This is a genomic window from Aeromonas sp. ASNIH1 (assembly GCF_002934285.1).
Lineage (GTDB): Bacteria > Pseudomonadota > Gammaproteobacteria > Enterobacterales > Aeromonadaceae > Aeromonas > Aeromonas caviae.
The window spans coordinates 3,706,122-4,167,494 of record NZ_CP026228.1; the positions used below are offsets into that span (position 1 = coordinate 3,706,122).

A 461,373-nucleotide genomic window follows, 5' to 3' on the forward strand; every position below is an offset into this window, starting at 1 on the left:
GCCTCCAGGCTACGTTGGCTATGAAGAAGGGGGGCAGCTCACCAATGCAGTGAAGAAGCGCCCATTCTCTTTGCTTCTGTTCGACGAGATCGAGAAGGCGCACCCGAGGATTCTTGATAAGTTCCTTCAGATCCTGGAGGACGGAAGACTGACTGACGGTAAGGGAGATACCGTTCTGTTTTCCGACACCGTTATCGTGTTCACGTCGAACATTGGGGCGGCGCAAATCGAAGCGGACAACCCGGACGCGGGATCAGCGTTTGTCGAGAGAGTCCGTGCGCACTTTGTGAATGAACTGAAGCGGCCGGAATTGCTTGGCCGTATCGGCGAGGGGAACATCATTCCCTTCAACTTCATGGCGGACGACAAGTTTCTCGTCGACATTGCTCGATCAAAGCTCGAGCCACTACGGCACCGCCTCAGCGAAAAATGGGGGGCTTCTGCGCTGCAATTCGTTGACGAGACCAAGGCGCTGCAGTCGATCGTTGGCATGGTCGATCGAAGCAGCGGAGGGCGTGGTGTTCTCAACGCGCTGACAATTTACTTGTTCGACCCACTAGCTCAGTTCCTTTTTGATCAGGTCGGCTCGCCAGACAGATCCCAAGGTCGAACCATTAGGGTTGTACAAGCTGGGGCCAAGCCGAACTTCGACTTCGAACTGGAGTGATCCGTGTCTTGGTTGAATCTGGCGTCATGGATACCTTGCACGGAAGTTGAGGGGCCTGGAAAACGTGCGGCACTCTGGGTTCAAGGCTGCGACAAGCGTTGTGTCGGGTGTTGCAACCCAGGCTACCTGAAGATCGTGGAACGTGACATTCTGAGTGCGGAGACCATGATTGAACAATTGCTGGCGGCACACGAGGAGTGGGATCTGGAGGGAGTCACGTTTCTTGGTGGCGAACCATTTCTTCAGGCGCAGGGACTTGCTGTAGTTGCCGAGGCGGTATCACGTGCGGGGTTATCAGTCATGACGTTCACCGGCTACACGCTTGAGGAACTGAATGATTTGTCGCTGCCTGGCACGCGAGGCTTGCTGACTTGGACCGATGTGCTTGTCGACGGTCCCTATGAGGCTTCACGCCCGGACCGGACACGGAATTGGGTTGGATCCACAAACCAGCGATTTCACTATCTGACAGACCGGTACAGCAACTCAATTGAAGGAGGAGATATTCTGAACCGGGAAGTTGAGTGGCGGATTCGTGATGATGGCTCTTTAGTGGTTAATGGCTGGCCATTCTCAATCAAATAGTAATTGCTGTTTACATTAGGCTACCTCAGCCATTCCTTCATATGAGCGAGGCATGGCGCGGATTTGAGGTGGTAAATATCGTTTTGAGCGGATCAATATCATCAGGGGCACCAACAAGAATAATGCACCTTTTAGAGCAGTGGCATTAGGCCATATTCTACGTATCAAACGTGCTCATTCCTTGCCCTGAAAATCAGGGGATGACTAGGCTTGCTGCATAAGGAGCCGGAGTTAGTTGAATGTGATGGGCCGCCGACCAGGTTAAGTAGGCAAAAAAGAATTATATAAAACAGAAACTTCTAATTTGTTTTGACCACTTTTTTAATCATGTGCATAATCAAAACCAACCAATTAAAGGTGACAGCTATTACAGTGAAGCTGAAATTGTAGCCCTTTAATTTCAATTGGTTACTGAAGTATGTTTTTGTGTGTTGCGACGTCTTCGCCCTCTCTTTCACCCAGAGCGGGAGCTCACTTTGTTAAATCAAGGCCCGCCACGCCGCCAGCTCATAAAAAACTCAGCTAATGAGTAAATAGCACTAAGTTTTACTCCTGGGTGTGAGCGTTTTTTATACGAAGAGCTGGCGTTTTGCTCTGGTTGTTCATTTTTTAGGTTGGCGTGCTCTCGCCCTGTCGTTCACCTTGCAGCGCTTTTAGTGAGTGAATAACAATGAAATTACATGGTCATCTGCTTTATATCGACATCACGCAGCTCTGCGGTATCGGCTGTTCGTTTTGCATGTATGCTGATAAGCATCAAACCGGTAAAAGCATGGAGCTGTCAGTGCGTGCACGGGAAAACTTGGCGCGCTTAATTAATGATCCAGCAGTGAAGCGAATTTCGGTCAGCGGAGAAGGGGAGCCGCTAAATAATATTGGAACGTTTCACGAAATTCTTGCTCTCTCGCGCGGCGGCAGGCATTTTGAGTTTATTACCAGCGGCTTTCTGCGTCACGATAAAATGGTCGATTTCTACGAAGAGACTAACCGCATCGTGCTGCAAAATGGCGACAGCTGCAATATACGCCTCAGTTCGGATAGCCACCATATTGAAAAAATTAAGTGGCGCGCACATGGCTTTAGTCTGGACTCATGTACAGGACCTTAAGCGTTGAGTCCCTTTAAAACTCCTTCCAAGGTCCTGTTCTGTATCGATTTTCTCTGCTTGGTTCGGCAAGCGTTCTTGGCCAAATAATCAGCTGCCCATTCCAGTCTTTCCCTTATTTCTGTCAGCGCTCTATGGGCCACTGCTTCCAATAGCGGCAACCACCATGTCGTACTGTTCTTTGACGCTTTCAACATCGATAGCTTCCCTGTCATCACACTCTGCGCGACCCGCCTTTTCATCACCAGCGACAGCAAACTCGTCCACACCAATCCCTCGGCGATGGCTTTCTCCCCCGTCACAAACCCCTTGAGCCGGTTGTGCGATTTCCACTCTTTAAATAACAACTCCACCTGCCAACGGCAGCGATACAGGCTCATCACCTGCTCTGCTGACCATGCCGCTCGCGGCAGGTTGGTCATCCACAAGCAGAACCGCTTTTCCTCGGCAAACCAGCGTCGGATCAAGCGGTACTCGACCTTGCCGGACTTCACCACCATATCCAGCACCTCGGCCCGACAGCGCCGCCGTCCTGCCTCTTTCAGTGACAGTCCCGCCAGTTTTGGCACTTCCCGTCCATCACCGCGCCAGGCCTGGATTATCTTGGGGTTCAGGCTTTGCGTTCCTCGCACCAGATAAAATCCGCCAGCGTCGTTCACCTGCTCAAACCAGGCCCTGTCAATGTAACCCGCGTCAGCCAGCAGCAGGCAGTTGGCCAGCTTGTGAGCCTCAGGGAGAAATTGCCGCTCCCCTGCGGTATCGGCAGACACACTCATGCACAGTGGGCTCTGCTCCGACAGAGACATGGTCATATGGCACTCGATAGCCGCCGGACTGATGGTCTTGAACCGGCCGGGAAAGTCAGCCGCCAGACGCCGGTGCACCGCGAAGGAGGTGCCATCGTGCAATAACACCTGCTTGAACGCGCCGAGGGAGGCCGCTTTGAGTTGATGGTCGATACGCAAGGCGATGGCCCGTTCGACCAGCGCTTTCATAAACAGGGCAAAGCTCTCTTTACGCAGCTGATTGTGAAACGGTTTGTAAGAAACCTGATGCTCTTTCGTCAGCTGCAAGGCATTGAAATGACGGTGTAAGCTGGCAATGTCATTGACCTGGTCGCCCCCCATGGCCCGCAACAGTGCAGGTACGAGCATGGCAGGGGTAATGGCGCGCTGACGCAGACAAAACTTGCAGAGCCGAGCAATGCGCTCGAGTGCGGCGGGAGCCAGGAGTTGCTCCAGATAGTGATTAGCATTAATAATGGTCATAGGCTTCGCGCGTGTTGATTTTGTTTGGCGATAAAATTAGATCACAAACGAAGCCTTTTTTATATCTATTTCAATTGGTTGGCGCTAAAGATCCTGTACATGAGTCTGGACTACCTACGCCATAGTCGCCCCGCAGGGTTAAGCTTTTCGTTTCGCTCAATTGACATTGACCGTGACTTTACCCGCCGCTACCTGCTGGACGAGCTGGCTGCGTGGGGCATTGAGGCAGGTATTGAGGCGCACAGCGTGCTGGAGGATACGCTGGTCATCGGTAAAGAGCGCTTTTCCATCGATTACAAAAACCTTGTCCACCCCGCGCCGGGCACACCGTCAGGCTATCTTGATCTCGCCGGATATGTGGCCGCCATTGAATCTAAGGTCAACAAGCGCTTTACCTTCGGCAGCCTGAACCCGCAGCCGCAGGCAAACGGCATGGATGTTACCGTAAAACCTGACGGCAGCGTCTACCTCTACGGTATTGAAACCCAGCGACTGGGTAATATTCATGTCGATAAGCTGAGCTGGCAACAGATCGCCGCTTGGCTGCGTCAGGACCCGTTGGCCAGAACGCTCTATACCCAGCCGCTTACCGAACTGCTGGCACGGATGGAGGTCAGCGAACAACTGCGCAACAGCATTGCCAAGGTGAATAATCCCTACTGGTTGGTCAAAGAGCTGGCTAAGCATAGCGGGCTGCTTGAACAGTGGGAGGCTGCATGATCGATAGCCACAGTCACACCTTCTACTCCAAGCATGCGGTTGGTAGTGTTGATGAACTGGTTTGCGCCTCTATCGCGGCGGGTGTGACCATTCTGACCATTACCGATCATGCACCCTTTATCGTTGATAGCGGCAACCGGCTGCTGGAGGCGGAGCTGGAGCAGTACTTTACCGATATCGATAACGCGCGGCGTGCCTATAGCGGGGAAATTACCCTGCTTAGCGGACTGGAGCTGGATTATATGCCGGGAACAGAGAACGACACTCGTGTGCTGCTAGCACGCTATCCGATCGACTTTGCTATCGGTTCGATTCATTACGTTAAATTGGACCATGAGCCAATGGTCAAGGTCTGGGAGCTGCCGAGGCTGGCCGGGGAAGCGTTTTTGCAACGCTATTTCGGCAGCCTGCAGGGTCTGCTAGAAAGCGGGTTGTTCGATGCAGTTGGCCACGCGGACAGCCTGCTTCGCGGCATTCCGGAGGCGCAATTCCTGCGCTATTTCGAACCGCTGCTCGGCGTGCTGGCACATAGCAGCATTGCATGGGAACTTAACGCCTCAGGCCTGCGTAAAACCACGCTGGATCCGATGTCAGGGCAGGAGGTCGACGGCCTGTTGTCTTATCCATCGAGTACCCTGCTGGCACAGCTTATCGATCTTAACGTACCACTTACCATTGGTTCTGATGCTCATGACCCGCGCGATGCCGGAGCCGGAATAGCCGAACTGATGCATGAGCTGTCTCTGCAGGGGCTACAGCACTTAAGCTACTTCCGCCAGCGGCAACGAACCGATATTGCATTGGATGATTTACTATCAGCCATCACACCAAAACCAAAAACAGGAATTTTACCTTGAGTGCCTTAATTTCCGCTGACTCGCTTAGCTGGACCGGGACGGCTCTGTCGCCGCCGGCGCGCTTAGAAAAATTTCGCTTGGCGCAAAAGGCGATAGACCCGGCCGATGTAAAATCCGGGTTGCGTCCTTTTGCCGCCGGGCTGCTAGCCGACGGCCTGATCACTATGTCTGATTACGTTGCTACTCTCGGCGGCCATGCGCTGTACCATCTGGCGCCGCAGGGTACGGGCCGCTTTGTCGAGATGGCCAGCGGTGAGGACGCAGCGCCACTCGCAGCTATCTACAGTCGTGCCAAGTATGGCGGGGTGGAAGATATTACCTGGCTTGCCAAACGGGTTGTCGACTATCTGAGCGCCGAGCTGGACAGGGCCGGTTCACCTTGGCTGCGCTTATTTATCGAAGCGAAAGAGAAGGGCGATAACGTAGCGATGATGACCACCGGTTGGCGCAATGTTCCCTCTACCGCCAACGTGCTATATAACATCGTGGTCGAAGAGATCAACGTTAAGTTGGCGCATATGGAGTTACCAACTATCGTCAACGTGAAGCTGCCGCGCATTGCGCCTCCCTGCGAAAATTACGCCAGTCTCAGCCAGCAGGAGCGGGATCGGGTTAATTTGGTGCAGGATCACGTGATCCCAGCGGAAAATTTTTATCGCTGGAGCGGGGTTCATGTCATTTTTGGGGATGACGTGCTAGTGACCGGTGCTACGGCGGATAAGGTGCTTTACCACTCGCTACTGAGCGGGGCGAAGTCGTTCCGAGCGATCTACCTGGTGGCCATCGATCCCCGGGTGGCGCTGGGAGATGCCGCAGTTGAAGACCGTCTGAACGGAGTGGCGATTACCGGAGAACTAAATGACAATGTGGCCCGTCTGCTTTCGGCCAGCGGTTACGAGCCCATTTTACGTATGCTACGCCTGCTTTTTGGTGAGGAGAATCGCCAAGCACTGGCGGACTTCCTGCCCCGCGTCCCCGACCCGGTCTGGCTTAAGCTCTATCGTTCGGCGCTGGGTAACGAGTTCTTACGTCAGCCAGCGTGCTGCCCTTCGCTACAGCTGCTGAGGGGCTATCTGGTGCAGCAGGGCCTGCTGGCCGTCAGCAGTGGAGGTGCGCAATGATCACCGCCTTCGCCCGTATGCCGCGCTACGTCAGCTACTGGGAAAATGCTCCAGGCCAAACGATGGCACCTTACGTCTCGTTGGCGCTGGTGTCGATGCGTAGAGTGCTTGGCGACCGCTTCCTGCTACTGACGCCGCAAATGCTGGAGAGTGCGATTGACCCGGCGGTAGTAGACAAGCGCTGGGCCTTCGAACCTCTGCCCTTTACTCTCGCCACTGGTATTGAAGAAATTATCGCCAAAAGTGACTTTATTCGCATGGCCTGGGTGCAGCAGTACGGCGGCGTCTGGCTGGACGCAGATACGCTGATGCTGCGCGATCCCACCGACATTCTGTTTCCCGATGGGTTAAGCACAAAGCTGCACTGGCACAGCGAGTGCCTGTTCGGTTCCCTGCCGGGGAACCCACTGCTGGCGCAGGCGCTGGCGATTGGCCTGGCGGAAGAGAGGCACGTTTGGGGAAATCCGGGCTGTATAAAGGATCTGGTGCCGCAGGCGCCAGAAGAAGTAGTAAACATCAGCGGAGAGTTTATCGATCCGGGCTACCGCCCGCTGTACAACTTTACTAGCTGCGAGGTGATGCACCGTACCGATCTGGCTGTCGATAGCTTTCTGCTGCGGCCGGTGGCGTTGCTGAAGTTGTACAACACCTACTTTAGGCGCACCGCCAGCCGTATTGAGTCAGTAGCCGGGTTTCTGGCTAACGGGTCGCTGCTGGCGCGCCTGTTTTTACATATTGAGTCTGATGTAGGCTACTGGCTGGATGAAAGTGAACGGCTGATGGACGAGCTGGCCTGATGCACGTCTGCCACCACACCCACCGCGCCACTGGGTAAATGGATGCGACACTGGCGAACGTCACCGATCGCCAGCTGTGGTGCGATCACCTCGTGCAGGGTCGGCGTGGCACGGTGGGGTGAGCAGTGAGCGACGTAAAGCCAAGCCGTAACTGGTGCTGGAAAATGCGCAAATTCTAGCTCTATCCGCAGCAGATCAAACACCTCACGGGTTCTACCGCTTGGGGTCCAGGCCAGCGGTGAGGTGCGATGGTCTGGGCGGGTCACCTCCAGCGGTAGCTCAAGCTTGAGGTTCAGTGTGCCTGGAAAGCAGTCAGCGACCTCGGGGAAATCCTGAGCAATAAGCGGCAGTTGGCGTGCCAGCGTGCCGGTGGCAACGCCAAGGCCTGGTACGATTTGCGCCCGCAGAGACAAGCGATCAGCGCGATGTGAGGTAGGCACCACTCGTTCCCGCAAGGCGTCCAGCAGCAGCGGTAACGAGAAATGGTTCATTGCTTTTTTACCCCCTACTGCCGCTGAAGCAGGTTGCGGGCTGTAGATCACTTCCGTTAGCGCCGAAGCCGGGGGGAGCCAGGGATTCGCCACCTCGGGGGATCCGGGATAGATGGCAATCAGCCGCTTTTTCAGACCCACTGCCAGATGCACAATTGCCGTATCGATACTGATCACCACCTGAGCACGGCAAAGATAGCCGGCTACGTCGGCTGGGGTGGCGATATTTGCCACGCGTATGACGTTGGCGCAGCTAACTGCGGCTTCCAGCCGATTCGCCTGTTCCCGGCTGGCCGGTCCATAAAGAATGCCTATCCGGTGAGCAGGGAACTCCGCTGCTATCGCGCGCAGTGTCACTGTGGCACAGCTCAGGGAGAGCGATTTATCCTCGCGGCTAGCCCAAGGATTAAACAGGATCTGCGGCGCCGCGTCAGGGGCGGGCAACTCAGCAGGAAGGGGAACAATATAGTCGCTATTTACCGTCTGTGCGCCAAGGGCTTGCAGCACGTGACGGTAGCGTTCCATAACGTTCAGGCCTGCCGTTACCGCCCCACATTTGCGGTTTACGCAGCGCAAGTCGTCATCAAGCGAATAGAGGCTGGCGGGGCGGAGCAGGCGAATAAACAGAATTTCCGCGGGCTGCAATTTGCACACTAGATGGACAACTGTATCGACTGGGCCCAGTTGCCGCACGAGGCGTATAAGCTCTACAACGCCGGGATTAGCGGAGGTGACCACCACCCGTTCAACGCCGAAAACCTGCTGATGAAGCGGCACTAGCTCTGCGACGGTGATTACCGTAACCCGCATGTTCATTCTGGCTGCTTCACGAAAAAAGAAGGAGGAGACGATGGCATCTCCTAGTTTGGCATCCCAGCGCGGCACAACGATATGCCGTCGGGTGGGCGTTTCCTCCAGCGGCAGCGATCTGTCGGCGAGCAGACGAAACAGCACACGGCTTAACGCTTTACCGCATCTCTTTAGCGTGGATATTCTCATAATTCTATTCTGTTTAGCTTCGAGTAAGGGGTATTTTCAATTATTTCACACACGAATTATAGTGATTTACTGAGTATGGCAACCACTGGTTTTTGGACAACTATCTTGAAAAGCGCCGCAGGGTTGGCTGCACAAGGCGCGGGAGTTGGCCGATTCGACTCCGCATAATCTAATCCTATAAACCTGAATGAAGAGGCTTCCGACTGACAGTGCCGGGAGCCTCTCTCTTTTTCAATTCAATCCTCTTGGCGTATGCATGACATGCGTCGAACGTTGAGTACGCGTTTATCGGAAGAACGAGTTCTACCACAGGTAACCGAGAAAACGCTTGGCCACAGGATGGCGGGTGTCATGGCTATTTACAATCTACATGATTGGATTGATGAGCAACGTGAGGCATATGAGTTATGGGATACAAAAATAATGGATGCAGTAAAATCCTTGCAGGAATTTTAATTATAACGGTACCATAAAATGGCGATTTAATTGATCGTCTAAGTTGAACTATCTTGCCTTGATATCCAACCCCTGACCTCTGCGGTAGAATAAAAGCCTTTATTGTGTGGCGGTGGGAACTTGTGTTCTTTAATCCACCTGTACAGTGTTGATCTGGAAATGCCAAGCTGTTTTAAAAGCGCTTTGGTTTTTATTAGTTTAGGTTCGTTGTTGTTCATATAGCCTCCTGTTTTTTAGGAGGTTAAAACACCATTAGCGTATGTGTCAATTTGCTCCGTTTTTAGATGGCTTGCTTTTATGATATAGAAAAACAAGTCGCCATGCTCATACTACGAAAATCAATTTTATACGTGTTTTTGTATATTATAAAAGCAATGAAAAAGGTCGTGTATCAATATGGCTCATGGTCATGATATGTAAATTTCAATGGCGGAGGTGCTCGTTCTGTCTCCTTGGTTGCCTTTAGGGTAGGGTTTTGCTTCAGAGTTGAATCCACCGCAACCTAACATGCACCCCTACTGCTTTATTCAATTGGCCCTCCCTCATGTCACTGAGTCAGCGAACACGATTTGTATCATCTGGGGCGATCCGTGATGGCTTAGCCAGAAAATCATTAATAGCCATAATACCCAATTCCATTTTACTTCGTGCGGAGACATTCGCGGAGTGAACACGAATAAGGGGTGGTATGAAGTGATTGGTCATTACCTCTTTTTCTATCCAAAGAATAACGTCGTAGCCTGTTCCTCTATTATCATCACCTAGGTCATGGTCGAGGCTAATTTCTGTCACTGCTCCTGTTTTTAGCCATGCAATCGCTTCGTCTGGCCAGAATACGCGAACGCACCCTGCCGGTGTTTCTCTCTCATCGTCCAGATACAATTTCATGTTGCTTCCTCTTGGTCACTACAGGCTCATCAGTCATGACATATTTTCTGCAATAGGCGAACAACACCGCGATTAGCCCCATCAACAATCTGCTCACCGGGAAACGGCAGCCGGGATGACAACCCGGGGTCGGGATCGATGTAATAGACAGATGCGCCTGGGTTGATGTTTTGCAGCAAAGAGAATGCAGGTTCAACCAGTAAACTGGTGCCGATAATTATCACAATATCGGCCTCGCAGAGCCAGCGACGAGCGTGTTGATACTCATAAACCGTCTCACCAAACAGCACGATATCAGGGCGCAACTGTGAGCGGGTACATGGGCAGCACTCGCCCATCTTTACATCCTTGGACCACAGCTGCCGGTATTTTGGACTACGAAAGCCCTTGGGTACCAAAAACCGGATTGAACCATGCAGATGAATAACACCATGGCTACCGGCCCTCTCATGTAAGTCATCAATATTCTGGGTGATGATCCCAACACGATATTTCGGCTGTAGCTGGGCGATCAGATAGTGGGCTTGCGAGGGGGAGGCTTCCAACATGGTTTGACGCCGCTGGTTGTGAAAGGCCAGGAAACCAGCCAGATCCGTGTCCAGGCTGCTCGCGTGTGAATAGCGCCAGTTTTCATCGTGATGCCAAATACCCTCCTTGCCTCTGAACGTGGGTACTCCGCTTTCCGCTGACAAGCCAGCCCCGGTGAAGAAGATGATATTGGGGTGATAACCTTGGCCTGTAGTAAGGGCTTGTGCTCGTCTCTTTCGATGACGGCGCTGATGTCTTCGTGCTCGGGAAGAAATTGGTTGCATAAGATTACCTTTGGTCAGCATCGGCTGAAATTGACAAATTAGTTGGCGTCATCCCACTCGGGTAAGGGCAATTTAGAAGCCTTGCGACAATGCCTGTTTGGGCAACAAAGGGGAGGTCCTGCAGGCAGATGGCTACGCCGGCTATGGGGAAGTGCGCGCGCGCAACGGGCTCACCCGCATCGGCTGCTGGGGCCATGCCCGGCGCAAATTTATCGAGGCTACCCAGGCGGCACCGTCCGTTGCGAAGGGCAAGAACAAGCCCAGTGCCAGCAAGGCCGACGTGGCCCTGGGGTACATAGGTAAGCTCTATGCCATCGAGCGGGAACAGCGGGAGCGCAGTGATGCCGAGCGCTATCAGGCGCGGCAGGTGCGGAGTGTTCCCCTGCTAAATGAGTTCAAAACCTGGCTGGAAGATAACGTCGGCAAGGTGATGAAAGGATCGCTGACGCGTAGGGCGATGGAGTACACGCTGGCGCAGTGGCCCTGTCTGGCGGGTTACTGCGAACGAGGCGATCTGCACATCAGCAATGTCCTGGCGGAGAACGCGATCCGCCCCTTCGCGGTGGGTCGCAAGGCGTGGTTGTTCGCTGATAGCGCGCAAGGCGCCAAGGCGAGTGCGACCTGCTACTCGTTGCTGGAGATCGCCAAAGCCAATCAACTGGAGCCGTCAGCGTATATCAATTATGTGCTGGAGCGGATCGGCGAAGCGGGCCGCCTTGAAAAGCTGGAATTGCTGCTACCGTGGAATGTAGCGCTGGAGCCGATTTCAAAAAAAGTGGTGCAATACCGTTAAGGCAAGTACGTCGATTTAGCGGCGCTTACCTAAAAAGAGTGTGAACAAGGATCTAACGGCAATAATTTGAGCCGTGTTAGTCTAGGTCAAATGGAACTTGCCTGAGGGATATCATGCCGATACAACCACCCCCTTCTACTTATCGCTGCCCAACATGTGGCTGGCACAAGACGGTTGTCCCCAAGAGCGACGTTATGGTACGTGGCCACACTTGGTTTGAGGCCTGTCCCGAGTGCCACCATGCCCCACTGGAAAAAACGTCGGCCACCATGGTGGAACTGGCCATTGCGACGCTGAAGGGTGTCATCCGCAAGTAATCGCTGTTATTACCCCTCGCTATTCCAGCCAGTTCGTCACCAACCAGATGCTCAAGCAGCAGGACAGAGAGCATGGTTGCCAAAGCTGGCTATTCATCTGATTGAGAAGGAGATCATCGTTGAATTTTGAACAGTTGAAAACCCGTCACCGGACGCTGCGTGAACACTCTCCCAGCAATCTCAACCTGCGAGTTCATCGTGCAATAAGCTGGCTGCAACGCGCTGAAATGGCCGAAGATGAAGATGGGCGCTTTATCTTTCTCTGGATTGCGTTCAATGCAGCTTATGCCACTGAAATCGATGACGATCGTCGCCTCTCGGAACAGGAGACCTTCAAAGGCTTTCTGGAGAAACTGTGCGACCTGGATGAGCACAAAAAGATCGAACATCTGGTCTGGCAGGAGTTCTCGGGCAGTATCCGCATACTGCTGGATACCCCGTTTGTACTACAAGGCTTCTGGGATTATCACAGCGGCAAGATAAGCGAAGCCCAGTGGAAAGAGCGGCTGGCACAAGGCAAGAAGATGGCAAACCAGGCACTCGCCAGCGGCAATACCCCGCAGTTGCTGGGCGTGGTGTTTAACCGCCTCTATACCTTGCGCAACCAGTTGATCCATGGCGGTGCGACCTGGAACAGCTCGGTCAATCGCAAACAACTGAAGGATTGTGCCAACCTGCTCGGCAAACTGGTCCCGGTGATCATCGAGTTGATGATGGTTCATCCCGATACCCTGTGGGGAGATGCCTGTTATCCGGTGGTTGAGCTGGCTGGTTAACCAGCCGCAAGATGGCGGGGCAACGACTGCCCTGCCTCTTCAATCACTAAGATCTGGCAGATAGAAAGCACCAGCCAGCAGACCATTATTGCCAGCGACTATGCCATGACCGGGAACCGGCTATTGATCAGCCAACGGATCCCCTTGGTGCATTACGCATTGGAGCGGATGCTAGTGAGCTATAACGGCGAACACCAACAACATCCCCTGCTCTACCCTCTGGTGCTGGCAAATCGGGAGGAGCGCATCGAACAAGGCTGTACCTTCAAGCTAAAGAGTACGGATTTGCAAGTGCTGCGGTAGTGCGTAGGCATGAAGGTGAATGGGGTTTATGGCAAGGCGGGATCGCACTTTGTTAATGAAATTTGAACGGGCAGATCATCTGTGATCTAATCACGCTTCCATGTAGGGTGCGCCGGGCACATGAACCTTCATAACTCGGTGAAGAGCTGTTGATTATTCGCAAGGAGTTCGATTGCTTTGCGCTTTTTCTTTCTGCGCCAGAGGCACTCCGTGAACACTTAGATTTAGTCGCGCTCGATAAAGATGGCATTATTGGAAACAAGCTGGACGACAGTGGCCGAGATGTGGTAATCCCCCCATTTTTTGGAGCACTCAAAAGTAGAGGTCATGCGGCCTGTGCCAAGCGCTGTTTCGGCGTGTAGCCGCCCAGCGCCATATTGGGCCGCTCATGGTTATAAACCCACAGCCAGTTCGTGGCAAATTCCTGTAACTCATTCAGTGACTCAAACAGGTAATGGCCCAACCAGTCGTAACGCACAGTGCGGTTAAATCGCTCTATGTAGGCATTCTGCTGCGGGTTGCCTGGCTGGATATACCTCAGCGCAATCCTCTTCTGCTGCGCCCATTGCTTGAGCTCTTCGCTGATGTATTCCGGACCATTATCACAGCGGATTGCGGCTGGTTTGCCCCGCCACTCGATGACCTGCTCCAGCACCCGTTTGACTCGCGAGGCAGGCAAGGAAAAATCCACCTCGATGCACAGTGCTTCGCGATTGAAGTCATCGATCACATTAAACAACCGCACCGAACGACCATCGCTGAGCTGGTCATGCATAAAGTCCATCGACCAACAGTGATTCGGTTGGTCAGGGACTGCCAACGGCTCCGGCTTGGCGCGTACTAGCCGCTTCTTGGGTTTTATCCGCAGATTGAGCTCTAGCGCCCGATAGATCCGGTAGACCCGCTTGTGGTTCCAGCCAAAGCCTTTGACGTTACGCAGGTACAGGAAGCACAGTCCGAAACCCCAGTTGCGCTGGTTGGCGGTGAGGCGCAGTAGCCAGTCGGCAATCTCCTGGTTTTCATCAGCCAGCACGGGCTGATAACGGTAGCAACCCTCGCTCACCTTGAACACCTGGCAAGCCAGACGGATAGAAATGGCGTAATGAGCCACAGCCTTGGTCGCCATCTCCCTGCGGGCAGATGGCGTCACCACTTTTTTGCCATCGCCTCGGAGATGATCTCAGCCTTTAGGCGCTCCTCGGCATACATCTTCTTAAGGCGACGATTTTCCTCTTCCAGCTCTTTGAGGCGCGCCATGAGAGAGGCATCCATGCCACCGAATTTGGAGCGCCACTTGTAGAAGGTGGCGGAGCTGATGCCATGCTCACGGCAGAGCTCAGGGACGGGTGAACCAGACTCGGCCTGCTTGAGGATGGCGATGATCTGTGCATCGCTAAAGCGTGATGTTTTCATGTAGAACCTCCTGCGTTCAAGATACGAGAAAATTCTACTTATGAGCACCTCAGTTTTTCGGGGGGATTACCGAGGACGCAGGGTCGCTATTCCACAAGATCGATGGCGAGAACGATCTTGGCATCGACGCATTGATTGAGCTCATTCGCGACGAAGTACCGCTGAATCACCAAATTGCCGTTCAGATAAAGTCTGGTGCCTCGTACTACAACAGTGCGGGTGAAGAATGTCTGATTCCTGTGGAGGGTCATCGAGAGTATTGGCTACACCATCCTCTGCCTGTCCTCGGAATAGTTTTCGTCCCATCCCTTGGCCGAGCCCATTGGATAGATATCAAGACATACCTAAAGGAGAACCCGGGCAAGGCGGTTATCCGTTATCAAACGAGTGAGGCCAATCGCTTTGATAGTTCGACGTTTGGCCGGATATTTGTTCAAACAATTCTTCGCGAGATACCAGATCTCACCCTGCTAGAGGGAATTCAGCTTTTTCGGTCATCGAAACCAGATGAGTCATATTTGGGACTGATAACGCTGTTCCGACGTTATCCGAATTCGGAAAGCACATGGAATGAGTTGGTCCAAGCCCTTCGAGATTGGCCGCTCGAAGACATCCGCGATGTGATGGTCTATTTCTTTGCGCACATATCATGGCATCCCGACATCTGGCACACAGGGGAAAGCATCACTGAAAGAACGAAGGAGCATGCCCGCAAGCTGTTTGCTAGTTTTGGCAGATTGGAGATTGAAAAGCTCCTGACATTTGTCGATGAAGGAGCGGGCATTGCAAGGGGTACTATTGGGCAGTCAGTCGAAGCAATCATCTCCGCCTTGCCAAACGCAACACAATGTCTGACAGAGATTATCGCTGACGTTAACTTGCTTCCGTTCACTCGGGAGTGCGCAGCTCTCATATTGGCAATGAACAACGGTAAGTCTTCAGTCCCGACAATTTCAATACTCGCCAAGTCGGGATCATGGTTTGCCCAGGAACTCATTGATCACTTGGGCCGGTATGGCGAAGTCAATCCGTATGCATAAGACGCCGAACCCATTATTCCACCGGACCTGCGCGAAAATCCGCCTAGGCTGCTCAATTCAAACATTAGGCCGCACCTTCCCTAGACACTTCTCAGCCGTTTTGGGGCTGGAAGGTAATTCAGAACAAGAAATACAGATAAATCGATATTATCGGTATGTCTATCATGATAAAATTGAAACTCAATGTCATCTGCATTGGTTAGAACATGTTGCCGAATAACAGTGCTACCTTTTCAAAGTTCGTAAAATCCGTTAAAGTTTTAATGGAAGCTGGAGCGACTCCGTCAGACATCACTAAAAGTATCCTAGCGTGCTGGATGTCATTATCCTATCCTGATTTGAAACTTGAACATGTTTCAACAGCACTTGACGTTGATGCTTCCATTGTCAAGTTTGCGGAATGGTTAAACGAATCCAACTTAATAACTGGGGCATTCTGGTTAAGCTCTGCATACGCCGCTCTGCTTCCGACTGAAAAACGTAAAAGCAGTGCCATGTATTTTACCCCTCCGAGATTGACAGGGCGTCTCTTGGAGAGTGTTGATGGGTGCATTGCAATTGAGTCAGGTCCACTTATTGATCCTGCCTGTGGTGGCGGGGCATTTCTTGCTCCGGCGGCTATTCGAATTGTTGAGAAGCTTCGGTCACGGGGAGGTAGCAGCGAAGAAATTCTCTTACATCTCGAAAATAATATTTATGGTTGTGATACAGATGAATTTCTTTGTTGGTTGACCACTACATTTCTACGAATGGCTATCGCCCCAATTATCAAGGAGGTTGGGCGGGAACCAGAGTTTAAAATTTCGCAAGGCGATAGCTTAAAAATATTTGAGGGCACTGAGCAGCGTTTCAATGTGGTTCTTTGCAATCCACCCTATCGAAAAATAAACAAGGTGGAAATGTCACCTTACCTCAATACATATAGCGATGTAATGAAAGGACAGCCTAACCTATATGGTTTATTTATTGGGCTTGCCACTAAAATTCTGAAGCACGGTGGTGTCGGTGCTGTACTAACCCCAATGAGTTTTTTTTCTGGCCAATCCTTTTCCCCTGTTAGAAAAATATTAAGTGAGCGGGGGAGTGTTGAGCAATTTGATCTTATTCATGACAAAGGGGGTATATTTTTTTCTGCCGAACAGGACACTGTAATTACCATTTGGCGAAAACTGCCTGGGCAGGCTACTAAAAAAGTAACCCAAGTATTTTGCCTCGAATCTCAAGGGAAAGTTGATTTCGCAGGAACTCTGCAACTTCCTACTGAACCAAAACCTTGGCCAATACCTAGGCGTGCTATTGATAAAGAGTTATCTTTTTTATTCAGCGAACCTCAGGCAACTCTTGATGATTATGGTTACCGCACTAAAATAGGTGTTATTGTCTTTCACAGAGATAAACGGCCGCGTTTTGTGTCACGCGAGCAGGCAATTAACCCCAAGGCACTAATGCCCTTGATTTGGTCAAAAAATATTAGTCAGAATGGTGAGTTCTCATTAGATAGGGTTTCTGGTCCATCTATCGAGCGTTACATAGACATGGGCGAGCCTATCGCAGCTGGTGTAATTCGCAAGCCCGCTGTCGCATTACAGCGAGTCAGCTCAACCGAGCAGCCAAGAAGGCTTGTTGGTGCGGCAGTGCCAACGGAATTATTAATTGAATTTGGCGGTGTTGTTGGCGAAAATCATGTTTGTTTCCTTGAGCAGGTTAAAAATGATCCTGACATTACACCAGAGTTGCTCGCCAAGATTCTCCGAACTAGAACGGTAGATCGTCTCTTTCGGTGTATTTCTGGGGCAACCAATGTTTCAGCTTATGAGCTGCGGCATTTACCGCTTCCTGACCCAAAAAAAATTCTTAATGCAATAGCTCAAGGACTTGACATTGATGCTGCTGTACGTAAAGCATATGGTTTGCCCGACCAAGAAGGAGCATAGTCATTATGGATTTCTCAGTAAAAGGGAGGCGTCTTGACGCAGCTCAGAAACGGATGGGCGAAAAAGAGAAAAAAACACTCCTATTCCAGCAGTTGCTAAAAAGAAAATCAAATAAAAGTAATATTACTTTAGTCGAATCTATCAATGCCGTGTCCACGGCTCCTGAAAAAAATATCAGTATTCCTCCTGTGTCCGAGATTACTTCTTGGTACGGAGAAGCTAACGTAAGCGTTTACCGCGAAGACGACACTGCTCCAAGTACTCCTGGTGTTGGCTTAATCGAGCTCATTAACCTCTATTTATCTGCAGCACAGAACCGTACGCGGCACATCGTCCTTATGTGGCCGGTGTGCCCAAAAACTCTGGCAGTGGTGCATGCCCTGGCTACGTTGGAACGCTGGGCGCGCGGTGACAAACTCGGAGTGCGCGGTCTGGTGTTTCCGACCAAGACAAATGCCTTCTACCCACTCAACCACCTGATGCTGGGGCGCGAGGACGTGCTTCGCCATGCTCGGCAGTTGGCAGAAGTCAGCGGCGTCGACACAAGCAAACTCAAGCGCAGGTGCAGCGACAAAGACGCGTTTCTGTTCTCTCTTGCGTCACAGCCAGCTGAGGGCGATCACATCCATCCCACCATGGGCGAGCTTATTCCCCATTTTCTGGCAACGCCCGGCGACCTTTCGTGGGAATCATGCGACTCTCACCTCCTTGAGCATGTCCGCGCGAAGCTCGCTCGCCGCTCCCATAAAAAAGCATTGGCCAGCAACTGCCAGTTCATGGGAAACGCCCAAACCGCCCCGGACGCCTTGTTCGCTCTGGATGGCCGTCTAACCAGGGAGGAGTTGCGCACGGCACTTGTACGACTGAAGAAGATGGGCCCCCCCGAAGTTGTCATCGTGAATGCCACGCGCCAAATTCGCATGGAGGCACGTGGATGGCGGGGGGCACTGTGCCGGTTCCTGGTAATGCTGGAAGAGGTATTTGGTGCAAACTGCCCAGGGGTTCTGGTGGTGACAGACCACCCACGAAGTGCTTATAGCTTGAAGGACGACCTCTGGCGGTTGAATCATGAGCGCAAGGAACTGCGCTGGTCGAGACCTAACGAATACGCTATTACAGGTATTGCAAGTGCACTCAAGGAAGACGGGCTGGTTGCCCCTGGGCAGACTGAAATTCGTGCACCGATTCCCCGCACACTCGATGTTTCGGTGGTGGATGTCGATGCCGCCAAGGTCATCAACAAGCTCTACCGGCTGGCTGGGCAGATTCCGAATTCCCAAGAGCTGGCCAAACCCGTCTGGGACGCGGCAAACTATCTTGCCCGACTGGCTGCCTTGCCTTGCGGCGTGGCTACGCTTGTGGAGTGGCTTGGCGAGAGCGGAATTCGTGACCGCACGCGTGAGGCATACAGCTGGTCCTCCTTCCATGCAAAGCTCGTTACCTTCGATATGACAGCCGAAGCCGATTTTGAGCGAATTGAGCTGCGCAAATGCATGCAGATGGGGACACAGCTCTATGAGAACTACCAGCTAGGTACTCCGCTTGCGCACCGTTTGGCTGAGATTGTCGGCCAAGTGTGTGGCAAGCAACGCAAATCGCTAATAGTCGTCTTCACGAGCCCCATCTATCGTCGTCTGGCGGAGCGCTATCTATCTGCCTACCGCGATTACCCGCAAGGTATCCAATTCGGGGACTTCCAGAAGCGCCTGCGGCTTATCTCGTCATCACAACTCGAAACTGCCCTCGCGCATCTGAATGGCGCTCACCTAGTCTTCTCCGGGCTGGATGAGGACGGATTGCGGCTCGTCATTACTGATGACCAGATCCCAGCACATACGGAGCTGCTCCTGACCCAGCGCAACGGACAAAGTCTTCGCAACACTCTGAAGCCGCTTGTTCAAGAATTTCCAGCATTCCGGCAATGGAAGCCGCGCATGGAATCCATCCTCCATCGTCTCAAGCATCTGCCAGAAGGTAATCAGCTCCTGATGAATGCTGACTTCGTGTTGCCTGCATTCCGAATCGACCTATCGGCAGAGGTTGAGGCGACGGAAGATGCCAATGATCCGGAGGCGTGGAGTATCCGTCTGGAGTTCGGCGCTGTGCTGCATCGACGCCCGACTCATGATGTCTACGTGTATGACCCCGCAAGTGCAGATGCTACGGATCGCGGTTTTCGCAGTTGCAAGGTTCAAAGTCTGGAACCCGGCGACAAGCTCTTTGTGATGACTGCAGAACTGCGTGAGCTAGTAGAGGTTGTCCTGAAGGAAGCAGGCATCCCTATTGAGCACGACAAGACATTCGAGGGGGCCCTGCGCGACTATCATCAGAGCATTCTGAAAGCTCTGAAAACCAAATTTCCGGGCACCAAGCTTGCCGACCAAGTGCGGCAGCTTCGAGCCTCTATCCTGGAGGTCAACGAAAAGCTCGCCAAAGATTTTCCGGCCGAGCAGTCCGTGCGGCACTGGGTCAATCTCGGCGACTCGCCAGATACGCCGTTCGATGCGCTTCGCCCTCAAGCCCCAATGAAGGAAGCACACTTCGCTGCCTTCGCAGATGCTCTGGGATTTTCTAAGCTCGAGGCCGCCTACTACTGGCGTCGCGTCATCATGCCTGTGCGCAATGCACGCCGGCTCGACGGTCGACATGTGTCCGACCTATACACCCATATGCTGCTGCAGCCGGAATCCGTAATGGTCCATTCCGGCATCAAGCGCGAAACCATCAAGATGCTGTTCAACAAAGCCCGGGAAAACATCGTGACCGTTGAATCCATATGCCCACCCGTTGGAGAGACCACCAATGCCTAACCCAATTGTTCGCAACGACCCGCAAACGCTGCACTCGACACTGAAAGAAGCTGTGGTCGACGCGTTGCTGACGATGGTTCATTCCGAGGTAAGTGGCGCTGGCCGGCACGGCAAGTACCTCTATGGCGCGCGTCCTCGATTGCTGCTCAACTCTGGTTTTGTCCTCCCTCAAAAGAACATCGAAGGCGCAGATGAAGTGACTTCACCCATCTGGATTTCTTCACACGGCCTCAATTTCCAGGTTCAGACCGGCGTGGAAGGTACCATTTCCATCCTGCCGAAGTTTGCTGCTTACGTCCGTGTGCTGCCGAACGAGCAAGACCTGGCGCGACCCGGCTGCCGCGCAGTGTTCCGCCTCCAGAAGGAAGTAACCAAGAGCATCAAGGAGACCATCAAGAAGCGTTTGGATGATGCCTGGGAGAAGGAGAAAGACAGTTACCCATCGAAGGCCAAACATCCCGGATGGCGAACTATTCGGGAAGACATTCGCAAAGCCGTGTATGCCCAACGAGGCATCCCAGAAAATCTTCTGCGGCTCGATACCGGCGAAGCTACCGAAGGTAACAGCATCGAAGATACGCCGCCCGCAGAAGGAGTGGTCGTTCCAGCCGAAGGTGCAGTTCCGCTCAATGACGACCTTTTCGAGCCAATGGTTCCACCGCACAAGTGGCTTCGGCTAGAAATAAACCTCCCGCCCCTCGTCTTTTCGCCGAACGAACCGCTTGTTCGCTGCCAAGAGCTGGCGAACACCCATGCGGCTCTGATGAACAAGTTGATTGCCGACCAGCTTGGGGTGTGGGCGAAAAGCACTGACCCAGAGACGGGCGGCGCATTCTGGGCCTATCGCAGCGACCTGACATTCAGGCCGAGTCAGTACAAGAAGTGGTCTGAGGTTCTTGAGCTTGCCCGAAAGAGTTCCAACACCATCCCGCTGCCGACCATTGAGCTAGGCTGGAACATTGAGCTTGTCTCGGACTGGCTCAACCCAAGCTGCAAGAATGTATTCATCGCGCTCGAAAACAAGAGCAAAGAGCCACGCGCCAAGGTCGATGAGACCGATCCGGCCATTTTCCAAGTAAATCTGGACGTTACTCTGCCTAAGCTACTACACCGCAACCTGCAGCTTGAACGGGTAACACCTTCCTACAGGTTTAACGCCTATCTGCGCTACCCGGCGATGGGCCATAACGGTGGCGTAGAACAGGTAAAGCCGACTGTGGGCGATATCGTCCATATGCGTACCACGTGGGCGCCACGCTACGTTCAACCGCGTATTGTCCCGACGGGCGGCAACAAGGTGGAACGGTGCGTGCGTGAACTTAGCAAGCCAGAAGGCCTCAAACGCCTCGCTCCTATTGTTGAGGAAATGCAGGCCTGGCTAGATGGATTGCCCGGCCGAATTGATACGGCTGAGGGTATCGACCCGAAAAATGTGGATGCCATTGCGGCGGAAAAACAGAAATTTCAAGAAGACCTTCTGCGCTGGAAAGACGAGAAAAACGCGATTGAGGCGGGGATCGCTATCCTCCAAGAGTCTGCAGCTGTTTGGTCAGCACGCGGCTCGCAGAAGGACCCAAGAGCCGTCGTCTTCGAAGCATGGCTTGCGATGAACGAGGCCATGGCCAACTTCATGAAGCAGCGATTTAAGACCGATACTGGGCAATGGCGCCTCTTCCAGCTCGCATTTATCGTAGCAAACATACCGGCGCTGGCTTCCCGGATGCCGGAGTTCAAAGGTCACTATGTCGCCAACCGCGATGACACGGTGACGCTCCTGTACTTCGCAACCGGTGGCGGCAAATCGGAAGCTTTCTTTGGCCTCTTGGTGTTCAACCTTCTGTTCGACCGGCTACGCGGAAAGCACACGGGCGTGACCGCCATGCTGCGCTATCCCCTTCGACTCCTGACCATTCAGCAAGCACAGCGCTGTGCCAAGGTGCTTGCGCAGGCGGAGCTTGTGCGTCGCCAGTACAACTATGGTGGTGACCCACTTTCCATCGGCTTCTGGGTGGGAAGTGGTGGCTCACCAAACCGCCACAGTGAAAAAGGTGTCGCCGCCATCCCGAACATTGAAGATGCGCCGGCAGATGAGGCAACTGAAAATGTGTTGCACGATAACGACTCCAAATATCTCATTGCTTGGCGTGCCTGGAACAAGATTCCGTCTTGCCCATTCTGCGGCAGCAAAACGGCATTGCGACTTTTTCCCGCGCACGGTGGAACGATTGCTCATGTCTGCTCGAATAAGGATTGCGCCGCCAATCATGATGGCTGGCAACCGCTACCGTTCTATATCTGCGACGAGGACATTTACGACTATGCGCCGTCCGTGCTGCTGGGCACAGTCGATAAGCTGGCGCTCATAGGCCATGCAGAAGGCACCATCCGCCGAATCTATGGAATGCTCGGTGGCGCTCCGTGGCGTGACAAGGAGACCAAGCGCCTTCGCATTCCGAAGAGCGAAGAGCTTAAAGACGGCCCAGACTCCAAGGGATGCATCCCCCTCTTCCCGGCGTACCCGCATGGCTTGAAGCTCTTCCTGGACCCTTTCCCCAGTCTGATTATTCAGGATGAGGCGCACCTCCTCGACGAATCTCTGGGTACGTTTGCTGGGTTATTTGAGTCCACGCTCGATGCTGTGTTCACCCATATCTCTCGCTCCCTGACGGGCATTGTCGCCCTGACGCCGGGCGGACAGCGTCGCCGGGCAAAAGTCATCGCCGCTTCAGCGACCGTCGCTGAGCCTCAGCGTCAGCTCGAGCACCTCTATCAACGCGAAGTGCCTGCAATGCAGTTTCCCCATCCAGGGCCGTCGCTCTATGAGTCGTTCTACGCCTCACCTCAGGAGCCGGACGCAGCAGAAGCCGAGCGTTGTCAGCTACCTGACCCAGAGCAACGTGCTCGGCAGGCGCGTGTCTACTGCGCCTACATGACTAATGGGAAGCCACATACTGCAACTAGCGTGGCGATTCTGTCGACCTTCCACCTCTGTATCAGCCGGTTGTTCGATGACTTGGTTAACGGAGACGATGCCCGCCGGGTTTCTGCGCGCGATTATTTGGTCGAGTGCGTAAGCAGTGGCTCGCTTAAGACGCTGCACCAGCAGACGCTACGCGATGCGAGCTTCGATGATCTGATGACGGTTATCGATCTCCATCGAATTGCCCTGACCTACGTGACGAACAAGAAGGGGGGCGACCAAATTATGGCCGCCGAGTTGGAGGAGACTCGCAAGCGGCACATGAACAGCAACGTCCCCCTTGAGGGTTTGGACACAAAGCTGATTACTGGCTCTGTCGAGCAGGGGGAGGTTCAGGCTGTTGTGGCACGCGCCCAAGAGCGTGATGAGCCAGGCCATGAATTTTCACCGCTCTCCAAGGTACTACGCTCGGTTATAGCTACCTCGGCCATCTCGCACGGTGTCGACGTCGAAGAGTTCAACTCGATGTTCTTTGCGGGCATGCCTTCTGACATAGCAGAGTACATTCAAGCCTCATCGCGCGTTGGCCGGACACACATCGGTTTTGTCGTACTGGTTCCGACGCCTCAGCGTCGTCGTGACCGCTACATTGTCGAGGTCTTCGACATTTTCCACCGATTCCTTGAACGGATGGTGCAGCCAGCGGCCATCGACCGCTGGGCTGAGAAAGCCATCGAGCGCGTCTTCCCAAGTCTTTTCCAGGCGTATCTGCTCGGGGTGCTGCCCACTCGCAAAGTTATCGAACTTCCGGACGACGAGAAGAAGGATGCTCCAAGTTACGGATTTATTCCGAACATCACCTCGGAGTACAAGGACCGCCGTGCAGCATTCTCAAACGAAATCAACACGTTTATTGAGCTCGCGGTGGGCTTGCGTGCCGGCTACATGCCTCCGGGAACGGAGCACTACAAGCAGAAGATTGATGAAATGACGACTGACCTTCTCAAATTCTGGACGAGTAGCGCCATGCACGGCAGCGGCCCCCTGAAGAGCTATTTCGATGGTCAGAAAGACAATATGAAGCGCCCAATGACGTCACTACGCGACGTCGACCAAGGCGGTCTGATTGCCATGTCCCCTCGCGACGCGAAGGGCAAACGCCAACAAGCTGCAGAAGTTTTGAAAGCCATGAACCTTATCCGCCACGGCGTTGCTGAATCTGAGTGAGACCAACCATGCCACATCCCTTTCTTGCTGACGACGAACGCAAACAACCCGCAACGCCGGTAATGAGCCGGTCACGCAACCAACTCGCAACGGCGTACGCCCCGGGCTCGTTTTTCACTTTTGAAGGCGGACTGGGCTCCTGCATTGCGCTACCCGACCAGGCTGACGTCGTCGATGAGGCACCGATTGACGAGCCGACCAAGGAGCAAATCCTATTGCGCCTGCGTGAGGTTTGGCAAAGCTGGTTCTCTCGAGCGCACGCCATTAGTACCGCCAACCGCCCGATTTCGCCGCAGCAATGCGTGGATGAAATGCTCCTGAAGGACGACAATCTCGCCTTCCTGGGCTCATCGAATATCGCCTTCGTCAATCCGTCAAAGATAGGTTATGCACCGGCGCCGCTAACCTTTGTCTGCAATACCTGCAAGCAGTTCCGCACATACGATTCCGTAGCAAAGCTTGCCGAAGACTTTGACCACCTTTCCCGCAAGCATTGCCCAAACCCGAAAGCGAAGGGCAAATGCCAGTGGCGGCAGCTCGACGTGATTTTCGTGCACTGGTCCGGTGAATGGCAGCCGGCCATGCCGGGCATGTGGGAATGGTCGGATAAGGAAAACAAAGCCTGGCTCGCGGGAGAGGCTTGTTCTCATTGCGGAAAAAAGAACTTCCTCCTCAACACTGAATCACCGCGCATCGGGGAATGGTCTTTCCAGTGTGTCGAATGCGGCCACCAGGAGCGGGCCACGTGGCTCCAGAACGACCCCTTCACGACAGAGGTATTCCGAGAGACGGCGGGCAAGCGAGTTGGTGAGCGCCGTATGGAGCCCATTTCGTACCGAGCATCATCTGCATTCTACGCCCAGTCCGAACAGTTCGTGGTCTTCTCGCAGAAGGACCAAGGCCTGCTAGCGCTCCTTGCCGAAGGGCATGAAGCGGAACTCGCAAGCTTCATCGCCAGCCAATATGGCTTTGGCGGCAGCCTGCCGACGGAGGTGGAGATGAAGGACATCCTCCTGCGCGGTGGCCATGCAAGCGAATGGGAAAGTTACGAGACCCACGCCAAGATGAGGGGCCTCCTCGAAGGCATGGGGGATCATACTACTGCGCAAAAGATGGCCGACGAGCAGCAGAAGCTCATCAAACGCTGGCAAGAGGGCGAACAACCCTTAATCCCAGTTAAGAGCGAACTGCCGCAAGTGCTTCACGAAATGATGGCTTCCCGTTTCGAATTCTCCAGTCGCTACGACCCGTTTGTGCTGTCCGTGGAGCACGAAGCACTGACGCGTAGCAAACTAAGTCGGACCGCCGTGCGTGGCGAACGCGCTCCCTTTGTTCGTTTCCACCATTTGGACAACGACCTGGCACCTAAGGACGAGCACGATAAGATAGCGCAGGAACAGGAGACCCGCCGGCTGATGGGAATGCTTGGTATGAACGAACTGGGTCTGATCCGGGAGTTCGACCTCTGCAAGTTCACCCATGGCTATACCCGTGTCAACGCTACCCCAGTGATGGAAAAGCGCGGCCAGGATGTTCCTGTTCGGCTGAAGCTCTTTGAGTCGCTGCGCAACGGTAAGCGTCCCATCTATGTGGTAACCCAATCGAACGAAGCTATTTACGTGCAGTTGAAACCGGAGCTTGTCTACGAGTGGCTCCAAAAGGTCGGGGTGGTAGACCTCCCCGCATGGAACCCTGCCGACAAGATTTCACTAGGTGGTGCCTTGATTCAGACCGCCGAGCCATTTGGGCGCTACTTCTCTTCATTGCACCCCGGGGAGGCAAGCACCTACCGCTACCTCTACACCCTGCTGCACAGCTATGCCCATCTATTCACGAAGACGGTAGCTGAACTCTCGGGTCTGGATGTGGGCTCACTTGGTGAATACCTGTTTCCGGCCGACCTTGCGTTCGTGGTCTATCGCAACGGCACCACAATGGACTTGGGTAATCTTTCATCGCTGTGGCGTAACGAGCACAACCAATTCCTCTATCAACTACTTGATCCTACGTCACATCGTTGCAACTCCGGCAGTTTATGCGACTTCCACGGCGGCGCGTGCCCAGACTGCATCATGGTACCGGAGACGACATGTATCGCCCAGAATCAACTGCTTTCTCGTGCCGTGCTTCGGGGTGGGCTCGCGCCACGTGAAGACCTAACGCATAAGGCCCAACGGATTCCTGGTTTCTTTGAGGTAACCAATGGCGGTTCGACTTACTGAGTACACGGATTTTCTGGTGGCCTTGGCTCCACATAGTCGAGTCGGTGCACCAATCTGTGCAGCGGTTGCCGACGGACGCCTGGGGGGAACGGTAAATCTGAGGAATGTGTGCACGATGTCGGGGCTCTCCCAATCCAACTGCGCGGAAGTGGAAGCCTTTCTTGTCTCGGCGCAGCGCGTCGGCTTGATCGAACGCAGTTCCGGTCTGACTTGGTCGCTGCATGAGCCGAAACGACTTGCTGAGCTCGCCTCAATGTTATTTGCCGTCGAGATCTATCGTTCGGAAGTACATACCGCGAACGACGAGGTTGATGTGGTGCTAACCAAGCCAGCCGGCTCCAGCCGGGTGGCTCAGGCATTGGATAACACTCTTCGGGGTGACTGGGGCCTTATCAATACTAGAGACCTATTGCCGATGATGGCGGAGCAGGCCACCCAGCGTTTTGCCATCATGACCCCGTTTGTTGATGATACCGGTGCTGACATCATCGCCAGCCTTTTCGCCAATACACGCCCAGATGTGAGGCGTGAGCTGATTATTCGATGTGGCTCCGACAGCGGCCTGCCTGTAGGCTTGGAAAAAGTCGCCGAACAACTAAACGCCTTGGGTGTTCGTTGTTACAACTTCAGACTAGGCCGTGCCGATACGGCTGGCTATGAAACATTCCACGCCAAGGTGGTGTTGGTTGACGCCCAGGCAGCTTATGTTGGGTCGGCGAACATGAATAGATGGTCATTCGAATATTCACTGGAACTGGGCTTGCGAGTTACCGGCAAGTCTGGAAGCAGAATTGCCGAAATCATTGATGCTGTAATTCATGTATCTACCTCAGTAGATCTGCGCGGACTCTCTATATCAGACCGTTGATCTTTTTAGCGGATGGGTGCCCGGGTTTAAGCATTCAGCTGATGTGTTACCGACGCTCGCCATGGTGCAGGCTGTTGCAGTGAGATTGTGGATTACACAGTGCTAGCGCACAGTTTAACCAAAATACAGATTACGCTTGGTTGCGCGGAAAGACCGGATCACGACGATTTGCTCGCCTGTCAGTTACCCGTAATGCCCTGATAATCTTCGGTTTAGAACATGCACATTGACCAAAATCACTACTCTTACGGCGTCACCTTGATCTGATAACGGGTATTTCTACCGCCCCCAGGCATTTTTTCAAGGCAGTCTTTCTCTAACAAGTCGGCCAGATGGCGGGTTGCGGTGGCTTTACTGACCTTGGCCACCTTCTGATATTGGCTGGCGCTGATACCCTGCAAAAAACCGCTCTCGCCGCCGTCCAGCATCCTGTTCAACACCTTGATTTGCTCGGCACTCAGTGGTTCGCTGCCGTGTTGCTGCCAGAAACGGCTCTTGGCCAAGGTGCGGGTGATCGCTTGTTGGGCCTGCTCCAACGTGGCATTGAGCGTATCCAGAAACCAGATCAGCCAGGCCGTGATATCCAGTCCGCCTTTCTGGGTTTGTTCCAGAGCACGGTAGTAATCGGCTCGCTGTTCGAGGATCGCCACCGACATGGCATACAGGCGGATGCTCTGGCTGTCGGCCTGAGAGAGCGCCAGATCGGTGAGGGCACGGGTGATACGACCATTACCATCATCAAAGGGGTGCAGGGTGACAAACCACAGGTGGCAGATGGCGGCGCGCAGCAGTGGATCCTGGCTGGGGTCGTTCAGGCTGGCATTGAACCAGTCGATAAAGCAGGCGAGTGCCTGCTCAAGACCCTGGCGTGGCGGGGCCTCGAAATGCACTGTGGGCCGATCCAGTCGCCCGGATACCACCTGCATCGGCTCTTCACCGCGTAGCTGGCTCACCCGCACACGCTGTAATGTCCAGTCGTCGGCAGGAAACAGCCAGTGATGCCATTGCAACAGGCGCTCCAGCGTTAGCGGCTGATGTCGATTGTCGATGGCATCGAGCATCATGGCAGCCAAGCCTTCGGAGCGATCCGAGATGGGGTAGGGCTGTTCTTCGGATACGCCGAGGCGACGGGCCAGCGATGAGCGTACCGATTGGGCATTGAGCCGTTCATCTTCAATGGCCGATGAGGCGAGGATATTCGCCAGCAGGGTATCGAGCGCCTGGGCTTGCTGCGTTTGCGTAGAGCCGTGAACGGAATGGGTGCCGAGGAGGATCCCGAGATTGCGTTGCGCCGTGCGCAGCCGTGGCTGTAGCGGTTCATCTTGCCAGCAAAAGTGTGGCCAGCCCTCATGCTGCCAGATCCAATCTTCAGTCATCTGCTTGCCCATCCCCTTATTGTTACAGGTCACGTCACCGATGAGCCGAATCGAATGCATATTCGGCTCGATATGTGAGCCGAATCTGATGCGTATTTGGCTCACATAGTGAGCCGATAATAACGGGGATTCGGCTCACGACACAACCTGTATCACATAAGCGGTATCACACAAGAGTTGGCTGGGAGGGCACGCGTTGTTCGTAGGAGGCGGAGGTCATTGCAGGGGAGGGGGGCGTACTTTGCTATCTGTTGTCAGATGAAGCAGCGGAGCAGAGGTAAGAGGATTATTAATCCAGTGCTCGGTGAGCAACCTTGCCAGAGATTGACCAGAGACGCATAACAAAAAGGCCTCGCATTGAAAGCGAAGCCTTGTGGGGTGTGCTATCCAGAGCTGTGGTATGGAAACTGTCATGGGGATTTTCAATCCCCTGCTCTACCGACTGAGCTATCTGGGCAACGGCGCGCATTAAACTGTCAGGTGAAAACCATCTCCATACAACCAGTGCTGTCGACTTGCTGGGGAAGTATGCCTGCTTTGAAGATCAGGATGTATTTCGCTTGTTGGCGCTGTTGCTTGACAAATTGCTGCGGGGAGGGGGTCGTCGTCAGGCCAAGCTGGATGGACTCACACCAAGCGTGATGGAGCAGCGGGCGTTAGCTGCCCGCTCCCCGAATACTGGTTCGGTGGTGCGTGGTAGCTGGCGGCGCAAGTCTCGCAATCAGCTGGGCCATGCCAGCCGGCTGGATGTGGTAGAAGTCGCCCTCTGGTGCTTCTGGCATGGTGACGATTTGGCAAGCGGCGAAGTGCTACTCGGTGTGCTGTTAGGCAGGGATGAGCGAGTGCGGCTTGTTTATGGTCTTCTGGTGGGTGCTTTCTACATGGGGGAGCCTTTCAGGCTTGAGTGATGTTGTTTGAATTCTTCAGCAAGTGATTTAAATATAACAGGAAAATGAACTTCTGCAGTTTATGTCTACGAACTTCTGCATGTGATGTTTCAAATATGAAACAGCTGGACGGGTCTGGCTTGGCTCTATTACGGCAAAAACGGATGAAATCCTGTCGGTTAAGTTGCTCAGTCGAAGAGTGTTACTATCTGTAGCAATGCCCCTCAAATTTCACCACGTCCCAATTGTGTACCACTCTCATCAGCGTTAGAATCATAAATCTTTATAAATCAGGCCATTAAAAAAGACATATTGCAAAACGTGGAAATAGAACGTGGGCCCGCTGGCCGGGTGCGCTGATGTGCTCATGTTGCTCGAAAGGAGTGTCCGATGACGGCGGCGCCTGGCGCCTGGGTGGGGGTGCCATGCACCGCAATTGCCTGCATGGTAAACCATCGCGCTGGCAGAGCGAAGTCCGGGGCGTTCGCCTGGCGCTTTAATGGGCAGTGGGCGTTGTCCGTGAGCCTGATCATCCCATCGGTCCGGCTCAGGGCAGGGGAAAGTGAGGGGTCAGGGTATTGAGGTCTAGCAGGGTGAAGTAGCCGCCCTCCTCGGGATACCAGCCGCCGGTGTCGATGTAGTGGACGTTGCCAAGGCGCACCGGCTCCCTCACCGGGGTGTGGCCCACCACCAGGGCGGCGAGATCCGCGACCCCGCTCTCGTCCAGCCGTTCGATACGGCGCCTTGACCAGAGGCAGACGTTCTTGATGGCCCGAAGCCGTCCGCCGCTCACCCCGGCATCGAGTTGGTCCAGCAGCCCCTGCCAGGAGGAGAAGGGACAATCGGCGTGAAGCAGCCCGACCGGACCGGCCGGGGTGGCCACCTCGATGACCAGGGGCAGGCTGCGGTAGTGGACGGCGAACGCCGCCTGCTCGGCAGGGGTCAGGTGCTGAAACCAGCCGCCGCCGTTTCGGATCCAGTTCTCCCGATCGCAGCTCTCGTAACGGCAGACGTAGTCGTCGTGATTGCCGCAGACCGGGTGAAACCAGGGTCTGGCCAGCCAGTGGATCATCTCGCTGCACTCGGGCCCGCGATCCGCCAGATCCCCGACGCTGAAGAGACGGTCCCGGGCGGGATCAAAATCCAGGGTGTCGAGGGCCTGCTGCAACAGGGCGAAGTGGCCGTGGATGTCGCCGACGGCCAGATCGCGCCCCAGGGCGTTTTGGGGGAAGCGTCTTATCAGGGGGGAGGGTGTCATGGCGTCTCCTGCCTCTATCCCGGACGGGGATGTTTTGTCTGCCTGTACATAAGGTTACAGAAGAAAAGTGGCGAGCGGGCAGGGCCTGGTAAATCATAGGATTGCCCCCGTGAACGTGCGGCGTCACGCGCCGCCTGTGGGGGAGTCACTCCGGGAGGGCGCCTTGTCCGCCCGCTTTCGGAGGCTCTCTTTCTCCACGCTTTTTGACAGGAATCTTGAATGCGGCGTCAGCTGTTGATCTGGATAGGCCCCCTGTGCAGCCTGCTGCTGCTGGGGGCGGCCTTGACCGTCCTCTATCATTTGACCCACCTGTGGCACTGGCACGACATCCGCCAGGCCATCTGGTCACAACCCTTGCCGCAGTTGGGGGGCGCCCTGCTGCTCACCCTGCTCAGCTATGGCTGCCTCTGCTGCTATGATCTGCTGGCACTGAAGGTGCTGGACAAACGCCTGCCCTGGCAGCAGGTGGGGATGACCTCCTTCATCGCCTACACCTTCTCCAACACCCTGGGCTTTGCGCTGCTCACCGGCTCCTCGGTACGCTACCGGCTCTACTCCTCCCTGGGGCTTGGCACCGGGGAGGTGGCCAGGGTAATCCTCTTTTGCTCCATCACCTTCTTCCTCGGTCTGCTGGGCTGGGGGGGCAGTGCCCTGCTGCTGGGGCAGGGGGCGGCCCTGCTGGTGGACTGGCCCCGCTGGGCGACCGGGTTGTTGCAACTGGCGGGGGGCCTGGCCCTGCTGACGGTGTTGGCGTATCTGGTGTGGCCGGGGACAGCCCTGGTCTGGCGCGGACACCCGCTGTTCCTGCCGCGCATCAGATACCGCCTGCTGCAACTGCTCATCGCCCTGCTCGACTGGATGGCCGCCGCCGCCGTGCTCTATGTGCTGCTGCCATCGGGCAGCGTGCCCTATCCGGTGCTGCTCAGTGCCTTCGTGCTCTCCAGCCTGCTCGGGGTGCTGGCCCATGTGCCGGGGGGCATCGGGGTCTTCGAGGCGAGCATGAGCCTGCTGCTCACCCACTATCTGCCGGTGGACAAGCTGCTCGCCTCCCTGCTTATCTACCGCTGCGTCTACTACTTCCTGCCCTTCCTCTGTGCCCTGCTGCTGTTCGCAGGTCAGGAGCTGCTGCAACAGCGGGCCCGCCTGCACCGGCTGCAGGGGGTGATGATGGCGACCCGGGAGTTCGTGCCCGCCCTGGTGAGCATGGGTACCTTCGCGGCGGGCACCCTGCTGCTCTGCTCCGGGATGATCCCGACTATGAGGGGGCGGATCGAAGCCTTCCTGGAGGTGTTGCCCCTGCACCTGCTGGAGCTCTCCCATGTGCTCGGCAGCGTCAGCGGCGTGTTGCTGCTGTTGCTGGCCCACAGCCTCTACCGCCGTCATGACGGGGCATTCAGGATCACCCAGTGGCTGTTGGGGCTTGGCATGCTGTTCTCCCTGTTCAAGGGGTTTGACTGGGAGTCCGCCCTGCTGCTCGGGGGCTTCTTGCTCATCATCACCCCCTGCCGCCCTCTCTTTTATCGCAAGGGTTCCCTGCTTCACGCCCGGTTCACCCCTTCCTGGCTGATGTCGGTGGGGGCCGTGCTGCTGGGGGCCTTGTGGTTGCTGCTCTTCTCCTACCGCCATGTGGAGTACGACCCCTCCCTCTGGCTGCACGTCTCGGCCCACGGGCCCGGGGCCGCCTCCCGTGCCCTGCGCGCCATGGGGAGCGTCATCGGCGTGCTGGCGGTGGTCGGGGTGGCCCATCTGCTGGCCCCCTTGCGCCTGCCCGTCGGCAAGCCGGATGCCGAGGCGCTCTCCCGTGCCCATGGGCTGGTGATGCGGGCAGGGGGAGGCCACGGCTACCTGGCCCAGCTCGGGGACAAGTCCCTGCTGTTCCACCCCAGCGGCGAGGCCTTACTCATGTACGGGGCCGAGGGCAGTAGCTGGATAGTGATGGGGGATCCCGTCGGTCAGCCCTCTCTGGTGGAGGAGCTGCTCTGGCAGTTTCGCGAGCGCTGTGACGAGCACGACGTCAGCCCTGTCTTCTACCAGGTGTCGGCCCGTTATCTGCCTGTCTATCTGGATCTCGGGCTCATCCCCTTCAAGCTGGGGGAGGAGGCCATCGTGGATCTGCCGAGCTTCGATCTCGCCGGCAGTCGCCTGCGCAACCTGCGCCAGAGTCACGCCAAGGGCAAGCGGGAAGGGCTGCGCTTCGAGGTGGTGGCCCCCGGTGAGATTGCCCCCCTGCTGCCCGAGTTGAAGGGGATCTCCGACAGCTGGCTGCACAGCAAGCAGGGCAGGGAGAAGGGCTTCTCCGTGGGCAGTTTCGATCCCGCCTACCTCACCCTCAACCCGATGGCGCTGGTGCGGCGGGAGGGGCAGATCGTCGGGTTTGCCAACCTATGGACCAGCGACAACAAGGAGAGCCTCTCCATCGATCTGATGCGCTACAGCCTCGACACAGGGGCGGCGCCTGTCATGGATTTCCTGTTTGTCGAGCTCCTGCTGTGGGGCAAGCAGGAGGGTTATGCCAGCTTCAACCTGGGGATGGCCCCCATGTCGGGCTTCAACGACAACCCCCTCGGCGGTTACTGGGCCCGCCTTGGCAACACCCTGTTCACCCGGGGCAGCCGTTTCTACAACTTCCAGGGATTGCGGCGTTACAAGGAGAAGTTCGGCCCAAGGTGGGAGCCCCGCTACCTGCTCTGTACCGGCCATCTGGTGCTGCCCCGCACCTTGACCCATCTCGTCTCCCTCATCAGTCGCGGCCCCTTCGGGCTCATGAAAAAATAGGAGTTGGCCCATGAGAGCCATGTTGTTGCTGTTGATTTGCTGTTTCGTCTCTTCGTTCACCTTGCCGGCAGTGGCCGCCCAGCCGGGCCGGGTCGGTGCGGAGCTGGGGCTGGTGGAGTTGCCGGTGGCGCAAGCCTCGTCTGCCCCCATGGTGGTTTTCATGAGCGGGGATGGCGGCTGGGCGGCGCTGGACAAGGGGCTCAGCGCCCAGTTGCAGGCCCACGGCATGCCGGTGGTGGGCTGGAGCTCGCTCTCCTATTACTGGAAGAAGAAGACGCCGGAGCAGGCGACGGCGGATCTGGTGCGCATCCTCACCGAGTACCAGTCCCGTTGGGGGCGCCAGCGCTGGTTGCTGGTGGGTTTCTCCTTTGGTGCCGAGATAGTGCCCTTCGTCATCAATCGTCTGCCGCCAGCCTATCGCGGCAGCCTGGCGGGGGCCGTGATGCTCTCCCCCTCGACGGCGTCGGATTTCGAAATCCACGTCAGCGACATGGTGGTGCACGACAAGGGGGGCAGCTATCCCACCCTGCCGGAGGTGACACGCATTCAGACTCTGCCGCTGCTCTGCGTGCAGGGGGCGGAGGATGACTCCCCGGTCAAACTCTGTCCGCGCTTGCAGCAGCCGAACGTGACGACGGTGACCCTGCCGGGCTCCCACCACTTCGACGACAACTACCAGACCCTGTATCAGGAGATTGCCGGACACCTGGGCCTGGCCCAATAACGGCGAGAGGCCGGGAAACGACACAGGGCGGCCAATGGCCGCCCTGTTGCCGTGGCCCCTTGCAACTGTCCAGGGGGCCGGCATGCCGGGATCAGAGCAGATCTTCGAGCTGGTACTTCTTGAGCAGTGTGTTGAAGGTGCCGTCGGCCTTGACACTCTCGATGGCGGCATCGAAGCGGGCCTTGAGCTTGTCATCGTGTTTGCGAAGGGCTACCGCCACCCCTTCTCCCAGGATCTTGTCCTGGGTGCCGTTGAACTGGGGGCCGACGAAGGCGAACTGCTTGCCCATCTCCTTGTCGAGGAAGCCGACCTTCAACTGCACCATCTTGCCGAAGGTGTAGTCGGCGCGGCCGGACTGCAGATCCAGCATGGGAGACTGGGCGTTGACGTAGCGCTTGATCTTGGCCACCTCGCCATAGCGGGCGGTGACGAAGTTGTCCTGGGGAGTGCCCTCCTGCACCGCGATCACCTTGCCCTTGAAGTGGGCCGGATCGTCTGCAAAGTCGGCCGCCTTGTCGCTGCGCCCCACGAAGCGGTTCTGCATCATGTAGTAGACCTGGCTGAAGTCCACTTTCTGGCGCCGCTCGTCCGTGATGTTCATGGAGGACATGATGGCGTCGTACTTGCGCACCTGCAGGCCCGGCAGCAGGGCATCCCAGGGCTGGTTGATCACCTCGCACTCGGTCTTCATGGCCGCGCACAGGGCATAGGCGAGATCGACCTCGAAGCCGCCGAGCTTGCCGCTGCTGTCGACCATCTCGAAGGGGGGATAGGTGGCATCGGTGGCGATCACCAGGGGTTTGGCGGCGGCCTGGCCGGCGGTGGCCAGGGCCATCAGCATCATCAGTGTGTTGAGTTTCATGGTCAGTCCCTTGAAGTGTGGTGTCATTCCTAGCGTGCTAAAGGGTGCCGGCCTCAAGGGCCGACGGCTATCTTGCGATGGGTGAGGGCCGGCAACTGGCTGCGCACCGTGCGCTGTGCTGCCAGATCCAGGGTGGCGATGGCCATGCCCTGACCCTCCTCTACCTGGGCCAGTATCCGGCCCCAGGGATCGATGATCATGCTGTGGCCGAAGGTGCGCCGCCCACCGGGGTGATGTCCCCCCTGGGCACTGGCAAACACGAAGGCCAGGTTTTCCACCGCACGGGCCCGCAGCAGCAGCGCCCAGTGCGCGAGCCCGGTGGTGTGGGTGAAGGCCGCGGGCAGGGCGATGAAATCGGGGGCGGGCCCCAGGCGAAACAGCTCCGGGAAGCGCAGGTCGTAGCAGATCCCGAGGCGCAGCACGCCCCAGGGCAGGGGATGGCTCACCACCTCCCGGCCCGGGGTCATGGTCGCGGCCTCGTCATACTGCTCCTGCCCGGTGCAAAAGCCAAACAGGTGCAGCTTGTCGTAGCGGCTTGCGAGCTGCCCTTGCGGGTCGATGAGCAGGCTGCTGTTGTGCATCTTGCCTGGCTCCTCGCTTTCAAGGGGCAGGGTGCCCGCCAGCAGCCAGAGCCCGAGCTCCCGGGCCAAGCCTTGTGCCCAGGCAAGCAGGGGGTGATCGCCAACGGGGGCGGCCAGGGCCACGCGCGCCCGCTCATCGACCGGCATCAGGTAGAAATATTCGGGCAGCAGGGCCAGCTCTGCCCCCTCGGCCGCGGCCTGACGCAGCAACGCCTCGGCCTGGGTCAGGTTGTGGTCAAGGTCATCCCCGGAGACCATCTGGAGGACGGCAACGCGCAGTGAATCCATGGTGCCCCCTAGACGGCGCACAGGCGCTCGGCGCCCGCCAGCAGGGTGTCGTCATCCTTGGAGAAGGAGAGGCGGATGACTCTTTGATCCGTGCCGTCGTGATAGAAGGCGGAGACCGGAATGGTGGCGACCCCGTGATCGCGGATGAGCCGCTGCACGAAGAGGCTGTCGGGCTCGTCGCTTACCCGCTCGTAGCTCGCCAGCATGAAGAAGCTGCCCGCCGAGGGGAGCAGGGTCAGGCGCGAATCCGCCAGGGCCGAGGCGAGCAGGTCACGCTTGCGCTGGTAGAAGGCTGCCAGCCCCTGATAGTGGGCCGGTTGCTGCAACAGGTGGGCGAAGCCGTACTGCATGGGGGTGTCGGCGGCGAACATGGCGAACTGGTGCACCTTGCGGATCTCCTCCATCAGGGGACGGGGAGCCACGCAGTAGCCCACCCGCCAGCCGGTGACGTGGAAGGTCTTGCCGAAGGAGAAGACGGCGACGGAGCGCTCCACCAGCTCCGGATAGCGGATGACGCTCTGGTGCAGGGCGCCGTCGAACACCACGTGCTCGTACACCTCGTCCGAGAGGATCAGGATGTCGGTGCCGCGCACCAGGCGGGCGAGGCGCTCCTGATCCCCTGCCTGCCAGACGGTGCCGGTGGGGTTGTGGGGGGTGTTGAGCACTATCATGCGGGTGCGGGGGGTGATGCGGGCGGCCACCTCGTCCCAGGGAATGGCGAAATCCGGCGCCTTGAGGGCGATCACCACAGGGGTGGCTCCCTGCAACTGGATCATGGGGCGGTAGCTGTCAAACGCCGGCTCGAACATGATCACCTCGTCGCCGGGGTGAACCAGGGCGGTGATGGCGCAGAACAGGGCTTCGCTGGCGCTGGCGGTGATGGTGATTTCCTCGCCCGCGTCATAGTGATGGCCGTAGCTGGCTGCAATCTTGGCCGCCAGTTGTTCGCGCAGGGCAGGCAGCCCCGTCATGGGGGCGTACTGGTTTTCACCGGCCAGCATGGCCTCGTGGGTCACCCGGATGAGCTCGGGATCGCAGGGGAAGCTCGGCGCCCCCTGGGAGAGGTTGATGCTGGGGTGGCGGGCGGCCAGATCCCCGATCACGGTGAAGATGGTGGTGCCCACCTGGGGCAGTTTGCTGGAAACCTGGGGGATGGACATGGGGCCGTCACCTGCGTGTGTGAAAGAGGTCCCTTTTTAGCCCCCCCAAGGCTTGCCGGACAACGGATTATTCGGCATGGTATGCATGAGTTTTTCTCAAGCATGGAGGCTTGTCATGTTGTCCACCCAGCCGCGTACTCAGTTGCCTCTCTATGGCCTGCAGGTCTTCGAGTGTTCTGCCCGCCACCTGAGTTTTACCCTGGCTGCCGACGAGCTGTGCGTGAGCCAGGGGGCGGTGAGCAAGCAGATCGCCCAGCTGGAGGCGCGCCTGGGCCACCTGCTGTTCGTGCGCGGCACCCGTTGTCTCACCTTGACCCCCGCCGCCGAGCGGCTGCTGCCTTTCGTTCGTGAAGGGCTGGCCCGCATGGGGGAGGGGCTCAGCGCCTTGCAGACCCTGCCCCACGAACAGGCGATCAGCATCAAGGTGCCCTCCTGCGCCAGCCGCTGGCTGCTGCGGCGGTTGCAGGCGTTCGAGGGGGAGGCGGTGGAGGTGCGTGGCAGCCATAGCCATGGCATCGACTTCTCCCGGGAGCCCTTCGATCTCGCCATCGTCTACCAGCCCTGCCTGGGGCGCTATCCCCACAGCCAGCCCCTGTTTCGGGAACGGCTGACCCCGGTCTGCGCCCCGGCGTTTGCTGCCAAGCATCGTCTGTTCGAGCGCGACCTGAACGAGCTGCCCCTGCTGCCTCTCATCCATGCCAGCGCCGATAGGCGGGACTGGCGCAACTGGTTCGCTGCCTTCCTCGACATCCCCTGGCAGCCCCAGGGGGGGCAGCTGTTCGATACCCTGGACTTGGCGATGAATGCCGCCTTGCAGGGGTTTGGCCTCTCTCTCGGGGATCCCACCATAGTGGCCGAGGAGCTGGAGAGCGGCGCCCTGGTCGCTCCCTTTGCCCCCGTGCTGGAGACGGATCACGAATACGCCCTGATCGCCCGGCCCGACAGCCAGCGCCACGGGGTGCAGCGAGTCTGTCACTGGCTGCTGGAGGGGGAGGGTCATCCCTGAGGGACGCGAAATGAAACAGCCCCGCGGGCGGGGCTGTTGTCAGGTGAATACCATCTCCATACAGTCATGGTGATGGCCGCTGGCCGATTAAAGGGTCACTGGCAGATCTTGTAGTAGACCTCGTTCCAGCGCAGTTGCTCCTTGAGCGCGGGGATGCGGGTGTGCTCGTCGATGACCACAAACTCGATACCCATGATGTCGGCGAAGGTGCGCAGCTGCTCGATGTCCACCGCCTGGGTGAACACCGAGTGGTGGGCGGCGCCCGCCAGGATCCAGGCCTCGGCGCTGGTCTGCAGGTCCGGCAGGGGTTTCCACAGGGCGCTGGCCACCGGGAGTTTCGGCATGGCCTCTGGCAGGTCCACCACTTCCAGCTGATTGACCACCAGGCGGAAGCGGTTGCCGAGATCGATGAGGCTGGCGTTGACCGCCTTGCCCGCCGGGGCCGCGAACAGCAGGCGGGCCGGATCGGCTTTCTTGCCTATGCCTAAGTGCTGGGCGTCCAGCACGGGTTTGCCTGCGGCGATGGAGGGGCAGACCTCCAGCATGTGGGCCCCCAGCACCAGGTTGTTGCCCGCTTCCAGATGGTAGGTGTAGTCCTCCATGAAGGAGGCACCCCCCGCAAGGCCATATCCCATCACTTTCAGGGTGCGCAAGAGGGCCGCTGTCTTCCAGTCCCCTTCTGCCCCAAATCCGAAGCCTTGCTCCATCAGACGCTGGCAGGCGAGGCCCGGCAGCTGGTGCAGACCATAGAGATCTTCGAAGGTGGTGGTGAAAGCGCCAAAGCCGCCGTCGGTGAGGAACTTCTTCATCCCCAGCTCCTGGCGCGCCGCCTCGTACAAGGAGGCACGCAGCGGCCCACCCGCCAGCACCGCCTCGGTCAGGGTGTAGGTCGCTTCATATTCGGCCAGCAGCGCCTCGATGTCGCTCTCGGGCACGGCATCGATCACCTTGACCAGATCGCCGACCGGGTGGTAGTTCACCTGATAGCCGAACTGGATCTGGGCCTCAATCTTGTCGCCCTCGGTGACCGCCACGTTGCGCATGTTGTCGCCAAAACGGGCGATCTTGAGGTGGCGGCTGTCGTGGATGGCGGCGGCGATGCGCATCCAGTTGCCAATCTTCTGTCTGGCCTCTTCATCTTGCCAGTGACCCACCACCACGGTGCGCGGCAGCCGCAGGCGGGCCCCCATGAAGCCGAACTCGCGCCCGCCGTGGGCGGTCTGGTTCAGGTTCATGAAGTCCATGTCGATCTCGCTCCAGGGGAGATCCCGGTTGAACTGGGTGTGAAATTGCAGCAGGGGCTTTTGCAACTGGCTCAGCGCCGGGATCCACATCTTGGCGGGGGAGAAGGTGTGCATCCACACCATGAGCCCGGCGCAGCGCTCGTCGTGGTTGGCATCCCGGGCCACCGCGCTGATTTCATCCAGGGTGGTACCGGTGGGTTTGAGCACTATCTTGAGGGGCAGGTTCGCCCCCTCGTTGAGCTGGCTGGCGATGGTGTGGGCGTGATCGGCCACCTGCTTCAATGTGGTGGCGCCATACAGGTGCTGGCTGCCGACCAGGAACCACACTTCCAGCTGTTTCATCAATTCCATGAGTTTGTCCTCTTTTAGGCTTTTGTCTGGCCGTAATAGGCGTGTTTGCCATGCTTGCGCTGGTAGTGCTTCTCCAGCAGGTAATCGGGCAGGGGGCGGGCCCCCGGGTTGATCTGGCCGGTGAGCCAGGCCATGCGGGCCACCTCTTCCAGCACCACGGCGTTGTGCACTGCATCCTCGGCGCTCTTGCCCCAGCTGAAGGGGCCGTGGTTGGCCACCAGCACCCCCGGCATGGTGAGGATGGGGGTCTGCTTGAGGGTTTCGACGATGAGATGACCGGTCAGCCCCTCGTAATCCTCCTCCACTTCGCCCGGGGTGAGCAGGCGGGAGCAGGGGATCTCGCCGTGGAAGTAGTCGGCCTGGGTGGTGCCGAAAATGGGGATGGGACGCCCCGCCTGGGCCCAGGCGGTGGCATGGGTGGAGTGGGTGTGCACCACGCCGCCAAGCTCCGGATAGGCGCGATAGAGCACCAGGTGGGTGGCGGTGTCGGAGGAGGGGCGAAGGTCCCCCTCCACCTGCTTGCCCGCCAGATCCAGCACCACCATGTCCTCGACCCGCATCCGCTCATAGCTGACGCCGCTTGGCTTTATCACCACCAGATTGCGCTCTCGGTCGATGCCGCTCACGTTGCCCCAGGTGAAGGTCACCAGGCCATGGCGCGGCAGATCCAGATTGGCGGCGAGCACCTGATCCTTGAGGGTCTTGAGGTTCATGCCGGCACCCCCCGGTTGTAGAGCGGTTCGGCGGCGGCGCCCCAGGCGAGGTAGCGCTGGTAGAGGCGTTCATACTCGGCGACCCGCTCGGGGTGTGGCTGGTGGGTGCGCTCCACGGCGCTCGCCATGTGGTGCTGGGCCTTGGCCACATCGGCGTGGATCCCGGCCGCCACGGCGGCAAAGATGGCCGCCCCCAGGGCGCAGCACTGATCCGAGGCCACCACCTGGATAGGCCTGTTCATCACGTCGGCGCAGGTCTGCATCACGGTGGTGGACTTGCGGGCGATGCCGCCAAGGGCGATCACCTGCTCCACCGGCACCTGCTGACTGGTCATGCACTCCATGATGCTGCGGGCACCGAAGGCGGTGGAGGCCACCAGGGCACCGAAGAGATCGGGGGCATCGGTGCCGAGGTTGATCCCCGTGAGGGTGCCCTGCAGGCGCTGGTTGGCATAGGGGGTGCGCCGGCCGTTGAACCAGTCGAGCACCACCGGCAGGTGCGCCAGGTCGCGCTGCTGATCCCAGGCGGCGGCGAGGCTGGGTAACAGGGCCTGCTTGTGGCGCTCGATGGCGGTGCGAAGCTCCGGATACTGGGCGGCGAGGCTGTCCAGGGGCCAGCCGAGCTGGCGCTGATACCAGGCATAGATGTCACCGAACGCGGACTGTCCTGCCTCCAGCCCCACCATGCCCGGCACCACGCTGCCGTCTACCTGGCCGCAGATCCCGGCAATGGCCCGATCACCTATGGTGGCCTCATCTGCGATCAGGATGTCGCAGGTGGAGGTGCCTATCACCTTCACCAGCGCATTGTTGCCGGCCCCGGCTCCCACCGCCCCCATGTGGCAGTCAAAGGCGCCGCCGGCGATCACCACCTCGCAGGAGAGGTGCAGCCGCTCCGCCCACTCCGGGGTCAGAGTGCCGACCGGGAGATCGGCGGTCCAGCTGCCGGTAAAGAGGGGGAAGTCGAGATCCTCCGTCAGCAGGGGATCCAGGGCATTGAGGAAGTCGGCGGGCGGCAGGCCGCCCCAGCTCGGGTGCCAGAGGGACTTGTGGCCGGCGGCACAGCGCCCGCGCTTGAGGGTGGCCGGGGCCTGGGTGCCGCTCAGGACGGCGGGGACCCAGTCACACAGCTCGACCCAGTTGCAGGCGGCGGCGCGCACGGCGGCATCGGCGCGGGAGACGTGCAGGATCTTGGCCCAGAACCACTCGGAGGAGTAAATGCCGCCGATGTAGCGGCTGTAGTCGGGGAACTGGCCGCCGTGGCACAGGGCGGTGATGGCCTCCGCCTCCTCGATGGCGGTGTGATCCTTCCACAGCACGAACATGGCGTTGGGGTTGTCGGCAAACTCCGGACGCAGGGCCAGCACGCGCCCCTCTCTGTCGATGGGGGCGGGGGTGGAGCCGGTGCTGTCCACCCCGATGCCGCGCACGGCGGTGCGCTGACTCGGCGTGAGCTGGCTCACCACCGCCACCACTGCCTGCTCCATGGACTCCAGATAGTCGAGGGGGTGGTGGCGGAACTGGTTGTTGACCGGTTGGCAGTAGTGGCCTGCCTGCCAGCGCGGGTAATAGACGACATGGGTCGCCAGCTCGGCGCCGTCCTGGCAGCGCACGGCGAGTGCCCTGACCGAGTCGCTGCCGAAATCGAGTCCGATGACGATGTGCTCAGACATAAGTGCTCCTGACCATCAATGAGGGGTGACTGGGGGGAACCATAGGAGATGGGCAGGAGGGGCGGTTAGCCATTGGCTGCTGGAAATATGGATTTTAACGCTGTCAGTGCGACAGGGTGACGGCTCTCTAAAATTCAATATGTGACGAAATTGCTAATTATATAGACGAAATGGCTGCAATCTCATGGCGTGATCCTGCTCTCCATTTTTAATTGTGAAAACGATTACAACTTGGTTCGCTCAATCAGCAACAACAATAACGTCCTGTTTAAGCATGTTTTTATATGGCTGCGACTTGATTGACTCAACGAGCAGCACTGCGTGGATACATGGATTGATAGAACCGTTGGAGACATTCGCATGAACAAAATCGTTAAAGGCATGATCGCGATGGGGTTCGCCCTTGGTATGGCAAATTCTGCTTTCTCGGCCGAAGCGCTGAAGCTGGGCTACCTGGTCAAGCAGCCCGAGGAGCCCTGGTTCCAGACCGAGTGGAACTTCGCCGACAAGGCGGGCAAGGAACTGGGCTTCGAGGTGATCAAGATAGCCGTCCCCGACGGGGAGAAGACCCTCAATGCCATCGACAGTCTGGCGGCGAATGGCGCCAAGGGCTTCGTCATCTGTACCCCTGATCCCAAACTCGGTGCCGCCATCATGGCCAAGGCCAACAGCATGGATCTGAAGGTCATCACGGTGGATGACCAGTTCGTCAACGCCAAGGGCCAGCCCATGGAGCAAGTGCCCCTGGTGATGATGGCCGCCACCAAGATTGGCGAGCGTCAGGGTCAGGAGCTCTACAAGGAGATGCAAAAGCGCCAGTGGGACGTAAAGGCGACCGGGGTGCTCGCCATCACCGCCGACGAGCTCGACACCGCCCGTCGCCGGGTCGAGGGCTCCCTGGGCGCGCTCAAGGCCGCCGGTTTCCCCGAGGGCCAGATCTTCCACGCGCCCACCAAGAGCAACGACATTCCGGGGGCGCTGGATGCCGCCAACTCCATGCTGGTGCAACACCCCGAGGTCAAGAACTGGCTCATCGTCGGCATGAATGACAACACCGTGCTCGGCGGCGTGCGCGCTACCGAAGGGCAGGGCTTCAAGGCGGAGAACGTCATCGGCATCGGTATCAACGGGGTGGATGCGGTGAACGAGCTCTCCAAGTCCAGCGCCACCGGCTTCCTCGGCTCCCTGCTGCCCAGCCCGGACGTACACGGCTACAAGAGCATCCAGATGCTCCATGACTGGGTCGTCAACGGCGCCGAGCCTGCCAAGTTCACCGAGGTGACCGACGTGGTACTCATCACCCGCGACAACTTCAAGGCCGAGCTGCAAAAGAAAGGGCTGTGATCCCCATCCCTTGATACCCATGCCGGCATGGCGGAGTGCGCCGTGCCGGCTGGCTGGAGTCATCTCATGAATCAAGTTCCATATCTGGAGTTTTGCGGCATCAGCAAGGAGTTTCCCGGCGTCAAGGCGCTGCAGAACGTCTCCTTCGCCTGCCAGCAGGGCACGGTACACGCGCTGATGGGAGAGAACGGGGCCGGCAAGTCCACCCTGCTCAAGATCCTGAGCGGTTTTCAGGCGCCCACCCGCGGGGTGGTGAAGCTGGCGGGTCAGGAGAAAGTGTTCCAAAACACGGTCGATGCCCTTGAGAGCGGGATCGCCATCATCTATCAGGAGCTGCACCTGGTCCCTGAAATGAGCGTGGCGGAGAACATCTACCTGGGGCAGTTGCCGACCCGGCGCGGCGTCATCGATCGGGAGAAGCTCTATCAGGATGCAGCCAGGCAGCTGGCACGCCTCGGGATGGATGTCTCCCCCGAGACGCCGCTCAAGTACCTGTCCCTGGGTCAGTGGCAGATGGTGGAGATCGCCAAGGCCCTGACCCGGGACGCCAGCGTCATCGCCTTCGACGAGCCGACCAGCAGCCTCTCGTCCCGCGAGATTGAGCAGCTGTTTCGGGTCATCCGCCAGTTGCGGGACGAGGGCAAGGTCATTCTCTACGTCTCCCACCGCATGGACGAGATCTTCGCCCTGTGCGATGCCATCACGGTGTTCAAGGATGGCCAGTTCGTGCGCACCTTCGCTTCCATGGCCGAGGTGGACCGGGATCTGCTGGTCAAGACCATGGTGGGGCGCGAACTGACCGACATCTATGGTTACAGCCCAAGGCCGCTTGGCGAGGCGGGCCTCAAGGTGGAGCACCTGATGGGGCCCGGCCTCAAGGCGCCGGTGTCGCTCGAGGTAAAGAGAGGGGAGATCCTCGGCATCTTCGGGCTGGTGGGGGCCGGGCGCAGCGAGCTGATGAAGCTTATCTTCGGCGCCGAGACACCTCGAGGGGGCGAGATATCGGTGTTTGGCAAACAGGTTGTCATTCAGAGCCCCATCGACGCCATTCGCAGCGGCATCATGCTCTGTACCGAAGACAGGAAGGCGCTCGGCATCATCCCCATCCATTCGGTGCAGGAGAACATCAACATCAGCGCTCGCCGCCACCACGCGTGGGGAGGCTTCTGGATCAACCAGAAGTGGGAAGACGAGAACGCGAGGCTGCGGATCCGCGACATGCGGGTCAAGACCCCGTCTCCCCAGCAGGCCATCATGAACCTCTCCGGCGGCAACCAGCAGAAGGCCATTCTGGGGCGCTGGCTGTCGGAAGACATGAAAGTGATCCTGCTCGACGAGCCGACCCGAGGCATCGACGTCGGGGCAAAGAACGAGATTTACAACGTGATTTACGATCTGGCCAAGGTGGGCATCGCCGTGGTGGTGGTCTCGAGCGAGCTGCCGGAGGTGCTGGGCATCGCGGATCGGATCCTGGTCATGCGGGAGGGGGAGATCGCCGGAGAGCTTTCCCACGACGAGGCCAACGAGGTCAAGGCGCTCAATCTGGCCATGCCGGCCCGTTGATCTGCTGACCGCAACGAGATAGCACCCGGAATTTTCAGGAGAAATACCATGACAACAACGACCTCGGTCGGCCAAGCCGCCAACGACACCGCGGCGAGCGGTACCCGCCTGCAACTGACCCGCATCTGGGATCAGTACGGCATGCTGGTGATCTTCGCCATCCTGTTTCTGCTCGCCTGCGTGCTGGTCCCCAACTTCGCCAGCCTTATCAACATGCGGGGGCTCGGGCTTGCCGTCTCCATGTCGGGCATGGTGGCCTGCGGCATGCTGTTCTGCCTCGCCTCCGGCGAGTTCGACATGTCGGTGGGCTCCGTGGTGGCCTGCTCCGGGGTTGCCTGCGCGGTGGGCATCAACGCCACCGAGAGCATCCCCCTCGGTATTCTGGCCGGTCTCTCGGTGGGCCTTGTCTTTGGCCTCATCAACGGCATCGTCGTGGCCAAATTCAAGATCAACGCCCTCATCACCACCCTTGCCACCATGCAGATGGCGCGCGGGGTGGGCTACATCATCTCCGACGGCAAGGCGGTGGGCATCGTGGAGGAGGGCTTCTTCGAGCTTGGCAACTCCGCCCTGCTCGGCATCCCGACGCCCATCTGGCTGACGGCTGTCTGCTTCGTGTTGTTCGGTCTGCTGCTCAACAAGACCACCTTCGGGCGCAATACCCTGGCCATGGGGGGCAACGAGGAGGCGGCGCGTCTGGCCGGGGTCAACGTGGTGCGCACCAAGATCATCATCTTCACCATGACCGGGCTCATCGCCTCGCTCGCCGGCATCATCCTCGCATCCCGCATGACCTCGGGTCAGCCCATGACCTCCATCGGCTTCGAGCTGGTGGTGATCTCCGCCTGCGTGCTGGGTGGGGTCTCCATGAAGGGGGGGATCGGCAAGATCTCCTACATCATCGCCGGGGTGCTGATCCTGGGGCTGATGGAGAACGCCATGAACCTGCTCAACATCTCCCCGTTTGCCCAGTACGTGGTGCGTGGCCTCATCCTGCTCGCCGCCGTGCTGTTCGACCGCTACAAGCAGGTGCGCAAAGCCCGTATCTGAGCGATGTCTTTCCTCGTCACCGGGTCGGCCTCGCGCCGGCCCGGTGTTTTCCCCGGCAAGCTGTGAGCCAGTTCAACAATTTCACAACGCACAGCTTGCGAACTTAGGGGGTTCCTACGCCGGATCTCTACAATGGCCCATGTCGACTTTTTTACCGAAACCCTGTTTTCCGCCATGTCCTCGATGCAAAAAGAGAAGCCGAAACAACTCAATCCCCTGCTGCCTGGCTATGCCTTCGACGTCTTCCTGGTCTCGGGGATGACTCCCATCGAGCAGGGGAGCGCGCTGGATTTCACCATCGACAGGCCCCACGGCATGAAGGGGTTCATCGTCAACCTGACCATCAAGGGCAAGGGGCAGATCTTTCAGGGGGACAAGGCCTTCACCGTGGAACCCGGCGACCTGCTGCTCTTTCCTCCAGCGGCGGTGCACCATTACGGCCGGGCGCCGGATGCCCGGGAGTGGTATCACCGCTGGGTCTATTTCCGGCCGCGGGCCTATTGGGCTGACTGGCTCAAGTGGCCCCAGGTGACGGAGCAGGTGGGGCGGCTGCAACTGGCGGACAACCAGCTGCTCACCGAATTCGACGCCCTCTTCCTCGACATCGAGGAGACCCACAAGCAGCTGCGGCCCATGTCGGAGCAACTGGCCATGAACCTCTTGGAGCGGTTGCTCATCCGCTGCTACGAGGCATCGTCCCAGAATGCCTATCCCGCCATCGATCACCGGGTCCACGAGGCATGCCAGATCCTGAGCGAGTCCCTCTCGGCCGAGATCTCGGTGGAAGCGCTGGCGGAGCAGGTGTTCTTGTCCCCCTCGCGCCTCGCGCACCTGTTTCGCGAGCAGGTGGGGGTGAGCATAGTGCGCTGGCGCGAGGATCAGCGCATCATGCGGGCCAAGCTGCTGCTGCAGACCACGCCGCTGTCGGTCTCCACCATAGGCCAGCAGGTGGGCTATGACGATCAGCTCTACTTCTCGCGGGTGTTCCGAAAGCGGGTAGGGGTCAGCCCCACCGAATACCGCAAGTGCGCCACCCCGCTATGAGCAGAGCCCAGAGATGACAAAGCCCTCATGACGAGGGCTTTTGTTATCCATGAGGGGGCGGATGCGCAATCAGCCCTGACGAGCCTTGAACCTGGGATTGCTCTTGCAGATGACGAACAGCTTGCCGCGCCGACGCACGATCTGGCAATCCGGGTGACGCGACTTGGCGGATTTCAGGGAGGCGAGGACTTTCATTGTTTCTCTTTTCCTTTGCTGAAGAACTGACCGAATCGCTGGCCGAAGCGAGCGACCTGACCTTCCTTGCCGACCTGCTTCTGTTTGCCGGTATAGAAGGGGTGGGACGCGCTGGAGACATCCAGCGTCACATAGGGGTAGGTGTTGCCATCTTCCCACTCTCTGGTGCGATCGGTGGCCAGCGTGGAGCCGATCAGAAAGTAGGTATTGCTGGCGAGATCGTGGAACAGAACCTTGCGGTATTCAGGGTGAATATGGGGGCGCATGATTGCCTCTTTTGTTATGTTATAACAAGACGTGAATAATGCGATGGATGAGAATTAATATCAACTGTTTTTTCCATGATGACAGCGATGGGGGAAAATCGGGGCCGTTCGGCTGCACATCGTCAGCAAGAAGGCATGGGCGGTGAGGGCCTATGTGCAGCCACCATCTTTACTTTTCAAAATTACTGTATAAAAATACAGTAAACTATCATGGAGACGTACCTTATGCGCCTGGAAATCATCATCGACAGAAAACACCAGATTCCCACCTCGACCATGGAGGCCTTGCGCCAGGAGCTGCTCAAGCAACTGGGTGAGCGCTTTCCCGATCTGCATGTGCGGGTGGCACCGGGTAGTGCCATGGCTCTGACGGTCAGTCGCGCCAGCAAGGAAGACAAGGAGCTGGCCGAAGCCATGGTGCAGGAGGTGTGGGAAAACGCCGATAGCTGGATGCCGGAAGAAGAGGCTCTGGAGGCCTGAAGATAAGCTCTCAGCGGCAAACATCGTCGTGATCCGCCAGGGCGCGAGGAGGAACCTCCAGCCGGATGATGATCCCTGTACCGGCTTTGCCGAACCGCTCTTCAAAACACGCAGCCTCGGGCTGCGTGTTGCGTTGATGGGGTAAGCGCATGACCATGAAGGCGAAAGGCGAAAGGCGAAAGGCGAAAGGCGAAAGGCGAAAGGCGAAAGGCGAAAGGCGAAAGGCGAAAGAGTAATGTTTCTGGCTGCGCTCAGAGTCCCGCCCAACGCTTGAGGCTGTCGACCTGCACCCGTTGGGTGGCCTGTGCGATGTCGCCATTGGCACGCAGTGCCTTGAGGGCGGTGGGGAGCGCCGCGCGTACCTCGTCCGCCGTCATGCCCGGTTGCAATGCCGGGTGGTAGGCAAGCCTGAGCAACACGTAATCGAGCCCGGTCAGAAAGCTGTCGATGCTGCTGTCATTGAAGATGGAAGGGAACACCTTGTCCGAGTCGTTGGGCAGCCCCATCACCTGGCTCAGCTCTTCCACCACGCAATCCAGAAAACGGCCCTTTGCCCGGCTGTAATCCACCGGAATGATGATGGTGGCACGGGTGATCTCGTAGCGAGCGTTGGTGGCGAAATTGGCCAGGCAGATCCCCTCCTTGAGGGCGATGCGCACCGACTCGTCCTGGCGCATGGTGCGCGCAGCCCAGCTCGCCATCTGTTTGTGCCGGGTCATGATGAGGGTGAGATTGGGGTTGTCGTTGACAATCTCGATGGGGTGACCGGTGATCCTGCTCAGGTGACGGGTCTGTACCTTGACGACCTCGGCCTGCAGCGGCTTGTCGCCGAATTCGTTGACGAGCTTGAGACGCACGGGGCCCGGCCAGCGGGAGAAGTGCTCCTGTTGTTCATGGCCATACTCCCGTTTCATGGCGATTTCCATGAAGCTCTGGACAAGGTAGTCATCACGCTGCCAGCGTTCGGTGGCCGACAGCGGCAGGGAGAAGAGCCAGAGCATCAGCCCCGGGAGCAACCAGTGCCCATGGCGAACGGGCTGGAGAGGTGTGTGCCATGGGCGCATCTTGCCTCCTTGCAAGGGGATCAGCGGGCGGTACGCTCGATATCACGCCAGGTGAGCCAGAGCCTGAGATCGAACTCCAGTTGATGATAGTCCGGTTCCATGTGCTGGCAGAGTTGGTAGAAAGCCTTGTTGTGATCCTTCTCCTTCAGGTGGGCCAGCTCATGCACCACTATCATCTTGAGAAAGGCGGGATGGGCCTCCTTGAACAGGGCGGCGATGCGGATCTCGTTCTTGGCCTTGAGCTTGCTGCCTTGCACCCGGCTGACATAGGTGTGCAGTCCCAGGGCATCCTTGATCACGTTGATCTTGCCGTCGAAGATCACCTTGGAAAGCGGCGCCGAGCTTTTCAGGTAGCGGTTCTTCAGCTCCATGGTATAGGCGAGCAGCGCCTTGTCGCTCTGGACGAGGTGGGTTTGCGGGTAGCGTTTGGCCAGCATCTCGCCGAGTTTGCCCGCCGCAATCAACTGCTGTACCTGAGCCTTGAGTGGCTCCGGATAGCCCCCCAGATAAGTCAGCTCCGCCATGATTCTTCCCTCTGCCGCAAAAAAGAGCGCCATTGTAGTCAGGATGGGGCCCCTTGAACATGGTCGGCCCCCCTCTTTATGACGACAACGAAAAGGGGCCATCACCAGGATGGCCCCTTCTGTGTGCCTGATTAGCGGCGCCGGTACAGGCCCGGGTCCACCTCTTCATACTGGGCTGCCAGATACTGGTAGAAGGCAAGGTGGGAGGGGGAGGTCGGAGTCTTGAGCTCCTGTGCCACCCGCTCCGGTTTGGCGATGATGAATTTGGGTTGTTGGCGCTGGATGTCAGCCAGCACCCGCTCGCGCACATCGTAGGGCGGGTTGACGTTGGCAAAGAACAGATAGGCGGAGGCCGGCTGGCGATCGGTCCAGAGGTAGTATTGCGGCTGGATGCCATCGACCCAGATCTTGTCGGTAGGCGCCGTCTCGGCCAGGATACGATCGACCCTGACCTGGGCGGGGGGATTGAACGGCCTACCCTTGAGATTGCCTTCCCAGGCGTTGTTGACCAGCAGTACCAGCATGGCCAGCGAGGCGAGCCAGGGGGTGGCGCTTCGCACGTCCCAGGCGCGCCAGAGCGGGACCAGAATGAGCACGGGCAAGGCCCACAGCAGGCTGTTGCCGAGCACCTCGCGCACCCGCTCCAGAGACCACTCCTTGGTGCTCCAGCCGTAACCGAGCTGCTGGGCCAGCAACCAGCTGGCGGTCAGCACCACCAGGGAGATGCAAAGTAGCCCCAGGGCATCGGATCGCTGCTCGCTTCTGTCCAGCAGGCAGGCGAGCGGCAGCAGGCCAAGCTGCAGATAGAGCACATCATAGTGATCGAACACATGGCCGGAGACCGAGTTGGCGATCAGGGTGAACAGCACCCCCAGCAGGGTGGCGCACAGCGCGGGGAGATACCACTCCTGGCGGCGCCCGAGCATCAGGACGAGGAAGGCGGGCAGCAGCATGATGAGGCCGGTGCGCAGCAGACCGACGGCGCCCACCTCAGGAGAGAAGCCGTTGCCGTAGCTCCCTTCGAAGAAGATGCCGAAGGCGTAGTATTTGAACTCGGCCAGCACGTCGTGGTGCTGGAAGTAGGCATAGAGCGGGCCGCCGACGAGGGCCAGTCCAAGCAGGCTGGAAAAGAGCAGGGCAAAGGCGCAGCGCCACTGCTCACGCAGGCACCAGTGACAGAAGAGCACCAGATACCAGGCACCCCAGAAGGCGCCGTTGTTGGTGCGCATCCAGGCCACGATGGCGAAGGTGAGTGCGGCGACCAGGGCCGGTCCCCAGCTGAATCGCTTGTCCAGCAGCATGGTGATGAAAGCCCACTGGGCGATGAGGGCCAGATGGAATGTCCAGTCCTCTGTCATGTTGCCGTAGTAGTAGCGAGTGCTGTAGAGCGCCAGCAGGGCCAGCATGCTGCCAAGTCGCGCCCGCACCGAGAGCCCGAGCTGCGAAAAAGCCTGCCAGCTCGCCATGAGGCCCAGCCAGCAGAGCACCCACTCCAGCAGCCAGATCCCGAAGAAGCCACCAAGGCCATAGCCCAGTGCATCGAGGGCGAAGATCATGGGACCCTTGATGTCGATCATGTCCCGATAGAGTACGCCCCCCTCGCTCCACATCTTGCCCATCACCGCAAACAGGGAGGCATCAAATCCCGGGGCCATGCCGTGGAACAGCGGATTGCGCAGACAGAACAGCAGAGCCATCAGGGCGGTGAGCAAGATGACCGACGGCCTGATCCCGGGATTGTGGCGGTGCGGGGTAAAGCGGATGGCATGATTCATGGGTGACCTGTTCCTGCGGGAAAGACTGAAAAAGCGGGCTTATCTTGCCGAGCCGGGCTGCACGATGCAATGGAAGAAGTGTAGGCACCTGAAATAATTCGTAAAAGTATCGTTTTCACGCCTCTGGCTGCACTGGCAGGCCCCATCACAAGACAGGGCTGGCGCAGTCGGGCGTCACAGCCTGAGGTTGCATGGTAGGGGGCCTGCGCCTGGGAGCGGATCAGGATGCCCCTATGCGGGGGAAAGGCGGCACCGACCCGGGATGGGCCGGTGCCAGATTCACTGGCCGTGATACTCCACCAGGGCCGGCAGGGGGCTGAGTTCCGGCAGGTGGCGTGCCCAGCGCAGGAAGGCATCCGCCAGGGTAATGCCGAGCTCCTGATTGTGCTGGGTCAGGGTGCGGGCAAGGGCCGTGTAGCCCTCCTTGCCGGAGGCGGTATAGGCACTGGAGACCCCGCGATAGATGGCATCCGGCTCGACGTGCTGCCACTGACCTGGGCTGACTTCCCATTCCAGGCGAGTGATCCTCTCCCCTTTGGGTCTGTCGGCCTGATAGCAGAAGCGCACCCCGGCGGTATAGGGGAAGCTGCCGCTGCCATTGCCCGTCACACCATTGTTGGTGGCGTTGTCGATGGCCCCCTCCAGCGCTTCGGCCAGTTCATGGCCGTGCACCCGGTAGAGGGTGAGGGGAATGGCAAAGGGCAGCAGGCGTCCGGCAACGTCTGCTTCGGTCAGGGGGCCTGGCTCGAGGGAGCAGCGCACGCCCCCGGCATTGTGCAAGGCAAAGTCCACCTGACCCACCTGTTCGCGGGCACTGGCCAGCATGGCACTCGCTACCAGGGGGGCGACCTGGCTGCCGGCGGGCAGGCTGGCATCGGGCAGGCGCTGGTGATGGAGCGGATCAGCGAGCCGGGTCACCACGCGCCGGGTCATGGTTTCGAGCTCGGGGCGATAGCGTCTGGTCAGATGCTGCTCGAGCTCGGGGGCCGGTTCGCAGAAGTGCAGCCCCGCAGGAGGCGGGGAAGCAAAGGGCCAGGGATCCCAGGGTAACCACTCCAGCTGGCCGCGGCTTTGGCACACGCGTCCCTGCTCGTCGAAGGTGAGTTCGCACACCCCGAGACAGAGGGCGCTGTGGGCGGCGTGCAGGATGGCCACCCCGTTCACCATGAGGGGATAGCTGCCTTCGCTGTCGAGCCCGAGCGGCGCCAGATCCCCCAGCAGGCTGTGGGTGTGCCCGCCGACGATGAGGCTGAGCTCGGGGAAGCGGGTCGCCAGTCGCTTGTCCTGCGCCAGACCCAGGTGGCTCAGCAATATGATGTGGTGGATCCCCTCGGCCTTGATCTCTTCGAGGGCGCGGCTCAAGGTCTCTTCGATACCGTGGAAACGGGTGTGGGGATCGGGGCTCGCGATGGCGGCCATCTGCGGCAGCGTGATGCCGAGCAGGGCGAAGGGCACGTCGTCGATGACGCGCTTGTGCCAGGGGCGGCTCGCGTCAAACAGCTGCGGCAGCCCCTGCAGCCGCAGCGGGGCATCGGCGGGCTCCTGACGGTTGTCGATGTTGGCGGCGAGCACCGGGAAATCGAGCTGGCGCAAAAACTCCACCAGCGGCCCGTTGCCCAGATCGAATTCGTGGTTGCCGATCACCATGGCATCCGGTCGCAAGAGGGCCAGCAGGTCCGCATTGGCCCGCCCTTTGAAGCGGTTGAAGTAAAGTGACCCCTGGAAGGTATCGCCGCCATGCAGCAGCAGGCAGGTCTGGCCGGCTGCCTCGGCCTGTTGGCGCAGGGCGGTGAGCCGGGTCAGGATGCGGCCATAGCCGCCGCACTGGGTGCGCCATTCGGACTTGCCATCGGGGGAGAAGCGCATGGGGGCGCCATCGAAATGGGAGTGGCAGTCGCTGAAGTGGGCAAGTTGAACCGTCATACTCAAGGCTCGGTCCTCCTTAGGAAAAAAGAGCACCGAGTCTACTGCATGGGGTGGGGGGGATACCAGCCCGGCGGCAGCCGGGCCGGTAAAGAGTCAGGCGGGAACCATGATCTGGGTGGCGAGGATCACCACCAGCAGGCCGACGGCCACCGGCAGCGAGGTACGTTTGACCACCTCGAACGGAGAGAGATTGCCCATCCCCGCACAGGCGACCACCACCCCGGAGACCGGCGAGATGGTGCGGCCGAGGTTGGATGCCTGCAGCATGGGGATCACCAGATAGGCCGGGTTGACGCCGAGGCTGGTGGCCAAATGGGGGATGAGCTCCACGAAGGCGTAGAAGGGGGCGTTGCCGGAACCCGTGGTGAAGGCCGCCAGGGTGGTGATGACCACCAGCACCAGCATGATGACGATGCCGCCGGTACCGAAGCTCTGAGCCAGATCCAGGAGGTTGGCGATGAAACCGAGTCCCATCAGACCCTGGGCAAAGACCCCGGCACCCACCAGCAGCATCACCACGCCGGCGAAAGCGTCGGCCATGTTGCGCCAGCACACCTGCAGCCCGTCCAGCAGCTCGCGGCCGTTGCGCTTGCGCACCAGCTCCAGCAGGGCGGCCAGCACTAGGCAGATGACGATGATGGTGACGATGTCGAGCTTGGGCCCCAGTTTGCCGTCAAACAGCAGCACACCGATGATGGGGGTGAAGGGCAGGATGGCGTAGAAGCCGGGGGCGTCGGTGACGAGATCGCTCGGGGCGACCGCGGCGTTGTGCTCCCCGGCCTTCTGATCCAGATAACGTTGCCAGAAGAAGTGGGTCACCGCCATGGCGGCGATGGCCACCAGGGAAATGGGCAGGGTCAGCTTGAATGCAAACTCGATGAGCTCCATGTTCGCGGCCTGGGCTGCCATCACCACGTCCCCCGAGGTGGGGGAGAGGATGATGGCGGCCGGCGAGGCGCACACCGCCGCTGCCGCGCCACGGGAGATCCCCATGTTGACCATCAGCGGGAAGAGGGTGGCCATCAGCAGAACCCCGAGGCCGGTTGCGGAGCTCACCGCCAGCGACATGGCGCAGGCGACCAGATAGGCGGCCACCAGCAGGATGTAGGGGGACTTGATGACACCGAGGGGTTTGCTCGCGAGCTTCACCAGTATGGTGTTGGCGCCGATGTGGCTCATGTAGCCGGCAAAGCCGCACAGCACCATGATGAGCATGCCGAGGCCACCCCCCCTGTCGACCAGCAGGAAGCGCACGTATTCGAAGATGTCGGTGGCCATGTGGCCGGTAGAGGGGACGCTCGCCGGCAGCACCGCCTTGCCCATCAGGGCGGTGATCGCCAGCAGCAGCAGGCCGCCGCTGAGCAGTACCCCGGTGGCGGAGTAGCCCTTGAAGATGTAGCGACCCACGGCCAGGGTGACCAGGGTGCCGATCAGGAGTTCTATCATAAAACCTTCCCAAGAGTTGAAGTGAGGGGGTGGCCTGCCAGGGCTCACCAGAGGGTTGCGCTGGACTATCCGGCATCGGCCAACAAAAACACTGCGGATATTACCCACTAAGGAGTGTTTCACCATCCGTTCGATGGCAGCTTGTGATCTCGACTGCAAATCCCCGCCTGAGCCGGGGTGATGACTCGCACGTTTGCAGCAACCGGGTGCCAAGAGCGGATGACAGGGGGCTGGATCAGGGGTAATCTCCCAATCGGGTTATTAATTCATTGATTATTAATTGAAATTAAGCCGGGACTCACAAGGAGCAAAGCCGCGGACAGATGGGACTCTTCAGCAAGACAGGGGTGACGGTGGCCCTCATTTATGCCGCCTCAATCGGTGCTGTACCTTCCCACTATGCCGGTGTGAAGGTCGCCCCCGATATCAAGGTCGACTTCCAGTTCTATCGGGTCTCCGGGGCCGATGTGGGGGCCGTGATGCGCCAGATCACCGCCTTGTCGCCCACCCAGGCGGACGGGCACATCGGCAAGGCCAGCTATCAGCTCTCCTGGCAGTTGCAGACGAAGGCGACGGCGGCGCGCTGCGAGCTGGAGCAGGCCAGCGTCCGTGCCCGCATCCAGGTCAGGGTGCCCAACTGGATGGACAAGGCCCGTGCGCCCGCGAAGGAGCGCCAGAAGTGGGACAAGCTGGTGGCCGCCATGTTTGACTACGAGAGTCGTCACAAGGACATCCTGCTGGAGAGCGTGAGCCAGCTTGGCACGCGCCTCGCCCAGTTGCCGGTGACCCGGGATTGCCCAACTCTGGAGCATCAGGGCTGGCAGGCAGGGCAGGCGGTGCTGGAGGCCACCCGGGCGCGGTTCGACAGCCTGGCCCGCCAGACCGATCAGGGTCGCAAGCTGGGGGTCGTCTGGCCCAGGGCTGGCTGATAACACGTGTACAGTCCCATGGCCGCTCATGGGAAACATAAAAAAACGGGCTGATTGAGCCCGTTTTTTTGTTGGTGCGCCAATAGCGTGGAGGCTGGCAGCCCCGGCTCCTGGGTGGCTAGTCGCGCAGTGGCTTGCCCCTGCGCAGCCTTCGCACCCAGTAGCGGGCGGGATGGAGCGCCTCCAGCAGATCGGCGGCCAGCGGCAGGGGATCGCCGCAGATCTCGCTGGCGACCAGTTCGCCGCACAGGGGCGCCGAGCACAGACCCCGGGAGCCGAGCGCCCCCAGCACGTAGAGGCCGGCGTGCAGGGGCAGTGCGCTCTGCTGATCCGCGGGGGCGTTGACGTCATGATCCGCCAGCGCCGCCAACCGGGCGACGGGCCCGGCTACCGGCAGGTGATCCCGGCTGGCGCAGCGCAACCCGATGCGGGCCAGAGCACCGCTCACATCCACCTCGGCAGGCCAGCGCTGCTGGGGCACACAGGCTTGCAGCCGCGCCCTGTTCTGCTCCTGCTCGTCGGTGCGGTAAGCTAGATCGGTCTGGTTGCGGCCATAGCTGGCCCCGATGCAGTGCGCGCCGTTGTGGGCCGGTGTGAGGTAGCCATCGTAGCAGAGCACGCTCTTGAGCTGGCTCAAGCCAGCCGTGGTCGGCACATGGCTCACCTGGCCGCGCACCGGATAGAGCGGCAGCTCGGCAAAGGGGAGAAGGGCTGGCAACTGATGCCCGGCTGCCACCACCAGATTGGGGGCACGCCACTGGCGGCCATCCCGGCTCTCCAGGTGCCAGCCATCGGCCTCTTCGGCAATGCGGGTTACAGCGGCATTGAACACCACTTCCAGCCGCCCGCTGGCCTGCGCCTCCCTGATGGCGGCGCGGGTGAGATCCGCCGGACAGAGCCAGCCCCCCAGGGGATAGCTCACACCATCCGCATCGCAGGGCAGGCCGACCACCTGCTCAACCTCCGCTGCCGAGAGTGGGTGCATCAGCTCGGGGGGGAAGGGGCCCTGGCTCATCTTGGCAAGCTTGGCGGCGGATTTGTCGTCGTAGCCGAGTTGGGTGACGCCACACAGGGAGAAGGCGACGGGGTGGTGCTTTGCCAAAGCCAGCAGCCGGTTTCTGGCAAAGCCGAAGGCCAGCGAATAGAAGCGCGACAGGGCATCGTGCTCGCCGTTGAGCAGGGGGTAGAGGGCTCCTTGTCGATTGCCGGAAGCGCCGCTGGCCGGTTCGCCGTCTTCGCACAGCAAGGTGACGTGCCGACCCCGCTCCACCAGAGAGAGCGCCGTCATGGCGGAAGCGATGCCGCCACCGATGATGAGCACCTCTCCCTCCCGCCCTGCGGGGCGGGCATACCAGGGGGCGATGCTCTGCTGCGGCACTTTGCCTTCCCGAACACCCGCCAGCATCTCCCGCTTGCTGCCGTGGCCCTTCACCTTCTTCATGGCAAAGCCGGCGGCAATCAGCCCCCGTCGCACGAAACCGGCGCAGGTAAAGGTCGAGAGGGTGGCATCGGGGCGGGCGAGGCGAGCGAGATCGTCGAAGAGATCCTGGGTCCACATCTCTGGGTTCTTGGCAGGGGAGAAACCGTCCAGATACCAGGCGTCCACCAGACCAGTTGCCGGATGGGGCACCTGGGGCAGCATCTCCTTGATGTCGCCAAACCAGAGATCGAGACGGATGCGGCCATCGGCAAAGAGCAGGCGATGGCAGCCGGAGACCGGCAACGGCCACTGGTCGATGAGAGGCTGGCTCAAGGGGGCGAGCTCGGGCCAGGCGGCCAGGGCCTTGCGCAGATCGGCCTGGGTAAGAGGGTATTTCTCGACGCTGATGAAGTGCAGCCGGGATCCGTTGCCGGACAGGGGGGCCTGTTCCAGAAAGGCGGCCATTGTGGCCAGAAAGTTAAGTCCTGTACCGAAACCTGTTTCACCAATCACGAAACTGTCACTATCGTGGTGCGAAAATCGCTCTGGCAGTCGATTTTGCTGCAAAAAGACGTAGCGGGTTTCACTTAGACCGTTATCATTGGAAAAGTACACATCCCCGAACTCACTGGAGACTGGAGTTCCCGCTTCGTTCCAGTCCAATCGGGCATGATGTAAGGATGTTTGACTCACGTTTTCCTCGGCTCGCGTCACAAAATCGCGGGCATTCTACGTGAAAGCAGACCAGTTTGGCAGCCGAAAGCGGGTAGACTCGGTGCCAGTTTTTCCAGACGAGATGAATTAATGAGAAGAGCAGTGATCACCGGTATCGGCGTCATCTCCAGTATCGGCAACAACAAGGAAGAGGTGCTGGCCTCCCTGAAAGCAGGCAAATCCGGCATCACCTATTCCGAGCAGTTCGAGCAGTACAACCTGCGCAGCCGTGTCTGGGGTAACATCAAACTCGATCCGTCTGAACTGATCGACCGTAAAGTCATGCGTTTCATGGGTGACGCCGCGGCCTACGCCTACCTCTCCATGCAGCAGGCCATCGAAGATGCCGGCCTGCCGGAAGAGATGGTCTCCAACGAGCGTACCGGCATCGTGACCGGTTCCGGCGGCGCCTCCGGCAAGAACACCTCCGAATCTGCCGATATCGCCCGTGAAAAGGGCGTCAAGCGGGTGGGTCCCTACATGGTGCCGCGTACCATGTCCTCCACCACCTCCGCCTGCCTGGCCACCCCGTTCAAGATAAAAGGTGTCAACTACACCATCAGCTCCGCCTGTGCGACCTCTGCCCATTGCATCGGTCACGCCCTGGAACTGATCCAGCTTGGCAAGCAGGACATCATCTTTGCCGGTGGCGGCGAGGAGCTTGACTGGTCTTCCACCATCCAGTTCGACGCCATGGGCGCGCTCTCCACCAAGTACAACGACAACCCGGAAAAAGCGTCCCGCACCTATGATGCGGACCGCGACGGCTTCGTCATCTCCGGTGGTGGCGGCATCCTGGTGGTCGAGGAGCTGGAACACGCCCTGGCCCGTGGTGCCCACATCTACGCCGAAATCACCGGTTACGGTGCGACCTCCGACGGCTACGACATGGTGGCCCCGAGTGGCGAAGGCGCCGTGCGTTGCATGAAGATGGCGATGCAGGGTGTCGGCAAGGTGGACTACATCAACACTCACGGTACCTCTACTCCGGTTGGTGACACCAAGGAGCTGGAAGCCATTCAGACCCTGTTTGGCAGCAATGCACCCAAGCTCTCCGCCACCAAGGCGATGACCGGTCACGCTCTGGGCGCCGCCGGCGTGCATGAGGCCGTCTACTCCCTGCTGATGATGGAACACGGCTTCATCGCCCCCAGCATCAACATCGAGAACCTGGACGAGAAAGCCGTGGGCCTGCCCATCGTGCGTGAATACGAAGCGGCCGACCTCAATACCGTCATGTCCAACAGCTTCGGCTTTGGCGGTACCAACGCCTCTCTGGTGTTCAGCAAGTTCAAGGCTTGATCTCCCCGTGGGGAGCGCAACGCGAAATAGAAAAAGGCGCCGAAAGGCGCCTTTTTTATTGAACTCTTTTTATTGAACTCTGCTGATGGTTCCCGGTTCGGGACCGCTGTCTGCCAGGGGCAACCGCATATAGACAGCCCCGTCACCATACTCCACCAGCGATTTGCCGGTGTCGGCGGGCACAAACCCCTGCTTGCGCCAGAAGGCGGGGGCATCCTGAACCGCCACCAGGCCTGCATGGCGATATCCAGCATGGCTCGCGAAAGCGAGTGCCCTTGCCAGCAGTCGCTGTCCGACACCCAGGCCGCGTGCCTTGCTCGAGACAGCGAGATCGTGCAGATAGAACTCGTCGTGGCCGGCCAGCGCCTTCATCGGCACCGAGAGGGGCGGGGGCTGGTGGGCACGCCAGGGGTGGCAGAGCAGGTAGCCCAGCACCTTGCCCTGACGCTCGGCCACCCAGCAGCAGGCGGGGGCCAGCTCGGTTTTGTTCTGCATCACCTCGAGGGGCTCGGGTTCGAACTGGTGATAACACTCGTGCTGGATGGCCATGATGGCGGGCCAGTCTGGCGTGCGGATGGTGCGGATCGTGATCATGATGCGGGTCGGGTCCGTACTCAAACCGTGGCAAAAAGGGGTGACAGCATACCTCAGAGAGCACACAAACGAAACCGGGTTACCTGTCAGCGACTCGTCAGCGAACCGGCTCCTTGCTCACGACCTTGATCAGCTGGTAGCGCAAGGAAGGGGCATCGGCCGGCACATCGGCAAGTTGCTCCTTGCTCACTTCCAGTTGATAGCGAAAGCCCGGTTCAAAGGTGAAGCCTTCGATTTGCTGATAGAAGAGGCTCCAGTTCTCTCCCGGCTGACTGCGCACCTGCATGCACTTCATGGGGGCGACACCGACGCAGTCTGCCAACTTGTCCTGGATATAGAGGGTTTCGGTGGTCGGGGCGCTCTGGCAGGCGCTGAGCAGGAGGGCGGAGCTGAGGAGCAGGGGAGATTTCATGATGAATGTCCTTGGCGTAAAAGGGCGCGATTAAACCTGCAAAAGAAAAGGCGGTCAATGACCGCCTTTGTAACAAACCATGACAGATCGGGCTCAGCGCTGGTCGAGGGGCACGAACTCGCGCAGGGGCTGACCGGTGTAGAGCTGACGGGGACGGCCGATCTTCTGATCCGGGTCCGAGTGCATCTCGTTCCAGTGGGCAATCCAGCCGATGGTACGGGAGATGGCGAAGATCACGGTGAACATGGACATGGGGATACCGATGGCCTTCATGATGATGCCGGAGTAGAAGTCCACGTTCGGGTAGAGCTTCTTCTCGATGAAGTAGGGGTCGGACAGCGCGATGCGTTCCAGCTCCATGGCCACGTCCAGCAGCGGATCCTTGATCTGCAGCTCGGTCAGTACCTCGTGGCAGGTTTCGCGCATTACGGTGGCACGGGGGTCGTGGTTCTTGTAGACCCGGTGACCGAAGCCCATCAGACGGAACGGATCGTTCTTGTCCTTGGCGCGGCCGATGTACTCGGGAATGCGATCCACGGAGCCAATCTCTTCGAGCATCTTGAGGCAGGCTTCGTTGGCACCACCGTGGGCCGGGCCCCACAGGGAGGCGATCCCCGCGGCGATACAGGCAAACGGGTTGGCACCGGAAGAACCGGCCAGACGCACGGTGGAGGTGGAGGCGTTTTGCTCATGGTCCGCATGCAGGGTGAAGATGCGGTCCATGGCGCGCTCGATGATGGGGTTGACCTTGTACTCTTCGGTCGGCACGCCAAACATCATGTGCAGGAAGTTGCCTGCATAGGAGAGGGCGTTGCGCGGCTGCATGAAGGGCTGGCCGATGGAGTACTTGTAACACATGGCGGCCAGGGTCGGCATCTTGGAGAGCAGACGGAATGCACAGATCTCGCGATGCTCCTCGTTGTTGATGTCGAGGGCGTCATGATAGAAGGCGGACAGCGCGCTGACCACGCCGCACATGACGGCCATGGGGTGGGCGTCGCGGCGGAAGCCGCGGAAGAAGAAGGCGATCTGCTCGTGCACCATGGTGTGGCGGGTGACCAGACGTTCAAATTCCGCATATTGGGTCTTGGTGGGGGCCTCGCCGTACAGCAGGATGTAGCAGACTTCGAGGTAGCTGGCCTGGGTGGCCAACTGGGCGATGGGGTAACCGCGGTGCAGCAAGACACCCTGGTCGCCATCGATGTAGGTGATGGAAGATTTGCAAGAACCGGTGGCCATGAAGCCGGGGTCGAAGGTGAAATATCCTTGCGTGCCCAGCTTTCTGACATCGATCACATCGGGTCCAACGGTACCGGAGAGGATCGGCAGTTCAACCGGCTCTTTTCCGGGCAGATGTAGGGTGGCTATCTTATCAGCCATAGCACGTCTCCTTTGCTCTTTTATAATTTGGTTCCAGCCCTACTTTATTACGACTGTTATGACGCTGGCAAAGGTTCTTACCCGTACCACGGCGGCTGGAGCGCCTTATTTGAACCAGAGAACCATGTCTTTGTCAATTTTGCTGGATGATCATTAATGACTTGTTAAAGCTGTTGTGAGATCTGGTTTACGGTTTTGGATTTTCTGTGTAGCTATTTGATTGTCATTGGTTAAGGCCGCCGATATACTGCGCCACGTGGGTGATGGTCGTCGGTGTTTGAAACGCTTTCGCAAAGCCAGATGTGATATCGAAAATGTTATTTTTGGCTTTCCTGAGTTGTTTTGGTAACAAAAACCTAACAAATGCCACTCCTCGCCCTCAAAGCGTGTGAAAACAATAACTAACGTGCTCAATGGAGCTGAGTGGGCAAAGCCGTGAAAAACAAACAGAGACCTGTAAACCTCGACCTACAGACGATCAGCTTTCCTGTCACCGCCATCGCTTCCATCTTGCATCGTGTCTCAGGGGTCATCACCTTTGTGGCATTGGCCATCTTGCTGTGGATGCTTGGTACTTCACTCGCCTCTCCCGAAGGATTTGAATCGGTCGTTGCCATCATGGACAACTTCCTGGTCAAGTTCGTGCTGTGGGGGATCCTGACCGCGCTGGCTTACCACATCGTGGGCGGTCTGCGGCACCTGGTCATGGACATGGGCTATTGGGAAGAGCTGGAATCCGGTAATCAGAGTGCCCGTGTGGCCTTCGTGATCACCGCGGTTTTGGCGGTATTGGCGGGGGTACTGGTATGGTAACCAATTCTGCAACTTTCGGGCGCAGCGGTGTTCATGATTACATCCTGATCCGCGCCACCGCCCTCATCATGACGTGCTACGTCCTCTATCTGGTTGGCTTTGTCGCGTTCAACGACATCACCTACGAGGTGTGGACCGGCTTCTTCTCCAACACCTTCACCAAGGTCTTCACCCTGCTGACGCTCGTATGCGTCTTGATCCACGCCTGGATCGGTCTGTGGCAGGTGCTGACCGACTATATCAAGCCGGTCGGACTGCGCGGTGCGCTGCAGTTTGTGCTGGTGGTGGTGCTGTTTGTCTATGTGATGACTGGTTTCGTCGTGCTGTGGGGTGTGTAAGGTGACTATTCCAACTCGTGAATTTGATGCGGTCGTGATCGGTGCCGGTGGCGCCGGTATGCGCGCCGCGCTGCAGATTGCCCAGTCCGGCAAGAGCTGCGCCCTGTTATCCAAGGTTTTCCCGACCCGTTCCCACACGGTCTCCGCCCAGGGCGGGATCACGGTCGCCCTGGGCAATGCCCACGACGACAACTGGCAGTGGCACATGTATGACACCGTCAAGGGCTCCGATTACATCGGTGATCAGGAAGCCATCGAATACATGTGCAAGACCGGCCCCGAGGCCATCTATGAGCTGGAGAACATGGGCTTGCCTTTCTCCCGCTTTGACAACGGTACCGTCTACCAGCGTCCATTCGGCGGTCAGTCCAAGAACTTCGGCGGTGAGCAGGCTGCCCGCACTGCGGCGGCAGCCGACCGCACCGGTCACGCCCTGCTGCACACCCTGTATCAACAAAACGTCAAGAACAAGACCACCGTCTTCTCCGAGTGGTATGCCCTGGATCTGGTGAAGAACCAGGATGGTCATATCGTCGGCTGTACCGCCATCGACATGGAGAGCGGTGAAGTCGTCTACTTCAAGGCCAAGGCTACCGTGCTCGCCACCGGCGGCGCCGGTCGCATCTATCAGTCCACCACCAACGCCCACATCAACACCGGTGACGGCGTCGGCATGGCGCTGCGCGCCGGGGTCGGCGTGCAGGACATGGAGTTCTGGCAGTTCCACCCGACCGGCATCGCCGGGGCAGGGGTACTGGTGACCGAAGGTTGCCGCGGTGAAGGCGGCTACCTGCTGAACAAGGACGGCGAGCGCTTCATGGAGCGTTATGCGCCGAACGCCAAGGACTTGGCCGGTCGCGACGTGGTGGCCCGTTCCATCATGATCGAGATCCGCGAAGGCCGTGGCTGCGACGGTCCCTGGGGCCCGCACATCAAGCTCAAGCTGGATCACCTCGGCAAAGAGGTGCTGGAATCCCGTCTGCCGGGCATCTGCGAGCTTTCTCGCACCTTCGCCCACGTGGATCCGGTCAAAGAGCCTATCCCCATCATCCCGACCTGCCACTACATGATGGGCGGCGTGCCGACCAGCGTGAACGGCCAGTGCCTGACCCAGGACAAGGATGGCAACGACGTGCCGGTTGTCGGTCTGTTCGCGGTGGGCGAGATCGCCTGCGTCTCCGTGCACGGTGCCAACCGTCTGGGCGGCAACTCGCTGCTGGATCTGGTTGTGTTCGGTCGTGCTGCCGGCATGCACCTGGTGGAGACCCTGGGCTCGATGGAGCACGGCACGGAAGCCACCGACGCCGACATCGCCAAGGCGCTGGAGCGCTTCAACCGCTGGGAAAACAACCGTGACGGGGAAGACCCGGCCCAGATCCGCAAGGACCTGCAGCGCTGCATGCAGAACAACTTCTCCGTGTTCCGGGAAGGGGATGCCATGGCAGAAGGGCTGGCCGAGCTGAAACTCATCCGCGAGCGTCTCAAGAACGCCCGTCTGGACGACACCTCCAAGGAGTTCAATACCCAGCGCATCGAGTGCCTGGAGCTGGACAACCTGATGGAGACCGCCTATGCCACCGCGGTGGCGGCGAACTTCCGTACCGAGAGTCGTGGCGCCCACAGCCGCTTCGACTTCCCGGAGCGTGACGATGAGAGCTGGCTGTGCCACAGCCTCTATCATCCGGACACCGAGTCCATGACCCGTCGCGCTGTCAACATGTCACCCAAGACCCGTGAGGCGTTCCCGCCCAAGGTCCGGACTTACTGATTGCGGAGCCAAGCACAATGAACGTCACATTCTCTGTCTACAGATACAATCCGGACGTTGATAACGTCCCGTATATGAAGGATTATCGTCTTGATATTCCTGAAGGTTCCGACATGATGGTGCTCGACGCACTGATCCAGCTCAAGGAGCTTGATCCCACGCTCGCCTTCCGCCGCTCCTGCCGCGAAGGGGTCTGTGGATCTGACGGTCTCAACATGAATGGCAAGAACGGTCTGGCCTGCATCACGCCGCTCTCGGATCTCTTGAAGAAGGGCAGCAAGGTCGTCATTCGACCCTTGCCCGGTCTGCCGGTGATCCGGGATCTGGTGATCGACATGACCCAGTTCTACACCCAGTGGGAGAAGGTCAAACCCTTCCTCATCAACGACGAAAAACTGCCGCCCGTGCGTGAGCACCTGCAATCCCCCGAAGAGCGCGCCAAGCTGGATGGCCTGTACGAGTGCATACTCTGTGCCTGCTGCTCCACCTCTTGCCCCTCCTTCTGGTGGAACCCGGACAAGTTCATCGGTCCGGCCGGCCTGCTCGCCGCCTATCGCTGGCTGGCGGACAGCCGCGACACTGCGGCCAGTGAGCGACTGGGCAACCTGGATGACGCCTTCAGCGTGTTCCGCTGCCACGGCATCATGAACTGCGTGAACGTCTGTCCCAAGGGCTTGAACCCGACCAAGGCCATCGGTCAGATCAAGTCGATGTTGCTCAACCGGGCCGTGTAGTATCGGGGCCAGGGCGCCTTGCGCCGGGCCCGACCTCTGGATAGCCATCCCGCCCCGGGATGGCTATGACCCTACAAGCTGCAGTGCAGCGAACAAGATGTACAAGGGATAGAAATGCATAACGGCGTGATGAAGGCCTGGTTGGAGTCATCTCACCTGGCTGGTGCGAATGCAAGCTACATTGAGGATTTGTACGAATCCTTCCTGGAAAACCCCGACTCCGTTGCCGACGAATGGCGCAGCCTGTTCCAGTCGCTGCCCCAGGTCAACGGACATGCAGTAGAACAACCCCACTCCCAGGTTCGCGACTATTTCCGCCGCCTGGCCAAGGACTCCTCCCGTTACAGCGCTCCCGTCTCCGATCCCCAGGTGGATGCCAAACAGGTTCGCGTACTGCAACTGATCAACGCCTTCCGTTTCCGCGGTCACCAGAACGCCAACCTGGACCCCCTGGGTCTGTGGCAGCGCGAGCCGGTCGCCGAGCTGGACCCGGCCTTCCACAATCTGCAAGGTGCAGACATGGAGGCCACCTTCAATGTGGGCTCCTACGCCATCGGTCGCGAGACCATGGTGCTCTCCGATCTGTATGCCTCGCTCAAGAAGACCTATTGCGGCAGCATCGGCGCCGACTACATGCACCTCACCTCCACCGAGGAGAAGCGCTGGCTGCAAGACAGGCTGGAATCCATCGAAGGGAAGGGCAACTATACCCTCGAAGAGAAGACCCGCTTCCTCGAGAGCCTGACCGCCGCCGAAGGGCTGGAAAAATACCTGGGTGCCAAGTTCCCAGGGGCCAAGCGTTTCTCCCTGGAAGGGGGCGATGCCATGGTGCCCATGCTCAAAGAGCTTATTCGCCGCGCCGGTGAGCAGGGTTGCAAGGAAGCCGTCATCGGCATGGCCCACCGCGGTCGCCTCAACGTGCTCATCAACGTGCTGGGCAAGCGCGCCCAGGACCTGTTCGACGAGTTTGCCGGCAAGCACGGCGAATCCTGGGGCACAGGGGATGTGAAGTACCACATGGGCTTCTCCTCCGACTTCGCCACCCCGGGCGGCAACGTCCACCTGGCGCTCGCCTTCAACCCGTCGCACCTCGAGATCGTCAACCCCGTGGTCATCGGCTCCGTGCGTGCCCGTATGGACCGCCGCGGTGACAAGGACGGCTCCAGCGTCCTGCCCATCACCATCCACGGTGACTCCGCCATCGCGGGGCAGGGGGTCGTTGCCGAGACCTTCAACATGTCCCAGACCCGTGCCTATGGCGTGGGCGGCACGGTGCGCATCGTCATCAACAACCAGGTGGGCTTCACCACCTCCTATATCCGTGACCTGCGCTCCACCGAATATTGCACCGACATCGCCAAGGCGGTGCAGGCCCCTGTGCTGCATGTCAACGGGGATGACCCGGAAGCCGTGGTGCTGGTGACCCAGATCGCCCTGGATTACCGCAACACCTTCAAACGCGACGTGGTGATCGAGCTGGTCTGCTACCGTCGTCATGGCCACAACGAGGCTGACGAGCCGAGCGCGACCCAGCCCCTGATGTACCAGAAGATCAAGCAGCACCCGACCCCGCGCAAGATCTACGCCGATCAGCTGATCGCCGAAGGAGCCATCGCGCCGGAGCTGGCCACCACGCTAGTCAACGACTATCGCGATACCCTGGATCGGGGCGAGCGGGTGAGCAAGGAATGGCGCCCCATGGAGCTGCACTCCGTGGACTGGACCCCTTATCTGGGTCACGACTGGGCCATGGCCTATGACAGCACTGTGCCCATGGATCATCTGAAGGCCCTGGGTGAGCGCATCAGCCAGTACCCGGCGACCCATGTGCTGCAACGCCAGGTCGAGAAGATCTACGAAGACCGTCGCCTGATGGCCGCCGGTGAGAAGCTGGTGGACTGGGGCTTTGCCGAGACTCTGGCCTACGCCACCCTGGTGGACAAGGGATCCCGCATCCGCTTCACCGGGGAAGACTCCGGCCGCGGTACCTTCTTCCATCGCCACGCCGTGCTGCACAGTCAGACCGATGCCAGCACCTACACCCCGCTGTGCAACCTGCACGACGAGCAGGGCCCGTTCGAGGTGTACGACTCCGTGCTGACCGAGAACGCGGTCCTGGCGTTCGAGTATGGCTACGCAAGCGCGGAGCCGGCCGGTCTCACCATCTGGGAAGCCCAGTTCGGTGACTTCGCCAACTGCGCCCAGGTGGTGGTGGATCAGTTCCTCTCCTCCGGCGAGCAGAAGTGGGGCCGGATGTGCGGCCTGACCATGCTGCTGCCCCACGGTTACGAGGGTCAGGGCCCGGAGCACTCCTCCGCCCGTCTGGAGCGTTACCTGCAGATGTGCGCCCAGCACAACATGCAGGTGTGCGTGCCCTCCACCCCGGCGCAGGTGTTCCACATGCTGCGTCGTCAGGTAGTGCGCCCCATGCGCCGTCCGCTCATCGTGATGACGCCCAAATCCCTGCTGCGCCACCCGCTGGCGGTGAGCAAGCTCGAAGAGCTGGCAGAGGGCACCTTCCTGAACGCCATCGGCGAAATTGATGCGCTGGATCCCAAAGGCGTCAAGCGCGTGGTCTTCTGCTCCGGCAAGGTCTACTACGACCTGCTCGATGCCCGTCGCAAGGCCGAGCAGCAGGACGTGGCTCTGGTTCGGATCGAGCAGCTCTACCCCTTCCCGGAAGAGGAAGTGCGCGCCATCCTGGCCGACTATGCCCACGTCACCGACTTCGTCTGGTGTCAGGAAGAGCCGCAGAACCAGGGCGCCTGGTACAGCACCCGTCATCACTACGACAGCGTGCTGCCAAGCCATGCCCGTCTGCGTTATGCCGGTCGCCCGGCCTCGGCCTCACCGGCCGTCGGTTACATGTCCGTCCACGCCAAGCAGCAAAAAGCCCTGGTGGAAGACGCCCTTACCCTGGAATAACGAGTTGTGGATGAGAGGGCCCGTGTCGGGACCCTCTCTGACCTGGAACAAGCCTGCTGGCCAAGAAGTAACAAGGAACTGATTACATGACTATCGAGATCAAGGTACCGGACCTGCCGGAATCAGTGGCGGATGCCACCATCGCGACCTGGCACAAGAAACCGGGTGATCTGGTTGCCCGTGACGAAGTGCTGGTTGACATCGAAACCGATAAAGTCGTGCTGGAAGTGCCCGCGCCGGAAGCCGGCGTACTGGGCGATATCCTGCAGAGCGAAGGGGCCACCGTGCTCTCCCGTCAGCTGATCGCCATGCTCAAGCCGGCCCCCGTTGCCGGTGAAGCGACCAGCGAAAAGCCGGTGGAAGCTGTGGCCGATGACGCTGCCGATGGCCTGAGCCCTTCCGTGCGCCGCATGGTGGCCGAACACGACATCGACGTCGCCAAGCTGACCGGCACCGGCAAGGGTGGTCGTGTCACCAAGGAAGACGTGGAAGCCTTCATCAAGAATCTGGGCAAGGCTCCCGTGGCTGCGCCGACTGCTGCCGCTCCCGTGGCTGCCGCACCGGTTGCGCCGCTGGCCGGTCGCACCGAGAAGCGCGTGCCCATGACCCGTCTGCGCAAGCGCATCGCCGAGCGTCTGCTGGAGGCCAAGAACACCACCGCCATGCTGACCACTTTCAACGAGATCAACATGGCGCCCATCATGAAGCTGCGCAAGCAGTACGGCGAGATCTTCGAGAAGAAGCACGGCATCAAGCTCGGCTTCATGTCCTTCTATGTGAAGGCCGTGGTCGAATCCCTCAAGCGCTACCCGGAAGTGAACGCAGCGCTGGACGGTGACGACATCGTCTACCACAACTACTTCGATGTCAGCATCGCCGTCTCCACCCCCCGTGGTCTGGTGACCCCGGTGCTGCGCGACTGCGACAACATGAGCCTGGCGGACATCGAGAAGGCCATCAAAGACCTGGCCGGCAAGGGCCGTGACGGCAAGCTGACCGTGGATGAATTGACTGGCGGCAACTTCACCATCACCAACGGCGGCGTGTTCGGCTCCCTGATGTCCACCCCCATCATCAACCCGCCCCAGAGCGCCATTCTGGGTATGCACAAGATCCAGGACCGCCCCATGGCCGTCGACGGCAAGGTCGAGATCCTGCCGATGATGTACCTGGCGCTCTCCTACGATCACCGCATCATCGACGGCCGCGAGTCCGTGGGCTTCCTGGTCTCCATCAAGGAGCTCCTGGAAGACCCGACCCGTCTGCTGCTGGATGTCTGAGCAAGCGTGACTGAAAGATAACGAGGGGCCGCCCAGGCCCCCATTCACAGGGGATTGAGAAACACGAGCCCCGGACGGAAATACCTACAACACGGATAGAGCATCTATGAATCTGCATGAATATCAGGCAAAACAGCTGTTTGCCGAGTATGGCCTGCCGGTCTCCGAAGGTTATGCCTGTGCCACCCCGCAGGAAGCGGCCGAAGCGGCCGACAAGATTGGCGGCAACACCTGGGTCGTCAAGTGCCAGGTCCACGCCGGTGGCCGCGGCAAGGCGGGCGGCGTCAAGCTGGCCAAGAGCAAGGACGAGATCCGCGCCTTCGCCCAGAACTGGCTCGGCAAGAACCTGGTGACCTATCAGACTGACGCCAATGGTCAGCCGGTTACCAAGATCCTGGTGGAGTCCTGCACCGACATCGCCAAGGAACTGTACCTGGGCGCCGTGGTCGACCGTGGCTCTCGCCGCGTGGTCTTCATGGCTTCCACCGAAGGTGGTGTGGAGATTGAGAAAGTCGCCCACGAAACCCCGGAACTCATTCACAAGGCTGCCATCGATCCCCTGGTAGGCCCGCAGCCTTATCAGGCCCGCGAGCTGGCCTTCAAGCTGGGTCTGGTCGGCGATCAGATCAAGCAGTTCACCAAGATCTTCATGGGCCTGGGCCAGATGTTCCTGGACTGCGATTTCGCCCTGCTGGAGATCAACCCCCTGGTCATCACCGACAAGGGCAACCTGCACTGCCTCGACGGCAAGATCAACATCGACGCCAACGCCCTGTACCGTCAGCCCAAGCTGCGCGAGATGCACGATCCGTCCCAAGATGACCCCCGCGAAGCGCACGCCGCCCAGTGGGAGCTGAACTATGTGGCCCTCGATGGCAACATCGGCTGCATGGTCAACGGCGCGGGCTTGGCCATGGGTACCATGGACATCGTCAACCTGCACGGCGGTTCCCCGGCCAACTTCCTGGACGTCGGCGGCGGCGCCACCAAGGAGCGCGTGACCGAGGCCTTCAAGATCATCCTCTCCGACAGCAAGGTACAAGCCGTGCTGGTCAACATCTTCGGTGGCATCGTGCGCTGCGACATGATCGCGGAAGGCATCATCGGCGCCGTCAAGGAAGTGGGTGTGAAAGTGCCCGTGGTGGTGCGTCTGGAAGGCAACAACGCCGAACTGGGTGCCCGTAAACTGGCCGACAGCGGCCTCAATATCATCGCCGCAACGAGTCTGACTGACGCAGCTCAGCAAGTGGTAAAAGCAGCGGAGGCCAAATAATGAGCGTTCTGATCAACAAAGACACCAAGGTGATCTGCCAGGGCTTTACCGGCGGTCAGGGTACCTTCCACTCCGAACAGGCCATTGCCTACGGTACCCAGATGGTTGGTGGCGTGTCCCCGGGCAAGGGTGGCACCACCCACCTGGGCCTGCCGGTGTTCAACACCGTCCGTGACGCCGTGGAAGCCACCGGCGCCACCGCCTCCGTCATCTATGTACCGGCCCCGTTCTGCAAGGACGCCATCCTGGAAGCCATTGATGCCGGTATCAAGCTCATCGTCACCATCACCGAAGGCATCCCGACCCTGGACATGCTGGACGTCAAGGTGAAACTGCAGGAAACCGGCGTGCGCATGATCGGGCCCAACTGCCCGGGCGTCATCACCCCGGGTGAGTGCAAGATCGGCATCATGCCTGGCCACATCCACAAGCCGGGCAAGGTGGGCATCGTCTCCCGCTCCGGCACCCTGACCTACGAAGCGGTCAAGCAGACCACGGACGAGGGCTTCGGCCAGTCCACCTGCGTCGGCATAGGTGGCGACCCCATCCCGGGCTCCAACTTCATCGACATTCTGGAGATGTTCCAGAAGGATCCTGCGACCGAAGCCATCGTCATGATCGGCGAGATCGGCGGCAGCGCCGAAGAAGAAGCGGCGGCCTACATCAAGGCCCACGTTACCAAGCCGGTGGTCTCCTACATCGCGGGCGTCACCGCCCCGGCTGGCAAGCGCATGGGTCATGCGGGCGCCATCATCGCCGGTGGCAAAGGCACCGCGGCCGAGAAATTTGCCGCCCTGGAAGATGCCGGCGTGAAAACCGTGCGCTCCCTGGCCGATATCGGCAAGGCCCTGCGTGAAGTAACCGGCTGGTAAGTTTTTTGCCTGTTATCTCTGATAAAAATGCCGCCCTAGGGCGGCATTTCATATGTTTATTTTGTAATAAATGCATTAGGTTCCTTCATTGGCAAGCCATTCTTGGATACCGAAGAGTCGAGTACGGTATAAGTTACTTTTATTTTGTTGTCTCTATCTTCATCAGCTTCTACGACCACATACCCGTCTTTAATAAAAACGTCATGAACGCCCCCACAGGTTAAAAGTGAAGGACTGAAAAAAACACCCTCCTCTTTTATAGTGACTATGGACAGTTCACTTTCACAACCACTTCCGCCCGTAAATCCTTTTAGCAGTATTATGGATTTATGTTCTTCATCAGGATTTGAAAGTCGTGTTGCCTCAATCTGCACATAAGAGTCTGAACTACCTAGATAATTGTTGTTGAATTTGAAAGTTTTCTCCATAGAAGACTGGTCTTCCGTGATAACAAATGTTCCATATGGTGAGTCAAAGCTCATTGAGTCGGCTATTGCTGGTAATGATAAAAAAAGTAATGCTAAATTTAGTCTTTGCATAGGTTATCCTTGTCCTTACTCATATAACACGATTTCCATTGTGTAGGTACATATGCCGTTCACTATAGATAGTGATGTGACTTTTAAACTATTTCGGGAGTGATTACGCTCCATTTATTATAAAAGCATCGCTTGCCTACTTATTGCTCAGCAAGCTATCCTAGCCGATGCTGTAGGGATGTAAAAGTTAAAGAATGAAAAATTTATGTAAAGTGTCAACAAATAAATTGCAGATGGTAAAGCTGGCAATATGGGCGACTCCGTGCTGGTTTTAACCAAAATATGGCTAGGCTGTATTCTCAAAACGTTCAAATTTCAGGTGCTTCAATTTTTAGCCATGAGCATCTCGTGTGTTGAGCTTCGTAGACAGCCACCAACCTTGAAAAATCGGGTCATAGGGCGTATAACCACGCGCTTGTCAGTGTATTGAGTGAGCCAACTTTTATGCAGCAGAGTGAACCCGTGCAGACCGCCCCCTTTTGGCAGGTAAAGAGCCTGCAGCAGATGACCATGACGGAGTGGGAGTCCCTGTGCGATGGCTGCGGCAAGTGCTGTCTGAACAAGCTGATCGACGAGGACACCGAGGAGCTGGTGTTCACCAACGTGGCTTGCAACCTGCTCAATACCAAGACCTGCCAGTGCTCCGACTACGGCAACCGCTTTAAAAAAGAGCCGGACTGCCTGCAGATCACCCACGACAAGATTGCCGAGTTCAACTGGCTACCCTCCACCTGCGCCTACCGCCTGCTGGCGGAAGGGCAGACCCTGCCGACTTGGCATCCCCTTATCACCGGCAGTCGCAGCGCCATGCACCAGGCTGGCCAGTCGGTGCGCGGCAAGGTAGTGCACGAGGCGCAGGCTGGTGACTGGGCCGACCATATCATTACCTGGGCGAGCTAAGCCTTAATCCACCGTTTATTGCTTTCTACAGTGGCAGGGGATTTAGACTTCGCTGCCCCTGTTGTTTTTGGCATATAAGTGATCAGTTTTTTGCGATAAAGGCAGTTTAAAGCTTCGTGGTGAGATGAGCGTAGTGAGGGGGGTGAGAAGCCGTCTCTAACGCCGCCTGCATTCGTTCAATCGCTTTTAGACACAAGGGCAGCAGAGTCCACACTCCGCTGCCCTGTAAGCGCCCTTGAATCGGCATCTTTTTTTCCCAAAATCAGCTCGTCACACTTGAAATCCATTACCTCTTCGCTGGATTTTCACTATGACCACTCAAGAACGTGCTGATTTTTGGCAGCAGCAGATCACTGCCTGGCTTGACTCCGGCCTCTCCGGCCACGCCTTTTGCAAAAGCCAGGCACTGGTCTATCACCAGTTTGCTTACTGGCGTAAAAAGCTCGAACAGCCTGTAGACTCGGACTCTCTTCCTGGCTTTGTCAGAGTAGCCATGCCTGCTCCTGTCACGAACGAAGTCGGCTTGACGCTCACCTTACCCAACGGGATCACTCTCTCCGGGTTACATCCGGGCAATATCGATTTGCTCGGCGCTATCATGAGGCAGTTGTAATGCGCCCTCGTTACTTGCGTCCGGCACTGACCATGCCGCAGATCTACCTCTATCGGGCTCCTATCGATTTTCGTAAACAGGCCCACGGCCTGGCGGCGCTGGTCGAGCAGCAACTGGGGCACAACCCGTTCACCGGCGCCCTTTATGCCTTTACCAATCGCCGCCGCAACAAGATCAAGTGTCTGATGTGGGAGGACAACGGCTTTGTGCTCTATTACAAGGCGCTGGCCGAGGAGAAATTCAAGTGGCCATCGTCTGCCGATGAGCTACTCTCCCTCTCTTCCGAGCAGATCAACTGGTTGCTCGATGGCTACGATATCTCCTTGATGCAGGGCCATAAAACACTGCATTACGAGACGCTTTAATACCACCAATCTCGTGCTTTACCGCCTTGTTTTTGTTATAATTTCCCCATGAAAACTACGCCAGAAAACCTCACCCCATCACCTGATCTCAGCGGCCTTGGCGCCGCTGAGTTGTTGGCGGTTATTGCGGGTTTTCAGCAACAGTTGGCGTTAAAAGACGAAGCTCTTCAATCCAAAGAAGAGGCTATCCAGCGGCGTGACGCCCATATCCTGTTACTCGAAGAGCTGCTGCGTCTGCGCAGGATCCAGCGCTTTGCCGCCAGCAGCGAGAAACTCCATCAGCTCCAGCTCTTTGATGAGGCAGAGCTGGAAGCGGACATGGACGCCCTGCTGGCCCAGTTACCCGATGACCTGCCGCAAACTGCCGAAGCAAAGGCCAAGCCGCGTCAACGTGGCTTCTCCGCCTCACTGCTGCGCGAGCGCATCGAACTCACCCTCAGCGATGAGCAGAAAGCCGGGGCCAGCAAGGTGTTCTTTACCAAGGTCAAAGAGGAGTTGCAGTTCATTCCGGCTCAACTCAAGGTGCTGGAGATCTGGCAAGAGAAGGCGGTGTTCGAGCGTGATGGCGAAGAGGTGATCCTCGCGGCCAACCGCCCCGTACACCCGCTGGGCAAATGTATCGCCACGCCGTCATTGCTGGGCTACATCATTACCTCTAAGTATGCTGATGGCCTGCCACTGTACCGTCTGGAGCAGATGTTCAAGCGCCTAGGGCAGGAGGTGAGCCGCACCAACATGGCCCACTGGATCATCCGGCTGGATGAGGTGTTCCAGCCATTGATGAACCTGCTGCGCGAGGAGCAGAACCACGCGACGTACCTGCAAGCCGACGAGACGCGGATCCAGGTGCTCAAAGAAGAGGGCAAAACCGCGCAATCGGACAAATGGATGTGGGTGACCCGCGGCGGTCCGCCGGGCCGCCCCTCTGTATTATTTGAATATGATCCGTCACGCGCCGGAAGCGTACCCGTGCGTCTGCTGGAGGGCTTTAGCGGCATACTGCAAGCTGATGGCTATTCCGGCTATAGCCAGGTGTGCAAAGAGAGCGGTCTCACCCGGATTGGCTGCTGGGATCATGCTCGGCGCAAATTCATCGAAGCGACCCGAGCCGCACCTAAGGGCAAAGGCAAGGACAAAGGCAAGAGCAAAGGCAAGAGCAAAGGCAAGAGCAAAGCCAGCACTGGCCTGGCCGATGTAGCATTGGGGTACATAGGTAAACTCTATGCCATCGAGCGGGAGCAGAAGGAGCGCAGTGATGCCGAGCGTTATCAGGCACGGCAGACACGTAGCATGCCCCTGTTGGCGGAGCTCAAAACCTGGCTGGACAATAACGTCGGCAAGGTGATGAAAGGCTCGCTGACTCGACAGGCGATGGAATACACGCTGGGGCAATGGCCCTATCTGGTCGGCTACTGCGAGCGGGGTGATCTACACATCAGCAATGTGTTGGCGGAGAACGCGATCCGCCCGTTCGCCGTGGGGCGCAAGGCCTGGTTGTTCGCCGACAGCGCGCAAGGCGCCAAGGCCAGCGCGACCTGCTACTCGTTGCTGGAGACAGCCAAAGCAAATGACCTGGAGCCATCAGCGTATATCAACTATGTGCTGGCGCAGATCGGCGATGCTGATAGCCTGGAAAAACTCGAAGCTCTGCTACCCTGGAACGTCCCGCTGGAGCCCATTGCAAAAAAAGTGGCGCAATACAACGAAGGCAAGTAGGTCGATTTAGCGGCGCTTACGCTGCCCTTGTTGCTTTCTGGCGTCTTCTGGCGATGCAGAGTGGTTTCCCTTCACCCTGGCCCTCTCCCAAGGGAAGAGGGAATGGATCGAGGTTGTTATGCAAAGCCCTTGGTGGTCGAGCATGGTTCTGCTCTGCTTTTCTGAGAACCTGAGAACCTGAGAACCTGAGAACCTGAGAACCTGAGAACCTGAGAACCTGAGAACCTGAGAACCTGAGAACCTGAGAACCTGAGAACCTGAGAACCTGAGAACCTGAGAACCTGAGAACCTGAGAACCTGAGAACCTGAGAACCTGAGAACCTGAGAACCTGAGAACCTGAGAACCTGAGACAAGAACCTGAGAACCTGAGTACCTGAGTACCTGAGTACCTGAGTGTCTGAGTGCCTGAGTGCCTGAGTGTCTGAGTGTCTGAGTGTCTGAGTGCCGGTGGGCACATCCGTGCATCAAGCGCAGGAGGGGAGTGGAGAAGGGGCATAGAGAGGGGCGTTAGGAGGCTGAGGCTAACGTCTGGCCGAGCCTGCGGGTCAGAGCCCACGAGCCAGCGGGCCTGGGAGGTGGGAAGCGGCTTGCACACTGCCAAACAGCCATAAAAAAACCGGCGCCTTGGCGCCGGTTTTTGTTCACCGAGACGCTATTACAGAGAAGCGGTGAAGGTACGGGTGATGACGTCTTGCTGTTGCTCCTTGGTCAAGGAGTTGAAGCGAACGGCATAACCGGATACGCGGATGGTCAACTGCGGATATTTCTCCGGGTTTTCCATGGCGTCCAGCAGCATTTCACGGTTCATCACGTTGACGTTCAGGTGCTGACCACCTTCCAGGTTGGCTTCATGGTGGAAGTAACCATCCATCAGGCCGGCCAGGTTGGCTTTCTGGGCTTCCATGTCTTTGCCCAGGGCGTTCGGGACGATGGAGAAGGTATAGGAGATACCATCTTTGGCGTAAGCGAACGGCAGCTTGGCAACGGACGTCAGGGAAGCAACGGCACCCTTCTGGTCACGACCGTGCATCGGGTTGGCACCCGGGCCGAACGGCGCACCGGCGCGACGACCATCCGGGGTGTTACCGGTCTTCTTGCCGTACACCACGTTGGAGGTGATGGTCAGCACGGACTGGGTCGCCACGGCACCGCGGTAGGTATTCAGCTTCTGAATCTTCTTCATGAAGCGCTCGACCAGGTCGCAGGCGATGTCATCGACGCGAGCGTCGTTGTTGCCGAACTGCGGGTACTCGCCTTCGATTTCGAAGTCGATGGAGACGCCATCGGCATCACGTACCGGCTTGACCTTGGCGTACTTGATGGCAGACAGGGAGTCAGCGGCTACGGACAGACCGGCGATACCACACGCCATGGTGCGATAGACGTCACGGTCGTGCAGCGCCATCAGGGAGGCTTCGTAGCTGTACTTGTCGTGCATGTAGTGGATGATGTTCAGCGCGGCGACATACTGCTTGGCCAGCCAGTCCATGAAGTGATCCAGTCTGTCCATCACGTCGTTGTAGTCGAGGTACTCGGAGGTGACCATTTCGGTCTTCGGACCGACCTGGATCTTGAGCTTCTCGTCCATACCGCCGTTGATTGCATACAGCATGGTCTTGGCCAGGTTGGCGCGGGCACCGAAGAACTGCATCTGTTTGCCGACGATCATCGGGGACACACAGCAAGCGATGGCGTAGTCATCGTTGTTGAAGTCCGGACGCATCAGGTCGTCGTTCTCGTACTGAACGGAAGAGGTCTCGATGGATACCTTGGCGCAGTACTTCTTGAAACCGACCGGCAGCTTCTCGGACCACAGGATGGTCAGGTTCGGCTCAGGGGACGGGCCCATGGTGTACAGGGTGTTCAGCATACGGAAGCTGTTCTTGGTGACCAGGGTACGGCCGTCAACGCCCATACCGGCCAGGGTCTCGGTGGCCCACATCGGGTCGCCGGAGAACAGTGAATCGTATTCCGGGGTACGCAGGAAGCGAACCATACGCAGCTTCATGACCATGTGGTCCATCAGCTCCTGGGCTTCTTGCTCGGTGATCAGACCCTTTTGCAGGTCACGCTCGATGTAGATGTCCAGGAAGCTGGAGGTACGACCGAAGGACATGGCCGCGCCGTTCTGGGACTTGACCGCCGCGAGGTAGGCGAAGTAGGTCCACTGTACGGCTTCTTTGGCGGTCTTGGCCGGTACGGAGATATCGCAGCCATATTTGGCAGCCATCACCTTCATCTGGGCCAGGGCACGGTGCTGCTCGGAGATCTCTTCGCGCAGACGGATGGTGGCTTCCAGGTTGACACCGTTTTCCAGGTCAGCCTGCAGGGACTTGAACTGAGCCAGTTTGTCGGCCATCAGGAAGTCGATACCGTACAGGGCAACACGGCGGTAGTCACCGATGATACGGCCACGGCCGTAGGCATCCGGCAGACCGGTGATGACGCCGGACTTGCGGCAGTTCAGGATGTCTTTGGTGTAGACGTCGAACACGCCCTGGTTGTGAGTCTTGCGGTACTCGGTGAAGATCTTCTCGACCATGGGGTCAAGCTGGCGACCGTACACTTCGCAAGAGGTCTTGACCATCTTGATACCGCCGTTGGCGATGATGGCGCGCTTGAGCGGCTTGTCGGTCTGCAGACCAACGATTTGCTCCAGGCTCTGGTCGATATAGCCGGCATCGTGAGCGGTAATGGTGGAGGGCAGGTCGGTATCAAAATCGACCGGCGCGTGAGTGCGGTTCTCGATCTTGATGCCTTCCATGACCTTGTCCCACAGCTTGGTGGTGGCTTCGGTCGCGCCAGCCAGGAAGGACTCGTCACCTTCATACGGGGTGTAGTTCTTCTGGATGAAGTCACGGGTGTTGACAGAGGTCTGCCATTCACCGGCTGCGAAGCCTTCCCATGCTTTTTGGAACTGTTCGTTAAGTTCTGCCATTTTCATTACCTCTCAAGGTATTTATGTGTCTGCCGCCATCCTTAATGATGGCGACGGAAGATAAACCAGTAAGTCAGCCCAACCATGACGCCACCACCAATGATATTACCGATGGTGACAGGGATGAGGTTGTGCAGGACGAAGTTGGACACGGTCAGGTCGGCAAAGGTCGCCGGATCCTGGCCGATGGCCTGCCAGAATTCCGGGCTCGCGACGCTGTGGATGGCGATACCGACCGGGATCATAAACATGTTTGCGATGCTGTGCTCAAAACCGGAGGCCACGAACATGGCGACGGGGAGCAACATCACCATCACCTTGTCGGTGGCGCTGCGGGCGCCGAAGGCCATCCACACGGCGAGACACACCATGAGGTTGCAGAGGATGCCAAGGGCCACGGCCTCGAAGAAGGTGTGATGGATCTTGTGCTGGGCCACTTTCATGGCGTTCAGACCCCACTGGCCATCCGCTGCCGTGTATTCCGCCGACATGATGATGAGGCCGACGATGATGAGACCGCCGATGAGGTTGCCGAAGTAGACCAGTCCCCAGTTCTTGAGCAGCTGGGCCCAGCTGATGCGATTCGCCGCCTTGGCTACCAGGGTGAGGGTAGTGGAGGTGAACAGTTCGGCGCCGAGCAGGACGCAGAGGATGAGACCGAGGGAGAAGCAGATGCCGCCCACCAGCTTGGACATGCCCCAGGCCATGCCGCTTGAGCCCGTGGTGACGGTGATATAGAAGACGAAGGCGATGGCGATGAAGGCGCCAGCGGTGATGGCCAGGGGAATGACCTTGTATGCGGGCTTGGTGGCCTTGGCATAGGTAATGTCTTCGGCCAGGGCGGCGATGGCTTCGGGCTTCAGACAATCAAAGGGAGATTCTGCTTTCAATTCTCAGTACCTGCATATTTTGCCTGTGGAAATCATAACAAAGGGGCTGATCCCCAAAATTGACTCCGATCAAGAATTACAGATTGTGAATGTAATTTTACTACAGGATTTTTCGCCATCCGGAAGCGTTTCTTTACACCAGGTTTCAGGTGAAACAGAAATGAGTCTGTTATTAATTTTATGATTTTTAAGAACTTATAAAGGACACCCTGAAAAACGTACCGGCAAGGCACCTGTGCAGCCGCACTGCACCATGAGTGCCAAATTAACAACCCCCTAAGAGGTATTTTTTGTCTTTTATTTCATCTTTGTGGCACGGCCAGCCAAAGCGTAGACCATAAAACAGAAGGGGCCATAAGGCCCCTTCGTCACGCTAGCATATCAGTTCCAGGTATGGATTCGTTTGGCTTTTTGCAATTTCTCGTAAGCGGCCAGCAGTTTCTGGTGCAGCGGGAACTGGGAGAGGGAGAGATCGGCGGCTTCCAGACCGTGGAAGCGCGCCTCGCCGCGGGCGTTGGCCCACGCCTGTGCCAGGGTCTCTTCCCCGAACATGCGGGCGAACACCGGGCGGTACTGCTCGGGGTCGCGGTCCTCGTCGAGGAAAAGCTCGACGCAGGCGCGCAGGGCGCGGTAGTAAGCGGCGCGATCTGCCGGGAACACCGACTGGTTGAACTCCATGGTCCAGTCGATGAGGTCGAGGGCGCTCTCCAGGTCACCAGCGGCCAGCGCCAGCATGGCTTTGAGCTCACCGACGCGCAGGGTGTGCAGGGCAGTGCCCTTGGCGGCGGCGATGCCGAGCAGCTCGCGCACCCGGGTCCGCTCGTCGTGCCCCTCTTCATCCAGCTGGTCGAACAGGGCCATGTACTGATCTGCGTCCAACTCGAGCGCCGGCAGCGCCAGGATGGTTTCCCGCAGGTGGGCCCCCATGGTGTTGTTGGCCAGCAGCAGATCTTCCACCGGATAGATGTCTGACATGCCGGGCACCAGGATACGGCAGGCGTAGACACCCAGGTGCTCGTAGTCGGCGATGTAGACCGGCTGCTCCAGCTCGTGGAAGATGCCGATCAGGTGGTCGAATTCCTCTTGCGAGGTGCCACGGAAGTCCCAGTCGGCAAACTCGAAGTCGGACTCTTCCTTGAACAGATCCCAGCTGATGAGGCCGGAGGAGTCGATGAAGTGGGTCTCCAGGTTGTGGTGATCCGCCACCTGCTCGTTGTCGAACGACGGCGGCACGAAGACGTCCAGATCCTTGAGGCTGCGCCCTTGCAGCAGTTCGGTGACGGTGCGCTCGAAGGCGACCTCGAAGCGCGGGTGGGCGCCGAAGGAGGCAAAGCAGGTGCCGTTGTTCGGGTTGAGCAGCACCACGCAGATGACCGGATAACGGCCGCCGAGGGAGGCATCGAAGCTGTAGATGGGGAAGCCTTCGGCCTCCAGTGCATCGATGGACGCCTTGATGCCGGGGTAACGGGCGATGACCTCGCCCGGGATCTGGGGCAGGCTGATGGCCTCGGCGATGATCTTGTTCTTCACGTGGCGCTCGAACACCTCCGACAGCCCCTGGGTGCGGGCTTCGGTGCGGGTGTTGCCGGCGCTCATGCCGTTGGAAACATACAGGTTGCCGACGATGTTCATCGGGATGTAGACGGTCTGGTGATCAGACTGGCGCTCGAAGGGCAGGGCGACGATGCCGCGTTCCTCGTTGCCGGATTGCAGGTCCACCAGCATGTCGGCGGTCACTTCACCGTCCGGGTTGTAGAACTTGCGGGTGAAGGAGTCGAGCAGACCAGTGGGAAGCTGATCCCCCTCGATGGGGAACCACTTCTCGTTCGGGTAGTGGACGAAGTCGCCATTGGCTACCTGCTCGCCCAGGTAGAAGTCGGCGAAGAAGTAGTTGGTGGAGAGACGCTCGAAATATTCGCCAAGGGCGGAGGCGAGCGCCGCCTTCTTGCTGGCACCCTTGCCGTTGGTGAAGCAGAGAGCGCACTCCTTGTCCCGGATGTGCACGGACCAGACGTTGGGCACGGGGTTGAGCCAGGAGGCCTCTTCGATATCAAACCCCAGGGCTTGCAGCTTGGTCTGGAAGCGTTCGATGGAATCTTCCAGCGCTGCGTCCTTGCCGGGAATAAAAGTGTGGTCGGTCATCACAATGTCCTGATTTTATGGGCTCATGTTTGGACGCAGATAATAGCATGAGTGACGGGGAAAGCGGCCAGGGCAATGGTGTGGGCTTGCCCAGGTCTGCATTGGATGGGCGGGGTGTGGTAGTGGGGCCGGACGGTGCGCTGCGGGGCGGCGATTTTTCATGGGAAAGAGGGTTGGGTCATCAGTTTTACTTAACATAATTAAGATAAAGTAAATTTTATTATGACCCTGTGCCCTTCATCATGGCGTCAACCGTTGGCGGGGGAAGGAAAAGAGGGGAACGCCCGTGCCCGTTCCGCCACCCCGTCTTGATGAGCCTTGACCAGGAGTGCTGAATGTTCCCGATGATCCCCCGTATCGACCCCGAGATAGCCAGGTTGGCGCCGGGGTTTTGTGCCCTCAGCATCGTGGTGGAAGCCGCCCCCGTGATTGACACTCTGGTGGGGGAGCGGGCCCTGGCCCGGGCATGTGCGGCCCTTGGCACCGACGAGGCCCCCTGGGCCCTTGAACATCTGGCCGCCTGGGATCAGGTGTTCAAGGGGTTTGGCGCCAAGCCTGCCCGCACGCCCTGCTCGGCCCAGGCACTGCGCAAGCGGGTGCTGCGCGATGGCGTCTTGCCCGCCATCGATCCTGTGGTGGATCTCTACAACGCCATCAGCATCGAGTATGCCATTCCCGTGGGCGGGGAGGATCTGGCGGCCTATGTGGGGACGCCGCGCCTGGTGATTGCCGATGGCAGCGAATGCTTTGACACCCTCAAAGAAGGGCTGCCAATCCAGGAGGCACCGGCTCCCGGAGAGGTGGTGTGGCGGGACGATCTCGGCGTCACCTGTCGCCGCTGGAACTGGCGCCAGGGGATCCGCACTCGCCTGAGCCTCTCTTCCCCCCGGATGTGGTTCATTCTGGAGTGTCTGCCGCCGATGCCGCGCACGGCCTTGTGGGAGGCCGGCGACAGGCTGATTGCCGGTCTCACGCAGATGATGCCTGGGGCCCGCATCGAGCAGACGTTGGTGGAGTGATTGAAGGAGCAGACGAAAAGATAAAAGGAGGCGCCCCATGCTCGCCCGGGCGGTCATGGGGCGGATCTTGCTCGCCATCACGCGCCATGCCACGTCTGTGCCACCCGCCTTTCCCCACCGCCTGCGAACACATCAGCAAGCAGAGGAACACAGCAACATGCCGGGCTGACATCGCCCCCTGGAGCTTGCCACGTCGGGGCCGGTGTACCCGGCCCTTTCAGCGCGCCTAACCGATGAATTTCAGACCCAGAATGCCGACGATGATGAGCAGCAGGCAGAGCACCCGGGCCAGGGTGGCCGGTTCGTTGAACAGCCAGATCCCCATCAGCACGGTGCCGACCGCGCCGATACCGGTCCAGACCGCGTAGGCGGTGCCAAGGGGCAATTGCTTGACCGCCATGGCGAGCAGCAGCACGCTCACGGCCATGGCACTCAGGGTCAGCAGGGTGGGGAGGGGACGGCTGAAACCGTCGGTGTACTTGAGGCCAATGGCCCAGGCGACCTCGAACAGGCCGGCCAACAGCAGGAGCAACCACGACATAAGGCAGATTCCGCAGGAAGCAGGGTCGTCCCTGCGTATCAGGAGGCCTCGGGGCCGTCCCCGAGGGGCAGCGGGGCTGCCGGTCGGTCTCAATGATGCCCCAACTGGAGGCAGGATGCCAACCGGCTGCCCGCAGGTCGGCCAGGCCGACGGATATTGCAGCGAATGGCACAGAATATTGCGCAATTCGACTTGCGCCCGCCGTCACAATCCGTAATGTGGACAGACGCATTTTTTGCAACTCATATATTGTGAATCCCTTGTAAACGGCTGGCGCCAAGGCAGGGGTCACGGGTATCACACACGATTTCTATAAGCAGCTATCCAGGGTAGGACATTATGAAAAAAGTAGGTTTGGTCGGTTGGCGTGGCATGGTGGGTTCGGTCTTGATGAGCCGGATGCAGGAAGAGAAGGATTTTGCCCGCATTCAACCCACCTTCTTCACCACCTCCCAGGCCGGTGAGGCCGCCCCCAATTTTGGTGTCGATGCCGGCACCTTGCAGGACGCCTTCGATCTCGAGGCGCTGGCCGCGCAGGACGTCATCATCACCGCCCAGGGCGGCGACTACACCAAGGATGTTTATCCGCGTCTGAAAGCCGCCGGCTGGCAGGGCTACTGGATTGACGCCGCCTCCTCCCTGCGCATGGAGAAGGACGCTGTCATCATCCTGGATCCGGTCAACGGCGACGTCATCGAACACGCCCTGAACAACGGCATCAAGACCTTCGTTGGCGGCAACTGCACCGTCAGCCTGATGCTGCTGGCCCTGGGTGGCCTGTTCAAGGCCGATCTGGTGGAGTGGGTGAGCGTGGCCACCTATCAGGCGGCCTCCGGTGGTGGTGCCCGCCACATGCGCGAGCTGGTCACCCAGATGGGCATGCTGCGGGATGAAGTGGCGGTGGAGCTGGCGGATCCCGCCTCCGCCATCCTCGACATCGAGCGCAAGATCACCGAGAAGACCCGCTCCGGCACCCTGCCGGTGGACAATTTCGGCGTACCGCTGGCCGGTGGCCTCATTCCCTGGATCGACACCAAGCTCGACAACGGCCAGAGCCGTGAAGAGTGGAAGGGCCAGGCCGAGACCAACAAGATCCTGGGTATCGAAAACGCCGCTATCCCGGTGGATGGTCTGTGCGTGCGGATCGGGGCCCTGCGCTGCCACAGCCAGGCCTTCACCATCAAGCTGAAAAAAGATGTGCCCTTGGCCGAGATCGAAGCCCTGCTGGCCGCCCACAACGACTGGGTCAAGGTGATCCCCAACGATCGCGACATCACCGCCCGCGAGCTGACCCCGGCTGCCGTTACTGGCACCCTCAGCATCCCGGTGGGTCGTCTGCGCAAGCTCAATATGGGTCCGGAGTACCTGGCCGCCTTTACCGTGGGTGACCAGTTGCTGTGGGGCGCCGCCGAGCCGCTGCGTCGCATGCTGAACATCCTGCTGGCCCGCTGAGGTAGCTGCAGCAGGGAACAGGGAAGGCCTGGCCTTTCTTGTTCCCCTCTTCGTGCCTGTCCATAAAAAAGCGGCATCCCTTGGGATGCCGCTTTTTAATTTATCCAGTTTGACTCTTAGATGTTCTGTGCTTCGTTTGGCACGATGACAGAGGCATGATTTCCTTTCGGCCCCTGCTGCAGTTCAAAGTTGACTGCCTGACCTGCTTTCAAGGTCTTGTAACCTTCCATTTGAATCGTGGAGTAGTGAGCGAAGATGTCTTCACCACCGCCTTCCGGACAGATAAACCCAAATCCTTTTGCGTTGTTGAACCACTTGACTGTTCCGGTTGCCATACATCTACATCCTTTTATTGATTACCCTGAAGTCGTTGAGTAACCTGCGCCAGCCTTATATAACTAGGGCATGACCCCGTAGCAGACGGGCGCCGATTAGCAAGTAACCAATCTAGTCCAACTTTTAAGCGAGTCAAGAAGTTGTTAACAACCGATGTGATCTGGTTAACAAGTCTATTGACAATCTTGAGCGACACGGTAGTAATCTAGAGGTACCAAAGCGCAACTATGAGCAAGCAGAAAGAACTCTTTGCTAATGAAGAGATTGCAGAGGCAGAGAAAACGAAGCTGCAACCGCCACCCATGTACAAGGTCGTCCTGAACAACGACGACTACACACCGATGGAGTTCGTGGTGGAGGTGCTGCAAAGGTTCTTTGGTATGGATCTGGAGAAGGCCACTCAGGTGATGCTGAGCGTGCATTATAGTGGTAAGGGGGTCTGCGGCACATTTACCGCCGAGATTGCCGAGACCAAAGTGGTCCAGGTCAACACCTATTCACGTAACAACGAACATCCACTGCTATGTACCATGGAAAAGGCTTGAATCTGATGACTTGATGGCGATAACGACACCGCATTGTTGCTGTACTGAGGGGAGGTGCCTATGTTGAACAAAGATCTAGAAAAGACGCTGAACGAGGCTTTCAAGCTGGCCCGTGACGAGCGCCACGAATTCATGACCGTCGAGCACCTGTTGTTGGCCCTGCTGGATAACAGCTCAGCCCATGAGGCGCTGAGTTCATGTGGTGCGGATGTGGAACAGATGCGCAAAGAGATCCGCGCCTTCATCAATCAAACGACCCCGCTCATCCCCCGTGACGACGAAGACAGGGAAACCCAGCCGACGCTGGGCTTCCAGCGCGTGCTGCAACGTGCCGTCTTCCATGTCCAGTCGTCCGGCAATACCGAGGTGAGCGGTGCCAATGTCCTGGTCGCCATCTTCAGCGAACAAGAGTCCCAGGCCGCCTACTTCCTGAAAAAAGCCGAAATAAGCCGCCTGGATGTGGTGAACTTCCTGTCCCACGGGGTGCGCAAGGACAACAAGCCCGAGAGTGGTGGCAACAATGCGGAATCTGATGACGAGGTATCCTCTGCCCAGATAGAAAGCTTTGCCACCAACCTCAACCAGCTGGTGCTGGAGGGGCGCATCGATCCGCTCATCGGCCGTGATCAGGAGCTCAATCGCACCATTCAGGTATTGTGCCGCCGCCGCAAGAACAACCCCTTGCTGGTCGGGGAAGCCGGCGTGGGCAAGACCGCCATCGCCGAAGGGCTTGCCTACCGTATCGTCAAGGGGGATGTGCCCGAGGTGATTGCGGGTAGCACCATCTACTCCCTGGACATGGGCTCCCTGCTGGCGGGCACCAAGTATCGTGGTGACTTCGAGAAGCGCCTCAAGGTGCTGCTCAAGCAGATCGAACGTCAGGAGGGGGCCATCCTCTTCATCGACGAGATCCACACCATCATTGGCGCTGGTGCGGCTTCCGGTGGCCAGCTGGATGCGGCCAACCTCATCAAGCCGCTGCTCTCCAATGGTTTGCTGCGCTGCGTGGGCTCCACCACCTACCAGGAATATGCCCAGATCTTCGAGAAGGACAGGGCCCTGGCTCGTCGCTTCCAGAAGATCGACATCGTCGAACCCACAGTAGACGACACCACTCGCATTCTGATGGGACTCAAGAGCCGTTATGAGTCTCACCATGGCGTGCGTTACACCGTCAAGGCGATCCGGGCGGCGGTGGAGCTCTCCGCCAAGTACATCAATGATCGCCATCTGCCTGACAAGGCCATCGACGTCATCGACGAGGCGGGGGCAGGGCAACGCCTCTTGCCCGTCAGCAAGCGCAAGAAGGTGATCAATGTGCCGGAAATCGAGGCCATTGTTGCCAAGATTGCCCGTATACCAGAGAAATCTGTCTCCTCCTCCGACAAGGAGGTGCTGAAGAATCTGGAGCGCAATCTCAAGATGGTGGTGTTCGGGCAGGACAAGGCCATCGAGGTGCTGACCGATGCCATTCGGTTGTCACGTTCAGGGCTTGGCAACGAACGCCGACCTGTGGGCTGCTTCCTGTTTGCCGGCCCGACCGGGGTGGGCAAGACCGAAGTGACCCAGCAACTTGGCAAGGCGCTCGGGGTCGAGGTATTGCGATTTGACATGTCGGAATACATGGAACGCCATACCGTGTCCCGGTTGATCGGGGCTCCTCCCGGTTACGTGGGATTCGAGCAGGGAGGGCTGTTGACCGACTCCGTCCTCAAGCATCCGCACTCCGTCGTGCTGCTTGACGAGATCGAGAAGGCGCACCCGGATGTCTTCAACCTGCTGCTGCAGGTGATGGACAACGGCACCCTGACGGACAACAACGGGCGCAAGGCAGATTTTCGCAATGTGATCCTGGTGATGACCACCAACGCAGGGGTTCAGGAAACCCAGCGCAAGTCCATCGGCTTCCAGCAGCAGGACATGAGCCACGATGCCATGGAGGTGATCAACAAGACGTTCAGTCCGGAGTTCCGCAACCGGCTCGATCACACCATCTGGTTCAACCATCTCGACATGGGAGTGATCCATCAGGTGGTCGACAAGTTCATCGTCGAGCTGCAGGTTCAGCTGGATGCCAAGGGCGTTTCACTGGAGGTGTCTGAAGAGGCGCGCCACTGGTTGGCAGAGAAAGGGTATGACAGGGCAATGGGGGCAAGACCCATGGGCCGGGTCATTCAGGAGCACCTCAAGAAGCCCCTGGCCAACGAGATCCTGTTTGGTTCCCTGGTCGATGGCGGCATTGTGAAGGTCGAGCTGGTGAACAACAGCCTCAGCTTTGATTTTCAGGTCAACGTTGAAGCTGTCTCTCACTGACTGTGAGCAAGGCCGGAAATGACAAAAAACCCCAACCGAGAGGCTGGGGTTTTTTGCTGAATTCCTGGCTTAGCGAGAGCGGAAAACAATACGTCCCTTGGAGAGATCGTACGGAGTCAGAGCCACCGTTACTTTGTCCCCAGTCAGGATACGGATGTAGTTTTTGCGCATCTTGCCGGAAATATGAGCGATAACCACGTGACCATTTTCCAGTTCCACACGGAACATGGTATTGGGCAAGGTTTCGAGAATGGTACCCTGCATCTCAATACTGTCTTCTTTAGCCATTGAATCCTCTTGATAAGCCACAACAAAAAACCGCTGGATCATGCCGGATTTAAGGCTATGTGTAAAGTTTACTCGGGCTTGGTGTCGATTTTTTTCCATTCGCCCTGTACCAGCAGCTCATGGGGCAGGTATTGGCGCTTGTAATTCATCTTGCGGCACTCCTCCACCAGATACCCCAGATAGAGCCACTGACGACCGGTACGTCTGGCCAGTTCCAACTGGCTCAGGATGGCGAAGGTGCCGAGCGACCGGTCGGCATAGTCGGGGTCGAAGAAGGTGTACATGGCGCTCAGAGAGTGGGGAAGCAGATCCGTGGTGGCCACGCCGATGAGGCGTCCCTCCTTGCGCATCTCCAGATAGAGGGGGGGCATCCAGTCGCAGTGCAGGAACCCCTTGTATTGGGTCCGGCTCGGTGGATACATGCTGCCATCCCTATGGCGCTCACGGATATAGCGTTCATAGAGCTGGTAATACTCGGGCTTGTCGTCATAGCTCAGCACGAGTTCGAGATCTCGGTTCAACTGGCGGATGCGTTTCTGCCCACGGCTCGGGGTGAAGCGTTCACTGTGTATGCGCAAGGATTGGCAGGCGCTGCAGGCGGGGCAGTGAGGACGATAGATGTCGTTGCCACTGCGCCGGAATCCTGCCGTCAGCAGCCGTTCGTACCCGGCGGCGTTGAGCAATTCATGGTCCATCAGGACCAGCAACTGCTCCTGCTCGTGACCGAGGTAGCTGCACGGGTGCCTGGGGGTCAGCCCGACCTTGAGGATCACTTCTTCACTCATAGGCTGATTCTCCTCGGTTGCCAGCATCCCTCTTGCAACGGTTGCCGGGTCAGGGTGGCCAGGGTGGTCAGAAAGCGCTGCCTTGGCCACTCCTGGACGCCCAGCGTGGCCAGAAAGTCGTTTTGCATCTGGCAGTCGATGAGGGCACCGCCGTGCCCTGCAAAGTGGCGACAGAGGGCCACCATGGCCAGTTTGGCGCCATTGTCGATGCGGCTGAACATGGATTCACCACAAAAGAGTCGACCCAGGGAGAGACCATAGAGGCCTGCCTGCAACTGATCATCCTGCCAGATCTCGATGGAGTGGGCATGACCGAGGCGATGAAGGCGCCGATAGGCGTCGATCATGGGGGCACTTATCCAGGTGCCGCTGGCGGTGCGACGGGGGGCGGCGCAGGCTGCAATGACGTCATCAAAGGCGCGATTGATGTAAATCTCGAAGGGGGTGCGGCGCAAACACTTCTGCAGGCTGCGGCCGATGTGGAGTTCCTCGGGCACGATGACTCCCCTGGGATCCGGTGACCACCACAGCAGTGGCTGATGGGGTTCATTCCACGGAAAGATCCCGCTGTGGTAAGCTGCCAGCAATCGAGTGGGGGAGAGATCTCCCCCAATCGCGAGCAGCCCGTTGGGCTCTTCCAGCGCATGGCTGGGGGAGGGAAACCAGCACAGCTCATCATCCAGTTCGGTAAGATAGCGAGACATAAGGCAGAGGTTCATAGATGAAGGCCATTATCCTGATAGTATCCAGCTTGCTTGGCTTTGTCACGGCACCGGCCTGGAGTGCGGTGTATGAACGCAACACGGCGCGTCCGGTGGAGCAGGTGGTCTTCGGCCAGGTGGATGCGGTGCGCAACATCACCCAGCGCCAGATGGTGGAATCAGAGCATTCCGGCTGGAAAACTCTGGGAGGGGCCGTGCTTGGCGGGCTGCTCGGCAACCAGTTTGGCGGTGGGCACGGGCGGGAGATTGCCACTGCGGTCGGGGCACTGGCGGGAGCGGCGGCGGTGCAGCAGTTTCAGTCAGGGGGCAGCGTGGTGGAGAACAAGCTGGTGGAGCTGCTGATCCGCAACGAGCAGAATGGGCTCATCAACGTGATCCAGGATTACGATCCGGCCATGGTCTTTGCGCAGGGCGACAAGGTACGCATCCTCTATTTCAACGATGGAGTGCGGGTCGACAAGACCTATTGAACGGTGAAGAAGGGATTGACCCGGCGGCCGCCACACAAGGGGCGCCGGGCGGTACTACACGGAGTGTCTCTGCTGATGCTTGCTCAGACGTCCTGACAGACTATCTTGTCTCGCCCGGTATTCTTTGCCTGATACAACTGGCGATCTGCCTCGCTCAGCGCCTCGTCCATGGAGAGCCGCCCGACATTGATGACGCCGAAACTGGCGCGTACAAAGAGCGATATCTCCCGCGACAGCGGTTGCTGGCGCATTTGCAGACGAAGCCCTTCCAGTCGCTTGAGCAGCACGGGAACGGGGCAGTGGGGCACCATCAGGGCAAATTCTTCACCACCGAATCGGGCTATCATGGCATCCGGGAAGAACTGGGTGAGCAGCCTGGCCAGATGACAGAGCAGCTGATCGCCGATGGCATGCCCCCAGTGATCATTGACCTGCTTGAAGTGATCCACATCGAGCACGCACAGGGAGAGCTGCGCCTGATGGCGCTGATGCTCCTCGAACCACTTTTGACCCTCGTTGAACCAGTAGCGTCTGTTGTAAAGTCCGGTCAGGTAGTCTCGGTTGGCCGATTCCTGGATGTTGTTGAACTGCTCAAGGGCCTCCAGGTTGTGGCTGACCCGGCACTGCAGCTCCTCGGGTTCAAAGGGCTGATTGAGAAAATCATTCGCCCCTTGCTTGAGGTAGCGTGCCGAGAGGCCGTGTTTGTCCGACACCGAGATGCCGATGATGGCGAGCTGCTGCTTGCTGTAGCGCTCGCGCAGCATTCGCACCAGGCTGATGCCATCGATCTCCGGCATGTAGTAGTCCACCAGCATCAGGCGAATGGCGGGGTGCTGCTCGAGCTGCGCCAGCGCATCGCGGGCTGAATTGGCCTCGTGCACCTGCAACAACTGCTTGCGCAACTGGGCCGCGGTACGGTGACGGGAGGTGCGTGAATCGTCGACCACCAAGACTTCGATGGCCTGGTTGAGGTAGAGGCGGTGCACCAGACCGACGGCATATTGCAGGGAGTGACGTGAATCCTTCATCACATAGTCCAGCACCCCGGCTTCCAGCCAGGCTTCCCGCTTCTCTTCGCTGATGTCGGCCGTCAGGATCACCACCGGCAACCCACGCTCCCTCAGCACATTGACAGCTTCTCCGCTGGGGGCGTCCGGCAGGGTGAGATCCACCAGGGCGACCACATAATCTTCCCCATGGCAATCGCGAGCCCCTTCAAGGGTATCGAAGGCGTCGATTTCCAGCCCGGTCTGCTGCGCAATGGCCTGGGTCAGCATGCGGCGTACCGTCAGGCTGTCTTCCACTATCATTATTTTTCGTTTCATCCTGCTCCTTGCAATAAAAAAGGGCATGCCAACTGGCATGCCCTTTATATCCTTCCGATTATTGTGCGTCCAGATATCGCTCTGCATCGAGGGCGGCCATGCAGCCGGTCCCTGCGGAGGTGATCGCCTGGCGGTAGACGTGATCGGCCACGTCGCCGGCGGCGAACACGCCCGGGATGCTGGTCTGGGTTGCGAACCCTTCCAGTCCGCCACGCACCTTCAGATAGCCGTTTTCCATCGCCAGCTGCCCTTCGAAGATCTGGGTGTTGGGCTGGTGACCGATGGCGATGAAGACCCCCATCAGCGGCAGCTCGGAGGTGGTGTCATCCCGGGTGCTGCGCAGGCGCACGCCGGTGACGCCCATGTCGTCACCCAGTACTTCGTCCAGGGTCTGATGGGTGTGCAGGACGATATTGCCGCTCTTGACCTTGTCGTTGAGGCGCTTGATCAGGATCTTCTCGGCGCGGAACTCGTCGCGGCGATGGATGAGGTGCACCTTCTTGGCGATGTTGGCCAGATAGAGAGCCTCTTCCACGGCGGTGTTGCCGCCACCGACCACGGCCACTTCCTGGTTGCGGTAGAAGAAGCCGTCACAGGTGGCGCAGGCGGAGACGCCGCGGCCCTTGAAGGCCTCTTCTGAGGGCAGACCCAGGTATTTGGCGGAGGCGCCGGTGGCGAGGATCAGCGCATCGCAGGTGTATTCCCCGTTGTCGCCCTTGAGGCGGAAGGGACGCTCGGTCAGCGTCACTTCATTGATGTGATCAAAGAGGATGCGGGTATCGAACTTCTCTGCATGCTCTTTCATGCGCTCCATCAGGGCCGGGCCGGTCAGCCCTTCCGCGTCCCCTGGCCAGTTTTCCACTTCGGTGGTGGTGGTCAGCTGACCACCTTGCTGCATGCCGGTGATGAGCAGGGGATTGAGGTTGGCGCGAGCGGCATAGACGGCCGCAGTGTAACCTGCCGGACCGGATCCCAGGATCAGCAGTTTGCTGTGAGTGACTTGGCTCATGATGTGATTTCCGAGACGTGATGAGTTTGCGCGATTGTAGGTAATTCGTGATCCGTGGTCAAAGGCCAGCGCATCGATTGGGGCAATCGCCAACAAGAGGGGTGAGCCGGGGATGGCAGGCATAAAAAAACCGCCCATCGCGGGCGGATTTTCACTCATCTACCTCCCTTTGCAGGGACGCGATCAGTTCAGCAGGGTCAGGGGATCCGTGTAAGCCAGATTGTGGGCCACGGCAACCTCCTTGCAGGTGATTTTGCCCGCCATCACGTTCAGGCCGTGCAACAGGTGGGGATCGGCGAGCAGAGCGTTGCGATAGCCCTGTTCGGCCAGCTTGATGATGAAGGGGAGGGTGGCGTTGTTCAGGGCCACGGTGGAGGTCCGCGCCACGGCACCCGGCATGTTGGCCACGCAGTAGTGCACCACCTCGTCGACGATGAAGGTGGGATCTTCATGGGTGGTGGCATGGGAGGTCTCGACACAGCCGCCCTGGTCGATGGCCACGTCCACGATGGCCGCACCGGGTTTCATGCGAGCAATGTGGTCACGGCTGACAAGTTTTGGCGCAGTGGCGCCAGGCACCAGCACGCCGCCGATGACCAGGTCCGCCGCCAGCAGATGGCGCTCCAGGGTCTCGCGGTTGGAGTAGACCACCTTGGCAGCCCCCTGGAACTCGCTGTCGAGACGGCGCAGGGTATCGACGTTGTTGTCGAGGATGGTGACGTCGGCACGCAGGCCGACGGCCATGCGGGCTGCGTTGGAGCCCACCACACCACCACCGATGATCACCACCTTGGCCGGTTCCACACCGGGCACACCACCGAGCAGCACGCCGCTGCCGCCACGGGATTTCTCCAGTGCCTGGGCACCGGCCTGAATAGACATGCGTCCGGCCACTTCCGACATGGGGGCCAGCAGGGGCAGACCGCCACGACCGTCTGTGACGGTTTCATAGGCGATGCAGACGGCACCACTGTCGATGAGATCCTGGGTCTGGGCCAGGTCCGGCGCCAGATGCAGATAGGTAAAGAGGGTCTGGCCAGGACGCAGCATGGCCCGTTCCACTGCCTGGGGTTCCTTGACCTTGACGATCATCTCCGCCTTGGCGAAAACTTCGGCAGCGGAGGCCAGGATCTCGGCTCCGGCAGCCAGATAATCTGCGTCACTGAACCCAATGCCATTTCCTGCGCCGCTTTGGACGAAAACAGTATGGTTTCGTGCTGTCAGTTCACGTACACTGGCCGGAACCATGCCTACGCGATATTCATGGTTTTTTATTTCCTTAGGTACACCGATAATCATGCTATCCCTCGTCTATCGATTGGTGGTTTATGTTGCCTAGATGTTAAGCGATATTTGCGCCTAGTATATTCAGGTATTGACAGGATTTGTGACCATTATTATAAAGTGACTGGTGATTCTTACCAAAAAATAGCCAAAGGATGGAATTAAATGATGGAAGCTAAGAGTCGGCTAAAGGATTTGGACAGGATTGACCGCAACATTCTGAATGAACTGCAAAAGGATGGCAGGATTTCGAACGTTGAGTTGTCCAAACGAGTTGGCCTGAGTCCCACACCGTGTCTGGAACGGGTTCGTCGCCTGGAGCGACAAGGGTATATCGAAGGATATGCCGCCATTCTGAACCCTCATTATCTGGACGCGTCTCTGCTGGTGTTCGTGGAAATTACCCTCAATCGTGGCGCCCCCGATGTGTTCGAGCAGTTCAACAAGGCTGTTCAGGTGCTCGAAGAGATCCAGGAGTGCCATCTGGTGTCCGGTGATTTCGACTATCTGCTCAAGACCCGCGTCAGCGACATGTCCGCTTACCGCCGCCTGCTGGGTGAAACCCTGCTGCGTCTGCCGGGCGTGAACGACACCCGCACCTACGTGGTGATGGAAGAGGTCAAACAGAGCAGTCGTCTGGTGATCAGCACCCGATAAGCGGGGTTGTGCTGTGACTTGCAAGTTCCATGACGAGTCACGATAGTCAGAAACGAGCGGCCGGTCCGCTCGTTTCTTCTTATAGAGAGTTTCAGGCCCGCCCTCAGGCACTGGCTGACAATCGGTGGGCTTTTCAGGGATACTAGGCCCCCTATCCCCGCATTCATGTTTTCACAAAGGAGCCGGAGTTTGGCCGATAAAAAGCTGTTTACTCCTTTATCAGGTACACAACGGATCTTCGAGGCCGTCTTGATCGCCATCACCTTGATGGCTGCCTATCTTTTGCTTGCCCTGCTGACCTACCATCCCGCCGATCCCGGCTGGTCGCAAACCTCCTGGCAAGGGGAGGTGAAAAACCTCGCGGGCAGCGCCGGTGCCTGGCTCGCCGACATCACCATGTTTACCTTCGGGGCCTTCTCCTATCTGGTGCCCCCTCTGGTGGTGCTGCTTGGCTGGAGCCTGTTCTGGCGCCCGAGCAAGCTGCTGGAAGTGGATTACCTCACCCTGTCGGTACGGATCATCGGCTTCGTGCTGACGGTGCTTGGCATGTCCGCCATCGCCAGCATGAACTTCAACGACTTGCAGAACTTTTCCGCCGGCGGCCTGGTGGGGGATGTGATCGCCTCCGCCGTGGTGCCGCTGTTTGGCGGCGTGGGGGCCAACCTGATGCTGCTCTGCTTCGTGGCGACCGGCATCACCCTCTTTACCGGCTGGTCCTGGCTCACCATTGTCGAGCGCATCGGTGCCGCCTGCACCGGCTCAGTCAGCGCCATCTACCATTTCCCCACCACCCTGGGCCGCTGGCTCACCGGTGGCTGGCGCCAGCCCCGCTATGAGGGGCCGGATCCCCTGCTGGAAGGGGGCGTGGGCAGCTTCGATCAGGAAGAGGATGACGAAGACCCCCACGGCAGCTGGACACGCAACCCCAAGGCGAAGAATCGCGCTCAAAAGACAAAAGCTGACGAATGGCTGCCGGAGCTTGACGAAGACACCTTCCAGTTCGATCCGCAGTTTGACGACGAAGAGGACGAGGCTCCGGCGCCTGCCGCCAAGGGCAAGCGCGTGGCCAATGGCCGTCCGCGTCCCGCCGTGCGCCAGGAAGAAGATGACCTCGACTTGCCCTGGGCGGAGGGGGATGACGAACCCGATGCTCCCGTTGCCGCTGCGCCGGTGAAAGCCAAGCGCCGTCCCCAGCCCGGTCTGGCCCCTTTACCGAGCATCGATCTGTTGGACAGGCCGCCCGCCAAGACCCAGATGATGAGCAAGGACGAGCTGGAGCGCATGGGCCGGCTGGTGGAGGCGAAGCTCGCCGATTACAACGTGCAGGCCAAGGTGGTGGGCGTCTATCCCGGTCCCGTCATTACCCGCTTCGAACTGGACCTGGCGCCGGGCATGAAGGCGAGCAAGATCACCAATCTTTCCCGGGATCTCGCCCGTTCTCTCTCTGCCAGCAGCGTGCGGGTGGTGGAGGTGATCCCGGGCAAGACGTTCGTCGGGATCGAGCTGCCCAACCGGGTACGCCAGACCGTCTACCTGCGGGAAACCCTCGACTGCGAGGCGTTCGCGGCCAGCCGCAATCCGCTCACCATGGGGCTGGGTCAGGACATCGCGGGGGAACCCGTGGTGGTGAACCTCGCCAAGATGCCTCACCTGCTGGTGGCCGGTACCACGGGCTCGGGCAAGTCGGTGGGGGTGAACACCATGATCATCTCCATGCTCTACAAATCCTCCCCCGAGGATCTGCGCTTCATCATGATCGACCCCAAGATGCTGGAGCTCTCGGTCTATGAAGGCATTCCGCATCTGCTGACCGAGGTGGTCACCGACATGAAGGATGCCGCCAACGCCCTGCGCTGGTGCGTAGGCGAGATGGAGCGTCGTTACAAGCTGATGTCCGCGGTCGGGGTGCGCAACCTCAAGGGGTACAACGACAAGGTGTTGGCCGCCATCGAGGCGGGGGATCCCCTGGTCGACCCCCTGTGGCGTCCGGGCGACTCCATGGATCAGATGCCGCCGGAGCTGGAAAAACTGCCCCACATCGTGGTGGTGGTGGACGAGTTCGCCGACATGATGATGATCGTCGGCAAGAAGGTTGAGGAGCTTATCGCCCGTATCGCCCAGAAGGCGCGGGCGGCCGGTATTCACCTTATCCTCGCGACCCAGCGTCCGTCGGTGGATGTCATTACCGGCCTCATCAAGGCCAACATCCCGACCCGTATCTCCTTCCAGGTGTCGAGCAAGATCGATTCGCGCACCATCCTGGACCAGGGGGGCGCCGAATCCCTGCTCGGCATGGGTGACATGCTCTACATGCCTGCCGGCACCTCCAACCCCACCCGTGTCCACGGTGCCTTCGTCGATGACCACGAGGTACACAAGGTGGTGGCGGACTGGAAACTGCGTGGCGAGCCGGATTACATCGACGAGATCCTCTCCGGCGAGTCGGACGGCGAGGGCGGCGGTGGCGACTTCGGCGGGGGCGGCGATGAAGAGCTCGATCCCCTGTTCGACGAGGCGGTGGCCTTCGTGGTGGAATCCCGCCGTGGCTCCACCTCCAGCGTCCAGCGCAAGTTCAAGATCGGTTACAACCGGGCGGCCCGTCTCATCGAGCAGATGGAAAACCAGGGCATCGTCAGCGCCCCGGGCGGCAACGGCCAGCGCGACGTGCTGGCACCGCCGCCGGTTCGTGACTAAGCCTAACTCCTGTATCATTCTGGCCATGCCCTCTGCGGGCGTGGCCTTTTATCGAGAACCTCCCTATGAAGAGCCTGATGAAAAAACAACTGTTGATGGGTTCCATTCTGCTGGTCGCCAGCAGCCAGGTATGGGCCGATGCGGCCAGTGATCTCAAGGAGAAGCTCTCCTCCGTCAATCTCTTCTCCGCGACATTTGCCCAGACCGTTTATGACAGCAAGGGCAAGGAGCTGCAAAAGGCGAGCGGCTCCCTGCTGGTGCAGCGACCCAACCGCTTCAACTGGCACACTACCTCCCCGGACGAGAGCCTGATCGTGGCCGATGGCAAGGATGTGTGGGTGTACGACCCCTTCGTCGAGCAGGTCACCGCCCTCAAGATGAAGGATGCGGTGCTCAACACCCCCTTCGTGCTCATCGCGGGCAACGACAACAGCCTCTGGAAGAACTATGACGTGACCCAGGAAGGGGATGTCTATACCGTCACCAGCCGCAACAAGGACGAGCTGATCGCCTCCTTTCGCATCACCTTCGACCGTCAGAACAACATCAGTCGCTTCGACGTGAAAGAGGCCCAGGGCCAGTGGAGCGAGTTCACCCTGAGCAGCTTCAACCGCAAACCGGTGCTCAAGGGCAACGAATTTGTCTTCAAGATCCCGAAGGGGGTCGAGCTGGACGACCAGCGCTGATGAGCCAGCCGTTACCGGCGTTATCGTCTGACCGGGCGTCATGGACGACCGGTCAGATGCAAGGTCAATGCAGATGAGCAATTTATCCCTGGATTTCTCCTCGGACTTTCGTCCGCTGGCGGCCCGGATGAGGCCGCAAACCCTCGAGCAGTACATCGGCCAGCAGCATATCCTGGGGCCGGACAAGCCCCTGCGAAAAGCGATCCTGGCGGGGCACTGCCACTCCATGATCCTCTGGGGCCCCCCCGGCACCGGCAAGACCACGCTGGCAGAACTGGTTGCCCACTACTGCCAGGCGGAGGTGGAGCGGCTCTCGGCGGTCACCTCCGGCATCAAGGAGATCCGCGCCGCCCTCGACAAGGCGAAGGAGAACGGCTGGCGCGGGGTGCGCACCATCCTGTTCGTGGATGAAGTCCACCGCTTCAACAAGAGCCAGCAGGATGTCTTCCTGCCCCACATCGAAGACGGCACCATCACCTTCATCGGCGCCACCACCGAGAACCCCTCGTTCGAGCTCAACAATGCGCTGCTCTCCCGGGCCCGGGTCTATCTGCTCAAGAGGCTGGAGGAGCAGGACATCCTCGCCATGATCGATCAGGCGATGCAGGACCCGCGCGGCCTCAATGACCCTAGCCTGCGCTTTGCCCCCGGGGCCAAGGAGGCGCTGGCGAAAGCCGTGGACGGGGACGGGCGCAAGTCTCTGAACTATCTGGAGCTCCTTGCCGACATGGCCGAGGCCGACAGCTCAGGGGCGCGGGTGATCGACAGTACCCTGCTCGCCGCCGTGGTGGGGGAGCACGTGGCCCGTTTCGACAAGGGCGGCGATCACTTCTACGACCTCATCTCGGCGGTGCACAAGTCCATTCGCGGCTCGGCGCCGGATGCGGCCCTCTACTGGTATGCCCGCATGGTGAGCGCCGGCTGCGATCCCCTCTACATCGCCCGCCGCTTGCTGGCCATTGCCTCGGAAGATGTGGGCAACGCCGATCCCCGTGCCATGCAGGTGGCGCTCTCGGCCTGGGACTGCTTCCATCGCATCGGTCCGGCGGAAGGGGAGCGGGCCATCGCCCAGGCCATCGTCTACCTCGCCTGCGCCCCCAAGAGCAATGCGGTCTACACCGCCTGGAAGGCGGCGCTTCACGACGCCAAGAACCTGCCGGACTTCGAGGTGCCGCCGCACCTTCGCAATGCCCCTACCAAGCTCATGAGCGAGCTGGGCTACGGCGCCGAGTATCGCTACGCCCACGACGAGCCGGGGGCCTATGCCGCCGGCGAGCAGTACTTCCCCCCGGAGCTTGCCGGCAAGCAGTACTATCAGCCCACCGAGCGGGGGCTTGAGAAGCAGATAGCCCAGAAGCTCGACTATCTGCATGAGCTGGACAAGCAGAGCCCGCGCAAGCGATAGGAAAGACCTTCAGGTTCCTTGCCCGGAAAAGGGCACGGCCAGGGCATCAGGGGAGGGGGTTCCCGGCAAAAACGGGCGCAATAGTCCCTGTTCGGGCGGGGGGGCGGTCTGCTACACTGCCCGTCTGACCCCGGTTGTCTTGGCCTTGCACCATCTTCTTGATTTCGAAGGCCCGATTCCGAAGGCAAAGGGGTGCGCCAACCGATGTTAACTTCCGGATCTGTTTCCCAACCCGGTCACGATGACCCGGGCCCAGATCCCATTAAAAAAGTAGGTAAACCATGCTGGATCCCAAATATCTGCGCAGCGACATCACCGAAGCTGCCGCTCGTCTGGCGACACGTGGCTACGTTCTGGACGTAGCGGCGGTCAATGTTCTGGAAGAGAAACGCAAGGATCTGCAGTCCCGCACCCAGGAGCTGCAGGCCGAGCGCAACGCCCGCTCCAAGTCCATCGGTGAGGCTGCCCGTCGTGGTGAAGATGTTGCCCCCCTCAAGGCCGAGGTGACCAAGATCAACGACGAGCTCGAGACCAGCAAGGTCGAGCTGGAGGCCCTGCTGGCCCAGCTCAAGGGGATCGCCGACGCCATCCCCAACCTGCCGAGCGAGACCACCCCGGTGGGCCGTGACGAGAACGACAACGTGGAGGTCCGCCGCTGGGGTACACCGCGTGAGTTCGATTTCCCGGTACGCGACCACATCGATCTGGGTGAGGCGGCCAAGGGGGTCGACTTCAAGAACGGCGTCAAGCTTTCCGGTGCCCGTTTCGTGGTGATGAAGGGCCAGATTGCCCGTCTGCACCGCGCCCTGGCCCAGTTCATGCTGGACCTGCACACCCTGCAGCACGGCTACACCGAGTGCTACGTGCCCTATCTGGTCAACCCGGACAGCCTGTACGGCACCGGCCAACTGCCCAAGTTCTCCCAGGATCTCTTCAATACCGGCATCGAAGGGGAAGGGGAAGACGAAGGCAAGGTGCGCAAGTTCTCCCTCATCCCGACCTCCGAAGTGCCGCTCACCAACATGGCCCGTGACGAGATCTTCGACGAGCAGGAGCTGCCCATCAAGATGACCGCCCACAGCCCCTGCTTCCGCTCCGAAGCGGGCTCCTACGGTCGTGATACCCGTGGCCTCATCCGTATGCACCAGTTCGACAAGGTCGAGATGGTGCAACTGGTGCACCCGGAAAAATCCTGGGATGCCCTGGAAGAGATGGTGGGTCACGCCGAGAAGGTGCTGCAACTGCTGGAGCTGCCGTATCGCGTGATGGCGCTTTCCACCGGTGACATGGGCTTCTGCGCCGCCAAGACCTACGATCTGGAAGTGTGGCTGCCGGCCCAGAACACCTATCGCGAGATCTCCTCTGTCTCCAACTGCACCGACTTCCAGGCGCGCCGTATGCAGGCTCGCGTGCGTATCGACGGCAAGCCGCAGCTCATTCACACCCTGAATGGTTCCGGTCTGGCGGTGGGTCGTACCCTGGTGGCCGTGCTCGAGAACTACCAGCAGGCAGATGGCCGCATCGCCATCCCGGCTGCGCTGCAATCCTACATGGGCGGCCTGACCCACATCGGGTAAGCGCTCGTTGCAGACGACAACGCCATGGCATGCCATGGCGTTGTGCATTCTGGGCCCGGGAAACCCGCCGCAAGGGGAAGGGATAGCTCCCTTCGGGCCTGTAACACAATTTTATCAAGCATTGCGCAATCGTTTTTGTTAGACTGCGCCGCAATTTCGCAGGACATCTTTTTCTATGGTCTGGATTGATTACGCCATCATCGGCATCGTCGGTTTCTCCGCCCTCATCAGCCTGGTGCGCGGCTTTCTCAAGGAGGCCATGTCTCTGGTCACCTGGTTCGTCGCCTTTTTCATTGCCAGCCATTTCTATCCCGATCTCGCCGTCTATTTCACCTCTTTTTCCGATGCCATGGTTCGCAACGGTCTGGCCATCGCCGCCCTGTTCGTGGCGACCCTGATCCTGGGGAGCGTGGTGAACTACGTGGTGGGCCTGCTGGTGGAAAAGACCGGGCTTTCTGGCACCGACAGGGTGCTCGGGGTCTGTTTTGGCGCCATTCGAGGGGTGCTGATCGTCAGCGCCCTGCTGTTTTTCATGGATACCTTCACCAGCCTCTCCCAGAGCGACTGGTGGGTGGCGTCCAGGCTGGTGCCGGAGTTCAAGCCGGTGATCCAGTGGTTTTTCGGGTTCATGATGAACTCGTCCAGTTTTCTTCAACAGGTACAGTGACTTCGAGGTAGCAAAGACATGTGCGGTATTGTCGGTATAGTTGGCACCACCCCCGTCAATCAGGCCCTCTACGACGCCTTGACGGTGTTGCAGCACAGGGGACAGGATGCCGCCGGGATCGTGACCATTGACAGTGGAAACTTCCGGCAACGCAAGGCCAACGGTCTGGTGAAGGATGTGTTTGAAGTGCGCCACATGCAGCGCCTGAAAGGGAATATCGGCATCGGACACGTCCGTTATCCCACCGCAGGCAGCTCCAGTGCGGCAGAGGCGCAGCCGTTTTACGTGAACTCCCCCTACGGCATGGTGCTGGCCCACAACGGCAACCTCACCAACGCCAAGGAGCTCAAGGAGCAGCAGTTCAAGGTGGCCCGCCGCCACATCAACACCACCTCGGACTCCGAAGTGCTGTTGAACGTGCTGGCCCACGAGCTGGACTTGTGCGACAAGATGGCGCTGCGCCCGGAAGATATCTTCTCGGCGGTGCGCAAGGTGCACCAGCAGATCCGCGGCGCCTATGCCGTGGTCTCTCTGGTGATCGGCCACGGCCTCATCGGTTTTCGCGATCCGAACGGTATTCGCCCGCTGATCCTGGGTCGCCGGGTCGACGAGCAGGGGCAGGTGGAGTACATGCTCGCCTCCGAGAGCGTGGCCCTCGACGCCATCGGCTTCGAGACGGTGCGTGACGTCGCCCCGGGCGAGGCCATCTACATCACCGAGCAGGGCCAGCTCTTCTCCGAGCAGTGTGCGGAGAACCCGCAGATGAACCCCTGCATCTTCGAATACGTCTACTTCGCCCGTCCCGACTCCTTCATCGACAAGGTCTCCGTCTATGCCGCCCGCCTCAACATGGGTCGCAAGCTGGGCCAGAAGATCGCACGGGAGTGGGACGATCTCGACGTGGACGTGGTCATCCCCATCCCCGAGACCTCCTGCGACGTGGCGCTGGAAATCGCCCACACCCTGGGCCTGCCGTACCGTCAGGGCTTCGTGAAGAACCGCTACATCGGCCGTACCTTCATCATGCCGGGCCAGACCCAGCGCAAGAAGTCGGTGCGCCGCAAGCTCAACGCCATCAGCTCCGAATTCAAGGGCAAGAAGGTGTTGCTGGTGGACGACTCCATCGTGCGGGGCACCACCTCCGAGCAGATCATCCAGATGGCCCGTGAAGCGGGGGCCGCCAAGGTCTACTTCGCCTCGGCCGCACCGGAAATTCGCTTCCCCAACGTCTACGGCATCGACATGCCCACCGCCAACGAGCTCATTGCCCATGGCCGTGAAGTGGAAGAGGTGTGCAAGCTTATCGGTGCCGACGGCCTCATCTTCCAGGATCTGGAAGATCTGGAAGAGGCGGTGCGGGAGATCAACCCCGAGCTGCGCCACTTCGAGACCTCGGTCTTCAACGGCCACTACGTCACCTCCGACGTGGATCAGGGTTATCTGGACCACCTCAATGCCCTGCGCAGCGACGACAACAAGGCGGTGCGCGAGTGGCAGGAAGGGACCAGCAACCTCGAGATCTTCAACGAAGGCAGTTAAACGTTTTCAGATTGCCAGCGTGATGAAAAAAGATGGGGGCCTAGGCCCCCATCTTGTATTCGTGCACTCGGCGCAGCGCCTGGACAACCCACACAAGGGTCCTCAGGCCAGATCCTCCCCGTTGCTCGCGATCACCTTCTTGTACCACCAGAACGACTTCTTGCACCGGCGGGTCAGGGTGCCATGGCCGGCGTCGTCCCGGTCCACGTGGACGAAGCCATAGCGCTTGCTCATCTCGCCGGTGGAGGCGGAGACGAGATCGATGCAGCCCCAGCTGGTGTACCCCATCAGAGGAACGCCGTCCTTGATGGCGTCCCCCATGGCCTCGATGTGGGCGCGCAGGTAGTCGATGCGGTAGTCGTCCTCTATCTCCCCTAGCTCGTTCACTTCGTCCACCGCTCCCAGGCCGTTTTCCACCAGGAAGAGCGGCTTCTGGTAGCGATCGTGCAAGGTGTTGAGGGTGATGCGAAGGCCCAGGGGATCGATACCCCAGCCCCACTCGCTCACCTCGATGTGGGGATTGCGCAGGGACTTGACCACGTTGGCCTCGCTGGTATTGCCCGCATTCATGTCGGCGGCGCAGCGGGAGGCGTAGTAGCTGAAGGAGACGAAATCCACGGTGTGCCTGAGGATCTCGTCATCTTCCGGCCCCTTCACCAGGGTGATCCCCTTGTCACGAAATACCCTCTGCGCATAGGCCGGATAGGCGCCCCTGGCTTGCACGTCGATGAAGAGGAGGTTCTCCCGATCTTTCTGGAGGGCGGTCCAGACGTCTGCGGGCTTGCAGGAGTAGGGGTAGAAGTTGCCCCCCGCCAGCATGCAGCCCACCTGGTTGGCCGGGTTCACCTCGTGGGCGATCCGGGTCGCCAGGGCGCTGGCCACCAGCTCGTGGTGGGCGGCCTGATACTTCACCTGATCCTGGTGCTCCCCTTGCTCGAACACCAGCCCCGCCCCGGAGAAGGGGCTGTGCAGCAGGATGTTGATCTCGTTGAAGGTGAGCCAGTACTTCACCAGGCCGTCGAACTGCTCGAAGCAGGTGCGGGCGTAGCGGGTGAAAAACTCCACCATCTGGCGGTTGCGCCAGGAGCCGTACTCGGTCACCAGGTGCATGGGCACATCGAAGTGGCACAGGGTCACCAGGGGCTCGATGTTGTACTTTCTGCACTCCTCGAACACCGCCCGGTAGAAGGCGATGCCCTCGGCATTGGGCTCGCGCTCGTCACCCCTGGGGTAGAGACGGGCCCAGGCGATGGAGGTGCGAAACACGGTGAAGCCCATCTCGGCCATCAGGGCGATGTCCTCCCGATAGCGGTGATAGAAATCGATGGCTCCGTGGCTTGGGTAGAACTCGTCATCTTGCAGGGTGATGCGCTTCTCCTGGCCGAGTTTGACCGCCATGCGGCGCGGGCCATGGGGGATCATGTCTACCGTGGTCAGCCCCTTGCCCCCCTCGAGATAGCCGCCCTCCGCCTGATTGGCGGCCAGGGCACCGCCCCAGAGAAAGCCCTCGGGAAATCTTGTTAACGACATCTGTTACCTCTTGTCATGTCTGAATGGGGTGTCACAGCCCGGCCTGCGTCTGGCTGGTGGCGACGGGTTGCACGGGCTCGGCGCGGGAGGCCGGGCTCTCGACCGGGATGTCCTCGAACCCCATCACCAGGGTCAGCACGAAGGAGAGCACCACCGAGAGGGCCATCACGCCGAACACCCAGGCGATGGTCATGGGGTTGGCCGGATCGAAGAACTGCACGCTGGTAAAGAGCCCGGGGGCGGCCATGGAGTGGCTGGCGAGCCCCGCCATGCCGGCGACGGCACCGCAGACAAAGCCGCTGATGAGGCTCGCGATGAGCGGACGCTTGAGGCGCAGGGCCACACCGTAGAGCGCGGGTTCGGAGATCCCCGCCATGATGGCGGAGGCGGCCGCCGCGAGCGCCGTCTGGCGCAGTTCCGGGTTTCGGGTGCGCCAGGCCACCGCCAGGGACGAGCCGCCAAGAGAGAGATTGGCGCCAATTTCGGAGGGCATCACCATGCCTTCCTTGCCGGTCTCGGCGATGGTCTGGATGATGGTCGGGGTGAAGACGCGGTGCATGCCGGTCATCACCAGCAGGGGCCAGAGCGCCCCCATGATGGCCACCGACAGCCAGCCCAGGTAGTCGTGGACCGTGTAGACCAGGCCGGAGATGGCGGTGCCAATCCAGATGCCGACGGGGCCGATGAAGAGGATGGCGAGGGGGGCCGCGATCAGCACGATCAGCATGGGTTTGAGGAAGTTCTTGGTGACCGCCGGGGTGATGCGGTCGACCCAGCCCTCGATGTAGGAGAGGCACCAGGTCATCACCAGCGCCGGAATGACGGTGTAGGTGTATTTGACCGCGGTCACCGGGACTAGGGCGAAGGTCACCTGCTCCCTTTCGGCGGCTCTGGCCATCAGCTCGATGAAGCTGGGGTGCACCAGCACCCCGGCGATGGCGATGGCCAGGGACATGTTGGTCTTGAACTTGACGGCGGCGGAGGCGGCCACCATCAGGGGCAGGAAGAAGAAGGCCCCATCCCCGGCTACCGTGAGGATGGTGAGGGTCGAGGAGCCTTTCTCCAGTACGCCGGTCATCTCCAGCACCATGGCCAGCAGCTTGAGCATGGAGCCGCCGATGATGGCCGGGATGAGGGGGGACATGGTGCCGATCAGGGCGTCGAGGATGGCGGCGCCCATGCGGCGCAGGCTCCAGCCAGCGGAAGCCTCCGGAAGCGGAGTCTGCCCACCGCCCTGGGGCAGCAGGGCCAGCACTTCGCGATAGGCGTGGGAGACGGTGTTGCCGATGATCACCTGACACTGGTTGTCCGCCTGCACCACCCCGAGCACGCCCGTGATGGCCTTGAGGGCAGGGCCATTGACCCGGGCGGGATCGCCGAGCACAAAGCGCAGCCGCGTCATGCAGTGGGTCACGGCGACGACGTTGTCGGCGCCGCCGAGTGCGGTGATGACGGTACCGGCCAGAGCCGCATAGTTTTTTGACATCGAGGTAGATCCTTTTAACCAAGTGGGCCTGCTCGCCCCCGCCGCCGCGAAGGGCGGGAACGCGCATGAAACTGAGTGTGGAACCGGTTCCGCATGGAGTGCGCGGCCTGAGCGCGGGAGACAAGCATCTTGTGCAGCGAGCGTCCGGATCCGTGAATGGCATCACTGAACCCGGGCCTGCACGCCATTCGTGCGACGACAAGCCGGGGGCGGTGCAGTACACTGCGCCCCGTTACGAGCAAGGGAGAACACAATGACGACGATGCTGGAGGTGGCAAGGCGGGCAGGGGTGTCGAAGGCGACGGTCTCCCGGGTGTTGTCGGGCAATGGTTACACCAGCCAGGAGACCCGGGACCGGGTGCAGCAGGCCATCGAGGAGTGCGGCTATCGCCCCAACCTGGTGGCGAGGCAGCTGGCGACCAGGCACACCCGGACCCTGGGACTGGTGGTCACCAACACCCTCTACCACGGCGTCTACTTCGGCGAGCTGCTCTCCCAGGTGGCGCGGATGACCGAGGATCGCGGGCGCCAGCTCATACTGGCGGACGGCAAGCACAGCGCCGACGAGGAGCGCCAGGCCATCCAGTATCTGCTCGATTCCCGTTGCGATGGCGTCATCATCTATCCGCGCTTTCTTGGGGTGGAGGAGATGGACGAGATCATCGAGCAGCATGAGCAGCCCATCATGGTGCTCAACCGGCGTCTGAGCCGCGATCCGGCCCACTGCGTCTATGCGGACCAGCAGGCGGCGGAGGCGGTGGTGGACAAGCTGGTGGCCATGGGGCACAGGGAGATCGCCTTCATCGCAGGCTCTGCGGATTCCCCCACTGGCGCCGAGCGTCTGGCCGGCTACCGGCAGGCGCTGATCCGGCACGGCATCCCCGTGCAGGAGACCTTGATCGCCCCCGGCAAATGGACCCCCGCCTGTGGCGCGGCCGCCGTCTCGACCTTGCTGGCGCGAGGCGCTCGCTTCAGCGCCCTGGTGGCCAGCAACGATGACATGGCGATCGGGGCGATCAAACGGCTGCACGAAGCCGGTGTGATGGTGCCTGACGAGGTTTCGGTGGTGGGGTTTGACGACATTCCCCTGGCCCCTTACGTCATTCCCGCGCTGTCGAGCGTCAAGATGCCGGTGAACGGGATGATCCAGGAGACCATCAACCGCCTGATCACCATGGTGGAGGAGGGGAGCCGGGACGCACTGCCCGCCTTCAGCGGCACCCTGATCCGCCGCGACTCCCTCAGGCGTCTGACGGGCTGAGTCATGATGGCGGTGGGCAGGCCGGGCGTGATCCGTTAGCATAGGCCCCCCGGCGCCAGGCGCCGCGTGTCGTATCAACAGATGAGAGTTCAGATGGATGACCTGTTAGCCCCCGTTCGTCAGTTCCTGCATTGCGAGACCCCGGATGAGTGGGTGGAAATGGCGCGGGATCCCGCCCAGTTGCCGACCCTGCTTATCGATCACGCCAACTGCGAGAACAAGGCGGCACTCACCGCCCACAGCCTGGTGCGCCGCTACTGCCTGCCCAAGGAGAAGCGTCACCTGCTGCCCAAGCTGACCTTCTACCGGGAGCTCGATGCCTTGCCGGAGAAGGCGGAGATCCTCGGCAAGCGCACCATGGGCGAATCAGACAGGAGCGTGTTTGCCGAGCTGGAGCGCAATCCCCTGCTGTTCCCCATGGTGCGCCTCATCCAGGAGGAGTTGCACCACTTCGAGCAGGTGCTGGAGATCATGGCCGCACGGGGCATCCCCTATGGTCCCGTCACCGCCTCCCGCTATGCCCGCAGCCTGCTGACCCATGTGCGCACCTACGAGCCGGCCGCCGTGGTGGACAAGATGATCATCGGTGCCTATATCGAAGCGCGATCCTGCGAGCGTTTTGCCAGGTTGGCCCCTCATCTGGACGAGGAGCTGGGCCGCTTCTATGTCTCCCTGCTGCGCTCGGAGGCGCGTCACTATCAGGACTACCTGGCCCTGGCACAGACGTTCGCAGACGAAGACATCAGCGAGCGAGTGGCCTTCTTCGGTCGCCTGGAGGCCGAGCTCATCTGTTCGCCGGATCCGCAATTCCGGTTCCATAGCGGACTGCCTGTCAGATCTGACAGTTGTTGAGGTGACGGGGGCTGCCTACCATTCCCCTGTTCCTACTACGAGCGACGCAATCACTTTTTGAGCGCAATCCCCCGGCGACTGATGAGACATCAGGCCGGGTTTTTTTATGTCTGGCGCAAGGGGAAACGCGCCGCGGGATCAGCGGCGGTATTCGTTGTTGTAGTTCTGAATGAGGCGGCGGGTGACATCGTGCTGGGGGTCGGCGAAGACCCGCAAGGTCTTGCCGCGCTCCACCACACGCCCTTCGTGCATCACCAGCACCTCGTCGCTGATGTGGCTCACGATCCCCAGATCGTTGGCCACCAGCACATAGCTCAGCCCCATGGTCTCCTGCATCTCCAGCAGCAGGTTGATGATCTGGGAGCGTACCGAAATATCCAGGGTCGAGAGCGCCTCGTCCGCCACCACTATCTTGGGATTGAGGATGAGCGCCCGTGCCAGCCCCACCCGCTGCTGCTGGCCGGCGGAGAGCATCTGGGGATAGAAGAGGGCGTGGTCGGGCAGCATGCCCACCATGCGCAGGGTCTGGATCACCTTCTCCCGGCGCTCCTCCTCGCTCAGGGCTGTGTTGAGGCGAAGGGGGGTCTCCAGGATCTGGCCGACCCGGATTTTCCGGTTAAGGGAGGTGTTGGGGTCCTGGAAGATCATCCGCAGCAGCTTGCAGCGGGTCTGGTAATCGCCGTGGACCATGGGTTGCCCCTCGATGGCGATCTCCCCGCCACTCGGTTCAATCATGCCCGCCAGAATGCGGGCCAGGGTGCTCTTGCCCGAGCCCGCCTCCCCGACGATGGCCAGGGTCTGGCCCACCTCGAGATCGAACGAGAGGGGCTTTATCGCCTCCACCGCGCGGCGCCTGAACAGGCCGGTGCGGTTCTGGTAGGTCTTGCACAGGCCCCTGACCTGCAGCAGGGAAGGTTCGGTCACGACGTGGTCTCCTTGGGTGCGCTCGCCGGATAGAGGGGCTGACGGGGCGGGCAGGTGCCCCGGATCAGGGTCTGGTGCCGGTTCATTTCTTCGGTTCTTCCATGTTGAGCGGGAAGTGGCAACTGAACTGATGCCCCTTGACCTTGCTCATCAGCGGTGTCTGCACGCACTGCTTCTGGGCGTAGGGGCAGCGTGGGCCGAGGCGGCAGCCGATGGGCAGATGCTGCAGCGGCGGTATCACCCCAGGCAGGGTCTCGAGCCGGGACTTGTGGCGCACCAGCTTGTCAAAGTCCGGGATGGACTTGAGCAGGGCATCCGTATAGGGGTGGTGAGGGGATTCCAGGATCTGGTCCCGGGTCCCCACTTCCACCATCTGGCCGCAATACATGATGTTGAGGGTGTCGGTCAGGTTCGCGATGGCGGCGATGTCGTTGCTGATGATGAGGATGGTGGTATTGCCCAGCTTGTTCATCTTGTCCAGCAACCGCAGGATCTGGGAGTGGGTGGTGGACTCCATGGCGCTGGTGGGCTCGTCCGCCACCAGCAGGCGCGGCTGGTTGGCGATGGCCATGGCGATCATCACCTTCTGGCACATGCCGTCTGACAGCTCGTGGGGATAGGCCCGCATGACCTTGCGGTGATCCTTGACCCCGACCCGGTGCAGCAGGGCGATGGCCCGCTTCTTGCGCCACTGGAAGCGCTGCCAGAACTTGCCGGTGAAGGCACTGGTGGGGATGGCCTCTTCGAGCTGGGTGCCTATCTCCTCCGAGGGGTCGAGGCAGCTGATGGGATCCTGGAAGATCATCGCTATCTCCCGCCCCATGATGCGGCGCCGTTCCTTGGGCGCCATGGTCAGCAGGTCCATGTCGTTGAAGCGCATCCGGTCGGCGCGCACCGTCCAGTTGTCCTTCTGGATGCCAACGATCACCTTGGCCACCAGGCTCTTGCCCGAGCCGGATTCCCCCACCAGCCCGCGGATCTCCCCCTCGTTCAGGGTCAGGCTGACTCTGTCCACCGCCTTGACCTTGCCCTGGGGGGTGTCGATTTCGATGGTGAGGTTGCGTATATCGAGCAGGGGCATCAGCAATGTCTCCCGTTCAGGGCGCAGCCGGGTCGCTCAGGGCGTCCGGGGGCGGGGATAGATAACAAGGCTGGCAACATCAGTCGTTCCCCTCTTTGAGTGCTTCGCGAATGCCTTCGCCCACCAGGTTGGTCACCAGCACGCTGAACAGGATGGCCATCCCGGGCAGGGTCACCGTCCAGGGGGCCAGATAGATAAGATCGCTCGAATCGGCCAGCATGGCACCCCACTCCGGCTGGGGAGACTGGGCCCCGAGACCGAGGAAGCCTACCGCAGAGATGTCCAGGATGGCGGCGGAGAGGGTGCGGGTGGTCTGGGTCACCAGGGTCTCGACGATGTTCGGCAAGATGGCCAGACGCATGATCCGCTGGGGCGGAGAGCCGTCGAGGCGGCTTGCGATGATGTACTCCTTCTGCATCTCGGCGTGGACCGCGTTGTAGGTCGCCCGGATGAAAGGCGGTATCAACGCGAGCGTGATGGCGATCAGGGTGTTGAACAGACCCGGCCCCAGGATGGCCACGACGATGATGGCCAGCAGCAGGGACGGGATGGAGAGCAGGGTATCGAGCAGGTGATGGAGCACGCTCGACTTCACCCCTTTGCTCATGCCGCCGAGGATGCCGATGGCCGAGCCGATGACCAGCGCGATGAGCACCACCAGCAGGGCGTTGCCGAAGGTGAGCCTGGCCCCGGCCACCAGACGGGAGAGGATGTCGCGCCCCAGATCGTCGGTCCCCAGGAAGTAATCGATGTTGCCGCTGTTGGCCCAGGAGGGGGCGAGCAGCAGGTGGTTGCTGTGCTGATCGTCGATGCCGTAGGGGATCACCAGGGGGCCGATGAGGGTCACCAGCAGCAGCAGCCCGAAGCACCAGAGCCCCGCCATGGCCAGCGGGTTGCGTCGGTAAGAGGCCCAGGTCTGCTCCAGGGGGGAGAGGATCTTGAGCTCCGGATAGATGTTCGATTTATCGTGCATGATGCAGGCTCCCGTGCTGGTCGCAAGGGAATGGGCACGCCTGTGCGCCGGTGGCCCATGGGCCACCGTGGCTCATCCACAGACCGCAATCAATCTTGTCTTGCATAGAGTTCTTTACGCCGTGCCGGATACATGATGGTGGTCAGCAGATCGGTGCTGACGCTGATGAAGATGACGAAGCTCGCCACCACCAGGAAGGCGCCGCGGATGGCGGCATAGTCCTGCAGCGCGATACTGCTCACCAGCCAGCGGCCGATGCCGGGCCAGTCGAACACCACCTCGGTGATCATGGCGGAGGTGAGCACACTGCCAAGTTGCAGCCCCAGCAGCGGCAACACCGGGGGCAGGGCGTTCTTGAGCCCGTGACGCCAGACGATCTGGCGGCGGGAAAGTCCGCGGCTGGCGGCAGCCTTGATGTAGTTCTGTTTCATCACGTCGATGAGGGAGCTGCGCACGTGGCGGATCACCTCGGTGGTGGGCACCACGGCCAGCACCAGGGAAGGCAGTACCAGATGGCGCAGGGCATCGTGCAGGGCCGCCTCCCGCCAGGGCTCCTGGCTCATCAACACATCGACGATGGCGATCCCGGTGATGGAGGGCACGTCGTAGAGCAGGCTGATCTGGCCGGAGGAGGGGAGCCAGCCAAGATCCAGGGAGAAGAACATCACCATCAGCAGCCCCAGCCAGAAGACCGGGATGGCATAGCCGACGAGGCCGGCGGCCATGATGGAGAGGTCCGGGCTGCGCCCCTGATAGAGGGCCGCGAGGGTGCCCAGAGGGATGCCCACCAGCAGCGAGATGGCGAAGGCGGCGAGGCAGAGGGTCAGGGTCGCCGGGAAGTAGTGACGGATCTCGTCGAGGACCGGTTGGCCGGAGACGCTGGAGAGCCCGAAATCCCCGGCGGCGATGCGCTGGAGGAAGTCAGGATAGCCGTGCCAGAAATCCAGCACCTGGGTGATGAGGCGAAACTCCAGGAGGTAGGCCCCCAGAGTCAGCACCAGGAGGGTGATCACCAGCAGGGTGATGCGGCGCAGGATATAGAAAAACATGCTTATGCCTCCTGGGGACGGTGCGCCGATGGCCCGACGATGGAGTGGTTATCTGTCATGGTCACTCCCGATGGGCCTGGTTGAAGGTGGTGCCACCAAAGGGCATCAGGGTCAGCCCCTGAATGTCGCTGCGACTCACCTGGGTTCTCAGGGCATGGGCCAGGGGAATGAGCGGCAACTGCTCGTTGAGCAGGGACTGGGCATAGTAATAGTTGCGCAGGCGGAAGGCGAGCTGCGGGGTGGTCACCGCATCGTCCAGCAGTTGATCGAAGGCGGGGCTGCACCAGCGGCTGTAGTTGTTGCCCCGCTCGACGGCGGCGCAGCTCAGCAACTGGCGGAAGAAGTTGTCCGGATCCGCGTTGTCGGCGATCCAGCCCGAGAGCAGGCTGTCATATTGTCCATGGGCGAGCCGGGTCTCGATGACCGGCCAGGCCTGCTGCACTATCTTGAGGCTCACCCCTATCTTGGCGAAATCGCTGCGCATCAGTTGCGCCGTCTTGAGGCCGTCCGGGTTGTAGGGACGGGCGCCGGGTTGCACCAGCACCTGCATCTCGAAGCCGTTGGGGTAGCCCGCGTCCTTGAGCAACTGGCGAGCGAGCTTGAGATCCGGCTTGCGCTGGGGCAGGGAGGGGTTGTAACCCCAGGAGAGGGGCGGCAGCAGGCTGGCAGCGCTCTGGCCGGTCTCGAAATAGACCGCCTGCAGCAGATTCTGCACATTGATGGCGCTGGCGAGGGCCTGGCGCACCTGCACCTTGTTGAACGGGGCCTTGCGGGTATTGAGGGCGAGGAAGGCGACGTTCATCCCCGACTGCACCGACAGATCCAGGTGGGAGTCTTTGTCGATCACCGACAGCTGGCTGGCAGAGGGAGTGCTCATCACGTCGCACTCGCCGGTCAGCAGCTTGGCAAGGCGCTTGGAGGATTTGGGCGTGATGTCGTAGATGAGCTGCTCCATTCTGGCCTCGCCGCCCCAGTAGCCGGGGTGACGCAGGTAGCGCACGAACTCGTTGTGGCGATACTCCTTGAAGCTGAAGGGGCCGGTGCCGATGGGGCGGCTGTCCAGCAGCGCCGGGGTGCCGGCCTTTAGCATCTGCTCCCCGTACTCGGCGGAGAGCACGATGGCGTAGTCGCTGGCCAGGGTGGCGAGGAAGGAGGCATCGGGGCGGTTCAGCTCGAACACCACCTCATAGGGCCCCTTCTTGTAGACCCGCTTGATGAGGTTGCCGAGCCCCAGGCTGTAAAAATAGGGGTACTCGCCGCCGGAGACGGCGTGGAAGGGGTGGTGTTCGTCCAGCAGACGCTGCCAGGTGAACAGGACGTCGTCGGCATTGAAGTGACGGGTCGGGCTGAACCAGGGGGTACGGTGGAAGGTCACTCCCTTGCGCAGGGTTAGGGTATAGGAGAGGCCGTCCTCGCTGCTTTGCCAGCGGGTGGCGAGCCCCCCTTCGATGCCGAGGGTGTTGGCATTGACCTCGAGCAGGCGATCGTAGATGGGACGGGCACTGGCATCCAGGGTCGCATCCGAATTGGCAAGCTGCGGGTTGAAGGTTCGGGGTGCCCCTTCGGCACAATAGATGAGCCCGGTTTTGGAGGCTTCATCGCGTTTCTGACAGCCGCTGACCAGAACCAGGAGACCAAGCAGCAGGGGGGTGAGCATTCTCATGTTGGAACCATGTTTTCAGACAAAGTTGCCCGCCAGGGGGCGGGCGCGTTGCGGGGGGCGACAGGGCAGGCGCTCCCGTCGGGGGTGACGTGCGCCGCGTTATCCGCGCGCACAGACCCGGTGCCAGGCATCAGCCCGCCTCCTGGTTGCCACTGTTGTCATCCCCGTCCAGCAATTGATATTTGCGCAGCATCCCCCGGAACTGGTGATAGCTCAGGGCCAGCAACTGGGCTGCTTTGCGCTGATTATACTGGGATTGCTGCATCGCTTGCTTGAGTAAATTAATCTCGTACTCCGCCACCGCCCCTTTGAGATCCAGCGGCAGGGTCGGGGTCGGGGCCGTCTCTGCCGAGGTCGGCGCGTCGGAGGAAGGGGCGGCGTCACCTCGGGCACGGGGGCGCCAGGGGGAGTCAAAGGGATTGAGCACCAGATCCGCCAGCGGCAACTGGGGGTTGCCCTGGCGATAGAGACTGCGCTCCACCACGTTCTTGAGCTCCCGCACGTTGCCCGGCCAGGGGTAATCTTGCAGCAGCTGGGTCGCCTTGCGCGAGAAGCCGGCAAAGAGCGGATACCCCAGCTCCCGGGTCATGCCGTGGGCGAAGTGCTCCGCCAGCATTAGGATGTCCTCGCGCCGCTCCCGCAGGGGGGGCAGGGTGATGACGTCGAAGGCGAGCCGGTCCAGCAGGTCGTGACGAAACCGTCCTTTCTCTGCCAGTGCAGGCAGATCCTCGTTGGTGGCGCACACCAGCCGTACATCCACCTTGAGGGGCTTGGCACCGCCCACCCGCTCGAACTCCCCGTACTCGATGACCCGCAGCAGTTTTTCCTGCACCCGGGCGCTGGTGGTGGCTAGCTCGTCGAGGAACAGGGTGCCGCCGTCGGCCCGCTCGAAGCGCCCCTGATGACGCTTGGCGGCGCCAGTGAAAGAGCCCGCCTCGTGGCCGAACAGTTCGGTTTCCAGCAGGCTCTCGCTCAAGGTGGCGCAGTTGATGGTGACAAAGCTTTGATCCCAGCGATCCGAGAGATAATGTAGGCGGTGGGCGATGAGCTCCTTGCCGGTCCCCCGCTCGCCGATGATCAGCACGGGCTTGCGCAGCGGCGCGAGGCGCGATGCCTGCTCGATGATTTCTAGAAATGCGTTGGATTCACCCAACAGACTTTCCGTGGCCGTGGTCATCCCTGCCCCTGTGAGTTGAAAAATCTGGTTAATCTTACCAAAAGTTGGTTATTTTAATCATCACTTGTTTCCCCGGGACTTGAACTGCATTCTGAGTGCCCATATAAATCAACAAGTTAAATGTTGTTCCAGATTGGCACACAAGTTGCCATTGTCAATGGAGACACAACCCGATGCCTATCACAGGAGTACAATCATGAGCATTTTTTCTCGCCTGGCCGACATCATCAATTCCAATCTGACGGCCCTGCTCGACAAGGCGGAAGATCCCCAGAAGATGGTGCGTCTGATCATCCAGGAAATGGAAGATGAACTGGTGAAGGAGCGCTCCAATCTGGCCCGCTTCCTCGCGAATCAAAAAGAGATCGGCCGTCAGGTGAGCCGCCATCAGGAGCGGGTCGCCGAGTGGCAGGGCAAGGCCGAGCTGGCCCTGACCAAGGGGCGCGAAGATCTGGCTCGTGCCGCCCTCATCGAGAAGAGCAAGCAGGCGGAGCTTGCCGACGCCCTATCTCGTGAACAGCAGGCGGTGGACAGCGGCATCGAGAAGCTGGGGGAGGAGATCCGCCAGCTGGAAGCCAAGCTGGAAGACGCCCGTGCCCGCCAGAAGGCGATGGCCATTCGCAGCGAAGCCGCCAGCAGCCGCCTCAACGTGCAAAGCCAGGTGGCCCGTGGCGACAGTCAGGCCGTGGTGAGCAAGTTCGAGCGCATGGAGCGCCGCATCGACGAGATGGAAGCCCGCGCCGATCTGGGGCTGTCCGACAAGGCGCTCGCCCAGCAGTTTGCCGAGCTGGAAGCGGACGACCAGATCAGCCGCGAGCTGGAAGCCATGCGCCAAAAGCTGGGCCAGCACAATCCGGCACAGAAATAGGGAGAGTAACAGATGGAAAATCTGCTGGGTGTATTGATGGTTCCCATGGTGGTCTTCATGGTGGTGGTGGCCCCCATCTGGCTGGTGCTGCATTACCGCGCCAAGGGACGCATTGGCGCCGGCCTTGCCGATGGTGAGCGTGAACAGCTGCAGGGCTTGCTGGTGCGTGCCGAGAAGATGCAGGAACGGGTCGGCGCCCTGGAGTCGATTCTGGATGCCGAGGTTCCTGGTTGGAGAAACAAGGTATGACGGTTTTCAATGAGAGATGTCATGACTGTGGCAAAAAGCCGGAGCGGGCCGGAACCGTATTGGCGTCGATTCTGGATGCGGAAGTCCCCGGTTGGAGGCACAAGGTATGAACACTGTCAGTCGTGAAGGGCGCAACCTGTACCGGAATCCCCAGCGGGGCAAGATTGCCGGGGTCTGTGCCGGTCTGGCAGAGTACTTCGGGGTGGAGACCTGGATCGTGCGGCTGCTGGCCATCAGTGGTCTCATCTTCGCCGGTTTCATCACCTTCACCGCCTATATTGCCGCCTGGTTCTTGCTCGACAAGAAGCCGGTCACCCTCTACTCCCAGGAAGATGCCGAGTTCGCAGAGGTGCGGATGAAGGCGCGCAGCTGGCAGGCAGGCGTCACACCTCATCAGGCCCTTGCCCGCATCGGCCAGGAGCTGGATGCACTGGAGCCCAGGGTGCAGCGCATCGAGAAGCTGGTGACCTCCAAGGAGTTCACCCTGCAACGGGAGTTCAGCAAGCTCTAATCGTGCCGGGCCGCGAGGATACTGCCTCGCGGCCGTCTCTCTGATGTGATCACAAGGAGAAGAAGACCCGCCTTGATACGCAACAAACTTGAACACTCCTGGTCTGTGCTCCAGCACAAGGCCGCTGACGCGGTGAACCGGGCCCGGGATCGCCACATCCGGCTGGCGGTCACCGGCCTCTCTCGCAGTGGCAAGACAGCGTTTATCACGGCGCTGGTCAATCAACTGGAGCACGCGGCCATCGACGGTCGTCTGCCACTCTGGGACGCCCAGCGCCAGGGACGCATCCTCGGTGCTCGCCGGGTGCCCCAGCAAAACGCCCACATTCCCACCTTTCCCTATGAACGGGGCCTCGATGCCCTGTTTGGCGATCCGCCCGCCTGGCCCGCGCCGACCCGGGGGGTGGCCGAGGTACGCCTCGAGATCCGTTATCGCACCCGCCATCCGCTGCGTCGGCACCTGGGGGAGATCTCCACCCTCTATGTGGATCTGGTGGATTATCCCGGGGAGTGGCTGCTGGATTTGCCGCTGCTGGATCTGAACTACGAGCAGTGGAGCGAGCAGGTGCGGGAGCAACTGTGCCGCCCCGAGCTGCAAGCCCTGGCGGCAGGCTGGTTGACGCCGCTCTGGCAGGCAGATCAAGCCTTCGAGGAGCGGGCCGCCAGCGAACTGGCCGCCCGCTACACCGATTATCTGCACGCCTGCAAGCAGGATCTCGGGCTTCACCTCATCCAGCCCGGGCGTTTCGTGTTGCCCGGCGAGTATGCCGGTGCGCCGCTGTTGCAATTCGTGCCCTGGGTGTGGGAGATGCCCACGCACTCCCCCGAAGACGGCACTCTCTACGCCACCTTCAAGCAGCGCTTCGAGCAGTACAAGCAGCATCTGGTACAGGGCTTCTATGAGCAGCACTTTGCAGGCTTTGATCGCCAGATCGTGCTGGTGGACTGCCTGGCGCCCCTCAATGCCGGTGCCGCGAGCTTTGGTGACATGCAGCAGGCCATCGCCCGCATCATGGAAAGCTTCGCCTACGGCAAGAGCAACTGGTGGCGCCGTCTGTTCGCCCCGCGCATCGACAAGCTGCTGTTTGTGGCGAGCAAGGCCGATCACGTCACGCCGGAGCAGCACGGGCCTCTGGTGTCGCTCCTGCAGCATCTGGTGAGCCGTGGCCGGGGTCAGGCCCGCTTCGAGGGGATAGAGACCGAATGCCTGGCGCTGGCCGCCATCAAGGCCACCGAGGTGGGCAAGGGGGTGGCAGACGGACGGGAATTTCCCGCCATTCGTGGCACTACCCTCTCGGGCGAGCCCTTGCTGCTCTTCCCGGGGGAGGTGCCTGCCCAGATCCCGCCTGCGCAGTGGTGGAAAACTCAAGGGTTTGATTTTCAGGCCTTTCGCCCGCTGCCCATGAGCGCTCATCAGGCGCTCCCCCATATCCGGCTCGATGCGGCGCTGGAATTCCTGCTCGGGGATCACCTCGAATAACGGGTGGGTGGCCCGCTGTGCTCGAGGGGCGCCCACAGGAGAGAATGCGATGAACGATCAGACAAGATGGCGCACCGATGACGCCGCTCCTCTGCAAGGCAAGGTGACGCTGGAGCCCGCGCCTTCGATGGCAAGCGAAGCGAAGCCACCCGCCCCGGCCCGGCGGTTGGAAGAGGAGAGCTTCGAGCCTCTGGACGCGCTGGACGAGCTCACCGAGGTGGAACCCGCGCTTCACGTCAGGCCTCGGCGCCGTCATCGTCTGCTGGCCTGGGGGCTGGGCGGGGTGGGGCTGCTGTCGCTTGGCCAGTTTGGCGCTTTTCTGGTGGATCAGTTTGCCGCCTCCCCCTTCTGGGGCGGCGCCTGGCTGCTCGCCTCTGGCCTGGTGGCGGTGGGCACCGCCGCGGTGGCGGGGCGCGAATGGCTGCGGCTGCGCACCTTGAAGCGGCGCCAGGATGTGCGCTCAAGAGCCGAGGATCTGCTGGCCCATCAGGGGGGCGGTCAGGGGCAGGCCTTCTGCGAGGCCCTGGCCGAGAAGAGCGGTGACAAGGGGCGGGAAGGGTATCGCACCTGGTTATCCCAGCTTGACGAGAGCCACAGCGATCGGGAAGTGCTGACCCTCTACAGCCAGCTGGTGCTCACCGAGCGGGACAAGTTGGCCCAGGCCCGCGTCGCGAAATGGTCGGGGGAGGCCGCCGTGCTGGTGGCCCTGAGTCCGCTCGCCACCGTCGACATGATGCTGATGCTCTGGCGCAACCTGCGGATGATCGAGGACATCGCCGATGTCTATGCCATCGAGCTCGGCTACTGGAGCCGCATCCGCCTCATTCGTCAGGTGTTTCGCAACATGCTCTATGCGGGGGCCACCGAGCTGGTGACCGAGGTAGGGATGGATCTGCTGGGCGCCGAGCTGACCGCCAAGCTCTCCGCCCGCGCCGCCCAAGGGGTCGGGGCCGGGTTGCTCACCGCGCGCCTCGGGATGCGTACCATGGAAGCCTGTCGTCCGCTCCCCTGGTGTGCCGACGAGAAGCCGAAAGTGGGCGAGCTGCGCAAGCGGCTGATCGGCCAGTTGGCGGGTTATCTCAACAAGTCGTGAGGTGGCTGGCACCCGACATGGATGTCACAAATTATTTACAATTGTCAAAAGCAGCCGACCCCGGGGTCGGCTGCTTTTTTGAAGGGCAAACCGTTACAGTGATCCCATGACTCAACGGCCAGTGACCGCCCGGATGGCGGCTGGCACCCGAAGGATGGGAGCATTCATGGCAAGTCTCTACACGGCCCGCCAACCGGATGGGCAGGGCCGGATCCACTACACGGACGAGGAGCACGGCACTTGGCGGATCCTGATTGCACGCCAGCTTGCGGCGCTCGATGGCAAGGCCTGCGACGAATACCAGGCCGGGTTGGCACGCCTCGACCTGCCTCTGGACCGCATCCCCCAGCTGGGCGAGATCAACGCCGCCCTGATGCCCGCCACCGGCTGGTCGGTGGCAGCGGTGCCAGCCCTCATCTCCTTTGATCACTTCTTCGCGCTGCTCGCTGATCGCCGTTTTCCCGTCGCCACCTTCATTCGCCGCCGGGACGAGCTCGACTACCTGCAAGAGCCCGACATCTTCCACGAGATCTTCGGCCACTGCGCCATGCTGACCAACCCGGCCTTTGCCCACTTCACCCACCTGTATGGTCGGCTCGGACTCCATGCGAGCAAGGAGGAGCGGGTCTATCTGGCGCGGCTCTACTGGTTCACGGTGGAGTTCGGTCTCCTGCAGGGGGAGGAGGGGCTGCGCATCTACGGCGGCGGCATTCTCTCCTCCATCGGCGAGACCGCTTATGCCCTCTCGGGCAAGCCCGAGCAGCAACCCTTCGATCTGCTGGAGATCCTGCGTACCCCCTATCGCATCGACATCATGCAGCCGACCTATTTCGTGCTGCCTCGTCTCGATACCCTCTATGGTCTGGAGGGGCAGGGGATCATGGCGGCCGTGGCCGAGGCCCGTCGTCTTGGCCTGCGTCCACCCCGCTTTGCCCCCGTTGCCGGCAAGCAGGCGAGCTGACCCGTATTCATTCCCACGATGTTTCATGAAAGGAGTCCCGAATGACTGAACTGGCGAGTCAACGATGCGAGGCGTGCCGCGCCGATGCCCCCAGGGTGAGCGATCAGGAGCTGGGGGAGCTGATGCACCTTATCCCCGACTGGCAGCCCCTGGTGGTCAACGGCGAGCTGCAACTGCGTCGTGAATTTGTGTTTCGCAACTTCAAGGAGGGGCTGGCGTTCACCAACCGCCTCGGAGAACTGGCGGAGGCGGAGTTCCATCATCCGGCGATCTTGCTTGAATGGGGCAAGGTGACCGTGAGCTGGTGGACCCACAAGATAGGCGGCTTGCATCGCAACGATTTCATCATGGCAGCCCGCACCGACGGTCTGATGAAGTAACCGCCGTCTGGCGCCAACGTAGACAGGGCCTGCCCGGTGAAAGCGGGGCAGGCCCGCATTTTTGTGGGGGAGCGCTCGCACTGGCGGGATCGAGTCTGTATTATCCCGTTATTCAGAATGTTAGCTAGGAAGTGTGTGCCGAATGCGTCTTGAAGTCAGCTGTGAAGACCGTCTGGGCCTGACCCGGGAATTGCTCGACCGACTGGTGGAGCACAACATCGATCTGCGCGGCATCGAAATCGATACCTCAGGCATCATCTATCTCAATTTTCCCGAGCTGGAGTTCCGTGACTTTCAGCATCTGATGCCGGAAATTCGCCGCATTCCCGGCGTCTATGACGTCAAGACCATCCCCTACATGCCCTCCGAGCGGGAGCACCACGAGATAGAGGCCCTGCTCAAGGCGCTGCCGGACCTGGTCTTCTCCCTCGACAGCAAGGGGCGGGTGACCCAGGCCAACCAGGCCGCCCTCACCACCCTGGCGTTGCCACCGGACGAGGTGCGCGGCGTGGCGATCGCCTCCCTGGTCAAGGGCTTCTCGTTTGGCCGCTGGCTGGAGTCGGGGGAGATCAAGCCCCAGACCTGCAAGCTCAGCCTCGGCGGCGAGGAGTACCTCGGCGATCTGATGCCGCTGTTTGTGGCCGAGGAGAAGGGCAGGCAGGCTCTGGCCGGCGCCGTGGTGGTGCTCAAGTCCGCCCGCCGGGTCGGCATGCACTTCAGCGCCCTGCACGCGGTGGAAGTGGGGGGCTTTGAACACCTGCAGGCCGAGAGCCAGAAGATGAAGGAGGTGCTGGCCCAGGCGGCGAAGCTCGCGATGCAGGATGCGCCGCTGCTCATCGTCGGCGAGACCGGCACCGGCAAGGAGCTGCTGGCCCGCGCCTGCCACGGCGCCAGCCTGCGCTCCAGCCACCCCTTCATGGCCCTCAACTGCGCCGCCATGCCGGACAACGTGGCGGAGAGCGAGTTGTTCGGCTATGCCCCCGGCGCCTTTGGCAACAACACCGAGGGCAAGCGCGGGGTGCTGGAGCTGGCGAGCGGCGGCACCCTGATGCTGGACGAGATCGGCGACATGTCCCCTCATCTGCAGACCAAGTTCCTGCGGGTACTGCAGGACGGGGTCTTTCGCCGGGTCGGTGACGAGCAGGAGGTGAGGGTCAACGTGCGCTTCATCTGCACCACCCAGAAGCAGTTGCTGGATCTGGTGCACGAGGGCAAGTTCCGGGAAGACCTCTACTACCGCCTCAACGTGCTCAGCCTGGCGCTGCCGCCGCTGCGCGAGCGCAAGGCGGACATCATGGCACTGGCCCAGCAGTTCGTCGCCCGCTTCGCCAGCGAGTTGCAACGTCCCAAGCCGCGCTTTACCCGCAACATGGCCGAGTACCTCACCGCCTACCGCTGGCCGGGCAACGTGCGCCAGCTGCGCAACTGCCTCTACCGGGCCATGACCCTGCTGGAAGGGGACGAGCTCGGCCCCGAGCACGTGGATCTGCCGGTGGCGGCCGATGCCATGCCCCTCATCGACGAGTGGTTCGAAGGGGGGCTCGACGAGGCGGTGAAGCGCTTCGAGAGCCGCCTGCTGGAGCGCCTCTATCCGGCCTTCCCCTCCACCCGCCAGCTGGCCAAGCGGCTCGGCGTCTCCCATACCGCCATCGCCAACAAGCTGCGCGAGTACGGGATTGGCAAGAAGTAGCGGCTGAGCTGCCCGTGGCGTGCGCTGACGCGCACCCCGGGCGGCACTGCGACACCTCGTGACGCACCCTGCGTGCGGGCGGATGGGGCAACCCCCTCGGGCTGATAAGCTCGGTACGACTCCCTTCAGGCTATCCCTTCATGGGCGTCGGCCCACCCCATTGTCGACGTAAACATAAGTGCGGACATCATGCAGTTGTTGTCTTTCATCCGGATTTTTGTGTGGCTGTTGCCACTGGGCTGCACGCTGGTGCTGGCCAATGCGGCCGTGGCGGCGACCTCGGCCGAGCTTCGCAGCGAGCTGGTGCGCCAGACCGTGCTCGACATCCTCAGCTACACCCGCTGGCCCAAGGAGCCTGCAAAGCTTCGGCTCTGCATTGCGGCGCCGACGGAATATGCCGGCGCCCTCTTTGCCATCGAGCGGCAGGCCAACGGGCGCCCGGTGGACGTGCATCGCTACGGGCTCGACGACGAGGCACTGATCCAGCGCTGCGATGTGATCTATCTGGGGGTGCTGGCCCCGGAGCGGCGTCTCCCCCTGTTCGAGCGACTGCAGGGGCACGCCATCCTCAGCATCAGCGAACAGAGCAGGGAGTGCATCGCCGACGCTGTCTTCTGCCTTCAGCCGGACACGGATCGGGTCCGCTTTCGGGTCAACCTGGATGCGCTCGCCCGCAGCGGCGTGCGGGTGCACCCGGCCGTGCTGAAGCTCGCCAAGGCTGACGAGGGCGCACGATGACGACTGCACCCGCAAGCCCCAGGCTCACCCTGCGACAGAGCCTGGGCCGCACCCACATGATGATCTCCCTGACCGCCGTCTGCATGGCGGGCCTGTTCCTGACCATCACGGCGCTGCTGGCGCTGCGCCTCTATGCGGATCACAACCTCGAGCTGGTGGCCCGCGCCATCAGCTACACCTCAGAGGCCGCCGTGGTGTTCGATGACGAGGAGGCGGCGAAAGATGCCCTGGAGACCATCACCTCCCGGGAGGATATCGCGAGCGCCAGCATAGTGCTGCCCGATGGCCAGGTGCTGGCAAGCTGGCGCCGTGCCATCACCACCCCCTGGACTACCCTGGAGCAGCACCTGGCCCGCCTGATCCTGCCGGGGCCGGTGGAAGTGGCCATGGTGCGGGAGAGCCGGGAGATAGCCCGGGTGCACCTGGTGGGGCACGGACAATATCTGCTGCACTTCCTGCTGCAGACCCTGCTGGCGACCCTGGTGCGCCTGTTGCTCAGCATCCTCGGGGCTCTCCACGTGGCGCGCCGCATGCAGCGCTCCATCACGGCGCCCCTCAAGGCCCTGGCCGAGGTCGCCTACAGTGTCAGTCGCCAGCGCGCCCTCAAGCAGCGGGTGCCGGCGGCCAACATCGCCGAGCTGCACGCGCTCGGGGAGGACTTCAACACCCTGCTCGACGAGCTGGAGGCCTGGCAGGCCCACCAGAAGCGGGAAAATGCCAGCCTGCTGCACCGGGCCACCCACGACGCCCTCACCGGCCTGCCCAACCGGGCTCTGTTCGAGGCGCGGCTGGGGCAGGCCATCCAGGGGGATCAGGAGCGCTTCGCCCTGCTCTACCTCGACTGTGATCGCTTCAAGCAGATCAACGACACCCTGGGCCACGGGGTAGGCGACGAGGTGTTGATCGCTCTGGCGCGGCGGGTGCAGCACCAGCTCAGACCGCTGGATCTGGTGTGCCGCCTCGGGGGCGACGAGTTTGTCATCCTGCTCGCCCCGATCCGGGACGAGCACGAGGTGCACGAGGTGATGACGCGGATCCAGCAGGGGATGAGCACCCCTGTGGTATTGAGCGACGGCCGCCACCTCGGGGTGGGCATCAGCATCGGCGCCGCCCTCTACCCCGAGCAGGGGGAGACGGCGGAGGCCCTGTTGCAGTTCGCCGACGACGCCATGTATCAAGCCAAACGACAACGTAAGGAGGAAGAAGCACACAGGAGAACCACGTGAAGTTGAACCGGACATAGTGAAAGGACCATAACAATGATCATTTTGAAGGCGCTAAAAATCGGGCTTGTTGCGCTGCTGCTGGGAGTGCTGGCCGGGTGTCAGAGTGCGCCCCAGGGGCTCACGGCGGAGCAGATCGCCACCCTCAGGGAGCAGGGATTTCAGCTGACCGATGAGGGCTGGACCCTGGATATCTCCAACAAGGTGCTGTTTGCCAACAATGTCGGGGCCCTCACTCCCCAGACCCGCCTGGTGGTGGAGCGTCTTGGCAAGACCCTCATCGGCGTCGGTCTGAACCGGGCCAGGGTGGACGGCCACACCGACTCCAACGGGGAGGCGAGCTACAACGAGCAGCTCTCGCTCAAACGGGCCCGCTCCGTGGCCGATGTCCTGATGTCGGTGGGCATGCCACCTGCGAACCTGGACATCCGCGGCCGGGGTGAAGCGGCGCCCATCGCCGACAACGGCACCGCCGCCGGACGAGCGGAGAATCGCCGGGTCGCCATCGTCATCGACAACGGCTGAGCCATTTTGTCCCTGCGTCGGCATGACGAGGCTGTCTCTGATGTCCGACTGCGTGTGTGATACCACTCTCCTGCCGGGGAGTGGCTCTCTTCCTCCTCCAGCATTGTCCTTCCCTTTCTTCTATTCATCCCGCTGTTTCCGCACCCGCTTCGACGGCGTTGAACCTCCTCCGCTCCTGAGAATCCTGGCTGAGCACCCAGGTCCAGAACTTGATCCAGCACAAGGGTGGCTTTGTTGATATTGGTTATCATTTGCATTATTTGCAGATGGTAGCCACAGTGATGACCCCCCTGTTTACCCCGACCATGACGGGTCTTGCGACCCCGGATCCCCTCGCATTCGCCTTCACCGCCAAGACCTCAGCCCACGCCAGCCGCGGCGGTGCCGGGCCCCTGATGCTCGACGAGGCGGGCTGGCAGGCTTGGTGGCAGCAACCGAGCCAGGCCGAGGCGCGGGCGCTCTACATCCACGTCCCGTTTGCCGCAAGCGCTGCAGCTTCTGCAACTTCTTCGAAAATGGCGCCAATCCGGCGCGCATGAGCCGCTATATGGCGCAATGCTGATCAGTTAAGGATCCATTGACCGATCCTTCTGCTGTAGGACAATCCGGAACCAATCACTGGTTCCGGATTTTTTATGTCTATTGCAAACGATCTGAACGATGTTGTTGAGGCATCTGGCGACATGCTGGCTCGGTTGGCCATTTTTGCCGACCATATTCCCGACGAATGGATTACTGCCGCTGCCGCCTTGTCTGAAAAGGCCACTATCCGCCGACGCCGCTTACCTTCTGATATGGTCTTGTGGCTCGTCGTGGGGATGGCCTTTTTCCGCAATGAGCCCATCTCCGAGGTCGCTCGGCGCCTCAACATCTGTGCAGAAGGGTTGGCCAATGATGCCTTGCTCGCGGACAGTGCCCTGTCTCAGGCCCGTCAGCGACTCGGCAAACAGCCGCTCGAGTGGCTGTTCAAACAGTGCGCCGATGTGTGGGGGCGGGAACGTTATCCTGAAGACCATTGGCACGGTTTACAGGTCTTTGCCATCGATGGGGCCCTGTTCCGAACCCAGGATATGCCTGAACTCAGAGCACATTTCGGCTCGGGTAACACCTCAACCAACCGGCAGACACCCTACCCGATGCTGCGGTTGGTCACGCTCATGAATGTCCGCTCGCATGTCATTGCCAACGCGGCCATCAGCCCGTACCGCAAAGGGGAAATCCCCCTGGCCAGCGAGTTCATTCACTCATTGCCGGACAAGTCAGTGACCCTGCTGGATAAAGGCTTCTTCGGTGCCGACCTGTTGCTGCGTATTCAGGCCGAAGACACCGACCGTCACTGGCTCATCCCGGAACGCAAGGGGCTGGTATACACGGAACTTGAGCGCTATGGCGACGGTGACCGTCTGTTGCAAATGACGGTCTCGCCTCAGGCTCGCAAGAAAAACCCGGCGTTGCCGACACACTGGCAAGTTCGCGCAGTGACCTATGAGGTGGCAGGCAAGGAGAAAACGGTCTTTACCTCCCTGCCCGTGGCGCGATTCAGCGCAGCTCAGGTGGCGACCCTGTACCACGAGCGCTGGGAAATCGAGCTGGGATACCGGGATATCAAAAGCGCGATGCAGCACAACGCCATCACGCTGAGAAGCAAGAAAGTGGACTTGGTCTATCAGGAGCTGTGGGGATTGCTGCTTGGATACAATCTGGTCAGGCGGGAGGCCAGCCAGGCCGCCGTAGCCCATCAGCGAGCGCCCAATGAGGTGAGCTTTAAGTTTGCCTGTCAGTTCATCGCGAACCAGATGGCAGTGATGGCGGGCGCGTTATCGCCAGCCCATACGCCACGGAGGTTGGCGGAGTTGCGGGGCTGCATAGGCGTCATGTTCATAGAAAAACGCCCCAGGCCATCGAGACCCAGGGCGGTGAAGATATCAAAGACCCGTTTTCCGGTAAATCGCAATGCGGCTCCGCTTAAGTGAACAGCATTGCGCTATATGGCGGCCCTCTGCGAGCAGCTGACCAGGGCGGCCAAGACCCCCTTGGTGCAGAGCCAGTCCTTCTCCGCCGTCTATGTGGGCGGGGGCACGCCCACCGACATGGCGGCGGGCGATCTGGCTCTGCTGGCCAATGCCATTGGTCGCTTCCCCCTGACTTCGGATGTGGAGCTGACCCTGGAGGGGCGCCTCAACGGTTTCGATGACGCCAAGTGGGAGACCGCGCTGGCGGGGGGCTTCAACCGCTTCTCGTTCGGGGTGCAGAGCTTTGATACTCGCGTGCGCCAGCAGGCGGCCCGCTTCGACGACAGGGAGACCCTGTTGGCCCGGCTAGGGGCGTTGACCCGCCACGACGAGGCCGTCATCGCGGCGGATCTCATCTTCGGTCTGCCCGGCCAGGACGACTTCGTGTGGCGCCAGGACGTTGCGGACGTGATGGCGAGCGGCGTGCACGGGGTGGATCTCTACCAGCTCATCGCCATGGCGGGCACCAACCTGGCCCGCGCCGGGGAGAAGGGGACATTGGGCTGGGCCGCCGATGGCCCGCAGCGGGCTGCCATGTATGCCCAGGGCGCCCAAACGCTGGAGGCGGGAGGCTGGCAGCGCCTCTCCTGCAGCCACTGGCGGCGCACCCCCGCCGAGCGCAGCCGTTACAACCAGATGGCGAAGTGCGGCGCCGAGATCCTTCCCTTCGGGGCGGGGGCGGGGGGCAACATTCACGGCCACGGCCTGATGCAGGGGCGGGATCTGGCCGCCTGGCACGAGGCGCTGGCCGAAGGGCGACGCCCCCCAGGCATGGTGATGGGGCAGACCCCCGATGTGCGCATCGACGGTCTGCTGCGGGGAGGCCTGGACGCGGGCTGGCTGGATCTGACGTGCCTGCCTGCGCCGCTGCGGGCCCATTTGCTGCCGCTGTTCGAGCGCTGGCAGGCGCACGGACTGGCCGAGCTCGGTCAGGAGCGCCTTGAGCTCACCCTGGCGGGACGCTTCTGGAACGTCAATCTGCAGGCCGGGCTGTTTGAATACGTGCAACGCAACCCGCTGGCGGGGGAGCAGGGGGGCGCCGGGTCATCCGGCAACCGGGCGGCGGTACACCCCACCTTGGTGTAGAGGGTGGGAGAGGGAGGTGAAGTGCAGTGCAGCGGGGGCGCCATGAGTGCCCCCGCTGGGTTAGGGGTTGTGCACCTCTTCCACGCGCACCCGCAGCTGGCCCTCGGCCAGGGTGGTGACCAGGGGCTGGCCGACGTTCACCTGAGCGGCGCGGCTGATCACCTCGCCGGTCGGGGTGCGTACGATGGCGTAGCCGCGTCCCAGGGTGGCCAGCGGGCTGACCCCGTCGAGGCGTGCGCTCAGCATGGCGAGGCGGTGTCCGGCCACATCCTGGCGCCGGGCAATCAGGGCATGGAGCCGCTCCTCCGCGAGCTGGTGGCGGCGCTTGCCGGCGGCCAGCAGCTTCTCGGGGCTTTTGGCCTGCAGGCGCAGCTCAAGATTGGCCAGGCGTCGCTCCCCCTGATGCAGGCGGCTTGCCAGCAGTTGCTGCAGGCGGGCGGACAGCTCGTCGAGGCGCTGGGACTGCTGCTCCAGCCGGCGCTTGGGATCCTGGTGGTCGAGCCGCTTTTGCAGCAGGGCGAAGCCGTGGCGGGCGGCGGTCTGGTGGCGGTTCATGGCCTGGGTGAGCCGCTGGCGCAGGTGCACGAGGCGCTGGGCGCGGGCACTCCTGTCCGGCGCCACCAGCTCGGCGGCGGCGGAGGGGGTGGGGGCGCGCAAGTCAGCGGCAAAGTCGCTGATGGTGACGTCAACCTCGTGACCCACGGCGCTCACCACGGGGATGGCGGAGCCGTGGATGGCACGGGCCACCGCCTCCTCGTTGAAGCACCAGAGATCCTCCAGTGACCCGCCGCCGCGCCCGACGATGAGCACATCCACCTCGGCGCGCCGGTTGGCAAGCATGATCGCCGAGACGATCTGGGCGGTGGCGGCGCTGCCCTGCACCAGGGTCGGGTAGATGAAGACGGGCAAGTCCGGGGCGCGGCGGCGCAAGACGGTCAGCATGTCGTGCAGGGCGGCGCCGGTGGCCGAGGTGACCAGACCCACGGCGCGGGGCTCGCGGGGCAGGGGGCGCTTGGCCCCCTCGTCGAACAGCCCCTCGGCCCCGAGGCGGCGCTTGAGCTCCTCGAAGCGCAGGGCCAGCATGCCGTCCCCGGCGGGTTGCATCGACTCGATGATGAGCTGATAGTCGCCCCGGGGCTCATAGAGGGAGACCCGGGCCTGCACCAGCACCTGCATGCCGTCCTGGGGGCGGAACGGCACCCGGCGGTTGTTGCCCTTGAACATGGCGCAGCGCACCTGGGCCGACATGTCCTTCAAGGAGAAGTACCAGTGGCCCGAGCTTGGCATCGCGAGGTTGGAGAGCTCCCCGGTCAGCCACACCAGCCCCAGATCCTGCTCCAGGATCATGCGCACGGCGCTGTTGAGGCGGGTGACGGTAAAGATCTGCTGCTTGTTCTGGCTGGATTGGTTGAGCTGATTCAAGGCTGGCCCTGCTGTGGTGTCCGCCGGGGCGGGAGAAACGATGGGGGCCATCTTACCCCAGTTGTGCCCATCTGCCGAGCCATGGGGCCCGACAGATGAGGCTTTGCCCTACTCCTGCGCCCTGGCCGGCTTGGCGTGGCTGGTCACCAGCCAGACCGCGAGGCAGACCACGGCGCCGCCGAGCACGAAGCCGCCGGTGAGGGTTTCGCCAAGCACCAGATAGCCCCAGAGGATGCCGAACGGCGGGATGAGGAAGGTGACCGTGAGGGAGCGCAGGGGCCCGATGTCGGCGATCAGCCTGAAATAGAGCAGATAGGCGAAGGCGGTGCAGAGGAGCCCGACCGCCAGCACGCTGGCCCAGACCCCAGGCTGGGCCCAGTCGACGGCGGGCCCGCTCGTCAGGCTGTAGCCGAAGAAGGGGAGCAGGAAGAGGACGGCCCCGATCTGGCTGCCGAAGGCCACCAGCTTCGCGTCCAGTCCGCCCCGCTCGGTGATCCAGCGCCTCGTCAGGAAGCCAGCGCAGCCGTAGCAGGCGGTGGCGATGAGGCAGGCCAGCACCCCGATGGCGAGCTGACCGCTCAGGTCGACCTCCCCCGTGGTGGTGATGAGCCCGATGCCCACCAGCCCCAGCATGACCCCGGCCCACTTGCGCAAGGTCAGCTCCTCGTGAAAGAAGGAGAAGCCAATGAGGGCCCCCATCAGCGGCGTGGTGGCGTTGAGGATGGCCGAGTAGCCGGCGGGCAGCCAGAGGGCCGCCACGGCGTACATCAGGAAGGGCACGCCGGAGTTGATGATGCCGAGCACCATGATGGCTTTCAGCTTGCCGTGAAACTGCATGGGGGTGCGCAGCAGCAGGAGCATGGCGGCGAGCCCGACGAGGGCGAAGAAGACCCGCAGGAAGGTGGTGTTGATGGAGCCGAACGCCGGCGCCGCGATGCGCATGAACAGGAAGCTGGCGCCCCAGATGGCGGCCAGCGCCAGCAGCCTCCCATAATCCGATGGTCTCATCGTCTCTCCTTGAATGAGCCGCCCGGTGCCCGGGATGGCAAGGGCGGCCCTGCATCATGGCGGCAAGAGCCCCCAATGGCAACGGCGCCGTGCAGAGCGCTGATCCTACCCCCCGATACGGCCGTCACGGGGAGCGCCTCTCTATCCTGGGAAGTTCGACCCCATGCCCAGAAATGAAAGCGCTATCAATCACATACAGCTTATTTCCTGGTCTATGGCGGTCACATTTCGCACCTTATGGCCACGAATCGACCACGGCGACTTCTAGACTGGTCGGGCTCATCTGAAGGCGGGACGTCGCGGATGGGGGAATGCCGGGGCACACCGGCATCACACACAACACAATGAAAAACAAAGGACTATCAATGGCTAGATGGATACTCGTGGCCGGAATGTTGGGGACCATGATCACGCCGCCCGGGATGGCGGCGGAGTGGTTCTTCCGGGGCACCGCAAATGGATGGGCGGCGACCGCCATGGCGTCGACCGACGGCGTCAATTTTGAAACCTGCCAGCGCTTCGTGAGCGGCGACGCCAGTGGCGGGCCGCGCTTCAAGATAGACAGGTACGGCAACTGGCAGCAGAGCTACCCGGCGGCCGACTACGGGGTCAATGCCAACACGGCGTACCAGATCCGCATCAACGCCACGACCCAGGCGGTGAGCACGACGGCGGTCGCCAGTTGCGAGGCCTCGGGGTTTGCAAGCACTCTGCCGCAGCTCAATGTGCGCGGCACCTTCAACGGCTGGGCCAGCCTCCCCATGACCCTGATAGGGGATCACCTGTGGCAGGCCGAGGCCTACATGGATGGCAAGGCGAGCCAGCGCCTGAAGTTTGATCAGGCCGGCGACTGGGCCATCAACTTCGGGGACAGCAACGGCGACGGCGACATCTTCTGGAACGGCACCGGCACGGTGCGCATCCAGGTCAATGACCAGACCCTGGCCTACAGCATCGTGCCGCTTGGGGATGACAACCAGCCGCCGCTTGCGGTCATCACCCCGGGGGGCACGGTGAACGTGGCCCAGGGTGCGGCGCTCACCCTGAGCGGCAGTGACTCCACGGATCCCGACGGTCAGATAGCGAGCTATCTGTGGAGCAGCGGCGAGACCACGGAGAGCATGGTCGTCAACACGGCACAGACGGGCACCTTCACCTATGGCCTCACGGTCACCGACGATCAGGGGGCCAAGGGCAGCAGCAGCGTGAGCGTGGTGGTGGCCGCCGGACAGAGCGGCGACAGCTGGTACTTCCGCGGTACCCCCAATAACTGGGGTCTCACCCCCATGACAACCGAGGATGGCACCACCTTCTGCACCGAGCAGGCGTTTGGCAGCAGCAACCCCCGCTTCAAGATTGACCACAAGGGGGACTGGACCGAGGCCTATCCTGCCCAGGATTACCTGGTCAGCGCCAACACCCGCTATCGCATCTGCTTTGACAGCCAGCGCAAGGTCGTTGAACTCGAGACCCTGGCGGGGGCAGATGTGCAGGCCCCCACGGTGACCGCTACCCCGGCGCCGGGGAGTTATGTGGACAGCCAGTCCATCACCCTGGGAGTGAGCGACGATCAGGACGCCGCCCCCGCCGTGCATTTCACCACGGACGGCAGCCAGCCCACCACGGCGTCGGCCTGTTATGCAGGCCAGCCCCTGGTGGCGAACGACAAGGGGAGCGGCACGGACCTGGTGATCCGCACCCTCGCGGTGGACGAGAGCGGCAACCAGCGGGAGCAGCGCTTCGAGTACCGTATCGGCGAGCAGGGGGTGGCGAGCGGCGATTTTCGCGCCGAGAGCATCTACTTCCTGCTGACGGCCCGCTTCTATGACGGCGATGCCGGCAACAACTACCATAACCGGGATCGCTACAAGGCGGGGGATCCCCAGTGGCGTGGCGACTTCAAGGGTTTGATCGCCAAGCTCGACTACATCAAGGATCTCGGCTTCACCGCCATCTGGGTGACGCCGCCGGTGGAGAACCGCTCCGGCCTCGACTACCACGGCTACCATCTTAAATGCGAAAGGGGACTCCCTCCGACGTAGGTGGGAGGGGAATTTCGCCGGGGCGTCAGCCCCGCTGGTTTTGAATGTATTGCTTGATCACCTCTAACGGCGCACCGCCGCAAGAGCCCGCAAAGTAAGAGCGTGACCAGAGTACGGGTTTGCTGTAAGCACCCCTCAAGTCCAGAAATTCATTACGCAGTCGCCTTGATGTGACCGCCTTTAACGAGTTCACCAGCACCGATAGCTGCACTGTTGGGCCGTACTCTATCAGCATGTGAACATGATCAGCCTCTCCGTCACACTCTTTCAGTTCCGCACCAAAATCTCTGCAAACCTCTGCCGCACACTGACTGAAGGAAGCGTGATGCAGATCCCCCAATATCGGCTTTCGATACTTGGTGATAAACACCAAATGTACGTGCAAAACGTAGGTCGCATGGCGTGATTTATTAATTTTAGTGAATTGCATTCTGTCACTCAATCGGGCTTAATAGATATGGCAATAATGCTACACACTGAGCGCTAAATGCAAATTCTGAAAGCCTACAAGTTCCGACTCGAACCGACCGCCCAACAAGCGCAACGCCTGCGCCAGTTGGGCGGTTGTGCTCGTTATGTCTGGAATCACGGGCTGGCAGAGACAAAGCGCATTCTGGATGCTGGCGAAAAACTACCTTCTGCCTTTGAGCTGAACCGGATGCTCACCAGTTGGAAGAAAGACCCAGAAATGGCCTTTCTGACCGAGGCATATACCGACAACCTCCAGCAGAAACTCAAAGACTTGCACGGCGCGTGGATGCGCTGCTTTGATAAAAAACTCGCCGCCAAGGCTCCCGTTTTCAAGAAGAAAAGCGACAACCGCGACTCGATCCGCTTCGTCAACTTTGACAAGTATTGCCGCCTTGAAAAAGGTCGCGTGAAGCTGCCTGCCGGGCTGGCGTGGGTCAAGTTTCGCCAGTCCCAGCCAGTTGAAGGAAAAATTAAAAACGCGACCGTCAGCCAAGCAGCCGGGGATTGGTATATCTCCTTTCAGGTCGAGCAGGAGACGTCCGAGCCAATTCACCCCTCCGGCTCAATGGTCGGGCTGGATGCGGGGATCGCCAAGCTCGCAACCCTGTCAGATGGCACGGTGTTTGAGCCCGTCAACAGCTTCAAAACCAATCAGACCAAGCTGGCAAGGCTCCAACGCCAGTTGAGCAAAAAGGTAAAGTTCAGCAGCAACTGGAAGAAACAAAAAGCCAAGATCCAGCGGCTGCACTCACATATCGCCAACACCCGCCGCGATTACCTTCACAAGGTCACAACGACTATCAGCAAAAACCACGCGATGATCGTCATTGAGGATTTGAAGGTTGCCAGCATGTCAAAATCAGCAGCGGGCACGACCAGTCAGCCGGGGCGCAACGTCCGGGCAAAATCAGGGCTGAATCGTTCGATATTAGATCAGGGCTGGTTTGAGCTGCGCCGCCAGCTCGAATACAAGCAGGCATGGCGAGGTGGTCAGGTGTTGGCGATAAACCCGGCCTACACGAGCCAGCAGTGCGCCTGTTGTGGGCATACTGCGAAGGATAACCGCCAGACGCAAAGCCAGTTTAAATGCGCTGCGTGTGGTTATGAGGCGAACGCCGATGTGAACGGCGCTCGCAATATTTTAGCGGCGGGACACGCCGTTTTAGCCTGTGGAGGCGCGGTGCAATCAGGCCGCCCGATGAAGCAGGAACCCGGTACTGCGCGAGCAGCTATCACCCAGTAATGGGGATCCCCCTCCTGTGACGCGAAGCGCTAAGGTGGGGGAGGATGTCAAGCCTACGACTTCTACCGGGTCGATCCCCGTCTGGAGTCGCCGGGGGCGGGTTACCGGGAGTTCATCCAGGCGGCCCACGCCAAGGGGCTCAAGGTGATCCAGGACGTGGTGCTCAACCACTCGAGCCAGTACGGCCTGCGCGGCAAGACCTGGATCGATCGCCTGCCCGTCAAATACTACGTACCGGCGGGGTCGAGCCAGGGACTCATCAACAATGGTCCCTATCAGGGCAATCTTGGGGACTACGCCAGTGCCAACCGCTGTGACGACGACAACCCGGCGGCTCCCGACTGGTACAAGGCCCGCTGCCAGTCGGATCCGGCGGGCACCCAGCCCCTGGTAGATCCCAAGACCGGCGCCACCGTGCCGAGCGCAGGCTACAACCCCAACCGCTTCTTCGGCATCGACGCCCAGACCCTGGATCCCGCCTGGTATCACCTGGACGGTTTCATGTCCGGCGGTGACTGGGAGAGCCCGCTTGCCCTGCAGCGCAAGCACATGGCGGGGGACTGCATCGACTTGGCCACCGGCAACCAGAACGTCAAGGACTACCTCAACGGCGCCATTCGTCAGTACCTCGACATGGGGGTCGATGCCATCCGTATCGATACCTTGAAGCACATCGAGCGGGACGAACTGCTGACCTATGTCCACGACTGGCAGGCCCACAAGCCGGGGCTGTTCGTCTTTGGCGAAAACCTGGTCAAGGGCACCGGATGGGGCTCTGAGCTGGCCAACGACAATGCCTCGGCGGTGATCCGCCCCTGGTGGTATACCCGCACCACGGCCAACCCGGCCAATCCCCGTGCAGGGGGCGATTCCGGCCTCTCGGTGCTGGACTTCTCACTGTTCTCCACCTTCCGTGACAACGTCGCCCGGGGGAACTTTGGCGGGGTAGGGGGGATCTTCGCCATGGACTGGGTCTATGGGGATGCCACCAAGCTCATCACCTTCTTCCAGAACCACGACGTGGGGCCGGACAACGACTTCAAGTACCGCTACGGCGGGGAAGAGGGCAATGCGGCCATGACCTACAACCTGCTCTGGACGGCGCGGGGGATCCCGACCCTCTACTACGGGGAGGAGGTGATGTTCCAGGCGGGCAAGCCCCAGGACATCGACGGGGCCACCATGACGGTGGATCAGACCGGTCGTGCCTACTACGGGGAGGTGCTGGACAACCCCGCCACCCCGAGCCACCCGCTCTATCAGCACATCAAGCGCCTGAACCAGATCCGCAAGGCGGTGCCCGCCCTGCAAAAGGCGCCCATGAGCCAGGTGAACGAGTGGGGGAGCGGCATCAGCTTCGTGCGTGATCTGAGCGCCCAAGGGAGCTACGCCGCCGTGGGCCTTGCGGCCAACTCGGCCCAGCAGATAAACCTGAGTGGCCTGAAGAACGGCACCTACACGGACGCGGTAACCGGTGCGAGCCAGAGCGTCAGCAACGGCAGCCTGAGCTTTGCGGTGCCCGCCTATTCGGCGCGGGTCTGGGTACTGAACGGCCCGGGCAAGGTCGGTGCTGACGGCAAATACCTCAAGTAAGGAAGCCCTGTCACAGGGAGCAGCGAGTCGGCCTTCGGGCCGACTTTTTTATTCTGCCTTCTGCCTATGCCTGAATGGATGCCCCATCCTGATGGGACTCTGGCTGGGGGGGCTGGTGGATGGGCAGGCCTGTGGACTCGCGACCAGCACGCTCATGGGAAGGGGGCTAGAGGGAAGGGAAGTAGTGCATCCGCCGCTCGAGTCACTTCATGCTCTGCATATTGCAGTGCTCGTGGCAGTGAGCAAAGCGGTGCCCATGTCGCCTTTGCGCCGCGGTGCAAGGCAAACTGTGCCACTCGGTTGATCTATATTGGTGCAATTGCACTTTATTGGTGCGCTCCATCCACATCCGCCCCTGGAGCCCGCCCCGAAGAAACACGCCGTATGGCCCTCGGGCTTACCCCATGACAGGCATCATCCATGCTGAAAAGCGGCATCGTATCGACATGATCTGCCGAAAAAACGGGCTGTGAAGGGGATACCACGAGGCCTTTCTCGGTGACTCGGGTAAACATGCTGCGCCACTGTGATGGCCGATCACTGAAGTGGTGCATTCGATCTGCACATTGCGCATTTATCAGAATTTAAATCCGATTATTTATGGTATCGCGGACTCTTGTTTTGATTGGCGCTCTTTTTGCTGTGCCTTGTCATCCCCACGATGGCGACATAAGGGGGCGGGGGACGCAAGATTGGGGGGTGGGGACGGCAAGGTGAACGGGCCGCCGCCATCAGCCCCAACGCGGCCTGGTTGTCGGGCAACGGATGCCACCATCACATCGGATCTAAGGAGTCATATGGAAGGTGAAATGACCATGCAGCCAGCGGCTGCGGGCAGGGGGCTGGCCCATACCCTCAAGGACGATGTCTACGGCATGGTGCTCGGGGTCATGTTTATCGCCGTGGGGCTCAATCTGCTCAAGTGTTCCGGCATGATCACCGGTGGCATCGCGGGCATCGCCCTGCTGATCGCCCATGTCAGCACCCTGCCCATCGGCGTGCTCTTCTTCCTGGTGAACCTGCCCTTCATGGTGTTCTGCTACGTCACCATGGGGCGCGCCTTCACCCTCAAGACGCTGATCGTCAACGTCGCCCTCTCGGCGGCCACCCAGGCGGTGCCGCTGCTGCTAACGGTGAGCTATGTCCATCCCCTGTTTGCCGCCCTGGTGGGGGGAACCTTCCTCGGCATGGGGGTCTTGTCTCTGGCGCGCCACAATGCCTCCGTGGGGGGCACCGGCGTGGTGACGCTCTGGCTGCAACGGCGCACCGGCATCAATGCGGGAAAGAGCCAGATGGTGCTGGATGTGCTGGTGTTTGCGCTCTCTCTGCTCACCCTGCCGCTTCCCCTGCTGCTCTGGTCAACCCTGAGTGCGCTGGCCATGAACGCCATGCTGATGAACTGGCACAAGCCGGGCCGCTATCAGGGGAACTGACCGCCGGTCTGGCTGACGGCTGTGAGTGGAAAAAAGGTCGTTCCGGGAGACTGGCGGCAGAAAGGGGCTCAACGGCAAAAAAGATCATCTTGTCGGGAAAAACGGCATGGTTACGGCTGAATTTATTGGTTTTTTGCCCTGTTGGTGGCGTTAAATCGGGCTACGCCATAAAAAATTCAAAAAACTTCTTTACCACTGCCCAATGCATGAGTAAAATTTGTCGGCAATATTTTACACCCCCACTCCTCAACGGTGAGATATTGCCATGCTCAGGATTGCCAAAGAAGCGCTGACCTTCGACGATGTACTGTTGGTTCCAGCCCACTCCACTGTTCTCCCCAATACCGCCGACCTGCGTACCAAGCTCACGTCTGCGATCACGCTGAATATCCCGATGATCTCCGCTGCCATGGACACAGTGACCGAAGCCCGTCTGGCTATCGCACTGGCCCAGGAAGGCGGTATCGGCTTCATTCACAAGAACATGTCCATCGAGCAGCAGGCTGCCGAAGTGCGCAAGGTCAAGAAGTACGAGAGCGGCGTGGTCAGCGACCCCGTTACCGTGCGCCCTGACATGACCATCGCCCAGATCAAGGAGCTGAGTCACAAGAACGGTTTCGCCGGTTACCCCGTGGTGACTGACGGCAACCAGCTGGTGGGCATCATCACCGGCCGTGACGTGCGCTTCGTCATCGATCTCTCCCAGACCGTCGAACAGATCATGACCCAGAAAGATCGTCTGGTGACCGTGCGTGAAGGGGCCCCTCGTGAAGAGGTGGTGGCTCTGATGCAAAAGCATCGCATCGAGAAGGTGCTGGTGGTCAACGGCGACTTCAAGCTCAAGGGCATGATCACCGTGAAGGACTTCCAGAAAGCCGAGCGCAAGCCCAACGCCTGTAAAGACGAGCGTGGCCGTCTGCGGGTCGGTGCCGCCGTCGGTGCCGGTGCCGGCAACGAAGAGCGCGTCGCCGCCCTGGTGGAAGCCGGTGTGGACGTGCTGCTGATTGACTCCTCCCACGGCCACTCCCAGGGCGTGCTGGATCGCATCAAGGCGACCCGTGAAGCCTATCCTGACCTGCAAATCATCGGCGGCAACGTCGCCACCGCCGCTGGCGCCAAGGCGCTGGTGGAAGCGGGTGTCAACGCCGTCAAGGTCGGTATCGGCCCGGGCTCCATCTGTACTACCCGTATCGTGACCGGCGTGGGCGTGCCCCAGATCACCGCCATCTCCGACGCCGTCGACGCCCTGGAAGGCACCGGCGTGCCGGTGATTGCCGATGGCGGCATCCGCTTCTCCGGTGACGTGGCCAAGGCCATCGCCGCGGGCGCAAGCTGCGTCATGGTGGGCTCCATGTTTGCCGGTACCGAAGAGGCGCCGGGCGAGATCGAGCTCTATCAGGGCCGCTCCTTCAAGTCCTACCGCGGCATGGGCTCTCTGGGTGCCATGTCCAAGGGCTCCAGCGACCGTTACTTCCAGACCGATAACGCCGCCGACAAGCTGGTGCCGGAAGGGATCGAAGGGCGCGTGCCGTACAAGGGCCGCCTCAAAGAGATCATCCACCAGCAGATGGGCGGCCTGCGCTCCTCCATGGGTCTGACCGGCAGCGCGACCATCGACGACATGCGCACCAAGGCCGAGTTCGTGCGCATCTCGGGCGCCGGGATGAAAGAGTCCCACGTTCACGACGTGACCATTACCAAAGAAGCCCCCAACTACCGGATGGGCTGATGAAACGGGGCTCTACGCCCCGTTTTTCCACCCTTTTTTTATCCCGTGCTTTTTGTGACAACATCAGCCTGATGCAGGAATAAAATGACTAAAGACATTCACGCCCACCGTATCCTTATCCTGGATTTCGGTTCCCAGTACACCCAGCTCATCGCCCGTCGCGTCCGTGAAATCGGCGTCTACTGCGAGCTGTGGGCCTGGGATGTAACCGAAGAGCAGATCCGCGAGTTCAACCCGAGCGGCATCATCCTCTCCGGCGGCCCGGAATCAGTGACCGAGGCGGGCAGCCCGCGCGCCCCCGAGTACGTGTTCAACGCCGGTGTGCCGGTGTTCGGTATCTGCTACGGCATGCAGACCATGTCCGAGCAGCTCGGCGGCAAGGTGCAGTCCTCCAACCTGCGTGAATTCGGCTACGCCCAGGTCGAAGTGCTGGGCCAGTCCGGCAAGACCAGCGCCCTCTTGCGCAACATCGAAGACGCCATTGCTGACAACGGCAATGCCCTGCTGGATGTCTGGATGAGCCACGGCGACAAGGTCACCGAGATCCCCGCCGGCTTCACCACCATCGCCCAGACCGCGACCTGCCCCCACGCCGCCATGGCCGACGAAGCCAAGCGCTTCTACGGCGTGCAGTTCCACCCGGAAGTGACCCACACCCGTCAGGGTGCCCGCATGCTGGAGCACTTCGTCAAGGACATCTGCGGCTGCGAGTGCCTCTGGACCCCGGCCACCATCATCGACGACGCCGTTGCCCGCATCCGCGAGCAGGTGGGTGACGACGAGGTGATCCTGGGCCTCTCCGGCGGCGTGGACTCCTCCGTGGTCGCCATGCTGGTGCACCGCGCCATCGGCGATCGCCTGACCTGTGTCTTCGTCGACAACGGCCTGCTGCGCCTGAACGAAGGCCAGCAGGTGATGGACATGTTCGGCGATCACTTCGGCCTGAACATCATCAAGGTCGACGCCGAAGAGCGCTTCCTCTCCGCTCTCGCGGGTATCGACGAGCCGGAAGCCAAGCGCAAGACCATCGGCCGCGTCTTCGTCGAAGTGTTCGACGACGAGTCCAAGAAGCTCAAGAACGCCAAGTGGCTGGCCCAGGGCACCATCTACCCGGACGTCATCGAATCCGCTGCCAGCAAGACCGGCAAGGCTCACGTCATCAAGTCCCACCACAACGTCGGCGGCCTGCCGGAAGAGATGAAGATGGGGCTGGTGGAGCCGCTGCGCGAGCTGTTCAAGGACGAAGTGCGCCGTGTCGGCCTCGAACTCGGCCTGCCCTACGACATGCTCTACCGTCACCCCTTCCCGGGTCCGGGCCTGGGCGTGCGCGTGCTTGGCGAAGTGAAGAAAGAGTACTGCGACCTGCTGCGCAAGGCTGACGCCATCTTCATCGAAGAGCTGCGCAAGGCCGACCTCTACAACCAGGTCAGCCAGGCGTTCGCCGTCTTCCTGCCGGTGCGCTCCGTCGGCGTCATGGGCGATGGCCGCAAGTACGACTGGGTCATTGCGCTTCGCGCCGTCGAGACCATCGACTTCATGACCGCCCACTGGGCTCACCTGCCGTACGACTTCCTCGGCCACGTGTCGAACCGCATCATCAACGAGATCAACGGCATCTCCCGCGTGGTGTACGACGTCTCCGGCAAGCCGCCTGCCACTATCGAATGGGAATAAGCGGTTAACGCCTCTCCCTGAGATCACGCAAAACTGTCAAAAAGGCGCCCTTGAGGCGCCTTTTCTTTTTCCAATCGTTTGCGAGAAAATTTTGCTCCTGGCGAAGGGGATAGAGGCCCTGTTGCCAACGTTGTCATGGTAAGTGCCCGAGTCGATAGGCAGAGCCTCATCTATCGCATCCACACAAGGCGGCAGGCTGTGGTTTCTCCGGGCAGGGGAAAGGCTTTGCTGCATAGCCTCTGAAGGCCATCCACGAGTGTTATGCCCAGAAAGGTAAGTGCCACTGTGTCCAGCATCAAACACTTCTTCAAAATCCCCCCAAGTGATAGCAGGCGCACCAGTTACCGTTTCAAATGCAAAACCACGGTGCCGCTGCCCAACCCGCTCCACGGGGAAGCCATGGTGCAGATCTTCCAATCCCTGGATGGGTCGGCTCATATCACCTCCATCACCCCGATCTGGGTGGGTTGCGGGGAGGGGGAGATCGCCTAACCGGTTTGCTCTAACAACCAGCAATAAGAAAGACGCCTTATGGCGTCTTTTCACCTCTGACTGTTGGTTTGAAAGCACTATGGCGGCGAACCTTTGTCACGACGACCCGGATCTTGCTCACTTGTGCCATCGCGATGGCTCATCACGGCATCAGGAGATATCAGCGTTTTTTGAAGGGAGTGGGAAGGAAGTGGGAAGGGAGCGGGGCTGTGGCGCCGCTTTCCCAGGTGGTGGTGACCTGGGTTTGCAAGGGCAGTGCATGGAAAACAGTGCCACCGGTGTCGGCAGCACTGACGCAAAGCCTGGTGGGATAACGCTCTTTTAGGGGTTATCAGGCCAGGGCGGGGCTGGATGTAGCGGCGCAGGGCAGGGCGGCCAACTGTGCAAGGTGCTCGCCCAGAGAGACCCCGGCGCCGGTGGCGTTGACCGTCTCGAAGTAGTCGTGCCAGCCCGATGCGGCTATCCCCTGGACGAGGGCCTCGATGGCTGCGGCATCCGGCCCGCGCCAGATGGCGAAGAAGGGGTGGGGCGCACCATGGAGGGTGGCAGCATCGGTCTCGCCCAGGGCGATGGGCTCCACCCCGAGGGCGGCGAGGTTGGCCATGCCTGTGCCAATGGCCTCGAAGAACTGCTGACGAGCCGTCTGGCTCAATGCCAGCCAGGCGGGAGTGGGGGTGTAGAGCTCTGTCAGATAGTGGGTCATAGGGGTTCCTTCGGGAGTTGGCCCTTGCGCAAGGTGCGCAAGGCGCGTTGACAAATCCGGGTTGTCGCGGGACTGGGGCTTTCGCGAGACCAGCGCGCGCAGAGGTCAGTGACCCACTGTGGCCTGTCTTTGCTCGCATCGTTCAGCCAGTTGGCAACGGAGTCCTGCACATAGAGGGCGGGATCGGCCTTGAGGGGCTCGAGCAGCATCAGGGCCTGCTCCGGCGCTTGTCGCAGGGACGCAAGATGGGTACACCAGACGCCGCGGGGCCGGGTCGCTTCGCTGGCAAAGCGTCGCAGCCGCTCGGACGGCTCCGCCGTCAAGGGCACCAGGGCGGCAATGGCCGCCTCCAGCTGCGCAGCAATGGTCGTTCGCATTGCGAGCCAGGCCCACTCGCGCACCCCAAAGTGCGGGTCATCGGCGAGGGGGCGAATGAGGGCCAGGCGGTCGCTGAGCGACAGTCCCTCGCTCGCGCCCACCATGAAACAGGCCCAGCCCCGCACGGTATCGGAGGGATGACGGCTGAGCGCCGCAAGATCCCTCGTGCCGTTCTCGGCCAGGAGCAGCCTGGCGGCCAGTGCCATGCGCCGGGTAATGCCCTCCCCGGATGCGGCGTGCATCGATGCCAGCGCCTGGGGCCCGAGCGAAGGCAGGGTGCACTGCATCAGGGCGGCAAAATCCACCGCTAGGCATTCGGTCAGGTTGCTTGCCTCAGCCTCTCCCCGGTTGAGCTGGGCGAGGCGTGAGGGGGCGATATCCGTGATGCGGCTGCGTGTCATGGGTGCTCCTCTGTGGCGGCCTCAGTGCAGCCTGCCCGGGATGAGATGACATTGAGCCAGGCCCGCTTGAGCAGGGCGCTCAGGGTTTCCCGCTCTGCCTGATCGAACCCGGCAAACAGGGAGCCTATCCACTGGCTGTGCTCATCGAGCAGGTGCTGCGCCAGGGCCTGGCCCTGCTCTGTCAGGCGCACCGAGATCTTTCGCCTGTCCAGGCTGTCGCTGTGGCGAGCCAACAGGCCGTCCCGTTGCAGCCCGTCGAGCAGGCCGGTGATGGTGGCCCGTGTGACCCCCGCCTTGTCGGCAAGCTCGTGGGGAGCCAACCCTTCTGGCAGGTCGCGCAGCAAAAACAGCAGCACGAACTTGCCTTCGGAGAGGCGGTGAGGGGCCAGGCGCGCCGCGCACGCCTGATCGATGGCAGCGGCGAGGGTCAACACCTCAAAGCAGACGCGCATGTTTTGGGTGTCCGCGTGTCCGCGGCGCTCTGCATCCTCGAGCAGGGCGAGGTGTTTCTGTTCCAGGGTGATCATGATGGTGAGTCTCGAATGACTTTGTATGGCGCCATACTATATGGCGCCAATCAAATGATCAACCACCCAAGCGCGCGACCGGAATGGTCCATGGCAACGGAGAGCGGGAGTGTGGCGATGGGGGGCCTTTGCAAGAGAAGGCGTTGCAAGAAAATCGGCCATCTTTGGCCGTCATTCCCTATAATGCCCCTCCTTTGTGGTCTGGGGGGAGTGTCCCGCAGTGAGCCACCGCAAGCCCGAATGTTGATAGAGACGATCCCATGCATACCCTGGAACAGCTTCGCGCAGGCGAACTCTGCGGCGCCCGCCACCTCAAACTTGCTGAAAACCTCGCGGTGTTCCCTCCCGAGATCCTGAGCCTCAAGGAGACCCTGGAGGTGCTGGATCTCACCGGCAACCAGCTGAGCGAGTTGCCTGACGCGCTGGCCGAATGCAAGAAGCTGCGCATCCTCTTCTGCTCCGAGAACAACTTCACCGAACTGCCCGAGGTGCTGGGGCGCTGCCCTGCGCTCACCATGGTGGGCTTCAAGGCCAACCGCATCGCGACCGTCCCGGCCACCTCCCTGCCCGCCAGATTGCGCTGGTTGATCCTGACCGACAATGCCATTGAACGACTGCCGGACGAGCTGGGGCAGTGTGACGCCCTGCAAAAGCTGATGCTCTCTGGCAACCGGCTACATGAGCTTCCCGAGACGCTTGCCGGTTGCCACCGTTTGGAGCTTTTGCGCATCGCCGCCAACCGCCTGCCAGCGCTGCCGAGCTGGCTGCCCTCGATGCCGCGTCTGTCCTGGCTGGCCTTTGCGGGCAACCCATTCTGTGATGAGCAGGCGTGTCTGAACGGCACATCGGAGCTCACTACCGAGATCCCCTGGCAGGCGCTCTCACTGGGGGATGTGCTCGGGGAGGGAGCATCCGGCGTCATCTATCGCGCCGAGTGGGCGGGTGCCGAAGGGCCCGGGGCGGTGGCGGTCAAGCTCTTCAAGGGGGCCGTCACCAGCGATGGCTTGCCCCTGAGCGAGATGACTGCGTCCCTGGCCGCCGGTCGTCATCCAAACCTGGTCGGTGTGATGGGGAGAGTGAGCGATCATCCCTCCGGCATCCCGGCACTGGTGATGCCCCTGATAGACCCCGCCTTCGCCACCCTGGCGGGCCCCCCGAGCCTGGACTCCTGCACCCGGGATGTCTATGGGGAGGATCTGAACTTCACCCCGGCCCAGGTGATGGCCATGGTGCAGGGGGTGGCTGCGGCCGCCCGGCACCTGCACGAGCGGGGCATCCTCCACGGCGATCTCTACGCACACAACCTGCTGTACTCCTTGCAGCCCGCGATGCCTCACTCGTCGCAGGAGGCGCCGGGCCGGGTGCTGCTCGGGGACTTTGGTGCCGCCTCCTGTTACGACCGCGCCGATGAGGTGCTGGCCGGGCGGCTGGAGCGCCTGGAAGTGCGGGCCTTTGGCTGCCTGCTGGCCGAGCTGCTGGCGCGCTGTAATGGGGGCGACGCCGACCTTGACCCCCTTCATCGACTGGCCAGAGAGTGCGGCTTTGAGGTGCCTTCCCGGCGACCCACCTTCGCGCAGATCCTGACCCGGCTGGCAGCGATGGCGACAAGCCTGCCTGGGGTCGTGGCCTGAGGCCTGCCCATCGTGGGCGTTCTCTTGCACAGGGGCGGGATCATGGGGCTTGCGCCACTTCGGTGAAGTTGTGATAGTGATGCACCATTGCAGATGACGAGAGGAAGATGATGGAAGCGGCATTTTGGCACCAGAAGTGGAAAGAGAACCGGATTGGCTTTCATCAGGCAGATTTCAACCGCTGGCTGCAATCCTGGTGGTCGGCCCAGCAAGGGAGCGACCCCGTGCTGGTGCCCCTTTGCGGCAAGTCCCGGGACATGCTCTGGCTGCGTGAGCAGGGGCATCCGGTGGATGGCTTCGAGCTCTCCGAGCTCGCCATTACCCAGTTTTTTGACGAGAACAACCTGAGTGCAGAGAGAAGCGAGGTGGGTCCCTATCAGTGCCACCGGCACGAGGATCTGCGCATCTATCAGGGGGACTTCTTCGCCGCTCCGGAGCTTGGTCAGCGTTATCGCCTGGTCTATGACAGGGCGGCCCTCATCGCCTTGCCGGGCGCCATGCGCCGCCAGTATGCCGCCCTGATGAGCCGCCTGGTGGAGGCGGGAGGGCAGGTGTTGCTGGTGACCCTCGAGTATCAGCCCGAGCAGCAGCTACAGCCGCCGTTCTCGGTAGGGGAGATGGAGGTGCGCACCCTGTTTGAGCGCGACTTTGGTGTCGAGGTGCTGGGCCGGGGGGCGGAGCTGGATCACCCCAGGGTGCTCTCGGGGCAGCTCTCCTATTTCGACGAGGTGGCTTACCGGCTGATCCGCCGGGGCTGAGAGGGCGCGAGGCCGATGCCAAGGAGGGAAGTGGCGCTTGTTTTACCTCCTTTGACATAGATCAACGTGGAAAATCAGGGAAATGCCTAAGATGAGGCTGTTTCTCAATCACTGCTGGTGCCGACCGGTGAGCTCTGGTTTGAACGCCGGTCGAACATCAACCCAGTGTCTGATTTTCACGCTCATGTTCACTTTTGGCGGCTCTGGTCGCAATTGATTATGGTTTTTCCAGCCGACTCCACGGGGTCGGCTTTTTATTGTCTGCGCGTTGCCAACAGGGGAGGTCAGCCTTCGAAGGTGGCGGCGTTGAGCCGAAATGCCCTGGGATCGTCGACAAACTGGCCGGTGATCCGCTCGTCGTGCTCGTGGCCTAGGCCATAGCTGCAGAGGATGAGGCGATTCGAGGTACGGGATCTCAGCTGGGTGATGAAGCGCACCAGATCGGCACGGCTGAGCCTGCCCACCTCCTCGCGTACCCGTTCGCGCTGATCAAAACCCAGATCCTTGTTGCCGATGCTGACCCAGAGCCGCTGGCCGCGGCTGCGCAGGTTGGCATCTCGCTCGCTGAGCTGGGCCTGCAACCCCGCCTTGCTCTCCTGCCACTGCTGCTCGGTGAACTCCAGCATGGCCAGCGGGAAGAGATCGATGAACTCCTCCACCGCATCCAGCAGGATCTGCGGCCCCGCCACCGGCGACTGGATATAGAAGATGAGACCGGGATGGCGGTTGAGGGGCAGGTTGCCGGCTCCCACCACGTAACCGAGCTGCTGGCGGGTGCGCAGCTCGTGGAAGAAGGTGGATGACATGATGTGGTTGGCCAGGGTGAAGCAGGCGAGATCCCGCGCCCGGGTGGTGCGCGACTGGTAGTAGACCAGCAGCGCCGAGTCCTCGTGATCGCACCCCTGCTCGCGAATGAGGGTGCCTCTGTCCTGGATGGAGATGAGGGGGCGGCGGGTCTCGGCGCTGGGCTGGCTGTTGGCACCGAGGTGGCGCTCCAGCAGGGCCGCGAGTTCGAGGGCCTCGGCGGCCGTCCAGTCTCCGTGTACCAGGGCCTCCAGATGCACCCTGGCAAAGAGCTCGGAGACGAAGCCGGGCATCTCGCCGAGTTCGACGGTGCGCAGGTGGCGCAACAGCTGCTCGAAGGGCGGGTTGTTGGGTTGCAGCAAACTGGTGAGCTGGTTGAACAACTGGGAGATGGGGCGGGTCTTGGACTGGTTCTCCCAGTTGCGGATAAGCTGCTCCTTGATCTCGCTAAAGCGGGCCGGATCCGGATACCCCAGGGTGCGGTTGCCGAGGATCATGTCGAGCAGCAGCGGTTGCTTGTCGGCAAAGCCGCTGAGGTTGATGGTAAAGCCCCCCTGATGGGCATAAATCTGGTAGCCAAGGCCCGCGAGCTCCGCCGGGTAGGTAAGGGCGTTGAGATGATCCGTGAGCAGTTCCACGGCCAGACGCGCCATGGCGATGTGACGCGGGCTCTTGACCGCATGTTCGCTGTCGACGGAGATGTAAAGGCTGCCCTTGGGCACGCTGAACTGATGCTCGTGCAGGTGCCAGAGCCGGAAACCGGGCCTGTCGATGAGGCAGGACGGCATGTCGGCGGGCAGCGCCGGCAGACGGGCGTCGAGGCGGGTGCTGATGAAGGGGTTGGGCGCCGGCAGGTGCAGGGCGGGATCCGGTTCACTCTGCTGCCAGCGGATCTTCTCGGCCTCGCTGATGCTCTGGACGCTGTAGGGTGTCTGGTACCAGCGGGCGAGGCGATCCGTACTCACTTCCGGGGCCTGGATGGTCACCCGCAGGTTGTGGGGGGTCAGCTTGGCGAGGAAGCGCCGGATCAGCGGCTCATCGAACTCGCGCATCATGTAGTCGCCGTAGAGCAGATCGTCCGGCCCGTAGCTGAACAGGTTGAGCACGAGGCCGGAGACGGTGTCGAGGGCCCGGCCCCGCTCCTGGAAGCGGAAGGCGGATTCCAGCACGCTGCGCTTCTCCTCATAGCGCCAGGCCTGCACCCCACCCCGCTCGATGAGCTTCAGATAGCCAAACAGGGCGGCGATGATCTCGTCCACATGCTCAAGCCCAAGGGGGGTGAGGCCAAAGCTCACGCCAAAGTCCTTGAAGTTGGCGCCGCTGATGCCGCCGCCGGCGGCGAGCTGATTGACCCAGCCCCGCCCCTTGAGCAGGGAGAGCAGGCTGCCTTCCCCCTCATAGCCGATGAGGTGGCTCAGGAAGGTGAGGGGTTTTTTGTCGTAATACTCATCCACGCACGGCAGCGGGAAGGTCAGCGCCAGCTTGCGGGTCTCCTTGACCGGGGTCAGCTGGATGCGAATGCCGAGATCATCGAGCCGGTAGAGAGGATGGCTCAGTACCGGAGGGCCGAGGTGGCGATCCGGAATGGCACCAAAGAAGCGATCACACCAGGCCAGTTGGGTCTCGATGGGTGCCGGTGAAAGCATGACCAGCGCCATGCGATCCGCACTGTAGTGGGTTTCGTAGAACGCAATGAGGTCCGAGCGCAGATCCCGGCCGGGGAGATCCGCCAGGGTGTCGAGGTTGCCCACCGAGAATTTGGAGAAGGGGTGGTCCGGATTGACCGTCTCCTTGTGCACCTGGTAGCCGCGGCGCACATCGTCCTGCAGCTTGAGGCGGTACTCGGAGTCCACCGCGTTGCGCTCCTTGTCGACCCACTCCGGTGCAAAGGTGGGGCAGATGAAGAACTGGGAGAACCGGTCGAGCCCCGCCTCGAAGAAGCCGTTGTCGATGTCGAAGAAGAAGTTGGTGAACTCGGTACCGGTCCAGGCGTTGTTGCTGCCCCCGTGACGGCTCATGAATTGCTGGTATTCACCGGGTTTGGGGTAGGTGCGGGTACCGAGAAACAGCATATGCTCGAGGAAATGGGCCATGCCCTGGCGATCCGCAGGATCGTCGAAGTGGCCGGTATTCACCGCCAGGGAGGCGGCGGATTTGTCGGTCTCGGGATCGCAGATCAACAGGACCCTGAGCCGGTTCGCCAGCTCCAGATAGTGATACTGCCGATGGTCGTTGGGACTGGCATATGGGCTCATTGGGGCGTGACTCGCGGTGAATTTATTTGAATTTAAACATGATTATCGACCTCGCTATCTCACGAGGCAAACCCTTTTCTGAGAGGTAGCGCAATTGTTTCCCCCGGCATGGCGGGGTAAGATCCCCCGGCTATTTAAACAGGCCCCCTGGGCGAGGTTGTAATGAAAATCTACATCATGCGTCATGGCCAGGCTGGCATGAACGCAAAGACTGATGAACAGCGTCCACTGACCGAACAAGGCATCGAAGAGTCCATCCACATGGCGGGCTGGCTGGCTCCCCAGCTGACCGGCTCCCTGAGCCTGGTGATCCACAGCAACTACCTGCGTGCCAGACAGACCTGGCAGGCCATCGCCCCCGAGCTGCCCGAGGCCCTCAAGATCGAGGAGAGTGGCGAGATCACCCCCTATGGCGATCCGGCCTTCGTGGCGAGCTACCTCACCGCGCTGGCGGCGGAGCATGACAACATCCTGATGGTCAGCCACCTGCCGCTGGTGGGGTATCTGGTCCAGAGTCTCTGCCCGGCAGCAGGGGCGCCCATGTTCGCGACGTCCGGGCTGGCCTGCATCGAATGGCAAGATGGCAAAGGAGTCTTGCTCTGGCTGGAAGGACCGCATACAATACGGTAAAAGTTAATAATAAGTTACAGTTTGGTTTTTTGGGGAAGAGAGAGTCGAATTTTCCGGTTTTTTATATAAATTTAACGGAATTATTTCGCATAAGCTGCTGTCATACGGATACAACTTCAAGAGGTTGCAAACGATGAGAGTGTTCAAGAAGTACCTGCCACTGATGGTGGCAAAACATGTCAAAACCTTCTTCAAGGGGCGGATTTACATCCACGGCAGGGGGCGCTTCGATTTCCAGTCGGGCTTGCTGATGATGCCATTGCAAGCCGACATTCCCCATCGCCAGACGGTGCTCGAGGTCAATGAACTGATTTCAAGGCTCCACATGGATGCCGCCTGAGGCGCCTCAGGCTGACCCTGGTCCCCCTCATGCCCGCCCCTGTGCGGGCATGATTGTTGATGGCGCCTGGGCGCGGCGCCAACCGTTCGCGTCATGGCGCTTCTTCCTGCGTTGGCAGGCTTGCTTATCCTGATTGCCTCTCTATACTCGCGCGCAATACCCGCCTTTTTATTCTGGATATCGCAATGCCCCTTGCCTTCCTGTTTCCCTTCTCCTGCATGGCCATCTGGGCTGGCAATGGCATCGTCAGCAAGCTGGCGGTCGGGGTGTTGTCTCCAGCAGCGCTCGCCTGGTCGCGCTGGATGGTGGCGGCCCTGGTGCTGACCCCGTTTCTGGCTCACCGGGCCTGGCGCGAGCGCCGCAAACTGCGGGCCGGTTTCTCGAAGCTGGCGGTGCTGGCCCTGCTCGGGATGGTCTTGAACCAGACCTTTGGCTATTACGCGGCCCAGACCCTGGGGGCCACCGAGATTGGCCTGATGATGGGACTGACCCCCTTGATGACGGTGCTGCTCAGCATCTGGTTGCTGCGCGAGCGGCCCACCTGGGGGGCGCTGCTGGGAGGCGCCATCTCCATTCTGGGGCTGGCGATTTTGTTGGGGCAGGGGGATCCGGCCCGGCTGCTGACCCAGGGCATCCATATCGGTTCCGTCTACATGCTGCTCTCGGCGGCCACCTATGCGCTCTACAGCGTGCTGCTCAAGCGCTGGGATCTGGGGCTGGACAACTGGTCCATGCTCTACGGTCAGGTGCTGTGCAGCCTCCTGTTCCTCACCCCCTTCTATCTGCTGGTGGACGGGCACTGGCCCGATGGCAGCGCCCTCTGGCTCATCCTCTATGCGGGGATCCCGACCTCGGCCCTCTCGCCCTGGCTCTGGATGCAGGGCATTGCCCTGCTCGGGGCGAGCCGCACCGCCATCTTCATGAACCTGTTGCCGGTGATGACGGCCGCCCTTGCCATCAGCTGGCTCGGGGAGCGGCTCACCAGCTATCACCTCATCGGTGGCGGCATGACCCTGATGGGGGTGCTGCTGGCGCAGTTGCTGGTGAGGCCCGTGACGGTGCGAAGGGGCGCCCGGCTCGCGGTGGCGGGCTGTCAGGAAAAGTAGGATAAAAAAAGACCGCCCTCGAGGCGGTCTTTTTGGTTCGGTGCCCAGCGTCACTGCGCCGTCAGATAGAGATCCTTGGCATAGACCAGGTCTTGCGGGTTCTGGTAGGGGTAGCCCTTGACGTTGGGTTTGAGCAGCCGTGATTTCACGTAGAAGTAGACAGGGGCAATGGGGGCCTCCTCGTCGATCAGCACCTCGGCCTGCTGATAGAGGCGGTTGCGCTCGGCGGGGTCCTTGGCGTCATGGGCCTTGGCCAGGAGGGCGTCGTACTCCTTGTTGAACCACTTGCCGCTGTTGGCGCTGCTGCTGGAGGTCATGATATCGAGGAAGGTGGAGGCATCGTTGTAGTCTCCGTTCCAGGAGTAGCGGCTCACCCCGAAGTCACCCTCGTTCAGGGCCGACACCATGGTCTTCCACTCCATGTTGTTGAGCTCCGCCTTGACCCCCAGGTTGTGCTTCCACATGGAGGAGATGGCGAGCGCTATCTTCTTGTGCCCCTCGTTGGTGTTGTAGAGGATGTCCACCGTCAGCGGCTTGTCCGGGCCGTAACCCGCCTCGCCAAGCAGCGCCTTGGCCTGCTTGATGCGCTCTTCCTTGCTCATCAGCTCGCTGGCGGGGCGTTTGAGCTCGAATCCGTCCACGCTCGGCGGGGTCAGGCTAAAGGCGGAGAGCTGCCCCTGTCCCAGGATCTTCTCCGTGATGGTGTCCCGGTCGATGGCAAGGGAGAGTGCCTTGCGCACCCTGACGTCGTCAAAGGGTTTGCGCTGGGTGTTGAACACGTAGTAGTAGGTGGCGAGCATGGGGGCGCTCACCAGCTCCTCCGGGCTCTGGCGCTTGATCTGCTGATACTGCTCCAGGGGATAGGTGGTGTAGTGCAGCTCGCTCGCACGATAGCGGTTGTAGGCCGCGGTATCGGAGACGATCTCCAGATAGATCACCTTGTTCAGCACGGTGTGCTCGTTGTCCCAGTAGTGGGGGTTGCGCTCGGCGATGAGGCGCTCGTTCGGGGTCCACTCCTTGAGGGCGAAGGCGCCGTTGGAGACTATATTGGCCGGTTTGACCCACTCATGACCGAACTTCTCGATGGTGGCCTTGGGCGCCGGGAAGGTGGTGTAGTGGGAGAGGGTCTTGAGGAAGAAGGGGACCGGGTTTTTCAGGGTGATCTGCAGGGTGTAGTCATCGAGCGCCTTGATCCCCAGGGCATCCGGGCTCTGCTTGCCCTGCACCACGTCGCTGGCATTGGCGACGCCGGTCAGCTCGATGAACCAGGCGTAGTTGGAGGCGTTCTTGGGGTCCGCCGCCCGCTGCCAGCCATAGACGTAGTCCGCCGCCGTCACCGGCTCGCCGTTGGACCATTTGGCATCGGGTCTGAGCTTGAAGGTGTAGACGGTGCCCGTGGCATCGAGCTCGTAGCCAAGGGCGCCCGCCGCCTGCAGCTTGCCGTTGCCATCCAGGGTATAGAGCCCCTCGAACAGATCGTTGACGACGTCGCTGCCCGCGCTCTCTTCCACCATCTGGGGATCGATGGAGGCAGGCTCGGTGCCGATGTTGCGCACGAACACTTGCTGGGCGGCTGGCAGAAGCTGGGTGCCTTCAGGCACCTGGGCGGCGAGGACGGGGAGGGTGAGCAGAGCGGCAACCGCCCCGGCGATAAGCGACTTTTTCATTGAATATCCTTATGTTTTTTTGCTTCCAAAGCGCAGCCAGTGTGCGGGATTGGGGGGCAGATCTCAAGAGGGGCGCCTCTGGCGCAACATTGCCGGGCGCCAGGGGGAGCAAGGCGGGCAGCCGCGTCGGCCCGGATGCATTCTTGTCACGAATTAACCCCCCAAAAGATGCCGGATGGCACCCTTTTTTCACGGCGAAAGCCCGTGGTGGCGCGGCTTTCTGGCGATTTAAAGAACGGCTTAATTCGCTGCAAAAACAAAAAACAGGCGTTACATTGGGTTACAAAACAACGCTGCCGGGGATCGGCACTTTTTTTGCCGACACTTGCAAACGTTTTCAACGGCCAACGGAAACGATCTTAAAGGAACAAGAATGCGAAACATGATCACCATGGGCGAGTTCATCGTCAAAAAGCAGGCGGACTACCCGACCGCGACCGGCGAGCTGACCTCCTTGCTCAGCTCCATCCGCCTGGCCGCCAAGGTGGTGAACCGGGAGATCAACAAGGCGGGTCTGGCGGACATCATCGGTTCCATCGGCGCCGAAAACGTGCAGGGCGAGGTGCAGCAGAAGCTGGACGTCTATGCCAACGAGCGCTTCAAGGCGGCGCTGGAGGCCCGTGGCGAGGTGTGCGGCATGGCCTCTGAGGAGGAGGAGGACTTCGTCTCCTTCGATTCCGAGCTCTCTCGTCACTCCAAGTACGTGGTGCTGATAGACCCCCTCGACGGCTCCTCCAACATCGACGTCAACGTCTCGGTCGGGACCATCTTCTCCATCTACCGCCGGGTCAGCAAACCGGGCGCCGGGGTCACTCTGGAGGACTTCCTGCAGCCGGGTCACCGTCAGGTCGCGGCGGGCTACGTGGTCTACGGCTCCTCCACCATGCTGGTCTACACCACCGGCTTTGGGGTCAACGGCTTCACCTATGACCCCTCCATCGGCTGCTTCTGCCTCTCCCACGAGAACATCCGCATTCCGGAGGAGGGCAAGATCTACTCCATCAACGAGGGCAACTACATCAAGTTCCCGGACGGGGTGAAGAAGTACCTGAAATACTGCCAGGAGCGTGACGAGGCGACTCACAGGCCCTATACCTCCCGCTACATCGGTTCCCTGGTGTCGGATTTCCACCGCAACCTGCTCAAGGGGGGCATCTACATCTACCCGTCCGGCACCAACTCTCCGAACGGCAAGCTGCGCCTGCTCTATGAGTGCAACCCCATGGCCTTCCTGGTGGAGCAGGCCGGTGGCAAGGCGTCCGATGGCTTTGGCCGCATCATGGACATCCAGCCTACCGCTCTGCACCAGCGCACCCCCTACTTCGTCGGGTCCACCAGGATGGTGGAGCGGGCCGAGGCCTTCATGCGGGAGTTCTCCGCCCACGAGGATCCGGCCAACCAGGACTGAGTCCGGGCCAGCGTCCCTTCGTCACGGGAGCCGTCAAGGCTCCCGTTTTTATTGGCGTGCAGGCGGGTGTAGCCAGGTTGATATGCTGACGGACTGACGGACTGACGGACTGACGGACTGACGGACTGACGGACTGACGGACTGACGGACTGACGGACTGATGGACTGATGGACTGATGGACTGACGGACTGACGCGGCGCCTCGGTTGTCGCGGTGCAATGGCTGGTGGCCCCCTTGCCGGGATGCCTGGCCTGGATACCTGGTCTGGATACGTGGGCGGGATAAATACGGCACGGGCCATCTGCGGGGCTATCGAGGCGCGTTGAACCCGTTTTTTGCCCACGATCATCCCCACATCCATCTGTTTTTCAGATGGGTTATGACTCAATGCATCGTATCAACAGATGGATTCGGCGGCAAAATGGTGCTGCCAGAAGGGCGAACCGAGGCATCGGGAGGCAAGAAGGCGGGCCGGGGGCGAGATGCCGCCCCTTGCCAGCAACGAAACGGGAGCCCTGGGGCTCCCGTTGTTGTAGGCGGCAGGTCGCGCCCTGCTGACGTCATGCTTCCCCTCAGGGGGTGGCATGGCGGGCGAGATCCGCCAGCAGGCCGTCCACCAGTTTGAGGCGCATGGCCCTGTCCTGGGTCGGCACCTGGAAGCGCAGCCGGGTCGGCCCGTCCATCTTGTAGATGCGCGGCTGCTCCGAGAGCAGCTTGACCAGATAGGCCGGGTTGACGCGGGTTTCCTGGGTGAAGTCCAGATAGCCGCCGCGCTCGCTCATCTCCACCCGGCGAATGCCCAGCGCCGTGGCGCGCTGGCGGAAGGCGGCCAGCTCCATCAGCGTCTTGGTCGGCTCCGGCAAGAGGCCGAAGCGATCGATGAGCTCCACTTTGAGCTCCCGCAGCTCCTGCTCGTCGGCCGCACTGGCGATGCGCTTGTACATGGAGAGGCGCATGTTGACGTCCGGGATGTAGTCGTCCGGGAGCAAGGCGGGCAGGCGCAGCTCTACCTCGGTGTGCTGGCTCATGAGCTGCTCCAGCGACGGCTCCTTGCCATGTTTGAGCGCCTCCACCGCCTGCTCCAGCATCTCCATGTAGAGGGTGAAGCCCACCGATTCAATCTGGCCGCTCTGATCGTCGCCGAGCAGCTCGCCCGCGCCCCGGATCTCCAGATCGTGGGTGGCGAGCGCAAAGCCGGCGCCGAGATCTTCCAGCGACGCGATGGCCTCCAGCCGCTTGGCCGCATCCTTGGTCATCAGCTTGGGATGGGGGGTGAGCAGGTAGGCATAGGCCTGGTGGTGGGAGCGACCGACCCGGCCCCGCAGCTGGTGCAACTGGGCCAGACCGAGATGATCCGCCCGGTCCATGATGATGGTGTTGGCGCTCGGCACGTCGATGCCGGTCTCGATGATGGTGGTGCACACCAGCAGGTTGAAGCGCTGGTGGTAGAAGTCCGACATCACCCGCTCGAGCTCCCGCTCGCGCATCTGGCCGTGGGCGATGCCGATGCGCGCCTCCGGCACCAGCTCGGCAAGATCGGCGGCGCACTTCTCGATGCTCTCCACGTCGTTGTGCAGGTAGTAGACCTGGCCGCCACGCTTCAATTCCCGCAGTACCGCCTCGCGCACCACCGCAGGTTCGTGCTGGCGCACGAAGGTCTTGATGGCGAGCCGCTTGGCGGGCGGGGTAGCGATGATGGAGAGATCCCGCATGCCGGACATGGCCATGTTGAGGGTGCGGGGAATGGGGGTCGCGGTGAGGGTGAGGATATCCACGTCGGCGCGCAGCGCCTTGATCTTCTCCTTCTGGCGCACCCCGAAGCGGTGCTCCTCGTCGACGATGAGCAGGCCCAGATCCTTGAAGGTGAGCTCGGCGCCGAGCAGCTTGTGGGTGCCGATGATGATGTCCACCTTGCCCTCGGCCATCTCCTTCATCACGGCGCTCTGCTCCTTGGCGGAGCGGAAGCGGCTCAGCACTTCCACCCGCACCGGCCAGTTGGCGAATCGGTCGCGGAAGTTGTCGTAGTGTTGCTGGGCCAGGAGGGTGGTGGGCACCAGCACGGCCACCTGCTTGCCGCCGTGCACGGCCACAAAGGCCGCCCGCATCGCCACTTCGGTCTTGCCAAAGCCCACGTCGCCGCACACCAGGCGGTCCATGCTCTTGGCCTGGCACATGTCGCCGAGCACAGCGTTGATGGCATTGAGCTGATCCTCGGTCTCCTCGAACGGGAAGCTCGCGGCAAACTGGCTGTAGGCCTCCCGGTCGTGTTTGAAGGCAAAGCCGTGACGGGCTGCCCGCATGGCATAGACATCCAGCAGCTCGGCCGCCACGTCCCGCACCTTTTCCGCCGCCTTGCGCCGCGCCTTGACCCAGGCCTCGCCGCCGAGCTTGTGGCTGGGCGGGTTGTCCGAGCCGGTGTAGCGGCTGATCAGGTGCAAACTGGTGACCGGCACGAACAGCTTGTCGCCGCCGGCGTATTCCAGGGTCAGAAACTCGGTGGGCAGGCCGCCTGCGTCTATGGTCTCGAGCCCCAGGTAGCGACCGACCCCGTGATCCAGGTGCACCACCGGCTGGCCCTGGGTCAGCTCGCCCAGGTTTCGGATCACCGCATCGGAGCTTAAGTTCTTGCTCTTATCCCGCTGGCGCTTGCTGCGGATCTTGCCGCCGAGCAGCTCGGCTTCGGTGATGAGGGCAAGGGGCGTCTGGCCGGGCTCTTGCAGCAGGAAGCCCCGCTCCAGGGGACAGACCAGCAGCCCGTGGCGCGCATCGCTCACCAGGAAGGCGTCGAGGGATGCAAACTCCCGGGGTTGCAGGTTGATCCGTGCGAGCAGATCCCCGAGCCCCTCGCGCCGCCCCTCGGACTCCACCGCAAACAGGGTGCGCCCGGTAAAGCCTTGCAGGAAGCCGTCAAGGGCCAGCAGGGGTTGCTCCTTGCTGTGGTCGAGCTGCAGATCCGGCAGGGGGGCGAGGGGCAGATCGTGCTGACCCGCTCCGCCGTCAACGGTCGCCTCCTGCAGACGCACGGCGCCATAGTCCCCGAGGGCGGCGAAGAGCTGCTCCACCGGCAGATAGATCTGCTGGGGCGGCAGCAGGGGACGGGTGTTGTCCCAGCGTCTGTCTTCATAGCGCTGGCCGATGTCGTTCCAGAAGCGCTGGGCCGCGGGGTAGATCTCCCCCACGGTGAGCAGCAGGGTGTTTTCGGGCAGGTAATCAAACAGGCTGGCAGTCTGCTGGAAGAAGAGCGGCAGGTAGTATTCGATGCCGGCGGGCCAGCGCCCCTTGCTCACCTCCTGATAGACGGAGCCCTCGGCGCGGGAGATCTCGAATTGTTCGCGATACTGGCCACGAAACAGCTCGATGGCCCCCTCGTCGGTGGGAAATTCCCGGGCGGGCAGGAGGCTCACCGACTTCACCGGCTCGCTGGAGCGCTGGGTCTCGGGGTCGAACGGGCGGATGGAGTCCACCTCGTCGTCAAAAAAATCAATGCGATAGGGGCGGCTGCTTCCCATGGGGAAGAGATCCAGCAGGGAGCCGCGGGCGGCGAATTCGCCGTGCTCCAGCACCTGTTCCACCGCCACGTAGCCCGCCTCCGCCAGACGCCCGCGCAGCTGCTGCAGGTTGAGGCGCTGGCCGCTTGTGACCATCAGGCTGTATTTGTCGAGATAAGCCTGGGGCGCCGTGCGCAGCATCAGGGTGGAGATGGGCACGATGAGCACGCCGTGGCGCATCTGCGGCAACTGGTAGAGGGTCTCGAGGCGCTGGGAGATGATGTCCTGGTGGGGAGAGAAGCTGTCGTAGGGCAGGGTCTCCCAGTCCGGGAACAGCAGCACCGGGCAATCCTGATCCGCCAGCAGGAACCCCAGTTCCTGTTCAAGGCGCAGGGCGCTCGGGGTATCGGCGGTGACCAGCAGGACGGGTCTTCGGGCTTCCCGGGTGAGGCGGGCGGCAACCAGAGCCAGGCTGCTGCCGACCAGCTGGCCGAACGTTGTCTTCTGGCCCGCTTTGGCGGGCAAGGCGGGGAGGGTCATTGGCATCATCGGAGTCTTTTACTGTTGGCGTTCTTTTGACATGGACCTGGGTTAGCGCTGACGTTCCTGGGCACGCAGCTTGAGCTGTTTCGACTGCACATGCAGGCTGGCGCGCACCAGCAGCTCCCGGTCATCCTCGCGGATGCGCACGTAGTCGAGCACCACGTGGGTGCCATGCTCTCCGGCGTCCCGCTGCACGACCTCGCCGTAGCAGTAGACGGCGGAGGCCTCTTCCCGCAGGAAGATCTTGAGCCGCACGATCTGGTGCAGGGCGGGGGCCTCCCCGTGCCCCTGGTGGGGGTGCAGGTAGGTGAGCTGCCCGGCGCCAAAGCGCAGGGTGTGGAAGCGGTGCTCGGGATGATCCTGGGCTGCCAGCACATAGCCCATGATCATGTCGATCTTGCGGGACTGCTGATTGATGATCTCCACCAGATCGTGCATGGACTCGTTCTGGCTGCGCAGCAGCCGGCTGCTCACCAGATCGATGGAGGTGATGGCGGAGGCGATGCGAAACGGCTCGGGCAACTCGGCCTCCAGGGCCTCCAGCGTCGGCAGACGAAAGTCGGCCGGCATGGGGATCACATTGACCGGCGTGGCATGGGTGACGCTGAAGAACTGTTCCTGCATGGAGGCTATCCCTTGTTGTCATAGACGGTTTCCCTTTATTATCCGGTATCTTATTTCGTTGGCAACGTAGATATCCTTGAAGACCGGACTTTTTCAGCCACTGTCGCTGGCCATCGGCCTGCGTTATGCAGGCTCGCGACGCAGTAACCGCTTCGTCTCCTTTATCTCCCTGTTCTCCACCTTTGGCATCGCCATCGGGGTCGCCGCCCTGATGGTGGTGATCTCGGTGATGAACGGGTTCGAAGGCCAGCTCAAGGGGCGCATCCTCGGGGTGATCCCCCATGTGGTGGTGACCAATCAGGCCGGACGCATCGAGGCCGAGCCCGAAGGTCTGCCCGATCTGGCCGGCTTGCCCCACGTGGTGGCCACGGCCCCCATGCTCGACAGCGAAGGCATGCTGCAAAGCCCGGGTCAGCTCACCGGCGTGAGCGTGCAGGGGATCGATCCCGCCCGCTGGCCCAAGGATGACATCCTGCACGCCCAGATGCTGGGAGGGCGCCTTGACAGCCTGCAGGCCGGTGAATACCACATCGTGCTGGGGCAGGGGGTGGCCAGCCGACTCAAGGTCTCTATCGGCGACCAGGTGCGTCTCATTCTGACCGAAGGTACCCGCTTTACCCCCTTTGGCCGGGTGCCGGCCCAGCGTCTTTTCACCGTCTCCGGCATTTTCGGGGTCGGCGCCGACGTGGACAGCCAGGTGGCCCTGATTGCCCTGGGGGATGCCCAGCGCATGCTGCGCCTGCCCGCAGACAAGGTGGGCGGCATCCGCCTCTGGCTGGACGATCCCTTCGCCGCCGACGAGGTGGTGAAGACCGCGTTGCCGGACGGGCTGGAGTGGCAGGACTGGCGCCGCGAGCGCGGCGAGCTGTTCCAGGCGGTGGCCATGGAAAAACGGATGATGGGGCTGATGCTGGTGCTGATCATCGCGGTCGCCACCTTCAACATCCTCTCCGCCCTGGTGATGGTGGTCACCGACAAGGAAGGGGAGGTGGCCATCCTGCGTACCATGGGCATGAGCGAATCCGGCATCGTCAAGATCTTCATGGTGCTGGGGGCGTCGAGCGGCGTCATCGGCGCCCTGTTCGGGGGGCTGGCGGGGCTGGCGCTCTGCTTCGGCCTCAATCCTCTGCTCAATGCCCTTGGGCTCAACCTCTATATGGCGGCGGGGGGCAGCGGTCTGCCAGTCATCGTCGAGCCGGCCCAGGTTATGACGATCCTGCTGGGTGCCGTGCTGCTGAGTTTCAGTGCCACCCTCTACCCGGCCTCCCGCGCGGCCCGGGTCAAACCGGCGGAGGCGCTGCGTTATGAATAATTCATCTTCTGTTGTTACTGGTGCAAGTGGAGCCCCCGTTATGAATCAATCCGTCTCCTGCGAGCCGCTGCTGCGCTGCCAGGCCCTCAATCATGTCTACAAAGAGGGCAATCTGGAGACCCAGGTACTCAAGGGGATCGAGCTGGACGTCGCCCCCGGGGAGATGCTGGCGGTGGTGGGGAGCTCGGGCTCCGGCAAGACCACCCTGCTGCACCTTATGGGGGCGCTGGACAACCCTTCCAGCGGCGCCGTGCTGTTCAAGGGGCAGGACATCCATGGCTGGGACAGCCGCACCCAGGCGAGGTTTCGCAACCAGGAGCTGGGTTTCGTTTACCAGTTCCACCACCTGCTCTCGGAATTCAGCGCGCTGGAAAATGCGGCCATGCCGCTGCTGATCGCCGGTGAGTCGGTGGCCAGCGCCACCGAGAAGGCGAGCAAGATGCTGGGGCGGGTGGGGCTCTCCCACCGTCTCAACCACAGACCGTCCGAGCTCTCCGGTGGCGAGCGCCAGCGGGTGGCCATCGCCCGTGCCCTGGTCAACGAACCCAGCCTGGTGCTGGCGGACGAGCCCACCGGCAACCTGGATCATGCCAGCGCCACCGCCGTCTATGAGCTCTTGTGCGAGCTCAACCGCGAGCTTGGCACCGCGTTCGTGGTGGTGACCCATGACTTGAGCCTGGCGGCCAAGCTCCACCGCCGGGTCACCCTGGTGAGCGGCATCATGGCGGAGGTCGCCTGATGTTCAAACCGCTGCCCCTGTTCCTGGGCCTGCGTTACAGCCGCTCCCGCCGCCGCAACGGCTTCATCGCCTTTATCTCGGCCTCTTCCCTCATCGGCATCGCCCTCGGGGTGATGGCCCTCATTCTTGGCCTCTCCGCCATGAACGGGTTCGAGCGGGAGCTCAAGAACCGGGTGCTCTCCGTGGTACCCCACGGCGAGCTCATCGGCATGGAGGCGCCACTGCCTGACTGGCCGCGGCTCAGGGACTACCTGCTGGCCCAGCCCGGGGTGGAGGCGGCTGCCCCGGTCATTCGCCTGGACGGCCTGCTGGAGCACGGCTCCGCCCTCAAGGGGGTCCAGCTGCGTGCGGTGCTGCCGGAGCTGGAAGCCAATCTCTCCGATGCGGGCAACTTCATGACGGGGCGGGGCCTTCGCGAGCTGCAGGCGGGTGAACACGGGGTCATCCTCGGCAAGATCATCGCCGACAAGCTGGGGGTCAAGACAGGGGACACCGTCACCCTGCTGCTGCCCCAAGCGGGGGATGCCGCCGGCATCAAGAACCCGAAACGGGAGGCGCTCACCGTGGTGGGGCTGCTCGAGATCGGCGGCCAGCTCGACGGCCTGCTCGGCTTCATGCACCTGGCGGACGCCCAGGCCATCACCGGCATGGGCAGCGCGGTGGAGGGGTTCAGCCTCAAGGTGAGCGACGTGCTCAAGGCCCAGTCCATCACGGTGGCGGCGGCCCAGAAATTCCCGCACTACGTCTATATCAGCAGCTGGATGAGCCGTCAGGGTTATCTCTATCAGGACATCCAGATGGTGCGCACCGTGATGTACGTGGTGATGCTGATGGTGGTGGCGGTGGCCTGCTTCAACATCGTCTCCACCCTGGTGATGGCGGTGAACGAGAAGCGCAGCGAGATCGCCATCTTGAAGACCATGGGGGCGAGCCCGGGCCAGATCCGGCTCACCTTCGTCATCCAGGGGATGGTGAACGGGGTGGCGGGAGCCTTGCTAGGCGCCCTGCTGGGCGGCCTGCTCTCCAGCAAGCTGACCCAGATCCTGAGCGCCATCGAAGGGGTGATCGGGCACCGTTTCCTCAATCCGGACATCTACTTCATCGACTTCCTGCCGACCGAGCTGCACATGCAGGACTTGCTCATCGTGACCGGCGCCGCCATCCTGATGAGCCTGGTGGCGACCCTCTATCCCGCCTGGCGGGCGAGCGGCCTGGTGCCGTCCCGGGAACTGGGGCATTGATGCCCATGGATGTGATAAAGGGCCCTGCGGGGCCCTTTTTATTGTCACTCTTTTGTGGGGAAGCCCCCGAAGTGGCGGTTATCGGAGTAATACGCAGGAGGAGATGATGCCTGGTGCCGTGTTGATGGCATCAATGGGCATTCAACTCATCGAGAGGCAGTGAAAAACTCCCCACGAAGACATCGATGAAGTAGCGCATGGCGGGGTTCATCCTGGCGTCCAGCATCTGCTCGAGGCGCTTTCGCGCGGGCTCGAACTCCCGGTTGCCGACGCTCAGCTCCTCCAGACACTTGGTGTAGGCGCAGAGGGTGTCTGCATCCTTCACCAGGCTGGTGAGGGCCTCGTCCTGGGCGCCGGAGTCGAGCAGGGGGCGAAAGTCCTCGACCAGCTCGGGCGGCAACATGCCCAGCAGGCGCTGCTCGGCGGCAAGCTCAATCTTCTTGTATTCGCGGGCGATTTCGGGATTGAAGTACTTGACCGGGGTGGGCAGATCCCCGGTCAGTACCTCGCTGCTGTCGTGGTAGAGGGCCATGACGGCGGCCCGGTCTGCATCCACCTGAGCGCCGAACAGGCGATTGCTGATAAGGCCGAGGGCGTGGGCCACCATGGCGACCTGCAGGCTGTGCTCGGCGATGTTTTCGGGCTGGATGTTGCGCATCAGGGGCCAGCGGTAGATGAGGCGCATACGGGCGAGGTTGGCAAAAAAATGGCTGGGCAGCATGGAAGACCTCGAATGGGGCAATGAAAAAGGGCAGACCCTAGTCTGCCCTTTTTTCCACCCGCAAGGATAGCCTGAGATGGGCTGTCAGCGGATGTAGCGGCCCGATTCGGCCTCGTGGTTGGTCACTATCATCTGGCCGATGGGGGCAAGGCTGATGAGGGCCAGCTTGAGGTGCTGGATGCCGAACGGGATGCCGACGATGGTGACGAAACAGGCCAGCGCCGAGGCGATGTGGCCGATGGCCAGCCAGACCCCGATGAGCACAAACCAGAGAATGTTGCCAATCAGCCCCAGGGCACCGGTGCCGATGTCGCTCTGGCCCGTCATGCTCTTGCGGCTCACCGCCTGCTTGCCAAACGGGAAGAAGGTGAAAGTGCCGATGACGAAGCAGGCGCGTCCCCAGGGGATCCCGATGAGGGAGATGAAGCAGAGCAGCCCCGCCAGCCACCAGGCCAGCCCCATGAAGACGCCTCCCAGCACGAACCAGAGCAGATTGAACAAGAAGCGGAAAAAGGACATGTGGGTGACTCCAGCAGCACGTGAATTGGCTGTCACCATAGCGAGCCCTGCCGGGGGACGCAATGGCACAGGCGAGAAGGTGGACAATTTGGGTCGCAGCACGCCATTTTTGTGCCTGATTGGCGGCGGATGGCGATCAAAATGGCCCGTTCGCCGTGAAAAAGAGTGAGCCAGTGCAAATTATTGCGGATGGAATGCTTGAACTCGGTGCAAGGCTTCCCCATATAGGAGAAAGTCTTGCGCAAATTGTGCTGTCTGTGCCCCGGATGGGGGATGTGCGGCTCGACGCGACCACTGCACGCCGCTATAATGTCGCGTCATATTTTCTCATCACAAAGACAGTCGTTGTCTTTATAAACAGGAAGACTCCGGGCTTGCCCGGGGGCAATAAAGGGTCAGCACGCAGTGCTGAGTTGAACGAGGTAAAAGAATGCAAGTTTCTGTAGAGACAACCCAGGGTCTGGAACGCCGTCTTACCATCACTGTACCGGCCGCTACCGTTGACGCCGCCGTGCGCAAAGAATTGAATGGCCTGGCCAAAACCCGTCGCATCGACGGTTTCCGTCCTGGCAAGGCTCCGGTTGCCATCATCAAGAAGATGTTCGGTGCCATGGCTCACGCCCGCGTTGCCGATGAAATGATGCAGAACAACTTCATCAAGGCCATCATCGAGAACAAACTGAGCCCGGCTGGCGCCCCGACCATGGATCCGAAAGAGATCAAAGAAGGTCAGGATTTCGAATTCACCGCCACTTTCGAAGTGTATCCGGAGTTCGAAGTTGCCGGTCTGGAGAGCATCAAGGTCGAGAAGCCGGTTGCCACCGTGAAGGACAGCGACCTGGAAAACATGATCGACACCCTGCGCAAGCAGCACGCCACCTGGACTGAAGCCGCTGTGGCTGCCGCCAACGGCATGCGTGTGACCATGGACTTCGTCGGTTCCATCGACGGTGAAGAGTTCGACGGTGGCAAGGCTGAAGGCTTCACCCTGGAACTGGGCGCTGGCCGCATGATCCCGGGCTTCGAAGACGCCATCCTGGGTAAGAAAGCGGGCGACGAGTTCACCATCGAGGTGACTTTCCCGGCTGACTACCACGCCGAAGCCCTGAAGGGCAAGGCTGCCAAGTTTGCCTCCAAGCTGCACAAGGTTGAAGAGCAAGTGCTGCCCGAGCTGACCGAAGAGTTCGTCAAGCGTTTCGGCATCGAGAGCGGCAGCGTTGAAGAGCTGAAGGCAGAAGTGCGCAAGAACATGGAGCGCGAACTGGCCCAGGCCCTGAAAAACAGCGTGAAAGAGCAGGTACTGAACGGCCTGGTTGAAGCCAACCAGATCGATCTGCCGAAGGCTGCTGTTGCCCAGGAAATCGACACCCTGCGTCAGCAGGCTCTGCAGCGCTTCGGTGGCTTCCAGGGCGGCAACGCCCCCGAGCTGCCGGCCGAGCTGTTCCAGACCCAGGCCGAGCGCCGTGTCCGCGTTGGTCTGCTGCTGGGTGACGTCATCCGCACCAACGAGATCAAGGCTGACGACGCCCGTGTGACCAGCATCATCGAGTCCATGGCCACTGCCTACGAAGATCCGAAAGAAGTGATCGAGTACTATCAGCAGAACGAGCAGATGCTGAACGGCGTGCGCAACCTGGCCATTGAAGATCAAGCCATCGATCTGATCCTGTCCAAGGCGCAAGTCACCGAGAAAGAAGTTGCCTTCGACGAAGTGATCAACAAGTCCGGTGCCGCTGCCTAAGAACATTTGACTTAAGGTCAAAACTGTTAAGTATAATGGCTCGTGTGATCTCCACTCGGGCCATTTTATTTTAGGGACAATGCCTTATGTACAAGAACTATAACGATGTGACTGAATCCCCACGCAATGCGCTCATCCCGATGGTGGTAGAGCAAACCGCGAAAGGGGAGCGTTCCTACGACATCTATTCCCGTCTGCTGAAAGAGCGGGTGATCTTCCTGACCGGTCAGGTCGAGGATCACATGGCGAACCTGGTGGTGGCCCAACTGCTGTTCCTGGAGTCCGAGAACCCGGATCAGGACATCAGCATCTACATCAACTCGCCGGGTGGCGCCGTCACTGCGGGTATGTCCATCTATGACACCATGCAGTTCATCAAGCCGGACGTGAGCACCGTCTGCATGGGGCAGGCCTGCTCCATGGGGGCCTTCTTGCTGGCCGGTGGCGCCAAGGGCAAGCGTTTCTGCCTGCCCAATGCCCGAGTGATGATCCACCAGCCGCTGGGCGGCTTCCAGGGGCAGGCTTCTGACATCCAGATCCATGCCCAGGAGATCCTGAAAATCAAGAATACCCTGAACGATCGTCTGGCGTTCCATACCGGTCAGGACATGGCCACCATCGAGCGCGACACCGACCGTGACAACTTCATGTCCGCCGAGCAGGCCGTTGCCTATGGTCTGGTTGACGGCATCCTGAGCCAGCGCGGCTGAGCAGGGTACCCCGTCCTGTTGTAAACTCAGCAGGACGATCCATCCTCTATTGATAAAACGAGGTCGCTGAATGACAGAGAAACGCAAGGGTGAGGGCGACAAGCTGCTGTATTGCTCTTTCTGCGGCAAAAGCCAGCATGAAGTGCGCAAGCTGATCGCTGGCCCTTCCGTCTACGTATGTGATGAGTGTGTCGAGCTGTGCAACGACATCATCCGCGAAGAGATCCGCGAGATCTCTCCCAAGCGCGATGGTAGCGAGCTGCCGACCCCTCATGAGATCCGCGCCCATCTGGACGACTACGTGATCGGTCAGGAGTACGCCAAGAAGGTGCTGGCAGTGGCTGTCTACAACCACTACAAGCGTCTTCGCAGCGGCAGCGAGTCCGGTGGCGTGGAGCTGGGCAAATCCAACATCCTGCTGATTGGCCCCACCGGCAGCGGCAAGACTCTGCTGGCCGAGACCCTGGCTCGTCTGCTGGATGTGCCCTTCACCATGGCCGATGCCACCACCCTGACCGAAGCCGGTTATGTGGGCGAGGACGTGGAGAACATCATCCAGAAGTTGCTGCAAAAGTGCGACTACGACGTGGAGAAGGCCCAGCGTGGCATCGTCTACATCGACGAGATCGACAAGATCTCCCGCAAGTCGGACAACCCCTCCATCACCCGCGACGTCTCCGGGGAAGGGGTGCAGCAGGCCCTGCTGAAACTGATCGAAGGCACCATCGCCTCCGTGCCCCCCCAGGGCGGTCGCAAGCACCCGCAGCAGGAGTTTTTGCAGGTCGATACCTCCAAGATCCTCTTCATCTGTGGTGGTGCCTTCGCGGGGCTGGACAAGGTGATTGAGCAGCGCTCCGTCAAGGGCACCGGCATCGGTTTTGGCGCCGAGGTGAAATCCAAGAATGCCAAGGCAACCCTGAGCGAGAACTTTGCCAAGGTGGAGCCGGAAGATCTCATCAAGTACGGTCTCATCCCCGAGTTCATCGGTCGTCTGCCGGTGGTCGCGACCCTGACCGAGCTTGACGAGGCCGCCCTCATCCAGATCCTGAAAGAGCCGAAGAACGCGCTGACCAAGCAGTATGCCGCGCTGTTTGCCCTGGAAGAGGTGGAGCTGGAGTTTCGTGACGACGCGCTCAATGCCATTGCCCGCAAGGCCATGGAGCGCAAAACCGGTGCCCGGGGTCTGCGTTCCATTGTCGAGGCCGTGCTGCTTGACACCATGTATGACCTGCCCTCCCTGAAAGGGGTCAGCAAGGTGGTGATCGACGAGACGGTGATCAAGGGGGACTCCGCGCCTCTGATGATCTACGACAATCCCGAGACTCAGGCCGCAGCCTCAGAGTAACTGTCTGATTTTTAATCACATAAAGGGGCTTTTTGCCCCTTTCATGCTTTTTACGGCCAAGGCGATTGAATCTCATCTTTGCGCCCCCATATACTCAGCCAAGCCTTTGCCAACGGTATAACAAGCCGAGAGGACATATATGAACCTAGAGCGTTCAGAACGCATCGAGATTCCCGTCCTGCCTCTTCGTGACGTGGTGGTCTATCCCCACATGGTCATTCCACTCTTTGTGGGGCGGGAAAAATCCATTCGCTGTCTGGAAGCGGCCATGGAGCAGGACAAGAAAGTCCTGCTGGTGGCCCAGAAGGATGCGTCGACTGACGAACCGACGGTGGAGGAAATTTTCTCCGTCGGGACAGTGGCCAATATTCTGCAGATGCTCAAGCTGCCGGACGGCACCGTCAAGGTGCTGGTGGAGGGGGGCCAGCGTGCCCGCCTTGAGCGGATGATCGACGATCGCGACTTCTTTGTCGGGGAGGCCCAGTACATCGCGTCCGCCCCCATCGAGGAGAAGGATCAGGACGTGCTGGTGCGCTCTGCCATCGGCCAGTTCGAAGGTTACATCAAGCTCAACAAGAAGATCCCGCCCGAGGTACTCACCTCGATTTCGGCGATTGACGATGCGGCGCGCCTGGCCGATACCATGGCTGCCCACATGCCGCTCAAGCTCGAAGACAAGCAGAAGGTGCTGGAAATCGCCTCCGTGTCCGAGCGCATCGAGTTTCTGATGGCCATGATGGAGTCGGAGATCGATCTGCTGCAGGTCGAGAAGCGCATCCGCTCCCGGGTCAAGAAGCAGATGGAGAAGAGCCAGCGGGAGTATTACCTCAACGAGCAGATGAAGGCCATCCAGAAAGAGCTGGGTGAGCTGGAAGATAGCCCGGATGAATTCGAAGCCCTCAATCGCAAGATTGAAGAGGCCGGGATGCCGGAGGATGCCCGCGAGAAGGCCCAGGCCGAGCTCGCCAAGCTCAAGATGATGTCCCCCATGTCGGCGGAAGCCACCGTGGTGCGCAGCTATGTGGACTGGATGGTGCAGGTGCCCTGGAAGACCCGCTCCAAGGTCAAGAAAGACCTGGGCAAGGCCCAGGAGGTGCTGGATGCGGATCACTATGGCCTGGACAAGGTCAAGGATCGCATCCTCGAATACCTGGCAGTGCAGGCGCGTGTGAACAAGCTCAAGGGCCCCATCCTCTGCCTGGTCGGGCCTCCCGGCGTGGGCAAGACCTCCCTGGGCCAGTCCATCGCCAAGGCCACCGGCCGCAAGTATGTGCGCATGGCCCTGGGTGGGGTGCGTGACGAGGCGGAGATCCGTGGTCACCGTCGTACCTACATCGGCTCCATGCCCGGCAAGCTCATCCAGAAGATGGCGAAAGTCGGCGTGAAGAACCCGCTGTTCCTGCTCGACGAAATCGACAAGATGAGCTCGGACATGCGTGGCGATCCCGCTTCCGCCCTGCTGGAGGTGCTGGATCCCGAGCAGAACAGCAGCTTCAACGATCACTATCTGGAAGTGGATTATGACCTGTCGGACGTGATGTTCGTGGCGACCTCCAACTCCATGAACATCCCGGGTCCGCTGCTGGACCGGATGGAAGTGATCCGTCTGTCCGGTTACACCGAGGACGAGAAGCTCAACATTGCCAAGCAGCACCTGGTGGCCAAGCAGATCCAGCGCAACGGCCTGAAGCCTTCCGAGATCACCATTGAGGATTCGGCGCTGATCGGGGTGATTCGCTACTACACCCGCGAGGCGGGTGTGCGCAGCCTGGAGCGTGAAATCTCCAAAATCTGTCGCAAGGCAGTCAAACGCATCCTGCTGGACAAGAGCATCAAGCATGTTCAGGTCAACCAGGAGAACCTCAAGGAGTTCCTGGGGGTACAGCGCTTTGACTATGGCAAGGCCACCGACCAGAACCAGATTGGTCAGGTGTGCGGGCTGGCGTGGACCGAAGTGGGGGGCGATCTGCTCACCATCGAGACCACCAACATGCCGGGCAAGGGCAAGCTCACTTACACCGGTTCCCTCGGTGACGTGATGCAGGAGTCCATCCAGGCGGCCATGACGGTGGTGCGGGCCCGTGCCGAGAAGCTGCGTATCAACGGCGACTTCTACGAGAAGCGCGACATCCACGTGCACGTGCCGGAAGGGGCGACCCCGAAAGACGGCCCGAGCGCCGGTATCGCCATGTGTACCGCCCTGGTCTCCAGCCTCACCGGCAACCCGGTGCGTGCCGACGTGGCCATGACGGGTGAAATCACCCTGCGTGGCGAGGTGCTGCCCATCGGTGGTCTCAAGGAGAAACTGCTGGCGGCCCACCGTGGTGGCATCAAGCGTGTGCTGATCCCGAAAGAGAACGAACGTGACCTCGAGGAGATCCCGGCCAACGTCAAACAAGATCTTGAAATCTATCCGGTTCGCTGGATTGATGAGGTGCTTGCACTGGCGTTGCAGGACAATCCGCAAGGTTTCGAACGCGTTTCTGTCGTGTAAATGTTGATGCGCCGCAAATTTGGCGCATTCGGGGGGTGGTTAAGGCTTGCATGCACCGGACAACGGAAGTAGCCTTGACCACCGATCGGGTACTCATGATGAGTCGCAATGCGTGATGTGGCGCGGGTTTGCGCCAGATTGTCACTTGCAACTGATCAGGAGGCTTGTTATAAAACCTCCACTTGTTGTGGCCAGGGAAATCAGCGCCGCAGCGATGTTCGATAAAAGGGGAATATAAGAGTGAATAAATCTCAACTGATTGACAAGATTGCAGACGGTGCTGATATCTCCAAAGCTGCCGCTGGCCGTGCGCTGGATGCCTTCATCGATGCCGTGGGCGAAGCCCTGAAAGAGGGTGACCAGGTTGCTCTGGTTGGTTTCGGTACTTTCGCCGTTCGCGAGCGTGCAGCCCGTTCCGGCCGCAACCCGCAAACTGGTGCGACCATCGAAATCGCTGCCGGTAAAGTTCCTGCCTTCAAAGCCGGCAAGGCCCTGAAAGACGCGGTCAACTAAGCCGGTCGCTGATATCTATCGGCACCGTCCTTGGTCTCTGACCAGACAAGTGAGAGGGCTCTCCCTCATACTGCTTGACCAAGGCGCATCGCAATCGGTGCGCCTTTTCATTATTTACGCCCATCGAGTTCGGGAGCATAAGTACAAACATGATGTTGGATAAACTACGCGAAGGGGCGCAGGGCAAGGTAGCCAAGGTTATCTTGGGCCTGATCATCCTCTCCTTTGCCTTGGCCGGGGTAGGCAGCTACCTCAATGGCCCGGCACGTACCGCCCCCGCCACCGTCAACGGCAATGACATCAGTGCCCCCGCACTGGAGAATGCCTACCGCAATGAGCGGGCCCGTATGGAATCCCAAATGGGTGAGGCCTTCAACCAGCTGGCCGCCAATCCCGATTACATGAAACAGTTCCGCCGTGGCGTGCTGGACCGTCTGATCGATCAGGCGCTGATCGATGACAAGGCCCGCTCCCTGGGTCTGCGCGTCAGCGATGAGCAGATCAAGCAGGCCATCGTCGCCATGCCCGAGTTTGCCGAGAACGGCAAGTTCAGCAATGACCGCTACCTGCAGCTCATTCGCCGTGCCGGCATGACCCCCGAGATGTTCCGCGACTCCCTGCGCCAGGACATGGTGCGCCAGCAATTGATGGGCGCCGTGCTGGGATCGGAGTTCGCCCTCAAGGGTGAAGCAGAGCAACTGGATCGTCTCTACAACCAGACCCGTGACCTGCGCCTGATCCGTCTGGCCGCTTCCGCCTATGTGGGCGGGATCGAGGTGAGCGATGCCGAGGTGGAGCAGTTCTACAAGGCCAACAGCGCTCGCTTCATGAACGACGAGACGGTCAAGGTCGACTATCTGCTGCTCGATGCCGCGAACCTTGGCAAGAACATCAAGGTCACCGAGCAGGATGCCCAGGATTACTACGACCAGCATCAGGATCTGTTCCAGCGTCCCGAGCGCCGTCAGGTGGCGCACATCCTGATCCCGTTTGGCAAGGATGAAAAGGCCGCCGAGCAGAAAGCCGAGGCCGTGCTGGCCAAGGCCAAGGCAGGTGACGATTTCGCCGCGCTGGCCAAGGCCGACTCCTCCGATACCTTCTCCGCGAAGAAGGGCGGGGAGCTCGACTGGTTCGAGAAAGGGGTGATGGATCCTGCCTTCGAGAAAGCCGCGTTCGCGCTGGCCAAGGCTGGCGATCTCTCCGCCGTGGTGAAGAGCCCGTTCGGCTTCCACATCATCAAGCTGCTGGCCGTCGAACCGGCCAAGACCAAGCCCTTCGTGGACGTGATGAGCGATACCATCGCCCGTCTGCAGTCTGAGAAGGCCAAGGAGCAGTTCTTCGCCGAGCAGCAGAAGATGGCCGACAGCAGCTTCGAGAACCCGGACTCCCTGGACTTGACCGCCGAAGCCATGGGCCTCCAGGTGCAGTCCACCGGCTATTTCAGCCAGGCCGATGCGCCCACACCGCTCAATGATCCCAAGGTGCTCTCCGTGGCATTCTCCGAACAGCTGCGTGATGACAACACCAACTCCGACGTGATCGAGCTGGCCGACGGCAAGGCGCTGGTGCTGCACATCATGGGTCACCAGCCGAAGGCGGCCAAGCCGCTTGCCGAGGTGAAAGAGCAGGTGATCACCGCCATCAAGCACGACAAGGCCAGTGAAGTGGCTCGTGGCAAGGCCCAGGGTCTGCTGGACAAGCTCAAGGCCGGTGAGAACGTTCAGGCCGACCTGACCGCGCTGGGTCTGAAAGTGGATACCCATACCGGCGTATCCCGTTTCGCCCAGGAGATGGATCAGAACCTGGTGACCCAGGCGTTCCGCATGCCCCATCCGATCGATGGCAAGCCGAGCGTCGAGCTGGTGACCGAAGCCAACGGTGATCGTGTGGTGGTGGCGCTGGACAAGGTCAACGTCATCAAGGAGCCGTCCCAGATGGTGAGCCTGCTGCAAGGTCAGCTGGGTCAGGGCAAGGCACAGGCCGACTACAAGTCGCTGATCGACGAGCTGCGCAAGGCGGCCAAGATCGAATACTTCACCGACGTGGAAGCCACTGTCGAGTAAGTCAGCCTCACGGCCCCAAGTGTGAAAACGGCTCCATGATGGAGCCGTTTTTTTATCTGCACGCGGCACAAGGGAGAGCTGCTGCCCGCTCGCAGGGGGGATACGTCGTCCTAGTTTGCATCCCGCTCGGCGTTGCCAGCAGGCATAAAAAAACCGGCGCACGAGGCGCCGGTTCTGATCGCTTTGCTTGAAGGCGGGGGATTACACCACACCCTGGGTGCGCAGGTAATCCTCGTAGGTGCCGCCGAAGTCGCGGATGCCGTCTTCGGTCAGCTCCAGGATGCGGGTCGCCAGGGAGGAGACGAACTCGCGGTCGTGGGAGACGAAGATCAGGGTGCCCTTGTACATCTCCAGCGCCAGGTTCAAGGATTCGATGGATTCCATGTCCAGGTGGTTGGTCGGTTCATCCATGATCAGGATGTTGGGGCGCTGCATCATCAGCTTGCCGAACAGCATCCGGCCCTGTTCACCACCGGAGAGCACCTTGACCGGCTTCTTGATGTCGTCCTGGGAGAAGAGCAGACGACCCAGCACGGAGCGCACCGCCTGCTCGTCTTCGTTCTCCTGCTTCCACTGGGCCATCCAGTCGAACACATTGAGATCGGTGTCGAAGTCTTCGGCGTGATCCTGGGCGTAGTAGCCGATCTGGGCGTTCTCGGACCACTTGATGGTGCCGGTATCCGGTGCCAGGGCACCGACCAGCGTCTTGATCAGGGTGGACTTACCGATCCCGTTGGTACCCAGGATGGCGACCTTCTCGCCCACTTCCAGCATCATGTTGAGCCCCTTGAACAGGGGACCGTCGCCATAACCCTTGGAGACGCCTTCGATCTCCAGGATGTTGCGGTAGAGCTTCTTGTCCTGCTCGAAGCGGATGAAGGGGTTCTGACGGCTGGATACCTTCACTTCCTCAATCTTGATCTTGTCGATCTGCTTGAGGCGGGAGGTAGCCTGGCTGGACTTGGAGGCGTTGGCGCTGAAGCGGGAGACGAAGGATTGCAGATCGGCGATCTGGGCCTTCTTCTTGGCGTTGTCGGCCAGCAGGCGCTCGCGGGCCTGGGTGGCAGCCAGCATGTACTCGTCGTAGTTGCCCGGGTAGACCCGCAGCTCGCCGTAGTCCAGATCCGCCATGTGGGTGCAGACGGAGTTCAGGAAGTGACGGTCGTGAGAGATGATGATCATGGTGCTTTCACGATCGTTGAGCACCTGCTCCAGCCAGCGAATGGTGTTGATGTCCAGGTTGTTGGTCGGTTCGTCCAGCAACAGGATGTCGGGGTTGGAGAAGAGCGCCTGCGCCAGCAGTACCCGCAGTTTCCAGCCCGGGGCCACTTCGCTCATCGGGCCGTTGTGCTGCTCGATGGGAATACCGGCACCCAGCAGCAGTTCGCCTGCGCGGGATTCGGCGGTGTAGCCATCATATTCGGCGACCAGGCCTTCCAGCTCGGCGGCCTTCATGTAGTCGTCGTCGGTCGCTTCCAGGTTGGCGTAGATGGCATCGCGTTCGGCGATGGCGGCCCACAGCTCGGTGTGGCCCATCATGACCACGTCCAGTACGCGCATCTCTTCGTAGGCGAACTGATCCTGGCGCAGCTTACCGATGCGCTCGTTGACATCCAGGCTCACATTGCCGCCGGTGGGTTCGAGATCGCCGCCGAGGATCTTCATGAAGGTGGACTTGCCACAGCCGTTGGCACCGATGAGGCCGTAGCGGTTGCCGCCGCCAAACTTGACGCTGATGTTCTCAAACAGCGGCTTGGCGCCGAACTGCATGGTGATGTTGTTGCTTGAAAGCACTGGAATGTCCCGGTTGGTCTGTCAAATGGCGCGCATTATGGCACAGATCCCCCGAAAGTTTTAGCAGGAACTGTGATCTGGCCCCATTGCAGGGGGGAAGATTTCACGACCAGGCCGGCAACGGGCTCCGGCCTCTCTTGCAGAGGGGAGGCGAGGGGGCGGTCATGAAAAAAGCCGGCACTGGGCCGGCTTGGATGCGTGGGATGCTACTTAGTGGGCGGAGGCGCCGGAGGCACCGAGCCCGGTCTGGGAGCGGACGAACTGCGGGAAGAACTTCGCATGCTCGTCGGAGGCTGCCTGGGACTTGTCGGTGACCGAGAAGAACCAGATCCCGATGAAGGCCAGCCCCATGGAGAAGAGCGCCGGGTATTCGTAGGGGAAGATGGCCTGGGCATGACCCAGCACCTTCACCCAGACGGTGGGGCCCAGGATCATCAGGGTCACGGCGCTGATGAGACCGAGCCAGCCGCCATAGACGGCGCCACGGGTGGTCAGGCGGGACCAGAACATGGAGAGGAAGAGCACCGGGAAGTTGCAGCTCGCCGCGATGGAGAAGGCCAGGCCCACCATGAAGGCGATGTTCTGCTTCTCGAACAGGATGCCAAGGCCGATGGCGACCACACCCAGCACCAGGGTGGTCATCTTGGAGACACGCAGCTCGTCGGCCTCGTTGGCCTTGCCTTCCTTGATGACGCAGGCATAGAGGTCGTGAGAGACCGCGGAGGCCCCCGCCAGGGTCAGCCCGGCCACGACCGCCAGTATGGTGGCAAACGCCACGGCGGAGATGAAGCCCAGGAACAGGCTGCCGCCCACCGCATCGGCCAGATGGACCGCCGCCATGTTGGTGCCCCCCAGCAGGGCGCCGGTGGCGTCCTTGAAGTCCGGGTTGGTGCTGACCAGCAGGATGGCGCCAAAGCCGATGATGAAGGTGAGGATGTAGAAGTACCCGATGAAGCCGGTGGCATAGAACACCGATTTACGGGCTTCCTTGGCATCGCTCACGGTAAAGAAGCGCATCAGGATGTGGGGCAGACCTGCGGTACCGAACATCAGGGCCAGCCCAAGGGAGATGGCGGAGATGGGGTCGGCGACCAGGCCGCCCGGGCTCATGATGGCCGCACCATTGGCATGCACCTTGACCGCTTCGCTGAACAGGGTACCGACGTCGAAGTTGACGGACTTCATCACCATGATGGCCATGAAGGAGGCACCGGAGAGCAGCATCACCGCCTTGATGATCTGTACCCAGGTGGTGGCCAGCATGCCGCCGAACAGCACGTAGAGCACCATCAGGATGCCGACCAGCACCACGGCCACGTGGTATTGGAGGCCGAACAGCAGCTCGATGAGCTTGCCGGCACCGACCATCTGGGCGATGAGGTAGAGGGCGACCACCACTAGGGAGCCGCTGGCGGAGAGGCTGCGCACCGAGGTCTGCTTGAGGCGGTAGGAGGCCACGTCGGCAAAGGTGTACTTGCCGAGGTTGCGCAGCCGCTCCGCGATCAGGAACAGTATGATGGGCCAGCCCACCAGGAAGCCGATGGAGTAGATGAGACCGTCGTAGCCCGAGGTATAGACCAGGGCGGAGATGCCGAGGAAGGAGGCGGCGGACATGTAGTCACCGGCGATGGCCAGACCGTTCTGGAAGCCGGTGATGCGCCCGCCGGCGGCATAGTAGTCGGAAGCCGAACGGTTGCGCTTGGAGGCCCAGTAGGTGATGAACAGGGTGGCGGCCACGAAGACCACGAACATCACGATGGCCGAGATATTGAGGGGTTGGCGTTGCACCTCGCCGCTGATGGCGTCGGCCGCCAGCAAGGGGGTGGAGATCAGACCTGCCAGCGGCAGCAGAAACTTGCCTTTCATGATTGCGCTCCCTTGAGGATCTTCTGGTTCAGCTCGTCGAACTCGCCGTTGGCACGAAATACGTAGATACCGGTCAGCACGAAGGCCGATACGATGAGACCAATCCCGACCGGGATACCACGGGTGATGCTGGAGCCTTCGCTCAAGGGGGTGCCAAGCCAGCCCGGTGCAAAGGCGATGAGCAGGATGAACGCCAGGTAGAGCCCCAGCATCAGGATGGAGAGGGTCCAGGCAAAACGCTGGCGTTTGGCGACCAGTGCCTGGAAGTTGGGATCTTGCTGGATCCGAAGATACGGTTGCTGTTCCATTGCAGTTCTCCATGACAGTGAATGTCAGCGGTGGATGAGGGGTTCCCTACCGGACAGCACGGCTGTCCATGTAATCAAAATGTGAATTAAATGTTATTCGTGGACAATTAGACTTTGGGATAAGCCAGCGGGCCGCCCTGATGCAGGCGTACAAAGACAAGGGCGGCGGTGACGGCATCGCTCAGGGCGTCGTGGGGGGGCAGGGCTGGCAGCGCCAGATGGCGACAGATCGCGGCCAGGTGCAGATCGATGGCGGCATCGGGATAGCGGCGATAGAGGTGATCGTGATAGAGGCGGCTCACCTCGATGCCGCGCTGGGGCAGGGTGAGCCGCCACAGCCGTTGGCAGGCGAGGTTGAGAATGCGCAGGTCATAGGCGATGTGATACCCCACCAGCTCACGGGGGCCGATGAACTCCAGCAGCGCGCTCAGCGCGGGCTCCAGTGCCATTCCCTGTTGCAGATCCTGATGGCGCAGGCCGTGGATCACCACGGACCCGGCGTTCAGGCTGGCGGGAGCCTGGACCCGGATGGCAAGGGCATCGCCCGTCTCTATCCGGTTGCCCCGGATGCGCACCGCCCCGATGGAGACGATCTCCGCCAGCGCCGGATCCAGGCTGGTGGTCTCGAAGTCCAGCGCCACCCACTCGTCGCCAGCAGGGCGGGCAAAGAGCGGGGCAAACTCCCCCTCCCGAAACGTCCTGCCAAGCCAGCGGCGGCGCCAGTGCATCCACATCGCTATTGCCTAAGACGAAAGTGCAAGGTGAGCCATTGCTGGAACTTCTTCACCTGGTGCAGGGCATGGCGCAGCAGATCCCGCTCTGCGGGGCCGAGGTCGGCCACCCGCACCCGTCCGTCTCCCTCCTGCAACTGGCTGCGCAGCCGAAGCCGCATGAACAGCCGGAAGGCCTCCGCCAGATTGGTGCCATAGTCCCGGCTGAGGCGTCCCTGGCCCACCAGGGCCTCGATGCGCCCCGTGGTCGAGGTCTCCAGGATCCCCGCCTCCAGGGAGAGTACCCGGACGCCGTGGACCAGAGGGAAGAGGCCGCCCCGCTTGAGATCCAGCCCCTCCGGGGCTTGCTCCAGCCTGCCAAAGAGGGTGAGGGGGGCGTGAAAGGCGACGGCGGCCCTTGCCATCTCCGCCAGCAGATCCGGCCGGTCGGCGAGGCAGGCCCGCAGGTGACGGGCGACGGGGGCGAGCCGGGCGCGATCTCCCGTGATGGCCTGGGCATCTGCCAGGGTGGCGAGCCAGAGCAGATCCGCTTCGCTGGCGCGCACACAGGCCTGCTCTATCCCTTGCAGCCAGCCGCCAAGCGGCTTCACCCAGGCCGGGTTGTTGACCATCACCCTGCCCGGGCAAGGGGGATAACCCAGGCGCGCCAGCAGGGCGCTGAAGGCGGCCAGATCCGCCGACTGGGTGGGCCACGGCAGGCCATCCGGCAGGATCAGGGCATTGTCCTGATCGGTTTTCTGGATCTGTTCGCCACGCCCCTCCGACCCCAGCATCAGCAGGCACACCTGCTCTTGCTGCGCCGCGGGGATCACCAGGGAAAAGGCCTTGGCGATCAACTGCTCGTTGATGGTGGCGATGAGCTTCATCAGGAACAGGGTGTGGATCCCCTGGGCAAACAGGGAGCGAATGAGCTGCTGCTGCTCCCGGGCGACCGCCTCGAGGGCGGCCGGGGAGTCGGCGCGGGCGATGCGCAGGGTCAACACATGGGAGTGGGTGGAGAAGAGCCCGAGCACCTGGGTCAAATGCAGGATGCCTGCCACCTCCTGCCCCTGCCAGATGACCAGGCGCTTGATGCGGTGGCGGGTCATCAGCAGCAGGGCATCGAACAGATAGCTCCCCAGTGGCAGACCCGTCAGCGGGGTGGGGGTCAGCACCGCCAGCGGCGCACTGAGCGGCAATCCCTTGAGGGTGAGGGCGTGGAGCAGGGTCTTGCGGGTGGCCAGGCTCAGGCTGCCGTCTGCTCCGGGATAGAGCAGGCAGTCGGTGCCCCTGGCCACCATGGCCTCGGTGGCGGCCAGGAGCGAGAGGCTGCTTTCCACGATGAGCGGCGCCTGCAGATGGTCGGGAGCGATGCGGGTCAGGATGAACTCCGCCAGGTTCTGCTGCCCGAGCTGGCTGCGCCGCTCCTGCTCCCGCTGGCGCTCCGCCAGGGTGGCGGTGAAGTAGCGGGCGATATGGGGGTGCGCGTCGCACAGTGCCAGAAAGACGGGGCGGGGAATGAGCTGGCAGAGGGTATCTTCCAGGGCGGCGAAACGGTGGCGGCAGTGCCCGTCAAACTGGGCACGGACGTCGAACATGTCCCCCTCGCCATAGTCGCCAAAGGATTGATGGGGGGCAGACTCTTCCACGGCCCCCTTGATGATGAGGTAGAGCCCGGCGGGCTCCTCCCCGGCGTGCTGCACCGTCTGGCCCGCGCGAAAGTAGCAGATGCTGAGGTGCTGACCGAGCCGCTGGCGTGCCTCCTCGTCCAGGCCGTCGAACGGTGGACGGGCAAAATTGAACAGAAGTGACATGAGAGGCTCCACCGTGACCATGGGGCCAGTCTGACAAAGGCTCCACCACCGGGCCAGCCGACTTTAGTCGCAGGCCCGGGGCGGCCTCCCTGTACCTGCCCATAACACTCTGGTAACGTTGTGGTATGACCAGTTGAATCAAAAGGACGAAGACGGAGATGGAAAAGCCAAGGGTCAAATGGGTGTTTCAGGAGGGGATCGCCGAGGTGATGCTCTGCCGGGGGGACAAGCTCAACGCGCTGGATCGGGCCATGTTCGACGCCATCGACGAGACGCTGAACGCGCTATCCCGGCAAAAAGGGCTGCGGGCCGTGATCCTGCACGGGGAGGGGCGGGCGTTCTGCGCCGGGCTGGATGTGAAATCCATGCTGAGGCAGCCTGTGGCGGCGCTGGAGATCCTCAAGCGCGAGGCGGACGAGGCGACCAACCTGGCCCAGCGGGTGGCCTATGGCTGGCATCAACTGCCGGTGCCCGTGATTGCGGTGACCCAGGGGGTCTGTTTTGGCGGCGGCCTGCAAATAGCGCTCGGCGCCGATTTTCGCTTCAGCACCCCGGATTGCCGCTTCTCGGTGATGGAGATCAAGTGGGGCATCATCCCCGACATGAGCGGCAGCGTCACCCTGCGCAACCTGATGGGGATGGATACCGCCATGGAGCTTGCCATGAGCGGGCGCGAGCTGGAAGCCAGCGAAGCCAAGTCCCTCGGCCTGGTGAGCCGGGTGTGCGCGGATCCCCTGGAAGAGGCGCGGGCCTTTGCCCGGACCCTGATCACCAAGTCGCCGGATGCGCTGGCGGGGATCAAGCAGCTCTACACCCAGGCCTGGGCTCGCAGTGACGAGGCCATGCTCAAGGAAGAGACCCGGTTGCAGAGGCAGATCCTGGGGCGCCCCAACCAGTGGCGGGCGACCCTCAACAGCCTGTTTCGCTGGCGCCTGCCATTCGGACCGCGCCGCAACGCGCTTTGAACCCCTCACCCATCCAACACAAATGAAAATGGCAGCCGAAGCTGCCATTTTGCATTGTGCCGTCTGATTACTTGGCAACGGTATCCGGGTCCGCCTCGAAGGGGTGGCCGGTTTGCTCGCGCATCAGGTTTACTTCGGCGCGGTTTTCAATCCAGTAGTCCGCGTTCTTGATGCCGAGCTTTTCCGGGTGGAACACGGGATCCAGACCCTTGGCCAGCTGTGCCTCGTAGTCTTTCAGACAGGCGAAAGCCGGCTTTTGCAGCATCAGGATGGCACCGATGTTGAGCCAGGCCATCAGGCCGACCCCGATGTCACCCAGGCCCCAGGCCAGATCGGCGGTCTTGACGGTGCCGTAGACGGTGGCAGCCATCAGCGCAATCTTCAGCAGGAAGGTGAGCCAGGGGCGGTTAATCTTGCGGTTGACAAAAGCGATGTTGGTTTCGGCGATGTAGTAGTAGGCCACGATGGTGGTGAAGGCGAAGAAGAACAGGGCGATGGCGACGAAGTAGTTGCCAAAGCCTGGCATCATGCTCTCCATGGCGGTCTGCACATAGCCGGGGCCTGCCGCGATGCCGGCGATGCCGGTGTAGAGGGCGGCACCGTCCGGACCCTGCACGTTGTACAGGCCAGTGATGAGCAGCATGAAGCCGGTGGCGGAGCAGACGAACAGGGTGTCGATATAGACGGAGAACGCCTGCACCAGGCCCTGCTTGGCCGGGTGGCTCACCGCCGCGGCGGAGGAGGCGTGGGGGCCAGTCCCCTGGGCGGCTTCGTTGGAGTAGACCCCGCGCTTGACACCCCACATGATGGCCAGACCCAGAATGGCGCCGAAGCCGGCTTCCATCCCGAAGGCACTCTTCCAGATGAGCAGGATCACGCCCGGCAGTTGGCCGATGTTCAGGGCGATGATGACGCAGGCCACGATGATGTAACCCAGCGCCATGAAGGGCACCACGGTACTGGCGAAATTGGCGATGCGTTTGACGCCGCCGAAGATGATGAAACCGAGCAGCAGCGCCAGACCGGCGGCGGTCACGTTGGGGTCGATGGCAAAGGCGGTCTGCAGGCTGGAGCCGATGGAGTTTGCCTGCACGCCCGGCAGCAGCACGCCGCAGGCGAAGATGGTGGCGATGGCGAAGGTCCAGGCATACCACTTCATGCCCAGGCCCTTCTCGATGTAGAAGGCCGGACCGCCGCGATATTCACCGTTGATCTTCTCCTTGTAGACCTGGCCCAGGGTGGACTCCACGAAGGCGGAGCTGGCGCCAAGGAAGGCGACCATCCACATCCAGAACAGGGCGCCCGGGCCGCCGAAGGTGATGGCAGTGGCCACACCGGCGATGTTGCCGGTACCGACGCGACCGGCCAGGGTCATGGAGAGTGCCTGGAAGGAGGAGACACCGGCATCGTTGCCCTTGCCCTGAAACATCAGGCGTATCATGCCTTTCAAGTGGCGCAGTTGCAGGAAACGGCTGCGCAGGGAGAAGTAGAGGCCTACCCCCAGACACAGATAGATGAGCGCTGGGCTCCAAATCACGCCATTGATGGCATTGACGATCTCATTCATGTACAACAACTCCTTTGTTGCGCTGTCTTGGCGAGGTCTATATGCCTCGCTCCCTTAACATTGAAATATGCGGTGACCAAGGGGGTCACTCAGGATTGTGCGGGACTTTCGACTGGTTAGTCCGCGGGATTTAACATATCGGTTTGTTCAGGGCCTTCCTAGTGAAAAGTGTTGTGGCTTTGTTAATTTGTGAATTGACATTAACAAATGGTGAATGGAACTGGACAAGATTCGGTACATACCCATCATCTGCCGCTTTGCCATGCCCAGAGGGCTGATTGAGGTAATGCAAATAGGAGGCCAGGAGTGGCAACAAGGGAAAACAGATACATCATTCGCCTCGCCGGGGAGGCGGATGGGGCCGGATTGACGGGGTTGTTTGCCCAGTTGGGCTACCCCAACCCTGACGGGGCGGTCAGCGCCAGGCTGGCCCAGCCCGATCCGGCGCGGGAGGTACTGGTAGCCCTGTGCGAGGGGATCCCGGTGGGGGTGCTGGTGTGGCACCACTTGCAACCCATGCACCTTGCACCAGCCTGGGGCCTGATCTCGGCGCTGGTTGTCGATGAGGGTGCAAGGGGCGGGGGCATCGGGGCCCTGCTGCTGGCGGCGGCAGAGCAGCGGGCGGCAGCCCTGGGGTGCGGCCAGCTGGAGCTCTCCAGCAGCCTCAAGCGCGAAGGGGCGCACCGATTTTATCTGGCGCAAGGGTATTGCGAGCGTCCGAAACGTTTTGTGAAAGCTGTCTGATTGGCAAGAGGAGTCTGTGTGTTCTGGTCCAGGTTGAAAGAGGTATTGGGTGGTGCATCTCCCCGGGAGCCTCGTCTCCCAGAAGAGCAGGAGTGGCGCGAGGCGCTGGCGGCGGTGCCCATCTTGCAGGGGCTTGAAGAAGAAGAGGCGCAGAGGCTGATGGAGCTGGCGCGCCATTTTCTCTCGCGCAAGACCCTCACCCAGATCGGGGTGGAACTGACGCCCCGCCAGCAGGGGGTGCTGGCCCTGCAGGCAGTGCTGCCCATCCTGCACCTGGGGTTCGATTGGTATCGAGGTTTCCACGAGGTGATCATCATCCCCGAGCCCGTGACCCGTCGTCAGGAGGTGCAGGACGAGTTCGGGCTGGTGAGCGAATTTGAAGAGGAGAACGCCGGTGAATCCTGGCCCCAGGGGCCACTGGTGCTGGCCTGGAGCGAATTGCAGCAGGACGGGGACTGGGACGGATTCAACCTGGTGATCCATGAGCTTGCCCACAAGCTCGACATGCTGGGAGGGGATGCGGACGGTGCACCGCCCCTGCCGCGGGGCATGGATCCCCAGCAATGGACCCGGGCGCTGCAAGGTGCGTTTGACGAGATGAACGATCAGTTGACCAGTGAGGAGGTGACCGAGATAGACCCCTACGCCGCCTCGCACCCCGCCGAATTCTTCGCGGTGTGCAGCGAGAGCTTCTTCACCGATCCGTTGCGTCTGCGTGCCGTCTACCCTGCGGTCTATGACCAGTTCGCCCGCTTCTACGGTCAGGATCCCGCTGCCCGCTACCCGGCCACCCGGTTGCTGGCCGGAGATCCCGGAGCGCAGGGCTGACCGGCACTGCGTCCGGGCGGCAGAAACACAAAAGGCACCCCTGAGGGTGCCTTTTTCGTGACAGCGATGTCGCCGGGTGCTTAGGCAGCGGCTTTGAGCTGGGCGGGAGCGGCTTTCTTCTGCTCGCCGATGGGCAGCACGGTGCGACCGAACTGCTCGTTGATCACGGTGGCCATGGCCAGGTAGATGGCGCTGGCGCCGCAGATGATGCCTTCGAAACCGGCGATGGTGCCGATCAGGGTACTGCCGGTGAAGTCACGGGCAGCCAGCAGGAAGAACAGCACGGTCAGGGAGGCGAACACGAACTGCTTCACGCGGGGGAAGTTGACGGTCCCGATCAGCATGAACAGGGTGAACATGCCCCACATCAGCAGGTACCAGCCCATGTAGGCGTGCGGGGTGGCCTCGGCCAGACCCATGGTCGGCATCACCAGCAGGAACACCAGGCTCCACCAGAAGGTGCCGTAGGAGATGAAGGCGGTGACACCGAAGGTGTTGCCACGCTTGTACTCCATGATGCCGGCGATGATCTGGGCCAGACCGCCATAGCACAGACCCATGGCCAGGATCATGGCGCTGATGGGGAAGAAACCTGCGTTATGGATGTTCAGCAGAATGGTGGTCATACCGAAACCCATCAGACCCAGAGGGGCAGGGTTGGCCAATTTTTCGCTCACGTGGTGTTCTCCAACAATAGAGGTGGGGTTGATAAAAGACGCGCGATTTTAGGCAGGCTCAGGGGCCCGGGCAAGGGGGGGACACACAGAAATGGTAAAAAAAGAACACGAAAGTTTAAGTGGCCAACCATTCGTGCCATTCAGGTAGACGAGTGGTGAATGAAAAACGTTTTCAACGTTGCGATTTTGTATAAAAGGCAACTTGGCATGAAAGTCGGCAACGACGATGGTGACTGGGACTGGTGAGGGAAACGCGCCCCGGATGGTCGCGTCATGGCGGTTTGATTGAAAAATGAGTTCATATGCCATCAGACCAGAGTGTTTCCCTCCTGTTTGTGGCGCATGGACCTCCCGTATCGCTTGCCATCGCAGTGTCCGTTGCGCTCCCCATTTTCTCGTCAACCCCGCGCTCGCCACCGTGTTCCCTACACAAGGGCGGGGCGCCTGAGAAACCCGCAGGCGCGCTGTGTTGACTGCCACGGGCGAAAGGGGCGCAAGATTAACGGGCAGGATCAGAGGCTGCCCTTGTCAGAAAGCCAGAGGCGGGATGGGCCATGGGCCCAGTAAAGACGCTTCGAAATGGAAGGGGGGCGCGGGGTTGGCCCTTTGGCGTGCGCGAGAGGGTGTTCAGGATTGGTCCGATTAGACACTGTATATCTAATCGGCCATCTATTTTGACATGCCGACATGCCGACATGCCGACATGCCGACATGCCGACATGCCGACATGCGGGATAACGGGATAACGGGATAACGGGATAACGGGATAACGAGATCTTTCGAGACGGCTAGCGAGAGATAAATCCTGATGGCAGGGGTCGGGGGAGGTTAGAGAAGGGGAGGCAAGCAGGGATAAGGCAGCTCCACCATGATGTCGCCGCCGCTAGGCACAAAGGGAACAGCAGGGGCAAAGCGCGGGACCAGCCACCGCCCGCTCGCTCCGGCGGGAAAGAAAGGGATGAGAAAGGGTCGAGCAACTGGCACCGCACGGGTATCTGGGCGGTGGGCACCTTAAATGGCCAGGAAGGCGTTATCCGGTGGGGGTCGGGGGTGGGAGCCCCTTGGGCCATATGCCGTCGGGGCAAACAAGAGGGGCATCCGGCGGGCGCCGGATCAGTTGTCCAGAGTCAGCACCACCTTGGCTTCCTTGTCCGTCTCCTTCACCTGGCTGTCGAGCACGAAGAGGCGCTCCGGCGCGATGCCCTGGGTATCCACCAGATACTCCTTGGTGTTCTGGGCGCGGCGCATGGCGAGGTTTCGCAGGGACTTGGCGGTGATGAGCTGCTGATCCCGTAGCAGGAGCACCGCCTGGGCGCGCAGGGCCTCGCTCCCTTCATCGAGTCGCAACCGGTCGGCCAGATCCCCGAGATCTTCGTTGAACTTAGCTTCATAGGCCTCTGCCAGTGCGGATTGCATGGCGGGATCCTGCTCCAGCAGCGTCAAATCCACCGGGCTGCCGGTGGTCTTGGCCAGCAGCCGCTCAAGCTTCTGGCGCTGGAGGATGGGGCGCTCTTCGTTGAAGTTGACCTTGCCGCGAATGTTCATGCTGAGCTTGGGCCTCTCCTTGAGGGCCTGCGCGAGGGTGGTCAGCTTGGTCTGCTGGGTCGGGGTCAGGGCGGGATCGCCAGGTAGGAAGGGGAGCTCGTCGAGATCCTTGGTGCCCCCCGTCAAGGACGCAAGCAGGGAGAAGGGGGAGGTGATGGCCTTGCCGAGGGTATTGCCGAGCACGTCCCAGAAGATGTTGCCCAGGCTGAAATCAGGCTGATCCAGATTGCCCTTCACCTTGAGGTTCATCTTGATGACGCCGTTCGAATCGCTCAGCAGGGCGATGGCGAGGCCGAGGGGCAGATCCTTGGCCTGCTCGCTCTTGACCTTCTCCCCGAGTTGCAGCTTCTTGATGGTGATGTCGTTGTCCCCCTCCAGCCGGTTGCCCTGCAGCTTGTAGTTGAGTTTCATGGAGAGCTGCCCCTTGTCGATGGCATAGCCTGCATAGGTGCTGGAGTAGGGGGTGAAGGTGGTGAGCTCCAGATTGTTGAAGGCCACGGCCACATCCAGCACGGGATCCTCGATGAGCAGGTTGGCGCCCCCCCGGATGGTGACGGGGGCGTAGCGGTCCACCTTGCCGTTGAAGGCGAGCTCGGAGCGCTGCCCCGGGGTGTTGCTGATATGGCGGCTCTGGCCGTCGAGGGAGGCGATGTCCACCACGAACTCCGGGCTCAGGCTGCGATCGGCGAAGCGCAGGTTGCCCTGGGCGGTACGGATCTGATCGATGACGATGTGCGGGGCGGGGGCGCTCTCCCTGGCGTTCGCGGCGGGTTGCGGCAGCAGCAGTTGCTGCACGTTGGTGATCCCCTCTTCGTTGATCTCGATGCGGGCATAGGGTTTGCTCAGCAGGATGTCGGCGATGCGCAGTTGCTGGCTCAGGCCATCATAGTGCAGGCCGCTCAATTGCAGATTCTCTATCTGGAGCAGGCGCTGGTTGTCGGCCCGATCCAACACGTTGAGCCCCGCGACCTCGAGTCCACCGCTTATCTCCAGCTTGCTGATGGCCCCCTGGCGGTCGGTGGCCAGGTCCAGCCTGGTGCGGCTGGCAAGCTCGCCGTCCCGTACGCTGATGCGCAGCAGATCCTGCAGGTAGGGTTGAGCCAGGGTCAGCGGCAGCCCCTGCTGGCGGATGGCGCCGTTCAGGGTGAAGGGGGTCAGCCCCAGGGTGCCGTCAAACGCCACCGTCGTCCTGGTGTCGAGGGTTGCGTTGAGGGTGAGGGGGCTGGGTTGGGCGGTCTGGCTGCCAAGGGGCCCCAGGGTGAGGGCGAGGGCGGAGATGGCCCGTTTCAGGGGCTTGCCGCTGGTGGCTTCGGTCAGAGTGAGGCTGCCCTGGTCGATGCGGGTCTGCTTGAGGGCCCATTGCCAGGGCTTGGCGGGGGTGGCCGGTTGTTTGCCCCCCTTGGGGGTCTTCTGGGGGATCAACAGGTCCGCGAGATCCAGTTGTTGCTGTTGGTCGAGGACGGCGGTGATGGCCGGGCTCTTGAGGGTGGCGGCATCGAGCTCAAGGCGCTGCTTGTTGCCATCGATGCGGATCCCGGTCAGCGCCAACTGCTTGAAGCGGGCAAATTCCTCCCCCTTGTTGCGTGTGAGCTGCCAGTTGGCCAGGGTCAGCTTGCCCTTTGACAACTGCCAGTCCAGTCCCTGCTTGCCCTGGGTGAGGCGATAGGCGAGCTCGGCGCTGGCCTCCCCTTTGGCGAGGGTCGCCTTGAGATAGGGGGCCCAGAGGGGGGGCGAAGGGGGCGATGGCCACCTTGCCAAGGCTGAGGTTGCCCTTGCCGGCGCCGCTCATCATGTCGAATTCCCCTTCGGCCTTGAGGGGGCTCTTCTCGTTGACGGTGGCGCACAGGCGATAGGGGTTGAGCACCCCGTCTGCGCTGGAAAAGCCGGGCAGGTGCAGGGCGAGCTTGTCCAGGGTGAGGGGCGGGACCCACCCCGGGCTGCTCTGCTTGCGGCTGTCCCGGTAGCTGAGCCGGCCCTGCTCGACGGACAGCTTGCCGATGGTCACCAGCACGGGCTCGGCGCTAGCTGGCGGTGTTTGCTCCGGCGCAGGGGCGAGCAGGGAGGCCAGTGCATCGGTCAGGTTGAAGCGTGCCTCCCCCTTGAGATCCTCGAGGCGCACCAGATCTGCCCTGGGGGCGGTCAGGGTGGCCTCTTCCAGTACCAGGGCGCGCTGCTGCCAGCTCGCTTTCAAGGCGGGAATGAGCTTCAGCTCTTCAAATGACACCAGTGCTTGCTGCTTGTCATCGAGCAGGGCGCTGGGCCCCAGCACGAGGGAGGGGGAGCGGATCCCCACCTCTATCTTGCCAAGGGAGAGGTGCAGACCGTAATGGGTGGCAAGCCAGCCGGGGAGATGGCGCTGGATGAGGGTCGGCGCCTGCCAGAGCAGGATGGTGATGCCGATGAGCAGGAGCGCGAGAAGATAGAGGGCATAGCGCAGCAGACGAGCGGGCAGAGGCTTGAGCATGATGGTCTCCATTTGATGCGCATATGGTAGCAATTAATCGTGCCCGGTTCATGGGAAGGACTCATGAGGTGCGCCGCACTCTGACCGGGCTGGGGAATTATTGTGCGACCAAGGCCGGATTTCCCCCGTTTGCCCCACCTCGCCGCTTGCCCAAACCGCCCAGTCTGTCCGGCATGCCGTGACGGGCGATGTGGGGAACAAGGGGGTTGCCGGGTCAGGGCCTGCCACTGCGAATATCCACTGGAAAACCGGGATACCGGGGGCGAGATACCCCCAGAGTCTGTCAATCCCCGTCGGTTTTCAAGCCGCCGAGGGAGTGGATGCAGCGCTGCTCGGCGGCATCGAGCTCGGCCATCACCATCTGGATGTCCTCCAGTTGCTGGCGCAGGGAGTGGCGTCTGGCCTCGATGAGCTGGATCATGGAGTGAAGCTGCATCCGGCTGGAGCGGTCGGTGTCGTACATGTCGAACAGCTCGCGGATCTCCGCCAGGCTGAACCCGAGGCGCTTGCCGCGCAGGGTCAGTTTCAGGCGGATCCTGTCCTTGTGGCTGTAGATACGGGTCTGCCCCTCCCGGGTCGGGGTGATGAGCCCCTCGTCCTCGTAATAGCGGATGGTGCGGGGGGTGATGTCGAACTCCTGGGCCAGCTCCGAGATGCTGTAGGTCCTCTCCTTGCCACTGGCGTGTCTGGCTCTCATGGTGCGCCCTCCTGATGAGCTGGCGGGGTCCTGGCCCCGCGGCAAGGGCCGGGTTCATGATGCATGATGGCCTCCCGGGGGGCGCTGCTCACGCTCTTGTGCGAAGCGCCGCCCCCTCCCGTGCAGGGCCTGGCCGACCCGGGAGCCGTTGGGGCGCCCCAGCAGCTCGCTCACCCACTGGCCGGTGGCGGCCAGCTGGTCGAGGTCGACGCCGGTGCTCATGCCAAGGCCGTGCAGCAGATAGACCACCTCTTCCGACGCCACATTGCCGGAGGCACCGGGGGCATAGGGGCAGCCGCCGAGCCCGGCCACCGAGCAGTCGATGGTGCGGATCCCGCGCTCGAGCGCCGGCAGCAGGTTGGCCAGCCCCTGGCCGTAGGTGTCGTGAAAATGAACCGCAAGCCGGCCCGCCGGGATCTCGTGCAGCACCGCATCCAGCATGGGAGCCACGGTGCCCGGGGTGCCGACGCCGATGGTGTCGCCGAGGGATATCTCATGGCAGCCCAGATCCAGCAGCCGCTCGGCAAGGGCGGCGACCCGTTTCGGGCGGGTCGGGCCGTCGAACGGGCAGGCGATGACGGTGGAGAGGTAGCCGCGCACCTTGATGCCGAGGCTGCGCGCCTCCTGCACCAGGGGAGCGAAGCGCACCAGGGACTCCTCCACGCTGATGCCGATGTTGGCTCGGGTGAAGCCGTCCGAGCAGGCGGTGAAGAGACCTATCTCGTCGGCGCGTGCGGCGACGGCGGCCTGCAGACCCTGCAGATTGGGCACCAGGGCGCCATAGCGGGTCGGCCCCCTGCGCGGCAGGGCATTAAAGAGTGCGGCGGAATCCGCCATCTGCGGCACCTTCTTGGGCGACACGAAGGCCCCCACCTCGATGCGCTGCAACCCGCTCTCGGCCAGGTGGGCGATGAGCGCCAGCCGCTGCGCCAGGGAGAGGGTGGCGGTCTCATTTTGCAGGCCGTCCCGCGGCCCCATCTCCACCAGGCTGACCTTGTCGTCCCGGTTCTCGTGCGTGTGGCTCATGAGCGCTCCTCCTGCGCGGTATGGTCCTCGGCAAAGCGCACCAGCACGGCGCCCTGGCTCACCTGTTCGCCCTGGCGGCACTGCAGGGCCTCAATCACCCCGTCCCGGTCAGCTTTGAGGACGTGCTCCATCTTCATTGCCTCCAGCACCAGCAGGGGTTGCCCCTTGCTGACCGGCTGGCCGGCCTCGACCTGCAGCGCCACCACGATGCCGTGCATGGGGGCCAGGATGCCCGGGACATGGCTCGTGTCGTGATCATGGTGGAGCTGATGATGCTGATCATCGAGCGAGAAGCGGATGCGCCTGCCCGCCAGGTGCAGCAAATAGGCGTCCTCGCCGAGGGGCTGCACCGGATAGCGCTGCCAATGTCCACCCTGGCACAGGCGGATCTGTTCTGACCCGAGTTCAAACGGGATCTGCTCGCCTTGCCAGAGTAGGCTGCCTGCCCGCTCGGCGAGGGTGAGAGTGCGGGTCTCCTCGCCGATGCGCACCGTGGCGCAAAAGCGGCGGGTGGGGCCCAGCCGAAAGCCTGCGGCCTGCTGCCAGGGGGAGGCATCGCGCTCGCAAGTGGCGAGCCAGAGGGTGGCGAGGGGCCAGGCGAGCGCAGGAACGGGCAGGGTGTCGGTGGGAATGGGCCACTGGGTGTGGTGGCGCATCGCCAGCACCTCTGGCGCTTCGCACAGGCGCTGCAGGAGCGGGCCGTTGTGCACCAGAGGGCCGAGATCCAGGGCTGCCAGGGCATCGGCCAGGGTGGCAAAGGCTTCGCTGCGGCTCGGTGCGTGGGCGACGAGCTTGGCGATCATGGGGTCGTAATAGGGGCTCACCTCATCGCCAGCGGTGACGCCGGTGTCGATGCGCACCCCCTTGGGCCAGGTGAGCCAGTGGATGGGGCCGCTCGCTGGCAGAAAACCGGCGGCCACGTCTTCGGCGTAGAGGCGCGCCTCCACCGCGTGGCCACGCAGCACCACCTGTTCCTGGGTGAGGGGCAGCGGTTTGCCCTCGGCCACCGCCAGCTGCCAGGCCACCAGATCCTGGCCTGTGATGGCCTCGGTAACCGGGTGCTCCACCTGCAACCGGGTGTTCATCTCCATGAAGAAGAACTCCTCCCCGCAGAGCAAAAACTCGATGGTGCCCGCCCCCCGATAGGCGATGGCCTTGGCCGCCGCCACGGCCGCCTCGCCCATGGCGCGGCGCAGGGCAGGGGAGATGTCGGGGGCGGGGGCCTCCTCGATCACCTTCTGGTGGCGGCGCTGCAAGGAGCAGTCCCGATCCCCCAGATAGATGGCGTTGCCAAGGGCATCGGCAAAGACCTGCACCTCCACGTGACGGGCGCGGGGGAGATAGCGCTCCAGCAGCACATGGTCGTCGCCAAAGGCGGCACTCGCCTCCCGCTTGACCGCCGCCAGGGCGTCGTCAAAGTCGGCCAGCTGATCGACCCGCCGCATCCCCTTGCCACCGCCGCCGCTGGCCGCCTTGATAAGGAGCGGGAAGCCCACCCGGCTCGCCTGATCGCGCAAAAAGTCGGGATGCTGATCCGCGCCGTGATAACCGGGCAGCACGGGGACGCCGGCTGCCTGCATCAGCCCTTTGGCCCCCGACTTGTCCCCCATGGCGAGGATGGCGGCGCCGCTTGGGCCGACAAAGCGCACGCCCCGCTGCTCGCAGGCGGTGGCAAAGTCGCTGTTCTCGGAGAGGAAACCGTAGCCCGGGTGGATGGCGTCGGCATTCGCTTCTTTGGCAATCTTGAGCACCTTGCCGGTGTCGAGGTAGCTCTCCCGGGCGGGGGCCGGCCCCAGATGCCAGGCTTCGTCGGCTTCGCGCACGTGCATGGCGCGGGCATCGGCGTCCGAGTAGAGGGCGATGGTGTGAATGCCGAGGCGCCGTGCTGTCTTGATGATGCGCACGGCGATTTCACCGCGATTGGCGATCAGCAGGCGCTTGATGGGAGTGTGATGGGTCATGCTGCCTCCCTGTTGTTCAAGGCGCACAAGTGCGAAGCGTGTTGATCCACACTCCCGTTATATTGACCACAGTTGGCGATCAGCAGGTGCTTGATGAGGTGGTATTGAGTCATGCTTCGTCCTTGAAACGGGGGCGCCAGGTTGGGGGGCGTTTGTCGAAGAAGGCCTGGATCCCCTCCTGGGCCTCGAGACCGACCCGTACCCGGGCGATGGTCTCGACGGTCTGCTCTTCGTGCTGGTGGCCTGGGCGCCCTTCGAGGGCGGCCAGCAGCCGCTTGGTCTCCTTCATCGCCTGGGGGCCGTTGCGACACAACCGCAGGGCCATGGCGCGTCCCTCCGCCAGCAACTGATCAGGCTGGCTGAGCCTGTGCACCACGTTGAGTCGGCAGGCGGTGATGACATCGAAAGGCTCTGCGCTCAGCATGTAGCGGCGGGCCTGGCGCATCCCCATGGTGCGCACCACGTAGGGGCTGATCACCGCAGGCACCAGTCCCAGGGTCACCTCGGAGAGGCAGAAGCGGGCATTTTCGCTGGCCAGCACGATGTCGCAGGCGCAGACAAGGCCTAAGGCGCCGCCGTAGGCGGCCCCCTGCACCAGGGCTACCGTGGGGAAGGGCAGCTCGTCCAGTGCCTGCATCAGGTGGGCCAGCACCCGGGCGTCCTCGCGATTCTTGTCAAAGGCGCGGGGGTCGAACGCTTCCCCTGCCATCTTGCGCATCCACTCGAGATCGGCGCCCGCGCAAAAATGCGGCCCCTCGGCGCGCAGCAGCAGCACGTGGGGGCGGTCGGCGAGGGGCTGGCCGTGGGTCAGCTCGTCGAGGCAGTCGAGCAGCCCTTGCATCAGGTCGGCATCGAGGGCGTTGTGACGGGCCGGGCGGGCGAGCACCAGCTCGATCACCGGGCCGTGGCGCTCCAGGCGAAAATGGGCAAGGGGATCGTTGAAGAGCGGGTCTGACATATGAACTCCTTACATCCGGAAGATGCCGTACTGCCCGGGGCCCGGCTCGGCCCCCTGGCAGGCCGCCAGCGCCAGGGCGAGCACGGTGCGGCTCTGGGCCGGGTCGATGACGCCGTCATCCCACAGGCGAGCACTGGCGTAATAGGGGTGACCCTGGCGCTCGTACTGCGCGATCACCGGGGCGCGAATGGCGGCCGCCTCCGGCTCGCCCAGAGTCTTGCCCTCGGCGGCCAGCTTGTCCCGGCGCACCTGCACCAGCACCCCGGCCGCCTGCTCGCCCCCCATGACGGAGATGCGGCTGTTGGGCCAGCTGAAGAGAAAATCCGGTTCATAGGCGCGCCCGCACATGCCGTAGTTGCCGGCACCGAAGCTGCCGCCGACGATCAGAGTGATCTTGGGCACCCGGCTGCAGGCCACGGCGGTCACCAGCTTGGCGCCGTGCTTGGCGATCCCCTCTTTCTCCGCCGTACTCCCCACCATAAAGCCGGTGATGTTTTGCAGAAACAGCAGCGGGATCCCCCGCTGGTTGCAGAGCTGGATGAAGTGGGCCCCCTTCTGGGCGCTGTCGCTGTGCAGCACGCCGTTGTTGGCGAGGATCCCCACCTGCATGCCCTCAATGCGGGAAAAACCCGTCACCAAGGTAGTGCCGAACAACGCTTTGAATTCGTCAAACACAGAGCCATCCACTAGTCGGGCGATCAATTCTCGTGCGTCATAGGGGCGCTTGAGACTGGTGCCCACCAGGCCGTAGAGCTCCTCGATGGGGTAGTGCGGCTCATCATAGGAGGGAGCGGATGGGGCGGGTGACGCCGCCGTCTGGTTGTCACCCAGGTTGCTTACCAGGGTGCGGGTGATGGCCAGGGCATGGGCATCGTCCCTGGCCATGTGATCCGCCACCCCGGAGTGGACGCAGTGCACCTCGGCGCCGCCCAAGGCTTCTGCGCTGATCTCCTCACCGGTGGCGGCCTTGACCAGGGGCGGGCCCGCCAGAAAGAGGGTGGCCTGTTCCCTGACCATGATCGACTCGTCCGCCATGGCGGGCACGTAGGCACCCCCGGCGGTACAGAGTCCCATCACCACCGCCAGCTGGGGGATGCTCTGGGCCGACATGCGAGCCTGGTTGTAGAAGATGCGGCCAAAATGCTCCCGGTCGGGGAACACCTCGTCCTGCATGGGCAGGAAGGCACCGCCGGAATCCACCAGATAGAGGCATGGGAGGCGCAGTCGCTCGGCAATGGCCTGGGCGCGCAGGTGCTTTTTCACCGTGAGGGGGTAGTAGGTGCCGCCCTTCACGGTGGCGTCATTCACCACCAGCATGCACAGGCGCCCCGAGACCCGTCCGATGCCGGTGAGGATGCCGGCAGCGGGCACCGGTTCGTCATAGACCTGCCAGCCAGCCAGCGCCGACAGTTCGAGAAAGGGGGAACCCGGGTCCAGCAGCTGGTCGATGCGCTCCCGGGGCAGCAGCTTGCCACGGGCCTGGTGGCGGGCCTTGTTGGCAGCACCGCCGCCCAAGGCTATCTCCTCCAGGCGGGCATTGAGATCGTCGACCAGTGCCTGCATGGCGGCACGATTGGCCTCATAGTCGGGGCTCGCGGTGTCGAGACGGGAGTGGATCCTGCTCATGCATTATCCCCCATCAGCTCGCGGCCGATGAGCCAGCGGCGGATCTCCGAGGTGCCGGCGCCGATTTCGTAGAGTTTGGCGTCCCGCAGCAGGCGGCCTGTGGGGTATTCGTTGATGTAGCCGTTGCCGCCGAGCAGCTGGATGGCATCGAGGGCCATCTGGGTGGCATTTTCGGCGGCAAACAGGATGGCGGCGGCGCAATCCTTGCGGCTGGTGCGGCCCTGATCGCAGGCGCTCGCCACCGAATAGACCAGCGCCCGGCTGCTGGCGAGACGGGTATACATGTCGGCGAGCTTGCCCTGCACCAGCTGGAACTCGCCGATGGCCTGGCCGAACTGCTTGCGCTCGCGCACATAGGGAAGCACCACGTCCATGCAGGCCTGCATGATGCCAAGGGGGCCTGCTGCCAGCACCACCCGCTCGTAGTCGAGCCCGCTCATCAGTACCTTGACCCCGCCGTGCAGGGGACCCAGCAGGTTCTCCTGCGGCACCCGGCAGTTGTCGAACACCAGCTCGCAGGTACTGGATCCGCGCATGCCGAGCTTGTCGAGCTTCTGGGCGGTGGAAAAACCGGGAGTTCCCGCCTCGACGATAAAGGCGGAAATACCTTTGGGCCCTGCAGCGGCATCGGTCTTGGCATAGATGACGAAGGTGTCGGCATCGGGCCCGTTTGTGATCCACATCTTGTTGCCGTTCAGCACGAAGTGATCCCCCTCGCGCACCGCGGTGAGGCGCATGCTCACCACATCGGAGCCGGCACCCGGCTCGCTCATGGCCAGCGCCCCCACGTGTTTGCCGCTGACGAGGGAGGGCAGATATTTCGCCTTCTGATCAGGGGTGCCGTGGCGGTGGATCTGGTTGATGCAGAGGTTGGAGTGAGCGCCGTAGGAGAGGCCGACCGAGGCGCTGGCGCGGCTCACCTGCTCCATCACCAGCACATGGGCCAGATAGCCGAGGTTCACCCCGTCATACTCCTCCGCCACCGTGATGCCGTGCAGCCCCAGCTCACCCATGCGGGGCCAGAGATCCCGGGGAAAAGCGTTGCTCTGATCGATCTCGCTGGCGCGCGGTGCGATCACTTTCTGGCAGAAAGCCTCGACCTGTTCGGTCAGGGCCTGGAGGGTTTCATCCATCAGGGCATGCATCCGTGCTCTCCTTGGTGCAGTGGACTGCCGATTTCCCCTGCCATCAGGGTGATGACTGGTCAGTCCATTCGTGATTCAAGTTTACGTTAGCGTAAACGTAAGTTGATTGTTAGTCTAAGGTAAATTCGATGGCAGCCCGCCGCAAGGGGCTACCCGGGCAGAGGAGCGCAAGGAGTGAACAGGATGTGCAACAGCAACATGGATGTGGCCGGCCTGCAGTGGCCTGCCATCGCCAGCCAACGGGCTAGGAGGGGGGCATGAGCCAGCATCACACCCAGTACGGGGATCTGCCGCTCTACATCGGTGGCGAGGCGTGTCCGTCCGCAAGCGACGAGTGGATAGAGGTGACCGACCCGGCGGACCAGCATCTGCTGGCGCGTGTGCCGAAAGCTACCTCTGCGGAAATTGAGCTGGCGGTGCGCGCCGCCCACGACGCCTACCTGCTGTGGCGGGAGGTGCCGGCCCCCGAGCGGGCCCGGGTCATGTTCAACTACCAGCATCTGTTGAAAGTGCATCACGACGAGCTGGCGACCCTGCTGGCCCAGGAAACCGGCAAGAACCTGGCGGATGCCAAGGGGGATGTGTGGCGCGGCATCGAGGTGGTGGAGCAGGCCTGCGGTATTGCCAGTCAGACCCTGGGGGAGACCATGGGCAACGTGGCGCGCCGGGTGGATGGCCACTCCTGGGTGCAGCCCCTCGGGGTCTGCGTCGGCATCACGCCGTTCAACTTCCCAGCCATGATACCGCTGTGGATGTTCCCGCTGGCGGTGGCCTGCGGCAACGGCTTTGTGCTCAAGCCCTCCGAGCAGGATCCCCTCACCCCCATGCGCCTGGCCGAGCTGTTTACCGAGGCGGGGGCCCCCAGGGGCATTCTGTCGGTGGTGCACGGCGGCGCCGAGCAGGTGGATGCGCTGCTGGCCCATCCCGATGTCAAGGCAGTCAGTTTCGTGGGCTCGGCCCGGGTCGGCGGCCACGTCTATCGCAGCGCCACGTCGCAGCTCAAGCGCGCCCAGTGTTTTGTCGGCGCCAAGAATCACATGGTGATCATGCCGGATGCCAACAAGGCGCAGGTGCTCGGCAACTTGGTGGGAGCCGGAGTCGGCGCCGCCGGTCAGCGCTGCATGGCCATCAGCGTGGCGGTGTTCGTGGGGAGCGCCAGGGAGTGGATCCCCGAGCTCGCCGCCGAGTTCGCCAAGGTGAAACCCGGTGTCTGGCACGATCCCGAGGCCGCCTACGGCCCCCTCATCAGCCCGGAGGCGAAAGTCAGGGTGGAGGGGCTTATCGAGGCGGGGATTGCCGAGGGAGCCGAGTGCCTGCTGGACGGCCGTTTTTGCGACGTCCCCGGCTACCCGGTGGGCAACTGGGTGGGGCCGACCCTGTTTCGCGGCGTGACCCCCGAGATGCGCATCTACAAGGAGGAGATCTTCGGGCCCGTGCTGGCCTGCCTCGAGGTGGGGAGCCTGGATGAGGCGCTTGCCCTCATCAACGCCAACCCCTATGGCAACGGCACCTCCCTCTTCACCGGCTGTGGCGCCGCCGCCCGCAAGTTTCGCCACGAGGTGGCGGTGGGCCAGGTGGGGATCAACGTGCCCATCCCGGTGCCGCTGCCGTTCTTCTCCTTTACCGGCTGGCGCGGCTCCTTCTACGGGGATCTGCACGCCTACGGCAAGCAGGCGGTACGTTTTTACACCGAGACCAAGACGGTGACGGAGCGCTGGTTCGACGAAGACATTCCCAGCGGCCCCAATATGACCATTCAGCTGCGCTGACGGCAGGTTGCCCACTTTGCCCGGGTGCCCCCATTGACAGCAACGGATCGACGGAACAAGTACAAAGGAAGCGAACAAGATGGATTTTACCCTGACCGAATCCCAACGGGCCTGTGTCGAGTCGGCCGGCGCCTTCGCCGATCTGGCGCTCAAACCCCACGCCGCGCGCTGGGACAGGGAGCACGAGTTCCCCATCCCCACCATCAAGCAGGCGGCGGCGTTGGGCCTGTGTGGCCTCTATACCCCGGAGCAGTATGACGGTCTGGGCCTGAGCCGGCTCGATGCCAGCCTCATCTTCGAACGCCTCGCCATGGGCTGCACCTCCACCACCGCCTATCTCACCATCCACAACATGGTGAGCTGGATGCTGGGCAGCTGGCTGCCTGCCGAGGTGGCCGCGGAGTGGGTACCCAGGCTCGCCAGCGGCGAGCTGCTGGGATCCTACTGCCTCACCGAGCCGGGGGCGGGCTCCGACGCTGCGGCCCTCAAGACCCGCGCCGTGCGCGATGGCGCGGATTACCTCCTCGACGGCAGCAAGGTGTTCATCTCGGGCGCCGGCAGCACCGACGTGCTGGTGGTGATGGCCCGCACCGGTGGTGAGGGGGCCAAGGGGATCTCTGCCTTCATGGTACCGGCCCAGACCCCCGGCGTGAGCTACGGCAAGGCGGAGGAGAAGATGGGCTGGAACAGCCAGCCGACCCGGGAGGTGAACTTCAATGCCGTGCGCATTCCCGCTCGCTTCCGGCTGGGGGAGGAGGGGGAAGGGTTCAAGTTCGCCATGCAGGCGCTCGATGGGGGGCGCATCAACATCGCCAGCTGTTCGCTGGGCACAGCCCAGCAGGCTCTCAACGATGCCCTGGCCCATGTGCAGCAGCGCCAGCAATTTGGACACCCGATCAGCGAATTCCAGAGCGTGCAGTTTCGCCTGGCCGACATGGCCACCGAGCTCGCTGCCGCCCGCCTGCTGGTGCGCCAGGCGGCCGCCAAACTCGATGAGGGCAGCCCGGACAAGAGCGCCTGGTGCGCCATGGCCAAGCGTTTTGCCACCGACGTGGGGCACCGCATCTGCGACGACGCCCTGCAACTCTTTGGCGGCTATGGTTATATCCGCGAGTATCCGCTTGAGCGCTATCTGCGCGACACCCGGGTGCACCGCATTCTGGAAGGGACGAATGAAGTGATGCGGCTCATCATCGCCCGCCGCCTGCTGGCCGACCCCGGCCTGTCGCTGGAGTAGCGGGAGTAGCCTGCCCTGAGGACGCAGTCGGCGCGTCCTCAGGCTTTGTGAGCCAGGTGCAGGTTGGCTCCATTCAACCCTGTCATCATGGGGCAGTTTTTTTGACAAGGACAACGCAATGACAAGGATCAGGCTCGAATATCACGGCCACGTGGCCTACATCACCCTCGATCACCCACCCGCCAACACCTGGACGCTCGCCAGCCTGAAAGCCTTCTTGCAGATGATGGTGGAGCTGGATGGTCGCCCCGACGTGGTAGCCCTGGTGATCCGCGGTGCCGGAGAGAAATTCTTCTGCGCCGGCGCCGATCTCAAGATGTTCGCCGACGGCAGCCTGGCGCATGCCCGCGAGGTGGCCGAGGCCTTTGGCCACGCCTTCGAGGCGCTGGCCCGCTTTCACGGGGTCAGCATCGCCGCCATCAACGGCTATGCCATGGGAGGGGGGCTCGAAGTTGCGCTGGCCTGCGACATCCGCATCGCCGAGCAGCAGGCCAAGCTGGGGTTGCCAGAGGCCTCGGTGGGTTTGTTGCCCTGCGCCGGCGGCACCCAGCGCCTCACCGAGCTGGTGGGGCCGGGCTGGGCCAAGCGGATGATCCTCTGCGGCGAGAAGGTGAGCGCCACCCTGGCCTACGAGATGGGGCTGGTGGAGGAGGTGGTGACCGAGGGGCACGCCTGGGAGGCGGCGCAGCAGATGGCCCAGCTGGTGGAGCGCCAGAGCCCGAGCGCCCTGCGCGCCTGCAAACAGCTCATCAATCAGGGGCGAAGCACCCACAGGGACGCGGCGCTGCCACTCGAGCGCAGCCTCTTTCTCGCCCTGTTTGACGATGCCAATCAGCGCGAAGGGGTGGCGGCCTTCCTGGAGAAGCGGGCCCCGCGCTGGCGTTACGACCAATCCAAACCGAAAGAGTGAGGGAGCGAAGGATGAATGAGGTATTGATGGCGACCCGCCATGTCGCAGGGGCAGATACCCGGTCTACGGGGGCTGCCCATGAGTGAGCCCGTGCTCATCGAGACCCACCCCACGGCGGATGGCCGCCACATCGGCATGCTGACTCTGGACAGCCCCGCCTCCCTCAACGCCCTGAGCCTTGAGATGATCCAGTTGTTGCAGGGGGCGTTGACCCGCTGGGAGCAGGATCCGGCCATCGTCTGCGTGTTGTTGCAAGGGGCCGGCGAGAAGGCATTCTGCGCCGGTGGTGACATCCGCTCCTTTTATTACCGCAAGCAGGAGGCGAGCCACTCTGAATTGTTCGGCTATGCCCGCGACTTCTTCCTGCAGGAGTACCGGCTCGATCATCACATCCACTGCTACGGCAAGCCCCTTGTCTGCGTGGCGGACGGCATCTGCATGGGGGGCGGCATCGGCCTCTTTGCCGGGGCCGCTTTTCGGGTGGTGACAGAGAAGAGTCTGTTCGCCATGCCGGAGGTGACCATAGGCCTCTATCCGGATGTGGGGGCCAGCTGGTTTTTGAGCCGGATGCCGGGGCGGCTCGGACTCTGGCTCGGCCTCACCGGTGCCCGCTTCAACGGGGCGGACGCCATCGGCCTGGGGCTCGCGGATCACGCCATGGGGAGCCGCGAGCGGGTGGAGCTGCCGGCGCGCCTCGCCGCCCTCGACTGGTCCGCAGGCGACCCCTGCGAGCAGATCGAGGTGCTGCTCACCGATTTGCAGGAGGTCCCTGGTCAGGCATTGCCCCCTCCCGTACTGCTGCCCCACCAGGCCCGCATCGATGCGCTGTTGGCTGGCCGCTCTCTGCAAGGGGTGCTGGCACGCCTCGAGGGCGCCGAGCTGGACGAACCGGCGCTGACTCAGGGGCGGGAGACCTGCCTTCGCGGCAGCCCCATCAGCCGCGCCATCCTCTGGCGCCAGTTCTGGCAGGCACGGCGCCAGTCCCTGGCCGAGGTGTTTGCCGACGAGCTGACCCTCTCGGTCAATTGCGTGCTCAGAGGGGACTTCGTGGAAGGGGTGCGGGCTCTGCTCATCGACAAGGACAAATCCCCTCGCTGGCAGGCCCCGCAGGCGGGCGAGGCCTGGCTGGATGCCTTCTATCGCTGGCCCGAGGGGGACAACCCCTTGCGCCTCCGCTGACGCGGGATCACACACAAGGAGCACACCATGACAAGGATTGGGTTTATCGGGCTTGGCAACATGGGGGGCCCCATGGCCGCCAACCTGGCCAGGGCGGGGCACAGGATGCAGGTGTTTGATCTGGTGCCCGAGAGCCTGAGCCGGGCCATCGAGGCTGGCTGCATTGCCGCCGGGAATGCCCGGGAAGCGGTGAGCGGCTGCGAGCTGGTCATCAGCATGCTGCCAGCGGGGGAGCACGTGCGCAGCCTCTGGCTGGGGGAGAGTGTCGGTGAGCGGGGTGGCCAGGATCTGCTGGCGGCCCTGTCGCCCGGCACCTTGGTCATCGACTGCTCCACCATAGACGTGGCCTCGGCCCGTCAGGTGGGGGCGGCGGCGAAGGCGAGCGGCATCCGTTTTCTCGATGCCCCCGTCTCGGGAGGGGTGGCCGGTGCGGCGGCGGGCACGCTCACTTTCATCGTCGGCGGCGAACAAGCGGATTATGAAGCGGCCAGACCCGTGCTCGCCTGCATGGGGCAGAACCTGTTTCACGCCGGGGCGCTTGGCGCCGGCCAGATCGCCAAGATGTGCAACAACATGCTGCTCGCCATCCACATGGCGGGCACCGCCGAGGCGCTGGCGCTCGGGGTCAAGGAGGGGCTGGATCCCGTCGTGCTCTCCACCATCATGGGCAAGAGTTCGGGCAACAACTGGAGCCTGGAGCGCTACAACCCCTGGCCCGGTGTGATGGAGAACGTGCCGGCGTCCCGTGGGTATGCAGGGGGCTTTATGACCCGGCTGATGGTCAAGGATTTGGGGCTCGCCATGGCGTTGGCGGAACATGCCCACAGCGCCGTGCCCATGGGGGCCCTGGCCCGCAACCTCTTCAACCTGCACGCGAGCCTGGGCCAGGAGAACAAGGATTTTTCCAGCATCCTCGAGCTCTATCGGGACAAGACAGCGCCGGGTTAAGGGCCGCTATCTACCTATTTACCCGATAGTCTTTGACTCGACAGTCACCGGCCATCTCACCAGGAGCATTTATGGATATCACACGGAAAGTCATCGCCATCACGGGGGCGGGTAGGGGGCTGGGCCGCGCCATCGCTCTGAGTCTGGCGGAGCAGGGGGCCGTGCTTGCGCTCATCGATGTCAACCGCACCGATCTGGAGGTGACCGAGGCAGAAGTGCGCAGCCGTGACGGCCGCTGCGCCCTGTTCGTCTGCAACGTGGCAAGCGAGCCAGAGGTCGAGGCGACCTTCGCCGCCATCAAGGATCAGTTCGGTGCGCTGCACGGCCTCGTCAACTGTGCCGGCATCCTGCGCGACGGCATGCTGATCAAGGTGAAGGAGGGGGCACTGACGGAGAAGATGAGCCTGGCCCAGTGGCAGAGCGTCATCGACGTCAATCTCACCGGCACTTTCCTGTGCGGGCGCGAGGGGGCGGCGCTGATGGCCACCGGCGGGGAGGGGGGCGTCATCATCAACATCTCCTCCATCGCCCGGGCCGGCAACATGGGCCAGAGCAACTATGCCGCCAGCAAGGCGGGGGTGGCCTCTCTGGTGGTCACCTGGGGGAAGGAGCTGGCCCGTCACGGCATCCGGGTGATGGGCATCGCCCCCGGCGTCTTTGCCACCGACATGACGGCGGCGATGAAGCCCGAAGCCATGGCCCGCATGCAACAGGCCATCCCGGTGGGCACCCTGGGGCAGGCGGCGCAGCTGGCCCAGACGGTGCAGTTCATCCTTGCCAACGACTATCTGTCCGGGCGGATGATCGAGCTGGACGGCGGCTTGAGGCTCTAGTCCCCCTGCATATACCCTCTCTGACGCCCCTCCTGCAGGGGCGTTTTTGCAGGGGAAAGGCCCCAGTGCAAGGGTGCATAGCCATGCAGGTCCGGCTTTTGAAAAGCGGGGCGACATCATGAAAAGTCGTGAAATATCAACGGGTCTTTCTTAATTTGAACCAGCTCACAGGCACCCCGGGTCAGTGCTGTAAAATTGCGCGCGGTCAAGGCGGCTCATGATTGACGGCAAGAGGGATTGCGGCCGGAATAGTCATGCAATATAGTTGCCGCCTTTTTCACGGGGTACGGATTTCTAGCCCCTCCCATGTCGCGCGCTGTATGAATACGGATGCTCAGCCGCCGCCTAATAAAACAGGTTTGAGATGGACAAGAAACTGGGGCTGGGTGCCCTCATTTCGCTGGTGATCGGCTCCATGGTCGGTGCCGGGGTTTTCAGTCTGCCGCAAAACATCGCAGCGCACGCCAGTGCCGGGGCAGTCGCCCTGGGATGGGCCATCACGGGGATCGGCATGATCTGCCTCGCCCTGGTCTACCAGAATCTCTCCATGCGTCGACCGGATCTCGATGGCGGCATCTTCAGCTACGCCAAGGCGGGGTTCGGGGATTTCGTCGGCTTCAACGCCGCCTGGGGTTACTGGCTGTGCCAGCTGCTGGCCAACGTCTCCTACGCCATCGTGGTGTTCAGTGCGCTGAGCTACTTCTTCGACACGCCGGACAATGTCATCTTCGGTGACGGCAACACCCCGGTCGCCATCACGCTCGCTTCCCTGCTCATCTGGTCGGTGCATGCCCTGGTTCTGCGCGGCATCCAGGTGGCGGCGCTGGTGAACATCGTCACCACCATCGCCAAGATGGTGCCCCTCATCGTCTTCTGCGTGGCCATCCTGCTCGCTTTCAACATGGAGACCTTCACCCTGGATCTCTGGGGGCAGGGGAGTCCCGAGCTCGGCTCCGTGATGGATCAGGTGAAGTCCACCATGAAGGTGACCCTCTGGGTCTTCATCGGCATCGAGGGGGCCGTGGTGGTCTCCGCCCGTGCCCGCCATCGCAAGGACGTGGGCCGCGCCACCGTGCTGGCGCTGCTGGGGGCCCTGGCGCTCTACGTCATGGTGACCCTGTTCTCCCTGGGGGTCATGAACCAGCCGCAACTGGCGGCCCTCAAGAACCCCTCCACCGCCATGATCCTGGAAGCCGTGGTCGGCCCCTGGGGCGCCTGGCTCATCAACATCGGCCTGGTGATCTCGGTGATGGGGGCCCTGCTGAGCTGGACCGTGCTGGCGGCGGAAGTGCCCTACATCGCGGGCAAGACCGGGGTCTTCCCGGCCTGGTTCGCCAAGGAGAACAAGAATGGCTCCCCCAAGGTGTCGCTCTGGTGCTCCACCTGCCTGGTGCAGATCTTCCTCATCATCATCTACTTCCAGAACAGCACCTATCTGGCGTTGGTGAACATCGCCACCTCGGCGGCCCTGGTGCCCTATGTCTTCTCCGGTGCTTACGGCCTCAAGCTGGCGTTGAAAGGGGAGACCTACGCGGGCCAGCCCCATCAGCGCAAGCGCGACCTGCTGTTGGCCCTGGTGGCCACCGTCTATGGCTGCTGGCTGGTCTATGCCGCCGGGGTGGAGTACCTCTTGCTGGTGGCGCTGCTCTACAGCCCGGGGATCTTCATCTACTGGAAGGCGCGCCAGCACCACGGCCTGCGCAGCCTCAACCGGCTGGAGCAGGGGATGACGGCAGCCCTGCTCGGTTGCGCCGTGCTGGCGTTCTACAAGGTGATGGACGGTACCATTCCCCTGCATTAATCGGCACAATAAAGGGATGGCAAGATGCCATCTCTTTTTTTATGGGCAATGGCGGTCAAGTTGACCGCTGTTTCGTTATTGAAGGAATGTTTATGCTGTTTGTGGGCTATCTGGTGTTGGGGGCCTTCGCGGGCATGCTGGCCGGGCTGTTCGGTATCGGCGGCGGCCTCATCATCGTCCCCGTGCTGGTCCTGAGTTTTCACGCACAGGGCGTGGCGCCGGAGATCATCACCCATCTGGCCCTCGGCACCTCGCTGCCCACCATGATCTTCACCGGTTTCAGCTCCCTGCGTGCGCACCAGGAGGCAGGAGCGGTGGACTGGGGGATGATTCGGCGCCTGGGCGCCGGCATGCTGGTCGGTGCCTGGCTCGGCGGCATGACCGCCAATCTGCTGAGCGCCAGCACCCTCAACATCATCATCGGCTGCTTCGCCTGGACCATGGCCCTGCAGATGGGGCTCAATTTGAGGCCAAAAGCGGAGCGACACATGCCGGGCCCCCTTGGTACCGGGATCGCCGGCACCGTCATCGGCTGGATGTCGGCCTTGTTCGGCATCGGTGGCGGCTCGCTGACCGTGCCTTACCTCACCTGGAACTCGGTGCCCATGCGCAACGCCGTGGCCGCCTCCGCCGCCTGCAGCATGCCCATCGCCCTGGCAGGCAGCCTCAGCTACCTCTATGCCGGTTGGGGAGACGCCGATCTGCCCGAGTGGAGCGTCGGATTCATCTATCTGCCGGCCCTGCTTGGCATCGTGCTCACCAGCACCCAGTTTGCCCGTCTGGGCGCCAGACTGGCACACAGTATGTCACCCCGGCGGCTCAAGCAGGCCTTTGCCCTGCTCATGTTGCTGGTGGGTGCCAAATTCATGCTCTTTAGCTGAACCCTTGGCCAGATTGTTGAAAAATAAGGCGAACGGCTCGCGATGCGGTAGAAAGCCATTGCATTGAGGGGCCAGTTTGCCTATTCTCCTCGCCGGTGGTCCTATTGGTCCTCTCGCATTGATAACCCGTCGACCTGGTCAGGACCGGAAGGTAGCAGCCAAGGCGGGGGACTCGAGTGCCGGGATGTGGCTGGTAGGGCCACCACCTGTTTCTGCCATTCAACAAGTTACAGCTAATACCCCCTTCAGACCTCTTGGTAATCCACTTCATGTGGATGAATCAGGAGTCTTCAAAGTGCATTTTCAGCTCTCTTCACATGCAATTTGCTCTACCGCAAGGTGAGCCTGTGCCCTATGGGCGTTCATCAGGCTTCAGACCGCGCCTGGCTCAAACTTCCTCTTGATCTTCAGCACTGTCCCCTTGAGATCATGCTTTCCCTCAGTCACCTCCCGTGGCCTCTATGGCCCAGCCATCTTCTGACTTTCAGCACTGCAAGCTCTTGCAGTACGCCATCTGACGCCTCCTTTTGTTGGCGCCGGCAGAGCAGGTGAGGCCATGCGCTTGATGCGACACCATGCCGGGGCCACGCGGCAACGCGAACCCCTCTGGTGGCGGGAGCCCGGGCAGGCTATCTTGCCGTTACTGGAGACGCCGGGAACCGGTTTCATACCGTGCGACTCTCCCGTTCTGTTTTATGGATGGTGAGGCCCCGTGCAGGGGCTGCTCTCGACTCACCAGAGACCAGGCTGACAGGCGTGGCATGAATGCAGACCCCGTCAGCCTCTTTTCGCGCCCCTGAGGGGCGCCGTTTTCTGTGGTTGCTCAAAGGAGCCCTGATGATTGGCATGATCGCATCTCTACTCAAACCGGGCCTGCCCGAACACCCGGACTCCTCGCAATATCATGGGGGCCGGTTCAACAATGCCGTGACACCCCAGGCGCGAAGTCTGTGGGAAGGGGCCAGGCTCTGGTGGGACTTTCTGTTCGCCAAGCCTGAGGGCACGGTGCCGGATCGCGCCATTCCGGTACAGGTCATGACCCGGGAGGGGCTCATCGCGGCGCCGGACAACAGCGTGTGGCGCCTCGGCCACTCCACTCTGCTGCTGAAGTTGCAGGGCACGTTCTGGCTGACGGATCCCGTGTTCAGCGAGCGGGCCTCGCCGGTGCAGTGGTTCGGCCCCAAGCGCTGGCATCAACCGCCCATCACCCTGGAGGCGCTGCCCCCCATCGAGGGGGTGATCCTCTCCCACGATCACTACGACCATCTCGATCACGGGGCCATACTGGCGCTGCAGGAGAAGGTCGACCACTTCATCACGCCCCTCGGGGTGGGGGCGCGCCTCATGGCCTGGGGGATTGCGAAGGAGAAGATCCGCGAACTGGACTGGTGGCAGCAGACCCGGGTGGGCGGTGTCACCCTGGTAGCGACCCCGGCCCAGCATTTCTCCGGCCGTGGCCTCGGGGACGGCAACCAGACCCTCTGGGCCTCCTGGGTCATTCGCGGCGAGGGGGTCAACCTCTTCTTCAGCGGTGACAGCGGCTACTTCGACGGTTTCAAGGAGATTGGCAGGCGCTACGGTCCGTTCGACGTGACCTTCCTCGAGACCGGGGCCTACGACAAGCGCTGGGAGCTGGTGCACATGCTCCCGGCGCAGACGGCGCAGGCGTTTCACGATCTCGGGGGGAAATGGCTCTATCCGGTGCACAACGGCACCTTCGATCTGGCCATGCACCGCTGGAACGACCCGCTTGAGCAGATTGCCCGACTGGCTGCCGAGCAACAGATCCCCCTGACCACGCCTGTCATGGGGGAGCCTCTGGAGGTGCTGAGCCCCCATGAGGGTAGCCCCTGGTGGCGCGATTGACCTGAGTGCCTTCCAAAGACGGTGTGACCCCTCAAAGGGGCGTGCGGGAGGTTGGGGCCGGGCCCTGTGAGCGCCCCCGCTGCCTCCCCATCCTCTGCGCCGGACCCGCGACGGCCAGGCGGGGAGGGCGCACGGGAGCGCCTTGCCGCGTTATCTTCTGCCACCAGAGTCTTGCTGATACCTCACTCGGGCTGGGCGGCAACCTGGCGCTTGAAGGGACCTGGCTTGTTGGCCTTGCGGTGTTCCGAAACCAGGATCAGCAGGCGCTGCAGGGCGATGAAGCTGAACAGCAGCAGGCCGATGATGATCTTGGTCCACCAGGAGCTGAGGGTGCCGTCGAAGTTGATGTAGGTCTGGATCAACCCCTGGATCAGCACCCCGAACAGGGAGCCGAAGACGGTGCCCACCCCGCCGCTCAGCAGGGTGCCGCCGATGACAACGGCGGCGATGGCATCGAGCTCGACCCCGACGGCGGCGAGCGGGTAGCCCGCCGAGGTATAGAGCGCGAACACGATGCCTGCCAGGGTCGCCAGGGTGGTGGAGAGCAGGTAGATGCGAATGGTGGTGTGGCGCACCGAGATCCCCATCAGGGCTGCCGAGGTGGCGTTGCCGCCGATGGCGTAAACGTTGTTGCCAAAGCGGGTGCGGTTGGCGAGCAGGATGCCGAAGACCACCACCGCCAGCATGATGAGGGCCAGCAGGCTCAGGCGACCGCCCCCCGGTATCTTCCACGACAGGCTCGACAGGTAGGTGAAGGTGGGGTGATCGATGGGCAGGGACTGCTCGGAGATGAGAAAACTGGCCCCCCGCAGGAAGAACATGCCCGCCAGGGTGATGATGAAGGCGGGGATCTTCAGGGTGTCGATCAGCCAGCCCATGAGGGCGCCAAAGCCTGCCCCGAGCACCAGCACCAGAGGGATGGCCAGCACGGGGCTGACGCCCAGCTTCCCGATGAGGGTTGCCAGCAGCACGCCGGTGAAGGCGATGACGGCCCCCACCGACAGATCGATGCCCCCCGAGAGGATGACGAAGGTCATGCCCACCGCCACTATTCCCAGAAACGCGTTGTCCGTCAGGATGTTGCAGATGATGCGGGTGGACATGAAGGCTGGGAAGGAGGCCAGGCAGAGCAGATAGCCCAGCACGAAGACCATGATGGTCACCATCAGGGGGAGGTTGCGTTTAAACATGGCGAGTCCCTCGCTGGAAGAGGTGGTTGAGGGCCGGTGACTGCATGACCAGCACCGCCAGCACCACCAGGGCCTTGACGATCTGGTTCCACTGGGGCTGGTAGCCGGAGAGCAGGATCCCGGTGTTCACCCCCTGGATGATCAGTATGCCGATCAGGGAGAGGGCGAGGTTGAAGCGCCCCCCCATCAGGGAGGTGCCCCCTATCACCACCGCCAGAATGGCGTCCATCTCGAGCCAGAGTCCGGCGTTGTTGGCATCGGCACCCCGGATGTCGGCGGCGACTATCATGCCGGCGACGGCGGCCATCATGCCGCTCAGCAGGTAGGTGGCGATCACCACCATGGGGGTGTTGAGCCCGGCGTTCTTGGCGGCCTTGATGTTGATCCCCACCGCTTCGATGAAGAGGCCGAGGGCGGTGCGCTTGGTCAGCAGCCAGAGCAGCAGCGCCATGCCCAGGGTGATGATGACCGGGGTGGGCAGATAGAAGAGGGAGCCGCTGCCGATCCAGGCGAGTGCGTCGTTGTTGAAGGTGATGATCTGCCCCTCGGTGATGAGCTGGGCGATGCCCCGGCCCGCCACCATGAGGATCAGGGTGGCGACGATGGGCTGGATCTTGAACACCGCCACCAGCAGGCCGTTCCACAGGCCGCACAGAAGGCCCACCCCGATGACAGCGGCGAAGATGACCGGCAGGCTGTGACCGCCGGTGGCCAGGCTGGCCATGGTGGCCCCGCTGATGGCCATGACGGCTCCCACCGACAGGTCGATGCCGCCGGTGGCGATCACCAGCGTCATGCCGAGGGAGAGCAGGGCCACCGGGGCACAGCGGTTGAGGATGTCGATGAGGCTGCCAAACAGCCGCCCATCCTGGATGTGGATGGCGAAGAAGTTGTCGGCGACCAGGGCATTGATGAGCAGCACGCACACCAGGGCGGCGCACTGGGCCGAGCCCGTGGGCCACTCCCTGCGGGCGCGCGACCCCTTGGCGAGGGGGAGAATGGATGACGTCATATCAGGCCTCACATGCAATGGCGTTCATGATGGCAGGGACGCTCAGGGCGTCCGTCGCAAGCTCTGCCACCTGTTTTCTGTCACGAAGGACGATCACCCGATCGGCATAGCCCACCAGCTCCTCGAGCTCGGAGGAGATGACCAGCAGGGCCAGCCCGTTGGCGCAGAGGGATTCGATGAGGCGGATGATCTCGGCGTGGGCCCCCACGTCGATGCCCCGGGTAGGCTCGTCCAGGATCAGGAACTGGGGTTTGGTGAGCAGCCAGCGGGCGAGCAGCACCTTTTGCTGGTTGCCCCCGGAGAGAAACTGGATGGGCTGCTCTGGTCCCGGGGTCTTGATGGCCAACTGCTCGATGAGGCGGGCGGTGATCTCGTCCTGCTCCTTGCGAGACAGGGGATGCAACCAGCCCCGCTGGGCTTGCAGGGCCAGCACCATGTTCTCCCGCACCGAGGCCGAGGCGATGATGCCGGCGCTCTTGCGATCCTCCGGGCAGAAACCAAAGCCGTTGGCGGCCGCCTGGCGTGCAGAGCGGATGGTCACCGGCTTGTCCCGCACCCGGCACTCGCCGCTATCGCTCGGGACTATGCCGAACATCAGCTCGGCGGTCTCGGTACGACCGGACCCGAGCAGGCCGGCGAGGCCCACTATCTCCCCGGGCATGACGTCGAGACTGAAAGGGGTGATGACTCCCCGCTTGCCATAGTCCCTGAACGACACCATGGGCTGGTTGCTGCGCAGTGTTTTGCCCGCCCGCTTGAGGGCATTGTCGTCCAGCTCGCGTCCCAGCATCATCTTGACCAGCTCCAGTTGTGGCAGTGCCTGGGTGTCGCGGGTGCCGACCAGCTCGCCGTTGCGCAGCACTGTGATGCGATCGCTGATGGCGTAGACCTGATCGAGAAAATGGGTGATGAAGATGAGGCTCACCCCCTGATCCCGCAGGCGCGTCATCAGGGAGAAGAGCATCTGGACTTCGCTGGCATCCAGGCTCGCGGTGGGCTCGTCCAGGATCAGGATCCTGGCGGAGAGTGACACCGCCCGGGCGATGGCCACGATCTGCTGCATGGCGACCGAGTAGTGGTCGAGGGGCAGGGTGACATCCATCTCGAAGCCGTGGCTGGCCATGATGGCGCTGGCCTGCCGGGTCATGGCGCCCCGGTCGATGAAGCCGAAACGGCGTGGCTCGTGGCCGATGAAGAGGTTGTCCGCCACCGACATGTTCGGCAGCAGGTTGACCTCCTGATAGACGGTGCCTATCCCCAGACGCTGGGCATGGGCGGTGTCCGTCGGGGAGATGGGGACGCCATCGAGTTCGATACGGCCAGCGTCTCGCTGATAGACACCGGTGAGGGTCTTGATCAACGTGGACTTGCCGGCCCCGTTCTCGCCGAGCAGCGCCATGATCTCTCCCCGGCGCAGGGAGAAGTCCACCTGATGCAGGGCTCGTACTCCGGGAAACGCCTTGCATATTCCGCGGGCATTCAATACGACATCGTGAGTGTTCTCTGACATGAACATTGGCTCTCCGATATAGCGCGCCATACAAGTTCAATCACTTATATGGCGCGCTATGTGACAGTCTGGCGGGGGAGCGGGATTAATAACCCATGTCTTTTTTCAGCTCGAGCTGCGCCTCGGCACTCCCGGGCTCAAACAGTTTGGACTCCGTCTTGATATGTTTGGGGGGCAGGGTGCCATCTTTCTTATAGGCCAGCAGGGCATCGAAGGCCGGTCCCGCCATATTCGGCGTGAGCTCCACCGAGGCATTGGCTTCGCCTGCGATCATCGCCTTGAAAATATCCGGCACGCCATCGATGGAGATGATCTTGATATCCTTGCCCGGTTTCAGCCCGGCCTCTTTAATGGCCTGGATGGCGCCGATGGCCATGTCATCGTTATGGGCGTAGACGGCGCAAATATTCTTGCCGCTATTTTCCGCCTTGATGAAGCTCTCCATCACCTCCTTGCCCTTGCTGCGGGTGAAGTCGCCGGACTGCGTGCGGATGATCTTGATGGTGGGCACGGCCGAGACGGTGTCGAGGAAGCCCTTCTTGCGATCCAGCGCCACGCTGGCACCCACCGTGCCCTGCAATTCCACCACGTTGCACGGTTTGCCATCCTGCTGCTTGATGAGCCACTGGGCTGCCACTTCCCCTTCGTGGACGCTGTCGGCGGCGACCCCGGTCATGAAGAGACCGTCATCTTTTACCGTGATATTGCGATCCAGCAGGAAGACCGGGATCTCGGCCTCTTTCGCCTCCTGCAATACTGGCTCCCAACCAGTCTGTACCACGGGGGCAATAAAGATGGCATCCACCCCCTGGGCAATAAAGGAGCGAATGGCCTTGATCTGGTTCTCCTGTTTCTGCTGGGCATCGGCAATTTTCAGGATGATGCCGCGTTTTTGGGCTTCGCTCTTGGCGACCGATGTTTCTGCAGCTCGCCACCCGGATTCAGAACCAATTTGCGAGAAGCCCACGGTCATCTCTGCAGAATATGCAGTGGCCGAGAGAATAAGGGTGCTGATAATGCTCGCCAGTTTCACTTTTTTATACATATGACACTCCTTTGTGATGCATGGTGAAATAAACCGGAACACGTCAGGTTTTTATTGTACGGGTCAAGGTTATAGGCTCTTGAATTAAACGGCGGGAGGTGGCTCACAGAAAATTTTTAGCAGCACGATGCTTCATACAAACAGCAGAAGAGTTCATATATCGAGCCCTGCCTGTATTGATTTTTATGCATATTTATTTAATTAGGCAACCATTGTGTCCAGAGTGCCACCTGCTTTTTGCCCCCGGTATCGGGGGCGCAGGCACGCAGATGAGGGGCCCTCGTCAACGAAGAGGGGGATATTCCCCTGGCACAGGCGACCCCTCTGGGTGCACCGCTGCCAGCAGATAATCCACGAAGGCCCGGACCCGGGCCGAGAGGTGACGGTGCTGTGGATAGAGGGCGTAGAAGGGGCGGGATCGCCCCGCAAAGGGGGTCATCACCTCGATCAGCTTGCCTTGCAACAGCGCCTCGGCTGCCACGAAATGGTAGATCTGGAACAGACCGCCCCCAGCCACCGCCCAGCCCAGGCCCGCCAGCACATCGTCAAGCACCCGCTGTCTGCTCTGGACATGAAGGTCGACAGGGTCCCCCTGCTCGTTCACGAACTGCCAGGGGAAGGGGCGACCCGTGCTCGGGGTGATGAACTGGATCAGATCATGTTGCGACAGCATCTCCAGGGAGGTTGGCGCGGGGCGGCGGGCGGCATAATCGGGGGTGCAGAAGACCCCGAGGCTGGCATCCTCCAGCTTGCGGGCGATGATCCGCCCATCGCGCGGCTCCCCCAGCCGGATGGCCAGATCGTAACCATCCTCCACGAAGTCGATGTTCCTGTTGGAGACATTGAGCTCCAGCTCGACCTCGGGATAGGCCGCCATGAAGCCTGGCAGCAGGGGCACCAGACGGTGGTGGGCATAGACGGTGCCCACGCTGATGCGCAGCACTCCTCTGGGGTGGCGCTGGCGGCCGGTGATGGCCCGCTCGGCCTCGGCGATCTGCTCGAGCGCCTGCTGGCACTGTTCCCGATAGAGCTCCCCGTCATGGGTGAGGCGCACGCTGCGGGTGGTGCGATGGAAGAGTTTGACGCCGAGCCTGGCCTCGAGACGCTGGATGGAGCGGCTCACCGAGGCGGGCGTTACCCCCAGTACCTGAGCCGTGGCGGTAAAGCTACCAAGTTCGGCTGCCTTGCAAAAGAGCTCTATGGTGCCGAGCTGGACGGGGTCGAAGGCACGGGACATATGTTCATCCATGTAAATAATCAAGTTCAATGGTGTGAGTTTATTCGTCCGTGTGTAATCAGTAAATTGCTCATCGAGGGCGGCCCGGTGGCCGCCCGATCGATCACTGCCATCAAAAGGAAGATCACGATGAAGAACACCCTCAAGGCCGTGCTGGCCTCACTGCTGCTGGCGACCTCCGCTGCGGCCAGCGCCTCCCCGAAAGGCGAGATCCTGGTGCTGCTCTCGAGCGAGACCGAACTGCCGCTGCAAGGGGGCAAGAGCCTGACCACCGGCTTCTACCAGAATGAACTGGGGGTGCCTGCCGCCGCCCTGCTGGAGGCCGGTTATACCCTGACCCCGGTGACCCCGAGAGGGAACCGGCCCGTTGTCGACAAACACTCCGTCGATCCCCAGTACTTTGGTGGCAACCCGCAGGAGATGGTGCGCATCGGCGCCGTCGTGGAGGGGCTGCTTGGCGCCGGCAAGGTGCTCTCCCTGAGGGAGGTGCTGGCATCCGGTCCCGAGCGCTATGCCGGCCTCTTCATTCCCGGCGGCCACGCACCCCTCATCGATCTTGCCAAGGATCCCGAGGTGGGGACCCTGCTTCGCCACTTCCATGACAACCACAAACCCACGGCCGCCATCTGCCATGGCCCCATCGCGCTGCTGGCGGCGCAGGCGGATCCGGCCGGGTTCGAGCAGTCGGTCATTGCAGGCAAGGCAGACGGCGCCAGAGAGTGGATCTACGACGGTTACAGGATGACCATCTTCTCCGACAAGGAAGAGGCGGTGTTTGAAGGCTCCCTTGGGGGTGACAAGCTGCGCTACTACCCGGCGAAGGCCATGGCCCAGGCCGGCGGCAGCATGCAGTTCGTGGCACCCTGGCAGCCTGGCGTTGTGATCGATCGCGAGCTCATCACAGGCCAGAATCCCTTCTCCGACCACGCCCTGGCGAGCGCCTTCATCGCGGCGCTGGACAAACAGCAAGGGGCAGACTGACGCCAGGAGAGGCGCAAGTTCCCCCCTTGATCAGTGCAGGCAGCCCCCATGGGCTGCCTTTTTCATGCCCCTGCCTTGGCGAGAAACGCCTTCATGGCGGGGGTGACACTGTGTTTTCGGGTGATGAAGGCGATGGTGCCTGCGCTTGCATCGCTCAGGTGGTGGCAGGGCAGTTTGAAGAGCTGCTGGGCGGTGGCGGCGATGCCGGCGCTGACCACGGCGCAGCCCAGGCCGTGGCTCACCCCGTTGACCAGGTGGAACAGGGAGTCTGTCTCCAGCACCACCCGCAGGCTGATCTGCTGGCGGGCGGCGGCCTCGTCCAGGTAGCGGCGAAACTGCATGGTGGTGCTTGGCAGGATCAGGGGGAGATCTTGCAGGTCCGCCAGGGTCAGCGGCCCGGTCGGGGCGCAGTGGGCAGGCAGGGGGCCCAGCAGGGCCATGGGGTTGGGGTGGCGAAGCTGGACGTCGAGGGCCCTGCGCTGATGCTCGGTGAGCAACTCGTCAAAGCCGAGCCCGATGTCGATGCGATGCAGATCCAGCTGCTCCATCAGGGTGGCATGGGTCATCACGCAGAGGTGCAGGCCCACCTTGGGGTAGGCGTCGTTGAACCCCTTAAGCAGCGGCATGATGTCGATGCTCGACTGGGGCACGACGCCGATGCGTAGCGCCCCCGACAGCCCGCCCCGAAAGAGGCTGAGCTCTTGGCGCATGGCATCCTGCTCCTGCAGCATCCGCTCGGCGTGGTGCAGCACCACTTCCCCCGCCTGGGTCAGGGCCACGAACTGGCTGTTGCGCACCACCAGTTCGGTGCCAAGTGACTTCTCCAGGGCGGTGATGCTGGCTGACAGGGTCGGCTGGGTGATGAAGCAAGCCTTGGCCGCCTTGGCGAAGTGACGGTGCTGGGCCAGCTCGTAGAAATAGTGCAACTGCTTGATATTCATCGTGGTAATGGCAGCAGGCAAAGGCAATGAGCGACAAATTTAATCAATCGACATCCCGATAGCAATAGAAGTTATCTATTGGTGAATAGATTTGTTTCATTGGTTTTGGCGCGGCGGCTTATCTAAACTTGAGGCCCGAATACAGCTTATAAGCGTCTCGCATGATCCCTTTCAATTCACGGTTGCCCAGTCTGGATGAGCTGGTGGAGGAGGTGGCCGTGTCAGTCAACATCAACGGCATCAACCATGCCGTCATGATGGCCACCCCGGACGATCTCGACGATTTCGCCATCGGTTTTCTGTTTGGCGAGGGGATCATCGGGGGCAACCACGATGTACACGATATCCAGAGCACCCCGTCCGAGCACGGCATCGTGCTCGATGTCACCATCGCCAACCGCTGTCTGGCAATGCTTGGCCAGCGCAAGCGCCGCCTGGCCGGTGCCAGCGGCTGTGGCATCTGCGGGGTGGAGGCCATCGAACATGCGTTGCCCGTGCTCACCCCGCTGACCCCGGGTGCCCCCTTCGACACCGCCTCTTTGCAGGATCTGCGGGAGCGCATCGTCCCCTGGCAGAGCAAGGCCCGCCAGAGCGGCGCCCTTCATGCCGCCCTGGCGCTGGATGATCGCGGCGAGATCCTGGCCTGCCGGGAGGACATAGGGCGGCACAACGCCCTGGACAAGCTCATCGGCATGCAGCTGCGCCAGCCGGTGCAGGCCGCCACCCTGGTGATCACCAGCCGCTGCGGCAGCGAACTCATTCACAAGGCGGTGCAATTTGGCGCCGCTCACCTCATCAGCCTTGCTTCCCCCAGTCAGCTCGCGGTGCGACTGGCCCTGAAGTACAACCTGACCCTGATCCATGTGCCCCGATCCGATGCCCCGGTCTGCTATGCCAGCCCCCGCGCCCAGGATCACGTTGGAGACTCCCATGTCCAGTCATATTGAAAAACCGGCCAAGGCCGGCGGCTTTTCCTCCCTGCAGTCCACCTTCAAGCAGGTGCTGCGCAGCCAGAAGACCCGCCAGAACATCAAGAACCTGCTGCGGGTCAACCAGACCGACGGCTTTGACTGTCCCGGCTGCGCCTGGGGTGACAACAAGCAGGGGGCCTTCCAGTTTTGCGAGAACGGCGCCAAGGCGGTGGCCTGGGAATCCACCGGCAAGACGGTGGGGGCCGATTTCTTCGCCGAGCATTCGGTGCGCCGTCTCGCCACCCAGAGCGACTACTGGCTCGAATATCAGGGGCGACTGACGGAGCCCCTGCGCTACAACCCGGCCACCGATCACTACGAGCCGGTGAGCTGGGATCAGGCGTTTGCCCTCATCGCCGACAAACTCAAGAGCCTGGCCAGCCCCGACGAGGTGGAGTTCTACACCTCGGGACGCGCCAGCAACGAAGCCTCCTACCTCTATCAGCTGTTTGGCCGTCTCTATGGCACCAACAACTTCCCCGACTGCTCCAACATGTGTCACGAGGCGAGCGGGGTGGGGCTTATCCAGTCCGTCGGGGTGGGCAAGGGCACCGTGGTGCTCGATGATTTCGACGCCGCCAAAGCCATCTTCGTCTTTGGCCAGAACCCGGGCACCAACCACCCGCGCATGATGAACGCCCTGCGCAAGGCGGCACGCCAGGGGTGCCAGATCGTCACCTTCAACAACCTCAAAGAGGTGGCCCTCGAGCGCTTCGCAAGCCCCCAGAGCCCGGCGGAGCTACTGACCCCGGCGGCAACTACCATCAGCCACCAGTACCTCACGCCAAAGCTGGGCGGTGACATGGCGGCCATTCGCGGCATGGCGAAATACATCCTGGAAGAGGAGGGGGGGCGCATCGATCTCGCCTTCATCGAGCAGCACACCGCGCACTTTGACGACTACCTGGCCCAGGTGAAGGCCACGGAGTGGACGCAGATCGAGGCGCAATCCGGCCTCGGTCGGGAGGCGATCACCCGGGCGGCGCAGATCTTCGCAAGCAGCGAGAGCGTGATCAGCTGCTGGGCCATGGGGATCACCCAGCACAAGCATTCGGTCGACACCATTCGCGAAATCGTCAACCTGCACCTGATGTGCGGCCAGATTGGCAAGCCGGGGGCCGGACTCTGTCCGGTGCGCGGTCACAGCAACGTGCAGGGCAACCGCACCATGGGGATCAACGAGAAACCCAATGCCGCCTTCCTCGATCGCCTGGAGCGCCGCTTCCCGGTGGGCTTCAAGCGCACGCCGGGGCACAACGTCTACGAGGCCCTCAAAGCCCTTCATGGCGGCAAGAGCAAGGTGCTCATCTGCCTTGGGGGCAACCTGGCAGCCGCCGCGCCGGATACCGAGTTCACCTATGAAGCGATGCGAAGGAGCGAGCTCAACGTGCAGATCAGCACCAAGCTCAACCGCAGCCACCTCATGGTGTCAAAAGATGCCCTGATCCTCCCCTGCCTGGGCCGTACCGAGCTCGATCAGCAGCGCTCCGGGGTGCAGAAGATCACCGTGGAGGACACCTTCAGCATGGTGCACGCCTCCACCGGGATGAACGAGCCGGTCTCGCCGCTCTGTCTCTCCGAGATAGACATCGTGGCTCGCATGGCCGAGGCAACGCTTGGCAGCGATCGGGTGGACTGGCTGGCGCTGCGGGATGACTACGGGCTGCTGCGGGATCTCATCGAGGAGACCATCGCGGGCTTTGGCGACTTCAACCGCCGCATCGAGGAGCCCTGCGGCTTCCATCTGGAGAACAGCGCCGCCCTGCTGCGCTGGAACACCGCGAGCGGGCGCGCCGAATTCAGGGCGAGCCGTTTGCCGGACTCCATCCTGCCCGAGTGCACCAGCCACGCGGAGCAGATGGTGGACCAGCCCGTGCTGCTGCTTCAGAGCCTGCGCTCCCACGATCAGTACAACACCACCATCTATGGCATGGATGACCGCTATCGCGGCATCAAGGGGCGACGCAACGTGGTCTTCATGAACGAGGAGGATGCCAGGAGGCTGGGGCTCGCCGAGGAGCAGCGGGTGGACATGAGTGCGGTGTGCAACGACGGGCGCGAGCGGGTGGTGCGGGGCTTTAGCGTCATCTTCTACGAGATCCCGAAAGGCAACATCGCCGCCTACTACCCGGAGACCAACCCCCTGGTGGCCATCGAGAGCATAGGGGAGGGCTCTTTCACCCCCACCTCCAAATCGGTGCCCGTACTGGTGACCCCGAGCGCCGCCTCGGTCGAGAGCCTGGCCGTCACGCTCTGATCTCCTGACATGGATACCGTCCGACCCCTGCCATGGCAGGGTTTTTTTTAGGCTATGTCCCAATTACGTGTTGCATCGGGTGCCCTAGCGCCTCATGCAAACACATCTTGGTATTTACCTCCCTGCCGTAACGTTCCAGCATCCTGCGCCAGCCCAGATAATTCCTCAGGTAGTGGGTTGCGACTCCATGGAATCGTTCCATCCACTCCTTCAACCGCCGGTGATATCCGTTCACATGCTGGATGTGGTATGCCCCAATGACTCGCTCACCTCGACGGTTGTACACCACCTGATGTGTTATGCCCCGCGCTTGGCTGAAACTGGCATACACCCCTGCACCATCACTGCAGAGCACTGCATCGGGCGCGATGAGTGGCTGCAACACCGCTTTCACCGTCTGCGCATCCAGCCTTTCCAGCTGAAAGTCGGCTTGATGGCCCGCCCTGTCCTGCACCACCATCACCGGGATATAATCCCGCCCGGTCCCCCGGGTACGCCCTTTCCCGCCACGATGTCTTGCCGGACGAGGCAACCCTCGCTGCCCCTTGAACGATTCGAGGAAGAAGGTTTCATCCACTTCCACAATGCCTTCTTCCCGTGTTGCCTGGTGGTTTGCCATCGCCTTCAGGAAGCGGTGACGCCACAAGAAGGCGGTGTTCTTGCAAACACCGCAGCGGACGGCGGCCTGGCGGACAGTGAGCCCGTCGATGAGAGCCTGGGCGTAGTCCTCCCAATGCTCAGCCTTACGTAATCTGGCCAAAGGCGTCTTGGTGAGGAGGGAGCTGGTTCGCCGACACTGCTTACAACGGTAACGACGCAGCCCACGGCTCCAGCCCCAGGGGGCCAGCTGGGTGGCATCCGCCTGGCAGTGGGGACAGCCGCAGCATGTGGGTAACTGGGCATGGAGGGACGTAATCGGGTGTGGAGCGGCGAGCTCATGCTGAGCGACACGGCGCTGACGCAGAGTAAGTAATGGAAAGAGGGACAACAGGTGTTGGAAGGCTGGCGTATCCATGATGAAGGTCCTCGCGGTGATGACCTACTTCCAGATTAGCCTTCCAACACATAATTGGGACAGCGCCTTTTTTTATGGCCGAACGGTGTCCGGCAAAGCCTGGGCCGATCAGCCCAGGGCCACCACCACGCAGTTTCGGCCCTGGCTCTTGGCATCATAGAGCGCCTTGTCCGCCTCCTTGAGCACGGCGGCGATGCTGGTGGCATCCGCCCCCCAGTGGGCGACGCCGAGGGAGATGGTGATGTGGCCTGCTACCTCCATGTCGTGGCTCGCCACCCGGGTACGCAGGCGCTCGGCGATCTTCTGCGCCTGTGCAAGGGAGACCCCGGGCAGCAGCAGCAGGAACTCTTCGCCGCCGCTTCGACACAAGGCGGCATCGGAACGCAGATCCTGCTGCATCAGGGTGGCGAGGGAGACGATGACGGCATCCCCCACGTCGTGACCGAAGCGGTCGTTGATGGCCTTGAAGTGATCGATGTCCAGGGCAATCACCGTCAGGGGCTGACGTTCGGCCTCGTACTCGTCCAGCATCTGCTGCATGGCCCGGCGGTTGAACAGGCCCGTCATGGGGTCGGTGTGGCTGTCGGTGTGCAGCTTGTCGATCTTGGTGTTGAGCAGCCCCAGCCCCTTGAGGATGGCCTGCTTCAACTGGGCCGCTTCGAAATACCAGGCGCGGATCCCCGAGATGCTGGTGGCGGCCCCCTGCTGATCCATGAGTCCGGCCCGGTTGGCCAGTTGTCGCAGGGGTCTGGCGATGATGGTGGCCGAGAGCCAGATGACGAAGAGAATGAAGAGGGTGACCGGGATCATCCCCTTGAGAATGTCGCTCATCTGTTGATCGAGTCTCGCTAGAGTGGCGCTGCTGGGGCGCTGGGCCACTATCCCCCAGCCTGCGTCCGCCACCGGAGCGAAGCCCGAGAGCATCTCGTTTCCATCGGTGTTGTACATGGTTTGTGCTCCCCCGTTGCCCTGTAACACCTCGTCTACTATCCGGTTGGACGCCACTTTATGGCCAATAAGTTCAGGATCCGGGTGGTAGATGAGGGTGCGCTGGCGGTCCACCACATAAAGATAAGAACCATCCTGGTAGTAGTGCTGCCCCAGCAGGCTGGAGAGCACGCTGGCGGACCCCAGATAGATGGTGCCGGCGACATAGCCGAGGTAGCGCTTGTCTGCCGAGAAGATGGGGTGGGAGAGGCTGATGAGGTAGTTGCCGGAGAGGGAGACAAAAGGATCTGAGATGATCGGCTTCTGCTTCTTCAGGGTGTTTCTCGCATGGGCCGAGGTCAGTTTGGCCCCTTTCACATTCAGAGTCTCGGGGGAGACAGCAACAATGGTTGCCTCGGTGTTGACCACGACCACTGAGTTGAAGGTATTGGTACGTCTACGCAGTTGGGTTACCTCCTCCTCGAGCCCTGCGATGTCATCGGTCTGCAGCAGGGGGGCAAGTTGGCTAGCGCTGTAAGCCAGTTGTTCCTGGGCTGAGTGCAGCATGGTCTCGGCGGAGGCGGCGAGCTTGGCGGCATAGACCCGGTTCGCCTCTAGCGTGTTGTCGATGAGCAGTTGCCGTTGTGCCTGATAGATGGCGTAAAAGCTGTTGCCAAAGGTAGCCAGCACACCTATGACGGCCAGCGCAAGGATGAGGCGATGCAGATCAAACCTCAGCAGCCAGTGAGAGTGCATGAACGAAACGGATCCTTGTCATGGTGTCGGGTTAGGAGGGCATTTTAAGGGGGGCGGACTGCCTAATGCCATCGTTAATGTGATTTTCGAATGATTCCCTTTCATGGGGTGTCCCAGGTGGGAGCCCCGTCCCCTGTCGTCATGAGGCCGGTGAGGGCGGGATCCGCCAGCTCCGCCACCGTCTGCCAGAAGGGGGCGACGAGGGGATTGTCGTTGCCCGGCGGGCGAATGAGCCCGATGATCCAGCTCGCGTCGGCCTCCCCGAGGGGCAGGGTCAGCACATCGGGATGCTCAATGGTGGTGGAGGAGGGGACCAGGGTCCAGGCGATGCCGGCCGCCGCGGTGGCGATGCCGGCAGCGAAGTCGTTCACGTACTGGATGTCCTGAAAGCGCAGGCCGCTCTGGGCGAGGTAATGGATGAACTGATCGTAAAAAGAGGGGGCCTTGTCCCGGCGCAGGATGGCGAGCGGCTTCTCCTGCAGATCGGCGAGCCCTGCCACCCCCTGATAGCCTGCGGGCAGCACGGCGACGAAATGGGCGCGCACCACGGGCAGCACCGGCCAGCCCTTGGGTGCGGGCAGGCGGCAGAAGCCAAGATCCAGGCGACCCTCCGCCAGTGCCAGCAACTGGTGATGGGTGGAGAGATCGTTGAGCTCGATGGCGACCCCGGGGCGGCTGGCCCGAAAGCGGGCGATGGCGGCGGGCACCAGCAGCTTGGTGGCGACCCCGAAGCCGATGCGCAGGGTACCCGCGTGGCCCGCCAGCACGTCGCGGGCGCTGCGGGCGAGCTGCTCGCTCTGGGCCACCAGGGTGCAGGCGTCGGCGTAGAGGGCGCGCCCGAGCACCGTCAGCCGGGTGCTGCCGGCGTTGCGCTCGAACAGCTCGCCGCCAAGGTCCGCCTCCAGCCGGCGGATCTGCTTGCTCAGGGCCGACTGGGTGACGTGCTGGCGCGCCGCCGCCTGACCAAAGTGCAATACCTCCCCCAGGGTGACGAAGGCTTTCAGGTCTCTCAACTCCATGGTGCCTCGCTTGATTCCAGATAGGAATGATAGGTGGCCATATTTGTCATTGGACGGAATTCTAGAAGTGTTGGATGCTGGTGCCAACTCATTTCGGGCCCCTGTACGGGGTCGACGTATCACGGGATGGCCCCCGCCATCCGCGCAGAAGGAGCAACACCAGATGCATCATCACAAGTTCAACGACTTCCCGAACGGTTTCCTCTGGGGCGCCGCCTCCGCCGCCTATCAGGTGGAAGGGGCCTGGAACGAGGAGGGCAAGGGCCCCTCGGTATGGGACAGCTTTACCAAATTGCCGGGCAAGACCTTTGAAGGGAGCAACGGAGACGTGGCGGTGGATCACTACCACAGGGTGGAAGAGGACGTGGCGCTGATGGCCGAGATGGGGCTCAAGGCCTATCGCTTCTCGGTGAGCTGGCCGCGCATCTACCCGACGGGGCGTGGCGAGGTGAACGAGGCGGGGCTCGCCTTCTACGACAGGCTCATCGACGCCCTGCTGGCCCACGGCATCGAGCCGGTGCTGACCCTCTATCACTGGGATCTCCCCCAGGCCCTGCAGGATGAGTACGGCGGCTGGGAAGACAGGCGCATCATCGACGACTTCGAGCGCTATTGCGTGACTCTCTATCAGCGCTTCGCCGGCAAGGTGAAGTACTGGGTGTCGCTCAACGAGCAGAACTACAACCTGACCAACGCCTACCAGCTTGGCACCCATCCTCCCGCGGTGCAGGACAGGAAGCGTTTCTTCGCCGCCAACCACATCGCGTTTCTCGCCAATGCCCGGGTCATCAAGGCGTTTCGCCAGCACGTGCCAAACGGCCTGATCGGGCCGAGCTTTGCATACTCCCCCGCCTATCCGGCCTCCTGCGCCCCGAGCGACATGCTGGCGTTCGAGAATGCCGAGGAGTTCACCAACCTCTGGTGGCTGGATGCCTACTGCTTCGGCCGTTACCCCCAGGCGGCGCTCGCCTATCTGCGGGAGACCGGCGAGGCGCCGGAGATCCTGCCGGGCGATCTCGAGCTCTTGCGCGAAGGCACCCCCGACTACATCGGGGTCAACTACTACTACACCCTGACCTTCACCGACAACCCCCTCGGCGGCCAGACGATGCAGCGCATCAACACCACGGGCAAGAAGGGCACTACGCCCTCCAGCGGCATTCCCGGCCTCTACAAGACGGCCCCCAATCCGCACCTTGAGACCAGCAACTGGGACTGGGCCATCGATCCCACCGGGATGCGCATCGCCCTGCGTCGGCTCTCCTCCCGCTACGCCCTGCCGCTGATGATCACCGAGAACGGCCTGGGGGAGTTCGACAAGCTGGAAGCCGGGGACAGGGTGAACGACGACTACCGTATCGCCTATCTGCACAGCCACCTCAAGGCGTGCCAGGAGGCGATGCAGGACGGGGTCGAGCTGATTGGATATTGCGCCTGGTCCTTCACCGACATCCTGAGCTGGCTCAACGGCTACCAGAAGCGCTACGGCTTTGTCTACGTGGACAGGGACGAGCAGGGAGGGTCTCTTCGTCGCATCAAGAAAGAGAGCTTCCACTGGTACAGCCAGGTCATTGCAAGCGGTGGCAAGACCCTGTAACGGGCCCGGTGCGCCGCACCTCGTCTGCCCAATGCCGGAAGGCCCCCTCATCGGAGGGGGCCTTCCTTGTTTGTGCAGCAGGCAATCATGACCGCCTAGATAAACATGCCGCCCGAGGCTTCGATGCGCTGGGCTGTGATCCAGCGGCAGTCATCGGAGAGCAGGGCGGCGATGGCGCCACCGATGTCGTCGGGCTGACCCACCCGGCCAAGGGCGGTCTGGCTCGCGAGAAAGTCGTTGACCCCCTTGTTGTCGCGCACCACGCCGCCGCCAAAATCGGTCTCGATGGCGCCGGGGGCCAGCACGTTGACCGCGATGCCCCTGGGGCCCAGCTCCTTGGCCAGATACTGGGTGAGCACCTCGACGCCCCCCTTCATGGCGGCGTAGGCGGCATAACCCGGCATGGCGAAGCGGGTGAGGCCGGTGGAGAGGTTGAGGATGCGACCGCCGTCTGCCAGGAGGGGCAGGAGCGCCTGGGTCAGGAAGAAGGTCCCCTTGAGGTGGATGTTGAGCAGGGTGTCGAACTGCTGCTCCGTGGTCTGCTCGAAGCTGGCATGAATGCCGATCCCGGCGTTGTTGACCAGGAAGTTGAAATGGGTGCGCTGCCACTCCCGGGCGAGCAGTTGCGTCACCTCCTCTGCAAAGGCCGCGAAGGTGGCGCTCTCGCCCACGTCCAGAGCCAGGGCATGGGCCCGAACGCCGAGGGCGCGGGCCTGGGTCACCACCGCCTCCGCCTCTGCGGCCTGGCTGCGATAGGTGATGATGAGGTCGACGCCTTTGGCGGCGAGGGCCAGGGCCCCGTGCTTGCCAAGGCCGCGGCTGGCCCCGGTGATGAGGGCGATGGGTCTGGTCATGGTATGACTCCTGTCAGGGTGGCGGACACAGGCTCGATACGAGCCGACCGGATCACTGTATTGTTCCTTTTAAACTGGATAAATAGCGTGATAATAGAATCACTGTTCCGTTTATCGAGACAATCAGGCCATGGATCAACTGGATGCGATGAGAGCCTTCGTGCGGGTTGCCGAGCTGGAGAGTTTTACCCGCTGCGCCGAGCAGACGGGCATCCCCAAGGCGACCCTCTCTGCCGCCATCCGTCGGCTGGAGGAGCGCATGGGGACCCGGCTCCTGCTGCGTACCACGCGGCGGGTGCAGCTCACCACGGACGGCCAGCTCTGCTATGCCAGATGCCGGGAGCTTTTGGCGGACATGGAGGAGTTTGACGGCCTGTTTCGCCAGGGGGGGCAGATCTCGGGACAACTGCGGGTCGACATGCCAAGCCGGATGGCCCGTCACCTGGTGATCCCGGCCCTGCCGGACTTTCTGGCGCAGCATCCCGCCCTGCAACTGATGCTGAGCAGCACGGACAGGCGGGTGGATCTGGTGCGCGAGGGGTTTGACTGCGTGGTGCGGGTCGGGGCGCTTGAGCCCTCCAGCCTGGTGGCCAGGCCCCTTGGTCACTATCGCCAGATCAACTGTGCCAGCGCAGGCTACCTGGCTCGCCACGGGGTGCCCCGCACCCTTGGGGATCTGGCGGGCCACCGGCTGGTGCACTATGGTTCCGGGTTTGGTGCCGGGCAGGGGCGCAGCGAGCCCGGCTTTGAATACCTGGCGGAAGATGGCCACCGCGCCCTGCTGCCCATGGCGGGGGCCCTCATGGTCAATGACAGCGAGACCTACCTGGCGGCGGCGCTGGCGGGGCTTGGCATCATCCAGATGCCGCGGGTGGGGGTCGAATCCCTGCTCGCGGGGGGCGAGCTGGTGAGCATCCTGCCCCAGTGGCAGCCGCCGCCGCTCCCCATCCACGCCCTCTATGCCCATCGCCGCCAACTGGCCCCCAGGGTCCAGCTCTTCATCCACTGGCTGGCGGGGTTGCTCGCCGCCCATCTCGGGGGCGCCTCAGAGGCGGCTGCGCCTTGAGCGAAACTCCCTCGGCGAGAGGGCAAACTCCTCGCGAAAGAAGCGGGTAAAGCTGCTCTGGCGGGCAAAACCCAGGCGCTCCCCCACTGTCTGCAGGGGGAGGGCGGGATCCTGCAACAGGCGGCAGGCCTCCTCCCGGCGCACCCGCTCCAGCAGGCCCGAGAAGTGGCACCCTTCCTCCCGCAGATGGCGGTTGAGGGTCCAGCGGGTCAGTTTGAGGTGCTCGCACACCCCATCGAGCAGAGAGGAGGCCTCGGCGCTCTCTTGCCACAGCTGCTGGCGGATGAGTGTCATCACCCTGTCCCGGTAGCGGCTGCTTGGGCGAAGCTGGGCCATCTGCCGGTCGAGCTCCCCGAGCAGCAGGGGTTGCAGGGGCAGGTTGCACTGCCCGTGGGCGAGATCGAGCAAGGCGGCGGGAAAGCGCAGCTCGAAGTCCGCCCCCTGTTGCAACCGCCCTTCCAGCCAGCCTGCCAGCTCACGCCACAGCCTGGGGCGTACCGGGGTGGGCAGCACCAGCAGCCCCTGGCCCGGGTGGTAGAACTGGAGCAGGGCATAGAGGTGGCAGAGGTTGGCCAGGCTGCTCAGGGCGATGACGTCCGGGTGATCGGACTCCGAGTGGTAGCTGATCCTGGCCTGCCCCTCTTCTTCTTGCAGGCGGATCTCGTCGCTCTCGCCGATGAGGGGGCGGTAGGCGAGGAAGAAGTGCAGGGCCTGGCGAAGGGTGGCGGCGTTGCAGCACAGGCTCGCCAGCGACATGAAGTCGGCAAAGAGGCCGGGGAGGGCGGGGGGCGTCCAGTCGAGGGCCAGATCCACGTGGGGGGCTGCCCCGGCCAGCAGCCGGAAGTGGCGCCCGGTGTCGAGCCGCCCCTGGGGGATCAGCAGCTCTTCGTGAGCGATGCCGCAGGGGTGCAGGAGGGCAGCAGGATCCCGCCCGCGGGCCTGCCAGTGGTTGAGGCAGTGCAGGGCAATCCGGTTGGAGACGGTCTTCACGGCAAAAATCCTTGTCAGCGGTGGCCCACCATCATCGGCCAACGGCGGCGGATTGCCGTGAGCCAGCGCCGCTTTCATGTTTCAGATTTGTAACCAAGGGTAACCCTGCAACCCTTTTCACACTTTTCAATCCTGCTCCCAACCGGCAACTTCCTGCACCCGACGGGCAAGTGAGAGGGGCCGCTTTTGCATAGAGTGGCGACTCCTACACACACAAGGAAGATAACAACAATGAAACACCACTCGCTCTCCCGAACCCGTGTCGCCCTCGCCATCGGGGCCCTGCTGCTGGCAGGGTGCAACGACAACGATTCCACCCCCAAGCCCGAGCAGCCCGTTCTGGGCCACCGCACCGTCACCCTCATCGAGCAGGACGGCCTGCAATTCAAGGATCTCGATGGCAGCGGCACCCTGACCCCCTACGAGGACTGGCGCCTCGGCGCCGCCGAGCGGGCCCGGGATCTGGTGGGCAGGCTCACCCTGGCCCAGAAGGCAGGGCTGATGATGCACGGCACCCTGGTGCTGGACGGGGCGGGGCGGGTGAACCTCGCGGCCATGGACAAGATGCTGCGCGAGGACGGGGTCAACACCTTCATCACCCGCATGGCCGGTGATCCGGCGGCCATCGCCGCAGACAACAACACCCTGCAGGCCCTGCTGGAAGGGGTGGGATTCGGCATCCCCATGACGGTGAGCACGGATCCCCGCAACCACTTCACCCATGATCCGAACGCCACCAGCATCGGTGCCGGGGCCTTCTCCCAGTGGCCCGAGACCCTGGGGCTGGCCGCCATCGGCGATGCTGCCCTGGTGCAGCGCTTTGGCGACATCGCCCGTCAGGAGTACCGTGCCGTCGGCATCCACGAGGCCCTCTCGCCCCAGGCGGATCTCGCGACCGAGCCGCGCTGGGGCCGCATCAACGGCACCTTCGGGGAAGACAACCTGCTCGCCAAGTCCCTGGTCAAGGCCTACATCGAGGGCTTCCAGCAGGGGAGCGAGGGGATAGGCAAGGAGAGCGTGGTCACCGTGGTCAAGCACTTCGCCGGGGCCGGTCCCCAGAAGGACGGGCTGGATGCCCACAACCCCTGGGGCAAGGAGCAGGTCTACCCCGGCGGCCAGTTTGCTTACCACCTGGTGCCCTTCGAGGGTGCCTTCGAGGCCAGGGTGGCCGCCGTGATGCCCTATTACGCCATGCCCCTGGGCCTGACCCAGGATGGGCAGCCCGTCGAGGAGGTGGGGTTTGGTTTCAACCGCCAGATCATCACGGATCTGTTGCGGGGCCACTTCAAGTTTGACGGCGTGGTGCTGAGCGACTGGGGCATCGTCAATGACTGTGACAGCCGCTGCGAGCAGGGGCTGACCCAGGATGAAGTCAATGCCGGGGTGAGCCCCTGGACCGTGCCCTTTGGCATGTCCTGGGGCGTGGAGAAGCTCACCAAGGCCGAGCGTTATGCCAAGGCCATCGACGCCGGGGTGGATCAGTTCGGTGGCGTGGAAGATCCGGCTCCCCTGCTGGCGGCGGTGCAGAGCGGTCTGGTGACCGAGGCGGCCATCACCACTTCGGCCGAGCGGATCCTGGCCCAGAAGTTTGCCCTCGGGCTCTTCGAGAATCCCTATGTGGATGCCGAGGCCGCGGTGGCCCTGGTGGGCAAGGCCGAGTTCCAGCAGGAGGCCCAGGCCGCCCAGGCGGCGTCTCACGTGCTGCTGAAGAACGAGGGGGCCCTGCTGCCGCTGAAGGCGGACGGCAAGCGGGTCTATCTGCACAATGTCAACGCCGAGGTGGCCAGGGCCAACGGCTATACGGTGGTGACGAACCTGGCCGACGCGGAGCTTGCCATCGTGCGGGTCAACGCCCCGGGCGAGCAGGACCCCCGCTTCCCGTTTGGCAGCATCCACTTCGGCCAGCTCGGCTTTGCCAGCAATGCTCAGGTGGTGCAGGAGACGGCCCACGAAGGGGTCTACCGCGGCGCGGATGACTATGCCGCCATCCAGGCCATCGAGCAGGCCGGGGTGCCCCTGGTGCTCTCCGTCTATCTGGACAGGCCCGCCATCCTGACCGAGGTGGCCCCGGCGGCCCGGGTGCTGCTGGCCAACTTCGGCGCCCTGGATCAGGCCCTGTTCGATGTCATGAGCGGTACCCAGAAGGCACGCGGCAAGCTCCCCTTCGAGCTGCCCTCGAGCTGGCAGGCGGTGCTGGCCCAGTCCCCAGACGTGGCCAAAGACTCACAAAGCCCGCTCTATCCCTACGGGGCAGGTCTGGCCTATTGACGGACAGGGATGTTCTGTCTCTCATCAAGGCGCCTTCGGGCGCCTTTTCCATTGCCCCCATCGACAATCCCGGTTTGGCGCAAGGGGTTGGCTTGGGCATAATGGCGCCCCGGCAACGGGTGCGGTGGCCAGCGCGGCAGGCACCCGGTCACAGTGCACAGGAGATGAGATGAAATTTATCGGAGCCCACGTCAGTGCGGCGGGCGGGGTGGAAAACACCATCGCCCGGGCCAAAGCCATCGGGGCCAACGCCTTCGCCCTGTTTACCAAGAACCAGCGCCAATGGCAGGCGGCGCCCCTCTCCGAGGCCAGCATTCGCGCCTTCAAGGCCGCCTGCGAGAAGGAGGGCTTTCGCCCCGAGCAGATCCTGCCCCACGACAGCTACCTCATCAACCTGGGTCATCCCGACCCCGACGCCCTCGCCAAGTCCCGGGATGCGTTCCTGGACGAGATGAAGCGCTGCGAGCAACTGGGGCTGTGCTACCTGAACTTCCACCCGGGCAGCCATCTCAAGCAGATCCCCGAGGCGGTGAGCCTCAAGCTCGTGAGCGAGTCCATCAACTGGGCGCTGGAGCGCAGCGAAGGGGTGACGGCGGTGATCGAGAATACCGCCGGCCAGGGCACCAACCTCGGCTGGTCGTTCGAGCACCTGGCCACCCTCATCGACGGGGTAGAGGACAAGAGTCGGGTCGGCGTCTGCTTTGACACCTGCCACGCCTTCGCCGCCGGTTACGATCTGCGTACCCCCGAGGGGTGCGAGGCGGTGTTTGCCGACTTCGACCGCATCGTGGGGTTCGAGTACCTCAAGGGGATGCATATCAACGGCGCCAAGTGTACCTTCGGTAGTCGGGTCGACCGTCACCACAGCCTGCGGGAGGGCAACCTCGGCGAGGCGGTGTTCCACCACATCATGAACGACGACCGTTTCGACGGCATCCCGCTTATCCTCGAGACCATCGACGAGTCCATCTGGGGCGAGGAGTTAAGCTGGCTGCGCAGCCTGGCCGGGAGCCCGCGCCCGGCGTGATGCCGGGGTCCACCATTGGGTAGCAAGGAGAGACGATGCACGACGAGACAAGGGCGCCCCTGCGCTTTGGCATTGCCGGGGCGGGGGCCATCGCCCGGCGTTTTTGCCGCGATGTGAACGGGCACGCCAGGGGAGCCGAGGTGGTGGCCATCGCCGCCCGGGACCAGGGACGGGCGGACGAGTTCGCCCGGGATCTGGGGCTGCCCCACGCCTATGGCAGCTATGAGGCCCTGGCCGCCAGCCCCGAGGTGGAGGCCGTCTATGTGGCGGTCATCCACCCGGAGCACGCGGGCCTGGTGAGGCAGATGCTGCTGGCGGGCAAGCACGTACTGGTGGAAAAACCGGCGGTGACCCGGGTGGCGGATTGGGACGCCCTGGTGGCGCTCGCCCACGCACGGGGCCTGCTGCTGCTCGAGGCCATGAAGGTGATGTGCTTCCCCGCCATGCGCGCCCTGTTGCAGCGCCTGCCCCTGCTGCCGCCGCCGCGCGAGCTGCGGGCGGCGTTCGGTTCGACCCAGCCCAGGGTGGGCAAGCTGTTCGATCCTGCCCTCGACGGCGGCGCCGCCTGGGACGTGGGGGTCTATCCCCTCTGGCTCCATGCCGCCCTCTGCCATCGGCTGGGGCTGGGCTGCCCCGCCCCCGAGGTGACGCTGACGCGGGCTCCGGGGGAGGTGGATCTCACCGCCAGCTTCACGTTCGATGAGCCGTTTCGGGCCGAGCTCGGGGCCTCCATCATCGAGGATCTCGAGCGGGAAGCGTCCTTGTCCGGGGAGGGGTGGCGCCTGGTCATCGAGGGCAAGTGGTGGAATCCCCAGCACATTCGCTGGCAAGGGGGGCCTGCCCCCGTCATCTGGCCGGCGGACATCTATCTGCCGGTGGAGGGGGGCGGCATGCAGCACGAGGCGGATCACTTCGCCGATTGCCTGCGCCACCGGCTGCTGGACTCCCCCTGGGTGCCCCAGGCCGTGACCCGGCAGGTGCTCGGCTGGATTGAAGGGGGACTCGCAAGCTGAGGCCGGGGAAGGGCCGAGGGGAGTATCGGCTGAACGACAAGGGCGCCAATGGCGCCCTTGTCGTATCCGAAGGGCTTCTCACGCCAGGGTCTGGGCGCGGCAGAAGGCCAGGAAGCGGCGCAGGGTGGCGGAGTGGAACTTCTGCTTGTGCCAGACGAGGGAGAGCTGGCGTGGGAAGCGGCGACTCGGGGTGAGGGCCACCAGGCGCCCCTGTGCCAGTCGGTCCGCCACCGCGAGGCGGGAGATGAAGGAGATACCGAGCCCCTTCTCCACCGCCAGCATCACCGCCTCCAGGGTATTGAGCTCTATCCCCGCCTGCCAGCGGGGCAGGTGGGGCTGGAGCTGCTGCTCGAACTGCTCGCGGCTGCCGGATTGCGCCTCGCGCAGCACCCAGGTTTCCCCGGCAAGCCGGCGCAGGGGCAGCTCGAGCTGATCCGCCAGGGGGTGACCGGGGGCGGCGATGATGAGCATCTCGTCCTCCAGCCAGGGTTCGCTCACCAGGTCCGGGTGGTGGTTCTCCCCCTCGATGAGGGCGAGATCCAGTTCGAAGTGGGCGAGGGCATGGCACAGGAGGTGGGTGTTGGCGATGGTGACCCTGGGGGCGGCCCCCAGCTCCTGGGCCCCCTCCGCCAGCAGGGCGGGCAGCAGGTAGTTGCCGATGGTCTGGCTGGCCCCGAGGTGCAGCTGGCCGCTCGGCTCGGCATCGGGGCTGAAGAGCTGCTCTATCTCCTGCATCCGGGTCAGCAGCTCCTCGGCGGCCGGTTGCAGCAGACGCCCCTCGCTGTTGAGCTGAAGCCTCGGGTGCACCCGGTCGAACAGGGGCGTGGCGAGCTGGCGCTCCAGCTCCTGCAGCGACTGGGAGACGGCCCCCTTGCTCAGGCAGAGTTCATTGGCGGCGCCCCCCAGGTTGCCGTGGCGGGCGATGGTGGCAAACACCTTGAGTTGTTGCAGGGTGAGCTTCATATCGTTTGATTTTCCTAAACGCTAAGTTCAATTCATTTAGATATCGTAAACGATAGACCCCCTTTATCCTATGCCCATAGTCATCATCAAGAGGGTATCCGCCATGATCGCAAGAACCCGCCGCTCCCTGGCCGCCGCCCCGACCCCCATGGCCGGTCTGGCACTCGGGATCGCCAGCCTCGGCTGGTGCTGGGAAAATGCCGGTCAGTTCGATGGCCGTCTGCAACTGCTGGGGGCCGCCATCGCCGCCGTGCTGCTCCTCGTCCTGACCTTCAAGTTTCTGATCCACCCGCGCCTGCTGTGGCAGGATCTCGCCCATCCCGTGGTGGGCAGCGTGGTGCCCACCTACGCCATGGGGACCATGGTGGTCTCCAAGGCGGTCGGCCTGCTCGCCCCGACCCTGGGGCAGGGGCTCTGGCTGTTTGCGGTCATCATCCACCTCGTCTTCCTCGCCACTTTCGTCTGGCACAGGGCCAGAGCGTTCGAAATCCATCACATGGTGCCGAGCTGGTTTGTGCCGCCGGTGGGGATCATCGTGGCTGACGTGGCCTACCCGGGCGGTCCCTTCGCATCCCTGGCCACCGGCCTGCTCTGGTTCGGCATGGCCTGCTACGGCCTGATGCTGCCGCTGATGCTCTATCGCCTCATCTTCAGCCACGAGGTGCCGGATGCCGCCAAGCCCACTATCGCCATCCTGGCCGCCCCGGCGAGCCTGTCGCTGGCCGGCTACCTCACCGTGAGCCAGGATCCCTCCCTGCTGCTGGTGGCGGTGCTGCTCGGGATCGCCGTGCTGATGACCGGCATCATCTACCTGGCCTTCATCAAGCTGCTGCGCCTGCCGTTCTCGCCGGGTTACGCCGCTTTCACCTTCCCCCTGGTGATCGGGGCCACCGCCCTGTTCAAGGTGAGTCACCTGCTGTCGCAGTGGCCGGAGGCGGCCCGCTATGCCGAGCAGCTCCATCAGCTGGCCTATCTGGAGCTGGGGGTGGCCACCCTGGTGGTGGGTTACGTGGCCCTGCGTTACCTGATGTTCTTCCTGCCGGCGGTGCAGGATGACCTGCCGGGGCAGCCCGCACGCCGCTAGGCACAAGGTTTTCATCCCCCCTCGTCATCGACCCCGCCCGTGCGGGGTCTGCCGTTCGTGATGCAGTGACACAGAGGGGAATCAAATGAAGCAGATTAATTTTGTCAATCCGTGAAGTGGCTTAAATAGTTGCCCATACAGGCGACATTCAGTTGGCGTTAACTGGTAATACCTGTCACGATGCGCGCCACTTTATCTTCCCATTGTTTTGTCGTGCCCCATGTCCTCATCTGATCCCGTGTTTGACGCCCGATTCCAGCCTCGTCTGCTGCACCCCCGTTACTGGTTGAGCTGGCTCGCCCTCGGCGCCATCGGTGTGCTCGCCTTCGTGCCCCCGCGCTGGCGGGATCGCCTGGCCGATGCTCTGACGCCCCTGGTATGCGCCATCTCGAAGAAGCAGATCTACATCGCCAGGACCAACCTCGCCATCTGCTTCAAGGAGAAGAGCGAGGCCGAGCGGGAGGCCATCCTGATGACCTCCATCCGGGTCGGCCTCAAGAGCCTGCTGGGCTTTGGCGAGTTCACCTGGCGCAGCCCCGCCCACGTGATGGGGCGGATCCAGGTCAGCGGCTGGGAACATATCGAGGCGGAGCAGGCCGCTGGCCGACCGGTGATCCTGGTGGTGCCCCACAGCTGGCCCATCGACGCGGCGGGCTACTACTTTGCCCAGCGGGGCCTGCCCATGTGCACCATGATGAAGAGCGCCCGCAACCCGGTGTTCGACTGGCACATCAACGGCGCGCGGGCCCGGCACGGCTGCCGCGTCTATGAGCGCAGCGCCGGCATCAAGCCGGTGATCAAGGCGGTGAAATCCGGTCTGAGCTTCTTCTATCTGCCGGATCAGGATCACGGCCGGGAGGCAAGCCTGTTCGCCCCCTTCTTCAACCACCCCAAGGCGACGTTGCCGGCCCTGCCACGGCTGGTGAAGCTGACCGGCGCCCGGGCCCTGCCGGTGCTGGCCTGCTATGACGAGCAGGCGCACGGCTACCGGTTGGAGGTCGAGGCTCCCTACGCCGACTACCCGAGCGGGGATCTGATGGCGGATACCTGCCGCATGAACGACAGCGTGGAGCGCCAGCTCTGCCGCCACCCGGGCCAGTACATGTGGTTCCTCAAGATCTTCGACACCCGTGAGGATCAGGTGGGGCCGGATGGCCTCTACGAAGAGGGGATCCGGCGCATCCGCCGGGGCCTTGCTCCTCACCCCTGAGCCTTGCGCTCACCCGGTGCAAAAATGTGGCCCCAAGCGGGCCACTTTTTATTTCTAACTTGTCTGATCAGTGACTTGGCGCGGGGGCGCTGTGCAGGGCAGGGTAGAAAAAGTTGTCAGGATCACTAAAATGACGCTCTGTTTTGATGATTCGATGGCGACCATGTCCGCACAAGATCCGGTGTTTGACACCTCTTTTCATCCGCGCCTGCTGCACCCCCGTCTGTGGGGCAGCTGGCTGGCCGTCGCTCTGCTCTCCCTGCTGGCCTGGGTGCCGGCAAGGGCACGGGACAAGCTGGCCGACTACCTGGCCCCCCTGCTGCTGCGCGTCTCCAGGAAGCAGGCCTACATCGCCGACACCAACCTCAAGATCTGCTTCCCCCATCTCGACGAGGCGGGCCGTCAGGCCCTGCTGCTGAAATCCATCCGGGTGGGGCTCAAGACCTTCCTGGGCTTTGGCGAGCTGACCTGGCGCAGCCCCGACTTCCTCAAGGGGCGCGTCAAGGTGAGCGGCTGGGAGCACGTGGAGGCGGAGCGGGCAGCCGGTCGCCCCATGATCTTCGTGGTGCCCCACACCTGGGCGGTGGACATGATTGGCCGCTACTTCCCCCTCCAGGGGATCAAGATGTGCACCATGATGAAAAGCCCCAAGGATGCGGTGTTCGACTGGTACATCAACCGCGAGCGCAGCAAGGGTGGGCGTATCTACGAGCGCAGCGTCGGCATCAAGCCCGCCATCAAGGCCCTGCGCAGCGGCGACAGCTTTTTCTATCTGCCGGATCAGGATCACGGCCGGGAGGCGAGCCTCTTCGTGCCCTTCTTCAACCACCCCAAGGCGACCCTGCCGGCCCTGCCCAAGCTGGTGAAGCTGACCGGTGCCCGCGCCGTGCCCATTCTGGCCTGCTACGACGAGGACGAGGGGTGCTACCGGCTGGAGATCGAGGCGCCGTTCGATCCTTATCCCACCGCGGATCTGGTGGCGGACGTCAACCAGATGAACCGCATGGTGGAGCAGCAGCTTGGCCGCTTCCCCGAGCAGTACATGTGGTTTCTCAAGATCTTCGAAACCCAGGAGCACGATCAGGGCGAGGACGGTCTCTACGAGGCGGGGATCCGCCGCATCCGCCAGGGGCTGCCACCGGAACCTTGATCGACACGGCCCCCTTGCGGGCCGTTTCTGACAGGGGTGGCAGGCCACCAGCAAACAGGTGCAAACAAGGTGCAAATAGGGTAAAAGGGCGGTCATGAAAATTCCAAATCGAATCCAACCTCTGGTTGATGACGGCCTGGTGGACGATGTCATCAGCCGGCTGATGAGCGGCAAAGAGGCCGACGTCTATGTGGTGCGCTGCGGCGACGAGATCCGCTGCGCCAAGGTCTACAAAGAGGCGTCAAAGCGCAGCTTCAAGCAGGCCGTGGTCTATCAGGAAGGGCGGCGGGTACGCAGCAGCCGCGATGCCCGCGCCATGGAGAAGGGCTCCAAGTACGGTCGCAAGCAGCACGAAGAGGTGTGGCAGAACACCGAGGTGGATGCCCTGTTCAAGCTGGCGGCGGCCGGGGTGCGGGTGCCCAGGCCCTATGTCTGCCTCGATGGCGTGCTGCTGATGGAGCTCATCACCGACGCCGACGGCAACGTCGCTCCCCGTCTCAACGACGTGGCCCTGACCCGTGAGCAGGCTCTGGTGGATCATGGCAAGGTGATCCGCTACGTGGTGCGCATGCTCTGCGCCGGGCTCATTCACGGGGATCTCTCGGAGTTCAACGTGCTGGTGGACGAAGAGGGGCCCGTCATCATCGACCTGCCCCAGGTGGTGGATGCCGCCGCCAACAACCAGGCCAGGGCCATGCTGGAGCGGGATGTCGACAACATGCGCAACTACTACGGCATGTATGCCCCCGAGCTGCTCAAGACCCGGTATGCCCGGGAGATGTGGTCCTTGTTCGAGGATGGCAAGCTGGGCCCCGAGACCGAGCTCACCGGCCTGTTCGAAGAGAGCCGGGAGGCCATCGATCTGGATGGCGTGCTGCACGAGATAGAGAGTGCCCAGGAGGAGGCCATGGCCCGCCGGGCCAGGTTGCAGGCGGAGCAGGAAGAGGAGTCCTGACGGGCCTTCATTCCAATCAAAAAGAGCGCCATGGGCGCTCTTTTGTTTTGGACCCTGGCTCAGAGCCCGGTCAGGGGTGGCGCCTTGAGACGGGGCCCCTGGTAACCCGTCACCTCGCCAAAGCGCGGATGACCGCTCTCCCAGTCGGCGGCGGCGGTGCGAATGGCCTCCTTGTCGACGCTCACGAAGTTCCACCAGATCTGCAGCGGTTTGGGCAGGGGCTCGCCGCCGATGAGCAGCAGCCGGGCGCCCGGGCGCAGGGTCAGCGCCACCTCCCGGTTGCCGGGGGGCAGGTAGAGCAGCTGCTCCGGGGCCAGGGCCTCCCCTGCGACGATGGTCTCCCCCGCGAGGGGAAAGAGGCCGTGCTCGAAGGCGGGATCCAGGGGAAGGGTGATCTCGCCTCCCTCGGGGGCGTGCAGATCCAGCCCCAGAATGGGGGAGAAGTGCAGGGTGGGGGCGCGCCGGCTGCCGTGCTCGCCGATGAGCAGAGTGAGGGTGATCTCCCCTTGCTGCCAGCGGGGGAGCGTCGGGTAGTGATCGAAGCGGGGCGGGGTATGCTGATCCGCCTCTGGCAGGGCTATCCAGAGCTGGGCGGCGTGCAGATCGGGCTGGTTCGGGACCGACTCCTCCGTGTGGGCGATGCCCCGTCCTGCGGTCATCAGGTTCACCTGGCCCGGACGGATCACCTGCTTGCTGCCCAGGCTGTCCCGGTGGAGGATCTCCCCCTCCAGCATCCAGGTGAAGGTCTGCAGGGCGATGTGGGGGTGGGGCCCCACATCCATGCCGGGGGCGCCGGGGGCAAAGCGGGTCGGGCCGATATGATCGAGAAAACACCAGGGCCCGATGGTGCGCCGCTCCTTGACCGGGATGGCGCGAGCCACCGGGATGCCGCCCACATCGGTGAGGCGGGAGGCAATGCGTTGCCACTGTTGTGTCATGGGGTGCTCCTTGTCGAGGAAAAGGTTGGCGCGCGCAGGCCGCAGCGTCTGCCGGAAGTTGGACATGCCGTCTCGCCCGGTGCCTGTGAGTGATGCCGAGGTTACTATGCCCCAATCCGGCGCCGGATGGCAAAGACGGGGCACAGCGCCTGCCCTGAGGGCCCAGCCCGGCAATTGCAGCCGGGTACTGTATGAACGTACAATAGTCCCATCCCACTCTTGAGCCCGACCACCTGCATGACCGACATCCAGCCCCTCCCTCCCGTGACCCCGCCGCTCGACGGCTTCATCCTGACCCGCCATGGTCGGGATGTGCAGGGGCGTACCGAGATCGTGATGTGGCTCTGGAGCGCACAGGGACCGGTACGGGTGGTGGTGCCGGGGCAGGAGCCGGTCTTCTTCCTCCCGGAACGCCACCTGGAGGAGGCGGCAGAGCTTTTCAAGGGGGCCGGGGTGAGGGGGCGTTTTCGCCGCCTCCCCATGCACACCTTCGAGGGGAGCCGGGTGGTGGGCTGCTACTTTGCCACCCTGAGCGCCTTCCACCGCGCCATCGAGCTGCTGCTCATCCGCGGATTGGAGCACTTCGAGGCGGATATCCGCCTGCCCGAGCGCTTTCTCATGGAGCGCTTCATCACCGCCGGGATGCGCTTTGACGGCAAGGCGAGGCGAAAGGGGGGCAGGCAGGGTTACTGGGAGGTAAACGAGGCGCGCTGTGCGCCGCAGGCGGTGACGCCGACCCTCTCCTGGGTCTCCCTGGACGTGGAGTGCGCCATGGATGGCACTCTCTTCTCGGTGGGGCTTCATAGCGAAGAGGACGCGCGGGTCATCATGATTGGTGCCCCGGAGCCGGACTCGCAGGACTGGGAGACCCCCGTCGAGTGGGTGGCGGACGAGCCAGCCCTGCTCGGTGCCCTGGAGGGCTGGTTCAGCCTGCACGATCCCGATCTCGTCATCGGCTGGAACGTGGTGAATTTCGACTTTCGCCTGCTGCTGCGCCGCGCCGAACTCCACAAGCGGCGGCTGCGGCTCGGGCGCGGGCGGGAGCTCTGCTTCTGGCGCTCGTCCCGAAACGACCCCCAGAGCGGCAACGTCATCATCCCGGGGCGCATGGTGCTGGACGGCATCGATACCCTCAAGAGCGCCACCTGGCAGTTCCCGAGCTACAGCCTGGATGCGGTGGCGAGCGAGCTGCTCGGGCGGGGCAAGGACATCGAGGACGTGGCCAACCGGGGGGAGAAGATCACCGAGCTGTTCCACTCCGACAAGGAGGCGCTGGCCCGCTACAACCTGGAAGATTGCAGGCTGGTGTGGGAGATCTTCGATTTCTGCCACCTCATCCCCTTCGCCATCGAGCGCGCCTCCCTCACCGGTCTTGAGCTCGACCGGGTGGGCGGGTCGGTGGCGGCGTTCACCAACCTCTATCTGCCACGGCTGCACCGCGGTGGCTATGTGGCGCCCAACCTGCCGGCAGACGGCGGGCTCGCAAGCCCCGGCGGCTATGTGATGGACTCCAAGCCGGGGCTCTATCGCCACGTGCTGGTGCTCGACTTCAAGAGCCTCTATCCCAGCATCATCCGCACCTTCTGCATCGACCCCATGGGGCTGGTGGAGGGGCTCAAACACCCGGATAACGCCATTCCAGGCTTTCGCGGCGCCCTGTTCTCCCGAACCCGCCACTTCCTGCCGGATCTCATCGCCACCCTCTGGGCGGCGCGGGATCGGGCCAAGGCCGCCAGTAACAAGGCCCTCTCCCAGGCCATCAAGATCATCATGAACTCCTTCTACGGGGTGCTGGGGTCGGGGGGCTGCCGCTTCTATGACCCGAGGCTCGCCTCCTCCATCACCTTGCGGGGCCACGGCATCATGCAGCAGACCCGGGAGTGGATAGAGGCAGAAGGGTTCGAGGTGATCTATGGGGACACCGACTCCACCTTCGTGCACCTGGGGAGCGATATCCGTCTCGAACAGGCGGACGAGATTGGCCAGCGACTGGCGAAGATGATCAACGACAACTGGGCCGCGCTGATAAGGCGGGAGTTCGACCTGCCGAGCCATCTGGAGATCCAGTACGAGACCCACTACCGCCGTTTCCTGATGCCCACCATTCGCGGGCTGGAGAAGGGGAGCAAGAAACGCTATGCGGGACTGGTGGGCGAAGGGGAAGGGGAGCACCTGGTGTTCAAGGGGCTGGAGACGGTGCGCACCGACTGGACACCCCTTGCCAAGGCATTCCAGACCCGGCTCTACGAAATGGTGTTCCACGACCAGGATCCCAGCAGTTATGTGCGCACCATGGTGGACGAGACCCGGGCCGGCCGTCACGACGATCTGCTCATCTACCGCAAGCGGCTGCGCCAGAAACTCGAGGAGTATCAGAAGAACGTGCCGCCCCATGTGCGGGCGGCGCGCCTGGCGGATGAGGAGAATCTGCGCCGCGGCCTGCCCCAGCGTTATCAGCACAGGGGCACCATCGCCTACCTGATGACCCTGAACGGCCCCGAGCCTTTGGAGTACCGGCGCAGCGCCGTCGACTACGAGCACTACATCGACAAGCAGCTCAGGCCCATCGCCGACGCCATCCTTCCCTTTGTGGGGGAGTCGTTCGAGCGGATCTGCGGCCAGCAGCTCGATCTCTTCTGACGAAGCGAGGTAAACGCGGCGGCCATGGCACGACAATGGCGGCCCGTGGGCCAGAGGGGACAGGAGGCAGATGACGGGGGAGAGCGGATGTCAGAGCCGACCAATGCAAAAAGCCCGCTATCAAGCGGGCTTTTCAAATCTGGTGCGTCCTAGTGGATTCGAACCACCGACCCCCACCATGTCAAGGTGATGCTCTAACCAGCTGAGCTAAGGACGCAGGGTGCGCAAGGCGACTTTGTGTGTCATTGCAGGGGAGTGGTGGGTTTAATTGGATTCGAACCAACGACCCCTACCATGTCAAGGTAGTGCTCTAACCAACTGAGCTATAAACCCACATCTGTGTTCAACCGGATTCGAACCAACGACATTGCCTACGCCATGTCAAAGTACTGTTCTAACCGACTGAGCTTTAGACCCACATCAAATTCATATCTGCAATTTATTCAAACTGTTATGGTGCGTCCTAGTGGATTCGAACCACCGACCCCCACCATGTCAAGGTGGTGCTCTAACCAGCTGAGCTAAGGACGCATAACAGGGTTTCGTGATGGTGCGTCCTAGTGGATTCGAACCACCGACCCCCACCATGTCAAGGTGGTGCTCTAACCAGCTGAGCTAAGGACGCATCACGAAAAGTGGTGGGTTTAATTGGATTCGAACCAACGACCCCTACCATGTCAAGGTAGTGCTCTAACCAACTGAGCTATAAACCCACTTCATAAACCGGGTTGAAAACCCGTTTTATCCCGCCAGCACTGCTGGCGTGGTCGGCATACTACCCATGGCCCCCAAGGCTGTCAACAAGGGACATGCACAAAGGAGACTGTTTGCCCAGTTCTTGTGCAGCCTGTTGATTTTACAGGCGAGCCGCCCCAAAAGTGCGGCTCCCCGTGCCCCTGGCCGCGCCCTATTGCGCCCGGGAGAGGGCGGTGCAGGCTGCGGGGCTGGCGAAGCGGCCGTAGATGACGCGCAGCCGTGCGCCCAGCATCAGGGCGGCGGAGGTGAGACCGACGATGAAGCCTATCCAGAAGCCCTGCGGGCCCATGCGCGGTACCACCCAGTCGGTCAGCCCCAGGATCATGCCGGTGGGCAGACCCAGCCCCCAATAGGCGACGATGGTGACGTAGAAGATGGCCTGGGTATCCTTGTAACCGCGCAGGGCCGCCGCGGCCACCACCTGTACAGAATCGGAGATCTGGTAGATGGCGGCGAAGAAGAGCAGGGTGGCGGCGAGGCCGATCACCTGCAGGTCGTCGGTGTAGATCCCCGCGATGGGGTCGCGCAGCAGCACGGTGAGGGCGGCGGTTGCGGCGGCGACTCCCATGCCCAGCATCAGGCCGGTGCGGGCGGCGACCCTGGCCTGATCCGGTTGACCTTCCCCTATGTTGTGACCGACCCGGATGGTCACGCCGACACCAATGGACAGGGGCAGCATGAAGACCAGGCTGGAGAAGTTGAGCGCAATCTGGTGACTCGCCACCGTCTCCGCGCCGAAGGGTGCCAGCATCAGGGCCACCACGGTAAACAGGGTCACCTCGCAGAAGATGGCCATGGCGATGGGAAACCCCAGGCGGAACAGGCGCCAGATCCGGCTGCCGTTGGGGCGTGCCAGTTGGGCGAACAGGTTGATGCGCTTGAAGTGGGCAGAGCACTTCACATAGACGATCATCGCCAGCAGCATGGCCCAGAGCACGATGGCAGTGGCCACGCCGCAGCCGACGCCGCCGAGTTTCGGCATGCCGAAGTGGCCGTGAATGAAGATGTAGTTGGCGGGGATGTTGACCGCGAGCCCCACGAAACCGATCACCATGGTCGGCATGGTGTGGGAGAGCCCCTCACTGAAGTTGCGCAGCACCTGGAACATCACGAAGGCGGGCAGGCCCCACAGGATGGCGTGCAGGTAGCCGGCAGTCTTGGCCGCCATGACGGGATCCACGTCCATGAATTGCAGTGCCAGGGGGCTGAAGTAGAGTGCCACCATGGCGATGGGCGTGACGATGAGGGCGAGCCAGAAGCCCTGGTGCACGGCGGGGCGCACCTCGTCCTGCTTGCGGGCGCCGTTGAGCTGGGAAACGATGGGGGTGAGGGCCATGATGATGCCCTGCACCAGCAAGATGATCGGCAACCAGAAGCTGGACGCCACCGACACGGCGGCAAGATCCACGGCGCTCACCTGTCCCGCCATCACGGTATCGACGAAGTTCATGGCGATCTGGGCCACCTGGGCGACCAGAATGGGGCTGGCTAGACGAACGAGCTGCTTCGCCTCGGACCAATAACGTTGCACTGACACCTCCGAGTGGATCAGATAAAAGAGAAAGAGCGGGCAAGAGAGATGGGCTTTTGCCTCCTCGTCCTGAGGAGACAAAATGCGGGGGTGTCATTCTAGCCTGAAAAACCGCCAACGGGGAAGGTCGGCGGCAGATTTGTAGCCGGGATCAGGCGTCTTCGTGATCGCTGATCAGCAGGTTGGCCGCGGCATAGGCCGCCTGCTCGCGCAGATCCGCCGGTACCCGCTCGTCGGAGGCCACGGCGTTAAGCGCCCGTATGCTGGCGGCGATGGCCTGGGGCACATAACCCTGCTCGCCGGAGCCAATCTGGTTGTAGGCGATGCGAATGGCTTCACAGCATTGATATACCTGCATTTTTGTTTCCTCGTTCAGTCTGGATTGATTGGGGTCACTATAGCGATCGCGCTTCTCCTTGTCAGCCGGCACCCTTGTCTTGCAAGGTGGCCGGGGGTAACCTGCCGACAATTTTCACAGCCTGGAGAGACTCATGTTCACCGGCATCGTACAAGGGACCGCCGAACTGGTGGCCATCGATTCACTGCCCAATTTTCGCACCCACGTGATCCGCATGCCGAGCCCGGCCTGGGGCGAGGGGCTGGCCCTGGGGGCCTCGGTGGCCCACAACGGCTGCTGCCTGACCGTCACCCGGGTGGAGGGGGATCTGGTCAGCTTCGATCTGATGCAAGAGACTCTGCGCCTCACCAACCTTGGGCAACTGGTGGTGGGTGACAAGGTCAACGTGGAGCGGGCCGCCCGCTTTGGGGACGAGATTGGCGGCCATGCCATGTCCGGCCACATCATGGGGACGGCCGAGGTGACCTCGGTCATCGACACCCCCAACAACCGCCAGGTGTGGTATCGCCTCGATCCTGCGCTCATGAAGTACGTGCTGACCAAGGGCTACATCGGCATCGACGGCATCAGCCTCACCGTGGGCGAGGTACGCGCCAGGGAGTTCTGCGTCAACCTGATCCCCGAGACCCTGGCCCGGACCAACCTGGGCTGGGTCAAGGCCGGCTGGCAGACCAACATCGAGATTGACCCCCAGACCCAGGCCATCGTCGACACGGTGGAGCGGGTGCTGGCGGCGCGCCAGTAACCACCTGAGCGCTGCCCCCAGGGTTCGAAGAGGAGGGCGGCATCACGGGAAAGGCGCCCTCTTGTGGAAGAGGCGCCGCCCCAGAGCCTTGGAGACTTCTCTATGTTTGTCGTGACATTGACCTATGTGAAACCGCTGGCGGAGATCGATGCCCTGATCCCGGCCCACATTGCGTGGCTGGAGCGGCAATATGCCGCAGGCCATTTTCTGGCGTCCGGGCGTCGGGTACCCCGAGTCGGGGGCGTCATACTGGCGCAGGGCGTGAGCCGAGACGCCTTGGAGGCGATGCTGGCAGAGGATCCCTTCAAGCAGGCAGAGGCGGCCGATTATCAGGTGGTGGAGTTTGTTCCGACCATGACGTCGGCGAAGGCGGCGTGCTTGAGGGAGGCGTGATCCAGCCTGACGATGGCACCAGAACAAACGGGACCCACAGGGTCCCGTTTGTTTTTGTCTGTGTCTGGACAGGGGAATTCAGAACAGCTGCTCGTCGTCGGCATCCACGAAGAGTTGCAGGCAGTCGCGGGCTTCATCCCGGTGCAGCCGCAGGTGGATGGGGTTGCAGCAGGCCATGCAATCCTCGTAGAACTCCTGATCCCCCTGGCTGGCATCCAGCTCGACCCGGGTGTGGTGGCCGCAGTGGGGGCAGACGATACGCTTGCTGGTGTACTCGATCATGGTGACCTCCTCGGGCCCGTGGGCCGTCTCTGTGCTCCTGCTGATTCTAGTCGCCACAAGGCGGCGCAACCGCGAGCAAGCGCACGTTTATGAGCGGGCTCAAGGGAGGCAGGAGGTCAGTCAGTGTTGCCTACTTGACCCAGCCGGCCAGCATCTCTGCGTTCAGCTCGGCAAGAGAGCGCAGCTCGTGGTTGGCGATGGCCAGACGGGGATCGCCGACCAGCGCCGGGTCCGGCACGATCAGCGCCGTCATGGAGGCTGCCTTGGCTGCCAGCAGGCCGGTGAAGCTGTCCTCGATGGCGAGACAGTGCACAGGCTCGACGCCGAGCTTCTCGGCGGCGTGGATATAGACATCCGGGTGGGGTTTGCCAAAGCGCTCCACCTCGGCGGAGTGGACCGCCATGAAACGGTCCTGGATGCCGAGTTTGCCGAGCACCGCCTCGACCATGGCAAACGGGGAGGAGGTGGCGAGCCCGATCTTGAGCCCTTGGGCCTCGATGAGGTCGAGGGCTTCCAGCACCCCGGCCTTGGGCTGCCCCTCTTGCAGGATGAGCGCGATCACCTGATCCAGGATGCGCTGTACTACCTCTTCCTGGCTGGGGCTGCTCCAGGGGCGGATCCGGTACCAGTGGGCCACCAGCTGATCGATGCGCACCCCTATGGTGGAGTTGCAGTCCTCCTCGGTGTGGAAGTGGCCCAGTTCGGCGAAGACGGCCATCTGTGCCCGTTGCCAGAAGGGTTCCGAGTCGATCAGAACACCATCCATATCGAAGATCACGGCAGTTAACATCTTGTACTCCTGACATAGGTGAAGGGGGGATTATAAGCCCGGTGCTTCAATGGGAAAGGGGCAGTCACCTGCCCCTTGCGCCGGATCACGCAGATAAACGTTTGTTTTTGCGTGGTAAAGCGGATTGCCTAGAAGAGTACCTCGACCCGGGCTGCCACCGTTTTGGCCTGCTCCACGGCTTCCTGGCAATCCTGCCCACGGGCGAGCGCCACCCCGAGGCGACGACGACCGGCGATCTCCGGCTTGCCAAAGAGACGCAACTGGGCTCCGGGCACCAGGGCCAGTGCCTCGCCAATCCCCTGATAGCGGATATCCTGGCTGTGGCCTTCCCGCAGCACCACGGCAGAGGCGCTCGGGCCGTACTGGGTGATGGTGCCGACGGGCAGCCCCAGGATGGCGCGCACGTGCAGGGCGAACTCGGAGAGATCCTGGGAGATCAGGGTCACCATGCCGGTGTCGTGGGGGCGGGGGGATACTTCGCTGAACCACACCTCGTCGCCCCTGATGAAGAGCTCGACCCCGAACAGACCATAGCCGCCAAGAGCTTCGACCACCTTGGCCGCCACCTCCTTGGAGCGGGCCAGGGCCAGCTCGCTCATGGCCTGGGGCTGCCAGGATTCGCGGTAGTCGCCATCCTCCTGACGATGGCCGATAGGCTCGCAGAAGTGGATGCCATCGACGGCGCGCACCGTGAGCAGGGTGATCTCGTACTCGAAAGGAACGAAGCCTTCGACAATCACCTTGCCACGACCGGCACGGCCCCCCTCCTGGGCATAGGTCCAGCTTTCATCCAGCCTGGCGAGATCGCGCAGCAGGCTCTGCCCCTTGCCGGAGGAGCTCATCACCGGTTTGACCACGCAGGGGAGGCCGATGGCCTCGACGGCGGCCACAAACTCCTCCTTGCTCTGGGCAAAGCGGTAGGCAGAGGTGGGCAGCCCCAGGGTTTCGGCGGCGAGGCGACGGATCCCCTCCCGGTTCATGGTGAGCTCGGTGGCGCGGGCATTGGGCACCACCTTGACACCTTCCTGCTCGAGGGCGGCCAGGGTATCGGTGGCGATGGCTTCAATCTCGGGGATGATGAGGTCGGGCTTGACCTCGGCCACCAGGGCGCGCAGGGCGGCACCATCCAGCATGTCCAGCACGCGGGCCTGGTGGGCCACCTGCATGGCGGGGGCGTTGGCATAGCGGTCGGCGGCGATCACCTCGATACCGAGCCGCTGCAGCTCGATGGCGACCTCCTTGCCGAGTTCGCCTGATCCCAGCAGCAGGGCGCGGGTCGCAGTGGGGCGGGTGGCGGTTCCAAACATCTGATCTCTCCTGAGGTCGGTGGTCAGCAGGGCTGATCCGGGTGAGCAAAAAAAGAGGCACGCATGGCGTACCTCAGGAAGTGGGTGGGTGGGCGCGCTGCTCCAGATGGGTGAGCAGGGTGATGGCGCCGATGATGATGGCCGCCCCCAGCCACAAGCGACCGGGGGGCGCCCAGCCAAATACCAGCCAGCCGGCCAGCACGTTCATGGGCAGCTTGGCAAAATCAAAAGGTTGCACGAAGGAGGCCTCTGCCACGCTGTAGGCGCGGGCGATGGACATCTGGGCCAGTGCCGACAGTACGCCCGAGGCGGCCACCAGCAGCCACTGGGTTTCGCTCGGCCACTGCCATTCAGGGATCGCCAGCATGGCGTTGAACGGGGTGCTGAAGACGAGCAGGTAGACGACGATGGTGTGGGACGACTCGCTGGCCGCCTGATAGCGCACCAGCAAGGAGTAGCCTGCCCAGAAGAGGGCGGCCGCCACCGGCAGCAGGGAGGCCAGGGTGAAGTCGTCGGTCCAGGGAGCCAGGATCAGCATGGCGCCCACAAACCCCGCCAGGGTCGCGAGAATGCGGGCCCGGCTCACTTGCTCTTTGAGAAAGAGGGCTGATCCCAGGGTGGCAAACAGGGGGGAGGTCATCAAGAGCGCGATCCCCTGCCAGATGGGGACGGGGACCGCCAGTGCCCAGAGCCAGAACTGGATGCCGGTCACCGCAAGGGCGACCCGCAGCAGGTGCAGGCGCAGCTGGTTCGTCATCAGGGACTGGCGCAGACCGTGGCGCACCAGCCAGGGCAGCAGGCAGACCAGGGCGATCAGATATTGGTGAAAGGCGACCTGGGTCGAGGGGAGGCCGAGCGTGAAGCTGACATACTGGCTCAGGCTGTTGACGGCGGCGAAGCAGAGGCCTGCCACCATCATCCAGACGGCGCCGGCAAAGGGGGAGTGCCTGCGGGAGGAGGTCATGAGATCCGGATCACGTACAAAAAGTGCGGCAGATCATAACGGCAATCGTTTGTCATGCCAAGGGTGCGGAGTTTGATGAGCCCCTCTCCGCCGAGGAAATGCACAGACATCAAATTTTTTGAATGACTTGAGCATCTATTTTCGCTATCAGGCTTTAATGCCAGTCTTTATAGTGACCTCCATCGACAGCCTGGCTGTTCAATTGACAATCAAATGGAGTTTCACCATGGCCAATATCCTCGTTCTGAAGTCCAGCATCCTGGGCCAGTATTCCCAATCCAACGCCCTGATCGACGGCTACCTGGCCGAGCGCCAGGGTGACACCATCCAGGTACGCGATCTGGCGACCCTGAACCTGCCGGTGCTGGACGGCGAGCTGGCCATGGGCCTGCGTGGTGGCGAGAACCTGAACGAGCGTCAGCAAGCGGTGCTGGCCCAGTCCGACGAGCTGGTCGCCGAGCTCAAGGCGAGCGATCTGGTGATCATCGCGGCCCCCATGTACAACTTCAACATCCCGACCCAGCTGAAAAACTGGATCGATCTGGTGGCCCGTGCCGGCGTGACCTTCCGTTACACCGAGACCGGTCCGGTCGGCCTGGTGGAGAACACCCGCGCCCTGGTGGTCAGCCCCCGTGGCGGCATGCACGTGGGCAATGCCACCGACCTGGTGACCCCCTACATGCGTACCGTGCTGGGCTTCATCGGCATCACCGAAGTGGACTTCATCTATGCCGAAGGCATGGGCATGGGGCCGGAGGCGCAAGCCAAGGGGATCGAGCAGGCCAAGGAGCAGCTGGAAACCCTGGCTTACTGATGCGACTCGGGGCCTCCCCAGTATCCTGAAACAACAACGCAGCCCTCGGGCTGCGTTGTTGTTTTTGGGCAGTCATCGCGCTCTGGCGTCGTTATTCGCGCAGGAAGTGGCGGCAGCCGCTGCCGACCATCAGAAAGACCGCCACGAGGGAGGCCAGCAGCAGGGTGGTGAGCCACTGCTCGGCGCTGTTGGGGACCTGGGGGAGGAAGAGGCTGATCACCAGCAATGTGCAGAGGGTGATCAGGCTGGTTGGTCGAATGAGGCGCATCATGGGTCATCCTTGGCTGCGGGTGGTGAACAAGAGGCTAACCGCGGTCTGTGACAACAAGATGTATCCATACCTCTTGCGAACATCAACGGACCGGGTAGCCACCACCTTAGCAGCTTTTGCCGACGGAGCCAGCGGCATGGGTCGGGTTGTGATCCGGATCCCTATCTGAACTGCTTCTGATCTTCCTGATAGTGAAAATCGCCACTGGCCAGCCTGGCAACCAGGGCCTCTTGATCGAGATCCTGCGCCCGGCAGAGATCATCGAGATCCTCGTAGTGATCACGCAACTGCATGTTGACCAGGCTCAGCAGCATGTTGACATCCATGGTGGCAAAGTTGTTCAGCTTCATGAGGGTTGCTCGTTGTCCAGCAGGTGAAGTTGTTCGATGGCATCGCTGACGCTCTGCAGGTGCAGGCGAATGCTCTGGCGCGCCTCGGCCGGCAGATAGTCGGTGAGAGTGTGCTGCCAGCTTCCCGCCTCCGTCTTGAGCTGCTGGAACAAGGTGAGCCCCGCCGGGGTGAAGGAGACCAGGCTGATGCGCTTGTCCTGCACGCTGTTCTCGGTGAACAGGATGCCTTTCTCCACCAGACGATGGATCTCGCGGGAGATCCGTACCTTGTCCATGCCGCTCGCCTCCACCAGCTCCTTCTGGCTGATGGGGTAGTGGGGGCCGAGCACCATCATCAGGCGCCACTGGGGCACGGTGAGTTGGTACCGCTGCTGATAAAACTGTTCAAAGGTATCGCGCACCATCTCAGCGGCGTGAACCAGCTGATAAGGAGGGTAGTGCGCGAGCAGCTCAATGATCTTCGACATATGACATCCTGCTGTGGCGGCTGCATCGGGTGCAGTTTCTCTTGATACTTTGGCCTTGATGATACGTAACACAGGGGCATTTGTCTGACCAGTCACCAGAAAAATGTGCGTTTGCGCACGTGTTCTGTCATCGAATCGGCAATTGGGGTCTCAACTGGCCTGCTTGCCCGCACTCTTTCGCAGCCATATCAAGGCGTTGTGGGTCAGCCAGGCCTCGCGACTCTGCAAGGCGTAGAGCGCCGCCTCGTCACGGCTGCCTCCCTGCCAGCGGCGAGGCTCCTGCTTGGGCAAGCGGCGCTGGCCCAGCAAAGTGGCGGGCACATGGGGATTGACCTCCATTGCCGCCGCCAGATGAGGGCGCGCCGCCGCTTCCCCTTCGCAGACAAAGCTCATCAAGGCCTTGTTGTAAAGCAGCCAGCAGGAGGCTTCATCAAAGCGCACCAGCAGTTGTTGCAGGGCATCCCATTCCCCTTGCCAGGCATAGAGGGTGGAGAGGGGGTGGCGGCAAGCGGGCTCGTCGGCGCGACAGAGGGCGAGCAGGGCCAGGTACTCATCCCGTGCCTGCCCAAGCTGCCCAAGTCGCAGCAGGCAATCGGCTCGACCGGCCCTGGCCGCGATCAGAGGGCGTGCCTCGGGGACCTGCCAGCCATGGCCCGCGTGGGCTTGCCAGAATGCCTCATCGAACAGGAGGTTGGCATCGGCAATGATGCGCTCGAACCAGCCAAGGCGAGCGAGGGGATCGCGGCTCTCTGCCGCCAGCTCGAACCACTGCTGCCACTGGCGAGTCTGCTCGTTGTCCAGGGACGGGCTCTCTTCAGGCTCGGCCTCGTAGTGATCCTGGCCGAGCAGGAGGTTGAGCGCCGTCTTCATCTGCTGGCGTTGACGCTTGCAAAAATCGAGGAAGGGGGGCTCGCTGGCCGTAGCCTGGTGCAGCATCATGGCCATGGGCTTGTCGCGAAACAGGCAGAGCTCGGCCACCAGGCTGAAGCGATAGCGGGTCGCCGGATCGTTCAGGTCGGTCGGCGCCGGCCAGCAGGCTACCCCCTGACTGAAGCCATAGCTCCATTGGCCCAGAGGATGGCGCTTGTCAAACACCTGCTCCGGGTTGTCGGTAGAGAGGCGACACTGGCTCGGCAGGGCCAGCTGCGCGTCGTCGGCCTGGGCTTCCAGCTCGGCGATCAGGTGATGCAGCGCCTCGGCACTCTTCTCGTCCAGCGCCGCATCATGAGGCAGCAGGCCGGCCAGCGGATCTTGCCAGTCGGGGGCTACGGGCCCCGCCAGACGGGCGCACAGGAAGCCGTGCAGGGCGGGGTAACTCATCTCCTGCTGGCTGTGGGTCTGGATCCATCTTAAATGCGAAAGGGGACTCCCTCCGACGTAGGTGGGAGGGGAATTTCGCCGGGGCGTCAGCCCCGCTGGTTTTGAATGTATTGCTTGATCACCTCCAACGGTGCTCCGCCGCAAGAGCCCGCAAAGTAAGAGCGTGACCAGAGTACGGGTTTGCTGTAAGCACCTCTCAAGTCCAGAAATTCATTACGCAGTCGCCTTGATGTGACCGCCTTTAACGAGTTCACCAGTACCGATAGCTGTACCGTTGGCGCGTACTCTATCAGCATGTGAACATGATCAGCCTCTCCGTCACACTCTTTCAGTTCCGCACCAAAATCTCTGCAAACCTCTGCCGCGCACTGACTGAAGGAAGCGTGATGCAGATCCCCCAATATCGGCTTTCGATACTTGGTGATAAACACCAAATGTACGTGCAAAGCGTAGGCTGCATGGCGTGATTTATTAATTTTAGTGAATTGCATTCTGTCACTCAATCGGGCTTAATAGATATGGCAATAATGCTACACACTGAGCGCTAAATGCAAATTCTGAAAGCCTACAAATTCCGACTCGAACCGACCGAACAACAAGCGCAACGCCTGCGCCAGTTGGGCGGTTGTGCTCGTTATGTCTGGAATCACGGGCTGGCAGAAACCAAACGCATTCTGGATGCTGGCGAAAAACTGCCTTCTGCCTTTGAGCTGAACAGGATGCTCACCAGTTGGAAGAAAGACCCAGAAATGGCCTTTCTGGCCGAGGCATATACCGACAACCTCCAGCAGAAGCTCAAGGATTTGCATGGCGCGTGGATGCGCTGCTTTGATAAGAAACTCGCCGCCAAGGCACCCGTATTCAAGAAAAAAAGCGACAACCGCGACGCTATCCGGTTCGTCAACTTCGACAAGTATTGCCGCCTTGAAAAGGGTCGAGTGAAGCTGCCTGCCGGGCTGGCGTGGGTCAAGTTCCGTCAGTCCCAGCCAGTTGAAGGGAAAATTAAAAACGCGACCGTCAGCCAAGCAGCCGGGCACTGGTATATCTCCTTTCAGGTCGAGCAGGAGACGCTTGAGCCAATTCACCCCTCCGGCTCAATGGTCGGGCTAGATGTGGGGATCGCCAAGCTCGCAACCCTGTCAGATGGCACGGTGTTTGAGCCCGTCAACAGCTTCAAAACCAATCAGATCAAGCTGGCAAGGCTCCAACGCCAGTTGAGCAAAAAGGTCAAGTTCAGCAGCAACTGGAAGAAACAAAAAGCCAAGATCCAGCGGCTGCATTCACATATCGCCAATACCCGCCGCGATTACCTTCACAAGGTCACAACGACTATCAGCAAAAACCACGCGATGATCGTCATTGAGGATTTGAAGGTTGCCAGCATGTCAAAATCAGCAGCGGGCACGACCAGCCAGCCGGGGCGCAACGTCCGGGCAAAATCAGGGCTGAATCGTTCGATATTAGATCAGGGCTGGTTTGAGCTGCGCCGCCAGCTCGAATATAAGCAGGCATGGCGAGGCGGTCAGGTGTTGGCGATAAACCCGGCCTACACGAGCCAGCAGTGCGCCTGTTGTGGGCATACTGCGAAGGATAACCGCCAGACGCAAAGCCAGTTTAAATGCGCTGCGTGTGGTTATGAGGCGAACGCCGATGTGAATGGCGCTCGCAATATTTTAGCGGCGGGACACGCCGTTTTAGCCTGTGGAGGCGCGGTGCAATCAGGCCGCCCGATGAAGCAGGAACCCGGTACTGCGCGAGCAGCTATCACCCAGTAATGGGGATCCCCCTCCTGTGACGCGAAGCGCTAAGGTGGGGGAGGATGTCAATGATTGAGATGACGGGTACGAGTGGCTGGGTTCATCGACGCTTCCTCTGGATTTGACGGCCGCGAAGTCTACCTAAAAGTGGGGTTATTTGCAGCAAAGGGGGAACTGAATGCTGCTAATATCGTCAATCTGGCCGCCCGGTAGCGGGAAAAGAGGTCAGACACAGGGGGGAGGGGCTAGGTCCTGCTGCCGCTCTGGGGTAACATGCGCGCCTGCATGACATAAATCGGCCCCGTCCTCTCTCATCCGACGGAGGCGATGCACCTCTATATGACGGGTCTTCCATGAGATGGGCCCATCCGGATATTGAAAGAAGAGATCACCATGTTACAGATTGGCAAGATGAACACCCTGACCGTCGTCGAGATCGAGGAGCGCGGCGCCTGGCTGGCGGCGGGGGAATACGGCGAGCTGCTGCTGCCCAGGCGCCAGTTGCCGGAAGGCGTTGCCGAGGAGAGCGAGGTGTCCGTCTTCCTCTATCTGGATGCGGATTGCGAGCCGGTGATCACCACCGACAAGCCCTTCGCCATGGTGGGGGACATCGTCGGTCTCAAGGTGGTCAATGCCAACAAGATTGGTGCCTTCCTCGACTGGGGCATGAAGAAGGATCTCTTCGTACCAAGCCGCGAGCAGAACAAGCCGATGCAGGTGGGCCATGTCTATCTGGTGCACCTGATGCTGGACAACGAAGGGCGCATGGTCGGTACCAGCCGTCTGGAGCGCTTCCTGCGCATCGACCCCCCTTTCAAGAGCGGTGACGAGGTGACGGTGCTGCCGGGGGAACACACCCCCCTTGGCATCAAGGCCGTGGTCAATGGCCAGTACGCCGGCATGCTGTTCAAGAACGAGGTGTTCGGCCGCGTGATGACGGGCCGGCCGCTGACCGCCTGGGTCAAGCAGGTGCGCGAAGATGGCAAACTGGACCTGACCCTGCAAAAGCCGGGGCTGGCCCGGATGGATGACGCTGGTGCGCGCATCCTGCTGCGCCTGCAAAAGCAGGGGGGCAGCCTTGCGGTGGGAGACAAGAGCGAGCCTGACGTCATCTACAAGATGTTCAGCATGAGCAAGGGCACCTTCAAGAAAGCGATCGGCGGCCTCTACAAGCAGGGCAAGATCGTCATCGAGGAGCACAGCATCCGCCTCGTGGGCTCCGACACGCCGGCAGGGGACGAATAAGTTGCCGAGTCCCTGCATCGGTGACTGCCGGGCCAAAGAGGGGCTCTGCCTCGGTTGTGGCCGCACCGTGACCGAGATAGGCCAGTGGTCCACCATGGACAGCGAGGCCCAGCTGGCCCGCATGGCCGAACTCGATGGCTCGAAGAGCACTCATGCCTGCCCGGGCTGCGGCGAGCCGGCGTTCTGCGCCGTGTCGGCGGGGGAACCCATCGAGCGCTGCTGGTGCAACCAGCTTCCCGCGTTGCCCATGAGCGATGCCAGCGCCTGCTGGTGTCGCCGCTGTCTGGCCAAGGCCATCTCGGCACGCCCCTGACTCGGGCAGCGCAAAAAACGAAAAAGGCGCCTGGGGCGCCTTTTCTTATGCCTGTTGCTGGCGGTGCCAGCGGATATGCACGTCGTGCTCGCTCTGATCCCGTGGGAGGAGGAAGGTGGCGTAGATCACCTCGAACTCGTCCTGATGATCCAGCAAGCCGACCCAGACCTCGGCCCAACGTGCCATGTCCACCGGCGCGCCGAGTTCGGTCGACCAGTCGGCATTGGGCAGGGTTGCCTCCACCGCGCCACGTTGCTCGAACTCGAGGGTGATGTCGACGATTTGTTCGGGTGCCAGCATGTCGGCGGCCTGCTCCAGAAACTGATCATAGGCCCACTCGACCAGCTGATCCGGGCTACGTTGTTCCATGAAATCACTCCAGATACGTCCAGGTTCGCCACTTTAACAAGTATTGGGATGGGCAGCCAGCCCGGGGGCGGTGACGCCGTGCTGTCAAATGGCGGGATCAGGGGATAAGGTTAACAGAGCCGCCAGCAGGGGCGGCGTGACGGGGCGGCCTGGCAAGATGAAGCGACGACAGTACAGAAGGCAGATCAAGCGGCGGCGCGAAACCTGGTGGTGGCACTATCTGCCCCTTCATCGGGAAACCGTCGGCGGCCATCTGGGGCCCGCCTCTGATCCGCAGGATGGCGCTACTCTGTGCCGTGGACCCGGTTCAGGGTGACTTGCCCGAGTTGACCCATCTGACGACGGATCCAGGCCGAGCGCTGTTGCACATAGGGTGAGGGGGGCTTGACCCGATAACGCCAGGGATTGGGCAGGGCGGCGGCGAGCAGGGAGGCCTCGTAGCGGGTGAGGCGTATCGCCGGTTTGCCGAAGTAGTGCCTGGCGGCCGCCTCGGCGCCATAGATGCCGGGTCCGAACTCCACGATGTTGAGATACACCTCGAGAATGCGGGACTTGTCCCAGCCCAGCTCCATCAACAGGGTGAACCAGGCCTCTATCCCCTTGCGCAGGAAGCTGCGATCGCTCCACATGAAGAGGTTCTTGGCGGTCTGCTGGCTGAGGGTGCTGGCACCGCGCACCCGCCCGCTTTGCTGGTTGTGCCTGAGGGCCGAGCTGATGGCGTCCATGTCAAAACCGTGATGTTCGGCAAAGCGCTGATCCTCGGCGGCGATCACCGCCAGTTGCAGCTCCCGGGAAATCTGCTCAAGCGGCACCCAGTCGTGCTTCACCTCGGCCATCTTGGCAGGGGGAAACAGGGCGCGTTCGAGGCGCCAGGTCCACATGGGAGGGTCGATGAAGCGCAGCAGCGCGACCGAGACGATGGTGCTCGCAAAGGCGGCCAGCAGCAGCTTGCCGAGCCAGCCCAGCAGTCGCCGTCTGCGCGAAGGCCTCACGGGCTCGGGCCCGCCGTCCCAGTCATAGTGGCCAGGATCATCGGGATCCGGAATTATTGGGGCAGCCATTCGATGTGGCAGAACTTCTCGTCGACGCGGCGGGAGAGCAGCATGCGGGCAAACAGGTGCTCGTACTCTTCTTGTTCGTTGCCAAGGCCGACCCAGATCTCGGCATAGTCGGCGTCGCTCACCTCAAATCCCACGTCGGCCGCCCAGTCGTCGGCGGGATCGGTCTCCGCCAGCAGGCCGCGGTCGTTGAACTCCTGATTGAAGCGGACGATCTCCTGCTCGGGCAGGTTGTCGGAGGCCAGCTCCATGAAGAGTTCGAGGGCGGTGTCGAGCAGTTCCTCGACGCTGTGCATTTCGTCATTCAAAGACATAAAAGCCGTGTTCCAGATAAGGGGGGAGGGAAAGTCCGTCGGCAGCGCCTCGGGGTGCGCGGTATTCTAGCTGGCCCTGATGCCCTTGGCGAGATGCCGGGACGCCAGGCATTAAAAAACCGGATCCTGGGAAAGGATCCGGTCTTCATTGGGGGAAGGGGTCGCGCATGGTGCGTCAGCTCATCCCTTCTTCTGGTCGTCGGCGAAGGTGATGTTGAGCTCCAGCACCGACAACTCGTCACTCTTCTGATCAAGCTGGACGGTGATCTTGTCCGGGTCGATCTGCACGTATTTGCGGATCACGTCGAGGATGTCCTGCTTGAGCTGGGGCAGGTAATCCGGCCCCCCTCTGGATGAACGCTCGTGAGCCACGATGATCTGCAACCGCTCTTTGGCCAGTTGTGCGGTGTTCTGTTTCTTGTTGGAACGAAAATAATCCAATAATGACATGCTTAACTCCCGAACAGTCGGCTAAAGAAGCCCTTCTTCTCTTCTTCCAGAAAACGGAAATCCTTGGTGTCACCCAAGAGGCGGGCGACGGCGTCCTCGTAGGCCTGACCGGCATCGGACTCCTTGTCCAGAATGACCGGCTCGCCGGAGTTGGAGGCGCGCAGCACCGCCTGGGACTCCGGGATCACCCCGAGCAATTTGATGGCCAGGATCTCCTGTACGTCCTGCACGCTCAGCATGTCGCCGCGGTTGACGCGGGTCGGGCAGTAGCGGGTCAGCAGCAGGTGCTCCTTGATGGGATCCTCACCGCGCTCGGCACGGCGGGACTTGGAGGCCAAGATACCGAGGATGCGATCCGAGTCACGCACGGAAGAGACTTCCGGGTTGGTGGTGACGATGGCCTCGTCGGCGAAATAGAGCGCCATCAGGGCGCCGGATTCGATACCGGCGGGGGAGTCGCAGACGATGTAGTCAAACTGCATCTCGGCCAGCTGATCCAGGATCTTCTCCACCCCTTCACGGGTCAGGGCATCCTTGTCCCGGGTCTGGGAGGCGGGCAGGATGAACAGGTTTTCGCAACGCTTGTCCTTGATGAGGGCCTGGTTGAGGTTGGCTTCCCCGTTGATGACGTTGACGAAGTCATAGACCACGCGCCGCTCGCAACCCATGATGAGGTCCAGGTTTCTCAGACCAATGTCAAAATCGATGACCACGGTCTTGTGGCCACGCTGGGCCAGACCGGTGCTCAGTGCCGCGCTGGTTGTCGTCTTGCCAACGCCACCCTTGCCCGATGTAACGACTATGATTCGCGCCATTCTCGCTTCCTTGTAACTCTATTTGATTCGGTCTATACGAAGTTGTTCATTGTCGAGCCGGATATGGACCGGCTCTTGTATCACGCCTGCAGGCAATGCATCGCTGAGCTGGAAGGTGCCCGCGATGGAGAGCAGCTCGGCCTGCAATTGCTGGCAATATATGCGGGCCTTGGGATTGCCCTTGGCCCCTGCGATGGCTCGGCCACGCAGGGCACCATAAACATGGATGCTGTCATCGGCGATGACTTCGGCGCCAGGGCTCACCGAACCCAGCACCACCAGCGAGGTGCCGGCCGCATAAATCTGCTGACCGGAGCGCACCGGGCCCACGTGGACCTTGCTTGCCTCCACGGGCGCTGGCACCGGAGAAACCGGTGCGGCCTCCACTGGCTTGGGCTCAGGCACTGGCGGCGTCGGTTCAGGCTCTGCCTTGCGGCTCTTGCCTGACACCATGACGGCGAGGCCTGCCGCCTTGGCGGCCGTCTTCATCGCCTCGTCCCGCGCCCCCGTGATCCCGACCAGCACGAAGTCTTCCGACTCGACCAGCTCCCTGAGCTGTTCGAAATCGGGGATCGCCTCGAGGCGTTCCACATTGAGGACGAGGGGGGCACAATTAAAAAACTGGGGGGCCTGCGCGACCTTGGCCTCCAGCAGTTGTCGGATCCGGGCCGGATTGCCATCGCTGAGATGCAACACAGAAATAGTGAAGGTGGTCCCTTTCAATTCGTTATCGCGTTCAACCATGAATCTTCCCCGAACCGAGACGGTAATACGTTATTGTTATTCAATTCCTGATGTTATAGTTTGCCACCACCAGAGGCAATAAACCCGTCGGATTATATCAATTTCCATGTTGTGTGCAGTCTATAAAAGTCGCAAAAAAGCCGAGACCTATCTCTTTATTGAACGAAGAGAGGACTTTTCCCGCGTTCCCGAGGTGCTGATGAGTACCTTCGGGCGTCCCGAACTGGTCCTGATGACCAAACTGGACCCGGCCAAGCCCCTGGGGCTGGCCTCCACGGAGCGGGTGATGGCCGCCCTGAAGAGCCAGGGCTTTTATCTGCAGGTGCCACCGCCACCGGAAAACCTGCTGGAGCAGCACAAGGCGCAATTAAAGGACGCACGATGAGGGCGGGGCGGCTGGCACTGCTGTTGTCAGGCGCCCTGTCGGGATCGCCGGTGCAGGCCGGCCCCGATTTTGACCAGTACGTGGCGAGCCTCAAAGAGCAGGCGCTGGCGGCGGGCATGTTGCCCGAGACGGTGAGTGCGGCCTTTGCGGATGTACATCTTGTTGATGCTGCCATCAGGCACGACAAAAATCAGCCGGAATTCAAACTGACCCTGGACACATATATTCCCCGGGCGGTGCCGGAATGGAAAGTCAAGCAAGCCCAAACCTTATATCGCCAGCATTTGCCGCTGCTCACAAAAATAGGCCGGGAATATGGGGTTCAACCCCGCTTTATTGTTGCCTTGTGGGGAATTGAAACCAATTTCGGCAAAATAACCGGCCATTATCCCCTTATCTCTTCTCTCTCGACCCTGGCCTGGGACGGTCGCCGTGAAGCCTTCTTCAAAGGCGAGTTGTTCGATGCCCTGCGCATTCTGGAGCAGGGACATGTGAACCCCGCCAACTTCAAGGGATCCTGGGCGGGGGCCATGGGACAGGTGCAGTTCATGCCCTCGTCATTCCTGCGATACGCGGTGGATCAGGACGGGGACGGCAAGAAGGATCTCTGGGGCAATCTCGCGGATGTATTTGGATCGGCTGCCAATTATCTGAGCCAGAACGGCTGGCGTGAAGACCAGACCTGGGGACGGCGGGTGAGGGTGCCAGAACGCCTGGACCCCGCCTTGCTGGGGCTTGATACCCGCAAGTCCCTGGCGACCTGGCAGGCCCTCGGGGTTCGCCAGCAGGACGGCTCACCTCTGCCTGCGGTCGACATGCAGGCCTCCCTCATCCGCCCCGACGATATTCACGGGCGAAGCTACCTTGCCTATGACAATTACCGGGTACTGCGTCACTGGAATCGCTCCCCCTATTTCGTGGTGGCCGTCGGCACCCTGGCCGATCGCATCGTGAAATAGCTCTCCCCCGTTCTCCTGTCACGGCGAACGGGTGGAGGTGATATGCCCGTCTCTTTTTATCCCTTGTCGGCCTCCCTTTATCCACGAACGCTGCCCTTTAAATCGCGACCAAAAAAAAGCGGGAATATATCCCGCTTTTTTCATGTCATCGCGACTCGGCGTTAGTCGCAGGCGACCTGCATCACCTTGATGGCCAGGCCACCGCGGGAGGTCTCGCGGTACTTGGAGTCCATGTCCTTGCCGGTGATGTACATGGTCTCGATCACCTTGTCCAGCGACACACGCGGCTTGGAGGTGCGACGCAGGGCCATGCGGGAGGCGTTGACCGCCTTCATGGCGGCGATGGCATTGCGCTCGATGCAGGGTACCTGTACCTGGCCGGCCACCGGGTCGCAGGTCAGACCCAGGTTGTGTTCCATGCCGATCTCGGCGGCTTCACAGACGTGCTCGGGGCTGCCGCCCATCAGCTCGGTCAGGCCGGCGGCGGCCATGGAGCAGGAGACGCCCACTTCACCCTGGCAGCCCACTTCGGCGCCGGAGATGGACGCGTTCATCTTGTAGAGCATACCGACGGCGGCAGCGGCCAGATAGAAGCGGGTGTACTCGTCGCGGCCCACCGGCTGGATGAACTTGTCGTAGTAGGCCAGCACGGCCGGGATGATCCCGGCGGCGCCGTTGGTCGGTGCGGTGACGACGCGGCCACCGGCGGCGTTCTCTTCACTCACCGCCAGGGCGAACATGTTGACCCAGTCCACGATGTTCATGGGATCGTTGGAGAGGTTCTCGTTGGTGGTCAGCTGGCGGTAGAGCGGCGCGGCGCGGCGCGGTACGCGCAGCGGGCCGGAGAGGACGCCCTCGGTGCGGCAGCCGCGCTCGATCCCTTCCCGCATGGTGGTCCAGATCTTGCCAAGCTTCTTGTAGATCTCTTCCGGGGTGTTGAAGCACTTCTCGTTTTCCATCATCAGGGCGGAGATGGAGAGACCGCTCTGGCTGCAGTGGGCGATGAGCTCGGCGGCACTCTTGAAGGGATAGCTCACGGACATGTCGCCGCTGTCACCCTTGCCAAAGTTCTCTTCGTCGACGATGAAGCCACCGCCGATGGAGTAGTAGGTCTTGCTGTAGACGGCGTCATCTTCGATGAAGGCAGTCAGCCTCATGCCGTTTTCGTGCAGGGGCAGGGCCTCGTCATGGAAGATCATGGCGCCCTTGGGGAAGCTGACGGTGTGGCAGTGCAGGCCGATGGGCAGACGACCGGTCTGCTCCACGCGGGAGATGAATTCGGGGATGGCGTCGATGTCGACGTTCTCCGGCAGGTTGCCCGCCAGACCCATGATGATGGCGGTATCCGTGTGGTGGCCTTTGCCGGTCCAGGAGAGGGAGCCATAGACATCGACCTGGATCCGGGTGATGTCACGGATCTTGCCGCCAGCACGCAGTTCATCCACGAACTGTTTGGCTGCCTTCATGGGGCCGACAGTGTGGGAAGAGGAGGGGCCAACACCGATTTTGAAGATATCAAAAACGCTGATCATGTAACAATTACCTCAGGGTAGAAGGGGGCGCCATGCCCACTCGCAGAAAAGGGATCCATGGGACGGGTCTGTCGTCACAAAGGCCAGGGAACCGGATAACCACAGTGTAACGGTTCAATGCCTAAAAAAAGTTGAAACAGATCTATTTTTGTTGAATTCGTGGCGCGAGTATAAAATTTATTTTGATGGTTATCCATTTTGTTAAGCGTCAGACAAACGTTTTGCAAAAAAATACCCGGCGATGCCGGGTATTCGAGTGCCATATGCGGCTTTATCACAGCGGCTTAACACTCGGTGATGTTGACGGCAAGGCCGCCCCGTGCGGTCTCCTTGTACTTGGTCTTCATGTCGTTGCCGGTTTCCCACATGGTTCTGATCACCTTGTCCAGCGACACCTTGTGCTCGCCGGTGCCGCGCAGGGCGAGGCGGGCGGCATTGATCGCCTTGACTGCGCCCATGGCGTTGCGCTCGATGCAGGGCACCTGCACCAGGCCACCGACGGGATCGCAGGTCAGCCCGAGATTGTGCTCCATGCCGATCTCGGCGGCGTTCTCGACAATGGCGGGGCTGGCGCCCAGTAGCTCGGCCAGGGCACCAGCGGCCATGGAGCAGGCCACGCCGACCTCGCCCTGACAGCCCACCTCGGCCCCCGAGAGGGAGGCATTCTTCTTGTAGAGGATGCCAATGGCGGCGGCAGTGAGGAAGTACTGCATCAGCAGCTCATCATCCACCTTGCGCACGAAGCGATCGTAATAGTGCAACACCGCGGGGATGATGCCCGCTGCGCCGTTGGTCGGCGCCGTCACCACCCGGCCTCCGGCGGCGTTCTCCTCGTTGACGGCCAGCGCAAAGAGATCCACCCACTCCATCACCATCAGCGGATCCTTGTTGAAATTGGTCTCGCCACAGAGCTGGCGATAGAGGGCGGGAGCCCGGCGCTTGACCTTGAGACCGCCTGGCAGCACCCCCTCGCTCTTGCAGCCACGCTCCACACACCCCTGCATCGCCTGCCAGATCTTGCGAAGCCCGGCCTTGATCTCCGCTTCCGAGCGAAACACCTTCTCGTTGGCCAGCATCAGCCCCGAGATGGAGAGGCCGCTCTCCTGGCACTGGGCCAGCAGTTCGGCGCCGCTCTCGAAGGGATAGGGGATGGGGTGGGCGGCATCGAAGCGGGCCGCCTCTTCCCGGGCGTTGGCGAAGTGACTCTCCTCGATGATGAAACCGCCCCCGATGGAGTAGTAGGTCTGCTCGAACACAAGGGTGTCACCCTCATAGGCGCGCAATGTCATGCCGTTGGAGTGGGCGGGAAGGGTCTTGCGCCGGTTGAAGAGGATGGCGCCGATGCGGGGAAATTCGCTGGGTTGCTCACCGCCCAGGCAGAGGGTCTGGGTCTGCTCTACCTGGGCGAGGAAGGCGGGAATGGCCTCGATGTCCACGGATTCGGGTTCAAATCCGGCCAGTCCCAGGATGATGGCCTTGCCGGTGCCGTGCCCCTTGCCGGTCTGGCCCAGTGAGCCGTAGCACTCGACGACAACGCGTCCGGTACGGGAGAGGAGTGCGTTCGCTTTGAGGGTCTGGATGAAGGCGCAGGCGGCCCGCATCGGTCCCACGGTATGGGAGGAGGAGGGGCCTATCCCGATGGAAAACATGTCGAAGACACTGATCATGACGTACTCCAATTATGGATTTCGTCTAAACATTGTAAATTTTTTGTAGTCGTTGAAAAGGGGGGAGATAGCGGGGTGTGATGGCGGTAGGGAAATGGGCGCGGGAGAGACGCGCCATGGGGGAGCCGCTCGGCATCCCATGGCGCCCGTGATACATCAGTCGAGGAACTCGCACAGATAGGCGGAGGCGATCTTCACTTCCAGCTTGAAGGAGGAGTGACCGGCCACGTCGAAGGATTCCCCCTGCTGGTAGGTGTGCCACTCATCTTCGTCGGCCAGCTGGATGGTGAGGGCGCCCTTGATCACCGTCATGCGCTCCGGGGCGGCGGTATTGAACAGGTACTCGCCCGCTTCCATCACACCAACGGTAGCTTTCTCACCTTTTTGCTCGAAACCGATGGATTTAACATTTCCGTCAAAATACTCGTTAACTTTCAGCATCTTTTCTTCCCTGTATGCACGTTTGCAGAGCCAACGTAGCACACTGTTTTGGATGTTGTCATGGTAAAAGGAGCAAAAACAGCCGTGTCTCTTTTGAGGCTTTACTTTCTCATAAAGTTATCAATGCATTTCGTTAACGGGTTCTGATGTAAAACGGGGTGCAAATATGAGATAAAGCGCACCGCCAGAGCAATGGAGAGGATTTGACGCTCTGGGTGGTCATTTACGCTGTAAAAGTGTGAGTAATTGCTAAATAAAGGAACATTCTGTGTTAACAAAAGGATTAATCAAAAACATCGGCTTCCAGGTAGTGGTGGCCATGGTGCTGGGCGCGCTGGTCGGGGCGCTCATGGGAGAGCAAGCCACAGTGTTTGCGCCGCTTGGCACCCTGTTTATCCAGCTGATCAAGATGCTGGTGATTCCGCTGGTGGCGGTGGCCATCCTGTCCGGGGCCGCCAACCTGGGGGCCAGCCCCGCTGCTGGCAAGATTGGCGTCACCACGCTCGCCTTCTTCCTCGGCACCTCCGCACTGGCGGTGTTCCTGGCGCTGGTGATGGGTCAGGTGTTCAAACCTGGTGTGGGCGTTGACTTTGGCGCCACTGCGGCCATGTTCTCCGGCGACTACGCCGACAAGGGTGCACTGCCCGATGCGGTGGCCACCCTGCTTGGCATGATCCCGACCAACGTGTTCAGCGCCTTGAACGAGGCCAACATCCTGCAGATCCTGGTGTTCTGCATGTTCCTCGGCATCGCCCTGGCCAAGCAGCCCCGTGAGCGCGCCAAGCCGCTGGTAGACGGGCTCAACACCCTGGTGGACGCTTTCGTCTGGATGATCAACAAGGTGATGTTTCGGATCCCATACAAAGGGTCTTTAATGAGTCCCATTTAGTAAACCTTTATTATCTTTGGCCGTTTTTTACCTACGAAATGTAGTTTGATAAATAGACGTTTACCTTCGGATAACGGTTTTCCAGTAGAGAAATAGCTTTCGTCAGTAAAATGAAGAGTCATGCTGTCATAAGCTTCTATCTTTCTACCTGCCGACAAGTCTTGTGACATAGATATCGTGTCTGCTTTCTTAAAGGGCCAAATGCCTTGATGCCACTCTAAAACCCAATGCTCAATTGTGATCGGCCTGTTATTCAGATTTCTTATGTAGATTTCATTCCCTTCAGTTATTGAGCTGGTCAGATTGTAAGACGTCTCAACCCTAAAGTGATTTTGACGAACCTCCCAGATTTTTAAGCAAGCCAAACCCGTTGATATAAGTGCTCCCCATACAGCAAGAATGGCGGTAAGTAAGTCCATTTAAGTTCCTTTACAAGGTTGTCTATTGGCCATGCTAACATCAATTTTTCATATTCATCAATGAGTTAGTTTGTAGTAGAAAATAACAAGCATTGTGATGCTGATCGCCCCCATCGGCGTCTTCGGCCTGATGGCCGACGCCATCGGCACCTACGGCTTCGACGTGCTGACCCTGGTGCTCAAGCTGTTCGTCGTCTATGTCGCCGCCATCCTCATCTTCGGCTTCGTGGTCTATCCGCTGCTGATCGCGTTCTTCTCCAACACGCCGGTACGCAAGTACTTCTCCGCGATGAAGAAACCGCAGATCGTGGCCTTCTCCACCGCCTCTTCCATGGCGACCCTGCCGGTCAACATGGAGACCTGCGAGCGCGATCTGAAGGTGACCAACGCCACCGCTTCCTTCGTGCTGCCGCTGGGTGCCACCATCAACATGAGCGGCAATGCCATCTATTACGGCCTGGTCGCCATCTTCTTCGCCCAGGTCTACAACATCGATCTTTCCATGGGTGCCTGGGCGGCGATCATCGTCACCTCCACCCTGGGTGCCATCGGTCAGGCCGGTGTACCGGGCCCGAGCTTCCTGGTGGTTGCCGTGCTGCTGGCGGCCGGGATTCCCATCGAGGGTCTGCCGCTGCTGTTCGCGCTGGATCGTCTGTTCGACATGATCCGCACCGCGCTGAACATCACCGGCGATGCGGCCTGTGCCATCATCGTCGATCGCTACAGCCCGGATTACGATCCGAACCGCTGGAGCAAGGAGGCCTGATATCGGGTCGTCCACCGTGCATGACAAGAGGGAGGCTTCAAGCCTCCCTCTTTCATTTGTGTCTATTTGCTGGCGGTGATCCCCGTTTGCCTCACCCGTCTGCGTGACTCAGGGGGAGAGGTGTGCCAGGGCCTGGCGGCAGCGCTGTTCGGCCGCCTCCAGCTCCAGCAGGACCATCTGGATATCTTCCAGCTGTTGCTGCAGGGTCTCCCGCTTGTCGGCCACCAGCCCCAGCATGGTCTGCAACTGGGAGCGGCTGCTCTTGTCCGCATCGTAGAGATCGAACAGCTCCCGGATCTCTGCGAGGCTGAAGCCCAGACGCTTGCCACGCAGGGTCAGCTTGAGCCGCACCCTGTCCTGACGGCTGTAGATCCTGTGCTGTCCCTGGCGGGTGGGGTTGAGCAGGCCCTGATCCTCGTAGAAGCGGATGCTGCGGGTGGTCACATCGAACTCGCGAGCCAGTTCGCTGATGCTGAAGGTGCGGGTGTCGTCCCTGGATTTGGTCATGGGGCTGTCTTGGCTGCCATCTGGTTGTCAATGCAGGCTGGCACCTTACCCAAACGTCAACTTCCCCGCAAGTCTTGTTCCCGTCGCGGCCGCGACATATGTTATCCCGATGTAACAAGGAGAGTGCTATCGATGGATATCGTGATTGTGGCGGCCAAACGTACCCCCATGGGGGCCTTCCAGGGGGCCCTGAGCGGGCTCGGTGCCCCCGAGCTTGGCGCTTGCGCCATCCGCGCCGCGCTGGCGCAGGCCGGGATGACGGGGGAGCAGGTCAATGAGGTCTATATGGGGAACGTGTTGAGCGCAGGGGTCGGCCAGGCGCCAGCCCGTCAGGCGGCGCTCAAGGGGGGGCTGCCGGACAGCGTGCCCTGCACCACCATCAACAAGGTGTGCGGCTCCGGCATGAAGGCGGTGATGCTGGCGGCGGACAGCCTGCGCCTGGGGGAGGCCGAGGTCGTGGTGGCGGGGGGCATGGAGAGCATGAGCCGCGCACCCTATCTGCTGGACAAGGCGCGCAGCGGTTTTCGCATGGGGCACCAGAGCGTGCTCGATCACATGTTCCTGGACGGCTTGCAGGATGCCTACGAAGGCTATCTGATGGGTCATTACGCCCAGTTGAGTGCCGATCGCAGCGGACTGACCCGGGCCGACATGGATGCCTTTGCCATCGCCTCCCTGGAGCGGGCGTTGACGGCGCAGCGCAGCGGTGCCTTTGCCGCGGAACTGGCTCCCGTCATGACCGCTGACCACACCCTGCTGCTGGCCGAGGATGAGCAACCGGGCAAGGCCAGGCCCGACAAGATCCCCGGCTTCAAGCCGGCCTTCAGCAAGCACGGTACCATCACGGCGGCCAATGCCAGCTCCATCTCGGACGGGGCGGCAGTCCTGGTAGTGATGCGGGGCGAGAGCGCTGCCCGGCTCGGATTGCCGGTGCTGGCCAGGGTAGTGGGTTACCAGAGTCACGCCGCCTTGCCGGCGGAGTTTACCAGTGCCCCCGTCGGCGCCATCGACAAGTTGCTGGCCCGGGTGGGCTGGTCGGTGGAGGAGGTGGACCTGTTCGAGGTGAACGAGGCATTCGCCATGGTGAGCATGCTGGCGATGGCCGGGTGCGGCATTCCCCATCACAAGTTGAACGTGAACGGCGGGGCCTGTGCGCTGGGGCACCCTCTTGGCGCCAGTGGCGCCCGCATCCTGGTGACCCTGATCCATGCCCTGCGTGCCCGCGGGCTCAGGCGAGGGGTGGCGAGCCTGTGCATCGGGGGAGGGGAGGCAACGGCCATCGCCATCGAGGCAGGCTGAATGCGTGGGTGAGATTGCTGCGGGTTGATGACATGACAACGTCCCTTCAAGAGGGACGTTGTCATGTCTGGCGGGAGTGGACCGGTTACTCTTCCATGGCCTGAAGCTGCTGGTTGACCCAGGCGGTGGCGCTCAGATAGAGGTGGCTGACCTTCTCTTCGTTGAGGCCGAGCCGGACGGTGTTGGCGGCGACCCGCTGCCAGTCGGCTTTCTCGAAATCTTCACAGAACGCCAGGTAGAACCCGAGCTTGCCCTTGCGGGTGAGCAGGGCGGCACGAATGTCGTCGGTCAGGGGAATGGAGCCGAGCAGCTGATCCAGCGGTTCTCCCATGAGCACGTCCAGCAGGGAGAAGAGGCCGGTGACAAAGGCTTGCTGTGCCTGCTCTGCGGGCGCATGGGTCTGGGCCAGCAGTTCGCAGAACCGGGCTCGGATGAGGGACATCTGATGGAGCTCGGCGCTCTTTTCACTCCCCGCACTGGTGGCGGCGATCAGGGCGACGAAGCGCTTGAGCTGGGCGTGCCCCAGGGAACTTGCGGCCTGGCGAAACGAGGCGATGGGTTGGGGGAAGCGCTTGAGGTGGTTGATGTAGCGCAACAGCTTGAGGGAGAGGGTGAGATCCTGGTTGAGCAGTTGCCCAATCTTGTCCAGATCCGGTTCGGTCTGATTGACCACCTCGAGCAGCTGCATCACCACCAGCTGGGCCGGCGGTATGGTGGGCTGTTGCACCATCTGGGGGCGGCTGAAGAAAAATCCCTGGAACAGGGTGACGCCGAGCTGCTTCATCCGCTCGAACTCGGCCTGATCCTCGACTTTCTCGGCCAGATAGGTGAGGGGCAGGTGGCGATGATTCGCCATGAAGTGCTCGATGCAGGGTTGCGGCGTGCTGCGCAGGTCGAACTTGATGATATGGATGTAGGGGAGGAACCTGTCCCAGTCTGAGACCATGGTGAAGTCATCCAGCGCTAACCGATAGCCCAGCCCATAGAGCTGGATCACTTTCTCCAGCAGCGCATCGTCGGGCTCGGCATCCTCCAGGATCTCGATCACCACCTTGTCACGGGGGAGGCATTCGGCCAATCCGTCCAGCAACAGGGAGTGGGGGAAATTGATGTAGCAGGGGTGATCCCCGATGAGCTGATCGATGTTCTGCTGCAAGAACTGCTCGGCAACCAGCCTGGAAGTGGCCTGCTGTGCGGAGACGGAGGGAAATACATTGTCCAGGCTGTCGCGAAACAGCAGCTCATAGGCTTGGGTGTTCAACTCCCGATCCAGAATGGGCTGCCTTGCTACATAGGAATACATGCATCTCTCCACCATGGTTACAGGCTTGATTCTATGGTGAAGCGGATCACTATGCCAGTGCCGACCGGTCGGGAAGGTCAACAACTGGCATACTATTTGTCAGGAAACCCGGGGTGTCAGAACAGGTAGTTGAGCTGCAGGCCGGCGAGCCAAGCATCCCCTTCCGAGGTGCCATTGAAGGTGGAGGTGGTCTGGGGGATGCCGGGCCTGAGCTGCATGGTTTCGCTCACGTCCACCTTCTTTCCGTCGATCAGGGTCAGCCCCAGATCCAGCGAGAGGTGGCGGTCAATCTGATAGCCCACGCCGGCGCTGTACCAGACCCGATCCGAGTCGGGGATGGAGATGGTGCGGCGATCCGCCGGGACCGGGCTGCGGTCGTAGGCGATACCGGAGCGCAATTGCCACTGGGGGGCCAGCTGGTAGGTCATCCCCAGGGCATAGCGCCAACTGTCTTCCCAGTGCTCCTCCTTGATATGCATGGTGCCGTGGTGGTCGAGCTCGGATTCGAGCTGCACGAATTTGCTCCAGTTGGTCCAGTTGATGCTCGAATGCAGCGCCAGGGCCGGGGTGAGTTGATGGAACAGAGCCAGCTCGGCGGTGGCGGGCAAGGGCAGATCCAGGCTGCCAGTATCGGTGAAGGGCTGGCCCTTCTGATCGATGCCGATGGCGTCACCGGAGAGGGTCAGGGTGATGTCGTGGCGATAGGAGAGACCGATGCGGGTTGCCTGCGACAACTCAAGCAGGGTGCCCAGGTTCCAGCCCATGGCCCAGCCATCCCCCTTCAGGTGCTTGGCTATCTGGTTGTTGGAGGGGAAAGTGCCGCCCACTTCCCCTTCCCCCTGAATGGCGGAGAGACCGGCCCCGACGGACCAGACGCGGTTGATGCGATAGGCCAGGGAGGCCCCCAGATCCACTGTCTTGATGTCGGAGACGTTGCCGAAGTGACCGGCGTTGTAGTTGTCCGGCATCTTGACCCCGAGTCCGTAATAGGAGGCGGCGGCAAGCCCGAGGCGCCATTGCTTGTTGAGGGGCACGATGAGATAGGCGTTGGGCACCCAGGCGTCACCCGCAATGTCGTGGGCTCCGGCATCCAGACTGACCGGCCCCTTGGGGGTCGGCACCCGGGTGGTGCCCTCGATGTTGACGTCGGGGTGCACATAGATGAAGCCACCGGAGAAGGCCAGGGTATCGAAACGGGTCATGGCGGCGGCGTTGCGGGAGAGCACGCTGGCATTGTCGGCGATGGCGGCTTCGCCGGCGAAGGCGCGGCCCATGCCGGTGGCGGATTGCTCGGCCAGCTGAAAACCTGCCGCCTGGGCCTGGCTCGACAGCACCAGCAGGGCGATGAGAGACGGCTTCATGATGGAGTGCATTGCATTATCCTTGAAAATGAACCTGGAGTTCGAACGTTCTTATGGTTGGAGGCAGGATTTTATATGGTATGACCAGTAAGGCAACGGGCGTGGGGGTGAGCGGATGAAAACGGGATTAAATGCTGGGGGATGTGCTGCTAATAGCTTGATAAAAAAAGAAAAGCGTACAGTTGTTTACTACAGGTGTACGCTGAAACAGGAATTCGGAATAAAAAAAGAGCGCCCGCAGGCGCTCTGGTCAATTTGCTGATTATCAGAATTTCATGTTGAACTGAGCGGAAGCGAGGAAGGCGTTGCCGTGGGAGGTGCCTTTCCAGCGCAGTCCGTCATCATGGCTACGCAGTCCTTCGTTTACGTCTACTTCTTTGCCGTCCAGATAGGCCATGCCGAAGTCGACGCTCATGTCCTTGTCGATGTGGTAGGTGGCGCCGGCGCTATACCATACGCGGTCGGAATCCGGAATGCTCAGGCTGCGATATTCCGGCTCGATCGGGGTGTTGTCGTAGGCAAAGCCGATACGGGCTTCCCAGGACGGGTTGACGTACCAGGTACCGCCCAGAGAGTAACGGGTGGAGTCCTTGAACTTTTCCGGTTTATTGAGGCATACACCTGGTTGGCCAGGCATATTACATCCTGAACTTGTTGCTTTCAGCTCCTGAAAGGCGCTCCAGTCGGTCCAGTTGACGGAATAGTGCACGGCAAACTGCTGGTTCAGACGGTGATAGCCGGCGAATTCGGCCTGGGCTGGCAGATCCAGTTTCAGGTTGCCATCGACGACGCGGTTGCCGGAGGTGGCACCCTGGAAGTCGCCGTCAAAGCTCAAGTCGACCTGGGAGCGGTAGGTCAGGGCGAGGCGGTTGTTTTCGTTTATCTCGTACAGGGTGCCGACGTTCCAGCCAAAGCCCCAGGTGTCGCCCTTCAGGTGAGCCAGACGGGTATCGGAGTTGGCACCCGGAATGGCAGCGGAGAGCGCACCGGCATAACGGTTCAGCTCGGCGGCGGCGTAGACGGCATTGATGCCGGCACCGACGCTGAAGCTGGAGTTGATGCGATAGGCGATGTTGGGGTTGATGTTGAAGGTCAGCAGCTCGGTGTCACCGGCGCCGGCACCGGCCGCGAAGGTCTTGGAATATTCGGTGGAGAGGCCGTAGTTGGAGAAGAGGCCGATCCCCCAGGCCCACTGATCGTTCAGGGGCTGGATGAAGTAGGTGGCCGGCACGAAGGCATCGGGGGCGATGTCGCTCTCGCTGGACGGAGCCAGCTTGGTTGGGCCGGCATAGATGTCGCCAGCCACGTCCACGTCGGGCTTGATATAGGTGCCGGATACAGACAGTGCCATCTTGTCGAAGGTGATCATGGCCGCCGGGTTGCGGGACAGCACGGCCGCGTTGTCGGCGATGGCTGCTTCACCTGCGTAGGCGCGCCCCAGACCGGAGGCCGAGTGCTCGTTCAGCTGGAACGCGGCGGCGAAGGTCTGGGTGCTGGCCAGGGTCACGGCCGCAGCGATCAGGCTTTTCTTGAAAAAGGCAGTTGTCATAGTGTTCTCTCTTTGTAAGCAGATTTTCTGTCGACATCGCGGCTCTTTGGCGGCTATTGACGACATGATCTGTTGTTATGTCAGCTTCTTCCCATTCATTGCTGGCGTGATTCTATGGATCTGGTAGGAGGTAAGAAATCAGACCAGTGACAGCAGAATACATAAAAGTTTCCATTGTGTTAATCATTTGTTTTAACTTGCCGTTTTATTAGGCTGATTTATCTATTATTGGATAAATAAAGCACAAATGGTGCCATTTGCGTCATTTAAAATAAATGGTAGAAATGTGACTTCGCGCAGGCAATAGGCGGGAACATGCGGGGATGTGGGGATGAACAGGCAGACAATGAGGATGTCTGCCTGTGATGTGGCTGAGGCGGAGGACGAGTCAGCCTGGGTCAAGGTCTGTTAAATGGACCAGTGCAGACGTGACTCAAGCTGGCGGGCAACCGGGGCGAGGGGCTCCTGCATGTCTCCGATGAGCACCATGTTGGCCCCCTTGAGCGGCAGTATCTCCCCCTTGAGGGTCCCGTCTGCAAAATCGGACTGGATCGTCAATGGCAGGTGCTTGGGGACGAGGAACAGGGTGACCGGTCCCATCTTGCCCTGCAGCACCATGTGCAGGGCCGGTCCCTGGTAGAAGGCGCAGTGGTTGACATAGGTTACCTTCATGCCCGGCATCTCGCTCAGGGTGGCGCCATATTTCTCCATTTTCGCGTTGATGGTGTGCAGGCTGACCCGCTCATCCACCGCATGAATGAAGGGCTCTTCCCCATAAACGTGGGACATGGCGACCTGAGCCAGCGACAGGGTGTCCGGTGCCACAGGCCAGCTGATCCAGCGGGTGCTCATGCCGAGCAGGAAGGCGACCGAGGCCGCGATGGCCAGAGCGCGCCATTGCGTGCGTGCAGGAGTGACGGGCAGCGGGACCACCTGCTCCTCTTCGGCTGCCATCGCCTGCCTGAGCAGGATCCGCTCCGCAAGACCGGCCGGTACGTCCACTTCCAGAGTGCTGCGCACCTGGCGCTCGAGCTGCTGCATCTCGTCCAGATGCTTGCGATTGGCCGGTGACGCCTCGGCGGCTTTCAAGAAGGCGGGATCCCTGTCCGAGGGGTGAGTGATGGCCCGGCGGCGAAATTCAAGCTCATCCATTGGTGTGTCCTCTCTGTTGTTTCGCAGACTCCATGGCCTCTTTTATCTGGTTGCGGGCGCGAAACAGCCTTGTCATGACGGTGTTCTTGTTCAGGCCGAGTTGCTCGGCGATCTCCTCCCCGCTGAATCCCCCCAGAACCTGCAGCAGCAGCGGCTCCTGATACTCGGCAGGCAGGCGGGCGATGTGGCGCCTGAGCCATTCGTGCTCCATCTCCTGCTCGCTTGGCAGGACACCCTGATCCCGCAGGGGGTGCTCGTCGAGGTTGACGAGATCGAACTGCTTTCGCTCAAAGCGGCGGGCATTCTCCCGCCGCAATATGGTGATGAGCCACGCCTTGGCAGCCTTGTCGTCCAGCAGGGTATCTATCGCCTTCCAGGCGCGCAGGAAAGTCTCCTGCACCAGATCCTCGGCGATTTGCGGATCCCGGCACAGCCAGTAGGCGTAGCGGTAGATGTCCCCGTGCAGGGCGTGCACCAGGGCTTCGTACTTGGTTTGTTTGTCTGCCATCTCCCCATAGACCGGAGAAGCGCAGGGATCCTTTCCCGTGTCGGCCCTTTTTCTTCTGAAAAAACCTAACGCCATAAAGGGGTGTCCTGTTTCATGAGGGGCGCATCATGCACGCATCCACGCCAGTATTCGAAGACCATAGGCTATCGCAAAGCTCTCCCAGGTGCACAACTCCCTGGCGAGCGCCTGTCTGGGCAGGTGTTCGCCAGGGACTCGCTTGGGGGAAAAACAGGCCCGATCCAGGTCGTCCAGCAGCGCCCCCATGGCGGGGTCGCGGTGACAGGGCAGCCTGGCCAGATGAAGACAGGGGGCGTCCCAGCGCAGGACGGCCCAGGTCAGCAGGGTTTCCCTGGCCTCGTCAGGAGAGCCCGTGGCGAGGGCCCGTTGCAGGCGATAGAAGGCGCGCCAGCGCGGCCAGCGGCGCATGAATGCCCGCAGCAGGATGGCCAGGAGCACCCAATAGAGATACTGGACCCCTGGTGCGGGGGAGGCGGGAGTGGCGCTCTCCCTTGCCGTGAACACCAGAGAATGTGCGGGCAGGCGCGCCTCCTCGATGCGACCGCTCTGGGTGTTGAACCAGCGCAGGGTCTGGGGGGGCAGCACATAGCGCCCCGCCTCGTCGGCGGTCAGGGCCTGGCGCCACTGGCGCTCGAAGCGAAGCGCCCCCTCGGCCACGAATCGCTCCTGTTGCTGCTCGCCGTCCGGCTTCATGGAGAGGCCGGCGGGCAGGGGCGGGGCCGGCAAGAGGGGCAGGCGGTTGCCATCCCCCCCTTCCATTACCAGGGTGAGGGTGCGGATCACCGGCTCACCCACCCTGGCCTGCGCCGGGCTGAACTGCTGGCGCAGCACCAGGCTGCTCGCCACCGGCTCCAGGGGGGCCTTGTCCACCTTGATGAAGAGGGTCGCCGCCCTGGCGGACAGCGGATCCCCCGCGTTGCCCGGCGCGGTCGCACCGGCCGCGTTCTGGTGCGGCAACCGCCCCTGAAAGCGGGGGGATTCGACGGGATGGAGTCCGGGCCCTTTGGCCTGCAGCAGCCATTTTCGCGTGAGACGCCCGGGCAGGCCGGGGCTGGCGGGAGAGTCCCAGCGATCCTCGCCGAGGCGGCGAATGGTAAAGGCCGGGGTGATGGGCTCACCGAGGTTGGGAGCCTCCAAGTTGGCAGGCAGCCAGAGGGTCAGCTCATAGATGAAGGGCTGGCCGGGGTAGAGATTCCCCTCATGGAGCACCCGGGCCTGCAGCTCGACCGGAGAGAATACCGGACCTTGTGCCGGCATCAGGGTGCCGTCCAGGGAACGTGTCGGTACCGCCAGGGAGGGGGTGAGATCGGCGCCAAGGGGCAGGGAGGGCACCTGGCGCGGGCTGGTATCGAGCAGGTGCAAGGGGATCTGCCAGCGGGTCAGGCTGCGGCTCTGGGCACTGACCCGCTGGATACTGACCCGCCCGACCGCAAACTGGCGCAGCAGCGGTTGCAGGTTGAGATCCTCATCGCGGTGCAGCCCGTCGGCCTCGATGACGAGCAGCCAGTCGCGCTCGCTCGCCCCCGGCAACAGTTCGGCCTCGACAGGAGCGGCCTGCACCCGCATGGCGCACAGGGCGAGCAGAAGCCAGCAGCCGATCCGGGGGGAGAGCAAGCGCAGCACGAGGATCACCAGGGCTCCTCCACCTTGATCAGGGGGCGGCGCAGGGCCTCCTTGCGAAGGCGCTGCTCCAGCAGCAGCACGGGGGGCGCCGGGGGGCGAGGAGCCTCTGAGGCGCGGGCTGGGTCGGGAGTGTCGGCCTGCTCCGGGGCATTTGCCGAGGGCGTTGTCTGCGGCGGGTTGGCCCGTAGCAGGGCCAGGTTGTGCAAGGCATCCCTGTGCCCAGGTTCAAGGCGAAGGGCGCTCAGATAGGCCTGCTCCGCGGCGGCAAGATCCCCGAGCCAGACCAGGGCATTGCCCCTGTTGTAGTGGGCAGTGGCGCTGTTTGCCCTGCCATAGGCGGCGACGGCCCTGGCGTAATCCCCGGCTCTATACCAGGCGTTGCCTTGCCAGACCGGATCCTGGAAGGCGTTGGCCGCTTCCCGATAGTGTCCCTGGCGATAAGCCTGCCAGCCTGCTTCATCTTGTCGGGAGGCCGCCTGCAGGGAAGGGGGCGCGACGCCAATGACGAGGATCACCAGCAGCCAGTGGGCGCCGATCCGTGCCAGCAGCGCCAGGGGGAGCAAGGGGATGAGCAGCCAGGGGCCGAGATCCCGGGATTGCCCCTGCGTCAGGGTCTGGCCCATGGGCAGGGGGGCAAAGCGGGGCAGGCCGGAATCAAGCCAGGCCAGCCTGCCTCCGGTACTGGCGGCAAGGGCGGTCATGGCCTCCTCTTCGGGCGCCGGCAAGGTGTGGCCGACCGGGCTGCCGAGCTGCCAGCGCTCGGCAGCCACGCCGGGCAACCGGGTCTCCTTGCCCCCGCTGGCCAGCAAGATGTCGAGCCGCGGGGCCGAGCCTGCCTTGCAGAACAGGTCGTTGAGGCAGGGCCAGAGGGCGGCGATGCGATCGCGCGCTGTCCCGGAGAGGCCGTCGGTCACGAGCAGTAGACGGGCGGACTGGCCCGGCGGGATCAGGGTGAGGGCCAGGGCCACGGCGCGCTCGGGGGCGCTGCCCTGGACAGGCATGATGGCCGGGCGCAGGTCCGGCAGCAGCAGGGCGATGGCCTGATGATCCCGGGTGGGAGGCATGGCGAGGTAGGCATCCCCGGCAAATAGAATGAGGGCGATGGGATGGGCCGCGTCCTGCCGCGCTATGTCGGCCAGCATCTCCTGCAATCCCAGCCTCACCCGGGTTGCCCGGTCCGGCGCCAGATCCTGCGCCAGCATGGAGTCGGAGAGATCCAGCAGCCAGATATCGAGGGCCGGGCTCGGCATGGGGAGACTCTGTTGGCGCAGGGCGGGGCCCGAGAGCGCCAGGATCACCGGCAGACAGGCAAGCCAGCGCCAGGGGATGGCCCGATGGCGGCTCGGCAGCAGATAGGCCTGCATGGCCGGGGAGAGCAAGCCGGGATCGCGGCGGTGGCGCCACCCCTGCCACAGCCAGGGGATCAGGGCCAGCAACCAGAGGGGGCGCAGCAAGGTCAGCTCCATGGTGCCACCGTCATGACCAGCCTACTCATGGGATGGCCTGTGTGACAGGGGGATGCGCCAGCGGGCTGGCCAGCAGAGCAGCAGCCAGGCCAGGGCCAGTGGCCAGGGGTAGAGCTCCTGGTGAGGCCGGGAGAGGGTCTGGGGCCGGGCGAGGGGCTCCAGGGTGTCGATGGCCTGGTTGATGGCGGCGAGATCGCCCCGGTTGCGGGCGCGAAAATAGCGGCCTCCTCCCAGTGTCGCCAGCTGCTGCAACAGGGCTTCATCCAGTTCGGCACTGGGATCGGCATCCCCTGCGGGCGCGGCGAAGGTGTCGGGGTCGGCGCCCACCCCCAGGGTATAGAGACGGAAGCCTGCTTTGGCGGCGAGCCGGGCCTCGGTCAGGGGATCCGCATTGCCCGAGGTATTGCGCCCGTCCGTCACCAGCAGCAGGGCGGTGGGGCGGGTGGGGTCGGCGTGCTGGCGTGCCAGCAGGATGGCTTCCCCCAGGGCCGTGGTGCGCCCCACCAGATCGAAATCGAGCTCCCTGGCCAGGGTGAGCAGGGCCCCGGTCTCCTGGGTGAGGGGGGAGAGCAGATAGGCGTGATCGGCAAAGACGACGAGGGCGATGCGATCCCCCGGGCGGGAGGCGACAAGGTTGCTTATCTGCTGGCGCACCGCGGCAAGCCTGTCCGTTTGCTCTCCGTCATCCAGCATGTCCTGGGTGCGCATGCTGTCGGAGAGATCCACCGCCAGGATGAGGTCCCGGCTGCTCTGGTAGTGAATGATCGGGGGCTCCTGCCACTGGGGGCGGCACAGGGCCAGTACCAGGGCGCACCAGCAGAGCATCATACGCCACAAGGGCTGCCCCGTCTGGGGCTGGAGCAGGGGAAAACCTCCATGAACGAGCCGGTTTCCTCCCTTGCGCCCCTTCATGGGAGGCAGGCCGAAGCGCACCAGCAGCGGCAAGGCGAGGGCGAGGGAAAACCAGGGCCAGGCGAGGATCATCGCGTACCCTCCGGGGGAGGTGCCCCTCGCTTGCTTGCCGGGAATCGCGGCGCGCTGACGCAGCGTCGCCCCCAGGCGAGATAGGCGAGGCGCAATCTTTTGCGCTGCGCCTCATCGGGCACGCTGCCCCCATAGAGCCAGAGTGGCCACTGGGCGGCAAACTGGGAAAAATCGCTCCCCCCCTTGCTGTCCAGCCAGGCGAGCCAGGCCTCCCCTTGCAGGGGGGCCGCCTCGGGCCAGCGGGCCATGGCCGCTTCTCGCAGGGCATCCTGCAGCCTGGGGACGAGATCGTCGGCCTGCCAGTTTAGCCGGTGCGCCCAGCGGCGCTGGCGCCACAGGGTGAGGGCCGTCATGGCGATCAGGCAAGCGGCGATCGCCGCGATCAGCAGCCCACCGAGGGCCATCAGGCGAGGATCCTGTGCAGGCTCGAGAGCGGGGCCTTGGTGGATGTCGCGCAGCTCGGCACGGATGGCTTGCAAGGCCTCACTGGACGAGGGCTGGTGATATGCATCCGGTGCGGGCACGCCCTGCTTCCCCCTCAAAACAGACGGCATCCGCCCTCCTGCCACTGGCGTTGCAGGGTGGCGCCGTTGTCGAGGCGATAGAGGCGCGTCACCAGGGGCAGTAACTGCTGGCGACAGGCCTCGGCCTGTTCGTCGGCCGCCCTCTGATAGCGGGCGCGAAAGCGGGGATCTTCTCCCGCGAGCCAACCGCTGTGTCTGCCTGCCTGCACTGCCAGCTGCCCCTGCTCGGGCAGGGCGGCTTCCAGGGGATCGCGGATCTGCCAGTAGTGGATATCGTGGCGCAGGCGAAGACGTTGCAACTGCTGGCAGAGGGCCTGGTCCGGTGCCTGGTGGTGGCTTATCAGGGTCAATCTGGCCCCGTGGGGCAGGGTGAGTCGCGCCAGGGTCTGGGCCAGCGTCCAGGGCGGGGGGGCGCGATCCAGCCCTGCCTCGTAATGGCGACAGAGCGCTTCCAGCAGAGGCATGAGAGAGCCGCGCTGGTGCTCTGTGTGGGGGGCTGCGCCCTGGCAGATCAAGGTATTGGCCTGTTTCTCCCCCTGCCAGAGCAGGGCGGCGGCCAGCTCGCAGCCAAGGCGGGCCTTGAGCTGGGCGCGGGAGCCAAAGTACATGGCGGGTGAGAGATCCAGCAGCAACCAGTGGGCCTGATCCTGTTCTTCCCCGTAGAGGCGGGTGTGGGGGCGACCGAGGCGGGCGGTGACCCGCCAGTCGATGTGACGCACCTCGTCACCGGCCTGATAGAGACGAAGCTCCCTGAAATGGAGGCCGGGCTGGCGCCCGATACGCCCCTGGGCCGCCTGATGAATGCGAGCACGCTCGCCCTGGCGCGTCCAGAGGCGCACCGCCAGCAGCCGCTGGAGGGTGAGGGCGATGTCGGGGTGATCCCGGGGCTCGGCGACGGGGGTCATGGCGATAGGGCTGCCTGCGGGGGCCGGCTCAGGGGCATGGAATGGCATCCAGCAGCAGGGTGATGAGCGCCTCGCTATCGAGGTTGTCCGCCAGCGCCTGATAACTCGGGATGAGGCGGTGGCGCAGCACGGCTGGCGCCAGCTGTTGGATGTCTTCGGGCAGCACGAAGTCGCGCCCGGCGAGCCAGGCCCGGGCCCGTGCGGCTCTTGCGAGGCCGATGCTGGCTCTGGGGCTGGCTCCCACCGCGACCAGGGGGTCTAGCTCGGGGCACAGGCCGCTGCCGGGGCGGGTGGCGCACACCAGTTGCACCAGATAGTGCTCGAGGCGCCCCTGCATCTGTACCCCTTGAACGGCGGTGCGGGCTTCCAGCAAGTCGGACTGGCTCAGGGTGACTGGCGGCGTCGGCAGGGCGTCGCCACGGGCGTTGAGTTGAAGGATGGCCAGCTCCATGGCGGGGCTGGGGTAATCCACCAGCAGCTTGAGCAAGAAGCGATCGAGCTGGGCCTCCGGCAGGGGATAGGTCCCTTCCTGCTCGATGGGGTTCTGGGTAGCGGCGACCATGAAGAGGGAGGGCAGGCGCCAGCTCTTCTTGCCCACGGTGATCTGGTGCTCGGCCATGGCCTCCAGCAGGGCGGATTGCACCTTGGCCGGCGCCCTGTTGATCTCGTCCGCCAGCACCAGGTGATTGAACAGGGGGCCGGGTTGAAACACGAAGCTCGCATCCTGGGGATGGAAAACCTCGCTGCCGGTGAGATCGGCAGGGAGCAGATCCGGGGTGAACTGGATACGGGCAAAGCGCCCCTCCACGGCGCCGGCCAGCGCCTTGACCGCCCGGGTCTTGGCAAGACCGGGGGCCCCCTCGATCAGCACATGTCCTTCACATAACAGGGCGATCAGCAGCCCCTCGATGAGGGGGCCCTGTCCCAGGATCTGGCTGCCCAGATAGTCTCCAAGTGCTCTGAACTCGGCCGCTGCCATGAGATAAACCCGTTGTTTTTATGGAAGTTGATCTTTTTATACCCCAGTTGGCTCACAAGGGCGAGGGAGGGTGGCAAGATGGGGACAATTTAGTTTCAATCAGCCGTATGAAAGTTGTGATTGGATTGTTAAGATGTGGCGCAATGAGGTCAGACCTCTGCCTTTTTAACCCAAGGAGCCAGGATGAAACAGCCATTGAAACTGACGACTCGCCAGGGCGAACGGATAGCCGTCGTGGCGGGTCTGCGCACCCCCTTTGCCAAGCAGGCCACCGCTTTTCACGGCGTGCCTGCGGTGGATCTGGGCAAACTGGTGGTGAGCGAGATGCTCGCCCGCACCGATCTCGACCCCAAGCTCATCGACCAGCTGGTGTTCGGCCAGGTGGTGCAGATGCCGGAAGCGCCAAACATCGCCCGGGAGATCGTGCTTGGCACTGGCATGAGCGTCAGCACCGATGCCTATAGCGTGTCGCGCGCCTGCGCCACCAGTTTCCAGGCGGTGGCCAATGTCACCGAATCCATCATGGCCGGCACGGTGGACATCGCCATCGCCGGCGGTGCCGACTCCTCTTCCGTGCTGCCCATCGGGGTCAGCAAGTCTCTGGCCCGCGCCCTGGTGGATCTCAACAAGGCGCGCAACCTCCAGCAGCGTTTCAATATTCTGCGCCGTCTGCGCCTGAAGGACCTGCTGCCGGTGCCCCCGGCCGTGGCCGAGTACTCCACCGGTCTCTCCATGGGGCAGACCGCCGAGCAGATGGCCAAGACCCACCAGATCAGCCGCGAGGCGCAAGATGCGCTGGCCCACCGCTCCCACACCCTGGCGGCCGAAGCCTGGGCCCAGGGCAAATTGAGTGGCGAGGTGTTCACCGCCCACGTGCCCCCCTACAAGTCGCCGCTGGAGCGGGACAACAACATCCGTGAAAGCTCGGATCTGGCGAGTTACGCCAAGCTCAAACCGGTCTTTGACCGGGCCCACGGTTCGGTGACGGCCGCCAACGCCACTCCGCTCACCGACGGCGCCGCCGCCGTGCTGATGATGCGTGAAGGGCGTGCCCGCGAGCTGGGTCTGGAGCCGCTGGGTTACATCCGCAGCTTCGCGTTTTCCGCCATCGATGTCTGGCAGGACATGCTGATGGGCCCCTCCTATGCCACGCCGCTGGCGCTGGACCGTGCCGGCATCACCCTTGGGGATCTCACCCTCATCGACATGCACGAAGCCTTTGCCGCCCAGACGCTCGCCAACCTCAAGATGTTTGCAAGCGCCGAATTTGCCCGCGACAAGCTGGGCCGGGATCAAGCCATCGGCGAGGTGGACATGGAGAAGTTCAACGTGCTCGGCGGCTCTTTGGCCTTTGGTCACCCCTTTGCCGCCACCGGGGCGCGCATGATCACCCAGACCCTTCATGAACTGCGGCGCCGGGGTGGGGGATTGGGGCTCAACACCGCCTGTGCGGCGGGTGGGCTGGGTGTGGCCATGGTGCTGGAGGTGGAATGATGAGTGCCAAGACTTTTTCTCTGGATATTCGCAAAGACGGCATCGGCATCCTCACCATGGATGTGCCCGGTGAGAGCATGAACACCCTGAAGGCCTCCTTTGCGGACGAGATCCGCACTCTGCTGGCCGAGGTAAAGGGGAACGGGGATCTGATCGGCCTGGTGATCGTCTCCGGCAAGAAGGACTCCTTCGTTGCCGGGGCCGACATCGCCATGCTGGCGGCCTGCACCAGCGCCCAGGATGCCGAAGCGCTGTCCCGGGCCGGACAGGAGGTGTTCGCCGAGATCGAAGCCCTGGGGATCCCGGTGATCGCCGCCATTCACGGTCCCTGCCTTGGCGGCGGGCTGGAGCTGGCGCTTGCCTGTCATGGCCGGGTGGTGACCGATCACGGTAAAACCGTGCTGGGCCTGCCGGAAGTGCAGCTCGGCCTGCTGCCGGGCTCCGGCGGCACCCAGCGCCTGCCGCGCCTCATCGGGGTGGCCAAGGCACTGGATCTGATGCTGACCGGCAAGCAGGTGCGGGCCAAACAGGCCAGGAAGCTCGGGCTGGTGGATGACATGGTGCCCCCGTCCATTTTGCTGGAGGCCGCCATCAAGCTTGCCAAGAAGGGCAAGCCGCGCCACCACCTGAAACGGGATCTGCAGGGCAAGGTGCTGGAGACCAACAAATTTGGTCGCAAGGTGCTGTTCGATCAGGCCCGCAAGGGGGTCAAGGCCAAGACCCGGGGCAACTACCCGGCGCCGGAGCGCATCATCGAGGTGGTGCGCATCGGCGTGGAGGAGGGGATGCAGGCTGGCCTGCTGGCCGAGGCCCGCCACTTCGGCGAGCTGGTGATGACGCCGGAATCCGCCGCCCTGCGCTCCCTCTTCTTCGCCACCACGGAGATGAAAAAAGAGGTGAGCTATCAGGGGGCCGAGCCGCGCAAGGTGGGTCATGCCGCCGTGCTGGGGGGCGGCCTGATGGGAGGGGGTATTGCCTTCGTCACCGCCACCAAGGCGGGGGTACCGGTGCGGATCAAGGATGTGGCGAGCGCCGGCATCGGCAATGCCATGCGTTACAGCTACGACCTCCTCGCGAGGAAGGTCAAGCGTCGCCAACTGCTGCGCAGCGAGCTGGAAAAACAGATGAGCCTGCTCACCGGCACCCTGGACTATTCCGGCTTCCACCGGGTGGACATGGTGGTGGAAGCGGTGTTCGAGGAGATCAACCTCAAGCACCAGATGGTGCAGGACGTGGAGCGCGAGTGCGGCGAGCACACCGTGTTTGCCTCCAACACCTCCTCCCTGCCCATCCACCAGATCGCCTCGGCGGCGACGCATCCGGAGCGGGTGGTAGGGCTGCACTACTTCAGCCCGGTGGACAAGATGCCGCTCGCCGAGATCATTCCCCACGCGGGTACCAGCGCCGAGACGGTGGCCACCACCCTGGCCTTCGCCCGGGCCCAGGGCAAGACCCCCATCGTGGTGAAGGACGAGGCGGGCTTCTACGTCAACCGCATCCTGGCGCCCTACATGAACGAGGCGGCGCGCCTGGTGCTGGAAGGGGAGCCGGTGGAGGTACTGGACGGCGCTCTGCTCGACTTCGGTTTCCCGGTCGGCCCCATCACCCTGCTGGACGAGGTGGGGATCGACGTGGGGGCCAAGATCTCCCCCATCCTCGAAAAAGAGCTGGGTGGCGAGCAGTTCCAGGCGCCCAAGGCCTTTGACAAGCTGCTGGAAGACGATCGCAAGGGGCGCAAGAACGGCAAGGGCTTCTACCTCTATGGCAAGGCGGCTCCGCGCAACAAGCTCACCGGCAAGGAGGGCAAGAAGACGGTGGACGCGAGCGTCTACGACGTGCTGGGCGTCAAGCCCCAGGCCAAGCTGGCCAGGCAGGAGATCGCCGAGCGCTGCGTGCTGCTGATGCTCAACGAAGCTGCCATGGCCCTGGATGGCGGCGTGGTGGCCTCGGCCCGGGATGGCGACATCGGCGCCATCTTCGGTATCGGCTTCCCCCCCTTCCTGGGCGGTCCGTTCCGCTACATGGACAGCCTCGGCATCGACTATCTGGTGGGGCGTCTTGAGCACCATCAGAAGCGCTTTGGCGACCGCTTCGCCCCCTGTGCGCGGCTGAAAGCGATGGCGGCGGAGCAGCAGACCTTCTACTGATGGCTCTCGACGGCATACATCGAGCGAGGCGACCCCAAGGTCGCCTCGCTTTTTGTTGGGCATACCTTTCCGGTTTGGGGCGGGGGCGCGAAGAAAAACGGGGCGGGGAGGGGGAAAACCTTGATCTGGCGCAAACTGGTGCCCCATTTATTACTTTGGTGGCATAGGACTCAGGCGCGGGTTGAGGTCAAATAGTCTCATCAGGAACGGGGGCGACCCCGTCACGAAAGGGACACCCATTTCACTGGATGAAGGACACACTATGAGTCTGCTCGAACAAACCATCTGGAACATATTGGGATACGGGGCCATGCCCTTTATCTTTCTGAGTGGCTTCGTGGCCGTGGCAGTCACCTGCTGCCTGCTGCTCAATGCCTTCGGGGTCAAGTCCGCCGAGAAGTGAGTCACTCTCGTTCATGCCGCCAAATGCCAGTCCTCGGACTGGCATTTGTTTTTTGTGTCTTCTGAAGCACTTGCCCGACCCTGATGGGGTAAACGGAGAGCAAGACGGTCGAACCCGGCGGCCATTTTGATTACACTGACGCCCGGCATGTCCGCCCCTTTCTCTTTTATCAGGTGTTCACGACTTCTATGGCGCTCAAGGCAACCATCTTCAAGGCCCAGATCAGCTTGTCTGACATGGATCGCAATCTCTATCAGGACTTCTCCCTCACCCTGGCCCGTCACCCCTCCGAGACCGACGAGCGCATGATGATCCGCCTCGCGGCCTTCGCCTGGCATGCCGCCGAGCGGCTGGAGTTCACCAAGGGGCTCTCAGCCGACGACGAGCCTGAGCTCTGGTGCAAGAACTACTCCGACGAGATTGAACTCTGGATTGAGCTGGGTCAGCCGGACGAGCGCCGTCTCAAGAAGGCATGCAACCGCTCTCGCCAGGTGGTGCTCTACCTCTATGGCGATCGTGGCACCAGCGTCTGGTGGAAGCAGAACCAGGGCAAGCTCGGTCTGCACGACAACCTGAGCGTCATCGAACTCTCCGACAGCCAGACCCTGCCCCTGGCGGCCATGGTGGAGCGCACCATGCAGCTCACCTGTACCATCTCCGACGGCCAGCTCTGGGTCAGCAACGGCAGCCAGGAGGTGACGCTGGACCCCGTGGTGCTGATGGGACGCCCGGCCCGCGAACTGTAAACGGGATACCCATGTTCAGCGCCCTGCTCAATATCGTCATTCCCGTGTTTGCGGTGGTGGGCCTTGGCGCTCTCTATGGGCGGCTGCGGCCGGGCGGGGCCCTGGGTTATGTCAACCGGGCCAATATCGAGCTCTTTACCCCGGCGCTGGTCTTCTCGGCCCTGGTGAAATACCCCCTGGATCTCGCGGCGCACCTGCCCCTTGTGGGGGCCGGTGCCCTGGTCATCCTGCTGCCCGGCTTGCTGCTCTCCCTGCTCAAACTCAAGGAGATAGAGCGAGCCGCGCTGATCTTGCCCGCCATGTTTCGCAACACCGGCAACCTCGGCATTCCGCTGATGGTGCTCGCCTTTGGCGAGCAGCAGCTCGGCGCCATCGTCATCCTCTTTGTGCTCTCCAACCTGCTCCACTTCTCGGTGGGCATGTTTATCCTCTCCGCCAGCAGCTCCCGCTGGCTCTGGCTGAGAAGCCCCGTGCTCTGGGCCGCCTTCGCCGGGCTGCTGGTGGCCAACCTGCATATCCCGCTGCCGGAATACCTGGTGACCAGCGCCACCCTGCTCGGCCAGATAGCGGTGCCCCTGATGCTGTTTGCCTTAGGCATCCGGCTGATGGAAGGGGAGCTGGATCATCTGGGGCTGGCCATCAAGTGCAACCTGCTCTACCTGCTGGCGGGGGGCCTCTCTCTGGGGCTCGCCGTCTGGCTGCTGCCCCTCGAACCTGACTGGATACCACTCCTGATGCTGTCGGTGGCGCTGCCCCCGGCGGTGCTCAACTACATGCTGTGCGAGCAGTACCAGTGCCAGCCCGACAAGGTGGCCAGCATCGTGCTCGGCGGCAATGCGCTCTCTGTGGTGGTGATCCCCCTTGCGGTGTGGTTGGCGCTGCATCTGGGGGGATAAGGAATTAGGGATATCAGGGGGACCGATTTCCTGAGTGACAAACCCATTGAGGTTGAGTCGGAGCAAAGGAAGGTGCGAATAAGCGGGGAAATTCTTCTCGGCTGACTCAGTCATTTCATTTTTTCAGTTTGAGCCGATCTTTTCTCCCGTAAATGCCTTGAATCAGCCTATTTAGACCGTTTCTTCGCCATTTAAGGCGTTATTCCCAGTTTTTAGTGAGATCTCTCCCACTGACGTATCATTTGGTCCGCCCGAAACAGGTTGGCCAGCGTGAATAACATCGCCAGTTGGTTATCGTTTTTCAGCAACCCCTTGTATCTGGCTTTCACGAAGCCGAACTGTCGCTTGATGATGCGAAACGGGTGCTCCACCTTGGCCCGGATGCTGGCTTTCATGTATTCGATGTTGATGGCCGTTTTGTTCTTGCGTGGATGCTGTTTCAAGGTTCTTACCTTGCCGGGGCGCTCGGCGATCAGCCAGTCCACATCCACCTCGGCCAGCTCCTCGCGCTGTGGCGCCCCTTGGTAGCCGGCATCGGCTGAGACAAATTGCTCCTCTCCATGCAGCAGATTACCCAGCTGATTGAGGTCATGCTCGTTGGCCGCGGTGGTGACTAGGCTGTGGGTCAGGCCACTCTTGGCATCGACACCAATGTGGGCCTTCATGCCAAAGTGCCACTGATTGCCTTTCTTGGTCTGATGCATCTGCGGATCGCGTTGCTGCTCTTTGTTCTTGGTCGAGCTGGGTGCCTCAATGATGGTGGCATCGACCAAGGTGCCTTGAGTCATCATGACGCCTGCTTCGGCCAGCCAGCGATTGATGGTCTTGAACAATTGGCGGGCCAGTTGATGCTGCTCCAGCAGGTGGCGGAAATTCATGATGGTGGTGCGGTCCGGCAAGGCGCTATCCAGGGATAACCGGGCAAACAGACGCATGGAGGCGATTTCGTACAGAGCATCTTCCATCGCGCCATCGCTCAGGTTGTACCAATGCTGCATGCAGTGAATGCGTAGCATGGTTTCCAGCGGATAAGGTCGCCGGCCATTACCAGCCTTGGGATAAAACGGCTCGATGACTTCCACCATGTTTTGCCATGGCAGAATCTGCTCCATGCGGGACAAGAAAATCTCTTTTCTGGTCTGACGGCGCTTACTGCTGAATTCACTGTCGGCGAAGGTGAGCTGATGACTCATGATGAACCCTTTTTCATGGCTCCAGATGACAAACATGATCTCATATCAGGGACTTGTTCGCACCTTCCCTAAAACTGACGACCAAGGCAATCAGACGTTAGGAGCTAGCCGAACTGGCGGGGCTGGTGATGGACATATATCTGGCAAAACTGCCGCCGGAACTAGATATATATCCCCGTTTCTGGAGGGATGATGTAGTAGGTTGAAATGAGGGAGATATGACAGAAGTTAGAAACAGGGCGGCCTTGGCCGCCCTGTTTATTGATGGGGAGCAGGCTGAACCTGGCCATCCTTGCGCAGTTGGGTATAGAGACCAAACCCGGCCAGCAGGCCGGCGAGGGCCAGCAGCCACCAGATGGCGGTGGCGGGGCGGCTGCCCGCATCCCCCAGCATAAAGCCGATGAGCAGGTTGCCAAAGAGCGCCATGCAGCCCCCGGCGCTGGCATAGAAGCCGTAGTAGCTGCCGAGCTGGTCGGGGGGAGCGTAGCGGGGCAGCTGGGCGGCGAAGAGCGGGAAGCAGAGGATGGAGCCCAGGGAAAGCAGGGCCACCTGCGTCAACACGCCTGCCGTCGGCCAGGGTGCCAGCAGGGGCAGGGCGAGATAGCTCAAGCCCATCATGCCTATCCCCAGTCCCATGGCGAGCGGTACTCCCAGGCGGCGCTCCACCAGGCGGGAGGCCGGGAGCTGGAGCACGACACCGATCACCGCCGAGAGGGTGAAGACGCCGCCGAGCAGGTGGGTGGCGTCCGGCAGGCTCTGGATATGGGCGGGGAGGGCGAGATAGAGCTGGTGGAACAGGATCTGGTAGCTGCCCGCCAGCAGGGTGAACCCCATAAAGGGGCGCTGGCGCACTATCTCCCCCCATTGGCGCAAGATGGCGCCACGGGGGCTCTGGTTGCTCACCGGGCGTTTGGGCAGCACGCGGTATTGCAGCACTCCGAGCAGAGCGAAGAGGCTCGCCGCCAGGACCCCCGTCAGGGTATAGCTCTGCTGGGTCAAGGTGAGGCCGACCAGGGGGCCGAGCAGCATGCCCGCCTCGCTGGCCAGATTGTGCAGGGCGAAGGCGCGCTGACGCTGGCTCGGGTTGTGGCATTCGCTGGCAAGGTAGGCCTGGGCGCAGGGGGTGAACAGGGCCCCCGCAAAGCCGGTGAGGGTGGCGGCCAGCAGCAGTATGGGCAGGGACTCGGCCCAGCCCAGCAGCACGAAGCCCAAGGATCGTACCAGGCAGCCCCAGACGATGGCGGGATGGTAGCCGATGCGATCCCCAAGGGTGCCGCCCAGCAGGAAGAGCCCCTGCTGGCTGAAGACCCGCATCCCCATGACGAGGCCACAGGCCCAGCCGGCCAGGCCCAGGCCGCTGCCCATGTGCTGGGCGAGGAAGGGCATCATCATGTAGAAGCCGAGGTTGAAGGCGAGCCCATTGGTGATGAGCAGGCGGGCGGCCGGGCTCATGCCCTGCCAGTCCCGCCAGTAGGAGGCGCCGTTCATGGTCGCCTCCCGCCAGTGCGTGGGGAGGTGGTCGCCGGGGTGGCGCAGCACTGTGTCATGATGTCTTTCGCAGGGTTCTGAGGAAGGGGATGCCGTGCTGATCGTGGCTTATCTCCACCGGCACCTGGTAGAGGCGCTCGATGAGGGCCGCGTCGAGCACCCGGGCGGGGGGGCCGAAGGCCTGCAGATCTCCCCCTGCCAGCACGATCAGCTGATCGGCAAACTGGGCGGCCAGGTTGAGATCGTGCAGCACCACCAGGGTGATCCACTGTTGCTCCAGGGTCTGCTGGCACAGGTGCTCCATCAGTTGCATCTGGTGGTGCAGGTCCAGGGCGCTGACCGGCTCGTCCAGCATCATGATGCGGGGGTCGCGCAGCAGCACCTGGGCGAAGAGCACCATCTGCCGCTGGCCGCCGCTCAGGGAGTAGAGGGGGCGATCCGCCAGATGGGCGATGCCGAGCGCCTGCAGGGCGCGGCCGGCCGCCAGTATGTCCTCGTCCGCGAGGCGCATGGAGAGGCTGTCGAGACGCCCCAGCACCACCACTTCGATGACGCTGAGGTCCAGCTCCAGCTGGATGTTCTGGGGCATGTAGCCAAACTGCTGGCGCCACCTGGCCTGCGTCATCTGGCTAGCACTCTGGTCCCCGAGGCGAATGTCGCCACTGTCCGGGGTCAGTTCACCAAAGAGGGTGCGCATCAAGGAGGTCTTGCCGGTCCCGTTCGGGCCGATGATCACATGGACCTGACCCGGATGCAGAGTGAGGCTGAGATCCCGCAGCAAGGTCTGCTGGCCGAGGGAGAGGGAGAGTCGGGATATTTCAAGCACGTTTACGCCCCCTGCCGAGGATCAACCAGATGAAGAAGGGCACGCCAATGAGCGCGGTGACGATGCCGATGGGGAACAGGGCCCCCGGAATGATGGACTTGGAGAGCACCGAGGCCGCCGAGAGCATGCAGGCGCCGCACAGGGCGGAGAGGGGGATCAAAAAGCGCTGATCTTCCCCCACCAGCATGCGGGCGATATGGGGGGCCACCAGGCCGACGAAGCCGATCACGCCGACGAAGCTGGTGGCGGTGGCGGTGAGCAAGGCGACCAGCACCAGGGTCTTCATGCGCAGCCTGTCGACGTTGACCCCGAGGCTGCGGGCGCGGGCTTCCCCGAGGCGCAGGCTGGTAAGGGCCCAGGCGTCACGGTAGATGAGCAGGGTGCAGATCAGGGTGACGACGGCGGTGATGATCAGGGAGTCCCAGGTGGTGCGCATCAGGCTGCCAAACAGCCAGAACAGGATCTGCTGGTTGAGCTCGGGAGAGGAGAGGAACTGCAGCAGGGAGAGCAGGGACTGGAACAGGAACAGCAGGGCGATGCCCGCCAGGATCAGGGTCTGGCTGCTGACATGGCGCATCATGGCCAGACCAAACAGCAGGCAGGCGGCAAACATGCACACAATGAAGGCGCCGGCCGGGATGGCCACCAGGGGAGGAAGCCCGAGGCCGCCGGTGTAGAGGGCCAGCGCCGCGCCCAGGCCCGCCGCTGCCGCGAGCCCGAGGGTATAGGGACTGGCGAGGGGGTTGTCCAGCAGGGTCTGCATCTGCACGCCGCCAAGGCCGAGAGAGGCCCCGACCACCAGGGCCATGAGGGCGATGGGCAGGCGCATGTCGTGGACGATGGTGCGGGTCATGGGATCGGCCTGGGCGGGGGAAACCAGGGCATCGATCACGTCGTGCAGGGCCAGCAGGGAGGGGCCGGTGGCGATATCGAGCACCAGGGTAATGCACAGGACCAGGGCGAGCAGCAGGAGCCAGTGCCAGCGACGGCGCTCCCGTTGCCGCTGCCGGGCGAGGGTCTGCTGCAGGGCAGCCAAATCATTCATGATGTCAATCCTGAAACGGGCGCCGCAAGAGGCGCCCACACAATCCAAGAGGGTTGCTGAAGAGGGCGTGGCCGAGGTGGGCCGCACCCGAATTGCCGGGGTTAGCTTGCGTCATCCTGCTTGATGCCCAGCATGAAGGTGCCCTGGGGACGGATGGGCAGATAGTGCTGGTAGAACGCCTGATAGGTGGCCAGGGGATCGAGATCCTGGAAGAGGTCCGGATAGAGGGCCTTGGCCATGAACTCGATGAGGGCGGCATCCATGATGCTGCGGGTGGCGCCGTGATAGACCGCGTAGAGGCGACCCTCCTTCACCGCAGGCAGCTCGCTCCAGCCCGGGCGGGCAGCAAAGCCTTGCAGACGCTGGCGCACGGTCTCTGCCGACACATCCTGGCCGACCTGCATGGCGACAGCACTGCTCACGCTCTCGTAGCCCGCCATCAGGATCACCTCGGGCTTGCTCGCTAGCAGTTGCTCCGGGTGGATGGGACCCCAGCGATCGACGAAGGGGGCGGCCACGTTGTCGCCACCGGCCAGCAGGGCCATGGCGCCCCACATGTCCTTGCCATAGGTGTAGCTGTACTCGGCCGGACCCTTGTCACCCAGCTCGATGTAGACCCGGGGCGGCGTGCGCTTCGCGGCGGCGATGCGGGAGGTGATGGTGTCAATCTTGGCCTTGTACTCGTCGGCCATCTTCCGGGCGCGGGCCTCCTGGCCGGTCAGCTTGCCAAGCAGCAAGGTGCTCGCCATGTGCTGTGTCAGGGTCTGGGCGTTGTAGTCGATGACCACCACCGGGATCCCCGCCTGCTCAAGGCGTGGCAGGTCCGCGGCCAGGGCTTCATATTGCCACTTCGCCAGGATCACCAGGTCGGGCTTGACCGCCAGGGTCTTCTCGATGGAGAAGCTCTGATCCTGCACGTTGCCAAGGTCGGGGACCTTGGCCAGTTGTGGCTGGCTGGCCACGTAGAGCGACCAGATGGCGGGACGGGACTTCATGAACCAGCCCAGGGACATGCCCACCAGGCGTTCGGCCCCGCCTTCACCGGCCACCGCCAGGTAATCCTCGGGATAGAAACCGAGCACGATACGGTTTGCCGGAAGGCTGAGGGAGACCTTGCGGCCCATCACATCTTCCACTTCAACGGAGGGGGCGGCCTGCGCCATCCAGCTCACCAGGACGAGCTGGCCGAGCAGCAGCAACTTTGCCAGGGGGTGACGAAACATCTTGTAGCACCTCGAGAATAGAGACGGTCAAAAAAGAAAGTGAGAACTATTGCCATTCGCGAGCGCAAAAGCAACAAACGTTTGTGTCATCCCCTCTCTTGTTATTTCTGTCATTACTGGAATCGGTTCCACAAGAGCACCAGGAGAGAGTCTTATCCCCCGGTTTTCTGCCTTCTCGGGCCACGCAGGGGGTGGCGCCCGGTATGGCACCCATGGATTTGTCCATGATCCAGTGTCTGTGAGTGGGGTTGCTCACGAAATGGTAGCGGGCAGAGGCCCGCCGTAGTGCTCCCCGGTCTGCCCCGGCGCCGATGTCGCTCCTTGACAGAGGCCGCCAGCAGGGGCTGGGGGGCGACAACTTCCTGCGCAGCGATGGCAGACACTGCCCATTCGGGTATTGCCCGTCACCTTGGCGCAACATTTTGTTGTCATTGTTAGCCAGCTCGCAGCAGCCCCGGCGCCGACGGGGCAGAGTGGGCGCGCAGTTTCGGCCGGGGGCTGACATGCCTCCCGTTGATGGCTGCATCCAAGGTGCTGCGGCCCGCCTTGTGCGGGGCGCCAATAACATGATCTGCAAATAAAAAAGGAAACTGACCATGTCAGGAAGACACTCTCTGGTGGCGCTGGCCGTCGGGCTGGCCCTCGCTGGACAGGCACAGGCGCAACTGCTCATCACCGAATACCTGGAAGGGTCCGGCAACAACAAGGCGGTGGAGCTGAGCAACCTCGGCTCGGACCCCGTCGATCTCTCCCAATACCGGCTGGCCCTCTACGCCAACGGCAAACCCATCACCGATGCCCCCACCAACAGCCTGGCGCTGCAAGGCACCCTCGCCCCGGGCGCCACCCTGGTGCTGGCCAACCCCTCAGCAAATGCCGAGATCCTGGCCAAGACGACCCAGACCAGCGGCAACCTGGTGTTCAACGGTGACGACGCCCTGGTGCTCTATCGCGGCAGCGAGATAATCGACAGCGTCGGCCAGGTAGGGGTGGATCCCGGCACGGCCTGGGTGTCGGGGAGCGTCTCGACCCTGGACATGACACTGCGCCGCAAGGCCACCGTCACCATGGGCCGCACTGATGCGACGTCGCCTTTTGATCCGGCGCAGGAATACGTGGCCGCCCCGAAAGATGACGCCAGTGGCCTGGGTTGCAGTGGCGATGGTCCCTGCGATGGCACCCAGCCGCCCGCCTTCGTCTGCCCGGTGGATCAGTTGGTGCCGGTGCCCGTCATTCAGGGCCCGGGCAGCAGCAGCCCCCTGGTGCCAGCCGGCAAGTTTGAATCGGAACAGGCCTATGCCACTCGCGGCGTGGTGACCCAGGTAGTGAGCGGCCTCTACAAGGGCTTCTTCATTCAGGACGAGCAGGGGGACGGGGATGCGGCTACCTCCGACGGCCTCTTCGTCTACAGCACCAAGGCCAACGCTGCCATCGTGCCGGGGGCTGAGGTGTGCGTTTCGGGCAAGGTGAAGGAGTATTTCAATCAGACCCAGATCAACGCCGACGAGCTGGTGGTGACTCGGCCCGCTGAGGCAGTGCCGGCCGCGGTGGATCTGCTGCCGGTGGCGGGCGAGAGCCTGAGCCAGCTGCTGGAGCGTCACGAGGGGATGCAGGTACGGCTGGTGCCCGGCTCCAGCCTGGTGGTGACCCGCAACTTCAGCTTCGATTACGACGGCAAGCGCAACAACCTGGTGCTCTCTTATGGCGCGCCGCTCATCAAGTCGACCCAGAAATTTGCCGCCATGAGCCAGGAGGCGAGCGACTGGGCCCTTCGCAACCAGCAGAACCAGCTGGTGGTGGAGACCGACGCCAAGGCGCCGGATGGCGTGCTGCCCTGGTTCCCCGGCTTCAACGCCGAGGACGGTTACCTGCGCATCGGCGACAAGCTCAACGGGCTGGAGGGGGCCCTTGGTTACTCCTACAACCTGTTCAGGCTGGTGGCCAGCAATCGCATCGACGCGAGCCAGATTGATCACAGCGGCTGGGATCGGGTGGAAACCCCCGAACTTGCCGAGGCGGGGGATCTGCGGGTCGCGAGCTTCAACGTGCTCAACTTCTTCACCACGGTGGTGGGCGGGGATGCCAACCCCACCGGCAGCAACCGGGGCGCCTTGACGGTGGCGGAGTTCGAGCTGCAGCGCACCAAGATAGTCAGCGCCATCACCCGCCTCAATGCCGACGTGGTGGGGCTGATGGAGATCGAGAACAACGGCTACGGTGACAACTCCGCCATCGCCAACCTGGTGGCGGCCTTGAACGCGGCCCTGCCGGACGAGGCGGATCACTACCGCTGGATTGCCTCGCCGGATGGCAAGCCCATTGGCACCGACGCCATCACGGTGGGGCTCATCTACCGACCCGCCAGCGTGAGCCCGCAAGGGGCCGCCAGCCTCATCGCGCTGCCGGTGCAGCAGGCCGAGGCGGTGGACGCCAGCGGCAAGCCGGTGACCATCAATCAGGGGATGCGCGAGTCGCTGGTGCAGCGCTTCAGCTCGCCCAAGGGGGATGCGCCCCTGACCCTGGTGGTCAACCACCTCAAGTCCAAGGGCTCCGCCTGCTTCGAGGATTACCCCGACTACGCCACTGCCGATCCGCTGGATGGCCAGGGCCACTGCAACGCGCTGCGGGTCTCTGCCGCCAAGGTGCTGGGGGAGCAGCTCAAAGATTTGACCGGGGATCTGCTGCTCATCGGCGACATGAACGCCTATGGCATGGAGGATCCCATTCGGGTGCTGACCGACTATGATCCGGCCGCCCAGGCGCGCCAGATCATGAGCGCCTCCTTCACCACCCTGGCGGGCCAGCCCTTCGAGGAGAGCGGCAGCGCCCTTGGCAAGGGGTATGGGTTTGTGAACCTCAACACCCGCTTCCACGGCACCGACACCTACTCCTACAGCTACGAAGGGGAGCTCGGCAACCTGGATCACGCCCTGGCAAACCCGAGCCTCGCAGCCAAGGTGATCGGCATCGAGGATTGGCACATCAACTCCGCCGAGAGCAACTTCTTCGAGTACGGCAGCAAGTACAGCGGCCAGCTGGCGAAATCCGAGGGCCCCTTCAGCGCCTCGGATCACGATCCGGTGCTGGTAGCCATCCAGTATCCGCTGCCGCCAGCCGGGGTATTGAGCCTCGAGAGCGCCGCTGCGAACGTGGAGGAGGGGAATACCTTGTCCCTGAGTGTCAGTCGCAGCGATGGCAGCCACGGGGAGGCGAGCGTGAGTTATCGCATCGTCTATGGCAGCGCGGACGCAAGCGACGTGGCACCCCTCACCGGTACCCTGCACTGGGTAGCTGGCCAGAGCGAGCCCCAGACCATCAGCATCCCGGTGAAAAGCGACACCCTGCACGAGGGGGACGAGACCTTTACCCTGGAGCTGTTTGACCCGAGTGGCGCGACCCTGGGGGCTCAGCACCAGACCCTGGTGACCATCAAGGACAAGCTGGCGCCGTCCACCATCTCGCTGGCTCAGGCCAGTATCACGGTGAACGAGGGGCAGTGGTTTGCCGAGATCCCCCTGGTGCGCAGCGGCGATCTGAGCAAGCCGGCCCGGGCCCGGGTGGCCCTTGACGGGGTCACGGCGCGCTGGGGGCTGGATTTCCTGCCCTGGTTCGGTCAGTCGGTGAGCTGGGCCGCGGGCGAGGGGGGCAGCAAGTCGGTCAAGGTGCTGATCATCGATGACTGGTTCGTGGAGTCCACCGAGCAGTTCAGGGTGAGCCTCGATCGGGTGGAAGGGGGCCAGCCCGGCACCCTGCAGCAGACCCGGGTCGACATTCTGGACAACGACAAGTCCTGGTGGCCCTTCGGTCGCCACTGAGGATGATTGAGCAACAAGAAAGGGGCCTGCGGGCCCCTTTCTTAGTTGGGAAGACGTTTGTTGGGAAGACCTGTTGCAGACAAATTGGGTTGCGAAGATGAAAAAGGCCCACCGTCATGGTGGGCCTTCCTCATGGCAGGGCGCTCCTAACGGAGTATCAACCCTGCGCGTTGCTCAGTACCAGCTTGCCATCCTTGACCGGAATGGTGGGGCCGGGTTGCTTCTCCATGCGTACCACCCCTTCCTGGCCGGCGAGGCGGTAGGTGACGTCATAGCCGATGGTGCGGGTGCTGCTCTCCTGCACCGTCTTGCAGCGCTGCTCCGTGGTGGTGTAGGTATCACCCGCCTGCATGTTGCCCTGCACCTGATTCCCGGCATAACCCCCTGCCACGGCACCGGCGGCGGTGGCCACCTTCTTGCCGCTGCCACCGCCAAACTGGTGGCCGACCACGCCGCCCAGGGCCGCGCCAACTACGGTACCCAGGATCTTGTGTTCGTCCTGCACCGGCTTGCGGTGGGTCAGGGTGACGTTGCGGCACTCCTGACGCGGCGTCTTGATGGTCTCGGTCACCGGCTTGCTGGCCAGCACCTCGGCAAACTGGGGCTCTGATGAAAACAGGGATCCGCTGGCGACCGCCGACAATGCCAGCGCAGAGGCCACACCGATCCCGACACCTGCCAACATGGATTTGTTCATCACTCTTCTCCTTGTACTCATACCCGTTGAGGGCTTGGGATCATTCTTGGCATTTTGCGCCGCAGGCTCAAGGCAAGGGCCACGGGATCGCGACAGGGGCTGACTGCGCAAAAAGTGACCGCGCAAAAATAGCGTCGGCGATTGGCGACAGGGAGAGCAGGGCCGAGGGCCCCTAAGACGTTTCGCTAATACCTGGGATCTGGCCCCCTTGATACCCTTTCATCCGGTTCCAGTCGGCATCCTGGCCTCGTATCAGGGCGCAATGCCGGTCGTGGTGAACCGCGAGAGCCACCCCGTTTTGTGCCCCTGTGAGGAAGGATCCGATGACAGAGCAGAACATGTACGACGCCGGCCTTGGCAAGACGCCCGCCAATTTCGAGGCGCTGACCCCCTTGAGCTTTCTGGGGCGGGCCGCCCGGGTCTATCCCGACTATCCGGCGCTGATCCACGGGCCCCTGCGCCAGAGCTGGGCCCAGACCGAACGCCGTTGCCGCCAGCTCGCCTCGGCCCTGCGCCGTCGCGGCATTGGCGAGGGGGACACCGTCTCCATCGTCGCCCCCAATGTGCCGGCCATGTTCGAGGCGCACTTCGGGGTACCCATGAGCGGCGCCGTGATCAACACCATCAACACCCGGCTCGATGCGGACGCCATGGCCTTCATCTTCCAGCACGCCCAGATCAAGGTGGTGCTGGTGGACCGGGAGTTCGGCGCCGTGGTGCGAAAGGCGCTCTCTCTCATTGATAGCCAGCCCCTGGTGATCGCCATCGACGATCCCCTCTACCGGGAAGGGGAGCTGGTCGGCGAGCTCGACTACGAGGGGTTCATCGCCCTGGGGGACGGGGACGAACCCGGCTGGCTGCCGGCGGACGAGTGGCAGGCCATTTCCCTCAACTACACCTCCGGCACCACGGGGAACCCCAAGGGGGTGGTCTATCACCATCGCGGCGCCCACCTCAATGCGGTCAACAATGCCCTCTCCTGGGAGCTACCCAAGCACCCCGTCTACCTCTGGACCCTGCCGATGTTCCACTGCAACGGCTGGTGCTTCCCCTGGACCCTGGCGGCCACCGCCGGGGTGAGCGTCTGCCTGCGCCACGTGCAGGCGGCGGCCATCTACGGGGCGCTGCGCGAACACAAGGTGAGCCATTTCTGCGCCGCCCCCATCGTGCTCAATATGCTGAACAATGCCGATCCGGCCCTCAAGCAGGGACTCGACCACCCCGTCAAGGCGATGACGGCGGGGGCAGCGCCACCCGCCACCGTGATCGCCGGCATGGAGGCCATGGGGATCGCCGTTACCCATGTCTATGGCCTCACCGAAACCTATGGCCCCTGCGTGGTGTGCGAGCCGCAAAGACACTGGCAGGGGCAGGATGCCACCACCCTCTCCCGTCTCAAGGCGCGCCAGGGGGTGGCCTCCCCCCTGCAAGGGGAGATGCGGGTCATCAACCCCGTCAGCGGCGAGCCGGTCCCCATGGATGGCAAGACCCTGGGAGAGATAGTGCTGCGGGGCAACATCGTCATGAAGGGCTACCTCAAGAACCCGGCGGCGAGCGAGGAGGCGATGGCACAGGGATGGTTTCGAAGCGGGGATCTCGCGGTCTGGCACCCGGACGGCTATGTGGAGATCAAGGACAGATCCAAGGACATCATCATCTCCGGCGGGGAGAACATTTCCAGCCTGGAGGTGGAGGACGTGCTCTATCGCCACCCCGATGTGGAAGAAGCCGCGGTGATCGCCATGCCGGACGAGACCTGGGGGGAGGTGCCCTGCGCCTTCGTCAAGCTCAAGGAGGGGCGCGAGCTCACCCAGGCCGAGCTCATCGGGTTCTGCCGCGAGCAGATGGCCCACTTCAAGGCCCCCAAGCGCATCATCTTCACCCCGCTGCCCAAGACCTCCACCGGCAAGGTGCAGAAATTCATGCTGCGCAAGCAGTTGGCGTGACGACAAAGGCGCCGTGCCGTCAGGGGGAAGGGGCGCCCCCTGGCGCGACCCTGGCCGATTACCTTGCCCTGCGCCAGTCGGACGCGTTCCCCCCTGGGCGCAGTGGCGCCGAAAAAGTCATTCAGGACTGACACAAGGCTGTCAGTAGCTCTTCGTTATGCTGGGTTCTCCAGACCATCCACAACGGAGAAAACGAGATGATCATCAACGGTGACATGCAACAGGCAGGGGGCGTCGAATTTGCCACCTTCAGGCTCAGGGAAGGGGTGACGGAGGCGGATTTGCTCGCCCTGTCACGGCGGGTCGAGTCCGAGTTTCTTGTCCAGCAATCCGGGCTCATCATGCACTGCCTGCTGCGCGGCGCCGACGGCCTCTATGCGGACGTGGTGATGGCCCCCAGCCAGTCGCTGGTGGAAGCCTATTGCCAGCAGTGGCTGCACAACGACGTGGCAGGGGAGTACCTGACCCTGCTTGACCATCACTCGGTCAACATGAGCTTCTGGACCCGTATCGGCTGAGGGCGGCGCGGGGCCTGCCATCCCCCGGCGAGGGGGCAATCATGAAATGAAACGGGCCCACAGGGCCCGTTTTGTTGAACAGAATTCAATAATTACTTGGTGTGGCGCTCATGCAGGCGCTGCACCACATCCTTCAAACCCAAGCCTTCGTTTTGCAGCAAGACTGTCAGGTGGTAGAGCAGGTCAGCGGATTCGTTGATGAGCTCTTCCCTGTCTTTCGCCATGGCGGCCAGGGCCACTTCCACCCCCTCTTCACCCACCTTCTGGGCGATGCGCTTGGTGCCTTTGCCATAGAGGCTGGCGGTGTAGCTGGTGGCGGGATCTGCCCCTTTGCGTGATGCCAGGATCTGTTCGAGCTCGGCCAGGAAGCCGAGCGGCGGCACGGGGTGGCCGTCGAAGCAGGAGGGGTTGCCCAGATGGCAGGTGGGGCCGACCGGGTCGGCGGCAATGAGCAGGGAGTCCTGATCGCAGTCGGTGGTGATGGCGACGAGCTTGAGCACATGACCCGAGCTCTCGCCCTTGGTCCACAGGCGCTGCTTGCTGCGGCTGAAGAAGGTGACCTGGCCGGTGGTCTGGGTCTTTTCCAGCGCCTCGCGGGTCATGAAGCCCTGCATCAGCACTTCGCCGCTGAGGGAATGCTGGACGATGGCGGGGATCATGCCCTCACACTTGGCCCAGTCCAGGCGCTCGGCCAGCGGCAATGCATTGTCTACTGCTTGATTATTCACGGATGGCGACTCCTTCGTTTTTCAGCCAGCGTTTCAATTCGGGAATGGGAATGAGGCCCTTGTGGAACACGGAGGCGGCCAGCGCCCCGTCCACGTCGGCCAGGGTAAAGGCATCGCGAAAGTGCTCCATGGCCCCGGCGCCGCCGGAGGCGATGAGGGGCACCTTGCACACGGCGCGCACCAGCTTGAGCTGCTCAAGGTCGTACCCCTGACGCATGCCGTCCTGGTTCATCACGTTGAGCACTATCTCTCCCGCGCCCCGGCGCTGCACTTCCTGTACCCACTCCAGGGTGGTCCAGGTGGTGGTGCGGGTGCGGCTCTCGTCGCCGGTAAACTGTTTGACCTGATATTGACCGAGGGCGGCATCGAAGTAGGAGTCGATACCCACCACCACGCACTGCACGCCGAAGCGCTCGGCGAGCCGGGTGATCAGGGTGGGATCGGCCAGGGCGGGGGAGTTGATGGAGACCTTGTCGGCACCGAATTCCAGGATCTGGCGGGCATCCTCCACGCTTTTGATGCCGCCGGCGACGCAGAAGGGGATGTCGATGACTTCCGCCACCCGGCTTACCCAGCTCTTGTCCACTACCCGTTCGTCGCTCGAGGCGGTGATGTCATAGAAGACCAGCTCATCGGCGCCCTCGGCGGCGTAGCGGCGGGCGAGGTCGACAATGCCGCCCATCACCTCGTGGTTGCGAAACTGCACGCCCTTGACCACCACGCCATCTTTGACGTCGAGACAGGGGATAATACGCTTTGACAACATGCTCATTGCTCCATGTAAAGCACGGTTAAAGAAACGTCGTTCTGCCGCCGGCGTTGGCCCGGGCGGCGGACGGGAACACGGTTGGCATGCCTTGAACGGGGGCCCATGAAGGGAGAAACGACAGGCCCGGCAGGCCGTCTCGTCGCCTCTGGGCACCCCACTATATGCATGACTTCATTCAGTGATTCAACCCTTTGTCGCCCTTGACCTGCCCCGGATGGCAGGCTGGCGCCTCGGGGAGGGGAGCCCGATCGTCCGGGTGGGTCTCGTCCGTTGCCATATGCTGGCGCAGGGTGAGCAGGGCGGCATCAAAATCAAACGCCTTCAGTTGCCTGGTCAGGGTGTCGCTGCGAGACCCCAGCATGAGGCGAAGGGGACCGGAATACTGCTCGTAGAGGGGGATCACGGCGGTGTCGCTTTGCACCAGCAGGGCTTCCATCTGGCCCAGCAGTTGCTGGCGCCACTGATCCCCCAGAGGCACCAGATCGGTGGTCGGGGCGGCGAGATCGTCCCCGAGCAGAGCGCAAAGGGCGGCGATCTCTTCATCGATGGATGACATTAGTCCGGTGGGCTCAGTGTTGCCGTCCGCGATGGCCTGCTCCAGGGCCAGGCAGTGGCGCGACAGCTCATGTGCCCCCAGGGTGCTCGCCACGCCGCGCAGGCTATGGACCATGCGGGTTGCATCGCTGTGCTCCCCGGCCTGCAAGTGGCGGTGCAGCCGGGTCATGTCCTGGCCATGCTCATGGATGAAGTCGCGAAGCAGGGCCAGGTATTTCTCCTGATTGCCGTTGAGGGCCGCCAGCCCCTGGTCGAGATCCAGACCCGGGTGTGCCTGCAGGCGGGCAAGGGGGCCTGTCACGGGATGGCGAGTGCTGTCGTCCGGGGCAAGCTCGGGGACCTTGCCTTGGGGCAGCCAGCGCTGCAGGGCTTCAAACAGCTTGGCGGGGGTGACGGGCTTGGCAATGAAATCGTTCATGCCGGCCGATGCGCTCGCCTTTCTGTCCTCCTCGAAGGCGCTGGCGGTGAGCGCCAGGATGGGCAGCCTGTCCATGCCGGGCAGGGCCCGGATGGCGCGGGTGGCGCTGTAGCCATCCATCACTGGCATCTGTATGTCCATCAGGATGAGGTCGAAGGGGTGCTGGCTGACGAGGGCCAGGGCCTCCTGGCCGTTGACGGCCGTCTCGATGACGAGGCCGCTGTGGCACAGGAGCTCGAGCACCACTTCCCGGTTGATGGCGTTGTCTTCCACCAGCAGGACTCGGGCGTGGCGAGGGAAGCTGAAGGACTGTTGGTTCCCCTGCTCGGACGGGGTCCGGGAAGGGGCGTCCTCCTTTGCCTTGAACAGCCTGGCGGTAAACCAGAAGCAGCTTCCCTGGCCAGGCTCGCTGGTGACTCCGACCTCCCCCCCCATCAGGGCGGCGATCCGGCTGGTGATTGCAAGGCCAAGGCCAGTGCCGCCATATCTGCGAGTGGTGGAGACATCCGCCTGTTCGAACGCCTGGAACAGCTTCTCGCGCTGCGCAGGGGTGATGCCGATGCCGGTGTCTTCCACCTCGAAGCGCAGCAGGTAGCCGGTGGTGAGGGGGCGGGCCAGCCTGACGCGCAGGGTGACGGTTCCCTGCTCGGTGAACTTGATGGCGTTGGTCGCATAGTTGAGCAGGGCCTGGCGCAGGCGGGTGATGTCACCGTGCACCCAGGCGGGGGTATCGCCGATGTCCGTCACTATGGTGAGCCCCTTGGCCCTGGCCTGGTCGCTCATCAGGGTGCGGACGTTGTCCAGCATGGCGGTGAGGGAGAAATCGGTCAGATCCAGCGTCATCTTGCCCGCATCGATCTTGGAGAGATCCAGGATGTCGTTGAGGATGCTGAGCAGGTGCTGGGCGGCAGTGTCTATCTTGGTCAGCCGTTCGAGGTCGGTGGGATCCCGGGTGTCGCGCTTGAGCAGATAGGTGAGCCCCAGGATGGCGTTCATGGGGGTGCGGATCTCGTGGCTCATGTTGGCAAGGAAGGCGCTCTTGGCGTGGTTGGCGCTTTCGGCCCGCTGGTGGGCCTGGGCCAGCTGCCGGGTGCGCTCGTTGACCATCTCCTCCAGGTGGTAGCGATACTGGTCCAGCTCCTCGCCGAGCTGTTTCTTCTCGGTGATGTCGGCCTGGACCGTGACGTAGTGGGTGATTTCGCCGCTCTCCTGGCGGATCGGCGACACCGTGGCCAGCACCTGGTAGTGGGAGCCATCCTTGCGCTGGTTGATGAATTCGCCATGCCAGCGCTGGCCGTGGTTGATGGCATCCCACAGGGCGACATAGCTGGCATCCGGGGTGAGGCCTGAGCGCAGCAGGGACGGGGTCCGGCCTATCACTTCGTGCTGCTGGTAACCGCTGGCGGCGAGGAAAGCGGGGTTGACGTACTCGATGCGCGCCCGGGTGTCGGTGATGAAGACGCCGTCAGGGCTCTGTTCGAGGGCCAGGGACAACTGGCGCAACTGCTGCTCGGCCAGCTTGCTCTGGGTGATGTCCAGATGGATGCCAAGGAGGCGCACGGGTCGCTGCTGGGCGTCCCGGTAGACGCTCCCTTTGCTCACCAGCCAGCGGATGCCGCCATCTGGCAGCAGGATCCTGAACTCCAGCTCGACGGGGGCGCCGCTGACAGCCCGCTCCGCCAGCAACTGCTCGATGCGCGGCCTGTCATCCGGATGCAGGCAGGCTTGCCAGGCGGCCAGCTCGCCGAGCGCCTCGGCACTGCGGCCATAGAGGCGGGCGCATTCCGGCGAGAAGAAGAGGCGGTTGCTGACCATGTCCCATTCCCAGATGCCGACATGGGCTCCTTCCTGGGCCATCAGCAGGCGCTGTTCGCTCTCGCGCAGGGCGCTGCTGACGGTTTCGGCGCGCACCCGTGCACTGATGGCGTCGTCCATCAGGTTCAGGGCTGCGAGGCGAGCACGACGCTGGGTATCGAGCGCCATCTGCTGATTGTGTTGCAGGCGCTGCTCCGCGAGCTTGCGCTCCGTGATGTCCTGCACAGTGCCGTAGAGCTCGAGTATGGTGCCATCCCTGTCCCTGAGCGCCGCCCCGCGGGCAATGACCCAGGCGGTCTCCCCCTGCTCCGTGATCACTTCGGCATCGCACTCGTAGGGCTGCCCGTCCATCCTGCAGCGCTCGACGGCCTGGACCACCGTGTGCCACCCCTCCTGAGTGAAGTATTTTCTGACCTCGGGATAGACGGCGGGGGGGAGGGCCGGATCCCGGCCATAGATGCGATAGATCTCCGGTGACCAGAAGTGGCTGTCATCGGCCACGCGCCAGCGCCAGTTCCCTATCTTGGCGAGACGCTGGGACTCGCGCAGTATGGCTTCGTTGCGGCGCAGCGCCTCCTCGGTCTCCTTGTTCTGCCGGTTGTCCTCGATGATGGAGATGAAGTAGTCGGGATTGCCTTCGGCGTCGCGCACCAGGGCCACCGTCAGAGTGGTCCAGATGATCTCGCCCCCCTTGTGCAGGTAGCGCTTCTCCAGGGTGTAGTGGGGGATTGTCCCCGCCAGCACCCGGGCGATGTGGACCTCATCGAGGTAGAGATCGTCCGGGTGGGTCAACTGCTGGAATGTCATCCCGGTGAGCTCGTCGGCCCGGTAGCCCAGGATGTGGCACAGTCGCTGATTGACACGCAGCCAGTGTCCATCGGGGGAGACCAGGGCGATGCCGACCGCCGCCTGTTCGAAGGTGACCTGGAAGCGGTTCTCGCTCTGCTGCAACTGGTTCTGGGTGTTCATCAGCTCCTGCCAGCGCAGGACCTCTCTGGCCCGGGCGCGATGAAAGGCGGCACTGAGCACGCTGATGAGCAGACCGTTGGCGATGAGCAGGCACCATTGCACCAGATCCTGGCCAGCCTCGACACTCAGTGAATAAATGGGGGGGAGCATGAAATAGCTGGTGACCAGGGCGGTGATCAGGGTGCAGAGCAGACCTGGCAACAAGCCCCCCAACAGGGCGCAAACGATGATGGGCAGCATGAAGAGAACCAGCTGCGGTCGCTCGCCAAATGCGATGGGCAGCTGGACCCGGATTTGCAACATCAGAACGGGCAGCAGCACGGCCAGCAGGGAGATCCCCCAGCGCTGGGTGGAGGGGCGCACATGCCACAGGGGTGACCAGCTCATCATGGGAGATCCTCCGGAGGCATGGGGGCCTGGGGATAGGGGGGCGGCACTCCGAGCTGACGGGAGAGCCCGTTGATCTGGTGCTTGAGGGCCAGCATGGCGAGTTCCCTGTCCACCATCACCTTGTTGAACCGCTCCAGCTCATGGTTCTGCTGGCGCAGCTCGCTGGCCTGGCGGGTCAGGGCCTGTTCAACCTGCTCCCGTTCGGTGACATCGAGCAGAATGCCGATGATGGCGGGCTGGCCGAGGTAGTCGACGCGCCGCCCGTACAGCTCGACCTCCAGGGATTCCCCGTGCTGATGCAGGGCACTGAAGCGGGTGTGGATATCGCGCGCGTTCTGCTCGCACGCGTGCACCAGCTCGGCGACCCGGGTGCTGTCCTTGGGAGCAGCAAGGGCGTGTAACTGGCCAAGGGCGATCAGCGCCCCCGGGGTGTCATAGCCAAACAGTCGGGCAAAACAGGGGTTGATGTAGCAGAGCCGACCCTGCTGGATGATGTAGATCCCGGCAAGGGATTGCTCCACCAGGGCACGGAACAGCCCCTCCCGCTCTCGCAAGTCGGCCTCGGCCCGTTTGAAGTTCGTGATGTCCCGAGAGATGCCGAAGATCCCGATCACCTGCCCCTCGCTGTCTTGCAAGGGACCCTTGGTTGCGAGAAACACATGCTCGCCATCGGGCAGGGTCAGGTACTCCTCCTCGGTCTGCACCCGGTTGCGCTCTATGACCTGGCGCCCGGATGCCATCAGCATCTGCGCCTGCTGCGGCGGGAAGAGCGTCAGATCATCCTGGCCCAGCACCTCGTCAACCGGCTTGCCGACAAACTGGCTGGCGGCCCGGTTGAAGAGGATGTATCTGCCCTCCTTGTTCTTGGCGAAGATGGCGTCTTCCGAGCTGTCGGCGATGGCGGAGAGCAGTTGCAACGCCTCCAGCCGCTGGGACTGGGAGTACTGGAGCTGTTCGGCCATCTGCAGCCGGGTGTGCTGGCGCAGCAGGATGATGCCGGCGTTGGTGACAAAGAGCACCAGCAGGCCGATGAGACCGATCCAGACGCTCTCCTTGAAAGTGGCCTGGTAGAGTTCCGCCTTGTCGATCTTGGCCAGCAGATACCAGTCCGTGTTCATGACCGGATAGACAACCCCGAAGACCTCGCTACCCCGGTAATCCTGGCCATAGAGTACCTGGGGCGTGCCGCGTTCGGCGAGCCGCAAATACTGGGCTGCCAGCAGGGTGGGGTGGGTGACGGGATAGTGCAGGGTGAGAGCCGGTTCCGGGCGATAGCGCAGGCTGCTCAGATAGTGGACCTGATCCCCCTGCTGGCGAAACAGAATGGCTTCTCCGCTGCTGTCTGGGACGGGCCAGGACCCCAGGATCTGATCGAGCCAGCGATTTGCGCTTATCTGCATCACCAGCACGGGGGCAGGTCCTGCAGCAACCTCCAGATTGACCAGAAAGTCCAGCCTGGCGTGACCGCGATCATCGAGATAGGGACCAAGACGCATGACGTTGCCCTGCTCGAGCCGTGGCAGGGCGTCACGCAACGTGGCATTCATGGTGTCGCCACCCGGGGTATGCCACAGGGGCTGTCCGGCAGGATTGAACACGGCCGCACCGTGAAATCCGTGTACCGAGATGAATTCGAGCAGCCTTGCCAGTGGTGGCGTGATCGCTTCGGGTGAGGATGGTGCTTGTCCGGGACGATAGAAATCAGTACTGCCCAGACCCTTTATGAGCTGGTGAATATCCTGCTCGTGGGTTCCAAGCCACTCGGTGACGCGCTGGCTCTTGAGATCCGCGATGGCTTCGAGACGAGCCACCTCCTTGTTGCGTGCCAGTTCGATGTTGCGGGCGATGGCCATGGCGGTCAGGGCCAAAATGAGCCCGTTGAGCAACAGGAAGGGGATCCATTGACGCCGCGTAAAGACAGGTGTGCTGCCGGTGGTGTCAATGCGACGACGCAGCATGGCATAGAGCATGAGGGCCGTGATGAGGATGAAGAGCCAGCCCTTGATGGTGCTTGCCATGGCGAACTGGGCAGGGGTGCTGAACAGCCACTCCACCGCCTTGTCGGAGAGCAGGATCCACAGGCTTGCCACGGCGGCATAGGTGAGCACGACGTTGAGCACATGTGCCCGGGTCAGGGGAGCCTCAGCCATCCACGGCCTCGCTGCCATCCTGGTAGCGTTCGGCAATGGTGACGAAGGCGTCGAAATGGCGATCGAAGGCGGTCACGACATCGGGATCGAAATGGTGGCCACTGCCGGAGAGGATGAGGGCGCGAGCCTCGTCGTAGCTCATGGCCGGCTTGTAGACCCTGGCGCAGATGAGGGCGTCAAACACGTCTGCCAGCGCCATCAGGCGGGCCGAGAGGGGTATGGCGTCCCCTTGCAAGCCATCCGGGTAGCCGCTGCCATCCCACTTCTCGTGGTGCCAGTGGGCGATCTCCTTGGCCAGGGTGAGGAAGGCCAGGGGCTGCTCCATGTCCTGTTCGGCCTCCTCGATGGCATCGCTGCCGAGCTTGGCGTGGGTGCGCATGATCTGCCACTCCTCCGGGGTCAGCTTGCCCGGCTTGAGCAGGATGTGGTCGGGAATGCCCACCTTGCCGATATCATGAAGCGGTGCGGAGCGGCTCAGCAGATCGATGTAACCCGGGGTCAGGGTATCGGCGAAACGGGGGTGATCAGCCAGGGCGCTCGCCAGCAGACGCACATAGCCCTGGGTGCGCAGGATATGGTTGCCGGTTTCGGGGTCGCGGATCTCCGCCAGATGGGCGAGGGCGCGGATGGAGACCTGCTGGATCAGGTCGTTTTCCGCCATTCGCCGCGCGACCTCGGCTTCCAGCGCCGCATTCTGGTTTTGCAGACCGTCACGGGCCTGCTTGGCCTCCAGCTGGGTACGCACCCGGGCCTGAACGACCACCGGTTTGATGGGCTTGGTGATGTAATCAGCGGCGCCGAGGGAGAGGCCGAACTCCTCGCTCTGGGGGTCGGCGAGGGCGGTGAGCAGAACGACGGGAATACGGCTGCTGATCGGGGACTGACGCAATTGCCTGAGCACTTCATAACCATCCATGCCGGGCATCATCACATCCAGCAGGATGAGGTCAGGCTTTGGATCCGCGCTGACGATGCGCAGGCATTTTTCCCCGCTCTGCGCAGCCAGCACGCGGTAATGAGGCGAAAGCAATTCGGTCAGTACCATCAGATTTTCGGGTGAGTCGTCGACGATCAGGATGGTGGCGTTGTGAGGTGTCAACATATGTCTTCCATGACGCTATCCCTGTGAGGTCGAGTATAGAGCCAATTGCTGCCAAATCATAAGGTTCGCCCCCATCGGGGAGAAAGAGGCCTGCCCGGATGGGCAGGCTGTCTGATGCCGGAAAGGGGCGCGTCACGCAGCGCGGCCGTCACCCCAGCAGTGAATGGCTTCTGCCACGTCAAACTTGCCCTCCAGCAGGGCACGGCCGAGGATGATCCCCTTGACGCCGGTTCCCTTGAGCGCCTCGATATCCGCCAGACCGCCGATACCGCCGGACGCCTGGAAGCCGACGCTCGGGTAGCGGGCGCAGAGATCCCGGTAGAGTTCGACGTTGGTGCCCGCCAGGGTACCGTCCCGGCTGATGTCGGTGCAGAGCACGTGTCTGAGTCCGGCGGGGAGGAAGCGCTCGATCAGCGCCTCGATGGAGATGCCGCTGTTCTCCTGCCAGCCAGCCACTGCGATGTGGCGGTTGCCCTGTTCATCGATGTTGACATCCAGGGCCAGCACGATGCGCTCGGGGCCATATTTCTCCATCCAGCTGGCCACCAGATCCGGGGATTTGACGGCGGTGGAACCGATCACCACCCGGCTGGCGCCGGCCGCCAGCAAGTCGGCCACGTCCTGTTCGCTGCGCACGCCGCCGCCGACCTGCACCGGTGCCTCGGTGGCGGACAGCAGCTGGGCGATGAGGGCCAACTGGCGGGCCTTGGCATCCTTGGCGCCGTCCAGATCCACCAGGTGCAGCTGCGCCGCCCCCTGGCTGACATAGTCATCGAAGCGGGCCTGCGGGTTGTCGCTGTAGGCGGTTTTCTGGCCGTAGTCGCCCTGGTAGAGGCGCACGACCTGACCGTTGATGAGGTCGATTGCGGGAATAATCATGCCTGTCATAGCTCCAGAAAGTTTTGCAGTAGGCGGGCACCGGCCGGGCCGGATCGCTCCGGGTGGAATTGGGCGCCAAAGAAGTTGTCCCGCCCGACGATGGCGGTAAAGGGCAGGCCGTAGTCGCAGGTCGCCAGGGTCGCGTCGGTCACCTCCAGCGCATAGGAGTGGACAAAGTAGAAGTAGCTGCCGCTGGGGATGCCTTTGAGTAGCGGGTGGGTCTCGTCGTGTTCAATCTGGTTCCAGCCCATGTGGGGCAGGCGCAGGTTGCCCACCTCCATCAGGCGGATCCTGCCAGGCACGATGCCGAGGCAGTCGATGAGCGCTCCTTCGCTGCCATCGGCGCTCATGTTCTCTTCCGAGGCCTGTGCCAGCATCTGCATGCCGAGGCAAAAACCGAGCAGCGGCTGCTTGGCGGCGCGAATGAGGGGCACCAGTTCCCGCTCATTGAGGTTCTTCATGGCGGCGATGGCGGTGCCGACGCCGGGCAGGATCAGCTTGTCCGCCTGCTCGATGTCGGCGGCCTTGCAGCTCACCCTGGGTTGCACGCCGAGGCGCTCGAACGCCATGCGCACCGAGGCGAGGTTGGCGCAGCCGGTGTCGATGATGACCAGGTTCTGTTTTCCCATCACAGCACCCCCTTGCTGGAGGGAAGCTCGCTCCCTTCCACGCGAATGGCCTGGCGCAGGGCGCGGCCAAAGCCTTTGAACAGCGCCTCCACCTGATGGTGGGTGTTGCCGCTGCCCACCTTCATCTGCAAGGTGATGGCCATGGCGTCAGAGAGGGAGCGGAAGAAGTGGGGCACCATCTCGGTGGCCATCTCTCCCACGCTGTCTCGACCAAAGCCGCTCGGGCAGTCGAACACGAAGTAGGGACGGCCGCTCAGATCCAGCGCCGTGGCCACGTCCAGCTCGGTCAGCGAGGTGCTGTCAGCCTCCTGGCGGGGACGCCCGTCGATCACCGCCTGCACCTCGTCCATCGCCAGCACGAAGCCGAAGCGGCCGATGCCGCGCTTGTTGCCAAGGGCCTGGCGCAGGGCTTGACCCAGTGCCAATCCCACATCTTCCACCGTGTGGTGATCGTCGATATGCAGATCGCCGCTCACTTTGAGCTTGAGGCGAAAGCCCGCGTGGGTCGCTATCTGATCCAGCATGTGATCGAAGAAGCCGATGCCGGTGGCGATCTGGTTGCCACCGCTCTTGTCGAGATCCACCGCCACCTGGATGCGGGTCTCCTTGGTGTAGCGCTCCACCTCGGCCACGCGCCCCTTGGAGAGCAGCTGATCACGAATGGCATTCCAGCCGTGATCTTGCGGGTGGTAGCGTATGCCGCGGATGCCCATGTTCTCGGCAAGCTGGATGTCGGTCTGTCTGTCGCCAATCACGAAGGAGTTGGCAAAGTCGATGCGGCCCGAGGCGAGATACTCCTTCACCAGCCCAAGGTGAGGCTTGCGGCAGCTGCAACCGTCGGTGGGGAAGTGGGGACAGATCAGCACTTGCTCCCAGGTGACGCCCTGGGATTCGAAGAGGTGCATCATCAGGTCGTGGGGCGGCTGGAAGTTTTCAAGGGGCAGGCTGGCGGTGCCGAGCCCATCCTGGTTGGTCACCATCACCAGCACGTAGCCTGCGGCCTGGAGCTCACGCAGCACAGGTATCACCATGGGCTCGAAGCGCAGCTTCGCAAGGCTGTCCACCTGCTTGTCGGTGACCGGCTCCTCGATCAGGGTGCCGTCACGGTCGATAAACAAAAACGGGGTTTTCATCGCTACATCCTTGCTTGTCTTACAGAGAGGGTGGGGGCAGGTCACGCAATACCGCCAGCACGGCGTCCATTTCGCCCTGATAGCCGATGGTGATGCGGATACTGTTGTCAAGGCCAGGCTTGCTGGAGAAATCACGCAAGATGATGCCGGCGGCCTTCATGGCGGCGAACACGGCGGCGCCATCTTTGAAGCGCACCAGCACGAAGTTGCCCTTGTCCTCGAACACTTCCTTGACGCAGGACAGACGAAGCAGCTCCGCCTTGATGAGAGCCTTTTGCTTGTTGAGTTCCAGCACCCGCTCCTGCATCAGTTCCAGCCCCATGGGAGAGAGCGCCTGGGCGGCAATCTGGGCGATGGGGTCGGGAATGGGGTAGGGCGCGATCACCTTGGCCAGCATGGCAATCACCTCGGGATCCCCCAAAGTAAAGCCGCAGCGGATCCCCGCCAGGGCAAAGGCCTTGGAGAGGGTACGGGTCACCACCAGGTTCGGGTATTGGGCGAGCAGGTCCACCACGGAGGCCTCCGGGCAGAACTCGATGTAGGCCTCGTCCACGACGATGATGGCGCGGTCCCGGGCCTTCTCCAGCAGGGCGACGAGTCCCTTGCGACCCACCAGATCCCCGGTGGGATTGTTGGGGGAGCAGAGGAACACCAGCTTCACGTCAGAGAGGCGATCGGCGATGGCGGGCCAGTCCGGCTGACGGCTGGCGGTCAATGGCTGCTCGACAATCCCCACGCCACAGGTCTCGGCGCTGATGGCGTACATGCCGTAGGTGGGGGGGCAGATGAGGATCTGATCTTCCCCCGCCTCGCAGAAGGTGCGGATCAGCAGCTCGATGGCCTCGTCGGCACCGCGGCTCACCAGCACCTGATCCGGATTGACCCCGGCGTAGGCGGCATAGCCATTCACCACCTCGGCCGGCTGGCACTCGGGATAGCGGTTGAGGCGACTCCCCTCGACGGTGAAGGGATAGGCCAGGGGGGCCTCGTTGGCATTGAGCCAGACGTGGCCCTTGCCGCCGATGCGGCGCGCGGACTGGTAGGGTGTGAGAGCCCGCACGACGCGACGGGCCAGATTGACGATGCTCATGACAAATCCTTCTGCTGTGCTGTTTGTTGGGGCTCGGCGGCCAGGGCGTTCAACCTGAGGGTGACGGCATGCTTGTGGGCATCGAGTCCCTCGGCCTGGGCGATGCGCTGGACAATGGGGCCAAGGCCGCGAATGCCGTCTGCAGTGAGCTCCTGTACCGTGTAGCGGCGCTGATAGTCGGCAAGCCCCAGGCTCGAGCAGGTGCGGGCATAGCCGTAGGTGGGCAGGGTGTGGTTGGTGCCGCTGGCGTAATCACCGACCGACTCCGGTGTCCATGCCCCGAGGAAGATGGAGCCCGCGTTCTCGAGCTTGTCCAGCAGATCCCGGGGTGCCCGGGTCTGCACGATGAGGTGTTCCGGTGCATAGGCGTTGGAGATGGCGCAGGCCTCCTCCAGGTTGTCGCAGAGGATCACCAGGCTTGCCTTCAGGGCTTGCTCGGCGATGTCGCGGCGGCTGAGGTCGGTGAGTTGCGCCTGGAGCTCGCTGCCGATGGCATCGGCCAGGGGAGCGGAGGTGGTGACCAGCACCACTTGGCTGTCGGGGCCGTGCTCGGCCTGGGAGAGCAGGTCCGATGCTACGAAGGCCGGGTTGGCGCTCTCGTCTGCGATCACCAGTACCTCGGAGGGGCCGGCTGGCATGTCGATGGCGGCGCCCCGCCAGTCACGGGAAACCTGGCCCTTGGCTTCGGTCACATAGGCGTTGCCCGGGCCGAAGATCTTGTCGACCTTGGGGATGGTTTGCGTGCCATAGGCCATGGCCGCGATGGCCTGGGCACCGCCGATGGCGAACACCTGGCGAACACCACAGGCGCGGGCGGCAAACAGGATCTCGTCGCTCGCCGGAGACGGGGTGCAGAGCACCACCTCACGGCAACCGGCCAGGCTTGCCGGAATGGCCAGCATCATCACGGTGGAGGGGAGCGGCGCGCTGCCTCCCGGGACATAGAGACCGACCCGGCTGATGGGTTGGGTGCGCAGCTCGCACAGCACCCCGGGCTGGGTCTCGACTCGCACGACGGGCTGCACCTGGGCGGCGTGGAAGGTTCGGATATTGGTGATGGCGGCCTCGATGGCACCCTTGATGTCATCACCGAGTCGAGCGCAGGCGGCATCCACTTCCGCGTCGCTCACCCGAAGCTGTTCGCGGGGCGCGCGTTCGAAACGCTGGCTCAGCTCGCGCAGGGCCTCATCGCCCCGGCTGCGTACTGCGGCAATGATGTCTCGCACCACGGTACCGATGTCGGCTTCGTCGCCAAGGGCGGGCCGGGTCAGGACTTCGGCTTGCCGGGCGGGGGAGAGGGTCTTCCAGATCAGGGTCTGCATGATGTGTCTTCCTTATTCCATCTCTCTCGGCTTATTCCATCATCTTTTCAATGGGCAGCACCAGGATGGAGCTGGCACCCAGGGCCTTGAGCTGTTCCATGGTCTCCCAGAACAGGGTTTCGCTGGAGACGACGTGCAGGGCCACCTGGTTGGTGTCACCGGCGAGCTGCATGATGGTGGGACGCTCCGCCCCCGGCAGCAGATCCGTGATGGCATCGAGCTTATCTTTGGGGGCGTGCAGCATGATGTATTTGCTTTCGCGCGCCTGCTGCATCCCCTGGATGCGGGGCAGCAGCTTGTCGATGAGTTTCTGCTTGGCATCGTTCAGGGGGTTGGGGGCCTGCACCAGGACGGCCTTGGAGCGGTAGATCACCTCGACCTCTTTCAGGCCGTTGGCTTCCAGGGTTGCGCCGGTGGAGACCAGATCGCAGATGGCATCGGCCAGACCCGCGCGGGGGGCCACTTCCACCGAGCCGCCCAGCATCACGCTCTTGAAGCCCAGGCCCTTCTCGTCGAAGAAGCGCTTGAGCAGACCGGGGTAGGAGGTGGCGATGCGTTTGCCGGCCAGGCTCTCGGGTCCTGTGTAGTTGACATCGTCCGGCACCGCCAGAGAGAGGCGGCAGCTGCCGAAGTCGAGCTGCTTGAGGGTCTTCACCGCAAAGGGCTGCCCCTGGGCTGCGCGGATGAGCTGCACCTCTTCGAGAACGTTCTCGCCGATGATGCCAAGATCGACCACCCCTTCCATCACCAGACCCGGGATGTCGTCATCACGCACTCGCAGAATGTCGATGGGCATGTTCTCGACATGGGCGATGAGGCGCTGTTCCCGCAGGTTGATCTTGAGGCCGCAGCTCTTGAAGAGGGCCTGGGAATCCTGGCTCAGACGACCGGATTTTTGCATGGCGATGCGCAGACGTTGTGTTTCCATTGCTCGATTTCCTTCTAGTCAAAAACGAAAAAACCCTCGGAAGTATGTGCTTCCGAGGGTTCATGAATCTTGCGGTCCTTTTGGAAGTCACCAGTTAAGTGTCTTCCAGCAGTCAACCTCCTGAAAGACTATTCGGGATGATGATGGTGATGATGAGTCTTCAGGTTGGTGAACTTCATGATGTAATCAATCCTTTACAAATCAGATGCCGTTGTTGACGCCCGATTTAAACTACCTGCCTTGACAGAAAATGCAACCGAAAAATGTGATCAGGACGATTAAAGTTGAGAAAACGGTTTTCTGGTCGATAACTAGACAATGAGATGCCAAAGGAGGCGACATCATGCCCAGCCAGGACCTGTTATTTCCCATCCTGCCCCGCGCACCCTCGACACCGAGCCCGGATGACATCAAGCGGGAGGTGACCCAGATCAGCCAGAAACATCAGCTGCGCAAGATAGGCACCGACAATGGTGGCGGTGGTCAGCATCACCAGCAGAGAGAGCAGCCGCCAAAGCCTGGTCAACCAGCGGTGCAGGATGATGATCACAAACCGGATCCGGACCACCGGATTGATCTCTTCGTCTGAACGCATTATCAGTCCCGCTTTTTCCGCGCTTTTGGCATAATGCCCGCTTTTGCAGCGGGACATGCCTTTGACCATCATCCAGACCCTGTTCAAGCCAGACGGCCCCCTGGCCCGCCATATCGACGGCTTCAAGGCCCGTGCCCCGCAACTGGAGATGGCCGAGGCGGTGTCCCGTGCCATCAAGCAAGGTGGCCGCTTGCTGGTGGAGGCTGGAACGGGCACTGGCAAAACCTATGCCTATCTGGTGCCTGCACTGGAATCCGGCAAGCGAGTGGTGCTCAGCACCGGGTCCAAGAATCTGCAGGAGCAGCTCTTCTATCGGGATCTGCCCACCATCACGGGGGCGCTTCACTACACCCCGCCGGTGGCACTGCTCAAGGGGCGCAGCAATTACCTCTGCATCGAGCGGATGAACCGGCTGTTGAGTGAATCCCATCTGCAAAAGCCCGAGATCCTGAGCGATCTCGTGAAGGTCAAATCCTGGTCGACCGCCACCGACAACGGCGATGTGGGGGATATCCCGGGGCTACAGGAGAACGCCGAGATCCTTGCCCACGTCACCAGCACCAACGACAACTGCCTGGGTCGCGACTGCCCCTATTACGATGATTGTCACCTGGTCATCGCCCGGCGCCGTGCCATGGACGCCCAGGTAGTGGTGATCAACCACCACCTCTTTTTCGCCGACATGGCGGTCAAAGACACCGGCTTTGGCGAGCTGGTGCCCGAGGCGCAGGTCTATGTCTTCGACGAGGCGCACCAGCTGCCCGAGATCGCCAGCCACTACTTCGGCAAGTCCGTGGGCAGCCGCACCATCCAGGATTTGGCGCAGGATATCCAGCTCGCCTACCGGGCAGAGGCTCATGACATGGCCCAGCTTGGCAAGGCGGCGGACAGGCTCGCCATTGCCAGTCAGGATCTGCGCCTTGCCTTCGGCGTGGAGGGGGGGCGCGACAACACCCGGGATCTGCTGAGACAATCCCTCTGGGCCCAGGCGCTGGCCCGCCTCAATGATGCCATCGGGCTCTGTTATGAAGTGCTGAAACTGGCGCTCGGGCGAGGGGAGCAGCTGGATCACTGTTTCGAGCGCATCAGCGAGCTGCGTACTCGCCTTGGGGAGGTGCTGGCGGTCAACCAGACCGGTTTCTCCTACTGGTATGACTGTTCGCGTCTGCACTTTACCCTCAATCTGACGCCGCTGTCGGTCGCCGAGCGCTTCGGTGCCGAGGTGCAGCGCCCCGAGGTGGCCTGGGTCTTCACCTCGGCCACCTTGACGGTGGACAATCGCTTCGCCCACTTCGTCGCCGAGATGGGGCTGGCCGGCAGCGCCGAACTCATTCTCGACAGTCCGTTCGATTACGCCGAGCAGGCGCGCCTGTGCGTACCCCGTTTCCTGCCAGAGCCCAATGCCTTCGGGCGCGGGGAGCAGCTGGCGACCCTGATGATCCCCCTCATCAACAAGACGCCAGGGGGGTGTTTTTTCCTCTGCACCAGCCATCAGGTGATGCGCCAGGTGGCCGAGGTGCTGCGCCGGGAAATCGGCCGTACCGTCCTGCTGCAAGGGGAAGACAACAAGCAGCGGCTGCTCAAGACCTTCGTGGAAAACGGTCGGGCCGTGCTGGTGGCCACCAGCAGTTTCTGGGAGGGGGTAGACGTGCGGGGGGCGGCATTGTCCTGTGTTATCATCGACAAGCTGCCCTTTGCGAGCCCGGACGATCCCCAGCTCAAGGCACGGGTGGAGGATTGCAAGCTCAAGGGGGGGGATCCCTTTGCCGAGCTGCAGTTGCCCAAGGCGGTGATTGCCCTCAAGCAGGGGGTGGGGCGGCTCATCCGTGATCGCAGTGATCACGGTGTACTGGTTATTTGTGATCCCCGGGTGGTCAACAAGCCCTATGGCGCCACCTTCATCAAGAGCCTGCCTGCCATTCCACGGACCCGGGAGCTGGCGACCCTGGGCGAATTTTTCGGACCACGGGAGTGAGTCCGCCGCGCCGGGGCTGATTGCCCCCGGCCATGCATGACGGCAGGCCTTGGCCATGCTGACGATTTAACTGACTGATGTGAAGAGAATAAAAAGAATGGATGAGTTGAAGATCCTGGCCGTGGATACCGCCACCGAAGCCTGCTCCGCAGCCCTCTTGGTGGGCGATACCCTCTACTCCCGCTGGGAAGAGGCGCCCCGTGACCATACCCGCAAGATCCTGCCCATGGTTCAGGCTCTGTTGGATGAAGCCGGTCTATCGTTGGATGAGCTCGACGCCATCGCCTTCGGTCGTGGGCCTGGCTCCTTCACCGGGGTACGGATCGGGATCAGCGTGGCCCAGGGGCTCGCCTTTGGTGCCGGCGTGCCGATGATCGGTGTCTCCACCCTGGCGGCCATGGCCCAGGGGGCCCATAAGCTGGAAGGGGCCGAGCAGGTGCTTGCCGCCATCGATGCGCGTATGGACGAGGTCTATTTTGGCCACTACGCCCTGGTGGACGGAGTGATGACGCTGGTGGGCGAGGAGGTGGTGAGCGAGCCAGCCGCACTGGTGCAGGCCCGTGACAAGCTGACTGGCGCGGTGAGCTGCGTTGGCACCGGTTTTGAAACCTATGGCGAGACTCTGGGCGGCCTGGCAGATGTGCTGATGCCAAGCCAGGTGCGTTTCCCGGCGGCCGCTGACATGCTGCCTCTGGCACGCCAGGCCTGGTTTGCGGGTGAGGCGGTGCCGGTTGAGCAAGCCACCCCTGTCTATCTGCGTGACAAGGTGACCTGGAAGAAACTGCCGGGTCGCGAATAGGCGGCAACAGCTGCCCCGGGCTGCTTTGTCGGACGATGAAGGAGAGACGAATGAGAAAATCCGTGATCATGCTGGGATTGGTGGGGCTGCTGCTGGGCGGTTGCAGCACGGTGCCCAAAGAGCTTGCCTATGAGCCTGCGGATCAGCTGGTGGCCTATCAACCCGCTCTGCAGGGGATGGAAGGCAAGCCGGCCCGCTGGAGCGGTGTCATCTCGGCGGTCCACAACAAGGCGGATCAGAGTGTCATCGAGGTGGTCTATCTGCCCCTCAAGTCCAACGGGGTGCCGGAGCAGACCGAGCAGAGCCCCGGTCGTTTTCTCGCCATCATGCAGGGGTTTGTCGACCCGACCCTCTATGCCAAGGGTCGCAGCCTGACGGTGCTCGGCACCCTCGACAAGCCGGTGGACAGCCAGATTGGCGAGCACAAGTATCGCTTCTCGGTACTCAAGGTGACGGGGAGCAAGCTGTGGCCACCGGTGAAGGAGGTGGAGATCCGCTACATGGATCCCTACTTTTACGATCCTTTCTATGATCCCTTCTGGCCCAGACGGCCCCTGCGCCGCTGAGGAGCCCGGATGACGGCGACATTGCAGGAGCGCAGGCTGCGCCTGGCGGACGGGCGGCACATCGCCCTGCTGGACAATGGTCAGGAGGACAGACCGCTGCTGGTGGCCCTCCATGGCTGGCTCGACAACGGCGCCAGCTTTTTGCCTCTGGCCCCCTGGCTGTGGGCGTTTCATCTGGTCTGCGTCGATCTGCCGGGCCATGGTCACTCCGATCACAAGTCGACCCCCTATGTCTTCGTGGACTGGCTGGATGATCTCTACCAGATCACCCAGGCCGCGGGCTGGCAGCGTTTCATCCTGCTTGGTCACTCCCTGGGGGCGCTGATTGCCTCTGCCTATGCCGGCGTTTTTCCCGAGCAAATCGAGCGGCTCATTCTGCTGGAGGGGCTCGGCCCCTTGAGCCAGCCTGACGAGGAGGTACCGGGGCATCTGCGTCGCGCCATCCTCAACCGCACTCGTACCCGTGAGCGTGCAACCAGTGGATTTGCCACCCTCGAAGAGGCCGTGGCTGCCCGCTGCAAGGTGGCGGACATCCCCCCGAGTGCGGCACGCCTTATCTGCGAGCGGCAGCTGGAGGCGCGGGCAGGGCGCTGGTATTGGCGCAGTGATCCCCGTCTTCGCGATCTCTCGCCCCTTCGCATGAGCGAGGGGCAGGCCCAGGCCCTGATCCGGGCCATCGCCTGTCCGGTGCTCTTTATCCGGGGAGAGCAGGGCTTCCCCGGGCTCCTGGCACAGTGGCAGTTGCGGGAGGCGGCCTTTGGCCACATTGAACGGGTGACAGTGGCAGGAGGCCATCATTTTCATATGGAAAATTCATCAGAAACCGCCGTTTATATCGAAAACTTCGCTCAAATCCGGTAGGATCAGCGGCTTTGAATCATGTCAGGTTTGCTTTCTCCTTCACATTTCCCGTTGTTAATTCACTGTTAATTGATGTTGCCTTATGTAAATATGTGCGGCATTAGAGCATGAACTTAAAACAACTGATTGAAATGGATGTGACAGGGACGGAGGCAACACAGTGAGCGCACAGGTGCGAGTTATGCAGGAGAAGTTCGTGGAAAGAGTCTGGCTGAAGCGTTATCCAGAAGGGGTGCCCGCCGAGATCAATCCAGACCAATACGGCTCTCTGGTCGAGATGTTTGAAGAGTCGGTGAACCAGTTCGCCGATCAACCCGCCTTCGTCAACATGGGGCAGACCATTACCTACCGCCGGCTGGAGGAGCAGTCCCGAGCCTTCGCCGCCTACCTGCAAAACGAGCTGAAGCTCGGCAAGGGGGACAGGGTGGCCGTGATGATGCCGAACCTGCTGCAATACCCCATCGCGGTATTCGGCATCCTGCGGGCCGGCATGACGGTGGTGAACGTCAACCCCCTCTATACCCCGCGCGAGCTGGAGCATCAGTTGAAAGACTCCGGCGCCAAGGCCATCGTCATCGTCTCCAACTTTGCCCACACCCTGGAAAAAGTGGTGTATGACACTCCGGTCAAGCACGTGATCCTGACCCGGATGGGTGACAACCTGGGGCTGGCCAAGGGGACCCTGGTCAACTTCGTGGTCAAATACGTCAAGAAGCTGGTGCCCAAGTACAACCTGCCCCATGCCAGCACCATGCGCCAGGCCCTCGCCAAGGGGCGCTACCTGCAGTACATCAAACCCGAGATCAGCAACCAGGACATCGCCTTCCTGCAATACACCGGCGGGACCACCGGCCTCTCCAAGGGGGCCATGCTGACTCATCGCAACATGATCGCCAACGTTGAGCAGTGCCTCGGTGTCTATGGCCCCGTGCTGGAGCGCGGCAAGGAGTTCGTGGTCACGGCGCTGCCGCTCTATCACGTCTTCGCCCTGACGGTAAACTGCCTGCTGTTCATGCGTCTGGGGGGCTACAACCTGCTCATCAGCAACCCCCGCGACATCCCGGGTTTTGTCAAAGAGATCAAGAAGTATCCTTTCACCTGCATCACCGGGGTGAACACCCTGTTCAACGCCCTGGTCAACAACGACGAGTTCAAGGGCATGGATTTTGCCAAGCTCAAGCTCACCATCGGTGGCGGCATGGCGGTGCAACGGGCGGTGGCCGAGCAGTGGAAGGGGCTGACCGGCACCCCGCTGCTGGAGGGCTATGGCCTGACCGAGTGCTCGCCCCTGGTGAGCGTCTGCCCCTATGATCTGGTGGATTACAACGGCTCCATCGGTCTGCCGGTCTGCTCCACCGAGATCCGTCTGGTGGATGACGAGGGGAACCAGGTCACCGAACGGGGTGCCCCTGGCGAGATGCAGGTGCGCGGTCCTCAGGTGATGACCGGCTACTGGCAGCGCCCGGAGGCGACCGCCGAGGTGATGCAGGATGGCTGGCTCTGCACCGGCGACATCGCGGTATGCGACGAGCAGGGCTTCTTCAAGATCGTCGATCGCAAGAAGGACATGATCCTGGTCTCCGGCTTCAACGTCTACCCGAACGAGATAGAAGACGTGGTGGCCCTGCATCCCAAGGTGCTGGAGGTAGCCGCCGTCGGCGTACCCAACCCGGTGTCCGGCGAGCAGGTGAAGATCTTCGTGGTCAAGAAAGATGCAAAGCTGGCGGAGGAGGAGATAATTGCCCACTGCCGCAAACATCTGACTGCCTATAAGGTGCCGAAACTGGTAGAATTTCGCGACGAACTTCCCAAGACCAACGTGGGCAAGATCCTGCGCCGCGTGCTGCGCGACGAGGAGATTGCCAAGCAGTAACCGGCATGCACTGCTTTGCAGTCCAGCGCTGTCGTTATGCAAAACCGTGGGACATCCACGGTTTTTTCTTTCTGGATCCGACCAACGTGCAGGCAACGATGCAATATCAACTCATTTCACAGCAAGCCGAACTGGATCAGTATCTCGCTTCTCTGGCCGACGTTCCCCTGGCCATCGATACCGAATTCGTTCGCACCCGTACCTACTATCCCCAGCTCGGTCTGTTCCAGATCTACGATGGCAAGCAGCTTGCCCTGCTCGATCCCCTGACCCTGGAGCTCTCCGGTTTGTGGCAGCGCCTCGGTCGGGCCGGACAGATTGCCATCCTGCACGCCTCCGGTGAGGATCTGGAACTCATCCAGCATCAAGCGGGTCACCTGCCCAACCAGATGCACGATACCCAGCTGGCGGCAGCCTTCCTGGGTCATGGCGTGTCGGTGGGGTTTGGCGCCTTGGTCAACGAATTCCTCGGGGTCGAGCTTGAGAAGGATCAGGCCCGTACCGACTGGCTGGCGCGCCCCCTTACCCCTCGTCAGCTGGAATATGCCGCGGCGGATGTCTTCTACCTCATGCCCCTCTACGAGAAGGTGATGGCCAGACTGCGCGAGAGCGGCAAGTTCCCCTGGTTCGAACAGGAGTGCCAGAACCACTCCGCCCGCAAGACCCAGGGCAGCGATCCCCGTCAGGCCTACCTCGAGATAGTCAACGCCTGGCAACTGGGTCGCCGTGAGCTGGCCATCCTGCGCGAGCTGGCCGCCTGGCGCCAGCAGGAAGCGGTACGCCGGGATCTCGCCCTCAACTTCGTGGTCAAAGAGCTGCACCTGTTCAAGGTGGCGGAGCGTCGTCCCGCTTCGCTGCGGGATCTCAACGAGCTGGGCCTCTCGCCCATCGAGATCAAGATCCACGGCAAGCGGATGCTGGACATCGTCGCCGCCGCCCAGCAGAGCGACCCTGCTAGCTGGCCCGATCCCATCCGCCGTCTGGTGGACTTCCCCCAGTACAAGGCCGAGCTCAAGCGCATCAAGGCCATGGTGGAGGAGAAGGCCAAGGCCAGCAACATTCCGCCGGAGCTGGTGGCGAGCAAGAAGATCATCCACCAGTACTTCACCTGGAGCTGGCGCATGAGTGCCGAGGAGCGGGCCAGGGCGGACAAGCCCATGCTGCTGCAAGGGTGGCGTCATGAGCTGGTAGGCCACCTGCTGGCCCAGTGACGAGTACGCAGTACGAGAAGGGGAGTCCATGACTCCCCTTTTTCATGCCTGTGCGGCTGCCCCCGGGGTTGCCGGGATCGTCGCGCCAGGGGGTTGGTCATGTTGGGAAGCGAGAAGGGGGGGAGGAGGAAAATGGCGGGCACAAAGGGTGCCCCCATCAGAGTTCGTGAGCGTGGAACCCCTTGCGGTAGCGGGCCTCGCAGCGCGGGCAGCGTTGCAGGGTCGGATCCTGTTCCAGCTGTTCAGGGAGCAGCGGCTCCTCACAATCGGAGCAGAAGCCATAGAGCCCCAGATCCATCTGGCAGAGCGCCGCGTCGAGCCGCTTGAGGCGTGCCACGCTGTGTTCCACCCCGGGCAGATCGAGACGGCTGGTCAGATCAACCAGTTGATCTCGCTCGCAGCGCTCCACCTTCTGTGCCCAGTCATCTTGTCGACAGGCCTTGAGCTGACGGATCAGCTCCTCTCTTGTTTGCGCCCAGTCGGTCAGAAGGCGCTGATGCCATTCGGCCAACCGGGCTTGCGTCACTTCACACACAGCAGCCCCCAAAAACGAGTGATAAAACTCGGCCAGTATAGGGAAACCCGCGGTTTATCAAGATGACATGAATCAAGTTAACCGTGCTTTGACGGGTTTTTCCGGCAGGTGCTGCGGCTTGCCGGTGATGACGTAGAGCACTCCCGCCACCAGACAGACGACACCCACCAGGGTACTCATGGGGGGCATGATCCCGCGCAGCATAAAGGCGTAAAAGAGCCCCGCCAGAGTCTCGAACACGATGAGCGGCCCGACCAGCACGGTCGGCAGGCGCTGGCTCGCTTCGTTCCAGCACAGGGTGCCGAGCCAGGAGCAGAGGAGCCCCACTGCCCCCATCAGCAGCACGAAGCGCAGGGGCGTCGGCCCGAAGGGCAGGGGAAAGTCCGGTGCGCTCAGGGCAAGATGGCCGAGGCTGCCGAGATAGGCAATGAGCGCCACCGGCAGGGTCACCAGCCCCTGGGCGGTGGCCCAGACGGCCGGACTGCGGCCCGGGTGCTCGCGCAGCCAGCGGGCGTTGCGCAGGGGATACCAGGTCCAGCACAGCACGGCGCCCACCGCCAGGGCGAGCCCAAGCAGTTGTTCGGTGCGCGCCTCGGTGTGCCAGGTGAGCTCGGCGCTGTTGACCAGACAGAGGCCGGCCCCCATCAGCACCAGGGACGGGTAGAGCCGGGTGCGGGAGAGGCGACCGTCCCGTGCGCCATAGAGGCGGTTGGCGGCCAGGGCCGTCACCACCGGCAGGGTGCCGATAAACATGGCCGCCAGGGGCGAGCCGATGCGCAAGATGGCCCCCGACAGGCAGAAGTAGTAGAGGAGGTTCCCCACCAGAGTGAGGGCGAGGGCCTCTCGCCAGTCGCTGGCCGAGAGGGCCGCCAAGTGTTTGCGGGCCTGCCAGGCGAGCGGCAGTACGATGAGGCCGAAGGCGAGGTAGCGGCCGCTCGCGAGCAGGGCGGGGGGATAGCCGTCCACTAATAGGGGGGCGACGAAGATGAGCCCCCACATCAGGCCGGCCAGCAGGGCAAACAGGACTCCGATCAACATGTTTCATATCCGGTAAAGAAGAAGGAGGCCAGCCTAGCAGGGGGGAAGGGGGGCGTATTGAACCAGATTGCGCTTTAGCGGCCAGCCTGCACCTGTTTCTGGTAGCGGACCGGGGTGGTGCCATAGCGGCGCAGGAAGGCACGGTTGAGGTGGGACTGATCGGCCAGACCACAGGCGGCGGCCACCTCGGCCGCGGGCAGGCCGGCAGCCAGCCACCCCTTGGCGCGCTGCAGACGGATGGCCATCAGCATCTGCTGGGGGGTGACGTGAAAGCGGGCCTTGAAGCTGCGCTGGAAGTGGTAGGGGCTGAGGTTCACCGAACCGGCCAGCTCGGCCAGGGTAATGGGGCGGGCGAAACAGGCCTGCATATAGTCGATGGCGCGGCCCAGAGGGTGGGCCGCTTCGCGCGGGGCCGCCAGGGCCCGGGCATGGGGGCGTAGGGTCTCGCACACCCTTAGCAGCAGGCCGTCGGCGGCGAGCTCGCTGTCACAGTGCCAGAGGGCATCCAGGGCCGCCTGCAGGACGGGGGCAGTGCGCGGATCGCTTCGCACGGCATCGGTGAAATACCAGTCGCGCTCGCCGCTGATGGCCTCGAGCCGATCGGCGGGCAGGTAGAGCATGCGATAGCGCCACCCTTGCTCGCAGGCTGACTCGCCCGTGTGCAGCTCATCGGGGTTCATCAGCACCAGGCTGCCGGGACCGGCCAGGAGCTGGCTGCCGCGATAGCGAAAGCGCTCGGCACCGCACTCGATGACACCGAGGCCAAACCCCTCGTGACTATGGGGATCGAAGATGTGGTGCTGGATGTGGGCGCGATAGAGCTCGGTCGCAGGCTGCCCCGGCAGGGCGCGAAAATCGGCCCTGTCGTGCTGATGGGTAAAGTTGACCGGCACTCCTTGCATCCTGACCTCCTGTCAATGAGCCTTCATCATAGGGCGCTGCGGGGTGGCGGCCAAGTCTAGGCCTGTGAGGCGCACTCGCGCTCGAGGGCGGAGCGGATCTCCTCTGCGGTCTTGATGGTGCGGATGCGGCGAAACAGCTCGTCGGCCTGGGGGTATTCCCGCACTATGTAGGAGAACCACTGCTTGATGCGGCTCGGGTAGTAGTCGGCCTTGTCGCTCGCCAGATCCTGCTCGGTGTAGGTCACCATCAATTGCAGTACCTCGGCCCAGCTCATGTGGGCACACCCCGTCTTCATCACGTTGGCCAGGTTGGGCAGGGAGATGGCGCCCCGGCCCACCATGAGGGCATCGCAACCGGACACCCGGGCACAGGTCAGGGCATCGGCATGGTTCCAGATCTCGCCGTTGGCGGTGACGGGGATGGGCAGGGCGCGGCGGATGGCGTCCACGTACTCCCAGTGGGCCGGCGCCTTGTAGCCTTCGCGCTTGGTGCGGGCATGCACCGCCAGCTCGTTGGCCCCCCCCTGATAGACGGCCTGGGCGTTGTCCAGATAGAGATCCTTGTCATCGTATCCCAGGCGGATCTTGGCGCTCACCGGCAGGTGGGCAGGCACGGCCTCCCGCACCGCCTTGACGATGCGATAGACGGTCTCGGGTTCCTTGAGCAGCACGGCGCCCCCCTTGCTCTTGTTGACCGTGGGGGCAGGGCAGCCGAAGTTGAGATCGACCCCGGGAGAGCCGAGCTCGATGGCCCGTATGGCATTTTCTGCCAGCCACTCCGGATGTTGTCCCAGCAGTTGCACCCGTACCGGGGTCCCTGCACGGGTCTTGCCATCCTGTTTCAGCTCGGGGCAGAGGCGATGGAAGACCTTGGCGGGCAGCAGTTGATCGACCACCCGGATGAATTCACTGACGCAGAGGTCGTAATCATTGACGGAGGTGAGGACCTCCCGCATCAGGTGATCCAGCACCCCCTGCATGGGGGCCAAAATAACGCGCATAGCTGCTTCCGAAGACAAGGGGAGAAAAAAGAGCGCAGATTGTAGTGGCAATGGCCGGGATTGTCAGCCGTCTGCCCACTCGATGGCCCCCATCGACGGCCGCAGACTGGGCCAGGCTGTCAGCTTCCGGGCCAACTCTGTTAGGCTACAGGCAGAGATACATGCAGAGGAGTACCCATGAAACGCTGGTGTCTGATGGCCCTGGGCTGGCTTGCCTTCGCCACCGGGATAGTCGGGATAGTCCTGCCCCTGCTGCCGACCACCCCTTTCATGTTGCTGGCGGCGGCGCTGTTTGCGCGCTCCTCCCCCCGCTTTCATGGCTGGTTGCTGGCGCATCCCTGGTTTGGCCCCCCCATCCTCGACTGGCAGCAGTATCGCGGCATTCGCCGTCATGCCAGACGCCGCGCCATCATCTTCATCCTGATCTCGTTCTCGGTATCGCTGCTGGTGGTGCCGTTGCCCTGGGTGAGGTGGCTGCTGGTTGTCATAATGGTGATCCTGCTCACCTGGTTGATGCGTCTGCCGGTGCTGGAGCCGGTTGCAATGAAGAAGTGAAATCCCTAAGCTATCGCGGCAATAATGCTATGGAGTCGGCTCGTCATTTTTGCGTGACGGGCCTTTTTATTGCCCCCAGGCGGAGACCCCGTGCGCCGCCATGGCAGGGCTCAAAAAATAAGCGGTCAAATAATGAATCCGGAAACCCTGAAGTTTATCGAAGCGAGCATCAAGACCATTCCCGACTATCCGAAGCCGGGCATTCTGTTTCGCGACATCACCAGCCTGATCGAGAATGCCGAGGCCTTCAAGGCCACCATCGATCTGCTGGCCGATCATTACCGTGATCAAGGCATCACCAAGATTGTCGGCACCGAGGCCCGTGGCTTCATCTTCGGCGCCCCGGTTGCCTACGCCATGGGGCTGGGGTTCGTGCCGGTGCGCAAGCCGGGCAAGCTGCCCCGCGCCGTCATCGAGGAGTCCTACGCCCTGGAGTACGGCACCGACACCCTGCAACTGCACACCGATGCCATCGTGCCCGGTGACAAGGTGCTGGTGGTGGACGATCTGCTGGCCACCGGCGGCACCGTCGATGCCACCGTCAAGCTCATCCGCCGCGCCGGCGGTGAGGTAGCGGATGCCGCCTTCATCATCTCCCTGCCGTCCCTGGGCGGTGATGCCCGCCTGACCGCCGCTGGCGTCAAGGTTGTCTCTCTGGTGGAACTCGCGGGGGCGTAAATCGCCCCTTCGCGCGGCAGGCCTCGTCACCCTGCTTTCTGCCGCAAACCGGTGCCTGAACGGGCACCGGTTTGAAATTCAAGCGATCCCTCCCAAGGCGGCGCATCCCCCATACAGCCAGCCCTCCATTTGTGTTAGCATCCAGCCTCAATGCCTCGTTTCCCAGCATCGAGATCTATGAGCTATCAGGTTTTGGCGCGCAAATGGCGCCCCCATACGTTTGAACAAGTGGTCGGCCAGCAACATGTGCTGACTGCCCTGACCAATGCCCTGGATCAGGGACGGCTTCACCATGCCTACCTGCTGAGCGGGACCCGCGGGGTGGGCAAGACCACCATCGCCCGCATTCTGGCCAAGAGTCTCAACTGCGAGCAGGGGATCAGCAGCCATCCGTGCGGTGTGTGCGATACCTGCCGCGAGATCGATCAGGGCAATTTCGTCGATCTGCTGGAAATCGATGCGGCGTCCCGCACCAAGGTGGAAGACACCCGCGAACTGCTCGACAACGTGCAGTACCGTCCGGCCCGTGGTCGTTTCAAGGTGTACCTCATCGATGAAGTGCACATGCTGTCGCGCCACAGCTTCAATGCGCTGCTCAAAACCCTGGAAGAGCCGCCCCCCTATGTGAAATTCCTGCTGGCCACCACGGATCCGCAGAAGCTCCCCATCACCATCCTCTCGCGCTGCCTGCAGTTTCATCTCAAGAGTCTGGATCAGACCCAGATTGCCAGGCAGCTCGAATGGGTGCTGGACCAGGAGGGCCAACCCTTCGAGCCTCGCGCCCTGCTGGCCCTGGCCAAGGCGGCCGACGGCAGCATGCGCGATGCCCTGAGCCTCACCGATCAGGCGTTGGCCCACGGCAACGGCAGCGTGCGCCTGGAGAGCGTGCTCACCATGCTGGGGACCCTCGATCATCACCACCTGCATCAGTTGCTGGAGGCGGTGCTGCGCCAGGATGCCCCGGCCACCATGGCCAAGATCACCGAGATAGCGACCCTGGGACCGGATTTCGACCAGCTTCACGCCGAGCTGGAAGCCTTGCTCCACCGGGTGGCCATGGCGCAACTGCTGCCTGCGAGCGTGCAGGAGCAGGGGGCGGATGCCGATGCCTTGCTGCAGCTAGCCGGAGCCATGAGCCCGGAAGAGGTGCAGCTCTGCTATCAAATCGTGCTGGGGGGGCGCAAGGATCTGCCCTGGGCCCCTGACGGACGCACCGCACTGGAAATGACCTGTCTGCGGATGCTGGCCTTCTCGCCCCGGCGCGAGGTGGTCCATCCCGCCAACCTGGCGGCCCAGCCTCTCATGACAGGGCACCCCGGCGTGATGGCGGCTGCGAGGGAAAGCGCGCCGCTCCTGCCGGGAAAGCCCCAGGGGGCTGAGCCGGCCCCGGCTGCCAGTGCAGCACCACAGGCTCCCGCCGCGCCAGCATCGGTCCTTGAGGCCGAGCACGTCGCCCCCGCACTCAAGGCGGAGGAGGGCGCAGTGCTGGATCCGCTCTTTGCCGAGCAGGATGAGCTGCTGCGCGAGGCCGAACGGATGGGCTACGAGGCCGCGGTGCCCACCAGTCCGCCTGCAGAGCCAGCCTCTGCGCCGTTGGCGGCGGATGACACCGGGCAGACGCAGCAGGTTGAGGTCCAAGGGGAAGACGTTGCCATCTCTTCGACCTCCAGCATGCAGAGCCTGCTTGGCAAGCGCAATCTGCTGCGAAGCCGCCTGCGTGGCGAGCAGAGTGCAAACGCCGCGCCTGCCCGGGTCACTCCCGTCAAACCGGTGGCCGCGACCAAACCGGCCCCGATGCCTGCCGTCGCAACTTCACCCCAGACCGAGGTGCAACCAGCGGCGCGGCCCGAGATGCCGGGGCAGGGACCTGCCTTGCAAACAGGGTATGACGACCTGCCCCCTCTCGATGCCTATGAAGAGGGGGCCAGTGACTACGAAGAGTATCTGAATCAGGGGTTTGACGAGGGGTTTGCCTGTGCCCCGTTGCCCACGCGGGCAGTGACTTCCGCCCAGCCAGCTCCCGCCACTATGGCACCTCCTTCGCAGGAGGATCTGCCGCCCTGGGATCTGGGCGCTGACGCCGGCAGCGCGGATGCGGCGGCACCTGTGGTTGCCGCTATGGTGCCTGCCGCGCCTCCAGTGGCTGCCAGCGAGCCTCAGCCCGCCATTGCGTTGATGGAGACCATCGACTGGGATGCCCTGGAGAGCGACGCCCAGCCCGAGGAGGAGGGGGAGGTCGCCCGTCTGATCCCCTCGTCCTTGCTGGTCAATTGCGGGGACGCCTGGGCCGAGCTCATCGCCCGCACCGGGGTGGGGGGTCGGCTGCGTCAACTGGCCATCAACGCGGTGATGACCCGGGAAGGCAATCGGGTCTCCCTGCTGCTCAAACCCGAGCAGCGCCATCTGGTGAGCGACAAGGCCCGCGCCGATCTGGCCGAGATCATCGGTCCCGAGCTGGGCGGCCCGGTTCACATCGATGTGACCCTGGGCTCGGATCCCGCGCGGGAGACGCCGCTCGAGATAGAGCACCGTCTCTATCTCGGGGTGCGTGAACAGGTGAGCCGGGATCTGGCGGCGGATCCCAACGTACAATTCTTGCAGCAGCGTTTCGGCGCCGTGCTCCATCCCGAGAGCATCGAACCCCTGAGTCGCTGAGTTGCGCTGAAAAAACCGTGCCGGGGCTTGCCCCCGGTTGAAAAGATTTTTGGCTGCCCCCACTTAGGGCAGATGAACCCACAGCCCGGCGCTGGATGCCGGATTTCAAGACGAGAGACGATCTATGTTTGGTAAAGGTGGAATGGGTAACCTGATGAAACAGGCCCAACAGATGCAAGAGCGCATGCAGAAGATGCAAGAGCAGCTGGCCCAGATGGAAGTGGTCGGTGAGGCGGGCGCAGGCATGGTCAAGGTGACCATGGCCGGCAGCCACAGCGTGCGTCGTATCGAGATCGATCCCAGCCTGATGGAAGATGACAAGGAGATGCTGGAAGATCTGGTCGCCGCCGCCGTCAATGACGCCGTGCGCCGCGTGGAAGAGCAGAACAAGGCCAAGATGGGCGAGCTGACCGGCGGCATGCAACTGCCCCCGGGCTTCAAAATGCCCTTCTGAGGATACTGCCCGTATCCGTTTCTCCTCCTCTGGGAAGGGGAAAAATGAAAAGGCCAGAGCCAAGCTCTGGCCTTTTGCATGTCGGCACACCCGGGAACGGCCATGCACAGATCATGGCGGGAGCGGCGCACTTGCCTGCCCCAGGGGGGAGAAGCCCTCGACCAGATGATCGATGAGGGCGCGGATGGCAGGCAGCAGACCGCGGCGTGAGGGGAAGACCGCGTGGATCACCTCCTGGCGCGGTGCCCAGTCGGGGAGCAAACGCACCAGCCGGCCATCGGCCAGGGGCTCATTCATCATCATGGTGGGCAGTTGCACGACCCCGAGCCCGTCGATCGCCCCCTGACGCAATGTCTGCATGTCGGTGGTGGCAAAGCGGGGGCTGTGGTGCTGTTTGACTCGGGCCCCATCGGGGCCCTGCAGGGTCCAGTGATGGCCTTCCAGGCTGGCGCCATGACCGAGGCTCGGCCATGACAGCAGATCTGCGGGGGCCCGGGGCATGCCGAGTGACGCGACAAGGGCCGGGCTTGCCACCAGACACTGGGTCGCATAGCCCAGCACCCGCATGGCGAGCTCGCTGTCCTCCAGGGGCAGTGGTCGCACCCTGAGCGCCATGTCCAACCCCTCCGCGACCAGATCCACCGCCCGGTTGACCCCGACGAGCTGCACCTTGACGCTGGGATGGGCCAGGGCGAAGGAGACCAGCATCCTCCCTACGTGGGCGTGCAGCAGATCGATGGGGCAGGCGATGCGCACCAGACCGCAAGGCTCGCTCTGGGTCGCGGCGATGAGATCCTGCGCCGCATCGGCTTCCACCAGCATGGCCCGGCAACGGGTGTAATAAGCCTGCCCGAGTTCGGTGACGGTGAAGCTGCGGGTGGAACGCTGGATAAGACGCACCCCGAGTCGCTCCTCCAGCATGGCGATGCGGCGGCTGAGCCTGGACTTGGGCATGCCGAGGGCCCTGCCGGCCTGGGCAAAGCCCCCGTGATCCACCACCTGGACATAGAAATAGAGGTCGTTGAGATCCTGTTGCATGGGGTTATCGTTCACAAAATAGGACGCTGATGGCAAATTTTACGTCTACCGGACGCAGCGTTCCAGACTCACAATGCGAGCCACGACACATCCCGTGACGATCACCCAGGAGAGCATCATGAAAAGAGTCATCGGTATTTACAGCGCCCCTCGACAACACTGGGTTGGCGACGGATTCCCGGTTCGCTCGCTGTTCTCGTATCAGACCCATGGCCGCGCCTTGAGCCCCTTCCTGCTGCTGGACAGGGCTGGCCCGGCACATTTCGAGCCCGCCGATCATGCCAGGGGCGTGGGGGAACACCCGCACCGTGGCTTCGAGACGGTCACCATCGTCTATGAAGGGGAGGTCGCCCATCGCGACTCGACCGGCCAGGGGGGGATCATCGGTCCGGGAGACGTGCAGTGGATGACGGCCGCCGCCGGCATCATGCACGACGAGTTCCACTCCCAGGGATTCACCCGTCGTGGTGGCACCCTCGACATGGTGCAGCTCTGGGTCAACCTGCCCGCCAAACACAAGATGTCGACGCCCGGTTATCAGGGCATCACCAGCGACACCATCCCGCAACTGAGCCTCAAGGAGGGCGATGTGCGGGTGCGCATCATCGCCGGGAACGATGCCGGGTTGCAACAAGGCGAGGTAGAGGGGCCAGCCCGAACCTTCTCGCCCATGAACATCTGGGATCTGCGGCTCAAGGGCGGGGCCAGCGTGGTGCTGCCGGCGGTAGCGGGATGGAACAGCGCCTTGGTGGTGCTCAAGGGCTCTCTCTTTATCAACGGTCAGGAGCGCGCGGGCGAAGCACAACTGGTGCTGCTCGATCCCAACGGTGAGGAGTTCATGCTGGAGGCGGAAGGCGAGGCGAGCTTGTTGCTGCTGAGTGGCGAGCCCATCGATGAACCCATCGTGGGTTATGGCCCCTTTGTCATGAACAGCGAGGCAGAGATCCATCAGGCGATAGATGATTTCAACAGCGGCCGGTTCGCCGTCATCGCCCCCTGAGACAATCCCGATAAAAACAAAGCGCCTGATGGCGCTTTGTTTTTTTATGAGCCCTGGTCAACCGAGCCAGCCGAGGGCCAGCGCCAGCCTGCCGCACAAGGCGGCTAGCAGGATGCCAAGCAGGGTGCGCAGCAGCCAGATCACCACCAGCTGTCCCACGCTCACCGGGATCCGGGTGGCCAGGATGCAGGGGATGGAGGCAGAGAAGAAGAGCACCGAGCTGACCGAAACCACGGCTGCGACATAGCGCACCAGCAGGTCGGCATCCTTGAGCAGGATGGCGGGCAGGAACATCTCGGCCAGACCGGCAGAGAGGGCCTTGGCGGTGGCGAGCGGTTCGCCGAGATCCAGCAGCCAGGTCAGTGGCCAGAGCAGCCAGCCCAGCAGATCGAACAGGGGAGTGTGCTTTGCCAGCAGCAGGCCCAGCAGACCGACGGACAGTATGGTGGGCACCACGGCAGCGGCCATGTGAAGACCGTCCCTGAGGTTGTCCTTCAATTGCCGCAGCAGTGGATCTGCCTGGTGGGACTGGGTCAGGCCGCAGGTGAGGGCCGCCTGCCAGCGGCTCATGCCAGCCGGTAGCGGCTCGTCGGTCTCCCCATGGTGAGCCAGGCGGCTGATGGGAGGAACGCGCGCCAGGATGGCGGTGATGACGAAAGTGATCACCAAGGTGGACCAGAAGTAGAAGTTCCAGTGTCCCATCAGGTTGAGGGTCTTGGCCACGATGATCATGAAGGCGGCCGAGACGGTGGAGAAGCCGGTGGCGATGATGACGGCTTCTCGCACCGTGTACTTGCCTGCGAGGAAGACCCGGTTGGTGATGAGCAGGCCCACCGAGTAACTGCCGACGAAAGAGGCGACCGCATCGATGGCGGAGTGACCCGGCGTGCGCCACAGGGGGCGCATCACGGGTTGCATCAGCACCCCGATGAATTCCAGCAGGCCGAAACCGAGCAGGAAGGTCAGGGCCATGGCGCCGATAGGCACGATGAGACCCACTGACATGGCCAGTTTGTCGAACAGGAAGGGGAGGCGATCCGGGGTCATCAACCAGGCAGGGCCCCAGTCTGTGACATACAAAATGGCCAGGGCCAGTCCGAGCAGCTTGAACAGGCTCAATACCCTGTCGATGGGACGGGCACGCCAGCGGCCATCCAGCAAGGGGGTGATGGCGCCATAGGCGATGAGCAAGAGAATGAGGGTCAGGGCAAGGGGGCGCTGGGCAATCAGAAAGCCGGCCAGGTGATCCACCACTATGGTGCTGCGCCCGCCAAGCTCGAAGGGCACGAAAAAGATGGCGATGCCAAGCAGACTGGCCAGCAGCAGCTTGATGCCGGTCCCTGATCCTGCCGGTGCAGTGAGCGTGTGTTCAGGTTCCATTTTCTCTCCTTGTGATCCGCATGGTTCAATTCCGTTGAGGGGATGATTTGTATATACAATATCGTTCGAAGCTCAAAATGGAAACACCAAAGCTACCAAAATGCAACATGTGAATCGGTGTGGATGCAGATGACCCCAAGATTGAAAAGCGTGATCTTGGGGGGAAGAGGGGTCGGGATGGCGAGTAGGTGGTGAGACATCAAGAGGCAAAACAGGGCGGTAAGCGACCAGCGCCAGGAAAAACATGAGCGGCTATTTACCCTTTTTGGCCATATTCATTCATGAGCCTATATTCATGACTATTTATGAATAAATCATAAACCCTTTGTTCATTTGACTACTTTTCGACTATCCCATTGCAGAGTAAGATGCCTCTTCAATAAAAATAAGAATTAGGAGTTCGGGTGTGAAGGCATTAGAGAAAGAAAGGATATCGCCCTATATCAGCCAGTTATACGAGTGCGGTATTAATGATTCTGACATTAAGCTCGTCGTGGACCAATTTCGCGCCGACGTTTCCTGCAGTTCATCCCTGTTTTTATTGCGGGATGATGACAAGAGCGACGGAATAAAGCTTTTTTCCAGCGGTCTGACCGAGGCCCAGCAGCAGTTTTACCTGCAACATCATCGCCAGGATGTGTGGTTCAACCATTACCAGGATAAAGGGTGCAAGGGGATCGTCAGCGCCAACAGCATTTCAAGCTCGGTGGGCCTGCTGGCAAGTTTCGGCGCCCAATTCGCCGCCGGCGGCGTCTGCCTGGTGAAAGGGCGTGGGCTGAGCAGCCTGTGCAGTTACCGTGGTGCAGCGCAAGATGATTTCAGCAGTCGCGACCTCACCTCGCTCTCGGAAATCTATTCCGGACTGGCGGCCTGGAGCCACCATTATTGGAACTTGCTGGCCCTGGAAACCCAGAACTATCAGTTGCAACAGCTGGTGAAAAACCATAATAAGCCCAGCGCCATCATAGACGACAAGGGGTATATTCATTATTCCAATGTGGCCTTCAACCGTATCGCCGATGAAAATGTGGAATTGCGGGCCATCAATGGCATTTTCTCTTTGCAGAATAAGGAGCAGCAACGCCAGCTCAAGGAGATCCTCAATGGCTTTGCCTATTTGCTGCCCGGCGCCAGCGCCTATATGTCCATTCCCCGTCAGCCTAACCTGCGTCCGCTGCTGGTCCAATGCACCCTGATGAGCGGACTCAGCCGCTTTGAACGCTATGTGGAAGTGGTGCTGCGTGACCCCGAGCACGCCTTCAACCCCGACATCGAAGCGCTGGCCAGCCTCTATCCCCTCACCATTGGCGAGAAGGAGCTGCTGGTGCTGATGAGCAAGGGTTACAGCAGCAACGACATCGCGGAGCTGCGCGGTGTCAAGGTGGAAACTGTGCGCTCCACCCTGAAAGGGGTGTTCAAGAAGACCGACTGCCACAGCCAGAACGAGCTCTTGCTCTTGCTGCAATCCATCTCCTGATCCATGCGGACTATGCTTGGAGTGAGCCGGACATAGTGCCCGGCTCTTGCCTCCCCTCGGGAGGCTCGTTGGGGGAAAGCGTCATGGAATCACTCAAAGCAAAGGACTACATGCAGACCAAGCCCATCACCTTCAGCGCAGAGATGATGGTACAGGCGGCGGTGGAAAAATTTCTCAACAGTCATCAGTTGGGCGGCCCCGTAGTGGACAGCCAGGGACATCTGATTGGCTGGGTCTCCGAGCAGGATTGCATCGCCGTCATGCTCAAGGAGGCCTACCACTGTGAACAGGTGGCCCAGGTCAGGGATGTGATGCGCAAGGAGGTGCTGGCAGTCGGCCCCGACACCAGCATCCTGGATCTGGCGGAGATGATGATGGGTCAAAAGCCCAAGATCTATCCTGTGGTGGAGGAGGGGCGCCTGCTCGGGGTCATCAACCGCCACAATGTGATGCAGGCCATCCACGCCCAGCTTGGCACCTGTTTCGTGCATCAGGCCAGAGTCTGAGCGGTGTTGTCTGGTTGTTTTCAAAGAGCAGGCCCCGGCCTGCTCTTTCCATCCGTGGCGGTCATGACGCCACCGGCTTGATGTGCTGGCGCGGCGCTTTAAGGCTTGCACCGCCCTGCCTCGCTCTTTAGGATCTCCCCCAGCTATCGATATGGCCCTTGATGGGCACTCTTTTAAGGAATTCGTACCTTGTCTCTCTCTATCGAGGCGCTGCGCCGCCGTCTTACCGCCTGCATGAATCTCGACGCCCGCCGTCTCTCCAGTCGACTGCACGGGGTCAAGAAGCTGCCGGAAGCCAAGCAGGCTGCCGTGCTCGAGACCATCGCCGCTGACCTGGATGTGGCACAGGCGCGCTACCAGTCCCGTCTGGCGGGCGTGCCCAAGGTCACCTATCCGGACAATCTGCCAGTCAGCCAGAAGCAAGGGGAGATCGCCAAAGCCATTGAAGAGCATCAAGTGGTGATCATCGCCGGCGAAACCGGCTCGGGCAAAACTACCCAGATCCCCAAGATCTGTCTGGCGCTCGGGCGCGGGGTCAAGGGCTTCATCGGCCACACCCAGCCACGCCGTCTGGCGGCCCGTACCGTCGCGGCCCGTATTGCCGAGGAGATGGAGTCCGAGCTTGGCCACTACGTGGGTTACAAGGTGCGCTTTACCGATCAGGTGAGCGAGCAGACCCACATCAAGCTGATGACCGACGGTATCCTGCTGGCGGAGATCCAGAATGACCGGATGCTGACCCAGTACGACACCATCATCATCGATGAGGCCCACGAACGCAGCCTCAACATCGACTTCATTCTGGGCTATCTCAAGCAACTGCTGCCCAAACGCCCGGATCTGAAGGTGATCATCACCTCGGCAACTATCGACCCGCAACGTTTCTCCCGCCATTTCAACAAGGCGCCGGTGATCGAGGTGTCAGGTCGCACCTATCCGGTGGAGGTGCGCTACCGCCCGCTCGTCAGTGATAAAAGCGACGGGCTGGAGGAGCGCGACGAACTGCAGGGGATCTTCGATGCGGTGGAAGAGCTGGCACGCGAAGGGCTGGGTGACATCCTCATCTTCATGAACGGCGAGCGGGAGATCCGCGATACTGCCGATGCCTTGCGCAAGCTCAACCTGCGCGATACCGAGGTGCTGCCGCTCTACGCCCGCCTCTCCAACGCCGAGCAGAACAAGGTGTTTCAGCCCCACGCCGGTCGGCGTATCGTGCTGGCCACCAACGTGGCGGAGACCTCGCTGACGGTGCCGGGCATTCGTTACGTCATCGATCCGGGTACGGCCCGCATCAGCCGCTACTCCTGGCGTACCAAGGTGCAGCGCTTGCCCATCGAGCCGGTCTCCCAGGCCAGTGCCAACCAGCGTAAAGGGCGCTGCGGTCGGGTGGCGGATGGTATCTGTATCCGCCTCTACTCCGAGGAGGATTTCAATAGCCGTCCCGCCTTTACCGACCCCGAGATCCTGCGCACCAACCTGGCATCGGTCATCCTGCAGATGCTGGCGCTCGGCCTTGGCAATATGGAGGCGTTCCCCTTCGTCGAGCCACCCGAGTCACGCCATATCAAGGACGGTCTGACCCTCTTGAAAGAGCTGGAGGCGGTGCGTGAGCTGCCCGCCACCGGCGATCGCGAAGCGAAACTTCAGTTGACCGAGACCGGTCGCCAGCTCTCGCGCATTCCCCTTGATCCGCGTCTGGCGAAGATGGTGATCAGCGCGGCGCAGACCGGCTGCCTGAGCGAGGTGATGGTGATCACTGCCGCCCTCAGCATTCAGGATCCCCGCGAGCGGCCCATGGAGAAAAAGCAGGCCGCCGACGAGCAGCACAGACGTTTTGAGGACAAGGAGTCCGACTTCCTCGCTTTTGTTAACCTGTGGAATTACCTGAAAGAGCAGCAGGATAGCCTTGGCAGCAATCCATTCCGCCGCATGTGCCAGAAGGAGTTTCTCTCCTACCTGCGGGTACGTGAATGGCAGGACATTCACTTCCAGCTGCGTCAGACGGTCAAGGAGCTGGGTTTTAAAGCCAACCAGGAACCGGCAGACTTCAAGACGGTGCACTGCGCGCTGCTGACCGGCCTCTTGAGCCATATCGGCAACAAGGATCTGGAAAAGCCCGAGTTTCTCGGCGCCCGCAACGGCCGCTTCCACCTGTTCCCGGCCTCGGGTCTGTTCAAGAAGCCGCCCAAGTGGGTGATGGCCGCAGAATTGGTGGAGACCTCGCGCCTCTACGCTCGCATCAATGCCAAGATTGAGCCCGAGTGGGTGGAGCCGCTGGCAGGCCACCTCATCAAGCTGCACCACAGCGACCCACATTGGTCGAAGAAAAACGGCGCCGTAATGGCCAAGGAGAAGGTGACCCTCTATGGTCTGACCTTGGTCAACGAGCGCACCATCAACTTCAGCCGTATCGATCCGGCGTTGTGCCGCGAGCTGTTTATCCGCCGCGCCTTGGTGGAGGGGGATTTCGAGACCCGTCACCGTTTCTTCAGCGACAACCGCAAGCTCCTGGCCGAGGTAGAGGCGCTGGAGCACAAGTCCCGTCGTCGCGACATTCTGGTGGATGACGAGGACTTGTTCCGCTTCTACGATGCTCGCTTGCCGGAGGATGTGATATCAAGCCGTCACTTCGACAAGTGGTGGAAAGAGGCGCAAAAGCGGGATCCCGAGCTGCTCAACTTCGAAAAAGAGATGCTGATGAAGGGAGATGCGGCCCACATCAGCGATCTCGACTACCCCAACTTCTGGCAGCAGGGGCGCCTCAAGCTGAAATTGACCTACCAGTTCGAGCCGGGGGAGGCGGCGGATGGCGTGACCCTGCATATCCCGCTGCCGCTCCTGAATCAGGTGGAGGTGAAGGGGTTCGAGTGGCTGATCCCGGGGCTGCGTCACGAGCTGCTCGTCGCTCTCATCAAGTCGATGCCAAAGCCGATGCGCAAGAACTTCGTGCCTGCGCCGAACTATGCCGATGCACTGCTCGCCAGCATCAACCCCGAGCAGGGGCCGCTCTTGGATGAGATGGAGCGTCAGCTGCGCCGGATGACCGGCGTGACCGTGCCCCGTGAATCCTGGGACTGGTCTGCGGTGCCCGATCACCTGAAACTCACCTTCCGTGTGGTGGACGACAAGCACAAGAAGGTGGCGGAAGGCAAGGATCTGGAGGCATTGAAAGAGTCGCTGCGCGGCAAGGTGCAGGAGACCCTGTCGCAAGTGGCGGACGACGATATCGAGCAGTCTGGCCTCACCCTGTGGAGCTTTGGCGAGCTGCCCCAGGAGTACAGTCAGAAGCGCGGTGGGTTCGAGGTGAAAGCCTATCCGGCCCTGGTGGATCAGAAGGATTCGGTCGCCATCCAGCTGGTGGAGAGTCCGGTGGTGCAGCAGCAGCTGATGTGGGCTGGCCAGCGTCGGCTGGTGCTGCTCAACGTGCCATCTCCCATCAAGTACCTGCAGGAAAAGCTGCCCAACAAGGCCAAGCTCGGGCTCTATTTCAACCCGTTTGGCAAGGTGGCCGAGCTGATTGACGACTGCATCGCCTGTGGCTGTGACAAGCTGATTGAGCAGCACGGCGGCATGGCGTGGGACGAAGCCGGCTTTGAGGCGCTCAAGGAGTATGTCCGCGCCGAGCTCAACGATGCGGTGGTGGAGGTTGCCAAGCAGGTGGAAGCCGTGCTGACCCTCTCCCATGAGATCAAGAAACGGCTCAAGGGCAAGATGCAGCTCGACACTGCCTTTGCCATGTCCGACATCCAGCAGCAGCTCGGCAACCTGATCCACAAGGGCTTTGTCACCGAGACCGGCTGGCAACGGCTGCCTGACTTGCTGCGCTACCTGCGGGCCATCGAGCGGCGCCTCGAGAAGCTGGCCATCGATCCCAACCGGGATCGGGTCTACATGCTCAAGGTGCACAGCGTTGAGTCGGAGTACAAGGCACTGCTCGCCAAGATCCCCAAATCCCAGCTTATTCCCACCGAGGTGGCCAATATTCGCTGGATGATCGAGGAGCTGCGAGTCTCCTTCTTCGCCCAGCAACTGGGGACGCCATACCCCATCTCGGATAAACGGGTGCAGAGCGCCATTGCCCAGTGCTAAGCTGCTATCTATCTGTTTTCTGAGCCATAGTGTGAAAGCAACGGGACGCCAAAGGGAAGGGAGGCCGTCATATGCTGGGGATCTGGTTGGGGGTGGCACTGGTCAACATCAGCGGGTATCAACCCATTGCGGAACAAACCTGGGTGCAGCTCAACCCGGAGTTCTATCCGGTGCAGCGCCCCGTGCCGTCCATTTTTGCGGCTTGGCGGGGCAATCAGTTTCCCCCACTTGAACAGAGAAAGAAGAATGGCCGCTGGCAGATCCTCTTTCCTGCCCGGCTGGTGCCCCCCTTCGATCTGTTCGAAGGGGAGGCCCAGCTCTCCAAGGCTTACCTGGCCAGGCTAAAGCGCATCGATGAGATGGCCTATGGCATGGCGCCCCACCAATTAGTACAGCAAGCCGCTTCCTCGGCCCTCTCGTTCGAAGTCCCGGGCGCTGTCGCCTTTGTCGCCGAGTTCTCCCTGCCTCGGGAGAAGAAGGCGCGGATGCCCCTGGGGGAGCCCTTGCTCGCACGGCTTGGGGGGCAGGTCCCCATACAGGCCTTGGCAAGGCGGGGAGATGCACAGCCCATGGCCACCGCAGATTCTGCCCCTGAGCAGGCGACCCTGACTCTTTCCGCCACGGCGGCAGGAGAGGCATCGCGGGTTTGTCATCAGGTGGCGGCGGGAGAGACCCTGTGGCGTATTGCAAGCCAGCTTCAGTCAAAGGAGGCCGGCGGTTCGGATACTTACAGCTATCTGCTGGCGCTGGTGCAGGAAAATCGTGACAGGATGGCCAAAGGGATCCAGGTGCAGGCCGGGCTGCGCCTCTATTGCCCCACAGCGCAGACCCTGGCGCAATTCGATGCCCTGAGCCCGGCCCAGCGACAGCAGCAGTTTGCCCGTCTGGAGCAGGGGCGTTAGGGGATGGCGAGAGGCGTGGTGGAGTGCCTTTTGCCTAGAGAAGAGTGCCGCGGGTTCTTTCCTTGTATCCCCTCCGGGCCCGTGCTAGTATTCGCGCTCGTTTTGCGAGGTGCTGACCGGTCGCAGTCAACACCATACATTCATCTTAAAAGAGATAATCACTATGTCTTTCGTATTCCAAGCTGAAGTCCGTTCTGACCTGGGGAAAGGTGCGAGCCGCCGCCTGCGTCATGCTGACCTGGTTCCTGCCATCGTTTACGGTGCAGGCAAAGAAGCCGTGTCCGTTACCCTGGACCACAAGAAGCTGATCCTGGCCCAAGAGAAGCCGGAGTTCTACTCCTCCGAGCTGACCCTGGTCATCAACGGTGAAGAAGTCAAAGTGAACGTGAAAGCTATCCAGCGTCACCCGGTGCGCTACAAGCTGGTTCACCTGGATTTCGTTCGCGTCTAATCGACAACGAACTTTCCTGTGAAGAGGCCACCCAATCGGGTGGCCTCTTTGTTTTTACAGCATTTTTTCCGGGAAAATAAAATACTCAAACAGCACTATTGGTCTTTACTTGAAGGCATGATTGACAGCAGGACACGTGTTGTGGTGCTCTGATGTTCAAAAAGTACTCGGGCAAGTCCATTTTTCGGGGCGATGTTGACCGTTATGAAAGGAATCGTACGGACATATATCCTGCTGTTTTCACCTATTCTGCTGTTGGTCCTGGCAGGTGGCTATCTGCTGGGCAATGCACTGATCGAGCGCGAACTCTATCGCGTTCGCAGCGATGAGAACACCTTCCTGGCGCTTGCCAGCGGCCGCCTTGACGGCGAGCTGGCGGTGCCGCTGCGCCATGTGCGCAGCATGTCGGAAGAACCCATCCTGCTCGAAGCGGCGGCTCGCAATGACCGTGACACCCTGGCCGTCCAGTTCACCATCCTGCTGAACCGCAATCCCGACTATGCCCAGGTGCGTTGGCTTGCCCCGGATGGCATGGAGCGGGTGCGCATCGATCGCCAGGGCCAGCGTCTGTGGCGTGTGACGGACGACCAGTTGCAGAACAAGGGGGAGCGTTACTACTTTCGCGATGCCATGGCGCTGCCCTGGGAGCGGGTCTACGTCTCGCCGCTCGATCTCAACGTTGAACACGGGGTGATCGATCGCCCCTTCAACCCCATGATCCGCATTGCCAAGCGTCTGCGCCTTGGGGGACGTGATCTTGGTCTGCTGCTAATCAACGTCCAGGCTGCCCGTATGCTCAAGGAGTTTGCCGACAACCGCGGCAAGGCAGCCGATCACATCATGCTGTTCAACCAGGACGGATACTGGCTGCGCAGCCCGGACCCATCCCGGGAGTGGGGCTTCATGCTCGAGCGCCCGGATCTGACTCTGAAGCAGACTTCTCCCCAGGCCTGGCAGGCGTTCTGGGACGCATCAAACGGCCAGATGGAGTCTGCCGACGGACTCTGGAGCTGGACCACCCTGTACCCGGCACAGAATCATGATCAGCTGATCTGGAAAGCCGCGTCCCTGGTGCCGCACAGCGAGCTGCAGGCCATTCGCACTCATATCTGGGGGATCATCTTGGCCGCCAGCGCCGTGCTGCTGCTGTTGTTTGGTGCCGGTGTGGCTGCACTGGTGCGCAGCAGGCACAAGGAGCAACTGGCCCAGCAGGAAGCGGCCAGGTTGGCACAGGTCAAAGGTGATTTCATCGCCAACATGAGCCACGAGATCCGCACCCCCATGAACGCCATCATGGGGCTGACCTACCTGCTCGAACAGGGAGGGCTCGACGATGGTCAGCATGCCCTGGTGCGCAAAATCCACCAGGCCGGGCAGGCGCTGCTCGGGATCATCAACGACATCCTTGATTTCTCCAAGATTGAGTCGGGTCGGCTCGAGCTTGAGCGGGTGCCATTCAGTCTCGAAGAGGTGCTCGATCACGTGGCGGCCATCATGTCCACCTGCGTTGGCCAGAAGCACCTCGAACTGGTGGTGAGCAGTGCCCCCGAGCCGGTTTCCCATCTGATTGGGGACGCCCTGCGCCTCGAGCAGGTGCTGCTCAACCTGACCGGCAATGCCATCAAGTTTACCGAACGCGGCGAGGTGGAGGTCAAGGTTGTGCTGGAATCAGAGCAAGACGGCATGGCCACCTTGCTGTTTCGGGTGCGCGACACCGGGATCGGCATTCCCCCCGAGCAGCAGGCCAACATTTTCAATGCATTCTCCCAGGCAGACTCCTCCACCAGTCGCCGCTTCGGGGGCACCGGGCTTGGTCTGACCATCAGTCGCCGCCTGGTGAACCTGATGGGGGGGACATCGGCGTCACCAGCGAGCTTGGCAAGGGGAGCGAATTCTGGTTCCGCGTCCGGCTGGAGCAGGTGGAGCGGCCCGAGGCCTTGAACGAGCGTCTGCAGCACATCGCGCTGCTCATCGCCGACGACAATCAGGTGACCCGCGACGCCCTGTCGATGACGGTGGGTTCCCTCGGATGGCAGTCGCGGGTGGTGGAATCCGGTGAGCAGGCGTTGCACCATCTGCTGCGCCAGGGGGAGCGTTTCGACGTGATCCTGCTCGACTGGATCATGCCGGGCATGGACGGGCTCGAGACCTGCCTGGCCATTCGCCGCGCCTTCGAGCAGCAGGAGCGTTCACCCATCATCATCATGGCGACCGCCTATTCCCAGGATGAACTGATGCACCGCCCCGGCTCGGAACAGGTGGATCTGGTGCTGCACAAACCAGTCACCGGCTCCAGTCTTTACAATGCGGTGGCGCGTCTCATCCACGAGAAGCGCGAGCATGTGGAGCCCCTTGAGAGTGGCCAGCGCCGTCTGCGCTTGCCGGGCGTGCACATACTGCTGGTGGATGACAGCGACATCAACCTGGAGGTGGCGACCCGCTTGCTGCAACGGGAGGGGGCCGAGGTGATCTCCGCCATCGACGGGGAGCGAGCCCTGGCCTGCCTGGCAGATCCGGCCCGGCGCATCGATCTGGTGCTCATGGATGTGCAGATGCCGGTGATGGATGGCTACGAGGCGACCCGTCGCCTGCGCCTGCTGCCGGGGCGGGAGGAGACTCCCGTGCTGGCTCTCACCGCAGGGGTATTCAAGGATCAGCGGGAGGCGGCATTGGCCTCTGGCATGAACGACTTCATCGCCAAGCCGCTCGATGTGGAGCAGCTCATCGCGACCTTGCTGCGTTATCTGCCGGATGTTGTCCTGCCGCTCACCGTGAGCGACGAACTACTCACCCACGAGCCGGTGGCCGGCATCGATATCGATACCGGACTGCGCAACTGGGGTGAAGCCTCGGTCTATTTAAATACCTGCGGCGTTTTCGCGATGACTACATGACGGTTGGTACCGTGTTGCCGGACTATATCGCCCAGCACGAGACCGATGCGGCCGCGAGCCTGACCCACAAGCTCAAGGGGGTGGCGGGCAGCCTGTCACTCACCGATGTAGCGCGTATCAGTGCCGAGTTGAACGAGGCCATCGAGCAGGGTGGCGACACCAGCCAGCTTATCGCGCCCTTCCTCGAGGCCCTAGAGCGGGCGCAACACTCCATCGATACCTATGCCGGGCGCGGTCAGCTCCCCGCTGGCCCTGGGGGAGGCGCGGGAGGTCTGCCTGCACGCCCTGCATCAGGCCCTGGTGAGCGAGGATCTGGATCTGATTGAGCCTGCGCTGAGCCAGGCAAGGAGTCACCTGCCTTGTGAACTGGTGAGCGAGATAAGCGCAGCCCTGGAGCTGTTCGATATCCCGTTCGCCACCCGCAAGCTGGAGGCATATCTGGAGGATCGGGAGGAACCTGCGCCATGAGTCGACCGCGCGTGCTGATCATCGACGACGAGCCGAGCAACCTCGGGTTGCTGCGGCAAATCCTCAAGGAGGAGTACAACCTCTTCTTTGCCAAAGGGGGAGAGGAGGGGTTGGCCGCCGTGGGGCGTCATGAGCCGGCACTTATCCTGCTGGACGTGCGCATGCCCGACATGGATGGTTACGAGGTGTGCCGCCGGCTCATGCCGGGATCCCGGTGCTCTTTATCACCGCGAGCGACAACGCAGACAGCGAGAGCCAGGGGTTCGAGGCGGGCGGAGTGGATTATATCTACAAGCCGGTCTGTCCGAGCACGGTGCGTGCCCGGGTGCGCAATCATCTCTCCCTGGTGCGCCTCGATCAGCTCGAGTGCAGCTATCGCACCGCCATCGTCATGCTGAGCGAGGCGGGCCACTACAACGACACCGACACGGGGGTGCATATCTGGCGCATGGCCGCATACGCCCGGGCCCTGGCTGATGCGGCGGGCTGGAGCCCGGAGCAGTCGGATCTGCTGGAGCTTGCGGCCCCCATGCACGACATGGGCAAGATTGGTATCCCCGATCACATCCTCAAGAAGCCCGGCCCCCTCACCGAGGAGGAGTGGGTCATCATGCGCAGTCACCCGCGTATCGGTTACGAGATCTTGAGGCGATCCGATGCCCCCATTTTTCGCATGGCGGCGGAGATTGCCCTGCACCACCACGAGAAATGGGACGGCTCGGGCTATCCCGCCGGCGAGACCGGCGAGGGGATCCCCGAGGCGTCGCGGATAGTGGCCATCGCCGACGTCTTTGACGCCCTGAGCGTGCGTCGTCCCTACAAGGAGCCCTGGCCCCTGGACCGGGTGCTGGCTACCATGCGCGATGGCTCCGGCCAGCACTTCGATCCCCGGCTGCTCTCCCGTTTTCTCGAGATCATGCCGGAGATCTTGCGCCTCAAGGCGCAATGGGATGCCCGCGAGGAGCGGGGGGATTACCAGATGGGCTGTTTCAGATAGGGATTGCTGGCCCGTTCGTGACCAAAGGTGGAGCTCGGGCCATGGCCCGGAATAAAGACGATCTCATCCCCGAGCGGCAGCAGGGTCTCAGTGATCGACTTGATCAGCGTCCCGTGATCCCCGCGCGGGAAATCGGTGCGGCCTATGCTGCCGGCAAAGAGCACATCCCCCACCCAGGCGAGGCGTTCTGCCTGGCAGAGCAGCACGATGTGGCCCGGAGTGTGGCCCGGGCAGAAATAGACCTCCAGCTCGCATTTGCCAACCTGTACCTTGTCACCCTGTTCGAGCCAGCTATCCGGTGTAAAGGCCGGAGTATGGGCAAAGCCGAACATCTGGCTCTGCTGGGGCAGGATATCGAGCCAGAAGGCATCCTCCTTGTGGGGGCCGGTAATGGCGACACCGGTTCTCTCGCGCAGCTCCGCGGCGGCGCCCACGTGATCCAGATGGCCGTGAGTCAGCAGGATATGGGTGAGGGTCAGCCCCCGTTTGGCAATGGCGGCCAGCAGCTTGTCCGCCTCGCCGCCGGGATCGACGAGGGCAGCCTGGCGGGTCTCGTCACACCAGATAAGAGAACAATTCTGGGCGAACTGGGTGACCGGGATCACCTCGAACTTCAACATGTGGGACTCTCCTGAGGGGTCTGAAGGGGGGAGCGTTTGGCGAAGAAGGCGAGGCAGGCCTCCTTGTCACCACGAAACAGGATCCGCTCGCGCTTGTTGTCCAGCTGATAGCGGTACATGGGGTCATAGTAGCGAGTCAGCAGCAGTCTGATCCAGACCAGATGGGCGCGGGTGTCCCCGCTCTGGGCCTGTTCCCTGAGGGCGGCCTGCAACAGCCCATCGAGTTCGCGATAATCCTTGTCACCGAGTCGGCGCTTGAGCCTGGCCATGGCGTCGGTGAGGTAGCCGGCAAACAGCGGCCAGCCTGCATCTGGCCCATGGAACTCCAGATAGCGCAGCCAGAGATCCTGCACGTAATCGGTGCGGATCTGCTCGGCCCGAGCCTCCTGCGGCACCTCCACCACCACCAGAGGAGCCCGGCACATGGCCTCATAAAGGTTGAGTGGCAGGGCGCAGCGACCGATGAGGCGGCTCTCGTCTTCCAGTACAAACTGTGACTCCCCCCGGTTGCGACGCTGAAGCAGCTCGATGGCAAGCCGATTTTCGAAGTCGATGTTGCCGGGTTGCCCACCCGGCAGTTGGCCAAACGACGACCCCCTGTGACGGGCGTGCCCTTCCAGATCCACCGCTTGGGTGATGTGCGCCAGCATGTGGGTCTTGCCGGAGCCGGTCATGCCGGTCAGCACGGTCCAGTCGCACTCTGCACTGGCCTTCGCCTGGGTGTCGATGAGAAAGTGGCGCAGCGCCTTGTAGCCGCCCGCGACCCGGGGGCGGGTGACGCCGGCCTCGGCCAGCCACTGTTGTACGGTTTGCGAGCGCAGGCCGCCGCGAAAACAGTAGAGCAGGGCGTCGGGTTGCTGGCGCAACCTGGCCAGCCAGCCTTCCATGCGCGCGGCGCGCACCGCGCCACCTACCAGTTGATGGCCTAGGGTGATGGCTGCGGCCTGTCCCTCCTGCTTGTAACAGGTACCGACCCGGGCACGTTCCTCGTCAGTCATCAGCGGCAGGCTGACGGCGGTGGGAAAGGCCCCTTCCTTGAACTCGACGGGGGCGCGCAGATCGATGAGTGGAACCTCATCCAGAAAGATCCGGGCGTAATCCGTGGCCAGTGGCAGGGCACTCATTGGACAACCTCGATGAACTGGTTGCCGGTGCGGGCCTGCAACTGGCCGATGGGAGAGAGGGTCAGCCCTGCCTGTGCGGCAATGGCAAGGAGCTCGGCTTCACTTTCTTTACCGACGGCTACCAGCAGGCCGCCGCTGGTCTGCGGGTCGCACAGGATGTTGCGGGTGCGATCATCCATGGTGCCCAGCTTGTCACCATAGGAGTCGAAGTTGCGCAGGGTACCGCCCGGTACGCAGCCCTCACTCAGGTAATAATCCACCTCGTCCAGCAGCGGCAGCGTCTTGAAGTCCAGACGGGCACTGACGCCGGAACCTTCGCACATCTCCAGCAGGTGGCCTGCCAGTCCAAAACCGGTCACGTCGGTCATGGCGTGCACGCCGGGTAAGGCGGCGAAGCGCTGGCCAATCTTGTTGAGGGTGCACATGGCATCCGGGGCCAGTTGCTCATGCTCGGGCTTGAGCTTGCCCTTCTTCTGAGCTGTGGTGAGGATGCCGATGCCAAGCGGTTTGGTCAGATAGAGGGTGTCGCCCACCTGGGCGGTGTCATTCTGCTTGATGGCGTCGAGTGGCACGATACCGGTCACCGCAAGACCGAAGATGGGCTCGGGGGCGTCGATGCTGTGGCCACCGGCGAGCGAGATACCCGCCTCGTGGCACACCTGGCGGCCGCCGTCGATCACCTGCTGGGCCACTTCCGGCGCCAGCGTGTTGATGGGCCAGCCGAGGATGGCGATGGCGACGATGGGCTTGCCGCCCATGGCATAGATGTCGCTGATGGCATTGGTGGCGGCGATGCGACCGAAGGTGAAGGGATCGTCGACGATGGGCATGAAGAAGTCGGTGGTGGAGACGATGCCCTGGCCGTTGCCGATATCGACCACGGCGGCGTCATCTTTGCTGCTGTTGCCGACCACCAGGGTGGGGTCGTCAAAGCCCGGGATCTGGCTCTTCAAGATGGTGTCGAGCACCTTGGGGGAGATTTTGCAACCGCAGCCAGCGCCGTGGCTGTATTGGGTCAGACGAATGGAAGACATGCTTTCCCCTTGTGTGGGCAGACTTGCGTGTGCCAATAACTGCTGTGGCACCGTCAAATGTGCGCGCAAAAATAGGGTGGCCCTGGCGGCCTGTGAACACAGTGATGTCAGGCTGCCTGGCAGGACGGGAGGAGGGCAAGGATGCGCCGGCGAAGCCCCGCCGAGGACCACAGGACGGGCCATTATGCCACAGATGGCCCTCTTGATTCGAACTGGAATTGACACAAAGCGAAGGGGATTGTCGGGTTCAAAAAGAGCCGTACTCTTCGCCTTGCTCAGGCTAGTCCCACTTTGAGCCGCCCCGACGGCGTGCCGGTCTTGCATCGGGGCAGCATGTGGCGACGGAAACTAGCCAGCTTGCGCCATCACTGGTTGGGGCGCCTTGCCTAGCCGGCGCAGTCGCCGTTGCAGCGGCCGCTCCAGCAGGGTGTAGCTCAGCGCCGAGAGCCCGATCAGCACGGCGAGCATCAACAGGGTGGCCAGCACCCCCAGCAAGGGGTTGGTCTGGGCGTACCACCACGCGGTGAGCCCCGGCGCCAGAGAGTGGACAAGCTCGCAGCCGGTGAGCAACACCAGGGCGTGGAGCAGGTAGATGGAGTAGGAGAGATCCCCCAGCCAGTTGGTGAAGCGGTTGTCCAGGAGGCGCAGCAGCGGGCTCTGGCGCTCCCCTTGGGCGGCGGCAATCCAGATCAGCAACACGTAGGCGCTGATCAGTAGCAGGGTCAACAACGGCGTCATGGTGAACTGCATCAGTGCGAAGGGGAGCAGAAAGGCGAGCAGCAGCGGCAGATCTTGCTGCATCATGGGCCACTGGCGGGCAGCCTTCACCTTGGGCAGCAGCCAGAGGCCGAGCACGAATTCACTCACCCCGCGCCCGATGGCCAGCGCGCCGCTGGTGACATCCAGGGTACCCCGGCTGTGCACGATATAGGCCAGCACCGTCAAGGCCAGCACCGTCAAGGCCAGCACCGTCAAGGCCAGCAAGGGGGCGAGGTTGCTCCAGCGGCTGCGGGTGACGGCGAGGGGAATGAGCAATGGAAACAGCAGATAACTTATCCACTCCACGCTGAGCGACCAGGCAGCGAAGTTCCAGGTCAATCCGTGATCCGTTACCACCTGCAGCAGCAGGAAGGCGCTTGGCAGTGCCTCGGCGGGGGTGAAGGGGGAACCAAAAGGAGGCATCCCCTCCCACTCCCACATCTTGAACAGGGGGCCGGCGTAGAAGCCAATCCCGTGGTGGGCCTTGTAGAGCTCCCAGCCAACCAGCAGCAGGGTCACCAGGTAGAGGGGATACACCCGGGTCAGCCGCAGCCAGAGGAAGCGGCCATAACCAATGGTGCGGGGCGTGCGGGCGAAGGCCTCCCCATAGACATGGGCCAGCACCAGCCCGCTCAAGATAAAGAAGAGATCGACCCAGAGGTAGCCGTTCTCGATGAGTCGGGTGTGGCCGGCGATCGACTCCATCCACTGGGGGAAGAGTAGCAAGCGGGCGTGGAACAGCACCACCATCAGGGCAGCGATGCCCCGCAGCGGCGTCAACAGCGGCAATGATTGATTCATGACGGGATCCTTGATGATGTTCAGCTTGGCCTGACATCAATTTTTGTTGTGGTGCCGCTCATCAACCCTGATGAGTCGGCTGCCCCGGCTTGGCGGCCACAGGCGGGATCACCCTACCTAAAAGAGATCCATACGGGTGTTATTGCCGTCATGAATGGGCGTTTATCATCCCAAAACCAGCATGGGATAGGGACGCATCGAAAATAGAGAGGGGATCTAGACTAGGGAAGTCATCCCTCTGAGCGTCAGGAACATCCCCATGAAATTCTATGCCCACCCTTTTCGTCCTACAGCCAGAAAGTGCTGATCGCTCTCTACGAGAATGCCACCCTGTTCGAATACCGGAACCTCGAAGAGCCGGCGGCCAACGCCGAACTTGCCGCCCTTTGGCCACTCAAGCGCTTCCCGGTGTTGCTGGATGATGGTCGCTGCATCCTCGAGAGCAGCACCATCGTCGCCCATCTGCAGGTGCACCACCCGGGCCCCGTCTGCCTGATCCCGCCTGGCGATGCGGGTCTGGAGGTGCATATGCTGGATCGCGTCTTCGACAACTATGTGATGACGCCGATGCAAAAAGTGGTGCTGGATGCGCTGCGCCCGGTCGCGGATCGCGACCGTTATGGTGTAGCGGAGGCCCGCGAGCTGCTCAATCAGATCTACCCCTGGCTTGATCCGCGACTGGAAGGACGCCACTGGATTGCCGGCGCAGACTTCACGCTGGCCGATTGCGCCGCCGCCCCCTCGCTCTTCTACGCCGACTGGGCCCACGAGATCCCGGCTGGCTATGGCCGTCTGCGTGCCTATCGCGCCCGTCTGCTCAATCATCCCTCCATCGTGCGGGTGGTGGAGGAGGCGAGGCCATTTCGACACTACTTCCCGCTGGGCGCGCCGGCGCGTGATTGAGCGGGATGACTTGTGGTAGGCGGGGCATTGCCGCCCCAGGCAATGTGCGAGGCGGACAGGGGCATGGCGTGATCCATTGCAGGGGAAAACAGCAATATTCATTCGGATGAGTGGGTATGCGTTTATGGCTGATATTTCCCCGAGGATTTTTGAATGTTGATGCGTAATATTTCATGATTTTGCATAAAGCAAATGCCGGGAATGTCTCTGCTGGCGGGTTGTGTATGCCATGTCTTGGGTGAAAGAGAGATGAGAATCGGGTTAACGATGCGGCAACTCTTGATTGAGGATGGCAGTCGTCAGTCGAAGAGGAGGGATGGGGGCAGCAATCGCTGTTGGTGGCAAAGTCGGGGGGAGGTTATCTCTTTGGCGGCCGCATAAAAAAAGCCCGCTTTGATCGCGGGCTTTTTGATGGCTTGCCAGACCCAGCCCTGGCCGGGATCTGAAATGAAACCGGGGACAAGGGGCTGCACTGGTCTGCTCGGCTTAGCGGGCGCGCACTACCAGCCCCTTGAGGTAGAAGCCTTCCGGATAGGCGGTGCCGATGGGGTGATCGGATGCCTGGGAGAGGAGCTCCAGGATCTGGGCATCACGGCCGGCATCGAGGGCCGCATCGGCGACGATTTTCTGAAACAGGCTCTGCTCCATCAGGCCGGAGCAGGAGTAGGTCAAGAGCACGCCACCCGGCGCCAGCAGCTGGAAGGCCAGCATGTTGATGTCCTTGTAGCCGCGGCAGGCGCCCAGCAGCTGGGCCTTGCTCTCGGCAAACTTGGGCGGGTCCAGCACGATGACATCGAACTTCTCGCCCTTCTCGCGATATTCGCGCAAGAGCTTGAAGACGTCGTGACGCACGAACTGGGTGTTGCTGGTATCGAGACCGTTCAGTTCGGCGTTCTGGCGGGCGATGTCCAGCGCATTCTGGGAGAGATCGACGTTGACTACCTCCTTGGCACCGCCCTGGAGGGCATAGACCCCGAAACCGCCGGTGTAGCAGAAGCAGTTGAGCACCCGCTTGCCTTCAGTGTATTTCGCTGCGGCAAGGCGGTTATCCCGCTGATCCAGATAGAAACCCGTCTTGTGACCGTTACGAATATCGACCAGGATCTTGACGCCGCCGTTCTCCTCGATGACCACGGGGTCGGTCGGGGTCTCGCCATGGATGACGCCGGTGCGCTCCTTCAGCCCTTCCTTCTTGCGTACTGCCACATCGGAGCGCTCATAGATGCTGCACTCGGGGTAGAGGGTACGCAGGGCTTGCGTTATCAGCTCGCGCTGGAACTCGGCACCGGCAGAGAGGATCTGGCACACCAGAAAATTGGCGTAGCGGTCGATGGTCAGACCCGGCAGACCGTCGGATTCGGCGGCGCAGAGGCGATAGCCGGTGAGGCCCTGACGCTTGATGAGCCCGTCACGGGACTCCTGCGCATATTTGAGGCGACGGATGAAGAAGTCGAGATCGACGCTCTCATCCTTGTCGAAGGTCCAGACCCGGGCACGGATCTGGGAGCTGCCGGACCAGGCGCCACGGGCGAGCCATTTGCCGTCATGGGTGAAGATCTCGACGGTATCGCCGTCAACGGGGTTGCCCTGCACCCGTTCAATGCCCTTGGAGAAGATCCAGGGGTGGCGACGCAGCAGGGATTTTTCGCGGCCTTTGACGAGATAGATGGAAGCGCTCATGGGTAGTTGCCGATGGTAGAAAAGAAGGGGGCATATAGTAGGGGCTGTGAGGGTAGGCACGCAAGCCGCGTCTACCGGGATCCGTGCATCCTCACGCGGTCAGGGTCGGACGGGCTGTTTCGCGCGTCCCCAGCGCCTGGCCCAGACATGGCAGGCCATCTGGACGATGGCCTGCCGGAGTGGTCAGATCCGCAGGCCGGTGAGCGCCTGACCGAGTTCGCTGGCGGTTCCCTTGAGGCCGGTGGTGCCGGCGACCGCCGCGCTGGCGGACTCCTCCACCCGGCTTGCCTCGTGGCGCACCTTGTCGAGGTTGCGGGTGATCTCTTCTGCCACCGAACTCTGCTCTTCGCTGGAGGTGGCGATCTGGGTGCTCATCTCCAGCACCGCATCGCTGTGGTTGCTGAGCCGCTCGATGTCCATGCCCACCTCGGTGATGAGCTGCTGGCTGTCGGCGGCGCGCCCCACCGTCTTCTCCATGATGTCGTTCAGCGCCCCGGTCCCGGCCTGGAGCTCCTCGATCATCTGCTGGATCTCCACCGTGGCCTGCTGGGTGCGGCTGGCGAGGGTGCGCACCTCGTCGGCCACCACCGCAAAGCCGCGTCCCTGTTCACCAGCCCGGGCGGCCTCGATGGCGGCGTTGAGGGCCAGCAGGTTGGTTTGCTGGGAGATGGCGTTGATGACGTTGACCACTTCGTTGATGCGATTGGCGTTGTGAGTCAGCCGCTCGACCGCGCCCGATGCATTGCCAATCTCGTCTGCCAGGGTGCGGATGGCGGTGATGGTGCGTGCCACCCGCTGTGCCCCGTGAGTCGCCTCGTCGCTGGACTGGCGGGTTTGCAGCAGGGTGTCGTTGGCGTTGCGGGCCACTTCCCGGATGGCGGCGGACATCTGCTCCATGGCGGCGGCCAGGGAGTCCATGTGCTGGCGCTGGGCGCGGGCAAGCTGCTCGCCGTCGCTGGCATGCTCGCGAAATTCGTCGGCGGCCAGGGTAAGGGCATCGGCGGACTCTTCCACCAGTTGCACTATCTTGTGCTGGCGGTCGGTGAAGGTGTCGATGCTGCCCGCCAGAATGGAGAACTCGTCCCGCACCGGGAAGAAGTTGAGCCGGAAGGTGAGATCGCCGTTCGCTACCGTCTGCAATGCCTTGTTGGTGGAGTAGAGCGCCCCCGAGACAAAGGTCATCAGATAGTGGGTGATGAGGGCCAGCAGGGCGGCCAGCACCGCGATGATGGTGAGCGTGGTGCCCTGGCCATCCCAGAGGGCGTAGTGACTCGTATCCAGGGTGCCGGAGACGACGCCCGCCTGACCTGCGCTGGCGCCATAGCGAAAGATGTCCCCCTGCTGGCTAAGGCCGGTGGCGGCGCCAGGCGTGAGTACGAGATCCGCGGGCAGGGTAAGGGTCGGCTGCTGGCTCACCAGCTGGGCCGTGGTCTCGACCCGCCCTTTTAGCTGATCCACTCTGAGGTGCATCGCCTGATCATGGCCGTCGGCCAGCAGATACCAGGTGAGGAAGGCGATGAACACCAGGGGGCACCAGAAGGTGATGAGAAATTTCTCGCTGATCGTGAGGTGAATGAGATAACGGTCAACCCACCGAAACTTTACTTCTTTCATAATGGTATTGCGTCCTGCAAGGGGAAGAGAGTGTCGCGCTCATTATCGCCCCGGGGAAAAATTACTTAAGGGAAAGGTGTGATAAATGGGAGAGCAATCGTTTGTCGTGCGGGTGTGGGGTCAGGTTCAGGGGGTGGGGTTTCGCTACTTCACCCGGGAGCGGGCGCTGCAACTGGGGCTGCGGGGGCATGCCTACAACCTGGAAGATGGCTCGGTGGAGATCCTGATTGCCGGTCCCGAACAGAAGGTACAGATGATGCTGGGCTGGCTTGAGCACGGGCCCCGAACCGCCACCGTCACCCGAATGGAGTGCACCCAGGCGTTGCCACCCACCGGAACCGGTTTTCATACCAACTAGCCGGGAGGGTTCATGGGGGAGAGCGGGATTGCGCAGGCCAACCGGCTCGTTGGGCAATATCGGGGGGCGACCCTGGCACTGCGCCAGCACAAGGGGATGGAAGAGGTGCATGCCTACCGGATCGCGGCCCGCCGCCTGCTGGCGCTGCTCGCCCTGTGGCGACCCCTGATTCATGAGCCCGAGCTGGAGCGGCGATTGACCCGTGCTGTCGGCACGCTCTCCACCCTGCGCGATGCCCAGGTCTATGCGCAGCATCATGGTGGCTCGCTTCGGCAGAACCGCTTGCCACGGGTCCCCCTGTTGACCGGCCCGCTGGCCCGTTGGCTGGCCCGACTGGAAGAGGTACCCGTCGATGTCGATCTCTTGCCGCTGTTTCGGCTGCATCTGGCGCTGTCACTGTCGGATGCACTGGCGAAGACCACCTCCCTTCCTATGGGCACCAAGGCGAAACTTCGGTGCTGGCACCGGCTGCGTCTGGTGCTGAAACAGGCGCGCTACGGGATGGAGCTGCTGACGGCACAGGGGGGAGGGGATCCGGCCTGGTTGTCCATGCTGGTGAGCTGGCAGGAGCGGCTTGGGCAATTGCAGGACAGGCGCCAATGGCTCAGACGCCTTGGGGGCGAAACGGGGCGAGGCCAGCAACGGCGAGCCCTGAAAACAGAGATCCGCTGCCAACTACTGCAACTGGATTGCCATCAGGCGGAGCTGGTCGCCCTTCGCATGGCATTGCTGCAGAGCGGGTAGTAAGCACCCCACAAGGTAAAAAAAGAGAGGCCATTGGCCTCTCTTTTCATTGGGACTGTCCGGGAAGGGGCGTATTACTTCACGCGCATGCCCGGCTGGGCACCTTCCTGGGGCTCGAGGATCCAGAGATCCTTGCCGCCCGGACCTGCCGCCAGCACCATGCCTTCGGACATGCCAAAGCGCATCTTGCGCGGGGCCAGGTTGGCCACCATCACGGTCAGCTTGCCTTCCAGATCTTCCGGGTTGTAGGCAGACTTGATACCGGCAAACACCTGACGGGTTTCGCCGCCGATATCCAGCTGCAACTTCAGCAGCTTCTCGGCTTCCGGCACCGCTTCGGCTTTCTTGATCAGCGCCACACGCAGGTCAATCTTGGCAAAGTCATCGTAGGTGATGGTCTCGCTGATGGGATCGTCCACCAGGGGGCCTGCCGGCTTCTTGCTCTGCTCCTTGGCGAGATCTTCCTTGGACGCTTCCACCATGGCATCCACCTTGGCGGACTCGATGCGGGAGAAGAGTGCCTTGAAGGGAGCGACGCCGTGGTCGACCAGAGGGGCGGCGATGCCATCCCAGGTCAGGGTTTCTCCAAGGAAGGCTTCGGCGCGCTCGGCCAGTTGCGGCATGACGGGCTTCAAGTAGGCCATCAGCACGCGGAACAGGTTGATGCCGACGGAGCAGACGGCTTGCAGTTCGGCATCCGCCCCTTCCTGCTTGGCGATGACCCAGGGAGCCTTGTCGTCCACATAGCGGTTGGCCTTGTCGGCCAGTGCCATGATCTCGCGGATGGCGCGGCTGAATTCGCGCGCTTCATAGGCTTCGGCGATGCTGGTGCTGGCGTTGGCAAACTCGGCGTAGAGTGCGGGCTCGGCGCAGGTGGTGGCCAGCTTGCCGTCAAAACGCTTGGCGATAAAGCCGGCGTTGCGAGAGGCCAGGTTGACCAGCTTGTTGACCACGTCGGCGTTGACGCGGGAGACGAAGTCTTCGAGGTTCAAGTCCAGATCGTCGATGCGGCTGTTGAGCTTGGCGGCGTAGTAGTAACGCAGGCACTCCGGATCCAGATGCTTGAGATAGGTGGACGCCTTGATGAAGGTGCCCTTGGACTTGGACATCTTGGCGCCGTTGACGGTTACATAGCCGTGCACGTTGACCTTGGTCGGCTTGCGGAAGTTCGCGCCTTCCAGCATGGCCGGCCAGAACAGGCAGTGGAAGTAGGCGATGTCCTTGCCGATGAAGTGATAGAGCTCGGCGTCGGAGTCCGCTTTCCAGTAGCTGTCGAAGTCGATGTCGCCGCGCTTGTTGCACAGGTTCTTGAACGACGCCATGTAGCCGATGGGGGCGTCCAGCCAGACATAGAAGTATTTGCCGGGGGCACCGGGAATTTCGAAGCCGAAGTAGGGGGCGTCACGGGTGATGTCCCACTGCTGCAGGCCGCTTTCGAACCACTCTTGCATCTTGTTGGCCATCTCTTCCTGGATGGCGCCGGAGCCGCGCACCCAGTCGGCGAGCCAGGCTTCGAACTGGGGCAGGTCGAAGAAGTAGTGCTCGGAGTCCTTCATCACCGGGGTCGCACCGGAGACGGCGGATTTCGGATCAATCAGCTCGGTCGGGCTGTAGGTCGCGCCGCAACTGTCGCAGTTGTCACCGTACTGATCGGGGGACTTGCACTTGGGGCAGGTGCCCTTGACGAAGCGATCCGGCAGGAACATGGATTTTTCCGGATCGAACAGTTGGGAGATGGTGCGGATCTTGATTTTGCCGGACTCTTTGAGGCGGCCATAGATCACGCCCGCCAGCTCGCGGTTCTCGTCGCTGTGGGTGGAGTGGTAGTTGTCGAAGCTGATGTTGAAACCGGCAAAATCCCCCTGGTGCTCCTGGGAGACGGCGGCAATCATCTCTTCCGGCGAGATCCCCATCTGCTGCGCCTTGAGCATGATGGGCGTGCCGTGGGCATCGTCGGCACAGACGAAATGCACCTGATGGCCACGCATTCGCTGATAACGAACCCAGATATCGGCCTGGATGTGTTCCAGCATGTGGCCGAGATGGATGGAGCCGTTGGCATAGGGGAGGGCGCAGGTTACCAGCATTCTACGAGGATCAGTTGCCATAATACGTTCTTTATGTGCCTGTTGGGATGATACAGTGCCGTGCATGTTACCCGAATTGGGGGCGGCCTGCCTAGGGTTGTGGCCCCCGGTGCCCTGACTGGCGGCATCACGATGACGTCGGCAAGCCACTGATTTATGTGCGGTAACCGTTCACCTCAGCATAACGACAACATAATGGGGAGTTAATGGTGATTGATTCAGTAAAACAGATCCTGGCCGAATTTAAGCCGGCAGGATGGGGCAAGGATCTGGTCGCGGCCGGTTTTGTGCGTACCGTCGAGCGGCACGAACAGACCCTGGCCATCACGCTGGTGCTGCCCTTTGCCGGCCAGTCCCTGTTTGAACAGATCAAAGAGGAGTTCGATGCCCGGCTGCGCAGCGCAACCGGCGCGACCCGCATCGACTGGACGGGGGAGATAGACGTGGCCAGCATGCCCCGCGCGCAGCAACTGGCGGCGGTACAGGGGATCCGCAATATCCTGGTGGTTGCCTCCGGCAAGGGAGGGGTGGGCAAGTCCACTACCGCGGTCAACCTGGCGCTGGCACTGCAAAAAGAGGGGGCGCGGGTCGCCCTGCTGGATGCGGACATCTATGGCCCCTCCATCCCGACCATGACGGGGACCCTCAAGGAGCGCCCTGTCAGCTTTGATGGCAAGTTGATGGAGCCGGTGATGGCCTGCGGCATCAAGAGCAACAGCATCGGTTATCTGGTGGCCGAGCAGGATGCCACCATCTGGCGCGGTCCCATGGCGAGCAAGGCACTCGGGCAGATCCTGCACGAGACCCGCTGGGGCGAGGTGGACTACCTGGTGGTGGACATGCCCCCGGGCACCGGCGATATCCAGCTGACGCTGGCCCAGCAGGTGCCCACCACGGCGGCGGTGATCGTCACGACGCCCCAGGATGTGGCGCTGGCAGATGCCCGCAAGGGGATCGCCATGTTCAACAAGGTCAATGTGCCTGTGCTTGGCATCGTCGAGAACATGAGTTACCACGTCTGCAGTGCCTGCGGGCATCACGAGCCGTTGTTCGGTACCGGCGGTGGCCAGAAGATGGCGGAGCAGTATCACGTGGCGCTGCTTGGTCAGTTGCCGCTGCATATCGACATTCGCCAGCACATGGATGAAGGCTGCCCCACCGTGTTCGGTGCGCCGGATGGCGAGCTGTCACAGACTTACCTGAAACTGGCTCGCCGGGTAGGGGCCGAGCTCTATTTCAGCGCAAAACCGATTGCGACCCCGCTCTACACGGTGGCGCTGGACGAATAATCGGCGTTCGGCCAAGGGGGACGGATTTGGGGTGGGCATGGCCACCCCTTTTTCATATAATGGATCGGTTTAAACAATCCCCAGTGCTCTTCTCTTTAGGTATTTTCAATGTCTGATACTCAACATTCCTGCGTGATCATCGGTATTGCTGGTGCATCCGCGTCCGGCAAGAGTCTTATCGCCCAAACCATCTATGAAGAGCTGGTGGCCGAGCTGGGAGCGGGTCAGATTGGTGTGATCACCGAGGATTGCTACTACCGTGATCAGACCCACCTGACCATGGAAGAGCGGGTCAAGACCAACTATGACCACCCCAATGCCCTGGATCACGATCTGCTGGTGCAGCATCTGACCCAGCTGACGCAAGGGGAGGCGGTCAACATCCCCCAGTACTCCTATACCGAGCACACGCGCATGACCGAGGTCACTACCTTTGCACCGCGCCGTGTCATCATCCTCGAAGGGATACTGCTGTTGACCGACAGCCGCCTGCGCGAACTGATGGACGCCTCCATCTTCATGGATACCCCGCTCGACATCTGTTTGCTGCGCCGTCTGGTGCGCGATGTGCAGGAGCGCGGTCGTACCATGGACTCCGTGCTCAAGCAGTATCAGAAGACTGTGCGTCCCATGTTCATGCAGTTCATCGACCCGTCCAAGCAGTATGCCGACGTGATCGTGCCCCGTGGCGGCAAGAACCGCATCGCCATCGACATGCTCAAGGCGCGTATCCGCCATATGTTGATTGGTTGAGAGAAAACAAGCCGGGTGATGCCCGGCTTTTTTTAATGAATCTTTTGTCAGGAGAGTCGCAGAATGCGTCTTTGTGATACCGATATCGAACGGCACCTGGATGAAGGCAAGATCGTCATCGAGCCGCGGCCCGGTGTTGAGCGGATCAGCGGCGTCAGCGTCGATGTGCTGCTGGGCAACGAGTTTCGGGTGTTTCGCGATCATACCGCGCCTTACATCGACCTTGGCGGTACCAGTGCCGAGATGGCCGATGCCATCGAGCGGGTGATGAGCGAGGAGATCCACGTGCCGGACGGTGAAGCCTTCTATCTGCACCCGGGTCAGCTGGCGCTGGCGGTGACCTATGAATCGGTTACCTTGCCCGCCGATATCGTCGGCTGGCTGGATGGTCGCTCCTCCCTGGCGCGCCTGGGCCTCATGGTGCACGTCACCGCCCACCGCATCGATCCGGGCTGGTCAGGTCGCATCGTGCTGGAGTTTTACAACGGCGGCAAGTTGCCTCTGGCCCTGCGTCCCAAGATGAAGATCGGTGCCCTGAACTTCGAGATGCTGTCAGGTACCGCGGCTCGCCCGTACAACAAACGGGAAAATGCCAAATACAAGAGTCAGCAAGGGGCTGTGGCCAGCCGGATCAACCAGGATTGACCCCCGCACCGTGCGGCTTGTCTATCGAGGAGGGTGCCAGGGCACCCTCTTTTATATCTGACAAAAGGAAACGGACGTGCCGAGCGGGTTGAAAACGGCCTTTTTCGGGACATCGAGCTATGCTTCGGCTTTGATTGGCGCCTATCCACAGCAATGGAATGGACTTAAATTAATCCTCGACAAGCCCCGTTCCTACAGGCCCTAAGACATTTTCTGACGGAATGCCCTTTTTTTTTTTGCTGAAATATTTCAACAACGGGTATGGCGCATCGAGCCTTCTGGCATAATCCGCCGCAACTCATAAACAGGTTCGTTTTTATGTTTGAAATGTTTAGTGGTTTGGGTTTGTGGTGGTCAATCGGTTTGGTATTGGCCGTTTTTTTTGTGCTGGCCTATGAATTCATCAACGGCTTTCACGATACCGCCAACGCGGTAGCAACGGTTATCTATACCAAGGCGATGCCGGCTCATATGGCGGTGGTGGCTTCCGGTCTGTTCAATTTCGCCGGTGTCATGCTGGGTGGGTTGGGGGTGGCCTATGCCATCGTTCACCTGCTGCCCATCGATCTGCTGCTTGGCATGGACTCTACCCAGGGTCTGATCATGGTGTTCTCCCTGCTGTTCTCGGCCATCGTCTGGAACCTGGGAACCTGGTACTTCGGCATTCCGGCATCCAGCTCCCACACCCTGATCGGTTCCATCCTGGGGGTAGGCGGCGCCTATGCCCTGATCAGCCATCAACCTCTGAAAGAGGGTATCAACGTCGGCAAAGCCATCGACATCATGCTCTCTCTCATCATCTCTCCCACCGTGGGCTTCATCATTGCCGCCTTGCTGCTGTTCGCCATGAAGCGCGTATGGCTTGGCAGCAAGATCCACAAGACCCCGGAAGAGCGCCTGCTGGTGGACGGCAAGAAGCATCCACCATTCTGGGCCCGTGTCACTCTGATTTGCTCCGCAATGGGGGTGAGCTTCGTGCACGGCTCCAACGATGGCCAGAAAGGCATCGGTCTGGTGATGCTGGTGCTGATCTGCATGGCGCCTGCCTATTTTGCGCTGGACATGAACAGCCGCTCCTATGATCTGGACAGAACCCAGGATGCCAACCAGCGCATCATGGAGATCTACCAGCGTAACCAGGATCAGGTCTCCCATCTGGTGAACTTCAGTGTGCCTGCCAAAGCCCAGGAAGAACTGATGAGCCACTGTGCGGCAGGGGAGGCCCTGCAGGCCATGGCGACCCTCGACAAGCGTCTCGGCCAGGTGCGCACCTACGAGGAGATGAACCTGGTGGATCGCCGCGAGGTGCGTCGTCTGCTGCTGTGCATCGATGACACTGCCCGCAAGGTCTCCAAGTTGCCACTGCCGGCCAAGGAGCTGACCGATCTCGCCAAATGGCGCAAGGATCTGACCGCAACGGCCGAATATGCGCCGACCTGGGTCATCGTGTCCATCGCCCTGGCGCTCGGTTGCGGCACCATGGTGGGCTGGCGTCGTATCGTCTACACGGTAGGGGAGAAGATCGGTTCCTCCGGCATGACCTACAGCCAGGGCATTGCAGCCCAGATCACGGCCGCCGCGTCCATCGGGATTGCGAGTCTGACCGGGATGCCGGTGTCCACCACCCACATTCTCTCCTCTGCGGTGGCGGGGACCATGGTGGCCAACAAGTCCGGCCTGCAGAGCCAGACCATCAAGACCATTCTGCTGGCCTGGGTGCTGACATTGCCGCTCACCATGCTGCTCTCCGGCGGTCTCTTCCTGCTGAACAACCATCTCTTTGGCGGATAAGCGCGACAGTCATTGGAAATGAAACAAGGGCCTTCGGGCCCTTTTTTGTTGCCTGGTGAATGTCACGTCATACGGCAATAGTTCAATGAGTAATAGCTGTATGCCATCAGACAAGAAGTTGAATGACATTATCTATCACCTCTTTGGCTTCTCTACATCCCTGAGCCACTCGTTGTGCACAGTGAGGGGAACCTGCCTGTGTGACGCCTTGTTACGAGCCGACCCTTGCACGTGAAGCTGAAGGGAGGGCGTTCAAGGGGAGCCCGCAGAATTCGGAAAAAATCGTACGCTAAGGTTTTCCGGGCATCCGTAGGGGCCGAAACTTCCCGTCTTCCAGTCTGCGGCTCTGCCGCCAGACGTAATCGCCGGTTAGGTTGATGTGCTCCCAGCCCAGCGGCGACAGGAATTGCAGCAGCTCGCCGTCCACCGGCTTGCCGGCCTCGACCAACCCCTGGGTGGCGCGCTCCAGGTACACCGTGTTCCACAGCACGATAGCCGCCGTCACCAGGTTGAGGCCGCTGGCCCGGTAGCGCTGCTGCTCGAAGCTCCGATCCCTGATTTCCCCAAGGCGGTTGAAGAACACCGCCCTGGCCAGCGAGTTGCGCGCCTCACCTTTGTTCAGGCCGGCATGCACGCGGCGGCGCAGTTCAACACTTTGCAGCCAGTCCAGGATGAACAGCGTGCGTTCGATCCGGCCCAGTTCGCGCAGGGCGACAGCCAGGCCGTTCTGACGCGGATAGCTGCCGAGCTTGCGCAGCATCAGCGAGGCGGTAACGGTGCCCTGCTTGATCGAGCTGGCCAGGCGCAGGATGTCGTCCCAATGAGCGCGCACGTGCTTGATGTTCAGGGTGCCACCGATCAGCGGGCGCAGCGTCGGGTAGGCCTGCACGCCCTGCGGCACGTACAGTTTGGTTTCGCCGAGGTCGCGGATGCGTGGCGCGAAGCGGAAGCCCAGCAGGTGCATCAGGGCGAAGACGTGATCGGTGAAACCGGCCGTGTCGGTGTAGTGCTCCTCGATCCGCAGATCGGACTCGTGATACAGCAGGCCGTCGAGCACATAGGTGGAATCTCGGACGCCGACATTCACCACGCGTGTGCTGAACGGCGCGTATTGGTCGGAGATGTGGGTGTAGAACAGCCGTCCTGGCTCGCTGCCGTACTTCGGGTTGACGTGCCCGGTGCTCTCACCCCGGCCGCCAGCGCGGAAGCGCTGGCCATCGGAGGATGAGGTGGTGCCGTCGCCCCAATGGGCAGCGAAGGCATGGCGGTACTGGTGATTGACCAGCTCGGCCAAGGCCGCCGAATAGGTTTCATCGCGGATATGCCAGGCTTGTAGCCAGGACAGCTTGGCGTAGGTCAGGCCGGGGCTCGACTCGGCCATCTTGGTCAGTCCGAGGTTGATTGCGTCACCGAGGATCGCGGACAGCAGCAACGTCCTGTCTTTGGCCTCAGCCCCGTCCTTCAGGTGGGTGAAGTGGCGGCTGAAGCCCGTCCAGTCGTCCACGTCCATCAGCAGTTCGGTGATCTTGATGCGCGGCAGTAACTGGCTGGTCTGGTCGATCAGCGCCTGCGCCCGATCCGGCACCGCCGCATCCAGCGGTGTGATCTTCAACCCGGACTCGGTGAGGATGGCATCGGGCAGCTCGTTGTCCTTGGCCAAGCGGGTGACGGTGGCCAACTGCTCGTCCAGCAGCTGCAAACGCTCTTCCAGGTACTGGTCGCTGCTCGGGTTGATCGCCAGGGGCAAGGCCTGATCCCGCTTGAGCGCGGTGAACTTCTCTGCCGGCAGCAGGTAGTCGTCGAAGTCGCGGAACTGCCGCGAGCCCTTGACCCAGATGTCGCCGGAGCGCAGGGCGTTCTTTAGCTCGGACAGCGCGCAGATTTCGTAGAAGCGCCGGTCGAGGCCTTCCGGGGTGATCACCAGCGGCTTCCAGCGAGGCTTGATGAAAGCAGTGGGGGCATCGGCCGGCACCTTGCGCAGGTTGTCGGCGTTCATCTGGCGCAGGGTCTGCACGGCTGCCAGTACACCTTGCGCGGCCGGAGCGGCGCGCAGTTCCAACACATCCAGCAAGGCCGGCGTGTAACGGCGCAGGGAAGCGAAGTTCTCGCCGACCAAGTGCAGGTGGTCGAAACCCTCCGGCCGGGCCAGCAGCTCGGCTTCGCTGACGCTCTCGGTGAACTCGTCCCAGGGAATCACCGCCTCGATGGCGGCATAGGGGTCGCTGCCGGCTTCCTTGGCCTCCAGCAGCGCCTGGCCGATCTTGGAGTACAGGCGCACCTTGTCGTTGATCGCCTTGCCCTGCTTCTGGAACTGCTGCTGATGCTTGTGCTTCGCGCCGCTGAACAGCTTGACTAGGATGCGGTCGTGCAGATCCACCAGCTCATCAATCACGGTTGCAGTGCTCTCCAGCACCACGGCGGCCAGGGTCGCATAGCGCCGCTGCGGCTCGAACTTGCCGAGGTCTTTGGGCGTCATCTGCCCACCCTCGCGGGCCAGCTTGAGCAGGCGGTTCTGGTGGATGTGCCGGCCAAGGCCTTCGGGCAAGTCCACCAGCTGAAATGTCTTCAGCCGTTCGATGTGCTCAAGCATGTGCCGAGAGTTGGGTTTCAGCGGTGCCTGCCGCAGCCAGGTCAACCAGGTGATGCTGCTGCCGGCCTTGAGCTTAAGCAACTCGTCCAGCTTGGCCCGATGCGAGTCGGTGAGAGGTTCGACCAGGGCGCGGTAGACCCGCCGATTGGCCCGTGCAATGGCCTCCGAGCAAGCCCGGTCGATCACGCTCAACGCCGGCAGGATGCGTCGCTTCTGCCGCAGGCTCTCCAGCGCCTGGCCGGCCAGCAGCAAGCCCTTGTCGGTCTGCTGGGCCAGTTCGGTCAGCTCGCGCACCAGGGCGCGGAAGTCGGACTGGCCGAACGGGGCCAGTTGAAGGTAGGTGCGCAGTTCCTGGGCGTGCTCGCGACGGGTCACATCGCGCTCGCCGTACTTCGTCCAACTCGCCGGATCGGTCTGGACTTGCTTGGCCACCCACAGGATGACCGGTTCGGGCAGCTCGCTGTCAGTGCCCAACGCATAGCCGGGGTAGCGCAGCAGGCAGAGTTGCACCGCAAAGCCCAGACGGTTGGCGTCGCCGCGCCGCTGGCGGATCAGTGACAGGTCGGAATCGTTGAAGGTGTAGTAGCGGATCAGGTCATCCTGGCTTTCCGGCAGCGCAAGCAGGGTGTCCCGCTCCGTGGCCGAGAGGATCAAGCGACGCGGCATGTGTCAGTCGTCCGTGCGGAGGTACTGGTAGAGAGTTTCGCGGCTGATGTTGAACTCGCGGGCGAGCTGCGCCTTGGGCTCACCTGCCGCCGCCCGCTGCCGCAGGGTAACAGTCTGCTCGTCGGACAGGGCCTTCTTGCGGCCCCGGTACGCGCCGCGCTGCTTGGCCAGGGCGATACCCTCGCGCTGCCGCTCACGGATCAGAGCGCGCTCGAACTCAGCGAAGGCCCCCATTACCGACAGCATCAGGTTGGCCATCGGCGAGTCCTCGCCGGTGAATACCAGCCCCTCCTTCAAGAACTCGATGCGTACGCCGCGCTGGGTCAGCTTCTGCACCAGGCGGCGCAGGTCGTCGAGGTTGCGGGCCAGGCGATCCATGCTGTGCACCACCACCGTGTCGCCCTCGCGGACGAAGCTCAGCAGCGCTTCGAGCTGGGGGCGCTGGGTGTCCTTGCCGGATGCCTTGTCGGTGAACACCTTGCTCACCTGGGTCTGTTCCAGTTGGCGTTCCGGGTTCTGGTCGAAGCTGCTGACCCGGACGTAGCCGATGCGGTGCCCCTGCACGATGTCTCCTTGGTTGAAGGCGGCTTATGTGCACTTTCTGTTCCGTTGCGCCCAAACCCCGTTTCTGTCAGGCTGAAATCTATAACCTTCGCGGGCATGTGTCAAAAAAATGCGAAAGATGACTCTATTCTGACGAAGCGGCGCGGCCTTGCCTGACATCCAGTTAGGGTATGCCTCAGTCTGACAGTGATGAGTCGCAGGCGTTCGGATCGGCATCGGTTTCGCTCCCGGTCTTGGCGCGCGCCTGGAAGCGCTGATAGCACTCCAGCCCGCAGAAGTGCTCGACGTATTCCGCGCCTTCCGGGGTGAAGGCGGCATCGAGCGGGATTTCCTTGCAGCACACGCAGCAACTGGTGGCAGTCGGATCATTTGCATTCATGGTGGCACCCCTCCATTGACTGACGAAGACGGCGAATGCCGCCGCCGGCATTGGCTTCGCGAACAGGAAGCCTTGTCCTGTGTCGCAGTCCGCTTGTCGCAATAGATCAAGACTCGCCGATGTTTCGGGGTTTGGGGAGCAATGGAACCAAAAACCAACGTAAGCTCTGAATCCCACCGTAAAGGGGCTTTCCGATCTCCAGCTCACCCGCCAGGCATTACTCTCTGATCAGTGCCTCGATGATCGGGCAGATCGTTCCGCCGTCTCCCGCATCACATTGCTGCACCAGTTCGCCTAACAGTTGCTGCATGACGACCAAGTCGGCCATCTTCTGCTCGATCAACGCGAGCTTGCGTGCAGCCCGTGCTCGCGTTTCGGCACAGGCGCACGACTCATCCAGCGTCAGCAGTCCACCGACTTCCGAGAGCGTGAAACCCAGCGCCTGAGCCCGCTTGATGAAACGCAGTCGCTTCACCATGTCCACCGGATAGCGCCGATGGCCACCCAAGGGTTTGGCTGGTTCATCCAGCAGCCCGCGTCGCTGGTAGTAGCGGATCGTCTCGACGTTCACCCCGGCGGCGTCTGCCAGCTTGCCAATGGTCAGCTCTGTGGCCATCACTTTCTCCTTGATTCCGTACTTTGGTACGGAGTTTAGAATAGCACCTAGGCAATCAGGCTCAGGAGATGGGAATGGGGATGCAACTCACCGGGAAAGGCTCGCTGGTCGCGAGTTCGCTGACCGCCATCGGTGCGTCGGTGTGCTGTGTCGGGCCACTGGTGCTGTTGGCACTCGGTGTCGGCGGTACGTGGGTGGGCGCTCTGACCATGATGGAGCCACTACGCCCCCTCTTCATCGGGTTGACTCTACTGTTCCTGGGATTGGCATTCCGCAAGCTCTACCTGGTGCCACAGGTTTGTACGCCAGGTACACCCTGCGCCGATCCGCGCACGCTCGTGCGACAGCGACTCGTGTTCTGGATCGTCAGCGTGCTGCTGCTCGGCCTATTGGCCGTGCCGTGGCTCGCCCCGCTGTTCTACTGAAGGAGATTAACCATGCGCAAACTGCTGATCGCCGTGCTTTTCGCCTTGCCCTTCGTGGCGCTGGCGGCTCCCCCGAAAACCGTCACGCTCGACGTGCAGAACATGACGTGCGGACTCTGTCCGATCACGGTCAAGAAGTCGCTGGAGAAGGTGTCCGGCGTGAGTGACGTCCAGGTCAATTTCGACCAGAAGACGGCGACCGTCACCTACGATCCCGATAAGGCCCAGCCCGAGGCACTGACTGAGGCGACCGCGAACGCGGGATACCCCTCCACAGTGCAGAAGTGAGGTCACGATGAGCGCCATTGTCCTTGAGTCCGTGCTGACTTGCCCGCGCTGCGGCTTCGCCAAGCCGGAAACCATGCCCACGGACGCCTGCCAGTTCTATTACGAGTGCAGCAACTGCAAGGCGCTGCTGCGCCCCAACCCAGGGGATTGCTGCGTTTTCTGTTCGTTCGGCTCGGTGAAGTGCCCGCCGATCCAGCAGCAGCTTGGGTGTTGCTCATAGCGTTTAGGGGGATCACAGGTCGTCGTCTGGATTACGCAGTGGCCGCAGCTCGCCGCGCGCAACTTCTTCCGGTACCGCAAAGGAATACCGCCCGAGCATGTTGATGTGCTCGTAGATCAGCGGCGATAGCCGGGCCAAATCCTCTTCCAGCACTGGATAGCCGTGCTGCTTGAGCCGTTCCACGGCCGCCGTCATGTAGAGGGTGTTCCACAGCACGATGATGTTCACCACCAGGCCCAGAGCACCGAGCTGGTCTTCCTGGCCTTCGCGGTAGCGCTGGCGGAGCTCGCCGCGTTTGCCGTGGAACACGGCGCGGGCCAGGCTGTGCCGGCCTTCGCCTCGGTTCAACTGGGTCAGGGTGGCGCGGCGCTTGGACTCGTCGTCGATATAGGTCAACGTGTGCAGAGTCTTTTCGATCCGCCCGAATTCGGCCAGCGCCTGGGCCAGCCGGGTGGGTCTATCTCCCGTTTGCAGCGTGCGCATGATGCCAGTCGCCGGCACCCGGCCGAGTTTGAGCGAGCCGGCCAGGCGCAGCAGGTCGTCCCAGTGCTCGGCGATCAGGTCGAGTTTGACCGACTGGCGGGCCAGCCCGTTGAGCTTGCCGTAGTCCGCGTCCGGGCGCGTGCGCCAGAAGCGGGTACCGCCGACATCGGCCAGCCGCGGACTGAAGTGGTAGCCAAGTAGGCGGAAGAGCCCGAACACCACATCGCTGTAGGCCCCGGTGTCGGTCATGATTTGCGTCGGCTGCAACTCGGTCTGCTGTTCCAGCACGACCGCCAGCAACACCAGGCTGTCGCGCAGCGTGCCGGGCACGGTGATGGCGTTGAGGCCGGAGAATTGGTCGGAAATCAGGTTGTACCAGGTGACACCCCGGCCGGTGCCGAAATACTTCGGATTGGGGCCGGCATGCACGGTGCGCACCGGTACGACGAAGCGCATGCCATCGGCGGAGGCGACCTCGCCGCCACCCCAGACTTGGGCCAGTTCCAGTTGGCTTTGCGCTCCGACCAGGATGGCGTTAGCCGCTGACAGGGTGTCGTCGCGGATATAATTCTGGCTGACCCAGGACAGCCGGTCACGGCGCAGCGCCGGGTTGTCGGTGCGGATCAAGGGCTCCAGGCCGGTGTTGCAGGCCCCGCCCAACAGCACCGCGCAGAGGCTGGTGACCAGGTTGTCGGCGCGTGCATTGCGTTCGGAGACATGGGTGAAGGCCTCGGAAAAGCCAGTGCGGGCGGCGATTTCCAAGAGGATTTCCGGCAGATCGACACGCGGCATCAGGTCAGACACGGCCGCCCGCAGTTGCAGCAACGAGCAGGGCTCGTCCAGCTTGTCCAGCGCCCCGAGCGACAGTTCGGTCTTGCCCTCGGTGTTCTCGCTCAGTTGAATCGCCGGGTTGTCGGGCAGGCGCGCGGCTACTGCCAGCCAGGTTGCATCCAGCTCGACGGACAAGGCGTCCAGGGTGGTTTTGGCGTCGATGGTCAGGCCCAGTGACCGGCAGATGATCGGTCGCGCCGCCAGCCATTCGGCACCGTCGAGCAGGCCAAGGCGCGGGTCGGCATAGCGCCAACTGGGCGAGACGAAGACATCGCGGCGGCGCAGGGCCGTGCGCAGCGCATCGAGCGTGCAGAACACATAGGCACCCATGTCGAGGGAGCCATCTTCGCGGGTGATGTGCTTCTGCCAAGCCTTGGCCACGATCTCCTGCGGCGCGTCATCCTCTGGCTTCCGGCGCGGCAGGTTCAGTTGCAGCCACTCCAGACTAGCCGCCACGCCCTTGCCGGCCGGGCTGAAGCCGAAGCGGATGTGCTTGAGCAGGTCGGGCAGGAAGCGGCGCACGCTGCGGTAGCGCGCTTCCAATGCAAGAAAATAGACGTCATCTACCGGGCGGATCAGCGCGTTGACCTCTTCCAGGGCCTTTTCCAGGGTGGTCCTCGGCAGGTCGTTGAACAGCCGGGCGCGCACGTTGTCATCGCTGATCGAGCTGTCCAGCACGACCTTGCACGCGGCGGCGAGCGTCGCGGCCGACCGATCCAGGTCTTTCAGGCTGCGCATGCGGGCTTTCTTGTCGGCCTTCTCCGCGTTGCTGAACAGGTCGCGCAGCAAGGCCTCCAGGACTTCCAGTGCGTCGTCGTGCGCAGTCGCCTCCAGGCAGAGTGCGAAGGCCACCAGTGTCGCCATCCGCCGCGACGCCGGCAGCCGATTAATCGCGGTGACCTTGGCCGTGTTGGCGAAGCGGGCCAGGGCGGCGATACGGCTGGGAGGGATGTGCGCCGCCGCCGGCAAGGTGATGCCGATGCCGCGCACGTCATCGAGCCGGCGCAGTGCCCGAATCAACGCGGGGCCACTGACCATGACCGGGCCGGAGCGCAATTGATCCAGCCGGGAGCTGCGGTTGCCTTCGGCCACCGTCAGCAAGTCTTGCAGTTGCAATCGCTGTTCCTCAGTCACGCTGCGGCCCAGCGTAAACCAGAGGCGTTCTTCGACCCGACTGCGCAACTGGGCGATAAAGCGCTCTAGTTGAGACACACCAGGCAGGAGGACTTTCTGTGTGAACAGCCACGAGGTGGCTCGCTCAAACAGCACTCCCGGCCGGTCGGTGCCCGTCCAGCAGAGGGCATACAGCCAGCGGCTCAAGCGAAAGCCGATGCCCGGATCGGTGAAATGACGATAGCCAAAGCGGTTCTGAATATCGGTGGCATGTATCCAGCGGCGATGATCGCTATAGCGCTGGAGGCAGTCGGGGTCTGGAATCGCCAGTTGTCGGCAAAGCACCTGCAGGACTTCCACCGGCACGGCGGCGGGCTTGTCCGGCAGAACGCCAACGAAGCGGACGGTGGTCAGCAGAACGGCATAACCCAGACGGTTATGGTTACCCCGCAGCACCTGGATGGCTTCACGGTCTTCATCGCTCAGGTGGAAGTAACGTTCCAGCTCTTCACGGCTGGGCGAATCAACATAGCGGCCAAAACCGTCGCGTTGCTCTTGAGTCAGAAAACCGACCGGCATTGATCACAGCACCTCGACGCAGAACACGGCGGGCGTGACGATCCGCGTGCGTTCGATGTGCCCGCGTTGCAGCAGGCCGGCGCGGCGATCACCGGTTACCAGGTAGTCCGCATCGCCCGCCAAGGCCATGGCCAGCAAAAACGAGTCATCCGGATCATCGGCTTCGACCTCGATGGTCAGGCGCTCCAGTACCACAGCCCGTTGCAGGTTATTGATCATGGCGCCCACCTTGGCGGGCTGTAGGATGGCCTGAAGCTTGGGATAGCGGCTGGCTCGACGAATTTCATCGAGTTGCATCCGCGAGGTCACCACCTCGAAACGCGCCGCCCGCCAGGCACGGTAGATCGCATCGGGCGCGCCATGTGGCGAGATCAGGGCGCTGAACAGGATGTTGGTATCCAACACGACCCGCATCAGCGCTTACGTGCCCAGTCGAGCGCTTCGTCAACCGCGTTGGTCAATTCTGCCTCACTCAGATGGGCGTTAGCGGCCTTGGCCTGCTCAGCGCTCAGCTCCAGGATGTGTGCCCGTACCGCTTCTTCGATGAAGCGCGACAGGTCGCCCTTACGGCCGCCGCCCTGGCTGGCCAGAAACATCCGAAGCGACTGGTCGGTGTCGGCCGAGACGGCGACATTCCAGCGAATGGTATTCATAGCGTTCTCCGCTAATAGGTGTTTGTGTGTTTATACGCCAATCACAAAGGGCGATGCAATGGTTCGACAAAACGAAGGTTTTGCCGAACTCTATCGAGGAATGGCTCGGTTCGTTAAGCTCCCCGCGCTACGGTTCAAATAACTGGTACGCTTAATCAAAGTTCAACTATTACTAACGTAGTCGAGTAAACAGTACTTTTGATGAAGATCGGTTATGCGCGAGTGAGCACTCGGGATCAGAAAGCCGACCTACAAGTCGATGCCCTGAAACAGGCCGGGTGCGAACGCATCTACCAAGACATCGCCAGCGGCGCGAAAAGCGCCCGGCCGGAGTTGGACAAACTGCTGGCCAACGTGCGGCCGGGTGATGCCGTGGTGATCTGGAAGCTGGATCGCCTTGGGCGTTCCCTCAAGCACCTGGTCGAGTTGGTCGGCGAGCTGGCAGAGCGCAAGGTCGGCTTACAGAGCCTGAATGACCCCATCGACACCACCCACGCCCAAGGCCGCCTGGTGTTCAACCTGTTCGCCTCGCTGGCGGAGTTCGAGCGCGAGCTGATCCGCGAGCGGACTCAGGCGGGTCTGTCGGCCGCACGGGCGCGTGGCCGGATCGGTGGCCGTCCCAAGGGCCTGCCAGCCAAGGCTGAGGCCACCGCCATGGCGGCCGAAACCCTCTACCGCGAAGGTCGCCTGAGCGTCAGCGCGATCGGCGAGAAGCTGCACATCTCCAAGAGCACGCTGTACAGCTACCTGCGCCACCGTGGTGTCGAGATCGGCGCGTACCAGAAGAGCGCCAGGTCACGCGACCAGCAGCCTTCGGCCGCGTCGCCGGCAGAGCCGCCCGCCGCCGAGCGGGTGGCCACCGTCACCCTGCGCCTCGCGGTGGTGAATAACAGCAAGTTCGTGCGCGGCCGGAAGCGGGCCACGGAGAACATTGAGCGCTACTGCCTGGAGCCCTATGGCATGAAGCGGCTGGATGCCGGCCACTATGAGTTGACCATTCCGTATCGGAGCGACGATGAGCTGGACAAGAGCGTGCATGACCTGCTGACCGAGATCAGCCAGGAGGCCGACATGCGCAACTGTTTTGTCGAGATGGGCGCCTGGGAAGAAGACACCGAAAAGCGTTGGTAGGGCTTACGTTGGTTTTTGGTTCCATTGCTCCCCAAACCCCTGCTACCGCTCGATAAGCTTGGCGACCTCACCAATCACATGCACCATGCACGCACTCAGCTTTTGCTTGCTCTGCAACATCAGCCTGGTAGTGCGTTCGAAAAGGCACATGACCACCCCGCGAGCATGCATTTCGATGCTGTGGATAGAAGCGTAGGCAGCATGCGTGAGCGCCTTGCTGACTATCAGCGTATGCCAATGAGCAAAGAGCATCAGCGCTTGGCCACTGAACTGCAAAACAAGCTGTCTGATTATCTGGATAATGGTGTTCAACCGACGCTCAATGCAATGCGCCAAGGTGACTATGCGGGAGGGAATGCAATCCTGCTGAATCGCTTGCAACCTGCATTTATGACGACCTATGCCAGCGTGCGTAATCTGGTTGAGTCGGAGCAGGAGAGCGCCAATGCAAGCTACCAGCGCGCTAAAGAGAGCTTCGATCGTCTGGTTGTGATAATCGGTCTCACGCTAGTGGTTGCTCTGTTTCTGGCCACAGTCGTGGCTTTGGCTACTGTATCTGGCATCACAAAAGCTGTTCGCGAGCTTCAAGTCGGCGGTCAGCAGCTAGCTGATGGCAATTTGGGCTATCGAGTTACCTATCAGGGGCGTGATGAGCTGGGCGAAATCTCTAGCTCATTCAATGCAATGGCTTCGCGTTTTCACCACACCATTCAAGAGTTGGCGGGGGCTGTGGAGCAACTGGCAGCCGCAGCTGAGCAGACTGCTCAGATCAGCACTGAAACCAGTGACGGCATCCGCCGCCAGCAGTTGGAGACAGATCAGGTTGCTACTGCGATGAACGAAATGTCAGCTACTGTGCAGGATGTGGCTGGGAACGCGGCCAGTGCAGCAAGAGCAGCACAGGAAGCAGATCAGCAGTCGGAAAGTGGAAAGCTTGTTGTTCATCAAACAATCTCTTCTATCGACAGCCTAGCCAGTGAAGTTGAGCACGCGGCCACCGTTATCCATGAGCTTGAAGCAGACAGTGCTGGTATTAGCTCTGTGGTGGATGTCATTCGCAGCATCGCCGATCAAACCAATTTACTTGCCCTTAATGCGGCTATTGAAGCTGCAAGAGCTGGTGAGCAAGGGCGAGGCTTTGCTGTGGTGGCGGATGAGGTGCGCTCGCTTGCTTCGCGCACGCAACAGTCAACCAGCGAAATTCAGACCATGATTGAAAAACTGCAGGGCGGGGCAAATCGTGCTGTTGCGGTCATGCAAAGTAGTTGCACCAAAGCACAAGCTGGTAAACAACAGGTTGCCAGCGCAGGTCATATGCTGGATCAGATCAGTAACGCTGTTGCGATTATTAATGACATGAATGCCATGATTGCATCTGCCGCTGAGGAGCAAAGCTCTGTCGCGGAGGAGATCAATCGTAACGTTACTAGTGTCAGCCAGATTGCCGAGGAAACTAGCGAGGCTTCCCGTCAGAATGTTGCCACCAGTAAGCAACTATCTGCTCTGGCAACCCAACTTCAGCGTCTGGTGCATATGTTCCGTCTTTAGGCAAACTGACGCAGGATTGTAGTCTCGTACAGCGCCTCCTCCATCGCCGGGTCGCTGTAGCCGAACCAGTTCTGCATCAAATGCACGCACAACATCGCCATCAGCGGATAGGCTGGACTGCCGCCTTCACCCTTCGGGTAGTGCGGCTCGATCAAGGCGATCAAACCCTTCCACGGCACCACCTGATCCATCTCGATCAGGAACAACTCTTTGCGGGCCTGCTTGCGCTTGCCGGCATACTCGGCGTAGGCGAAGGTCATCTGCTTCATCGGAAAACTCGGCGGGTGGAATCCGGGTATTTTGCCAAAATCAGGAAGTCTTCTTCAGAGTTTCCTTAGCGTACGTTTTTCTCCGAATTCTGCGGGGTCCCCTTCAACGGGTCTATGATCCTCACCAGAAATGATGAGAGTGAAGAGTGCCACAGGTTGCCCTATGTCTGGCATTCCCGTTCAACCTGGGTTGTCTCAGCCACCACTGAACACACCGACTGTGCTACCAAAGGGGAACGCTGCCAGACTGTTTGCCAATGGCTTCATATGCTGTCAATGCACGGACCCTGTCGACAAAGCAGAGCATGTCGTGATGCTTTGACAGAGATGAATTCTCTGTCTGGTGTGTTATTCACGTCTTGTTTGGACTGTGTGTGGTCGCTGAACATCGGGAAAGCGGCGGATATCGAACGGGCAGGGGGGAGAGCAAGGCGATGTCAGCCCCAATAAAGAGACAAAAAAAGAGCCACACGATGTGTGGCTCTTTATTCAGACTAACGAGTCTGCTCAGGGGCGACCGGCCGGGCTGGTTGCCACGTTGCTGGCAGCGGTGCTGCCACCGTGGCGACCGGAGGTCACGACTTCGCTGCGTACCAGGGGAGCGTACTCCACGGGTTCACGGGGTGTCGGGGCAGGAGCCGCAGCTGGCGTTGCCATGGGCGCATAAGCCTTGCGGGCACGGGCCAATACACCGGCACCCTTGCTGACCTTCACTTCGGGGCTGGTTGCTGGCTCGGTTTGCACCACAGCAGCCGGCATCTCGACGACCTCCGCCTCGACGGTGGCCGTCTCCTCAGCGATAACGACAGGTGCCGCTTCAGCAACCGGTGCAACCTCTTCTGGGATGGCCTCCACTTGCTGGGTCTGCTCGACAGCATCGATCACGGCGACAGGTTCGTCATGAGAGGCGGTGTTGACGATAGGTTCGACCATCTCGGGTTCGACAACTGCCACTTCGGCGACGGGTTCAGCGTCTGCTTGCGCAACCTGCTCAACTTCGTCAGTGGAGGGCGCATCCACAGCCTGGGCTGCCAGTGCTTGCTCTGCCGCTTCCTCAGCAACGGCTTCAGCCACCACGTGTTCGGTCAGTGCGGCGGAAGCCTGCAGGGCGGCTGCAACCGCTTCTGCGCTCGGAATGGTGATGACAGGCACAACCGGTTCTTCCACCTTCACCTGAGCCGCATCGGCCTGGGCCGCGGTAGTCAGCTGCACTTCACCTTGTGCTTCGTCTTCACGCTGGCCACGAGCCTCTTCGTTGATGCGCTTGCGACGTTGTCCTTCGATGCGCTGATTGCGCGGGGTACGGCGGGAACGACGCTGACCTTCGCCTTGCTCTTCTTGTTGCTCAGCAGCGGCGGCTTGCACGTCGGCGACATCGGTGATTTGCTCGTCAGTCGGCAGGGCAGGGGTGTCGGTCGCGGCGACATCGACACGGATCTGCTTGCGCAGTTGGCGACGTTCGCGGCGCTCGGCCACTTTTTGCTCTTTTTCCTGACGCGGTTCAGCGCTGGCGACCGCAGTATCAACGGTATCAACCGCCTCGACGCTCACCTCGGCACGGGGTTCGCGGGGGGCGCGAGGTTCACGAGCCGGACGCGGGGCACGAGGTTCGCGCTCCTGGCGGGGTTCGCGAGGCTCACGCTCCATGCGCTGTTCGGTGCGCACTTCGCCACGGGGTTCCCGTTCCTGGCGCGGTTCCCGCTCTTGACGAGGCTCACGCTCTTTGCGCGGGCGACGATTGCGATCACTGCTCTCGCGGCTGGCTGCGCCTTCACGCTTCTCGCCGGCCTCGACATTGCGACTGCCGCGGTTGTCATCGCGACGGCCACGTTGACCACGGCTGCGGGATTCATCGCGCTGGTGACGGTGCCCGTCATCCTTGCGAGCTTCGCGCTGGGCGGCCGGTTTGTCGGCAGGCGCCTTCACCTCGGCCGGAGCCGCATCGGAGGAGGCACCGAACAGGCCGGAGAAGGCCTTGGCCAGCTTGCCAAAGAAGCCGACTTGTTCTGCAACCGGAGCGGGAGTCGCAACAGGAGCCGGGGCGGTGGGCGCAACCGGCTGGGGAGCCGGGGCAAACCCTTGCAGCAGCGGCTGTTCGCGCTCGACTACCTGAGCCTGGCGCGGCTGATAGACCGGCTTGGCAATCTCGGTTTTGAGCTCGTAGCTGGCCGCTTCCGGGATCTCGTTCTGACGGATGCGGGTCACTTCGTAGTGCGGGGTTTCCAGATGCTGGTTCGGAATGATGTAGACACGCACATCATTGCGCTGTTCCAGATTGGCGATGGAGGTACGCTTCTCGTTGAGCAGATAGGCGGCCACATCGACCGGCACCTGGGCATGAACCTGCTCGGTGTTGTCCTTCATGGCCTCTTCTTCGATGAGACGAAGGATGGACAGGGCGAGGGATTCGTTGTCACGGATGACCCCCTGACCCTGGCAACGGGGGCAGATATGGCTGCTGGACTCGTTGAGGGAGGGACGCAGACGCTGGCGAGACATCTCCAGCAGACCGAAACGGGAGATACGGCCCAGCTGGATACGGGCACGATCCTGATGCACCGCTTCACGCAGACGGTTTTCCACTTCGCGCTGATGGCGAACCGGGGTCATGTCGATGAAGTCGATGACAATCAGGCCACCCAGGTCACGCAGACGCAATTGACGGGCAATCTCGTCTGCTGCTTCCAGGTTGGTCTGCAGGGCGGTCTCTTCGATATCGCCGCCCTTGGTGGCGCGGGAGGAGTTGATATCGATGGAGGTCAGTGCTTCGGTCGGATCGATGACGATGCTGCCGCCGGAGGGCAGGCGCACTTCGCGCTGGAAGGCCGATTCGATCTGGCTCTCGATCTGGAAGTGGTTGAACAGGGCGACATCGCCCTTGTACAGCTTCACGCGATTGAGAAAATCGGGACGGACCAGCTCGATATGTGACTTGGCGCGCTCGAAGATGACCGGGTTGTCGATCAGGATCTCGCCCACATCGCGACGCAGATAGTCACGGATGGCGCGCACGATGACGTTGCTTTCCTGGTGAATGAGCACCGGAGCGGAACGTTGTTGTGACGCCTTGTGGATGGAGTCCCAGTGATTGAGCAGAACGTTCAGATCCCACTCCAGCTCTTCCGGGGACTTGCCCACACCGGCGGTGCGCACGATGAGGCCCATGCCGTCCGGCACGGTCAGTCCGCTCAGGGCTTCCTTCAGCTCGGTCCGCTCGTCACCCTCGATGCGACGGGAGATGCCGCCGGCACGAGGGTTGTTCGGCATCAGCACCAGGTAGCTGCCAGCCAGACTGATGAAGGTGGTGAGGGCTGCACCCTTGGTACCACGCTCTTCCTTGTCGATCTGGACAATGACTTCCTGGCCTTCGCGGACCACTTCTTTGATGTTGGGACGACCCTGATAGGAGTAACCGGAGGGGAAGTAATTGCGGGCGATTTCCTTTAACGGCAGGAAACCGTGGCGTTCGGCGCCATAGTCAACAAAAGCAGCTTCGAGACTGGGTTCTACTCGGGTGATTTTGCCCTTGTAAATGTTCGCTTTTTTCTGCTCGTGTCCCGGACTTTCAATATCCAAATCGTAGAGCTGTTGTCCGTCAACCAGCGCTACGCGCAACTCCTCTTCCTGAGTCGCGTTGATTAGCATTCTTTTCATTGAGTTCTCATTATTTTGTCATTTTGATTCCTCCACTGGGTCCTGCCGGCGCCGGCCTCGGGTCTTCAGCATGCTGGGGCAACCTCCCGGTTGGGGTATGCATGAGGCGCAAACTAAGGGCACTCTGGTTCAGCCTTCTCGAGAGGGCGTGAATTAAGGATACCGATGTGGAGACAATTTACGTCGGCTCTGTTTGTGTTCTCCATGCGTTGTACCTCGCACCCGGGAACCGTCATGTTCTTGTATACACGGTGTTTCGGGATTGGGTGGCATACATTTTGGCCACTTAGTACAAGGCTTGAACACAATGCCAAAACCTTGTTTATTATCCCATTTAAACCACTTTTATAGCAAGACGCCATTTTTTAACAAAGCATGGAGCCAAGGGCTGTCTGCGGTGTTAAAATCCGCGCCATGACACAGATACATCAACAAGTGCAGCTGCTCACCATCGAAGCTGAGCATGACGGGCAGCGCATCGACAATTTTCTCAAGACTCAGTTAAAGGGCGTCCCCAAGAGCCTGATCTATCGCATCCTTCGAAAAGGGGAGGTGCGGGTCAACAAGAAGCGCATCAAACCGGAATACAAGCTTTGTGCCGGTGACGAGGTGCGGGTGCCCCCCGTGCGTGTGGCCGAGAAGAATGAGTTGCCTTCTGCCAACCTCGGCAGCATCCAGCGTCTGGAGAGTCAGATCCTGTTTGAAGACGACGCCATGATAGTGCTAAACAAGCCGTCCGGCATGGCAGTTCACGGCGGCAGCGGCCTCAGTTTTGGCGTCATCGAAGGGCTGCGTGCCCTGCGCCCCGAAGCCCGCTTCCTCGAACTGGTGCACCGGCTGGATCGTGACACCTCCGGCGTACTGCTGGTTGCCAAGAAGCGCAGTGCCCTGCGGAGCCTGCACGAGCAGCTGCGGGTCAAAACCATGCGCAAGCAGTATCTGGCGCTGGTGCGCGGCCAGTGGCAACCCCACGTCAAGGTGGTCAATGCGCCACTTCGCAAAAATGATCTGCAATCCGGCGAGCGGGTGGTGCGGGTCAGCAGCGATGGCAAACCCTCCGAGACCCGGTTCCGGATTGCCCGTCAGTTTGCCGAGGCTACCCTGGTCGAGTGCAGCCCCATCACTGGCCGTACTCACCAGATCCGTGTCCACACCCAGCACGCCGGCCATCCCATCGCCTGCGATGACAAATATGGTGAGACCGGGTTTGATGAAAAAATGCGAGGGCAGGGGCTAAAGCGTCTGTTCCTGCACGCCTGGAAGCTCACCTTTACTCATCCGGTGGATGAGCGGGAGATGCAGGTGGAAGCGCCATTGTCACCGGAGCTTGAGGCGTTTCTCGCCAAGCTGCCACGCTGACAACCATGAAAAACGGGAGCCAGGCTCCCGTTTTTCATGGCAGAGTTCTTGTTATGGCAGAGCCAGGCCGTGGCGACCCAGGAGATCAACCAAGCCTATCAGGGGAAGACCGACAAGGGCGTTGGGATCGCGCCCCTCCAGCGCCTTGAACAAGACGATGCCCATTCCCTCGCATTTGAAGCTGCCGGCACAATCCAGAGGACGTTCGGCCTCCACATAGCGACGGATGGCTGCTTCGTCGAGCGAGCGAAAATACACGGTGAAAGGCTCGACGAGCTGCTCGGCATGGCCATTCGCAGCATTGATCACACAGAGCCCGGTGTAAAAGATGACGCGCTTGCCTTGTGCCCGCAGCAACTGCTCGACCGCCTTCTCCACCGTGCCGGGCTTGCCGAGGATCTGCCCGTCACAGACGCACACCTGATCTGAACCGATGATCAATCCTTGATCACGGTCAGTAGCAACGGCATTCGCCTTGGCAAATGCCAATCTGCTGACCAGGGCTTCTGCGGTCTCCCCGTGTCGCGCTGTCTCATCGACTTGAGGAGCAGCACAGTGAAATGGCTGACCGAGTTTTTCCAGCAAGGTTTTGCGGTAGGACGAGGTGGACGCGAGGATCAAGGAAGGCTGCATGTTTTGATGATATCCATTTATAAATCAATTGGTTGATTCTATCTGTGCAGATGGGGCCACGCAAACAGGAGATGTCTACAGTGGGACTCGCCTAATTAGCGGGAAGCATGCATGCTGATGGAACCACAGCACAAACACAATCGCCAGCTGGGCAGGGACATGGCAACTTCGTCAGGGGGATGAGGGGGTGATGCTTTGGACCCAGCCACATCCTCCGACATCTTTTCAGGCCTTACGTCTGGAGATGCGCGTGAATGCCGATCCTGGCGCGCTGATCACGGTACTGCGCAACACGGTGCGCCATGAAGAGTGGTTGCCCCAGAGCCGTGAAGTCAGGGTGCTGGCCAGATCGGGTCCCGACGATGATCTGGTCTATACCCGCCTGGCGTCTCCCTGGCCGGTGCAAGACAGGGAGCTCATCACCCGCTCCCATTTGAGTCGACGCATCGATTGCGGCCTGACTCTCGAGGTGTGGGCAGAGCCGAATGCCCTGCCATTGCATGCAGGGCTGTTCCGGATCCAGGAAAGCGCTGGACGGTGGGAGGCGCTACCCCAACGGGATGGCAGCACACTCGTTCGGCTCGAAACCTATACCAACCCGGGCAACAACTTGCCGGGCTGGCTGGTCAATCCCATTGCCATCAAGGCTGCCGTGGGCAGTTTCAAAGCCATACGCAGACTGATGGAAGCCGAGCCCAGAGTGGCTGCGACACCAGGCCTGCTGGGGAGAGACCCGCGCTGTTCTGCCACCTGATGAGACACCAAGGAGCACATCCGGTGGACAGACAGGAGAGGGGAACAGGATCCTGTGCCAGATCCTGCACGATATGGCATAATCGGCCACCGATGAGCACAAGTTCCTCTTGCAGGGGCCTGTGAAGGTAAAATCATCGGCGGTAAGGACTTTTTCCTTTGACTATCCCTTGTTGGACCTATAATATTCGCGCCCTATGCAAAAGGTGAAGTTGCCCGTTAAGGTTGATCCAGTCCGTAATGCCTTGAAGCTACTCGATTATGTCGGGATAGTGGAAAAGTCGCAGATGCCCAGGCTGGAGGAATCAACCGAAGGCTTGCGAAGTGATGTGGATGTCACACTGCACTTTGGCAAAGATGTCCAGAAGTTGACCGTTATGAAAGGCACTGCCCATGCCAAGGTCGACCTGGTTTGCCAGCGTTGTGGTGAGACGTTTGAACACCTTTGTGAAGCTAGTTTTATTTACACTCCGCTGTTCGAAAGAACAAACGAGGAAGAACTGCCGGAAGCTTATGAGCCCATTGAGTTGGACGAAAACGGCGAGATAGATCTTCATCAAATCCTGGAGGATGAACTCATCCTCTCGTTGCCTCAGGTAGCCATGCATCCGGTGGATGTGTGTCCCAGAGGAAACATGGAGATGACCTGGGGTGAAATCGAACCTGCTGATGAGCGGCCGAATCCCTTTGCAGTTCTTGAAGCGCTCAAACGTAAGTGAATTTTAGGAGTTAGCCTACCATGGCCGTACAACAGAACCGTAAAACCCGCGCCAAGCGTGGCATGCGTCGTTCCCACGATGCGCTGACCACCGCTGCCCTGACTGTTGATCAGACCAGTGGCGAAATTCATCGTCGTCACCACGTGACTGCCGATGGTTTCTACCGCGGTAAAAAGGTAATCGCTTAAGGATTGCCTTTGTCTACGCAAACTGTCGCGCTAGACATAATGGGGGGAGATATCGGCCCCTCGGAAACAGTGCCTGCCGCCGTGCAGGCACTGTCTCTTCTACCCCAGCTAAAACTTGTTCTGGTCGGTGATCAACACCAGACCGCCTCTCTTCTGCAGCAACATGGCTTGCTCAACCACCCTCGCGTTCGTCTCGTGCATGCCTCCCAGGTCGTGGGCATGGGCGAAAAGCCTATCGTGGCGCTGCGTACCCTGAAAGACTCCTCCATGCGCGTGACCCTGGATCTGGTCAAGAGCGGCGCTGCCGATGCCTGTGTCAGTGCAGGCAACACCGGTGCCTTGATGGCCATGGCCAAGTGCGTGCTCAAATCCTTGCCCGGTGTTGACCGGCCAGCCCTCATCAAGGCGCTGCCCACATTGAGTGGAAAGCGGACCGTGATGCTGGATCTGGGTGCGAACGTGAGCTGCGATGCCGACACCCTGCTGCAATTTGCCGTGATGGGCGCCGTAGTCGCAGAGAAGGTGGAGGGGATACCTTCACCCAGAGTGGCACTGCTCAACGTAGGGGAGGAGGAGATCAAGGGCAACGACCTGGTGCGCCACAGCGCCGAGTTGCTGCGCCAATGCTCCGCCCTGAATTTTGTCGGTTTCATTGAGGGGGACAGGATCTTCAGCGGCGAGTGCGACGTGATCGTCTGCGACGGTTTCGTGGGCAACGTGGCGCTCAAGACCGCGGAGGGGGTGGTGCGGATGATGGCCGAACTGGCCGGATATCCGCGCAAAAAACGCAGTTTTCTTGGTCGACTCGCCGGATTTATGTTCAAACGGCGTTTCTCTTACCTGAACCCCGACCAGTATAATGGCGCGAGTCTGTTAGGATTGCGCGGCATTGTGGTAAAAAGCCATGGGCGGGCCGAGCGCCGCGCTCTGTGTCATGCGATTCTGCTGGCCGCACAAGAAGCCAGACATCAACTTCCATTGCAAATTGCAGATCGCCTTGAATCTGTCTTTTCCGACAGGGATTTATAAAACTCTATGCATAGCAAAATTCTGGGTACTGGCAGTTATCTGCCGAGTTCGGTTCGTACCAACGCCGATCTTGAACAGATGGTTGAAACCAGGGACGAATGGATCGTGGAACGCACCGGGATCCGTGAACGCCGTATCGCCGGAGCCGACGAAACCGTCGCGACCCTTTCTCATCAAGCGGCCTTGCGTGCGCTTGATGCGGCAGGTCTGACTGCCGCCGATCTGGACATGATAGTGCTGGCCACTACCAGCGCAGAGAATGCCTTCCCAGCTGCTGCCTGTGAACTGCAGGGGCTGCTTGACGTACCGGGGATCCCGGCGTTTGACGTAGCCGCCGCCTGTGCCGGCTTTACATATGCTCTCGCCATCGCCGATCAGTTCGTCAAATCCGGCGCTGCTCGCCACGTGCTGGTTGTCGGTGCGGACGTGCTGTCACGCATGTGCGATCCCGAGGATCGCGGCACCATCATCCTGTTCGGGGATGGGGCAGGGGCCGTGGTCATCGGTGCCAGCGACACTCCTGGGATCCTCTCCACCCATCTGCATGCCGATGGCCGTTATGGCGAGCTGCTCAAACTGCCGCAGCCCCGTCGCGGCATGCCGGGTGCTGAGCTCGAAGCCTACATGTACATGAAGGGCAACGATGTCTTCAAGGTGGCGGTGACACGCCTTAGCGAGATCGTGACCGAAACCCTGGCTGCGGCCAACGTCGAGCCGAGCGAGCTGGACTGGCTGGTGCCCCATCAAGCCAACTTCCGCATCATCAATGCCACCGCCAAGAAACTCGGCATGGGGCTCGACAAGGTGATCCTGACCCTGGATCGTCATGGCAATACCTCCGCGGCCTCCGTGCCCATCGCCTTCGATGAAGGGGTGCGCGATGGTCGCATCAAACCCGGCCAGCTGGTCCTGCTGGAAGCCTTCGGCGGCGGTTTTGCCTGGGGCTCTGCGCTGGTTCGCCTCTGATACCGAGCGGTGCCCGGTCCTCGGGCGCCCGCTTACCGAATTCGTCTTACCTTAAAGGAATCAATGATGACCCGATTTGCCATTGCCTTCCCGGGACAAGGCTCCCAGAGCGTCGGCATGCTGGCCGAGCTGGCCGAGCAACACGCAGTGATTAAAGAGACCTTCGCCGAGGCGAGCCAGGTGCTGGGCTATGACCTGTTTGCCCTGGTGATGGCAGGCCCGGCCGAGGATCTCAACAAAACCTGGCGTACCCAGCCAGCGCTGTTGACCGCCTCCGTCGCGCTGTGGCGCCTGTGGCAACAACAAGGCGGGGTAACCCCTGCCGTGATGGCCGGCCACAGCCTGGGGGAATACTCCGCCCTGGTGTGCAGCGGCGCGCTGGCGTTTGCCGATGCCGTCAAGCTGGTCGAGCTGCGTGGTTTGGCCATGCAGGAAGCCGTACCGGAAGGCACTGGCGCCATGGCTGCCATCATCGGTCTGGACAACGAAAGCATCGCTGCCAACTGTGAGAAAGCGGCCCAGGGGCAGGTGGTTTCTCCGGTCAACTTCAACTCTCCGGGTCAGGTGGTCATCGCCGGCCACAAAGAGGCGGTCGAGCGTGCCAACGTGCTGATGAAAGAGTCAGGTGCCAAGCGTGCCCTGCCGCTGCCGGTCTCCGTGCCCTCCCACTGCGCCCTGATGAAACCGGCCGCAGAAAAGCTGGCCGCCGCCCTGGATGGGATCGAGATCAAGGTTCCTGCCATCGCCGTCATCAATAATGTTGACGTCTCTTGTGAGCAGGATCCTGCCGCCATCAAGCAAGCCTTGGTGCGTCAGCTGTTCAGCCCGGTTCGCTGGACTGAAACGGTAGAGCGCATGGCAAACGACGGTGTTACCCTCGAGATCGAGATGGGCCCGGGCAAGGTATTGACCGGCCTGGCCAAGCGTATCGATGCGCGAGTGGAAGGTATTCACGCCAACGACGCCGCCTCGTTCGAGCAGGCACTGGCCCAGATCAAGTAAACAGGAGCAAGTCATGAGTTTTACCGATAAGGTTGTGTTGGTCACTGGCGCCAGCCGTGGCATTGGTCGTGCGATTGCGGAGATGTTTGCTGCTCGTGGCGCCAAAGTCGTGGGGACCGCGACCAGCGAGAGCGGTGCCGAGGCGATCAGTGCTTACCTGGGTGAACAAGGCTGCGGCATGGCACTGAACGTGACCAGTCAGGAATCTATCGAAACCGTCTTCGCCGCCATCAAGGCGCGTTTTGGCGACATCGACATCCTGATCAACAACGCCGGCATTACCCGCGACAACCTGCTGATGCGGATGAAGGATGACGAGTGGAACGAGATCATCGACACCAATCTCACCTCCCTGTACCGTCTGAGTAAGCCGGTATTGCGTGCCATGATGAAGAAGCGTAACGGTCGCATCATCAGCATCGGTTCCGTGGTCGGCACCATGGGCAACGCCGGTCAGGTCAACTATGCTGCTGCCAAGGCTGGTCTGGTTGGCTTTACCAAGTCGCTGGCCCGTGAAGTGGCATCTCGTGGCATCACGGTGAATGCGGTTGCTCCCGGTTTCATCGAGACCGACATGACCAAGGCGCTCAATGAAGAGCAGCGCGCCGGCATCATGAATCAGGTGCCTGCTGCCCGTTTGGGCGATCCGAAAGAAATTGCTGCCGCTGTGGTATTCTTGGCATCGGATGATGCCGCCTATATTACCGGCGAAACCCTGCATGTTAATGGCGGGATGTACATGGTGTAATCAATTTGTCGTGAGTTCTGTTCAAATTTGCGATAATACGCCGAAGTTTGGCGAATTTCGTGGTTTGACCAGCGGCAAGTCACTTGCAAACTCACGTCAATTGAATACACTACCCCAACCAGACGCAATAGCGTATTTTTAAAGGAAAATTCAGGTCATGAGCAACATCGAAGAACGCGTAAAGAAAATCATCATCGAACAACTGGGTGTTAAAGAAGAAGACGTGAAGAACGCTGCCTCCTTCGTCGACGACCTGGGCGCTGACTCTTTGGATACCGTTGAACTGGTAATGGCGCTGGAAGAAGAATTCGATACCGAAATTCCTGATGAAGAAGCCGAGAAGATCACCACTGTTCAAGCGGCTATCGACTACATCACCGCTAATCAGGAATAAGTTCCTGTTCTGAAAGAAGCGGCCCAAGGGCCGCTTCTTTTATGTTTACCCCTTTCAAAACACCTCTCGGAGACTACCTCAGTGTCAAAACGCAGAGTCGTGGTGACCGGCTTGGGGATGCTTTCCCCGGTAGGCAACACTGCCGAATCCAGCTGGCAAGCCCTGCTCAACGGGCAGAGCGGCATTTCCCTCATCGACCACTTTGATGCAAGCGAGTTCGCAACCCGTTTCGCAGGCCTGGTCAAGGATTTCGACCCCGAAGAGTTCGGCATCAACCGCAAAGAAGCCCGCAAGATGGATCTCTTCATCCAGTATGGCGTGGCGGCGGGTGTTCAGGCCCTGGAAGATTCCGGCCTGATCATCAACGAAGAGAACGCGGAGCGGGTAGGCGTTGCCATCGGCTCCGGTATCGGCGGTCTGGGTCTGATTGAGCAGAACCACAGCAGCCTCATCAATGGCGGCCCTCGCAAGCTGAGCCCTTTCTTCGTTCCGTCCACCATCATCAATATGGTGTCCGGTCATCTTTCCATCATGAAAGGCATGCAGGGCCCGAACATCGCCGTGACTACCGCCTGTACCACGGGTACCCATGCCATCGGCATGGCTGGCCGGATGATCGCCTATGGCGATGCGGACGTGATGGTTGCCGGTGGTGCCGAGAAAGCCTCCACCCCCATGGGCATGGGCGGCTTTGCCGCTGCCAAGGCGCTCTCCACACGTAATGACGAACCGCAGAAGGCGAGCCGCCCCTGGGACAAGGATCGCGACGGTTTCGTGCTGGGCGACGGTGCCGGCGTGTTGGTGCTGGAAGAGTATGAACATGCCAAGGCCCGCGGCGCCAAGATCTATGCCGAGCTGGTCGGCTTTGGCATGAGCGGGGATGCCTATCACATGACGGCCCCTCCCTCGGACGGCGATGGTGGCGCACGCGCCATGAAGAACGCCATCAAGGATGCTGGCATCGCACCCGAGCAGATCGGTTACATCAATGCCCACGGTACCTCCACGCCCCTTGGGGATGTGGCAGAGCTGCGCGGCATGAAGAAGGTGTTTGGTGACCATGCCAGCGCCCTGATGGTCAGTTCCACCAAGTCCATGACAGGCCACCTGTTGGGTGCGGCTGGCGCCATCGAGGCGATCATCACTGTGCTTTCTCTGCGTGACCAGATGGTGCCTCCCACCATCAACCTGGACAAGCCGGATGATGAGTGCGACCTGGATCTGGTGCCGCATGTTGCCAAGGCTGGCAGCTTCGAATATGCCCTCTCCAATTCCTTCGGTTTTGGCGGCACCAATGGCTCCCTGATCTTCAAACGCGTATAATTCGCTCTGGGCGAATGATAAGGCCCGATACGGCAGTATCGGGCCTTTTTTATCGGAGGGATCCCCTTGCTGATTAATGGAATACCCACAGAAACACTGTCAGCCAGGGATCGTGGGCTGGCATACGGTGATGGTCATTTCACAACCATGCTGGTGAGGGAAGGGAAGGTACTCTGGTGGCAGGACCATCTGGCCCGGCTGCAACATGCCAACGCCCGGCTTGGTTTTGGCGAGCACTCCTGGGACCTGCTTGCCGACGAGGCGGCGCAGCTGGCTTCTGGGCAGGCACAGGCTGTCGTCAAGATAATGCTGACCCGGGGCGCCGGTGGGCGGGGATATGACGGCGCAGGCTGTGACACGCCCACTCGCATCGTCTCTTTGGCACCTTATCCTGAGCATTATCATGATTGGCAGCAAACCGGCATCAATGCCTTGGTATGCCAGCAGCATCTTGGGGACAGTCCCATGCTCGCCGGTCTCAAGACGCTGGGGCGCCTCGAACAAGTGATGCTGAAGCGCGAACTTGCTGCGCGCGGCGGGGTCGAAGGTATAGTCTTGAACAGCCGGGGATTTCTGGTAGAAGGGGTCAGCGCCAATCTGTTTTGGCGTCGCGGCAGGACGGTGTTCACACCGGATCTCACCCGCGCCGGGATCGATGGCATCATGCGCAAGCGCGTGATGACGATGCTTAAACAGATGGGCATTGAACTGCGTGTCGTTGAAGCTCCATTGGAGTCACTCTGGCAGGCGGAAGAGGTCTGGCTGACCAATACCCTGATGGGGATTGTCCCGGTCACCAGCATCGGGGATATGCACTATCCCAGTCCGGTATTGATCCGCCGTTTACAGGAGCGCTTGGTCATTGAAGTTTAATCGGCTTTACACCCTGCTCGCGGGGGCGGCACTCTCTGTCGCCGTTGCCGGAGGGTACGTGTATCACAAGTGGCAACAGGTGGAGACGCTCACCAACAAGGGGCCAACCCGCCTCTTTACCGTCGAAAAAGGCGCCCATGCGGCGCGCCTGATTGCCGAACTGGGAGAGGGGGAAACCAGCCCCTGGGCGGTGCGCCTCTGGTTGCGCGGTCATCCCGAACTGGTGGCCATCAAGTCCGGCACCTATGAAATCAAGGAAGGGGCGCCGCTCAAGGAGACTCTCTCTCTCTTTGCTTCCGGCAAGGAGTTTCACTTCAGCCTGACCTTTGTCGAAGGGTCCCGTTTTGAGGATTGGCTGAAGCAACTTTCCAGCGCCCCCTATCTGGAGCGCCTGACTCTGGAGCAGAGCGAAACCGAGCTGGCTCAGGAACTCGGCATCGAAAATGGCAAGCTGGAGGGGTGGTTCCTGCCGGAAACCTACGCCTATACCACTCATGCCAGCGATCTTTCCATCCTGCGCCGCGCCTATCAGGACATGAAAACGTTCCTGGAGGCTTCCTGGGAGAAGCGTCAGGCCAATCTGCCCTACAAGACACCCTATGAGGCGCTCATCATGGCCTCCATCATCGAAAAAGAGACGGGCCAACCGGATGAACGAGCCCAGATTGCCTCTGTGTTCGTCAACCGTCTACGCCTTGGCATGAAGTTGCAGACCGACCCTACCGTCATCTACGGGGTGAAGGAGAGGTACGATGGCAACATTCGCCGCAGCGATTTAACCGACGTGAACCCCTACAACACCTATGTGATCGACGGTCTGCCTCCGACGCCCATCGCCATGCCGGGCAAGGCCTCCATCGAGGCGGCGCTCAACCCCAAATCGACCGACTATCTCTACTTCGTTGCCAAGGGGGGCGGTGCCCACTACTTCTCCAAGACCCTCGATGAACACAATCGGGCGGTGCGTGAATACATATTGAAGAAACCCTAATGTCTAAATTTATCGTGATTGAAGGATTGGAAGGGGCAGGGAAGAGCTCTGCGGTGCGCTATGTGACCGACTATCTGCAAGCCCACGGAGTTGCGCGGATCGAGTGCACCCGGGAGCCGGGCGGCACGCCGCTGGCGGAACGCATGCGGGCCATCGTCAAGGAAGTGCACGACGAGCGCCTGACAGTCGAGGCCGAGCTGCTGTTGATGTACGCCTCCCGGGTACAACTGGTGGAGACCCGGATCAAGCCTGCCTTGGCAGACGGCATCTGGGTAGTGGGCGATCGCCACGATCTCTCCTCCCAGGCCTATCAGGGGGGTGGCCGCGGCATCGATGCGAACCTCATCGGCGCCATCAAACGGGCGGTCCTCGGGGATTTCAAGCCGGATCTGACGCTCTATCTGGACATCGATCCTGCCATCGGCCTGCAGCGGGCCCGCCATCGCGGCGAGCTGGACAGGATTGAGCTGGAGCAGATCGGCTTCTTTGAACGTACCCGCCAGCGTTACCTCGAGTTGGCGGCCGCCGATGATTCCATCCAGATCATCGATGCCGGGTTGCCCCCGGCGCAAGTCAAAGCCGCCATCGAGGCTGCCCTTGAGCATTATCTGGCAAGCGAGGGGCTATGTATCCCTGGCTGATCCCGGATTGGCATGCCCTGAGCGAGACGGCCCGGGCCGGACGGCTCGGGCACGCCTGGTTGCTGCTAGGAGATCCTGGTCTTGGCAAGGAGCAGCTTGCAGAGCGACTGGCGCGACTGCACCTGTGTCAGCATCCACAACGAGGTGAGCCTTGCGGTCAGTGCCACTCCTGCCAACTGTTTGAGAAGGGGCATCACCCGGATCTTGGCACCCTGGGGCCCGAGGGCAAGACCATAGGTGTCGAAGCCATCCGGGAGATTTGCAGCCGCCTCCAGAGCACATCCCAGCTCGGTCGCGGCAAGGTGGTGATCATTCAGGAGGCGGAGCGCATGACGGAGTCTGCCGCCAATGCTTTGCTGAAGACGCTGGAAGAGCCGGCTGGCGACAGTCTGTTGCTGCTCATCGCATCCCGGGTATCTCGCCTGCTCCCCACCATCTTGAGCCGTTGTCACAAGCATGTCTGCCAGCTCCCCTCTGAGGGGGAGACCCTTGCCTGGCTCGCCGAGCAGGGCCATCAGGCCACCCAGGCCCAGGTGCGGATCTGCCAGGGTGCGCCGCTGCGGGTGCTGAGCTACATCGAAGCACAGCAAGATGATGCCAGACGGGCATTGCTCGACGGATTTGTCTCGCTGGCATCGGCCCCCACCCGTGCGGCGAATGTCTGTGCCCAGTTGGCCGAGGATACTCAGGTCCGGCAGCACTGGTTGCAGCTCTTCCTGTGTGATGCCCTCAAGCTTCAGGCTGGCTGCGGCCATCATCAACTGGCAATGCCGGATCTTGCATCACTCAGCCAGCAACTGGCAGAGAAACACTCCAGCGAACGGCTCCTGGAAGCCGAACAGCAGCTGGTTATGCTGAAAGAGGCTTGTCAGCCAGGGCAGCTTTCCAATCCCACCATCCATTTGATGAACTGGCTCAATCGCTGGTTATAAACAAGGTTGTCTATGTTACTCGTTGATTCCCATTGCCATCTCGATCGCTTGAGTTATGGCTCCAAGCAGACCGACATGGCCGATGTATTGGCCAAGGCGGCGCAGCAGAGCGTGGGATATTTTCTCTGCGTGAGTGTGACCCAGGCCCAGTTCCCGACCATGATGGAGGCCATCGCTCCCTATCCCCAGGTGTTTGCCTCCTGCGGTGTCCACCCGCTCAATCAGGATCCCGGGGTGGATGCTGCCTTGCTGCTGACTCAGGCGGCCGATGAGAGAGTGGTGGCCATCGGCGAAACCGGGCTCGACTACTTCTATTCACCGGAAAACAAGGATGTACAGCAAGCCTCTTTCCGCGAACATATTCGTGTAGCCCGGGCACTGAACAAACCGCTCATCATCCACACCCGGGATGCCCAGGAAGACACGCTGCGGATCATGCGAGAGGAGGGGGCCGAACAGGTGGGCGGAGTGCTGCACTGCTTCACCGAGTCCCTCGAAATGGCCGAGGCCGCGATGGCCATGGGGTTCTACATTTCCATCTCGGGAATAGCCACTTTCAAGAACGCCTCAGCCCTGCAGGCCGTGGTCAAGGCGTTGCCCCTGGAGCGACTGCTGGTTGAAACCGACTCTCCCTATCTGGCACCGGTTCCGCACCGGGGGAGGGAGAATGAGCCGGCCTTTGTTCGCGACGTCGCCCAATTTATCGCGGATCTTCGCCAGATATCGCTCGCTGAATTGGCGGAGGCCACCAGCCACAATTTCTTCGAATTGTTCAAGTTGGCAAAGCGATAACAGACAACGCCCCGCATAGCGGGGCGTTTTACTATGACAATCAGCATTATCATTACCCATCCAAAAACAATCACGCCAAGTTGTTATCTCTCACTTTTTTTTGCGGTGGATACTGATGAGATTAAATCCACAATCCTGATAAAACGGAGTAGAGATGACAGGGTACTTGAGAAATAAATGAGGGAGCTGAAATGGGTTAAAGCACTCTTCATAAGTATCGATAATATTCATTATCGATACTTGATAGATCTGGATGATCCTGTAAGATCCACCGAAACTCCGCTTTAAATCATATAGTTAAGTGAACTACCCACGCCTTCAAAACCCAGTTCAGCAATCTTTGCAGAGCGTCTTCGATCCTCAGCTGAACAGCCGGGCAAGACGCTTCCTGCGCAGCGCCAAAGCCGACTCCACCCTCAATGCCTATCAGGCAGATACCCGCATCTTTGTCTCCTGGTGCCAGCTCCACGGGCTGGATCCCTTGCAGACGACACATCATGACATCATGAATTTTCTGGCGGATCAGGCCGATGGCATCCTGGCCAACTGGGTCTGGCTGGACAAAGAAGAAGGAAAGGGGGAACTTCGCAACGGGGAACCTCGCAAACCGGCCACCCTGGTAAGACGGCTTGCCGGCATTCGTTATGCCTTCAAGCAGAAGGGGATCCACCCCATGCCGACCGAGCATGCGGAGATCAAGGAGATGATGCGGGGCATAGTACGGCTCGGTGATAACCGCAAACGCAAAACGGGGGCGCTGACCCTGAAACCATTGGCCTGCGTGCTGGACGAGATAGATACCAGCAACCTGGCGGGACTTCGGGATTACACCCTGTTGCTCCTGATGTTCAGTGGCGCCTTGCGCCGGTCGGAAGCGGCCAGGATCGAGGTGAATGACGTGCAGTTTGTGGGGCAGGGGATACGCCTTCGTCTCAAACCAAGCAAACATCAGCTCCATGAATCGGAGATAGCACTCATTCCAGGTACCCGGTATTGCCCAGTGTCTGCACTGCAACAATGGCTGAAAAAAAGCCGAATTGCTGAGGGCCCCCTGTTTCGTCGAATGAATCGCTGGGGACAGCTGATGACAGACCCCCTGGGGCCGCAAGGTATCAACCTGATGATCAAGCGGCGAACCGACCAGGCCATCGACGATCTCCACGTCAGTGGCCACAGTTTGCGGCGGGGGTTCATCACCTCGGCGGTGACGGCGGGCAAGCCGATGAACAAGATCATCGAGGTGACAAGGCACAAGGACATGCGCACCTTGCAGGAATATTTCGACGATGCACACAAGTTCTCGGATCACGCCCTGGATGGGTTGTTATAGAAAACCGCGCCTCTGCTTTTTTTATGTTAAATGCTATCCTGTTGATCTGATGGTATATTCAATCCGTCCTCCACAGACATCATGACGGTGGGGGAGTCGTAATCCGATTTACTTTCGTAGAAGATGCCAACGAAAAATGAGAGATAACATTCACGATATAGACATGTCGGAAGGTCACGATAGCCAGGAATTGAAGAAAAGCGCCGCTCAAGAGAACGCCGAACGCCAACGCCAGCACGTGAAGCGCAAGCAGGAGAGTCACAGCCGGTTGCAGTGCTGGATAAGCAATCGTCACGCCGAGCGACTGCATGAACTCGGCCTGCATCTGGAAGACAGTCAGGCATCCCTCATCGAGCAGGCAATCGATCTGCTCTATCAGCACGAACTGCAACAAACGACCAACGCGCAGCAGAGCGATGTCCCCGAGTCGGCAGACATGCTCGAATAGACGATGGTATCGTGCCGGCATGGTTGAAAAAGGAAGAAAAAAAAAGCCAGGTACGAATTCCTTGTACCTGGCATAGGGGAATTGGCTCCTTGCAGAGCCGTGCGCTAACTGGTATGCGGATAGCCTTAAGCTTAGACAAGGCTCTAGGCATTTCAAGAACCGGATAAAAGTTCAACCAGAGTGGGGGTTTTTAAGACTCGAACAGGCGCTATTTTTGCTCGAGCGACCCCACTCTCACGCATTGAACAGGTTGTTGTCCCGTACCAGCTCCCGGGGCAGGGCATTCTTGATGCGACTCCCCACCCATTTCCCCATGCCGAGCGGGTGCCCCTGGTAACGAACGATCACTTCCCCACTCCCGGCATCCTGCTCTGGCCAGACATCTCGTCCCATCATGAATTCACGGGCATTGGCGGCATCCAGCTCGACGCATCCCTTGCTCGCCTCATGGCCGTAAGCCAGAGCCCATTCATGGGTCAATCGATATCCCTTCTTGAAGGTTTCAGCCAGCTTGATGCCGATGCGATCGAAACGCAGCTTCCCCTGTACCTGCTCGAAGGCGTGAGGGAAGAGCCAGATCTCGTCATTGCGGCCAAACAGTTGGCCATGGGGCACGATGCCAAAATTCCCTTCAATCTCCCGCAGCATGGGGCCGGCCTCTTTCTCTGGCAGCGGCGAGAAGGGGAACTTGCCGAGCTTGCCCGGTTTGAACATGGTGTTGGGTACGGAGTGATGCTTGCGTAACCGGGCGACGAAAAAGCCTTCACTGTCGAAGATCTGGGGCCAAACGTGCAAGTATCCCTCCGGTGTACAGGCTTTCTCCGCTCCCGGAAAGAGATCGGCCAACGAGTCAAAGCTGAAGGCATCACCGAACTTCTCCTGCAACGACTGACAGACGTCCTGGTTCTCTTGCAGGCTCAGGGTGCAGGTGGAGTAGACCAGTACGCCGCCGGGTTTGAGGGCGTGAAAAGCGCTCTCCAGCAGGCCACGCTGCACCGCGGCAATCTCGTCGATGCTCTCGAGACTCCAGTTGCGCAGCGCGTCTTCATCTTTTCGCACCGTCCCCTCGCCGGAGCAGGGGGCGTCGAGCAGGATGGCGTCGAAGGTTTCAGGCAGCCATTGGCCAAAGACCTTGGCATCGAAATGGGTCATGCCGACGTTGGTCACACCGCAGCGCTGGATATTGGCGCTCAGCACTTTCAACCTGCTGCTGGAAAACTCGTTGGCGATCAGCATGCCGCGGTTCTCCATCAGCGCCGCGATCTGGGTAGTCTTGGAACCAGGGGCGGCGGCCGCGTCCAGCAACATGCCATCCCGTCTGGTTTGCTCACTGGCAAAGAGCGCCGTCACCGGCAACATGGAGCTCGCTTCCTGGATATAGAAGAGGCCGCACAAATGCTCGGCCGTGTTGCCAAGGGGAACGCTCTCATCGCTGCGGGTGAGCCAGAAGCCGGCTGCACACCAGGGCACGGGATCCAGCTGCCAACCAAGCGGCGCCATACGGGCGACAAACTCGGATACCGTGATCTTGAGGGTGTTGACCCGGATGCTGCGCCGCAGCGGCTGCCGGCAACTCGCCACGAATGCCTCCATGGAGAGATGGGATGGCATGAACTCCGCAATGTGACGCAGGAAGTGATCGGGGAGGTAGGTGTTGTCGTGCACGGCGCAATCTCGCTGACCCAAAATGAGGGGCGACATCTTACCACAGTGCGCGGCCCTTCTTGATGGGGGAGTCCATGAGGCCATAAAAAAACCGGCACAAGGCCGGTTTTTGACGAACAGGGGAATAACTCAGGGCAAGATGCGGGGGCTCCACTCCAGCCACTCTTTCTCTGCCTTGGCATGAAGCGGATAACGATGGCCCGCCTTGACGGTCGCGCCCATCTCCCGCTCCGGCGTATTGAAGGCAATCCCGCCTGCCAGCAGGCTTTGCACCGTTTCGACCTCGATGGTGCCACCGGTCAGCCCGATATCGGCCTTGACCCCGGAGACATTCCAGAAGCGGCTGTTGGCGCGTATCAGATGGGCGTACTGTCCATCCACATTCACATCGATCAGTACCTCGCTGCCATCCCGGGCCAGGGTCACGCCGGTGACGCTGCCCACCACCATCTTGCGAAACAGCAGGGGGCTGCCCACGCTGATGCCATCGACGGAGGGGCTCTTGAGGGTCAGGGCAAGACCGGCGGGGCCACTCTGGCTCAAGGGGAAGGTCTCCTTGCCAGCCCCCCGGCCCGGTGTCGCCTCCACAAAGGCCCCCTTGATCAGGGTATCGAGGTGGGCAACGCCCCCCAGCCCGACCTTGGCCTGCACCAGGGCATAGCGCGCCCCGGATTGCAGGAAACGCGCGGCATATTGCTCATTCAGCTCGGCCTTGAAGCTTACCTGGCCCAGGGTCGGATCCAGTTCCACTTGCTCCACCTTGCCGATGTCCACTCCGCGATAGCGGATGGGGCTGCCGACCCCGAGACCCGGGTTGTGATCCGCCGTGAGGGTGAGGGTGCGCACCTGGGAGCTTGCCTGCTCCTTGCTGTCAAAGAGCTGATGACTGCTGCGACCTGTCCCCAGCTTGTCGAATTCGATGGCACCACGTAGCAGGGTGGCGAGGTTCCCCATCTTGACCTGCACGCCGTCGAGCCGGATCTTGCCGTCGATGGCGGCCTTCTTCCAGAACTGGGGTTGCTGCTTGAGCAAAGGAGCATAGATGGCATCGATCTCCAGGGTGATGGCCACCCCGCGACCATCGGCATCCAGCGCCTTGACCTTGCCCGCTTCCAGTCCCAGGTAGAGGACGGGGGAGCCCACACCGATACCATCAGCCTGAGCGGCACGCAGCGTCCAGCTGACCGCTTTGGCATGGCGGCTCCCAAGCAGGGCCAGCTCCTGGCTGGGGTAGAGGCGGTCAATCCTGTCACCCTTCGCAGCCTGTACCAGCTTGATGCCCCCCGCCAACCAGGCACTGGCCGGGCTGGTCTCCACCTTGATACCGCTGAGGTCCGCCTCCACCTGCAAGGGGGCGGCGCGATAGAAGCGAGCCCGTTGCAACAGATGGCGATAACGCTCGTTCACCAGCAGCTCGACACTGGCATTGCCGCCGGCATCCAGGGTCAGTGCCCCGAGCTGACCTATCTGCAACCCCTTGAACCAGAGCGGAGCCCCTTCGCTCAAACCGGCGAGATCCTCTGCCTGCAGGGTCAGCTTGATGCCGCCGCGCTGTGCCTGGCTCTCCAGGGTCATGGTGTTGACCCGTTCACCGGGTTCATAGTCCAGACGAATGGCGGGCCCGGCCAGCAGGCGATCCGCATGCTTGATCCCGGCAGGGGAGAGAGAGACCGTCTCCCACACCAGGCGACTCTTGCCGGTCACCCGGAACGCCTGCTCGGGGTTGATGAGGGCCGTCACGCTCCGCCCCTGTTCGGTGAGGCGAATGGGGTCGACTCGTCCAATCTCGATGCCCTCATAGAGGATGGGCATCCCTTCCTTGATGGGCAGAGTCCCCGCCTGGATGGTGATGCGCTCACCCCGGGCGGCCTCGGCCAGCCCCTTGTAGAGGATGAAATTGACCCCCTTTTGCGCCACGGGAGAATCCTTGGGGGAGTCAAACGCAATGCCGCCGCTCAGGATGGAGGTGAGGCTGCCCGCCTCCACGCTGACGCCAGCCAGGCTGAAGGAGCCCTTGATGCCGCTGATGTTCCAGAAGCGGGTATCCGCCTTGACGAGGTGCTCGAAGCGCGGCTCGATCACCAGATCCAGGATCACGTTCTGGTTCTCTTCCCCAAGACGGGTGTTGATGACACTGCCCACCTCCAGCCCGCGGAAATAGATCTTGGCGCCGATGCCCACCGACCCCAGAGAATCGGCTGTCAGGTGCAGGGTTCGCCCTTGGGCCTGATAACCGGGGGGAGGGCCATCCAGGGCATCGAACTCATCCTCCAGCGGGTTGTTCTCCCGTCCGGGTTGCAGGTTGATGTAGTTGCCGGACACCAGGGTGTCCAGGCCGGAGATCTCGGTCAGTGACGCCTTCGGACTCACCAGCCAGAAGTCGGAGCCCTTGCGTATGAGGGAGCGGGCACGGCTGTCCACCTTGGCCAGCACCGCAATCTTGCGACCATCCTGTGCCAGTTCAAGCTCCTGGACCACGCCGATGGCGACCCCCTGATAGCGCAACTGGGTCTTGCCCGGCAAGATACCGTTGCCCTGGGCAAAGTTGATGCGAATGAGTTGACCACTGCTCGTCCACTGCTGGTAGAGAAAGCCTCCCGCCAGCAAGAGGGCGATGAAGGGCAGCAACCAGACCGGGGATAACCAGCGGTGCTTCTCAATGACGGGCTCAGCCCCGACCATACCGACTCCTTACATTGGCTGTGATGCACAGCGCGTTCGACACAAAAAACATTAACGGGCCGCCTTGTCCCACAACAGGCGGGTATCGAGCATCCTGGCCGACATCATGGTGAGCACCACCACGCCGGCGAACGCCGTCGCCCCGGGGCCGGCACGCACGTTGAGCAGCACGCCGCGATCCACCAGGGCCACCATCAGCGAAATGACGAACAGGTCCAGCATGGACCAGCGTCCGATGAAATCGATGATGCGGTACATGACGAGCTGGCGTTTGCGGCGCACCGGCTTGCTGCGCTGCAACTGCCAGCAGATCCAGCCAAGACCCAGGATCTTGCCGATGGGCACGATGATGCTCGCGGTCAGTACTATGGTGGCGATGCCGGACATCTTGCTGAGATAGAGCGCCATGATACCGCTGAAAATGGTATCGGACTGCAATAATCCCTTGTTGTAGAAGTGGGTGATGGGCAGCAGGTTCGCAGGCAACAACATGAAGGTGGCCAGCGCCAACAGGCCCCATGACCAGGCGAGGGAATGGGGGATGCGCATCTGCAAGGGGGTGTGACAACGAGGGCAGCTCATGCCGTGTTGATGGCGCACCAGCAACCCGCAGGTATGGCAGCGGCAAAGCCCCAGTTCACGGGCGCTGATCGGGGACATGGTCCGGCTCCCGGGAGGCGTGTTGCAGCGGAATCCGCTCCCAGTAAGGGGCAGGATCAAAGAGGATCAGCAGCGTCATGTTGAGCAGCATCAGACAACCCAGGCTCAGCAGACCGCCTCCCAGGCGCACGTCGGCGATGTCGATAAGCTTGAACAGGGCGACCAGCAGGCTGACGATGTACACCTCCAGCATGGCCCAGTGGCGAAATACCTCGACCGCTTTGAGGGTCCACGCCAGCAGATGCCAGCGCTTGGCCAGGCCGGAGGCGAGGGCAAAGATCCCGAGCAGCAACCCTGTCGGCGCCAGCACGGCGCACCAGAGCACCAGTGTTGCCACCCAGAGCTCGCTCTCGGCATACAGCATCATAATTCCCTTGATCAGGTTGGCGTCCGAGTTCACGCCCGCCAGACGAAGATAGATCAAAGGCTCAAAAAACGCGGAAGGCAGCAACAGGAATCCGGTGATGGTCAGCGCCATCAACTGGGAAGGGCGAAAGGCATAGCGCCCATACAGATGCTGATGACAGCGGGGGCAATGGGCGTGACGGCGCAGCGGCAGCAACTTGCGTTCGATCAGCAAGTCACAGGCCGGACAGACAATCACCGAGTGCGGATCCGACATACGATTCAACCTGTTGAAGGAATTGATGAAATTTACCTTAAAACGCCTGCCCTGTCTTGCCGCGCTGCACAGCCCCCTTTGAAAAGACGTGTTTTCCGGTGTGAACTGGCCGCCGCCAGCCAAGCAGGGGCTGGCGATGCATGCCGACATGCTGAGGGTATTTGCAATACTGTATATACGTACATATACTTGCAATCACAATCATCAGGAGGGCGCCGCGATGGCCGTTGAGATCAAGTATGTTGTGGTACGTGGGGGAGTGGAGAAGATGACCTTTGCCAGCAAGAAAGAGGCGGATGCCTATGACAAACTGCTGGACACCGCCGATGAGCTGATGACACTGCTGGCGGGCGCGCCGGTCGCGCTTGCACCGGAACAGCAGGAGAGTCTGGCCTTTTATCTGGCCGAGCAGCGGGATCAGTTGCAGCAGGTATTGCGCGGTGGAAAAGGGCAGGGGAATCCATCCAAAGAAGACAAGCAGGATACTGAACTGCCAAAGGGGAAGCCCCTGAAGAGCGTGGCTTGAGACGAAAGGGCGGGGAAGGGGATGTGAGGCAGAAGCCGCTCTCTCATTCATGAAAAGTGCAACTTAAGTCATTATCGCGGCTATTTTCCCCGAGAATTTTCCAGCCACACTGCATATTCATTGAATATGCCGATTGCTCGTGATCATGGGGTATCACAGCAAGATGCCTCAGGTCGTTGCCCCCAAGGCGCACTGCAAGCCCTGATGCCGATAACCCCATTTATCGGCATCAGGGGGTTGCGGCTCCGTTCAAAACATTCAACCGACATCACACACCATCATGACTCATCCAGCACTTCCACCCGCCATGCCACTGTTCGATAGCGTGGACCACCTTGAGGCGGGCAATCCCCAGGTCAACCAGTACCTCGCCACCCTGAGTCTTGGCAAGGTCCCCGACGCGGGGATCGTGTATGAGCTGGCAGTCGACTGGCTGCTGGAGCAGCGCCACAGCGAAAACAACTACAAGACCTATCGCAGTGAGCTGACCACTTTTTTGCACTGGTGTTTTTGCGAGGTGGCCATCAGCCCCAGGGATCTCACCAGGCGCATAATGATGCGCTATCTCGACTATTGCCAGGCGCCACCGTCCGGACTGATTGCCTATCGCAACGTCGCCCAGTTCGTGCTCGACAAGGAGTGGGGGGAACGGTTGCCAAACCCCCTGTGGCGTCCGTTTCTTGGCAAGCGGGAACTGGGCCGGGAGCTGCCGTATCGACTGAGTGAGCAGGCGATGAAGACAAAACTCGCCATTTTGTCCGCCTTCTTCCAGTTTCTCATCCAGGAGGAGTACATGGATCGCAATCCGGCTCTCCTGCTGCAGCGGGTTAAACGTGCGGGCCCCCAGGAGGCTGGTGAAGACGCGCAATCCTTCACCGAGCTGCAATGGTCCTATGTGATGCAAGCCGCCGAACAGCTCGCTGCCGAATGCCCGGCACAACATGAGCGCAGCCGCTTTCTCATCTGTCTGATGTATGCCTGTTATCTGCGGATTTCCGAGGTGGCGGCCAGGCCGGGTTTCAGCCCCGTCATGGGCCAGTTTCGACGTGACTCCAAAACGGGCGTCTGGGGTTATGACATTCCCCGCAGCAAAGGCGGTAAACGTCGCACCGTAGCCGTTTCTCAGGCTCTGCTCGAAGCCCTGGCTCGCTATCGTACCTTTCTTGGACTTTCGCCACTGCCGGCCCCCGGGGAGCAGACCCCGCTGTTCGTACGCCACAAGGCGGCGGCCCATGGCCGCGAACATGGCGAACTCAATGCCAATCTGGGTATCCGCCAGCTACGAGACTTGGTAATGGCGGTATTTGAACAGGCCGCAAGCCTCGCCGAACAAGACGGTTTTGATCAGGATGCCGCTGAAATGCGAACCCTGACGCCGCACTCCATTCGCCATACCGGTATCACCCATGACATCAATCTGCACGGCCGGCCTTTATCCCACGTACAAGCCGATGCGGGACATGACAGCATCGACACCACCTCCAAGTACCTGCACACCGGCAACCGGGAACGTCACGAGAGTGCCAGCCGCAAGCCGCTGGACCACTTGCTCGACCAGAACCGTACATATGACTGATAACCAATGGTGAACAATAAAACTGCACTCATAACCAAGACACGGGACCTAAAGGCAATCCTTGATTGATCATGCCCTGGGACTCATAAAATACGACACTGCGCATAATGTATATTATGTTAAATTTAATATCTTGGTATTCTGTCACCCTCAACCGAACTGTGTATAATGGTGGCAATTGATCCTATCCCCGACCGGATGTCTTAAGTGGCTGAATTAACATCAGAACAATTAAAACCCGCTTTCTCGATTGAGCAGTTCCCCACACTTGGCGAACTCGACCCCATTCCGTTTGCCGCCCTGCAACCCAGAGCGATTTCGGGTATCAAACGGCTGGCCAGTTTTGATGGTGACTGCCCGGTCATGATCCTCAACGGTTTCCCCGGTGCAGATTACGAGAATGTCTGCCAGACCCTGATCGCCTCTTCGAATGGCAAGGATGGCGACCTGTTCGATCTCTGTTATACCGAGAATCTCAACAACCCTTTCAAGCCCATCTGGCTGTGCCTGCAACCGGGCTCGGGTTTCGAGTTCTGCGAAATGGTCGGTGAGCTGCTCAAGCTGATGAGCCACCATCTCGACGCCGAGCGGCTGGTCACCCGGATCATCCGCAAACAGAACAACGACCCCAAGATCGTGGATTTCCTCTCCGATCTGGCCGCCCATGTCGCCCAGGGCCTCGAGTTTCAGCACCCGGTGCTCATCAACCTGCTGATCCATCATGAGGATCAGCAAGCCCCTGTCGTCTACGGCCGCGACCTGAACTGGGATACCTTGTTCGGTTCCATCAACTATCAGACGGAACAAGGCTCCGTCTACGCCAACCAGCACCTTTTGGAACCCGGCCTGCTGCGGGAAGCCAACGGTGGTTACCTGGTACTCCAGCTTGATGAGCTGCTGGATCAGCCTCATCTCTGGTTCAAGCTCAAAAACGCCATGCAAAAAGGCGAGCTGGACTGGAATGCCTATCAGGAAGGCAAGACGCTGACGCCGTTCTTCACCCCGGAGGCGACCCCCATCCGGTTCAAGTTGATCCTGGTCGGTGACAGGCTGGACGTGGCGGAATTCCAGATGCTGGACAGGGACATGGCGGAACGCATCTTCCTGCGTGCCGATCTGGTCTCAGAAGTGAACATCGAGGAAGATCTCCCCGCCTTCCTGCAATATCTCGCCTGGCTGCGAGCGCGCTGGGCGCTGCTGGATTTCACGCCAAGTGCCCTCCTCGCCCTCTGTCGCCATGCCAGCCGCCTGTGTGACCACCAGGAGTGGCTATCCCTCTCCGAGGTACAGCTCGGCGCCATCATGCGCATGGCCGACAGCCTGGCCCGCGAGCTGGAAGCGACCTGCGTCACTGACGAACATATCCTGCTCGCCCTGGAAGAGCAGGATTACCGCCTCAACTATCTGGTGGAGCAATCGGATCAGGGTGTCATCGACGGCCAGATCCTGCTGCAGACCGACGGTGAAGAGGTTGGCCAGATCAACGGCCTTTCCGTCATCCAGGTGGCCGGCCATCCCTATGACTTCGGGGAGCCGGTACGCCTCACCGCGACCGTCCACCTCGGGGATGGCGATGTGGCTGACATCGAGCGCAAGGCGGAGCTCGCCGGGCACATTCACGCCAAGGCCATGATGATCATCCACGGCTACCTCTCCAACAAGTTCGGCGCAGAGAACCCCTCGCCGCTCTCGGCCAACCTGGTGTTCGAGCAGTCATACCACGAGATCGATGGTGACAGCGCCTCCCTGACCGGCCTGTGTGCCCTGCTCTCCGCCCTCGCCCGCCAGCCCATCTATCAGCACTTCGCCGTGACCGGTGCGGTCGACCAGTTCGGCAATGTGCAGGCCGTTGGCGGCGTGAACGAGAAGATTGAGGGCTTCTTCCGGGTGTGCAAGATCCACGGCCTCACCGGCAAGCAAGGCATTCTGCTGCCCGGCACCAACGCCCAGCAGCTCAACCTCTCTGATGAAGTGATCGCGGCAGTAGAGGCCGGCCAGTTCCACATCCACCCGGTGGATCACGTGGAAGAGGCTATCGAGCTGCTCACCGGCTGCGTTGCTGGCGAACCGGACATGCCGGATACCCTGTTTGGTCGCATCCAGGAGAGACTGGACGAACTCAATGGCACGACAACCAAGAGTGGCGGCCTGCTGCGCAGCCTGCTGGATCGGCTGCTTGGCCGTTAAATGAAGTGATCGGAGTTGTTTAGCGAACATCTGTAAGCTAAATTGGCCCGGCTTTGACCCATATGAAGGATAAACAGCGTGACCCTAGATAACGACACCACTGATCCCCGCCTCTCCCTGTGCGAACAAGGCAAAGAGTCCTTTACCCGTGAAGAGCTGCTTGCCTGCAGCCGTGGCGAATTATTTGGTGAAGGTAACAGCCAGCTGCCCGCCCCCAACATGCTGATGATGGATCGCATCGTCAAGATCAACGACCATGGCGGCGAGCACGGCAAGGGTGAAATCCTGGCTGAACTCGATATCACGCCGGATCTCTGGTTCTTCGACTGCCACTTCCCCGGCGATCCCGTCATGCCCGGCTGCCTGGGCCTGGATGCCATGTGGCAACTGGTCGGCTTCTTCCTGGGCTGGAAAGGGGGTCCTGGCAAGGGACGTGCGCTGGGTGTCGGTGAAGTCAAGTTCACCGGCCAGATCCTGCCGACGGCCAAGAAGGTCACCTACAAGATCACCTTCAAGCGCGTCATCAACCGCAAACTGGTCATGGGCATTGCCGATGGCGTCGTGGAAGTGGATGGTCGCCCCATCTACAGCGCCACCGATCTGAAAGTGGGCCTGTTCAAAGACACCACCGCATTCTGATCCTGCTCCTGGGTGAGCAGAACAACGTAAAGGGGCCACAATGGCCCCTTTCCTTTTGTAATGAGTGATGAAGTATCGGTTACTTCATGAAGAGGCCTGAGCCTCGCCCTTCCATGGCATCGCGCCAACCACCAAGCCAATGACCCCTGGCATCCAGGCACTGGTACGGACACGCTTCTTTCTGTTTGCCGACTACGCCAGCCTGATAACCACGAGCGCGAGCTCTCTCCAGACGGTCCCGTTTCTGTCTCTTCATCATCTACGACCCTCTTCGTGGAACAAAAAAAGCGACCAGTTTTTCACCGGTCGCCTTCATCTTTACCCCAGGGGGGAGGCAGGGTCAAACAAAAAATTCCATGCTATTCAGGGGTTGTGACACAAGATACTGAACTGCATTAATTTTTGATGACACTTATTTATCGCTGATAGCGACGCAGCCAGGCAAAGGGCAGCGCCAGCAGAGTCAACCAGAACAGGCTGCCGCCACCGCCCTCGCCACCATCCTGACCGGTCTGGTTGTTGACCGGCGCATTGCTGACCACATAGCTGGCCGGGGCATTGCCCTGATAATCCGCCACGGCCGGCGTCAGTTTGACGGCGACCACGGTGGCGTTGGCGCGTTTGTTGAGGTCGCTCTCGCTGTCATAGCGATACGCCGTCGCGGCAATGGTGCCGTCGCTGCTGATGCCGCTCGCGTAAGCGATGTGATAGTACTTGCCGTTCTGGGCACACTGCTTGTTGCCGGCGTCATCCTTGCCACAGATGAGATCGTTCAGATACCAGCTGTTGGCCGGGGCGGCCGCGTTCAGCAGGAAGGCTTCCTGCATGCGGTTGGTGCCATTGACCACCGGTTGGGTCTGGTGACGGGAGTCGCGCCAGCCAACCACCATGTTGTGATCGTTGATGGCGGCCGCTTCCGAGCCTGCCCCCGAGACCGGCTTGTCCTGGAGAGGAAGGCTGGCCGCCGTACCCGGCTTGCTCAGGTTGAACAGGAACATCTCCACCGGGCGGTTCTGTCCCTTGTTGATGCGATAGCGCTGGTTGCCGATCACGTAGCCGTTGTCGTTGACGGCCACGGCCCAGCTGTGTTGCAGCTTGGCATCGTCCTTGCCAGGCTCGCCATCCGGCAGCGGGATGATCTTGGTGGTGCCCACGGTGCCGGCAGCCGTATCCAGGGTCCAGTAGCTGGCGAGGTTGCGACCATCCAGATCACCGGTGCCCACCTCGCCGGTGGAGCTGTAGCCCACGCCGTAGAGGGTGCCGTTGTACTTGGCCACGCCCAGTGCAGAGGCAGTTTGCAGCACCTCGTCACGCTGATGACCATAGGTGCCGGCCTGCATCAACTTGTTGAACCCGCCCGAGCTGTTGAGCAGCCAGAAGCTCGCCTGGGTATCGACCCCGGGGCAGTAGCGGAAGTCACCGTACTGGCTGTCATTGCCCGTCTCGAAACACCACTTGTAGAAGTCACCGCCCACCTTGTGGCGATACTTGTCGCTGGCCGCGGTACCGGTCACCAGATACTGACCGTTGTCCAGCTTCTTGATGGAGGTGGGTACGCTCAGGCCGTGGGTGCTGGCCGCATCCTTGAGCTCAACCGGGTTGCCGTCATTGACCACGGCAAAGGCGGTGCGCAGCTTGCCATTCATCTTGTAACCGACCCGATCCTCCGGGACATCCCCGAGGGCCGTCACCAGGCCATCTACCTCGGAGCTGGTCACGTAGCCCAGGTTGCTGCGTTGATCCACCTTGTCCAGGAAGTCGCGACGCCACTGGTAGGCAAAGCCCGAGTTGTCGCTCCAGAAGGAGTTGCAGACCGAGTTGGAGAGCATGCAACCCTGCTCGAAACGGAAACGATCGACCAGGAAGTCGGCAAACCGCACGGTGGAGAAGTATTCCGCCATGTTGTTCTTGGTGTTGAGCCCGATGAGGCCGTTGGCATCGCCGCTGATCCCGCTGGCATAGCCTTTGACTTCGTCATCGACGATGGTGAAAAAGGAGCTTTGTGCCGCCTGCGCGTTGAGGCTGGCGCCGACCAGGATGGCCAGCATGGATAATTGCTTTTTCATCTACTTCCTTAGTCTTGATGTTTCAACGCTTCCAACTCCTCCCAACGGGAGAAGGCGTGTTCCAATGCGGCCTCTGCCGCATTCAATGCATCCAGTTTGGGCTGGGTCTGCTCTGCTGGCAGGGAGAAGAAACCGGGGTGGTTAATCTCGGCCTGCAGGGCATCGAGTTCCATTTCCAACTGTTCCAGCCGGGCTGGCAGATTATCCAGCTCCAGTTGCAACTTGTAAGAGAGTTTTCGTGTTTTTTTCGCAGGCTCCGCTGCCGACGCGACAGGCTCTGCCACCTTGACCGGGGCCGGCTTGGCCGTCTGTTGGGCGGCCTGCAAGGCTCGTGTGGCCATCATGTCGGCGTAGCCCCCGACATAATCGCTGATCCGTCCATCCCCTTCAAACAGCCAGCAGCCGGTCACGGTATTGTCGATGAAACGGCGATCGTGGCTGACCAGCAGCAGGGTGCCCGGGTAATCGGTGAGCAGCTCTTCCAGCAATTCCAGCGTTTCGACATCCAGGTCGTTGGTTGGTTCATCCAGAATCAACAAGTTACTGGGCTTGAGGAAGAGTTTGGCCAACAGTAGACGGTTTTTCTCGCCCCCTGACAAGGCCTTGACCGGGGTGCGCGCCCGCTTGGGCTCGAACAGGAAGTCCTGCAGATAGCCGAGGATGTGACGGGAGCGGCCGCGAACCATTACCTCCTGCTTGCCCTCCCCCACGTTGTCCACCACCGTCTTCTCGGGGTCGAGCTGCTCACGGTATTGATCGAAGTAGGCAACTTCCAGGTTGGTCCCCTGGCGCACCGAGCCACGGCTCGCCTCGATCTGGCCCATCAGCAGCTTGATCAGGGTCGACTTGCCGCAGCCGTTGGGGCCAACCAGAGCAATCTTGTCCCCGCGCAGCACCTGCAGATCCAGTCCCTGGAACAGGGTGCGATCACCAAAGTCCAGCCCCAGCCCCTCGGTCTCGAACACCAGCTTGCCGGAGCGGCCCGCCTCGTCCAGTTGCAGCTTGGCCTTGCCCTGCAGTTCCCGGCGCTGGGTGCGCTCCATGCGCATCGCCTTGAGGGCCCGCACCCGTCCCTCGTTGCGGGTACGACGCGCCTTGATCCCCTGGCGCACCCATACCTCTTCCTGGGCCAGCTTGCGGTCGAACTCGGCGTTTTTCAGCTCCTCGACCCGCAGCCACTCCTCCTTGCCTTGCAGATATTCGTCATAGTTGCCGGGCCAGGAGGTGATCACGCCGCGATCGAGATCGATGATCCGGGTCGCCAGCTTGTGGATGAACTCCCGGTCGTGGGAGATGAAGACGATGGCGCCGCGAAAGTCCCTGAGGAACTCTTCCAGCCAGTTGATGGCATCGATGTCCAGGTGGTTGGTCGGCTCGTCCAGCAGCAACAGATCCGGGTCACACGCCAGGGCGCGGGCCAGAGCCACCTTGCGCAGCCAGCCGCCAGACAGACTGTCGAGCGTCACATCAGGGTCGAGATCGAGCAGGGTCAGCACCTGATTGATGCGGGTCTCGTACTGCCAGCCGTTCTGATAGTCGAGCTGCTCCTGCAACTGGCTCATGGTGCGAATGTTGGCATCGGAAGGGTCGTGCGCCAGGGCGTGGGAGACATGGTGGTACTGCTTGAGCAGCTCCCCTACCCCGGCCAGCCCTTCTGCGGCGTAATCGAACACGGTGATCTCGCTCGAGGCGGGCGGATCCTGCTCGAGGCGGGTCACTTTCAAATCTTGTTGCAACACCAGACGGCCGTCGTCCAGCGGCAATTCGCTGGCAATCACCTTCATCAGGGTAGACTTGCCCGCCCCGTTGCGCCCCACCAGACAGAGGCGCTCGCCCCGCTCTATGGTGAGCTCGGCATGGTCGAGCAGCGGAAAATCACTGAACGACAGGGACGCGCCGTGCAATGTCAAAAGAGCCATGTTTGTTCCTTGTTGCTTATGAAAAAACGGGCGGCAGCGTGAATCTGCCCCCGTTTTGTCGTCAAATCCTGCTCACCCCTGTGCCAGCCAGCCTTGCAGCTCCCTCAGGGTGAAGGGCCAGCCCAGCTCCCGGCCGGCACTGTCTTGCAGCACCGGGATGCGCACCCGGTAAGCCTCGAGCCAGGCCTCCTCCTCCAGGATGTCGCAGCGGCGGGTCTGCGCGGCCATCCCGGCCTGTTCCACCAGCGCCCACGCCTGTTCGCACAGGTGGCAGCCGTCGGTGTGAAACAGGGTCAGCATCAGCCTTGTGCCTCGGCGTGGGTGATGATCCAGCAGTTGTGGATATGCTGGTTGCGCTCGAAGTCCTTGGGCCGGGTCTTGTTCGTGATGTTCTGCGCCTTGAGACCGATGGCGTCAAGGCCGGCCAAGTCCATCTTGAAGTGGCGCTTGTTGTTGGAGAAGACCAGGGTGCCGTCCGCCGCGAGCAGGCGCTTGAGGTGCTGCATCAACAGCAGGTGATCCCGCTGCACGTCGAAGCTCTCGTCCATCCGCTTGGAGTTGGAGAAGGTGGGCGGATCGATGAAGATGAGGTCGTACTGCTCGTCGGCTTCCGACAACCACTTCAGGCAGTCCGCCTGCACGAACTTGTGCTCACGGCCCACCAGCGAGTTGAGGCGCATGTTGTCCTGGGCCCAGTTGAGGTAGGTGCGCGACATGTCCACCGTGGTGGTTTCGCGGGCGCCGCCGAGCCCCGCGTGCACGGTGGCACTGCCGGTATAGGCGAAGAGGTTCAGGAAGCGCTTCCCCTTTGCCATCTGGCCCAACATGCGGCGGGTCTGACGGTGGTCGAGGAACAGGCCGGTGTCCAGATAGTCGTAGAGGTTGACCCAGAGGCGTGCACCGTACTCCTGCACCTCCATCCGGTGCTGCTCTTCGGAGAGCTTCTGGTACTGCAGTTTGCCTTCCTGGCGCTCGCGCACCTTCAGGATCACCTTCTCGCCGTCCATGCCGGTCACCTTGATGGCGGCCTGCACCATGTCCAGCAGACGCTGGCGGGTCTTCTGGGCGGGAATGTCCTTGGGCGCCGCGTACTCCTGTACCACCAGATAATCCTGATAGCGGTCGATGGCGGCGTTGTACTCCGGCAAGTCCGCGTCATAGAGGCGGTAGCAATCGAGGTTCTCCTTGCTCGCCCATTTCTCGAGGGTCTTCAGATTCTTGCGCAGACGGTTGGCAAAGTCCTGGGCCACCTCTTTCTGGGAAGCGACGGCATCGAGGGCGATCTGATAGTTGCGCAGCTGGCACTCGAGGGCGCCGTTGAACAGGCGATACTGCTTGTCGGCACGCAAGCGCAGGCAGCTCAGGAGTTCGGGAGAGGCGGAGAGAATGGTGACCTTCCACCCCTGGAAGCCGCGGCGCAGGGCATCGCCAAGGGCCTGATGCACTTCCAGCAACGCCGGGAATTCACCGAGACGCTCGCCATAGGGCGGGTTGGAGATGAGCATGCCGACCTGACGGCTCTCTCCTTCCACAGCCGGCATCGGCAGCGGATTTTCCAGCTTGGTGACATCGGCCTGCTTGAAGGTAATGAGATGGGCCACGCCGGCGGCCTTGGCGTTGTCACGGGCCTTCATCAGGACCCGGGTATCCGCATCGCAACCGAACAGTTTCACCTCGCAGCGCTGCATGCCGCGCTTGGCACGCACCTGGGCTTCCATCATCAGACTCTGCCACAGTTCACCATCGTGTTGCAGCCAGCGATCGAAACCGAAGCGCTCACGGCGCAGCGCAGGCGCCATGTCGGCAGCGATGAAGGCCGCTTCAATCAGCAGGGTACCGGAGCCGCACATGGGGTCCATCATGGGCTCGCCAGCCCAGCCGCTGCGGGCAATCATGGCCGCAGCCAGGTTCTCTTTGAGGGGCGCCTCGCCGGTGCCCTGGCGATAGAAGCGCTGGTGCAGCGCCGGTCCTGACAAGTCCAGCGTGATATTGGCCTTGCCTTTGCCAAGGTGCGCCATGATGCGAATGTCCGGAGACTTCTTGTCCACATCCGGGCGCACGTGGCCGCGCTTGGTGAAGCGATCGACGATGGCGTCCTTGATCTTCAGGGCGCCGTACTGGGTATTGCGAATGGAGGCGTTGGTACCGGTAAAGTCCACCGCGATGGTGGCGGTACCGGAGAAGTGCTCCTCCCAGGGAATGGTATGAGCCCCGAGGTAGAGGTCCAGATCGTCGTTCATCTGGAACTCGGAGAGCACCAGCACGATACGGGAGGCAAAGCGGCTCCACAGACAGGCCTTGTAGCCGATGGCCAGTTCGCCCTTGAAGTGGACGCCGGCCACGGTCTCACGGACCTGCTCCGCACCCAGATTGGTCAGCTCGACGGCCAGCAGGTTTTCCAGCCCTTTGGGGCAGGTTGCAAAAAATTCTTTCATCACGCTCACGGGGATGCCATAAAAATAGTGCCGCATTATACCTTATCGGCCCGCGCTCGGCACTCGAACCTTGGACAAAGGCGCCATATAAACGGCAAGAGGCGCGGCAAACGCTCCCCTCCCCCTTGCGGGCGACAGGATCCCGCTCCTGGCTGGCAGTTGTCTACCATCACATTCGTAAAGAATTCGAAAATCTTGCCCGGACCAGGCAGAAAATGGTCGTGACGACCAGACGAAGGAAAAAGACAAATAATGGAACAAGAGAGAGACTGAGCGCTTAAATATCAGACCAATATAGCAGGCCTATAACGGACTTATTCGTCGCCATATAACGGCCCCATCGTCAGCCCACTTCCCGATATTGTGTCGGTGCCCGGACTCTGGCTTGCATCCGGTTATTCATCACCTTGATCACTGCAAAGCGCGGCAGCGTCTTGCTGTTGGTCAGCACCAGTTCGTCGGTCAGGTTCAGGCAAACGCTCGCCTGATCGCCGGCTTCGATGACCATGAATTCCCCCCGACCGTGGGGCGTATCCATCCACACCAGGGATCCCATCTCTGGAATAACATGAGCCTGCTGTTCATGAAAGAACCAGCTTTGCGGCATCAGGGGTTTATAAAAACGGCTGACGGCGATGGCATTGAGGACCAGCTGGACCTGGTGGGGCGTACTCCAGTCGAGTTCAGCAGCCTTGTCCATCAACTGGTAATAGAGGGCGGCATCATCCACACAAAAAGGCTGGGTGGTGAAAGAACAGGGAACAAGTTGTCGACCTTTATATTCGGTGGCAAATATCATGCGATCGGACAAATCCAGCATCAGGCGATCATCCTGAGCGTCATAATGCCACTGCCAATTGTCATTGGGTTGAATACACATGGTGGTGCCCTTATCTAAGCCGTCCCTCGACTTTATTCCATGTCGAGAATTTGAGCAACGTTAAATAAGGGCAACCGGTTATTTTTTAAATATGGGTAACGATCTCTTTGACCAGACTCGGCCCTTTATAAATAAAGCCGCTGTAAATCTGGACAAGACTGGCACCCGCTGCCAGTTTTTCCCGAGCCGCCATGGCGCTGTCGATACCACCCACACCGATAATGGGCAGGGCGCCGTCGAGGGCCTTGGCCAGGTGGCGAATCACCTCGGTGCTCTTGTGCTGGAGCGGACGACCGCTGAGCCCGCCAGCCTCTGCGGCATGGGGCATGTCATATATCATCTCCCGCTCCAGAGTGGTATTGGTGGCGATGACACCGTCAATACGGTTCTTGATCAAAGAGGCGGCTACCTGATCTATTTCATCGAGTGACAGATCCGGGGCAATTTTCACGGCCAGCGGCACATACTTTTTATATTTCTCGGCCAGCTCCTGTTGACGCTGTTTCAATGCGGCCAGCAGTTCATCCAGTGCATCGCCATATTGCAATTGACGCAGACCCGGGGTGTTTGGCGAGGAAATATTGACCGCAATATAACCGGCGTGGTCATACACCTTGTCCATGCAGAGAAGGTAATCATCCTTGCCCTGCTCGATGGGGGTGTCCTTGTTCTTGCCGATATTGATGCCGATCACTCCCTGATATTTGGCCTCTTTCACCTTGGCCACTAGGTGATCGACTCCCTTGTTGTTGAATCCCATGCGATTGATGATCCCCTCGGCCGGGATCACCCGGAAGAGACGAGGCTTGTCATTGCCGCTCTGGGGTCTGGGGGTCACGGTACCGACCTCGATGAAACCGAACCCCATGGCGCCGAAGGCATCGATGCACTCCCCGTCTTTATCCAGACCGGCGGCCAACCCCACCGGATTGGCAAAATTAAGCCCCATGACGGTGACGGGGCGTTTGGGCAGAGAATGGCGGAAGAAACAATCAAGCGGGGTACCGAGAAGGCGGGGCAAATATTTGATGGAGAGATCGTGAGCCTGCTCCGGATTGAGTTTGAACAGGAAATGCCTGGCGAGTGGGTACAGCATGCTTGCTCCTTAAAAAAAGCCCCGGCAACTGGCCGGGGCTTTTGGGGTTATGCCGAGGTTCGGCAATTCAACTGGAGCAGGTTCAACTCTCGCAAGGCCACCGAGAACTTGGCGAACTCGTGCGTGCTCGTGGTCTTGAAGTCGGCCAACATGTGGGTCCAACGGGACAAGAGTTGCTCATGCTCCGAAATCCAGTCGGCCAGTATGGTAGCGCATTCCCCCTGCTCTTTGCACCCTTCCAGTACCACGGAGGTGAGGCTGCGTTGCTGCCAGTCCAGATCTTCGCGGAAGGAGGCCCGCGCCATCGCCTGCCAGTGGTTGCCCACCGGCTGATGGTTGATCTGTTCGAGGAACCAGTGCAGATCCAGCTTGGCACCCAGGCGGTAGTAGACGTTGGCAACCCGCAGGATGTCGGTCTTGTGCTCCGCGGCAATCTGCGCCAGATCCAGGCAGGAGAAGAGGCTGCTCATGTGGGCCACGCGACGGGCGATGGCCTCCGGCACCTGTTTCTCCATCAGGGCGGCGACCGCCTGGCTGTGTTCGGCCACTTCGCTCTCGTCCATTACCTCATAAAGGTGCTGACTCAGGGTCTCGAAGGCCGGGCGGAAGAAGGCGATGTTCTCGCCGATGCTCCAGCTGCGGTTGCGGGCGCGCAGGAACCAGCGGGTGGCGCGGCGTACGATGCGGCGGCTGTAGAACATCAGCTCGAGCTGGGTCTGGGCATCCACCCCGTTGTCACACCCTTCGATGTCACGCCACAGGGCGCCGAGGCCGAACACTTCCCGGGCCATGGCGAAGCAGCAGACCACTTCCGCCACCGAGGCACCGGTCTCGTCCTTCATCCGGCTGGCGAAGTTGAGCCCCATGTCGTTGACCAGCATGTTGGCCACCCGGGTCGCGATGATCTCGCCTCGCAGCGGGTGCTGGGCCAGGGCAGCGCCAAATTGCTGCTGCAACTGGGTCGGGAAACTGGTGACCAGCATGTTGGCGAGGAAGGGCTCTTCGGTTACTTCCGGGCAGTTGAGCTGCTCTTTGAGAACCATCTTGCCGTAAGCCACCAGCACCGCCAGCTCGGGTCGGGTCAGCCCCTGCCCTGCCGCCATCCGCTCGGAGAGCTCCTCGTCGGAGGGGAGGAACTCGAGCGCCCGGTCCAGCTTGCCTTCCCGCTCCAGCCCCTGGATGAAGCGCTGCTGCTCTTTCAGCTGCTCAGCACCACGGAAGGCGGTCACCGAGATGGATTGTGACTGGCGATAGGCGTTGGTGATGACCACCTGGGCCACCGCATCCGTCATATCGTAGAGCATCTGGTTGCGCTGCTTGAGAGTCAGATCCCCGGCGGCCACCAGTTGGTTGAGCAGGATCTTGATGTTGACCTCGTTGTCGGAGCAATCCACCCCGCCCACGTTGTCGGTGAAGTCGGTGTTGATGCGACCACCCTGGCTCGCGTACTCCACCCGGCCAAGCTGGGTGAAGCCAAGATTGCCACCCTCGCCCACGATGCGGGCACGCAGGTCACGACCATTGACCCGCAGCACGTCGTTGCTGCGATCCCCGACGTCGGCGTCGCTCTCGCGGGCGCTCTTCACATAGGTGCCGATGCCGCCGTTCCAGAGCAGGTCGACGTTCAGGCAGAGCAGCGCCTTGATCAGCTCGTTCGGGGCCATGCCGCTCTTGTCGGTGCCGAGCAGGGTCTGCATTTCCGGGCTCAGCTTGATGGACTTGGCAGAGCGCAGGAAGATGCCGCCCCCCTTGGAGATGAGCTCACGGTTGTAGTCATCCCAGCTGGAGCCGGGCAGCTCGAACAGGCGCTTGCGCTCGACGAAGCTCCCGGCCGCATCCGGGGTCGGGTCGACGAAGATGTGCATGTGGTTGAAGGCGCCCACCAGCTGGATGTGCTCGGAGAGCAGCATGCCGTTGCCGAACACGTCGCCGGCCATGTCACCTATCCCCACGCAGGTGAAGTCGGTGGTCTGGCAGTTGATGCCAATCTCACGGAAGTGGCGCTTGACCGATTCCCAGGCGCCGCGGGCGGTGATGCCCATCTTCTTGTGGTCATAGCCGACCGAGCCGCCGGAGGCGAACGCATCGCCGAGCCAGTGGCCGTATTCGAGGCTGATTTCGTTGGCGATGTCGGAGAAGGTGGCGGTGCCCTTGTCGGCGGCCACTACCAGGTAGTAGTCATCCTCGTCGTGACGCACCACGGATTTTGGCGGGATCACCTCGCCGCCGATGATGTTGTCGGTCACGTCGAGCAGGCCGCGGATGAACAGACGGTAGCAGGCCTTGCCCTCCTCCTGAATGACGGCACGGGGGGCGCCTGCCGGCATCTGCTTGCAATAGAAGCCGCCCTTGGCGCCCACCGGCACGATAACGGTGTTCTTCACCTGTTGGGCTTTCACCAGGCCCAGCACTTCGGTGCGGAAGTCCTCCTTGCGATCGGACCAGCGCAGGCCGCCACGGGCCACCTTGCCCCAGCGCAGGTGTACCCCTTCCACTCGCGGGGAGTAGACGAAGATCTCGAACTTCGGCAGCGGCAGCGGCATGTCGGTGATGCTGGAGGGGGCCAGCTTGAAGGAGATGTAAGGCTTGATGTTGCCCGCCTTGTCCAGCTGGTAGTAGTTGGTGCGCAGGGTGGCGTCGATCATCTCCACATAACGGCGAATGATGCGATCGTCATCCAGGTTGGCGACCTGATCCAGCTTGGCCGCAAGCTCCTCGTGCAGCTTGGCCTGTACCTTGGCATCCTGCTTGATGGCCGGATCCAGGCGCTGTTCGAACAGAGTGAACAGCAGTTGGGCGATGTCCGGATAACGGGTCAGGGTCTCCTCGATGTAGGACTGGCTGAAGGAGACACCGGTCTGGCGCATGTATTTGGCATAGGCCCGCAGCACGGATACCTGACGACCGGTGAGGCCGGCCCCCAGCACCAGACGGTTGAAGCCGTCATCTTCCAGGGTCTTGTTCCAGATGGCGGCGAAGGCCTGCTGGAAGCGCTGCTGGCTCTGCTCCAGATCGAACGGCTGCTCACCGCGCAGCAGCATGGAGAAATCGAGGATCCAGAACACCTCGCCGGTGGGGGTCCGTACCTGATACGGGGTCTCGCCGATGACGCGCAGCCCCATGTTTTCCAGCATGGGCAGGACGTCGGAGAGGTGGATGGGTTCGCTTCGGTGGAACAGCTTGAGGCGTACCCGGCGATCGTTCTCCTCCTCCTGGGCGCGGTAGAACAGCATGCCAAGCGGCTCGGCCTCGCTCAATCCATCCAGGGCCATGATGTCCGCGACGGCAGAGCCCGGCAGCACATCTTCCTTGTAGGCACGGGGGAAGGCGGTGCTGAAACGGCGGCGCAGCTCGTTACCGCGGGCCTCGCCATAGTGGGAAAGCAGCACGGAATCCAGGCGGTCATCCCAGCTGCGGGCCGCTTCAATCAGGTTGTTCTGTACTTCGTTCACATCCACATCCACGTTGTTGTTGTTGACCCGCACTATGTAGTGGGTCCGTGCCAGCACGCCCTCGGTGAAGTAGACGTTGAACTCCACATCGATGCTGCTGCCAAAATATTTCTGCAAAATCTGCTGGGTCTTGACCCGCAGCGCCGTGTTGTAGCGCTCCTTGGTGACATAGACCATGCAGGAGAAGAAGCGGCCGTAGACGTCGCGGCGCACGAACAGGCGCAGCATGTCCCGCTCCTGCATCTCCAGCACCCCGAGACCGGTGGCCAGCAGCTCCTCTTCACGGGCCTGGATCAGCTCGTCGCGCGGGTAGGTTTCCAGCACGTTCAGCAACGCCTTGTAGGCATGGGAGCCCGACTCAAAGCCGGAGGCGGCCATGATGCGCTCGAGGCGGTGGCTGATGAGGGGGATCTGGGTCGCACTGGTGTTGTAGATGGAGGAGGCATAAAGGCCGATGAAGCGATCCTCTCCCACCACCTTGCCGTGCTCGTCGAAACGCTTGATGCCGATGTAGTCCACATAGGCCGGACGATGTACCCGGGACTTGCTGTTGGACTTGGTGAGGATCAGCAAGTTGGAACTGAGGGCCGCGTGACGGGCGCTGGCGGGCATGATGCCGAGGCGCTGGCCTTCGTCCTTGATGGAGTTCTTCATCAGCCCCAGGCTGGACTCGGGCTGCGGCAGGATCTCGTGATCCCCCTCCACCGCCTTGACGTCGTAGCGACGATAACCCATCAGGGTGAAGTTGTGGGCGGCCACCCATTTGAGGAAGGCGACGCAGGAGTCCACCTCGGCCTGGCTGACCGGGTTCTTGCGTTTGGGCAGCTCCTCGATGATCTCGTTCAGGCGCGCCAGCATGGGCTGCCAGTCTCCCACCGCCAGGGCCACTTCCCGCGCGACCGAGTTGAGCTCGGCAGTCAGGGCGTCCATCTCCTCTTCACCGGTCAGGTGATCGATTTCGATGAGAAAGGCGGTTTCCACCGAGGTCTGCTCTGCGGTGTTGTCCAGATCCAGGATGGCGCCAATCTTGCCGCCTTCGCCGCGGATCAGGTGCAGCGGCTGGTGAAGCATCATGTGGGCGGTGATATTGAGACGCTTGAGCGCCATGCGGATGGAGTCCACCAGGAAGGGGGAATCCTGCAGGATGATCTCGACGATGGTATGAGGAGACTGCCATCCGTGGCGGGTCAGCTCGGGGTTGTAGACCCGGATATAGGGCTCGATGCCGGTACGGTGGTTGAGGGCATTCCACAGACTGAGGGCGGCGCCATAGAGATCGCTGTCATTGCGGTCATGCAGATCAGTGCTGGCCATGTTGCCGTAGAACTTGGCAACGAAACATTCGACCAGGGAGGCACTGTTTTTCGGCAATTTCTGGTGGATCAGACTGAGAACGTTTTCGAGCAGAACGGATGTAGGGGCGTCTTTCAATGCCATTGCTAGTTTCCTTATCGGACGACATCACAGACACGGCGACATCCACCCAGGATGCGCGCCGGTACAGAGTTGCAGCGAAGTGTAATGGCTTGGATCAAGGAAGGCGAGCAAAGGTGATAACGGGATGTTAAAAACAAGGGACAGATCACGGCTTGGGTTGTGATAAATTTTGCCAAGTTGGCAAAATTCAGAAAATCGCACTGGATGCCGCGCCATTTACCGGATAGATAGTGACTTAAAGCAGATATTTACCCGGATTGATGTTCAAGTTTTGTTAATTTATGCGTTCCAGGGAAATGAAGCGATGATCGTCCTGGGTTTTCAGTCGAAAGTAGCCGTGAACGCCGCTCTCCGACACAAAACGCCGGATTTTCTCCAACCCCAGCTCCAGGGTCAGACCCTGCTCGGTACGTACCACCAGGCGGTTCACCTGCCCCTGGTACATCAACATGATCTCGTCGCGGCCAAGGGAGAGCCGAAAAGTGTATTGCCTCATGTCACCTCCTGGTCATCCATGAAAAACGGGCAGGAGAGCCAGACTCCCCTGCCCGCCGTCGTGACGCTTATTGTGCCAGCGCCTTGCTCACCTTCTCGAACAGATCCCGCGCCAGCCCGTCCAGGTTGGCCAGGCGGGTCAGCTCGGCGCGAACCAGCGCCTTGCGCCCCTCATCGAGCCGCTTGAACTGGATAAGCGGGGTGATGAGGCGGGACGCCACCTGGGGATTGACCTCGTTGAGCTCGATCAAGAGATCGGTCAGGAAGCGATAGCCGCTGCCATCGGCGGCGTGGAACTGCACCTGGTTGTTCATGGCGAAGCTGCCGATGAGCGCCCGCAGCCGGTTCGGGTTGCGGATGCTGAAGGTCGGGTGCGCCATCGCCTGCTTCACGTCATCGAGCACATCCTTGGCCGGCTTGGCGCCCACCAGCCGCAGCCAGTTGTCCAGTACCAGGCCATCATGGGCCCACTTGCCTTCGAAGTCGGCCAAAAGCGCGGCGCGGCACGGCAGCAGATGGCTGTTGGCCACCTGGAGTGCAGCCAGGGTGTCGGTCATGTTGTCGGCGGCCCCGTACTGCTCGCGCACCAGGGTATCGGCCTTCGCGGCATCCAGCGCCGCCAGATAACCCAGCACCACGCCCTTGAGGGCCCGTTTGGCCATGTCGGCATGGACCACCTGATAAGCCGGCAGACGCAGGCTCTCGTAGCACGCCAGCAGGCGGTCGCCGAAGGCGTGGGCCAATGCGGTCTGGATCCCGTTGCGCACCTGGTGGATGGCGTCGATATCGGCCACCTCGAACAGCTCGGCCAGGGTCGCCTCTCCCGGCAGGGCCAGGATCTCTGCCTTGAGGGCGGGATCCAGTGCAGCCTCGTCCAGAATGGCAACAAAGGCCGCCAGCAGGGTGTGGGAGAGTTCAACCCTCTGCCCGTGCTGGACCCGCGCCACCCCGTCGATCACCGCCTTGTTGATCAGCATCTGCGCCGCATCCCAGCGGGCAAACTCGTTGCGGGCATGGCGCATCAGGAAGGCCAGGGCCTCGTCGCTATAGTCATAGTGCAGCTTGACCGGGGCGGAGAAGTCCCGCAGCAGGGAGGGTACCGGTCTGACCGGCACCCGATCGAATTCGAAAGTCTGCTGTGCTTCCAGCACGTCCAGCACATTGCCGATGGCCTTGCCCTGGTATTGCAGCGGGATGACGGCACCCTGTGCATCGTAGAGCTCGATGTCGAGGGGGATATGCAGCGGCAGCTTTTGTGGCTGATCCTGGGTCGGCGGGGTGTGCTGGCTCACGTGCAGACGATAAACACCACTCGTGGCATCGTACTCGTCGGTCACGGTGAGCTCGGGGGTGCCGGACTGGCTGTACCAGCGGCGGAAGCGAACGAGATCCACCCCGGAGGCATCCTCCATCGCCTGCACGAAGTCGTCGCAGGTGGCGGCAGAGCCGTCGTGACGCTCGAAGTAGAGGCGCATGCCCGCCAGGAAGGCGTCCTCCCCCAGCAGGGTGTGCATCATGCGGATCACTTCAGAGCCCTTCTCGTAGACGGTCAGGGTGTAGAAGTTGTTCATCTCGATCACCACATCCGGGCGGATGGGGTGGGCCATGGGGCCGGCATCTTCGGCAAACTGCGGACCGCGCACGGTGCGCACGTTGTTGATCCGGTTGACGCCGCGCGACCCCAGATCGGAGGAGAACTCCTGATCCCGGAACACCGTCAGCCCCTCTTTGAGGCTTAACTGGAACCAGTCGCGGCAGGTGACGCGGTTGCCGGTCCAGTTGTGGAAATATTCGTGACCGATCACCCGCTCGATGCCGTGGTAGTCCGCATCGGTGGCAGTGGCCGGGTTGGCCAGCACGAACTTGGAGTTGAAGATGTTGAGCCCCTTGTTCTCCATGGCCCCCATGTTGAAGAAGTCCACCGCCACGATCATGTAGATGTCGAGATCGTATTCGAGGCCAAAGCGCTGTTCATCCCAGCGCATGGAGTGGATGAGGCTCTCCATGGCGAAACCGGTGCGGTCCAGGTTGCCCTTGTCCACGAAGATTTCCAGCGCCACATCGCGACCACTCCGGGTGGTGTAGTGATTGCGCTCCACATCGAAGTCCCCCGCCACCAAGGCGAAGAGGTAGCTCGGCTTGGGGAAGGGATCCTGCCACTGCACGAAGTGGCGACCGTCGTCCAGATCGCCGCTCGCGACCTTGTTGCCGTTGGAGAGCAGATAGGGGTACTTGGCCTTGTCGGCGGTGATACGGGTACTGTAACGGGCCAGGATGTCTGGCCTGTCCATGTAATAGGTGATACGACGAAAGCCCTCGGCCTCGCACTGGGTGCAATAGGCATCGCCGGATTTGTAGAGCCCCTCCAGCGCCGTGTTGGCGGCGGGATCAATGTTGGTGACCACGGTCAGCACGCACTCGGCCGGCAGGTTGAACAGGGTCAGGCTGCTCTCTCCCTGCTCGTATTGCTGATAGGGCACGCCATCCACACTGACGCTGACAAGGTCAAGCCCCTCGCCGTCCAGCACCAGGGGTTCGTTGTGATCGCCGCTGCGACGCAAACGGGAGATGGCGGTGACCCGGGTCAGGGGCTCTTGCAGCTGAAAATCGAGATCCAGACTGTCACACCAATAGAGGGGAGCCTGGTAATCCTGGCGATATTTGGCCGTCATGGCCTGAGGTTGTTCAGTCATTATTGTGTGCTTCCACGCTTTGTTATTGACGTGTCAGAGGCTGTCACAAGGCTCGGACAGGGTCAAATAGTTTGCATTCAGGCAAAAGAAAGGGCGACCAGAGTCGCCCTTGTCATTTCGTTGCCAGCATCAGCTATTCTTGCTGAGGGTGGCCAGATCCGCCGTGATGTTGGCCGCTTCCACCTGGTATTCGTCAGGTGCCTCGAAATCGGTCGGCAGTTCATCCAGGCTCTTCACCGTCGGCTTGCCAAGACGGGTCAGCCGCTCATTGGCTCGCGCCAGCGCCTTCTCGTCCTGTTTGGCCTGTTCAGCCAGCCGCTCGGCTTCGTTCAGGGAGACCGACTTCTTGTCCTTGTCCGCCTGATACTCCTTGATGTCCTGCAGCACATAGGCAAATTCCGGATCCTTGGTGATCCGTGCCTCGTGGGCCGCTTTCAGCTTGGGCAGCAGGCTGGAGAAGTCCCCCAGTCGCTCGTAGCTGGCCGAGGCAATCTTGTCCCAGGGCAAGGCGTTGAACTCGCGGCTCTCCCCCGTCTCCCCCGGCGCTACCGCAGTCGGGAAGGCGATATCGGGTACAACCCCCTTGTTCTGGGTGCTGCCGCCATCGATACGGTAGAACTTGGCGATGGTGTACTGCACGTGACCCAGCGGCTGCTCGTAGAAGTCATAGACCTTGGCGAGGCTACGATGCTGCTGCACCGTCCCCTTGCCGAACGAGTTTTCGCCGAGGATCAGCGCACGACCATAGTCCTGCATGGCGGCAGCGAAGATCTCGGAGGCCGAGGCGCTGTAGCGGTCGATCATCACCGACATGGGGCCACCGTAGTAGACATTGCCGTCGTCGTCGCCATTGACGGTGATGCGACCCATGTGATCACGGATCTGCACCACGGGGCCGCTGGCAAAGAAGAGACCGCTCAGGGCGGAAGCTTCCGTCAGGGCACCGCCACCGTTGCCGCGCAGATCGACGATGAGGCCGTCGATCTTCTGCTTGTTGAGGCTGGAGATCTCCTTGATCACGTCGTCGTGCAGGTTGACGTAGAAGCTCGGGATCTCGAGCACGCCGATCTTCTTGCCCTCGGCGGTGATCACCTTGGACTTGGCGGCTCTGTCTTCCAGACGCACCTTGTCACGCACCAGCTCCACCAGCTCGGTCTTGGCGGTCGCGCCCTTGCCGCGCTGGATCTCCAGCTTCACCTTGCTGCCCTTGGGCCCCTTGATGAGCTCGACCACGTCGTCAAGACGCCAGCCAATGACATCCACGATCTTACCGTCGTCCTGCCCCACACCGGTGATCTTGTCATCGGGTTTCAGGTGATTGGACTTGGCCGCCGGGCCGCCTGGCACCAGGGAGCGGATGACGGTAAAGTCATCTTCCGCCTGCAGCACGGCCCCAATCCCTTCCAGCGAGAGGTTCATCTCGGTGTTGAACCGATCGGCGCTGCGCGGAGACAGATAGCTGGTGTGCGGTTCGATGGCGCGGGCGAAGGAGTTCATGAAGAGCTGGAACACGTCCTCGCTCTCGGTCTGGGACATCCGCTTGATGGCGTTGTTGTAACGCTTGCCAAGCAGCTCCTTGATCTCGGGCCACTCCTTGCCGCTGAGCTTGAGGCTCAGGGCATCGAACTTGACCCGCTGACGCCACAGCTCGTTGAGCTCGGCTTCATCCTTGGGCCAGGGAGCCCCTTCCCGATCGAAGACGTAATTGTCTTTCTGGGTAAAATCGAAGGGAGTGTCGAGCAGTTTGAGGGCGTATTCGAACCGCTCGTACCGCCGCTGCTGACTCAGGTTGAACATCTCGTAGGCCGGAGCCAGTCGCCCTCGCTCGAGGTCGGTGTCAAAACCGGTACGATATTTCTCAAAACGGCTGATGTCAGAGGCCAGAAACAGGTTGCGGCTGTAGTCCAGATTCTCCAGATACTTGTCAAAGATCACGGAGGAAAAGGCGTCGTCCAGCTTGAACTGTTTGTAGTGGGAGCGGGTAAACAGATTGGCAATTCGCTTGCTGGCCGTAGCATGTTGGCTCTCTTGAGCCAACACAGGCAAATCACTTTCCTTGAGCACCGGCTCGATGGCCTGTGCGAGCCCGGCAAGCGCCAGGCTACAGGCAACGAGTGAAAAACGAATCACGCCATGCTTCAACATTCGTCTCCTTAGAGAACCAGATGCTCGAACTTGACCCGCAACATCATGCCGGTCTGCAATTGAACCTGTACGTCATCCTTGGTCACTTCCTTGATGGTCGCAGGCACAGGGGACTTGCCCAGCACGACGCGCACGCCCTGCTCGACTTTCAGGGTAGCGGCATCCACTTTCACCAGCGGCGCATCGGCGACCGGTGCAGCCTTGGGAGCAGGGGCGGACTTGGGCTTGTCGGAGCGGGGAGCGTCAGCCTTGCGCGGCGCGTTGCGACGCGGCTGCTTGGGCTTGTCTTCCTTCTCCTTGGTGTTGGTGCGGCGGCTGGCAAAGACACGTTCCTTGCTCTCCTTGAGCGCCTGTTTGGCATGCTCGATGTGCTCTTCGGTGAGCAGCTCGCCCGGGTTGCCGTCCAGATCGACACGGGCCTGGCCAGCCTTGAGGCCATGCAGGTAACGCCAGCTGGAGGTGTATTGACGCAGAGCAGAGCGCAGCATGGTCTTGGAGACTCTCTCGTCATCAGCAAGACGCGCGGCCAGATCCTGGAAGATGCCAATCTTGAGTGGCTTGGCCTCTCCTTCAGCGATGAAGCAGGCCGGGAATTTCTCGACCAGGTAGGCGACGATCTCTTTACTGTTCTTCAGCTTTTCAGTGTTTTCCATGTATAACCTTGGCTTTCATATAGACGCACGGGCATGCCCGAACACAACAAAGGCCCCATTATAGAGAGCTTGGGACCTTTTGCGAACCATCTAGCAATGACTTAGAGCATGCTTTCCAAAATTTGCACCGTTTCTTCGAGGCCAATCCGGTCCTGCTCGTCAAAGCGGTTAAAGATTGGACTGTCGATGTCCAGCACCCCGATGATCTCCCCGCCACGGCGCAGCGGGATCACGATTTCCGAGTTGCTGGCACCGTCGCACGCAATGTGCCCCGCGAACTGGTGCACGTCGTCCACCAGCTGGGTCTTGCCCTCGGCAACCGCAGTGCCACAGACGCCGCGCCCGACCGGGATGCGCACACAGGCCGGCTTGCCCTGGAACGGGCCGAGCACCAGGGTCTCGCCCTGCAGCAGGTAGAAACCAACCCAGTTGATGTCAGCCAGTTCCTGATTGAGCAGGGCAGACAGGTTTGCCAGGGTGGCGATCATGTCGGGTTCGCCCTCTAGCAATGCCTGGGCCTGCTGGTTGAGCGTGCGATAAAATGCTTGTTTTTCAATCATGATTAAATGAACTTCACTCTTTGATAATCAATGCAAGGTACCGTCCTGCCTGAAAATTTCAAATCAATTTTCATTTATCCCCCCTCCTGGGGCCCGATGAGAGTCCGTTCAACGTGCCGCGCCCAACGTCAGTTGATGGCGCTGGCCATTGCTCCACTCGATGGTCAAGAGCCAGTCCATCGCCTCTGCCGTACAACTTCCCACCTGGGTCACCCCTCGCCACCCCGCATCGCTGGCTTCAAACAGCACGGGGATGAGCCCCATGAACATCTCCTTGCCCTCGAGCCAGGCCTTGACCGGCGTAATGGCCGGCACACCCCCTTGAAGGCGCAGGACAAAGTCATGTTCAGGGCGGATCGGCAAGCCATCGATGCTGACCGTCAGCGGGCGATCCCCGACGATGAGGCGGCAGGGGCTGTGGGACAGATCACAAATCTGAACATTGGAGCCCTCTGCATGGTCGCTTCCTGTGCCTGAAAACCAGGTTCGATAGGCCATCAGGGAGAGCAAAATGACCAGCACCATGGACAGGTGGACGATTTTGCGTGAAGTGAGTCTCTCTTTCATGAAAAAACAGCTCTGTAAGGTACGTAGAAAATGTAATTTTCGTGATCTGGCTCAAGGTAAAAACTGGCGGACATGAGACCCGCTGGAGCCAAATATATCACTGTTTGTACTGTTATTTTACCGGTCATTTCAGTATCATTCTCAATGGATTTTCATTTAACCACCTTTTGCTTTTCCTTTTATTAACAGATGTTAACGAGGGGATTTTGCAAAACCGGGGTGAAAATGGCCCAGGACACCGGGCAACACTAACAACAGCATCGGAAGCGGAATACAACGATGAGCCATACAACAAACCACCCTGAGTACAACTACACCGTTGTGCGCCAGTTCACCGTCATGACGATTGTCTGGGGTATCGTCGGCATGTCGGTGGGTGTATTGATTGCAGCCCAGTTGATCTGGCCTGCCCTCAACTTCGACACCCCCTGGCTGACGTACAGCCGTCTGCGTCCCCTGCATACCAATGCGGTCATCTTCGCATTTGGTTGCAGCGCCCTGATGGCCACCTCCTTCTACGTGGTGCAACGCACCTGTCAGGTCCGGCTGTTTGGTGGTCCCCTCGCCTCCTTCGTGTTCTGGGGCTGGCAGGCGATCATTCTGTCTGCAGCCATCTCGCTGCCGCTGGGGTACACCACCTCCAAAGAGTACGCCGAGCTGGAGTGGCCCATCGACATCGCCATCGCCGTGGTCTGGGTGAGCTATGCCATCGTCTTCTTCGGCACCTTGGTCAAGCGCACCACCTCCCACATCTATGTGGCGAACTGGTTCTTCGGTGCCTTCATCATCACGGTGGCCGTACTGCACATCGTCAACAACATGGAAGTGCCGCTCTCCGGCATGAAGTCCTACTCCATGTACTCCGGTGCCATGGATGCCATGGTGCAGTGGTGGTATGGCCACAACGCAGTGGGCTTCCTGCTGACAGCGGGCTTCCTTGGCATGATGTACTATTTCGTGCCCAAGCAGGCGGGTCGCCCCGTCTACTCCTACCGCCTCTCCATCGTGCACTTCTGGGCGCTGATCTCCCTCTATATCTGGGCCGGTCCGCACCACCTGCACTATACCGCCCTGCCTGACTGGGCCCAGTCGCTGGGCATGGTGATGTCCCTCATCCTGTTCGTGCCCTCCTGGGGCGGCATGATCAACGGCATCATGACCCTCTCGGGTGCCTGGCACAAGCTGCGTTATGACCCCATCCTGCGCTTCCTGATCGTCTCCCTGTCGTTCTACGGCATGTCGACCTTCGAAGGCCCCATGATGGCGATCAAGACCGTCAACGCCCTCTCCCACTACACCGACTGGACTATCGGTCACGTTCACTCCGGTGCCCTGGGCTGGGTTGCCATGGTGTCCATCGGTGCCGTCTACCACCTGATCCCGAACCTGTTCGGGCAGGGGCGCATGTACAGCATCAAGCTCATCAACGTCCACTTCTGGCTGGCCACCGTGGGCACCGTGCTCTATATCGTCGCCATGTGGATTTCCGGTGTGATGCAGGGCCTGATGTGGCGTGCGGTCAACGACGACGGCACCCTGACCTACAGCTTCGTGGAGGCGCTGCAAGCTTCCTATCCCTTCTACTTCGTGCGCTTCCTGGGTGGCTGCTTCTTCGTCACCGGCATGCTGCTGATGGCCTACAACGCCTATCGCACCGTCACTGCGCCCAAGGGTTCTCTGGAACCCGTCGCACAGCCAGCCTGATTTGAAGGGGTTTAAAGCATGAGCAACAACAACCGTCACGAGATTTTTGAAAAAAGCGTCCCCATGCTGGTGATTGGCATCATCTTCGCCATCAGCCTGGGGGGCCTGGTGGAAATCACCCCCCTGTTCTTCCAGAAGCAGACCAACGAGCCGGTGGAGGGCCTCAAGCCCTACACCGCCCTGCAGATGGAAGGACGCGACATCTACATCCGCGAAGGCTGCACCGTCTGCCACAGCCAGATGATCCGCCCGTTCCGCGCCGAGACCGAACGCTACGGCCACTACTCGGTTGCCGGCGAGAGCGTCTGGGAGCACCCCTTCCTGTGGGGCTCCAAGCGTACCGGCCCGGATCTGGCCCGGGTCGGCGGCCGCTACTCCGATGACTGGCATCGCGCCCACCTCATCAACCCGCGTGACGTGGTGCCCGAGTCCAACATGCCGGCCTTCCCCTGGCTCGAGACCAATGTGCTGAGCGGCGAGTTGACTGGCAAGAAGCTGGCTCTGTTCCGGGATCACTTCGGCGTGCCCTATACCGATGCCGACATCGCTGGCGCCGGTGAGGCCGTCAAGGGCAAGACCGAGCTGGATGCGCTGATCGCCTATCTGCAATCACTGGGCCATGCCCTGAAATAAGGAGTCGGGATATGGATTACGGCACATTTCGCGGCCTGTACACCCTGCTGCTGATGGTCATCATGATTGGCATCATCGTCTGGGCCTACAGCAAGCGCCGCAAGGCTTCTTTCGACGAGGCCGCCAACCTGGTTTTTGCCGATGACGAGCAACCCAGTGCTGATAACAAGAACGCAGGAGCGAAGCAATAATGAGCACTCTGTTTAGCATTTTTGTGACCGTCATAAGCCTTGGCACCATTCTCGGCTGCTTCCTGCTGCTGGCCTGGTGCATGAAGGACAAGATGGGAGCCGAAGAGGGCAAACCCATGGGTCACACCTTCGACGGCATCGAGGAGATCAACAATCCCCTGCCGAAGTGGTGGTCCTATATGTTCCTCTTCTTCATCGTCACCGGGCTCATCTACCTGCTCGCCTTCCCGGGCCTTGGCAACTTCAAGGGTCTGCTGGGCTGGCAGAGCTCCAACCAGGATGTGCGTTCCCTGGCCGAGTCCAAGGCGGCGGCCGAGTCTGCCAAGGCCGAAGGACGCGCGGTGGAATACGACCGGGAACTCGCCAAGGCCGACGAGATCTACGGCGCCAAGTTCCGCGAGCTGACCTATCAGGCTGACGGCAAGAGCTACAAGGAGATCACCGAGATCGCCAAGGATCCGGAAGCCCTGAAGGTGGGTCAGCGCCTGTTCCTGCAAAACTGTTCCCAGTGTCATGGCTCCGATGCCCGCGGTGGTCGCGGTTTCCCAAACCTGACCGACAGCGAATGGCAGTGGGGCGGCGCACCCGACCAGATCAAGACCACCATCATGGGCGGTCGTCAGGGGATCATGGCCGCCTGGGGCGAGATCCTGGGTCAGGACGGGGTGAAAGAGGTTGCCTCCTATGTGCTGAGCCTCTCCGGTCGTAAGGTTGATCTGGTGGAAGCCAAGAAAGGGGAAGCACGCTTTGCCATGTGCGCCGCCTGCCACGGTCCGGATGCCAAGGGCGGCATCGCCTTCGGCGCACCGGATCTCACCAACAACATCTGGCTCTATGGCGGCTCCCGTCAGGTGGTCGAACAGACCATCACCCACGGGCGCCACGGCGTGATGCCGGCCTGGAAGGACATTCTGGGGGAAGACAAGGTACACCTGCTCGCTTCCTACGTTTACAGCTTGTCCCACAACGATCGGCAAAATCAGCAGTAACATGTGATAAGCACGTGATTAATCAGCAAAAAGCCTCGACTCTTCGAGGCTTTTTGCTATCTTGTGTTGGCTGAATTACCGCCATTTCGTTAACCATTTGTTTCGGTAGCATCATGACTCAACCCTGGTATCGCCAATTCTGGCCCTGGTTCATCATCGCCCTCCCCTGCGCCGCCGTGGTAGGCAGCATCGCCACCGCCATCATTGCCAGCAAGGATGGGGTCAACCTGGTGGCGGAGGACTACTACAAGCAGGGCAAGGAGATTAACCAGGATCTCAGCAAGTTCGATCGCGCCGAGGCGCTCGGCATCCGTATCGCCCTCAATGTCAGCGACAAGGAGCTGACGTTAAATCCACTGTCCGGGGATTTCCCCCTCGGGCAGGCACTGCACCTCTCCCTGTTTCATCCCACGTTGGCGGGCCTGGACAGCGAACATCTGCTGACGGCCGATGGCAAGGGAGTCTATCGCCTGATGCTCGACAAGCCCCTCACCGGCAAGTGGCACGTGCGGGTCGATGCCTTCAACCATGAATGGCGCCTCCAGGAGACGGCACAACTGCCGACTCAGGCAGCGATTGAGCTCGATCCCAAGGGACGTTGAATCACGAAGGCAGGGTGATCGGCACGCCGGTCAGCCGCCCTTCTCCCCGACCCGGCCTGCAGGGCTGCATCAAAGAGGGATGATCACCATGACCGGCTGTTTTCACTGTGGTGAACCGGTTCCCACTGGCAGTAACTTTACTCTCGAGATCAAAGGCATCGCTCAGCCGATGTGTTGCCCTGGCTGTCAGGCCGTGGCACAGACCATTCTCGAATGCGGCCTCGCCAGTTATTACGAACACCGCACCGCTCCCGGCATCAAGGGGGAACTGGTGCCCGAAGAGCTCGCCGCCCTCACCCACTACGATCTGGCGGAGGTGCAGCAGGAGTTCGTCACCGACACCGGTACGGGTCGCGAAACGACGCGCGAGATCCAACTGACGGTGGAAGGTTTGACCTGCGCCGCCTGTGCCTGGCTCATCGAGCGGCACCTGATGACCCTGCGCGGTCTGCGTTACATCAACGTCAATACCACCACCCATCGCGCCCGCATCAAGTGGGATCCGGCCCAGCTCTCTTTGAGCGACATTCTCAAGGGCTTTGCCAGGGTCGGCTATCGCGCCTATCCCTTCCAGACTCATCAGCAGGAAGCGCTCTACGCCAAAGAGGTGCGCAGCTACATGTTCCGCATGGCGCTGGCCGGCCTTGGCTCCATGCAGGTGATGATGTGCGCCGTGGCACTCTACATGGACCTCTTCATCAGCGTGGAAGAGGAGTTCATGATCTACTTCAAGTGGATAAGCCTTCTGCTCTCCACCCCCATCATGATCTACTCGGCCCAGCCTTTTTACGTGGGGGCATGGCGCAGCCTGAAGCAGGGGCACCTCTCCATGGATGTGTCGGTGTCGCTGGCACTGATCGGCGCCTTCGTCGCCTCCATCTGGGCCACGGTCTTCAACACGGGTGAGGTCTATTACGACTCCATCACCATGTTCGTCTTTTTCCTGCTGTTGGGCCGTCTGCTGGAACTACGAGCGAGGCGCAAGGCGTCGGAGTCGAGCTCCAACCTGGCGCGTCTGGTGCCCATCATGGCGACCCGCATCGATGATGACGGCGAACACGAGGTGGCCGCCAAGACGCTGCGAGTCGGAGACAGGGTGCGGGTACTCGCGGGGGCCACCCTGCCGGCAGACGGCATCGTCACCTTGGGCCAGGCCAGCCTCAACGAATCCATGCTGACTGGCGAACAGTTGCCTCTGCTCAAGCAGGCCGGGGATCCCGTCTATGCAGGCACCATCAATACCGATGCCCCCCTGGAGATCCGGGTCAGCCATCCCATTGAAGAGTCGCGTCTGGCCCAGATCATGCGCCTGCAGGATCATGCTCTGGACGACAAGCCCGCCATCGCCCAACTGGCGGACGTGCTGTCGCGCCACTTTATCCTGGTGCTCCTGATCATTGCGGCCGCGGTCTGGACCTTCTGGCATTTTCATCAGCCCGAGCGGGCCTTCTGGGTCACCCTGGCGGTGCTGGTGGCGACCTGTCCCTGCGCCCTCTCGCTGGCCACCCCGACCGCACTGACCTCGGCCACTGCCAACCTGACCCGCAGCGGCATCCTGCTGCGCCGCGGCCACGTGCTGGACATTCTGACCCGGGCCAACCGCATCGTGATGGACAAGACGGGAACCCTGACCACGGGCAACATCAGCCTGGTGAGCACCCAGCCCCTCGGCGAGCTCGACGCAGCCCGCTGCCTCGCACTCGCCCATGCCCTGGAGACCTACTCCGAGCACCCCATCGCCCGTGCGTTTCGAAGCAAACCACTGGCGGACGGGGTGCCGCTCGCCGCCAGCGACGTCACCCCCGTCATCGGCCACGGCGTGCAGGGAGTAATTGAGGGCAAGCATTACCGCATCGGCAGTGCACGCTGGCTCGAACTGGCGCAAGAAGAGAATGCCGCTCAAGGGCTGACCATCTATCTGGCCGATGAACACGGACTACTGGCCCGTTTCATCCTGGCCGACACGCTGCGCCCCGATGCCGGTGCACTGATCCAGGCCTTCAAGGAGGCAGGCCTGCAAACCACCATTCTCACCGGCGACGGTTCGGACCAGGCGGACATGCTGGCCCGTGAGCTGGGGGTCGATGAGCTGGTAAAAGGGGTCACCCCGGACGGCAAGCTGGCCTATCTCAAGGCCCGGGAAGCGGCCGGGGATATCAGCATCATGGTGGGAGATGGCATCAACGACGCCCCTGTGCTGGCCGGCGCCCACGCGTCCTTTGCCATGGCGGGGGGCACGGATCTGGCCAAGAACAGTGCCGACGCCATCCTGCTGGCCGACGATCTCTCCCGTCTGCTGGCCGCCCGGGCCCTGGCCCTGCGCACTCGCAAGATCATCAAGGAGAACTTTGCCTGGTCCATCGGCTACAACCTGCTTGTGCTGCCGCTGGCTGCAAGTGGCTGGCTCCCCCCTTATCTGGCGGCTGCTGGCATGTCCCTGAGCTCCCTCATCGTGGTCACCAACTCCATGCGGCTCAACCGGTGAGCAGCCATCTGGCATCCTCCCGGGTGGCGGCACCTCTTGCCTCGCCGGGTTATCATCCCCCTTTCACCACAGGGTCCGCGCCATGAACATTATCTTCGTCCTCATCCCCATCGCCATCCTGTTCGTTGTCATTGCCGGCGCCGTCTTCTTCTGGGCCATCCGCTCCGAGCAGTTCGAGGATCTCGACAGGCAGGGCTCCAACATCCTGTTTGACGAGGAGCAGCGCCCCTTGCCCCCCTCTGAACAACAAGCAGAACAGGAAAACAGGCCCCATGACCAGCAGCCTTGACCTCATGGGCGCCCTGCTGGTCGGGCTTGCCGGTGCCGGCCACTGTATCGGCATGTGTGGCGGCGTGTCCGCAGCGCTCTCCATGGCCATACCTGCCGAGAAGCAGCATTTTTGGGGCAGGCTCGGTTATCTGCTCAACTACAACCTGGGGCGCATCCTGAGCTATGTGCTGGCGGGCGCGCTGGTGGGCGGCTTGCTCGCCACCACCACGGAGATAGGCGCTGGCAAACACGCCCTGGCAGGGCTTCGCCTCATCGCCGCCCTGCTGATGATAGCGCTCGGCCTCTACTTGGCTGGCTGGTGGCATGGCGTCTTGCTGCTCGAGCGCATCGGTGCGAAGTTCTGGCCTCTCATCAAGCCGCTGGCAGGCAGGTTTCTCCCGTTTACATCAGCCAGGCAGGCCCTCCCCTTTGGCATGATATGGGGCTGGCTCCCTTGCGGCCTCGTCTACTCCATGCTGACCTGGAGCGCTGCCGCAGGCTCCGCGAGTGGCGGGGCACTCATCATGCTCTTTTTCGGCCTCGGCACCCTGCCGACCCTGTTTGCGCTAGGGGGGCTGGCAGACCGATTGCGCTACTGGCTCACCCTGCGCAGCCTGCGCCTTGGGGGCGCCTTGCTGCTTATTGCCTACGGGATCCACACCCTCTGGATCGGGATGGCGTCCTTTTGAAACCCTATCCAAAACGGATGAGATGGTGGTAAACTTGTTTGATATAAATCAATTATTCATTTGAGCCTATGATCCCGGACAAGAAACCTGGCAGACGTATTCAGAGCGGTGGCTGTGCAATTCATTGCCAGGATTGCAGCATCAGCCAGCTCTGCATCCCCTTCACCCTGAACGATAACGAGCTCGATCAGCTCGACAGCATCATCGAGCGCAAAAAGCCGTTCCAGAAGGGTGAAGAGTTGTTCAAGGCCGGCGATGAGCTCAAGTCGCTCTATGCCATACGTTCCGGGACCATCAAGTCATACACCATCACCGAACAGGGTGACGAACAGATCACCGCCTTCCACCTCGCCGGTGATCTGGTCGGTTTCGACGCCATCCACAAGCAGGCCCACCCCTCCTTCGCCCAGGCGCTGGAAACCGCCATGGTGTGCGAAATACCGTTCGATGTGCTCGACGACCTCTCTGGCAAGATGCCCAAACTGCGCCAGCAGATCATGCGGCTGATGAGCAACGAGATCATGGGCGACCAGGAGATGATACTGCTGCTCTCCAAAAAGAACGCCGAAGAGCGCCTCGCTGCCTTCCTGCACAATCTCTCGGTTCGTTTCTCCGAGCGCGGCTTCTCCGCCAAGGAGTTCCGCCTCTCCATGACCCGTGGAGACATCGGCAACTACCTCGGTCTCACCGTCGAGACCATCAGCCGCCTGCTGGGCCGTTTCCAGAAATCCGGTCTCATCAGCGTCAAAGGCAAATACATTACTGTACTTGACAACGTTGCCTTGGGCGTCATGGCCGGAGCCACTCGTCCTCCCTGCGGTTAATCCCCGTTTATTCCCTTTTTTGCCGGATCGGATCACCCTGAAATTTGATCCGGCACACCTTCCCGTCTCCCCCCTTGGACTAAGCTGTAATAGCTAAAGAGTTGCCATCATTGGCCTTTTTACCAAGGAGGAGAACATGGTCAAGTACCGAAACATTCTGGTGGTGATCAATCCCGAGGAGGAGCGCCAGATCGCGCTCGAGCGCGCGGTCAAGGTCGCCGAGCTGGATGAGGGCGCCCAGCTGACCCTGCTCCTGACGATTTACGACTTCTCTTACGAGATGACCGCCATGCTCTCGGCAGACGAGCGGGAAGAGATGCGCCATGGTGTCATCGCCCAGCGTCGGGAGTGGCTCGACGAGATCCTAACTCCCTATCGGGCCAGAGGGCTGGAATGCGAAGTGAAAGTGCTTTGGCACAACCGTCCCTTCGAGTGCGTCATTCAGGAAGTGCTGGAACAGCGTCACGATCTGGTCGTCAAGGCGACTCACAAACACTCCTTCCTGCAAACCTTCATCTTCACCCCCACCGACTGGCACCTGCTGCGCAAATGCCCCTGTCCGGTTCTGCTGGTAAAAGAAGGGCACTGGCAACGGGGGGGCAACCTGATTGCCGCCATCAACTGCTCGAGCGATGACAAGGAGCAGAAGGTGCTTAACGAGCGGATCACCCGCGAGGGGATCGCCATCGCCGAGCTGCTTGGTGCCAGTCTCTATCTGGTCAACACCTACCCGGGCACCCCGGTCAATGTCGCCATCGAACTGCCAGAGTTCGATCCCAACGCCTACAACGATGCCATTCGCAAACACCATGAAGATCTGCTGCGGGAACATGCCGATCAATTCGGCATCAACCACATGTGGACCAAGGTGGCGGAAGGCTTGCCGGAGGAGGTGCTGCCGGACATGGCGGACGATCTGAATGCCACCCTGATGATCATGGGATGCGTCGGCCGTACCGGCCTCTCTGCCGCCCTGCTTGGCAACACCGCCGAGCACGTGGTGGACAGGCTCAACTGCGACATTCTCATCCTCAAACCCGACGATTACAGCTGCCCTGTGGATGACAGGCGTCATCCTGCATAAGCGTTTCTTGCCCTCCCCCGGGACATGGCTATAATAAGCCGCTTATTTTTGTCCCGGGTTTGAGGCCATGCTAGAAGAGCTTAACGCCAAAGAGAAATACAGTTTCAACAAGCTGCAGAAACGTCTGCGGCGCAACGTGGGCCAGGCCATCGCCGACTTCAACATGATTGAAGAGGGTGACAAGATCATGGTCTGCCTGTCTGGCGGCAAGGACAGCTTTGCCATGCTCGACATCCTGATGAGCCTGAAGGCCAGCGCCCCCATCCATTTCGATCTGGTGGCCGTCAACCTGGATCAGAAGCAACCCGGCTTCCCCGAGCACGTGCTGCCCGAATACCTGAGCACTCTCGGCATCGACTTCAAGATCGTGGAAGAAGATACCTATTCCATCGTCAAGGAGAAGGTACCGGAGGGCAAGACTACCTGCGCGCTCTGCTCCCGCCTGCGCCGCGGCATTCTGTATCGCACCGCCCAGGAGCTGGGCTGTACCAAGATCGCCCTTGGCCATCACCGTGACGACATCCTCGAGACCCTGTTCCTCAACATGTTTTACGGTGGCAAGCTCAAATCCATGCCCCCCAAGCTGGTGAGCGACGATGGCAAGAACGTGGTGATCCGCCCCCTGGCCTACTGCAAGGAGAAAGATCTGGTGCGCTATGCCGAGGTCAAGGCCTTCCCCATCATCCCCTGCAACCTGTGCGGCTCCCAGGAGAACCTGCAGCGCCAGGCCATCAAGCAGATGATGCAGGAGTGGGATCGCCGCTTCCCAGGCCGTCTCGAGACCATGTTCACCGCCATTCAGGACGTGATCCCGAGCCACCTGCTCGATCACCAGCTGTTTGACTTCAAGAGCATCAATCGCGACTCCGGCATCATCGACGGTGGCGACAAGGCATTTGATCCGCCCGAGCTGCCCAAGGCGCCGCTGCTGGACATCGACGAGATGGACATGCTGGACGTGATTGAGGTGCGCTAAGCCCCGTCACCCACAAAAAAGGAGCGCCAGGCGCTCCTTTTTTCATTCTGGCAATCTGCGGACTCGGGTCGCTACTCCTTGTGTAGCCAGGGGGTCAGGCGCAGGATCTCCCCTTGCAGTTGCAGCTTGCCCTGGGCAAACCCCTTCAGCTGCGCATTGCTGAGCAGCAGTTGCCCCTGCTGCCAGGAGACGGCCTCCTGACGGGCACCCTCCACAAGGTAGGCTGTGCCTGCGGGCGCCACCATGGAGATCCGCACCCCTTCCATCTTGGGCAGGAAATACTGGCCGACCATGCCGGCCATCTTGTCGAGCAATCGCTGCATCTGCTGCTGACGCGAGACAAGTTCGGCCAGCGGCACCTCGGGTGTGGCGGGGGCGTCAGCCATCACCTGTACCGACAGATCACAGGCGGCGTGGGCCTCGGTGAGCCCCACCACCACGATCGCCTTGTCGAGGTTGAGATCATCGTCATAGGGCAGACGCAGTTCGCCATCCACCGTGACCTCGGCGGGCACATCCCTGTCCGGGGTCGAGACCCGGGCCGAGGTGAGCCCGCAGCGCCGACCGTTCTGTTGACTGGCCAGATAAAAGCCCAGTCTGGCGTGGCCAAATTCCCCCTTGGCGAAGGTCTTCATCTGGCTGTAGAAGGTGCCGTAGTCGAGTTCAAGGGACGGCTCAGCCTGTCCCAGCATGGGCATCAGCAGGAGCGCCGCCATCCCGTATCGCTTGTTCATATGCCATCCTTTTGCATCATGCTCCGGGCGGGTCGACACCGGCTGACCCCTGGTATTCCATTATGCGTTGAAATGATCCGGGCCCTGCCCGTCGTTGCCACTGGCAACCTCGGTCACTTCGACTGCCACCCCACACAGATCCCGGTAGAGAATGCCCTTGCAGTTGAAGTAGAGCGGCGCCACCCAGATAAGTCCCAGCCCCATGGGGATGAGCGCCAGGAAGAAGAGTGCCAGCATGACCCCGTGCAGCAGCACTATGCTGGGCCAGCCCCGGGCAAAGAGCTTGAGGGAGACCAGAATGGCCTGAGCCGGGGAAAGACCGCGCTCCAGCACCAGAGGTACGGTAAACACCAGCCCCATGCCCACCAGGGCGGAAGGGATGAAGGCCAGCATCACAGGCACACCCAGCAGCTCGAACAGGGGTCCAAACAGGCTGGTGATGAGGCTGCCGAGCAGACTCAGGCTGCCCAGGCGCAGGAAGTGGCGGAAGAAGTCGAACACCTGGCTCGGCCGGGCGCGTACCCCCACCGACTGCTGCAACCCCAGCATGTCGAGGGAGGAGGTCATGGGTGACATGATCACCGTGACCAGCAGGCTCAGGATCAGGGCCATATCCATATCCCCTCCTTCACGGGCGACATAGGGCGTCAGCAAGGTATTGCTCAGCAGGATCCAGATTGCCATGACCCCGGCGATGGCCAGCGCCAATCCGAAACCGGTGCGACGAGTCTGTTGCCACCCCTCTTTCAACACCCCTTGCAGGTCCAGACGATATCCCTGGCTGAGGGACTGTTCGAGGGTTCCACCGATCCGCATTCTATTACTCAATTGACTGTCCAACATTCACTGACGACTGATCCAAAGTGGCACATTATAGCGGTTTGAACCGGCATGCGTAGCCGTTTTTCCTGTTATCTTCCGTTCAGAAAGCCATTGATACCAAAGGCCTTGCAGCCCTACTTGATGAAGTTCCCCTCACCCTTGGCCCCTCTGTCCAACGGGAGTAGGATGTTGACATCCTCCCCCACCTTAGCGCTTCGCGTCACAGGAGGGGGATTCCCATTACTGGGTGATAGCTGCTCGCGCAGTACCGGGTTCCTGCTTCATCGGGCGGCCTGATTGCACCACGCCTCCACAGGCTAAAACGGCGTGTCCCGCCGCTAAAATATTGCGAGCGCCGTTCACATCGGCGTTTGCCTCATAACCACACGCAGCGCATTTAAACTGGCTTTGCGTCTGGCGGTTATCCTTCGCAGTATGCCCACAACAGGCGCACTGCTGGCTCGTGTAGGCCGGGTTTATCGCCAACACCTGACCGCCTCGCCATGCCTGCTTATATTCGAGCTGGCGGCGCAGCTCAAACCAGCCCTGATCTAATATCGAACGATTCAGCCCTGATTTTGCCCGGACGTTGCGCCCCGGCTGGCTGGTCGTGCCCGCTGCTGATTTTGACATGCTGGCAACCTTCAAATCCTCAATGACGATCATCGCGTGGTTTTTGCTGATAGTCGTTGTGACCTTGTGAAGGTAATCGCGGCGGGTATTGGCGATATGTGAGTGCAGCCGCTGGATCTTGGCTTTTTGTTTCTTCCAGTTGCTGCTGAACTTTACCTTTTTGCTCAACTGGCGTTGGAGCCTTGCCAGCTTGGTCTGATTGGTTTTGAAGCTGTTGACGGGCTCAAACACCGTGCCGTCTGACAGGGTTGCGAGCTTGGCGATCCCCGCATCCAGCCCGACCATTGAGCCGGAGGGGTGAATTGGCTCAAGCGTCTCCTGCTCGACCTGAAAGGAGATATACCAGTGCCCGGCTGCTTGGCTGACGGTCGCGTTTTTAATTTTTCCTTCAACTGGCTGGGACTGGCGAAACTTGACCCACGCCAGCCCGGCAGGAAGCTTCACGCGACCTTTTTCAAGGCGGCAATACTTGTCAAAGTTGACGAACCGGATAGCGTCGCGGTTGTCGCTTTTTTTCTTGAATACGGGTGCCTTGGCGGCGAGTTTCTTATCAAAGCAGCGCATCCACGCGCCATGCAAATCCTTGAGCTTCTGCTGGAGGTTGTCGGTATATGCCTCGGCCAGAAAGGCCATTTCTGGGTCTTTCTTCCAACTGGTGAGCATCCTGTTCAGCTCAAAGGCAGAAGGCAGTTTTTCGCCAGCATCCAGAATGCGTTTGGTTTCTGCCAGCCCGTGATTCCAGACATAACGAGCACAACCGCCCAACTGGCGCAGGCGTTGCGCTTGTTGTTCGGTCGGTTCGAGTCGGAATTTGTAGGCTTTCAGAATTTGCATTTAGCGCTCAGTGTGTAGCATTATTGCCATATCTATTAAGCCCGATTGAGTGACAGAATGCAATTCACTAAAATTAATAAATCACGCCATGCGGCCTACGTTTTGCACGTACATTTGGTGTTTATCACCAAGTATCGAAAGCCGATATTGGGGGATCTGCATCACGCTTCCTTCGGTCAGTGTGCGGCAGAGGTTTGCAGAGATTTTGGTGCGGAACTGAAAGAGTGTGACGGAGAGGCTGATCATGTTCACATGCTGATAGAGTACGCGCCAACGGTGCAGCTATCGGTACTGGTGAACTCGTTAAAGGCGGTCACATCAAGGCGACTGCGTAATGAATTTCTGGACTTGAGAGGTGCTTACAGCAAACCCGTACTCTGGTCACGCTCTTACTTTGCGGGCTCTTGCGGCGGAGCACCGTTGGAGGTGATCAAGCAATACATTCAAAACCAGCGGGGCTGACGCCCCGGCGAAATTCCCCTCCCACCTACGTCGGAGGGAGTCCCCTTTCGCATTTAAGATGGCGCGCGCTGGCGGACGAGATGTCCACTGGCTCTTCTCTCTCACACAAGGAAAACGGTCATGTCCGAACTGACGCTCTATCTTGCCCCGGGTACCTGTGCCATGGCGGTACGCATCGCTCTGGTGGAGGCCGGTGCCCCTCACCTTGTCAAGCGCCTGGATCTGGCCGCTGGTGAACAGCGCAGCCCCGACTACCTCGCCATCAATCCCAAGGGGCGAGTCCCGGCACTGGTGACGGAGCATGGCGTGCTGACCGAAACACCGGCTCTGCTGCTCTACGTGGCCCAGCGTTTTCCTAACGCCGGGCTGGCCCCATTGGATGACCCCTTCCTCCTGGCCAGGATGCAGGAGGTACACAGTTTCCTCGTCTCCACCGTCCATGTCGCCCATGCCCATGGACGCCGTCCCGGCCGCTGGGCCGACGATGAACAGGCCATGGCTGCCATGCAGGCCAAGATGCCCCAGAACATGCGCGATGGCTTTGACCAGATTGAGCGCCACTATCTGGCCGGCCCCTGGGTACTGGGGGAGCGCTTTAGCCTGGCCGACATCTACCTCTTCGTGATTGCAGGCTGGCTCGAGAGCGACGGGGTTGCCATCAGCGAGTTTCCCAAGGTGGCGGATCACTATCAGCGCATGCTGGCCCGCCCCGCAGTGCAGGCGGCGCTCGCCCTCTGATCTCCTCGCGCCGGGTACGCCTTTTTGTGCGGGCAACATCCGGCGACGCCTCTCAGACGGGGTGCTCTTATGGCACCCGTTTCTTCTGAAATTGCCCTGTCACTGAGATCGTTTTCACATTTTCGTCATCACTGCCTAGACCCGTTAACGGTTAACACCTATCTTTCGCCCTAATGACGCAACCGGTTGCGTAACCGATTGCCCAACTCAATATTCATATGCGGTCCCAGGCCGCCGAGGTGCTGTATGAAACGAGGCAAGCTGCTCAATGCTCCCTTAAGCGCGCTGGTCGCGCAGATGGGCCACACCGACGAGATCACCGTCTGCGACGCTGGCCTGCCCATTCCGGCAGGCCCCGAGCGCATCGATCTGGCGCTGATGGCGGGCACCCCCAGCCTTGAAACCGTACTGACCGCCCTACTCACCGACCTGGTGGTGGAGAAGGTGATCATGGCAAGCGAGATCAAGCAGATCAGTCCCGCCGCCCATCAGGCGCTGGTGGATCAGCTGGAGGCCCACGCAGCCGCCCAGGGCAAGCCCATCACCATCGAGTACTGCCTGCACGAAGCGTTCAAGGCTCGCTCCTGCCAGAGCAAGGCTATCGTGCGCAGCGGCGAGGTGACTCCCTACGCCAACCTGATCCTCTGCGCCGGTGTGGCGTTCTGAATTCTTCAAAGAAGGCCTCTTCAAGGAAGCTGCAAATGAGCACAACCTCCCCCCTCTCACCCATTCTGGAGCTGACCGGGATCGTCAAGACCTTCCCCGGGGTACGCGCCCTCGACGAAGCGGGCCTTCGGGTCTATCCGGGCCAGGTGATGGCCCTGCTCGGCGAAAATGGCGCTGGCAAGTCGACCCTGATGAAGGTGCTGACCGGCATCTACCAGGCCGATGCGGGCTACATCAACTATCGCGGCCAGCCGGTGCACTTCAAGGGCCCCCGCGACTCTCAGGATCAGGGGATCAGCATCATCCACCAGGAGCTGAACCTGCTGCCGGAATTGTCGATTGCCGCCAATATCTTCCTCGGCCGCGAACCGCGCACCCGTTTTGGCAGCATCGACCACAAGCAGTTGCGTGAGCGTGCCAGCGGTCTGCTGGCGCGACTTGGCGTCAAGCACGGCCCGGATACCCGACTCGGGGATCTCTCCATCGGTGAACAGCAGATGGTAGAGATCGCCAAGGCGCTGTCGTTCGATGCCAGCGTCATCATCATGGACGAGCCCACCGATGCGCTGACCGACACCGAGACCGAGCAGCTCTTCACCGTCATTCGTGAACTGCGCGAGCAGGGCTGCGGCATTGTCTACATCTCCCACCGCCTGAAAGAGATCTTCGAGATCTGCGATCGGGTCACCGTGCTGCGGGATGGCAAGTGGATCGGCGAGCAGGCGGTGAGCGATCTCGATGAAGACAGGATCATCGAGATGATGGTGGGCCGCCGGCTGGAAGAGCAGTACCCACGTCTTGAGCGCGAGCTTGGCCCGGTTAGCCTGCAGGTGAACGATCTGGCTGGTCCCGGCGTGCGCGGGGTGAGCTTCTCCCTGCGTCAGGGGGAAATTCTGGGCTTTAGCGGCCTGATGGGCTCCGGCCGCACCGAGCTGATGAAGCTCATCTACGGTGCCAGCCCCATCAGCGCTGGCCAGGTGACGGTGGATGGCCACGCCCTGGTACCCAGAAGCCCGGCCGATGGTCTGGCCGCTGGTATCGCCTATATCTCCGAGGATCGCAAGGGCGACGGCCTGGTGCTGGAGCTGTCGGTGCGCGAAAACATGAGCCTGTGCGCCCTCGGCGAGTTCATTCGTGGCGGTAAGATTGACGGCAAGGCCGAGCGCCAGGCGGTAGGGGACTATGTGCGTTTGTTCAACATCAAGACCCCGAGGCAGGATCAGCTGATCAAGCTCCTCTCCGGCGGCAACCAGCAGAAGGTGGCCATCGCCAAGGGGCTGCTGACCCGGCCCAAGGTGCTGATCCTGGATGAGCCGACCCGCGGCGTCGATGTCGGCGCCAAGAAGGAGATCTATCAGCTCATCAACCAGTTCAAGAAGGAGGGGATGAGCATCATCCTGGTCTCCTCCGAAATGCCGGAAGTGCTCGGCATGAGTGATCGCATTATGGTGATGCACGAAGGGCGCATTAGCGCAGAATTCAACACCCGCGATGCCAATCAGGAGAAGCTGATGGCAGCGGCAGTCGGTAAACAGTGGCAAGCAGAGCAAGAGGCAGCACAATGACAACCCAAACCCTTTCCCGCCGCGGCGTCATGAGCAAGGCCTGGTGGATCGAGAACAAGTCCCTGGTCGCGCTGCTGGTGCTGATCGGCGTGGTCTCCTTCCTGAGCCCCAACTTCTTCACCGCCGACAACCTGCTCAACATCCTGCGCCAGACATCGGTCAACGCCATCATGGCGGTCGGCATGACGCTGGTCATCCTCACCGCCGGCATCGATCTGTCGGTCGGCTCGGTACTGGCCCTGTGCGGCGCCCTGGCCGCCACCATGGTGGCCATGGAGCTGCCCATCGGCCTGGTGATCCCCCTCACCCTGGGGGCCGGCGCCCTGCTTGGCAGCATCAGCGGCCTCATCATCGCCAAGGGCAAGGTACAGGCCTTCATCGCCACCCTGGTCACCATGACCGCCCTGCGCGGCGTCACCATGGTCTACACCGAGGGGCGCCCCATTTCCACCGGCTTCAGTGACGGCGCCGATCACTTCGCCTGGCTCGGGACCGGCTACCTGCTGGGTCTGCCGGTGCCCATCTGGCTGATGGCCATCGTCTTCCTGCTGGCCTGGTACCTGCTCAACCACACTCGCCTGGGCCGCCACATCTATGCCCTCGGCGGCAACGAATCGGCCACCCGCCTCTCTGGTATCAATGTGGATCGGGTCAAGCTCGCGGTGTATGGTCTGTGCGGCATGCTGTCGGCACTGGCCGGGCTCATCGTCACATCCCGCCTCTCCTCCGCCCAGCCCACAGCCGGCATGGGGTACGAGCTGGATGCCATCGCCGCCGTTGTGCTGGGGGGCACCAGCCTGATGGGGGGCAAGGGCCGTATCATGGGTACCCTGATCGGTGCCCTCATCATCGGCTTCCTCAACAATGCCCTCAACCTGCTCGACGTCAGCTCCTATTACCAGATGATCGCCAAGGCCAGCGTGATTTTGCTTGCCGTGATGATCGATAACAAAAGCAACCGTTAACAAGCCACGCCACACACAAGGAATGAAATGATGAAAAAGCTCAATACCCTGCTCGCTGCCGCCATCATGTCCGTGCTGGGCACCGCCCAGGCCGCGGAACACACCCTGGCGATGGTGGTCTCCACCCTCAACAACCCCTTCTTCGTCACCATGAAGGAGGGGGCCGAAGCCAAGGCCAAGGAGCTTGGCTACGAGCTGGTGGTGCTGGACTCCCAGAACGACCCGGCCAAGGAGCTCTCCAACGTGGAAGATCTCACCGTGCGCAAGGTCAACGCCATCCTGATCAACCCGACCGACTCCGAAGCCGTGGGCAACGCCATTCGCCTGGCCAACAAGGCGAACATCCCGGTGCTGACCCTGGACCGCGGCGCAGCCCAGGGTGACGTCAAGGCCCACATCGCCTCCGACAACGTGGCCGGTGGCAAGCTGGCTGGCGACTTCATCGCCGAGAAGCTGGGCAGCGGTGCCAAGGTGATCCAGCTGGAAGGGATCGCAGGTACCTCCGCCGCCCGTGATCGCGGCGAAGGCTTCGCCCTGGCGGTCACCGCCAACAAACTGCAGGTGCTGGCCTCCCAACCCGCCGACTTTGACCGCACCAAGGGTCTGAACGTCATGGAGAACCTGCTGGCCGCCCATCCGACCGTGCAGGCAGTGTTCGCCCAGAACGACGAGATGGCGCTGGGAGCCATCCGCGCCGTGCAGGCCGCTGGCAAAGAGGTGATGATCGTGGGCTTTGACGGCACCGACGATGGCAAAGCCGCCGTGGCCAAGGGTAAACTGGCCGCCACCGTGGCACAGCAGCCTGCCCTCATCGGCGCCATCGGCGTGGAAACCGCCGACAAGGTGCTCAAGGGTCAACCGGTGGAAAAATCCATCCCGGTACCGCTGCAAATCGTCAACAAGTAAGTTGACGGGGGGAGGTTCGCCTCCCCTCTCTTTTTCCGCCAGTGCCGCCTGGTCTGGGTCCACCCAGACCAGGATGTACTCAACCAAGGGTGATAGGAATGAATCGTCTCGTAGTCCTCGGCAGCGTGAATGCGGATCATGTGCTGCGCGTCCCCCACTTTCCCCGCCCCGGTGAAACCCTGACCGGCCACAGCTATCAGGTCGTTCCCGGCGGCAAGGGCGCCAATCAGGCGGTGGCCGCCGCCCGCCTCGGCGCCCCTGTCTCCTTCATCGCCCGCATCGGTGATGATGCCATCGGCCACCAGATGAAAACCGGGTTTGCCAACGACGGCATCGATGTCAGCGCCGTCGAACTCGACCCCAGGCTCCCCACCGGCATCGCCATCATCTATGTGAGCGACGAGGGGGAGAACAGCATCGGCATCTCCGCCGAAGCCAATGGCGCCCTCACCCCGGCCGTAGTGCAAGGTCACGAGGCAATGATCGCCGCCGCCCACACCCTGCTGCTGCAACTGGAAGTGCCGCTGGAGAGCGTGCAGGAAGCGGCCCGTCTGGCTCGTGCCCACGGCACCCGGGTGGTGCTCAACCCCGCCCCCGCGCGCCCGCTCTCAAGGGATCTGCTGGCGCTGGTGGACCTCATCACCCCCAACCAGACCGAGGCCGAGCTGCTGACCGGCGTCAAGGTGACGGACGAAGCGAGCGCCCGGGAGGCTGCCACCCGCTTCCACCAGATGGGCATCGGTGAGGTGATGATCACCCTGGGGTCTCAAGGGGTCTATTGCAGCAAGGGGCAGAAACAGGCGCTCATGCCGGGTTTTCGGGTCAAGGCGGTGGATACCACGGCTGCCGGGGATACCTTCAACGGCGCCTTCCTGGCGGCCGAGCTCGCCGGCGCCGACTTTGACGCAGCCGTACGCTTTGCCCACGGGGCGGCGGCACTCTCCGTCACCCGGTTTGGTGCCCAGAGCTCCATCCCGAGCAAGCAGGAGGTCGATGCTTTCCTCCTTGAACAGACTGCGCAGGGGCACTGATGGCCAATATCAAGGAGGTGGCTGCGCTGGCGGGAGTGTCGACCACCACCGTTTCCCACGTCATCAACGAGACCCGCTTCGTGGCCGAAGAGACCCGGGAGCGGGTCTTCGCCGCCATGCGCGATCTCAACTATGCCCCGAGCCTGGTGGCCCGCAGCCTCAAGGTAAAGGAGACCAACAGCATCGGCATGCTGGTTACCACCTCCAGCAACCCCTTCTTCGCCGAGGTGGTGCGCGGGGTGGAGCGCTACTGCTTCGAGCAGGGTTACAACCTGATGCTGGGCAACACCGAAGGACAGGCCGAGACGGCGCTCTCCTACCTCAAGATGATGCTCAGGAAACGGGTCGACGGCCTGCTCATCATGTGCAGTGAAGGGCAGCAGGAGGTGTTCAACCAGCTCGACTGGCTCAAGAGCCTGCCGGTCGTGGTGATGGACTGGGGCATGGAGAATGGCGAGGTGGATCTCATCGCCGACAACTCCCATCGTGGAGGCTACCTGGCAACCCGCCATCTGCTGGGGCTGGGTCACACTGCCATCGGTTGCATCACGGGCCCCCACAGCCGCGCCCCGGCCAACCAGCGCCAGGCGGGTTTCGAGCAAGCGATGCAGGAGGCCGGGCTCACCGTCAATCCGGGCTGGATCCAGGAGGGAGACTTTGACTGCGCCAGCGGCGCCGCCGCCATGACCCGCCTGCTGGCGCTGCCAGAGCGTCCCACCGCGCTGTTTGTCTGCAACGACATGATGGCCATGGGGGTCATCAGTGCCGCCCATCAGGCAGGGCTGGTGATCCCCCGCGATCTCTCCATCGTCGGCTATGACAACGTGGCGCTGGCCCAGTTCATGTCCCCCCCGCTCACCACGGTCAATCAACCGAAAGAGGAGCTGGGCCGCCTCGCCGTCACCCGGCTGCTGGCGCGCATCAACGGCGAGCCCATCGCAAACCGCATGATCACCGTGGATCCGGACCTGGTGATCAGACACTCCTGCGCTCCCTTTTCCTCACCGGACAGCAAACCAGTTTAAGTGCCAGCAAGCAGCAGAAGGGCGGCCATGAGCCGCTCTTCTGTGTATTGTCTCCTTGGCATCGGCCCCGAGACTGCACAAGCCACCACTCAACTCAGCTTGAGATCATCCTCTTGCTGCGCCTCTCCCAGGGGAGCCAGGCGCAGCAGCCCCAGCGCCGTTGCCAACGGCTGGAGCAGCGCCTCGTACCCGGAGGGTGCTGGCAGCCAGTAGCGAATTGGCCAGCCCGCTTGCAGCAGTTCGGGGGCGCAGCTGCCAAGCTCGCTCAGCGCCAGCATGCAGCCACACTCGCGCATCTTCTCAAGCAGGGTGGCATCCGGTATCAGCGCAGGCAATGCCAGGATCAGTCTCCCCTGTGGCAAGGGGGGCAGGCTCGCCAGCAGAGGGGCCAGCTGGGCAGGCTGATGAAGCCTTACCAGCAAGGTGCCACTGCATGGCTCTTCTGTCAGCCATCGTGCCATCACGGGCCCAAGGACACCACGCTCTTGCATCCAGCCCACGTCACAGGGCTGCTGGCTCACCCGCCAGCGCAGGCTGACCGCCGTCACCGGCACGCCCTGCTCGTCTCTCATCGCCTCGCAGAGGGTCTCCAGGGGGGAAGGGGCGGCCCCCGCCAGCCATTCCCGCAATTGGTGCAGCTGCCGCTGGGCCATGTGGAGATCAGCCTTCATCGCACTCTGATACCACACCAGGGTGGTCCCCTCACGCTTGGCCTCGTTCAATGCCAATATGGCTTGCTCCAATAGCTCATCGGCATCCTCGCCACCCTCGCGCCTGGCCACTCCGAAGCGACACGCCAGATCAAAGCTGCTTTCCCGGGTCACAAACTCAAACTGCAACAGACTCACCTTGACATCCTCCCCCACCTTAGCGCTTCGCGTCACAGGAGGGGGATTCCCATTACTGGGTGATAGCTGCTCGCGCAGTACCGGGTTCCTGCTTCATCGGGCGGCCTGATTGCACCACGCCTCCACAGGCTAAAACGGCGTGTCCCGCCGCTAAAATATTGCGAGCGCCGTTCACATCGGCGTTCGCCTCATAACCACACGCAGCGCATTTAAACTGGCTTTGCGTCTGGCGGTTATCCTTCGCAGTATGCCCACAACAGGCGCACTGCTGGCTCGTGTAGGCCGGGTTTATCGCCAACACCTGACCGCCTCGCCATGCCTGCTTATATTCGAGCTGGCGGCGCAGCTCAAACCAGCCCTGATCTAATATCGAACGATTCAGCCCTGATTTTGCCCGGACGTTGCGCCCCGGCTGGCTGGTCGTGCCCGCTGCTGATTTTGACATGCTGGCAACCTTCAAATCCTCAATGACGATCATCGCGTGGTTTTTGCTGATAGTCGTTGTGACCTTGTGAAGGTAATCGCGGCGGGTATTGGCGATATGTGAGTGCAGCCGCTGGATCTTGGCTTTTTGTTTCTTCCAGTTGCTGCTGAACTTTACCTTTTTGCTCAACTGGCGTTGGAGCCTTGCCAGCTTGGTCTGATTGGTTTTGAAGCTGTTGACGGGCTCAAACACCGTGCCGTCTGACAGGGTTGCGAGCTTGGCGATCCCCGCATCTAGCCCGACCATTGAGCCGGAGGGGTGAATTGGCTCAAGCGTCTCCTGCTCGACCTGAAAGGAGATATACCAGTGCCCGGCTGCTTGGCTGACGGTCGCGTTTTTAATTTTCCCTTCAACTGGCTGGGACTGACGGAACTTGACCCACGCCAGCCCGGCAGGCAGCTTCACGCGACCCTTTTCAAGGCGGCAATACTTGTCGAAGTTGACGAACCGGATAGCGTCGCGGTTGTCGCTTTTTTTCTTGAATACGGGTGCCTTGGCGGCGAGTTTCTTATCAAAGCAGCGCATCCACGCGCCATGCAAATCCTTGAGCTTCTGCTGGAGGTTGTCGGTATATGCCTCGGCCAGAAAGGCCATTTCTGGGTCTTTCTTCCAACTGGTGAGCATCCTGTTCAGCTCAAAGGCAGAAGGCAGTTTTTCGCCAGCATCCAGAATGCGTTTGGTTTCTGCCAGCCCGTGATTCCAGACATAACGAGCACAACCGCCCAACTGGCGCAGGCGTTGCGCTTGTTGTTCGGTCGGTTCGAGTCGGAATTTGTAGGCTTTCAGAATTTGCATTTAGCGCTCAGTGTGTAGCATTATTGCCATATCTATTAAGCCCGATTGAGTGACAGAATGCAATTCACTAAAATTAATAAATTACGCCATGCGGCCTACGTTTTGCACGTACATTTGGTGTTTATCACCAAGTATCGAAAGCCGATATTGGGGGATCTGCATCACGCTTCCTTCGGTCAGTGTGCGGCAGAGGTTTGCAGAGATTTTGGTGCGGAACTGAAAGAGTGTGACGGAGAGGCTGATCATGTTCACATGCTGATAGAGTACGCGCCAACGGTGCAGCTATCGGTACTGGTGAACTCGTTAAAGGCGGTCACATCAAGGCGACTGCGTAATGAATTTCTGGACTTGAGAGGTGCTTACAGCAAACCCGTACTCTGGTCACGCTCTTACTTTGCGGGCTCTTGCGGCGGAGCACCGTTGGAGGTGATCAAGCAATACATTCAAAACCAGCGGGGCTGACGCCCCGGCGAAATTCCCCTCCCACCTACGTCGGAGGGAGTCCCCTTTCGCATTTAAGATGGCTGCAAGCAGCAGGTTATCTCGCTGTCGTCGCGTCACGGGACAACCTCGATGCGGATCACCTGCCAGACCATGTTGTTGTGGATGGCGGACACATCCATGTCGGGATGGGCCGAGAGGGGGACCAGCAGCCAGAGCGGCCCTTTATTGCGACGGGTGAGCGGTTTGTCATCCTGGTAACGCACCAGGGTCAGCGGCACCTTGGCAAACAGGGAGAGATCGACCCGCTGCTGGTAGCCATTGAGTGCGGCAACATCGATGGCGCTGGCACTATCCACCTGCTGCTGCGCCAGCACGCTCTTCAGGGTCGGTCCACGATAGCGGTGAGTGCCGAGGGTCCAGGGCGTCGCCGTCTCGAACTCCACTTGTGGCAAGGCTGCCAACGCCGCCTCATCCAGGGTGATTTCCCGCTTGTCCGGCAGGATCAGTTGCAATAGCGAAGAGGAGGAAGCCTGGGTACCGAACGAGAAAAGCACCAGTAGGAGCGAGGCCATCCCGCGCGTTGGAAAGTTCATGACATGTTGTGCCAACTGCATCTTGAAGTTAGGAGCCAGTGTGGCGATTTCAGTGGGTCAATGCAACTGTGTGAAAAATCAATAATTAGGGGCCCCGCATCTCCATCCAGTTATGGCCCTCGACGGAGAGAGGCTGATGCACTCCGCAACTTTGCAGGAGTTCATCCACAAAAGCGGGCACAAGCAAGGAAGCCGGACCATAACGTTTTTCATCAAACTGGCTGCCCACTTCGCTCGGCTCCAGATTGAGCTCCACCGTATGGGCACCGTTCAGGCCGGCCTCATGGACGAATCCGGCGGCAGGGTAGACCGCCCCGGAGGTCCCGATGGAGATGAAGAGATCGCACTGAGCCAGGGCCGAGTAGATGCGGTCAAGTCCGAGGGGCATCTCCCCGAACCAGACCACATGGGGGCGCAGCGGGTGGGGAAACTGGCAGCAGGAACACAGCTCTTCCTGATGGAGATCCCCGCGCCACTCGATCACCTGACCAGAGCCCGGGCAGCGGGCCTTGAGCAACTCGCCGTGCATGTGGATGAGGTTCTTGCTGCCGGCACTCTCGTGCAGGTTGTCGATGTTCTGGGTGACCAAGGTGACGCGCCCCGGCAGCAGGCGCTCCAGACGGGCCAATGCATAGTGGGCCGGATTGGGGTGGATCTCGGCGCGCTGCAACTGATGGCGCCGTGCATTGTAGAAACGTTGTACCAGTTCGGGATCCCGCGCATAGCCTTCAGGGGTGGCCACGTCCTCCACCATGTGCTCTTCCCACAGGCCATCACAGGCCCGGAAGGTCTTGATACCGGATTCGGCCGAGATGCCGGCACCGGTGAGGATCACGATATGTTTGGCTGACTGCACCATGGTTGTTCTCCTCCAACGGGTAACAGGCTGACCTTAGCACAGGAGCAAGAGGCGGCCCATTCGCCCTTGGTCTTAGGCCGATGGGAGCACAAAGCTCGCCATGGGCGCGAGATCCAGCCTGGCAAAGACCATCTCCCGTCCTGTCACCAGGGTAAGCGGCAACCCGAGCCCCTTGAGCAGAGCCAGCATGGGGCGATTCTGGCCGAGCACTTCCGCCGTCCACTCCCGGATCCCCTCCCCGTATGCCAGCCGCGCAAGCGCCAGCAGGATGCGACGCCCGGCGCCGCGATGCTGAAAATGATCCGCGACGATGCAGGAGAACTCAGCCCTGTCCGGGTGCAGGCGCCGGCGAACGGACTGGGCCATGGCAAGCGGCCCCCCCTGCTCGTCGGTCAGCAGCAATCCTATCTGGGGTTCTCTGGGGTAGTCGAGAAAGAAGGCGAGCTGCTCGGCCGTCGCAGGCTGCTTGGCCCGCATGAAGCGCAAATAGACGCTCTGCTCGCTCAGGGCGTCATAGGCCGCGCTTATTCGCTTCGGGTCGCTGCCCGCCAGCTCCTGCAAGCGGCAAGTCAGCCCCCCCACCACCATCGTCATCGGCAAGGCGGCCCGTGAGGCGGGAGCCGTCCAACCCGACATTCCCTGCCACAAGCGCGGCTCATCGAGCGGCCAGCAAAGATAGCGAGCCATTTACCAGCGCCCTGCCACGCCGCGATCCTGCCACTGGGCGGCATCCTGCAGGTTGAAGGGGTCGTCGAGGTAGAGCGCGATGCCAAGCTCCCGGGAGCGCTGGATGAAGCGGGCCAGCAAGGAGTCGGCAGCCATCGCCTCCAGTTCGGGCAGCAGGTGTTGCCCGAGCAGCAAGGATTGCAACGGCAGACGCTCGATGAGATCAAACGGCAGGTGCTGGGCATGATCGAGCAGCAGCGCGAGTCTGGCCCCCGCGAGGCTCGCCTGCAGCACCAGGGCGAAACGGTCCGCCTGGCTCAGCAGGTGATCCCGTCGGTGGATGACCAGGGTGAGTTCGCTTGCTTCTCGTCCATGCTGCTCGAGCCAGAGCTTGAGCGGCTCCCAGTGAGGGGAAAGACCGCTCAGGCTCAGCCAGATCGGCAGCGTGCAGGAAGCCGCATCTGCCAGCAGCCCAAGCTGTCCTCTCGCCTCTCCCTGCCAGCTACGCACGGTGCGCTTGAGCCCGCCCAGCCTGCGCTGACGCTGGGGGCCAAGATAGAGCATCTTGAGCAGACGCAGCAGATCGTCGCTTTGCAGCGGCTTGGCCAGGGCGGCCAGCACGTTGAAACCCGCATCGTGCAGGAGACGCCGGGCGCCGTCTATCAGGGTCTGATCATGAGCGGAGAGCAGGATGATGGGCAGACCGCTGTGGTGATACTGGGGATGGCTCATCAGCAGGCTGATGGCATCCTGCTCCGCTAGGCTGAGATCACAGATAAGCAATCTCACGCCCCCCTCTTCCAGCGCCTTGAGGCACCCTTCGCCATCCTGAACCCAGTGGCAGGGCAACCCCAGTCCCTGGATCTCCTGCTGAATGCAGGCTCCCTGGAAGGGGTGATCTTCGAGCAGCAGGATCTGGCACTGGGCGAGCCAGGCACGCCACCCCTGCTCCCGTGCCTGCAACCCCTCGAGCCAGGGATCGCTGAGGCGATAGATCCCTGCCCCGGGAGCCAACAGATGAGGCAGATAGTCGGCCCCCTGATGAGAGGCAGGATCAAACAGGGCGATGGCCCCGGCGGCAAACAGTCCTTCCCATTGCCAGCCGGCATCGGGTCGGGTGCGGTGCAGATTGGCATAGGCCGGCAGGCCCGCTCCCTTGACCGCCAGATGGGAGACGGCGTCCAGGGCATAGACGCTGACCGGGTAAAACGTTGGCTCCTGGCTGTCATCAGACTCCAGCAAGGCCATCAACTCTTCATCTGTGATGATCATGTCATGCTCTCTCGCCCAGTTGTCGGCAGACCTCTTCCACGCACTGCCTCAAGGCGGCTGCAAAGGGATGTCCGGGGGCCTCCTGCCAACGGTCGATCACCTCTACCAGGGGGGTAGCCCCCACCATTTTGGCGGCCCCCTTCATCTTGTGTAAAGCCGTATTGAGGGCCTTCTCGTCCCCTTGTGTGACACACCGCTCAATGTCGGCCAGATCATGGTGAACCGATGCCAGATAGATGTCTACGAGGGCCGGGCTGAGGGACACGGGCAGGGAAAGGGCTGCCGTTGGCTGCGGTGCCTTCCCCCCGTCATGGGGGCCAAAGACGGTACGAAGCAATACGGCCAGATCCCTGAGCAAGACGGGTTTGTCCAGATGGCCCTGACAGCCGCATTCCGCCAGTCGCTGCGCCGCCTGCTCGCTGAGATCCGCGGTGATCACGTAGACGGGTAGATGCTGCCAGCGTTCATCGGCGTGCAATTGCCTGCAGAGCTCGGCGCCGTCCATCACCGGCATCTGCAGATCCGTCAGCACCAGATCCACCGACTCCGATTGCAGGATCTCCAGTGCCAGACGGCCATTGGCCGCGCTCAATACCCGGGCCCCCAGCTGACCCAGCTGCATGCTAATCAGCATTCTGTTCACCTCGTGATCTTCCACCAGCAGCACCCGCCTGCCTGCCCCCGGCAGGTCCGTGATCTCCTCGGCGCCACGGACGAGTCTGGGCTGCAGCAGGCTGACCACGGAGCCCGGGATCCAGGGTTCCCCCTGCCAGTACCAGGCGCGCAAGCCCCCATCGTCCTGCATGGCCCCAAGGCAAGGTGCCGCCGGATCCTCGGCCACGCCAAACTCTGCGAGCCAGGCCCGCATATATTCGAGCTCCCCGGGCAACAGTTGTAGGGAGACCGTCTTGACGCGCGGTTGCCAGGGCGCCTTCTCCTGCGCATGCCTGAGGGGCAACGAGCAGAGGAAACGGCTACCCCCGCGAGCCAGAGGCTCGACCCGGATCTCGCCCCCCATCTGCTCCATCAACTGGCGGCAGATGGCTAGCCCAAGCCCGGTTCCCTGGGCTCTGGGTTGGCCAGGCTCCTCCCCTTGTTCGAAGGGCAGGAACAACCGGGGCAACAGCTCGGCACTGATCCCGGGCCCCTCGTCGTCCACCCCGCACAAAATCCACTCCCCTTGTCGCCGGGCCCAGATCACCACCTCTCCCCGCTCGCTGAACTTGATGGCGTTGGAGAGCAGGTTGTGCAGCACCTGCTGCACCCGGTGGGGATCGAGTTCCATCAAGGCGGGCAGCGCCGGGTCGAGCGCCAGGCGCAGTTGCAGATGGCGGGATCGCGCCTTGGACCAGTGCACCGCCGCCACGTGTTCGCACAGCTCCACCAGATCCGTGGGCTGTACAGAGAGGCGCAACTGACGCGTCTCGTTGCGGCTGAAGTCGAGCACGTCGTTGAGCAGCCCGAGCAGTTCATTGCCCGCCTGCCTGACATGGGCCAGAGCCGAGGCCTGCTCTGCATTGAGTCCGGTCTGCTCGAGCCACTCCAGCAAGCCGAGCATGGCGTTCATGGGGGTGCGGATCTCGTGGCTCACGGCGGCCAGGAAGCGCCCCTTGGCAAGCACGGCCTGCTGGGCCTGCTCGTGGGAAAGCTGCAGGGAGTGCTCCTGCTCCACCCTGGCCGTCACATCCTGCACCACCCCGTAGATCCGCCACCCCTCCCCCTGACGGCGCCCCCTGCCGGAAAATTGCAGCCAGCGGGTTCCCTTGGCGGGGTGCTGATAGCGCAGCAGATGGGAGAAAGGTCGCCCGGCTTGCAGCATGGCCAGCATGGGGGCTCGCATCTCGCGCCTGTCCTGGTGGGAGATGCGAGTCAGGGTCTCGTTGGGATTGACCCGGATCTGCTGGCTCGCCAGCCCCAGCAGTTCGTGACTGCCCCGGCTCACAAACTCCACCCGGGTGATGGCTCCCCCCAGTAGGGTGAATTGCAGCACCACACCGGGCACCGTATTGGTGAGGGCGCGCAGGCGCCGCTCTGCCTGACGCAGCAGGCGGGTACGCTCGCGCAGGGCGCTGATGTCGGAGAGGGCGATAAGATCCCCTGCCGGTGCCTGGGGGCCCAGTCGCAAGGGGATCTGGGCATAGGAGTAGACCTGCTCGTGCAGCGCCAGCTCCCCTTCGGCGCCCTGCAACTGTGGCGCGGGCAGCACCAGATCGGCGGCGTAGCGCGCCTCCATGCGCTTGGCCCGCTTGTTGCGCTTGATCACCTCCCCTTTGTCATTGCGCAAGAACACGGGCACGGGGAGCGCCTGGAAGAGAGACTCCCTGAACTTGCTTTCCAGCGCCAGCGCCTGCTCTACCTTGTGACGCTCGCGGGCCTCCTGGGCCAGTTGCTGGCGGGAACGCCAGACTGACCAGATCACCGCCATGCTGATCAGCAGTGCCAGCAACACGGAGCCAAGCCAGAAACCGTAGCTGACCCCTTCCTGCTGGTTGACCACCAGGCGACGCCAGCGTTGCACCAGCTCGTCCACCTGCCGATCATTGAGGGTCATCAGGCTCTGATCCAGCACCCCTGCCAGGCTGGTCTGTTCCGGCCGGATGGCAAAACCGAGGCCGAAACGCTCCGGCAATTCGGTGATGGTCAGCTCGCTCAACTGGTTGTTTCGAATGGGATATTGGAGCTGGTACAACTCCGCCAGCATGGCCTGGGCATCCCCATGCCGCACCGCCGCCAATCCCTGCAGCAGGTTGTCGGTCACCTCCCACTCATGCTGGCCGAACCGGGCAAGCAGGCCGGGATCATAGAGCATTCTCGGGACCACCACCTTGCCACTGACGTCCGCGAGGGAGGCAGGCCCCCTCTTGCTGCGACTGACCAGAGCATAGCGGCTGGTCGCCACCATCCGGGTGAAGTCGAACTCCTTGTTCAGGGCGGCGGACTCCATCAGCCCGACCATCATGGCGGCATCGCCACTGCGCAGCAATGCCAACGCCTCCTCCCGGCTGGCGGCGGGTACCAGCTCGAAGCGCAGCCCTGTCTGCCGACTCACTTCCCGCAAGACATCCGCACTCCAGCCAATGAGCTCTCCCTGCTGGTTGACACCGCTGTATGGCATGAAGCCGGGATCCGCCACCATCTTGATGGTGTGGGCCTTGCCGACCAGCCAGGCCTGCTCCTTGTCGTTAAAATGCAGAGGATTCACATCCTGCTCACCCTGAGGCAGATACTTGCCCAGATCCCGGTAGAGACTGCCCGGCGGCAAATAGCGGATGGCCGTATCCACCAGCTCCAGCAACTCGGGCTGGTTGCGCATCATCAGCCGGTAACTGATGACCAGATCATCGCTGCGAAGACGGCGAAGGCGCAGCCCTTCATCCGGGAATTCCCGCATCAGGTAGCGCAGTTGCAGATAATCGCCGAGATAGGCGCTGCCCTTGCCGGCCACCAGGGCACCATACCAGTTCTCGGCATCGGTCAGCTGTTGCTGGGATGAACCAGGATAGAGACGCTTCAGGATATCCTGGGCCTGCCAGATAGGTGACACCAGAAACTGCGCCTGATCGAGCTCACCCCGATAGAGGATGGCGGACTCCGCCTCCATCATGGCCCGGCTCAAGACGGTATCGCTCGAGTTCGACCGGGCAGGCCCGACGTGAGGAATGAGATCGCAGCGCCCGTTCAGCAGATCCTGCGTCATGGCTGCCCAGCTCGGCCGCTTCTCGAAGCGCACCGGTACCGGCAACAGCTCTGCCAACCGCGTCAGGCGATCGATAAGCAGGCCCCCCTCCGCCTCCAGATAGGGAGGACGTTGCAGGGCCGGGTAACAGAAGGTCAGTCCGGTGAGCGAATCGGCATAAGCCTGGGCACCCGGTGACAGCGGGAGTATGGCGGCACGCAGTGGCAAGGCCAGCAGCGCGCCGGACAACAGAAGGATTTTTATCATCGGAATGGAAAAGCCAGGCGATTGCCTGGCTTTTTGTCACTCGTTGGGTTCAACATTTTCTACCCTGGCCTTGAGCTTCTGGCCGGGCCGGAAGGTCACCACGCGACGGGCGCTGATGGGAATATCCTCCCCCGTCTTGGGGTTGCGTCCGGGACGCTGGTTCTTCTCGCGAAGATCGAAGTTACCGAAGCCGGAAATCTTGACCTGTTCGCCACGCTCGAGCGCCTGTCTGATCTCCTCAAAGAAGGCTTCCACCATATCTTTGGCTTCACGCTTGCTCATCCCGAGCTGGGTGAACAGGTGCTCTGCAATGTCGGCTTTGGTAAGCGCCATAGATCAATCCCTCAAGGATGCATTCAACTCTTCACCGAGGGCCCGCACGACATTGTCCACGGTCTCGGCGATCTCTTTCTCCTCCAGGGTGCGCTGGGTGTCTTGCAACACCAGGCTGATGGCCAGGCTCTTCTTGTCCTCTGCCATACCAGCGCCCTGGTATACGTCGAACAAGTTTATTCCAACTAACTGATTTCCGCCAACTTTTTTAATTACTGCCAGAACGTCGCCTGCCAGGATCTGTCTGTCAACCACCACGGCGATGTCGCGACGGTTGGCCGGGAACTTGGATACTTCGGCAGCAACCGGCACCTTGGCCGGCGTCAGTTTGTCCAGCTCCAGCTCGAACATGACAGCGCGGCTCTTGAGCCCCAGCTTCTTCTCGAGGCTCGGATGGATCACGCCGATGTGGCCGATCACGACGCCATTACGCAGAATGGCTGCGCTCTGGCCCGGATGCAGGGCACTGTGCTCGGTGCGCTCGAAGGTGAAGGTAGCCCCTTCGGCAGTCAGATCCAGTACCGCTTCCAGGTCACCCTTCAGATCGAAGAAGTCGACGGGACGGGCCTTGACATCCCAGTGCTCGTCCCCCTGGTTGCCGGTGATGATGCCGGCCAGCATGGGTTCCTGACGGATGCCGTTCTCGGCATTCTCGTCCTTGATGAAACGCAGGCCCTGCTCAAACAGGCGCACGCGTGGCTGCTGACGGTTCTGGTTGTAGACCACCGCCTGCACCAGACCCGGGAACAGAGAGACGCGCATGGCGGACATCTCGACCGAGATCGGGTTCGGCAGCACGATGGCATCGCTCTGCGGGAACAGGGTTTGCTGGGTCTTGGGATCGACGAAGCTGTAGGTGATCGCTTCCTGGAAACCGCGATCAACCAGCAGGTCGCGTACCCGCTTCAGGGTCACCTGCCCTTCAGCCTGCTCCACCATCGCCAGAGAGGCGGCGGGTTTCAGGTTCGGGATGTTGTTGTAGCCGTAGATGCGGGCCACTTCCTCGATGAGGTCTTCCTCGATGGCGATGTCGAAACGCCAGGAGGGAGCCAGCGCGGTCCAGCCGTCAGTATCCACGGTTACCTGCATGCCCAGACGAGTCAGAATTTCGACCACCTGCGCATCCGCCACGCTGATGCCGATCACCTTGTCGAGCTTGGTGCGGCGCAGCTTGATGGGGGCAGCCTTGGGCAAATGGGCATCGGATTTGACTTCGATGACCGGACCCGCTTCACCGCCGCAGATGTCCAGCAGCAGACGGGTGGCACGATCCATCACCTTGGCCTGCAGCTCGGGATCCACCCCGCGCTCGAAGCGGTGGGAAGAATCGGTATGCAGACCGTAGGCACGGGCACGGCCGGTGATGGAGAGCGGCGCGAAGAAGGCGCACTCCAGCAGGATGTCGGTGGTGGTCTCGGAGACACCGGTGCGATCGCCGCCGAAGATGCCGGCCATGCAGGCAGGGCCTTTGGCATCGGCAATCACGAGCGTGGTCTCTTTGAGCTTCACCTCGTTGCCATCGAGCAGGGTCATGGGCTCGTCGGCCTTGGCGCGACGCACCACCAGTTCCCCTTCAAGCGTCGCCAGGTCGAAGGCGTGCATCGGCTGGCCGTATTCCAGCAGCAGGTAGTTGGTGATGTCAACGATGGCGTCGATGGAACGAATACCGCCACGGCGCAGCTTCTCCTGCATCCAGAGCGGGCTCTGGGCGTGCAGGTTCAGCCCCTTGATGACACGGCCGAGATAACGGGGGCAATCTGCCGACGCTTCAACCCGGATCGGGAAGGTTGCATCGATAGTGGCAACAGCCGGCGCCCAGGTCGGCTCGACCACGTCCACGCTGTTGAGCACGCCGATTTCACGGGCAAGACCCGCGATGCCGAGGCAGTCGGCACGGTTCGGGGTCAGATCCACATCGATGCTGACGTCGTTGAGCGCGAGGTATTCACGGATATCGGTCCCGATGGGGGCATCCAGCGGCAGCTCGATGATGCCATCGGCTTCGACGTCGATGCCCAGCTCGCTGAAGGAACAGAGCATGCCGTGGGACGGCTGGCCGCGCAGCTTGGCTTTCTTGATGGTGAAATCACCCGGCAGGGTCGCCCCGACCTTGGCCACGCACACTTTGAGGCCGGCGCGGCAGTTCGGCGCACCGCAGACGATGTCCAGCAGCTCGGCCTCGCCCACATTGACCTTGGTCACCCGCAGCTTGTCGGCGTCCGGGTGCTGGGCGCACTCGACCACTTCACCCACCACCACATTGTTGAACTGGCCGGCTACCGCTTCCACGGCGTCCACTTCCAGACCGGCCATGGTGATCTGCTCGGCCAGTGCATTGTCACTCAACTCGGTGCGGACCCACTCCATCACCCAGGATTTACTGAATTTCATGTTCTCTCGCCCTTACTTGAACTGCTTGAGGAAGCGCAGGTCGTTTTCGAAGAAGGCACGCAGGTCATTGACCCCGTAACGCAGCATGGTCAGGCGCTCAACGCCCATGCCGAAGGCAAAGCCGGAGTATTTTTCCGGATCGATGCCGACCGAACGCAGCACGTTCGGGTGCACCATGCCGCAGCCCAGCACTTCCAGCCACTTGCCGTTTTTGCCCATCACGTCCACTTCGGCGCTCGGCTCGGTGAACGGGAAATAGGAAGGACGGAAGCGAATCGTCAAGTCTTCCTCGAAGTAGTTGCGCAGGAAGTCGTGCAGGATGCCTTTCAACTCGGTGAAGCTGGCATGCTCGTCAACCAGCAGGCCTTCGACCTGGTGGAACATCGGGGTGTGGGTCATGTCGTAGTCGTTACGATAGACGCGGCCCGGCGCGATGATGCGGATCGGCGGCTGCTGATGTTCCATGGTGCGGATCTGCACACCGGAGGTGTGGGTACGCAGCATCAGATCAGGATCGAAGTAGAAGGTGTCGTGATCGGTACGCGCCGGGTGGTGAGCCGGGATATTCAGCGCATCGAAGTTGTGGAAGCCATCTTCAATCTCGGGACCACGGGCAACCTTGAAGCCCATCTCGCCAAACAGGCGCTCGATGCGCTCGATGGTGCGGGTCACCGGGTGCAGACCGCCATTCTCGATGCGGCGGCCCGGCAGGCTGACGTCGATGGTCTCGGCGGCCAGCTTCTGGTTCAGCACGGCGACTTCGAGGGCTTCACGACGCGCGTTTAGGGCATCCTGAACCTGCTGTTTGGCCTGGTTGATCACGGCGCCCGCTGCGGGACGCTCTTCAGCGGACAGGGCACCCAGTCCCTTCATCTGCTCGGTAAAAAAGCCCTTTTTACCCAGATATTTGACCCGGATTTCGTCGAGGGCTGCGATGTCGCTCACGCCCTCAATTTCGGCCTTGGCCTGGCCGACTACTTCTTCAAGCTGTTGCATGTCTTCCTCGTCACCACTCCCGGAACAGGAGCCTTTAGGCTAAATAAGGTCAAGAGGGGAATAATACAAAAAAAGCCCCTTGGCTGACCATAGTTATGACGGGCTTTTCTCCCTGCAAATCATTTTGTTATATGGATAAAGCCACAAGCCAGATGCAACAGGATTAAGACAAGCGTCGTTTGTTCTAGTTTGTTGGCATATGGAAGGATAAAGCATTCATGAACGTGGCATGCTACCTGCCAACGCTCAAAAATGAGCAACAAAAAAGGAGGCCTGAGCCCCCTTTCCATGTCTAATAAAAACAACAACATAGATAAATATCAATGAGTTACGAGCGACTTGAGGGTACATCAAAAGCCCCGTGGCGACCCTGTTTGGGGCAATTTGTGGACACTACATCATGCGGCAGGTAGCGGGTTTTCCAACGGGTTAAAGCGCACTGCATCGCTCAGATAGTCCGGTGCAAAGTGGGCATAGGTCATCGTCTGCTGGATGTTGTGGTGGCCCAGAATTTTTTGCAGCGCGAGGATGTTGCCCCCGGACATCATGAAGTGTGATGCAAAAGTGTGGCGGAACACATGCACCGCCTGCCCTGCTGGCAGATCCGGCGCCACGGTCTTGAGCACGTCACGCACCACCAGATAGTCAAGGTCACGGAACAGCGGGCCCCGGTTCACCCCGCTCGTTATCTCCTGGCACAGCTCGGCCGAGATCGGCACGGTGCGGTTCTTGCCATTCTTGGTGTTGATGTAGGTCACCCGGCTGGCCAGCACCTCCTCGCGGCGCAGATTGGCCGCCTCGCTCCAGCGCGCCCCCGTGGCCAGGCAGAGTTTGACCACCTTCAGGTTATCCCCCGAAAGCGCCGCCAGCACGTCGTTGATCTCGTCCTGGGTCAGGTAGCCCATCGACCGTTCGACCAGTTTGACCTTCTTCATCTCTTTGAGCGGGTGCTCATGGTGGTAATGACCGAGTTCGGTGAGCACCGAGAACACCCCGCCCAGCAAGTCCCCAACCACTGCATTCTCACTTTCACCACTCCTCCATCAAAACACTGTTATTTTATACAGCATTTGATGATGATTAGCAGTGTTTAGCTAAGGCGACTACATATATAGGAAAGCTGGCAATGGTGGGAATTGTCTAGTTCTGTGCGGAGACCCCATCAACACAACGCTACATAACATTTAACAAACATTAACAAAGACCCGAATATGAAGAACTACTACTTGGCAGCGAACCGGGAATTCAGATAATAAGTGCGACACTCATGGATGAATGGCGAGAGGTGGCCAACTGCTGATTGGTGGTACCCTTCTGCTCGCCAAAGTAAAAGCAGTATCACCATGAGCTATCAGCAGTTGACCGAGGGGCAACGATACCAGTTATCGGTGCTTCGCGCACAGGGGATGTCCATCCTTGCCACCGCACGCGCCATTGGCGTTCATCGCTCCACCCTCTACCGGGAGCTGCGTCGTAACGCCGGGCCGCAGGGCTACCAGCCAGACAATGCGCATCAGCACGCCACCCACCGACGGGCCAGTGCGGCCAAATCTCGGCTATCTGCCGATGTCATCCAGTTTGTCGAGCTGACACTCGCCTGGTGGTGGAGCCCGGAGCAGATAAGCGCGGTGGGCATGTAATGACCCACTGAAATCCTGCTCAGGTCATAATGAGTGGAGATCACAGACATGAGCATCACGATGGACGAAGAAATCAAACGTTGGACGGCCAAGCGCAAGTCCGCCTTGGTCATGGAAATCATTCAGGGCATTAGCATGGCCAGGGAAGGGCGCCGCATGAATGGGTGCCATCGGGCAGCGCTGCATCATACGTGAAGCCTACGCTCGCTCACAGCCTCCCAGCGCACGGCAGGGGGCCCACGGCGGCGTCTGCGCCACGGAATCCGCGCTCATCCGCTCCCGCCTGCGGGGTTCATCAAGAAAAATTTTTGCAAAAGTAGATTACCGCAAAACCATAGGGCCAGGCCTCGCCACATCAAGGATCTGTGGCTTGGCGAGGATCTGAAAGGATCGAAAGAAATTGCAGGGCTTTACTGTTTCGAGGAGCTTTGGCTAACAATAATGAAAGCGTAACTAATTGAATACTTGGTGATTATAGAACTTTTCGTGGCAACCTGAATGATCGGGATGGATCGTGGACGCCGTGGGGGAATTGAGAGAACGCTTGGAATTTCAGGTGATTAATGGCTTGTAGGGGGAAAACGAAAACTGAAATTTTGACAGGGATATACGGTCTTGGTGTACCGACTAACCTGTTCTACGGAAAGCAGGCTTTCTATGAAATGTGTCCGGTCACGCAGGGAGTGGCTGATAACTGGACTCACTAAGGGGGCCGGACTTGCCTGCACGAAACTTCAAGCAGCTTCGCTAAACTGAACAGGTAGGGTGGATGTTCCTTCGTACATGGAACTATCTCCAGATCCTTGATGGTTCCAACATAGTAAAAGGGACTGATAGTTCCTGGTGATGCTATAGAAATAACCATGGGGCCTATATCGAGACCCACAAGTCTTGCAGCCCTATTAACGGCCTCTGCAATGAGGGCAGCGTTGAATGGGGCTCTACAACCATCACGTTTAATAACTACCGGTTTCACTTTGTTGTCACCTTCGGTCCTGTCAGCAATTATCTACCCAAGAAACAACACACTGCTGCTTCAGTATGAAGATCCCACCGGAGGAATCGGCGGTTCCCCCTTAGTAAACGTGAGTTAGTGGTAATTGAACTCGAATTCATGGAAATGGCTCATATGAACCTCCCTTTTAAGAAAACTATGCATTCTTCTTGAAGTCAGTTGAAATCAAACAATCAGTTTGCTCTAGGCGCTAAAAACCTCCTCGACCGTGAATCCTGCCAGGGAGTCACAGCAACATCTCTGACCTTCAGGCACCAAAGATACAATTCCATGCCAGACGTAGGAGCTCACGACCACATTGAAAAGCTGCGCCTTTCAAAAAGCTCTTAGTGAGTCCGTCATTGGCAGGCACTGCTTCATGTTTGCCTTTACGGTTCGTGGGTTGTTTGTCTTTAGTACTTTCTTTTCTGCGTCGCGACATATCAAATTTCCTTGATATGAGGGACGCCTAACTCATCGTTTGCCGTGGGTAGGAACGGCAATACTAGATATTGGACTGCTTGCGCTCCACTTCAAGACTCATTGAAAACTATTTTATGGAAGAAATGAGAAGTGGGTTCCAACTGAACAGAGAATGTTGGCCAGGAGAATAGACCGTTCAGATGAGCTTTGGTGGACACGATGTGGACACATCGCCATGTAGGAAAGCCAGAAAAACTTAAGGCCACCCGCTTGGGTGGCCTTAAGTCATTGAATTAGTTGATGGTGCCGGGGTCGGACTCGAACCGACACGTATTGCAACGGCGGATTTTGAATCCGCTGCTACTACAGACAACTATCCATATTGCCAAAGCTGTGGACATATGGTGGACACAAAAACAATAAATTTCAATTAAATCATCACTTTACAGATACAAAAAAGGAGGCCTGAGCCTCCTTTATTTTTATAACAGAGCTGGATTAGACCAGAGCTGCTTTAGCTTTTTCAACCAGGGCGGTGAAAGCCAGCTTGTCGTGAACGGCGATATCGGACAGGATCTTGCGATCGATCTCGATGGAAGCCTTCTTCAGACCGTCGATCAGACGGCTGTAGGACAGGCCGTTCTGACGGGCTGCAGCGTTGATACGTGCAATCCACAGTTGACGGAACTGACGCTTCTTCTGGCGACGGTCACGGTAGGCATACTGACCAGCTTTGGTTACCGCTTGTACCGCTACGCGGTAGACACGGGAACGGGCGCCGTAGTAACCCTTGGCGGCTTTCATTACTTTCTTGTGACGAGCGCGAGCGGTCACACCACGTTTAACTCTTGGCATTTTTCACATCCCCCCTTATGCGTACGGCAGACAAGCGACAACACGTTTGTGGTCGGCAGCAGAAACAAAGAACTTCGGTCCCAGCTGACGCTTACGCTTACTGCTCTTCTTGGTCAGGATGTGACGCAGGTGGTTATGCTTGCACTTGAAGCGACCTGAGCCAGTCTTCTTGAAGCGCTTTGCGGCGCCCCGGTTGGTTTTCATCTTCGGCATTTCATACTCCGCATTGTGAGTGACAACAAAATCGCAAGGCGAACCGACTCATGGGGCCAGCCCCATGAGTCAATTTCTTGTGGGCCTTAAGATTTCTTCTTGGGTGCGAGAACCATCACAGCTTGACGGCCTTCGACTTTCGGGAACGATTCGACTACGGCCAGCTCTTCCAGATCGTTCTTGACGCGCTCGAGAACCTTGATACCAAGATCCTGGTGGGCCATTTCACGACCACGGAAGCGCAGGGTGACCTTTGCCTTGTCCCCGTCTTCCAGAAAGCGAACCAGGTTGCGTAGTTTTACCTGATAGTCGCCTTCGTCGGTGCCAGGACGGAATTTGATTTCCTTGACCTGGACGACTTTCTGCTTTTTCTTCTGTTCTTTGGTGGTCTTGCTCTTTTCGTAGAGGAATTTGCCGTAATCCATGATCCGGCAAACGGGCGGCTCAGCGTTCGGACTGATCTCGACCAGATCCACTCCAGCCTCAAGGGCCAAGTTCAGCGCATCCTGAATGGAGGTGATGCCAATGGCTTCACCATCCAGACCAGTCAGACGAACTTCTTTCAGACGGATCTCTTCATTGATCCGGTGAGCGCGGGCTTGCGGTTGCTTGCCCAGTTTTTTTCCGCCTTTTATAGCTTATTCCTCCACTTTCTTTTGTCCGCGGGTCTGAACTTCCTGGGTCAACAGAGCAATCAGCTCTTCAACAGGATAAGAGCCCAGGTCAGCCCCTTTACGAGTACGCACTGCAATCTTGCCGGCTTCTACTTCTTTGTCGCCGCAGACCAGCATGAAGGGTACTCGCTTCAAAGTATGCTCGCGGATTTTAAAGCCAATCTTCTCATTTCTCAAGTCCGCTTTTGCGCGAAGGCCCGCATCATTCAATGCCTTGGCAACTTTCACAGCATAATCGGCCTGGTTATCCGTGATATTCATGACCACGGCCTGGGTCGGAGCCAGCCAGGTCGGGAACAGACCGGCGTACTCTTCCGTCAGGATCCCGATGAAGCGCTCCAGCGAGCCCAGAATGGCGCGGTGGATCATCACGGGGATGTGGCGCTCGTTGTCTTCGCCCACATAGGTGGCGCCAAGACGGCCCGGCAGGGCAAAGTCGAGCTGCACGGTACCACACTGCCAGGCACGATCAAGGCAATCGTGCAGGGTGAACTCGATCTTGGGACCGTAGAAAGCCCCCTCGCCCGGTTGCAGGTCGTACTTCAAGCCGTTGAGTTCCAACGCCTCGGCCAGCGCGGCCTCGGCACGATCCCAGGCTTCATCAGAGCCGATACGCTGCTCCGGACGGGTCGAGAGCTTGACCACGATGTTTTCGAAACCGAAGGTGCCGTAGACGTCATAGACCATGCGGATGCACGCAGACACCTCTTCCATGATCTGCTCTTCGGTACAGAAGATGTGGGCGTCATCCTGGGTGAAACCCCGTACCCGCATCAGGCCGTGCAGGGAGCCTGACGGCTCGTTGCGGTGGCAGGAGCCGAACTCGGCCATGCGCAACGGCAGATCGCGGTAGGATTTCAGACCCTGGTTGAAAATCTGCACGTGGCCCGGGCAGTTCATCGGCTTGATGGCGTACTCGCGGTTTTCGGACTGGGTGGTGAACATGGCCTGGGCGTATTTCTCCCAGTGACCTGAACGCTCCCACAGCACGCGATCCATCATGAAGGGGCCTTTCACTTCCTGATAGTCGTACTCTTTGAGCTTGCCGCGGATGAAGGTTTCCAGCTCGCGGAAGATGGTCCAGCCGTCGTTATGCCAGAACACCATGCCCGGCGCTTCTTCCTGCATATGGTACAGGTCGAGCTGCTTGCCGATCTTGCGGTGGTCGCGCTTGGCGGCCTCTTCCAGACGCTGCAAATAGGCCTTGAGCTGCTTCTTGTCAGCCCAGGCGGTGCCGTAGATGCGCTGCAGCATCTTGTTGTTGGAGTCGCCGCGCCAGTAGGCACCGGACATCTTCTGCAACTTGAAGTGGTGGCAATGACGCATGTTGGGCACGTGCGGGCCGCGACACATGTCGATGTACTCTTCGTGATGATAGAGACCGGGCTGGTCATCACGGGCAATGTTCTGATCCAGGATCTCGACCTTGTAGGTCTCGCCACGGGCTTCGAACACGTCGCGCGCTTCCTGCCAGGAGACCTTCTTCTTGATGACGTCGTAATCCTTGGCGGCCAGCGCCAGCATGCGCTCTTCCAGGGCAGCCAGATCTTCGTCGGTCAGGGTGCGGTCGAGATCGATGTCGTAATAGAAACCGTTGTCGATGACGGGACCGATGGCCATCTTGGTCTGGGGCCAGAGTTGCTTGATGGCATGACCCAGCAGGTGAGCACAGGAGTGGCGCAGAATGTCCAGACCTTCTTCGTCTTTGGCGGTGATGATGGCCAGGGAGGCATCGGCTTCGATCAGCTCGCAGGCATCCACCAGTTCACCGTTTACCCGACCGGCAATGCACGCCTTGGCGAGACCGGGACCGATGTCCGCGGCCACATCCATGACGGAAACGGCGTGGGCAAATTGACGTTGGCTGCCGTCAGGCAGAGTAATGATTGGCATTAGGTGTTTCCTTATACAGTGGTGACCCCTACCAAAGGCCACATGCAGGTTGGAGAAACCCTTTCATGTCCAGCTGTTCACTCCCGAGTTTCACCGTTCACAATACGGTTGGTACACGGCAGTGGCACTGCCATATGGCGTGTGCAAGGCCATCCATTGAGAGGTACAGCGGGGGATTGTATCAGACGCGACAACCCAGACAAGCTGTCTTGGCGATTTTGCATACCGCCTAAGCGCGGGTGTCAACCTGTCCTACTTGCGAGGGCGCCCTTCTGCTGCCATACCCTGTACCAGATTGAGGCGTCAGCCAAAGCAAGGAGAGCATGATGTACACCTACGACATTTCATTTACGGAGCATGCAGAAAAGCTGGTTCATCCGGATCACCTTCTTACGACTCACTGTCCCGTCCATATCGGTGAGCTGGTGATCCTGGGCGATGGCAGCAAGCGGGAGGTATGCAGCATCGTCCACAGTGCCGAGCGCAGTACCCTCTATGTCACCGACGTGACGCCCGGTAAAGTCACCGCCAGCCGTTGATCCCTAACCGGCGTTCAGAAAAGACTGGCCATTGAAATCGAAGGCGCTGCGTCCCTCCTCGGCCAGCGCCATCTCCTGCAATACCTGGA

394 protein-coding genes, 5 tRNA genes, 1 other RNA gene, 12 pseudogenes and 1 other annotated feature (2 of these 413 running past the window's edge) are annotated in these 461,373 nt (G+C 61.4%); of the genes and pseudogenes, 211 read left to right on the forward strand and 201 right to left on the reverse strand.

Annotated elements, in window-relative coordinates:
• From C2U37_RS18125 to C2U37_RS18135, 3 genes are all read left to right on the forward strand, one after another.
• Positions 1-667, forward strand: partial view of an AAA family ATPase gene (locus C2U37_RS18125; protein ID WP_104452853.1) — the final stretch only. Its footprint begins 1,187 nt before the window's first position; 667 of the gene's 1,854 nt are visible here — the last part of the coding sequence; its start codon lies beyond the left edge, outside the window; it ends in the stop codon at positions 665-667.
• A 3-nt stretch (positions 668-670) separates the two neighbouring features.
• Positions 671-1,252: a 4Fe-4S single cluster domain-containing protein gene (locus tag C2U37_RS18130; RefSeq protein ID WP_104452854.1), complete on the forward strand. Its 582-nt coding sequence runs from the start codon at positions 671-673 to the stop codon at positions 1,250-1,252.
• A 670-nt stretch (positions 1,253-1,922) separates the two neighbouring features.
• Positions 1,923-2,360 carry a radical SAM protein gene (locus tag C2U37_RS18135; RefSeq protein WP_199770469.1) on the forward strand — a complete coding sequence of 146 codons (438 nt, stop codon included), beginning with the start codon at positions 1,923-1,925 and terminating at the stop codon, positions 2,358-2,360.
• Here C2U37_RS18135 and C2U37_RS18140 read toward each other — a convergent pair.
• A complete protein-coding gene (locus C2U37_RS18140) occupies positions 2,357-3,625 on the reverse strand; it encodes an IS4-like element ISAeme3 family transposase (protein WP_041205731.1) in 1,269 nt (422 codons plus the stop codon). The genes C2U37_RS18135 and C2U37_RS18140 overlap by 4 nt on opposite strands.
• A 99-nt stretch (positions 3,626-3,724) precedes the next feature.
• Here C2U37_RS18140 and C2U37_RS18145 point away from each other — a divergent pair, with 99 nt between their 5' ends.
• From C2U37_RS18145 to C2U37_RS18160, 4 genes are read left to right on the forward strand one after another with little or no spacing between them, the layout of a single operon-like run.
• On the forward strand, positions 3,725-4,345 hold the full coding sequence (locus C2U37_RS18145; RefSeq protein WP_199770470.1) for a hypothetical protein: 621 nt from the start codon (positions 3,725-3,727) through the stop codon (positions 4,343-4,345).
• Entirely contained in the window at positions 4,342-5,202 is an 861-nt protein-coding gene (locus C2U37_RS18150) for a histidinol-phosphatase (RefSeq protein ID WP_104452855.1), read from the forward strand. Before C2U37_RS18145 ends, C2U37_RS18150 begins: the two co-directional genes overlap by 4 nt.
• Positions 5,199-6,323: a hypothetical protein gene (locus C2U37_RS18155; protein ID WP_199770471.1), complete on the forward strand. Its 1,125-nt coding sequence runs from the start codon at positions 5,199-5,201 to the stop codon at positions 6,321-6,323. Before C2U37_RS18150 ends, C2U37_RS18155 begins: the two co-directional genes overlap by 4 nt.
• On the forward strand, positions 6,320-7,120 hold the full coding sequence (locus tag C2U37_RS18160; RefSeq protein ID WP_199770472.1) for a glycosyltransferase: 801 nt from the start codon (positions 6,320-6,322) through the stop codon (positions 7,118-7,120). The genes C2U37_RS18155 and C2U37_RS18160 overlap by 4 nt, the downstream gene beginning before the upstream one ends.
• On the opposite strand, the gene C2U37_RS18165 is transcribed toward C2U37_RS18160, so the two are convergent.
• The 4 genes from C2U37_RS18165 to C2U37_RS18185 form a co-directional block, all read right to left on the reverse strand.
• Positions 7,075-8,565 carry a glycosyltransferase family 9 protein gene (locus C2U37_RS18165; protein WP_199770473.1) on the reverse strand — a complete coding sequence of 497 codons (1,491 nt, stop codon included), beginning with the start codon at positions 8,563-8,565 and terminating at the stop codon, positions 7,075-7,077. The genes C2U37_RS18160 and C2U37_RS18165 overlap by 46 nt on opposite strands.
• Positions 8,566-9,104: 539 nt before the next feature.
• Positions 9,105-9,284: a helix-turn-helix transcriptional regulator gene (locus C2U37_RS25385; RefSeq protein ID WP_104452857.1), complete on the reverse strand. Its 180-nt coding sequence runs from the start codon at positions 9,282-9,284 to the stop codon at positions 9,105-9,107.
• 337 nt (positions 9,285-9,621) lie between these two features.
• On the reverse strand, positions 9,622-9,954 hold the full coding sequence (locus tag C2U37_RS18180; RefSeq protein WP_104452858.1) for a cyclic-phosphate processing receiver domain-containing protein: 333 nt from the start codon (positions 9,952-9,954) through the stop codon (positions 9,622-9,624).
• 29 nt (positions 9,955-9,983) lie between these two features.
• Positions 9,984-10,766, reverse strand: a complete 783-nt coding sequence (locus tag C2U37_RS18185; protein WP_039038878.1) for an SIR2 family NAD-dependent protein deacylase — start codon at positions 10,764-10,766, stop codon at positions 9,984-9,986.
• A gap of 115 nt (positions 10,767-10,881) precedes the next feature.
• Here C2U37_RS18185 and tnpC (C2U37_RS18190) point away from each other — a divergent pair.
• The 3 genes and pseudogenes from tnpC (C2U37_RS18190) to C2U37_RS18205 form a co-directional block, all read left to right on the forward strand.
• Positions 10,882-11,559, forward strand: a pseudogene (gene tnpC / locus C2U37_RS18190) (IS66 family transposase); the annotation flags it as partial.
• A gap of 436 nt (positions 11,560-11,995) precedes the next feature.
• Complete coding sequence (locus tag C2U37_RS18200) at positions 11,996-12,652, forward strand: HEPN domain-containing protein (RefSeq protein WP_104452860.1); 657 nt, start codon at positions 11,996-11,998, stop codon at positions 12,650-12,652.
• A gap of 147 nt (positions 12,653-12,799) precedes the next feature.
• Positions 12,800-12,955, forward strand: coding sequence for a hypothetical protein (locus C2U37_RS18205; RefSeq protein ID WP_233768425.1), 156 nt, complete (start codon positions 12,800-12,802; stop codon positions 12,953-12,955).
• A 325-nt stretch (positions 12,956-13,280) separates the two neighbouring features.
• On the opposite strand, the gene C2U37_RS18215 is transcribed toward C2U37_RS18205, so the two are convergent.
• A protein-coding gene (locus C2U37_RS18215) for an IS3-like element ISAs22 family transposase (protein WP_088821966.1) occupies positions 13,281-14,368 on the reverse strand; the annotation gives its coding sequence in 2 pieces (ribosomal slippage) (positions 13,281-14,116 and positions 14,116-14,368; 1,089 coding nt in all).
• Positions 14,369-14,490: 122 nt separating this feature from the next.
• On the opposite strand from C2U37_RS18215, the gene C2U37_RS18220 reads away from it, so the two are divergent.
• From C2U37_RS18220 to C2U37_RS18245, 6 genes are all read left to right on the forward strand, one after another.
• Positions 14,491-15,408 carry a DUF4365 domain-containing protein gene (locus C2U37_RS18220; protein ID WP_442778411.1) on the forward strand — a complete coding sequence of 306 codons (918 nt, stop codon included), beginning with the start codon at positions 14,491-14,493 and terminating at the stop codon, positions 15,406-15,408.
• A 206-nt stretch (positions 15,409-15,614) separates the two neighbouring features.
• The gene (locus tag C2U37_RS18225; protein ID WP_104452862.1) at positions 15,615-17,342 is read left to right on the forward strand and encodes an HsdM family class I SAM-dependent methyltransferase; all 1,728 of its coding nucleotides are present in this window, start codon (positions 15,615-15,617) and stop codon (positions 17,340-17,342) included.
• Positions 17,343-17,347: 5 nt separating this feature from the next.
• Positions 17,348-20,152 (forward strand): hypothetical protein, encoded by a 2,805-nt coding sequence (locus tag C2U37_RS18230; RefSeq protein ID WP_104452863.1) that lies wholly within the window; start codon positions 17,348-17,350, stop codon positions 20,150-20,152.
• Positions 20,145-24,299 carry a DEAD/DEAH box helicase gene (locus tag C2U37_RS18235; protein WP_104452864.1) on the forward strand — a complete coding sequence of 1,385 codons (4,155 nt, stop codon included), beginning with the start codon at positions 20,145-20,147 and terminating at the stop codon, positions 24,297-24,299. Before C2U37_RS18230 ends, C2U37_RS18235 begins: the two co-directional genes overlap by 8 nt.
• An 8-nt stretch (positions 24,300-24,307) precedes the next feature.
• Positions 24,308-26,521: a hypothetical protein gene (locus tag C2U37_RS18240; protein WP_104452865.1), complete on the forward strand. Its 2,214-nt coding sequence runs from the start codon at positions 24,308-24,310 to the stop codon at positions 26,519-26,521.
• A gap of 115 nt (positions 26,522-26,636) precedes the next feature.
• On the forward strand, positions 26,637-27,389 hold the full coding sequence (locus C2U37_RS18245) for a phospholipase D-like domain-containing protein (RefSeq protein ID WP_158656283.1): 753 nt from the start codon (positions 26,637-26,639) through the stop codon (positions 27,387-27,389).
• A gap of 245 nt (positions 27,390-27,634) precedes the next feature.
• Here C2U37_RS18245 and C2U37_RS18250 read toward each other — a convergent pair whose 3' ends face one another.
• Positions 27,635-28,777, reverse strand: coding sequence for a Fic family protein (locus C2U37_RS18250; protein ID WP_233768427.1), 1,143 nt, complete (start codon positions 28,775-28,777; stop codon positions 27,635-27,637).
• Positions 28,778-29,280: 503 nt separating this feature from the next.
• Here C2U37_RS18250 and C2U37_RS18255 point away from each other — a divergent pair.
• Positions 29,281-29,673: an ADP-ribosylglycohydrolase gene (locus tag C2U37_RS18255; RefSeq protein WP_233768428.1), complete on the forward strand. Its 393-nt coding sequence runs from the start codon at positions 29,281-29,283 to the stop codon at positions 29,671-29,673.
• A gap of 526 nt (positions 29,674-30,199) precedes the next feature.
• Here the strand turns inward: C2U37_RS18255 and C2U37_RS18265 are convergent.
• A complete protein-coding gene (locus C2U37_RS18265; protein WP_104452868.1) occupies positions 30,200-30,910 on the reverse strand; it encodes a metallophosphoesterase in 711 nt (236 codons plus the stop codon).
• Between the two features lie 219 nt (positions 30,911-31,129).
• Between C2U37_RS18265 and mprF the strand changes: the two genes are divergently transcribed.
• Both mprF and C2U37_RS18275 read left to right on the forward strand, forming a co-directional pair.
• Positions 31,130-33,685, forward strand: a complete 2,556-nt coding sequence (gene mprF / locus C2U37_RS18270; RefSeq protein WP_010674466.1) for a bifunctional lysylphosphatidylglycerol flippase/synthetase MprF — start codon at positions 31,130-31,132, stop codon at positions 33,683-33,685.
• A 10-nt stretch (positions 33,686-33,695) separates the two neighbouring features.
• Positions 33,696-34,409, forward strand: coding sequence for an AcvB/VirJ family lysyl-phosphatidylglycerol hydrolase (locus C2U37_RS18275; RefSeq protein ID WP_010674467.1), 714 nt, complete (start codon positions 33,696-33,698; stop codon positions 34,407-34,409).
• 91 nt (positions 34,410-34,500) lie between these two features.
• On the opposite strand, the gene C2U37_RS18280 is transcribed toward C2U37_RS18275, so the two are convergent.
• Genes C2U37_RS18280 through C2U37_RS18290 form a run of 3 tightly spaced genes read right to left on the reverse strand, consistent with a single transcriptional unit; the run spans position 34,501 to position 37,300 of the window.
• Positions 34,501-35,271: an ABC transporter substrate-binding protein gene (locus C2U37_RS18280; protein WP_104452869.1), complete on the reverse strand. Its 771-nt coding sequence runs from the start codon at positions 35,269-35,271 to the stop codon at positions 34,501-34,503.
• Between the two features lie 53 nt (positions 35,272-35,324).
• The gene (locus C2U37_RS18285; RefSeq protein WP_010674469.1) at positions 35,325-36,140 is read right to left on the reverse strand and encodes a carbon-nitrogen hydrolase family protein; all 816 of its coding nucleotides are present in this window, start codon (positions 36,138-36,140) and stop codon (positions 35,325-35,327) included.
• Between the two features lie 8 nt (positions 36,141-36,148).
• Complete coding sequence (locus C2U37_RS18290) at positions 36,149-37,300, reverse strand: methionine aminotransferase (RefSeq protein ID WP_104452870.1); 1,152 nt, start codon at positions 37,298-37,300, stop codon at positions 36,149-36,151.
• A 115-nt stretch (positions 37,301-37,415) separates the two neighbouring features.
• Between C2U37_RS18290 and C2U37_RS18295 the strand changes: the two genes are divergently transcribed.
• Entirely contained in the window at positions 37,416-38,306 is an 891-nt protein-coding gene (locus C2U37_RS18295) for a LysR family transcriptional regulator (RefSeq protein ID WP_010674471.1), read from the forward strand.
• Between the two features lie 95 nt (positions 38,307-38,401).
• On the opposite strand, the gene araA is transcribed toward C2U37_RS18295, so the two are convergent.
• The 3 genes from araA to C2U37_RS18310 are packed head-to-tail and all read right to left on the reverse strand — an operon-like array spanning position 38,402 to position 42,287.
• Positions 38,402-39,901, reverse strand: coding sequence for an L-arabinose isomerase (gene araA, locus C2U37_RS18300; protein WP_010674472.1), 1,500 nt, complete (start codon positions 39,899-39,901; stop codon positions 38,402-38,404).
• Between the two features lie 14 nt (positions 39,902-39,915).
• Positions 39,916-40,614, reverse strand: a complete 699-nt coding sequence (locus tag C2U37_RS18305; RefSeq protein WP_010674473.1) for an L-ribulose-5-phosphate 4-epimerase — start codon at positions 40,612-40,614, stop codon at positions 39,916-39,918.
• Positions 40,611-42,287 carry a ribulokinase gene (locus tag C2U37_RS18310; RefSeq protein ID WP_010674474.1) on the reverse strand — a complete coding sequence of 559 codons (1,677 nt, stop codon included), beginning with the start codon at positions 42,285-42,287 and terminating at the stop codon, positions 40,611-40,613. The genes C2U37_RS18305 and C2U37_RS18310 overlap by 4 nt, the downstream gene beginning before the upstream one ends.
• 360 nt (positions 42,288-42,647) lie before the next feature.
• On the opposite strand from C2U37_RS18310, the gene C2U37_RS18315 reads away from it, so the two are divergent.
• The 4 genes from C2U37_RS18315 to araC all read left to right on the forward strand — a co-directional run bounded on the left by C2U37_RS18315 (position 42,648) and on the right by araC (position 47,288).
• Positions 42,648-43,631, forward strand: coding sequence for an arabinose ABC transporter substrate-binding protein (locus tag C2U37_RS18315; protein ID WP_052815225.1), 984 nt, complete (start codon positions 42,648-42,650; stop codon positions 43,629-43,631).
• A gap of 66 nt (positions 43,632-43,697) precedes the next feature.
• Positions 43,698-45,194: an L-arabinose ABC transporter ATP-binding protein AraG gene (araG, locus tag C2U37_RS18320; protein ID WP_010674476.1), complete on the forward strand. Its 1,497-nt coding sequence runs from the start codon at positions 43,698-43,700 to the stop codon at positions 45,192-45,194.
• A gap of 48 nt (positions 45,195-45,242) precedes the next feature.
• On the forward strand, positions 45,243-46,244 hold the full coding sequence (araH, locus tag C2U37_RS18325) for an L-arabinose ABC transporter permease AraH (protein ID WP_010674477.1): 1,002 nt from the start codon (positions 45,243-45,245) through the stop codon (positions 46,242-46,244).
• A 132-nt stretch (positions 46,245-46,376) separates the two neighbouring features.
• The gene (araC, locus tag C2U37_RS18330; RefSeq protein WP_104452871.1) at positions 46,377-47,288 is read left to right on the forward strand and encodes an arabinose operon transcriptional regulator AraC; all 912 of its coding nucleotides are present in this window, start codon (positions 46,377-46,379) and stop codon (positions 47,286-47,288) included.
• A 69-nt stretch (positions 47,289-47,357) separates the two neighbouring features.
• On the opposite strand, the gene ykgO is transcribed toward araC, so the two are convergent.
• Together ykgO and C2U37_RS18340 are read right to left on the reverse strand one after the other, a co-directional pair.
• Positions 47,358-47,483 carry a type B 50S ribosomal protein L36 gene (ykgO, locus tag C2U37_RS18335; RefSeq protein WP_010674479.1) on the reverse strand — a complete coding sequence of 42 codons (126 nt, stop codon included), beginning with the start codon at positions 47,481-47,483 and terminating at the stop codon, positions 47,358-47,360.
• A complete protein-coding gene (locus C2U37_RS18340) occupies positions 47,480-47,749 on the reverse strand; it encodes a type B 50S ribosomal protein L31 (protein WP_039040091.1) in 270 nt (89 codons plus the stop codon). The genes ykgO and C2U37_RS18340 overlap by 4 nt, the downstream gene beginning before the upstream one ends.
• A gap of 225 nt (positions 47,750-47,974) precedes the next feature.
• Here C2U37_RS18340 and C2U37_RS18345 point away from each other — a divergent pair, with 225 nt between their 5' ends.
• The gene (locus C2U37_RS18345; protein ID WP_010674481.1) at positions 47,975-48,229 is read left to right on the forward strand and encodes a DinI family protein; all 255 of its coding nucleotides are present in this window, start codon (positions 47,975-47,977) and stop codon (positions 48,227-48,229) included.
• A gap of 251 nt (positions 48,230-48,480) precedes the next feature.
• Here C2U37_RS18345 and C2U37_RS18350 read toward each other — a convergent pair whose 3' ends face one another.
• The 5 genes from C2U37_RS18350 to dcuC all read right to left on the reverse strand — a co-directional run bounded on the left by C2U37_RS18350 (position 48,481) and on the right by dcuC (position 54,964).
• The gene (locus tag C2U37_RS18350; RefSeq protein ID WP_052258834.1) at positions 48,481-49,293 is read right to left on the reverse strand and encodes a DUF2927 domain-containing protein; all 813 of its coding nucleotides are present in this window, start codon (positions 49,291-49,293) and stop codon (positions 48,481-48,483) included.
• 20 nt (positions 49,294-49,313) lie between these two features.
• Entirely contained in the window at positions 49,314-49,817 is a 504-nt protein-coding gene (locus tag C2U37_RS18355) for a M48 family metallopeptidase (RefSeq protein WP_010674483.1), read from the reverse strand.
• 131 nt (positions 49,818-49,948) lie between these two features.
• On the reverse strand, positions 49,949-51,592 hold the full coding sequence (locus C2U37_RS18360; RefSeq protein WP_104452872.1) for a hypothetical protein: 1,644 nt from the start codon (positions 51,590-51,592) through the stop codon (positions 49,949-49,951).
• A gap of 279 nt (positions 51,593-51,871) precedes the next feature.
• Positions 51,872-53,521, reverse strand: a complete 1,650-nt coding sequence (locus C2U37_RS18365; RefSeq protein ID WP_104452873.1) for a bifunctional metallophosphatase/5'-nucleotidase — start codon at positions 53,519-53,521, stop codon at positions 51,872-51,874.
• Positions 53,522-53,611: 90 nt separating this feature from the next.
• Complete coding sequence (dcuC, locus tag C2U37_RS18370; protein WP_010674486.1) at positions 53,612-54,964, reverse strand: anaerobic C4-dicarboxylate transporter DcuC; 1,353 nt, start codon at positions 54,962-54,964, stop codon at positions 53,612-53,614.
• A gap of 323 nt (positions 54,965-55,287) precedes the next feature.
• Between dcuC and C2U37_RS18375 the strand changes: the two genes are divergently transcribed.
• Positions 55,288-55,893 carry a DUF922 domain-containing protein gene (locus tag C2U37_RS18375; protein WP_103858738.1) on the forward strand — a complete coding sequence of 202 codons (606 nt, stop codon included), beginning with the start codon at positions 55,288-55,290 and terminating at the stop codon, positions 55,891-55,893.
• Between the two features lie 118 nt (positions 55,894-56,011).
• Here C2U37_RS18375 and mnmC read toward each other — a convergent pair whose 3' ends face one another.
• Positions 56,012-58,027, reverse strand: coding sequence for a bifunctional tRNA (5-methylaminomethyl-2-thiouridine)(34)-methyltransferase MnmD/FAD-dependent 5-carboxymethylaminomethyl-2-thiouridine(34) oxidoreductase MnmC (gene mnmC / locus C2U37_RS18380; protein ID WP_181023104.1), 2,016 nt, complete (start codon positions 58,025-58,027; stop codon positions 56,012-56,014).
• 90 nt (positions 58,028-58,117) lie between these two features.
• Between mnmC and fabB the strand changes: the two genes are divergently transcribed.
• Positions 58,118-59,329 (forward strand): beta-ketoacyl-ACP synthase I, encoded by a 1,212-nt coding sequence (gene fabB, locus C2U37_RS18385; RefSeq protein ID WP_029314417.1) that lies wholly within the window; start codon positions 58,118-58,120, stop codon positions 59,327-59,329.
• A gap of 69 nt (positions 59,330-59,398) precedes the next feature.
• On the opposite strand, the gene C2U37_RS18390 is transcribed toward fabB, so the two are convergent.
• The 3 genes from C2U37_RS18390 to C2U37_RS18400 form a co-directional block, all read right to left on the reverse strand.
• On the reverse strand, positions 59,399-59,923 hold the full coding sequence (locus C2U37_RS18390; RefSeq protein WP_103858740.1) for a GNAT family N-acetyltransferase: 525 nt from the start codon (positions 59,921-59,923) through the stop codon (positions 59,399-59,401).
• Between the two features lie 97 nt (positions 59,924-60,020).
• Positions 60,021-60,335: a DUF4377 domain-containing protein gene (locus C2U37_RS18395; protein ID WP_042863768.1), complete on the reverse strand. Its 315-nt coding sequence runs from the start codon at positions 60,333-60,335 to the stop codon at positions 60,021-60,023.
• Positions 60,336-60,428: 93 nt separating this feature from the next.
• Positions 60,429-61,715, reverse strand: coding sequence for a citrate synthase (locus tag C2U37_RS18400; RefSeq protein WP_103858741.1), 1,287 nt, complete (start codon positions 61,713-61,715; stop codon positions 60,429-60,431).
• Positions 61,716-62,138: 423 nt separating this feature from the next.
• Between C2U37_RS18400 and sdhC the strand changes: the two genes are divergently transcribed.
• The 8 genes from sdhC (at position 62,139) to sucD (ending at position 71,718) form a co-directional block, all read left to right on the forward strand.
• A complete protein-coding gene (gene sdhC, locus C2U37_RS18405; protein ID WP_029314418.1) occupies positions 62,139-62,528 on the forward strand; it encodes a succinate dehydrogenase cytochrome b556 subunit in 390 nt (129 codons plus the stop codon).
• Entirely contained in the window at positions 62,522-62,866 is a 345-nt protein-coding gene (gene sdhD, locus C2U37_RS18410) for a succinate dehydrogenase, hydrophobic membrane anchor protein (RefSeq protein ID WP_010674495.1), read from the forward strand. Before sdhC ends, sdhD begins: the two co-directional genes overlap by 7 nt.
• A gap of 1 nt (position 62,867) precedes the next feature.
• Positions 62,868-64,634, forward strand: coding sequence for a succinate dehydrogenase flavoprotein subunit (gene sdhA / locus C2U37_RS18415; protein WP_103858742.1), 1,767 nt, complete (start codon positions 62,868-62,870; stop codon positions 64,632-64,634).
• A gap of 17 nt (positions 64,635-64,651) precedes the next feature.
• Positions 64,652-65,368, forward strand: coding sequence for a succinate dehydrogenase iron-sulfur subunit (locus tag C2U37_RS18420; protein ID WP_010674497.1), 717 nt, complete (start codon positions 64,652-64,654; stop codon positions 65,366-65,368).
• A 114-nt stretch (positions 65,369-65,482) separates the two neighbouring features.
• A complete protein-coding gene (gene sucA, locus C2U37_RS18425; RefSeq protein ID WP_104452874.1) occupies positions 65,483-68,293 on the forward strand; it encodes a 2-oxoglutarate dehydrogenase E1 component in 2,811 nt (936 codons plus the stop codon).
• Between the two features lie 86 nt (positions 68,294-68,379).
• Entirely contained in the window at positions 68,380-69,573 is a 1,194-nt protein-coding gene (odhB, locus tag C2U37_RS18430; protein WP_042863770.1) for a 2-oxoglutarate dehydrogenase complex dihydrolipoyllysine-residue succinyltransferase, read from the forward strand.
• 106 nt (positions 69,574-69,679) lie between these two features.
• On the forward strand, positions 69,680-70,846 hold the full coding sequence (sucC, locus tag C2U37_RS18435) for an ADP-forming succinate--CoA ligase subunit beta (protein WP_005300220.1): 1,167 nt from the start codon (positions 69,680-69,682) through the stop codon (positions 70,844-70,846).
• A complete protein-coding gene (gene sucD, locus C2U37_RS18440; protein ID WP_104452875.1) occupies positions 70,846-71,718 on the forward strand; it encodes a succinate--CoA ligase subunit alpha in 873 nt (290 codons plus the stop codon). Before sucC ends, sucD begins: the two co-directional genes overlap by 1 nt.
• A 56-nt stretch (positions 71,719-71,774) precedes the next feature.
• On the opposite strand, the gene C2U37_RS24730 is transcribed toward sucD, so the two are convergent.
• The gene (locus tag C2U37_RS24730) at positions 71,775-72,257 is read right to left on the reverse strand and encodes a hypothetical protein (RefSeq protein ID WP_158656285.1); all 483 of its coding nucleotides are present in this window, start codon (positions 72,255-72,257) and stop codon (positions 71,775-71,777) included.
• A gap of 444 nt (positions 72,258-72,701) precedes the next feature.
• Here C2U37_RS24730 and C2U37_RS18445 point away from each other — a divergent pair, with 444 nt between their 5' ends.
• From C2U37_RS18445 to tnpC (C2U37_RS18460), 4 genes are all read left to right on the forward strand, one after another.
• Complete coding sequence (locus tag C2U37_RS18445) at positions 72,702-73,157, forward strand: YcgN family cysteine cluster protein (RefSeq protein WP_104452876.1); 456 nt, start codon at positions 72,702-72,704, stop codon at positions 73,155-73,157.
• A 310-nt stretch (positions 73,158-73,467) separates the two neighbouring features.
• The gene (gene tnpA / locus C2U37_RS18450) at positions 73,468-73,770 is read left to right on the forward strand and encodes an IS66 family insertion sequence element accessory protein TnpA (protein WP_104452877.1); all 303 of its coding nucleotides are present in this window, start codon (positions 73,468-73,470) and stop codon (positions 73,768-73,770) included.
• Entirely contained in the window at positions 73,770-74,135 is a 366-nt protein-coding gene (gene tnpB / locus C2U37_RS18455; protein WP_041205730.1) for an IS66 family insertion sequence element accessory protein TnpB, read from the forward strand. Before tnpA (C2U37_RS18450) ends, tnpB begins: the two co-directional genes overlap by 1 nt.
• Before the next feature lie 48 nt (positions 74,136-74,183).
• Positions 74,184-75,851: an IS66 family transposase gene (gene tnpC / locus C2U37_RS18460; RefSeq protein WP_104452878.1), complete on the forward strand. Its 1,668-nt coding sequence runs from the start codon at positions 74,184-74,186 to the stop codon at positions 75,849-75,851.
• 656 nt (positions 75,852-76,507) lie between these two features.
• Here tnpC (C2U37_RS18460) and pflB read toward each other — a convergent pair.
• The 3 genes from pflB to ycaO all read right to left on the reverse strand — a co-directional run bounded on the left by pflB (position 76,508) and on the right by ycaO (position 81,822).
• A complete protein-coding gene (pflB, locus tag C2U37_RS18465) occupies positions 76,508-78,790 on the reverse strand; it encodes a formate C-acetyltransferase (protein ID WP_010674504.1) in 2,283 nt (760 codons plus the stop codon).
• 41 nt (positions 78,791-78,831) lie between these two features.
• A complete protein-coding gene (gene focA / locus C2U37_RS18470) occupies positions 78,832-79,680 on the reverse strand; it encodes a formate transporter FocA (protein WP_010674505.1) in 849 nt (282 codons plus the stop codon).
• 381 nt (positions 79,681-80,061) lie between these two features.
• Positions 80,062-81,822 carry a 30S ribosomal protein S12 methylthiotransferase accessory factor YcaO gene (gene ycaO, locus C2U37_RS18475; protein ID WP_104452879.1) on the reverse strand — a complete coding sequence of 587 codons (1,761 nt, stop codon included), beginning with the start codon at positions 81,820-81,822 and terminating at the stop codon, positions 80,062-80,064.
• Between the two features lie 335 nt (positions 81,823-82,157).
• On the opposite strand from ycaO, the gene C2U37_RS18480 reads away from it, so the two are divergent.
• Complete coding sequence (locus tag C2U37_RS18480) at positions 82,158-82,841, forward strand: B3/B4 domain-containing protein (RefSeq protein WP_045524741.1); 684 nt, start codon at positions 82,158-82,160, stop codon at positions 82,839-82,841.
• Between the two features lie 226 nt (positions 82,842-83,067).
• Here the strand turns inward: C2U37_RS18480 and sugE are convergent, their stop codons facing one another.
• The gene (gene sugE / locus C2U37_RS18485; RefSeq protein ID WP_010674508.1) at positions 83,068-83,382 is read right to left on the reverse strand and encodes a quaternary ammonium compound efflux SMR transporter SugE; all 315 of its coding nucleotides are present in this window, start codon (positions 83,380-83,382) and stop codon (positions 83,068-83,070) included.
• Positions 83,383-83,721: 339 nt separating this feature from the next.
• Here sugE and asd point away from each other — a divergent pair, with 339 nt between their 5' ends.
• Entirely contained in the window at positions 83,722-84,834 is a 1,113-nt protein-coding gene (asd, locus tag C2U37_RS18490) for an aspartate-semialdehyde dehydrogenase (protein ID WP_039039005.1), read from the forward strand.
• A gap of 116 nt (positions 84,835-84,950) precedes the next feature.
• On the opposite strand, the gene cspD is transcribed toward asd, so the two are convergent.
• The gene (gene cspD / locus C2U37_RS18495) at positions 84,951-85,169 is read right to left on the reverse strand and encodes a cold shock-like protein CspD (RefSeq protein ID WP_010674510.1); all 219 of its coding nucleotides are present in this window, start codon (positions 85,167-85,169) and stop codon (positions 84,951-84,953) included.
• A gap of 228 nt (positions 85,170-85,397) precedes the next feature.
• On the opposite strand from cspD, the gene clpS reads away from it, so the two are divergent.
• The gene (clpS, locus tag C2U37_RS18500; protein WP_005325410.1) at positions 85,398-85,715 is read left to right on the forward strand and encodes an ATP-dependent Clp protease adapter ClpS; all 318 of its coding nucleotides are present in this window, start codon (positions 85,398-85,400) and stop codon (positions 85,713-85,715) included.
• A 60-nt stretch (positions 85,716-85,775) separates the two neighbouring features.
• Positions 85,776-88,028 (forward strand): ATP-dependent Clp protease ATP-binding subunit ClpA, encoded by a 2,253-nt coding sequence (gene clpA, locus C2U37_RS18505; protein ID WP_049637156.1) that lies wholly within the window; start codon positions 85,776-85,778, stop codon positions 88,026-88,028.
• A 69-nt stretch (positions 88,029-88,097) separates the two neighbouring features.
• Here clpA and infA read toward each other — a convergent pair whose 3' ends face one another.
• The 3 genes from infA to aat form a co-directional block, all read right to left on the reverse strand.
• On the reverse strand, positions 88,098-88,316 hold the full coding sequence (gene infA, locus C2U37_RS18510) for a translation initiation factor IF-1 (protein ID WP_005300033.1): 219 nt from the start codon (positions 88,314-88,316) through the stop codon (positions 88,098-88,100).
• 68 nt (positions 88,317-88,384) lie between these two features.
• Positions 88,385-89,101 (reverse strand): arginyltransferase, encoded by a 717-nt coding sequence (locus C2U37_RS18515; RefSeq protein ID WP_010674512.1) that lies wholly within the window; start codon positions 89,099-89,101, stop codon positions 88,385-88,387.
• On the reverse strand, positions 89,098-89,805 hold the full coding sequence (gene aat, locus C2U37_RS18520) for a leucyl/phenylalanyl-tRNA--protein transferase (RefSeq protein WP_029314435.1): 708 nt from the start codon (positions 89,803-89,805) through the stop codon (positions 89,098-89,100). Before aat ends, C2U37_RS18515 begins: the two co-directional genes overlap by 4 nt.
• A 17-nt stretch (positions 89,806-89,822) precedes the next feature.
• On the opposite strand from aat, the gene C2U37_RS18525 reads away from it, so the two are divergent.
• Positions 89,823-90,293: a glycine zipper 2TM domain-containing protein gene (locus tag C2U37_RS18525; RefSeq protein WP_010674514.1), complete on the forward strand. Its 471-nt coding sequence runs from the start codon at positions 89,823-89,825 to the stop codon at positions 90,291-90,293.
• A gap of 83 nt (positions 90,294-90,376) precedes the next feature.
• On the opposite strand, the gene C2U37_RS18530 is transcribed toward C2U37_RS18525, so the two are convergent.
• From C2U37_RS18530 to ald, 3 genes are all read right to left on the reverse strand, one after another.
• Positions 90,377-91,618, reverse strand: coding sequence for a diguanylate cyclase (locus C2U37_RS18530; RefSeq protein WP_052815246.1), 1,242 nt, complete (start codon positions 91,616-91,618; stop codon positions 90,377-90,379).
• Between the two features lie 58 nt (positions 91,619-91,676).
• Positions 91,677-92,627 carry a thioredoxin-disulfide reductase gene (trxB, locus tag C2U37_RS18535; protein WP_104452880.1) on the reverse strand — a complete coding sequence of 317 codons (951 nt, stop codon included), beginning with the start codon at positions 92,625-92,627 and terminating at the stop codon, positions 91,677-91,679.
• 183 nt (positions 92,628-92,810) lie between these two features.
• Positions 92,811-93,926 carry an alanine dehydrogenase gene (gene ald / locus C2U37_RS18540; protein WP_010674517.1) on the reverse strand — a complete coding sequence of 372 codons (1,116 nt, stop codon included), beginning with the start codon at positions 93,924-93,926 and terminating at the stop codon, positions 92,811-92,813.
• A gap of 150 nt (positions 93,927-94,076) precedes the next feature.
• Here ald and lrp point away from each other — a divergent pair, with 150 nt between their 5' ends.
• The 7 genes from lrp (at position 94,077) to purF (ending at position 103,136) form a co-directional block, all read left to right on the forward strand.
• Entirely contained in the window at positions 94,077-94,568 is a 492-nt protein-coding gene (gene lrp, locus C2U37_RS18545; protein ID WP_005300047.1) for a leucine-responsive transcriptional regulator Lrp, read from the forward strand.
• A 189-nt stretch (positions 94,569-94,757) separates the two neighbouring features.
• Positions 94,758-97,262: a DNA translocase FtsK gene (locus C2U37_RS18550; protein ID WP_041211364.1), complete on the forward strand. Its 2,505-nt coding sequence runs from the start codon at positions 94,758-94,760 to the stop codon at positions 97,260-97,262.
• Between the two features lie 77 nt (positions 97,263-97,339).
• Positions 97,340-97,948 (forward strand): outer membrane lipoprotein chaperone LolA, encoded by a 609-nt coding sequence (gene lolA / locus C2U37_RS18555; RefSeq protein ID WP_041211573.1) that lies wholly within the window; start codon positions 97,340-97,342, stop codon positions 97,946-97,948.
• A 67-nt stretch (positions 97,949-98,015) separates the two neighbouring features.
• Positions 98,016-99,353, forward strand: coding sequence for a replication-associated recombination protein A (locus tag C2U37_RS18560; RefSeq protein ID WP_041211365.1), 1,338 nt, complete (start codon positions 98,016-98,018; stop codon positions 99,351-99,353).
• Between the two features lie 281 nt (positions 99,354-99,634).
• The gene (serS, locus tag C2U37_RS18570) at positions 99,635-100,930 is read left to right on the forward strand and encodes a serine--tRNA ligase (RefSeq protein ID WP_039039009.1); all 1,296 of its coding nucleotides are present in this window, start codon (positions 99,635-99,637) and stop codon (positions 100,928-100,930) included.
• A gap of 175 nt (positions 100,931-101,105) precedes the next feature.
• Positions 101,106-101,597 carry a CvpA family protein gene (locus tag C2U37_RS18575; protein ID WP_010674522.1) on the forward strand — a complete coding sequence of 164 codons (492 nt, stop codon included), beginning with the start codon at positions 101,106-101,108 and terminating at the stop codon, positions 101,595-101,597.
• An 18-nt stretch (positions 101,598-101,615) separates the two neighbouring features.
• On the forward strand, positions 101,616-103,136 hold the full coding sequence (gene purF, locus C2U37_RS18580; protein ID WP_010674523.1) for an amidophosphoribosyltransferase: 1,521 nt from the start codon (positions 101,616-101,618) through the stop codon (positions 103,134-103,136).
• Between the two features lie 102 nt (positions 103,137-103,238).
• Here the strand turns inward: purF and C2U37_RS18585 are convergent, their stop codons facing one another.
• Together C2U37_RS18585 and ascF are read right to left on the reverse strand one after the other, a co-directional pair.
• Positions 103,239-104,666 (reverse strand): 6-phospho-beta-glucosidase, encoded by a 1,428-nt coding sequence (locus tag C2U37_RS18585; RefSeq protein WP_104452882.1) that lies wholly within the window; start codon positions 104,664-104,666, stop codon positions 103,239-103,241.
• Between the two features lie 31 nt (positions 104,667-104,697).
• A complete protein-coding gene (gene ascF / locus C2U37_RS18590) occupies positions 104,698-106,152 on the reverse strand; it encodes a PTS cellobiose/arbutin/salicin transporter subunit IIBC (RefSeq protein ID WP_104452883.1) in 1,455 nt (484 codons plus the stop codon).
• Positions 106,153-106,405: 253 nt separating this feature from the next.
• Here ascF and C2U37_RS18595 point away from each other — a divergent pair, with 253 nt between their 5' ends.
• On the forward strand, positions 106,406-107,413 hold the full coding sequence (locus C2U37_RS18595) for a LacI family DNA-binding transcriptional regulator (protein ID WP_128274244.1): 1,008 nt from the start codon (positions 106,406-106,408) through the stop codon (positions 107,411-107,413).
• Positions 107,414-107,506: 93 nt separating this feature from the next.
• Positions 107,507-108,265 (forward strand): tRNA isopentenyl-2-thiomethyl-A-37 hydroxylase MiaE, encoded by a 759-nt coding sequence (gene miaE / locus C2U37_RS18600; RefSeq protein WP_042016277.1) that lies wholly within the window; start codon positions 107,507-107,509, stop codon positions 108,263-108,265.
• 138 nt (positions 108,266-108,403) lie between these two features.
• Here miaE and C2U37_RS18605 read toward each other — a convergent pair whose 3' ends face one another.
• The 6 genes from C2U37_RS18605 to pspF form a co-directional block, all read right to left on the reverse strand.
• The gene (locus C2U37_RS18605) at positions 108,404-109,189 is read right to left on the reverse strand and encodes a peptide ABC transporter ATP-binding protein (protein ID WP_039039015.1); all 786 of its coding nucleotides are present in this window, start codon (positions 109,187-109,189) and stop codon (positions 108,404-108,406) included.
• 82 nt (positions 109,190-109,271) lie between these two features.
• A complete protein-coding gene (locus C2U37_RS18610) occupies positions 109,272-110,270 on the reverse strand; it encodes a peptide ABC transporter ATP-binding protein (protein WP_010674529.1) in 999 nt (332 codons plus the stop codon).
• 79 nt (positions 110,271-110,349) lie between these two features.
• Positions 110,350-111,243, reverse strand: coding sequence for an ABC transporter permease subunit (locus tag C2U37_RS18615; RefSeq protein WP_010674530.1), 894 nt, complete (start codon positions 111,241-111,243; stop codon positions 110,350-110,352).
• A gap of 89 nt (positions 111,244-111,332) precedes the next feature.
• Positions 111,333-112,292, reverse strand: coding sequence for an ABC transporter permease (locus C2U37_RS18620; RefSeq protein ID WP_010674531.1), 960 nt, complete (start codon positions 112,290-112,292; stop codon positions 111,333-111,335).
• Positions 112,293-112,353: 61 nt separating this feature from the next.
• A complete protein-coding gene (gene sapA / locus C2U37_RS18625; protein ID WP_010674532.1) occupies positions 112,354-113,949 on the reverse strand; it encodes an ABC transporter substrate-binding protein SapA in 1,596 nt (531 codons plus the stop codon).
• Positions 113,950-114,085: 136 nt separating this feature from the next.
• Positions 114,086-115,132: a phage shock protein operon transcriptional activator gene (gene pspF / locus C2U37_RS18630; protein WP_052815253.1), complete on the reverse strand. Its 1,047-nt coding sequence runs from the start codon at positions 115,130-115,132 to the stop codon at positions 114,086-114,088.
• 196 nt (positions 115,133-115,328) lie between these two features.
• Here pspF and pspA point away from each other — a divergent pair, with 196 nt between their 5' ends.
• The 14 genes and pseudogenes from pspA to hutW form a co-directional block, all read left to right on the forward strand.
• Positions 115,329-116,000, forward strand: coding sequence for a phage shock protein PspA (gene pspA / locus C2U37_RS18635; protein ID WP_053288494.1), 672 nt, complete (start codon positions 115,329-115,331; stop codon positions 115,998-116,000).
• 12 nt (positions 116,001-116,012) lie between these two features.
• A complete protein-coding gene (gene pspB / locus C2U37_RS18640; protein ID WP_052815255.1) occupies positions 116,013-116,249 on the forward strand; it encodes an envelope stress response membrane protein PspB in 237 nt (78 codons plus the stop codon).
• Positions 116,250-116,355: 106 nt separating this feature from the next.
• Positions 116,356-116,760 (forward strand): envelope stress response membrane protein PspC, encoded by a 405-nt coding sequence (pspC, locus tag C2U37_RS18645; protein ID WP_052815256.1) that lies wholly within the window; start codon positions 116,356-116,358, stop codon positions 116,758-116,760.
• A 72-nt stretch (positions 116,761-116,832) separates the two neighbouring features.
• The gene (locus C2U37_RS18650; protein WP_053288493.1) at positions 116,833-118,239 is read left to right on the forward strand and encodes a YcjX family protein; all 1,407 of its coding nucleotides are present in this window, start codon (positions 116,833-116,835) and stop codon (positions 118,237-118,239) included.
• Between the two features lie 49 nt (positions 118,240-118,288).
• Positions 118,289-119,332, forward strand: a complete 1,044-nt coding sequence (locus C2U37_RS18655) for a YcjF family protein (protein WP_052815258.1) — start codon at positions 118,289-118,291, stop codon at positions 119,330-119,332.
• A 166-nt stretch (positions 119,333-119,498) separates the two neighbouring features.
• Positions 119,499-120,293: a phenylalanine 4-monooxygenase gene (gene phhA / locus C2U37_RS18660; RefSeq protein ID WP_104452884.1), complete on the forward strand. Its 795-nt coding sequence runs from the start codon at positions 119,499-119,501 to the stop codon at positions 120,291-120,293.
• A 41-nt stretch (positions 120,294-120,334) separates the two neighbouring features.
• The gene (locus C2U37_RS18665) at positions 120,335-120,673 is read left to right on the forward strand and encodes a 4a-hydroxytetrahydrobiopterin dehydratase (RefSeq protein ID WP_010674539.1); all 339 of its coding nucleotides are present in this window, start codon (positions 120,335-120,337) and stop codon (positions 120,671-120,673) included.
• Positions 120,674-120,815: 142 nt separating this feature from the next.
• Positions 120,816-122,363, forward strand: coding sequence for a transcriptional regulator TyrR (gene tyrR, locus C2U37_RS18670; RefSeq protein ID WP_052815259.1), 1,548 nt, complete (start codon positions 120,816-120,818; stop codon positions 122,361-122,363).
• Positions 122,364-122,552: 189 nt separating this feature from the next.
• On the forward strand, positions 122,553-123,101 hold the full coding sequence (locus C2U37_RS18675) for a YfiR family protein (protein ID WP_052815260.1): 549 nt from the start codon (positions 122,553-122,555) through the stop codon (positions 123,099-123,101).
• On the forward strand, positions 123,098-124,327 hold the full coding sequence (locus C2U37_RS18680; RefSeq protein WP_103858957.1) for a diguanylate cyclase domain-containing protein: 1,230 nt from the start codon (positions 123,098-123,100) through the stop codon (positions 124,325-124,327). Before C2U37_RS18675 ends, C2U37_RS18680 begins: the two co-directional genes overlap by 4 nt.
• Before the next feature lie 33 nt (positions 124,328-124,360).
• A complete protein-coding gene (locus tag C2U37_RS18685) occupies positions 124,361-124,849 on the forward strand; it encodes an OmpA family protein (RefSeq protein WP_043760992.1) in 489 nt (162 codons plus the stop codon).
• Positions 124,850-125,130: 281 nt separating this feature from the next.
• A pseudogene (locus C2U37_RS18690) lies at positions 125,131-125,399 on the forward strand (heme anaerobic degradation radical SAM methyltransferase ChuW/HutW); the annotation flags it as partial.
• Positions 125,400-125,484: 85 nt separating this feature from the next.
• Complete coding sequence (locus C2U37_RS18695; protein WP_041205253.1) at positions 125,485-126,822, forward strand: IS4-like element ISAeme15 family transposase; 1,338 nt, start codon at positions 125,485-125,487, stop codon at positions 126,820-126,822.
• A gap of 9 nt (positions 126,823-126,831) precedes the next feature.
• A pseudogene (gene hutW / locus C2U37_RS18700) lies at positions 126,832-127,947 on the forward strand (heme anaerobic degradation radical SAM methyltransferase ChuW/HutW); the annotation flags it as partial.
• A 60-nt stretch (positions 127,948-128,007) separates the two neighbouring features.
• On the opposite strand, the gene xseA reads toward hutW, so the two are convergent.
• Together xseA and C2U37_RS18710 are read right to left on the reverse strand one after the other, a co-directional pair.
• Positions 128,008-129,294, reverse strand: coding sequence for an exodeoxyribonuclease VII large subunit (xseA, locus tag C2U37_RS18705; RefSeq protein WP_442778412.1), 1,287 nt, complete (start codon positions 129,292-129,294; stop codon positions 128,008-128,010).
• A 183-nt stretch (positions 129,295-129,477) separates the two neighbouring features.
• Positions 129,478-130,377: a DMT family transporter gene (locus C2U37_RS18710; RefSeq protein WP_052815263.1), complete on the reverse strand. Its 900-nt coding sequence runs from the start codon at positions 130,375-130,377 to the stop codon at positions 129,478-129,480.
• A 365-nt stretch (positions 130,378-130,742) separates the two neighbouring features.
• Between C2U37_RS18710 and C2U37_RS18715 the strand changes: the two genes are divergently transcribed.
• A complete protein-coding gene (locus C2U37_RS18715; protein ID WP_227263636.1) occupies positions 130,743-132,419 on the forward strand; it encodes an alpha-amylase family glycosyl hydrolase in 1,677 nt (558 codons plus the stop codon).
• A 25-nt stretch (positions 132,420-132,444) separates the two neighbouring features.
• Here C2U37_RS18715 and tnpA (C2U37_RS18720) read toward each other — a convergent pair whose 3' ends face one another.
• A complete protein-coding gene (tnpA, locus tag C2U37_RS18720; protein WP_104452885.1) occupies positions 132,445-132,849 on the reverse strand; it encodes an IS200/IS605 family transposase in 405 nt (134 codons plus the stop codon).
• A 57-nt stretch (positions 132,850-132,906) separates the two neighbouring features.
• On the opposite strand from tnpA (C2U37_RS18720), the gene C2U37_RS18725 reads away from it, so the two are divergent.
• The 5 genes from C2U37_RS18725 to guaA all read left to right on the forward strand — a co-directional run bounded on the left by C2U37_RS18725 (position 132,907) and on the right by guaA (position 140,562).
• Positions 132,907-134,133, forward strand: a complete 1,227-nt coding sequence (locus C2U37_RS18725; RefSeq protein WP_104452886.1) for an RNA-guided endonuclease InsQ/TnpB family protein — start codon at positions 132,907-132,909, stop codon at positions 134,131-134,133.
• A gap of 144 nt (positions 134,134-134,277) precedes the next feature.
• On the forward strand, positions 134,278-135,726 hold the full coding sequence (locus C2U37_RS18730) for an alpha-amylase family glycosyl hydrolase (RefSeq protein WP_232048251.1): 1,449 nt from the start codon (positions 134,278-134,280) through the stop codon (positions 135,724-135,726).
• A 797-nt stretch (positions 135,727-136,523) separates the two neighbouring features.
• Positions 136,524-137,159: a YitT family protein gene (locus tag C2U37_RS18735; protein ID WP_010674548.1), complete on the forward strand. Its 636-nt coding sequence runs from the start codon at positions 136,524-136,526 to the stop codon at positions 137,157-137,159.
• A 265-nt stretch (positions 137,160-137,424) separates the two neighbouring features.
• Positions 137,425-138,888, forward strand: coding sequence for an IMP dehydrogenase (gene guaB, locus C2U37_RS18740; protein ID WP_010674549.1), 1,464 nt, complete (start codon positions 137,425-137,427; stop codon positions 138,886-138,888).
• 84 nt (positions 138,889-138,972) lie between these two features.
• Positions 138,973-140,562, forward strand: coding sequence for a glutamine-hydrolyzing GMP synthase (gene guaA / locus C2U37_RS18745; protein ID WP_010674550.1), 1,590 nt, complete (start codon positions 138,973-138,975; stop codon positions 140,560-140,562).
• Between the two features lie 36 nt (positions 140,563-140,598).
• Here guaA and C2U37_RS24920 read toward each other — a convergent pair whose 3' ends face one another.
• The 4 genes from C2U37_RS24920 to C2U37_RS18765 form a co-directional block, all read right to left on the reverse strand.
• A complete protein-coding gene (locus tag C2U37_RS24920; protein WP_162231286.1) occupies positions 140,599-141,000 on the reverse strand; it encodes a hypothetical protein in 402 nt (133 codons plus the stop codon).
• Positions 141,001-141,385: 385 nt separating this feature from the next.
• Entirely contained in the window at positions 141,386-141,757 is a 372-nt protein-coding gene (locus C2U37_RS18755) for a DUF6616 family protein (RefSeq protein ID WP_045524762.1), read from the reverse strand.
• Positions 141,754-142,536: a HEAT repeat domain-containing protein gene (locus C2U37_RS18760; protein ID WP_052814498.1), complete on the reverse strand. Its 783-nt coding sequence runs from the start codon at positions 142,534-142,536 to the stop codon at positions 141,754-141,756. The genes C2U37_RS18755 and C2U37_RS18760 overlap by 4 nt, the downstream gene beginning before the upstream one ends.
• Positions 142,533-143,063 carry a MarR family winged helix-turn-helix transcriptional regulator gene (locus C2U37_RS18765; protein ID WP_104452887.1) on the reverse strand — a complete coding sequence of 177 codons (531 nt, stop codon included), beginning with the start codon at positions 143,061-143,063 and terminating at the stop codon, positions 142,533-142,535. Before C2U37_RS18765 ends, C2U37_RS18760 begins: the two co-directional genes overlap by 4 nt.
• A gap of 260 nt (positions 143,064-143,323) precedes the next feature.
• On the opposite strand from C2U37_RS18765, the gene C2U37_RS18770 reads away from it, so the two are divergent.
• Both C2U37_RS18770 and C2U37_RS18775 read left to right on the forward strand, forming a co-directional pair.
• The gene (locus C2U37_RS18770) at positions 143,324-144,694 is read left to right on the forward strand and encodes a leucine-rich repeat-containing protein kinase family protein (RefSeq protein ID WP_052814500.1); all 1,371 of its coding nucleotides are present in this window, start codon (positions 143,324-143,326) and stop codon (positions 144,692-144,694) included.
• Between the two features lie 110 nt (positions 144,695-144,804).
• Positions 144,805-145,452, forward strand: a complete 648-nt coding sequence (locus C2U37_RS18775) for a thiopurine S-methyltransferase (protein WP_010674558.1) — start codon at positions 144,805-144,807, stop codon at positions 145,450-145,452.
• A 284-nt stretch (positions 145,453-145,736) separates the two neighbouring features.
• Here the strand turns inward: C2U37_RS18775 and C2U37_RS18780 are convergent, their stop codons facing one another.
• On the reverse strand, positions 145,737-148,511 hold the full coding sequence (locus C2U37_RS18780) for an insulinase family protein (protein ID WP_052814501.1): 2,775 nt from the start codon (positions 148,509-148,511) through the stop codon (positions 145,737-145,739).
• A gap of 162 nt (positions 148,512-148,673) precedes the next feature.
• On the opposite strand from C2U37_RS18780, the gene sixA reads away from it, so the two are divergent.
• From sixA to C2U37_RS18795, 3 genes are all read left to right on the forward strand, one after another.
• Positions 148,674-149,141, forward strand: coding sequence for a phosphohistidine phosphatase SixA (sixA, locus tag C2U37_RS18785; RefSeq protein ID WP_052814502.1), 468 nt, complete (start codon positions 148,674-148,676; stop codon positions 149,139-149,141).
• 133 nt (positions 149,142-149,274) lie between these two features.
• Positions 149,275-149,481: a DUF1107 domain-containing protein gene (locus C2U37_RS18790; protein ID WP_005324080.1), complete on the forward strand. Its 207-nt coding sequence runs from the start codon at positions 149,275-149,277 to the stop codon at positions 149,479-149,481.
• A gap of 185 nt (positions 149,482-149,666) precedes the next feature.
• A complete protein-coding gene (locus tag C2U37_RS18795; RefSeq protein WP_104452888.1) occupies positions 149,667-150,587 on the forward strand; it encodes a DMT family transporter in 921 nt (306 codons plus the stop codon).
• Positions 150,588-150,637: 50 nt separating this feature from the next.
• Here the strand turns inward: C2U37_RS18795 and C2U37_RS18800 are convergent, their stop codons facing one another.
• Positions 150,638-152,254 (reverse strand): peptide ABC transporter substrate-binding protein, encoded by a 1,617-nt coding sequence (locus C2U37_RS18800; RefSeq protein WP_010674562.1) that lies wholly within the window; start codon positions 152,252-152,254, stop codon positions 150,638-150,640.
• Between the two features lie 143 nt (positions 152,255-152,397).
• On the opposite strand from C2U37_RS18800, the gene C2U37_RS24735 reads away from it, so the two are divergent.
• Both C2U37_RS24735 and fbp read left to right on the forward strand, forming a co-directional pair.
• Complete coding sequence (locus C2U37_RS24735; protein ID WP_158656287.1) at positions 152,398-152,640, forward strand: hypothetical protein; 243 nt, start codon at positions 152,398-152,400, stop codon at positions 152,638-152,640.
• Positions 152,628-153,662, forward strand: coding sequence for a class 1 fructose-bisphosphatase (fbp, locus tag C2U37_RS18805; RefSeq protein WP_045524769.1), 1,035 nt, complete (start codon positions 152,628-152,630; stop codon positions 153,660-153,662). Before C2U37_RS24735 ends, fbp begins: the two co-directional genes overlap by 13 nt.
• 573 nt (positions 153,663-154,235) lie before the next feature.
• On the opposite strand, the gene mfd is transcribed toward fbp, so the two are convergent.
• Positions 154,236-157,700, reverse strand: a complete 3,465-nt coding sequence (gene mfd / locus C2U37_RS18810; RefSeq protein ID WP_104452889.1) for a transcription-repair coupling factor — start codon at positions 157,698-157,700, stop codon at positions 154,236-154,238.
• A gap of 42 nt (positions 157,701-157,742) precedes the next feature.
• Complete coding sequence (locus tag C2U37_RS18815; protein WP_042863798.1) at positions 157,743-158,318, reverse strand: PilZ domain-containing protein; 576 nt, start codon at positions 158,316-158,318, stop codon at positions 157,743-157,745.
• 76 nt (positions 158,319-158,394) lie between these two features.
• Here C2U37_RS18815 and C2U37_RS18820 point away from each other — a divergent pair, with 76 nt between their 5' ends.
• The 3 genes from C2U37_RS18820 to lolE are packed head-to-tail and all read left to right on the forward strand — an operon-like array spanning position 158,395 to position 161,610.
• Positions 158,395-159,630, forward strand: a complete 1,236-nt coding sequence (locus tag C2U37_RS18820; protein ID WP_104452890.1) for a lipoprotein-releasing ABC transporter permease subunit — start codon at positions 158,395-158,397, stop codon at positions 159,628-159,630.
• Positions 159,631-159,670: 40 nt separating this feature from the next.
• Complete coding sequence (gene lolD / locus C2U37_RS18825; protein ID WP_010674567.1) at positions 159,671-160,369, forward strand: lipoprotein-releasing ABC transporter ATP-binding protein LolD; 699 nt, start codon at positions 159,671-159,673, stop codon at positions 160,367-160,369.
• A complete protein-coding gene (gene lolE, locus C2U37_RS18830; protein ID WP_039039045.1) occupies positions 160,369-161,610 on the forward strand; it encodes a lipoprotein-releasing ABC transporter permease subunit LolE in 1,242 nt (413 codons plus the stop codon). The genes lolD and lolE overlap by 1 nt, the downstream gene beginning before the upstream one ends.
• Positions 161,611-161,740: 130 nt before the next feature.
• Here lolE and yfbR read toward each other — a convergent pair whose 3' ends face one another.
• Positions 161,741-162,331, reverse strand: coding sequence for a 5'-deoxynucleotidase (gene yfbR / locus C2U37_RS18835; RefSeq protein WP_010674569.1), 591 nt, complete (start codon positions 162,329-162,331; stop codon positions 161,741-161,743).
• Positions 162,332-162,415: 84 nt separating this feature from the next.
• Entirely contained in the window at positions 162,416-162,850 is a 435-nt protein-coding gene (locus C2U37_RS18840) for a YccF domain-containing protein (RefSeq protein ID WP_042016081.1), read from the reverse strand.
• A 430-nt stretch (positions 162,851-163,280) separates the two neighbouring features.
• Here C2U37_RS18840 and tig point away from each other — a divergent pair, with 430 nt between their 5' ends.
• From tig to ppiD, 6 genes are all read left to right on the forward strand, one after another.
• The gene (tig, locus tag C2U37_RS18850; RefSeq protein WP_104452891.1) at positions 163,281-164,591 is read left to right on the forward strand and encodes a trigger factor; all 1,311 of its coding nucleotides are present in this window, start codon (positions 163,281-163,283) and stop codon (positions 164,589-164,591) included.
• A gap of 86 nt (positions 164,592-164,677) precedes the next feature.
• Entirely contained in the window at positions 164,678-165,301 is a 624-nt protein-coding gene (gene clpP / locus C2U37_RS18855) for an ATP-dependent Clp endopeptidase proteolytic subunit ClpP (protein ID WP_005324106.1), read from the forward strand.
• 70 nt (positions 165,302-165,371) lie between these two features.
• The gene (gene clpX / locus C2U37_RS18860; RefSeq protein WP_010674573.1) at positions 165,372-166,646 is read left to right on the forward strand and encodes an ATP-dependent protease ATP-binding subunit ClpX; all 1,275 of its coding nucleotides are present in this window, start codon (positions 165,372-165,374) and stop codon (positions 166,644-166,646) included.
• A 139-nt stretch (positions 166,647-166,785) separates the two neighbouring features.
• Positions 166,786-169,140 carry an endopeptidase La gene (lon, locus tag C2U37_RS18865; RefSeq protein WP_041215258.1) on the forward strand — a complete coding sequence of 785 codons (2,355 nt, stop codon included), beginning with the start codon at positions 166,786-166,788 and terminating at the stop codon, positions 169,138-169,140.
• Between the two features lie 240 nt (positions 169,141-169,380).
• Positions 169,381-169,653: a nucleoid-associated protein HU-beta gene (gene hupB / locus C2U37_RS18870; RefSeq protein ID WP_005315375.1), complete on the forward strand. Its 273-nt coding sequence runs from the start codon at positions 169,381-169,383 to the stop codon at positions 169,651-169,653.
• Positions 169,654-169,802: 149 nt separating this feature from the next.
• Positions 169,803-171,716 carry a peptidylprolyl isomerase gene (gene ppiD, locus C2U37_RS18875; RefSeq protein WP_161653526.1) on the forward strand — a complete coding sequence of 638 codons (1,914 nt, stop codon included), beginning with the start codon at positions 169,803-169,805 and terminating at the stop codon, positions 171,714-171,716.
• Positions 171,717-171,917: 201 nt separating this feature from the next.
• Here ppiD and C2U37_RS18880 read toward each other — a convergent pair whose 3' ends face one another.
• The 5 genes from C2U37_RS18880 to C2U37_RS18900 form a co-directional block, all read right to left on the reverse strand.
• Entirely contained in the window at positions 171,918-173,510 is a 1,593-nt protein-coding gene (locus C2U37_RS18880; protein WP_010674576.1) for an ABC-F family ATPase, read from the reverse strand.
• A 210-nt stretch (positions 173,511-173,720) separates the two neighbouring features.
• Positions 173,721-175,376, reverse strand: a complete 1,656-nt coding sequence (locus C2U37_RS18885; RefSeq protein WP_039039048.1) for a cation acetate symporter — start codon at positions 175,374-175,376, stop codon at positions 173,721-173,723.
• Positions 175,373-175,684, reverse strand: coding sequence for a DUF485 domain-containing protein (locus tag C2U37_RS18890; RefSeq protein ID WP_039039049.1), 312 nt, complete (start codon positions 175,682-175,684; stop codon positions 175,373-175,375). Before C2U37_RS18890 ends, C2U37_RS18885 begins: the two co-directional genes overlap by 4 nt.
• A gap of 107 nt (positions 175,685-175,791) precedes the next feature.
• Positions 175,792-176,418: a 3'-5' exonuclease gene (locus C2U37_RS18895; RefSeq protein WP_104452892.1), complete on the reverse strand. Its 627-nt coding sequence runs from the start codon at positions 176,416-176,418 to the stop codon at positions 175,792-175,794.
• Between the two features lie 2 nt (positions 176,419-176,420).
• Positions 176,421-178,208: a putative nucleotidyltransferase substrate binding domain-containing protein gene (locus C2U37_RS18900; RefSeq protein ID WP_041211372.1), complete on the reverse strand. Its 1,788-nt coding sequence runs from the start codon at positions 178,206-178,208 to the stop codon at positions 176,421-176,423.
• Positions 178,209-178,366: 158 nt separating this feature from the next.
• Between C2U37_RS18900 and C2U37_RS18905 the strand changes: the two genes are divergently transcribed.
• Positions 178,367-179,173 (forward strand): crotonase/enoyl-CoA hydratase family protein, encoded by an 807-nt coding sequence (locus C2U37_RS18905; protein ID WP_010674581.1) that lies wholly within the window; start codon positions 178,367-178,369, stop codon positions 179,171-179,173.
• Positions 179,174-179,240: 67 nt separating this feature from the next.
• Here the strand turns inward: C2U37_RS18905 and C2U37_RS18910 are convergent, their stop codons facing one another.
• Complete coding sequence (locus tag C2U37_RS18910) at positions 179,241-180,740, reverse strand: alanine/glycine:cation symporter family protein (protein WP_010674582.1); 1,500 nt, start codon at positions 180,738-180,740, stop codon at positions 179,241-179,243.
• 330 nt (positions 180,741-181,070) lie between these two features.
• Here C2U37_RS18910 and C2U37_RS18915 point away from each other — a divergent pair, with 330 nt between their 5' ends.
• Together C2U37_RS18915 and C2U37_RS18920 are read left to right on the forward strand one after the other, a co-directional pair.
• Entirely contained in the window at positions 181,071-181,484 is a 414-nt protein-coding gene (locus C2U37_RS18915) for a GNAT family N-acetyltransferase (protein ID WP_029314462.1), read from the forward strand.
• Positions 181,485-181,502: 18 nt separating this feature from the next.
• Positions 181,503-182,312, forward strand: a complete 810-nt coding sequence (locus C2U37_RS18920; RefSeq protein ID WP_104452893.1) for a zinc-dependent peptidase — start codon at positions 181,503-181,505, stop codon at positions 182,310-182,312.
• Positions 182,313-182,392: 80 nt separating this feature from the next.
• On the opposite strand, the gene C2U37_RS18925 is transcribed toward C2U37_RS18920, so the two are convergent.
• The 8 genes and pseudogenes from C2U37_RS18925 to C2U37_RS18960 form a co-directional block, all read right to left on the reverse strand.
• Entirely contained in the window at positions 182,393-182,989 is a 597-nt protein-coding gene (locus C2U37_RS18925; RefSeq protein WP_029314465.1) for an acetate uptake transporter, read from the reverse strand.
• Positions 182,990-184,102: 1,113 nt separating this feature from the next.
• A pseudogene (locus tag C2U37_RS18930) lies at positions 184,103-187,010 on the reverse strand (DUF748 domain-containing protein).
• 271 nt (positions 187,011-187,281) lie between these two features.
• Complete coding sequence (locus tag C2U37_RS18935; protein ID WP_010674587.1) at positions 187,282-187,695, reverse strand: MerR family transcriptional regulator; 414 nt, start codon at positions 187,693-187,695, stop codon at positions 187,282-187,284.
• Positions 187,696-187,749: 54 nt separating this feature from the next.
• On the reverse strand, positions 187,750-188,721 hold the full coding sequence (locus C2U37_RS18940) for a hydroxymethylglutaryl-CoA lyase (protein WP_010674588.1): 972 nt from the start codon (positions 188,719-188,721) through the stop codon (positions 187,750-187,752).
• Positions 188,718-190,682, reverse strand: a complete 1,965-nt coding sequence (locus C2U37_RS18945) for an acetyl/propionyl/methylcrotonyl-CoA carboxylase subunit alpha (protein WP_104452894.1) — start codon at positions 190,680-190,682, stop codon at positions 188,718-188,720. Before C2U37_RS18945 ends, C2U37_RS18940 begins: the two co-directional genes overlap by 4 nt.
• Positions 190,683-190,791: 109 nt before the next feature.
• Entirely contained in the window at positions 190,792-191,640 is an 849-nt protein-coding gene (locus C2U37_RS18950; RefSeq protein WP_104452895.1) for an enoyl-CoA hydratase-related protein, read from the reverse strand.
• Positions 191,641-191,649: 9 nt separating this feature from the next.
• Entirely contained in the window at positions 191,650-193,266 is a 1,617-nt protein-coding gene (locus C2U37_RS18955; RefSeq protein WP_010674592.1) for a carboxyl transferase domain-containing protein, read from the reverse strand.
• On the reverse strand, positions 193,263-194,411 hold the full coding sequence (locus C2U37_RS18960) for an isovaleryl-CoA dehydrogenase (protein ID WP_010674593.1): 1,149 nt from the start codon (positions 194,409-194,411) through the stop codon (positions 193,263-193,265). The genes C2U37_RS18955 and C2U37_RS18960 overlap by 4 nt, the downstream gene beginning before the upstream one ends.
• 257 nt (positions 194,412-194,668) lie before the next feature.
• Between C2U37_RS18960 and C2U37_RS18965 the strand changes: the two genes are divergently transcribed.
• The 10 genes from C2U37_RS18965 (at position 194,669) to C2U37_RS19010 (ending at position 205,835) form a co-directional block, all read left to right on the forward strand.
• Positions 194,669-196,180, forward strand: coding sequence for a CoA-acylating methylmalonate-semialdehyde dehydrogenase (locus C2U37_RS18965; RefSeq protein WP_010674594.1), 1,512 nt, complete (start codon positions 194,669-194,671; stop codon positions 196,178-196,180).
• Between the two features lie 79 nt (positions 196,181-196,259).
• Positions 196,260-197,417 (forward strand): acyl-CoA dehydrogenase family protein, encoded by a 1,158-nt coding sequence (locus C2U37_RS18970; protein WP_104452896.1) that lies wholly within the window; start codon positions 196,260-196,262, stop codon positions 197,415-197,417.
• Between the two features lie 118 nt (positions 197,418-197,535).
• Positions 197,536-198,327: an enoyl-CoA hydratase gene (locus C2U37_RS18975; protein ID WP_010674596.1), complete on the forward strand. Its 792-nt coding sequence runs from the start codon at positions 197,536-197,538 to the stop codon at positions 198,325-198,327.
• A 78-nt stretch (positions 198,328-198,405) separates the two neighbouring features.
• Positions 198,406-199,506 (forward strand): enoyl-CoA hydratase/isomerase family protein, encoded by a 1,101-nt coding sequence (locus C2U37_RS18980; RefSeq protein WP_029314467.1) that lies wholly within the window; start codon positions 198,406-198,408, stop codon positions 199,504-199,506.
• 27 nt (positions 199,507-199,533) lie between these two features.
• Positions 199,534-200,454 carry a 3-hydroxyisobutyrate dehydrogenase gene (mmsB, locus tag C2U37_RS18985; RefSeq protein WP_104452897.1) on the forward strand — a complete coding sequence of 307 codons (921 nt, stop codon included), beginning with the start codon at positions 199,534-199,536 and terminating at the stop codon, positions 200,452-200,454.
• A 71-nt stretch (positions 200,455-200,525) separates the two neighbouring features.
• The gene (locus tag C2U37_RS18990; RefSeq protein ID WP_010674599.1) at positions 200,526-201,287 is read left to right on the forward strand and encodes an SDR family oxidoreductase; all 762 of its coding nucleotides are present in this window, start codon (positions 200,526-200,528) and stop codon (positions 201,285-201,287) included.
• Positions 201,288-201,651: 364 nt separating this feature from the next.
• Positions 201,652-203,088, forward strand: coding sequence for an arginine-ornithine antiporter (gene arcD, locus C2U37_RS18995; protein WP_010674600.1), 1,437 nt, complete (start codon positions 201,652-201,654; stop codon positions 203,086-203,088).
• A gap of 92 nt (positions 203,089-203,180) precedes the next feature.
• Entirely contained in the window at positions 203,181-203,969 is a 789-nt protein-coding gene (locus C2U37_RS19000; protein ID WP_010674601.1) for a sulfite exporter TauE/SafE family protein, read from the forward strand.
• 102 nt (positions 203,970-204,071) lie between these two features.
• Positions 204,072-204,168, forward strand: an RNA gene (gene ffs / locus C2U37_RS19005) — signal recognition particle sRNA small type.
• A gap of 647 nt (positions 204,169-204,815) precedes the next feature.
• Complete coding sequence (locus tag C2U37_RS19010) at positions 204,816-205,835, forward strand: MBL fold metallo-hydrolase (RefSeq protein ID WP_232097984.1); 1,020 nt, start codon at positions 204,816-204,818, stop codon at positions 205,833-205,835.
• Between the two features lie 182 nt (positions 205,836-206,017).
• Here C2U37_RS19010 and yjfF read toward each other — a convergent pair whose 3' ends face one another.
• From yjfF to C2U37_RS19035, 5 genes are all read right to left on the reverse strand, one after another.
• Positions 206,018-207,025, reverse strand: a complete 1,008-nt coding sequence (gene yjfF / locus C2U37_RS19015; RefSeq protein ID WP_010674604.1) for a galactofuranose ABC transporter, permease protein YjfF — start codon at positions 207,023-207,025, stop codon at positions 206,018-206,020.
• Positions 207,018-208,037 (reverse strand): galactofuranose ABC transporter, ATP-binding protein YtfT, encoded by a 1,020-nt coding sequence (ytfT, locus tag C2U37_RS19020; RefSeq protein ID WP_010674605.1) that lies wholly within the window; start codon positions 208,035-208,037, stop codon positions 207,018-207,020. Before ytfT ends, yjfF begins: the two co-directional genes overlap by 8 nt.
• A gap of 1 nt (position 208,038) precedes the next feature.
• Positions 208,039-209,547 (reverse strand): galactofuranose ABC transporter, ATP-binding protein YtfR, encoded by a 1,509-nt coding sequence (ytfR, locus tag C2U37_RS19025; protein ID WP_010674606.1) that lies wholly within the window; start codon positions 209,545-209,547, stop codon positions 208,039-208,041.
• 85 nt (positions 209,548-209,632) lie between these two features.
• Entirely contained in the window at positions 209,633-210,592 is a 960-nt protein-coding gene (ytfQ, locus tag C2U37_RS19030) for a galactofuranose ABC transporter, galactofuranose-binding protein YtfQ (RefSeq protein WP_010674607.1), read from the reverse strand.
• 283 nt (positions 210,593-210,875) lie between these two features.
• Positions 210,876-211,841 (reverse strand): LysR family transcriptional regulator, encoded by a 966-nt coding sequence (locus C2U37_RS19035; RefSeq protein ID WP_197975637.1) that lies wholly within the window; start codon positions 211,839-211,841, stop codon positions 210,876-210,878.
• 117 nt (positions 211,842-211,958) lie between these two features.
• On the opposite strand from C2U37_RS19035, the gene C2U37_RS19040 reads away from it, so the two are divergent.
• A complete protein-coding gene (locus tag C2U37_RS19040) occupies positions 211,959-212,810 on the forward strand; it encodes a type 1 glutamine amidotransferase domain-containing protein (RefSeq protein ID WP_041211380.1) in 852 nt (283 codons plus the stop codon).
• Between the two features lie 62 nt (positions 212,811-212,872).
• On the opposite strand, the gene C2U37_RS19045 is transcribed toward C2U37_RS19040, so the two are convergent.
• Positions 212,873-213,751 carry a LysR family transcriptional regulator gene (locus tag C2U37_RS19045; protein WP_010674609.1) on the reverse strand — a complete coding sequence of 293 codons (879 nt, stop codon included), beginning with the start codon at positions 213,749-213,751 and terminating at the stop codon, positions 212,873-212,875.
• A gap of 161 nt (positions 213,752-213,912) precedes the next feature.
• On the opposite strand from C2U37_RS19045, the gene fdhD reads away from it, so the two are divergent.
• Positions 213,913-214,698 carry a formate dehydrogenase accessory sulfurtransferase FdhD gene (gene fdhD, locus C2U37_RS19050; RefSeq protein ID WP_029314473.1) on the forward strand — a complete coding sequence of 262 codons (786 nt, stop codon included), beginning with the start codon at positions 213,913-213,915 and terminating at the stop codon, positions 214,696-214,698.
• Positions 214,682-216,979, forward strand: a complete 2,298-nt coding sequence (locus tag C2U37_RS19055; RefSeq protein ID WP_010674611.1) for an FdhF/YdeP family oxidoreductase — start codon at positions 214,682-214,684, stop codon at positions 216,977-216,979. Before fdhD ends, C2U37_RS19055 begins: the two co-directional genes overlap by 17 nt.
• A gap of 52 nt (positions 216,980-217,031) precedes the next feature.
• Here the strand turns inward: C2U37_RS19055 and C2U37_RS19060 are convergent, their stop codons facing one another.
• The 3 genes from C2U37_RS19060 to C2U37_RS19070 all read right to left on the reverse strand — a co-directional run bounded on the left by C2U37_RS19060 (position 217,032) and on the right by C2U37_RS19070 (position 220,696).
• Positions 217,032-217,994: an IS1595 family transposase gene (locus C2U37_RS19060; RefSeq protein ID WP_041215707.1), complete on the reverse strand. Its 963-nt coding sequence runs from the start codon at positions 217,992-217,994 to the stop codon at positions 217,032-217,034.
• A gap of 108 nt (positions 217,995-218,102) precedes the next feature.
• Positions 218,103-219,677 carry a sensor domain-containing diguanylate cyclase gene (locus tag C2U37_RS19065; RefSeq protein ID WP_010674612.1) on the reverse strand — a complete coding sequence of 525 codons (1,575 nt, stop codon included), beginning with the start codon at positions 219,675-219,677 and terminating at the stop codon, positions 218,103-218,105.
• Between the two features lie 101 nt (positions 219,678-219,778).
• Positions 219,779-220,696, reverse strand: coding sequence for a LysR family transcriptional regulator (locus C2U37_RS19070; protein ID WP_010674613.1), 918 nt, complete (start codon positions 220,694-220,696; stop codon positions 219,779-219,781).
• Positions 220,697-220,859: 163 nt separating this feature from the next.
• Here C2U37_RS19070 and C2U37_RS19075 point away from each other — a divergent pair, with 163 nt between their 5' ends.
• Positions 220,860-222,293 (forward strand): glycoside hydrolase family 1 protein, encoded by a 1,434-nt coding sequence (locus C2U37_RS19075; RefSeq protein ID WP_010674614.1) that lies wholly within the window; start codon positions 220,860-220,862, stop codon positions 222,291-222,293.
• A gap of 95 nt (positions 222,294-222,388) precedes the next feature.
• On the opposite strand, the gene C2U37_RS19080 is transcribed toward C2U37_RS19075, so the two are convergent.
• The gene (locus C2U37_RS19080) at positions 222,389-223,147 is read right to left on the reverse strand and encodes an SDR family NAD(P)-dependent oxidoreductase (RefSeq protein ID WP_010674615.1); all 759 of its coding nucleotides are present in this window, start codon (positions 223,145-223,147) and stop codon (positions 222,389-222,391) included.
• Between the two features lie 130 nt (positions 223,148-223,277).
• On the opposite strand from C2U37_RS19080, the gene C2U37_RS19085 reads away from it, so the two are divergent.
• Complete coding sequence (locus C2U37_RS19085) at positions 223,278-224,213, forward strand: LysR family transcriptional regulator (RefSeq protein ID WP_010674616.1); 936 nt, start codon at positions 223,278-223,280, stop codon at positions 224,211-224,213.
• Here the strand turns inward: C2U37_RS19085 and C2U37_RS19090 are convergent.
• On the reverse strand, positions 224,193-225,203 hold the full coding sequence (locus tag C2U37_RS19090) for a helix-turn-helix transcriptional regulator (RefSeq protein WP_010674617.1): 1,011 nt from the start codon (positions 225,201-225,203) through the stop codon (positions 224,193-224,195). The two genes, C2U37_RS19085 and C2U37_RS19090, sit on opposite strands and share 21 nt — an antisense overlap.
• A 231-nt stretch (positions 225,204-225,434) precedes the next feature.
• Here C2U37_RS19090 and C2U37_RS19095 point away from each other — a divergent pair, with 231 nt between their 5' ends.
• The 3 genes from C2U37_RS19095 to C2U37_RS19105 all read left to right on the forward strand — a co-directional run bounded on the left by C2U37_RS19095 (position 225,435) and on the right by C2U37_RS19105 (position 229,511).
• A complete protein-coding gene (locus tag C2U37_RS19095; protein WP_010674618.1) occupies positions 225,435-227,471 on the forward strand; it encodes a glycoside hydrolase family 3 protein in 2,037 nt (678 codons plus the stop codon).
• A gap of 169 nt (positions 227,472-227,640) precedes the next feature.
• Positions 227,641-228,498 (forward strand): deoxyribonuclease IV, encoded by an 858-nt coding sequence (gene nfo, locus C2U37_RS19100; protein ID WP_010674619.1) that lies wholly within the window; start codon positions 227,641-227,643, stop codon positions 228,496-228,498.
• 35 nt (positions 228,499-228,533) lie between these two features.
• Positions 228,534-229,511 (forward strand): Gfo/Idh/MocA family protein, encoded by a 978-nt coding sequence (locus C2U37_RS19105; RefSeq protein WP_104452899.1) that lies wholly within the window; start codon positions 228,534-228,536, stop codon positions 229,509-229,511.
• A 78-nt stretch (positions 229,512-229,589) separates the two neighbouring features.
• Here the strand turns inward: C2U37_RS19105 and C2U37_RS19110 are convergent, their stop codons facing one another.
• Entirely contained in the window at positions 229,590-230,474 is an 885-nt protein-coding gene (locus C2U37_RS19110; protein WP_104452900.1) for a LysR substrate-binding domain-containing protein, read from the reverse strand.
• Positions 230,475-230,577: 103 nt separating this feature from the next.
• On the opposite strand from C2U37_RS19110, the gene C2U37_RS19115 reads away from it, so the two are divergent.
• From C2U37_RS19115 to C2U37_RS19130, 4 genes are all read left to right on the forward strand, one after another.
• A complete protein-coding gene (locus C2U37_RS19115) occupies positions 230,578-231,558 on the forward strand; it encodes a TDT family transporter (RefSeq protein ID WP_029314475.1) in 981 nt (326 codons plus the stop codon).
• A 220-nt stretch (positions 231,559-231,778) separates the two neighbouring features.
• Positions 231,779-232,768: a lipid A biosynthesis (KDO)2-(lauroyl)-lipid IVA acyltransferase gene (locus tag C2U37_RS19120; RefSeq protein ID WP_010674623.1), complete on the forward strand. Its 990-nt coding sequence runs from the start codon at positions 231,779-231,781 to the stop codon at positions 232,766-232,768.
• A 154-nt stretch (positions 232,769-232,922) separates the two neighbouring features.
• A complete protein-coding gene (locus C2U37_RS19125) occupies positions 232,923-233,918 on the forward strand; it encodes an LpxL/LpxP family acyltransferase (RefSeq protein WP_029314477.1) in 996 nt (331 codons plus the stop codon).
• A gap of 94 nt (positions 233,919-234,012) precedes the next feature.
• Entirely contained in the window at positions 234,013-234,873 is an 861-nt protein-coding gene (locus C2U37_RS19130; protein ID WP_029314478.1) for a PA4780 family RIO1-like protein kinase, read from the forward strand.
• Between the two features lie 59 nt (positions 234,874-234,932).
• Here C2U37_RS19130 and C2U37_RS19135 read toward each other — a convergent pair whose 3' ends face one another.
• Positions 234,933-235,811 (reverse strand): pirin family protein, encoded by an 879-nt coding sequence (locus tag C2U37_RS19135; RefSeq protein ID WP_010674626.1) that lies wholly within the window; start codon positions 235,809-235,811, stop codon positions 234,933-234,935.
• Positions 235,812-236,048: 237 nt separating this feature from the next.
• Between C2U37_RS19135 and C2U37_RS19140 the strand changes: the two genes are divergently transcribed.
• Complete coding sequence (locus C2U37_RS19140; RefSeq protein ID WP_039039090.1) at positions 236,049-238,451, forward strand: DNA polymerase II; 2,403 nt, start codon at positions 236,049-236,051, stop codon at positions 238,449-238,451.
• Between the two features lie 140 nt (positions 238,452-238,591).
• Here C2U37_RS19140 and C2U37_RS19145 read toward each other — a convergent pair.
• From C2U37_RS19145 to C2U37_RS19175, 7 genes are all read right to left on the reverse strand, one after another.
• A tRNA-Val gene (locus C2U37_RS19145) sits at positions 238,592-238,668 on the reverse strand.
• 39 nt (positions 238,669-238,707) lie between these two features.
• Positions 238,708-238,784 (reverse strand) — tRNA-Val (locus tag C2U37_RS19150).
• 121 nt (positions 238,785-238,905) lie between these two features.
• Positions 238,906-238,982, reverse strand: a tRNA-Val gene (locus C2U37_RS19155).
• A gap of 17 nt (positions 238,983-238,999) precedes the next feature.
• Positions 239,000-239,076 (reverse strand) — tRNA-Val (locus C2U37_RS19160).
• A gap of 11 nt (positions 239,077-239,087) precedes the next feature.
• Positions 239,088-239,164 (reverse strand) — tRNA-Val (locus C2U37_RS19165).
• Between the two features lie 194 nt (positions 239,165-239,358).
• Entirely contained in the window at positions 239,359-240,738 is a 1,380-nt protein-coding gene (locus C2U37_RS19170) for an MATE family efflux transporter (RefSeq protein ID WP_029314480.1), read from the reverse strand.
• 151 nt (positions 240,739-240,889) lie between these two features.
• Positions 240,890-241,096, reverse strand: a complete 207-nt coding sequence (locus C2U37_RS19175) for a YaeP family protein (RefSeq protein ID WP_010674629.1) — start codon at positions 241,094-241,096, stop codon at positions 240,890-240,892.
• Between the two features lie 133 nt (positions 241,097-241,229).
• Between C2U37_RS19175 and C2U37_RS19180 the strand changes: the two genes are divergently transcribed.
• Together C2U37_RS19180 and C2U37_RS19185 are read left to right on the forward strand one after the other, a co-directional pair.
• The gene (locus C2U37_RS19180; protein ID WP_010674630.1) at positions 241,230-241,841 is read left to right on the forward strand and encodes a riboflavin synthase; all 612 of its coding nucleotides are present in this window, start codon (positions 241,230-241,232) and stop codon (positions 241,839-241,841) included.
• Between the two features lie 102 nt (positions 241,842-241,943).
• Positions 241,944-242,234 carry a YciI family protein gene (locus C2U37_RS19185; RefSeq protein WP_029314482.1) on the forward strand — a complete coding sequence of 97 codons (291 nt, stop codon included), beginning with the start codon at positions 241,944-241,946 and terminating at the stop codon, positions 242,232-242,234.
• Between the two features lie 78 nt (positions 242,235-242,312).
• Here the strand turns inward: C2U37_RS19185 and C2U37_RS19190 are convergent, their stop codons facing one another.
• From C2U37_RS19190 to C2U37_RS19205, 4 genes are all read right to left on the reverse strand, one after another.
• The gene (locus C2U37_RS19190) at positions 242,313-242,516 is read right to left on the reverse strand and encodes a CPXCG motif-containing cysteine-rich protein (protein WP_005336871.1); all 204 of its coding nucleotides are present in this window, start codon (positions 242,514-242,516) and stop codon (positions 242,313-242,315) included.
• Positions 242,517-242,646: 130 nt separating this feature from the next.
• The gene (gene hxpB / locus C2U37_RS19195; RefSeq protein ID WP_010674632.1) at positions 242,647-243,306 is read right to left on the reverse strand and encodes a hexitol phosphatase HxpB; all 660 of its coding nucleotides are present in this window, start codon (positions 243,304-243,306) and stop codon (positions 242,647-242,649) included.
• Between the two features lie 128 nt (positions 243,307-243,434).
• Positions 243,435-244,613: a formate-dependent phosphoribosylglycinamide formyltransferase gene (purT, locus tag C2U37_RS19200; RefSeq protein WP_104452901.1), complete on the reverse strand. Its 1,179-nt coding sequence runs from the start codon at positions 244,611-244,613 to the stop codon at positions 243,435-243,437.
• A 73-nt stretch (positions 244,614-244,686) separates the two neighbouring features.
• Complete coding sequence (locus C2U37_RS19205) at positions 244,687-245,577, reverse strand: DMT family transporter (RefSeq protein WP_041211382.1); 891 nt, start codon at positions 245,575-245,577, stop codon at positions 244,687-244,689.
• Positions 245,578-245,803: 226 nt separating this feature from the next.
• Between C2U37_RS19205 and C2U37_RS19210 the strand changes: the two genes are divergently transcribed.
• Positions 245,804-246,391: an FMN-dependent NADH-azoreductase gene (locus tag C2U37_RS19210; RefSeq protein WP_010674635.1), complete on the forward strand. Its 588-nt coding sequence runs from the start codon at positions 245,804-245,806 to the stop codon at positions 246,389-246,391.
• A gap of 91 nt (positions 246,392-246,482) precedes the next feature.
• Here C2U37_RS19210 and C2U37_RS19215 read toward each other — a convergent pair whose 3' ends face one another.
• From C2U37_RS19215 to tnpA (C2U37_RS19235), 5 genes are all read right to left on the reverse strand, one after another.
• Positions 246,483-246,662: a hypothetical protein gene (locus C2U37_RS19215; RefSeq protein ID WP_010674636.1), complete on the reverse strand. Its 180-nt coding sequence runs from the start codon at positions 246,660-246,662 to the stop codon at positions 246,483-246,485.
• A 161-nt stretch (positions 246,663-246,823) separates the two neighbouring features.
• Positions 246,824-247,012, reverse strand: a complete 189-nt coding sequence (locus C2U37_RS19220) for a DUF4250 domain-containing protein (RefSeq protein WP_010674638.1) — start codon at positions 247,010-247,012, stop codon at positions 246,824-246,826.
• On the reverse strand, positions 247,009-247,479 hold the full coding sequence (locus C2U37_RS19225) for a MarR family winged helix-turn-helix transcriptional regulator (protein WP_010674639.1): 471 nt from the start codon (positions 247,477-247,479) through the stop codon (positions 247,009-247,011). Before C2U37_RS19225 ends, C2U37_RS19220 begins: the two co-directional genes overlap by 4 nt.
• Positions 247,480-247,629: 150 nt before the next feature.
• The gene (locus C2U37_RS19230; RefSeq protein WP_010674640.1) at positions 247,630-248,799 is read right to left on the reverse strand and encodes a UPF0149 family protein; all 1,170 of its coding nucleotides are present in this window, start codon (positions 248,797-248,799) and stop codon (positions 247,630-247,632) included.
• Positions 248,800-248,885: 86 nt separating this feature from the next.
• Positions 248,886-249,290 carry an IS200/IS605-like element ISAs26 family transposase gene (gene tnpA / locus C2U37_RS19235; protein WP_041211383.1) on the reverse strand — a complete coding sequence of 135 codons (405 nt, stop codon included), beginning with the start codon at positions 249,288-249,290 and terminating at the stop codon, positions 248,886-248,888.
• A gap of 57 nt (positions 249,291-249,347) precedes the next feature.
• Here tnpA (C2U37_RS19235) and C2U37_RS19240 point away from each other — a divergent pair, with 57 nt between their 5' ends.
• The 3 genes from C2U37_RS19240 (at position 249,348) to C2U37_RS19250 (ending at position 252,114) form a co-directional block, all read left to right on the forward strand.
• Positions 249,348-250,574 carry an RNA-guided endonuclease InsQ/TnpB family protein gene (locus C2U37_RS19240; protein WP_041211384.1) on the forward strand — a complete coding sequence of 409 codons (1,227 nt, stop codon included), beginning with the start codon at positions 249,348-249,350 and terminating at the stop codon, positions 250,572-250,574.
• A 357-nt stretch (positions 250,575-250,931) separates the two neighbouring features.
• Entirely contained in the window at positions 250,932-251,801 is an 870-nt protein-coding gene (locus tag C2U37_RS19245) for a CvfB family protein (RefSeq protein WP_010674641.1), read from the forward strand.
• 1 nt (position 251,802) lies between these two features.
• Entirely contained in the window at positions 251,803-252,114 is a 312-nt protein-coding gene (locus tag C2U37_RS19250; protein WP_010674642.1) for a DUF1289 domain-containing protein, read from the forward strand.
• A 45-nt stretch (positions 252,115-252,159) separates the two neighbouring features.
• Here C2U37_RS19250 and C2U37_RS19255 read toward each other — a convergent pair whose 3' ends face one another.
• The 6 genes from C2U37_RS19255 to minC all read right to left on the reverse strand — a co-directional run bounded on the left by C2U37_RS19255 (position 252,160) and on the right by minC (position 255,864).
• Entirely contained in the window at positions 252,160-252,483 is a 324-nt protein-coding gene (locus C2U37_RS19255; protein WP_104452902.1) for an HI1450 family dsDNA-mimic protein, read from the reverse strand.
• A 284-nt stretch (positions 252,484-252,767) separates the two neighbouring features.
• Positions 252,768-253,475, reverse strand: coding sequence for a monofunctional biosynthetic peptidoglycan transglycosylase (mtgA, locus tag C2U37_RS19265; RefSeq protein WP_029314490.1), 708 nt, complete (start codon positions 253,473-253,475; stop codon positions 252,768-252,770).
• A gap of 53 nt (positions 253,476-253,528) precedes the next feature.
• Positions 253,529-253,855: an HI1450 family dsDNA-mimic protein gene (locus C2U37_RS19270; protein ID WP_029314491.1), complete on the reverse strand. Its 327-nt coding sequence runs from the start codon at positions 253,853-253,855 to the stop codon at positions 253,529-253,531.
• Positions 253,856-254,035: 180 nt separating this feature from the next.
• The gene (gene minE / locus C2U37_RS19275; protein WP_010674646.1) at positions 254,036-254,305 is read right to left on the reverse strand and encodes a cell division topological specificity factor MinE; all 270 of its coding nucleotides are present in this window, start codon (positions 254,303-254,305) and stop codon (positions 254,036-254,038) included.
• A 2-nt stretch (positions 254,306-254,307) separates the two neighbouring features.
• Positions 254,308-255,120, reverse strand: a complete 813-nt coding sequence (minD, locus tag C2U37_RS19280) for a septum site-determining protein MinD (RefSeq protein ID WP_010674647.1) — start codon at positions 255,118-255,120, stop codon at positions 254,308-254,310.
• An 18-nt stretch (positions 255,121-255,138) separates the two neighbouring features.
• Positions 255,139-255,864 carry a septum site-determining protein MinC gene (minC, locus tag C2U37_RS19285; RefSeq protein WP_104452903.1) on the reverse strand — a complete coding sequence of 242 codons (726 nt, stop codon included), beginning with the start codon at positions 255,862-255,864 and terminating at the stop codon, positions 255,139-255,141.
• Between the two features lie 106 nt (positions 255,865-255,970).
• On the opposite strand from minC, the gene C2U37_RS19290 reads away from it, so the two are divergent.
• Both C2U37_RS19290 and C2U37_RS19295 read left to right on the forward strand, forming a co-directional pair.
• Positions 255,971-256,249: a YcgL domain-containing protein gene (locus C2U37_RS19290; protein ID WP_039039102.1), complete on the forward strand. Its 279-nt coding sequence runs from the start codon at positions 255,971-255,973 to the stop codon at positions 256,247-256,249.
• Positions 256,246-257,208: a lytic murein transglycosylase gene (locus C2U37_RS19295; protein WP_010674650.1), complete on the forward strand. Its 963-nt coding sequence runs from the start codon at positions 256,246-256,248 to the stop codon at positions 257,206-257,208. The genes C2U37_RS19290 and C2U37_RS19295 overlap by 4 nt, the downstream gene beginning before the upstream one ends.
• 161 nt (positions 257,209-257,369) lie before the next feature.
• On the opposite strand, the gene C2U37_RS19300 is transcribed toward C2U37_RS19295, so the two are convergent.
• The 3 genes from C2U37_RS19300 to ppnP form a co-directional block, all read right to left on the reverse strand.
• Entirely contained in the window at positions 257,370-258,740 is a 1,371-nt protein-coding gene (locus C2U37_RS19300) for an L-serine ammonia-lyase (protein WP_039039104.1), read from the reverse strand.
• A 284-nt stretch (positions 258,741-259,024) separates the two neighbouring features.
• The gene (locus tag C2U37_RS19310) at positions 259,025-260,407 is read right to left on the reverse strand and encodes an L-serine ammonia-lyase (RefSeq protein ID WP_010674652.1); all 1,383 of its coding nucleotides are present in this window, start codon (positions 260,405-260,407) and stop codon (positions 259,025-259,027) included.
• A 156-nt stretch (positions 260,408-260,563) separates the two neighbouring features.
• Positions 260,564-260,848, reverse strand: coding sequence for a pyrimidine/purine nucleoside phosphorylase (ppnP, locus tag C2U37_RS19315; protein ID WP_010674653.1), 285 nt, complete (start codon positions 260,846-260,848; stop codon positions 260,564-260,566).
• Positions 260,849-261,116: 268 nt separating this feature from the next.
• Here ppnP and C2U37_RS19320 point away from each other — a divergent pair.
• Positions 261,117-261,707 (forward strand): annotated as a pseudogene (locus tag C2U37_RS19320) (dicarboxylate/amino acid:cation symporter); the annotation flags it as partial.
• Positions 261,708-261,733: 26 nt separating this feature from the next.
• Here the strand turns inward: C2U37_RS19320 and C2U37_RS19325 are convergent.
• On the reverse strand, positions 261,734-262,156 hold the full coding sequence (locus C2U37_RS19325; protein ID WP_042014381.1) for a hypothetical protein: 423 nt from the start codon (positions 262,154-262,156) through the stop codon (positions 261,734-261,736).
• 94 nt (positions 262,157-262,250) lie between these two features.
• Here C2U37_RS19325 and C2U37_RS19330 point away from each other — a divergent pair.
• A pseudogene (locus C2U37_RS19330) lies at positions 262,251-262,922 on the forward strand (dicarboxylate/amino acid:cation symporter); the annotation flags it as partial.
• A 108-nt stretch (positions 262,923-263,030) separates the two neighbouring features.
• Here C2U37_RS19330 and C2U37_RS19335 read toward each other — a convergent pair.
• Complete coding sequence (locus C2U37_RS19335) at positions 263,031-263,429, reverse strand: MerR family transcriptional regulator (RefSeq protein ID WP_010674655.1); 399 nt, start codon at positions 263,427-263,429, stop codon at positions 263,031-263,033.
• A gap of 132 nt (positions 263,430-263,561) precedes the next feature.
• On the opposite strand from C2U37_RS19335, the gene C2U37_RS19340 reads away from it, so the two are divergent.
• Complete coding sequence (locus C2U37_RS19340) at positions 263,562-264,728, forward strand: thiolase family protein (RefSeq protein WP_103858713.1); 1,167 nt, start codon at positions 263,562-263,564, stop codon at positions 264,726-264,728.
• An 85-nt stretch (positions 264,729-264,813) separates the two neighbouring features.
• Here C2U37_RS19340 and C2U37_RS19345 read toward each other — a convergent pair whose 3' ends face one another.
• From C2U37_RS19345 to C2U37_RS19395, 11 genes are all read right to left on the reverse strand, one after another.
• Positions 264,814-266,031: an EAL and HDOD domain-containing protein gene (locus C2U37_RS19345; protein WP_103858714.1), complete on the reverse strand. Its 1,218-nt coding sequence runs from the start codon at positions 266,029-266,031 to the stop codon at positions 264,814-264,816.
• Between the two features lie 116 nt (positions 266,032-266,147).
• Complete coding sequence (locus tag C2U37_RS19350; RefSeq protein WP_069784739.1) at positions 266,148-267,404, reverse strand: OmpP1/FadL family transporter; 1,257 nt, start codon at positions 267,402-267,404, stop codon at positions 266,148-266,150.
• A gap of 253 nt (positions 267,405-267,657) precedes the next feature.
• A complete protein-coding gene (locus tag C2U37_RS19355; protein ID WP_069784738.1) occupies positions 267,658-268,941 on the reverse strand; it encodes an outer membrane protein transport protein in 1,284 nt (427 codons plus the stop codon).
• A gap of 408 nt (positions 268,942-269,349) precedes the next feature.
• The gene (locus C2U37_RS19360) at positions 269,350-270,093 is read right to left on the reverse strand and encodes a DUF3379 domain-containing protein (RefSeq protein WP_041215209.1); all 744 of its coding nucleotides are present in this window, start codon (positions 270,091-270,093) and stop codon (positions 269,350-269,352) included.
• The gene (locus C2U37_RS19365) at positions 270,086-270,676 is read right to left on the reverse strand and encodes a sigma-70 family RNA polymerase sigma factor (RefSeq protein ID WP_082189218.1); all 591 of its coding nucleotides are present in this window, start codon (positions 270,674-270,676) and stop codon (positions 270,086-270,088) included. Before C2U37_RS19365 ends, C2U37_RS19360 begins: the two co-directional genes overlap by 8 nt.
• Positions 270,677-270,706: 30 nt before the next feature.
• Positions 270,707-272,242, reverse strand: coding sequence for a BatD family protein (locus C2U37_RS19370; protein ID WP_069784744.1), 1,536 nt, complete (start codon positions 272,240-272,242; stop codon positions 270,707-270,709).
• A gap of 5 nt (positions 272,243-272,247) precedes the next feature.
• The gene (locus C2U37_RS19375) at positions 272,248-273,708 is read right to left on the reverse strand and encodes a vWA domain-containing protein (protein ID WP_069784736.1); all 1,461 of its coding nucleotides are present in this window, start codon (positions 273,706-273,708) and stop codon (positions 272,248-272,250) included.
• A 21-nt stretch (positions 273,709-273,729) separates the two neighbouring features.
• Positions 273,730-274,692: a VWA domain-containing protein gene (locus C2U37_RS19380; RefSeq protein ID WP_103858715.1), complete on the reverse strand. Its 963-nt coding sequence runs from the start codon at positions 274,690-274,692 to the stop codon at positions 273,730-273,732.
• A complete protein-coding gene (locus tag C2U37_RS19385; RefSeq protein WP_223918213.1) occupies positions 274,689-275,246 on the reverse strand; it encodes a DUF4381 family protein in 558 nt (185 codons plus the stop codon). The genes C2U37_RS19380 and C2U37_RS19385 overlap by 4 nt, the downstream gene beginning before the upstream one ends.
• On the reverse strand, positions 275,231-276,121 hold the full coding sequence (locus C2U37_RS19390; RefSeq protein ID WP_069784733.1) for a DUF58 domain-containing protein: 891 nt from the start codon (positions 276,119-276,121) through the stop codon (positions 275,231-275,233). Before C2U37_RS19390 ends, C2U37_RS19385 begins: the two co-directional genes overlap by 16 nt.
• A gap of 28 nt (positions 276,122-276,149) precedes the next feature.
• Positions 276,150-277,100, reverse strand: a complete 951-nt coding sequence (locus tag C2U37_RS19395; RefSeq protein WP_039039116.1) for an AAA family ATPase — start codon at positions 277,098-277,100, stop codon at positions 276,150-276,152.
• A gap of 183 nt (positions 277,101-277,283) precedes the next feature.
• Here C2U37_RS19395 and fadI point away from each other — a divergent pair, with 183 nt between their 5' ends.
• The 5 genes from fadI to C2U37_RS19420 all read left to right on the forward strand — a co-directional run bounded on the left by fadI (position 277,284) and on the right by C2U37_RS19420 (position 282,786).
• A complete protein-coding gene (gene fadI / locus C2U37_RS19400; RefSeq protein WP_010674668.1) occupies positions 277,284-278,594 on the forward strand; it encodes an acetyl-CoA C-acyltransferase FadI in 1,311 nt (436 codons plus the stop codon).
• On the forward strand, positions 278,594-280,741 hold the full coding sequence (fadJ, locus tag C2U37_RS19405) for a fatty acid oxidation complex subunit alpha FadJ (RefSeq protein WP_104453283.1): 2,148 nt from the start codon (positions 278,594-278,596) through the stop codon (positions 280,739-280,741). The genes fadI and fadJ overlap by 1 nt, the downstream gene beginning before the upstream one ends.
• Before the next feature lie 262 nt (positions 280,742-281,003).
• A complete protein-coding gene (locus C2U37_RS19410) occupies positions 281,004-281,144 on the forward strand; it encodes a TIGR02808 family protein (protein WP_005325161.1) in 141 nt (46 codons plus the stop codon).
• Positions 281,145-281,332: 188 nt separating this feature from the next.
• On the forward strand, positions 281,333-281,890 hold the full coding sequence (locus C2U37_RS19415; protein ID WP_104452904.1) for a YaeQ family protein: 558 nt from the start codon (positions 281,333-281,335) through the stop codon (positions 281,888-281,890).
• Between the two features lie 11 nt (positions 281,891-281,901).
• The gene (locus tag C2U37_RS19420) at positions 281,902-282,786 is read left to right on the forward strand and encodes an AEC family transporter (RefSeq protein WP_069784732.1); all 885 of its coding nucleotides are present in this window, start codon (positions 281,902-281,904) and stop codon (positions 282,784-282,786) included.
• 212 nt (positions 282,787-282,998) lie between these two features.
• Here C2U37_RS19420 and C2U37_RS19425 read toward each other — a convergent pair whose 3' ends face one another.
• The 5 genes from C2U37_RS19425 to C2U37_RS19450 all read right to left on the reverse strand — a co-directional run bounded on the left by C2U37_RS19425 (position 282,999) and on the right by C2U37_RS19450 (position 288,561).
• On the reverse strand, positions 282,999-283,979 hold the full coding sequence (locus tag C2U37_RS19425) for an IS5-like element IS5 family transposase (RefSeq protein WP_026141915.1): 981 nt from the start codon (positions 283,977-283,979) through the stop codon (positions 282,999-283,001).
• A 258-nt stretch (positions 283,980-284,237) separates the two neighbouring features.
• Positions 284,238-285,467 (reverse strand): MFS transporter, encoded by a 1,230-nt coding sequence (locus tag C2U37_RS19435; protein ID WP_104452905.1) that lies wholly within the window; start codon positions 285,465-285,467, stop codon positions 284,238-284,240.
• A 55-nt stretch (positions 285,468-285,522) separates the two neighbouring features.
• Positions 285,523-286,293, reverse strand: a complete 771-nt coding sequence (locus C2U37_RS19440) for an ABC transporter ATP-binding protein (RefSeq protein ID WP_104452906.1) — start codon at positions 286,291-286,293, stop codon at positions 285,523-285,525.
• The gene (locus C2U37_RS19445) at positions 286,286-287,338 is read right to left on the reverse strand and encodes a FecCD family ABC transporter permease (protein WP_010674675.1); all 1,053 of its coding nucleotides are present in this window, start codon (positions 287,336-287,338) and stop codon (positions 286,286-286,288) included. Before C2U37_RS19445 ends, C2U37_RS19440 begins: the two co-directional genes overlap by 8 nt.
• 101 nt (positions 287,339-287,439) lie before the next feature.
• Positions 287,440-288,561, reverse strand: a complete 1,122-nt coding sequence (locus tag C2U37_RS19450; protein ID WP_104452907.1) for an ABC transporter substrate-binding protein — start codon at positions 288,559-288,561, stop codon at positions 287,440-287,442.
• Positions 288,562-289,157: 596 nt separating this feature from the next.
• Between C2U37_RS19450 and C2U37_RS19455 the strand changes: the two genes are divergently transcribed.
• Positions 289,158-292,376, forward strand: coding sequence for an ExeM/NucH family extracellular endonuclease (locus tag C2U37_RS19455; RefSeq protein WP_104452908.1), 3,219 nt, complete (start codon positions 289,158-289,160; stop codon positions 292,374-292,376).
• A 157-nt stretch (positions 292,377-292,533) separates the two neighbouring features.
• Here the strand turns inward: C2U37_RS19455 and C2U37_RS19460 are convergent, their stop codons facing one another.
• Positions 292,534-293,073, reverse strand: a complete 540-nt coding sequence (locus C2U37_RS19460; RefSeq protein WP_010674678.1) for a glycine zipper 2TM domain-containing protein — start codon at positions 293,071-293,073, stop codon at positions 292,534-292,536.
• A gap of 323 nt (positions 293,074-293,396) precedes the next feature.
• Between C2U37_RS19460 and C2U37_RS19465 the strand changes: the two genes are divergently transcribed.
• Positions 293,397-295,019, forward strand: a complete 1,623-nt coding sequence (locus C2U37_RS19465; RefSeq protein WP_104452909.1) for an acyl-CoA synthetase — start codon at positions 293,397-293,399, stop codon at positions 295,017-295,019.
• A gap of 197 nt (positions 295,020-295,216) precedes the next feature.
• On the forward strand, positions 295,217-295,537 hold the full coding sequence (locus tag C2U37_RS19475) for a hypothetical protein (RefSeq protein ID WP_104452910.1): 321 nt from the start codon (positions 295,217-295,219) through the stop codon (positions 295,535-295,537).
• Positions 295,538-295,629: 92 nt separating this feature from the next.
• Here the strand turns inward: C2U37_RS19475 and hisIE are convergent, their stop codons facing one another.
• The 11 genes from hisIE to hisG form a co-directional block, all read right to left on the reverse strand.
• Positions 295,630-296,265, reverse strand: coding sequence for a bifunctional phosphoribosyl-AMP cyclohydrolase/phosphoribosyl-ATP diphosphatase HisIE (hisIE, locus tag C2U37_RS19480; RefSeq protein ID WP_029314506.1), 636 nt, complete (start codon positions 296,263-296,265; stop codon positions 295,630-295,632).
• Entirely contained in the window at positions 296,258-297,031 is a 774-nt protein-coding gene (gene hisF / locus C2U37_RS19485; protein WP_042881382.1) for an imidazole glycerol phosphate synthase subunit HisF, read from the reverse strand. Before hisF ends, hisIE begins: the two co-directional genes overlap by 8 nt.
• 178 nt (positions 297,032-297,209) lie before the next feature.
• Complete coding sequence (locus tag C2U37_RS19490; RefSeq protein WP_104452911.1) at positions 297,210-301,181, reverse strand: PAS domain S-box protein; 3,972 nt, start codon at positions 301,179-301,181, stop codon at positions 297,210-297,212.
• Positions 301,178-303,331, reverse strand: coding sequence for a PAS domain-containing protein (locus tag C2U37_RS19495; RefSeq protein WP_104452912.1), 2,154 nt, complete (start codon positions 303,329-303,331; stop codon positions 301,178-301,180). Before C2U37_RS19495 ends, C2U37_RS19490 begins: the two co-directional genes overlap by 4 nt.
• The gene (locus C2U37_RS19500; RefSeq protein WP_010674688.1) at positions 303,324-304,433 is read right to left on the reverse strand and encodes a response regulator; all 1,110 of its coding nucleotides are present in this window, start codon (positions 304,431-304,433) and stop codon (positions 303,324-303,326) included. The genes C2U37_RS19495 and C2U37_RS19500 overlap by 8 nt, the downstream gene beginning before the upstream one ends.
• A gap of 132 nt (positions 304,434-304,565) precedes the next feature.
• On the reverse strand, positions 304,566-305,312 hold the full coding sequence (gene hisA, locus C2U37_RS19505; protein WP_045524835.1) for a 1-(5-phosphoribosyl)-5-[(5-phosphoribosylamino)methylideneamino]imidazole-4-carboxamide isomerase: 747 nt from the start codon (positions 305,310-305,312) through the stop codon (positions 304,566-304,568).
• A 5-nt stretch (positions 305,313-305,317) separates the two neighbouring features.
• Positions 305,318-305,941 (reverse strand): imidazole glycerol phosphate synthase subunit HisH, encoded by a 624-nt coding sequence (hisH, locus tag C2U37_RS19510; RefSeq protein ID WP_039039129.1) that lies wholly within the window; start codon positions 305,939-305,941, stop codon positions 305,318-305,320.
• Complete coding sequence (gene hisB / locus C2U37_RS19515; RefSeq protein WP_104452913.1) at positions 305,941-307,074, reverse strand: bifunctional histidinol-phosphatase/imidazoleglycerol-phosphate dehydratase HisB; 1,134 nt, start codon at positions 307,072-307,074, stop codon at positions 305,941-305,943. Before hisB ends, hisH begins: the two co-directional genes overlap by 1 nt.
• A gap of 19 nt (positions 307,075-307,093) precedes the next feature.
• Positions 307,094-308,164: a histidinol-phosphate transaminase gene (gene hisC / locus C2U37_RS19520; RefSeq protein ID WP_039039131.1), complete on the reverse strand. Its 1,071-nt coding sequence runs from the start codon at positions 308,162-308,164 to the stop codon at positions 307,094-307,096.
• A complete protein-coding gene (hisD, locus tag C2U37_RS19525) occupies positions 308,161-309,486 on the reverse strand; it encodes a histidinol dehydrogenase (RefSeq protein ID WP_104452914.1) in 1,326 nt (441 codons plus the stop codon). The genes hisC and hisD overlap by 4 nt, the downstream gene beginning before the upstream one ends.
• A gap of 31 nt (positions 309,487-309,517) precedes the next feature.
• The gene (gene hisG, locus C2U37_RS19530; protein ID WP_104452915.1) at positions 309,518-310,414 is read right to left on the reverse strand and encodes an ATP phosphoribosyltransferase; all 897 of its coding nucleotides are present in this window, start codon (positions 310,412-310,414) and stop codon (positions 309,518-309,520) included.
• A gap of 24 nt (positions 310,415-310,438) precedes the next feature.
• Positions 310,439-310,567: a sequence feature (His leader region), on the reverse strand.
• 190 nt (positions 310,568-310,757) lie between these two features.
• Between hisG and C2U37_RS19535 the strand changes: the two genes are divergently transcribed.
• The 7 genes from C2U37_RS19535 to rnd all read left to right on the forward strand — a co-directional run bounded on the left by C2U37_RS19535 (position 310,758) and on the right by rnd (position 318,294).
• Positions 310,758-311,003, forward strand: coding sequence for a hypothetical protein (locus tag C2U37_RS19535; protein ID WP_104452916.1), 246 nt, complete (start codon positions 310,758-310,760; stop codon positions 311,001-311,003).
• 61 nt (positions 311,004-311,064) lie between these two features.
• Positions 311,065-312,984 (forward strand): ATP-dependent DNA helicase, encoded by a 1,920-nt coding sequence (locus C2U37_RS19540; RefSeq protein WP_104452917.1) that lies wholly within the window; start codon positions 311,065-311,067, stop codon positions 312,982-312,984.
• Positions 312,985-313,081: 97 nt separating this feature from the next.
• Positions 313,082-313,783: a tRNA (adenosine(37)-N6)-threonylcarbamoyltransferase complex dimerization subunit type 1 TsaB gene (tsaB, locus tag C2U37_RS19545; protein WP_042017608.1), complete on the forward strand. Its 702-nt coding sequence runs from the start codon at positions 313,082-313,084 to the stop codon at positions 313,781-313,783.
• 50 nt (positions 313,784-313,833) lie between these two features.
• Entirely contained in the window at positions 313,834-314,349 is a 516-nt protein-coding gene (locus C2U37_RS19550; protein WP_039039136.1) for a Slp family lipoprotein, read from the forward strand.
• Between the two features lie 9 nt (positions 314,350-314,358).
• Positions 314,359-315,210 carry an alpha/beta fold hydrolase gene (locus C2U37_RS19555; RefSeq protein ID WP_104452918.1) on the forward strand — a complete coding sequence of 284 codons (852 nt, stop codon included), beginning with the start codon at positions 314,359-314,361 and terminating at the stop codon, positions 315,208-315,210.
• A gap of 196 nt (positions 315,211-315,406) precedes the next feature.
• On the forward strand, positions 315,407-317,083 hold the full coding sequence (gene fadD / locus C2U37_RS19560) for a long-chain-fatty-acid--CoA ligase FadD (protein ID WP_010674700.1): 1,677 nt from the start codon (positions 315,407-315,409) through the stop codon (positions 317,081-317,083).
• A gap of 98 nt (positions 317,084-317,181) precedes the next feature.
• Entirely contained in the window at positions 317,182-318,294 is a 1,113-nt protein-coding gene (gene rnd, locus C2U37_RS19565) for a ribonuclease D (RefSeq protein WP_042865294.1), read from the forward strand.
• A gap of 157 nt (positions 318,295-318,451) precedes the next feature.
• Here the strand turns inward: rnd and C2U37_RS19570 are convergent, their stop codons facing one another.
• The 4 genes from C2U37_RS19570 to dusC all read right to left on the reverse strand — a co-directional run bounded on the left by C2U37_RS19570 (position 318,452) and on the right by dusC (position 321,770).
• Positions 318,452-318,820, reverse strand: coding sequence for a TraR/DksA family transcriptional regulator (locus tag C2U37_RS19570; protein WP_039039175.1), 369 nt, complete (start codon positions 318,818-318,820; stop codon positions 318,452-318,454).
• Positions 318,821-318,901: 81 nt separating this feature from the next.
• Positions 318,902-319,867, reverse strand: a complete 966-nt coding sequence (locus C2U37_RS19575) for a DMT family transporter (protein ID WP_010674703.1) — start codon at positions 319,865-319,867, stop codon at positions 318,902-318,904.
• A gap of 74 nt (positions 319,868-319,941) precedes the next feature.
• The gene (locus C2U37_RS19580) at positions 319,942-320,769 is read right to left on the reverse strand and encodes an AraC family transcriptional regulator (protein WP_010674704.1); all 828 of its coding nucleotides are present in this window, start codon (positions 320,767-320,769) and stop codon (positions 319,942-319,944) included.
• A gap of 56 nt (positions 320,770-320,825) precedes the next feature.
• The gene (gene dusC / locus C2U37_RS19585) at positions 320,826-321,770 is read right to left on the reverse strand and encodes a tRNA dihydrouridine(16) synthase DusC (RefSeq protein WP_042881408.1); all 945 of its coding nucleotides are present in this window, start codon (positions 321,768-321,770) and stop codon (positions 320,826-320,828) included.
• Between the two features lie 177 nt (positions 321,771-321,947).
• On the opposite strand from dusC, the gene C2U37_RS19590 reads away from it, so the two are divergent.
• From C2U37_RS19590 to C2U37_RS19605, 4 genes are all read left to right on the forward strand, one after another.
• Complete coding sequence (locus C2U37_RS19590) at positions 321,948-322,325, forward strand: YbaN family protein (protein WP_039039141.1); 378 nt, start codon at positions 321,948-321,950, stop codon at positions 322,323-322,325.
• 132 nt (positions 322,326-322,457) lie between these two features.
• Complete coding sequence (gene apt / locus C2U37_RS19595; RefSeq protein ID WP_010674707.1) at positions 322,458-323,003, forward strand: adenine phosphoribosyltransferase; 546 nt, start codon at positions 322,458-322,460, stop codon at positions 323,001-323,003.
• A 177-nt stretch (positions 323,004-323,180) separates the two neighbouring features.
• Positions 323,181-325,658, forward strand: a complete 2,478-nt coding sequence (gene dnaX, locus C2U37_RS19600) for a DNA polymerase III subunit gamma/tau (protein ID WP_104452919.1) — start codon at positions 323,181-323,183, stop codon at positions 325,656-325,658.
• Positions 325,659-325,782: 124 nt separating this feature from the next.
• Complete coding sequence (locus tag C2U37_RS19605) at positions 325,783-326,112, forward strand: YbaB/EbfC family nucleoid-associated protein (RefSeq protein WP_005301028.1); 330 nt, start codon at positions 325,783-325,785, stop codon at positions 326,110-326,112.
• A 111-nt stretch (positions 326,113-326,223) separates the two neighbouring features.
• On the opposite strand, the gene C2U37_RS19610 is transcribed toward C2U37_RS19605, so the two are convergent.
• Positions 326,224-327,150, reverse strand: coding sequence for a LysR family transcriptional regulator (locus tag C2U37_RS19610; RefSeq protein WP_104452920.1), 927 nt, complete (start codon positions 327,148-327,150; stop codon positions 326,224-326,226).
• A gap of 118 nt (positions 327,151-327,268) precedes the next feature.
• Here C2U37_RS19610 and C2U37_RS19615 point away from each other — a divergent pair, with 118 nt between their 5' ends.
• Positions 327,269-328,150, forward strand: coding sequence for a pirin family protein (locus C2U37_RS19615; RefSeq protein ID WP_104452921.1), 882 nt, complete (start codon positions 327,269-327,271; stop codon positions 328,148-328,150).
• Positions 328,151-328,207: 57 nt separating this feature from the next.
• Here C2U37_RS19615 and C2U37_RS19620 read toward each other — a convergent pair whose 3' ends face one another.
• Complete coding sequence (locus C2U37_RS19620; RefSeq protein WP_104452922.1) at positions 328,208-329,530, reverse strand: YjiH family protein; 1,323 nt, start codon at positions 329,528-329,530, stop codon at positions 328,208-328,210.
• 406 nt (positions 329,531-329,936) lie between these two features.
• Here C2U37_RS19620 and C2U37_RS19625 point away from each other — a divergent pair, with 406 nt between their 5' ends.
• From C2U37_RS19625 to C2U37_RS19655, 8 genes and pseudogenes are all read left to right on the forward strand, one after another.
• Positions 329,937-331,007: a helix-turn-helix transcriptional regulator gene (locus C2U37_RS19625; protein WP_104452923.1), complete on the forward strand. Its 1,071-nt coding sequence runs from the start codon at positions 329,937-329,939 to the stop codon at positions 331,005-331,007.
• Positions 331,008-331,090: 83 nt separating this feature from the next.
• On the forward strand, positions 331,091-331,513 hold the full coding sequence (locus tag C2U37_RS19630; protein WP_010674714.1) for a CBS domain-containing protein: 423 nt from the start codon (positions 331,091-331,093) through the stop codon (positions 331,511-331,513).
• A 189-nt stretch (positions 331,514-331,702) separates the two neighbouring features.
• Positions 331,703-335,602 (forward strand): ATP-dependent RNA helicase HrpA, encoded by a 3,900-nt coding sequence (gene hrpA, locus C2U37_RS19635; protein ID WP_104452924.1) that lies wholly within the window; start codon positions 331,703-331,705, stop codon positions 335,600-335,602.
• 71 nt (positions 335,603-335,673) lie between these two features.
• Positions 335,674-336,504 (forward strand): hypothetical protein, encoded by an 831-nt coding sequence (locus C2U37_RS19640; protein ID WP_104452925.1) that lies wholly within the window; start codon positions 335,674-335,676, stop codon positions 336,502-336,504.
• A gap of 163 nt (positions 336,505-336,667) precedes the next feature.
• The gene (rplY, locus tag C2U37_RS19645; RefSeq protein WP_010674717.1) at positions 336,668-336,955 is read left to right on the forward strand and encodes a 50S ribosomal protein L25; all 288 of its coding nucleotides are present in this window, start codon (positions 336,668-336,670) and stop codon (positions 336,953-336,955) included.
• A gap of 204 nt (positions 336,956-337,159) precedes the next feature.
• Positions 337,160-340,317 (forward strand): annotated as a pseudogene (locus C2U37_RS25310) (response regulator).
• Positions 340,314-340,457 (forward strand): annotated as a pseudogene (locus C2U37_RS25170) (two-component system response regulator); the annotation flags it as partial. The pseudogenes C2U37_RS25310 and C2U37_RS25170, both read left to right, overlap by 4 nt.
• 47 nt (positions 340,458-340,504) lie before the next feature.
• On the forward strand, positions 340,505-341,314 hold the full coding sequence (locus C2U37_RS19655) for an HD domain-containing phosphohydrolase (RefSeq protein ID WP_223954981.1): 810 nt from the start codon (positions 340,505-340,507) through the stop codon (positions 341,312-341,314).
• Here the strand turns inward: C2U37_RS19655 and C2U37_RS19660 are convergent.
• The 4 genes from C2U37_RS19660 to C2U37_RS19675 form a co-directional block, all read right to left on the reverse strand.
• A complete protein-coding gene (locus tag C2U37_RS19660; RefSeq protein WP_104452926.1) occupies positions 341,290-341,934 on the reverse strand; it encodes an MBL fold metallo-hydrolase in 645 nt (214 codons plus the stop codon). The genes C2U37_RS19655 and C2U37_RS19660 overlap by 25 nt on opposite strands.
• The gene (gene mnmH / locus C2U37_RS19665; RefSeq protein ID WP_041211414.1) at positions 341,928-343,058 is read right to left on the reverse strand and encodes a tRNA 2-selenouridine(34) synthase MnmH; all 1,131 of its coding nucleotides are present in this window, start codon (positions 343,056-343,058) and stop codon (positions 341,928-341,930) included. The genes C2U37_RS19660 and mnmH overlap by 7 nt, the downstream gene beginning before the upstream one ends.
• Positions 343,055-344,092: a selenide, water dikinase SelD gene (selD, locus tag C2U37_RS19670; RefSeq protein WP_041211415.1), complete on the reverse strand. Its 1,038-nt coding sequence runs from the start codon at positions 344,090-344,092 to the stop codon at positions 343,055-343,057. Before selD ends, mnmH begins: the two co-directional genes overlap by 4 nt.
• A gap of 348 nt (positions 344,093-344,440) precedes the next feature.
• Positions 344,441-345,652, reverse strand: a complete 1,212-nt coding sequence (locus C2U37_RS19675) for an acyltransferase family protein (RefSeq protein ID WP_104452927.1) — start codon at positions 345,650-345,652, stop codon at positions 344,441-344,443.
• Between the two features lie 259 nt (positions 345,653-345,911).
• Between C2U37_RS19675 and C2U37_RS19680 the strand changes: the two are divergent.
• Positions 345,912-346,555 (forward strand): annotated as a pseudogene (locus C2U37_RS19680) (glutathione S-transferase family protein).
• 486 nt (positions 346,556-347,041) lie between these two features.
• On the opposite strand, the gene C2U37_RS19685 reads toward C2U37_RS19680, so the two are convergent.
• A complete protein-coding gene (locus C2U37_RS19685) occupies positions 347,042-348,235 on the reverse strand; it encodes a class I SAM-dependent methyltransferase (protein ID WP_104452929.1) in 1,194 nt (397 codons plus the stop codon).
• Between the two features lie 183 nt (positions 348,236-348,418).
• Positions 348,419-349,849 (reverse strand): methyl-accepting chemotaxis protein, encoded by a 1,431-nt coding sequence (locus C2U37_RS19690; protein ID WP_104452930.1) that lies wholly within the window; start codon positions 349,847-349,849, stop codon positions 348,419-348,421.
• 85 nt (positions 349,850-349,934) lie between these two features.
• On the opposite strand from C2U37_RS19690, the gene C2U37_RS19695 reads away from it, so the two are divergent.
• Both C2U37_RS19695 and C2U37_RS19700 read left to right on the forward strand, forming a co-directional pair.
• Entirely contained in the window at positions 349,935-350,207 is a 273-nt protein-coding gene (locus C2U37_RS19695) for an acylphosphatase (RefSeq protein ID WP_010674727.1), read from the forward strand.
• Positions 350,208-350,219: 12 nt separating this feature from the next.
• Complete coding sequence (locus tag C2U37_RS19700) at positions 350,220-350,951, forward strand: CHAD domain-containing protein (RefSeq protein ID WP_104452931.1); 732 nt, start codon at positions 350,220-350,222, stop codon at positions 350,949-350,951.
• Between the two features lie 74 nt (positions 350,952-351,025).
• On the opposite strand, the gene metG is transcribed toward C2U37_RS19700, so the two are convergent.
• Positions 351,026-353,059, reverse strand: a complete 2,034-nt coding sequence (metG, locus tag C2U37_RS19705; protein ID WP_104452932.1) for a methionine--tRNA ligase — start codon at positions 353,057-353,059, stop codon at positions 351,026-351,028.
• A 185-nt stretch (positions 353,060-353,244) separates the two neighbouring features.
• On the opposite strand from metG, the gene apbC reads away from it, so the two are divergent.
• From apbC to C2U37_RS19725, 4 genes are all read left to right on the forward strand, one after another.
• On the forward strand, positions 353,245-354,327 hold the full coding sequence (gene apbC / locus C2U37_RS19710; RefSeq protein WP_104452933.1) for an iron-sulfur cluster carrier protein ApbC: 1,083 nt from the start codon (positions 353,245-353,247) through the stop codon (positions 354,325-354,327).
• Between the two features lie 108 nt (positions 354,328-354,435).
• The gene (udk, locus tag C2U37_RS19715) at positions 354,436-355,080 is read left to right on the forward strand and encodes a uridine kinase (RefSeq protein WP_010674731.1); all 645 of its coding nucleotides are present in this window, start codon (positions 354,436-354,438) and stop codon (positions 355,078-355,080) included.
• 63 nt (positions 355,081-355,143) lie between these two features.
• Positions 355,144-355,725: a dCTP deaminase gene (gene dcd / locus C2U37_RS19720; protein ID WP_010674732.1), complete on the forward strand. Its 582-nt coding sequence runs from the start codon at positions 355,144-355,146 to the stop codon at positions 355,723-355,725.
• A 318-nt stretch (positions 355,726-356,043) separates the two neighbouring features.
• Entirely contained in the window at positions 356,044-357,516 is a 1,473-nt protein-coding gene (locus tag C2U37_RS19725) for an inorganic phosphate transporter (protein WP_029314527.1), read from the forward strand.
• A gap of 289 nt (positions 357,517-357,805) precedes the next feature.
• Here the strand turns inward: C2U37_RS19725 and C2U37_RS19730 are convergent, their stop codons facing one another.
• The 4 genes from C2U37_RS19730 to merR form a co-directional block, all read right to left on the reverse strand.
• On the reverse strand, positions 357,806-360,772 hold the full coding sequence (locus C2U37_RS19730) for a Tn3-like element TnAs1 family transposase (RefSeq protein ID WP_104452934.1): 2,967 nt from the start codon (positions 360,770-360,772) through the stop codon (positions 357,806-357,808).
• 3 nt (positions 360,773-360,775) lie between these two features.
• Positions 360,776-361,336, reverse strand: a complete 561-nt coding sequence (locus C2U37_RS19735; RefSeq protein WP_033958617.1) for a recombinase family protein — start codon at positions 361,334-361,336, stop codon at positions 360,776-360,778.
• A 175-nt stretch (positions 361,337-361,511) separates the two neighbouring features.
• On the reverse strand, positions 361,512-361,715 hold the full coding sequence (locus tag C2U37_RS19740) for a DUF3330 domain-containing protein (protein ID WP_024198696.1): 204 nt from the start codon (positions 361,713-361,715) through the stop codon (positions 361,512-361,514).
• 217 nt (positions 361,716-361,932) lie between these two features.
• Positions 361,933-362,331 (reverse strand): Hg(II)-responsive transcriptional regulator, encoded by a 399-nt coding sequence (merR, locus tag C2U37_RS19745; protein WP_003089120.1) that lies wholly within the window; start codon positions 362,329-362,331, stop codon positions 361,933-361,935.
• A 74-nt stretch (positions 362,332-362,405) separates the two neighbouring features.
• Between merR and C2U37_RS19750 the strand changes: the two genes are divergently transcribed.
• From C2U37_RS19750 to C2U37_RS19760, 3 genes are read left to right on the forward strand one after another with little or no spacing between them, the layout of a single operon-like run.
• Positions 362,406-362,756, forward strand: a complete 351-nt coding sequence (locus C2U37_RS19750; RefSeq protein ID WP_003089115.1) for a mercuric transporter MerT family protein — start codon at positions 362,406-362,408, stop codon at positions 362,754-362,756.
• Between the two features lie 12 nt (positions 362,757-362,768).
• Entirely contained in the window at positions 362,769-363,044 is a 276-nt protein-coding gene (gene merP, locus C2U37_RS19755; protein WP_003150552.1) for a mercury resistance system periplasmic binding protein MerP, read from the forward strand.
• A gap of 7 nt (positions 363,045-363,051) precedes the next feature.
• The gene (locus C2U37_RS19760; protein WP_003089113.1) at positions 363,052-363,264 is read left to right on the forward strand and encodes a GDCCVxC domain-containing (seleno)protein; all 213 of its coding nucleotides are present in this window, start codon (positions 363,052-363,054) and stop codon (positions 363,262-363,264) included.
• A gap of 12 nt (positions 363,265-363,276) precedes the next feature.
• On the opposite strand, the gene C2U37_RS19765 is transcribed toward C2U37_RS19760, so the two are convergent.
• Genes C2U37_RS19765 through C2U37_RS19775 form a run of 3 tightly spaced genes read right to left on the reverse strand, consistent with a single transcriptional unit; the run spans position 363,277 to position 366,923 of the window.
• On the reverse strand, positions 363,277-366,270 hold the full coding sequence (locus tag C2U37_RS19765) for a Tn3 family transposase (RefSeq protein ID WP_003299771.1): 2,994 nt from the start codon (positions 366,268-366,270) through the stop codon (positions 363,277-363,279).
• 3 nt (positions 366,271-366,273) lie between these two features.
• Positions 366,274-366,684, reverse strand: a complete 411-nt coding sequence (locus tag C2U37_RS19770) for a putative toxin-antitoxin system toxin component, PIN family (RefSeq protein WP_003150546.1) — start codon at positions 366,682-366,684, stop codon at positions 366,274-366,276.
• Entirely contained in the window at positions 366,684-366,923 is a 240-nt protein-coding gene (locus tag C2U37_RS19775; RefSeq protein ID WP_003089107.1) for a ribbon-helix-helix domain-containing protein, read from the reverse strand. Before C2U37_RS19775 ends, C2U37_RS19770 begins: the two co-directional genes overlap by 1 nt.
• Positions 366,924-367,145: 222 nt before the next feature.
• Between C2U37_RS19775 and C2U37_RS19780 the strand changes: the two genes are divergently transcribed.
• Both C2U37_RS19780 and C2U37_RS19785 read left to right on the forward strand, forming a co-directional pair.
• Positions 367,146-368,054: a recombinase family protein gene (locus C2U37_RS19780; protein WP_256930140.1), complete on the forward strand. Its 909-nt coding sequence runs from the start codon at positions 367,146-367,148 to the stop codon at positions 368,052-368,054.
• Between the two features lie 78 nt (positions 368,055-368,132).
• Complete coding sequence (locus tag C2U37_RS19785) at positions 368,133-369,602, forward strand: methyl-accepting chemotaxis protein (RefSeq protein ID WP_233768486.1); 1,470 nt, start codon at positions 368,133-368,135, stop codon at positions 369,600-369,602.
• Here the strand turns inward: C2U37_RS19785 and C2U37_RS19790 are convergent.
• Positions 369,602-369,871: pseudogene (locus C2U37_RS19790) on the reverse strand (transposase); the annotation flags it as partial. The gene C2U37_RS19785 and the pseudogene C2U37_RS19790 overlap by 1 nt on opposite strands.
• 507 nt (positions 369,872-370,378) lie before the next feature.
• On the reverse strand, positions 370,379-373,525 hold the full coding sequence (gene rne / locus C2U37_RS19795; protein ID WP_104452936.1) for a ribonuclease E: 3,147 nt from the start codon (positions 373,523-373,525) through the stop codon (positions 370,379-370,381).
• Positions 373,526-373,939: 414 nt separating this feature from the next.
• Here rne and rluC point away from each other — a divergent pair, with 414 nt between their 5' ends.
• Complete coding sequence (gene rluC / locus C2U37_RS19800) at positions 373,940-374,884, forward strand: 23S rRNA pseudouridine(955/2504/2580) synthase RluC (RefSeq protein ID WP_010674735.1); 945 nt, start codon at positions 373,940-373,942, stop codon at positions 374,882-374,884.
• A 51-nt stretch (positions 374,885-374,935) separates the two neighbouring features.
• On the opposite strand, the gene C2U37_RS19805 is transcribed toward rluC, so the two are convergent.
• The gene (locus C2U37_RS19805; protein ID WP_029314530.1) at positions 374,936-375,517 is read right to left on the reverse strand and encodes a Maf family protein; all 582 of its coding nucleotides are present in this window, start codon (positions 375,515-375,517) and stop codon (positions 374,936-374,938) included.
• A gap of 244 nt (positions 375,518-375,761) precedes the next feature.
• On the opposite strand from C2U37_RS19805, the gene C2U37_RS19810 reads away from it, so the two are divergent.
• The 16 genes from C2U37_RS19810 (at position 375,762) to C2U37_RS19885 (ending at position 388,646) form a co-directional block, all read left to right on the forward strand.
• The gene (locus tag C2U37_RS19810) at positions 375,762-376,271 is read left to right on the forward strand and encodes a hypothetical protein (RefSeq protein ID WP_202611129.1); all 510 of its coding nucleotides are present in this window, start codon (positions 375,762-375,764) and stop codon (positions 376,269-376,271) included.
• A gap of 196 nt (positions 376,272-376,467) precedes the next feature.
• A complete protein-coding gene (yceD, locus tag C2U37_RS19815; protein ID WP_029314532.1) occupies positions 376,468-376,989 on the forward strand; it encodes a 23S rRNA accumulation protein YceD in 522 nt (173 codons plus the stop codon).
• Between the two features lie 20 nt (positions 376,990-377,009).
• Positions 377,010-377,177, forward strand: coding sequence for a 50S ribosomal protein L32 (gene rpmF / locus C2U37_RS19820; RefSeq protein WP_005300935.1), 168 nt, complete (start codon positions 377,010-377,012; stop codon positions 377,175-377,177).
• A gap of 9 nt (positions 377,178-377,186) precedes the next feature.
• Positions 377,187-378,206 carry a phosphate acyltransferase PlsX gene (gene plsX, locus C2U37_RS19825; RefSeq protein WP_010674739.1) on the forward strand — a complete coding sequence of 340 codons (1,020 nt, stop codon included), beginning with the start codon at positions 377,187-377,189 and terminating at the stop codon, positions 378,204-378,206.
• A 6-nt stretch (positions 378,207-378,212) separates the two neighbouring features.
• Positions 378,213-379,172, forward strand: coding sequence for a beta-ketoacyl-ACP synthase III (locus tag C2U37_RS19830; RefSeq protein WP_104452937.1), 960 nt, complete (start codon positions 378,213-378,215; stop codon positions 379,170-379,172).
• 66 nt (positions 379,173-379,238) lie between these two features.
• On the forward strand, positions 379,239-380,174 hold the full coding sequence (gene fabD / locus C2U37_RS19835; protein ID WP_010674741.1) for an ACP S-malonyltransferase: 936 nt from the start codon (positions 379,239-379,241) through the stop codon (positions 380,172-380,174).
• A 13-nt stretch (positions 380,175-380,187) separates the two neighbouring features.
• Positions 380,188-380,922, forward strand: coding sequence for a 3-oxoacyl-ACP reductase FabG (fabG, locus tag C2U37_RS19840; RefSeq protein ID WP_010674742.1), 735 nt, complete (start codon positions 380,188-380,190; stop codon positions 380,920-380,922).
• Between the two features lie 157 nt (positions 380,923-381,079).
• Entirely contained in the window at positions 381,080-381,316 is a 237-nt protein-coding gene (gene acpP / locus C2U37_RS19845) for an acyl carrier protein (protein ID WP_005300909.1), read from the forward strand.
• A gap of 81 nt (positions 381,317-381,397) precedes the next feature.
• The gene (gene fabF, locus C2U37_RS19850; RefSeq protein ID WP_010674743.1) at positions 381,398-382,639 is read left to right on the forward strand and encodes a beta-ketoacyl-ACP synthase II; all 1,242 of its coding nucleotides are present in this window, start codon (positions 381,398-381,400) and stop codon (positions 382,637-382,639) included.
• A gap of 66 nt (positions 382,640-382,705) precedes the next feature.
• A complete protein-coding gene (gene pabC / locus C2U37_RS19855; RefSeq protein WP_182721850.1) occupies positions 382,706-383,512 on the forward strand; it encodes an aminodeoxychorismate lyase in 807 nt (268 codons plus the stop codon).
• Positions 383,502-384,503, forward strand: a complete 1,002-nt coding sequence (mltG, locus tag C2U37_RS19860) for an endolytic transglycosylase MltG (protein ID WP_029314535.1) — start codon at positions 383,502-383,504, stop codon at positions 384,501-384,503. Before pabC ends, mltG begins: the two co-directional genes overlap by 11 nt.
• Entirely contained in the window at positions 384,503-385,144 is a 642-nt protein-coding gene (gene tmk / locus C2U37_RS19865) for a dTMP kinase (RefSeq protein ID WP_010674746.1), read from the forward strand. The genes mltG and tmk overlap by 1 nt, the downstream gene beginning before the upstream one ends.
• The gene (gene holB, locus C2U37_RS19870; protein ID WP_010674747.1) at positions 385,129-386,076 is read left to right on the forward strand and encodes a DNA polymerase III subunit delta'; all 948 of its coding nucleotides are present in this window, start codon (positions 385,129-385,131) and stop codon (positions 386,074-386,076) included. Before tmk ends, holB begins: the two co-directional genes overlap by 16 nt.
• A 12-nt stretch (positions 386,077-386,088) precedes the next feature.
• Positions 386,089-386,868 (forward strand): TatD family hydrolase, encoded by a 780-nt coding sequence (locus C2U37_RS19875; protein WP_029314537.1) that lies wholly within the window; start codon positions 386,089-386,091, stop codon positions 386,866-386,868.
• Between the two features lie 301 nt (positions 386,869-387,169).
• Positions 387,170-388,198: a site-specific integrase gene (locus C2U37_RS19880; RefSeq protein WP_104452939.1), complete on the forward strand. Its 1,029-nt coding sequence runs from the start codon at positions 387,170-387,172 to the stop codon at positions 388,196-388,198.
• Positions 388,199-388,361: 163 nt separating this feature from the next.
• Positions 388,362-388,646, forward strand: coding sequence for a RepB family protein (locus C2U37_RS19885; protein WP_104452940.1), 285 nt, complete (start codon positions 388,362-388,364; stop codon positions 388,644-388,646).
• Between the two features lie 234 nt (positions 388,647-388,880).
• Here C2U37_RS19885 and rsmF read toward each other — a convergent pair whose 3' ends face one another.
• The 4 genes from rsmF to C2U37_RS19905 form a co-directional block, all read right to left on the reverse strand.
• Positions 388,881-390,311 carry a 16S rRNA (cytosine(1407)-C(5))-methyltransferase RsmF gene (gene rsmF / locus C2U37_RS19890; protein ID WP_104453285.1) on the reverse strand — a complete coding sequence of 477 codons (1,431 nt, stop codon included), beginning with the start codon at positions 390,309-390,311 and terminating at the stop codon, positions 388,881-388,883.
• 129 nt (positions 390,312-390,440) lie between these two features.
• The gene (locus C2U37_RS19895) at positions 390,441-392,993 is read right to left on the reverse strand and encodes an MlaD family protein (RefSeq protein WP_104452941.1); all 2,553 of its coding nucleotides are present in this window, start codon (positions 392,991-392,993) and stop codon (positions 390,441-390,443) included.
• Positions 392,994-393,044: 51 nt separating this feature from the next.
• Positions 393,045-393,653 carry a paraquat-inducible protein A gene (locus C2U37_RS19900; RefSeq protein ID WP_104452942.1) on the reverse strand — a complete coding sequence of 203 codons (609 nt, stop codon included), beginning with the start codon at positions 393,651-393,653 and terminating at the stop codon, positions 393,045-393,047.
• Complete coding sequence (locus tag C2U37_RS19905) at positions 393,631-394,275, reverse strand: paraquat-inducible protein A (protein ID WP_010674754.1); 645 nt, start codon at positions 394,273-394,275, stop codon at positions 393,631-393,633. Before C2U37_RS19905 ends, C2U37_RS19900 begins: the two co-directional genes overlap by 23 nt.
• A gap of 220 nt (positions 394,276-394,495) precedes the next feature.
• Between C2U37_RS19905 and C2U37_RS19910 the strand changes: the two genes are divergently transcribed.
• From C2U37_RS19910 to fabA, 4 genes are all read left to right on the forward strand, one after another.
• On the forward strand, positions 394,496-394,801 hold the full coding sequence (locus tag C2U37_RS19910; protein WP_103858452.1) for a YebG family protein: 306 nt from the start codon (positions 394,496-394,498) through the stop codon (positions 394,799-394,801).
• Between the two features lie 280 nt (positions 394,802-395,081).
• Positions 395,082-396,377, forward strand: coding sequence for a tyrosine-type recombinase/integrase (locus tag C2U37_RS19915; protein WP_104452943.1), 1,296 nt, complete (start codon positions 395,082-395,084; stop codon positions 396,375-396,377).
• 207 nt (positions 396,378-396,584) lie between these two features.
• Positions 396,585-398,564 (forward strand): Lon protease family protein, encoded by a 1,980-nt coding sequence (locus C2U37_RS19920; RefSeq protein ID WP_104452944.1) that lies wholly within the window; start codon positions 396,585-396,587, stop codon positions 398,562-398,564.
• Between the two features lie 78 nt (positions 398,565-398,642).
• Positions 398,643-399,203, forward strand: a complete 561-nt coding sequence (gene fabA, locus C2U37_RS19925; protein WP_010674758.1) for a 3-hydroxyacyl-[acyl-carrier-protein] dehydratase FabA — start codon at positions 398,643-398,645, stop codon at positions 399,201-399,203.
• Between the two features lie 79 nt (positions 399,204-399,282).
• Here the strand turns inward: fabA and rmf are convergent, their stop codons facing one another.
• The 14 genes from rmf to C2U37_RS19995 all read right to left on the reverse strand — a co-directional run bounded on the left by rmf (position 399,283) and on the right by C2U37_RS19995 (position 419,601).
• Positions 399,283-399,462 (reverse strand): ribosome modulation factor, encoded by a 180-nt coding sequence (gene rmf / locus C2U37_RS19930; RefSeq protein WP_005315693.1) that lies wholly within the window; start codon positions 399,460-399,462, stop codon positions 399,283-399,285.
• 157 nt (positions 399,463-399,619) lie between these two features.
• Positions 399,620-401,269, reverse strand: coding sequence for a DUF3466 family protein (locus C2U37_RS19935; RefSeq protein WP_045524876.1), 1,650 nt, complete (start codon positions 401,267-401,269; stop codon positions 399,620-399,622).
• 8 nt (positions 401,270-401,277) lie between these two features.
• A complete protein-coding gene (gene uup / locus C2U37_RS19940) occupies positions 401,278-403,188 on the reverse strand; it encodes an ATP-binding cassette ATPase Uup (protein ID WP_104452945.1) in 1,911 nt (636 codons plus the stop codon).
• A 72-nt stretch (positions 403,189-403,260) separates the two neighbouring features.
• Positions 403,261-403,488 (reverse strand): glutaredoxin family protein, encoded by a 228-nt coding sequence (locus C2U37_RS19945; RefSeq protein ID WP_042017071.1) that lies wholly within the window; start codon positions 403,486-403,488, stop codon positions 403,261-403,263.
• Positions 403,488-405,659: a bifunctional 23S rRNA (guanine(2069)-N(7))-methyltransferase RlmK/23S rRNA (guanine(2445)-N(2))-methyltransferase RlmL gene (gene rlmKL / locus C2U37_RS19950; RefSeq protein WP_199770474.1), complete on the reverse strand. Its 2,172-nt coding sequence runs from the start codon at positions 405,657-405,659 to the stop codon at positions 403,488-403,490. The genes C2U37_RS19945 and rlmKL overlap by 1 nt, the downstream gene beginning before the upstream one ends.
• A 307-nt stretch (positions 405,660-405,966) precedes the next feature.
• Positions 405,967-406,503, reverse strand: coding sequence for a cell division protein ZapC (locus C2U37_RS19955; protein WP_052814622.1), 537 nt, complete (start codon positions 406,501-406,503; stop codon positions 405,967-405,969).
• An 85-nt stretch (positions 406,504-406,588) separates the two neighbouring features.
• Positions 406,589-407,599 carry a quinone-dependent dihydroorotate dehydrogenase gene (gene pyrD, locus C2U37_RS19960; protein WP_039040791.1) on the reverse strand — a complete coding sequence of 337 codons (1,011 nt, stop codon included), beginning with the start codon at positions 407,597-407,599 and terminating at the stop codon, positions 406,589-406,591.
• Between the two features lie 47 nt (positions 407,600-407,646).
• On the reverse strand, positions 407,647-412,488 hold the full coding sequence (locus C2U37_RS19965; RefSeq protein ID WP_104452946.1) for an NAD-glutamate dehydrogenase: 4,842 nt from the start codon (positions 412,486-412,488) through the stop codon (positions 407,647-407,649).
• Between the two features lie 274 nt (positions 412,489-412,762).
• Positions 412,763-412,984 carry a DUF2835 family protein gene (locus C2U37_RS19970; protein WP_010674767.1) on the reverse strand — a complete coding sequence of 74 codons (222 nt, stop codon included), beginning with the start codon at positions 412,982-412,984 and terminating at the stop codon, positions 412,763-412,765.
• Positions 412,985-413,051: 67 nt separating this feature from the next.
• The gene (gene pepN, locus C2U37_RS19975; RefSeq protein ID WP_052814625.1) at positions 413,052-415,676 is read right to left on the reverse strand and encodes an aminopeptidase N; all 2,625 of its coding nucleotides are present in this window, start codon (positions 415,674-415,676) and stop codon (positions 413,052-413,054) included.
• 129 nt (positions 415,677-415,805) lie between these two features.
• Positions 415,806-417,821 carry a carboxy terminal-processing peptidase gene (gene prc / locus C2U37_RS19980; RefSeq protein WP_104452947.1) on the reverse strand — a complete coding sequence of 672 codons (2,016 nt, stop codon included), beginning with the start codon at positions 417,819-417,821 and terminating at the stop codon, positions 415,806-415,808.
• 8 nt (positions 417,822-417,829) lie between these two features.
• On the reverse strand, positions 417,830-418,474 hold the full coding sequence (gene proQ / locus C2U37_RS19985; protein ID WP_010674770.1) for an RNA chaperone ProQ: 645 nt from the start codon (positions 418,472-418,474) through the stop codon (positions 417,830-417,832).
• 101 nt (positions 418,475-418,575) lie between these two features.
• Positions 418,576-419,034, reverse strand: a complete 459-nt coding sequence (locus C2U37_RS19990) for a GAF domain-containing protein (protein WP_010674771.1) — start codon at positions 419,032-419,034, stop codon at positions 418,576-418,578.
• A gap of 108 nt (positions 419,035-419,142) precedes the next feature.
• Positions 419,143-419,601: a hypothetical protein gene (locus C2U37_RS19995; protein WP_010674772.1), complete on the reverse strand. Its 459-nt coding sequence runs from the start codon at positions 419,599-419,601 to the stop codon at positions 419,143-419,145.
• A 41-nt stretch (positions 419,602-419,642) separates the two neighbouring features.
• On the opposite strand from C2U37_RS19995, the gene C2U37_RS24740 reads away from it, so the two are divergent.
• The 12 genes from C2U37_RS24740 to ttcA all read left to right on the forward strand — a co-directional run bounded on the left by C2U37_RS24740 (position 419,643) and on the right by ttcA (position 430,048).
• The gene (locus C2U37_RS24740) at positions 419,643-419,906 is read left to right on the forward strand and encodes a hypothetical protein (RefSeq protein ID WP_125117269.1); all 264 of its coding nucleotides are present in this window, start codon (positions 419,643-419,645) and stop codon (positions 419,904-419,906) included.
• Complete coding sequence (gene ccoN, locus C2U37_RS20000; protein WP_010674773.1) at positions 419,881-421,305, forward strand: cytochrome-c oxidase, cbb3-type subunit I; 1,425 nt, start codon at positions 419,881-419,883, stop codon at positions 421,303-421,305. The genes C2U37_RS24740 and ccoN overlap by 26 nt, the downstream gene beginning before the upstream one ends.
• An 18-nt stretch (positions 421,306-421,323) precedes the next feature.
• Positions 421,324-421,938, forward strand: coding sequence for a cytochrome-c oxidase, cbb3-type subunit II (ccoO, locus tag C2U37_RS20005; protein ID WP_010674774.1), 615 nt, complete (start codon positions 421,324-421,326; stop codon positions 421,936-421,938).
• Positions 421,939-421,949: 11 nt separating this feature from the next.
• Positions 421,950-422,129, forward strand: a complete 180-nt coding sequence (locus C2U37_RS20010) for a CcoQ/FixQ family Cbb3-type cytochrome c oxidase assembly chaperone (protein ID WP_010674775.1) — start codon at positions 421,950-421,952, stop codon at positions 422,127-422,129.
• On the forward strand, positions 422,129-423,118 hold the full coding sequence (gene ccoP, locus C2U37_RS20015; RefSeq protein ID WP_039040785.1) for a cytochrome-c oxidase, cbb3-type subunit III: 990 nt from the start codon (positions 422,129-422,131) through the stop codon (positions 423,116-423,118). The genes C2U37_RS20010 and ccoP overlap by 1 nt, the downstream gene beginning before the upstream one ends.
• A gap of 113 nt (positions 423,119-423,231) precedes the next feature.
• On the forward strand, positions 423,232-423,720 hold the full coding sequence (locus C2U37_RS20020; RefSeq protein WP_010674777.1) for a FixH family protein: 489 nt from the start codon (positions 423,232-423,234) through the stop codon (positions 423,718-423,720).
• Between the two features lie 88 nt (positions 423,721-423,808).
• Positions 423,809-426,205, forward strand: coding sequence for a heavy metal translocating P-type ATPase (locus C2U37_RS20025; protein ID WP_104453287.1), 2,397 nt, complete (start codon positions 423,809-423,811; stop codon positions 426,203-426,205).
• Between the two features lie 82 nt (positions 426,206-426,287).
• Positions 426,288-426,494, forward strand: a complete 207-nt coding sequence (ccoS, locus tag C2U37_RS20030) for a cbb3-type cytochrome oxidase assembly protein CcoS (RefSeq protein WP_041211434.1) — start codon at positions 426,288-426,290, stop codon at positions 426,492-426,494.
• Positions 426,478-427,164, forward strand: a complete 687-nt coding sequence (locus C2U37_RS20035) for a sulfite exporter TauE/SafE family protein (RefSeq protein ID WP_010674780.1) — start codon at positions 426,478-426,480, stop codon at positions 427,162-427,164. The genes ccoS and C2U37_RS20035 overlap by 17 nt, the downstream gene beginning before the upstream one ends.
• A gap of 68 nt (positions 427,165-427,232) precedes the next feature.
• Positions 427,233-427,988: an FNR family transcription factor gene (locus C2U37_RS20040; RefSeq protein WP_010674781.1), complete on the forward strand. Its 756-nt coding sequence runs from the start codon at positions 427,233-427,235 to the stop codon at positions 427,986-427,988.
• Positions 427,989-428,124: 136 nt separating this feature from the next.
• Positions 428,125-429,072, forward strand: a complete 948-nt coding sequence (gene uspE / locus C2U37_RS20045; protein ID WP_039040780.1) for a universal stress protein UspE — start codon at positions 428,125-428,127, stop codon at positions 429,070-429,072.
• A 67-nt stretch (positions 429,073-429,139) separates the two neighbouring features.
• A complete protein-coding gene (gene ttcA, locus C2U37_RS20050; protein ID WP_010674783.1) occupies positions 429,140-430,048 on the forward strand; it encodes a tRNA 2-thiocytidine(32) synthetase TtcA in 909 nt (302 codons plus the stop codon).
• Positions 430,049-430,119: 71 nt separating this feature from the next.
• Here the strand turns inward: ttcA and C2U37_RS20055 are convergent, their stop codons facing one another.
• From C2U37_RS20055 to C2U37_RS20065, 3 genes are all read right to left on the reverse strand, one after another.
• A complete protein-coding gene (locus C2U37_RS20055; RefSeq protein WP_041211435.1) occupies positions 430,120-430,782 on the reverse strand; it encodes a DUF2987 domain-containing protein in 663 nt (220 codons plus the stop codon).
• Between the two features lie 60 nt (positions 430,783-430,842).
• Complete coding sequence (locus C2U37_RS20060; protein WP_042017089.1) at positions 430,843-431,598, reverse strand: hypothetical protein; 756 nt, start codon at positions 431,596-431,598, stop codon at positions 430,843-430,845.
• 246 nt (positions 431,599-431,844) lie between these two features.
• The gene (locus tag C2U37_RS20065) at positions 431,845-433,071 is read right to left on the reverse strand and encodes an RNA-guided endonuclease InsQ/TnpB family protein (RefSeq protein ID WP_021141234.1); all 1,227 of its coding nucleotides are present in this window, start codon (positions 433,069-433,071) and stop codon (positions 431,845-431,847) included.
• Positions 433,072-433,128: 57 nt separating this feature from the next.
• Between C2U37_RS20065 and tnpA (C2U37_RS20070) the strand changes: the two genes are divergently transcribed.
• From tnpA (C2U37_RS20070) to C2U37_RS20105, 8 genes are all read left to right on the forward strand, one after another.
• The gene (gene tnpA / locus C2U37_RS20070) at positions 433,129-433,533 is read left to right on the forward strand and encodes an IS200/IS605-like element ISAs26 family transposase (RefSeq protein WP_010674034.1); all 405 of its coding nucleotides are present in this window, start codon (positions 433,129-433,131) and stop codon (positions 433,531-433,533) included.
• A 120-nt stretch (positions 433,534-433,653) separates the two neighbouring features.
• A complete protein-coding gene (locus C2U37_RS20075; protein WP_039040777.1) occupies positions 433,654-434,271 on the forward strand; it encodes a glutathione S-transferase family protein in 618 nt (205 codons plus the stop codon).
• A 246-nt stretch (positions 434,272-434,517) separates the two neighbouring features.
• Positions 434,518-434,937 (forward strand): D-ribose pyranase, encoded by a 420-nt coding sequence (rbsD, locus tag C2U37_RS20080; protein WP_010674787.1) that lies wholly within the window; start codon positions 434,518-434,520, stop codon positions 434,935-434,937.
• Between the two features lie 35 nt (positions 434,938-434,972).
• Entirely contained in the window at positions 434,973-436,502 is a 1,530-nt protein-coding gene (rbsA, locus tag C2U37_RS20085; RefSeq protein WP_041211437.1) for a ribose ABC transporter ATP-binding protein RbsA, read from the forward strand.
• The gene (rbsC, locus tag C2U37_RS20090) at positions 436,499-437,467 is read left to right on the forward strand and encodes a ribose ABC transporter permease (RefSeq protein ID WP_041211438.1); all 969 of its coding nucleotides are present in this window, start codon (positions 436,499-436,501) and stop codon (positions 437,465-437,467) included. The genes rbsA and rbsC overlap by 4 nt, the downstream gene beginning before the upstream one ends.
• Positions 437,468-437,497: 30 nt before the next feature.
• Positions 437,498-438,373 carry a ribose ABC transporter substrate-binding protein RbsB gene (gene rbsB / locus C2U37_RS20095; RefSeq protein ID WP_041211439.1) on the forward strand — a complete coding sequence of 292 codons (876 nt, stop codon included), beginning with the start codon at positions 437,498-437,500 and terminating at the stop codon, positions 438,371-438,373.
• 98 nt (positions 438,374-438,471) lie between these two features.
• Positions 438,472-439,404, forward strand: coding sequence for a ribokinase (rbsK, locus tag C2U37_RS20100; RefSeq protein WP_010674791.1), 933 nt, complete (start codon positions 438,472-438,474; stop codon positions 439,402-439,404).
• Positions 439,404-440,429 (forward strand): substrate-binding domain-containing protein, encoded by a 1,026-nt coding sequence (locus tag C2U37_RS20105; RefSeq protein ID WP_041211440.1) that lies wholly within the window; start codon positions 439,404-439,406, stop codon positions 440,427-440,429. The genes rbsK and C2U37_RS20105 overlap by 1 nt, the downstream gene beginning before the upstream one ends.
• A gap of 89 nt (positions 440,430-440,518) precedes the next feature.
• Here C2U37_RS20105 and C2U37_RS20110 read toward each other — a convergent pair whose 3' ends face one another.
• Together C2U37_RS20110 and C2U37_RS20115 are read right to left on the reverse strand one after the other, a co-directional pair.
• Positions 440,519-441,277: a hypothetical protein gene (locus C2U37_RS20110; RefSeq protein WP_158656289.1), complete on the reverse strand. Its 759-nt coding sequence runs from the start codon at positions 441,275-441,277 to the stop codon at positions 440,519-440,521.
• Between the two features lie 52 nt (positions 441,278-441,329).
• Positions 441,330-442,556, reverse strand: coding sequence for an RNA-guided endonuclease InsQ/TnpB family protein (locus C2U37_RS20115; protein ID WP_021141234.1), 1,227 nt, complete (start codon positions 442,554-442,556; stop codon positions 441,330-441,332).
• 57 nt (positions 442,557-442,613) lie between these two features.
• On the opposite strand from C2U37_RS20115, the gene tnpA (C2U37_RS20120) reads away from it, so the two are divergent.
• Positions 442,614-443,018 carry an IS200/IS605-like element ISAs26 family transposase gene (gene tnpA / locus C2U37_RS20120; protein ID WP_104452948.1) on the forward strand — a complete coding sequence of 135 codons (405 nt, stop codon included), beginning with the start codon at positions 442,614-442,616 and terminating at the stop codon, positions 443,016-443,018.
• 95 nt (positions 443,019-443,113) lie between these two features.
• Here the strand turns inward: tnpA (C2U37_RS20120) and C2U37_RS20125 are convergent, their stop codons facing one another.
• The 9 genes from C2U37_RS20125 to C2U37_RS20165 form a co-directional block, all read right to left on the reverse strand.
• Positions 443,114-443,593, reverse strand: coding sequence for a hypothetical protein (locus C2U37_RS20125; RefSeq protein WP_041211442.1), 480 nt, complete (start codon positions 443,591-443,593; stop codon positions 443,114-443,116).
• A gap of 85 nt (positions 443,594-443,678) precedes the next feature.
• The gene (gene cobB / locus C2U37_RS20130; protein WP_041211443.1) at positions 443,679-444,452 is read right to left on the reverse strand and encodes a Sir2 family NAD+-dependent deacetylase; all 774 of its coding nucleotides are present in this window, start codon (positions 444,450-444,452) and stop codon (positions 443,679-443,681) included.
• A 72-nt stretch (positions 444,453-444,524) separates the two neighbouring features.
• Positions 444,525-445,139 (reverse strand): GNAT family N-acetyltransferase, encoded by a 615-nt coding sequence (locus tag C2U37_RS20135; RefSeq protein ID WP_103261891.1) that lies wholly within the window; start codon positions 445,137-445,139, stop codon positions 444,525-444,527.
• The gene (locus C2U37_RS20140; protein WP_010674796.1) at positions 445,140-446,390 is read right to left on the reverse strand and encodes a response regulator; all 1,251 of its coding nucleotides are present in this window, start codon (positions 446,388-446,390) and stop codon (positions 445,140-445,142) included. It abuts the gene before it with no gap.
• Between the two features lies 1 nt (position 446,391).
• Positions 446,392-450,333 carry an ATP-binding protein gene (locus tag C2U37_RS20145; protein WP_412674202.1) on the reverse strand — a complete coding sequence of 1,314 codons (3,942 nt, stop codon included), beginning with the start codon at positions 450,331-450,333 and terminating at the stop codon, positions 446,392-446,394.
• A 36-nt stretch (positions 450,334-450,369) separates the two neighbouring features.
• Entirely contained in the window at positions 450,370-450,666 is a 297-nt protein-coding gene (gene ihfA, locus C2U37_RS20150) for an integration host factor subunit alpha (protein ID WP_005300715.1), read from the reverse strand.
• Positions 450,667-450,669: 3 nt separating this feature from the next.
• Positions 450,670-453,057 carry a phenylalanine--tRNA ligase subunit beta gene (gene pheT, locus C2U37_RS20155; RefSeq protein ID WP_041211446.1) on the reverse strand — a complete coding sequence of 796 codons (2,388 nt, stop codon included), beginning with the start codon at positions 453,055-453,057 and terminating at the stop codon, positions 450,670-450,672.
• Positions 453,058-453,069: 12 nt separating this feature from the next.
• Positions 453,070-454,053, reverse strand: a complete 984-nt coding sequence (gene pheS, locus C2U37_RS20160; RefSeq protein ID WP_041211447.1) for a phenylalanine--tRNA ligase subunit alpha — start codon at positions 454,051-454,053, stop codon at positions 453,070-453,072.
• A 398-nt stretch (positions 454,054-454,451) separates the two neighbouring features.
• Positions 454,452-455,069: a tyrosine-type recombinase/integrase gene (locus C2U37_RS20165; protein WP_227262765.1), complete on the reverse strand. Its 618-nt coding sequence runs from the start codon at positions 455,067-455,069 to the stop codon at positions 454,452-454,454.
• A 327-nt stretch (positions 455,070-455,396) separates the two neighbouring features.
• On the opposite strand from C2U37_RS20165, the pseudogene C2U37_RS20170 reads away from it, so the two are divergent.
• Together C2U37_RS20170 and C2U37_RS24925 are read left to right on the forward strand one after the other, a co-directional pair.
• Positions 455,397-455,687 (forward strand): annotated as a pseudogene (locus C2U37_RS20170) (transposase); the annotation flags it as partial.
• A gap of 54 nt (positions 455,688-455,741) precedes the next feature.
• Positions 455,742-455,888, forward strand: coding sequence for a hypothetical protein (locus tag C2U37_RS24925; RefSeq protein WP_199770475.1), 147 nt, complete (start codon positions 455,742-455,744; stop codon positions 455,886-455,888).
• Between the two features lie 688 nt (positions 455,889-456,576).
• Here C2U37_RS24925 and C2U37_RS25390 read toward each other — a convergent pair.
• The 5 genes and pseudogenes from C2U37_RS25390 to thrS form a co-directional block, all read right to left on the reverse strand.
• Positions 456,577-456,669 (reverse strand): annotated as a pseudogene (locus tag C2U37_RS25390) (ATP cone domain-containing protein); the annotation flags it as partial.
• A 939-nt stretch (positions 456,670-457,608) separates the two neighbouring features.
• On the reverse strand, positions 457,609-457,965 hold the full coding sequence (gene rplT / locus C2U37_RS20180; RefSeq protein WP_010674800.1) for a 50S ribosomal protein L20: 357 nt from the start codon (positions 457,963-457,965) through the stop codon (positions 457,609-457,611).
• A gap of 15 nt (positions 457,966-457,980) precedes the next feature.
• Positions 457,981-458,178, reverse strand: coding sequence for a 50S ribosomal protein L35 (rpmI, locus tag C2U37_RS20185; protein ID WP_005300673.1), 198 nt, complete (start codon positions 458,176-458,178; stop codon positions 457,981-457,983).
• A gap of 86 nt (positions 458,179-458,264) precedes the next feature.
• Positions 458,265-458,813 carry a translation initiation factor IF-3 gene (infC, locus tag C2U37_RS20190; protein WP_026139078.1) on the reverse strand — a complete coding sequence of 183 codons (549 nt, stop codon included), beginning with the start codon at positions 458,811-458,813 and terminating at the stop codon, positions 458,265-458,267.
• A 3-nt stretch (positions 458,814-458,816) separates the two neighbouring features.
• A complete protein-coding gene (thrS, locus tag C2U37_RS20195) occupies positions 458,817-460,745 on the reverse strand; it encodes a threonine--tRNA ligase (protein ID WP_010674801.1) in 1,929 nt (642 codons plus the stop codon).
• A gap of 323 nt (positions 460,746-461,068) precedes the next feature.
• On the opposite strand from thrS, the gene C2U37_RS20200 reads away from it, so the two are divergent.
• A complete protein-coding gene (locus tag C2U37_RS20200) occupies positions 461,069-461,284 on the forward strand; it encodes a hypothetical protein (protein WP_139127868.1) in 216 nt (71 codons plus the stop codon).
• A gap of 3 nt (positions 461,285-461,287) precedes the next feature.
• Here C2U37_RS20200 and C2U37_RS20205 read toward each other — a convergent pair whose 3' ends face one another.
• Positions 461,288-461,373 carry the end of a tetratricopeptide repeat protein gene (locus C2U37_RS20205; RefSeq protein ID WP_041211450.1) on the reverse strand. Its footprint extends 505 nt past the window's final position, so 86 of the gene's 591 nt are visible here — the last part of the coding sequence; its start codon lies off the right edge, out of view; its stop codon occupies positions 461,288-461,290.

Coding starts and splice junctions, on each gene's coding strand:
- C2U37_RS18135 (WP_199770469.1), top strand. CDS start 1,923: ATGAAATTACATGGTCATCTGCTTTATATCGACATCACGCAGCTCTGC.
- C2U37_RS18140 (WP_041205731.1), bottom strand. CDS start 3,625: ATGACCATTATTAATGCTAATCACTATCTGGAGCAACTCCTGGCTCCC.
- C2U37_RS18145 (WP_199770470.1), top strand. CDS start 3,725: ATGAGTCTGGACTACCTACGCCATAGTCGCCCCGCAGGGTTAAGCTTT.
- C2U37_RS18150 (WP_104452855.1), top strand. CDS start 4,342: ATGATCGATAGCCACAGTCACACCTTCTACTCCAAGCATGCGGTTGGT.
- C2U37_RS18160 (WP_199770472.1), top strand. CDS start 6,320: ATGATCACCGCCTTCGCCCGTATGCCGCGCTACGTCAGCTACTGGGAA.
- C2U37_RS25385 (WP_104452857.1), bottom strand. CDS start 9,284: ATGAACAACAACGAACCTAAACTAATAAAAACCAAAGCGCTTTTAAAA.
- C2U37_RS18180 (WP_104452858.1), bottom strand. CDS start 9,954: ATGAAATTGTATCTGGACGATGAGAGAGAAACACCGGCAGGGTGCGTT.
- C2U37_RS18185 (WP_039038878.1), bottom strand. CDS start 10,766: ATGCAACCAATTTCTTCCCGAGCACGAAGACATCAGCGCCGTCATCGA.
- C2U37_RS18225 (WP_104452862.1), top strand. CDS start 15,615: ATGTTGCCGAATAACAGTGCTACCTTTTCAAAGTTCGTAAAATCCGTT.
- C2U37_RS18230 (WP_104452863.1), top strand. CDS start 17,348: ATGGATTTCTCAGTAAAAGGGAGGCGTCTTGACGCAGCTCAGAAACGG.
- C2U37_RS18235 (WP_104452864.1), top strand. CDS start 20,145: ATGCCTAACCCAATTGTTCGCAACGACCCGCAAACGCTGCACTCGACA.
- C2U37_RS18240 (WP_104452865.1), top strand. CDS start 24,308: ATGCCACATCCCTTTCTTGCTGACGACGAACGCAAACAACCCGCAACG.
- C2U37_RS18245 (WP_158656283.1), top strand. CDS start 26,637: ATGTCGGGGCTCTCCCAATCCAACTGCGCGGAAGTGGAAGCCTTTCTT.
- C2U37_RS18250 (WP_233768427.1), bottom strand. CDS start 28,777: ATGGGCAAGCAGATGACTGAAGATTGGATCTGGCAGCATGAGGGCTGG.
- C2U37_RS18265 (WP_104452868.1), bottom strand. CDS start 30,910: ATGACACCCTCCCCCCTGATAAGACGCTTCCCCCAAAACGCCCTGGGG.
- mprF (WP_010674466.1), top strand. CDS start 31,130: ATGCGGCGTCAGCTGTTGATCTGGATAGGCCCCCTGTGCAGCCTGCTG.
- C2U37_RS18275 (WP_010674467.1), top strand. CDS start 33,696: ATGAGAGCCATGTTGTTGCTGTTGATTTGCTGTTTCGTCTCTTCGTTC.
- C2U37_RS18280 (WP_104452869.1), bottom strand. CDS start 35,271: ATGAAACTCAACACACTGATGATGCTGATGGCCCTGGCCACCGCCGGC.
- C2U37_RS18285 (WP_010674469.1), bottom strand. CDS start 36,140: ATGGATTCACTGCGCGTTGCCGTCCTCCAGATGGTCTCCGGGGATGAC.
- C2U37_RS18290 (WP_104452870.1), bottom strand. CDS start 37,300: ATGTCCATCCCCCAGGTTTCCAGCAAACTGCCCCAGGTGGGCACCACC.
- C2U37_RS18295 (WP_010674471.1), top strand. CDS start 37,416: ATGTTGTCCACCCAGCCGCGTACTCAGTTGCCTCTCTATGGCCTGCAG.
- araA (WP_010674472.1), bottom strand. CDS start 39,901: ATGGAATTGATGAAACAGCTGGAAGTGTGGTTCCTGGTCGGCAGCCAG.
- C2U37_RS18305 (WP_010674473.1), bottom strand. CDS start 40,614: ATGAACCTCAAGACCCTCAAGGATCAGGTGCTCGCCGCCAATCTGGAT.
- C2U37_RS18310 (WP_010674474.1), bottom strand. CDS start 42,287: ATGTCTGAGCACATCGTCATCGGACTCGATTTCGGCAGCGACTCGGTC.
- C2U37_RS18315 (WP_052815225.1), top strand. CDS start 42,648: ATGAACAAAATCGTTAAAGGCATGATCGCGATGGGGTTCGCCCTTGGT.
- araG (WP_010674476.1), top strand. CDS start 43,698: ATGAATCAAGTTCCATATCTGGAGTTTTGCGGCATCAGCAAGGAGTTT.
- araH (WP_010674477.1), top strand. CDS start 45,243: ATGACAACAACGACCTCGGTCGGCCAAGCCGCCAACGACACCGCGGCG.
- araC (WP_104452871.1), top strand. CDS start 46,377: ATGGCCCATGTCGACTTTTTTACCGAAACCCTGTTTTCCGCCATGTCC.
- ykgO (WP_010674479.1), bottom strand. CDS start 47,483: ATGAAAGTCCTCGCCTCCCTGAAATCCGCCAAGTCGCGTCACCCGGAT.
- C2U37_RS18340 (WP_039040091.1), bottom strand. CDS start 47,749: ATGCGCCCCCATATTCACCCTGAATACCGCAAGGTTCTGTTCCACGAT.
- C2U37_RS18345 (WP_010674481.1), top strand. CDS start 47,975: ATGCGCCTGGAAATCATCATCGACAGAAAACACCAGATTCCCACCTCG.
- C2U37_RS18350 (WP_052258834.1), bottom strand. CDS start 49,293: ATGCGCCCATGGCACACACCTCTCCAGCCCGTTCGCCATGGGCACTGG.
- C2U37_RS18355 (WP_010674483.1), bottom strand. CDS start 49,817: ATGGCGGAGCTGACTTATCTGGGGGGCTATCCGGAGCCACTCAAGGCT.
- C2U37_RS18360 (WP_104452872.1), bottom strand. CDS start 51,592: ATGAATCATGCCATCCGCTTTACCCCGCACCGCCACAATCCCGGGATC.
- dcuC (WP_010674486.1), bottom strand. CDS start 54,964: ATGATAGAACTCCTGATCGGCACCCTGGTCACCCTGGCCGTGGGTCGC.
- C2U37_RS18375 (WP_103858738.1), top strand. CDS start 55,288: ATGGGACTCTTCAGCAAGACAGGGGTGACGGTGGCCCTCATTTATGCC.
- fabB (WP_029314417.1), top strand. CDS start 58,118: ATGAGAAGAGCAGTGATCACCGGTATCGGCGTCATCTCCAGTATCGGC.
- C2U37_RS18390 (WP_103858740.1), bottom strand. CDS start 59,923: ATGATCACGATCCGCACCATCCGCACGCCAGACTGGCCCGCCATCATG.
- C2U37_RS18395 (WP_042863768.1), bottom strand. CDS start 60,335: ATGAAATCTCCCCTGCTCCTCAGCTCCGCCCTCCTGCTCAGCGCCTGC.
- C2U37_RS18400 (WP_103858741.1), bottom strand. CDS start 61,715: ATGGCTGATAAGATAGCCACCCTACATCTGCCCGGAAAAGAGCCGGTT.
- sdhD (WP_010674495.1), top strand. CDS start 62,522: ATGGTAACCAATTCTGCAACTTTCGGGCGCAGCGGTGTTCATGATTAC.
- C2U37_RS18420 (WP_010674497.1), top strand. CDS start 64,652: ATGAACGTCACATTCTCTGTCTACAGATACAATCCGGACGTTGATAAC.
- sucA (WP_104452874.1), top strand. CDS start 65,483: ATGCATAACGGCGTGATGAAGGCCTGGTTGGAGTCATCTCACCTGGCT.
- odhB (WP_042863770.1), top strand. CDS start 68,380: ATGACTATCGAGATCAAGGTACCGGACCTGCCGGAATCAGTGGCGGAT.
- sucC (WP_005300220.1), top strand. CDS start 69,680: ATGAATCTGCATGAATATCAGGCAAAACAGCTGTTTGCCGAGTATGGC.
- sucD (WP_104452875.1), top strand. CDS start 70,846: ATGAGCGTTCTGATCAACAAAGACACCAAGGTGATCTGCCAGGGCTTT.
- C2U37_RS24730 (WP_158656285.1), bottom strand. CDS start 72,257: ATGCAAAGACTAAATTTAGCATTACTTTTTTTATCATTACCAGCAATA.
- C2U37_RS18445 (WP_104452876.1), top strand. CDS start 72,702: ATGCAGCAGAGTGAACCCGTGCAGACCGCCCCCTTTTGGCAGGTAAAG.
- tnpA (WP_104452877.1), top strand. CDS start 73,468: ATGACCACTCAAGAACGTGCTGATTTTTGGCAGCAGCAGATCACTGCC.
- tnpB (WP_041205730.1), top strand. CDS start 73,770: ATGCGCCCTCGTTACTTGCGTCCGGCACTGACCATGCCGCAGATCTAC.
- tnpC (WP_104452878.1), top strand. CDS start 74,184: ATGAAAACTACGCCAGAAAACCTCACCCCATCACCTGATCTCAGCGGC.
- pflB (WP_010674504.1), bottom strand. CDS start 78,790: ATGGCAGAACTTAACGAACAGTTCCAAAAAGCATGGGAAGGCTTCGCA.
- ycaO (WP_104452879.1), bottom strand. CDS start 81,822: ATGACCGACCACACTTTTATTCCCGGCAAGGACGCAGCGCTGGAAGAT.
- C2U37_RS18480 (WP_045524741.1), top strand. CDS start 82,158: ATGTTCCCGATGATCCCCCGTATCGACCCCGAGATAGCCAGGTTGGCG.
- sugE (WP_010674508.1), bottom strand. CDS start 83,382: ATGTCGTGGTTGCTCCTGCTGTTGGCCGGCCTGTTCGAGGTCGCCTGG.
- asd (WP_039039005.1), top strand. CDS start 83,722: ATGAAAAAAGTAGGTTTGGTCGGTTGGCGTGGCATGGTGGGTTCGGTC.
- cspD (WP_010674510.1), bottom strand. CDS start 85,169: ATGGCAACCGGAACAGTCAAGTGGTTCAACAACGCAAAAGGATTTGGG.
- clpS (WP_005325410.1), top strand. CDS start 85,398: ATGAGCAAGCAGAAAGAACTCTTTGCTAATGAAGAGATTGCAGAGGCA.
- clpA (WP_049637156.1), top strand. CDS start 85,776: ATGTTGAACAAAGATCTAGAAAAGACGCTGAACGAGGCTTTCAAGCTG.
- infA (WP_005300033.1), bottom strand. CDS start 88,316: ATGGCTAAAGAAGACAGTATTGAGATGCAGGGTACCATTCTCGAAACC.
- C2U37_RS18515 (WP_010674512.1), bottom strand. CDS start 89,101: ATGAGTGAAGAAGTGATCCTCAAGGTCGGGCTGACCCCCAGGCACCCG.
- aat (WP_029314435.1), bottom strand. CDS start 89,805: ATGTCTCGCTATCTTACCGAACTGGATGATGAGCTGTGCTGGTTTCCC.
- C2U37_RS18525 (WP_010674514.1), top strand. CDS start 89,823: ATGAAGGCCATTATCCTGATAGTATCCAGCTTGCTTGGCTTTGTCACG.
- C2U37_RS18530 (WP_052815246.1), bottom strand. CDS start 91,618: ATGAAACGAAAAATAATGATAGTGGAAGACAGCCTGACGGTACGCCGC.
- trxB (WP_104452880.1), bottom strand. CDS start 92,627: ATGAGCCAAGTCACTCACAGCAAACTGCTGATCCTGGGATCCGGTCCG.
- ald (WP_010674517.1), bottom strand. CDS start 93,926: ATGATTATCGGTGTACCTAAGGAAATAAAAAACCATGAATATCGCGTA.
- lrp (WP_005300047.1), top strand. CDS start 94,077: ATGATGGAAGCTAAGAGTCGGCTAAAGGATTTGGACAGGATTGACCGC.
- lolA (WP_041211573.1), top strand. CDS start 97,340: ATGAAAAAACAACTGTTGATGGGTTCCATTCTGCTGGTCGCCAGCAGC.
- C2U37_RS18560 (WP_041211365.1), top strand. CDS start 98,016: ATGCAGATGAGCAATTTATCCCTGGATTTCTCCTCGGACTTTCGTCCG.
- serS (WP_039039009.1), top strand. CDS start 99,635: ATGCTGGATCCCAAATATCTGCGCAGCGACATCACCGAAGCTGCCGCT.
- C2U37_RS18575 (WP_010674522.1), top strand. CDS start 101,106: ATGGTCTGGATTGATTACGCCATCATCGGCATCGTCGGTTTCTCCGCC.
- purF (WP_010674523.1), top strand. CDS start 101,616: ATGTGCGGTATTGTCGGTATAGTTGGCACCACCCCCGTCAATCAGGCC.
- C2U37_RS18585 (WP_104452882.1), bottom strand. CDS start 104,666: ATGTCGTTAACAAGATTTCCCGAGGGCTTTCTCTGGGGCGGTGCCCTG.
- ascF (WP_104452883.1), bottom strand. CDS start 106,152: ATGTCAAAAAACTATGCGGCTCTGGCCGGTACCGTCATCACCGCACTC.
- C2U37_RS18595 (WP_128274244.1), top strand. CDS start 106,406: ATGACGACGATGCTGGAGGTGGCAAGGCGGGCAGGGGTGTCGAAGGCG.
- miaE (WP_042016277.1), top strand. CDS start 107,507: ATGGATGACCTGTTAGCCCCCGTTCGTCAGTTCCTGCATTGCGAGACC.
- C2U37_RS18610 (WP_010674529.1), bottom strand. CDS start 110,270: ATGCCCCTGCTCGATATACGCAACCTCACCATCGAAATCGACACCCCC.
- C2U37_RS18615 (WP_010674530.1), bottom strand. CDS start 111,243: ATGCACGATAAATCGAACATCTATCCGGAGCTCAAGATCCTCTCCCCC.
- C2U37_RS18620 (WP_010674531.1), bottom strand. CDS start 112,292: ATGTTTTTCTATATCCTGCGCCGCATCACCCTGCTGGTGATCACCCTC.
- sapA (WP_010674532.1), bottom strand. CDS start 113,949: ATGCTCACCCCCCTGCTGCTTGGTCTCCTGGTTCTGGTCAGCGGCTGT.
- pspF (WP_052815253.1), bottom strand. CDS start 115,132: ATGACCACGGCCACGGAAAGTCTGTTGGGTGAATCCAACGCATTTCTA.
- pspA (WP_053288494.1), top strand. CDS start 115,329: ATGAGCATTTTTTCTCGCCTGGCCGACATCATCAATTCCAATCTGACG.
- pspB (WP_052815255.1), top strand. CDS start 116,013: ATGGAAAATCTGCTGGGTGTATTGATGGTTCCCATGGTGGTCTTCATG.
- pspC (WP_052815256.1), top strand. CDS start 116,356: ATGAACACTGTCAGTCGTGAAGGGCGCAACCTGTACCGGAATCCCCAG.
- C2U37_RS18655 (WP_052815258.1), top strand. CDS start 118,289: ATGAACGATCAGACAAGATGGCGCACCGATGACGCCGCTCCTCTGCAA.
- phhA (WP_104452884.1), top strand. CDS start 119,499: ATGGCAAGTCTCTACACGGCCCGCCAACCGGATGGGCAGGGCCGGATC.
- C2U37_RS18665 (WP_010674539.1), top strand. CDS start 120,335: ATGACTGAACTGGCGAGTCAACGATGCGAGGCGTGCCGCGCCGATGCC.
- tyrR (WP_052815259.1), top strand. CDS start 120,816: ATGCGTCTTGAAGTCAGCTGTGAAGACCGTCTGGGCCTGACCCGGGAA.
- C2U37_RS18675 (WP_052815260.1), top strand. CDS start 122,553: ATGCAGTTGTTGTCTTTCATCCGGATTTTTGTGTGGCTGTTGCCACTG.
- C2U37_RS18680 (WP_103858957.1), top strand. CDS start 123,098: ATGACGACTGCACCCGCAAGCCCCAGGCTCACCCTGCGACAGAGCCTG.
- C2U37_RS18685 (WP_043760992.1), top strand. CDS start 124,361: ATGATCATTTTGAAGGCGCTAAAAATCGGGCTTGTTGCGCTGCTGCTG.
- C2U37_RS18695 (WP_041205253.1), top strand. CDS start 125,485: ATGTCTATTGCAAACGATCTGAACGATGTTGTTGAGGCATCTGGCGAC.
- xseA (WP_442778412.1), bottom strand. CDS start 129,294: ATGATCCTGGAGCAGGATCTGGGGCTGGTGTGGCTGACCGGGGAGCTC.
- C2U37_RS18710 (WP_052815263.1), bottom strand. CDS start 130,377: ATGAGACCATCGGATTATGGGAGGCTGCTGGCGCTGGCCGCCATCTGG.
- C2U37_RS18715 (WP_227263636.1), top strand. CDS start 130,743: ATGGCTAGATGGATACTCGTGGCCGGAATGTTGGGGACCATGATCACG.
- tnpA (WP_104452885.1), bottom strand. CDS start 132,849: ATGCAATTCACTAAAATTAATAAATCACGCCATGCGACCTACGTTTTG.
- C2U37_RS18725 (WP_104452886.1), top strand. CDS start 132,907: ATGCAAATTCTGAAAGCCTACAAGTTCCGACTCGAACCGACCGCCCAA.
- C2U37_RS18735 (WP_010674548.1), top strand. CDS start 136,524: ATGGAAGGTGAAATGACCATGCAGCCAGCGGCTGCGGGCAGGGGGCTG.
- guaB (WP_010674549.1), top strand. CDS start 137,425: ATGCTCAGGATTGCCAAAGAAGCGCTGACCTTCGACGATGTACTGTTG.
- guaA (WP_010674550.1), top strand. CDS start 138,973: ATGACTAAAGACATTCACGCCCACCGTATCCTTATCCTGGATTTCGGT.
- C2U37_RS24920 (WP_162231286.1), bottom strand. CDS start 141,000: ATGAGCCGACCCATCCAGGGATTGGAAGATCTGCACCATGGCTTCCCC.
- C2U37_RS18755 (WP_045524762.1), bottom strand. CDS start 141,757: ATGACCCACTATCTGACAGAGCTCTACACCCCCACTCCCGCCTGGCTG.
- C2U37_RS18760 (WP_052814498.1), bottom strand. CDS start 142,536: ATGACACGCAGCCGCATCACGGATATCGCCCCCTCACGCCTCGCCCAG.
- C2U37_RS18765 (WP_104452887.1), bottom strand. CDS start 143,063: ATGATCACCCTGGAACAGAAACACCTCGCCCTGCTCGAGGATGCAGAG.
- C2U37_RS18770 (WP_052814500.1), top strand. CDS start 143,324: ATGCATACCCTGGAACAGCTTCGCGCAGGCGAACTCTGCGGCGCCCGC.
- C2U37_RS18775 (WP_010674558.1), top strand. CDS start 144,805: ATGGAAGCGGCATTTTGGCACCAGAAGTGGAAAGAGAACCGGATTGGC.
- C2U37_RS18780 (WP_052814501.1), bottom strand. CDS start 148,511: ATGAGCCCATATGCCAGTCCCAACGACCATCGGCAGTATCACTATCTG.
- sixA (WP_052814502.1), top strand. CDS start 148,674: ATGAAAATCTACATCATGCGTCATGGCCAGGCTGGCATGAACGCAAAG.
- C2U37_RS18790 (WP_005324080.1), top strand. CDS start 149,275: ATGAGAGTGTTCAAGAAGTACCTGCCACTGATGGTGGCAAAACATGTC.
- C2U37_RS18795 (WP_104452888.1), top strand. CDS start 149,667: ATGCCCCTTGCCTTCCTGTTTCCCTTCTCCTGCATGGCCATCTGGGCT.
- C2U37_RS18800 (WP_010674562.1), bottom strand. CDS start 152,254: ATGAAAAAGTCGCTTATCGCCGGGGCGGTTGCCGCTCTGCTCACCCTC.
- fbp (WP_045524769.1), top strand. CDS start 152,628: ATGCGAAACATGATCACCATGGGCGAGTTCATCGTCAAAAAGCAGGCG.
- mfd (WP_104452889.1), bottom strand. CDS start 157,700: ATGATGCCAATGACCCTCCCCGCCTTGCCCGCCAAAGCGGGCCAGAAG.
- C2U37_RS18815 (WP_042863798.1), bottom strand. CDS start 158,318: ATGCAGGAACAGTTCTTCAGCGTCACCCATGCCACGCCGGTCAATGTG.
- lolD (WP_010674567.1), top strand. CDS start 159,671: ATGAATCAATCCGTCTCCTGCGAGCCGCTGCTGCGCTGCCAGGCCCTC.
- lolE (WP_039039045.1), top strand. CDS start 160,369: ATGTTCAAACCGCTGCCCCTGTTCCTGGGCCTGCGTTACAGCCGCTCC.
- yfbR (WP_010674569.1), bottom strand. CDS start 162,331: ATGCTGCCCAGCCATTTTTTTGCCAACCTCGCCCGTATGCGCCTCATC.
- C2U37_RS18840 (WP_042016081.1), bottom strand. CDS start 162,850: ATGTCCTTTTTCCGCTTCTTGTTCAATCTGCTCTGGTTCGTGCTGGGA.
- tig (WP_104452891.1), top strand. CDS start 163,281: ATGCAAGTTTCTGTAGAGACAACCCAGGGTCTGGAACGCCGTCTTACC.
- clpP (WP_005324106.1), top strand. CDS start 164,678: ATGTACAAGAACTATAACGATGTGACTGAATCCCCACGCAATGCGCTC.
- clpX (WP_010674573.1), top strand. CDS start 165,372: ATGACAGAGAAACGCAAGGGTGAGGGCGACAAGCTGCTGTATTGCTCT.
- lon (WP_041215258.1), top strand. CDS start 166,786: ATGAACCTAGAGCGTTCAGAACGCATCGAGATTCCCGTCCTGCCTCTT.
- ppiD (WP_161653526.1), top strand. CDS start 169,803: ATGATGTTGGATAAACTACGCGAAGGGGCGCAGGGCAAGGTAGCCAAG.
- C2U37_RS18885 (WP_039039048.1), bottom strand. CDS start 175,376: ATGAAAGGCAAGTTTCTGCTGCCGCTGGCAGGTCTGATCTCCACCCCC.
- C2U37_RS18890 (WP_039039049.1), bottom strand. CDS start 175,684: ATGGAACAGCAACCGTATCTTCGGATCCAGCAAGATCCCAACTTCCAG.
- C2U37_RS18895 (WP_104452892.1), bottom strand. CDS start 176,418: ATGTGGATGCACTGGCGCCGCCGCTGGCTTGGCAGGACGTTTCGGGAG.
- C2U37_RS18900 (WP_041211372.1), bottom strand. CDS start 178,208: ATGTCACTTCTGTTCAATTTTGCCCGTCCACCGTTCGACGGCCTGGAC.
- C2U37_RS18905 (WP_010674581.1), top strand. CDS start 178,367: ATGGAAAAGCCAAGGGTCAAATGGGTGTTTCAGGAGGGGATCGCCGAG.
- C2U37_RS18910 (WP_010674582.1), bottom strand. CDS start 180,740: ATGAATGAGATCGTCAATGCCATCAATGGCGTGATTTGGAGCCCAGCG.
- C2U37_RS18935 (WP_010674587.1), bottom strand. CDS start 187,695: ATGAGAGCCAGACACGCCAGTGGCAAGGAGAGGACCTACAGCATCTCG.
- C2U37_RS18940 (WP_010674588.1), bottom strand. CDS start 188,721: ATGAGCCACACGCACGAGAACCGGGACGACAAGGTCAGCCTGGTGGAG.
- C2U37_RS18945 (WP_104452894.1), bottom strand. CDS start 190,682: ATGACCCATCACACTCCCATCAAGCGCCTGCTGATCGCCAATCGCGGT.
- C2U37_RS18950 (WP_104452895.1), bottom strand. CDS start 191,640: ATGTCAGACCCGCTCTTCAACGATCCCCTTGCCCATTTTCGCCTGGAG.
- C2U37_RS18955 (WP_010674592.1), bottom strand. CDS start 193,266: ATGAGCAGGATCCACTCCCGTCTCGACACCGCGAGCCCCGACTATGAG.
- C2U37_RS18960 (WP_010674593.1), bottom strand. CDS start 194,411: ATGCATGCCCTGATGGATGAAACCCTCCAGGCCCTGACCGAACAGGTC.
- C2U37_RS18965 (WP_010674594.1), top strand. CDS start 194,669: ATGAGCCAGCATCACACCCAGTACGGGGATCTGCCGCTCTACATCGGT.
- C2U37_RS18970 (WP_104452896.1), top strand. CDS start 196,260: ATGGATTTTACCCTGACCGAATCCCAACGGGCCTGTGTCGAGTCGGCC.
- C2U37_RS18975 (WP_010674596.1), top strand. CDS start 197,536: ATGACAAGGATCAGGCTCGAATATCACGGCCACGTGGCCTACATCACC.
- C2U37_RS18980 (WP_029314467.1), top strand. CDS start 198,406: ATGAGTGAGCCCGTGCTCATCGAGACCCACCCCACGGCGGATGGCCGC.
- mmsB (WP_104452897.1), top strand. CDS start 199,534: ATGACAAGGATTGGGTTTATCGGGCTTGGCAACATGGGGGGCCCCATG.
- C2U37_RS18990 (WP_010674599.1), top strand. CDS start 200,526: ATGGATATCACACGGAAAGTCATCGCCATCACGGGGGCGGGTAGGGGG.
- arcD (WP_010674600.1), top strand. CDS start 201,652: ATGGACAAGAAACTGGGGCTGGGTGCCCTCATTTCGCTGGTGATCGGC.
- C2U37_RS19000 (WP_010674601.1), top strand. CDS start 203,181: ATGCTGTTTGTGGGCTATCTGGTGTTGGGGGCCTTCGCGGGCATGCTG.
- C2U37_RS19010 (WP_232097984.1), top strand. CDS start 204,816: ATGATCGCATCTCTACTCAAACCGGGCCTGCCCGAACACCCGGACTCC.
- yjfF (WP_010674604.1), bottom strand. CDS start 207,025: ATGTTTAAACGCAACCTCCCCCTGATGGTGACCATCATGGTCTTCGTG.
- ytfT (WP_010674605.1), bottom strand. CDS start 208,037: ATGACGTCATCCATTCTCCCCCTCGCCAAGGGGTCGCGCGCCCGCAGG.
- ytfR (WP_010674606.1), bottom strand. CDS start 209,547: ATGTCAGAGAACACTCACGATGTCGTATTGAATGCCCGCGGAATATGC.
- ytfQ (WP_010674607.1), bottom strand. CDS start 210,592: ATGTATAAAAAAGTGAAACTGGCGAGCATTATCAGCACCCTTATTCTC.
- C2U37_RS19035 (WP_197975637.1), bottom strand. CDS start 211,841: ATGGATGAACATATGTCCCGTGCCTTCGACCCCGTCCAGCTCGGCACC.
- C2U37_RS19040 (WP_041211380.1), top strand. CDS start 211,959: ATGAAGAACACCCTCAAGGCCGTGCTGGCCTCACTGCTGCTGGCGACC.
- C2U37_RS19045 (WP_010674609.1), bottom strand. CDS start 213,751: ATGAATATCAAGCAGTTGCACTATTTCTACGAGCTGGCCCAGCACCGT.
- fdhD (WP_029314473.1), top strand. CDS start 213,913: ATGATCCCTTTCAATTCACGGTTGCCCAGTCTGGATGAGCTGGTGGAG.
- C2U37_RS19055 (WP_010674611.1), top strand. CDS start 214,682: ATGTCCAGTCATATTGAAAAACCGGCCAAGGCCGGCGGCTTTTCCTCC.
- C2U37_RS19060 (WP_041215707.1), bottom strand. CDS start 217,994: ATGGATACGCCAGCCTTCCAACACCTGTTGTCCCTCTTTCCATTACTT.
- C2U37_RS19065 (WP_010674612.1), bottom strand. CDS start 219,677: ATGCACTCTCACTGGCTGCTGAGGTTTGATCTGCATCGCCTCATCCTT.
- C2U37_RS19070 (WP_010674613.1), bottom strand. CDS start 220,696: ATGGAGTTGAGAGACCTGAAAGCCTTCGTCACCCTGGGGGAGGTATTG.
- C2U37_RS19075 (WP_010674614.1), top strand. CDS start 220,860: ATGCATCATCACAAGTTCAACGACTTCCCGAACGGTTTCCTCTGGGGC.
- C2U37_RS19080 (WP_010674615.1), bottom strand. CDS start 223,147: ATGACCAGACCCATCGCCCTCATCACCGGGGCCAGCCGCGGCCTTGGC.
- C2U37_RS19085 (WP_010674616.1), top strand. CDS start 223,278: ATGGATCAACTGGATGCGATGAGAGCCTTCGTGCGGGTTGCCGAGCTG.
- C2U37_RS19095 (WP_010674618.1), top strand. CDS start 225,435: ATGAAACACCACTCGCTCTCCCGAACCCGTGTCGCCCTCGCCATCGGG.
- nfo (WP_010674619.1), top strand. CDS start 227,641: ATGAAATTTATCGGAGCCCACGTCAGTGCGGCGGGCGGGGTGGAAAAC.
- C2U37_RS19105 (WP_104452899.1), top strand. CDS start 228,534: ATGCACGACGAGACAAGGGCGCCCCTGCGCTTTGGCATTGCCGGGGCG.
- C2U37_RS19110 (WP_104452900.1), bottom strand. CDS start 230,474: ATGAAGCTCACCCTGCAACAACTCAAGGTGTTTGCCACCATCGCCCGC.
- C2U37_RS19115 (WP_029314475.1), top strand. CDS start 230,578: ATGATCGCAAGAACCCGCCGCTCCCTGGCCGCCGCCCCGACCCCCATG.
- C2U37_RS19120 (WP_010674623.1), top strand. CDS start 231,779: ATGTCCTCATCTGATCCCGTGTTTGACGCCCGATTCCAGCCTCGTCTG.
- C2U37_RS19125 (WP_029314477.1), top strand. CDS start 232,923: ATGGCGACCATGTCCGCACAAGATCCGGTGTTTGACACCTCTTTTCAT.
- C2U37_RS19130 (WP_029314478.1), top strand. CDS start 234,013: ATGAAAATTCCAAATCGAATCCAACCTCTGGTTGATGACGGCCTGGTG.
- C2U37_RS19135 (WP_010674626.1), bottom strand. CDS start 235,811: ATGACACAACAGTGGCAACGCATTGCCTCCCGCCTCACCGATGTGGGC.
- C2U37_RS19140 (WP_039039090.1), top strand. CDS start 236,049: ATGACCGACATCCAGCCCCTCCCTCCCGTGACCCCGCCGCTCGACGGC.
- C2U37_RS19175 (WP_010674629.1), bottom strand. CDS start 241,096: ATGCAGGTATATCAATGCTGTGAAGCCATTCGCATCGCCTACAACCAG.
- C2U37_RS19180 (WP_010674630.1), top strand. CDS start 241,230: ATGTTCACCGGCATCGTACAAGGGACCGCCGAACTGGTGGCCATCGAT.
- C2U37_RS19185 (WP_029314482.1), top strand. CDS start 241,944: ATGTTTGTCGTGACATTGACCTATGTGAAACCGCTGGCGGAGATCGAT.
- C2U37_RS19190 (WP_005336871.1), bottom strand. CDS start 242,516: ATGATCGAGTACACCAGCAAGCGTATCGTCTGCCCCCACTGCGGCCAC.
- hxpB (WP_010674632.1), bottom strand. CDS start 243,306: ATGTTAACTGCCGTGATCTTCGATATGGATGGTGTTCTGATCGACTCG.
- purT (WP_104452901.1), bottom strand. CDS start 244,613: ATGTTTGGAACCGCCACCCGCCCCACTGCGACCCGCGCCCTGCTGCTG.
- C2U37_RS19205 (WP_041211382.1), bottom strand. CDS start 245,577: ATGACCTCCTCCCGCAGGCACTCCCCCTTTGCCGGCGCCGTCTGGATG.
- C2U37_RS19210 (WP_010674635.1), top strand. CDS start 245,804: ATGGCCAATATCCTCGTTCTGAAGTCCAGCATCCTGGGCCAGTATTCC.
- C2U37_RS19215 (WP_010674636.1), bottom strand. CDS start 246,662: ATGATGCGCCTCATTCGACCAACCAGCCTGATCACCCTCTGCACATTG.
- C2U37_RS19220 (WP_010674638.1), bottom strand. CDS start 247,012: ATGAAGCTGAACAACTTTGCCACCATGGATGTCAACATGCTGCTGAGC.
- C2U37_RS19225 (WP_010674639.1), bottom strand. CDS start 247,479: ATGTCGAAGATCATTGAGCTGCTCGCGCACTACCCTCCTTATCAGCTG.
- C2U37_RS19230 (WP_010674640.1), bottom strand. CDS start 248,799: ATGAGTTACCCCGCCCTGCACGGCTTCCTGTGCGCCCGTCTGGCGGGG.
- tnpA (WP_041211383.1), bottom strand. CDS start 249,290: ATGCAATTCACTAAAATTAATAAATCACGCCATGCAGCCTACGCTTTG.
- C2U37_RS19240 (WP_041211384.1), top strand. CDS start 249,348: ATGCAAATTCTGAAAGCCTACAAATTCCGACTCGAACCGACCGAACAA.
- C2U37_RS19255 (WP_104452902.1), bottom strand. CDS start 252,483: ATGGAACAACGTAGCCCGGATCAGCTGGTCGAGTGGGCCTATGATCAG.
- C2U37_RS19270 (WP_029314491.1), bottom strand. CDS start 253,855: ATGTCTTTGAATGACGAAATGCACAGCGTCGAGGAACTGCTCGACACC.
- minE (WP_010674646.1), bottom strand. CDS start 254,305: ATGTCATTATTGGATTATTTTCGTTCCAACAAGAAACAGAACACCGCA.
- minD (WP_010674647.1), bottom strand. CDS start 255,120: ATGGCGCGAATCATAGTCGTTACATCGGGCAAGGGTGGCGTTGGCAAG.
- minC (WP_104452903.1), bottom strand. CDS start 255,864: ATGGTTGAACGCGATAACGAATTGAAAGGGACCACCTTCACTATTTCT.
- C2U37_RS19290 (WP_039039102.1), top strand. CDS start 255,971: ATGTTGTGTGCAGTCTATAAAAGTCGCAAAAAAGCCGAGACCTATCTC.
- C2U37_RS19295 (WP_010674650.1), top strand. CDS start 256,246: ATGAGGGCGGGGCGGCTGGCACTGCTGTTGTCAGGCGCCCTGTCGGGA.
- C2U37_RS19300 (WP_039039104.1), bottom strand. CDS start 258,740: ATGATCAGCGTTTTTGATATCTTCAAAATCGGTGTTGGCCCCTCCTCT.
- C2U37_RS19310 (WP_010674652.1), bottom strand. CDS start 260,407: ATGATCAGTGTCTTCGACATGTTTTCCATCGGGATAGGCCCCTCCTCC.
- ppnP (WP_010674653.1), bottom strand. CDS start 260,848: ATGCTGAAAGTTAACGAGTATTTTGACGGAAATGTTAAATCCATCGGT.
- C2U37_RS19325 (WP_042014381.1), bottom strand. CDS start 262,156: ATGGACTTACTTACCGCCATTCTTGCTGTATGGGGAGCACTTATATCA.
- C2U37_RS19335 (WP_010674655.1), bottom strand. CDS start 263,429: ATGACCAAATCCAGGGACGACACCCGCACCTTCAGCATCAGCGAACTG.
- C2U37_RS19340 (WP_103858713.1), top strand. CDS start 263,562: ATGGATATCGTGATTGTGGCGGCCAAACGTACCCCCATGGGGGCCTTC.
- C2U37_RS19345 (WP_103858714.1), bottom strand. CDS start 266,031: ATGTATTCCTATGTAGCAAGGCAGCCCATTCTGGATCGGGAGTTGAAC.
- C2U37_RS19350 (WP_069784739.1), bottom strand. CDS start 267,404: ATGCACTCCATCATGAAGCCGTCTCTCATCGCCCTGCTGGTGCTGTCG.
- C2U37_RS19355 (WP_069784738.1), bottom strand. CDS start 268,941: ATGACAACTGCCTTTTTCAAGAAAAGCCTGATCGCTGCGGCCGTGACC.
- C2U37_RS19360 (WP_041215209.1), bottom strand. CDS start 270,093: ATGGATGAGCTTGAATTTCGCCGCCGGGCCATCACTCACCCCTCGGAC.
- C2U37_RS19365 (WP_082189218.1), bottom strand. CDS start 270,676: ATGGCGTTAGGTTTTTTCAGAAGAAAAAGGGCCGACACGGGAAAGGAT.
- C2U37_RS19375 (WP_069784736.1), bottom strand. CDS start 273,708: ATGGAGCTGACCTTGCTGCGCCCCCTCTGGTTGCTGGCCCTGATCCCC.
- C2U37_RS19380 (WP_103858715.1), bottom strand. CDS start 274,692: ATGATCCTCGCCTGGCCCTGGTTTTCCCTCGCCCTCGCCTTGCCGCTG.
- C2U37_RS19385 (WP_223918213.1), bottom strand. CDS start 275,246: ATGCCGTCTGTTTTGAGGGGGAAGCAGGGCGTGCCCGCACCGGATGCA.
- C2U37_RS19390 (WP_069784733.1), bottom strand. CDS start 276,121: ATGACCCCCGTCGCCGAGCCCCGGGATCACCCCGACATCGCCCTCACC.
- C2U37_RS19395 (WP_039039116.1), bottom strand. CDS start 277,100: ATGGCAGCGGCCGAGTTCAGAGCACTTGGAGACTATCTGGGCAGCCAG.
- fadI (WP_010674668.1), top strand. CDS start 277,284: ATGAAACAGCCATTGAAACTGACGACTCGCCAGGGCGAACGGATAGCC.
- fadJ (WP_104453283.1), top strand. CDS start 278,594: ATGAGTGCCAAGACTTTTTCTCTGGATATTCGCAAAGACGGCATCGGC.
- C2U37_RS19410 (WP_005325161.1), top strand. CDS start 281,004: ATGAGTCTGCTCGAACAAACCATCTGGAACATATTGGGATACGGGGCC.
- C2U37_RS19415 (WP_104452904.1), top strand. CDS start 281,333: ATGGCGCTCAAGGCAACCATCTTCAAGGCCCAGATCAGCTTGTCTGAC.
- C2U37_RS19420 (WP_069784732.1), top strand. CDS start 281,902: ATGTTCAGCGCCCTGCTCAATATCGTCATTCCCGTGTTTGCGGTGGTG.
- C2U37_RS19425 (WP_026141915.1), bottom strand. CDS start 283,979: ATGAGTCATCAGCTCACCTTCGCCGACAGTGAATTCAGCAGTAAGCGC.
- C2U37_RS19435 (WP_104452905.1), bottom strand. CDS start 285,467: ATGAACGGCGCCTCCTACTGGCGGGACTGGCAGGGCATGAGCCCGGCC.
- C2U37_RS19445 (WP_010674675.1), bottom strand. CDS start 287,338: ATGAATGATTTGGCTGCCCTGCAGCAGACCCTCGCCCGGCAGCGGCAA.
- C2U37_RS19450 (WP_104452907.1), bottom strand. CDS start 288,561: ATGTTTCGTCACCCCCTGGCAAAGTTGCTGCTGCTCGGCCAGCTCGTC.
- C2U37_RS19455 (WP_104452908.1), top strand. CDS start 289,158: ATGTCAGGAAGACACTCTCTGGTGGCGCTGGCCGTCGGGCTGGCCCTC.
- C2U37_RS19460 (WP_010674678.1), bottom strand. CDS start 293,073: ATGAACAAATCCATGTTGGCAGGTGTCGGGATCGGTGTGGCCTCTGCG.
- C2U37_RS19465 (WP_104452909.1), top strand. CDS start 293,397: ATGACAGAGCAGAACATGTACGACGCCGGCCTTGGCAAGACGCCCGCC.
- C2U37_RS19475 (WP_104452910.1), top strand. CDS start 295,217: ATGATCATCAACGGTGACATGCAACAGGCAGGGGGCGTCGAATTTGCC.
- hisF (WP_042881382.1), bottom strand. CDS start 297,031: ATGTTGTCAAAGCGTATTATCCCCTGTCTCGACGTCAAAGATGGCGTG.
- C2U37_RS19490 (WP_104452911.1), bottom strand. CDS start 301,181: ATGATGAGCTGGTCACCCCTGTGGCATGTGCGCCCCTCCACCCAGCGC.
- C2U37_RS19495 (WP_104452912.1), bottom strand. CDS start 303,331: ATGGCTGAGGCTCCCCTGACCCGGGCACATGTGCTCAACGTCGTGCTC.
- C2U37_RS19500 (WP_010674688.1), bottom strand. CDS start 304,433: ATGTTGACACCTCACAACGCCACCATCCTGATCGTCGACGACTCACCC.
- hisA (WP_045524835.1), bottom strand. CDS start 305,312: ATGATTATTCCCGCAATCGACCTCATCAACGGTCAGGTCGTGCGCCTC.
- hisH (WP_039039129.1), bottom strand. CDS start 305,941: ATGGGAAAACAGAACCTGGTCATCATCGACACCGGCTGCGCCAACCTC.
- hisB (WP_104452913.1), bottom strand. CDS start 307,074: ATGAAAACCCCGTTTTTGTTTATCGACCGTGACGGCACCCTGATCGAG.
- hisC (WP_039039131.1), bottom strand. CDS start 308,164: ATGAGCATCGTCAATCTGGCCCGTCGCGTCGTGCGGGCTCTCACACCC.
- hisD (WP_104452914.1), bottom strand. CDS start 309,486: ATGCAGACCCTGATCTGGAAGACCCTCTCCCCCGCCCGGCAAGCCGAA.
- hisG (WP_104452915.1), bottom strand. CDS start 310,414: ATGGAAACACAACGTCTGCGCATCGCCATGCAAAAATCCGGTCGTCTG.
- C2U37_RS19535 (WP_104452916.1), top strand. CDS start 310,758: ATGCCCAGCCAGGACCTGTTATTTCCCATCCTGCCCCGCGCACCCTCG.
- C2U37_RS19540 (WP_104452917.1), top strand. CDS start 311,065: ATGCCTTTGACCATCATCCAGACCCTGTTCAAGCCAGACGGCCCCCTG.
- tsaB (WP_042017608.1), top strand. CDS start 313,082: ATGGATGAGTTGAAGATCCTGGCCGTGGATACCGCCACCGAAGCCTGC.
- C2U37_RS19550 (WP_039039136.1), top strand. CDS start 313,834: ATGAGAAAATCCGTGATCATGCTGGGATTGGTGGGGCTGCTGCTGGGC.
- C2U37_RS19555 (WP_104452918.1), top strand. CDS start 314,359: ATGACGGCGACATTGCAGGAGCGCAGGCTGCGCCTGGCGGACGGGCGG.
- rnd (WP_042865294.1), top strand. CDS start 317,182: ATGCAATATCAACTCATTTCACAGCAAGCCGAACTGGATCAGTATCTC.
- C2U37_RS19575 (WP_010674703.1), bottom strand. CDS start 319,867: ATGTTGATCGGAGTCCTGTTTGCCCTGCTGGCCGGCCTGATGTGGGGG.
- C2U37_RS19580 (WP_010674704.1), bottom strand. CDS start 320,769: ATGCAAGGAGTGCCGGTCAACTTTACCCATCAGCACGACAGGGCCGAT.
- dusC (WP_042881408.1), bottom strand. CDS start 321,770: ATGCGCGTTATTTTGGCCCCCATGCAGGGGGTGCTGGATCACCTGATG.
- C2U37_RS19590 (WP_039039141.1), top strand. CDS start 321,948: ATGAAACGCTGGTGTCTGATGGCCCTGGGCTGGCTTGCCTTCGCCACC.
- apt (WP_010674707.1), top strand. CDS start 322,458: ATGAATCCGGAAACCCTGAAGTTTATCGAAGCGAGCATCAAGACCATT.
- dnaX (WP_104452919.1), top strand. CDS start 323,181: ATGAGCTATCAGGTTTTGGCGCGCAAATGGCGCCCCCATACGTTTGAA.
- C2U37_RS19605 (WP_005301028.1), top strand. CDS start 325,783: ATGTTTGGTAAAGGTGGAATGGGTAACCTGATGAAACAGGCCCAACAG.
- C2U37_RS19610 (WP_104452920.1), bottom strand. CDS start 327,150: ATGCAACAGGATCTCAACGACCTCTATTTCTATGTCCAGGTGGTGGAT.
- C2U37_RS19615 (WP_104452921.1), top strand. CDS start 327,269: ATGAAAAGAGTCATCGGTATTTACAGCGCCCCTCGACAACACTGGGTT.
- C2U37_RS19620 (WP_104452922.1), bottom strand. CDS start 329,530: ATGGAACCTGAACACACGCTCACTGCACCGGCAGGATCAGGGACCGGC.
- C2U37_RS19630 (WP_010674714.1), top strand. CDS start 331,091: ATGGAATCACTCAAAGCAAAGGACTACATGCAGACCAAGCCCATCACC.
- C2U37_RS19640 (WP_104452925.1), top strand. CDS start 335,674: ATGCTGGGGATCTGGTTGGGGGTGGCACTGGTCAACATCAGCGGGTAT.
- rplY (WP_010674717.1), top strand. CDS start 336,668: ATGTCTTTCGTATTCCAAGCTGAAGTCCGTTCTGACCTGGGGAAAGGT.
- C2U37_RS19660 (WP_104452926.1), bottom strand. CDS start 341,934: ATGTTGAAGTTCGAGGTGATCCCGGTCACCCAGTTCGCCCAGAATTGT.
- mnmH (WP_041211414.1), bottom strand. CDS start 343,058: ATGAGTGCCCTGCCACTGGCCACGGATTACGCCCGGATCTTTCTGGAT.
- selD (WP_041211415.1), bottom strand. CDS start 344,092: ATGTCTTCCATTCGTCTGACCCAATACAGCCACGGCGCTGGCTGCGGT.
- C2U37_RS19675 (WP_104452927.1), bottom strand. CDS start 345,652: ATGAATCAATCATTGCCGCTGTTGACGCCGCTGCGGGGCATCGCTGCC.
- C2U37_RS19685 (WP_104452929.1), bottom strand. CDS start 348,235: ATGAGCGCTTCCATCTATCTCGTCAAAGGCCGCGAAAAATCCCTGCTG.
- C2U37_RS19690 (WP_104452930.1), bottom strand. CDS start 349,849: ATGAAAGAAGTAAAGTTTCGGTGGGTTGACCGTTATCTCATTCACCTC.
- C2U37_RS19695 (WP_010674727.1), top strand. CDS start 349,935: ATGGGAGAGCAATCGTTTGTCGTGCGGGTGTGGGGTCAGGTTCAGGGG.
- C2U37_RS19700 (WP_104452931.1), top strand. CDS start 350,220: ATGGGGGAGAGCGGGATTGCGCAGGCCAACCGGCTCGTTGGGCAATAT.
- metG (WP_104452932.1), bottom strand. CDS start 353,059: ATGGCAACTGATCCTCGTAGAATGCTGGTAACCTGCGCCCTCCCCTAT.
- apbC (WP_104452933.1), top strand. CDS start 353,245: ATGGTGATTGATTCAGTAAAACAGATCCTGGCCGAATTTAAGCCGGCA.
- udk (WP_010674731.1), top strand. CDS start 354,436: ATGTCTGATACTCAACATTCCTGCGTGATCATCGGTATTGCTGGTGCA.
- dcd (WP_010674732.1), top strand. CDS start 355,144: ATGCGTCTTTGTGATACCGATATCGAACGGCACCTGGATGAAGGCAAG.
- C2U37_RS19725 (WP_029314527.1), top strand. CDS start 356,044: ATGTTTGAAATGTTTAGTGGTTTGGGTTTGTGGTGGTCAATCGGTTTG.
- C2U37_RS19730 (WP_104452934.1), bottom strand. CDS start 360,772: ATGCCGCGTCGCTTGATCCTCTCGGCCACGGAGCGGGACACCCTGCTT.
- C2U37_RS19740 (WP_024198696.1), bottom strand. CDS start 361,715: ATGAATGCAAATGATCCGACTGCCACCAGTTGCTGCGTGTGCTGCAAG.
- merR (WP_003089120.1), bottom strand. CDS start 362,331: ATGGCCACAGAGCTGACCATTGGCAAGCTGGCAGACGCCGCCGGGGTG.
- C2U37_RS19750 (WP_003089115.1), top strand. CDS start 362,406: ATGGGGATGCAACTCACCGGGAAAGGCTCGCTGGTCGCGAGTTCGCTG.
- merP (WP_003150552.1), top strand. CDS start 362,769: ATGCGCAAACTGCTGATCGCCGTGCTTTTCGCCTTGCCCTTCGTGGCG.
- C2U37_RS19760 (WP_003089113.1), top strand. CDS start 363,052: ATGAGCGCCATTGTCCTTGAGTCCGTGCTGACTTGCCCGCGCTGCGGC.
- C2U37_RS19765 (WP_003299771.1), bottom strand. CDS start 366,270: ATGCCGGTCGGTTTTCTGACTCAAGAGCAACGCGACGGTTTTGGCCGC.
- C2U37_RS19770 (WP_003150546.1), bottom strand. CDS start 366,684: ATGCGGGTCGTGTTGGATACCAACATCCTGTTCAGCGCCCTGATCTCG.
- C2U37_RS19775 (WP_003089107.1), bottom strand. CDS start 366,923: ATGAATACCATTCGCTGGAATGTCGCCGTCTCGGCCGACACCGACCAG.
- C2U37_RS19785 (WP_233768486.1), top strand. CDS start 368,133: ATGCACCATGCACGCACTCAGCTTTTGCTTGCTCTGCAACATCAGCCT.
- rne (WP_104452936.1), bottom strand. CDS start 373,525: ATGAAAAGAATGCTAATCAACGCGACTCAGGAAGAGGAGTTGCGCGTA.
- rluC (WP_010674735.1), top strand. CDS start 373,940: ATGACACAGATACATCAACAAGTGCAGCTGCTCACCATCGAAGCTGAG.
- C2U37_RS19805 (WP_029314530.1), bottom strand. CDS start 375,517: ATGCAGCCTTCCTTGATCCTCGCGTCCACCTCGTCCTACCGCAAAACC.
- C2U37_RS19810 (WP_202611129.1), top strand. CDS start 375,762: ATGCGCGTGAATGCCGATCCTGGCGCGCTGATCACGGTACTGCGCAAC.
- yceD (WP_029314532.1), top strand. CDS start 376,468: ATGCAAAAGGTGAAGTTGCCCGTTAAGGTTGATCCAGTCCGTAATGCC.
- rpmF (WP_005300935.1), top strand. CDS start 377,010: ATGGCCGTACAACAGAACCGTAAAACCCGCGCCAAGCGTGGCATGCGT.
- C2U37_RS19830 (WP_104452937.1), top strand. CDS start 378,213: ATGCATAGCAAAATTCTGGGTACTGGCAGTTATCTGCCGAGTTCGGTT.
- fabD (WP_010674741.1), top strand. CDS start 379,239: ATGACCCGATTTGCCATTGCCTTCCCGGGACAAGGCTCCCAGAGCGTC.
- fabG (WP_010674742.1), top strand. CDS start 380,188: ATGAGTTTTACCGATAAGGTTGTGTTGGTCACTGGCGCCAGCCGTGGC.
- acpP (WP_005300909.1), top strand. CDS start 381,080: ATGAGCAACATCGAAGAACGCGTAAAGAAAATCATCATCGAACAACTG.
- tmk (WP_010674746.1), top strand. CDS start 384,503: ATGTCTAAATTTATCGTGATTGAAGGATTGGAAGGGGCAGGGAAGAGC.
- holB (WP_010674747.1), top strand. CDS start 385,129: ATGTATCCCTGGCTGATCCCGGATTGGCATGCCCTGAGCGAGACGGCC.
- C2U37_RS19875 (WP_029314537.1), top strand. CDS start 386,089: ATGTTACTCGTTGATTCCCATTGCCATCTCGATCGCTTGAGTTATGGC.
- C2U37_RS19885 (WP_104452940.1), top strand. CDS start 388,362: ATGTCGGAAGGTCACGATAGCCAGGAATTGAAGAAAAGCGCCGCTCAA.
- C2U37_RS19895 (WP_104452941.1), bottom strand. CDS start 392,993: ATGGTCGGGGCTGAGCCCGTCATTGAGAAGCACCGCTGGTTATCCCCG.
- C2U37_RS19900 (WP_104452942.1), bottom strand. CDS start 393,653: ATGTCCCCGATCAGCGCCCGTGAACTGGGGCTTTGCCGCTGCCATACC.
- C2U37_RS19905 (WP_010674754.1), bottom strand. CDS start 394,275: ATGTCGGATCCGCACTCGGTGATTGTCTGTCCGGCCTGTGACTTGCTG.
- C2U37_RS19910 (WP_103858452.1), top strand. CDS start 394,496: ATGGCCGTTGAGATCAAGTATGTTGTGGTACGTGGGGGAGTGGAGAAG.
- C2U37_RS19915 (WP_104452943.1), top strand. CDS start 395,082: ATGACTCATCCAGCACTTCCACCCGCCATGCCACTGTTCGATAGCGTG.
- rmf (WP_005315693.1), bottom strand. CDS start 399,462: ATGATGAAGAGACAGAAACGGGACCGTCTGGAGAGAGCTCGCGCTCGT.
- C2U37_RS19935 (WP_045524876.1), bottom strand. CDS start 401,269: ATGAAAAAGCAATTATCCATGCTGGCCATCCTGGTCGGCGCCAGCCTC.
- uup (WP_104452945.1), bottom strand. CDS start 403,188: ATGGCTCTTTTGACATTGCACGGCGCGTCCCTGTCGTTCAGTGATTTT.
- C2U37_RS19945 (WP_042017071.1), bottom strand. CDS start 403,488: ATGCTGACCCTGTTTCACACCGACGGCTGCCACCTGTGCGAACAGGCG.
- rlmKL (WP_199770474.1), bottom strand. CDS start 405,659: ATGCGGCACTATTTTTATGGCATCCCCGTGAGCGTGATGAAAGAATTT.
- C2U37_RS19955 (WP_052814622.1), bottom strand. CDS start 406,503: ATGTGTATTCAACCCAATGACAATTGGCAGTGGCATTATGACGCTCAG.
- pyrD (WP_039040791.1), bottom strand. CDS start 407,599: ATGCTGTACCCACTCGCCAGGCATTTCCTGTTCAAACTCAATCCGGAG.
- C2U37_RS19965 (WP_104452946.1), bottom strand. CDS start 412,488: ATGGCATTGAAAGACGCCCCTACATCCGTTCTGCTCGAAAACGTTCTC.
- C2U37_RS19970 (WP_010674767.1), bottom strand. CDS start 412,984: ATGAGGCAATACACTTTTCGGCTCTCCCTTGGCCGCGACGAGATCATG.
- pepN (WP_052814625.1), bottom strand. CDS start 415,676: ATGACTGAACAACCTCAGGCCATGACGGCCAAATATCGCCAGGATTAC.
- prc (WP_104452947.1), bottom strand. CDS start 417,821: ATGTTGAAGCATGGCGTGATTCGTTTTTCACTCGTTGCCTGTAGCCTG.
- proQ (WP_010674770.1), bottom strand. CDS start 418,474: ATGGAAAACACTGAAAAGCTGAAGAACAGTAAAGAGATCGTCGCCTAC.
- C2U37_RS19990 (WP_010674771.1), bottom strand. CDS start 419,034: ATGATTGAAAAACAAGCATTTTATCGCACGCTCAACCAGCAGGCCCAG.
- C2U37_RS19995 (WP_010674772.1), bottom strand. CDS start 419,601: ATGAAAGAGAGACTCACTTCACGCAAAATCGTCCACCTGTCCATGGTG.
- ccoN (WP_010674773.1), top strand. CDS start 419,881: ATGAGCCATACAACAAACCACCCTGAGTACAACTACACCGTTGTGCGC.
- ccoO (WP_010674774.1), top strand. CDS start 421,324: ATGAGCAACAACAACCGTCACGAGATTTTTGAAAAAAGCGTCCCCATG.
- C2U37_RS20010 (WP_010674775.1), top strand. CDS start 421,950: ATGGATTACGGCACATTTCGCGGCCTGTACACCCTGCTGCTGATGGTC.
- ccoP (WP_039040785.1), top strand. CDS start 422,129: ATGAGCACTCTGTTTAGCATTTTTGTGACCGTCATAAGCCTTGGCACC.
- C2U37_RS20020 (WP_010674777.1), top strand. CDS start 423,232: ATGACTCAACCCTGGTATCGCCAATTCTGGCCCTGGTTCATCATCGCC.
- C2U37_RS20025 (WP_104453287.1), top strand. CDS start 423,809: ATGACCGGCTGTTTTCACTGTGGTGAACCGGTTCCCACTGGCAGTAAC.
- ccoS (WP_041211434.1), top strand. CDS start 426,288: ATGAACATTATCTTCGTCCTCATCCCCATCGCCATCCTGTTCGTTGTC.
- C2U37_RS20035 (WP_010674780.1), top strand. CDS start 426,478: ATGACCAGCAGCCTTGACCTCATGGGCGCCCTGCTGGTCGGGCTTGCC.
- C2U37_RS20040 (WP_010674781.1), top strand. CDS start 427,233: ATGATCCCGGACAAGAAACCTGGCAGACGTATTCAGAGCGGTGGCTGT.
- uspE (WP_039040780.1), top strand. CDS start 428,125: ATGGTCAAGTACCGAAACATTCTGGTGGTGATCAATCCCGAGGAGGAG.
- ttcA (WP_010674783.1), top strand. CDS start 429,140: ATGCTAGAAGAGCTTAACGCCAAAGAGAAATACAGTTTCAACAAGCTG.
- C2U37_RS20055 (WP_041211435.1), bottom strand. CDS start 430,782: ATGAACAAGCGATACGGGATGGCGGCGCTCCTGCTGATGCCCATGCTG.
- C2U37_RS20060 (WP_042017089.1), bottom strand. CDS start 431,598: ATGCGGATCGGTGGAACCCTCGAACAGTCCCTCAGCCAGGGATATCGT.
- C2U37_RS20065 (WP_021141234.1), bottom strand. CDS start 433,071: ATGCAAATTCTGAAAGCCTACAAATTCCGACTCGAACCGACCGAACAA.
- tnpA (WP_010674034.1), top strand. CDS start 433,129: ATGCAATTCACTAAAATTAATAAATCACGCCATGCGGCCTACGTTTTG.
- C2U37_RS20075 (WP_039040777.1), top strand. CDS start 433,654: ATGTCCGAACTGACGCTCTATCTTGCCCCGGGTACCTGTGCCATGGCG.
- rbsD (WP_010674787.1), top strand. CDS start 434,518: ATGAAACGAGGCAAGCTGCTCAATGCTCCCTTAAGCGCGCTGGTCGCG.
- rbsA (WP_041211437.1), top strand. CDS start 434,973: ATGAGCACAACCTCCCCCCTCTCACCCATTCTGGAGCTGACCGGGATC.
- rbsC (WP_041211438.1), top strand. CDS start 436,499: ATGACAACCCAAACCCTTTCCCGCCGCGGCGTCATGAGCAAGGCCTGG.
- rbsB (WP_041211439.1), top strand. CDS start 437,498: ATGAAAAAGCTCAATACCCTGCTCGCTGCCGCCATCATGTCCGTGCTG.
- rbsK (WP_010674791.1), top strand. CDS start 438,472: ATGAATCGTCTCGTAGTCCTCGGCAGCGTGAATGCGGATCATGTGCTG.
- C2U37_RS20105 (WP_041211440.1), top strand. CDS start 439,404: ATGGCCAATATCAAGGAGGTGGCTGCGCTGGCGGGAGTGTCGACCACC.
- C2U37_RS20115 (WP_021141234.1), bottom strand. CDS start 442,556: ATGCAAATTCTGAAAGCCTACAAATTCCGACTCGAACCGACCGAACAA.
- tnpA (WP_104452948.1), top strand. CDS start 442,614: ATGCAATTCACTAAAATTAATAAATTACGCCATGCGGCCTACGTTTTG.
- C2U37_RS20125 (WP_041211442.1), bottom strand. CDS start 443,593: ATGAACTTTCCAACGCGCGGGATGGCCTCGCTCCTACTGGTGCTTTTC.
- cobB (WP_041211443.1), bottom strand. CDS start 444,452: ATGGTGCAGTCAGCCAAACATATCGTGATCCTCACCGGTGCCGGCATC.
- C2U37_RS20135 (WP_103261891.1), bottom strand. CDS start 445,139: ATGGCTCGCTATCTTTGCTGGCCGCTCGATGAGCCGCGCTTGTGGCAG.
- C2U37_RS20140 (WP_010674796.1), bottom strand. CDS start 446,390: ATGATCATCACAGATGAAGAGTTGATGGCCTTGCTGGAGTCTGATGAC.
- C2U37_RS20145 (WP_412674202.1), bottom strand. CDS start 450,333: ATGATAAAAATCCTTCTGTTGTCCGGCGCGCTGCTGGCCTTGCCACTG.
- ihfA (WP_005300715.1), bottom strand. CDS start 450,666: ATGGCGCTTACCAAAGCCGACATTGCAGAGCACCTGTTCACCCAGCTC.
- pheT (WP_041211446.1), bottom strand. CDS start 453,057: ATGAAATTCAGTAAATCCTGGGTGATGGAGTGGGTCCGCACCGAGTTG.
- pheS (WP_041211447.1), bottom strand. CDS start 454,053: ATGCAACAGCTTGAAGAAGTAGTCGGCCAGGCCAAGGCCGAAATTGAG.
- C2U37_RS24925 (WP_199770475.1), top strand. CDS start 455,742: ATGAGCATCACGATGGACGAAGAAATCAAACGTTGGACGGCCAAGCGC.
- rplT (WP_010674800.1), bottom strand. CDS start 457,965: ATGCCAAGAGTTAAACGTGGTGTGACCGCTCGCGCTCGTCACAAGAAA.
- rpmI (WP_005300673.1), bottom strand. CDS start 458,178: ATGCCGAAGATGAAAACCAACCGGGGCGCCGCAAAGCGCTTCAAGAAG.
- thrS (WP_010674801.1), bottom strand. CDS start 460,745: ATGCCAATCATTACTCTGCCTGACGGCAGCCAACGTCAATTTGCCCAC.
- C2U37_RS20200 (WP_139127868.1), top strand. CDS start 461,069: ATGATGTACACCTACGACATTTCATTTACGGAGCATGCAGAAAAGCTG.